Source organism: Luteirhabdus pelagi, assembly GCF_016827595.1.
Classification (GTDB): Bacteria; Bacteroidota; Bacteroidia; order Flavobacteriales; family Flavobacteriaceae; genus Luteirhabdus; species Luteirhabdus pelagi.
This window is the reverse complement of record NZ_JAECMS010000001.1, coordinates 1-461,373: the sequence shown is the minus strand read 5'-3', so window position 1 is coordinate 461,373 and position 461,373 is coordinate 1. Positions and strand designations below refer to the sequence as shown.

The 461,373-nt window shown below is 41.6% G+C and carries 427 protein-coding genes, 1 other RNA gene and 1 riboswitch (1 of these 429 only partly in view); of the genes, 211 read left to right on the top strand and 217 right to left on the bottom strand.

All coding sequences use genetic code 11. The features are described from left to right. From I4Q58_RS02140 to I4Q58_RS02120, 5 genes are all read left to right on the top strand, one after another. Positions 1-1,204: the 3' portion of an OmpA family protein gene (locus I4Q58_RS02140; RefSeq protein ID WP_203293247.1), read on the top strand. 725 nt of this gene lie to the left of the window's left edge; the window shows 1,204 of its 1,929 coding nt (coding positions 726-1,929); the start codon falls outside the window, past its left edge; it ends in the stop codon at positions 1,202-1,204. A gap of 137 nt (positions 1,205-1,341) precedes the next feature. Beyond that, the gene (idi, locus tag I4Q58_RS02135) at positions 1,342-1,860 is read left to right on the top strand and encodes an isopentenyl-diphosphate Delta-isomerase (RefSeq protein ID WP_203293246.1); all 519 of its coding nucleotides are present in this window, start codon (positions 1,342-1,344) and stop codon (positions 1,858-1,860) included. Next, on the top strand, positions 1,857-2,264 hold the full coding sequence (locus tag I4Q58_RS02130; protein WP_203293245.1) for a 6-carboxytetrahydropterin synthase: 408 nt from the start codon (positions 1,857-1,859) through the stop codon (positions 2,262-2,264). Before idi ends, I4Q58_RS02130 begins: the two co-directional genes overlap by 4 nt. A 3-nt stretch (positions 2,265-2,267) precedes the next feature. Beyond that, the gene (locus I4Q58_RS02125; RefSeq protein WP_203293244.1) at positions 2,268-3,245 is read left to right on the top strand and encodes a type I phosphomannose isomerase catalytic subunit; all 978 of its coding nucleotides are present in this window, start codon (positions 2,268-2,270) and stop codon (positions 3,243-3,245) included. A gap of 11 nt (positions 3,246-3,256) precedes the next feature. Next, on the top strand, positions 3,257-3,523 hold the full coding sequence (locus I4Q58_RS02120) for a hypothetical protein (RefSeq protein ID WP_203293243.1): 267 nt from the start codon (positions 3,257-3,259) through the stop codon (positions 3,521-3,523). On the opposite strand, the gene I4Q58_RS02115 is transcribed toward I4Q58_RS02120, so the two are convergent. From I4Q58_RS02115 to I4Q58_RS02085, 7 genes are read right to left on the bottom strand one after another with little or no spacing between them, the layout of a single operon-like run. Beyond that, positions 3,510-4,226, bottom strand: a complete 717-nt coding sequence (locus I4Q58_RS02115) for a DUF4369 domain-containing protein (RefSeq protein WP_203293242.1) — start codon at positions 4,224-4,226, stop codon at positions 3,510-3,512. The two genes, I4Q58_RS02120 and I4Q58_RS02115, sit on opposite strands and share 14 nt — an antisense overlap. Before the next feature lie 59 nt (positions 4,227-4,285). Beyond that, positions 4,286-5,629, bottom strand: a complete 1,344-nt coding sequence (locus tag I4Q58_RS02110) for a DUF819 family protein (RefSeq protein WP_203293241.1) — start codon at positions 5,627-5,629, stop codon at positions 4,286-4,288. A gap of 42 nt (positions 5,630-5,671) precedes the next feature. Continuing rightward, the gene (locus tag I4Q58_RS02105) at positions 5,672-5,836 is read right to left on the bottom strand and encodes an Arc family DNA binding domain-containing protein (protein ID WP_203293239.1); all 165 of its coding nucleotides are present in this window, start codon (positions 5,834-5,836) and stop codon (positions 5,672-5,674) included. A 4-nt stretch (positions 5,837-5,840) separates the two neighbouring features. Continuing rightward, on the bottom strand, positions 5,841-6,770 hold the full coding sequence (locus I4Q58_RS02100) for an alpha/beta hydrolase family protein (protein WP_203293237.1): 930 nt from the start codon (positions 6,768-6,770) through the stop codon (positions 5,841-5,843). After that, positions 6,767-8,101 carry a serine hydrolase domain-containing protein gene (locus tag I4Q58_RS02095; protein WP_203293235.1) on the bottom strand — a complete coding sequence of 445 codons (1,335 nt, stop codon included), beginning with the start codon at positions 8,099-8,101 and terminating at the stop codon, positions 6,767-6,769. Before I4Q58_RS02095 ends, I4Q58_RS02100 begins: the two co-directional genes overlap by 4 nt. Then, complete coding sequence (locus I4Q58_RS15545; RefSeq protein ID WP_236002800.1) at positions 8,098-8,604, bottom strand: hypothetical protein; 507 nt, start codon at positions 8,602-8,604, stop codon at positions 8,098-8,100. Before I4Q58_RS15545 ends, I4Q58_RS02095 begins: the two co-directional genes overlap by 4 nt. Position 8,605: 1 nt before the next feature. Beyond that, complete coding sequence (locus I4Q58_RS02085) at positions 8,606-9,466, bottom strand: SPFH domain-containing protein (RefSeq protein ID WP_203293233.1); 861 nt, start codon at positions 9,464-9,466, stop codon at positions 8,606-8,608. Between the two features lie 130 nt (positions 9,467-9,596). Between I4Q58_RS02085 and I4Q58_RS02080 the strand changes: the two genes are divergently transcribed. After that, entirely contained in the window at positions 9,597-10,373 is a 777-nt protein-coding gene (locus I4Q58_RS02080) for a S1/P1 nuclease (protein ID WP_203293231.1), read from the top strand. Here I4Q58_RS02080 and I4Q58_RS02075 read toward each other — a convergent pair. After that, positions 10,370-10,648: a TIGR03643 family protein gene (locus I4Q58_RS02075; RefSeq protein WP_203293229.1), complete on the bottom strand. Its 279-nt coding sequence runs from the start codon at positions 10,646-10,648 to the stop codon at positions 10,370-10,372. The genes I4Q58_RS02080 and I4Q58_RS02075 overlap by 4 nt on opposite strands. A gap of 136 nt (positions 10,649-10,784) precedes the next feature. Here I4Q58_RS02075 and I4Q58_RS02070 point away from each other — a divergent pair, with 136 nt between their 5' ends. Continuing rightward, positions 10,785-11,156: a hypothetical protein gene (locus tag I4Q58_RS02070; RefSeq protein WP_203293227.1), complete on the top strand. Its 372-nt coding sequence runs from the start codon at positions 10,785-10,787 to the stop codon at positions 11,154-11,156. On the opposite strand, the gene I4Q58_RS02065 is transcribed toward I4Q58_RS02070, so the two are convergent. From I4Q58_RS02065 to htpG, 4 genes are all read right to left on the bottom strand, one after another. Continuing rightward, complete coding sequence (locus I4Q58_RS02065) at positions 11,143-11,745, bottom strand: alpha-ketoglutarate-dependent dioxygenase AlkB family protein (protein WP_203293225.1); 603 nt, start codon at positions 11,743-11,745, stop codon at positions 11,143-11,145. The two genes, I4Q58_RS02070 and I4Q58_RS02065, sit on opposite strands and share 14 nt — an antisense overlap. Positions 11,746-11,747: 2 nt before the next feature. Further along, complete coding sequence (locus I4Q58_RS02060) at positions 11,748-12,098, bottom strand: DoxX family protein (protein WP_203293223.1); 351 nt, start codon at positions 12,096-12,098, stop codon at positions 11,748-11,750. Next, a complete protein-coding gene (locus tag I4Q58_RS02055; protein ID WP_203293221.1) occupies positions 12,098-12,325 on the bottom strand; it encodes a hypothetical protein in 228 nt (75 codons plus the stop codon). The genes I4Q58_RS02060 and I4Q58_RS02055 overlap by 1 nt, the downstream gene beginning before the upstream one ends. Before the next feature lie 92 nt (positions 12,326-12,417). Then, positions 12,418-14,313 carry a molecular chaperone HtpG gene (htpG, locus tag I4Q58_RS02050; protein ID WP_203293219.1) on the bottom strand — a complete coding sequence of 632 codons (1,896 nt, stop codon included), beginning with the start codon at positions 14,311-14,313 and terminating at the stop codon, positions 12,418-12,420. A 300-nt stretch (positions 14,314-14,613) separates the two neighbouring features. On the opposite strand from htpG, the gene I4Q58_RS02045 reads away from it, so the two are divergent. After that, positions 14,614-15,285 (top strand): TetR family transcriptional regulator C-terminal domain-containing protein, encoded by a 672-nt coding sequence (locus tag I4Q58_RS02045; protein WP_203293217.1) that lies wholly within the window; start codon positions 14,614-14,616, stop codon positions 15,283-15,285. Beyond that, positions 15,286-16,593, top strand: coding sequence for an ABC1 kinase family protein (locus tag I4Q58_RS02040; protein ID WP_203293215.1), 1,308 nt, complete (start codon positions 15,286-15,288; stop codon positions 16,591-16,593). A 175-nt stretch (positions 16,594-16,768) separates the two neighbouring features. Here the strand turns inward: I4Q58_RS02040 and I4Q58_RS02035 are convergent, their stop codons facing one another. Further along, positions 16,769-19,222, bottom strand: coding sequence for a S9 family peptidase (locus tag I4Q58_RS02035; protein ID WP_203293213.1), 2,454 nt, complete (start codon positions 19,220-19,222; stop codon positions 16,769-16,771). 166 nt (positions 19,223-19,388) lie between these two features. On the opposite strand from I4Q58_RS02035, the gene I4Q58_RS02030 reads away from it, so the two are divergent. Beyond that, a complete protein-coding gene (locus I4Q58_RS02030; RefSeq protein ID WP_203293211.1) occupies positions 19,389-20,396 on the top strand; it encodes a 3-oxoacyl-ACP synthase III family protein in 1,008 nt (335 codons plus the stop codon). A gap of 167 nt (positions 20,397-20,563) precedes the next feature. Here the strand turns inward: I4Q58_RS02030 and I4Q58_RS02025 are convergent, their stop codons facing one another. Beyond that, entirely contained in the window at positions 20,564-23,005 is a 2,442-nt protein-coding gene (locus I4Q58_RS02025; RefSeq protein ID WP_203293209.1) for an outer membrane beta-barrel family protein, read from the bottom strand. 390 nt (positions 23,006-23,395) lie between these two features. On the opposite strand from I4Q58_RS02025, the gene I4Q58_RS02020 reads away from it, so the two are divergent. Further along, positions 23,396-23,755: a CoA-binding protein gene (locus I4Q58_RS02020; RefSeq protein ID WP_203293207.1), complete on the top strand. Its 360-nt coding sequence runs from the start codon at positions 23,396-23,398 to the stop codon at positions 23,753-23,755. On the opposite strand, the gene I4Q58_RS02015 is transcribed toward I4Q58_RS02020, so the two are convergent. Further along, positions 23,726-25,192, bottom strand: coding sequence for a sodium:solute symporter (locus tag I4Q58_RS02015; protein WP_203293205.1), 1,467 nt, complete (start codon positions 25,190-25,192; stop codon positions 23,726-23,728). The two genes, I4Q58_RS02020 and I4Q58_RS02015, sit on opposite strands and share 30 nt — an antisense overlap. 124 nt (positions 25,193-25,316) lie before the next feature. Here I4Q58_RS02015 and I4Q58_RS02010 point away from each other — a divergent pair, with 124 nt between their 5' ends. The 15 genes from I4Q58_RS02010 (at position 25,317) to rimO (ending at position 39,050) form a co-directional block, all read left to right on the top strand. Continuing rightward, a complete protein-coding gene (locus tag I4Q58_RS02010; protein ID WP_203293203.1) occupies positions 25,317-27,806 on the top strand; it encodes a T9SS type A sorting domain-containing protein in 2,490 nt (829 codons plus the stop codon). A 73-nt stretch (positions 27,807-27,879) separates the two neighbouring features. After that, entirely contained in the window at positions 27,880-28,500 is a 621-nt protein-coding gene (gene recR, locus I4Q58_RS02005) for a recombination mediator RecR (protein WP_203293201.1), read from the top strand. A gap of 3 nt (positions 28,501-28,503) precedes the next feature. Beyond that, positions 28,504-29,622 carry a glycosyltransferase family 2 protein gene (locus tag I4Q58_RS02000; protein WP_203293199.1) on the top strand — a complete coding sequence of 373 codons (1,119 nt, stop codon included), beginning with the start codon at positions 28,504-28,506 and terminating at the stop codon, positions 29,620-29,622. Positions 29,623-29,697: 75 nt separating this feature from the next. Continuing rightward, entirely contained in the window at positions 29,698-31,044 is a 1,347-nt protein-coding gene (locus I4Q58_RS01995) for a dihydrolipoamide acetyltransferase family protein (RefSeq protein WP_203293197.1), read from the top strand. A gap of 550 nt (positions 31,045-31,594) precedes the next feature. Beyond that, a complete protein-coding gene (locus I4Q58_RS01990; RefSeq protein WP_203293195.1) occupies positions 31,595-32,368 on the top strand; it encodes a 3'-5' exonuclease in 774 nt (257 codons plus the stop codon). A 26-nt stretch (positions 32,369-32,394) separates the two neighbouring features. Next, positions 32,395-32,859 carry a GNAT family N-acetyltransferase gene (locus I4Q58_RS01985; RefSeq protein ID WP_203293193.1) on the top strand — a complete coding sequence of 155 codons (465 nt, stop codon included), beginning with the start codon at positions 32,395-32,397 and terminating at the stop codon, positions 32,857-32,859. A gap of 15 nt (positions 32,860-32,874) precedes the next feature. Then, positions 32,875-33,486 carry a fumarylacetoacetate hydrolase family protein gene (locus I4Q58_RS01980; protein WP_203293191.1) on the top strand — a complete coding sequence of 204 codons (612 nt, stop codon included), beginning with the start codon at positions 32,875-32,877 and terminating at the stop codon, positions 33,484-33,486. Further along, positions 33,487-33,828 (top strand): Hpt domain-containing protein, encoded by a 342-nt coding sequence (locus tag I4Q58_RS01975; protein WP_203293189.1) that lies wholly within the window; start codon positions 33,487-33,489, stop codon positions 33,826-33,828. Beyond that, positions 33,829-35,076 (top strand): competence/damage-inducible protein A, encoded by a 1,248-nt coding sequence (locus I4Q58_RS01970; protein WP_203293187.1) that lies wholly within the window; start codon positions 33,829-33,831, stop codon positions 35,074-35,076. A 75-nt stretch (positions 35,077-35,151) separates the two neighbouring features. After that, positions 35,152-35,391, top strand: coding sequence for a 50S ribosomal protein L28 (gene rpmB / locus I4Q58_RS01965; RefSeq protein ID WP_203293185.1), 240 nt, complete (start codon positions 35,152-35,154; stop codon positions 35,389-35,391). A 26-nt stretch (positions 35,392-35,417) separates the two neighbouring features. Then, positions 35,418-35,600 carry a 50S ribosomal protein L33 gene (gene rpmG, locus I4Q58_RS01960; protein WP_203293183.1) on the top strand — a complete coding sequence of 61 codons (183 nt, stop codon included), beginning with the start codon at positions 35,418-35,420 and terminating at the stop codon, positions 35,598-35,600. A 36-nt stretch (positions 35,601-35,636) separates the two neighbouring features. Beyond that, the gene (locus I4Q58_RS01955; RefSeq protein ID WP_203293181.1) at positions 35,637-35,789 is read left to right on the top strand and encodes a DUF4295 domain-containing protein; all 153 of its coding nucleotides are present in this window, start codon (positions 35,637-35,639) and stop codon (positions 35,787-35,789) included. Positions 35,790-36,084: 295 nt separating this feature from the next. Then, the gene (gene ftsY / locus I4Q58_RS01950) at positions 36,085-37,038 is read left to right on the top strand and encodes a signal recognition particle-docking protein FtsY (RefSeq protein WP_203293179.1); all 954 of its coding nucleotides are present in this window, start codon (positions 36,085-36,087) and stop codon (positions 37,036-37,038) included. 59 nt (positions 37,039-37,097) lie between these two features. Beyond that, positions 37,098-37,688 (top strand): SET domain-containing protein, encoded by a 591-nt coding sequence (locus tag I4Q58_RS01945; protein ID WP_203293177.1) that lies wholly within the window; start codon positions 37,098-37,100, stop codon positions 37,686-37,688. A 54-nt stretch (positions 37,689-37,742) separates the two neighbouring features. Then, on the top strand, positions 37,743-39,050 hold the full coding sequence (gene rimO, locus I4Q58_RS01940; protein WP_203293175.1) for a 30S ribosomal protein S12 methylthiotransferase RimO: 1,308 nt from the start codon (positions 37,743-37,745) through the stop codon (positions 39,048-39,050). Between the two features lie 220 nt (positions 39,051-39,270). Here rimO and I4Q58_RS01935 read toward each other — a convergent pair whose 3' ends face one another. Then, a complete protein-coding gene (locus I4Q58_RS01935) occupies positions 39,271-39,603 on the bottom strand; it encodes a GIY-YIG nuclease family protein (protein ID WP_203293173.1) in 333 nt (110 codons plus the stop codon). A 173-nt stretch (positions 39,604-39,776) separates the two neighbouring features. Here I4Q58_RS01935 and I4Q58_RS01930 point away from each other — a divergent pair, with 173 nt between their 5' ends. Beyond that, on the top strand, positions 39,777-40,067 hold the full coding sequence (locus I4Q58_RS01930) for a hypothetical protein (protein ID WP_203293171.1): 291 nt from the start codon (positions 39,777-39,779) through the stop codon (positions 40,065-40,067). Here I4Q58_RS01930 and I4Q58_RS01925 read toward each other — a convergent pair. Then, positions 40,062-43,670: a chemotaxis protein CheB gene (locus I4Q58_RS01925; RefSeq protein ID WP_203293168.1), complete on the bottom strand. Its 3,609-nt coding sequence runs from the start codon at positions 43,668-43,670 to the stop codon at positions 40,062-40,064. The genes I4Q58_RS01930 and I4Q58_RS01925 overlap by 6 nt on opposite strands. 246 nt (positions 43,671-43,916) lie before the next feature. Here I4Q58_RS01925 and I4Q58_RS01920 point away from each other — a divergent pair, with 246 nt between their 5' ends. Beyond that, positions 43,917-45,137 (top strand): glycosyltransferase, encoded by a 1,221-nt coding sequence (locus I4Q58_RS01920; protein WP_203293166.1) that lies wholly within the window; start codon positions 43,917-43,919, stop codon positions 45,135-45,137. On the opposite strand, the gene I4Q58_RS01915 is transcribed toward I4Q58_RS01920, so the two are convergent. The 4 genes from I4Q58_RS01915 to I4Q58_RS01900 form a co-directional block, all read right to left on the bottom strand. Further along, entirely contained in the window at positions 45,134-45,589 is a 456-nt protein-coding gene (locus I4Q58_RS01915; protein ID WP_203293164.1) for a GNAT family N-acetyltransferase, read from the bottom strand. The genes I4Q58_RS01920 and I4Q58_RS01915 overlap by 4 nt on opposite strands. Next, positions 45,586-46,590 carry a formimidoylglutamase gene (locus I4Q58_RS01910; RefSeq protein ID WP_236002799.1) on the bottom strand — a complete coding sequence of 335 codons (1,005 nt, stop codon included), beginning with the start codon at positions 46,588-46,590 and terminating at the stop codon, positions 45,586-45,588. The genes I4Q58_RS01915 and I4Q58_RS01910 overlap by 4 nt, the downstream gene beginning before the upstream one ends. 2 nt (positions 46,591-46,592) lie before the next feature. Then, on the bottom strand, positions 46,593-47,831 hold the full coding sequence (hutI, locus tag I4Q58_RS01905; RefSeq protein ID WP_203293162.1) for an imidazolonepropionase: 1,239 nt from the start codon (positions 47,829-47,831) through the stop codon (positions 46,593-46,595). A 62-nt stretch (positions 47,832-47,893) separates the two neighbouring features. Then, on the bottom strand, positions 47,894-49,759 hold the full coding sequence (locus I4Q58_RS01900; protein ID WP_203294334.1) for an ABC-F family ATP-binding cassette domain-containing protein: 1,866 nt from the start codon (positions 49,757-49,759) through the stop codon (positions 47,894-47,896). Between the two features lie 101 nt (positions 49,760-49,860). Here I4Q58_RS01900 and I4Q58_RS01895 point away from each other — a divergent pair, with 101 nt between their 5' ends. From I4Q58_RS01895 to I4Q58_RS01840, 12 genes are read left to right on the top strand one after another with little or no spacing between them, the layout of a single operon-like run. Then, complete coding sequence (locus I4Q58_RS01895; RefSeq protein ID WP_203293160.1) at positions 49,861-50,658, top strand: polysaccharide biosynthesis/export family protein; 798 nt, start codon at positions 49,861-49,863, stop codon at positions 50,656-50,658. Beyond that, entirely contained in the window at positions 50,655-53,126 is a 2,472-nt protein-coding gene (locus tag I4Q58_RS01890; RefSeq protein ID WP_203293158.1) for a GumC family protein, read from the top strand. The genes I4Q58_RS01895 and I4Q58_RS01890 overlap by 4 nt, the downstream gene beginning before the upstream one ends. A gap of 53 nt (positions 53,127-53,179) precedes the next feature. Continuing rightward, the gene (locus I4Q58_RS01885; RefSeq protein WP_317194035.1) at positions 53,180-54,046 is read left to right on the top strand and encodes an ABC transporter permease; all 867 of its coding nucleotides are present in this window, start codon (positions 53,180-53,182) and stop codon (positions 54,044-54,046) included. After that, positions 54,046-55,341, top strand: coding sequence for an ABC transporter ATP-binding protein (locus I4Q58_RS01880; protein WP_203293156.1), 1,296 nt, complete (start codon positions 54,046-54,048; stop codon positions 55,339-55,341). Before I4Q58_RS01885 ends, I4Q58_RS01880 begins: the two co-directional genes overlap by 1 nt. Positions 55,342-55,362: 21 nt before the next feature. Continuing rightward, positions 55,363-56,127: a sulfotransferase domain-containing protein gene (locus tag I4Q58_RS01875; RefSeq protein ID WP_394369315.1), complete on the top strand. Its 765-nt coding sequence runs from the start codon at positions 55,363-55,365 to the stop codon at positions 56,125-56,127. Between the two features lies 1 nt (position 56,128). Then, positions 56,129-56,929: an FkbM family methyltransferase gene (locus tag I4Q58_RS01870; RefSeq protein WP_203293152.1), complete on the top strand. Its 801-nt coding sequence runs from the start codon at positions 56,129-56,131 to the stop codon at positions 56,927-56,929. Beyond that, positions 56,923-57,843 (top strand): hypothetical protein, encoded by a 921-nt coding sequence (locus I4Q58_RS01865; protein WP_203293150.1) that lies wholly within the window; start codon positions 56,923-56,925, stop codon positions 57,841-57,843. The genes I4Q58_RS01870 and I4Q58_RS01865 overlap by 7 nt, the downstream gene beginning before the upstream one ends. Positions 57,844-57,894: 51 nt before the next feature. Then, positions 57,895-58,959: a DegT/DnrJ/EryC1/StrS family aminotransferase gene (locus tag I4Q58_RS01860; protein WP_203293148.1), complete on the top strand. Its 1,065-nt coding sequence runs from the start codon at positions 57,895-57,897 to the stop codon at positions 58,957-58,959. Continuing rightward, positions 58,956-59,840 (top strand): sulfotransferase family protein, encoded by an 885-nt coding sequence (locus tag I4Q58_RS01855; protein WP_203293146.1) that lies wholly within the window; start codon positions 58,956-58,958, stop codon positions 59,838-59,840. Before I4Q58_RS01860 ends, I4Q58_RS01855 begins: the two co-directional genes overlap by 4 nt. Next, on the top strand, positions 59,824-60,795 hold the full coding sequence (locus I4Q58_RS01850) for a glycosyltransferase (RefSeq protein WP_203293144.1): 972 nt from the start codon (positions 59,824-59,826) through the stop codon (positions 60,793-60,795). The genes I4Q58_RS01855 and I4Q58_RS01850 overlap by 17 nt, the downstream gene beginning before the upstream one ends. Before the next feature lie 3 nt (positions 60,796-60,798). Beyond that, positions 60,799-61,635 (top strand): glycosyltransferase family 2 protein, encoded by an 837-nt coding sequence (locus I4Q58_RS01845; RefSeq protein ID WP_203293142.1) that lies wholly within the window; start codon positions 60,799-60,801, stop codon positions 61,633-61,635. Continuing rightward, positions 61,632-62,642, top strand: a complete 1,011-nt coding sequence (locus I4Q58_RS01840) for a hypothetical protein (protein ID WP_203293140.1) — start codon at positions 61,632-61,634, stop codon at positions 62,640-62,642. Before I4Q58_RS01845 ends, I4Q58_RS01840 begins: the two co-directional genes overlap by 4 nt. Before the next feature lies 1 nt (position 62,643). Here the strand turns inward: I4Q58_RS01840 and I4Q58_RS01835 are convergent, their stop codons facing one another. After that, entirely contained in the window at positions 62,644-63,435 is a 792-nt protein-coding gene (locus tag I4Q58_RS01835) for a sulfotransferase family 2 domain-containing protein (RefSeq protein WP_203293138.1), read from the bottom strand. On the opposite strand from I4Q58_RS01835, the gene I4Q58_RS01830 reads away from it, so the two are divergent. Both I4Q58_RS01830 and I4Q58_RS01825 read left to right on the top strand, forming a co-directional pair. After that, positions 63,434-64,267, top strand: coding sequence for a glycosyltransferase family 2 protein (locus I4Q58_RS01830; RefSeq protein WP_203293136.1), 834 nt, complete (start codon positions 63,434-63,436; stop codon positions 64,265-64,267). The genes I4Q58_RS01835 and I4Q58_RS01830 overlap by 2 nt on opposite strands. After that, complete coding sequence (locus tag I4Q58_RS01825) at positions 64,267-65,130, top strand: FkbM family methyltransferase (RefSeq protein WP_203293134.1); 864 nt, start codon at positions 64,267-64,269, stop codon at positions 65,128-65,130. The genes I4Q58_RS01830 and I4Q58_RS01825 overlap by 1 nt, the downstream gene beginning before the upstream one ends. An 18-nt stretch (positions 65,131-65,148) precedes the next feature. Here I4Q58_RS01825 and I4Q58_RS01820 read toward each other — a convergent pair whose 3' ends face one another. Together I4Q58_RS01820 and I4Q58_RS01815 are read right to left on the bottom strand one after the other, a co-directional pair. Further along, the gene (locus I4Q58_RS01820) at positions 65,149-66,129 is read right to left on the bottom strand and encodes a hypothetical protein (RefSeq protein WP_203293133.1); all 981 of its coding nucleotides are present in this window, start codon (positions 66,127-66,129) and stop codon (positions 65,149-65,151) included. Positions 66,130-66,133: 4 nt separating this feature from the next. Further along, complete coding sequence (locus I4Q58_RS01815) at positions 66,134-67,582, bottom strand: MBOAT family O-acyltransferase (protein WP_203293131.1); 1,449 nt, start codon at positions 67,580-67,582, stop codon at positions 66,134-66,136. A gap of 281 nt (positions 67,583-67,863) precedes the next feature. Between I4Q58_RS01815 and I4Q58_RS01810 the strand changes: the two genes are divergently transcribed. The 19 genes from I4Q58_RS01810 to I4Q58_RS01720 all read left to right on the top strand — a co-directional run bounded on the left by I4Q58_RS01810 (position 67,864) and on the right by I4Q58_RS01720 (position 88,841). Beyond that, complete coding sequence (locus tag I4Q58_RS01810; RefSeq protein WP_203293128.1) at positions 67,864-68,616, top strand: glycosyltransferase family 32 protein; 753 nt, start codon at positions 67,864-67,866, stop codon at positions 68,614-68,616. Further along, on the top strand, positions 68,613-69,836 hold the full coding sequence (locus I4Q58_RS01805; RefSeq protein ID WP_203293126.1) for a glycosyltransferase: 1,224 nt from the start codon (positions 68,613-68,615) through the stop codon (positions 69,834-69,836). Before I4Q58_RS01810 ends, I4Q58_RS01805 begins: the two co-directional genes overlap by 4 nt. Then, complete coding sequence (gene gmd, locus I4Q58_RS01800) at positions 69,833-70,945, top strand: GDP-mannose 4,6-dehydratase (protein WP_203293124.1); 1,113 nt, start codon at positions 69,833-69,835, stop codon at positions 70,943-70,945. Before I4Q58_RS01805 ends, gmd begins: the two co-directional genes overlap by 4 nt. A gap of 4 nt (positions 70,946-70,949) precedes the next feature. Then, positions 70,950-72,056, top strand: a complete 1,107-nt coding sequence (locus I4Q58_RS01795) for a GDP-L-fucose synthase family protein (RefSeq protein WP_203293122.1) — start codon at positions 70,950-70,952, stop codon at positions 72,054-72,056. Then, a complete protein-coding gene (locus I4Q58_RS01790; protein ID WP_203293120.1) occupies positions 72,049-72,831 on the top strand; it encodes a glycosyltransferase family 2 protein in 783 nt (260 codons plus the stop codon). Before I4Q58_RS01795 ends, I4Q58_RS01790 begins: the two co-directional genes overlap by 8 nt. Next, positions 72,828-73,712 (top strand): glycosyltransferase family 2 protein, encoded by an 885-nt coding sequence (locus I4Q58_RS01785; RefSeq protein WP_203293118.1) that lies wholly within the window; start codon positions 72,828-72,830, stop codon positions 73,710-73,712. The genes I4Q58_RS01790 and I4Q58_RS01785 overlap by 4 nt, the downstream gene beginning before the upstream one ends. Further along, positions 73,705-74,718: a glycosyltransferase family A protein gene (locus tag I4Q58_RS01780; RefSeq protein WP_203293116.1), complete on the top strand. Its 1,014-nt coding sequence runs from the start codon at positions 73,705-73,707 to the stop codon at positions 74,716-74,718. Before I4Q58_RS01785 ends, I4Q58_RS01780 begins: the two co-directional genes overlap by 8 nt. Further along, entirely contained in the window at positions 74,708-75,724 is a 1,017-nt protein-coding gene (locus I4Q58_RS01775) for an N-acetylneuraminate synthase family protein (protein WP_203294330.1), read from the top strand. Before I4Q58_RS01780 ends, I4Q58_RS01775 begins: the two co-directional genes overlap by 11 nt. Positions 75,725-75,788: 64 nt before the next feature. Further along, positions 75,789-76,946, top strand: a complete 1,158-nt coding sequence (neuC, locus tag I4Q58_RS01770; RefSeq protein WP_203293114.1) for a UDP-N-acetylglucosamine 2-epimerase — start codon at positions 75,789-75,791, stop codon at positions 76,944-76,946. Further along, the gene (locus I4Q58_RS01765) at positions 76,946-77,656 is read left to right on the top strand and encodes an acylneuraminate cytidylyltransferase family protein (RefSeq protein WP_203294328.1); all 711 of its coding nucleotides are present in this window, start codon (positions 76,946-76,948) and stop codon (positions 77,654-77,656) included. The genes neuC and I4Q58_RS01765 overlap by 1 nt, the downstream gene beginning before the upstream one ends. Then, positions 77,644-79,344: an asparagine synthase (glutamine-hydrolyzing) gene (asnB, locus tag I4Q58_RS01760; RefSeq protein ID WP_203293112.1), complete on the top strand. Its 1,701-nt coding sequence runs from the start codon at positions 77,644-77,646 to the stop codon at positions 79,342-79,344. The genes I4Q58_RS01765 and asnB overlap by 13 nt, the downstream gene beginning before the upstream one ends. A gap of 7 nt (positions 79,345-79,351) precedes the next feature. Next, positions 79,352-80,752 (top strand): glycosyltransferase family protein, encoded by a 1,401-nt coding sequence (locus tag I4Q58_RS01755; protein ID WP_203293110.1) that lies wholly within the window; start codon positions 79,352-79,354, stop codon positions 80,750-80,752. Then, positions 80,749-81,777 carry an exostosin domain-containing protein gene (locus I4Q58_RS01750; RefSeq protein WP_203293108.1) on the top strand — a complete coding sequence of 343 codons (1,029 nt, stop codon included), beginning with the start codon at positions 80,749-80,751 and terminating at the stop codon, positions 81,775-81,777. The genes I4Q58_RS01755 and I4Q58_RS01750 overlap by 4 nt, the downstream gene beginning before the upstream one ends. Further along, positions 81,767-82,906, top strand: coding sequence for a glycosyltransferase family 4 protein (locus I4Q58_RS01745; protein ID WP_236002797.1), 1,140 nt, complete (start codon positions 81,767-81,769; stop codon positions 82,904-82,906). Before I4Q58_RS01750 ends, I4Q58_RS01745 begins: the two co-directional genes overlap by 11 nt. Further along, positions 82,903-84,018, top strand: coding sequence for a glycosyltransferase family 4 protein (locus tag I4Q58_RS01740; RefSeq protein ID WP_203293106.1), 1,116 nt, complete (start codon positions 82,903-82,905; stop codon positions 84,016-84,018). Before I4Q58_RS01745 ends, I4Q58_RS01740 begins: the two co-directional genes overlap by 4 nt. Next, positions 84,019-85,086 (top strand): glycosyltransferase, encoded by a 1,068-nt coding sequence (locus I4Q58_RS01735; RefSeq protein ID WP_203293104.1) that lies wholly within the window; start codon positions 84,019-84,021, stop codon positions 85,084-85,086. Continuing rightward, positions 85,073-86,440 (top strand): O-antigen ligase family protein, encoded by a 1,368-nt coding sequence (locus tag I4Q58_RS01730; RefSeq protein ID WP_203293102.1) that lies wholly within the window; start codon positions 85,073-85,075, stop codon positions 86,438-86,440. Before I4Q58_RS01735 ends, I4Q58_RS01730 begins: the two co-directional genes overlap by 14 nt. Further along, positions 86,406-87,422 (top strand): glycosyltransferase family 4 protein, encoded by a 1,017-nt coding sequence (locus tag I4Q58_RS01725; RefSeq protein ID WP_203293100.1) that lies wholly within the window; start codon positions 86,406-86,408, stop codon positions 87,420-87,422. Before I4Q58_RS01730 ends, I4Q58_RS01725 begins: the two co-directional genes overlap by 35 nt. Positions 87,423-87,455: 33 nt before the next feature. Continuing rightward, positions 87,456-88,841, top strand: coding sequence for a sugar transferase (locus I4Q58_RS01720; RefSeq protein ID WP_203293098.1), 1,386 nt, complete (start codon positions 87,456-87,458; stop codon positions 88,839-88,841). A 1-nt stretch (position 88,842) separates the two neighbouring features. On the opposite strand, the gene I4Q58_RS01715 is transcribed toward I4Q58_RS01720, so the two are convergent. Next, positions 88,843-90,051, bottom strand: a complete 1,209-nt coding sequence (locus tag I4Q58_RS01715; RefSeq protein WP_203293096.1) for a lipoprotein N-acyltransferase Lnb domain-containing protein — start codon at positions 90,049-90,051, stop codon at positions 88,843-88,845. Positions 90,052-90,122: 71 nt separating this feature from the next. After that, the gene (locus I4Q58_RS01710; protein ID WP_236002796.1) at positions 90,123-91,190 is read right to left on the bottom strand and encodes a putative type IX sorting system protein PorV2; all 1,068 of its coding nucleotides are present in this window, start codon (positions 91,188-91,190) and stop codon (positions 90,123-90,125) included. Positions 91,191-91,314: 124 nt separating this feature from the next. Here I4Q58_RS01710 and I4Q58_RS01705 point away from each other — a divergent pair, with 124 nt between their 5' ends. Then, entirely contained in the window at positions 91,315-92,061 is a 747-nt protein-coding gene (locus I4Q58_RS01705; RefSeq protein WP_203293094.1) for a CDP-alcohol phosphatidyltransferase family protein, read from the top strand. Here I4Q58_RS01705 and lptB read toward each other — a convergent pair. The 6 genes from lptB to I4Q58_RS01675 all read right to left on the bottom strand — a co-directional run bounded on the left by lptB (position 92,058) and on the right by I4Q58_RS01675 (position 98,272). Further along, positions 92,058-92,801, bottom strand: a complete 744-nt coding sequence (lptB, locus tag I4Q58_RS01700) for an LPS export ABC transporter ATP-binding protein (protein WP_203293092.1) — start codon at positions 92,799-92,801, stop codon at positions 92,058-92,060. The two genes, I4Q58_RS01705 and lptB, sit on opposite strands and share 4 nt — an antisense overlap. Positions 92,802-93,340: 539 nt before the next feature. After that, the gene (rplS, locus tag I4Q58_RS01695; RefSeq protein WP_203293090.1) at positions 93,341-93,691 is read right to left on the bottom strand and encodes a 50S ribosomal protein L19; all 351 of its coding nucleotides are present in this window, start codon (positions 93,689-93,691) and stop codon (positions 93,341-93,343) included. A 293-nt stretch (positions 93,692-93,984) separates the two neighbouring features. Then, the gene (gene trmD, locus I4Q58_RS01690) at positions 93,985-94,662 is read right to left on the bottom strand and encodes a tRNA (guanosine(37)-N1)-methyltransferase TrmD (RefSeq protein ID WP_203293088.1); all 678 of its coding nucleotides are present in this window, start codon (positions 94,660-94,662) and stop codon (positions 93,985-93,987) included. Beyond that, a complete protein-coding gene (locus I4Q58_RS01685) occupies positions 94,663-95,157 on the bottom strand; it encodes a tetratricopeptide repeat protein (protein ID WP_203293086.1) in 495 nt (164 codons plus the stop codon). Positions 95,158-95,267: 110 nt separating this feature from the next. Beyond that, entirely contained in the window at positions 95,268-96,716 is a 1,449-nt protein-coding gene (locus tag I4Q58_RS01680) for a glyceraldehyde-3-phosphate dehydrogenase (protein WP_203293084.1), read from the bottom strand. Between the two features lie 161 nt (positions 96,717-96,877). Continuing rightward, the gene (locus I4Q58_RS01675) at positions 96,878-98,272 is read right to left on the bottom strand and encodes a trypsin-like peptidase domain-containing protein (RefSeq protein WP_203293082.1); all 1,395 of its coding nucleotides are present in this window, start codon (positions 98,270-98,272) and stop codon (positions 96,878-96,880) included. A 131-nt stretch (positions 98,273-98,403) separates the two neighbouring features. Here I4Q58_RS01675 and dapF point away from each other — a divergent pair, with 131 nt between their 5' ends. From dapF to I4Q58_RS01650, 5 genes are all read left to right on the top strand, one after another. Next, positions 98,404-99,177 carry a diaminopimelate epimerase gene (gene dapF / locus I4Q58_RS01670; RefSeq protein ID WP_203293080.1) on the top strand — a complete coding sequence of 258 codons (774 nt, stop codon included), beginning with the start codon at positions 98,404-98,406 and terminating at the stop codon, positions 99,175-99,177. After that, positions 99,174-99,698 (top strand): GNAT family N-acetyltransferase, encoded by a 525-nt coding sequence (locus tag I4Q58_RS01665; protein WP_203293078.1) that lies wholly within the window; start codon positions 99,174-99,176, stop codon positions 99,696-99,698. Before dapF ends, I4Q58_RS01665 begins: the two co-directional genes overlap by 4 nt. 1 nt (position 99,699) lies before the next feature. Continuing rightward, a complete protein-coding gene (gene mltG / locus I4Q58_RS01660) occupies positions 99,700-100,743 on the top strand; it encodes an endolytic transglycosylase MltG (protein WP_203293076.1) in 1,044 nt (347 codons plus the stop codon). Positions 100,744-101,028: 285 nt separating this feature from the next. After that, the gene (locus tag I4Q58_RS01655; RefSeq protein WP_203293074.1) at positions 101,029-101,673 is read left to right on the top strand and encodes a hypothetical protein; all 645 of its coding nucleotides are present in this window, start codon (positions 101,029-101,031) and stop codon (positions 101,671-101,673) included. Positions 101,674-101,893: 220 nt separating this feature from the next. Beyond that, entirely contained in the window at positions 101,894-102,562 is a 669-nt protein-coding gene (locus tag I4Q58_RS01650) for a peptidoglycan-binding protein LysM (protein WP_203293072.1), read from the top strand. A 5-nt stretch (positions 102,563-102,567) separates the two neighbouring features. Here the strand turns inward: I4Q58_RS01650 and I4Q58_RS01645 are convergent, their stop codons facing one another. The 4 genes from I4Q58_RS01645 to dnaA form a co-directional block, all read right to left on the bottom strand. After that, complete coding sequence (locus tag I4Q58_RS01645) at positions 102,568-103,284, bottom strand: SAM-dependent methyltransferase (protein WP_203293070.1); 717 nt, start codon at positions 103,282-103,284, stop codon at positions 102,568-102,570. 8 nt (positions 103,285-103,292) lie between these two features. Continuing rightward, the gene (locus tag I4Q58_RS01640; RefSeq protein ID WP_203293068.1) at positions 103,293-104,663 is read right to left on the bottom strand and encodes a PQQ-dependent sugar dehydrogenase; all 1,371 of its coding nucleotides are present in this window, start codon (positions 104,661-104,663) and stop codon (positions 103,293-103,295) included. Positions 104,664-104,713: 50 nt separating this feature from the next. Continuing rightward, on the bottom strand, positions 104,714-105,166 hold the full coding sequence (locus I4Q58_RS01635) for a low molecular weight protein-tyrosine-phosphatase (RefSeq protein ID WP_203293066.1): 453 nt from the start codon (positions 105,164-105,166) through the stop codon (positions 104,714-104,716). A gap of 80 nt (positions 105,167-105,246) precedes the next feature. Next, complete coding sequence (gene dnaA, locus I4Q58_RS01630) at positions 105,247-106,674, bottom strand: chromosomal replication initiator protein DnaA (RefSeq protein WP_203293064.1); 1,428 nt, start codon at positions 106,672-106,674, stop codon at positions 105,247-105,249. A gap of 210 nt (positions 106,675-106,884) precedes the next feature. Between dnaA and I4Q58_RS01625 the strand changes: the two genes are divergently transcribed. Further along, complete coding sequence (locus I4Q58_RS01625) at positions 106,885-107,283, top strand: acyl-CoA thioesterase (RefSeq protein ID WP_203293062.1); 399 nt, start codon at positions 106,885-106,887, stop codon at positions 107,281-107,283. On the opposite strand, the gene I4Q58_RS01620 is transcribed toward I4Q58_RS01625, so the two are convergent. The 3 genes from I4Q58_RS01620 to ribD form a co-directional block, all read right to left on the bottom strand. Next, entirely contained in the window at positions 107,280-107,903 is a 624-nt protein-coding gene (locus I4Q58_RS01620; RefSeq protein ID WP_203293060.1) for an IMPACT family protein, read from the bottom strand. The two genes, I4Q58_RS01625 and I4Q58_RS01620, sit on opposite strands and share 4 nt — an antisense overlap. A 227-nt stretch (positions 107,904-108,130) precedes the next feature. Next, positions 108,131-109,003: an EamA/RhaT family transporter gene (locus I4Q58_RS01615; RefSeq protein ID WP_203293058.1), complete on the bottom strand. Its 873-nt coding sequence runs from the start codon at positions 109,001-109,003 to the stop codon at positions 108,131-108,133. Continuing rightward, complete coding sequence (gene ribD / locus I4Q58_RS01610; protein ID WP_317194033.1) at positions 109,000-110,046, bottom strand: bifunctional diaminohydroxyphosphoribosylaminopyrimidine deaminase/5-amino-6-(5-phosphoribosylamino)uracil reductase RibD; 1,047 nt, start codon at positions 110,044-110,046, stop codon at positions 109,000-109,002. Before ribD ends, I4Q58_RS01615 begins: the two co-directional genes overlap by 4 nt. A gap of 27 nt (positions 110,047-110,073) precedes the next feature. On the opposite strand from ribD, the gene I4Q58_RS01605 reads away from it, so the two are divergent. The 19 genes from I4Q58_RS01605 (at position 110,074) to I4Q58_RS01515 (ending at position 130,481) form a co-directional block, all read left to right on the top strand. Beyond that, complete coding sequence (locus tag I4Q58_RS01605; protein WP_203293056.1) at positions 110,074-110,559, top strand: GNAT family N-acetyltransferase; 486 nt, start codon at positions 110,074-110,076, stop codon at positions 110,557-110,559. Between the two features lie 2 nt (positions 110,560-110,561). Continuing rightward, on the top strand, positions 110,562-111,413 hold the full coding sequence (prmC, locus tag I4Q58_RS01600) for a peptide chain release factor N(5)-glutamine methyltransferase (RefSeq protein ID WP_203293054.1): 852 nt from the start codon (positions 110,562-110,564) through the stop codon (positions 111,411-111,413). Further along, positions 111,410-112,000 (top strand): LOG family protein, encoded by a 591-nt coding sequence (locus I4Q58_RS01595; RefSeq protein ID WP_203293052.1) that lies wholly within the window; start codon positions 111,410-111,412, stop codon positions 111,998-112,000. The genes prmC and I4Q58_RS01595 overlap by 4 nt, the downstream gene beginning before the upstream one ends. Positions 112,001-112,054: 54 nt before the next feature. After that, entirely contained in the window at positions 112,055-112,648 is a 594-nt protein-coding gene (locus I4Q58_RS01590; protein WP_203293050.1) for an N-acetylmuramoyl-L-alanine amidase family protein, read from the top strand. A gap of 88 nt (positions 112,649-112,736) precedes the next feature. Then, positions 112,737-114,731 carry an NAD-dependent DNA ligase LigA gene (gene ligA / locus I4Q58_RS01585; RefSeq protein ID WP_203293048.1) on the top strand — a complete coding sequence of 665 codons (1,995 nt, stop codon included), beginning with the start codon at positions 112,737-112,739 and terminating at the stop codon, positions 114,729-114,731. Between the two features lie 58 nt (positions 114,732-114,789). Continuing rightward, positions 114,790-115,329 carry a DUF6913 domain-containing protein gene (locus I4Q58_RS01580; RefSeq protein ID WP_203293046.1) on the top strand — a complete coding sequence of 180 codons (540 nt, stop codon included), beginning with the start codon at positions 114,790-114,792 and terminating at the stop codon, positions 115,327-115,329. A 33-nt stretch (positions 115,330-115,362) separates the two neighbouring features. After that, positions 115,363-116,238, top strand: coding sequence for a 4-hydroxy-tetrahydrodipicolinate synthase (dapA, locus tag I4Q58_RS01575; protein ID WP_203294320.1), 876 nt, complete (start codon positions 115,363-115,365; stop codon positions 116,236-116,238). 101 nt (positions 116,239-116,339) lie between these two features. Beyond that, positions 116,340-117,155 carry an outer membrane protein assembly factor BamD gene (locus I4Q58_RS01570; protein WP_236002795.1) on the top strand — a complete coding sequence of 272 codons (816 nt, stop codon included), beginning with the start codon at positions 116,340-116,342 and terminating at the stop codon, positions 117,153-117,155. 15 nt (positions 117,156-117,170) lie between these two features. After that, a complete protein-coding gene (locus I4Q58_RS01565; RefSeq protein ID WP_203293042.1) occupies positions 117,171-117,506 on the top strand; it encodes a DNA-directed RNA polymerase subunit omega in 336 nt (111 codons plus the stop codon). A 3-nt stretch (positions 117,507-117,509) separates the two neighbouring features. Beyond that, positions 117,510-118,724 carry a bifunctional phosphopantothenoylcysteine decarboxylase/phosphopantothenate--cysteine ligase CoaBC gene (coaBC, locus tag I4Q58_RS01560; protein WP_203293039.1) on the top strand — a complete coding sequence of 405 codons (1,215 nt, stop codon included), beginning with the start codon at positions 117,510-117,512 and terminating at the stop codon, positions 118,722-118,724. After that, positions 118,717-119,607, top strand: coding sequence for a type IX secretion system protein PorD (porD, locus tag I4Q58_RS01555; RefSeq protein ID WP_203293037.1), 891 nt, complete (start codon positions 118,717-118,719; stop codon positions 119,605-119,607). Before coaBC ends, porD begins: the two co-directional genes overlap by 8 nt. 101 nt (positions 119,608-119,708) lie before the next feature. Next, complete coding sequence (gene recN, locus I4Q58_RS01550) at positions 119,709-121,361, top strand: DNA repair protein RecN (RefSeq protein WP_203293035.1); 1,653 nt, start codon at positions 119,709-119,711, stop codon at positions 121,359-121,361. 66 nt (positions 121,362-121,427) lie between these two features. Then, complete coding sequence (locus I4Q58_RS01545; protein ID WP_203293033.1) at positions 121,428-122,243, top strand: enoyl-ACP reductase FabI; 816 nt, start codon at positions 121,428-121,430, stop codon at positions 122,241-122,243. A gap of 166 nt (positions 122,244-122,409) precedes the next feature. Beyond that, positions 122,410-125,502: a GEVED domain-containing protein gene (locus tag I4Q58_RS01540; RefSeq protein ID WP_203293031.1), complete on the top strand. Its 3,093-nt coding sequence runs from the start codon at positions 122,410-122,412 to the stop codon at positions 125,500-125,502. A gap of 43 nt (positions 125,503-125,545) precedes the next feature. After that, positions 125,546-126,577 carry a glycosyltransferase gene (locus I4Q58_RS01535; RefSeq protein WP_236002794.1) on the top strand — a complete coding sequence of 344 codons (1,032 nt, stop codon included), beginning with the start codon at positions 125,546-125,548 and terminating at the stop codon, positions 126,575-126,577. 4 nt (positions 126,578-126,581) lie between these two features. Beyond that, positions 126,582-127,532 carry a YbbR-like domain-containing protein gene (locus I4Q58_RS01530; RefSeq protein ID WP_203293030.1) on the top strand — a complete coding sequence of 317 codons (951 nt, stop codon included), beginning with the start codon at positions 126,582-126,584 and terminating at the stop codon, positions 127,530-127,532. Positions 127,533-127,538: 6 nt separating this feature from the next. Beyond that, positions 127,539-128,123, top strand: coding sequence for a dephospho-CoA kinase (gene coaE, locus I4Q58_RS01525; RefSeq protein ID WP_203293028.1), 585 nt, complete (start codon positions 127,539-127,541; stop codon positions 128,121-128,123). Between the two features lie 73 nt (positions 128,124-128,196). After that, entirely contained in the window at positions 128,197-129,759 is a 1,563-nt protein-coding gene (locus I4Q58_RS01520; protein ID WP_203293026.1) for a sensor histidine kinase, read from the top strand. 5 nt (positions 129,760-129,764) lie between these two features. Then, a complete protein-coding gene (locus I4Q58_RS01515; protein ID WP_203293024.1) occupies positions 129,765-130,481 on the top strand; it encodes a response regulator transcription factor in 717 nt (238 codons plus the stop codon). Between the two features lie 32 nt (positions 130,482-130,513). Here the strand turns inward: I4Q58_RS01515 and miaA are convergent, their stop codons facing one another. From miaA to I4Q58_RS01480, 7 genes are all read right to left on the bottom strand, one after another. After that, a complete protein-coding gene (gene miaA, locus I4Q58_RS01510) occupies positions 130,514-131,437 on the bottom strand; it encodes a tRNA (adenosine(37)-N6)-dimethylallyltransferase MiaA (protein WP_203293022.1) in 924 nt (307 codons plus the stop codon). Then, positions 131,437-132,204: an ion transporter gene (locus tag I4Q58_RS01505; protein ID WP_203294316.1), complete on the bottom strand. Its 768-nt coding sequence runs from the start codon at positions 132,202-132,204 to the stop codon at positions 131,437-131,439. Before I4Q58_RS01505 ends, miaA begins: the two co-directional genes overlap by 1 nt. A 108-nt stretch (positions 132,205-132,312) precedes the next feature. Further along, the gene (locus I4Q58_RS01500; protein ID WP_203293020.1) at positions 132,313-133,692 is read right to left on the bottom strand and encodes an exonuclease domain-containing protein; all 1,380 of its coding nucleotides are present in this window, start codon (positions 133,690-133,692) and stop codon (positions 132,313-132,315) included. Positions 133,693-133,750: 58 nt separating this feature from the next. Further along, a complete protein-coding gene (locus I4Q58_RS01495) occupies positions 133,751-134,407 on the bottom strand; it encodes a YggS family pyridoxal phosphate-dependent enzyme (protein ID WP_203293018.1) in 657 nt (218 codons plus the stop codon). Between the two features lie 44 nt (positions 134,408-134,451). After that, on the bottom strand, positions 134,452-135,690 hold the full coding sequence (locus I4Q58_RS01490) for a DUF1015 domain-containing protein (protein WP_203293016.1): 1,239 nt from the start codon (positions 135,688-135,690) through the stop codon (positions 134,452-134,454). Between the two features lie 23 nt (positions 135,691-135,713). After that, positions 135,714-136,601: a 3-hydroxybutyryl-CoA dehydrogenase gene (locus I4Q58_RS01485; protein WP_203293014.1), complete on the bottom strand. Its 888-nt coding sequence runs from the start codon at positions 136,599-136,601 to the stop codon at positions 135,714-135,716. A 15-nt stretch (positions 136,602-136,616) separates the two neighbouring features. Then, complete coding sequence (locus I4Q58_RS01480) at positions 136,617-137,585, bottom strand: Gfo/Idh/MocA family protein (protein ID WP_203294314.1); 969 nt, start codon at positions 137,583-137,585, stop codon at positions 136,617-136,619. Between the two features lie 110 nt (positions 137,586-137,695). On the opposite strand from I4Q58_RS01480, the gene I4Q58_RS01475 reads away from it, so the two are divergent. Further along, on the top strand, positions 137,696-138,337 hold the full coding sequence (locus tag I4Q58_RS01475; RefSeq protein WP_203293012.1) for a protein-L-isoaspartate(D-aspartate) O-methyltransferase: 642 nt from the start codon (positions 137,696-137,698) through the stop codon (positions 138,335-138,337). Positions 138,338-138,442: 105 nt separating this feature from the next. Here I4Q58_RS01475 and I4Q58_RS01470 read toward each other — a convergent pair whose 3' ends face one another. Together I4Q58_RS01470 and smpB are read right to left on the bottom strand one after the other, a co-directional pair. Continuing rightward, on the bottom strand, positions 138,443-140,929 hold the full coding sequence (locus I4Q58_RS01470; RefSeq protein WP_203293010.1) for a DUF5686 and carboxypeptidase regulatory-like domain-containing protein: 2,487 nt from the start codon (positions 140,927-140,929) through the stop codon (positions 138,443-138,445). A 57-nt stretch (positions 140,930-140,986) separates the two neighbouring features. Further along, positions 140,987-141,451, bottom strand: a complete 465-nt coding sequence (smpB, locus tag I4Q58_RS01465) for an SsrA-binding protein SmpB (RefSeq protein WP_203293008.1) — start codon at positions 141,449-141,451, stop codon at positions 140,987-140,989. Positions 141,452-141,547: 96 nt separating this feature from the next. Between smpB and I4Q58_RS01460 the strand changes: the two genes are divergently transcribed. Beyond that, complete coding sequence (locus I4Q58_RS01460; RefSeq protein WP_236002792.1) at positions 141,548-142,312, top strand: DUF6503 family protein; 765 nt, start codon at positions 141,548-141,550, stop codon at positions 142,310-142,312. On the opposite strand, the gene I4Q58_RS01455 is transcribed toward I4Q58_RS01460, so the two are convergent. Beyond that, positions 142,309-142,836 (bottom strand): SixA phosphatase family protein, encoded by a 528-nt coding sequence (locus I4Q58_RS01455; RefSeq protein ID WP_203293006.1) that lies wholly within the window; start codon positions 142,834-142,836, stop codon positions 142,309-142,311. The genes I4Q58_RS01460 and I4Q58_RS01455 overlap by 4 nt on opposite strands. A 142-nt stretch (positions 142,837-142,978) precedes the next feature. On the opposite strand from I4Q58_RS01455, the gene I4Q58_RS01450 reads away from it, so the two are divergent. The 6 genes from I4Q58_RS01450 to I4Q58_RS01425 all read left to right on the top strand — a co-directional run bounded on the left by I4Q58_RS01450 (position 142,979) and on the right by I4Q58_RS01425 (position 149,174). Further along, entirely contained in the window at positions 142,979-143,164 is a 186-nt protein-coding gene (locus I4Q58_RS01450; protein WP_203293004.1) for a CsbD family protein, read from the top strand. A 103-nt stretch (positions 143,165-143,267) separates the two neighbouring features. Next, complete coding sequence (locus I4Q58_RS01445; protein ID WP_203293002.1) at positions 143,268-146,051, top strand: ATP-binding protein; 2,784 nt, start codon at positions 143,268-143,270, stop codon at positions 146,049-146,051. A gap of 164 nt (positions 146,052-146,215) precedes the next feature. Continuing rightward, complete coding sequence (locus tag I4Q58_RS01440; protein WP_203293000.1) at positions 146,216-147,091, top strand: DUF4412 domain-containing protein; 876 nt, start codon at positions 146,216-146,218, stop codon at positions 147,089-147,091. 179 nt (positions 147,092-147,270) lie between these two features. Further along, the gene (locus I4Q58_RS01435) at positions 147,271-147,639 is read left to right on the top strand and encodes a DUF4870 domain-containing protein (protein ID WP_203292998.1); all 369 of its coding nucleotides are present in this window, start codon (positions 147,271-147,273) and stop codon (positions 147,637-147,639) included. A 25-nt stretch (positions 147,640-147,664) separates the two neighbouring features. After that, positions 147,665-148,483 (top strand): hypothetical protein, encoded by an 819-nt coding sequence (locus I4Q58_RS01430; protein ID WP_203292996.1) that lies wholly within the window; start codon positions 147,665-147,667, stop codon positions 148,481-148,483. 49 nt (positions 148,484-148,532) lie between these two features. Then, positions 148,533-149,174, top strand: coding sequence for a hypothetical protein (locus I4Q58_RS01425; protein ID WP_203292994.1), 642 nt, complete (start codon positions 148,533-148,535; stop codon positions 149,172-149,174). 112 nt (positions 149,175-149,286) lie between these two features. Here the strand turns inward: I4Q58_RS01425 and clpB are convergent, their stop codons facing one another. Further along, complete coding sequence (gene clpB, locus I4Q58_RS01420) at positions 149,287-151,893, bottom strand: ATP-dependent chaperone ClpB (protein ID WP_203292992.1); 2,607 nt, start codon at positions 151,891-151,893, stop codon at positions 149,287-149,289. A 215-nt stretch (positions 151,894-152,108) separates the two neighbouring features. Here clpB and ytxJ point away from each other — a divergent pair, with 215 nt between their 5' ends. Beyond that, on the top strand, positions 152,109-152,531 hold the full coding sequence (gene ytxJ / locus I4Q58_RS01415) for a bacillithiol system redox-active protein YtxJ (protein WP_317194032.1): 423 nt from the start codon (positions 152,109-152,111) through the stop codon (positions 152,529-152,531). Between the two features lie 66 nt (positions 152,532-152,597). Here the strand turns inward: ytxJ and I4Q58_RS01410 are convergent, their stop codons facing one another. Both I4Q58_RS01410 and fahA read right to left on the bottom strand, forming a co-directional pair. Next, entirely contained in the window at positions 152,598-153,761 is a 1,164-nt protein-coding gene (locus tag I4Q58_RS01410; protein WP_203292990.1) for a hypothetical protein, read from the bottom strand. Between the two features lie 49 nt (positions 153,762-153,810). Continuing rightward, positions 153,811-155,094: a fumarylacetoacetase gene (gene fahA / locus I4Q58_RS01405; protein ID WP_203292987.1), complete on the bottom strand. Its 1,284-nt coding sequence runs from the start codon at positions 155,092-155,094 to the stop codon at positions 153,811-153,813. A 106-nt stretch (positions 155,095-155,200) separates the two neighbouring features. Between fahA and glyA the strand changes: the two genes are divergently transcribed. From glyA to I4Q58_RS01385, 4 genes are all read left to right on the top strand, one after another. Then, complete coding sequence (gene glyA, locus I4Q58_RS01400; RefSeq protein WP_203292985.1) at positions 155,201-156,475, top strand: serine hydroxymethyltransferase; 1,275 nt, start codon at positions 155,201-155,203, stop codon at positions 156,473-156,475. A gap of 75 nt (positions 156,476-156,550) precedes the next feature. After that, positions 156,551-158,257 (top strand): FG-GAP-like repeat-containing protein, encoded by a 1,707-nt coding sequence (locus I4Q58_RS01395; RefSeq protein WP_203292983.1) that lies wholly within the window; start codon positions 156,551-156,553, stop codon positions 158,255-158,257. Between the two features lie 84 nt (positions 158,258-158,341). Continuing rightward, positions 158,342-160,048, top strand: coding sequence for an FG-GAP-like repeat-containing protein (locus I4Q58_RS01390; protein ID WP_203292981.1), 1,707 nt, complete (start codon positions 158,342-158,344; stop codon positions 160,046-160,048). A gap of 25 nt (positions 160,049-160,073) precedes the next feature. Next, on the top strand, positions 160,074-160,586 hold the full coding sequence (locus I4Q58_RS01385; RefSeq protein ID WP_203292978.1) for a lipocalin-like domain-containing protein: 513 nt from the start codon (positions 160,074-160,076) through the stop codon (positions 160,584-160,586). 2 nt (positions 160,587-160,588) lie between these two features. On the opposite strand, the gene I4Q58_RS01380 is transcribed toward I4Q58_RS01385, so the two are convergent. The 12 genes from I4Q58_RS01380 to I4Q58_RS01325 all read right to left on the bottom strand — a co-directional run bounded on the left by I4Q58_RS01380 (position 160,589) and on the right by I4Q58_RS01325 (position 178,398). After that, on the bottom strand, positions 160,589-161,329 hold the full coding sequence (locus tag I4Q58_RS01380) for a LytR/AlgR family response regulator transcription factor (RefSeq protein WP_236002791.1): 741 nt from the start codon (positions 161,327-161,329) through the stop codon (positions 160,589-160,591). After that, the gene (locus tag I4Q58_RS01375) at positions 161,322-162,131 is read right to left on the bottom strand and encodes a sensor histidine kinase (RefSeq protein WP_203292976.1); all 810 of its coding nucleotides are present in this window, start codon (positions 162,129-162,131) and stop codon (positions 161,322-161,324) included. Before I4Q58_RS01375 ends, I4Q58_RS01380 begins: the two co-directional genes overlap by 8 nt. Continuing rightward, a complete protein-coding gene (locus I4Q58_RS01370) occupies positions 162,113-162,727 on the bottom strand; it encodes a hypothetical protein (protein ID WP_203292974.1) in 615 nt (204 codons plus the stop codon). Before I4Q58_RS01370 ends, I4Q58_RS01375 begins: the two co-directional genes overlap by 19 nt. Before the next feature lie 3 nt (positions 162,728-162,730). Continuing rightward, positions 162,731-163,162, bottom strand: coding sequence for a hypothetical protein (locus tag I4Q58_RS01365; protein ID WP_203292972.1), 432 nt, complete (start codon positions 163,160-163,162; stop codon positions 162,731-162,733). Positions 163,163-163,288: 126 nt separating this feature from the next. Further along, entirely contained in the window at positions 163,289-166,354 is a 3,066-nt protein-coding gene (locus tag I4Q58_RS01360; protein WP_203292970.1) for a hypothetical protein, read from the bottom strand. Positions 166,355-166,365: 11 nt separating this feature from the next. After that, positions 166,366-168,450 carry a porin family protein gene (locus tag I4Q58_RS01355; protein WP_203292968.1) on the bottom strand — a complete coding sequence of 695 codons (2,085 nt, stop codon included), beginning with the start codon at positions 168,448-168,450 and terminating at the stop codon, positions 166,366-166,368. A 133-nt stretch (positions 168,451-168,583) separates the two neighbouring features. Beyond that, a complete protein-coding gene (locus I4Q58_RS01350; RefSeq protein WP_203292966.1) occupies positions 168,584-170,140 on the bottom strand; it encodes a hypothetical protein in 1,557 nt (518 codons plus the stop codon). Between the two features lie 84 nt (positions 170,141-170,224). Continuing rightward, positions 170,225-171,370, bottom strand: a complete 1,146-nt coding sequence (locus tag I4Q58_RS15540) for a carboxypeptidase-like regulatory domain-containing protein (protein WP_236002790.1) — start codon at positions 171,368-171,370, stop codon at positions 170,225-170,227. 102 nt (positions 171,371-171,472) lie between these two features. After that, positions 171,473-172,777 carry an amidohydrolase family protein gene (locus I4Q58_RS01340; protein ID WP_203292964.1) on the bottom strand — a complete coding sequence of 435 codons (1,305 nt, stop codon included), beginning with the start codon at positions 172,775-172,777 and terminating at the stop codon, positions 171,473-171,475. A gap of 5 nt (positions 172,778-172,782) precedes the next feature. Next, positions 172,783-175,737, bottom strand: coding sequence for an amidohydrolase family protein (locus tag I4Q58_RS01335; protein ID WP_203292962.1), 2,955 nt, complete (start codon positions 175,735-175,737; stop codon positions 172,783-172,785). A 93-nt stretch (positions 175,738-175,830) separates the two neighbouring features. Next, positions 175,831-176,901, bottom strand: a complete 1,071-nt coding sequence (locus I4Q58_RS01330; RefSeq protein ID WP_203292960.1) for a DUF3810 domain-containing protein — start codon at positions 176,899-176,901, stop codon at positions 175,831-175,833. A gap of 3 nt (positions 176,902-176,904) precedes the next feature. After that, the gene (locus I4Q58_RS01325) at positions 176,905-178,398 is read right to left on the bottom strand and encodes a serine hydrolase (protein ID WP_203292957.1); all 1,494 of its coding nucleotides are present in this window, start codon (positions 178,396-178,398) and stop codon (positions 176,905-176,907) included. 93 nt (positions 178,399-178,491) lie between these two features. Here I4Q58_RS01325 and I4Q58_RS01320 point away from each other — a divergent pair, with 93 nt between their 5' ends. Further along, a complete protein-coding gene (locus I4Q58_RS01320) occupies positions 178,492-179,949 on the top strand; it encodes an aminoacyl-histidine dipeptidase (protein ID WP_203292955.1) in 1,458 nt (485 codons plus the stop codon). Between the two features lie 52 nt (positions 179,950-180,001). On the opposite strand, the gene I4Q58_RS01315 is transcribed toward I4Q58_RS01320, so the two are convergent. From I4Q58_RS01315 to I4Q58_RS01305, 3 genes are read right to left on the bottom strand one after another with little or no spacing between them, the layout of a single operon-like run. Further along, a complete protein-coding gene (locus I4Q58_RS01315; protein WP_203292953.1) occupies positions 180,002-181,108 on the bottom strand; it encodes a peptidylprolyl isomerase in 1,107 nt (368 codons plus the stop codon). A gap of 4 nt (positions 181,109-181,112) precedes the next feature. Further along, a complete protein-coding gene (gene gldI, locus I4Q58_RS01310; RefSeq protein WP_203292951.1) occupies positions 181,113-181,670 on the bottom strand; it encodes a gliding motility-associated peptidyl-prolyl isomerase GldI in 558 nt (185 codons plus the stop codon). Further along, a complete protein-coding gene (locus I4Q58_RS01305) occupies positions 181,660-182,682 on the bottom strand; it encodes a DHH family phosphoesterase (RefSeq protein WP_203292949.1) in 1,023 nt (340 codons plus the stop codon). Before I4Q58_RS01305 ends, gldI begins: the two co-directional genes overlap by 11 nt. 79 nt (positions 182,683-182,761) lie before the next feature. Here I4Q58_RS01305 and I4Q58_RS01300 point away from each other — a divergent pair, with 79 nt between their 5' ends. Beyond that, positions 182,762-183,793: an alkaline phosphatase D family protein gene (locus tag I4Q58_RS01300; RefSeq protein ID WP_203292947.1), complete on the top strand. Its 1,032-nt coding sequence runs from the start codon at positions 182,762-182,764 to the stop codon at positions 183,791-183,793. A 63-nt stretch (positions 183,794-183,856) separates the two neighbouring features. Next, on the top strand, positions 183,857-184,276 hold the full coding sequence (locus I4Q58_RS01295; RefSeq protein WP_203292945.1) for a nucleoside-diphosphate kinase: 420 nt from the start codon (positions 183,857-183,859) through the stop codon (positions 184,274-184,276). A gap of 58 nt (positions 184,277-184,334) precedes the next feature. Here I4Q58_RS01295 and I4Q58_RS01290 read toward each other — a convergent pair whose 3' ends face one another. The 3 genes from I4Q58_RS01290 to recF form a co-directional block, all read right to left on the bottom strand. Further along, a complete protein-coding gene (locus I4Q58_RS01290; RefSeq protein WP_203292943.1) occupies positions 184,335-184,631 on the bottom strand; it encodes a DUF721 domain-containing protein in 297 nt (98 codons plus the stop codon). Positions 184,632-184,636: 5 nt separating this feature from the next. Continuing rightward, a complete protein-coding gene (locus I4Q58_RS01285) occupies positions 184,637-185,059 on the bottom strand; it encodes a lipocalin family protein (RefSeq protein WP_203292941.1) in 423 nt (140 codons plus the stop codon). Positions 185,060-185,334: 275 nt separating this feature from the next. Then, complete coding sequence (recF, locus tag I4Q58_RS01280; protein WP_203292939.1) at positions 185,335-186,426, bottom strand: DNA replication/repair protein RecF; 1,092 nt, start codon at positions 186,424-186,426, stop codon at positions 185,335-185,337. A gap of 150 nt (positions 186,427-186,576) precedes the next feature. Between recF and I4Q58_RS01275 the strand changes: the two genes are divergently transcribed. From I4Q58_RS01275 to I4Q58_RS01185, 19 genes are all read left to right on the top strand, one after another. Next, complete coding sequence (locus I4Q58_RS01275; RefSeq protein WP_203292937.1) at positions 186,577-187,341, top strand: tetratricopeptide repeat protein; 765 nt, start codon at positions 186,577-186,579, stop codon at positions 187,339-187,341. A 2-nt stretch (positions 187,342-187,343) separates the two neighbouring features. Further along, positions 187,344-187,841 carry a 6,7-dimethyl-8-ribityllumazine synthase gene (gene ribH, locus I4Q58_RS01270; protein WP_203292935.1) on the top strand — a complete coding sequence of 166 codons (498 nt, stop codon included), beginning with the start codon at positions 187,344-187,346 and terminating at the stop codon, positions 187,839-187,841. Positions 187,842-187,931: 90 nt separating this feature from the next. Next, positions 187,932-188,219, top strand: a complete 288-nt coding sequence (locus I4Q58_RS01265) for a riboflavin synthase subunit beta (RefSeq protein WP_203292933.1) — start codon at positions 187,932-187,934, stop codon at positions 188,217-188,219. Further along, on the top strand, positions 188,219-190,057 hold the full coding sequence (gene mutL / locus I4Q58_RS01260) for a DNA mismatch repair endonuclease MutL (RefSeq protein ID WP_203292931.1): 1,839 nt from the start codon (positions 188,219-188,221) through the stop codon (positions 190,055-190,057). Before I4Q58_RS01265 ends, mutL begins: the two co-directional genes overlap by 1 nt. A 3-nt stretch (positions 190,058-190,060) precedes the next feature. Continuing rightward, positions 190,061-190,795: a rhomboid family intramembrane serine protease gene (locus I4Q58_RS01255; protein WP_203292929.1), complete on the top strand. Its 735-nt coding sequence runs from the start codon at positions 190,061-190,063 to the stop codon at positions 190,793-190,795. A 2-nt stretch (positions 190,796-190,797) separates the two neighbouring features. Further along, the gene (locus I4Q58_RS01250) at positions 190,798-191,673 is read left to right on the top strand and encodes a rhomboid family protein (protein ID WP_203292927.1); all 876 of its coding nucleotides are present in this window, start codon (positions 190,798-190,800) and stop codon (positions 191,671-191,673) included. A 3-nt stretch (positions 191,674-191,676) separates the two neighbouring features. Next, positions 191,677-192,720 (top strand): endonuclease/exonuclease/phosphatase family protein, encoded by a 1,044-nt coding sequence (locus tag I4Q58_RS01245; protein WP_236002789.1) that lies wholly within the window; start codon positions 191,677-191,679, stop codon positions 192,718-192,720. Positions 192,721-192,801: 81 nt separating this feature from the next. Next, a complete protein-coding gene (gene guaA / locus I4Q58_RS01240; RefSeq protein WP_203292925.1) occupies positions 192,802-194,331 on the top strand; it encodes a glutamine-hydrolyzing GMP synthase in 1,530 nt (509 codons plus the stop codon). Between the two features lie 32 nt (positions 194,332-194,363). Then, complete coding sequence (locus I4Q58_RS01235) at positions 194,364-196,280, top strand: PBP1 and LysM peptidoglycan-binding domain-containing protein (protein WP_203292923.1); 1,917 nt, start codon at positions 194,364-194,366, stop codon at positions 196,278-196,280. Next, the gene (locus I4Q58_RS01230; protein WP_203292920.1) at positions 196,277-196,696 is read left to right on the top strand and encodes an OsmC family protein; all 420 of its coding nucleotides are present in this window, start codon (positions 196,277-196,279) and stop codon (positions 196,694-196,696) included. The genes I4Q58_RS01235 and I4Q58_RS01230 overlap by 4 nt, the downstream gene beginning before the upstream one ends. Before the next feature lie 22 nt (positions 196,697-196,718). Further along, positions 196,719-197,258, top strand: coding sequence for a DUF922 domain-containing protein (locus tag I4Q58_RS01225; RefSeq protein WP_203292918.1), 540 nt, complete (start codon positions 196,719-196,721; stop codon positions 197,256-197,258). Continuing rightward, positions 197,242-197,475, top strand: a complete 234-nt coding sequence (locus I4Q58_RS01220; RefSeq protein WP_203292916.1) for a DUF3820 family protein — start codon at positions 197,242-197,244, stop codon at positions 197,473-197,475. The genes I4Q58_RS01225 and I4Q58_RS01220 overlap by 17 nt, the downstream gene beginning before the upstream one ends. Positions 197,476-197,551: 76 nt before the next feature. Then, on the top strand, positions 197,552-197,941 hold the full coding sequence (locus I4Q58_RS01215) for a hypothetical protein (RefSeq protein ID WP_203292914.1): 390 nt from the start codon (positions 197,552-197,554) through the stop codon (positions 197,939-197,941). A 93-nt stretch (positions 197,942-198,034) separates the two neighbouring features. Next, positions 198,035-199,651, top strand: coding sequence for a CTP synthase (locus I4Q58_RS01210; RefSeq protein ID WP_203292912.1), 1,617 nt, complete (start codon positions 198,035-198,037; stop codon positions 199,649-199,651). A 93-nt stretch (positions 199,652-199,744) separates the two neighbouring features. Further along, on the top strand, positions 199,745-201,628 hold the full coding sequence (gene yidC / locus I4Q58_RS01205) for a membrane protein insertase YidC (protein ID WP_203292910.1): 1,884 nt from the start codon (positions 199,745-199,747) through the stop codon (positions 201,626-201,628). A gap of 93 nt (positions 201,629-201,721) precedes the next feature. Beyond that, positions 201,722-202,411 (top strand): toxin-antitoxin system YwqK family antitoxin, encoded by a 690-nt coding sequence (locus I4Q58_RS01200; protein WP_203292908.1) that lies wholly within the window; start codon positions 201,722-201,724, stop codon positions 202,409-202,411. A 4-nt stretch (positions 202,412-202,415) separates the two neighbouring features. Next, complete coding sequence (mnmA, locus tag I4Q58_RS01195; protein WP_203292906.1) at positions 202,416-203,609, top strand: tRNA 2-thiouridine(34) synthase MnmA; 1,194 nt, start codon at positions 202,416-202,418, stop codon at positions 203,607-203,609. An 11-nt stretch (positions 203,610-203,620) separates the two neighbouring features. Next, a complete protein-coding gene (locus tag I4Q58_RS01190; protein ID WP_203292904.1) occupies positions 203,621-205,237 on the top strand; it encodes a S8 family serine peptidase in 1,617 nt (538 codons plus the stop codon). After that, entirely contained in the window at positions 205,237-206,178 is a 942-nt protein-coding gene (locus I4Q58_RS01185) for an NAD(P)H-dependent flavin oxidoreductase (RefSeq protein ID WP_203292903.1), read from the top strand. Before I4Q58_RS01190 ends, I4Q58_RS01185 begins: the two co-directional genes overlap by 1 nt. Before the next feature lie 5 nt (positions 206,179-206,183). On the opposite strand, the gene I4Q58_RS01180 is transcribed toward I4Q58_RS01185, so the two are convergent. Both I4Q58_RS01180 and lysA read right to left on the bottom strand, forming a co-directional pair. Then, positions 206,184-206,711, bottom strand: a complete 528-nt coding sequence (locus tag I4Q58_RS01180; RefSeq protein ID WP_203292902.1) for a DUF421 domain-containing protein — start codon at positions 206,709-206,711, stop codon at positions 206,184-206,186. Positions 206,712-206,803: 92 nt separating this feature from the next. Next, positions 206,804-208,009 (bottom strand): diaminopimelate decarboxylase, encoded by a 1,206-nt coding sequence (gene lysA / locus I4Q58_RS01175; protein ID WP_203292901.1) that lies wholly within the window; start codon positions 208,007-208,009, stop codon positions 206,804-206,806. 183 nt (positions 208,010-208,192) lie between these two features. Between lysA and sucC the strand changes: the two genes are divergently transcribed. Both sucC and I4Q58_RS01165 read left to right on the top strand, forming a co-directional pair. Continuing rightward, on the top strand, positions 208,193-209,383 hold the full coding sequence (gene sucC, locus I4Q58_RS01170; protein ID WP_203292899.1) for an ADP-forming succinate--CoA ligase subunit beta: 1,191 nt from the start codon (positions 208,193-208,195) through the stop codon (positions 209,381-209,383). 159 nt (positions 209,384-209,542) lie between these two features. Beyond that, a complete protein-coding gene (locus I4Q58_RS01165) occupies positions 209,543-209,872 on the top strand; it encodes a hypothetical protein (protein WP_203292897.1) in 330 nt (109 codons plus the stop codon). 56 nt (positions 209,873-209,928) lie between these two features. On the opposite strand, the gene I4Q58_RS01160 is transcribed toward I4Q58_RS01165, so the two are convergent. Then, the gene (locus I4Q58_RS01160) at positions 209,929-211,209 is read right to left on the bottom strand and encodes a DUF2254 domain-containing protein (RefSeq protein WP_203292895.1); all 1,281 of its coding nucleotides are present in this window, start codon (positions 211,207-211,209) and stop codon (positions 209,929-209,931) included. Positions 211,210-211,412: 203 nt separating this feature from the next. Between I4Q58_RS01160 and I4Q58_RS01155 the strand changes: the two genes are divergently transcribed. Then, positions 211,413-211,844: an Hsp20/alpha crystallin family protein gene (locus I4Q58_RS01155; protein WP_203292893.1), complete on the top strand. Its 432-nt coding sequence runs from the start codon at positions 211,413-211,415 to the stop codon at positions 211,842-211,844. Positions 211,845-211,916: 72 nt separating this feature from the next. Here I4Q58_RS01155 and rluF read toward each other — a convergent pair whose 3' ends face one another. Beyond that, positions 211,917-212,699 carry a 23S rRNA pseudouridine(2604) synthase RluF gene (gene rluF, locus I4Q58_RS01150; protein WP_203294302.1) on the bottom strand — a complete coding sequence of 261 codons (783 nt, stop codon included), beginning with the start codon at positions 212,697-212,699 and terminating at the stop codon, positions 211,917-211,919. A 120-nt stretch (positions 212,700-212,819) separates the two neighbouring features. Here rluF and I4Q58_RS01145 point away from each other — a divergent pair, with 120 nt between their 5' ends. Next, on the top strand, positions 212,820-214,340 hold the full coding sequence (locus tag I4Q58_RS01145; protein ID WP_203292891.1) for a GH3 family domain-containing protein: 1,521 nt from the start codon (positions 212,820-212,822) through the stop codon (positions 214,338-214,340). Here the strand turns inward: I4Q58_RS01145 and I4Q58_RS01140 are convergent. From I4Q58_RS01140 to I4Q58_RS01110, 7 genes are all read right to left on the bottom strand, one after another. Then, the gene (locus I4Q58_RS01140) at positions 214,334-214,969 is read right to left on the bottom strand and encodes a hypothetical protein (protein WP_394369313.1); all 636 of its coding nucleotides are present in this window, start codon (positions 214,967-214,969) and stop codon (positions 214,334-214,336) included. The genes I4Q58_RS01145 and I4Q58_RS01140 overlap by 7 nt on opposite strands. A 6-nt stretch (positions 214,970-214,975) precedes the next feature. Next, the gene (uvrB, locus tag I4Q58_RS01135) at positions 214,976-216,973 is read right to left on the bottom strand and encodes an excinuclease ABC subunit UvrB (RefSeq protein WP_203292889.1); all 1,998 of its coding nucleotides are present in this window, start codon (positions 216,971-216,973) and stop codon (positions 214,976-214,978) included. Between the two features lie 32 nt (positions 216,974-217,005). Next, on the bottom strand, positions 217,006-219,459 hold the full coding sequence (locus tag I4Q58_RS01130) for a T9SS type B sorting domain-containing protein (RefSeq protein WP_203292887.1): 2,454 nt from the start codon (positions 219,457-219,459) through the stop codon (positions 217,006-217,008). A gap of 51 nt (positions 219,460-219,510) precedes the next feature. After that, the gene (locus I4Q58_RS01125) at positions 219,511-220,347 is read right to left on the bottom strand and encodes an ABC transporter permease (RefSeq protein WP_203292885.1); all 837 of its coding nucleotides are present in this window, start codon (positions 220,345-220,347) and stop codon (positions 219,511-219,513) included. 2 nt (positions 220,348-220,349) lie between these two features. Next, the gene (locus I4Q58_RS01120) at positions 220,350-221,249 is read right to left on the bottom strand and encodes an ABC transporter ATP-binding protein (RefSeq protein WP_203292883.1); all 900 of its coding nucleotides are present in this window, start codon (positions 221,247-221,249) and stop codon (positions 220,350-220,352) included. Between the two features lie 123 nt (positions 221,250-221,372). Next, positions 221,373-221,672, bottom strand: coding sequence for a GNAT family N-acetyltransferase (locus I4Q58_RS01115; protein ID WP_203292881.1), 300 nt, complete (start codon positions 221,670-221,672; stop codon positions 221,373-221,375). Between the two features lie 16 nt (positions 221,673-221,688). Further along, on the bottom strand, positions 221,689-222,405 hold the full coding sequence (locus tag I4Q58_RS01110) for a pirin family protein (protein WP_203292879.1): 717 nt from the start codon (positions 222,403-222,405) through the stop codon (positions 221,689-221,691). Between the two features lie 93 nt (positions 222,406-222,498). On the opposite strand from I4Q58_RS01110, the gene I4Q58_RS01105 reads away from it, so the two are divergent. From I4Q58_RS01105 to I4Q58_RS01095, 3 genes are read left to right on the top strand one after another with little or no spacing between them, the layout of a single operon-like run. Next, positions 222,499-223,164, top strand: coding sequence for an alpha/beta fold hydrolase (locus I4Q58_RS01105; RefSeq protein WP_203292877.1), 666 nt, complete (start codon positions 222,499-222,501; stop codon positions 223,162-223,164). A 57-nt stretch (positions 223,165-223,221) separates the two neighbouring features. Beyond that, positions 223,222-224,154, top strand: coding sequence for a lytic transglycosylase domain-containing protein (locus I4Q58_RS01100; RefSeq protein ID WP_203292875.1), 933 nt, complete (start codon positions 223,222-223,224; stop codon positions 224,152-224,154). A gap of 16 nt (positions 224,155-224,170) precedes the next feature. Then, positions 224,171-224,533 (top strand): sulfite exporter TauE/SafE family protein, encoded by a 363-nt coding sequence (locus I4Q58_RS01095; protein ID WP_317194031.1) that lies wholly within the window; start codon positions 224,171-224,173, stop codon positions 224,531-224,533. Here the strand turns inward: I4Q58_RS01095 and I4Q58_RS01090 are convergent, their stop codons facing one another. Next, positions 224,534-225,247 carry a TlpA family protein disulfide reductase gene (locus I4Q58_RS01090; protein WP_203292871.1) on the bottom strand — a complete coding sequence of 238 codons (714 nt, stop codon included), beginning with the start codon at positions 225,245-225,247 and terminating at the stop codon, positions 224,534-224,536. Positions 225,248-225,440: 193 nt separating this feature from the next. Further along, positions 225,441-226,010, bottom strand: a complete 570-nt coding sequence (locus I4Q58_RS01085) for a DUF2892 domain-containing protein (RefSeq protein ID WP_203292869.1) — start codon at positions 226,008-226,010, stop codon at positions 225,441-225,443. A 153-nt stretch (positions 226,011-226,163) separates the two neighbouring features. On the opposite strand from I4Q58_RS01085, the gene rpmH reads away from it, so the two are divergent. The 9 genes from rpmH to I4Q58_RS01040 all read left to right on the top strand — a co-directional run bounded on the left by rpmH (position 226,164) and on the right by I4Q58_RS01040 (position 236,699). Beyond that, positions 226,164-226,322 carry a 50S ribosomal protein L34 gene (gene rpmH, locus I4Q58_RS01080; protein WP_203292867.1) on the top strand — a complete coding sequence of 53 codons (159 nt, stop codon included), beginning with the start codon at positions 226,164-226,166 and terminating at the stop codon, positions 226,320-226,322. Between the two features lie 101 nt (positions 226,323-226,423). Continuing rightward, positions 226,424-229,276, top strand: coding sequence for a carbamoyl-phosphate synthase large subunit (gene carB, locus I4Q58_RS01075; protein ID WP_203292865.1), 2,853 nt, complete (start codon positions 226,424-226,426; stop codon positions 229,274-229,276). Positions 229,277-229,544: 268 nt separating this feature from the next. Beyond that, positions 229,545-231,461 (top strand): transglutaminase-like domain-containing protein, encoded by a 1,917-nt coding sequence (locus I4Q58_RS01070; protein WP_203292863.1) that lies wholly within the window; start codon positions 229,545-229,547, stop codon positions 231,459-231,461. Positions 231,462-231,464: 3 nt separating this feature from the next. After that, a complete protein-coding gene (locus tag I4Q58_RS01065; RefSeq protein ID WP_203292861.1) occupies positions 231,465-233,639 on the top strand; it encodes a DUF3857 domain-containing protein in 2,175 nt (724 codons plus the stop codon). 273 nt (positions 233,640-233,912) lie between these two features. Continuing rightward, positions 233,913-234,494 (top strand): T9SS type A sorting domain-containing protein, encoded by a 582-nt coding sequence (locus tag I4Q58_RS01060; RefSeq protein WP_203292859.1) that lies wholly within the window; start codon positions 233,913-233,915, stop codon positions 234,492-234,494. 10 nt (positions 234,495-234,504) lie between these two features. Continuing rightward, positions 234,505-234,867: a hypothetical protein gene (locus tag I4Q58_RS01055; protein WP_203292857.1), complete on the top strand. Its 363-nt coding sequence runs from the start codon at positions 234,505-234,507 to the stop codon at positions 234,865-234,867. Positions 234,868-234,877: 10 nt separating this feature from the next. Further along, entirely contained in the window at positions 234,878-235,426 is a 549-nt protein-coding gene (locus I4Q58_RS01050; RefSeq protein WP_203292855.1) for a YceI family protein, read from the top strand. Positions 235,427-235,433: 7 nt separating this feature from the next. Continuing rightward, the gene (locus I4Q58_RS01045) at positions 235,434-235,814 is read left to right on the top strand and encodes a hypothetical protein (protein WP_203292853.1); all 381 of its coding nucleotides are present in this window, start codon (positions 235,434-235,436) and stop codon (positions 235,812-235,814) included. 6 nt (positions 235,815-235,820) lie between these two features. After that, positions 235,821-236,699 (top strand): DUF5777 family beta-barrel protein, encoded by an 879-nt coding sequence (locus I4Q58_RS01040; RefSeq protein WP_203292851.1) that lies wholly within the window; start codon positions 235,821-235,823, stop codon positions 236,697-236,699. 33 nt (positions 236,700-236,732) lie between these two features. Here I4Q58_RS01040 and I4Q58_RS01035 read toward each other — a convergent pair whose 3' ends face one another. The 5 genes from I4Q58_RS01035 to I4Q58_RS01015 form a co-directional block, all read right to left on the bottom strand. Further along, on the bottom strand, positions 236,733-237,098 hold the full coding sequence (locus tag I4Q58_RS01035) for a 6-phosphogluconate dehydrogenase (protein WP_203292849.1): 366 nt from the start codon (positions 237,096-237,098) through the stop codon (positions 236,733-236,735). Positions 237,099-237,137: 39 nt separating this feature from the next. Then, positions 237,138-238,460, bottom strand: a complete 1,323-nt coding sequence (locus tag I4Q58_RS01030; protein ID WP_203292848.1) for a DNA recombination protein RmuC — start codon at positions 238,458-238,460, stop codon at positions 237,138-237,140. A gap of 98 nt (positions 238,461-238,558) precedes the next feature. Continuing rightward, positions 238,559-239,350: an ABC transporter ATP-binding protein gene (locus tag I4Q58_RS01025; RefSeq protein ID WP_203292846.1), complete on the bottom strand. Its 792-nt coding sequence runs from the start codon at positions 239,348-239,350 to the stop codon at positions 238,559-238,561. Further along, entirely contained in the window at positions 239,350-240,381 is a 1,032-nt protein-coding gene (locus I4Q58_RS01020; RefSeq protein ID WP_203292844.1) for a FecCD family ABC transporter permease, read from the bottom strand. The genes I4Q58_RS01025 and I4Q58_RS01020 overlap by 1 nt, the downstream gene beginning before the upstream one ends. Continuing rightward, complete coding sequence (locus tag I4Q58_RS01015) at positions 240,381-241,517, bottom strand: ABC transporter substrate-binding protein (RefSeq protein ID WP_203292841.1); 1,137 nt, start codon at positions 241,515-241,517, stop codon at positions 240,381-240,383. Before I4Q58_RS01015 ends, I4Q58_RS01020 begins: the two co-directional genes overlap by 1 nt. 49 nt (positions 241,518-241,566) lie before the next feature. Beyond that, positions 241,567-241,770, top strand: a riboswitch (cobalamin riboswitch). 91 nt (positions 241,771-241,861) lie between these two features. On the opposite strand from I4Q58_RS01015, the gene I4Q58_RS01010 reads away from it, so the two are divergent. After that, positions 241,862-243,787: a TonB-dependent receptor plug domain-containing protein gene (locus I4Q58_RS01010; RefSeq protein ID WP_203292839.1), complete on the top strand. Its 1,926-nt coding sequence runs from the start codon at positions 241,862-241,864 to the stop codon at positions 243,785-243,787. A gap of 4 nt (positions 243,788-243,791) precedes the next feature. Here the strand turns inward: I4Q58_RS01010 and I4Q58_RS01005 are convergent, their stop codons facing one another. Beyond that, positions 243,792-245,186 (bottom strand): S41 family peptidase, encoded by a 1,395-nt coding sequence (locus I4Q58_RS01005; protein WP_203292837.1) that lies wholly within the window; start codon positions 245,184-245,186, stop codon positions 243,792-243,794. A 160-nt stretch (positions 245,187-245,346) separates the two neighbouring features. Here I4Q58_RS01005 and I4Q58_RS01000 point away from each other — a divergent pair, with 160 nt between their 5' ends. From I4Q58_RS01000 to I4Q58_RS00985, 4 genes are read left to right on the top strand one after another with little or no spacing between them, the layout of a single operon-like run. Continuing rightward, a complete protein-coding gene (locus I4Q58_RS01000) occupies positions 245,347-245,853 on the top strand; it encodes an RNA polymerase sigma factor (RefSeq protein WP_203292835.1) in 507 nt (168 codons plus the stop codon). Next, complete coding sequence (locus I4Q58_RS00995; protein WP_203292833.1) at positions 245,840-246,280, top strand: anti-sigma factor; 441 nt, start codon at positions 245,840-245,842, stop codon at positions 246,278-246,280. The genes I4Q58_RS01000 and I4Q58_RS00995 overlap by 14 nt, the downstream gene beginning before the upstream one ends. 23 nt (positions 246,281-246,303) lie before the next feature. Further along, positions 246,304-246,837 carry a DUF4252 domain-containing protein gene (locus I4Q58_RS00990; RefSeq protein WP_203292831.1) on the top strand — a complete coding sequence of 178 codons (534 nt, stop codon included), beginning with the start codon at positions 246,304-246,306 and terminating at the stop codon, positions 246,835-246,837. A gap of 1 nt (position 246,838) precedes the next feature. After that, entirely contained in the window at positions 246,839-247,423 is a 585-nt protein-coding gene (locus I4Q58_RS00985) for a DUF4252 domain-containing protein (RefSeq protein WP_203292830.1), read from the top strand. 46 nt (positions 247,424-247,469) lie between these two features. Here the strand turns inward: I4Q58_RS00985 and purB are convergent, their stop codons facing one another. From purB to I4Q58_RS00970, 3 genes are all read right to left on the bottom strand, one after another. Then, positions 247,470-248,813, bottom strand: a complete 1,344-nt coding sequence (purB, locus tag I4Q58_RS00980; RefSeq protein WP_203292827.1) for an adenylosuccinate lyase — start codon at positions 248,811-248,813, stop codon at positions 247,470-247,472. Between the two features lie 79 nt (positions 248,814-248,892). Next, positions 248,893-249,459, bottom strand: coding sequence for an adenylosuccinate lyase (locus I4Q58_RS00975; protein WP_203292825.1), 567 nt, complete (start codon positions 249,457-249,459; stop codon positions 248,893-248,895). A 2-nt stretch (positions 249,460-249,461) separates the two neighbouring features. Continuing rightward, positions 249,462-250,136: an SIR2 family NAD-dependent protein deacylase gene (locus tag I4Q58_RS00970; RefSeq protein WP_203292823.1), complete on the bottom strand. Its 675-nt coding sequence runs from the start codon at positions 250,134-250,136 to the stop codon at positions 249,462-249,464. A gap of 43 nt (positions 250,137-250,179) precedes the next feature. Here I4Q58_RS00970 and I4Q58_RS00965 point away from each other — a divergent pair, with 43 nt between their 5' ends. From I4Q58_RS00965 to I4Q58_RS00890, 16 genes are all read left to right on the top strand, one after another. Then, on the top strand, positions 250,180-250,839 hold the full coding sequence (locus I4Q58_RS00965) for a TrmH family RNA methyltransferase (protein WP_203292821.1): 660 nt from the start codon (positions 250,180-250,182) through the stop codon (positions 250,837-250,839). A 44-nt stretch (positions 250,840-250,883) separates the two neighbouring features. Next, positions 250,884-251,414, top strand: a complete 531-nt coding sequence (locus tag I4Q58_RS00960) for an SRPBCC family protein (RefSeq protein WP_203292819.1) — start codon at positions 250,884-250,886, stop codon at positions 251,412-251,414. Positions 251,415-251,434: 20 nt separating this feature from the next. Further along, positions 251,435-251,812 carry a VOC family protein gene (locus I4Q58_RS00955; protein WP_203292817.1) on the top strand — a complete coding sequence of 126 codons (378 nt, stop codon included), beginning with the start codon at positions 251,435-251,437 and terminating at the stop codon, positions 251,810-251,812. A gap of 39 nt (positions 251,813-251,851) precedes the next feature. Beyond that, complete coding sequence (locus tag I4Q58_RS00950; RefSeq protein ID WP_203292815.1) at positions 251,852-252,451, top strand: non-canonical purine NTP diphosphatase; 600 nt, start codon at positions 251,852-251,854, stop codon at positions 252,449-252,451. Between the two features lie 662 nt (positions 252,452-253,113). Then, positions 253,114-254,901 carry a DEAD/DEAH box helicase gene (locus I4Q58_RS00945; RefSeq protein ID WP_203292813.1) on the top strand — a complete coding sequence of 596 codons (1,788 nt, stop codon included), beginning with the start codon at positions 253,114-253,116 and terminating at the stop codon, positions 254,899-254,901. Positions 254,902-255,000: 99 nt separating this feature from the next. Continuing rightward, positions 255,001-255,771 (top strand): carboxypeptidase-like regulatory domain-containing protein, encoded by a 771-nt coding sequence (locus I4Q58_RS00940; RefSeq protein WP_394369322.1) that lies wholly within the window; start codon positions 255,001-255,003, stop codon positions 255,769-255,771. Between the two features lie 67 nt (positions 255,772-255,838). Beyond that, on the top strand, positions 255,839-257,203 hold the full coding sequence (locus I4Q58_RS00935) for an aldehyde dehydrogenase (protein ID WP_203292809.1): 1,365 nt from the start codon (positions 255,839-255,841) through the stop codon (positions 257,201-257,203). 162 nt (positions 257,204-257,365) lie between these two features. Further along, on the top strand, positions 257,366-257,878 hold the full coding sequence (locus I4Q58_RS00930) for a hypothetical protein (protein ID WP_203292807.1): 513 nt from the start codon (positions 257,366-257,368) through the stop codon (positions 257,876-257,878). A gap of 93 nt (positions 257,879-257,971) precedes the next feature. Further along, the gene (locus I4Q58_RS00925; protein WP_203292805.1) at positions 257,972-259,513 is read left to right on the top strand and encodes a YifB family Mg chelatase-like AAA ATPase; all 1,542 of its coding nucleotides are present in this window, start codon (positions 257,972-257,974) and stop codon (positions 259,511-259,513) included. A 132-nt stretch (positions 259,514-259,645) separates the two neighbouring features. Further along, entirely contained in the window at positions 259,646-262,519 is a 2,874-nt protein-coding gene (locus I4Q58_RS00920; RefSeq protein WP_236002788.1) for a M16 family metallopeptidase, read from the top strand. A gap of 126 nt (positions 262,520-262,645) precedes the next feature. Then, positions 262,646-263,335, top strand: a complete 690-nt coding sequence (locus tag I4Q58_RS00915; RefSeq protein ID WP_203292803.1) for an MBL fold metallo-hydrolase — start codon at positions 262,646-262,648, stop codon at positions 263,333-263,335. A 93-nt stretch (positions 263,336-263,428) separates the two neighbouring features. Next, positions 263,429-264,553 (top strand): DUF2891 domain-containing protein, encoded by a 1,125-nt coding sequence (locus tag I4Q58_RS00910; protein ID WP_203292801.1) that lies wholly within the window; start codon positions 263,429-263,431, stop codon positions 264,551-264,553. Between the two features lie 9 nt (positions 264,554-264,562). Then, positions 264,563-265,783, top strand: coding sequence for an Nramp family divalent metal transporter (locus I4Q58_RS00905; RefSeq protein WP_203294296.1), 1,221 nt, complete (start codon positions 264,563-264,565; stop codon positions 265,781-265,783). A 60-nt stretch (positions 265,784-265,843) separates the two neighbouring features. Continuing rightward, entirely contained in the window at positions 265,844-266,584 is a 741-nt protein-coding gene (gene pxpA / locus I4Q58_RS00900; protein WP_203292799.1) for a 5-oxoprolinase subunit PxpA, read from the top strand. Then, the gene (pxpB, locus tag I4Q58_RS00895; protein WP_203292797.1) at positions 266,581-267,306 is read left to right on the top strand and encodes a 5-oxoprolinase subunit PxpB; all 726 of its coding nucleotides are present in this window, start codon (positions 266,581-266,583) and stop codon (positions 267,304-267,306) included. The genes pxpA and pxpB overlap by 4 nt, the downstream gene beginning before the upstream one ends. Beyond that, the gene (locus I4Q58_RS00890) at positions 267,299-268,144 is read left to right on the top strand and encodes a 5-oxoprolinase subunit C family protein (RefSeq protein ID WP_203292794.1); all 846 of its coding nucleotides are present in this window, start codon (positions 267,299-267,301) and stop codon (positions 268,142-268,144) included. Before pxpB ends, I4Q58_RS00890 begins: the two co-directional genes overlap by 8 nt. Here the strand turns inward: I4Q58_RS00890 and I4Q58_RS00885 are convergent. The 19 genes from I4Q58_RS00885 to I4Q58_RS00795 form a co-directional block, all read right to left on the bottom strand. After that, on the bottom strand, positions 268,137-269,465 hold the full coding sequence (locus I4Q58_RS00885) for an ATP-binding protein (RefSeq protein WP_236002786.1): 1,329 nt from the start codon (positions 269,463-269,465) through the stop codon (positions 268,137-268,139). The two genes, I4Q58_RS00890 and I4Q58_RS00885, sit on opposite strands and share 8 nt — an antisense overlap. Beyond that, positions 269,462-270,289, bottom strand: coding sequence for an N-acetylmuramidase domain-containing protein (locus tag I4Q58_RS00880; RefSeq protein WP_203292792.1), 828 nt, complete (start codon positions 270,287-270,289; stop codon positions 269,462-269,464). The genes I4Q58_RS00885 and I4Q58_RS00880 overlap by 4 nt, the downstream gene beginning before the upstream one ends. Further along, positions 270,264-272,873 carry a hypothetical protein gene (locus tag I4Q58_RS00875; RefSeq protein WP_203292790.1) on the bottom strand — a complete coding sequence of 870 codons (2,610 nt, stop codon included), beginning with the start codon at positions 272,871-272,873 and terminating at the stop codon, positions 270,264-270,266. The genes I4Q58_RS00880 and I4Q58_RS00875 overlap by 26 nt, the downstream gene beginning before the upstream one ends. A gap of 95 nt (positions 272,874-272,968) precedes the next feature. Further along, positions 272,969-273,859, bottom strand: a complete 891-nt coding sequence (locus I4Q58_RS00870; RefSeq protein WP_203292788.1) for a hypothetical protein — start codon at positions 273,857-273,859, stop codon at positions 272,969-272,971. Between the two features lie 3 nt (positions 273,860-273,862). Then, positions 273,863-275,677 (bottom strand): eCIS core domain-containing protein, encoded by a 1,815-nt coding sequence (locus I4Q58_RS00865; RefSeq protein WP_203292786.1) that lies wholly within the window; start codon positions 275,675-275,677, stop codon positions 273,863-273,865. 10 nt (positions 275,678-275,687) lie between these two features. Next, complete coding sequence (locus tag I4Q58_RS00860; protein WP_203292784.1) at positions 275,688-277,019, bottom strand: contractile injection system tape measure protein; 1,332 nt, start codon at positions 277,017-277,019, stop codon at positions 275,688-275,690. Positions 277,020-277,294: 275 nt separating this feature from the next. Beyond that, positions 277,295-279,979, bottom strand: coding sequence for a hypothetical protein (locus I4Q58_RS00855; RefSeq protein ID WP_203292782.1), 2,685 nt, complete (start codon positions 279,977-279,979; stop codon positions 277,295-277,297). An 11-nt stretch (positions 279,980-279,990) separates the two neighbouring features. Beyond that, complete coding sequence (locus I4Q58_RS00850; RefSeq protein ID WP_203292781.1) at positions 279,991-282,651, bottom strand: YegP family protein; 2,661 nt, start codon at positions 282,649-282,651, stop codon at positions 279,991-279,993. Then, positions 282,639-285,785, bottom strand: a complete 3,147-nt coding sequence (locus tag I4Q58_RS00845; protein ID WP_203292779.1) for a baseplate J/gp47 family protein — start codon at positions 285,783-285,785, stop codon at positions 282,639-282,641. Before I4Q58_RS00845 ends, I4Q58_RS00850 begins: the two co-directional genes overlap by 13 nt. Further along, positions 285,785-286,195 (bottom strand): GPW/gp25 family protein, encoded by a 411-nt coding sequence (locus tag I4Q58_RS00840; RefSeq protein ID WP_203292777.1) that lies wholly within the window; start codon positions 286,193-286,195, stop codon positions 285,785-285,787. Before I4Q58_RS00840 ends, I4Q58_RS00845 begins: the two co-directional genes overlap by 1 nt. Positions 286,196-286,214: 19 nt before the next feature. Further along, positions 286,215-286,508, bottom strand: coding sequence for a PAAR domain-containing protein (locus I4Q58_RS00835; protein WP_203292775.1), 294 nt, complete (start codon positions 286,506-286,508; stop codon positions 286,215-286,217). A gap of 4 nt (positions 286,509-286,512) precedes the next feature. Next, positions 286,513-288,258 carry a type VI secretion system tip protein VgrG gene (gene vgrG, locus I4Q58_RS00830; protein ID WP_203292773.1) on the bottom strand — a complete coding sequence of 582 codons (1,746 nt, stop codon included), beginning with the start codon at positions 288,256-288,258 and terminating at the stop codon, positions 286,513-286,515. Beyond that, complete coding sequence (locus tag I4Q58_RS00825; protein ID WP_203292771.1) at positions 288,255-288,947, bottom strand: CIS tube protein; 693 nt, start codon at positions 288,945-288,947, stop codon at positions 288,255-288,257. Before I4Q58_RS00825 ends, vgrG begins: the two co-directional genes overlap by 4 nt. Continuing rightward, positions 288,947-289,105, bottom strand: a complete 159-nt coding sequence (locus tag I4Q58_RS00820) for a DUF5908 family protein (protein ID WP_203292769.1) — start codon at positions 289,103-289,105, stop codon at positions 288,947-288,949. Before I4Q58_RS00820 ends, I4Q58_RS00825 begins: the two co-directional genes overlap by 1 nt. A gap of 2 nt (positions 289,106-289,107) precedes the next feature. Further along, positions 289,108-289,548 (bottom strand): phage tail protein, encoded by a 441-nt coding sequence (locus I4Q58_RS00815; protein WP_203292767.1) that lies wholly within the window; start codon positions 289,546-289,548, stop codon positions 289,108-289,110. Next, on the bottom strand, positions 289,548-289,985 hold the full coding sequence (locus I4Q58_RS00810; RefSeq protein WP_203292765.1) for a phage tail protein: 438 nt from the start codon (positions 289,983-289,985) through the stop codon (positions 289,548-289,550). The genes I4Q58_RS00815 and I4Q58_RS00810 overlap by 1 nt, the downstream gene beginning before the upstream one ends. A gap of 31 nt (positions 289,986-290,016) precedes the next feature. Next, positions 290,017-291,447 (bottom strand): phage tail sheath family protein, encoded by a 1,431-nt coding sequence (locus I4Q58_RS00805; RefSeq protein ID WP_203292764.1) that lies wholly within the window; start codon positions 291,445-291,447, stop codon positions 290,017-290,019. A gap of 10 nt (positions 291,448-291,457) precedes the next feature. After that, positions 291,458-292,330, bottom strand: a complete 873-nt coding sequence (locus I4Q58_RS00800; protein WP_203292762.1) for a hypothetical protein — start codon at positions 292,328-292,330, stop codon at positions 291,458-291,460. Beyond that, positions 292,327-292,920 (bottom strand): DUF4255 domain-containing protein, encoded by a 594-nt coding sequence (locus I4Q58_RS00795; protein WP_203292760.1) that lies wholly within the window; start codon positions 292,918-292,920, stop codon positions 292,327-292,329. Before I4Q58_RS00795 ends, I4Q58_RS00800 begins: the two co-directional genes overlap by 4 nt. 248 nt (positions 292,921-293,168) lie before the next feature. Here I4Q58_RS00795 and I4Q58_RS00790 point away from each other — a divergent pair, with 248 nt between their 5' ends. From I4Q58_RS00790 to I4Q58_RS00775, 4 genes are read left to right on the top strand one after another with little or no spacing between them, the layout of a single operon-like run. Beyond that, the gene (locus I4Q58_RS00790) at positions 293,169-293,528 is read left to right on the top strand and encodes a hypothetical protein (protein WP_203292758.1); all 360 of its coding nucleotides are present in this window, start codon (positions 293,169-293,171) and stop codon (positions 293,526-293,528) included. 12 nt (positions 293,529-293,540) lie between these two features. Continuing rightward, positions 293,541-294,269, top strand: coding sequence for a hypothetical protein (locus tag I4Q58_RS00785; protein ID WP_203292756.1), 729 nt, complete (start codon positions 293,541-293,543; stop codon positions 294,267-294,269). Further along, complete coding sequence (locus I4Q58_RS00780; RefSeq protein ID WP_236002785.1) at positions 294,227-295,012, top strand: sensor histidine kinase; 786 nt, start codon at positions 294,227-294,229, stop codon at positions 295,010-295,012. Before I4Q58_RS00785 ends, I4Q58_RS00780 begins: the two co-directional genes overlap by 43 nt. Beyond that, complete coding sequence (locus I4Q58_RS00775) at positions 294,996-295,649, top strand: response regulator transcription factor (RefSeq protein WP_203292754.1); 654 nt, start codon at positions 294,996-294,998, stop codon at positions 295,647-295,649. Before I4Q58_RS00780 ends, I4Q58_RS00775 begins: the two co-directional genes overlap by 17 nt. On the opposite strand, the gene I4Q58_RS00770 is transcribed toward I4Q58_RS00775, so the two are convergent. Both I4Q58_RS00770 and panB read right to left on the bottom strand, forming a co-directional pair. After that, entirely contained in the window at positions 295,646-296,281 is a 636-nt protein-coding gene (locus I4Q58_RS00770; RefSeq protein WP_236002784.1) for an RluA family pseudouridine synthase, read from the bottom strand. The two genes, I4Q58_RS00775 and I4Q58_RS00770, sit on opposite strands and share 4 nt — an antisense overlap. 75 nt (positions 296,282-296,356) lie before the next feature. After that, the gene (gene panB / locus I4Q58_RS00765) at positions 296,357-297,175 is read right to left on the bottom strand and encodes a 3-methyl-2-oxobutanoate hydroxymethyltransferase (protein ID WP_203292752.1); all 819 of its coding nucleotides are present in this window, start codon (positions 297,173-297,175) and stop codon (positions 296,357-296,359) included. Positions 297,176-297,240: 65 nt separating this feature from the next. On the opposite strand from panB, the gene I4Q58_RS00760 reads away from it, so the two are divergent. Beyond that, positions 297,241-297,699 (top strand): nuclear transport factor 2 family protein, encoded by a 459-nt coding sequence (locus I4Q58_RS00760; protein WP_203292750.1) that lies wholly within the window; start codon positions 297,241-297,243, stop codon positions 297,697-297,699. Positions 297,700-297,720: 21 nt separating this feature from the next. Here the strand turns inward: I4Q58_RS00760 and I4Q58_RS00755 are convergent, their stop codons facing one another. From I4Q58_RS00755 to I4Q58_RS00685, 15 genes are all read right to left on the bottom strand, one after another. Beyond that, complete coding sequence (locus I4Q58_RS00755; RefSeq protein ID WP_203292748.1) at positions 297,721-299,145, bottom strand: L-serine ammonia-lyase; 1,425 nt, start codon at positions 299,143-299,145, stop codon at positions 297,721-297,723. Between the two features lie 49 nt (positions 299,146-299,194). Further along, a complete protein-coding gene (locus I4Q58_RS00750; RefSeq protein WP_203292746.1) occupies positions 299,195-299,833 on the bottom strand; it encodes a class I SAM-dependent methyltransferase in 639 nt (212 codons plus the stop codon). Positions 299,834-299,835: 2 nt separating this feature from the next. Continuing rightward, positions 299,836-301,935 (bottom strand): DUF349 domain-containing protein, encoded by a 2,100-nt coding sequence (locus tag I4Q58_RS00745; protein ID WP_203292744.1) that lies wholly within the window; start codon positions 301,933-301,935, stop codon positions 299,836-299,838. A gap of 98 nt (positions 301,936-302,033) precedes the next feature. Beyond that, the gene (locus I4Q58_RS00740; RefSeq protein ID WP_203292742.1) at positions 302,034-302,765 is read right to left on the bottom strand and encodes a shikimate dehydrogenase family protein; all 732 of its coding nucleotides are present in this window, start codon (positions 302,763-302,765) and stop codon (positions 302,034-302,036) included. Continuing rightward, positions 302,758-303,780 carry a DUF368 domain-containing protein gene (locus I4Q58_RS00735; RefSeq protein WP_203292740.1) on the bottom strand — a complete coding sequence of 341 codons (1,023 nt, stop codon included), beginning with the start codon at positions 303,778-303,780 and terminating at the stop codon, positions 302,758-302,760. Before I4Q58_RS00735 ends, I4Q58_RS00740 begins: the two co-directional genes overlap by 8 nt. After that, complete coding sequence (locus tag I4Q58_RS00730; protein WP_203292737.1) at positions 303,781-304,752, bottom strand: DUF368 domain-containing protein; 972 nt, start codon at positions 304,750-304,752, stop codon at positions 303,781-303,783. A gap of 38 nt (positions 304,753-304,790) precedes the next feature. Next, positions 304,791-306,191: a tetratricopeptide repeat protein gene (locus I4Q58_RS00725; protein WP_236002783.1), complete on the bottom strand. Its 1,401-nt coding sequence runs from the start codon at positions 306,189-306,191 to the stop codon at positions 304,791-304,793. A gap of 127 nt (positions 306,192-306,318) precedes the next feature. Continuing rightward, positions 306,319-307,518 (bottom strand): aspartate aminotransferase family protein, encoded by a 1,200-nt coding sequence (locus I4Q58_RS00720; protein ID WP_203292735.1) that lies wholly within the window; start codon positions 307,516-307,518, stop codon positions 306,319-306,321. Between the two features lie 3 nt (positions 307,519-307,521). After that, complete coding sequence (locus tag I4Q58_RS00715) at positions 307,522-309,279, bottom strand: OstA-like protein (RefSeq protein WP_394369321.1); 1,758 nt, start codon at positions 309,277-309,279, stop codon at positions 307,522-307,524. A 111-nt stretch (positions 309,280-309,390) separates the two neighbouring features. Then, positions 309,391-310,662 carry an adenylosuccinate synthase gene (locus I4Q58_RS00710; protein WP_203292733.1) on the bottom strand — a complete coding sequence of 424 codons (1,272 nt, stop codon included), beginning with the start codon at positions 310,660-310,662 and terminating at the stop codon, positions 309,391-309,393. A gap of 3 nt (positions 310,663-310,665) precedes the next feature. Beyond that, entirely contained in the window at positions 310,666-311,121 is a 456-nt protein-coding gene (locus tag I4Q58_RS00705; RefSeq protein ID WP_203292731.1) for a Fur family transcriptional regulator, read from the bottom strand. A gap of 24 nt (positions 311,122-311,145) precedes the next feature. Then, on the bottom strand, positions 311,146-313,350 hold the full coding sequence (locus I4Q58_RS00700) for a RelA/SpoT family protein (protein WP_203292730.1): 2,205 nt from the start codon (positions 313,348-313,350) through the stop codon (positions 311,146-311,148). 110 nt (positions 313,351-313,460) lie between these two features. Continuing rightward, positions 313,461-315,269 carry a mechanosensitive ion channel family protein gene (locus I4Q58_RS00695; RefSeq protein ID WP_203292728.1) on the bottom strand — a complete coding sequence of 603 codons (1,809 nt, stop codon included), beginning with the start codon at positions 315,267-315,269 and terminating at the stop codon, positions 313,461-313,463. A gap of 951 nt (positions 315,270-316,220) precedes the next feature. Further along, the gene (locus tag I4Q58_RS00690) at positions 316,221-317,453 is read right to left on the bottom strand and encodes a M48 family metallopeptidase (protein WP_203292726.1); all 1,233 of its coding nucleotides are present in this window, start codon (positions 317,451-317,453) and stop codon (positions 316,221-316,223) included. A 33-nt stretch (positions 317,454-317,486) separates the two neighbouring features. After that, a complete protein-coding gene (locus I4Q58_RS00685; RefSeq protein ID WP_203292724.1) occupies positions 317,487-318,290 on the bottom strand; it encodes a TrmH family RNA methyltransferase in 804 nt (267 codons plus the stop codon). Between the two features lie 78 nt (positions 318,291-318,368). Here I4Q58_RS00685 and I4Q58_RS00680 point away from each other — a divergent pair, with 78 nt between their 5' ends. The 3 genes from I4Q58_RS00680 (at position 318,369) to I4Q58_RS00670 (ending at position 322,361) form a co-directional block, all read left to right on the top strand. Continuing rightward, positions 318,369-319,850, top strand: coding sequence for a T9SS type A sorting domain-containing protein (locus I4Q58_RS00680; RefSeq protein WP_203292721.1), 1,482 nt, complete (start codon positions 318,369-318,371; stop codon positions 319,848-319,850). 86 nt (positions 319,851-319,936) lie between these two features. Next, positions 319,937-321,499, top strand: a complete 1,563-nt coding sequence (locus I4Q58_RS00675) for a T9SS type A sorting domain-containing protein (RefSeq protein WP_203292719.1) — start codon at positions 319,937-319,939, stop codon at positions 321,497-321,499. Positions 321,500-321,569: 70 nt separating this feature from the next. Next, positions 321,570-322,361, top strand: a complete 792-nt coding sequence (locus I4Q58_RS00670; protein ID WP_203292717.1) for a DUF6503 family protein — start codon at positions 321,570-321,572, stop codon at positions 322,359-322,361. 4 nt (positions 322,362-322,365) lie between these two features. On the opposite strand, the gene I4Q58_RS00665 is transcribed toward I4Q58_RS00670, so the two are convergent. After that, positions 322,366-323,418, bottom strand: coding sequence for a glutaminyl-peptide cyclotransferase (locus I4Q58_RS00665; protein WP_203292715.1), 1,053 nt, complete (start codon positions 323,416-323,418; stop codon positions 322,366-322,368). An 88-nt stretch (positions 323,419-323,506) separates the two neighbouring features. Here I4Q58_RS00665 and ffs point away from each other — a divergent pair. Continuing rightward, positions 323,507-323,605, top strand: an RNA gene (gene ffs / locus I4Q58_RS00660) — signal recognition particle sRNA small type. 31 nt (positions 323,606-323,636) lie between these two features. Here the strand turns inward: ffs and I4Q58_RS00655 are convergent. Further along, positions 323,637-324,860, bottom strand: coding sequence for an LETM1-related biofilm-associated protein (locus I4Q58_RS00655; protein ID WP_203292713.1), 1,224 nt, complete (start codon positions 324,858-324,860; stop codon positions 323,637-323,639). Positions 324,861-325,007: 147 nt separating this feature from the next. Here I4Q58_RS00655 and I4Q58_RS00650 point away from each other — a divergent pair, with 147 nt between their 5' ends. The 3 genes from I4Q58_RS00650 (at position 325,008) to I4Q58_RS00640 (ending at position 327,715) form a co-directional block, all read left to right on the top strand. Next, on the top strand, positions 325,008-325,700 hold the full coding sequence (locus I4Q58_RS00650; RefSeq protein WP_203292711.1) for a DUF4331 family protein: 693 nt from the start codon (positions 325,008-325,010) through the stop codon (positions 325,698-325,700). Positions 325,701-325,730: 30 nt separating this feature from the next. Then, positions 325,731-326,354 carry a DUF4331 family protein gene (locus I4Q58_RS00645; protein ID WP_203292709.1) on the top strand — a complete coding sequence of 208 codons (624 nt, stop codon included), beginning with the start codon at positions 325,731-325,733 and terminating at the stop codon, positions 326,352-326,354. Positions 326,355-326,428: 74 nt separating this feature from the next. After that, positions 326,429-327,715: a tetratricopeptide repeat protein gene (locus I4Q58_RS00640; protein ID WP_203292707.1), complete on the top strand. Its 1,287-nt coding sequence runs from the start codon at positions 326,429-326,431 to the stop codon at positions 327,713-327,715. Between the two features lie 132 nt (positions 327,716-327,847). Here I4Q58_RS00640 and I4Q58_RS00635 read toward each other — a convergent pair whose 3' ends face one another. Then, a complete protein-coding gene (locus I4Q58_RS00635) occupies positions 327,848-328,639 on the bottom strand; it encodes an anti-sigma factor (RefSeq protein WP_203292705.1) in 792 nt (263 codons plus the stop codon). Positions 328,640-328,642: 3 nt separating this feature from the next. Next, a complete protein-coding gene (locus tag I4Q58_RS00630) occupies positions 328,643-329,176 on the bottom strand; it encodes an RNA polymerase sigma factor (RefSeq protein ID WP_203292703.1) in 534 nt (177 codons plus the stop codon). Between the two features lie 219 nt (positions 329,177-329,395). Between I4Q58_RS00630 and I4Q58_RS00625 the strand changes: the two genes are divergently transcribed. Beyond that, positions 329,396-332,827, top strand: coding sequence for a M36 family metallopeptidase (locus I4Q58_RS00625; protein ID WP_203292689.1), 3,432 nt, complete (start codon positions 329,396-329,398; stop codon positions 332,825-332,827). 192 nt (positions 332,828-333,019) lie between these two features. On the opposite strand, the gene I4Q58_RS00620 is transcribed toward I4Q58_RS00625, so the two are convergent. Beyond that, on the bottom strand, positions 333,020-333,466 hold the full coding sequence (locus I4Q58_RS00620) for a type I restriction enzyme HsdR N-terminal domain-containing protein (protein ID WP_203292688.1): 447 nt from the start codon (positions 333,464-333,466) through the stop codon (positions 333,020-333,022). 48 nt (positions 333,467-333,514) lie between these two features. Between I4Q58_RS00620 and holA the strand changes: the two genes are divergently transcribed. Then, complete coding sequence (gene holA, locus I4Q58_RS00615) at positions 333,515-334,519, top strand: DNA polymerase III subunit delta (protein WP_203294284.1); 1,005 nt, start codon at positions 333,515-333,517, stop codon at positions 334,517-334,519. Here holA and I4Q58_RS00610 read toward each other — a convergent pair. From I4Q58_RS00610 to I4Q58_RS00595, 4 genes are all read right to left on the bottom strand, one after another. After that, the gene (locus tag I4Q58_RS00610) at positions 334,516-335,736 is read right to left on the bottom strand and encodes a bifunctional alpha/beta hydrolase/OsmC family protein (protein WP_203292686.1); all 1,221 of its coding nucleotides are present in this window, start codon (positions 335,734-335,736) and stop codon (positions 334,516-334,518) included. The genes holA and I4Q58_RS00610 overlap by 4 nt on opposite strands. A gap of 2 nt (positions 335,737-335,738) precedes the next feature. Continuing rightward, the gene (locus I4Q58_RS00605) at positions 335,739-336,407 is read right to left on the bottom strand and encodes a DUF2490 domain-containing protein (RefSeq protein WP_203292684.1); all 669 of its coding nucleotides are present in this window, start codon (positions 336,405-336,407) and stop codon (positions 335,739-335,741) included. Between the two features lie 81 nt (positions 336,408-336,488). Further along, positions 336,489-338,414, bottom strand: a complete 1,926-nt coding sequence (locus I4Q58_RS00600) for a S9 family peptidase (protein WP_203292681.1) — start codon at positions 338,412-338,414, stop codon at positions 336,489-336,491. An 11-nt stretch (positions 338,415-338,425) separates the two neighbouring features. Continuing rightward, a complete protein-coding gene (locus I4Q58_RS00595) occupies positions 338,426-341,662 on the bottom strand; it encodes a WD40/YVTN/BNR-like repeat-containing protein (RefSeq protein ID WP_203292679.1) in 3,237 nt (1,078 codons plus the stop codon). A 118-nt stretch (positions 341,663-341,780) separates the two neighbouring features. On the opposite strand from I4Q58_RS00595, the gene I4Q58_RS00590 reads away from it, so the two are divergent. Continuing rightward, positions 341,781-342,920 carry a vWA domain-containing protein gene (locus I4Q58_RS00590; protein ID WP_203292677.1) on the top strand — a complete coding sequence of 380 codons (1,140 nt, stop codon included), beginning with the start codon at positions 341,781-341,783 and terminating at the stop codon, positions 342,918-342,920. A 220-nt stretch (positions 342,921-343,140) separates the two neighbouring features. Beyond that, positions 343,141-344,604, top strand: coding sequence for a MoxR family ATPase (locus tag I4Q58_RS00585; protein WP_203292675.1), 1,464 nt, complete (start codon positions 343,141-343,143; stop codon positions 344,602-344,604). Here I4Q58_RS00585 and I4Q58_RS00580 read toward each other — a convergent pair. The 3 genes from I4Q58_RS00580 to I4Q58_RS00570 form a co-directional block, all read right to left on the bottom strand. Further along, complete coding sequence (locus tag I4Q58_RS00580; protein WP_203292673.1) at positions 344,591-345,115, bottom strand: hypothetical protein; 525 nt, start codon at positions 345,113-345,115, stop codon at positions 344,591-344,593. The two genes, I4Q58_RS00585 and I4Q58_RS00580, sit on opposite strands and share 14 nt — an antisense overlap. A 15-nt stretch (positions 345,116-345,130) precedes the next feature. Further along, positions 345,131-345,784 carry a dioxygenase family protein gene (locus I4Q58_RS00575; RefSeq protein WP_203292671.1) on the bottom strand — a complete coding sequence of 218 codons (654 nt, stop codon included), beginning with the start codon at positions 345,782-345,784 and terminating at the stop codon, positions 345,131-345,133. Between the two features lie 66 nt (positions 345,785-345,850). Then, complete coding sequence (locus tag I4Q58_RS00570) at positions 345,851-346,396, bottom strand: LytR/AlgR family response regulator transcription factor (protein WP_203292669.1); 546 nt, start codon at positions 346,394-346,396, stop codon at positions 345,851-345,853. Between the two features lie 505 nt (positions 346,397-346,901). Here I4Q58_RS00570 and I4Q58_RS00565 point away from each other — a divergent pair. Beyond that, a complete protein-coding gene (locus tag I4Q58_RS00565; RefSeq protein ID WP_203292667.1) occupies positions 346,902-347,387 on the top strand; it encodes an Hsp20/alpha crystallin family protein in 486 nt (161 codons plus the stop codon). 39 nt (positions 347,388-347,426) lie between these two features. Here the strand turns inward: I4Q58_RS00565 and I4Q58_RS00560 are convergent, their stop codons facing one another. Both I4Q58_RS00560 and I4Q58_RS00555 read right to left on the bottom strand, forming a co-directional pair. Further along, a complete protein-coding gene (locus I4Q58_RS00560; protein WP_203292665.1) occupies positions 347,427-348,191 on the bottom strand; it encodes a sulfite exporter TauE/SafE family protein in 765 nt (254 codons plus the stop codon). Between the two features lie 71 nt (positions 348,192-348,262). Then, positions 348,263-348,640 carry a LysM peptidoglycan-binding domain-containing protein gene (locus tag I4Q58_RS00555; RefSeq protein WP_203292663.1) on the bottom strand — a complete coding sequence of 126 codons (378 nt, stop codon included), beginning with the start codon at positions 348,638-348,640 and terminating at the stop codon, positions 348,263-348,265. A gap of 211 nt (positions 348,641-348,851) precedes the next feature. On the opposite strand from I4Q58_RS00555, the gene I4Q58_RS00550 reads away from it, so the two are divergent. Further along, positions 348,852-349,472, top strand: a complete 621-nt coding sequence (locus tag I4Q58_RS00550) for a fasciclin domain-containing protein (RefSeq protein ID WP_203292661.1) — start codon at positions 348,852-348,854, stop codon at positions 349,470-349,472. 68 nt (positions 349,473-349,540) lie between these two features. On the opposite strand, the gene I4Q58_RS00545 is transcribed toward I4Q58_RS00550, so the two are convergent. The 5 genes from I4Q58_RS00545 to I4Q58_RS00525 are packed head-to-tail and all read right to left on the bottom strand — an operon-like array spanning position 349,541 to position 355,763. Then, on the bottom strand, positions 349,541-350,557 hold the full coding sequence (locus I4Q58_RS00545; RefSeq protein ID WP_203292659.1) for a hypothetical protein: 1,017 nt from the start codon (positions 350,555-350,557) through the stop codon (positions 349,541-349,543). Positions 350,558-350,577: 20 nt separating this feature from the next. Further along, entirely contained in the window at positions 350,578-351,234 is a 657-nt protein-coding gene (locus tag I4Q58_RS00540) for an ATP-binding cassette domain-containing protein (protein ID WP_203292656.1), read from the bottom strand. Beyond that, complete coding sequence (locus tag I4Q58_RS00535) at positions 351,212-351,523, bottom strand: hypothetical protein (protein ID WP_203292654.1); 312 nt, start codon at positions 351,521-351,523, stop codon at positions 351,212-351,214. The genes I4Q58_RS00540 and I4Q58_RS00535 overlap by 23 nt, the downstream gene beginning before the upstream one ends. A 7-nt stretch (positions 351,524-351,530) precedes the next feature. After that, positions 351,531-354,830 carry an amidohydrolase family protein gene (locus I4Q58_RS00530; RefSeq protein WP_203292652.1) on the bottom strand — a complete coding sequence of 1,100 codons (3,300 nt, stop codon included), beginning with the start codon at positions 354,828-354,830 and terminating at the stop codon, positions 351,531-351,533. A gap of 42 nt (positions 354,831-354,872) precedes the next feature. Continuing rightward, positions 354,873-355,763, bottom strand: coding sequence for a diacylglycerol/lipid kinase family protein (locus tag I4Q58_RS00525; protein WP_203292650.1), 891 nt, complete (start codon positions 355,761-355,763; stop codon positions 354,873-354,875). A 64-nt stretch (positions 355,764-355,827) separates the two neighbouring features. Between I4Q58_RS00525 and I4Q58_RS00520 the strand changes: the two genes are divergently transcribed. Then, positions 355,828-356,793 carry an App1 family protein gene (locus I4Q58_RS00520; RefSeq protein WP_203292648.1) on the top strand — a complete coding sequence of 322 codons (966 nt, stop codon included), beginning with the start codon at positions 355,828-355,830 and terminating at the stop codon, positions 356,791-356,793. Here the strand turns inward: I4Q58_RS00520 and I4Q58_RS00515 are convergent. The 11 genes from I4Q58_RS00515 to I4Q58_RS00465 form a co-directional block, all read right to left on the bottom strand. Then, a complete protein-coding gene (locus I4Q58_RS00515; protein ID WP_203292646.1) occupies positions 356,790-358,052 on the bottom strand; it encodes an MFS transporter in 1,263 nt (420 codons plus the stop codon). The two genes, I4Q58_RS00520 and I4Q58_RS00515, sit on opposite strands and share 4 nt — an antisense overlap. A gap of 131 nt (positions 358,053-358,183) precedes the next feature. Then, on the bottom strand, positions 358,184-358,753 hold the full coding sequence (locus I4Q58_RS00510; protein WP_203292644.1) for a YdeI/OmpD-associated family protein: 570 nt from the start codon (positions 358,751-358,753) through the stop codon (positions 358,184-358,186). Between the two features lie 7 nt (positions 358,754-358,760). After that, on the bottom strand, positions 358,761-360,413 hold the full coding sequence (locus tag I4Q58_RS00505) for a M1 family metallopeptidase (protein WP_203294282.1): 1,653 nt from the start codon (positions 360,411-360,413) through the stop codon (positions 358,761-358,763). A gap of 108 nt (positions 360,414-360,521) precedes the next feature. Then, a complete protein-coding gene (locus I4Q58_RS00500) occupies positions 360,522-361,853 on the bottom strand; it encodes a M28 family metallopeptidase (protein ID WP_203292642.1) in 1,332 nt (443 codons plus the stop codon). Between the two features lie 47 nt (positions 361,854-361,900). Then, positions 361,901-362,779, bottom strand: a complete 879-nt coding sequence (locus I4Q58_RS00495; RefSeq protein ID WP_203292640.1) for a TolB family protein — start codon at positions 362,777-362,779, stop codon at positions 361,901-361,903. A 103-nt stretch (positions 362,780-362,882) separates the two neighbouring features. Further along, positions 362,883-364,688 carry an acyl-CoA dehydrogenase family protein gene (locus I4Q58_RS00490; protein WP_203292638.1) on the bottom strand — a complete coding sequence of 602 codons (1,806 nt, stop codon included), beginning with the start codon at positions 364,686-364,688 and terminating at the stop codon, positions 362,883-362,885. 109 nt (positions 364,689-364,797) lie between these two features. Continuing rightward, entirely contained in the window at positions 364,798-365,988 is a 1,191-nt protein-coding gene (locus tag I4Q58_RS00485; protein WP_203292636.1) for an acetyl-CoA C-acyltransferase, read from the bottom strand. A gap of 18 nt (positions 365,989-366,006) precedes the next feature. Then, positions 366,007-366,366 (bottom strand): four helix bundle protein, encoded by a 360-nt coding sequence (locus I4Q58_RS00480; RefSeq protein ID WP_203292634.1) that lies wholly within the window; start codon positions 366,364-366,366, stop codon positions 366,007-366,009. 30 nt (positions 366,367-366,396) lie between these two features. Further along, entirely contained in the window at positions 366,397-368,805 is a 2,409-nt protein-coding gene (locus I4Q58_RS00475; protein WP_203292632.1) for a 3-hydroxyacyl-CoA dehydrogenase/enoyl-CoA hydratase family protein, read from the bottom strand. Between the two features lies 1 nt (position 368,806). Beyond that, positions 368,807-369,253, bottom strand: coding sequence for a MarR family winged helix-turn-helix transcriptional regulator (locus I4Q58_RS00470; protein ID WP_203292630.1), 447 nt, complete (start codon positions 369,251-369,253; stop codon positions 368,807-368,809). 90 nt (positions 369,254-369,343) lie between these two features. After that, positions 369,344-369,802, bottom strand: a complete 459-nt coding sequence (locus I4Q58_RS00465; protein WP_203292628.1) for a hypothetical protein — start codon at positions 369,800-369,802, stop codon at positions 369,344-369,346. A 157-nt stretch (positions 369,803-369,959) separates the two neighbouring features. Here I4Q58_RS00465 and pfkA point away from each other — a divergent pair, with 157 nt between their 5' ends. Genes pfkA through pgi form a run of 4 tightly spaced genes read left to right on the top strand, consistent with a single transcriptional unit; the run spans position 369,960 to position 374,411 of the window. Then, complete coding sequence (pfkA, locus tag I4Q58_RS00460; RefSeq protein WP_203292626.1) at positions 369,960-370,946, top strand: 6-phosphofructokinase; 987 nt, start codon at positions 369,960-369,962, stop codon at positions 370,944-370,946. A gap of 20 nt (positions 370,947-370,966) precedes the next feature. Next, the gene (gap, locus tag I4Q58_RS00455; RefSeq protein WP_203292624.1) at positions 370,967-371,965 is read left to right on the top strand and encodes a type I glyceraldehyde-3-phosphate dehydrogenase; all 999 of its coding nucleotides are present in this window, start codon (positions 370,967-370,969) and stop codon (positions 371,963-371,965) included. Positions 371,966-371,968: 3 nt separating this feature from the next. After that, a complete protein-coding gene (locus tag I4Q58_RS00450) occupies positions 371,969-372,835 on the top strand; it encodes an N-acetylglucosamine kinase (protein WP_203292622.1) in 867 nt (288 codons plus the stop codon). A 10-nt stretch (positions 372,836-372,845) separates the two neighbouring features. Beyond that, positions 372,846-374,411, top strand: a complete 1,566-nt coding sequence (pgi, locus tag I4Q58_RS00445; protein WP_203292620.1) for a glucose-6-phosphate isomerase — start codon at positions 372,846-372,848, stop codon at positions 374,409-374,411. Here the strand turns inward: pgi and rlmH are convergent, their stop codons facing one another. From rlmH to I4Q58_RS00430, 3 genes are read right to left on the bottom strand one after another with little or no spacing between them, the layout of a single operon-like run. Further along, the gene (gene rlmH, locus I4Q58_RS00440) at positions 374,412-374,885 is read right to left on the bottom strand and encodes a 23S rRNA (pseudouridine(1915)-N(3))-methyltransferase RlmH (RefSeq protein ID WP_203292618.1); all 474 of its coding nucleotides are present in this window, start codon (positions 374,883-374,885) and stop codon (positions 374,412-374,414) included. It abuts the gene before it with no gap. Then, positions 374,885-375,994, bottom strand: a complete 1,110-nt coding sequence (locus tag I4Q58_RS00435; RefSeq protein WP_203292615.1) for an adenylate/guanylate cyclase domain-containing protein — start codon at positions 375,992-375,994, stop codon at positions 374,885-374,887. Before I4Q58_RS00435 ends, rlmH begins: the two co-directional genes overlap by 1 nt. After that, positions 375,995-376,591, bottom strand: a complete 597-nt coding sequence (locus I4Q58_RS00430; RefSeq protein ID WP_203292613.1) for a YdeI/OmpD-associated family protein — start codon at positions 376,589-376,591, stop codon at positions 375,995-375,997. 165 nt (positions 376,592-376,756) lie between these two features. Between I4Q58_RS00430 and I4Q58_RS00425 the strand changes: the two genes are divergently transcribed. The 10 genes from I4Q58_RS00425 to I4Q58_RS00380 all read left to right on the top strand — a co-directional run bounded on the left by I4Q58_RS00425 (position 376,757) and on the right by I4Q58_RS00380 (position 385,373). Continuing rightward, positions 376,757-378,922 (top strand): TonB-dependent receptor, encoded by a 2,166-nt coding sequence (locus I4Q58_RS00425; protein WP_203292611.1) that lies wholly within the window; start codon positions 376,757-376,759, stop codon positions 378,920-378,922. Between the two features lie 515 nt (positions 378,923-379,437). After that, the gene (locus I4Q58_RS00420) at positions 379,438-379,905 is read left to right on the top strand and encodes a DUF2141 domain-containing protein (RefSeq protein ID WP_236002776.1); all 468 of its coding nucleotides are present in this window, start codon (positions 379,438-379,440) and stop codon (positions 379,903-379,905) included. A gap of 119 nt (positions 379,906-380,024) precedes the next feature. Then, complete coding sequence (locus I4Q58_RS00415; RefSeq protein ID WP_203292609.1) at positions 380,025-380,648, top strand: hypothetical protein; 624 nt, start codon at positions 380,025-380,027, stop codon at positions 380,646-380,648. Beyond that, positions 380,648-381,985, top strand: a complete 1,338-nt coding sequence (locus I4Q58_RS00410) for a 2TM domain-containing protein (RefSeq protein ID WP_203292607.1) — start codon at positions 380,648-380,650, stop codon at positions 381,983-381,985. The genes I4Q58_RS00415 and I4Q58_RS00410 overlap by 1 nt, the downstream gene beginning before the upstream one ends. A 99-nt stretch (positions 381,986-382,084) precedes the next feature. Then, positions 382,085-382,366 (top strand): 2TM domain-containing protein, encoded by a 282-nt coding sequence (locus I4Q58_RS00405; protein ID WP_203292605.1) that lies wholly within the window; start codon positions 382,085-382,087, stop codon positions 382,364-382,366. A gap of 39 nt (positions 382,367-382,405) precedes the next feature. Next, positions 382,406-382,711, top strand: coding sequence for a 2TM domain-containing protein (locus tag I4Q58_RS00400; RefSeq protein WP_203292603.1), 306 nt, complete (start codon positions 382,406-382,408; stop codon positions 382,709-382,711). A gap of 8 nt (positions 382,712-382,719) precedes the next feature. Continuing rightward, positions 382,720-383,067 carry a 2TM domain-containing protein gene (locus tag I4Q58_RS00395; protein WP_203292601.1) on the top strand — a complete coding sequence of 116 codons (348 nt, stop codon included), beginning with the start codon at positions 382,720-382,722 and terminating at the stop codon, positions 383,065-383,067. Continuing rightward, complete coding sequence (locus tag I4Q58_RS00390) at positions 383,067-384,209, top strand: amidohydrolase family protein (protein ID WP_203292599.1); 1,143 nt, start codon at positions 383,067-383,069, stop codon at positions 384,207-384,209. Before I4Q58_RS00395 ends, I4Q58_RS00390 begins: the two co-directional genes overlap by 1 nt. A 41-nt stretch (positions 384,210-384,250) precedes the next feature. Further along, positions 384,251-385,051 (top strand): TIGR00266 family protein, encoded by an 801-nt coding sequence (locus I4Q58_RS00385; protein WP_203292597.1) that lies wholly within the window; start codon positions 384,251-384,253, stop codon positions 385,049-385,051. A gap of 124 nt (positions 385,052-385,175) precedes the next feature. Further along, positions 385,176-385,373, top strand: a complete 198-nt coding sequence (locus I4Q58_RS00380) for a hypothetical protein (RefSeq protein ID WP_203292595.1) — start codon at positions 385,176-385,178, stop codon at positions 385,371-385,373. Between the two features lie 120 nt (positions 385,374-385,493). On the opposite strand, the gene I4Q58_RS00375 is transcribed toward I4Q58_RS00380, so the two are convergent. The 8 genes from I4Q58_RS00375 to I4Q58_RS00340 form a co-directional block, all read right to left on the bottom strand. Further along, complete coding sequence (locus I4Q58_RS00375) at positions 385,494-386,429, bottom strand: LysR family transcriptional regulator (RefSeq protein WP_203294278.1); 936 nt, start codon at positions 386,427-386,429, stop codon at positions 385,494-385,496. 136 nt (positions 386,430-386,565) lie between these two features. Further along, on the bottom strand, positions 386,566-386,988 hold the full coding sequence (locus I4Q58_RS00370; protein ID WP_203292593.1) for a DUF2141 domain-containing protein: 423 nt from the start codon (positions 386,986-386,988) through the stop codon (positions 386,566-386,568). A gap of 93 nt (positions 386,989-387,081) precedes the next feature. After that, positions 387,082-388,410: a DUF58 domain-containing protein gene (locus I4Q58_RS00365; RefSeq protein ID WP_203294276.1), complete on the bottom strand. Its 1,329-nt coding sequence runs from the start codon at positions 388,408-388,410 to the stop codon at positions 387,082-387,084. A gap of 3 nt (positions 388,411-388,413) precedes the next feature. Then, positions 388,414-389,412 carry an AAA family ATPase gene (locus I4Q58_RS00360; RefSeq protein ID WP_203292591.1) on the bottom strand — a complete coding sequence of 333 codons (999 nt, stop codon included), beginning with the start codon at positions 389,410-389,412 and terminating at the stop codon, positions 388,414-388,416. Further along, the gene (locus tag I4Q58_RS00355) at positions 389,399-390,616 is read right to left on the bottom strand and encodes a DUF4350 domain-containing protein (protein ID WP_203292589.1); all 1,218 of its coding nucleotides are present in this window, start codon (positions 390,614-390,616) and stop codon (positions 389,399-389,401) included. Before I4Q58_RS00355 ends, I4Q58_RS00360 begins: the two co-directional genes overlap by 14 nt. After that, the gene (locus tag I4Q58_RS00350; protein ID WP_203292587.1) at positions 390,609-391,364 is read right to left on the bottom strand and encodes a DUF4129 domain-containing protein; all 756 of its coding nucleotides are present in this window, start codon (positions 391,362-391,364) and stop codon (positions 390,609-390,611) included. The genes I4Q58_RS00355 and I4Q58_RS00350 overlap by 8 nt, the downstream gene beginning before the upstream one ends. A 7-nt stretch (positions 391,365-391,371) precedes the next feature. Further along, positions 391,372-392,241 (bottom strand): hypothetical protein, encoded by an 870-nt coding sequence (locus tag I4Q58_RS00345; RefSeq protein ID WP_203292585.1) that lies wholly within the window; start codon positions 392,239-392,241, stop codon positions 391,372-391,374. After that, entirely contained in the window at positions 392,204-393,190 is a 987-nt protein-coding gene (locus I4Q58_RS00340; protein ID WP_203292583.1) for a stage II sporulation protein M, read from the bottom strand. Before I4Q58_RS00340 ends, I4Q58_RS00345 begins: the two co-directional genes overlap by 38 nt. A gap of 33 nt (positions 393,191-393,223) precedes the next feature. Here I4Q58_RS00340 and I4Q58_RS00335 point away from each other — a divergent pair, with 33 nt between their 5' ends. Beyond that, positions 393,224-393,937 (top strand): RDD family protein, encoded by a 714-nt coding sequence (locus tag I4Q58_RS00335; protein ID WP_203292581.1) that lies wholly within the window; start codon positions 393,224-393,226, stop codon positions 393,935-393,937. Continuing rightward, a complete protein-coding gene (locus I4Q58_RS00330; RefSeq protein WP_203292579.1) occupies positions 393,934-394,545 on the top strand; it encodes a trimeric intracellular cation channel family protein in 612 nt (203 codons plus the stop codon). Before I4Q58_RS00335 ends, I4Q58_RS00330 begins: the two co-directional genes overlap by 4 nt. Positions 394,546-394,555: 10 nt before the next feature. On the opposite strand, the gene I4Q58_RS00325 is transcribed toward I4Q58_RS00330, so the two are convergent. Beyond that, the gene (locus I4Q58_RS00325; protein WP_203292577.1) at positions 394,556-395,290 is read right to left on the bottom strand and encodes a peptidylprolyl isomerase; all 735 of its coding nucleotides are present in this window, start codon (positions 395,288-395,290) and stop codon (positions 394,556-394,558) included. 5 nt (positions 395,291-395,295) lie between these two features. Here I4Q58_RS00325 and I4Q58_RS00320 point away from each other — a divergent pair, with 5 nt between their 5' ends. Together I4Q58_RS00320 and I4Q58_RS00315 are read left to right on the top strand one after the other, a co-directional pair. Then, entirely contained in the window at positions 395,296-395,937 is a 642-nt protein-coding gene (locus I4Q58_RS00320; protein WP_203292575.1) for an NUDIX hydrolase, read from the top strand. 75 nt (positions 395,938-396,012) lie between these two features. Further along, positions 396,013-396,816, top strand: coding sequence for a lysophospholipid acyltransferase family protein (locus I4Q58_RS00315; RefSeq protein ID WP_203292573.1), 804 nt, complete (start codon positions 396,013-396,015; stop codon positions 396,814-396,816). A 236-nt stretch (positions 396,817-397,052) separates the two neighbouring features. On the opposite strand, the gene I4Q58_RS00310 is transcribed toward I4Q58_RS00315, so the two are convergent. Both I4Q58_RS00310 and I4Q58_RS00305 read right to left on the bottom strand, forming a co-directional pair. Beyond that, complete coding sequence (locus I4Q58_RS00310; protein WP_203292571.1) at positions 397,053-397,703, bottom strand: hypothetical protein; 651 nt, start codon at positions 397,701-397,703, stop codon at positions 397,053-397,055. Positions 397,704-397,716: 13 nt separating this feature from the next. Then, a complete protein-coding gene (locus I4Q58_RS00305; RefSeq protein WP_203292569.1) occupies positions 397,717-398,211 on the bottom strand; it encodes an RNA polymerase sigma factor in 495 nt (164 codons plus the stop codon). Between the two features lie 124 nt (positions 398,212-398,335). Here I4Q58_RS00305 and I4Q58_RS00300 point away from each other — a divergent pair, with 124 nt between their 5' ends. Beyond that, positions 398,336-399,628 carry an NAD(P)/FAD-dependent oxidoreductase gene (locus I4Q58_RS00300; RefSeq protein WP_203292566.1) on the top strand — a complete coding sequence of 431 codons (1,293 nt, stop codon included), beginning with the start codon at positions 398,336-398,338 and terminating at the stop codon, positions 399,626-399,628. On the opposite strand, the gene I4Q58_RS00295 is transcribed toward I4Q58_RS00300, so the two are convergent. Beyond that, positions 399,625-399,981 (bottom strand): hypothetical protein, encoded by a 357-nt coding sequence (locus I4Q58_RS00295; protein ID WP_203292564.1) that lies wholly within the window; start codon positions 399,979-399,981, stop codon positions 399,625-399,627. The genes I4Q58_RS00300 and I4Q58_RS00295 overlap by 4 nt on opposite strands. Before the next feature lie 108 nt (positions 399,982-400,089). On the opposite strand from I4Q58_RS00295, the gene nadC reads away from it, so the two are divergent. From nadC to priA, 5 genes are all read left to right on the top strand, one after another. Beyond that, a complete protein-coding gene (nadC, locus tag I4Q58_RS00290; RefSeq protein ID WP_203292562.1) occupies positions 400,090-400,947 on the top strand; it encodes a carboxylating nicotinate-nucleotide diphosphorylase in 858 nt (285 codons plus the stop codon). Continuing rightward, entirely contained in the window at positions 400,948-401,880 is a 933-nt protein-coding gene (locus I4Q58_RS00285; protein ID WP_203292560.1) for a YihY/virulence factor BrkB family protein, read from the top strand. A gap of 8 nt (positions 401,881-401,888) precedes the next feature. Then, the gene (locus tag I4Q58_RS00280; RefSeq protein WP_203292559.1) at positions 401,889-402,452 is read left to right on the top strand and encodes a chalcone isomerase family protein; all 564 of its coding nucleotides are present in this window, start codon (positions 401,889-401,891) and stop codon (positions 402,450-402,452) included. A gap of 13 nt (positions 402,453-402,465) precedes the next feature. After that, the gene (locus tag I4Q58_RS00275) at positions 402,466-402,894 is read left to right on the top strand and encodes a DUF2147 domain-containing protein (protein WP_203292557.1); all 429 of its coding nucleotides are present in this window, start codon (positions 402,466-402,468) and stop codon (positions 402,892-402,894) included. An 83-nt stretch (positions 402,895-402,977) separates the two neighbouring features. Then, on the top strand, positions 402,978-405,428 hold the full coding sequence (priA, locus tag I4Q58_RS00270) for a replication restart helicase PriA (protein ID WP_203292555.1): 2,451 nt from the start codon (positions 402,978-402,980) through the stop codon (positions 405,426-405,428). Here priA and I4Q58_RS00265 read toward each other — a convergent pair whose 3' ends face one another. Continuing rightward, positions 405,429-406,145 (bottom strand): LytR/AlgR family response regulator transcription factor, encoded by a 717-nt coding sequence (locus tag I4Q58_RS00265; RefSeq protein ID WP_203292552.1) that lies wholly within the window; start codon positions 406,143-406,145, stop codon positions 405,429-405,431. It abuts the gene before it with no gap. A 242-nt stretch (positions 406,146-406,387) separates the two neighbouring features. Here I4Q58_RS00265 and rpsF point away from each other — a divergent pair, with 242 nt between their 5' ends. From rpsF to I4Q58_RS00245, 4 genes are all read left to right on the top strand, one after another. Then, on the top strand, positions 406,388-406,735 hold the full coding sequence (rpsF, locus tag I4Q58_RS00260) for a 30S ribosomal protein S6 (protein WP_203292550.1): 348 nt from the start codon (positions 406,388-406,390) through the stop codon (positions 406,733-406,735). A gap of 3 nt (positions 406,736-406,738) precedes the next feature. Beyond that, complete coding sequence (gene rpsR / locus I4Q58_RS00255; RefSeq protein ID WP_203292548.1) at positions 406,739-407,035, top strand: 30S ribosomal protein S18; 297 nt, start codon at positions 406,739-406,741, stop codon at positions 407,033-407,035. A gap of 15 nt (positions 407,036-407,050) precedes the next feature. After that, positions 407,051-407,503, top strand: a complete 453-nt coding sequence (gene rplI, locus I4Q58_RS00250) for a 50S ribosomal protein L9 (protein WP_203292546.1) — start codon at positions 407,051-407,053, stop codon at positions 407,501-407,503. A 77-nt stretch (positions 407,504-407,580) separates the two neighbouring features. After that, on the top strand, positions 407,581-408,060 hold the full coding sequence (locus I4Q58_RS00245; protein ID WP_203292544.1) for a DUF6495 family protein: 480 nt from the start codon (positions 407,581-407,583) through the stop codon (positions 408,058-408,060). Positions 408,061-408,161: 101 nt separating this feature from the next. Here I4Q58_RS00245 and I4Q58_RS00240 read toward each other — a convergent pair whose 3' ends face one another. Continuing rightward, positions 408,162-409,400, bottom strand: coding sequence for an ABC transporter permease (locus I4Q58_RS00240; protein WP_203292542.1), 1,239 nt, complete (start codon positions 409,398-409,400; stop codon positions 408,162-408,164). 137 nt (positions 409,401-409,537) lie between these two features. Here I4Q58_RS00240 and hisS point away from each other — a divergent pair, with 137 nt between their 5' ends. Beyond that, positions 409,538-410,908, top strand: a complete 1,371-nt coding sequence (gene hisS / locus I4Q58_RS00235; protein ID WP_203292540.1) for a histidine--tRNA ligase — start codon at positions 409,538-409,540, stop codon at positions 410,906-410,908. A 53-nt stretch (positions 410,909-410,961) separates the two neighbouring features. Here hisS and I4Q58_RS00230 read toward each other — a convergent pair whose 3' ends face one another. The 5 genes from I4Q58_RS00230 to I4Q58_RS00210 all read right to left on the bottom strand — a co-directional run bounded on the left by I4Q58_RS00230 (position 410,962) and on the right by I4Q58_RS00210 (position 416,462). Next, positions 410,962-413,364: a TonB-dependent receptor gene (locus I4Q58_RS00230; protein WP_203292538.1), complete on the bottom strand. Its 2,403-nt coding sequence runs from the start codon at positions 413,362-413,364 to the stop codon at positions 410,962-410,964. Between the two features lie 79 nt (positions 413,365-413,443). Beyond that, complete coding sequence (locus I4Q58_RS00225; protein WP_203292536.1) at positions 413,444-413,980, bottom strand: hypothetical protein; 537 nt, start codon at positions 413,978-413,980, stop codon at positions 413,444-413,446. A gap of 54 nt (positions 413,981-414,034) precedes the next feature. Further along, entirely contained in the window at positions 414,035-414,664 is a 630-nt protein-coding gene (locus I4Q58_RS00220) for a hypothetical protein (protein ID WP_203292534.1), read from the bottom strand. Between the two features lie 81 nt (positions 414,665-414,745). Beyond that, positions 414,746-415,513 (bottom strand): DUF6090 family protein, encoded by a 768-nt coding sequence (locus tag I4Q58_RS00215; RefSeq protein ID WP_203292532.1) that lies wholly within the window; start codon positions 415,511-415,513, stop codon positions 414,746-414,748. A 34-nt stretch (positions 415,514-415,547) separates the two neighbouring features. Further along, positions 415,548-416,462, bottom strand: a complete 915-nt coding sequence (locus tag I4Q58_RS00210; protein ID WP_203292530.1) for an alpha/beta fold hydrolase — start codon at positions 416,460-416,462, stop codon at positions 415,548-415,550. A 128-nt stretch (positions 416,463-416,590) separates the two neighbouring features. On the opposite strand from I4Q58_RS00210, the gene katG reads away from it, so the two are divergent. The 4 genes from katG to I4Q58_RS00190 all read left to right on the top strand — a co-directional run bounded on the left by katG (position 416,591) and on the right by I4Q58_RS00190 (position 424,175). Next, the gene (gene katG / locus I4Q58_RS00205) at positions 416,591-418,843 is read left to right on the top strand and encodes a catalase/peroxidase HPI (RefSeq protein ID WP_203292528.1); all 2,253 of its coding nucleotides are present in this window, start codon (positions 416,591-416,593) and stop codon (positions 418,841-418,843) included. A gap of 99 nt (positions 418,844-418,942) precedes the next feature. After that, on the top strand, positions 418,943-421,873 hold the full coding sequence (locus I4Q58_RS00200; protein WP_203292526.1) for a GH92 family glycosyl hydrolase: 2,931 nt from the start codon (positions 418,943-418,945) through the stop codon (positions 421,871-421,873). Further along, a complete protein-coding gene (locus I4Q58_RS00195) occupies positions 421,873-422,871 on the top strand; it encodes a N(4)-(beta-N-acetylglucosaminyl)-L-asparaginase (protein ID WP_203292524.1) in 999 nt (332 codons plus the stop codon). The genes I4Q58_RS00200 and I4Q58_RS00195 overlap by 1 nt, the downstream gene beginning before the upstream one ends. Then, the gene (locus tag I4Q58_RS00190) at positions 422,868-424,175 is read left to right on the top strand and encodes a sugar MFS transporter (RefSeq protein WP_203294274.1); all 1,308 of its coding nucleotides are present in this window, start codon (positions 422,868-422,870) and stop codon (positions 424,173-424,175) included. Before I4Q58_RS00195 ends, I4Q58_RS00190 begins: the two co-directional genes overlap by 4 nt. Before the next feature lie 11 nt (positions 424,176-424,186). Here the strand turns inward: I4Q58_RS00190 and trpA are convergent, their stop codons facing one another. From trpA to I4Q58_RS00005, 37 genes are all read right to left on the bottom strand, one after another. Continuing rightward, a complete protein-coding gene (gene trpA / locus I4Q58_RS00185; protein WP_203292522.1) occupies positions 424,187-424,948 on the bottom strand; it encodes a tryptophan synthase subunit alpha in 762 nt (253 codons plus the stop codon). A 3-nt stretch (positions 424,949-424,951) separates the two neighbouring features. Further along, a complete protein-coding gene (gene trpB / locus I4Q58_RS00180; RefSeq protein WP_203292520.1) occupies positions 424,952-426,133 on the bottom strand; it encodes a tryptophan synthase subunit beta in 1,182 nt (393 codons plus the stop codon). Further along, positions 426,117-426,743: a phosphoribosylanthranilate isomerase gene (locus I4Q58_RS00175; protein WP_203292518.1), complete on the bottom strand. Its 627-nt coding sequence runs from the start codon at positions 426,741-426,743 to the stop codon at positions 426,117-426,119. The genes trpB and I4Q58_RS00175 overlap by 17 nt, the downstream gene beginning before the upstream one ends. Beyond that, entirely contained in the window at positions 426,740-427,519 is a 780-nt protein-coding gene (gene trpC, locus I4Q58_RS00170; RefSeq protein ID WP_203292516.1) for an indole-3-glycerol phosphate synthase TrpC, read from the bottom strand. Before trpC ends, I4Q58_RS00175 begins: the two co-directional genes overlap by 4 nt. Further along, complete coding sequence (gene trpD / locus I4Q58_RS00165; RefSeq protein WP_317194024.1) at positions 427,516-428,520, bottom strand: anthranilate phosphoribosyltransferase; 1,005 nt, start codon at positions 428,518-428,520, stop codon at positions 427,516-427,518. Before trpD ends, trpC begins: the two co-directional genes overlap by 4 nt. After that, positions 428,513-429,082: an anthranilate synthase component II gene (locus I4Q58_RS00160; RefSeq protein ID WP_203292512.1), complete on the bottom strand. Its 570-nt coding sequence runs from the start codon at positions 429,080-429,082 to the stop codon at positions 428,513-428,515. The genes trpD and I4Q58_RS00160 overlap by 8 nt, the downstream gene beginning before the upstream one ends. 3 nt (positions 429,083-429,085) lie before the next feature. Next, the gene (locus tag I4Q58_RS00155) at positions 429,086-430,489 is read right to left on the bottom strand and encodes an anthranilate synthase component I family protein (protein ID WP_203292510.1); all 1,404 of its coding nucleotides are present in this window, start codon (positions 430,487-430,489) and stop codon (positions 429,086-429,088) included. A 209-nt stretch (positions 430,490-430,698) separates the two neighbouring features. Beyond that, the gene (locus tag I4Q58_RS00150) at positions 430,699-431,220 is read right to left on the bottom strand and encodes a DUF4256 domain-containing protein (protein ID WP_203292509.1); all 522 of its coding nucleotides are present in this window, start codon (positions 431,218-431,220) and stop codon (positions 430,699-430,701) included. Positions 431,221-431,316: 96 nt separating this feature from the next. Next, positions 431,317-431,766, bottom strand: a complete 450-nt coding sequence (locus tag I4Q58_RS00145; RefSeq protein ID WP_203292507.1) for a DinB family protein — start codon at positions 431,764-431,766, stop codon at positions 431,317-431,319. Between the two features lie 33 nt (positions 431,767-431,799). Then, positions 431,800-432,144 carry a hypothetical protein gene (locus I4Q58_RS00140; protein ID WP_203292505.1) on the bottom strand — a complete coding sequence of 115 codons (345 nt, stop codon included), beginning with the start codon at positions 432,142-432,144 and terminating at the stop codon, positions 431,800-431,802. A gap of 31 nt (positions 432,145-432,175) precedes the next feature. Further along, entirely contained in the window at positions 432,176-432,667 is a 492-nt protein-coding gene (locus I4Q58_RS00135; RefSeq protein WP_203292503.1) for a VOC family protein, read from the bottom strand. Between the two features lie 60 nt (positions 432,668-432,727). Beyond that, positions 432,728-433,759, bottom strand: a complete 1,032-nt coding sequence (locus I4Q58_RS00130) for a serine hydrolase domain-containing protein (RefSeq protein WP_203292501.1) — start codon at positions 433,757-433,759, stop codon at positions 432,728-432,730. 90 nt (positions 433,760-433,849) lie between these two features. After that, complete coding sequence (locus tag I4Q58_RS00125; RefSeq protein ID WP_203292499.1) at positions 433,850-434,440, bottom strand: tetratricopeptide repeat protein; 591 nt, start codon at positions 434,438-434,440, stop codon at positions 433,850-433,852. Positions 434,441-434,608: 168 nt separating this feature from the next. Then, the gene (locus I4Q58_RS00120) at positions 434,609-435,370 is read right to left on the bottom strand and encodes a hypothetical protein (RefSeq protein ID WP_203292497.1); all 762 of its coding nucleotides are present in this window, start codon (positions 435,368-435,370) and stop codon (positions 434,609-434,611) included. 276 nt (positions 435,371-435,646) lie between these two features. Next, a complete protein-coding gene (locus tag I4Q58_RS00115; protein WP_236002774.1) occupies positions 435,647-436,024 on the bottom strand; it encodes a DUF6122 family protein in 378 nt (125 codons plus the stop codon). 53 nt (positions 436,025-436,077) lie between these two features. After that, entirely contained in the window at positions 436,078-436,758 is a 681-nt protein-coding gene (locus tag I4Q58_RS00110) for a hypothetical protein (RefSeq protein WP_203294270.1), read from the bottom strand. A 164-nt stretch (positions 436,759-436,922) separates the two neighbouring features. Then, positions 436,923-437,942: a tetratricopeptide repeat protein gene (locus I4Q58_RS00105; protein WP_203292495.1), complete on the bottom strand. Its 1,020-nt coding sequence runs from the start codon at positions 437,940-437,942 to the stop codon at positions 436,923-436,925. Positions 437,943-438,233: 291 nt separating this feature from the next. Then, a complete protein-coding gene (locus I4Q58_RS00100) occupies positions 438,234-438,743 on the bottom strand; it encodes a hypothetical protein (RefSeq protein ID WP_203292493.1) in 510 nt (169 codons plus the stop codon). 244 nt (positions 438,744-438,987) lie between these two features. After that, positions 438,988-439,581 carry a hypothetical protein gene (locus tag I4Q58_RS00095; protein WP_203292491.1) on the bottom strand — a complete coding sequence of 198 codons (594 nt, stop codon included), beginning with the start codon at positions 439,579-439,581 and terminating at the stop codon, positions 438,988-438,990. Between the two features lie 78 nt (positions 439,582-439,659). Continuing rightward, the gene (locus tag I4Q58_RS00090; RefSeq protein WP_203292489.1) at positions 439,660-440,181 is read right to left on the bottom strand and encodes a hypothetical protein; all 522 of its coding nucleotides are present in this window, start codon (positions 440,179-440,181) and stop codon (positions 439,660-439,662) included. A 53-nt stretch (positions 440,182-440,234) separates the two neighbouring features. Beyond that, positions 440,235-440,777, bottom strand: coding sequence for a hypothetical protein (locus I4Q58_RS00085; RefSeq protein WP_203292487.1), 543 nt, complete (start codon positions 440,775-440,777; stop codon positions 440,235-440,237). Positions 440,778-440,796: 19 nt separating this feature from the next. Continuing rightward, positions 440,797-442,806 (bottom strand): OmpA family protein, encoded by a 2,010-nt coding sequence (locus tag I4Q58_RS00080; RefSeq protein WP_203292485.1) that lies wholly within the window; start codon positions 442,804-442,806, stop codon positions 440,797-440,799. A gap of 1 nt (position 442,807) precedes the next feature. After that, a complete protein-coding gene (locus I4Q58_RS00075) occupies positions 442,808-443,716 on the bottom strand; it encodes a PorP/SprF family type IX secretion system membrane protein (protein ID WP_203292483.1) in 909 nt (302 codons plus the stop codon). Between the two features lie 12 nt (positions 443,717-443,728). Further along, positions 443,729-446,425 carry a T9SS type B sorting domain-containing protein gene (locus tag I4Q58_RS00070; RefSeq protein WP_203292481.1) on the bottom strand — a complete coding sequence of 899 codons (2,697 nt, stop codon included), beginning with the start codon at positions 446,423-446,425 and terminating at the stop codon, positions 443,729-443,731. A gap of 372 nt (positions 446,426-446,797) precedes the next feature. Next, positions 446,798-447,292: a hypothetical protein gene (locus tag I4Q58_RS00065; protein ID WP_203292479.1), complete on the bottom strand. Its 495-nt coding sequence runs from the start codon at positions 447,290-447,292 to the stop codon at positions 446,798-446,800. Positions 447,293-447,470: 178 nt separating this feature from the next. Continuing rightward, on the bottom strand, positions 447,471-448,412 hold the full coding sequence (locus I4Q58_RS00060) for a hypothetical protein (protein ID WP_203292477.1): 942 nt from the start codon (positions 448,410-448,412) through the stop codon (positions 447,471-447,473). A 184-nt stretch (positions 448,413-448,596) separates the two neighbouring features. After that, positions 448,597-449,181: a hypothetical protein gene (locus tag I4Q58_RS00055; protein WP_236002772.1), complete on the bottom strand. Its 585-nt coding sequence runs from the start codon at positions 449,179-449,181 to the stop codon at positions 448,597-448,599. A 134-nt stretch (positions 449,182-449,315) separates the two neighbouring features. Continuing rightward, complete coding sequence (locus I4Q58_RS00050; protein WP_203292475.1) at positions 449,316-450,062, bottom strand: DUF1835 domain-containing protein; 747 nt, start codon at positions 450,060-450,062, stop codon at positions 449,316-449,318. Between the two features lie 87 nt (positions 450,063-450,149). Then, entirely contained in the window at positions 450,150-451,391 is a 1,242-nt protein-coding gene (locus tag I4Q58_RS00045; RefSeq protein ID WP_203292473.1) for a hypothetical protein, read from the bottom strand. 691 nt (positions 451,392-452,082) lie between these two features. Next, positions 452,083-452,691, bottom strand: a complete 609-nt coding sequence (locus I4Q58_RS00040; RefSeq protein ID WP_203292471.1) for a hypothetical protein — start codon at positions 452,689-452,691, stop codon at positions 452,083-452,085. A 200-nt stretch (positions 452,692-452,891) separates the two neighbouring features. Next, entirely contained in the window at positions 452,892-454,379 is a 1,488-nt protein-coding gene (locus tag I4Q58_RS00035) for an ArnT family glycosyltransferase (RefSeq protein ID WP_203292469.1), read from the bottom strand. Between the two features lie 178 nt (positions 454,380-454,557). After that, positions 454,558-454,977 carry a hypothetical protein gene (locus I4Q58_RS00030; protein ID WP_203292467.1) on the bottom strand — a complete coding sequence of 140 codons (420 nt, stop codon included), beginning with the start codon at positions 454,975-454,977 and terminating at the stop codon, positions 454,558-454,560. 290 nt (positions 454,978-455,267) lie between these two features. Beyond that, positions 455,268-455,921 carry a CPBP family intramembrane glutamic endopeptidase gene (locus I4Q58_RS00025; RefSeq protein WP_236002770.1) on the bottom strand — a complete coding sequence of 218 codons (654 nt, stop codon included), beginning with the start codon at positions 455,919-455,921 and terminating at the stop codon, positions 455,268-455,270. A gap of 134 nt (positions 455,922-456,055) precedes the next feature. Then, positions 456,056-456,892: a LytR/AlgR family response regulator transcription factor gene (locus I4Q58_RS00020; RefSeq protein WP_203292463.1), complete on the bottom strand. Its 837-nt coding sequence runs from the start codon at positions 456,890-456,892 to the stop codon at positions 456,056-456,058. Between the two features lie 206 nt (positions 456,893-457,098). Then, positions 457,099-457,818: a hypothetical protein gene (locus I4Q58_RS00015; protein WP_203292461.1), complete on the bottom strand. Its 720-nt coding sequence runs from the start codon at positions 457,816-457,818 to the stop codon at positions 457,099-457,101. A gap of 790 nt (positions 457,819-458,608) precedes the next feature. Continuing rightward, the gene (locus I4Q58_RS00010; RefSeq protein WP_203292459.1) at positions 458,609-460,627 is read right to left on the bottom strand and encodes a T9SS type A sorting domain-containing protein; all 2,019 of its coding nucleotides are present in this window, start codon (positions 460,625-460,627) and stop codon (positions 458,609-458,611) included. Positions 460,628-460,804: 177 nt separating this feature from the next. Beyond that, the gene (locus I4Q58_RS00005) at positions 460,805-461,287 is read right to left on the bottom strand and encodes a hypothetical protein (protein ID WP_203292457.1); all 483 of its coding nucleotides are present in this window, start codon (positions 461,285-461,287) and stop codon (positions 460,805-460,807) included. Positions 461,288-461,373: the final 86 nt, after the last annotated feature.

Sequence of the window (461,373 nt, the reverse complement as noted above, 5' to 3'; positions counted from 1 at the left end):
CATCGATGGAAAAAAAGGAAAAGATCGTGATAAGACCATCCGATTAAAATTATATAAAGCAACGCGTAGCGGCGATAGTTATTGGACGGATATTCAAGAATTACCCTTCAACGATAAAGAATACTCCGTAGCACATCCAACCTTGAGTCAGGATGGAAAGCGTCTATATTTTTCTTCCGATATGCCAGGAACTATCGGGATGTCCGATTTATGGTATGTGAATATCACAGGAGATAATGAATATAGCGAACCGGTCAACTTAGGAAACACAATTAATACTGAGGCCAGAGAATCCTTTCCCTTCATAAGTGAAGAAAATAAACTGTACTTTGCCAGTGATGGGCGCTCAGGTTTAGGAGGATTCGACATTTACGTTGCCGAATTCGATACCAATGGAAATCCGACTTCCATTAAGAACCTGGGAGAGCCAGCCAATAGTAATCAAGACGACTTTGCACTTATCATCAAGGAAAGCAAGCGCATGGGGTACCTCACTTCAAATAGGGATGGGGCTCAGGGAAGTATCGACGATGAAATTTACCGCCTACGCGAGAAGTGTGAAATTATGCTGACGGGTACCGTTACAGACCTAAATACTGAAGAATTGATTCCTGGAGCGAAGGTAGAGTTGCTAGATTCCAACAATCAACTAATCGACACGATAACAGTTGGCGATGATGCATCCTACTCTTTTTCGGTTGAATGCGATAGTCAATATGCTGTGAGGGGAACGAAAGAACGCTATTTTCCTGCTGAAGAGGTCGTTCAGACTCCTAACAGCTCCGGATCTATTGAAGTTCCGCTTAAATTAGAATTAAAAGATCCTTGTCCGATAAATGATCTTGGTTGTAGACTGAACCTTCAACCGATCTATTTCGACTTCGATCGCTATAATATCAGACCAGATGCTGCCGTAGAATTGGCGAAGATACTTGCCGCGATGCGTGAATATCCAGAGTTGGTTATCCATATCGAATCGCACACCGATTCTAGAGGTAACGACAGCTATAACGAGGCTCTTTCAGAAAAACGGGCACAAAGCACCTTGAACTGGTTAGTTGATAAAGGAATCGATAGAGATCGCCTTTCAGCAAAAGGATATGGGGAGTCGCAATTGGCAGTAGAAAAGTGTACCAATGGAGTAGAATGTACAGAAGAGGAGCACCAATTGAACCGTCGTTCCATGTTTATCATTCAGAACTAAGAAAAGAAAACCAGCCTAAACTAAATTTAACCTAAGAAGGGTATTTCAGTCAAAATGAAATGCCCTTTTTTGTTGCGCAATATTTTCCTCTAAGTACGCAGGGTATTTTGTATTTTTGAAGAAAATTGCTGCTACCGATGAAAGAAGAATTAGTCGTTCTAGTAAATGAAAAGGACGAGAAGATTGGATTAATGCCCAAAATGGAGGCACACGAAAAAGCATTGCTACACCGGGCGTTTTCTGTTTTCGTTTTTAATGATAAAGGAGAGCTTATGCTTCAACAAAGAGCGCATTCAAAGTATCATTCACCTGGTTTGTGGACCAATACCTGCTGTAGCCATCAACGCGATGGAGAAACAAATATTGAAGCCGGAAAACGTCGATTGCAAGAGGAAATGGGATTCAGTGTTCCGTTGAAAGAATCTATATCCTTCATATATAAAGCGCCTTTTGATAACGGTTTAACCGAACATGAATACGATCATATCCTAATCGGTACTTTTGATGAGGAACCAGACTTGAATCCAGCAGAGGTGGCAGCATGGAAATGGATGTCCCTTTCGAAAATTAAAGGCGATATGGAAAGAAACCCTGATAGATATACTGCTTGGTTTAAGATTATCTTTGAGAAATATTACAACCATATTCAACCATGAGCTTAACGGTTTACAGAAAAGCGCACTTCAATGCTGCCCATCGTCTTTATCGCAAAGAATGGAGCGATGAGAAGAATCGTGAAGTATTCGGAAAATGTAGTAACCCAAAATATCATGGCCATAATTATGAACTGGAAGTAGGTGTTTCCGGAGAAATTGATCCTGAAACAGGATTTTTGATCGATTTGAGCGTGTTGAAGAAGATAATCGAAGAAGAGGTGGAAGAGCCATTCGACCATAAGAACCTAAATGAGGAGGTTGCCGTATTTAAAGACCTTAATCCAACCGTTGAAAATATCGCAATTGTTATTTGGAATAAACTTCGGAATAGATTGGACAAAAAATATACGATTACCATAAAACTGTATGAGACTCCCAGAAATTTCGTTGTGTATACTGGATAGGTTATGAAGAAGAATATGCTATACCCGCTACTGTTTGAGCCGATACTGATCAAAAAAGTATGGGGAGGGAATAAACTGTCTGATGTCTTGGGAAAGAAGCCCTCCGATGAGCCTATTGGTGAAAGTTGGGAGCTTTCCGGTGTACAGGATACTATTTCAATAATTGCAAATGGCCCGCTGAAGGGGAAGAATGTTGTGGAGATTTTAGATGAGTATAAGCAAGACTTAATGGGGCAGAAGGTCTACGAAACCTTTGGGAACACCTTTCCGCTATTGTTTAAATTTATCGATGCCACAAAGGATCTATCTGTACAATTACATCCAGACGACCGTCTTGCAAAGGAGCGGCATGACAGTTTTGGAAAGACCGAGATGTGGTATATCGTTCAGGCAGATGAAGAAGCTCGAATTATTGTAGGATTTGAAGGAGCTGTGACAAAAGATGAATATCTGGAATCGCTCGAAAAAGGTGCGATAACCGAAATACTACATGAGGAAAATGTTACGAAAGGTGATTCGTTTTTTATAAAGCCAGGCTTGATCCATGCGATTGGCGCCGGGGTTCTGCTGGCGGAAATTCAGCAGACTTCCGATATTACGTATCGTATCTACGATTGGGATCGTCCCGATACGGATGGACGGTTGCGAGAACTTCATACCGACTTGGCGTTAGACGCCATCGACTATAATGCTGGAAACGGAAAACTTCAGGTAAATGATAACGGTTCCAATATTAGTCAGTTAAAGAAATCACCTTATTTTCTCACAAATCGTATACGCCTTGATAAGCCGACGGAAAGAGATTTTTCCACCATCGATTCCTTCGTTGTCTATATGTGTGTTGAAGGTGAAGCTACATTGCTTGTAGAGAATTATTCTAATACGCTAACAAAAGGCAATACCATTTTAATTCCAGCTTGCTTTGATGCTATTTGCATTGAAGGGCAGGGCTCAACCTTATTAGAAATATATATTCCTTAACCCACTGAAACATGGCAAGTAAAAGAGATTTCAAAAGAATGCTTAACGATGTAATTGGCAGTATTATTGAAGCCGTTTACGTATGGCAAATTACACATCCTGAGAAACCTACGGAGGATTCTGAAAAGATTATTGATGATGCGATTATACTATTCGATGAGCTTATCGTGAAAGTAAACCAACGAGGATTGGAAAATCCGAATAAGCACTTTAAGCAAATTGATACAGAGCTAGAGGAGCGTGGCAGAAGCCTTATCGACCGGATTAACGCCCTATAGTATCCTCCATTGCTTGGCGTTCTTCGATATAGGTTTTTAGGAGCGATCCGTATTTGGACTCTCGAACCTGTGGCGATAGCGACGAGTATACCGTATCTAAATATTTTAGATTGGCATCGTAAATTTCAGTCAAGGCGAGAAAAGGAGCTACCTCGTAGTCCTTATGGTTAATTGCGAAGTTGACAGTGGCCAAATATTGAGTGGAAATATTGGCATTTCGCTTACGTGCAATAGCGTTAATTAGTGAGTCATCTCCATGTTGACGTGCTTTTAAATCCTGCTCTATAAAATCTAGGTTTCGATCTCGGAAACGCTGTATTAATTTTTTATAATCTTCAAATTTGTCCTGATTTTTCGAGCCAGCGATTTTATACTCGTTTCCAAATTTTTTAAGGCTAGTATTTATCATTACTTCACCAGGTTCAGCGAAAAACGGAATGCGTTCGTCCAGCAACGTTCCATTCTCTAAGCGCAAGTAGAGATAATATATTTCTGGGCTTTCCACCACTTCCGTGAATTCAAAATTGGGATCACCCTTAACTTCAATTGAGTCTAATGAAACAAGTGTTGAATCTTCAATCTTCTGTAGAAGCACAGTGCCCTGTTTCAGTCCTTTAATATTTCCAGTTAATTTCATTTCTTCTTCAGAAGAACTACAGCCAATTGCTATGGATAAGATGAAAAGGGAAAATAAAATGCGCATTATTCAAATTTTTCTTGGTGTGCAAAGATGCAGTTTTTAAGCGAATCCCAAAACTGAAATTATAGTATTGCGTTACTCGCCAATTGCATCAAAATCGTACACAAGATAGCTGCAACAGTACCGATTGCATAGCCAAATACGGCCAATAAAACACCTACGGTTGCTAGGGAAGGATGAAACGCCGAGGCGACGATAGGAGCCGAGGCGGCACCACCAACATTTGCTTGACTTCCCACTGCCAAAAAGAAATAGGGCGCTTTTATCAGTTTTGCAACACCGATTAATAGTAAGGCGTGAATGAGCATCCAGACCAATCCTATAAATATCAATGCAAAATTGTCGAAAATTAGGGTTAAGTCCATCTTCATTCCAATACTGGCGACTAGAATATAGATAAATACACTTCCAAATTTACTGGCACCTGCACCCTCGTAGCGCTTTAGTTTAGTGAATGAGAGAAGAACTCCGATAATGGTCGTGATTGAAATCATCCAAAAGAAAGAGCTATCTAAAAAAGTAAAGATATTTCGGGTGATGCCTTTCGGCAAGCTTGAAACAAAATCGTTAAAGAACATACTTAAATAGCCAGCTCCAAAATGAGCAATACTCACCGTTCCGAACGCAATGGCTGCCAAGATCATCAAATCTGTTAACGTAGGATTACGATCGACAGTCTTCGCATAATCTGAAACCTTCTTTTTTAAGGCTTCAATGGCCGAGGTATCCGATTCTAGCCATCGATCGATGCGAACCGCTTTTCCAATTCCGATTAAAATCAAAGCCATCCAAATATTCGCCACAACAATATCTACGAATACCATCCCGCCATATAATTCTTGATTGTAGCCATAAATTTCCAACATGGCTGTTTGATTAGCACCTCCGCCAATCCAACTACCAGCTAGCGTAGAAAGGCCTTTCCAGACCGCATTCGCGCCTTCACCCGCCAAAGCTTCAGGATATACACTTCCTACCAAATATACCGCAACTGGACCGCCAATAACGATTCCTATCGTCCCGGTGAAGAACATAATCAAAGCCTTAGGTCCAAGGTTAAACACGCCTTTTAAATCGATACTTAAGGTCATTAACACTAGCGCTGCTGGTAAAAGATAGCGACTCGACATATAATATAAACTGCTGCTGCCTTCCACAACATCGCCGGTTTCGGGAACGGTTGTCCATTCTGGGGCAATAACGCCGAAGGTGGTTAACAAAGCAGGGAGGAAATATGCCATAAACAAGGCGGGTACAATCTTATAAAATTTATACCAAAACCCCGATTCTTTTGAAGAGGTATAGAATATTATTCCTAGGGTTAACATCAATAACCCAAAGACAATTGTATCGTTGGTGAAAAGAGGGGTAGTGTCTATAAGTTCCTGCGTAGCGTTTTCCTGCATGCGAAATATTTTCAACGCAAAATACAAAAATAGTTGGTAAGGCTACTTCTCCTTTTTCTTCGGAAGTCGGTTTGCCTCTTTCAGCATTTCATGCAGCATCCATTCAATCTGCCCATTGGTACTACGGAATTCGTCCGAAGCCCATTTTTCGACTGCTTTCATCATATCCTCGTTCACGCGAAGCGCAAATGCTTTCTTCTTAGGCATATTGTTACTGGTCTTTTATAAAGGTTGAAATGGCCGATATTACTTCCGGCATCACAGGAAGTCTTGGGTCATTATACGACTTGCTGTTCTCGATATCGTCGCCTTTAATCTCCTTTAAAATATGGTTCATGTTTTCCACCAAGAGATACTCAGCCCCAGGCTTCGCCTTTCGTAAGGCTTCCGCTTCACTTTCCTGCACCTGAAGATCCTTCGTTCCGTTGATAATCATTACTGGAACGTTCAACTTGGCGATTTCCTCTTGTGGATTGTATTGCATCCACTGTAGCAAAAAGGGTTGAATGGCTGGTCTAAAAATAGACGCCAATCCTTCGCTATAATTTTGAGCGACCCCATTCACCCGTAGATCGTCAAACGAAGTCCTAGCATTATCGGCAAGCCCCGGGGCTTGTTTTTTTAATTGGTCTACTATGACGTCATCGATTTCCTGCCCCGCACCGGCGATAGAGATAACACCATCGGCACGATCTTGGGCAGCTACCAAGGCGATAAGCGAACCTTGACTATGACCGATAAGGTAAATTTTTCCGAAGCGGTCGTCGGATTTAAAGTAATCGGTTATGGTAACAGCATCTTCGATAAAGTGATCAAACTGGATCTTCTTTTCATTCAACGTTCCCATTTTCATGATTTTCACGATGCGCTTGTCATATCGAAAACTAGCGACACCTTCAGCAACAAGCCCTTCCGCTAAGTATTTCAGCGAATTGTTTTTCATCATCATTTGGTTGCCGTCGCGATTGGTCGGACCGGAACCCGCAATGATGATGGCAAGAGGGGGAGAAGTTTTATTTTCTGGAAGCAACAAGGTTCCATCGATTAAAGGTGTTACGGAAATAGCTTCGGAAGTAGTTCCCGACTGTCCCAAAACCAAGAAAGAACTGAATAATACGCATAGCAACAAGTGTAGTTTCATAATTTTTGTCTTTTAAAGTGAAGACTGCGGCCCCCTTGTTTTAGCGTAAGGGTATCGAAACCTTCGTCAGTACTGGAGAATTCCAATCGTGCCTTTACCGAAGAAGCGATAAAAGCATTATCGCCAATATATTCCGTTGCAATCTTCTGTTGTTCATTCAACTTTCCATATAACGTGCCATTTGCTACCGAAATTTCAAATGTCATGGAATACTGTTCGTTAAAATACGTGCCCGTATAGTTGGACAATGCTTCAGCAGCAATAGGAATAGTTTCAGTAGTTGAACTAAAAAGCGGGGATTCTTTGGGATTCATAATGAAGTTTCCAATATCTTCGGGACTCCCTTCACCCGAATTCACTAAAACAGCAACCGCTTTATCATGTTCCAAATCGATTGCGATATAACTTCTGAATCCGTAGGTGCCACCCCCGTGAGATATAATCGAACCATTCTTAAACCAACCCAATCCCATTTCCACACCTTCGTCACTTTTGTAATGGGTTTTTGTTACTAGGCGTTGGGCCTCATCCAAAGGGGAAGAATACAGGTAGCTTTTGCCATATTTCAATAAATCCTTCACATTCATCCGAAGCGCACCGGCACCTGCCATGGCCTGAAACGTCCATTCTGAAGTAGCCTCCCCATTTTTGTAGCCCTGTGCAAAATTGGGTTTTTCAGCTTGAGGGATTTCGAAATAAGTACTTTTTAGTTGAAGTGGTTGTAAGATTTTTTCTGCCACCAGTTCCTTATACGGTATGTTCTCAATGATAGAAAGTGTTTCCCCCAACAGACCAACAGCAAGATTTGAATATTGACGCTTCTGCCCCACCTTTTCTGGTCCGAAACGAGTGAGGTATAAAAAAAGATGTTCTCTTAAATAACCCTCATATGGATTAGAAACATCCTTAGGTAAATAACCGAATGGCATTCGCGTAAGACCCGAGGTATGGGTAGCAATGTGTTTGAAGGTAATGGGAATGCCTTCAGCATCCTCCAATTTTAAGGAGTCCGGTAAGTACTGAGCTATTGGTTCATCGATTTGTACTTTTCCTTCAACCGAAAGCTGCGCTAGCAGGAGGGAGGTAATCGTTTTGGTAATAGAACCGATTTCGTATAAGGTTTCTTCGGTTGCCTTTATTTTTTCTGAACTATTCAAAAACCCTGAGACATAATACTCCTCTTTCCCGTTCTCGAAAAGTCCGATAGCGATAGAAGGGTGATCTGCAGAATTTATTCGTATTTCCACTTCGTTTTTTACTTCGGACGGAATTTGTGCCAGGCCGATAGTAGTTGTTATTGTGAATAGGAATGCGCTGAGGAATTTTTTCATGATATTTTGTTTAGTTTATGAGCATATTGCTTAAGTACTGCTGCTACTTCTGAAGGTTTTTGTGTTCCGATCAAAGTGCGACTATCATCTTTAAACACTATCTGGATTCCATTATTTCCCTTTACATTATATGCTTTTCCATGCTTTTTTAAGGAAAATCGATACCCCCAACCACCATATTCGCCAATCGGACGATACTGTCGAACGTAGCAATCTTCGATTTCATGCCATTCGGCGGTTTTCAACTTTAATTGGAAAGGCCAAAAGCCATAGTGAACGCCACGCTCATCTATTTTGGTTTCCAATTTCAGAAATAAGACGGCAAACATGATAAAACTAATTACGATGCCAATTCCTGCTGACATCCAGAATTCATTGGTTTGTTCGATTATAGTAGCATCATAAACCTCATAGACGCTTATAACTATTGTTACCATGGTTGCGAAAATAATGGCATATAACCACCATTGGTTAAATCGCTGCTCTTCTACGAATACCTTCATATTAATGATTTAAGGTTCCTGCATTTACTACGGGAGCGGCATCCTTATCGCCACATAAGATAACCATCAAATTACTGACCATGGCTGCTTTTCGTTCTTCATCCAAATCGACAACCTGTTTTTTGCTTAGTTCATTTAGCGCCATTTCCACCATGCTAACCGCACCTTCCACAATCTTGTGACGGGCGGCAACGATGGCGGTTGCTTGTTGGCGTTTCAACATGGCACTCGCAATTTCGTTGGCATAGGCCAAATATCCAATACGCGATTCCAATACTTCCACACCAGCAATGGCCAAGCGCTCCTGTAGCCCCATTTCGAGCGCTTCATTCACTTCGTCCATACTACTTCGCAACGTGATGTCCTCGTCCATGCCCTCATCTGCAAAGTTATCGTACGGATACTTACTCGCCAATTCACGAACGGCGGCATCGGTCTGTACCCGAACAAAATTTTCATAATTATCAACATCGAAAGCGGCTTTATAGGTATCGCGAACACGCCACACCAAAATGGTACTGATAATGACCGGATTTCCTAACTTGTCGTTCACCTTCAACCGTTCACTGTCGAAGTTTCGGGCGCGAAGTGAGATTTTCTTCTTCGCATAAAACGGATTCACCCAAAACAAACCATTCTTTTTTACCGTTCCCTTGTATTCTCCAAAAAGCAGTAACACCCTTGAACCGTTTGGATTCACCAAAATAAATCCCGGTAATAAAAATATGGCGACTACGATTCCTGCTAATATCCAAGGGTTTCGGGTGATGGCGATGGCTGCTATCGACCCAAAAAAGAGCAGTAAGAACAGGAATAACATAACATACCCATTAGGAGGGACGGTGGTTTTTTCGTTTGACATGGCTGTTAGATTTAAATTGATATTAAAATGATATTATTTCAAATTTAGGTGAAAGTTTCTTGATTTCCAAATTAAAAGGAACCCTCAATATTTCGAACTATGGTATCTTTGCGGAAAAATAACTTCACTTATGAAGAACTTTCTTCTATTTATTACCATCGTAAGTTTAAGTTTTAGTCTACAAGCTGCGGAAGATTGGGGCCGTAACGGTCATCGCGCTACCGGTGAGATCGCAGAACAGCATCTAAGCCGAAAGGCTAAGAAAGCGATCAGTGAACTGTTGGACGGCCAATCCCTGGCCTTGGTCTCCACCTATGGCGATGAAATAAAGAGCGATCCCGAGTATCGCGAGTACGGTCCGTATCATTATGTAAACTTTCCCTTCGACAGCACTTACGAGGAACATCCAAAAAGTGAGGAGGGCGATCTAATCGTGGGGATTCGAAATGCTATTGCAACCCTAAAAAGTGAAACTGCTACAAAAGATGAGAAGGTATTTCAATTGAAGATGTTAGTCCATTTTCTAGGTGATCTTCACCAACCACTGCATATCGGGTTGGCGGATGACAAGGGTGGAAACGACTTTCAGGTACGTTGGTTTGGCGATGGTACGAACCTTCACACCGTTTGGGATACCAAAATGATTGAAGACTACAATATGTCGTATTCAGAATTGGCCGCAAATACGAAGCAGCTTTCAGAAGAAGAGTTGCAAGCGATTCAACAGGGTGATGTATTGGATTGGATGTACGAAAGCCGTGAACTCTGCAAAGATATTTATGCGAATACCGAAATTGGCGAAAAGCTTTGGTACCCGTATATGTATCGGTATATGGATACACTACGATTCCAACTTCAAAAAGGCGGCATTCGGTTAGCAGTCGTTTTAAATGAAATCTTCGACTAGCGTTTCGGAATCTTATTGTGTGAAATATGCTTCTGTCGACTGCTTTTAAAACGGTCCATCTCAGGGTCGCGCAGTTTCGCATGTTTGGTACTTCTTCCCTGAACGCGTTTGCGCCACATTCTGAAGCTTGAAGGCTTCATTTCGTTGCGCATAAATTCGATAACATCTTGTTCCGACAGTCCAAATTGAAAGGTAATAGCCTCGAAAGGCGTACGGTCTTCCCATGCCATTTCGATAATTCGATCCTTTTCTCGGGGGGTCAATTCTTTTTCCATAGGTAGTTGAGCGATTTTTTTCTTCAATATATCGAAAAAGTAGGAGACTTATCAACACGAAAACGTTTTCGTACTGACTTACAGTTTGTTATGCTTGAACTGGATAGTATTTTTGCACCCCCTTTAGCAAAATAGTATGAAAAGGATTACGAGAATACTTGGAGGTTTGATTGCCTTACACGGATTGGCACGGATCGTTTTTTTGACGACCTATGTCGATTTTGTGCAACAGAACTTTTCCCATTTGGTTTCTAACAGCACTTGGCTTACATATGGAGCAGTAGCAGCGCCTTTTACGGAATTCTTTGTGGGAATGCTTATCACCTTACAGATAAGACTTAAATACACCTTGATTGCCGGTCTTTTTATTTCCTACATCATGAGCGTCTTTTTGGTTACGGAAGGAATGTACGAACGTATGGTCTATCACGTAATTGTGATGGCAGCACTGTCGTACACGTTTATCAACTGCCCAGAGGATTGCAATAGGGCCTTTATCTTGAAATAATACGGAACGTACCATTAATTCTAGGCCCAACGTCTTTTTTTGTCTTCGGAATTTGATGTTTCCAAAATTCTTGGGTGGTACCTTTCATTACCAACAGGCTTCCATGTTCCAACTGAATTTTGTGTTTTAAGCTTTTGTCTTTTTTGTGTTTTAAGTGAAAGGATCGCGAAGCACCTAAACTTACGGAAGCAATTATTGGATTCTTGCCTAATTCTTTTTCATCGTCAGCATGCCAACCATTACTATCATTACCGTCGCGATACAGATTTAATAGTAAGGTGGTGAAGTGTGCTTCAACCACATCTTCAACCTTCTTTTTCAACCCCAACAAGGGTTCAGTAAAGGGATGCGGGTGCATGGTAATTCCGGAATACGTGTAGGGTTTTCCCGCCTCGCCATACAAAGCAGTTAGTCGGGGTTGCGGATAGGTTTTTCCAAATACCGTAATATTATCCTGTTGCCAAGGGGTTTCTTTCAGCAAAATATCAAAATAGCGGTCCGCTTCAGCAGTAGAAAGGAAATTTGGATAATAGACGATTTCAGCATCTGGAAGTGAAAGCGGTTGTTTTTCTTCAGAAAAAAGATGCATCGCTATACATATTGAAAGGCCCAGTACATCAGGGCAAATTGCAGCGGTAACCGAAGCCACAGTACCCATTTCGGTAATTTCATAGCGGCCTTTTCATCTTGGAGCATATAGATATGGACAGGTATAAACACGATAAGCATGACAATAATCCCCCAAGCGGCAATCGTTTGGGTATCGGCATTCATCAACATAAAACCGAGGATCATTTCCGCAATACCACTAAGCGTAACCATAGTGCTATGCGCCGGAATATACGGCGGCATGATGCGTTTATACAATTTGGGGTTTCGAAAATGGTTTACACCTGCGAGAACGAGCAGCACACCCATCAAGTATTGATGCCAGGGTAACATTAAATAGAGTCGTTTTTTTGGGCATTTACAATACTGTCGCGCTTCCCTTCGGGAATAATAGGGGGCGATTGGTGCTGGTCTAAAATGGAATCCAACGAAGGTGCGCCATCGCCAATACCATTGTCTTTTTCGACAGGTATCATTTCCTCATCTTTTTGCTGTTCTTTTTTATCGTCGCAGGTTGCGGCCATTAGAAATAGCGCAAGTAAGGGCAAAAATAGTTTCATCGCTAGGTTTTTATCAAAAATAGGGGTTTGGAATGAAAAAAGCCGCTTGCTTTTCAACAAACGGCTTTCAAAGTTATAGTTCTCTAAAATGATTACTTGATCATTTCGTAGCTACGCTTGATAAACTGCGTCATTTCCTCACCTTTCAACAAGCCTTTGCTTAGGCGTGCAAGGTCGAGTGCTTGGTTTACCAATCGCTCTTTTTTCTTCTTCGTTTTGGTGCTTAAGATCTCACCCACCAACGGATGGTTTGTATTTACGATGAGGTTGTACATCTCTGGCATATTGCCCATGCCAAACATACCACCGCCACCACCGGTGCGCTGCATTTCCTTCATCCGACGCATAAATTCGGGCTCGGTAATCACAAACGGGTTGGCATTGCTATCCATCGCTTCCATTTGGATGGTAAACCTCTCTTTCGAGATGGTTTCGTCCAAAAAGGTTTTTAATTCCTCTGTCTCTTCTTCACTTAATTTTGAAACATTGGAATCTTCTTTTTTGATAAGCGTTTCCACAGGATCGCTATCCACACGGGCGAAAGAAATATTTTCCTTTTCACTTTCCAACTTTTGAAGTAGGTGTGAAACGATTGGCGAATCCAGTAACAATACTTCATACCCTTTTTCCTTGGCGTCCTGAATGTAGCTGTGCTGTTCTTCTTTATTTGAAGCATACAGAATTACCAACTTATCATCCTTATCGGTCTGATTAGGCTTAATTTTCTCTTCCAATTCTTCATAGGTCAGATACTCACCATCGACAGTAGGATAGAGGGCAAATTTTTGTGCTTTTTCGAAGAATTTGTCTTCGGTAAGCATTCCATATTCAATCACTACCTTGATATCGTCCCATTTCTTCTCGAAGTCTTCTCGGCTTTCGTTAAAGAGACTCTTCAGTTTATCGGCAACCTTTCGGGTGATGTAACTTGAAATCTTCTTCACCGCACCATCGGCCTGTAAGTAACTACGGGAAACGTTTAAGGGGATGTCTGGGCTATCGATTACCCCACGTAGCATTGTCAAAAACTCAGGTACAATTCCTTCTACATTATCAGTTACAAAGACCTGGTTTTGGTACAACTGAATACGATCTTTCTGAACGCTCATATCCGATGTCATCTTCGGGAAATACAGAATTCCGGTTAGATTGAAGGGATAGTCAACATTCAGGTGAATGTGAAATAATGGCTCTTCGAATTGCATGGGGTACAATTCGCGATAGAATTCTTTATAATCCTTATCCTCTAAATCGGTGGGTTGCTTTGTCCACGCCGGATTCGGATTATTCACGATATTATCTACTTCCTTGGTGGGTGCTGGGTCATCCTCCTTAGCATCCTCCGGTTTTGGAAGTTCTTCGGTTTTGGTTCCAAACTTAATCGGGATCGGCATAAACTTGTTATACTTCACCAACAATTCACGAATACGCGATTCTTCAAGGAATTCGGTTTCATCCTCCATGATATGAAGAATAATTTCAGTCCCGTGCTCCTTCTTATCGGCTTCCTCTAAGGTATATTTTGGTGAACCATCGCAGCTCCAATGGGCAGCAGGTTTGTCCTTAAAGCTCTTTGTAATGATTTCAACCTTACTGGCGACCATAAAAGCGGAATAGAATCCTAGTCCGAAATGACCAATAATTCCGGCATCGTCACCATTCTTATCTTTGTATTTTGCCAAAAACTCCTCGGCTCCAGAAAAGGCAATGTCGTTAATGTATTTTTCCACCTCTTCTTTGGTCATCCCGATACCTTGATCGATGATGTGAAGCGTTTTTGCCTCTTTGTTCACCTTTACTTCAATCATCGGATTGTCGATAGGCACATCGTTTGCCTCGCCGATATTGGCCAAATGCTTTAGCTTAAGGGTCGCATCTGTTGCGTTGGAGATCAATTCCCGTAGGAAAATCTCATGGTCACTGTATAAAAACTTCTTGATCAGCGGAAAGATATTCTCGACCGATACATTAATAGTTCCTGTACTCATGGGTAATATTTATGTTTAATTGAATTTCGTTTGTTCGACTTCAATATGGCAAAGAAAATACCATTCGACTCAGGCTGACAGGGTGGCAGGTTGGTGACTCTAAGCTCTAAACTATATGCTTTAGGCTGTATGCTGTATACTGTATGCACAAATCTAATTTCTCACTACTCACTACTCACCTTCATTAACTTTAACACAACCTTTTGTTTAGGATTTAGTCATAATGATTAAACAATTAGTATCTTTATGGCAATGATTTTGATGTAATTATGAGACATCCAAAACGACAAAATAGTTGATATGAGTGCTAAGAAATCCACAACAAAAAAGAAAACGAATGTCACGCGAGCTAGTGTAATTGAACAATACATGAATTTTGTGTTGGAAGAGGAGCGAACTCCAAAGAGCGTTTACAAATTCTGTAAAGACCAAAACATAACGGAGGCTGAATTTTATACTTTCTTCGGGTCCTTTGATGGACTGCGAAAGGAGATTTGGAATCAGTTTTTTGATGAATCCATGAAGTTGGCGCATAAGAATAAGGAGTATGATAGTTTCAACAATCAAGAAAAGATGTTGACTTTCTTCTACACCTTTTTTGAAATGCTAACGCTAAATCGTAGTTACGTACTTTTCGCCCTACAAGAAGAGAAAGATATGATGCGCAACCTTTCGCAACTGAAAGGCCTTCGAAAGCGTATTAAAGAATTTTCAGCAACATTGATAGAAAATCGAAACGAAGAGAAGAACTTCAAACTATTAAAACATCCCGTTTCCGTATTTTCTGAAGGTGCATGGCTTCAAACCCTATTCATCCTGAAATATTGGATGGAAGACAGCTCGCCTTCTTTTGAAAAAACGGATATCGTGATCGAAAAATCGGTTCGAGCCATTTTCGATGTGTTTGAAACGACTCCCTTAGAAAGTGTGGTCGATTTTGGAAAGTTTCTCTGGAAAGATAAAATGAACTAGATGAAGACAATCGATAACATTCCCACCCATAAAATTGCTCGGGCGTCCAAACTTGTAAAGACAGGTGTAAAAGTTGGCGGCAACTACTTAAAATATTACAGTTCGAAATTGGTGAATCCAGAAACCACCCGCGATGGTTTGGATGAAAGCAATGCGGAGGATATTTACGATGGCCTAAAAAGTTTGAAGGGGAGTGCACTGAAGGTTGCGCAAATGCTGAGCATGGAAAAGAACATTATGCCGAAAGCCTATGTTGAAAAATTTTCGCTGGCGCAGTTTCAAGTCCCACCACTATCGGCTCCATTGGTACGAAAAACATTTGTGAAGTATTTCGACAAAACCCCGGAGGAACTATACGATAGTTTCGAGGCGAATTCCGTCGCAGCCGCAAGTATCGGGCAGGTACATAAGGCTGAAAAGGATGGCAAAAAATTAGCGGTAAAGATTCAATACCCAGGAGTGGCCGATAGTATTAGCAGCGATTTGGCATTGGTGAAACCGGTTGCGATGAAGATGTTCAATCTGAAAGGAAAGGATTCTGAAAAATACTTTAAGGAAATTGAAGGGAAGCTATTAGAGGAAACCGATTATGAGTTAGAGGTAGAACAAAGTAAATATATCACGGAGAAGTGTTCGCATATTCCAAACCTGAAGTTTCCCAAGTATTATGAGGAATTGTCGAACGACAGGATCATAACAATGGATTGGATGCATGGTCAGCACTTATCGCAATTTGCCAAGGCGAATACCGATCAAGAGATGGCTGATACGATTGGTCAGGCGCTATGGGATTTTTACATGTTCCAAATGCATGAATTGAAGCAGGTACATGCCGATCCACATCCCGGTAATTTTTTGGTGAACGATAAAGGTGAATTAATAGCGATCGATTTCGGTTGTGTGAAGCAGGTACCAGAAGAATTCTATGAGCCGTATTTCGAATTGGCAAAACCTGAAAACATCAACAATCCTGAAATTTTTAAGGAAAAGATGTTTGCGCTTGAAATTTTGAAAGAAGAGGATTCACCAGAAGAAATTGAATTTTTCTCGAAATTATTCCACGAGATGTTGAGTTTGTTTACCCAACCTTTTCATGAAGAAGTATTCGACTTTGGGGGTGAAGCCTTCTTCGGAAAAATTGCTGCCTTGAGTGATAAGTATTCGAAAGACACAGAATTGCGAAAGATGAACGGAAATAGAGGCTCGAAGCATTTTCTCTATATCAATAGAACCTTCTTTGGACTCTATAATTTGCTGAATGACTTGGGTGCTACTGTTCGAATAAATAATTATACCTCACTGCTTTAAGTAAAGTTTAACATATTTTGTTTAATCTTAATTACAATTTATTAAACAAAATACTGTATATTTGAGATATCAAAGTGGGATAATAGAATTGCTATGAAAAAGTAATTTATTTCTATTATTTTATTGGTTAGGTTGTTTGAGAAAGCCGCGGATCTTCCCGCGGCTTTCTTTGGTTTTACTTCTTTTTCATGGCTTCCTTTTCGCTATTCTCTTGTCCTTTATTCTTCACATATTTATCCAACCATTGGTCTTGTTCCCATAACAGGTGAAGAATACTTTCCTTGGCCCGGTAGCCATGACTTTCCTTAGGAAGCATCACCAAACGAGCGGTTGCTCCCAGTCCTTTCAACGCATTAAAATAACGTTCACTCTGTAGCGGATAGGTTCCACTGTTATTGTCGGCTTCACCATGAATCAACAATAATGGTTCATCCATTTTGTCGGCGTGCATAAAGGGCGACATGGTGTAATAGGTTTCGGGCGAATCCCAGTAGCTTCTCTCTTCACTTTGAAATCCAAAAGGTGTCAATGTTCTATTGTAAGCACCACTTCTAGCGATACCTGCTGCAAAAAGGTCGCTATGGCTTAGCAAGTTGGCAACCATAAACGCTCCATAGCTATGGCCTCCAACACCTACTCGATTTCGGTCGATATAGCCCATTTCATCCACGGCATCGATTGCTGCCTTTGCATTGGCAACCAACTGCTCTCGGAAGGTATCATTCGGTTCTTCGTCACCTTCACCTACAATAGGAAAAGCGGCATCGTCCAACACCACATAGCCTTGGGTAACCCAATAAATTGGGCTTCCGTAGTAGGGATAGATAAATTCATTCGGGTTGGTGGTATTTTGGGAAGCGCTGCTCTTGTCCTTAAATTCCCTTGGATACGCCCATAGCACCATCGGCATTTTTTCCTTTTTCTTCATATCATATCCTATCGGAAGGTAAAGCGTTCCTTCCAACTCCAACCCATCGTCACGTTTATAGGTAATCACTTCCTTATGAACATCGGCGATGCTTTTGAAAGGGTTTTCAAAACTAGTGATAGCAGTAAGATCATTTTTCTTTTTAATATTTCTGAAATAGTAGTTCGGATATTCACTCGGACTTTCAATACGAACCAAGATTTTACCTTTTGCCATATCGATGGCATCGTACAAATTCTCTTTCTTATCAGTATAGGTTGAGGTGTACAGTCGTTCTGTTTTTTGATTCCTTAGGTTGAAAGCATCTACAAACGGAAACTGTCCTTCTTCGGTATATCCATTACCCATCAAATAGGCATTACCCTTATTCATGATAAGAACCGATTCGCCCCATTCGTTACGCTCTGTTACAAAATTCCCTGGATCGCTGTACTGGTCTTGGTAATTGCGATCGGAAATAATCGTAGGTTCCAAGTTCATACTTGAAGGATTGAAAAGATACGTTTTGGTATTTCTGTTATTCCACCAATAATCATACGCGATAGCATGTTCATCGTCTCCCCAGGTAATACCGCTAAATCTATTTTTGGTTTGAAGAATTTGTCTGCCTCTTGCGGTAAAAGGTGCGGGAACCTCATAAACCACATCGCGATATTCCACATCGGTTTCTGGGTCGCCACCATCTAAGGCTTCGGCATAGACGAGTGTTGCCGGTTTATCGCTTCGCCATTGTACATTCCGCATTCCCGTACGGGTAGCCATAAACCCTTTCGGACGAACTTCATCTAAGGGTACATCGTTAAAAAGTTTCACCATTTTTCCTTCTTTTGAATAGATGATTTCTTCGTAAGGGAATCGGTAATAAGGAACGATATAGGAGAAGGGTTTCTTCACCTTGGAAATCAAAATATATTCGCCGTTAGGTGAAAAATCGATACTACGGTACATCGCTGCGGGTAGGAAATCTACCGTTTGGCCGCCGATACCGACTTTTTTGATTTCACTTCTCGCCAACTGCTCGAAGTTGAACTCATCGTTAGGGTTCTTCAACAAATCCTGATAGGTACGGTTTTGGGCCTTTTCCCCAGTACTTTCCGTAATAGTGGGGCCGTCGGGTACTGCTTCTGAAGTATTGATCAAGTCTTTTCTATCGGAAGGAAGCATTTTCACCAAGAGGGCGTTATTGTCTTTAAACCAACTGATAGGATTTCCCATATTGGCGTTCACATTGGGTCCCGTTAGCTTTTTTACCGTTCTTTTGTCCAAATCCAATGCCCATAATTCAGCACCTTCAGAAGTAGTATTTAGGAAGGCGATCATTTTTTCATCGGGCGACCAATTGAAGTACGACAGCCTCGGGTTTTCGGGCAAGCCTGTAACTTGAGTCGCTTCCTTTGCGGTAGGTTGCTTCATTTTGACATTATTATAGTAATTAACCCGGCTTCCAATATTGGTTTTCGGATTAATGCGAAGTCCGCCCAAGCGCATTTCAGTTTCAGAAAGTTCCTCAATGCTCTTATAGGCATCGCGATATAGCAAGACTACCTCTGTGCCTTCGTCATTTAGCAACACCGAAGGTGCCAAGGGTGCATCGACCAACTCTAAAATAGCCTGTGGTGGTTTTTGATAGTTCGTGTTTTCCTGGGCTTGTAAATAACTGATGAAAGTGACAAAAAAGAGAAAAAGAATGGTTTTTTTCATGATGTAAAGTTGAATGTATACTGAAAGAATTTTAGTTCAGTAAGATACCGAAAAAAGAAAAAAGGGGCAACGCTCAATTGCTATGCATGCATAGAATATACGCGGGTTTTCTTTCCGCTGCTAGTCGGTAATAGTTATCTTGCTAGATGGTATTAAATTGAAAAACATGTATAGAGCCACTATAAAAGGATTGGGATATTACGTTCCCGAAAACATTGTAACAAATGATGATTTAGCGAAGCGAATGGACACCAACGACGCTTGGATACAAGAGCGAACGGGTATACAAGAGCGAAGGCATATTAAAAAGGGAGACGGGAATTCTACTTCTATTATGGGGGTGAAGGCAGCCAAAATAGCACTCGAGCGAGCGGAGTTGACTACAAAGGATATCGATATGATTGTGTTTGCTACCCTTAGTCCGGATATGTATTTTCCCGGCGGAGGCGTGCAGATACAGGATATGCTCGATATGAATACTGTGCCCGCGTTGGATGTCCGAAATCAATGTAGTGGATTTGTGTATGCTATTTCGGTAGCTGACCAATATATTAAAACCGGAATGTATAAGAATATCTTGGTTATCGGTAGTGAAAACCATAGTGGCGGGCTGGATTTTTCAACCCGTGGACGAAATGTTTCGGTCATTTTTGGTGATGGGGCAGGCGCTGCGGTTGTTTCCCGATCGGATGATGAAGATTCTGGGATTCTTTCAACCCATCTTCACAGTGAAGGAAAACACAAAGATGAATTAGCATTACAAGGTCCTAGTACGGAGCATTGGGTACCGGAGATTATCGAAGAAAATCCACAAGAGGATATTCCGTATTACCCCTATATGAATGGACAGTTTGTATTTAAACATGCCATCGTACGATTTTCAGAAGTTATAAAAGAAGGTCTGGACGCCAACGGTCTGAACGTTTCCGATATTGATATGCTGATTCCACACCAAGCGAATTTGCGTATTTCACAGTTTATCCAACAGAAGATGAAGCTAAGCGATGATCAGGTCTTCAATAACATTCAGAAATATGGAAATACAACGGCGGCATCTATCCCGATAGCCCTGACAGAAGCCTGGGAAGCAGGAAAAATCAAAAAAGGAGACCTTGTGGTATTGGCAGCTTTCGGTAGCGGCTTTACTTGGGGAAGTGTAATCATTAGATGGTAATCGCATTTGTTAAAAAGACGAAAGCCCTCCTGAGACATCGGAGGGCTTTCTAGCTTAACAAAACAATCTTTAACTAAGTTGGAAACTTAGTCAGTTAGTTGACTGTTACCATAATAGACGTATTAAAATGTTAAATGTTACAAGTTGCATTTAATTTTTTTATTTTTTTAAAATATGCCACCCGCATCATCTTTTTCTCGGTCGTCGCGATTTCGACGTGATTTTGCGCGATATTTTCCACCGCCAAATCGATAGGACAGTCCGACGAATACCGTATTGCTTTCCCAGTTGAACTCCCCAATTTGAGCATAAGGTCTGGTTCCATCGAAAGCGAACCGCATGGTATCGAAGATATCGTTATAATTAACGCTAAACGTTCCTCTACCTTCCCACAGGCTATAACGCGCTCCAATATTAACAAAATACATCGGGTCTACATCGAATTGTAAGTTTTGGTTAGCGCCTCTATAGAAACCGAAGGCTGAAAGCGTAAGTGCTTCCGTTACCTTAAAATTATTGATCATTCTAAAATTCCAGGCAGTATTATCCACCTGTACCGTTTCAGAAATGATATCGGTAGCCGTCGGATTTTCGGTAGTCGTATCCAATCGCTCTGTGATTCCCTTTTGCGTTTGGGTGTATAGATCGAAACTCGCATTGAAGTTCCACCATTTAAACGGTCGATAGTTTCCAGACACTTCAACCCCATAGGCCGAAGTATTGCTGAAATTATCGTAGGTTAAAATGACCTTATTCAAATCGGTACGGTCCACAAATACCGCGCGATTAATTTCATCTTCTATCATTCGGTAGAAAACACCTCCTGTAATACTTCCTTTTTCTAGGTTTCGCGTATAATTTGCTTCTACGGAATTCGTGAATTGCGGCTCTAATTGTGTGTTTCCAAAGGAAGAAATAAGCGGAGTACTCCATTCGCGAATTGGATTTACCTGTCCTAATCCTGGTCTATCGACCCTTCGACTATAGCTTACTTGAAACTGATTTTTTTCAGTAGGCGTATAGGTAACGTAGGCTGAAGGATACACTTGAATGTAATCGTTCGTGAACGCTCGAACCGTATTGGTATCTGCTTTTACCTCTACGGTTTCAAATCGTGCTCCGGCCTGAAAGCTCCATTTATCATAACTCTTTCCGTAGGTAACATATGCCGAATAGATATCGCGATTGTATTCAAAATCGGTATCTGGCGTATCGATTAGTGCCCCAGCACTGTTGAAGGTTTGACCCGTCGAGGCATAGTCGATGTTGCTCTCGAAAAGTCTCGCCTCTAATCCGGCTTCTAACTTGGCAGTCTCGGAAAGCGGATTCACATAATCTAGGTTTACAGTCAATCTATTGCGATCGGTAGCTACGAAGTCGTTGTAATTTCCAATTGGGGAAGCACCTTGGAAGCGAAATTTGGCTATCTCATCGTTGGTGAATTCATTATAATCTGCTTCCAACTCAAGGTTATGGCCTTCATCGTTAAGGTCTAATTTGTAATTGAAATTGTATTGCGACGATTGGTTTTCGGAAGCGCTATCGAAAAACTGAAACTGATTTCGACTCGGCATATCGTAGTATAAGATATCGGTATCGCCGATTGTACTGCCTTCAAAAATATTCTGATTGGTAAAGAAGGAAATAGTATTGGTATCATTCAGGTAGAAGTCGACCCCAACCTTAAAAAGATTTGAAGTGCGATCGTCCAAAAACTCGAAAAACTGTTCAGAATTCTCATCGGGTCTAAAAATGTGCCCGTAGTTTTCATTCTTGGAAGTGTTGTGCCCCCAATTTCCATAGAAATTCAGCTTTCCATTTCGATAATTCATATCGATCGAGCTGTTAAATTTTGGTTGCTCTTCATAGGTAAGTCCGACATTGGCATTTCCGTTAAAACCTATATTCACATTTTTATGCAGGATAATATTGATAATACCACTCATTCCTTCAGGATTATATTTTGCTGAAGGATTTGTAATCAATTCAATTTGTTTTATGGAGGTTGAAGGGATCTGCCGGAGCAATTGAGCAACCGGCACATTGGTGAGTTTCCCGTCGACCATTACGCGAACGTTCTGATTTCCCCTTAGTGAGAGGGCACCTGTTTGTTGATCGACACTCACTGAAGGGAGGTTGTTCATGATGTCTGACGCAGTAGGGCCAGCTGTGGTTAGATCTTTACCTACGTTCACTACCTTACGATCGAGTTTTTGCTCGATGGTCGAACGTTCGGCCACGACGGTCACTTCATCTAATGAATCGACATTCTCCTCTAAATAGATAGTACCGAGATCAATATTCCGACTTCCACTGGAGATTTCAACTTCGGTTACGTAGGGTGTGTATCCAATAAATTGAATAGAAACCTGACTTTTTCCTTCTGGTACTTTTTCAATTTTAAAAACACCGTTATCGTCGGTAACACCACCGGTGATAATATCACCCGAAAGTGTTTTGATGGCAACGGTTACGTAGGGAAGGGGTTCGTTAAGGTTTTTGTCCATTACCGTACCCGAAATAGTGCCGGGACGGTCGTTTGAGGGAATTGCATACAAATAGCTTACATGCGCTACCAATAGCGCAACGACGCATAATAACTGTTTCATTTTTTGATTGGTTTTTCCTAGCTAGGCTAGGGGTTCGTTGTTTGATTGATGATGTTTTGCAAAATACCTTGTATAACCCATTATAGGAATACGTGTTTTGCAAAGTTGATGATGTACATATGACGTGTCTATGGAAATATTGTTACATCAAATAGGAAGAATTAAGGTGTAAAAACAAACAAACCCGGAACAAAAGCTCCGGGTTTGTACTTTACCGCTATTATTAACACTAACCATCAACGTAAAAATATCACGGTAAAGCCAGAAATATTTCTATACAATAGACGTGATTGTTTTCGATATGTTACAGCTCGTTTTATAATTTAACATAGTTTTGGGCGAAGAGGGCGACGACCCTTTGTATTTTCCACTAAAAAGATTGCAATTTCTATGAAGACCACATTAGTGTTAGGGGCTAGCTTAAAGCCTAATCGATATTCAAACATCGCCATCAATCGTTTGGTAAAAAATGATGTTCCCGTTAAAGCTGTGGGCTTGCGAAAGGGCGTCGTGGCTGGTGTAGATATCGCTACCGAAAAAGAACCCTTCGAAAATATTCATACCGTTACCTTATATCTTAATCCAAAACGTCAGGAGGAATACTACTCCTACATTGTATCGCTTCAACCAGAGCGCGTCATCTTCAACCCTGGCACGGAGAATCAAGAATTCTATTCAAAACTGAGGCAGGAAAATATCGAAGTGGAAGTAGCCTGTACGTTAGTGCTGTTGGCGTCGAACCAATATTAACAAGCCCAGAAAGGTAAAAGCGCCATTCACAATTAACAATTCATAATTGAAATGATATCCTCCTAGATATTCGGGTGGAAGACTTCCCAAAATATATGTTAGGATAACCGAAATTAGTGCTACCAGCCAAACCCATCGGTCGCGAATTTCCTTTTTAGTAAAAATACCAAAGGCGAACAACCCTAATAGCGGGCCGTAGGTATAACTAGCTGCTTTTAGCAATATATCGATTACACTGCTATCCAACAGGTACTTAAATGCGATGATAACGATTATTAAAAGTACACTAATTAAAACGTGAACTTTCTTACGCAAGGTCTTTTGCTGTTTCGCTTCTTTTCGTTCAATTCCTAGAAAATCGACACAAAAACTGGTGGTTAGGGAGGTAAGTGCACTATCTGCACTAGAGTACGCCGCAGCTATGAGTCCTAAAATAAAAATGATGCTTAGGCCGAGCCCCATACTTCCATTCAATGCAATTTCAGGGAATAACAAATCAGTTTTTTCCTTCCCATCTAATACAGGAACCGATATTCCGTTCTGCTCTGCATAGATAAATAATAAGGCTCCCAAAAACAGGAATAGTAAGTTGACAGGAACAAACACAAAGCTATACGACAACACGTTCTTTTGGGCATCTCGCAAACTTTTGCACGTTAGATTTTTCTGCATCATGTCTTGGTCGAGGCCTGTCATGCATATGGTAATAAACATGCCACCCAAAAATGATTTCCAGAAATAGTTGGTCGCTAGGAAGCTATCGGTGAAAAAGGTTTTTGTATACGGTTGCAGCGATGGTTCCGATAACATTGTGCCCCATTCCCAATTTAATTCATTCACCACGAAATAAATCGCAATCACCACCGATCCCAACATGAATAGTGTTTGCAGCGTATCGGTCCAAACAATAGTTTTAATGCCGCCACGAGCCGTATAAATCCAAATCAGTAAAATAGAAAGTACAACGGTTACGGCGAAGGGAACGCCCCAGGCTTCAAACACAAAATACTGCAACACAGTTGCCACTAGGAATAGGCGAAATGAAGCTCCCAATACCCTAGAGATGAAGAAAAAGAAGGCGCCTGTTTTATAGCTTACATTACCAAACCTATTATTTAGGTATTGGTAAATGGAGGTAACATTCATCCTATAATAAATGGGTAGCAATATGAAGGCAATTACAAAATAGCCCAGCAAATAGCCAAGCACCACTTGCATATAGCTAAATTGTGAATCACGGACCCAACCCGGGACCGAAATAAACGTTACGCCAGATAGGGAGGCGCCGACCATTCCAAAGGCAACAACATACCATGGCGATTTTCCTTCGGCTTTAAAAAAGGCTTCATTGCTATCACTCTTCCCGGTGAAGTGGGCGATGATCATTAAAATTCCAAAATATACCGCGATTAAAAGAAGAATATGTAATGGCTGCATATAGTATACGACTTAATAAGAAAAGCGCCGTAAAAATACAAAGTTTGCAACGGCAATATGCTTATTTTCATTATTTTTGAAAACTTTCAAATAAAAATTGCTTAAATCCCTTATTTCCAAAAACATGCGTTATCTAAAATTACTACTATTAGCTTTTTTGTTTCCGTGCGTATCTGGTTTTTCTCAAGAATATCTTGAGATGATCGATGAAGGTGGACACAGCGTTCAAGAGATTATTAATTCCGCTGAGGCATATTTCGAAAATCGAGATAAAGGTCGTGGCTCTGGATATAAACAGTTTAAGCGATGGGAATATATGGCCCTTCGGTTAATGAACGAAGAAGGATATCTGGTTCCCATTGAAGAACAGGTTGCAAGAAAGGAGAATTATGATGCTTATCTGAACCAAACGGCCGATACTCGCGATCCGCTGAATGACAATTGGGTGGAAATGGGTCCTACAGATTGGAATGCTACAACGGGATGGAACCCTGGAGTAGGTCGCATTACCGGGTTTGCGGTTGATAATGCTAATACCGATCATATTATTGCTGGTGCTAATACTGGCGGTGTATGGAAAACGACCGATGGAGGCCAGACATGGTTGCCACTAAACGATAACTTCAATAACATGAATGTTTATTCGGTAACCATGGATCCAACGAATAGCGATGTGTACTATTTTGGATCAAATGGTGGGCTTATCTTTAAGTCAACTGATGGTGGAGCAACTTGGAATGAACTTGCAGATTTAGGAAGTTCTTTGATTAATAAGATTCTGATCAACCCGGATAATACCGATATTATGTTTGCGTCCGGACAGAATAGTGGCTTGTATCGATCTATCGATGCGGGTGCTACATGGCAATCGATTACCAACGATGGTAACGGATTTGATATTGAGTTCCAACCTGGAAATACTGATATCGTATATGCTTCTGGAACAGGCTTTCATAAGTCAACCGATGGTGGAGCAACCTTTACTACAATTGGTGGATTGGCGGGAGGTCCTAAAATGATTGGAGTTTCTGCAGACGATCCGCAACGTGTATATGTTGTCCGTGCGAACGGTGGTACATACGGAGGACTGTATGTTTCCTCTGATGAGGGAGAAAACTTTACCTTATTGAATCATGGGGGCGATAATTATTTTGGCTATAGTACGTCTGCCAATGATAATTCTGGACAAGCACCAAGAGACATGGATATAGCAGTGAACCCTACCGATGCAGATGAAGTGCATATCGCTGGAATCCTAACGTGGCGTTCTACAGATGCCGGTGTAACGTTTAATCCAACTTCAGACTGGATTCCAGGAAACGCGCAAGGACAAAACATTGGATATTGCCATGCTGATGTGGATATCTTGGCATTTGTGGGAGATAAATTGTATGCTGGTACCGATGGTGGACTATTTATGGTTGAAGACACCGATAATGTCTCTTCAAACTACTACACCGATCTTACAGCGGGTATGGGAATTCGTCAATTTTACAAAATTGGAGTTGCTCAAGGACCTGATGAAATAATTACTGGTGGCTCTCAGGATAATGGGACATCTTTTTATACTGCATCAAACCAATGGAGAGATTGGCTGGGTGCCGACGGTATGGAAGGGTTTGTAGATTATTCTTTCACCAACAGAATGTTTGGAACTTCCCAAAATGGAAATATGTACCGTACCGATAATGCAGGTGCGTCTATAATTGGTATTGAAGAGCCAGGTCAAGGATTTGGAAATTGGGTGACACCATTCGAGCAAGATCCTCAAATATCTGCAGCCATTTATGTGGGATATAATAGAGTTTATAAATCGACAAACCGAGGGCAGACATGGACTGCAATTTCTCAGTTTTTCGGTTCAAATCTTGAAAATTTGAAGATCGCGCCTTCCGATAACCAAGTAATGTATTTAAATTTCGGTGGAAGCCTCTTTAAAACTACCGATGGTGGAAGTACAAATTGGCAAGCTACTTCGGCTCCAGGAGGAGCTATTAATTATATTGCTATTCACCCCACCAATCCAGATAAAATCGCTGTGGCAACCACAAGCTCGAATCGAGTATATGTTTCAGAAGATGGAGGCGATTCTTGGGTGAACTACCGTAAAAACCTTCCAAACTTTAGCGCACTTTGCGTTGTATGGGACGATAATGGAGCAGATGGGCTATACGTTGGAATGAACTATGGTGTGTTCTATATCGACGATACTATGGAAGACTGGCAACCGTATAGTAACAATCTTCCGAATGTTATTGTTAATGAATTAGAGATTAATACGGAAAATAATATGCTATATGCTGGTACCTACGGCCGCGGTCTATGGGCTACACCGTTACGCGAACCAGATTTAAGCGCAGAGGAGTTTATTTCTGAAACGGAAGTACGCGTATATCCTAATCCTACACGAAACAATATCACACTCGGCGTACCAGAAGCGGTAGAGGCCGATATTCGAGTATTTGACATTCAAGGAAAGCTGCTAATGTATCTTCCCGATACCGCCATTGCAAACGAAATGACGATAGAAACAGCTTCGTTAAGTGCAGGCACATACTTTGTTCGTGTTAGCTCGAATAAAGGAACCGTTACGAAGAAATTTATCAAGAAATAAGGCACTGCATGTTTAGTGAAAATGCTTCGGAAACCGAAAGGTATCTGAAGCATTTTTTTTATCTTCACAGCCCATGGATTTCTCTTCAAAGTTATTGGAAAATGCAGTTGATGAAATGTCCCAACTCCCCGGTATCGGAAAACGGACAGCGCTTCGTTTGGTCTTGCATTTATTGCGGCAACACCCCGATCAAACCAGAAGGCTAGCCGATAGCCTTTCTACATTACGGGAAGAGATCATCTTTTGCAAAAATTGCCATTCTATTTCAGATACACCGCTTTGTGAAATTTGTAGCAACCCCAATCGAAATGAAAAATTGGTGTGTGTGGTTGAAGATGTACGCGATGTAATGGCCATAGAGAATACGAGTCAATATAAAGGGCAATACCACGTACTCGGCGGTAAAATTTCACCGATGGACGGAGTAGGTCCTGGCGATCTTACGATTCCTTCGTTGGTTGAAAAGGTAAAAAATGGCACCATTCAAGAACTGATCTTCGCCATGGGCTCAACCATGGAAGGCGATACGACGAACTTTTATATCTTTAAACAAATTGAACCCTATAATATCACAACTACCACCATCGCTAGAGGAATTTCCGTTGGCGATGAACTGGAGTATGCCGATGAGGTGACATTAGGCCGAAGTATTCTGCATCGAATTCCTTTCGAAGCCTCGTTAAAAAACCAATAGCCGTTGAATTTATCTGTTGTTATCCTGAATTATAATGTTCGTTACTTTCTCGAACAGTGCATTCTTAGTGTGGAACGAGCCCTAATGGGAATCGACTCGGAAATAATTGTGATCGATAACGATTCATCCGATGATAGCTGTGCAATGGTGAAAGAAAAGTTTCCTTCGGTTATCTTACTTGAAAACAAAGAAAACGTAGGTTTTAGCAAGGCGAATAATCAGGCCGTCGCTATTGCCAAAGGAGAATATATCTGTATTCTAAATCCGGATACGGCAGTTTCTGAAAACAGCTTTTCAAAATGTATCGCCACATTGGAAGACCAACATTACCTAGGAGCAATTGGTGTGAAATTGATAGACGGAACGGGCTGCTTTTTACCTGAAAGCAAACGAAACCTTCCTACGCCTAAAGCATCTTTGTTGAAGTTGTTGGGAAAAGGCGATAAATACTACGCTTCACATATTCCTGTTGAAGGAAGTGGAAATGTCCGGGTATTGGTCGGTGCCTTTATGTTTATGCGACGTAGTGTTTATGAAGAAGTAAAAGGCTTCGATGAAGATTATTTCATGTATGGCGAGGATATCGATCTATCCTATAAGATTGAAAAGGCAGGCTATAAAAATCTGTATTTAGGAGCGACCGAAGTTTTGCACTACAAAGGGGAAAGCACAGCAAAGGATGCGGTATATCTGGAGCGCTTTCACAATGCGATGAAAATCTTTTACAAAAAGCACTTCAGGACTTCTAAGGTTATGGATGTGGCAGTGAATGTTGGTGTTGCCCTTGCTAAATATCGAAAGGGAAAGCGAACCGCAACCCCAAAGCCTTTACCCGAACCTGAGACCATCTTCGTATTAACAGAGAATTTGACGTTGCTTTCAAAAGTGAAGCATGTGGTCTCGGGAGAGGTGAAATCAGCTTCCAAATCGATTTTTCAGGATACCATACCAACCAACAGCCAATTCATCTTCGATGTGACCTATATGTCGTATTCTCAGATATTCCAGGTAATGCAACAGCTTTCCAAGCATGGCAATACCTTCCGAATCATTCCTGATGGATGTGATTTTATGTTGGGAAGCGACCGTAGCGATGAAAAGGGCACGGTTACCGTTTTTTAAGAGAATTCAAACATAAATCGAACAAATTTTAACTAATTTTGCAGCCGTAAAACCTAAAAGATATCATTATTCGTTATGGGAAAATTTGAACTGAAACTACCTAAGATGGGGGAAAGTGTAGCGGAAGCTACGGTAACCTCTTGGTTGAAGGAGGTTGGCGATACAATCGAGGCCGATGAAGCCGTGTTGGAAATCGCTACCGATAAGGTAGATAGTGAAGTGCCCAGCGAAGTAGATGGTGTCTTGGTCGAAAAATTGTTCGATGTCGACGATGTAGTACAAGTAGGACAAACCATTGCGATTATTGAAGTGGAAGGAGAAGGCTCTGGTAACGACGATACTCCGACAACTTCAACCGTTGAAACGAAACCGGAACCAGAGATGGTTGCAGCCGTCGAAGAAAATGTTGAAACGGCAAAGGCAGCCACCCAACCCGCTATTGAAAATAGCGGCGATCGGTTCTATTCACCATTAGTTAAAAATATTGCCAAGGAAGAAGGTATCGGACAAGCAGAACTGGACGCTATTCAAGGAACTGGGAAAGATGGTCGCGTAACGAAGAATGACATGCTTTCCTACCTAGAAAATCGTGGTGAAACGAAAACTCAGCCTACAGCACAACCACATACCGCTGAAGGAGCGAAAAGCCCGGAAACGGCAAAAGCACAGCCAAAAGCTTCGCAGCCGTCAAAAGCACCTGTAGTAGCGAGTGGTGAAGATGAAATAATCGAAATGACCCGAATGGGAAAACTCATTTCCCACCATATGGTCGACAGCGTTCAAACCGCTGCACACGTACAATCTTTTATTGAAGCCGACGTAACCAAGATCTGGAACTGGCGAAATAAAGTGAAGAACGACTTTGCCAAAAGAGAAGGGGAGAAGCTAACCTTCACGCCAATCTTTATGGAAGCAGTGGCAAAAGCGTTGAAGGATTTCCCAATGATGAACATCTCCGTAGATGGCGATAAAATCATCAAGCGTAAAAATATCAACCTCGGAATGGCAGCCGCCCTTCCGGATGGAAACTTAATCGTTCCCGTCATTAAAAATGCAGACCAGTTGAACCTAGTAGGCATGAGCAAACAAGTAAACGATCTTGCCAACCGTGCTCGGGTAAACAAATTAAAGCCAGATGAAATTCAAGGCGGAACCTATACGGTTACGAACGTTGGAACGTTTGGAAGTATTATGGGAACGCCAATTATCAACCAGCCGCAGGTTGGAATCCTAGCGTTAGGAGCCATCCGAAAAGTTCCAGCAGTAATCGAAACACCTGATGGCGACTTTATCGGAATTCGTTATAAGATGTTCTTGTCCCACAGCTACGACCATAGAGTAGTTAATGGAGCGTTGGGTGGACAATTCGTGAAACGCGTCGCCGACTATCTTGAAGGTTGGGACGAAAATAGGGATGTGTAGGTTTTAGCTGTATCTTATAAGCTATAAGCTATAAGCTATATGCTATAAACTATAAGCTTTATGCGGTTCATAGTCGGGTCTATTTTAGTGACTCCTTGTTTGCCGAAGGAGATAGCACCTGATAGAAAACTTTCAAATATCAATCTCCAAATTCCAAAGCCTATTGGTCGCGACCATTATTCTTGAGATTCCCCTACATTTTGAGTATTCGGTTCGATTTCAAAGCGTCTTATTGATTAATTTTCAATTTTACCAATTTTCAAATTAGTGAACTTACATCACAAATCACAAATCACAAATCACAAATCACGGATAACGGATCACTTACCACCCAACACCCCCGCTCGAACGTACCTATACGATTGAAATCAAATACGCGTTCGGTACGGGCGGGCGGGCAACACCCCACATCCTACACCCTACATCCTACATCCTTTCCCGCTCACCGTTCACTGTTCACTGTTCACGGCTCACGGCTCACGGCTCACGGTTCACTTCTCAACCTTAAATTCAACTTCGAATTAGTACCTTTACAGCTTAAACAATTGCAATGGAACTAAACCTAACGAAACCTATCTGTTTTTTCGATCTTGAAACTACGGGAACCAATGTCGCAACCGACCGAATTGTAGAAATTTCGGTGCTAAAAGTTTTCCCCAATGGTAATAAGGAAAGTCATACCTGGCGTGTTAATCCTGAAATGCCCATCCCACCCGCTACAAGTGCTATTCATGGGATAACCGATGAAATGGTCGCCAACGAACCCACCTTTAAAGAGCTGGCTTCAAAGGTATATGCCCTTATTAAGGACAGTGACCTCGGGGGGTACAATAGCAACCGATTTGATATTCCGCTTTTAGCCGAAGAATTACTCCGTGCGGAAGTTGATTTCGATTTGAAAAAAGCGTTGGCGGTAGACGTTCAGACCATCTTTCACAAAAAGGAAAAACGAACCTTGGAAGCGGCCTACAAATTCTATTGTAATAAAGAACTTACCGATGCCCACAGTGCCGAGGCCGATACCAACGCGACATATGAAGTGTTGAAAAGTCAATTAGATCGTTATGAGGATCTCGAAAACGATATGGATTTTCTAGCCAAATTCAGTGCCCATAAAAACTTTGCCGATTTTGCAGGATATATCCATTTCAACAAAAAAGGAGAGGAAGTCTTCGGATTTGGAAAACACCGGGGTAAATTGGTAGAGGAAGTTATGGAAAAAGAATCCGGCTATTTCGGCTGGTTATTGAATGCCGACTTTCCTTTATATACCAAGAAAGTGCTTACGCGTATCAAATTGCGTAAATTGAATACAAAACAATAGTTTTTGGCTTTTTGCCAGTTAGGGTTATGGCTGACGTTACCATAAAGCGAACCGATATAAAGGATACAGATTTCCTGGGGCTAGTCAAGCTCCTAGATGCCGATTTGGCTATTCGTGATGGTGACGAACATGCATTTTACAATCAGTTTAATGCTTTAGGCGTATTGCTGCATGCCGTGGTAGCCTATTCCGAGGGCAAACCAATTGGATGTGGCGGAATAAAAAAATACGATTCAAATACTGTAGAAGTCAAGCGAATGTTTACCGACCCTAACCATAGGGGAAAAGGGGTTGGCGCGCAAGTTTTGGAAGCGCTCGAAACCTTGGCCATCGATGAAGGGTATTCGCGTAGTATTTTGGAAACTGGTATCAAGCAACCCGAGGCTATTGCCTTATACACCAAAATGGGATATCATCTTATTCCCAATTACGATCAATATGAAGGAGTCGTAAATAGTAGATGCTTTCAAAAGAACCTATCAAGAACATAAGAACCTAATACCATCATGAAAATTATCTGTGTCGGACGTAATTATACCGAACATATAGAAGAGCTTCAAAATGAGAAGCCAACCGATCCCGTCTTGTTTTTAAAGCCAGATACTTCAATCTTGCTTAAGAAGCAACCGTTTTTTATACCAGATTTTTCAGAAGAAGTCCATCACGAAGTGGAAGTGCTGGTAAAAATTAAAAAAATCGGAAAGCATATCGACCGGAAATTTGCGCATAAATATTACGATGAAATCGGACTCGGTATCGACTTTACCGCACGCGACCTTCAATCCAAACTCAAAGAGAAGGGGCTGCCATGGGAAAAAGCCAAAGCCTTCGATGGAGCAGCGGTTATTGGTAAGTTCATGCCGAAGTCGAAATTTGGTGATGTGGATACTTTGAACTTCAGATTAGAGAAAAATGGTGAAATCGTGCAGCAAGCATCTACCGATCATATGTTGTGGAAAATCGATGAATTGATCGAATATATTTCAAAATATTTTACTTTAAAGATAGGGGATGTTATCTTTACAGGCACTCCCAAGGGAGTTGCGAAAGTAAACCCTAACGATAACCTAACTGGATTTTTGGAAGATACCCAAATCTTTTCCATTAAAGTTAAATAGATGAGCAAGCACTATTCAAAACAAAACCTGAAAGAAATCGCGGGTGGCGATGAAGATTTTATGGCTGTGGTGGCCCAAACCTTTTTAGATGAAATCCCCCCAGATTTAGAAGCCCTAGAAGAGGCAATCGATAATGATAATAAGGAACTGGCCTATCAGTTTGCACACAAGATGAAACCGAACTTCGAAATGTTTGGCGTCGACCTTATCAAAGATGCAAAAGCGATTGAAGATTGGACCAAAACGTCAAAAAACAAAGCGGCGGTTTCAGAAAACATCAAAAAGATGGTCACAACCCTAAAAGCCGTTTTCCGAGAGTTGAAAGACGATTTCAGCCTGTAGATGAAAGCCGAAATCGTTACCATAGGCGACGAAATCCTGATCGGACAGATTGTGGATACCAATTCAGCATACATCAGTAAAGCGCTGAACAAAATCGGTATTCAGGTACATCAAATTACTTCCATACAAGATGAACGCGAGCATATTCTTTCAGCATTGGCGGATGCCGAAAAGCGTGTCGATTTGGTTTTGGTCACCGGAGGATTAGGTCCTACCAAGGACGATATCACCAAGCAAACGTTTTGCGAATATTTCAACGACACCTTAGTTGAAAATGAAGAAGTGCTTCAGCATATCAAGCATATCTTCAAAACATATATTAAACGCGATCCGTTACCCTCTAATCTGCAACAGGCAATGGTGCCTTCCAAAGCGACCGTCTTAAAAAATGCCCATGGTACCGCTCCCGGAATGTGGTTCGAAAAAGGCGATACAGTTTTTGTTTCTATGCCGGGCGTTCCCTACGAGATGAAACACATGCTTCGACAGGAAGTGTTTACAAGGGTAACCGAACGGTTTAAGCGACCCCATATCTACCATAAAACGCTATTAACCTACGGCTTGGGCGAAAGTGCCGTGGCCGATCGCATAGAAGAGTGGGAAAACAACCTGCCTTCCGATATTAAATTGGCGTATTTACCATCCTTGGGACGCGTACGACTTCGACTTTCCTCTAAAGGAACTGATGAAGAGCTTCTGAAATCTGCAGTCGATGCAAAAATGGAAGAACTACGCGATATGCTAACTGATATCGCGGTTGGCTATGAGAATGAAACCAGCTTGGTCGGACGAATCGCCGCGCGACTGGAGCAAAACGGTCAGACCTTAAGTGTAGCTGAAAGTTGCACGGGAGGAGCCATCGCTTCCGAAATTACGGACGTGCCGGGTTCATCGGCCTATTTTTCGGGCGGACTCATTCCCTATAAAACCGAACGGAAAACCACGATCCTAGGAGTGGATAGTACACTGATTGAAAAATACAATGTAGTTAGTGCCGAAGTAGCAGAAGCCATGGCGGTACAATGCACCAAATTATTCGAAACCGACTATGCGATTTCCACTACTGGAATCGCTGGCCCCACCAAGGGCGATGGCGAAGCTGAGGTAGGAACCGTATTTATCGGCATCGCTACGCCAGAAGGGGTTAGCAGCAGTGAACACAGTTTTGGGAATGCCCGCGAAAGGGTCATTCGGAAGACCGTAAATAAGGCATTGGAATTACTTCTCAAAGAAATTTCAAAAAACTAAATTCCTTTTGTTGGTCATATTGTATAATTTATTTAAATTTGCACCCTGTTTAAAAATAACGAAACACAATAAGCAATGTCAAGAGTTTGTGAGCTTACGGGAAAAAGAGCGATGGTTGGGAACAACGTATCGCACGCAATGAACAAAACCAAGCGCAAGTTTAACGTTAACCTTGTGAAAAAGCGTTTTTATATCCCTGAGGAAGACCAATGGCTTACACTTCGTGTATGCACCTCGGCACTAAAGGATATCAACAAAAAAGGTATTTATGCAGTGGTGAAGGAAGCCCGCGAGAAGGGGTTCTTGAACAAGTAATGCGATAATCGATAAAGTAGCGAGCAATGGCAAAAAAAGGAAATAGGGTACAAGTTATTTTGGAATGCACCGAGCACAAAGACTCTGGAAAACCAGGAACATCTCGGTATATCACGACCAAAAACAAAAAGAACACCCCAGACCGTATGGAGTTGAAGAAATTCAATCCAATTTTGAAGAAAATGACGGTTCATAAAGAAATTAAGTAATTGCGATAGTAGCAACTATCCTAAAAAAGATACGTTATGGCAAAGAAATCAGTAGCAACACTACAAACTGGATCCAAGCGATTGACCAAAGCCATCAAGATGGTGAAGTCACCTAAATCAGGTGCGTATACGTTCGTTGAAGCAATTATGGCTCCAGAAAACGTAAATGAGTGGTTAAACCAAAAATAATCACCCAACCATAAAAAATTAATAGCCACTTTTCGGAGTGGCTTTTTTTATTTCTAACGAATTTCTTTGATTTACTTTCAGTAATTTTGGGCGTTCCCCACGCAGTGCGTGGGTCGGGCTTTACGCTGTATCTGTTTTGGTGGCTGAGCCTGTCACCCTGAGCCTGCCTGCCGGCAGGCAGGCTTGTCGAAGGGTCGAAGCCACCAAAACAGGATGCCGCTGCAATCCCTGCCTGCCGGCAGGCAGAGCCTAACGCATCGGTCGTACACAGACGCCATAGTAAACAAGCGATACCATGAGTTTCTTTAAAAAGATATTTTCAAAAGATAAAAAAGAGACCCTCGACAAAGGGCTGGAAAAAAGTAAAACCTCTTTCTTCGATAAGCTTTCCAAAGCGGTTGCCGGAAAAAGTAAGGTCGACGACGACGTACTCGATAACCTCGAGGAAGTCTTGGTTACGAGCGATGTCGGAGTCAACACCACACTAAAAATCATCGACCGTATCGAAGAGCGCGTTTCCCGCGATAAATATCTAGGTACCGACGAGCTCAACCAAATCCTTCGAGAGGAAATAGCCGGCCTTTTAAGCGAGGTCGATTCCGGAAACGCTACCGACTTTGTCATTCCTGAAAAGAAAGGCCCACACGTCATTATGGTCGTAGGCGTAAATGGGGTGGGAAAAACTACGACCATCGGAAAATTAGCGCATCAGTTCAAAAATGCTGGTAAGAAAGTAGTGCTTGGTGCTGCCGATACGTTTCGGGCAGCTGCCATCGACCAACTACAGATTTGGGCAGATCGTACCGATGTTCCCATCGTAAAGCAAAGCATGGGTAGCGATCCCGCTAGCGTTGCCTTCGATACACTTCAGAGTGCAGAAAACCAAAACGCCGATGTGGTACTGATCGATACCGCGGGTCGCCTTCACAACAAAGTAAACCTGATGAACGAGCTTTCAAAGGTAAAGCGCGTCATGCAAAAGGTAATCCCCGATGCGCCACACGAAGTATTGTTGGTGTTGGATGGTTCTACTGGTCAAAACGCCTTTGAGCAAGCAAAGCAGTTCACCGCCGCCACAGAAGTTACGTCTTTAGCCATTACCAAATTGGATGGAACGGCAAAAGGGGGTGTGGTGATCGGTATTAGCGATCAGTTTCAAATTCCTGTAAAATATATCGGTGTCGGTGAAGGTGTAGAAGATCTTCAGGTGTTTAACAAATTTGAATTTGTAGACAGCTTTTTTAAATAACGGCACGGCATACATCCAATTCATTTTTTAGCTACATTCGCATTCCTTATCTTTTAGGAATGATTCACCCACATACTGAACTTCAGTTTATTAACGAAACCGTAGGGCACGGGGTCGTAGCGACAAAATTTATTCCTGCTGGCACGATTACCTGGGTACTCGATGCCTTGGACCGTGAGTTTACTCCCGATAAATTAGCAGCGCTTCCTTCACAATACACCCAAATGTTTGAAACCTATGCGTATCGAAACAGCAAAGGAAATTATGTGTTGTGTTGGGACCATGCTCGCTTTGTAAACCATAGTTTTAAGGCAAATTGCCTTTCCACCGCCTATGATTTCGAAATCGCGATTCGTGATATTCATCCTGGGGAACAGCTAACCGATGATTATGGCTACTTGAATATCGATACACCTTTCCGTGGTATCGATGAGGGAACCAAAAGAAAAAATGTATATCCGGATGACCTAAAGAACTATTATCAGATCTGGGATAAAAAAATCGCTGCGGTATTTCCAAAACTTAATGAAGTGGAGCAACCTTTGCGATCGCTTTTATCAACGGCTATGGAAAAGGAAATCGAAGCGGTCCTTCAAGGTAAAAAGCAAATGGCAAGCATCCTCGAAAATTATTTCCCCAGAGAAAAATAAATGCCTTCTTGCAATCCGTTTTGAAACTGTATCTTTGCAGCCTAAAATTTGACGATGCGTACAAAATCACTGAAGAAGAATAAGATTAATGTAGTAACCCTCGGCTGTTCGAAGAACGTATACGACAGTGAGGTGTTAATGGGACAGTTACGCGCCAACAACAAAGAGGTGGTTCATGAAGAGGAAGGCAATGTGGTGGTCATTAATACCTGTGGCTTCATCGCTAATGCTAAGGAGGAGAGCGTTAACACCATTTTGGAATATGTTCAGAAGAAAGAAGAAGGCGAAGTCGATAAGGTATTTGTAACTGGCTGCCTTTCGGAACGCTATAAGCCTGATCTCGAAAAGGAAATCCCTGATGTAGATCAGTACTTCGGCACTACAGAATTACCAAGCTTGTTAAAAGCGCTTGGCGCTGACTATAAACACGAGTTGGTAGGCGAAAGGCTTACGACTACACCAAAAAACTATGCCTATCTTAAGATTGCGGAAGGTTGCGACCGACCGTGTTCGTTCTGTGCTATTCCGTTAATGCGAGGAAAGCATCGCAGTACACCGATTGAAGATTTAGTGACAGAGGCTGAAAAGCTTGCTTCCAACGGTGTAAAGGAGCTGATCTTAATCGCCCAAGACCTTACCTATTATGGGTTAGACCTCTATAAGAAGCGAAACTTAGCGGAACTACTGCGTGCCTTGGCAAAAGTCGAGGGCATCGAATGGATTCGTTTACATTATGCATTTCCGACAGGTTTCCCGATGGATGTACTTGATGTGATGCGGGAGGAACCAAAGGTTTGTAACTATATCGATATTCCGTTGCAGCATATTTCAGACAATATCTTGAAGTCGATGCGACGCGGTACTACCTATGAGAAAACAACGCGTTTGTTAAAGGACTTCAGAAAAGCCGTTCCCGAGATGGCGATTCGTACGACATTGATCGTTGGATATCCTGGTGAAACCGAAGAAGACTATCAGTTGTTGAAGGATTGGGTAACTGAAATGCGCTTCGAGCGATTGGGGTGCTTCACCTATTCACATGAAGAAAACACACATGCCTACAATTTGGAAGATGATGTGCCAGGGGAGGTAAAGATGGAGCGCGCCAATGAAATCATGGCAATTCAATCTCAGATTTCCTGGGAACTGAACCAACAAAAAGTTGGAGAACAGTTTCGTGTTCTCATCGACCGAAAGGAGGGAGGCTATTACGTTGGCCGTACCGAATTCGACAGTCCCGATGTAGATAACGAAGTGCTCATTAATGCCGGGGAAGGCTATCTCCGAACAGGTGAATTCTTCAATGTGGAAATCACCGGTGCCGAGGATTTCGATTTGTACGGGAAGGTGGTTACGTCCTAATTTAAACTTGAACCTAATTACTGAGGTTCTCGAAAAATAATCCATGAGAAAAGGTTACTGAGGTTCTCGAAGTAACCGTAAAACTTCAACTAAGTTATTGATGATCTCGAATAGGTCGCTGAGGCTCTCGAATAGGTCACCGAGGCTCTCGAATAGGTCACTGAGGCTCTCGAATAGGTCACTGAGGCTCTCGAATAGGTCACTGAGGCTCTCGAATAGGTCACTGAGGCTCTCGAAGTGACCTCATTCCCTTATAGTAATCATTCAAGTCCTTATATGCCAATGATAACTTTGGAAGTATCGCAGCATTATGCTTGAACAATGCCTCTTTCTTCTTTCGTGACCATCCCTGAATTTGTTTCTCCCTATTGAAAGCATAGTCAATTCTTGTAAATTCTTCAATATATACCAATTTTACTGGAAGACGTTTCTGAGTATAATTCGCTCCTTTTCCCATTTGGTGTTCAGAGAACCGCTTTATTAAATCTTTGGTACTTCCTGTATAATAAGTATCATCAGAGCATTTTAATATATAAGTATATCCCTTCGCCATTCCCTAATTTAGAAAATTAAAGAATAGCATTACATTATAAGGACACGATGTCTAATGGATTTCATGAATTAGAGGGGAAATCCTTTGGATACTGAAGGTCACTGAGGCTCTCGAAGTGCCTTTTTCTCCATCCATTCGCAATCCTCCCTTCAAATCCGTATCTTATTGGTGCTATGAAGAACAATCGATTCCGCTTTCCGAAAATTACTGTCACGGTCATTACCCTTATCCTTTTGGTATTATTTAGTATTACCGCAATACGGTATGTGAACAAGCCCGATTGGTTGTACGGGCAACCCATGCTCATTATGATGGGACTTGCCTTTCTTATTCAAATTGTTCTGAATATTGTCAACTGGCGCTCAGAAAAGAAAATCGTAATCCTAACAACTTTATTTGTCAGCGCTACGATTGCAGCCTCTATGTTATGGCGATTTATCGCACTTGGGGCAACACCATCATGATTTTTTCAATTTGAAGTAGAAGATACTGCCTTCTCCAACTTCAGAATCGACCCAAATTTTACCTTCGTGTAGCTTCACGATTTTCTCGCAATGGGCCAGCCCTACTCCGGTACCTTCATTATCTTGCTGATCGCCAACACGGTTAAAAATGGTAAAGATCGATTTTAAGTCCTCGGGTTTTATACCTACCCCATTATCCTGAATAGAGAAAATGTAGTCTTCCCCGTCTTCAAAAGCATTCACACGTACTTTCGGTGTCTCTTCCTTTCGGCTATATTTTATGGCGTTAGCAATCAAGTTTTGAAATAGTAAACGCAACTCCGTTTTGTATCCTTCAATTTTAGGTAGATTCCCCACTTTTACGGTCGCATCGCATTCCTTGATACGTTTGCTAAGGTCGTATTTCACCACTTCCACCAACTCCTTTGTATCGACCGTTTCCTTTTTAAGATCTTTCCCGATACGCGTATGTTCCAATAAGGCTTTAATCTGATTTGCCAATCGGCCCGACGAATTATGGATGTAGTTCACATATTCATTTCCTTTTTCATCCAATTGCGAACTAAACTTATTCCGCAGCAAATCGCTTCCAAAGCGGATGGTACTCAAAGGCTCCTGCAGGTCGTGCGAACAGATAGAAACAAATTGCTCCAATTCTTCATTAGCTTGTTCCAGCGCTTGCTTTTTCTCCATCAATTCTTTCTGCAAACTTTTGATTTCCGAGATGTCTGTTAATGTTGAACGTGTATAGAAATTGCCATCCTTATCTTTTGTAAGATTGGAATTTAAAATAACCGGAAGCTTCTCATCATTCAAGGTCATTAAGGTAAGTTCTTCATGCTTAACGCTGTTCTTCATGGAAATACTTTGAAGAAGTTTACTCGCCTTAATTTTCGATTCTTCATCATAGAATTTAAAAATCGATTTTCCGACTACATCTTTTTTCGATTTTGCCTTTACCGTTTTAATGAAATTACGATTGCATTCTACAATGTTTCCTGTTGAAGGATTTACACTGATATGCATAATAGGATCCGATTCGTAAAAGTCTTTAAACTTCTGCTGACTTTCCTGAAGTTCATTTTGTGATTCAATAATCCCTTGTATATCAATAAACGTAATAACGATGCCTTCGGTATTCGACTCCTTGCTTTCAAAAGGCGTAATTCGCTTAAGGAAATGCCTTCCGCTCTTACTAACGATCCTTTTCTCTATGGGTTTACCCGATTCCAATACTTTTTGGGAATGGGAAATTATAGTGTCTTTGGTATTTCGCTTAAAGTTAAAGGTGAAGTTATCCAAATGTCTTCCGATATCGCTTGGCAACAGATCGAAATGTTGTCGGATGGAAGGTGTAAACTTTCGAATACGCAACTCATTATCCAAGAACAATACGCCCAACTCGGTACTTTCTAAAAGATTGTCCATATCGGCATTTAATAACGCCAATTCTTCTAATTTCTGAACATGCTCTGTATTAACGGTTTGAAGTTCTTCATTCACACTTTGAAGTTCTTCATTGGTACTTTGTAATTCCTCGTTAGAGGCTAACAGTTCTTCATTCGTAGCCTGAAGTTCTTCGTTACTGGTTTCAGTTTCCTCTACGGCTCGATGTAAACGTTCTTCCGATTTCTCGAGTTCTTCCTCTAAATTTTCGATGCGTTCACGCGCTGCTTCATCTAAGGAAGCGCCCTCTATTACCTCGTGGGTGATTTTTGTTTTATCCCGCTCTATAATCGTGATTACAAACTCGAAATCGTAGTCGGGATGGTTGTTTTCATCGATTGGAGAGACCAACAAATCGATCATTCGCGGACTATCGTCTTTTTCGTGAAGTATATTTTTGTGATATACCTTCTTCCGACTTTTTCGAGCTTTTTTTATAGCATTGGTTATCGGAATTTTATATTCGCTCGGCAACATTTTTAGCAAGCTCGTAGTAAAGCCGCGGGAGGGAAGTTTAGCAAAATTTCCAAAGTGACCTCTTGCTTCTAAAATATTTAAATTATTGTCAACAAAAAGGGAGGTAGCATTTAGTTGGTCTAAGATTGCCTCACTGATGGAATCGGTAATACGCTGTGCGCGCTTCGATTTTGTTTTCACGGGTGAATCTACTGCGTCCATTCGGAGTACGTTTCTATCGCGATTCTTCCGTGCTCCCAGGGTTTCGTTAGGAAGCCTATTCAAGACTTCCGTATTTTGAAATATTTTCCATTTTTGATCGATTGTTCGAAAAGAGGATTTTTCTGAACCAAGATTTTCACTTGTTCCCAACATCAGATAAGAATCTTCTTTCATGCTGAAGTGCAAGGTCTTGAGTACCCTGTTTTGAATATGGCTCTGTAGGTAGATTAAAAGATTTCTACAGACCACTAAATCGATGTTGTTGAAAGGCGGGTCGGTAACGATGTTATGGTTCGAAAAAATAATACTCCTCCGCACACCATCATTAATCTTATACTTGTCACCTTCAATATGAAAATATGAGGTTGATAGGTTGCCGGGAAGACTGTGAATAATCGATCGACCGTACTCGCCCTTACTCGCCATTTCCAAATGAACCTTTGAAATATCGGTTGCAAAAATCTTTAGATTGATGCTTTTCTCATGTTTCTTACACTCTTCAAAGAACAGCATCGCAAGCGAATAGGTTTCTTCTCCAGTGCTACAGCCAACGTCCCAAATCTTTAGTGTTCCTTCATCGGGTGTATCGTCGACCAATTTTGGAATAATCTTATTTTGAAGCACATCCCAAGCACCTTCATCCCTAAAAAACTTGGTTACTCCAATCAGAAACTCCTTATATAAGGTGTCTATTTCTTCGGGTTGTTGCTGCAATAGTTCATAATAAGCATCGAGCGAATCCAATTGATGAATCTGTAACCGGCGACTCATACGTCGGATCAGGGTTGGTTTTTTATAAAAGTTGAAGTCAATGTCGGAAGATTGCCGAATGAGCTGTAATATCTTGTTGAAAGTTTCCTCGTTTGTATTGATAAGTTCCTCCTGGGCATTATAAATTCTTGGCGTGCTGAAGAAGTTGGAAATTTCACTATACATGTCCTCAACAGGCAGAACATAGTCGGCAAGACCAGTGTTGATCACGCTTTTTGGCATGCCATCAAATTTTGCTTGTGTGGTTTGCTGTGCCACGACCAATCCGCCATTCTCCTTGATATGCCACACACCCTTGGTGCCGTCACTTCCAGTACCGCTCAAAACTACCCCAACGGCATTTTCCTTATAATTCTTGGCAAGCGACTCGAAAAACATATCGATAGGGAGGTTCAGCTCTCTGCCTTCGGGCTTTTGCAAGAGCTTCATCTTTCCATCCTCTATGACTAAATTATTGGTGGCAGGAACAACATAGACCGTATTTTTCACGATCTTCCCACCATCCTTGACCTTGGCAACGGGGATGTTGGTATGTTTGGACAATAGTTCTCCCATCAAACTTTTATGATTGGGAGATAAATGTTGAACGATAACGTAGGTGTACTTGGATTGTTTCGGAACATTTTCCAAAAACTGCGTCAATGCCTCTAGACCACCGGCACTGGCTCCAATCCCCACGACCACATGTTTTTTGGCGTAGTGATTCACAGCGTTTTGATTTTTTTAATAAAAACTGTTAGTGTTCCTAACAATAAAAATTCCTCCTATAAATCTTGTAGATAGCTATTATTAGCTGGGTCTAAAATATGAAAACCTAAACGGAATGTTTCAAAATTTAAGATTACTTTAAGAATTGTGAATAAGCGTTTATCGTTGATAAACATTTGAAAATGGATTAGTCTAATGAATGCCAAACGATTACTCCATATCAACCAATTTGAATACCTTCGTAGCATGAAATCTGTTTTGTTCATCGGGCATACTTTTCCGGAGCCTTCCACTACCGCAGCAGGAGGGAGAACAATGCAATTAATGGAACTGTTTCAAGCCATAGGTTGTGATATTCACTTCGCTGCTACGGCTTCTCCCTCAAAATATGCGGAAGATTTGACCTCTAAAGGAATCCAGCTTCATACCATCGAGCTAAACAATCGTTCATTCGATGCCTTTATTCGGGATCTTTCCCCCGATATGGTCGTCTTCGATCGCTTTATGATGGAAGAACAGTTCGGTTGGCGGGTCGCAGAGAACTGTCCGAATGCGCTCCGAATGATCGATACCCAAGACCTTCATTTCCTTCGAAAAGCGCGCGAGCAGGCGGTAAAAGAGAGAGGTGATGCATCGAGTGTGGACTTGTTTACCGATGTGGCCAAACGGGAATTGGCGAGTATCCTCCGAAGCGATCTTTCCATCATTATTTCGGAGGCGGAAATGAAGTTGTTGGAAGGTGTCTTCAGCATTAAAAAGGACATCCTACTGTATTTACCGCTTTTTGCTGAAGTAGATAAAGAGGCGGTACTCCCAACGTTCGAAGAACGCCAACACTTTATGACAATCGGTAGTTTTCGTCATCCACCCAATGTGGATGCGGTGCTACAATTACATCAGCATATTTGGCCATCGATTCGGGAGCAATTACCGATGGCGGAACTTCATATCTACGGAGCCTACGCGCCACAGCGTATCCAGGAGCTTCACAACCCGAAACAAGGATTTTTAGTAAAAGGCTGGGCACCATCGGCCAAGGAGGTCATGAAATCGGCAAAAGTATGCCTGGCACCGCTGCGATTTGGCGCTGGCCTAAAAGGAAAGCATTTCGATGCCATGCAGTACGGTACGCCTGCGGTGGCGACTCACATCGGAGCAGAAGGACTGTGTAGCGAGTTGCCTTTTGGGGGAACGATAGCAGAAACCGACAAAGACTTTATTAAAGCGGCTATTTCACTTTATACCGAGAAGGAATTATGGCAAGAAACACAGCAGAATGGTTTCAACATCCTTCAACAGCGCTTTCGAAAGGAATTGTTCGTGAAAACCTTTCAACAAAAAATCGAAACACTTCACCAAAACCTTCAACAGCATCGTAAGGAGAATTTTCTATCGCAGATTCTTCACCACCAAACCCTACAGGCTTCAAAATATATGTCGAAATGGATCGAGGCCAAAAACCGTTAAAGACCTTGATACACCATTTTGATATTGCTTCGCTCATACGGCCTCCCAGTCTCTAGTGCCACTTCCTGAAATCCATATTTTCGATAGAGGTGAATGGCATTTTCCAACTTGGTATTCGAATACAGAAACAAACTGCTGAAATCGTTCTTCTTCGCAAAATCGATACAGTGTTGTAGCAACCTCTGACCAGTACCCTTTCCACGAAGCGATGGTCGTACCGCCATTTTGGTCAGTTCAAACCGCTTCTCACCATGATTCAACAGTGCCACAACGCCGACAACCTCGTCTTCCACCGCTGAAAAGATATAGCCTCCCTTATCCAAGATGTATTTCTGTGGCTTGCTCAATACTTCCCTGTCAAATGGCTCTACATAAAAATAGGTCTCGAGCCATTCGATGTTTAGCTCATAAAAAGCTTGTTTGTGTTCGAGTTGAAAAGGAACGATCTTCATGAGGCAATACAATCGGAAACTAAATATGCCAATGCTTTTCCTACTTGTGAAGGTTGCGAAGAAAGGGTAGGAGCGGCTTCACACAAATGAATATAGCGACACTGCTGAAACCGTGAAAAATGACGTAGAAATACACGGGCTTCCACCATTCCAAATCCGCTAGGTGTCATCGCGCTGCTCGGCAACTGTTGAATGGCATCTAAGTCCAATTCAATGCCAAAGGCTTCCTGTTCTACCTTCAAAAAAGAACCGGCTTGCTGAAGGCTTTGCTCAAACGAAAGGTTTTTGTCAATCGCGATGTTTTCATAGGTTTCAAACTGAATACGATCCTTCCAACGTGCCATAGTATCGAACACATTCTGCGACGTATAGTTTCGGTGGAGTCCAAAGATGAAGTAGCGATTTAAAAAACCTTCCTCGAAGGCATACGAAAAGCCATTTCCAGAGTGACGATGCTCCAAGGCGCGAAAATCGGTATGCGCATCGAAATTGATACAGTTGATGGAACCGTCCAAGGCCGTTGCGTTTCCCTTCAAATTTCCGTAGCTGTTGTTATGGCCGCCACCGATAACGATTGGAATTTTTCCCATTGCAATGATTTTTGAAATCACCGTCGTCACCATATCGTCAATCTGACGGACCAACTGGCCTAATTTTTCGTAGTAATGGTCGGCTGAGGTATCCAAGGTTTCGGCCTGTACCATTTGCTGAGCGCAATCTATTTCACCCAACACTAACACGCTATCGGGCGAAAGCAACGGATTGGCCTGCAGGTTGCAAAACGAAGAGAGAAACGATTTCCATGCCTGGGAAGTTCCCGCTTTTCCATGGTTGGCACGAACCCCAATATCTTCAGGGATGCCGACCAATACATATTTTGCATTCGATTTTTCCAGCTCGCCCCAATCGGGAACCGTAGTCATTGCCTGACCTAATTTGGTTTCCCCTTTCCGAGGATTCGTGAATTCCGCTATGTTTTTTTCAGCATAAAAAGAAAGCATACCTATTCAAGTATTTGTCCGTTTAATACCACTTGGTCGATAAGGTTACTACCGAAGGAATAGGGTAGATACCCATACGACGGAATCGGTTTTGTGATTATTAAGTTAGCAACCTTCCCTTTGGTAATCGTACCGTGTGTTTTTTCCAATCCCATGGCATACGCACTATTTATCGTTGCAGCATTGATGGCTTCCTCTGGCGTCAGTTTCATCTTTACACAGGCCGCGGAAACCACAAAGTTCATATTGCCACTAGGTGCTGAACCAGGATTATAGTCGGTGGCCAAAGCCAAGGGTAGGCCTTTATCGATCATCTCCCGACCGGGCGTATACGGAATGCCCAAGAAGAAAGAACAGCCGGGTAAGGCTGTCGGCATGGTCTGACTGTCTTGTAATACCTCATAATCGGCATCGTTCATCACTTCCAGGTGATCGACGCTTAGCGCATTATGTTTTACGCCGACTTCAACCCCGCCAATGGAATTAAATTGATTGACGTGTATTTTAGGTCGTAAACCATATTTCGTTGCTTCCGAAAGTAGGCGATCGGTATCTTCAACCGTGAAATAACCTTCTTCACAAAAAATATCGACAAAATCGGCCAGTTTTTCTTCGGCAATTTGTGGTAACATTTCATTGCAGAGCAAGTCCATATAGCCATCTTTGTTCTCTTTGAACTCTTTCGGAACCGCATGCGCGCCCAAGAAGTTTGTTTTGATGGTGATAGGATAATGCTCTGCCAAGCGCTTCGCCACGCGTAACATCTTCATTTCAGCTTCGGTGGTTAGTCCATAACCACTTTTAATTTCAATAGCGCCGGTACCCATTTTCATGACTTCCTTCAACCGTGCTTCCGATTGGTGGTACAAGTCATCTTCAGAAGTTTCCTGCAATTTTTTGGCAGAATTTAGAATCCCACCACCCTTACTAGCGATTTCCTGATAAGACAATCCTTTTAATCGGTCAACAAACTCGCCTTCACGATTTCCGGCATAGACCAAATGACTGTGCGAATCGCACCAAGCAGGCATCACGATTTTCCCCGAACAATCGATGGGTTTAAAACCTTTCACCTTTGGCATTGCATCCATGGAGCCGTAGTCTTCAATAACGCCATGATTCACCAACACCCATGCATCTTTAATTGTGGGTAATTCGCTCATGGCCTCACCTTTTAGAAAAATTGGAGCTAGCTCGCGTACCTGCAGCAACTCCTGAATATGAGTCAACAGTAGTTTCATGCCATAAAGATACAAAATGCGCTAGGGTACAAAATAAGGCAGGGGTTAATTAAACGTGAAAGTTAGCCTTCCTCTAGCTTGGCCGATAGTTCGAACCAACGTTCGGTCTTTTCCTCGATGGTGTCGATCAGTTCCTGAAGCTTCTGCGATTGCTCATCGATTTCGGCGCCGGACCAGTTTTCGGTGGCAAATTTATTCTGAAGCGCTTCCTTCTCCTTTTCCAGTTTGGCGATTTCCTTTTCCAGATTGCGATGCTCCTTCTTCTCGTTATACGTTAAGGCCGCTTTCTTGGTTGGTTTATCTTCGGTTTGGGTTGACCTTTTCTTTTCTTCGGTTTCATCTTCTGATGTATTGGCGCTCGCATATTCGCGATAATCGCTATAGTTTCCTGGGAAATCCTTGATTTTATGGTTTTTGAAGACAAATAAATGGTCTACAATCTTATCCATAAAATAACGGTCATGCGACACCACTATCAGACATCCTGGGAAATCGAGCAAGAAGTTTTCCAACACGTTCAGGGTTACGATATCCAAATCGTTGGTCGGTTCATCCAGAATGAGGAAATTCGGGTTTTTGATGAGTACCGTACACAGGTATAGTCGCTTTCGTTCACCTCCACTCAGCTTTTCAACAAAATCATATTGCTTTTTACGGTCGAATAGAAAGCGTTCCAACAGTTGTTGGGCGGAAATCTGACGTCCTTTTTTCAACGGAATATAATCGCCAAACTCGCGTACCACATCGATTACCTTTTGCCCGGGCTTAATCTTGATGCCCTTTTGCGTATAATAGCCAAACTGAACCGTTTCGCCAATCACTACCTTTCCCGTATCGGGTTTTAGGGTTCCGGTGAGAATGTTTAGAAAAGTGGATTTGCCTGTTCCATTGTTACCGATAATCCCAACGCGTTCGCCCTTGATGAAGTTATGGTCGAAGTTTTCAAACAAGGTCTTGTCCTCAAACCCCTTCGAGATATTATGAAGCTCCACGACTTTAGTACCTAGCCGTTCCATATTTAGTTCCAATTGTACTTCGTGATCTTTTCTACGTTGATGCGCTCGCTGCTTGATATCCGAAAAATCGTCGATCCGACTTTTACTCTTAGTCGTTCGCGCTTTTGGCTGTCGTCGCATCCATTCCAGTTCCTTTTTGTACAGCTGCTTGGCTTTGGCGGTTTCGGCGGCTTGATTTTCGATACGCGCTTCCCGTTTGTCCAGAAAGTAGCTATAGTTTCCTTTGTAGGTGTACAAAAAACCTTGATCTAGTTCAACGATCTCGTTACACACACGCTCGAGGAAATACCGATCGTGCGTTACCATAAAAAGCGTCAGATTTTCTCGGGCGAATAGTGCTTCCAGCCATTCGATCATTTCGAGGTCAAGGTGGTTGGTCGGCTCGTCCAATATCATTAAATCGGGCTTGTTGAGTAAGGCAATAGCCAAAGCGAGTCGTTTTTTTTGTCCGCCGCTCAGTTCCGACACCTTTTGTTCGAGCTTCGTAAGTTTTAAGGTGAAGAGAATTTGCTTGTATTGGGTTTCGAAATCCCAGGCATTTTGAGCATCCATAGCGTCGAAGGCTGCTTGATAGGCTTCGGTATCGTGCGGATTTTGAAGTGCTTTTTCGTACCGAGCAATAGTGGTTAAGACTGGATTGTCGGACGCCAGGATGGTTTCTTCAACCGTTAATGTCGGTTGAAGGTTAGGTTCCTGCGATAGGAAGGCGACATTTAGATTTTTTCGATAGATGACATCACCCGAATCGGGCACATCTTCACCTGAAAGAATATTAAGAAGCGATGTCTTTCCCGTACCGTTTTTCGCTACAAAACCGATTTTCTGGCCTTCGTTGATGCCAAATGAAATATTCTGGAACAACACACGTTCTCCATACGATTTTGAAATATTTTCAACCGAAACATAGTTGATGTCTGCCATGCTGCAAATTAAAAGGATTTTCGGCAGTATGCAGAATTAATATTTTATAATTACAGTCGTTGCGTTATATTTGCCAAAACAGCCTCCTCTCTATGAAACTATTTAACCTGTTGTGCTTCTTGGTGGTTATAGGATGCTTTAGCTCGTGTATTACCACAAAACAGCTAACCTATCTTCAGGAGGATTCCAAAACTACAACGGACAGTATCATTCCTATTCAAAAGAAACAGGAACCGTACCGATTGCAGGTAAACGACCTGTTGAGTATCCGTGTAAAGGCCTTGGACGATAACTTAAACAATATTTTTAACCCGGTGGGCGACCAAAGTCCGAACGCTACGCGTGAAGAGCGTTTATACTACGATGGTTTTGTAGTAGACAAGCACGGGAATATCCGTGTACCTATCTTGGGTGAAATCCCGGTTTTGGGAAAGACCGTCGAGGAAGTGCGAGAGGATATCGAAAGCAGGCTATTGGAAAATTTGTTTAAGGAAGAGGCCAATGTTTTTGTAACAGTAAAACTATCTGGAATCCGCTATACTATAAACGGTGAGATTTCGAATCCAGGTTCGAATATTATTTACCGGGACCAAGTTAGCATTATGGAAGCTATTGCCAATAGTGGCGATATACGGGTAACAGGCGACCGAAAGGATGTGGTTTTGATTCGGCAGTATCCTTTGGGCCAAAGGGTACACCATATCGACCTTACGACTATCGATGCCATGAATTCGCCGTACTACTATATTAAACCCAATGATTTGATTCTGATAAATCCGCTACCTCAAAAATCGATAGGAACAGGAACTACAGGATTACAATCATTCACCACGATTCTTACCGTGGTGACAGCGCTTACCACAACCATCTTATTATTTCTTCGCTTATGAGGGATGACGAATTTGAAATAGAGGAGCATCATTCGATTTTCGACTTTAAGGGATTCCTTTTTAAGTTGCTAAGTCATTGGCCCTTATTTTTGATATGTTTGGCCATCGGGTTTGGTATTGCGTACTACATCAATGTTCGGAAACTCCCTATCTACCGTATTACCAACCTGATAAGTGTAAAAAACGATCAGAATCCCTTCTTCACCAATAACACCAGCCTAACCTTCAACTGGGGTGGAACATCAGACAAGGTTAATACATCCGTTATTACCCTAAAGTCGCGCTCGCATAACGAACAGGTGGTAGAGCGCTTGCAGTACTATGTGAATTATTTAATGGACGGCGAATACCAATTGGAGGATGGCTACAAAAAGGTGCCATTCTTTATCGAGGTAGATACCACCAAACCACAGATTTTACACAAACAGTTTACCATTACCTTTCAGGATTCTACGCGTTTTTTGTTGGAGGCCAGTTTTCCGGGTGGTTCCATTCCGCTACAGCACTATGGCACCAAGGAACGAAGCAATATGCCCATCGCGGCCCACGACCTATCAAAGGAATATAAGCTAGGCGATGAGATTGCCTTGCCGTTTATGGAAATAACCGTACAACCCAATCCTGAAATGCGAGCAAAGGCTGGGCAAACGTACTACTTCAACTTTATGGAATTCGACGGCGCGGTAAAACAATATTTGAATATCAACGTATTTCCCGAATCGGACGGATCTTCTGTATTGCAGATGGGACTGAATGGAAAGAATAAACATCGCTTAGTAGAATACCTGAATACCTCTGTTGCCGTACTAAGTGAAAATATGTTGGAACGCAAAAACCTATTTGCTACCAAGACCATTCGCTTTATCGATAGCAGCCTTACACAGAAGTCGGCGGAGCTGTCGGATGTAGAAGACGAGCTGAATGCCTATAAGAACCGAAATGAAATTTTAGATCTTAGCCGTGAAGGCACCGAGATCAACCAAAGGCTCAATACCTTAGACCAGCGCAAGCAAGCATTGGAACGCGAACTTAACTATTACGAGGTCCTTGAAGACTATCTGGTAACACGCTCCGATTACCGCGATGTTCCAGCGCCATCGGTGGCCGGTATTTCGGAAGGGAGCATTGTTTCGGGTGTTGGTCGCATCGTTTCCTTGGCAGAGGAGCGTAATACGCTACAATACTCCTATCAGGAAGGTGCTCCGGTTTTTGCCGATTTGGACAGACGTATCAATGCAGTAAAAAACATTTTAATTGAAAACATTGCCTCGACCAAGCGTTTAAAGCGACAAGAACTTCAGGATCTAAATCGTGATATAGCCGAAAATGAGGCCGAGATTCGAAAGCTGCCAAAAGAACAACAGGAATTGCTGAAAATTGAACGTCGCTACAACCTTAACCTCGGCAGCTACAATATGTTCCTGTCGAAACTCAGCGAAGCAAAGCTTGTGAAGGCGGCCAATGTTAGCGATGTTATGATTATCGACCCGGCAAAAGATACCGGCGGAGGAAAAGTAGGGCCGAACACCCAACTTAACTATGTATTGGCAGCCCTGTTCGGATTTTTAATTCCCTTTGTCTTCGTATTTCTAAAGTCCTTTTTAAACACAAAGGTTAATACCATTTCAGATGTTGAACGCGCTTCCAAGATTCCAATCCTAGGGGTTATTGGCCGTAGTAAGATGGATAACAACTTAGCGGTGCTCAACAAGCCAAAATCGCCCATTGCCGAATCGTTCCGAGCGCTGCGATCCAGCCTTCAATTTATGTATCGAAAGCAGGGTGTAAAAGGTGCCAAAACAGTATTGGTAACCTCTTCGGTGAGTGGCGAGGGAAAAACCTTTTGCTCTATCAATATCGCTTCGGTATTTGCCCTAAGTGAAAAGAAAACATTATTGCTTGGACTAGATCTTCGGAAACCTAAGATTTTCGACGATTTCAACATTAACAACAATATTGGGGTGGTAAACTACCTGATAGATGAAGCGGGCTTAGACGAGGTTATCCAAAAGACACATGTCGAGCATTTGGATGTGATAACCTCGGGTCCCGTACCGCCCAATCCTTCCGAATTGTTGATGAGCGAGCGTATGGATCAGCTCGTAGACATTCTAAAGGATCAATACGACTATATCGTACTAGACTCTCCACCGCTTGGGCTTGTAGCCGATTCGCTGGAATTATTGACCTATGCGGATACCATTATCTACATGGTACGCCAAAACTACACCAAGAAGGGGATGTTTAAACAGGTAAATGAGAAATACAAGGCCGGCGAAATCAGTAATGTCAGTTTCGTTATCAATTTCTATGAAGAACGCGCCAAATATGGCTATGGAACGGGCTATGGATACGGCTATGGCTATGGCTATGGGTACGGATATGGCAGTTATGGGCACGGCTATCATGAGGTAGAAAAGCCTAAGACATTATGGAAAAAAATTAAACGTACTTTCCGAAGTAAATAGAGCGAACGAGCTATGCTAGAATTCTTATCTTAGCCGATAAATCCAAGTCCCAAGTGAACACCAATCCAAATAATGAATCCTGGCTGTATGAAATTTCCGCCAAACGCAAAGTAATAGACCTGAATTTCAAGGAAATTTGGCAATATCGCGATTTGCTAATGCTTTTCGTAAAACGGGATATCGTTACGGTCTATAAACAGACGGTCTTGGGACCGCTTTGGTTTTTTATTCAACCGCTGTTCACCTCGGTTATTTTTACCCTTGTTTTTAACAGCATCGCAAAGATAGAAACAGGTTTGGTACCCGCTTTCCTTTTTAACCTCTCTGGTATTACTGCTTGGAATTACTTTAAAGTCTGTCTTATGGGTACCTCCTCTACCTTTAGGGCCAATGCAGGCTTGTTTGGGAAGGTATACTTTCCACGTTTTATCGTGCCGCTTTCAAAAGTAATTTCCAATCTGGTGAAATTTGGTATACAGATGACCATATTGGCAGGGTTCTATATTTACTATATTAGTACGGGCGCAGACATCGCACTGTCTGGTTATACCCTTCTGTTTCCAGTGTTTTTGCTGTTAATGATCTTATATGGTCTCGGGGCTGGAATGATTATCTCCACCCTTACCACCAAATATCGCGATATATCACTGCTGCTCACATTTTTCGTACAGTTGTTAATGTATGTATCTGCCGTGCCGTACCCTATGAAGGCCCTCACCAATTCTTCCTATGGATGGGTGGTAGCCTATAATCCCTTGGCCTATATCATGGAGGGCTTCCGATTTATATTGTTCAACGATGGCAGCCTATACTTCGATAGCCTAAGGATACTCTTTATTGCACTTGGCGGCGTTGTATTGTTCATTGTAGGCTTGGCCCTCTTTAATAGAACCGAAAAAACCTTTATCGATACCGTATAATGTCCAAAACAATTCTAAAAGCCGAAAATATCAGCAAACAATACCGCTTGGGGTTGGTGGGTACCGGTAGTTTGATGCATGACGTAAACCGTTGGTGGCACCGCATTCGTGGTAAGGAGGATCCGTATTTAAAGGTAGGTGCCGTAAACGATCGCAGCGCGAAGGCCACAGAAGAGTATGTTTGGGCCTTAAAGGATATCAATTTTGAAGTACAGGAAGGCGAAGTACTCGGTATTATCGGTAAAAACGGTGCGGGAAAATCTACCTTGCTGAAACTTCTTTCACGGGTTACCAGTCCAACAACGGGAACTATAAAAAGTCGCGGTCGTATTGCCTCGCTGTTGGAAGTGGGCACCGGTTTTCACCCAGAATTAACCGGTCGCGAAAACATTTATTTAAATGGAGCGATTTTGGGGATGACCAAGGCCGAGATCGATGCCAAGGTAGACGAGATTATCGAATTTAGCGGCTGCGAAATGTATATCGATACCCCAACCAAACGCTATAGTAGCGGGATGACGGTACGCTTGGGCTTTGCCGTCGCGGCACATTTGGAACCGGATATTCTGGTGGTAGATGAGGTGTTGGCCGTGGGCGATGCCGAATTCCAGAAAAAAGCCATCGGAAAGATGCAGGATATTAGCTCGGGTGAAGGGCGAACGGTCTTGTTTGTGAGTCATAATATGGTTAGTGTGCAAAGTTTGTGTACGCGAGCAATCGTTTTAGTTAATGGTAAAGTTGATTTTGAGGGAAGTACTGCCAATGCAATACAGGAATACTTAAAAGAAGCCACTACGGATGGATATTCGAGTAAGTTATTTCTTGACAAATCCAATACAGTTAAAAATAAAGGAGTTGAACTATTAAGTGCACAAATTACTAATGGAGAACCTGATAAGGCTGATGATCCAATTAGAATTGATACTAAAATTTTAATGCAATGTGAAATTTTGGTGAATGATTATAATCGAAAAATTAATATAGGATTTCAATTCTTAGATGATAGTGGTAATATATTATTTACTTCACATACTAGAAATGCAGCAAGAGATCATTTAAATTCTAAAGGGAATGGAAAGCTTTTATTCAAAGGAATAGTTCCTGAAAAGTTATTTAATGAAGGGGAATTCTATGTCAATATTTTTGTTGTGGAAGATAGTAGTGACGTTTTAATAAAACTAACCGATAGGATGAAGTTTACTGTAATTCCTATGGCAAAGAAATTTGGTGAACGTATGGGGAAAAGTGTTGGTGTATTTAAAACGGATTTTGAATGGATGGTTCAAATTCCATAATTTAAACTAAATAGGTTAATAATGTTTAATAGTCTTTTCAAAAATAGGGGTAATCTCCAAAGAGATGATTCTACTTTCAATTCCAAATATTTATACATTTCAGCATTCCCTAAAAGCGGATCGTCATTTATATCATTGGTTATGGCGGATTTGCTTAAAATCCCTATTAAAAATCTCATTTTTTCTCACTACAGAGAACAAGATTTATACGAACCAAAGATTACGGAAATTAATGATACTTTAATTTTATCAAAACATCATACGTTAGCCACCAATCCAAATATCGAATTATTTGTTAAGTATCAGATTAAGCCGATAATCCTCATCAGGAATATTCCTGATGTGATAATTTCTTTGAGAGATCATATTGCAAAAACATTAATTTGGCCTCACTTCTTTGTACCAAAAGATTTTGGAGAATGGGAGAATGCAAAGCAATATGATTTTCTGATAGACCTGGCTACACCTTGGTATATATTTTTTTATGTTAGCTGGACTAAAGCCATACAGGACAAAATATTGGTTGCTAAAATGATTAACTATAACGATTTCAATACTAATTCACCACAGGTCATCAAGGAAACCTTAGAGTTTTACGGCTTTAATTTTAACCTTAGCTCAATTGAACAGAGTATAAATAATATCAAGAAAATGCCTAGGAATTTAAATAGAATAAATAAAGGCGAAATAAACCGTGGGCAAAACTTACTTTCCAACCTTCAAATTGAAAAAATTAAGGCATATACGAAACACTATCATGATATAGATTTTTCACCAATTTTATAGAATGGCAAAACAATTTCAATCCTGGTCACAACACGCTGACGACTATATCGCTTGGCAATTGGTTGGAAAACCAAAAAGAGGTATTGTTGTTGAAGTGGGCGCTTTCGATGGTGTACACCTTAGCAATAGTTATAGCTTAGAGCAATTAGGGTGGCAAGCCATCTGTATAGAGCCAAATCCTCGAATTTTTCAATTTCTCCGTACCCAACGCCCAAATGCTATCAATATCAACAAAGCGATAGTTGGCAAGGAGGATATCGATGAAGTAGTATTTTATGATGAAGAGATTGGGGTGCTCTCGGGGGTCAGTTATGATGAAAAAGATATCAAGAAGCGGTATAAGAATAGAGGATTGGAGTATCGGGAGCCAAACAAAATTACTGTAGCTGCCGCGACATTAACCCAAGTATTGGATGAACATTTAAATAATCCGGTTATCGATGTGGTTTCCATAGATGTAGAAGGGTTAGAGGTGGAAGTGTTAAAAGGATTGGATCTTGATAAATATGAAGTCAAGCTTTTTATAATTGAAGCAAATACCGATGCTGAAACGGAGGCTATTCTACGTTTTTTCAAGAAACATCGTAACTATTACTTCATTGGCACCAATCGGCAAAACTTGTTTTTGCTGAACCGGAAATATGCTGAAAAGGGATTTTTAAGGAATCTAGATTTTGAAAATTATCAACCAGCGACGCAGAAACATCCAATTGATGATAAATTAACCCTGCAATCTGTACCACCAAAATTTAGGGATGCTCCTGGTTTTAAAAAACTTCAAAAACGCTATTGGTTTTGGTAAAGAAAAAAATCAAACTAACCCATATCATCAACCCGGTCGCAATAGGGCCAGCCTCCGACCTATATAAAGCGCAGCCCATTACGTTCGAGACCATGCGCCGTGCCAAGGCCTTTGCCTCACCAGAACTAGCTGTAAAGTTGGTGTCGGTACAGTATCCGGAAGACCATGAAATCATTCCCGATTATTTTACACGGTGTCCCGATTTAGAGCGTTCGGTAATGGATGTAGGTACGTTTAAAAAGACACGCAAGCTACCGTTGCTACAAGACATTTTAAACGCTGCCAAGGGGGCCGATCCTAGCGCCGATTATATCATCTATACCAATGTAGATATTGCATTGCTTCCACAGTTTTATGATTTTGTTCGAGAAGAATTGGAAAAGGGCCATGATGCTCTGGTTATTAATCGCCGCACCATTCATAAGGCATTCGATATGGATTCGCTAGCGCAAGCCTACAGTGCTATTGGCCAGAAACACCCGGGGTTCGACTGCTTTATAGTACCCACTTCCTATATCGAGAAACTGCGGTTGGGCACTATCTGTATTGGGGCAAATTGGATTGGCCGTACTTTCTACGCCAATCTTTGTGCTATCGCGAAGAATCCGAAGGTAATAACCGATGCGCATGCTACCTTTCATATCGGTGAGGATGGCGCTTGGCTTACGACCGATTTTTCGGAATTCGACTATCACAATAAGAATGAATTATATACTATCTTGGAACACTTGAAGGCTAACTGTAAGGAGGACGTATCCAAAGGCCAGCAACTAGAGGCTGTGAAGGCATTTATGGACGACTATGGAAATACTCCGCCCCCAACCGATTTTAGGCCGGCTTATAATCCTTCGCGAAAGGTCTTGCTTAAAAAGAAAATAAAGGAAATCGTAAAAATAGTCTTGAATCGAGAATAAGTAGGACGGGTTTTTTAGTGTAAGGAAAGGTAAAATAGTATTTTAGCCACAATGATTAATGTAACCAAAACCTTTCTTCCACCGCAGGAAGAATATCAGAAGATTATGGCCCGTGTATGGGATACCGGATGGATTACCAATCGAGGCGTTTTGGTTCAGGAATTGGAGCAAACGCTTCAGGATTATTTAAAGGTTCCCAATATAATTGCCATGGCCAATGGAACGCTTCCTATTCAAATTGCTTTAAAAGCTTTTGGCTGTTCAGGCGAAATAATTACGACGCCCTTCAGTTACGTGGCCACCACATCTAGCATTGTTTGGGAAGGGTGCACGCCTGTCTTTGTGGATATTCACCCAGAATACCTAACCATAGATGAAACCAAGATCGAGGCGGCTATAACGAAGCGTACCACCGCTATTTTAGCAACGCATGTGTATGGAAACCCTTGTGCTGTTGAAGAAATTGAAAAGATTGCCACGCGCTATAACATAAAGGTTATTTATGATGCCGCACATTGTTTTGGCGTAACCTATAAAGATCGCTCCATTTTCGAATTTGGCGATGCCAGCACGTGTAGCTTTCATGCCACAAAAATTTTTCATTCCGGAGAGGGAGGGGCTCTTTTCACGAAACCTGAGAATTTTGAAAACTTTTATTTTCACCACAATTTTGGCCATGATGGCCCCGAGATTTTCAGAGGACTTGGTATAAATGCTAAGATGAGCGAATTACACGCCGCCATGGGGTTGGCGGTAATCCGCTATATAGACACCATAATCGAAAACCGTCGTAGGGCGGTAATGTTTTATCGAGATCATATAATGGTGAAGCCGTTGCAAATTCGCTCGCATACCGATTGGAATTACTCCTATTATCCCATAATTTTCGATTCTGAAAGGCAATTATTAGCGTGTGTAAAGAAGCTGAACGAGCAGGACATTTTTCCGAGAAGGTATTTCTATCCTAGTTTGGATACGTTGCCCTATACGAAAGAAGCAAACGTACCCATATCTCATGATATTTCTGCAAAGGTCTTATGTTTGCCACTTTCACACGATATTTCTGAGGAGGAGCTTGAAAAGATTTCCAACCTAATAAATGCGGCAGTCCATTGAATCACCAAGCACCATTCTTTATTTTAGCAAACCCGAGGAGTGGCTCTTCATTGCTCAGGATAATTTGTGAGTGCAATAAGCAGCTTACTGTACCTCCCGAAAGTGGTTTTATGCTATGGTGGAAGGATACTTATAAAGACCTGTCGCAAAAGGAGATGATGGACGATCGTACCTTGTCTGTTATTCTTGACGATATTCTTTCATCCAGAAAAATGGAAACCTGGCAGCTGCAGAAAGAGGAATTGATGGCGTTTGTTGGTAGTCATTCGCCGAAGAATTATGCCGAATTATGTTCATTGGTGTATTATCACTTTGGGTATAGCCGTGGAAAGAGACCAGAGTATTGGGGCGATAAAAACAATTATTATATTCATCACTTGGAAGCGATTACGGCTCTTTTCCCCAAGGCAAAATTTATTCATTTGGTTCGAGATGGACGGGATGTAGCTTGTTCGTATAGGAAACTTAAGCAGTTGAAGTCTACCAGTGCTTATGCACCACGGTTAACCGCTGAAATCGACGAAATTGCCTTGGAATGGGATGATAACAACACCAATATATTCAATTTTTTAAAGAATATTGAAAAGGAAAATCAATATGTTGTGAAGTATGAGGAAGTACTTCTTCAGTTGGAAAAAACATGCCGGAACATATGTACCTTTCTACAGGTAGAGTATGATCCTGAAATGCTTGAATACCATATTGCAAATAAGGAACTATCGTTAGAACCATCGGAAACAATCGACTGGAAGAAGAAAACATTGGAAAAGCCTGATCGCAGTCGAATCGGTCAGTATAAGAAGCAATTAAGACCGTTGGATATTGAAAGGTTTAATCAAATTGCACGAACATCATTACAACGGTATGGATACAAGTCATAATATTTTACTTAGTGTACGGTTAATGACGTATAATCATGCGCCTTATATAGTACAGGCTATGGAAAGTGTAGACCGTCAGGAAACCAGTTTTCCCTATGAAGTGGTAGTAGGCGATGATTTTTCTACCGATGGTACGACTCAGAAAATCGAATCCTTCGTTTCCAAAAATCCAAAAGCGCACTGGAAACTTTTAAAAAGGGAGAAGGGAGGTAGTTACCATAAAGCCCGTCAAAAGAATGGTCGCGTCCAGAATTTTTACGATTTATTGAAACACTGCCAAGGGAAATATATCGCATTATTAGACGGTGATGATTATTGGACCGACACCAATAAGTTGGAACGGCAAGTTACTTTTTTGGAACAACACCCAGATTTAGTAGGTTGTTTCCATAATTCGAAAGTGGTCGATGAAAACGGAACCTTAAAGTGGGAGCCTTATTATCTCGGAAAGGATGGTACTTGTTTTGATCAACGCGATAGCGTTACCTCCTTGAGAAGTGGATATAGCACAGCTGCGTTGGTTTTTAAAAGAGAAGCGATTGTTCCACATTTAGAGGATTTTCTAAAAATAGGGACCGATTTTATTTTGGAGGTTTTAATTACGAACCATGGTAACCTTTGCTTTATCGATGAGAGTATGTCTGCTTATAGATTTCATGAAGGTGGGGTGTGGCAGGGAAATACGCAAGAAAGTAACAATTATGAAGTGTTGAAGCGTTTTATTTTCTTATATGATCATGAACCCTACCGAAGTAAATATAATAACTTTCTTTGGCACAACATTGTAGAAGGATATGAAAAGCTTCGGAATCAAACGAAGGATCCCTTAATGAGAAAGAAGTTCGACTCTGAATTGAAGAAATTCTTATCGTTTACCGATAGTAGAACATATGGTTATTATAGAAAACGTTTTTACCATGCACTTCGATATCGATTGAAGAAATTACGGCGATAGATTATGGAGTCATATCCCTTTATATCTGTTATTATACCCACGTTCAATTCCGGAAAGACGATCGTGGCTACTATTGAGAGCGTTTTCAACCAAAAATTTCAAAAAGTTGAAACGATTCTTATGGATGGTGGCTCTAGCGATACGACCAAGGCCATCGCTCAAAAATGGAAGCAGAAACTACCGGAGCTGAAGTGGTACCAAGAAACAGACAAGGGTATTTACGATGCTATGAATAAGGGAATTCGGAAGGCTACGGGCAAATGGCTATTGTTTTTGGGCAGCGACGATACCTTGCACCATCCAATGGTATTACAAAAGCTTTTCGAAACCTTGAACCATACCACCGCCGATATAGTCTATGGCGATGCCAAGATAGTGGGCGATACCGGTTGGGCAAAGGATGGCGATCTATATGATGGTCCATTCACATTGGAAAAACTATTGGAACAGAATATTTGTCACCAGGCCATGTGTTATCGTACCTCCTTTGTACGGGAACAGATAGGCGATTTCAATCAGCGGTATGTAAAAAGTGCCGACTGGGACTTCAACCTGCGTTGCTGGGCAAAGGGACGTTTTGAATATATCGACTTGGTCATCGCGAACTTCGCCGCGGGAGGTGTTTCAACCGAAACCACCGATCATCCCTTAATCGAGGATTTCGTACCGAACGTACAGCAGTATTTTGGATGGAAGCTTTCACATCCGCTACTTCAGAAAAAGGGCACTTGGTATTATCCGCATGTACGTCGATTGCAGCAGGAAAATCGGTCAGTTCCTCAAAAACTGATTACTTTTACGAAGCGAATTCTTCGAAAACTGAAAAAAACCGTTTCATGAGTAGCATCACCGAAGTTGCCTTCACTATTTGTTCCAATAATTACCTAGGTCAGGCCCTCGCATTGAAGGAGTCGTTTTTGGAACACAATCCAAGTTTTCAGTTTTATATCGTTTTGGTCGATACCAAACATCCCAATATCGATTATGACGTGGTAAAACCGGCTACCTTATTGCCCATAGCCGATATCGAAACCTTGGATGTGCCCGACCTTATTGAACGGTATTATATTATCGAGCTGAATACTTCGGTAAAACCAACAGTTTTTAAATACCTCTCAACGAAACATCCAGATGCAACGGCCATGTATTACCTGGATCCGGATCTCTATTTTTACGGTTCAGTACACGAATTAAACGTAAAGCTACAAACCAAAACCGGTTTGCTGACGCCCCATGTTTTGAGTCCGATTCCCCGCGATGGTCAACAGCCAGAAGAGAATACATTTTTACGATTTGGGATATACAACCTTGGTTTCTTCGCCATTAATCCGCAGCGGGAAGAAGCGAAGCAGCTATTGGATTGGTGGGAAGAACGCGTTATAAAATATGGGTATGACCGCCCAACAAAGGGCTATTTTGTCGATCAGCTTTGGATGGCACAGGCTCCGTTGTTTTTTAAGGATATTGAAGTATTGGATAGCTATGGCTATAATATGGCCCCGTGGAATTTGCATGAGCGTGAGATTATCAACATACAGGAAGATAACATCGTCCTGAATGATGGCAATTCTTTGGTTTTTTATCATTTCAGCAAGCTGTCAGAAGATCCACAGGCTATTTCACGGGAATATAACCGCTACGATTTTTCCGATTTTCCCAAGTTGAAGAAAATATATGAAGAGTATATGGCACATCTTATAAAAGTGGATTATCATTCCTACAAAAAAATTCCAATTGGCTATCCGGTACGCATGAACCTTCAGGCACCGGTAAAGAAGCGATCGCAGCTTTCCAAAATGGTACAGGGATTGGCCAACCGGCTAGATAGTCTAGCAAAGAAACTGTAAGCTAGTCCCCAAACTCAAAATTAAAGTAATCGATTTCATCCTTATAAAGCGAATACACTAAGTCCTTCGTAACATCGGTATAGTTCTCGGTATAGTGACCATATTTTCGGACCAGTAGCTTTGGCAACGTAGAATCTGAGATGTTCAAGTGCTCGCAAACGGTATCAAAATCCTGTTGAAGGGTTTCGAAGCGGCCGATAAAGTCCATGGGAACTGCGCCCTTACTATCCGTAATAAAATGCAGTTGCGAAAAGGTTTGATGATTGACCTTTGTTAAAAGAAAATCTTCATAAGACAATCCTTCATCGGTAATATTGAACTTCCTTCGCATCCGTTCATCCTTCATAATATTTGCATACCAGGAATACAGCCGGGCCCAGGTATTTCGTACAAAAGTGAATTTGTAAAAGGATTCGTATTCTGCTTTGGTAAGTTCCGGAAACGCAGCGGTTTTAAGAAAGCGGTAGGCACTATTGGGTTTTCCGATTTTTAGGGCATATAACCCTTTTCGGAAGTAGAAGGAACGTTCGGTTAATCGTTCGATGTCACGTAGGGTTCGATGGTCTTGTACATCGGCTTCAAGGGTGTTGAAATGCCCGAGTTTCTTCTCGATACTCGTTCCCCCGGTCTTGAAGTTATGGATAAAGATAAAGGCTTTTTCCTTGGAAATCATCGGACGGCTGCTGACTAATTTACGTCTTAGCCGCCAAAGATAGTAGTAAAAGTTTATATTTACCCTGTCTTCAAAATTCATACTGTACACGAACACAAATCGCGAGCTTTCGTAATCCATGCCTAGAATTTCTATTATAACCGTAAATTATAACGATGCTGAAGGGCTTCAAAAAACGATGGATAGTGTGCTTGGGCAATCTTTTTCCGACTTTGAATATGTGGTTATCGATGGCGGGTCCTCCGACAACAGTGCTCAGGTTATCGAAGAACGACAACGGCAACTAGCATATTGGGTGAGCGAAGCTGATACGGGTGTTTACGAAGCTATGAACAAAGGATTGCGCCAAGCCAAAGGCGATTACGTATTGTTTCTGAATAGCGGCGATCGGTTTCATTCGACTGAGGTGTTAGAGCGTGTAGCACCGGCATTGACCACGGGTGAAGATATTTTGTATGGCAATATGGTTTTTCAGGGGAAAAACACCGAATTTCTACGAGAGTATCCCGACACCCTGACTTTTCAGTATTTTTTGGAACGCTCTATTCCGCATCCGGCAGCCTTTATTCAACGCTCCCTTTTTGATCAATTATTTTATTATTCTGAAGTCTTCAAGATTGTCTCCGACTGGGAGTTTTTCATCTATGCGGTATGTATTAAAAGAGTGTCGTATCGCCATATACCGGAAACGATTTCGATATTTCAAATGGATGGGCTTTCCAACGATCCCAAGAATGCGGCGCTAATGATGGAAGAGAAAATGAAGGTCTATCGAAACTATTTTCAACCCTACTATGAAACCGCCTTACAACATCAAAAACTTACCGCTTTAATGCAAACCGAAGAAATGAGATTGGTGCAGACGTTGCGAAAAGATCCTGCAGGTAAGAAATGGATGCTTCGTGGATTACGATGGCTATCGAAACGGTTTTCCAAAAAAGATACGAACTAGTGGCAAAACGATTCATTAAACGGATGTTGCTCGCACTTGGTATTTGGTACCCTGTTCGAAGATTTATTAAAAGGAATTTTCAGCAATCTGGAAGCTTTCAGGAGAAATACGGTAAACGAGATACATGGACATTTCCCTTAGCCACAATCGACCTTCAGTTCTCGGTCAGTGATGCGTATTCAAAACGTTGGTTTTTTCCACGCTATGATAAAAACCGTTACCATGAGCCAGCCGTTACCAAGCTCTTTATGGAATTGGTTGGAGAGAAAGATGTGGTGATGGATATCGGTGTACACTTGGGGTATTTCACCTGTCTTTCAGCCGTTTTGGCGAAGCAGGGTTCCGTGCATTCATTTGAAGTGGATCCTACCTGTATTCCATTGATTCAACAAAATATTAGAAAAAATAGGCTGACAAATGTTACGCTTCACAATAAAGCAGTATCCGATCAAGTAGGGACCGAGAAAATACCGTTAGGAGCTGGGCCGAATGCTAGTTTAAAACTGCAGCACACCCAAGACGCTATCGATGTAGCGAGTACCACTGTCGATAGGTATATCGAAACCACTGGAATTACGCCAACGCTCATTAAGATTGATGTTGAAGGAGCAGAAGAAAAGGTGCTGAAAGGCATGGGAAAAACCCTTCAAAAGGATGGCATCGTATTGTTAATCGAAATTCATGTGAAAGAGTTAACGGCATATTTCGATACGGACTATACCGCTATTCTTGAAGCGCTTTTATCGCACGGTTTTTCGGTGTATGAAGTGAAGGAGCATCGTTCTAACAATCAAAAACTAAAAAAGCTCACGACTAAAAGTCGTTTACAAGGGAATGCCATGGTTTATTGTGTAAAGGAATAGTGATTGAAAGCAAACCGCTTATTTCAAGTTGCGAACGGCCGAAATTGAATGGGCCAATTCCGATTTTGCTTGTAAACATCGTCCTATTTCATCTTTGGTAGTTATTATTTCCAACAAGGCTTTCATCCGTTTTTCACGTCCCTTCGCATTTAAGTGATACACCATATCAAAAAACAGACTATCTGCATATACAAAGGTTTCAGGACGGTTTAGAATGTCCATTCTAAGATGGTTGTTGATATAATTGGCAGTTTTTGAAATTACCTTCTCATTTTTCTGAAATTCTGAAAGCGGGTAAGGAGGGTACAGAAAATAGACGCAAACTCCCTTTCGTTGGGCGAAGGCATAAAACTCATTTAAAATTTCGACACCTTCCCAATCGCGGTACTGCAATTCCTCTTTTCCTTTAAGCTGTTCGTGATGTCCATTATTGAAAGTTGAAACAATATCGCCATAAGTGTTGAAGCTGTCCTTTGGATATCCGCTTTCGGCTATCCCTTTCAGATGATGGTCGATTACATATTGAAGATTATTACGGGTTCTTTTTAGTCCCGACCGCACCTCTTTACTGAAATCGGCTTCAAAATAGGTAGATGCTTCCGGATAAATAATGCTTGCTTGCCTTTTCACACGATAGTCGCCTTCTCCAGACAACAGGTATTCCAATGAAATGAAGATTACATCGCCCTTTTCAACCACCGCTTTCAACTCATTGGTTATAAAGGAAACGCCTAGGCCGTAATGAATTCCTAGGTTCACAACAGGCATCGAAAATGTTTCTTCCAATTGCCGGCTATCGGTGCCAAATGCTACATTAGAACCACCCGCAATAAAGATGGTGGGCTCGTTTAATTGTTCTATACGGAAGTGCTTCTGCTCCAAAGCGCCTAAGTAGGTGTTGCGTTCACGACTTCCATCGTTTACGAAGACGGCGACCATCAAATATCCGAAAACAAGTAGCGCTAAGAAATATAACGTGAATGTTAGAAACTTTTTCATATCCTTAAAATTGAAAATAGATAAACTGTTGTTGTTCCCCAGTGAAATAGAACAACAGGAATACAATACCAAAATAAACACTCCAGCGCACCGGCTTTGGCCAAGGTGTTCCTATGTTTTCTATGGCGAAGGCATCGTCTCTTCCCAACCACTCCATTATCATAAATGCACCGAGCAATAAGAGCAACGGCCGTACTTCGCTATCAAGATGAAAGGTTGGGAATTGAAATAGGGAAGCATCAAAGATGCCACCGATATATTGAAAAGCATGCGCTAGGTCGCGGGCTCGAAAGAAAATCCATGCAAAACAGGTAAGCATAAATGTCAGTGCAATTTGTGCAAACTCATGCAACGAGGGCAAATCTTTTCCTACGGCTATGCGTCCCATAAATTTCCGATTCCTTTTGGTTACCATCAAGGGCAGAAAGTAGAGGGCGTTCAGCGCTCCCCAAGCGATAAAGGTCCAGTTGGCGCCATGCCAAAAACCGCTTACCAAGAAAATGATGAAAATGTTCCGAACTTTCTTCCAGGAGCTGCCGAGACTTCCCCCCAAGGGTATATATAAATAATCGCGGAACCATGTGGAAAGTGAAATATGCCAACGTCGCCAAAATTCAGCGATATCTCTCGAAAAATAGGGATAGTTGAAATTGTTCATCAAATCGAAGCCAAACAGTCGTGACGTACCAATAGCAATGTCAGAATAGCCCGAAAAGTCGCCGTAAATCTGAAAGGCGAAGAAAACGGCACCCACCAACAAAGTGCTACCGGAAGCATCTTCTGAACTATTAAAGATGATGTCGGCATAACGCGCACAGTTATCGGCTATTACCACTTTTTTGAACAGTCCCCACAAAATCTGTCGTAATCCATTCACGGCTTGATTGTACTCGAATGACCGTTTTTGGAGAAACTGCGGTAATAAGTGCGTGGCACGTTCGATCGGACCGGCAACCAGCTGAGGAAAAAAGCAAACAAAGGCTGAAAAAGCAATAAAATCCTTGGTGGGCTGCAATTTCCGATTGTAGATGTCGATGGTATAACTCAGCGTCTGAAAGGTGTAAAAACTAATGCCTACAGGAAGAATCAGGGAAAGGGAGCTGGGCCGAATAGAACCGCCAAAAAAGGAATAGGCTTCAACAAAATTCTCTAAGAAAAAATTATAGTATTTAAAGACCGCCAAGAATCCTAAATTGACCAAAATACTGATGGAAAGTAACAGTTTTCGATGACGTTTCTTCTCCTGTCTATGCAAAAGGTACCCTACGCTATAATCTACGAAGGTGCTAAAAATGATAAGTAGCAGAAAGCGCCAGTCCCACCAACCATAGAAAATATAACTGGCAATGACGATAAAGGCGTTCTGCAGACGAAGATTTCTGTGTACAACAAACCAATAGAGCAAAAACACTATGGGCAGGAAAATGGCAAAATCCAACGAATTAAAAAGCATCTCTTTCTTCCACTTTACTAAGCTTCAGAAACAAAGGCATTTTGCCATTTAGAAGCACGGCTTTCCGCGTTCCAAGGGGTGAAATCAGCATACCTTTGCTTCTCATTTAACGAAATGCTGAGGAGGTATACTGCGGTAAAGATATAAACTTCTGTGAATATGTCGGTATTCTCACGTATCCAACTACGAAGTTTGGAGGCGAAAAGGGCATTACTAAATTGTATTTTCTATTTTTGATGACTTCAATGCGAATTATTGGTCAATTTCGATAAGCAAGTTTCATGATTCCAAAAATCCTACATTATTGCTGGTTCGGTGAAGGTGAGAAGCCCAAAACCTTTCAGCGTTGTTTGGAAAGTTGGAAAACGCATTGTCCCGATTTCGAGATTAAGGAATGGAACGAGGAAACTTTGGCACCCTATCGAAACCGATTTGCGGAAGACGCCTTACGAAAAGAGCGGTATGCCTTTGTAGCCGATGCCATACGGGTAGCTATCTTGAAAAAGGAGGGGGGTATCTATATGGACACCGATATGCTGTTACTACAACCCATCGATTCGTTATTGCACTATGATTTTTTCACGGGCTACGAAGTAGCGGGGCGACCGGCTTACGGGATGTTTGGGGCTGTTCCGGCACATCCGATTATCAAGCAGATGCATGCTTTTTATGAAGCGAACCGATTCGATCCGTTTTCGCCACCCGTAATTACACATACTTTTAAACACTTGGTAACAAAAGAGCACCTTGGTGCCAACGATATTATCTTGGACTACGATTACCTTTACCCGTTGCCCTATCAGGAGCGACAGGATTCGTATGAATCTTATGTCACTGAAAACACCCTAGCGGTTCATTTATGGGACCATTCTTGGCATTCACCTAAAAAGGAAACGCTTTGGCGCTGCCTTCAACATTTGAATTCGGTGGCAATCGACTATGTCTTTTACGGCTATCCAAAAAAATATTTTAAGCGCTATACCAAGGAATTTTCAAGAAAAGCGTATCATCGTATAATCGGGAAACGCACGTGAAGGTACTTCATATCAATACATCACCAAGAGGTGGCGCGGGAATTGCAGCTATGCGCCTACAACAAGCGTTGTTGGAAAAGGAAGTGGCTGCTGCCTTTATTTCAAATACAAAAACCATCGATTTTGCGGGTGAAGTAATGGCTGATCCCTTTTTCAACTACAAAAAAGCTGGGCTTGGGAAGAAAATCAAGCAAAAGTTGATGCCTTCCGCCGATAGACAGGTTAAGGACAAATTGAAAGCGCTGGCTGATACTTTGCAATACGAAACGGTTAGTACGGCGTATGCTCCCTATACAATCGAAAAACATCCCTTGGTGGCACAGGCGGATATCCTTCACCTGCATTGGGTAGGTGGCTTTGTCGATTACCCGAGTTTCTTCAAAAAAATAAAGAAACCCATTGTGTGGACCTTACACGATATGAATCCGTTTAAAGGCTTGTTTCACTATGAAGAAGATGAAAAAAGAAATGAAAAATGGGTAGGCGCGGTCGATCGGCAGCAAGCTACATTAAAACGAAAAGCGATTCAGCAAATATCGAAAGGTGCCCTCGTCACCCCTTCAAAATGGATGATGGACAAAGCCGTGAAAAGTACCGTTTTCGACCACTTTCAGGAAAAGGAAGTAATTCCCAATGGTATCGATCTCAACCTATTTTTACCTCAACCAACGGAATCCTTTAGAACAACGCATGGTATTTCGCCTACCGAAACTGTTTTATTGTACGTAGCAGGCGGAAAGACAAATAATCGAAAGGGAGCTATTTTGCTACAAAATGCCCTTGCCAAAATAACCACGCCCATAACCTTGATAATCGTTGGAGAAGTGGACGTTCAGCTAAGGAATACTGCTGTGAAAACCATACCTTTGGGATTCGTGAAAAATCAAGCTTCATTGGCTGTTTGCTATGCTGCAGCCGATGCGGTGGTCTTGCCGAGTCGCGAGGACAATTTGCCCAATGTTATGCTGGAAGCCCTGAGTTGTGGAACCCCGGTAATAAGCTTTCCCAACGGGGGCATGAAGGAGCACATTGAAGAAGGGAAGACAGGTTATGTGGCTACAGAGGTTTCGGATGAAGCGCTCTATATAGCCATCCTAAAATTTATGGACACCAAAGCGGTGTTCGATGAAGATGCGATTCGCGCATATGCAGAAGAACATTTCAGTTTTGACCAACAAGCATCTTCGTACCAGAAACTATACAAAAGAATACTGATATGAAAACGGCTTTTATCACAGGAGTTACAGGTCAGGATGGGGCCTATTTAAGTGAATTTTTATTGAAAAAGGGATATAAGGTCCACGGATTGAAACGTCGATCCTCACTTTTTAATACCGATAGGATCGACCACTTGTACCAGGATCCCCATACCGATAATCGAAACTTCATTCTACATTATGGCGACATGACCGATAGTACGAACCTTATTCGTATTATCAAGGAAGTGCAGCCCGATGAAATCTATAACCTTGCGGCCATGAGCCATGTAAAGGTGTCCTTCGAAATGCCAGAATATACTGCCAACGCTGATGGGCTGGGTGCCTTACGAATCTTGGAAGCTGTCCGCTTCTTAGGGATGGAGAAAACAACGAAGATTTATCAGGCGTCTACCTCTGAACTTTACGGAAAGGTGCAGGAAGTGCCACAAACCGAAACAACACCCTTTTATCCCAGAAGTCCGTATGCCGTTGCTAAAATGTATGCTTATTGGGCTACGGTGAATTACCGAGAGGCGTATGATATGTTTTCGTGCAACGGAATTTTATTTAACCACGAATCGCCCGTACGCGGGGAAACCTTCGTCACACGAAAAATCACACGAGCTGCGACTAGAATTGCGCTCGGATTGCAGGATATGATCTATATCGGAAATATGGATGCCAAACGCGACTGGGGACATGCCAAGGATTATGTACGCATGATGTGGATGATCTTGCAGGCAGATGAACCAGAAGATTGGGTAATTGCCACGGGAAAAACCACCTCGGTACGCGACTTTATTCGAATGGCTTTTAAGGCCTTGGGAATTGAATTGCGATTTGAAGGAGAAGGTGTCGACGAAAAGGCCTATATCGCTTCATCCAGCAATCCAGACTATAAAGTTGAGGTGGGGCAGGAGGTATTGCAGGTAGATCCGAAATATTTCCGTCCGACGGAAGTCGATTTGCTTATCGGCGATGCCACCAAGGCAAAGGAGAAGTTGGGTTGGGAACCGGAATACGACCTTCAGGACCTAATCAACGATATGGTCGATAGCGACCTCAAGCTTATGAACAAGGAACAATACCTGAAAGAAGGTGGATTCCGAATTAATAATTATTTCGAATAAGAGTATGGAGAAAGACGCAAGGATATTTGTAGCAGGACATCGCGGATTGGTAGGAAGCGCCATTTTTCGAAAACTTCAACAATCGGGCTTTCAAAACCTGATTACACGCACACATGCCGAACTTGATCTAACGGATACGCAGGCCGTAGCCGATTTTTTCGCTTCAGAAAAGCCCGACTATGTGTTTTTAGCGGCTGCCAAGGTGGGAGGTATCGCTGCCAATAATAAGTACCGCGCAGAATTTATCTATGAAAACCTGATGATCCAGAACAATGTGATTCATCAGAGTTATAAGCATGACGTAAAAAAGTTACTGTTCTTGGGAAGTACCTGTATCTATCCAAAGGAAGCAGAACAGCCTTTGAAAGAAGATTCGTTACTGACCGCTCCTCTAGAATACACCAACGAACCCTACGCCATTGCCAAGATTGCCGGGATAAAGTTGTGTGAAAGCTATAACCTTCAATACGGCACCGATTATATTGCGGCTATGCCGACGAATCTATACGGTCCGAACGACAACTTCGATTTGGAAAAAGCACATGTGCTTCCGGCTTTGCTTCGGAAAATACATATCGGACATTGTTGGGAAGAGGGCGACTGGGATAGCATTCGAAACGATTTGAACAGTTTACCTATTGAGGGCGTGGACGGTTCGGCTTCAGAAGAAACCATCGTTCAGAAGTTGAACGATTTCGGTCTTAAGAAAGAGAATGATACTGTTTCAGTGGAAATCTGGGGAAGCGGCAAACCCATGCGCGAATTTTTGTGGGTAAACGATATGGCAGAAGCCTGTGTGTTTTTGATGGAAAAGGTTTCTTTTAGCGATATTCTAACGAACTATGATCGTAACGATAAGAATGAAATTCGGAATACCCACTTCAACATTGGAACCGGAAAAGATTGTTCCATTGCAGAATTAGCAAAATCTATTAAAGATATTGTTGGTTTCGAAGGTGATTTCTATTTTAATACCGACAAACCAGATGGTACCATGCGAAAGGTAACCGATGTCGATAAAATCAATACCATGGGATGGAAGGCGACGGTATCCTTGGAAGAGGGTATAGAAAACATGTACCAGTGGTACACCCAAACAAGAGATGAATAATCCACTTATTTCCATTATAACCATCAACTTCAATAATCTAGAAGGGTTGAAGAAAACGATGCGGTCGGTGGCGGAACAGACCTACCCCGAAATTGAGTATATCGTAATTGATGGAAATTCTACCGATGGCAGTGCGGAATATCTGGAGACCTACTCTGGTGCGCTTCAGTATTGGGTAAGTGAGCCTGATACCGGCATTTTTAATGCGATGAATAAGGGAATGGCAAAGGCTAGTGGCGACTTCCTTCTTTTCCTAAATAGTGGCGATGCCTTGACCGATGGATCTATTTTGGAAGCCTTTGTTTCTCATAAAAAATTTGAAGGAGAAATCATCTATGGTGATTATACATTTGAAGAAGGAGGGAAGCAATATCCCGATACGGTAACACCCTTGTTTTTTTTGAAATCATCGCTTCCCCATCAAAGTACCTTATTTCATAAAAGTGTTTTTGAGAAAATGGGTAGCTATCGTGAAGATTATCGCATTGCTGCAGACCGGCATTTTTATCTTTCCTGTTTGGTGAGTGATCAGTTTCAATTTTCACATGTACCAATCGCACTAACAGAATTTGATTTAAGCGGTGTTAGTAACGATAAGGACTTTCACAAGAAAAAGGAAGAAGAAGATATCGCGTTATTTATGGAGGTGTTGGGGGTGTATTATGAAGATTATCGCAGGCTACTTCACTTGGAAAGGGAAGTATATCATGCGAAACGCAATACGGTTTCCGGTATTTTGAAGCGCATTCTTAAAAGACTTACCTTAGGCAGATGAATAAAGAAGCCTTAGTAAGTGTTATCATTCCAACTTTCAATCGCCCCGATTATCTTGAAGAGGCTATTGAGAGTGTTGAGAAGCAAACCTATTCATCCATAGAGATTATCGTGGTAGATGATGGTTCTGAAAAACCCTATGCGAAGGCTATTTGCGAAAAATTTAAAAATTGTCATTATTATTTTAAGGAAAATGGGGGGCTTTCTTCGGCTCGTAACTTTGGAGTGAATTTGGCAAGAGGGAATTATATTGCATTTTTGGACGACGATGACCGTTGGAAGGAAGATAAGCTAGAGATACAGGTTTCAGTTCTACAAGCAGCGCCTAAAGTGGATTGCGTCCACAGTGCTGCAGTGGTGATAGATGAAACTGGTAACAATACAGGTGAGATCATTGGCGCCTCAAGGAATAAAGCCCATAAACGATCTGGTTATGTATTTTGGAATGCCTTGGGTGTATGGGTAGTAAAGTCGCCGACGCCATTAATTCGTAAAGAAGTGTTTGATGCTGGTTTAAAATTCGATGAAACGATTAAGGTTGGAGAAGACATCGATTTTTATCAACGTCTCTTTTTTAGACATGAAATCCACTACATACAAGAGCCCTTAGCCGAATATCGCATCTATGAAGCTGCCAACCGACTCTCTAAGAAACGCGCTGCTTATTTGGGTATCGGACTAAAAATGATGGATAATTTTAAGGCAATGGGCGTGCGGAACAAATGGGTGTTACACCGAATTGCCTCTAGGTTGGTTACTATGGAAGTACGAAATCATCGATTGGCCTATCCTGAAAAATCATTGCAGTTTAGTAGCTTTGAAAAGTTTGCATTCCCGAATAGATGCCTTCGAAAAATCGCTAATATTAAGTCTAATGCGTAAAGGGGTAAATCCAGAAAAAGATAAGAAGCTCAATTCCTACGGCTATCACCGTATCATCGTTCCCATTTATGTGCCGAATCTTGAAGGCTACTTCGAGCACGGAATGGCCGTAACCAAATTGTGTATTTCGTCGCTACTTGCTACCAAACACGACAAGTCTCTTCTTACGATTGTAAACAATGGAAGTTGCAAGGAAGTCACCGATTTTTTACAGCAATTATATAAAACCGGAAAGATCGATCAGCTCGTCCATTATAAAAATAATATTGGGAAAATCGATGCTATGATTCCCATAGCCAGAACATCGGAAGAACCACTCATAACCCTGAGCGATGGCGATGTGCTCTTTACCTCGGGATGGATGCAAGCTGTAGAGGAAATTTTCTTGAACTTTCCAAAAGCTGGGATGGTAGCCCCGGTTCCGAATCCGACCTTATATCGCGCGCATACTGAAAATACGCTCTTCGATGGTTTTTTCTCCGGAAGGTTGACGTTCCAATCTATATGTTCAGAAGAAGATTTACTGCGTTTCGCGAGAAGCGTTGGAAGTGAAGAAAGCATGTATAAAAAGAAAAGCAGGTTGCACTCCCAACTCACTATCGAAAAAAATGGCGTGACAGCCGTGGTAGGGTGTGGTCATTTTGTGGCGACCCTACGTAAGGAAGTATTTGAAAAAGCACCCAAAACGGGAAGTCATTGGGCGTATGCGGCTGCTGCCGATAGAGATTATATCGACCTGCCGAACGATCGTGCTGGCTTTTGGCGCTTGGCAACTCCTAAAAGTTATGCCTTCCATATCGGAAATCAGATTGAGCCTTGGATGCATAAGGTTGCTTCGAATAATGATGATGGGATTGTAGCTTCATCACAACAAATTCCGCCCCCGAAGCGAAGTAGCATAGGATATGGAGTAAAAAAAGCAATTAACCGACTTTGGTTGAACCAATATACACGTCCGTTCTTTTTTAAACGAATGGGACTAAAACGAGGATATGATGAATATTAAACCACCTTTTATTATAGCTGAAATCGGGCAGGCACACGATGGCAGCCTCGGAATGGTACATGCTTACATCGATGCCGTGGCTAAAACTGGGGTTGATGCGATTAAATTCCAAACGCATATCGCAGCAGCTGAAAGTAGCATGCACGAGCCGTTCCGCGTGAAATTTTCAACACAGGATAAAACACGCTTCGACTATTGGAAGCGAATGGAGTTTTCAACTGAACAATGGAAGGAAATTGGAAATCATTGTAAGGAGGTCGGTTTAACCTTTATTAGTAGTCCGTTTAGCAATGAAGCGGTAGATGTGTTAGAAGAAGCGGGAGTGGAATACTACAAGATTGGAAGTGGTGAAGTAAACAATTTTTTACTGTTGAAAAAGATTGTTTCAACCCAAAAACCCATCATCCTTTCCAGTGGAATGAGTTCATTTAAAGAATTGGATGAAGCTGTAGCGTTCCTGAAGAAGCATGACGCAGAATTTTCCATTCTTCAATGTACCACTCAATATCCGACCCAACCCGAGAATTACGGTTTCAACGTGATACAGGAATTAAAAGAAAGGTATGGGGTTACTGTTGGCTTTTCCGATCATTCCGGTAAGGTAGCCACGGGATTGGCAGCAGTATCCTTAGGTGCTGAAATCGTGGAAGTACATGTCGTCTTTAGCAAACAGCAATTTGGCCCTGATGTTTCTTCTTCACTTACCTTGGAAGAATTAAAACAGTTGAAGGAAGGTGCTTCCGACATATACAAAGCCCTACAGCATCCCGTGGATAATACGGATACTACAAAGTTTAGGGATGTGAAAGCTATCTTCGAGAAATCCTTGGCGGTAAACAAAGACCTGTCAAAAAACCATGTATTAAGGTTTGAGGATCTGGAAGCCAAAAAACCAAAAGGATATGGCCTCGATGCCTCTAAATTTGAATCGGTTATAGGAAAGAAACTATCGCAAAATATGAAGCAATGGGATTTTCTAACCGAAGATACTATCGAGATTCCATAAAATGAAACCGTTCGATAGCCCTGCCTGTCTCAATTTTTATATTTTTACTTCGAAATAATCGAATATGTCAATCCGGAAAATCTGTGCTGTCATTACCGCCCGACCTTCATACAGTAGGGTGAAGACAGCGCTTCAAGCCATTCAGGCGCATCCAAAGTTAAAATTACAACTGGTAGTGGCCGGTTCGGCACTCTTGGATCGCTATGGCAATGCGGTCGATTTCATCGAAAAGGATGGTTTTACAGTGAATGAAAAGGTTTTTATGGTGCTGGAAGGCGAAAACAAGACCGCCATGGCAAAAACCACTGGACTTGGAGTGATGGAACTTGCCAATGTGTTTTTCAATTTGAACCCCGATGCTGTACTTACAATAGCCGATCGGTTTGAAACCATTGCCACCTCTATCGCGGCAGCGTACCAAAATATTCCATTAATCCATTTACAAGGAGGTGAGGTAACAGGAAATATCGATGAGAAAGTACGACATGCCAATACCAAATTAGCCGATATTCACTTTGTAACGTCGGAAGATGCTAAAGCAAGGGTTCAAAAACTAGGGGAGGATCCCGACTTCGTTTTCAATACAGGTTGTCCATCAATCGACATTGCAGCGGAAGTGTTGGAAAATCCGGCATTAGACTTCAACCCAATTGAAAAATATGGTGGCGTAGGCGCGAGCATTTCAGCAGACAAAGACTATATCGTGGTCATGCAGCATCCCGTTACCACCGAATATCATCAAGCGAAAGAGGATGTACAAAAAACACTTCGTGCAGTCGATAAACTTGGCATCCCAACCTTTTGGTTTTGGCCGAATGTAGATGCTGGTGCCGATGGGACTTCCAATGGAATCCGTTCGTACCGTGAAATCGAAAAGCCAGAAAACATTCACTTTTTTAAGAACATGGAGCCAAGGGATTTCCTTCGCTTACTCCTAAATAGCAAGTGCTTGGTTGGAAATAGTAGCGTGGGAATTCGAGAATGTGCCTTTTTAGGTGTGCCCGTGGTGAACATTGGGACCCGTCAGAACAAACGCCTCCGTGGAAATAATGTGCTGGATGTTTCGTATAACGAAGAGGCTATTCGTGAAGGAATCGAAGCCCAACTACACCATCCAAAAAATAAAAGAAGTTCCGTTTACGGAAATGGCAATAGTGGGAAGCAAATTGCAGATATATTGGCTACGGTCGAACTTCGATACCATAAAACCATTAGCTATTGATGAAGGTTTTGGGACTTATACCGGCCCGTGCAGGAAGTAAGGGGATTCCCCAAAAAAATAGGAAACTATTGGACGGTAAGCCCTTGCTTCAATATACCCTCGATAGCGCAACGAACGCTAATTCGCTTCAAAAGGTTGTGTTTTCTTCAGAGGATAGCGAATTGCAAAATTTAGCGAAGCAATTTGGAGCTTCCGTACCGTTTACGCGACCGATGGAATTAGCAAGCGATACAGCGACTTCGTTGGCTGTGGTACAACATGCCCTAAACACACTTCAGGAACAGGGCGAAACCTATGATGCCGTTTGCTTATTACAGGTTACGTCACCGTTTCGTCAACCGGGTGTAATCGATAAAGCGATTCAGCAATTTAAGGAGAAAGGATCCGATTCCTTGGTTTCAGTCCTCGCCGTACCCCATGAGTACAATCCACATTGGGTATTTGAGCCTACGGCCGAAGGCTTTTTAAAGATAGCCACAGGAGAAGATACCATTATTGGACGAAGACAGGATTTACCACCTGCCTTTATTCGGGACGGCAGTATTTACATCACCAAAACAGAAGTGATACTGGAACAGAACTCCCTTTACGGCAACTCCATTGCGTATTACCCAAACGATTCGGAATGGCACGTAAACATCGATACACCAGCTGATTGGGAACGCGCTACTTCGCTCGCTGAAAAATATAATAGGGAATGTGCGGAATAGCGGGAATCGTTGGTGAACGACCTTCATCGGAAGCACTACAGCGGATGATAACTGCCCAACAGCATCGGGGTCCAGATTATACGGGGACCTATTTAGATGAAGGTATCGCGTTGGGACATAACCGATTAGCTATTATCGACCTGACTTCGGCCGCCCGACAGCCGTTTGCTTCAACAGATGGACGCTATGTATTGGTTTTCAATGGAGAGATTTACAATTATTTGGAATTACGAAAGGAGTTGAAAGCTCATTATGCGTTTCAAACAAACTCTGACACCGAAGTATTGTTAGCTGCCTACCTTCATTGGGGAAAAAAATGCTTGCCAAAACTGAACGGGATGTTCGCTTTTGCCATTTGGGATATAAAAATGAAATCGCTTTTCGCTGCGCGTGATCGTTTCGGAGTGAAACCGTTCTACTATGTTGAAAAGAACAAGCACCTTTATTTTGCTTCTGAAATCAAAACGCTTTTCGCTTCAGGTAGTAAGCGCACTCCTGATGAAAAGGTTTGGGCGAATTATTTTACCTATGGAAGCTACGGTATGCCTGATGAAACATTCTGGGAAGCTATCAAACAAGTACCGGCCGGACATGTTCTTACCTATGAGAATAATAAACTGAAGGTTTCAAAGTGGTATGACTTTGAAAAAGAAATTTTATCACAACCAAAAATCACATCTTTTGAAGAAGCCTTGGAACGGTATGAAACCTTGTTGAAGGACAGTATTGCGTTACGCTTTCGATCCGATGTTCCAGTAGGTTTTAATGTGAGCGGTGGTTTGGATAGTTCAACATTATTGGCATTTGTGAAGTACACCCTAAAAGGTTCGAATAGCAATGCCTATACTTTTTATACCGATGATGCGCGCTATGATGAAGTTTCCTATGTAGAGGAAATGATGGCTACCACCGAATTTCCACTTCACAAAGTATTGTTGAGAGCGGATGCCGTAGATCATTTGAGTAATACAATGGCTAACGTTCAGGATGAACCTTTTGGGGGTATACCTACCTTAGCGTATGCCGAAATTTTTAAAGTTGCAAGACAGCAAGGAGTAAAGGTGTTGTTGGACGGACAGGGAATGGATGAACAATGGGCCGGGTACGATTATTACACCAAAGTGGGAAACGCAACAATTCAAGGGGTACGAAAATCTCCTTTTCGACCATCCGTTTTGAAAAAAGAATTATTGGATTTGACCGAGCGACCGGAATACCCAACACCCTTTAACGATACTGTCCAAAACTTACAATATCGAGATTTATTCTATACCAAAATTCCGCGTGCGCTTCGATTTAACGATCGCGTATCAATGGCTGCTAGCACCGAATTGCGAGAACCCTTTTTGGATTATCGGATGGTCGAGTTCGCATTTTCCTTACCGCTTGCCTATAAAATCAGGAAAGGACAGCAAAAATTCCTGTTGCGCGAATTGGTAGGCACCTATTTGTCCGATTCCATTCGCTACGCCCCTAAACGCCCCTTACAGACACCGCAGCGGGAATGGTTGGGGAATGATCTGGAAGAATGGGTGGCCACACAAATAGAAAGTCTTAAAGCGTATCCTTGGTTCGATAGTAAGGGGTTGGAGCGAGAGTGGGAGACGTATCGAAACGGAAACCAAGAAAGTAGTTTCCATATTTGGCAGTGGGTAAATACAAGTTTACTTTTGAAAGATTCACACTAATCGAGGCATGGCGGAAAAGAAGAATACTATTTTGTTTGTAGTCCCTGACGGTGTTGGTGCTCGAAATTATCTGTTTTCAAAGCTTCCGAGACTTTTAAGTGAAGAAGTACAGCTAAGTTTTTTGACCACCCTTACGAAGCCTGCCATCGCTGAGGTAGAGCAGTTACATGATATTGCTATCAACTACCTTCATTTCGACCTTCCTACCGAACCAAAAAAAGCTAAAATGTATCGTGAAGCTGCTGTGTATGCTAGGTTGCTTTATAATGCACAGGTTCTTCAAAATAAAACCATACTTCAAAATTGGAATAAAAAGAAGCGTACCTTCAGCAAGAAACTCTTCTATGAGATGGTGGAAAGAATAGGGAAATGGGCGTCAAAAAAATACGAACGAATTCTTACCCTAGAAAAAAAAGCTGCCAACGTTTGGCCGCTAAAGCGCGTATTTCAGTATGAGAAAACACTTACTGAAATTCGTCCGAAAGCTATTTTTATAACCCACCAACGGGTCGCTTCCTTACTGCCCATTTGTCTAGCCGCTAAAAAATTGAATATTCCCGTCATTAGCTGTATCTATTCCTGGGATAATACACCCAAGGCGAGTTTGGCAATTAATGCTGACACCTATACGGTTTGGTCGGAATATATGAAAGCGGAATTACAATCGCTTCATCCTGAGCTGAAAGAAGAACAAATAGTGGTTACGGGGACTCCACAGTTTGAGTTTTATAAAGACAAATCTCGTTATATCTCCCGTGAAGAATTTGCGTTAACCTATGGGTTAGATGCTTCCAGAAAATGGATTTGCTTTAGTGGCGACGATGAAATTACCTCGCCTTACGACCCCAAATATCTCGAAGATGTTGCGAAGGCACTAATGGCGTTTCCAAAAGAGAACAGACCACAGCTGATCTTTCGAAGAGCACCGGTGGATGTTTCGGGAAGGTATGATGAAGTATTGGCGACCTATTCTGAAGACATTGTTCCTATCGCGCCCATCTGGACGACCGATAGGAAAAATTGGGGTGCTATCTATCCGAAGAATGCCGATATCGATTTGCTGGTGAATACTGCTAAGCATTGCGACTTGGTAATCAATTTAGGTTCCACTATGGCACATGATTTCGCAATGTTCGATACTCCTTGCCTTTATGTGGCTTACGATGCGGAAGAAGATACAAATTGGTCGGTGACTACTATTTATGCTTTTCAACACTTTCGCTCCATGAAGGAATTAGAAGCTGTGGGCTGGGTGAAGGCACCTTCAGAATGGTACCAAAAAATCGTAGCGGCACTTGAAGATCCTAACAGTATCGGACCGGAACGAGTAGATTGGCTGAAAAGAATCGTGAATCATCCCATAACGGAAGCTTCAGAAAACATCGCTAACTTATTATTGTCCAAATGATATCGCTGTACTACATATCCAAACTTTGGCCAAAAGCACCGAGCTATCATACATTTCCCATTCTTGAAATATGGGAGCAAGAAAATACTTCATTACAAGAATATTACAAGTTTGTAGATCGATTGGAAGAGGCCGATTTTGGGATTGTCTCACTGAACATCCAATTCTTGCTAGAAAATGGATATGGTTCTAAGGTCGACAGTTTTATTGTTGAATGTAGAAGATTGAATAAGAAGGTCTTGATTTTTACGGGAGGCGATTATGGACATACCTCCAAACATCCTAATGTAATCACAGTCCGATTAGGAGGCTTTGAAAGTAAACTTTCGGATTCCACCTTCATCATGTCGCCATTTTTTTCCGATCCTCACAATAGGTCCGTTCTTCAATTTTCATCATTGGAAAAATCTTCGATACCTACCCTTGGTTTTGTAGGTCATTCTAATGGAACGGTAGGCAAAATGGTTCGGGAATGGTTAGTGCATCAAAAATTAAACGTACGGAGAAGACTTGGCAAGGATGCGACCGATATCCAGCGGTTTTATCCATCTAGCCGAAAACGTTTTCAGTATCTTTCCTTTTTGGAAAAGGCGGAGGGAATACAAACAGATTTTATTCATCGGGATAACTATAGAGCAGGCGCCGACGATGAAGCAGAGCGAAAGAGAACAGAGCGAGAATTCTATGAAAACATGCAGCGGAACCTCTATACCTTTTGCATGCGCGGTACCGGGAATTTTTCGGTACGCTTTTTCGAGACCTTGGCGATGGGAAGAATTCCGGTGCTGCTAAATACCGATTGTAGACTACCGTTTCCAAAGCAGATAGAATGGTCGAAGCATATTGTTTCGGTCGATGAAAAAAACCTGAAAAGCTTACCCAAAGAGATTACTGAATTTCATGATTCGCTAAGCGAAGAGGCTTGTGTCTCACTTCAGCGAGCGAATAGAAATATTTGGTTAGAATACTTTCAAAAAGAATCGTATTGTATCGCCTTGTCTAAAACCCTAGAGCATGAAAAATAAGAAATTGAATATCGTTTTTCTATCGCATGAATATCCATTATGGGCTTCAGGTGGCGTAGGAACGTTTTTACAGACGTTCGGAAGGGCTATGGCAGCAGAGGATCATCGCATTACGATATTGGGAGTGGGGGACAAAAGAGAAGAAGTACAGTTGGATGATCAAGGGGTGAAACTAATCAGACTTTCAAGAAACGAGTCTAGACTCCCCAATTTTCTTTATAACAGTGTGCAACTAAACAAAAGGTTACGAGCGCTTCACAAAGAACATCCAATCGATATTATCGAATCGGCCGAATTGGGATTAGGCATCATTTCAAAAAAGCATCCGGCAAAAAAGGTGATCCGAATGCATGGCGGGCACCATTTCTTTGCCGAATCGGAAAATAGAGGTGTCAATTGGCGTAAAGGGAAATTGGAAAAACGAAGTTTTAAAAGAGCCGATGGCTTTATAGCGGTATCACAATATGTTAAATCGCATACTGCTAAGTACCTATCGTACAATAACAAGCCGTTAGAGATTATTAATTATCCAATAGAAACAGATATCTCCATTCCGGACGTTGCGGTAAAATCGGATCATATTCTTTTTGCGGGAACGGTTTGCGAGAAGAAGGGGGTACGACAGCTAATTGAAGCCTTTAAATTGGTGCGAACAAAATACCCAGATAAGAAACTGGATCTCTATGGACGCGATTGGTACTACCCCGACGGTAGTTCATACATTGAGAACCTTCAAAAATCGTATGATACTTCCTATTTTGAAAACGTGACTTTCCACGGTGCTGTTCCGAGAGAAGAATTAAATCGACATTATGCCGAAGCATCGCTTTGCGTGTTTCCTTCCCATATGGAAACACAAGGTCTCGTTACCTTGGAGGCAATGCTGTTGGAAAAACCTGTTATTTTTTCAGAATATGGCCCTGGTCCTGAAACCATCAATCATGGCGAAACCGGATTATTATGTGATGTATATAATCCAAAGGATATAGCCGAGAAGATTACGTTTATCATTCAACATCCAGAAGAAGCTGAAACTATGGCGAAGGCTGGACGCAAAGAAGTCTTGAAGAAATACGAAAAGGATTCTATTTTGGAGCAAAATATCGTTTTTTATAATTCGTTGTTGTGAAATTTGCCGTCATTACACATGTTCCCCATACATTAAAGGAAGAATGTATATATGCCTACGCTCCTTATGTTCGTGAAATGAATATCTGGGGAAGGCATGTTTCTTCGGTATTATTGGTAGCGCCTGATTCAAATTCGGATGTACCATCAGTTATAGAGAGTCCCTATACCATGAAAGATATCATATGGAAAAAGGTGCCGGCGTTCTCATTTGTAACCTTAGGACAGGCAATTCGGGCTCTTTTTGTCATCCCGTTAGTATTTTTTCGAATTTTGAAAGCCTGTCGTAATGCTGACCATATTCATTTACGATGTCCAGGAAATATTGGTTTGCTAGGGTGTATTGTTCAATTATTTTTTCCTGGAAAACCAAAAACCGTTAAGTACGCGGGTAACTGGGATCCAAATGCAAAGCAGCCACTGAGCTATCGATTACAGAAATGGATTTTGGGAAATAGTTTTCTAACAAAAAATATGAATGTGCTGGTATACGGCGAATGGCCTGCTCAATCAAAAAATATTCTACCTTTCTTTACAGCGACGTATAAGGAGGATAAAAAAGAAGAAATTGAAGAAAAAAACTTTTTCCCACCATGGCGATTTCTATTTGTCGGAACATTATCCCCTGGAAAAAGACCGATGTATGCACTGAAATTAATTGAAGCACTTTACAAAAAAGGAATCGCAGTATCCTTGGATGTTTATGGTGACGGAGTAAAGCGAAATGTTCTAGAGCAGTATTCAAGTGCAAATGGGCTAACAGATTTGGTGTCCTTTCACGGAAATCAATCTGCTGCTATGATAGAAAAAGCATATAAGGAAAGTCATTTTCTGATGCTGCCGTCCCAGTCGGAAGGATGGCCGAAGGTAATCGCAGAAGCGATGTTTTTTGGATTGGTTCCCATAGCAACGCCAATTTCCTGTGTCCCATGGATGTTAGATAACGAAAATAGAGGAATATTACTGTCCTTATCTTTGAAAACGGATACTGATCGGATTGCTGCAGTTTTGAAAACACCCGAAGACCTCCGATCAAAGTCTTTGGCTGCAAAGGAATGGTCGCAATACTATACATTGAATCGTTTTGAAAAGGAAATTCAAAAATTGTTATAAATGAGGGTACTACAGCTTATCGATTCCCTTTCCCCCGGTGGGGCCGAGCGAATGGCCGTTTCCTTTGCAAATGCATTGGCAGATAGGGTAGAGGCATCGTTTATCTGTAGTACACGAAAAGAAGGACTGCTGAAAGGAACCATCCGAGAAAACGTACCTTATTTATTTTTGGAGAAGACCAGTACGTTGGATATAAAAGCTTTCCGAACACTATCTCGGTTTGTGAAAGATCACAAAATTACAGTGCTTCACGCACACTCTTCTAGTTTTTTTCTAGCGACCTTAATCAAAATTCGTTATCCTAAGCTACACTTGGTTTGGCACGACCATTATGGTGAAAGTGAACACCTTGCTGCTCGAAAATTCTTTATGTTGAAGAAATGCTCTCGCTATTTCAATACTATCATTTCCGTCAATACTACTCTAAAAAAATGGGCTGAAGAAAACCTGAAATGTACGAAGGTTTATATGCTTTCGAATTTCGTTAATAGTGACGGTGGAAAAGATTCTTCAGATTTGAAACTTCCAGGGAAGAAAGGGCTTCGACTAGTTTGTCTTGCTAATTTTCGGAAGCAAAAGGATCACCTAACGTTGCTACGGGCATTTCAAAGGGTGCTACATCGTTTTCCTGAAGCCACGCTCCATCTAATAGGAAAAGAAGTAGACGAGGCGTATTCAGAACAAATCAAAGCGTTTATCGTAGATAATGCCATCGAAAATGTACATTTACACGGTCCACAACTGAACGTTCTAGAACTATTGAAACAGGCCGATATAGGTGTATTGTCTTCTTCTTCCGAAGGATTGCCGGTGGCACTTTTGGAATATGGTATTGCTGGCTTAGCGGTGGTTTGCACGAATGTTGGGGAATGTAAAATAGTTGTTGGTGTCGACGGAATCATCGTTCCGCCTAATGATAGTACATCGCTATCGGCATCGCTAATCGAATTGCTGGAAGATGATGAAAAACGAAAGCATTATGCGAACCAATTTCATGAAAAGGTAGTAAATACCTATACTTTCCCAGGAATATTACCCCAATTGATGAAAGCGTATGGTGAAGCTTAAAAGAAATCCAATTACCAAGATAACCTATATCCAATTGCTGTTATTGCATATTGGAATGGGGGTTTTGGTCTATTTGGCGGAATTCGCCTCCAAATTTCTTTTTATTGGAATATTTCTGTACTTCCTGTATCGTGTTTTTAGTTCAGGTAATAAGAAAGATGAAGTGTTATTGGCAGCTGGGTATATTATGGGATACGAAGTATTTTCCCGAATGACGGGCGGAGCCCTAACCTATGAGTTTGCAAAGTATGCGGTAATACTATTTATGACGATAGGGATGTTTTTCAAAGGATTTAAGCGCCAATCCTGGCCCTATGCTTTTTATCTTTTGTTCTTGGTGCCCGGAATCTTATTCTCTGCTATGAACCTTAATTATGGGACAAATGTTGCCAACGCAATTGGGTTCAATTTAAGCGGTCCTATTTGCTTGGGTATTGCAGCGTTGTATTGCTACGGCCGAAAAATGCCTGCGGCAAGACTTCAGGGAATTTTACTAGCAATTTTATTGCCTATTGTAACGACTGCTACCTATCTTTATCTGTATACTCCCGATTTAAAAAATATCTTGACCAATACAGAGTCCAATTTTGCTACCTCAGGAGGATTTGGACCAAACCAAGTAGCTACAATTCTAGGACTTGGAATGTTTATCTTGTTTTCCCGATTCTTTCTAATTAAAAACAGACTTGTGAATATTATAGATTTAAGTCTGTTGGGCTATATAGGATACCGAGCCATCATAACTTTCTCAAGGGGAGGAGTTATTACTGCCCTTGCTTGTGCATTAATCTTTCTGGTAGTTTATTTCTATAAGTCAGGAAGAAGGGAACGCAGCGCCTTTGTTCCAAAAGTGGCCTTTGTTGCTGTATTGATGTTGCTTACTTGGATAGTCTCATCTGTGGCTACTATGGGACTGATCGATAAACGATATGCCAATCAGGATGCTGCCGGTAGAGAGGAACAAGATATAACAACTGGTAGGACAGAACTGTTACAAACCGAATTACAAGCCTTTTTCGACAACCCAATTACAGGAATAGGTATCGGAAAAGCAAAAGAGTTCCGACTCGAACGACTTGGCGAGTATGCCGCTAGTCATAATGAGGTAAGTAGGATACTCTCTGAACACGGTATATTTGGAATCGGTGCCCTTGGCATACTTATGATATCACCGTTGGCTTTTCGCCTGCGAAATAGAAGCAATTTATATTTCTTCTCCTTTTATGTATTTTGGTTCCTTACCATCAACCACTCCTCTATGCGATTGGCAGCACCTGCTTTTATGTATGGACTAATATTAATTGCAGTAGTAAAACCGAATGCGAAGAATTCTCTACGTAGGAAACAAGCGTAAACATGAGCGTCAGAATCCGACGACCATCGATACCCTGTCTGAGTTGCTGCAACAGGAAGGGTTTTCCGTTATTAAGGTTTCCAGCATTTCGAACAAACTTTTTCGTTTAATGCATATGGTATATACCGTTGTTCGAAAACGCAACAAGGTTGATGTGGTTCTGATAGACACCTATAGCACTTTAAATTTTACGTATGCCGTTTGGGTAGGCCGACTTTGCCGATACTTCAATCTACCATATATTCCTATTCTTCATGGCGGCAACTTGCCGAAGCGACTGGCACAGAACCCCGACACTTGTAGAAAATTGTTTGGTAATGCACACCAAAATATTGCTCCCTCCCAATTCTTAAAAAATGCATTTGAGGAATTTGGATTTTCCAACATAACCTACATCCCGAATTCATTAGACATTTCGGCATTTCCGTTTAAAAACAGAACGATCTCTGAACCCTTAAAGATTCTATGGGTACGCGCCTTTGCCGAATTATATAATCCCATGTTGGCGATAAAGGCTGCACAGCTATTAAATGATAAGAATATTCGAACGGAACTAACAATGGTAGGTCCAGAAAAGGATGCATCGATGGATGTTTGTAAAGATTATGTAGAGCAATATGCGCTTCCCGTAACCTTTACAGGAGCTTTGGATAGAACCGAATGGACTGAATTAGCAAAAGAGTTCCATATCTTTTTAAATACTACAAATGTCGATAATACACCATTAAGTGTTATTGAAGCCATGGCTCTGGGACTTCCCATTGTATCTACTAATGTAGGGGGTATACCTTTTCTTGTTGAAGATGGCGTTGACGGACTTTTAGTTCCTCCAAATAACGTCGAGGTTTTGGTAACCACCCTTGAAACCCTAGTGGCGAATCCTACTGATACTCGCGAAATGATGCTAAAGGCACGAAAAAAGGCAGAGCAATTTTCATGGCATGCGGTAAAAGAAAAATGGAATATGGTGCTAAACAGTTAAAATTTTCTAAATTTAGCAGCTTAAAACCTCCCCATGTCCCAACAATCGAGTATTCATTTCGATATATCCGAGCGGAAGGTATTGCTGCGTATCTTCGACATAATCAGTGTTTTGGCACTATTGTACGCGGTTGGACTGGTTTTCAATTTCGATTATTTCAAGATAAATTCTACCCACTGGGTATGGTCCATCGTATTAGCCTTATACCTCACGGTTTTTGCTACCATCTTCGAGCTCTATAACCTGCAGAAGGCTAGCCGGCTGGAAACAGTGGTCCAGAATATTATCCTAACCTCCTCGGTTACGGTGTTGTTCTATTTATTAACGCCATTCTTTACGCCAGAATTACCACCCAATCGATTACAGATTGTATACTTCTACATAAGTGTGAACCTCGCACTCTTTATTTGGCGGTATGCCTATATCTCCTTAATTGCGACACCCCGATTCTTTAAGCGAGTATTGGTGATAGGGAATGAAAAAGATATTGAAAGGGTAGTCGATTCGCTTCAAAAATCGGATCCCAACTATCGGGTAATTGGCTTTGTGAATACAGGTGAAGAAAAATATGCTCCAGAAGGTATCGATCAGTTTGAAGCAAAGGACCTAGAAAATATCATTTCAGAATATACCGTATCCGAAATTGTAGTAGCGGTATCTGAAACCAGCGACATCACGATTCCCCTTAACAACCAGCTTATTTCACTATTGGAAAAGGGGGTTCACATTCGGGAATACACGCAAGTATACGAAGAAATCAACCGCCGAGTTCCGGTGCAACATGTATCCAACGATTTTTACCGCTATTTCCCGTTTAGCCGAAGCAATCAAAATAAGCTCTATCTATTCTTCCACCGATTATTGGACCTGTTTTTTTCAATTTTGGGGCTAAGCTTCGGACTACTCATTTCACCTGTCATCATCATAGGGAACCTAGTAGCAAATAGGGGTCCGTTTTTTTATACTCAGGAAAGAGTAGGAAGAAATGGTGACGTTTTCAATATTTATAAATTGCGAAGTATGGTGCGCGATGCCGAAAAGGATGGGGCACGCTACGCCGAAGCAAAGGATGTTCGTGTTACCAAGTTTGGTCGTTTTCTTCGTCGTTCCCGTTTCGATGAAATTCCACAGTTTATCAATGTGATTAAAGGTGATATGAGCGTCATCGGACCACGACCCGAACGCCCTATATTCGTTGAAAACCTTTCCAAGGAAATTCCCTTTTATGAAATCCGCCATTTGGTGAAGCCTGGTGTAACGGGCTGGGCCCAGGTAAATGCAAAATATGGAATGACACAGGAAGATGCCTTAGTAAAACTTCAATACGATCTGTACTACATCAAAAAGCGTAGCTTATTCCTTGATATCAGCATCGTGATTAAAACCTTGAGTACGATTATCTTCTTTAGAGGTCAATAACCTAACCTTCAATAGTAGGCGATTGTGGTTTTCTCTTTAAATACCAAAGCAAAAAGATATAACGTACTGCTAGTGCCAAGAAAAAGGGAATCAATGCTTTTGGAAAGGCCTGCACGCCTGTTATCCAATGAATACAGAGCAACGCTAATAGTAAAGCAAGGAAAAACACATATTGTCGCACCCACTTTTTCGGATAGGGCCTGCTTACCGCCCATGCAATACCGATATTGATTGGGAAGGCCCATAAAAGGTTGTAGTTATTGGCTGTTGCAGAATGATCGGTGGCAAACCACAATAGGAAAAGAATGATGCCGATAATCCCCGTTATGGCAAACAAGCCACCATCCATTCTTCTACAACGACCTATTTGTTTTGCATCGTTAAACGTTCGCCAGAGGATAAAGACAGCGATAAGCAAGAAAACAAACAACGGACTTGTAAAAAAGAAGGGAGTAGCATCTCTAGGAGTATTCTCAAACAGCGTCTTCGTTTCCTTCACCAAGTTTTCCGAAGTACCGTTTTTCTGAAGGGTTGCCGTTGCGGCTGCCTGAAACACGTAATCTGGTAGAAATTGATATTCCCAAGCCGTTGCGGGCTGGTCGACAACCGCACCAATGGCAACATCCATCCCTAAACTTCCCCAGGTATTCCAATGAACATTCTGTTGAATCAGTTCCCGAAAGGTATATTGTTCTTCTTTAAAATCGTCAGTGTAGGTAAGGTCTTCACCTACGACATTCTTCAAAACATCGCGAATCTTGGTGGCACAGTTGTCGTAGAAAAAATCATACTGATATTCCCGGTTTTCAGGTAAGGCATTCTTCTGAAGAAATCGAAACAGTGCCTGTTTTTCAGCATAGGAAAGGTTCAAGACCTGTTCCTTCACCCATCGGTTTTGTTGCTTATAACTTTCAAAGAAACCATCGAAATAGCCAACGCCTAACTGATAAGGAAGTTTTCCCTGCGCAAATTTGGTGTAGAAATTAGGCGTGTTGAAATCGTATACACCATAGTTGAAAACAATATCGAATTCCTGTGACGAATCCTTCACTCGAAAGGCGCTGTGACCGAATTTATCATAGAGTTGGGCACCTGGACCGATTGTCAAAATGCTGATCTCCGCTTCATCTGAAAGCGAACGAAACTGGGCTTCAACAGTAAAAGGAATAAGAAAGATAAGGATAAGGGCGAAACGAAGTGCTTTCAACATACGTGGCGTTTAGAATAGCACAAAAATACGAATTGTGACCTAAGCAGAGGTATTTTAAGAGCGAAGGTTTCCTATCGGAATAAGCTCCAATCCAATTTCAAGGAAAAGACATTGGAATATAAGGCGGCGCTTTGGTCGCCGATATCCGTGAGGGCGTAATCTACCTGAATGCCCTTATATTTAAAACCGACACCGATATTCGGTTGAAAGGAAACGTTTTCAGTGCCATCCAAGCCTAAACTATTTTGGAAATTTCCCATTCCGGCACGTACAAACACCATATCGATATAGCCAAACTGAAGTCCCACAGCAGGTGTCATGCTCGCAAATGAGGAAGAAACAACATCGTTAGTTTCCGCAAAGCGGAAGTTGAAATCGACTTCGGCCAATAAGGAATAGTCGTAATGAAATATAAATTCTCGCGATACTCCTAGCTGCAGTTTTGGAATCGTAATTTCCGTAGTTTCAGGTAACTCTTGATTCTGACCCTCGACGGCCTGTTGAATGCTAGCAAATTCATCTTCATCAATACTCCATGCATTGAAAGTGGTCGTAATATCGCGTGCCATAAGGCCGAATTTCCAATCGCCACTATTAAACTGAAGTCCAGCATCCAATCCGAATCCCCAAGAGTTAGCAAAATCGCCGATAATTCTTCGAATTACCTTGGCGTTGACCCCGATATTCAAGCCATCCAACGGCAATTCCCGAGCATAGGAAAAAGTAACGCCATAGTCGGCAGTGGAGAAAAGGCTGATTCTATTATAATCGATCTGACCTTGTTCATCGATAAGTTGGGTAGTGTTTAAGATATCATCGACCCCAAAGCGAATAACCGATAACCCAACAGCACTTTGGTCGTCCAAAGGCATCGCAAAACCAGCATAATCGTAATTTGCGATATTGGCAAAGTAAGAAGCATGCATTAAGGCGAGTTGATTGTCTTCAAGCGCTACCAAACCGGCAGGGTTCCAATAGCCCGAATTGACATCGGCACTAGAGGCAACGACGGCATTAGCCATACCAAAGGCAGCGGCATCGACACCTATATTCATAAACTCGTTCGAGTATTTTCGAGTGGTTTGGGAATAGGCAATGCTTGCCGTAAGAAAAAATAGTAAGATGAGGTTCTTTTTCAAGCGTGCTATTTTGCGCAAATATCAAACAATTTTACACAATACTAAACTGTAATTTTAACGACATATTGTGTTTTGATAAGGTAGTCGCAAATACTTTGCTATTTTTACAATTAATCACGGTTTTATGCAGAAACACATCCCAAACCTTATTACATCCCTTAATTTGCTCTGTGGAAGCGTTGCGGTAATGCTTGCTGTAGTGGGCGAAGTAGTACCTGCGGCATTTTTCGTATTTGCGGGGATCTTTTTCGACTTTTTTGATGGCTTGGCTGCACGATTGCTGAAAGCTCAGAGCCCAGTCGGATTACAATTGGATTCGTTGGCCGATGTAATAACGAGTGGTTTGGCACCGGCAGTAGTCATGGTACAATTGTTTTCGCAAGCATTGTCAGGTGATTATTTGGATGTTACCGCACCTTTTGCTTCCGATACATGGAATGCAGGCTACAGTCAATATGCTCCGTTTGTCGGATTGTTAATAGCAGTGGCTTCGGCCTATCGTTTGGCGAAATTCAATGTGGATGAACGCCAAGCAGAGGGTTTTATCGGGCTACCAACTCCGGCCAATGCGATTTTGATTTTAAGTATTCCGCTAATTTTGGAATATCAGTCCTTTGATGGCCTTGAAGGGGTGTTGCTGAATCCTTGGTTTTTGTTGTTGCTAACGATTTTCAGTTGTATAATGCTGAATGCTGAAATTGAATTGTTTGCACTAAAGTTTAAGGATTTGGGGTTGAAGAAAAATGGCTTCCGCTATGCATTTTTAGTGCTGTGTATCGTAGCCATCTTACTGTTGAAGTTTATCGCCATTCCAGTAATTATTGCCCTGTATATCGGAATGTCGCTATTCCTGAAACAAAGAAAGGTTTAGTCGGTAAAAAGCTTCTTTTTCCGAAGTTCGAAGTTCTGACCTAAATATACTTTGCGAACCATCGCATCTTCCGCTAACTCTTCAGGTATTCCGTGTTTTAGAATGCTTCCTTCGAACATGAGGTACGTATGATCGGTTATGGCGAGCGTTTCCTGTACGTTATGGTCAGTAATAAGGATTCCGATATTCTTTTGCTTCAATTGCGCCACGATACGCTGAATGTCTTCCACCGCAACGGGATCTACTCCTGCAAAGGGTTCATCCAAAAGAATAAAGTGAGGGTCGGTTGCCAAGGCACGGGCTATTTCCGTTCGTCTACGTTCGCCACCACTTAATAAATCACCGCGGTTTTTCCGAATGTGGTTCAATCCAAATTCTTCCAACAGCGATTCCATTTTCTGCTGCTGTTCCTTTTTGTTGAGGTTGGTAAGCTGAAGCACGCTTAGAATGTTATCCTCTACGCTTAATTTTCGGAATACCGAAGCTTCTTGAGCTAGATAACCAATTCCGTTTTGTGCGCGTTTGTACATCGGGAATTTGGTGATGTTGGTCCCTTCCAGAAATATCTGTCCGCCGTTGGGCTTGATAAGGCCCACGATCATATAGAAAGAAGTGGTTTTTCCGGCTCCGTTCGGTCCGAGTAGTCCTACAATTTCCCCTTGATTCACCTCTAGGGTAATACCTTTAACAACTTTTCGACCTTTATAGGATTTAACAAGATTTTCCGCGCGTAGCTTCATAAGTAATAGTGAGCAATGAAGGGTTTTATTTCCAACGTCAAAGGTACTCAAAAAAGTATGGATGGGTGGGGTATAAAAACAAGAAGAGCCTTATTCCTGTAACGGGTACATGAACAAGGCTCCTTGTGAAACTCGTCTTTACCAACCAATCGTTGCGATTGTAGGATACGGTTATTACACCTATATCATTGTGACGACATTTCAACGAGATGATTTTTTCTCAAACGATTCCGTAATATGAATTACGCTCTGAATCTCGAAAAAACTCTCAAACTTTTTTTGGTCTAGGACCTCACCTTCCGATGAAGGTAAGAACTTCAAACAACCTCAAAAGCTTATAAAGAACGTTACTTTATGTTTACCAAAAGATGAATGGATCATCATTTTGATATTGCTAATGTAAAACAGATTTTCAATTCTCCAAATTTTGTAATCCCTTTTGTATTAACATTTTATAAACTTTTGTTATTAACATTTGTTCATAAAAAAATGCGGCCTGTAAGAGACCGCATTTTTGGTAGTGTTGTCGTGGTAATCGACTAGCTCTTCTTTTCGCGAATTCTAGCTTTCTTACCGGTAAGGTTACGGAAGTAGAAGATACGTTTTCTACGTACGCTACCTTTTTTGTTCATTTCAATTTTTTGGATGGCTGGCAAATTGATTGGGAAGATACGCTCTACGCCAACGGTTCCAGACATTTTACGAATGGTGAAGGTCTTTGTTGCACCAGTTCCTTTAATTTGAATTACCGTTCCACGGAAAAACTGGGTACGGGTTTTTTCACCTTCACGAATTTCATAATACACAGTGATGGTATCACCTGCTCCGAATTGTGGAAATTCTTTCTTCGATACGAATTCGTCTTCTACAAATTTGATTATCGAGTCCATATTTGCTCTTATCTTAAGTTATGTTTAACCAACATTCGCGATTCTCGCCAGAGGTTGAATCAAATCGGCTGCAAAGATAGTGTTTTATCGGGATGGTGCAATGGTATGCGATGTTTTTTTGAAACTGTAGAAATATGTAGGGTGTAGGGTTTAGGGTGGATATCTTATCTTCACTGGTCACTGGTCACTGGTCACTGGTCACTGGTCACTGCCTGCCCGCCGAAGGAGGGTTCACTGCTTACCGACCACCGATCTTTACTTTCGACTAAAGACTATCGACTAATGACTACCAACTAATCATCCAACAAATCCGGTCGCCGCTTTTCGGTCCGTTCAATGGCTTGCTGTTCGCGCCACGCTTCAATTTTTGGCAGGTTGCCACTTGTCAAGATTTCAGGAACAGTCCAACCCTTATATTCGGCAGGACGCGTATAGATAGGAGGGGCCAGCAAATTATCCTGAAAGCTATCGGTCAGTGCGCTGGTTTCATCCCCCAGTACACCGGGCAGCAATCGAATGATGGCATCGCTAACCACCGCCGCGGCTAATTCACCACCACTCAACACATAATCGCCAATCGTAAGTTCCCTCGTTACAAAATGATCGCGTACACGTTGGTCAACGCCTTTGTAGTGACCGCACAAAATGATGATATTCCCTTTCAATGAAAGCTCGTTCGCAATGCCTTGTGTAAACTTTTCCCCGTCTGGAGTCATGTATAGAACTTCATCGTAATCCCGTACCGACTTTAATTCAGAAATACATTTATCGATGGGTTCAATCATCAATACCATGCCGGCGCCACCCCCAAACTGGTAATCGTCCACCTGTTTATAATTATTCGAAGAATAGTCGCGTAGGTTATGCAAATGTACTTCTACTAAACCTTTCTCAATCGCGCGTTTCAATATGGAAGCTTCAAAAGGACTTTCTAATAATTCTGGTAAGACGGTAATAATGTCTATGCGCATCTAAAACAATTCTTTTTTCGATTTACAGCGTTCGATAGAAGCTTTTGCTCTGTCCAACACAGTCTTATCCAACGTATTTAAACCGGTTTTTCGATAGTATTCAATAGCTTCATCCAATTTTCCTTGCTGTTCATACATGATGGCATATTCATTATAGATGGTCGATTTCGTAATACCGGGGATATTGATGGCCTTATCTAACAACTCCTTCAACTCGTCCCATTTTCCCAAGGTTGAAAGCAAAATTGAATAGTTATAGTAAACGGCAGGATACATTGGTGTTTTCTCAAGACAAAGCTTATAAAGGGTTTCGCCTTTTTCATACTCCTTAAATTTCACTTCATACAAATACCCAAGATGGTTATAGGCTTTTCCGAAGTCGGAATCCATATCCAAAATTTCCTCTAAGGTATTGCTCGCCTTATCGTAAAGGCCATTTTTGATGTCGAGGTTTGCCTGATCTAGCATTTCCTCTAGTTTGGTCAGGTGATCCATAATTGAATGGTTTAGAATACAAATATAGCGTATAAGTCGGCTATTTTGCCTCATTCAAATAAAAAAGCCCGCTCAAAAGAACGGGCTCCTTTTAGTATATCATTACAATCCTAGTAATACGTATAACGTCTTACTTGTGCGATGTATTTTGCTAAACGGATTACCTGATGGCTGTAGCCATATTCATTATCGTACCAAACATAAAGCACAACATTTTTCCCATCAGCGGTTACAATCGTTGCGTTGCTGTCATAAATAGAAGGAGCGGAGGAACCAACGATATCGCTGGATACCAATTCGTTATTCAAAGAATATTTAATCTGCTCGACCAAATCGCCTTCCAATGCATATTTCTTCATGATGGAATTAAGGCCATCTACAGAGGTTTTGCTTTCCAGCTCCAAATTCAAGATCGCTAGCGAACCATTCGGAACCGGAACACGAATAGCATTGCTCGTCAATTTCCCTTCAAACGAAGGAAGTGCCTTACTAACTGCTTTTCCAGCGCCTGTTTCGGTGATCACCATGTTCAAGGCAGCCGCACGCCCACGACGGTATTTTTTATGCATGTTATCGACCAAGTTTTGATCGTTGGTATAGGCGTGAATGGTTTCCAAATGCCCATGAACAACTCCCAAGCTATCCTCTACCGCTTTCAAAACGGGTGTGATGGCATTGGTCGTACAAGAGGCCGCCGAAAAGATATCCACTTTCTCTGGATCGTATTCTTTATGGTTTACACCGTGAACGATATTTGGAACTCCTTTCCCTGGTGCTGTCAACAGTACTTTCGCTACACCTTTTGCTTTTAAATGACGACCAAGTGCCTCTTCGTCTCGGAAAGCACCTGTGTTATCGATAACCAAGGCATTTTCGATGCCGTATTCCGTATAATCGATGTCTTCCGGAGCATTGGCAGAAATCATATGAACGGTTGTACCGTTAATAATCAATGCTTTTCTATCTACATCGGCACGTACAGTACCCGGAAAATCACCATGAACCGAGTCGAATTCCAGCAAGGAGGCGCGTTTCTCCAACACCGTTTGGTCTACGGTTCCCCGTGTAACAATAGCACGAAGGCGAAGCTGACTTCCCTTTCCGGTACGGGTCATTAATTCACGTGCTAAAAGACGTCCGATGCGTCCGAATCCATATAAAACAACATCCTTCGGAACGATTTCCTCTTTTTCCTTAGAACCTTTAAGCTTGTTGCTTACAAAATCTAAAGCGTCCTGGTGCTCGTTTTCCTCTAAGTGATATTCATACGTCAGTTTTCCGATATCTAATTTTGCAGGAGGAAGGTCTAATGTTTTGATGGCCTCGGCTATTTCAACTGAATCGAAAATAGAGATAGGCTTTTGAACGAATTCGCCGGCATACTCATGGAGGTTCAGGATTTCACTTACATTCCGATTGATAAGTGGATTTCGGAAAAGCACTAACTCAATGCTTTTGTCGTACCAAAGATCGCTTACAATCTTAATAAATTCCACGGAAGCCTTTCGGCGGTCGGTTTGAAACGACAGTTCTTTTTCATAAACGTCATCAAAACTCATAGGTATGTTGTTTTAGGGTCTCGAAACTCGAGAATTATTGGTTTTAAATTTGCTGCAAAAATAATTATTTCAAACGTTTTCGTGAAGCCTTTCATCAAAATAAAATACCCCTCTAAAAAATTGATTTATAGAGGGGTATTCCTTCAAGAAATAACAACGTATTACCTGAAGATGAACGAATTTAGCTCGCCACGCTGATTTACAAACGTCATTTTTATAGGAGCCTTGTAATTTCGTTGGTTCATGATGCGCTTCACATCGTCTATATCGTTAACGTCCTTATCATTGATTTTAGTTATCACGATTCCTTCCAATCCGTACTGTGCCATATCCTTCGTTAAGGTACGGGAAACAATGACGCCATTTTTCAGACCGCGATTTTCCAATTGTGCTTTGCTCGCGTTTCGTACCTCAAGACCTATATCCTGAATCTCAAAGGTATCTAGTTTGATTAAGGTTACGGGAATCACTTTTTCGCGTCCGTTGCGGAGTACCTTTACAGATACCACATCATCAGGGCGTTTCGAACCTAAATAACCGGCTAGGTCGGAGAATTTCGTAATCTGCACACCGTCTAATTCCTTGATGATATCGCCTTCTTTTATGCCACCTTTTTCGGCACCGCTACCGGCTTCCACACCACCAACATATACGCCTTCGGTTTCATCGATTCCCAAGTCATCGGCAACCTTCGTATTCAAACTTCCTCCCGAGATACCTAAAATGGCACGCTGTACATTTCCGAATTCCATGATATCTTCAATAACTTTACGCGCATTGTTGGAAGGCACTGCAAAGGAGTAGCCCACATACGATCCGGTTTCGGAAGTAATCGCGGTATTGATTCCGATCAATTCACCCCTAATATTCACCAACGCACCACCGCTATTTCCACGGTTTACGGCCGCATCGGTTTGAATAAAGGATTGTGGATTTCGGTCGAATTGGTTCAAATCGCGCGCCTTCGCACTTACAATTCCAGCCGTTACGGTCGAGGTAAGATTGAAAGGATTACCAACGGCCAAGACCCATTCACCCAACTGAACATTGTTCGAATCGCCAAAAGGCATAAACGGCAAGTCATTTTCGGCCTCTACCTTTATCAGGGCAATGTCGGTTTTAGGATCCGATCCTATTAAGGTTGCTTCATACGTTCGATTATCGTTTAAGGTAACCTCCAATTGCGAAGCATTTTCAATAACATGGTTATTGGTAACGATATAGCCATCGGGTGAGATAATAACCCCACTTCCTGCACCTACCATAGCGCGTGGTTCCCCACCGCCATAGAAATATTCCATAAGGTTGGAGGGCTGCCGACTAATGGTCACATTTTTTACGTGAACCACAGCGTGAACCGAGTTATTCGCCGCTTCGGTAAAGTCGGCATTGGTGCTACTTGTAGGTAAGGAATTAAAATTTGTAGGGATGAAGGATGGGTTTTCTTCTGCGGTAGCGATGGTAACGGAATCTTTTTCCAAGAAGTATTTGTATCCGCCTAAAGTGATGGCGCCTGCGAACAGCGCTACCAGAAATAATCTAACTGCCTGTTTCATTGTTTTTCTTTTTTACGTTGAACATAACTGAATAAAAGACGAGTATCGTATAGCGATATTTCAGTTTTAACGTCGGTTTAACACCGCAAATTTCGCATGGGTGCCAAGGCTTTTTTGCTACCTTTGCGCCCATGGCCATACCTTTCTATAAATATCAAGGGACTGGAAACGATTTTATCATTATCGATAATCGTCAGTCTATATTTTCCAAAAATGATACCAAACTGATTGCCAAGATGTGTGACAGAAATTTTGGCATTGGTGCAGATGGCCTAATACTGTTGGAAGAGCACAATACTGCCAACTTTACGATGGTGTATTTCAATTCCGATGGAAAGGAAAGCTCTATGTGTGGCAACGGCGGCCGCTGTTTGGTACATGTCGCTCATTTTTTGGGTGTTATTGAAGGTGAAGCGGAATTTGAAGCGATAGACGGGATGCATACGGCAACTGTTTCCGATGGACAGATACGGTTGAAGATGAACGATGTGACCGAGGTGAATGTTTTTGAAAAACATGTTTTTCTGAATACTGGCTCACCACATCATGTACAAATGGTGAACGAGATAGAAGATCTTGATGTGAAGCTGCAAGGCAAGCGTTTACGCTATGGACTGTATGGCGAAACGGGTGCTAATATCAATTTCGTAAAGCAAGTCGACGAGGAGACCTTTCAGGTTCGAACGTATGAACGTGGGGTTGAAAATGAAACACTCTCATGCGGGACCGGCGTAACTGCAGTTGCGATTGCCATGGCGGAACTTGGAAAGTCGAATACTACTTCGATTACCCTAAAAACACCCGGTGGCGATTTACAGGTGCATTTCGACAAAACGAATGAAGGATATTCCGATATTTTTTTAGAAGGCCCAGCCGAACAGGTTTTTAAAGGAGAATGGCTATGAGTACATTGAAAGGAGAAAAGATATATTTGCGAGCCTTGGAGCCAGAAGACTTGGAGTTCCTATACCAATTGGAAAACGATGAGGAGGTTTGGTATGTTAGCAACACCTCCAATCCCTTTTCGAAACATGTGTTGAAGCAGTATTTAGAAAATTCCCATCGCGATATTTATGAAATAAAGCAGCTTCGCTTTATGATTTGCACTGTGGAAGAAGAGCGCTCTGTTGGCTGTGTCGACCTATTCGATTTCGACCCTAAGCATAAACGTGCCGGGGTAGGAGTGGTGATTGCCAAAGCTGAAGATAGAAAAAAAGGGTATGCTTATGAAGCGTTACAACTTTTAGAAAAATATGGAAAGAGACATCTTTCACTCCATCAATTTTACGCTTCCATTCCTGAAACGAATGAAAGAAGTTTGGCACTCTTCAAAAAAGCAGGTTTCGAGCAGACAGGAGTTATGAAGGATTGGCTTAAAGAGGAAGAAGGCTTCCAAAACGTTGTTTTTTTACAGATACTGATATAATATGTACATCAAAAAAATTCTTTGGGCGGTTGCCCTGTTAGGTCTTATCGCCATGGGAGCCTTTGCCTGGTATGTTTATAGTACCGTTTTTTCACCCAACACCACATTTAATAACGATGAGGCACATGTGTATATCCCTACCGATGCTTCATTTTCTGATGTATATAATGAATTGGAACCACTATTGGACGATATGGAAAGTTTCGTCGCAGTCGCAAACCGAAAAGAATACCCTTCCAATATTAAGCCTGGCCATTTTATTTTGAAAAGCGGAATGAACAATAACGATATCGTAAACACCATCCGCAGTCGAAATATCCCGATTCAGGTGAAATTCAACAATCAGGAGCGACTCGAAGATCTGGCGGGTGCCATTTCAAAACAGATTGAAGCCGATAGCGTTGCTTTGTTAAGAGCGATGCGCGATACTTCCTTTCTTGAGAAACAGCAACTTACTTCAGAAAGTGCGTTGGGAATGTATGTGCCTAACACCTATGAATTCTATTGGAACACCACCGCCGAAGGCTTCCGGGATCGTATGCAAACCGAATATGACCGATTTTGGACGGAGACTCGCAAGCAAAAGGCAAGTGAACTAGGATTGTCTAAAAATGGTGTCATAAGTCTTGCCGCTATTGTTCAAAAGGAAACGGCCAAGGTCGATGAGCGACCACGTGTAGCTGGAGTGTACTTGAACCGTATAAAGCGAGGTATGCCACTTCAGGCCGATCCGACGGTCATTTATGCGAAAAAGCTTAAGGAAGACGATTTCGATCAGGTCATCAAGCGTGTACTTTACAAAGATTTGGAAATCGATTCCCCTTATAATACCTATAAATATACCGGTGTTCCGCCAGGCCCTATCAGTATGCCTGATATTTCTTCTATCAATGCGGTATTGAATGCCGAAAACCACGAATACTACTACTTTGTAGCCGATGTTAATAATCTAGGCTATCACAAATTCGCCAAAACCCTAGCGCAGCACAACCAAAACAAAGCGGAATATGTGCGCTGGATAAATGCTCAGGGCATCAATCGCTAGGTACTTTGGCATACTTTTTTCGTGCTTTCCTTCAATGTTAAACCTTTTTAAAACAAGGGGTTAAAGGCTGTTAATTGCTTTCTACAACCTCATTGTATTTGTATCTTGATTTTGGTTGTTGATAGGAATATCGACAACCGCAAGACATTATAAAGAGTTCTTTGACATTAAGATTTCATAAGACAAGCGGCATGAGTCCGCGAGGAGTCATGTTCGTTTTATGGCTATTTCCCTATGGCACGAAGTCGTAGGGCAATAATTATAATTTTTAAACCAAAATAGAACATGAGAATACGTTTTATGAAATTGTCTGTGCTACTGCTTGTAACAATCTTTTTTGTTTCAGGATTTTCATCGAGAGATGAAATGAATTACAGTAGTCCTATATTTACTACGGACATTATAGGAGCAGTTTCCAATGTTCCTCATGATTTCGAAGTAAATATGAATCCCCAACAAAATATTCCCTTTGTTGGGAAGTCGTACCTCGGCTTTTGTGAAGACCTCGGCTTTTCAGAAAGCAGTGGTAATTACAAAGCGGTGAACAGACTAGGTTATTTGGGAAAATATCAATTTGGCTGGACTACCCTTAATTGGGTAGGCGTTTATAATAAACGTAAGTTCTTGAACACCCCAAGGTTACAGGAAAGAGCGTTTGAAGCGCTAATTTCTAAAAACAAGTGGGTGCTCAAGGATTATATTGACGAATTCGAAGGCCAAATTATTAATGATATTTACGTAACCGAGTCTGGCCTTTTGGCAGCCGCTCATTTGGGAGGAGCCGGAAACGTTATGAAGTTTCTGGACTCTGATGGACAAGACGTTTTTCGGGATGCCAATAACGTCCCCATCACCACATATATGCAGAAATTCGCTGCATACGATGTGGCATCAATCCTTCCAAATAACAATGCCGTGGCGACGTTATAATTATTGAAAAAACCAGGTTGACAAGCCTGGTTTTTTTATTTTAAGACACTTTTAACGCAAATTTATGTCACAGCTTATCCCTTCACCCGTCTATAGTGAGGACTGTAAGACAATTCCTCTTAACATTTGTTAACATATTGGATGTCAGATTTATAAAAAAAGTTGTACTTTTGCCCGCGAAAATTTGAAGGGCTTTCAAGTACTTCAAAAACCTTACAAAATGAAACGTAATTTACTAGCAGTAGTGTCTTTACTTTCGGTGGTCGTTTTCCTTGCCATGAGTTTTTCAACCAAAAAGGAAAGACGTAATAAAGATGCGGTTTCTTTGCATCATTATTTAGTTGAAGACCACATTATGGACTATACTGTCCCTTCTGAAGAGGACATGATAGATCTTCCCTTTCCAAGTGCTCCTACCTATCGCATCTTTTTGGGTAAATCCTTTATCGGATTTAAGGAGGCATTAGGCTTTAAGGAATCGCGGGGTGATTATTGGACGGTAAACGAATTTGGATATTTAGGAAAATACCAGTTTGCAGCCACTACCTTGCATATGATAGGAATTTACGATCCAGACCTTTTCTTGACCGATACTTACTTACAAGAAGCTGCTTTCGATGCCTACGTGGCGCGTAACAAATGGATTCTGCGTCGCGATATCAAACGATATGTGGGTAGCCATGTAAATGGGGTGAAGGTAACGGAGTCTGGTATTTTGGCTGCAGCTCACCTTGCTGGTGCCGGGAATGTAAAAAAATATCTACGAAGCGGAGGTGCTATTGGCTTTAACGATGCCTTTGGAACTTCTATAGGATATTACTTAAAGAAATTTAGCGGATACGATACTTCTTTCATACTTGCCAATAAAAAGGCGAAGGTGAAGGGATAATCGGTTTACTTTTGAATAATGAATAAGGCAGGCCTCTTGTTGAGGTCTGTCTTTTTTTGTTTCCATTGTGAAGCGGTCAAGGTCTTGATGTCTTCCGTAGGTAGGGTAATATCGCACGCCACACATATTCTAGTATCAGGATGAAGCGTTTGGACCAAGCTTTCCAGCATCTGGTTATTGCGATACGGGGTTTCAATGAATGCCTGCGACTGATCCTCGTCTCCAGACCGTTTTTCCAGTCGCTTAATAGCATGCTTACGCTCCTTTTTATCTATGGGAAGATATCCGTTAAAAGCAAAATTTTGTCCGTTAAATCCACTAGCCATCATGCCGAGTAGGATAGAGGAGGGACCAACAAGCGGTACAACCTTCACTCCTTGAATATGGGCTTGTGCCACAACCGAAGCACCCGGATCGGCAATACCTGGACATCCTGCATCGCTTAAGACTCCCACATCAAACCCTTCATGACAGGGTTGAAGCATATTGGGGATATCAGTAGGCTCGGTAAACTTGTTGATTAGCTGTATATGAAGGTTGGGCTGCGATTTTTTTGGAACAATGCTCTTAATGAATCTACGCGCATTCTTTTCGTGCTCTGCTATATAATGATCGATATGCTCTACTGCTTTCTTTGCCATTAGCGGCAATACCTCAAGAGGGGGAGAATCGCCCAAGGTTGTAGGAATTAAATAAAGATTTCCTTTTTGGGAAGTACTCATAAATACTTTTATTTCTTAACAAGCTTCTTTGTAACCGAAGTTCCCGCGCTATCAATAATCTTCACCAAATAGATACCGCTTGCAAAATCACTTGATGAAAAGACATAGTGGCTTTCGGAAATTTGATCCTGTTTCAATAAAGTAGCACCACTTAATGTACTGATGATAACGCTGTCTATTGTTCCTTTTGAAAGGGTAATGTTGACATTGCTTGAGCTTGGATTTGGATACATTTCAAAATTAACGGAACTATAGTCTGGAGTTGAAAGTTCACCTTCTATACGGTAAATGCTGCCTCCGATATCAGCGATATATAGCTCGTTATTAATATCTTCACCAAAAGAAACCCAAGAGCCAGAAAAGTCACCGTATTCTGTTAGATTTCCATCAGCATCTACCGAACCGATAATTCCGCTACAAACATCACCATAGAAATAAAGTCCGTTAAGGTCAGGAAACATACTACCCCTATATACAAATCCGCCGGTTACCGAACAGTTACCACTTCCCGTGCTCGATGAGTATTCGGCTATCGGAAAGGTAAGATCTTCCATGGGAGGGCAGTTAGAAGTATTAAACGGCACCGACCCCTCGTAGCATCGCCAGCCGTAGTTTAATCCGCCTTCATCAACTCCCGCGCGATCGATTTCTTCTACATCGGCTTGACCAACATCTCCAATCCAAAGATCGCCGTTCAAGCTATCGAAAGAAAAACGCCAAGGGTTGCGTAAACCATAGGCCCAAATTTCCTCGGCTATTGTTGTTCCAGCGCCAGAGAAAGGATTGTCGGCTGGTATGGCGTATGGCGTACCGCCATCGACATCCAATCGTAGCATTTTACCTAAAAGAAGTGATAGGTTCTGTGCTCGATTGCCAGGATCACCACCACTACCGCCATCTCCAGAGGAAATATAGAGATAGCCGTCAGGACCAAAAGCTACATCGCCACCATTGTGATTGCTAAAGGGTTGTTCGTACTCAATGATTTCAAACTCCGAACCAACTTGTGCTATATCGGGGTCACCTGAATCAACAGAAAACCGCGCCACACGAGTATCACCATTCGTTTTGGTATAATTCACGTAGAAGAAGCCATTGTTGGCATAATCTGGATGAAACGCTAAGCCTAGCAATCCTTGCTCGCCTCCATTGGATACCAGGGTAGAAATATCAAGAAAGGGAGTCGAATTCGTGGTTCCGTCAGCGTTTAGAATCTTTATTCTACCGCCTTGCTCCACAATAAACAAGCGGTCATCGCCGGCATTTTCAATATCTACGGGACTGGAAAATCCATCGGCCACCAACGCGATATTGATATCTTGAGCAATTAATGAAATAGTGAATAGTAAGAATGAGAGGAGGGAGATACTTTTTTTCATAAGGCAACATTTAATAACTAAAAGTACAGAAAACCTTTTAGTTAAAAAAGCTATAGCCTTTCTGCCAGTTTATCGCTAGCCTTGTCAAGCATTTCATATACTTGATCGAAACCGCGGTCGCCACCGTGATAGGGGTCGGGGACATCGACGTTTTCACCCGGAAATATTTCATCTAAAATCAACTGAACTTTTGCTCGGTCTTCTTCAGAGTTGGCCAGGGCCAAAACATCATCGCGATTGGATGTATCCATCACAAAAATATGGTCGAATTCTTCAAAGTCTGAAGCCTTAAATTGTCTGCCGCGTTGGTCTGTAATATCCAAACCATTTTTCTTGGCTACCGCAATACTGCGTGAATCAGGTTTTTCGCCCACATGCCAATGACCGGTACCTGCAGAAGTGACGTAGTATTCATTTTTGTCAAGTTTCGACTTTAACAATCCTTCTGCCAAGGGCGATCGACAGATATTTCCTAAACAAACCATCAAAATTTTTGTAGCCATAGCATGCAATTTTCATCAAAATTATGGAAAAGCCCTAGCAGTAAGGGTTAGGAGGATGTTAAAATATAATGTGGCCAAGTTTATAGGGTAAGTTTCTTGTTCAGATCCTCTACATATTTACGAAACTGTTTGTCGGTGCTGGAAAGGTTATCGACCGTTTTGCAAGCGTGCAATACGGTAGCATGATCCCGCTGACCGATTTGCGAACCGATGGAAGCCAAGGAAGCCTTGGTGAATTTCTTCGCAAAGAACATCGCTAACTGACGTGCCTGTACAATATGACGCTTCCGTGTTTTGGACTGAAGGGTATCCACATCCATTTGAAAGTATTCACTGACCACTTTTTGGATATAGTCGATCGATACTTCACGTTTGGTATGCTTCACATAATTATCGACAATCTTTTTGGCGAGGTCGATGGTAATATCCTTTTTGTTGAAAGAGGAATGGGCGATGAGTGAAATGATCGCACCTTCCAATTCGCGGATATTGGTTTTGATGTTATTCGCCAAGAATTCGATAATATCCTCTGGCATTTCAACCCCATCGCGATACAGCTTGTTGTTGATGATCGCGACCCGAGTATCATAGTCAGGATGGTTCAGCTCTGCTGAAAGCCCCCACTTAAAACGAGACAACAATCGCTGTTCGATATCGATCATATCGACCGGAGCCTTATCGCTCGTCAAAATAACCTGCTTTCCATTTTGGTGAAGGTGGTTGAAAATGTGGAAAAATACATCCTGTGTACCTGCCTTCCCTGAAAGCAACTGGATATCATCTACGATCAACACATCGATAATTTGATAGAAATGGATAAAATCGTTTCGATTGTTCTTCTTAACCGACTCTATATATTGTTGGGTGAACTTTTCCGCAGAGATATACAGCACCGTCTTTTCAGGATACTTATCCTTTATTTCAACCCCAATAGCATGAGCCAAATGGGTTTTGCCTAATCCGACGCCACCAAAAATCAATAGTGGGTTGAAAGAGGTGCCTCCAGGTTTGTTCGCTACTGCCATTCCTGCCGATCGCGCCAAGCGATTGCTTTCACCTTCCAAGAAATTATCAAAATTATAGGAAGGGTTCAGTTGCGATTCGATTTTTACATTTCGAATGCCTGGAATGACAAATGGATTCTTTAGTTCTGGACTTTTATTTTTTAACGGAACATCCACTTCCTGCGATTGCATGTTGCTGCGATTCGCACTAGGGATTTTTTCGGTAAACGGTTGCTTATTGCCATAGGTATTCTCCATCTTAATGATGTACACCAATCTTGCCGTTTTTCCGAGTTCCTTCGTTAAGGCAACCTTCAATAATTTTACGTAATGTTCCTCTAGCCATTCGTAGAAAAATTTACTGGGAACTTGAATGCTCAACGCATTATCGGTGAGCTTTACTGCCTTAATTGGTTCGAACCAAGTTTTGTAGGCCTGAGAAGTAATATTATCTTCAATAAAGGACAAACAATTGTTCCAAACCGATTCCGCAGTTTTGCTCATAATGGTGGGTTGCGCTTATTAGTTAGTATTAAAATAGGGTGGCTAAGAGACTGGGATTAGGAGCGATCCCTAACACTTTCTTAACACTGCAAATATGTGAACAAAAAAATGAAAAAAAAAATCCGAAGGGTATTGAATTTTTAGTTTTTTTTCCTCATACTGCTATAACGATAAAACTACGAAAAAAGTTCATTTTATACTCAGATTCTTTTGAAAAAAACCGAAACAAATATTCGAGTACGCTATGCCGAAACCGATCAGATGGGAGTAGTGTATTATGGAAATTATCCTCTTTATTTAGAACAAGGAAGAACCGAATGGCTCCGCGAACTGGGCTTTTCGTACCGATGGATGGAAGAACACGATGTGCAATTACCCGTTACGCATCTTGAGATATCGTATAAGAAACCAGCGCGATATGATGACCTGATAACTGTAACCACAACCCTAAAGGAAACACCGACGGTTAAAATTGAATTCTATTATGAAATTCATAACGAACAAGGGGAATTATTGGTAAGCGCCGAAACCACGTTGGTTTTTGTTAATATGAAAACAAACAAACTTCGAAAGGCACCGGATTATTTGTTAGAAAAATTATCCGATTAAGCATCCTCTTCCGAAAGATTTTTGATGGTAATCTTATAAGTGTTGTCGAAAATTTCAAAAATACGATCGGCATCACGTTTTCGAACCGAAAGCGTGAACTGGCAGTCCAAATGTAATTCTTGGTGGAGTACCTCCAGTTCTTCTTCCTTAATAATGCGCATGACGGTGTTCATTTCTGGATAGTCGCAAGTGACCAAAAACTCCTCGTCGATTGTGCGGGTGACAAGCTTCGATTTCTCCAGCGCCATTTGCGCAGCAGTCTTATACGCTTGTATCAAGCCGCCAACCCCTAATTTTGTTCCACCGAAATACCGAACCACTACAACCAAGGTGTTGGTCACATCAAAAGATTGCAATTGACCATAAATAGGCATCCCAGCACTGTTGCTGGGTTCTCCATCGTCGTTGGCACGAAATCGGTCATATTCCTTTCCCAACTGCCAAGCATAACACCAATGGCGTGCTTTGTGGTGTTGCGACTTCAACGTAGCGATGTGATCTTCAATCTCAGCTTCATTTTTCACTGGAAAAGCATACCCAAAGAACTTACTGCCCCGATCTTTAAAGAGAACTTCTTCGGAAGGCTTGGTAAGGGTTTTATAGGTGTCTTTATTAGTCATTAGTCATTAGTCATTAGTCATTAGTCGTTGGTCGTTGGTCGTTGGTCATTAGTAATTCACTGTGTCTTCAAAGTGGCAAAGGAGCAAAGTAGCAGAGAATTAAGAATTATGAGAGCATACTAATTCTTATATCTTTTTAGCCTACAGCCCCGCCCGAACGTACCTACGACTACAATAACATTCGCGTTCGGTATGGGCGGGCTACATCCTACATCCTAAAAACCTATTCACCACTTCGCCACAGCGACCAAAAAGATACTGATGACCGCCAACACGATTCCGATCCAATTCTTTCGTAGTAGCTTTTCTTTAAATAAGGTGATGCCCAATAAGGTTGAAAGCATTACGATGGCGACATTGTTCACTGTAAAGATTCCAGAGCTATCTAAAATTCCACTTCGTAGCGCTTGCACGATAAAATAAATGGAAAAATAATTCGGAATTCCTAAGGCAATTCCCCCTACTATCGACTTCAATTGAAACTGAAACGTACCTTTCACAAGTTGTCCGATTATAATACTGAATCCTACTAAAAATGCTGCAGCAAATATAGTGGCTGAAAATAGCGGTACATCATTCTTCGCCACATAGCTATCTTCCAAATACTTAATGCTGGTGTCGATTATCCCGCTTCCGAGAAAGACCAAAATGGGAAAAACAAGATTCTTAGGTTGTACCTTGATCCCGCGCTTCGTTTTAATACTCGCGAGGTAAACAGCGATTAATGCAAGAACAATCCCCAAAATCTTAAAAAAACCTGCGCTATCTTTATAGTACAGGAGTCCGAAGAGAATGGGAATTACCACACTCATCTTTGTTGCCACCGACACCACCGATAAACCGCTTCGTTGGGTCGTAATAGCCATTAGGTTGAAAATGATGATAAACAACGCTCCCAATCCCAAGGTGTAATAAAACCATTCGTAGCTGGGCAACGCGCTTATCTCAACATTGCCCTTATAAGCGATAAGGCCGCTAGCACAGGCCACTACATAGTTTACGATGATGGCATGCAGCGTATTGATCTTAAAGCGATCGAACAACTTAAAAGCTACGAATATTAAGGTGGAAGCGAGAACGCTAAGAGCCAGATATATCAATGCGCGTTATTTTTTATATGCAACAGCAAATCGTTTTCTAAATGTTTTTTTGAGTGAAGACTGCCTTTCCATTCTGGTGCTTTCACGCCGCCTTCAAAAGTGCTATTTCCGATAAACACATAGGCTTCATCCCACATCCCTTCATCCAAAAAGGTTTGAAGGGTGTGTCGACCACCTTCAACAATCAGGCTCTGAATATCTCGCTGGTGCAACACTTCACATACTTGATTCACAAAAGCCTTTGAAAAATCGATTTTTTCGTATGCGATAGTTTCAGTCGATGCCTTTTCTACCTCTGTTAACACAAGCGTTTTTCCATTTTTAAAGATGTTGAAATCTTCAGGTATACGAAGGGTTCTGTCTAGTATTACTCGTAAGGGGGAAGTTCCTTTCCAATCGCGTACCGTTAAGCTAGGATTGTCGTCCAATACGGTTTGTGTACCCACCAAAATAGCCTGTTCCTCCGCTCGTTGTTTGTGAACCCATTGTCTAGCTTGAGAGCCGGTAATCCAATACGGTTCAGTACCTTCTCGGACACTTTTCTCGGGAGCGATAAAACCGTTTTGGGTTTGCGCCCATTTCAATACTATATAAGGTCTCTTTTTGGTGTGAAAGGTAAAGAAGCGTCTGTTTAAATCGAAGCATTCTTCCTCCAACACTCCTACGACAACTTCACAACCGGCTTCCATCAGTTTTTTGATGCCTCGGCCTGCTACTTGCGGATTCGGATCGGTACTGCCAATCACTATTTTTGTGATCCCTTTTGAAATAATCAGGTCGCTACAGGGAGGGGTCTTGCCAAAATGACTGCAAGGCTCCAAACTGACGTATATCGTAGCTTCCGAAAGGAGTGCTTCATCTGAAACCGAGCGAATGGCATTCACTTCGGCGTGTGGTTCACCTGCTTTTCGGTGCCAACCTTCCCCGATAATAGTTTCATTATGAACGATAACACTGCCAACCATGGGATTCGGATAGGTGGTTCCGAGCCCGTTTTTGGCCAGTTGAATGCAGCGCGACATAAATTTTTCTTGTACCTTCACATCCGCAAAAATACGAGAATAGAACAAATGCAACCCCCCATTATCCGACCGATTGAAGAAAAAGATAATACACCTATGGCAGCCGTCATTCGAACTGTACTTGAGTCGTTCGATGCGCCCAAAGAGGGAACCGCCTATGCTGATACCTCCCTCGAAAATCTTTACGACGCCTATTCGACAGAAAGGGCTGTATATTTTGTAGTCGAAGAAAACGGAAAAATCATTGGCGGTGCCGGAATTGCGCCTTTGGCTGGTGGCGATGAAAATACCTGCGAACTTCAAAAGATGTACTACTTACCGGAGGCACGAAACCGAGGGATTGGAACGACCATGATTAAGCGGTGTTTGGTGAAAGCGCGCGAGTTGGGCTACGAAAAGTGTTATCTGGAAACAATGCCAAATATGACCGCCGCCCAAAAGCTATACGCAAAGAACGGATTTGAATACTTGGATGGACCGATGGGAAATACCGGTCACCACGCCTGCCAAGTCCAGATGTTGTTACAACTGTAGTCATGACCGTACTTGAACTCAAAAAGAAATATCAAGCACAGATATCCGAAACCTATCCCGAAGAGGAGCTGCAGAGTATCTTTCGAATTTTATGTGAAGCTATTTTAGAGCTTACCCCAATTGAAGTATCGCTGCACCCAAAGCGAATCCTTTCCGTTGCTGAACGCGAAGCATTTGAAGATGCCATCCATCGGTTGAAGCAGCAGGAACCTGTTCAATACATCATAGGGGAAACCGAGTTCTACGGACTACCGTTTCAGGTAAACGAACACACCTTGATTCCACGTCCCGAAACCGAAGAACTGGTGGATTGGATAATTGCTGAGCTAAAAGACAAAAAAGAGTCCTTCAATATTCTCGACATTGGCACCGGAACAGGCTGTATTGCTATCGCTTTAGCGAAAAATTTACCAAAGGCATCCGTTTCAGCCTTGGATGTTTCCGAAGAAGCCCTTCACCTAGCAAAAAAGAATGCAGCGCAAAATGAGGTTGCGGTTACCTTCTTTCACCAAAATATTCTAGAAAACAATCAGGTATCAGAAACCTTCGACTGTATCGTTTCGAATCCGCCCTACGTCCGGAATTCTGAAAAGGAACAGATGGATAAAAACGTTTTGGATTATGAGCCGGATTCAGCCTTATACGTTTCAGACGACGATCCTCTGGTGTTCTATCGGACAATTACGCGAATTGGAAGACAGTACTTAAAGCCTAGCGGCACCCTTTTCTTCGAGATTAATGAGTATCTTAGTGAAGAAATGAAAGCATTGCTAGAAACCGAAGGCTATGCCAACATTACCTTGCAAAAGGATTTTAGAGACCGCTTCCGAATGCTAAAAGCCAACCGACCATGAAAAAAATTGAAAAAATCTGCGTATTCTGCGGAAGTAGCGACGGAAACGATGAAGCCATAACCAAAGCAGCCCAAGAATTAGGTGAAAAACTGGCGGAAAGAAATATAACATTGGTCTACGGCGCCGCCAAAATAGGCGTTATGGGAACGGTTGCTGAAGCCGTATTGAACGCAAAGGGAAACGTTATCGGTATTATTCCAAACTTTTTGAAGAAAAAGGAAGTGGTGCATCTCGGACTAACCAAATTGATCACTACCGATAATATGCACGAGCGCAAGCTGAAGATGCAGGAAGAAAGCGATGGATTTATTGCTTTGCCGGGAGGAATGGGAACCCTAGAGGAATTATTTGAAATTATCACTTGGCTGCAACTTGGCCTCCACCAAAAACCAATCGCATTATTAAATGTGAATGGTTTCTATGACAGTCTTTTGCAACTGCTCGAAAATATGGTCCGAAAAGGCTTTCTTTCCATGGATAACTACAATTTGTTGCTGGTGGATACGACCGTCGACGGGCTGCTTCAAAAAATGGACGATTTTAAGCCACCGCGACTTCCACATTGGCTGACGGAAGAGCGCGCATAGAATAAAGTGCTACTAATATCGTTTTGGTTTAGGTAACCCATAATTAAAACCAAAATGAGAAAAGTCTTCAGCGTATTTTTAGTAGCAATTTTATTCCTAGTTGTTTCCTTCACTCCAAAACCAACCAAGAAAATCGTAATCGACCTCGGTCACGGTGGTCATGATAAAGGTGTCGTTGTAAATGGTATTTCAGAAAAGGAGGTCGTACTAAGTCTAGCTACCAAACTTCGGGAACTAGCAGAAGAATCTGGAATAGCGCTGCGCTTCACTCGTTCATCAGATAGCTTTGTAACATTGGAGGAACGTATAGATTTCATCAATAAGGAAAATCCCGATGTAATGCTTTCATTGCATGTCAACAGCAGTGATAATGAAGTCGAGAAGGGTTTCGAAATGTACCTTCCAAAGGATGCCAATCGTTACACGGCTTCTCATTCGAAGGCTGAGCAATTAGGGAAAGCGCTAGCGAAACATGGTGATGTAAAGCCCATCAAAACCGCAAATTTCTATTTGCTGAAAAACACTTCTTGTCCCGCCCTGTTTTTAGAAATGGGTTTTCTGACAAATGAAGCCGACAGAAATTTCTTGACATCCGATTATGGCCGAACTGTCTTAGCACAAAGCATTTTAGAGGCATTGAACGATTAAACGTTTAATATTCGTTTCAAATAAAAAATCTTTCAACAATTAGACCCGCGGTATTTTATAAACACTGCGGGTCTACTATATTTGTGGAATGACCACCGAAGAACGCATCCATAGCCTTCGCGACCAACTCCGCGAGCATAATTACAATTACTACGTACTGGATAAACCCGTGATTTCCGATTACGATTTCGACCAATTGTTGAAGGAATTACAACAGTTGGAAGACGAAAATCCAGAATTTTTCGATCCGAATTCACCTACCCAACGGGTAGGAGGGGAAGTGACCAAAAATTTCGAGACCGTTGCCCATACCTATCGGATGTATTCTTTGGATAACAGTTACTCCAAGGAAGATTTGGAGAGTTGGGAAAAACGTATCAAAAAATTGGTGGATGGTACTGTAGAATATACTTGTGAATTAAAGTACGATGGTGCTTCCATGAGCCTTACCTATGAAAAGGGAAAGTTGGTGCGTGCCGTTACGCGTGGTGATGGGTTTAAGGGCGATGATGTGACGACCAATGTGAAAACCATTCGTTCGGTGCCGCTTCACCTTAAAGGAGATTATCCAGAGCGCTTTGAGATTCGTGGTGAAATCGTCCTTCCTTTCGAAGGCTTTGCCCAAATGAATGCAGAACGCTTGGAAGCAGGAGAGGAGCCCTATCGAAATCCAAGAAACACGGCTTCGGGAAGCCTCAAGCTTCAGGATAGTGCCGAAGTGGCGAAACGTCCGTTGGATTGTTTACTCTATAGTATTAAAGGTGAAGACTTGCCGTTTTCAACGCAATATGAAGGCTTACAAAAAGCGCATGATTGGGGTTTTAAAGTGCCTGAAGTGTACAAACTTGCCAAAAATATCGATGAGGTACTGGCATTCGTGAATTATTGGGATGTACATCGTCACGACTTGCCTTATGAAACCGACGGTGTGGTAATAAAGGTGAACAATCTTCAACAGCAAGAGGAATTAGGGTATACAGCCAAAGCCCCTCGTTGGGCAATGGCCTATAAATTCAAGGCGGAACAAGCGACTACTGTTTTGCACACCATCACCTACCAGGTGGGAAGAACGGGTGCCATAACACCTGTAGCAAACTTAGAGCCGGTCGAATTGGCGGGAACTATTGTGAAGCGGGCTTCGCTTCATAACGCCGATCAGATAGCCAAACTGGATATTCGCGAAGGCGATACTGTCTTTGTTGAAAAAGGAGGTGAAATCATTCCAAAGATCATCGGCGTCGATTTCACCCAACGCGATCCGGACAGCAACGCCACAACATATATTGAAACCTGTCCCGAATGCGATACCGAGTTGGTTCGTGCCGAAGGTGAAGCGTTACATTACTGTCCGAATGCACAAGGCTGTCCGCCACAGATTATCGGACGCATTCAGCATTATATCTCGCGCAAAGCGATGGATATTGAAGGCTTGGGTGGCGAAACGGTTGCTTTATTGGTGAATAATAATCTTATAGCCAATTATGCCGACTTATATGAACTGACCAAGGAAGATGTGTTGCCGTTGGAACGGATGGCCGAGAAGAGTGCCGAAAATTTGATCAATGGTATCGAGGCTTCCAAACAAATTCCTTTCGAGCGCGTGTTGTTTGCCTTGGGGATCCGATATGTGGGTGAAACCGTCGCCAAGAAGTTAGCCAAGGAATTCAAAAGTATTGAAGCATTGTCGCAGGCCGATGCCGAAACATTGGTGGCCGTCGATGAAATCGGTGAGCGCATCGCCGAAAGTGTAGTGGCCTTTTTCGATTCTGAAAAAAATCGGGAAATCGTTCAACGACTGAAGCAGTTCGGTGTTCAACTGGAAATCTCTGCCGAGAAATTGGCGAATCAGACCGATATCCTTCAAGGTAAGAAATTTGTTGTGTCCGGAGTTTTTACAAGCGTTTCGCGGAATGAACTCAAAAAACTGATCGAGGACAACGGAGGGAAAGTCTCCAGCGGTGTTTCGGGAAATACGGATTATTTGGTGGCAGGTGAAAACATGGGGCCGAGTAAGCGTACTAAAGCTGAAAATCTTGGTGTTCCGATTATTTCGGAACAGGATTTTTTAGGGATGATTGACTAACATCAATGCTTTACTACCATTCTAATTTGGTATTTTTGCAACGCAACCTACGGATGAAATGTTTGAAAAATTAAAACGCCGAGCCCTGCGCAAACACATCGATCGAAACTTAGGAAAGAGAGATCGTTCCGAAGTGAACGCTCCCATGAAAACCCTTGGTTTTGTGGTAGATGAAAGATTGCTTCAGGATTTTGAGAAGCTGTACGATTTGGCGGGTTATTTTCACATACATCCGAACGATGTTTCGGTGTTTTCTTTCTTGGAGGTGAAGAAGAAGCAACCTTCGCTTCGTCAGAATCAGGTGAACAACAAGCACTTCACTTGGAAAGGCGATTTGCACAATCAGAATGCCGCAGAATTCCTGAATCGAAGGTTCGATGTGTTGGTGGGATTCTATGCTGAAGAAAACGTCTATATGGATTTGTTGGTTTCAGAAAGTGAAGCCAAGTTCAAGGTTGGCTTTTCGGGAGCCGACGATCGGTTGTTTGATTTGGTATTAGGAATGGCGCCAAACGATTTCAACGAATTCAAGAAAGAACTAAAAAAATATCTAGAGGTATTGGGTAAGATTGAAGCCCAAACCTCCGTAACAACATAACATCGGCTTGTAACCGATAGGAAAAAAATGATGATGAAAGAATTAACAGGAACGGGAGTAGCATTAATTACGCCATTTAAGGAAGATTTTTCGGTAGATGTGGAGGGTTTGAAACGCGTTGTTCGTTATCAAATCGATAACGGCATCGATTATTTGGTGGTGTTGGGAACCACTGCTGAAAGTGCGACGCTTTCAAAAGAAGAAAAGCAATTGGTCATCGATACCATAGTCGCCGAAAACGATGGTGCACTTCCATTGGTATTGGGAATCGGCGGGAATGATACGAAAGCTGTGATGGCCGAAATGAACACTCGCGACCTGAGCGCGTTTACCGCTATCCTTTCGGTTTCTCCTATGTATAACAAACCTACCCAAGAAGGCATTTACCAGCATTTTGCGGCTATTGCCCAAATGGCACCTAAGCCAATCATCTTATATAATGTTCCCGGTAGAACGGCAAGTAATATGCTGCCCGAGACCGTCATTCGATTGGCGAATGATTTTGAAAGCATTATTGGAATCAAAGAAGCGGCAGGAAATATCGTTCAGGCTATGCAAATGATTGCGGGAACGCCAGATGATTTCTTGGTTATTTCAGGTGATGATATGATTACCTTACCTATGGTCTTGGCTGGAGGAGCTGGTGTTATTTCGGTGATTGGAGAAGGCTTTCCAGAAGATTTTTCCAAAATGGTTCGTTTAGGACTCGATCGGAAGGTAGACGAAGCCTACGAAATTCACCATAGAATAGCGCCCGCAATCGATTATATTTTTGAAGAGGGAAACCCAGCCGGTATTAAATCGGTCTTCAAAAAAAGAGGTATTTGCGGCGATACGGTACGCCTACCTTTAGTAAAAGCTTCCCCTAAACTGGAATCAAAAATATCAGCTTTTATTGAGGCTTGGTAACAATAGCTGAAAAGAGTCGTCGTTTGTACACTACCAGACGGTTTAAAAAGTTTTTATAATCACGTATAATTCACTACTTTTGCACGATGTTTTATAACGCCATGAGAGCAATCCTAGCTATCTTACTTTTTTGTATCACCCTAAGCTCCTGTAGCGAGTACCAACGCGTGCTGAGTTCGGACGATTCGGGTCGGAAATATAAAGTAGCCGATAGCCTATACAAACTTGGAAAACATAAAAAGGCACTTCGATTATTCGAGCAGATTGTGCCAGTGTATCGCGGAAAACCTCAGGCGGAACGTTTGATGTTTATGTACGCGAATACGTTTTATCAGATGGGCGATTATTACCTATCTGGATATCAGTTTGAGCGTTTCGAGGAATCCTACCCCAGCAGCGATAGTGTTGAGGTTGCAGCCTACCGTTCGGCAAGAAGTTATTACGAGCTTTCTCCTCGTTTTTCACTAGATCAAGAGGATACTTACACGGCGCTCGAACGTCTACAAGGCTATATCAATAAATATCCTGAGTCTGATAAGCGGCAGCGCGCCAATGAAATGGTAGACGAGCTTCGCACCAAGTTAGAGAAGAAAGATATTGAAATTGCCAATCAGCATCTACGGATTGCTGACTATATCGGTGATTTCCGACCAGCAATTGAAGCATACGATAATTTTATTCAAGATCATCCCGGTAGCGATTTTCGTGAAGAAGCCTATTTGGGAAGATTGAAAGCCGCCTATAATTTGGCAATTCGTAGTTTACCACAGTTGGTAGATGAACGGTTGCAGACGGCGAAGGAATATTATCAAAATTATTTAAAATATTATGAATCTGGTTCCATGCGTGCAGAGGCCGATGAAATTGCACAGGATATTGACGTTCGTTTGGGTACCGTAGAAGAAATTGAACCGTAAATAAAAGTTGAACTTATGATAGATGTAAAGAACTCTGAAGCTCCTATTACCACTACGACCATCGATAAGAATAAAATCGATGCGCCAACGGATAATATCTATGAGGCTATTTCCATCATTTCGAAAAGAGCCACACAGATTAATTCCGATATCAAAAAGGAGTTATTGGAGAAATTAGATGAATTTGCGACCTACAACGATAGCTTGGAAGAGATTTTCGAGAACAAGGAGCAAATCGAAGTGTCTAAATTCTATGAGCGCTTACCAAAGCCTCATGCCCTCGCTATCGAGGAATGGTTGAACGATAAGATCTATTATCGCAATACCAGGGACGAAGAAATTAAGGGATAAGTCATGTCGGTTTTACGCGGAAAAAAGGTCCTACTCGGTATTACTGCCGGTATTGCCGCGTATAAAATTCCTTTCCTAGTGCGCCTATTGGTGAAGGAAGGGGCTGAAGTTAAGGTCGTCATGACACCTTCAGCAAAAGACTTCGTGACTCCATTAACCCTCTCTACCGTTTCCAAGAATGATGTACATTCTTCGCTGGTAGATGAAGAAGATGAAAACGCCCAATGGACCAATCATGTAGCATTGGGACTTTGGGCTGATTTGTTTATTATCGCTCCGGCCACAGCGAACACGCTTTCGAAAATGGCCAATGGCACCGCCGACAACTTATTGCTTGCTACCTATCTTTCAGCCAAATGCCCAGTGTTTTATGCGCCGGCAATGGATTTGGATATGTACAAGCACCCTTCAACTAAAAACAATTTCAATACACTAAAAGAATACGGAGTTCTTCAAATTCCTGCGGAGGATGGCGAATTGGCGAGCGGTCTTTTAGGGAAGGGAAGAATGGCAGAACCCGAAAACATCGTTTCATTCCTTAAGGAGGAACTAGAAAAAAACCTTCCGTTAAAGGGAAAAAAGGTTTTAGTAACAGCAGGCCCAACCTATGAGGCTATCGACCCTGTTCGATTTATAGGGAATCATTCCAGTGGGAAAATGGGGTTTGCCATTGCAGAAAAAGCGGCCGATTTAGGAGCAAGCGTTACGCTCGTTTCCGGTCCGACATACCTTCAATTAGCTCATGATAAAGTTGAAATCGTTCAAATAACTTCAGCAAAGGAAATGTTTGAAGCGGTGGAAGCTCGTTTCAGCAATAGCGATATTGCTATTTTTAGTGCTGCGGTAGCCGATTATCGACCGAAAAACACTTCAACCCAAAAAATGAAGAAAAAGGAAGGTGATCTGACACTCGTGCTCGAGCGCACCCAAGATATTCTTGGAACCATGGGAGCACAAAAAGAGGAAAATCAATACCTTGTTGGTTTCGCCATGGAAACCGAAAACGAGTTGGAAAATGCAAAAAGAAAGCTTGAGAAAAAGAATTTGGATTTAATTGTGTTAAATTCGCTGAACGACGAAGGCGCTGGCTTTAAAAAGGACACGAATAAGATTACCTTAATCGATAGCCACAATAAAGTAACCGCTTTTGGTGTTAAACCTAAGAGCGAAGTGGCTCAGGATATTTTAGAATACATTATACAACAGACCCATGCGTAAATTTTTTGCGATATTTTTTATAGTAATAGGAATTACGGGCGTTTCAGCCCAAGAGTTGAATTGTTCCGTAACGATTGATGCCGAACAGACAGGACAGCCCAACTTACAAGTCTTCAGAACTCTTCAGCAACAGGTCACCGAGTTTATGAATAATACCAAATGGACCGACCGTGTTTATAAGCAACAAGAACGCATCGATTGTAATTTGGTTATTGTAGTAACGGGCTTCGATTCGGATTCCTTTACGGCTACGCTTCAGATACAGGCCTCGAGACCGGTTTTTGGCTCGACCTACGATGCTCCTATTTATAATTATAACGATCGCCAATTCAACTTTGAATATAAGGAATTTCAACCCTTGAACTTCAATCCCAACCAATTCAGTTCGAACTTGATTTCCGTATTGGCGTATCACGCTTATATAATTATCGGACTGGATGCCGATACGTTTGAACGAGATGGGGGGATGCCATACTTTCAAACCGCAAAGCAAATCGTAAATACCGCTGCCGGCAGTAATTACGCTGGATGGCAAGCAACCGATGGAAGTCAGTCGCGTTTTCGATATAACGACGCCTTGCTAAGCAATGTGTATAAAGAATTTCATACCGCAATGTACGAGTACCACCGTTTGGGGCTAGATGAAATGCATCAGGATCCAAAAGAGGGAAAGAAAAAAGTATCTGCGTCCTTAAATACGCTTAAGAAGATTAACGATCGTCGGCCGAATTCTTTTTTACTTCGAACCTTTTTCGATGCAAAAGCTGAGGAAATACAACGTGTTTTTAGCGGAGGTCCGAGTGTGGATATCGTAAAATTGGTCGAAAATTTAAATCGAATGGCGCCAACCAAGCGAAGTAACTGGGCTGAAATTCAATTCTAAATCCCTACTCTTTCTTCTTGTTGCTACATAAAAACTACTTATTTTTATGAGCAAATTCTCGTGACTGTCTTGAACAGTTATGAAGCCTAAATGTCCAATACGTGATTACCCATCTGAGCATTCAAAATTATGCCTTGATCGATTCGGTAGCGGTCGATTTCAACCCTGGTCTGACCATTATTACAGGTGAAACGGGAGCGGGGAAATCGATTTTATTGGGGGCACTTTCCTTATTGTTAGGGAAGAGGGCCGATTTAGATAGCGTGAAGGATACTTCAACCAAAAGTATTATCGAAGCCCATTTCGATATTGCTCGATATAGCTTAAAGGATATTTTTGAAGCCAACGATTTAGACTACGATCCGCAAACGATTATTCGTAGGGAAATTCTTCCCAGTGGAAAGTCAAGAGCATTTGTAAACGATACGCCTGTTACGCTAAATCAGTTGCAGGCCATAAGTGAATACCTTGTCGATATACACAGTCAGCACGAAGCTTTATCGATTACCTCCGAGGATTTTCAACTTGAAATTGTAGACACTTTAGCGAAGAACAAGCAAGTGCTTCGGGACTATCAGGTTACGCACAAACAGTTGAAGAAGGCATCGGAAGCACTAGAGACTTTGCGAAGTAAAAGAGATGAAGCCTTGAAACAACAGGACTACAATGCTTTTTTACTGTCGGAACTAGAAGCGATAGCCTTAGAGGAAATCGATGAAGAAGCGCTAGAGGAAGAACAGGAAACCTTAGCGAATGCCGAAGAAATACAGGAAACCCTTTCCGCAGCGTTTAAATTGCTTTCCGAAGAAAACATTGGGACGTTAGAAACTGCAAAGGAATCGCGTAACCTTTTGGCGCGCGTAAAAGGCTTTTCCAAGAAGAATGAGGCTTTATGGGAACGATTGCAGAGTGTCATTATTGAAATTGACGATGTAGCTGCAGAAATGGAGCAGTTGGCAGAGGATACTACAGCAGATCCGCAACGTTTACAGCTTGTTAATGAGCAGCTACAACAGCTACATGCACTTACAAAAAAACATATCGTCGGGTCCGTATCCGAATTGATTGTGTTGCGCGATGAATTGCGCGATAAGGTATCGGAAAGTCATTCGATGGATGAGAAGCTAGAGAGGTTGGATAAAACTGTACAAACGTTAGCTACAGAAGCAGAAGGACTGGCCGATACGCTTCATAAAAATAGGAGTTCAATTATTCCTAAAGTAATACAGCAGCTCGAGCAAATATTACAGAGTTTAGGCCTGCCAAATGCGCAATTGGCTTTCGATCTTCAAAAGGAAAAAACATTGCGTTCCAAAGGAATGGATCGCTTATCGGTTCGATTTTCAGCGAACAAGGGATCGGCACCGGGCGATATAAAGAAGGTGGCTTCAGGAGGAGAAATGAGCAGAATTATGCTAGCCGTCAAAGCAACATTAGCGGATTATAAGACCTTACCTACACTTATTTTTGATGAAATCGATACGGGTGTTTCAGGTGAAATTGCGCAAAAGATGGCGGGTATCATGGAAAATATGGCCAGCGGAATGCAGTTGATGAGTATCACACATCTTCCTCAGATAGCTTCAAAAGGACAACAACATATAAAGGTGTACAAAACCGATGAAGCTTCAGGAACGGTAACGCGCTTAAAAGTACTTTCTCCGGAGGAAAGAATTACCGAGATTGCACAGATGATCGGTGGCGAGCAGGTTTCCGAATCGGCCGTGGCCCATGCACGTGAATTATTGAATTAATGTATCTTTGTGAAGCGCCATTGTGCGTGAACCAACAGATAACTTCACATAAAACAACCAATTACTATGGCTTATAATTTATTGAAAGGGAAAAAAGGAATCATTTTCGGAGCCTTGGACGAAAACTCCATTGCTTGGAAAACGGCAGAACGCGTGCATGAAGAAGGAGGGGAGTTTGTATTAACAAATGCACCTATTGCTATGCGTATGGGACAGATTAAGGAGTTAGCCGAAAAAACCAATTCAGAAATTATCCCCGCTGATGCTACGAATCTTGAAGATCTTCAAAACCTCGTTTCAAAAGCGCAAGAGATATTGGGTGGGAAATTGGATTTCGTGTTGCATTCTATCGGAATGTCTGTTAATGTTCGTAAGGGCAAGCACTATACGGAGCAGAATTATGATTGGACCCACAAAGGATGGGATGTTTCCGCACTTTCATTCCATAAAACCATGCAGGTACTGTATAAGGAAGATGCTATGAACGAATGGGGGAGTATCGTAGCCTTAACCTATATGGCGGCACAGCGTGTATTTCCGGATTACAACGACATGGCCGATAATAAGGCATATTTAGAATCGATTGCCAGAAGCTTTGGTTATTTCTTCGGAAAAGATAAGAACGTCCGGGTTAATACCATTTCACAATCACCAACACCTACGACGGCTGGTCAAGGGGTGAAGGGGTTTGATGGTTTTATTGCCTATGCCGATAAAATGTCGCCACTTGGAAATGCTACTGCAATGGATTGCGCTAATTACACGATTTCGTTGTTTAGCGACCTTACAAAAAGAGTAACACTACAAAATTTATATAACGACGGTGGTTTTTCGAACATGGGTGTAAGCGATGCGGTTATGGAAACGTTTATGGATGAGTAAATTACATCTTTTTTAGATACCGAGGGACATCGTGATTGATGTCCCTTTTTTGTTAGGGTTTTGAGAATTTTGAACGTAAAATGTGATAAGGTTGTCGAAATCTTTTGTAATTAGGGTTTTTTTTGAATATTTTTAAGGTTGTATTAACTAAATTCTAATTAACCTTATGAAAAAAATTACATTTCTGTTCTTTTTTCTGTCTGTTGCAATTGGGTACGCCCAGCATCATACTGTTAAAGAACTAGGTGAAAACAGTCCTGTTTATTATGATGGGGCTGCACGTCAAAGTCAGGATCCAGCGGCTATTCAAGCCGAACTTGATGCCGATGCTCAAGCGCTTCACGAACAACATTCGGGAGCTGTTTCTCAAGCATTGGCCGCTCAGAATCGCGATGTCTTGGCAGATATTATCCCAACTGCGGGAGCAACTGAAACGTTTACACCAGCTGTTGGTGACTTCTTTTTTGATCCGGGAGGGCCAGGAGGTACTGGTACCGACGGTGATCCAGGGAATTATCCAAACTGTGGTTGTGTAACCCTTACTACCCTAGCCGGTGTTACCGAGATTGAATTTTTGGACATGAACATTTTCGCCACCTTCGATTGGTTGAAAATTTATGATGGTGCCGATACTTCGGGAACAATTCTATATGATAATGCTACAGATGGAGCTAATGAAGGAGATAATACTCTAGCGGATATGATCGCTTCCAATGGTTCGGCTTCTTTTGTTGGAAGCTCAGGTAACTTAACCTTTGAATTTAATGCATCTGCGGTAGTAAATCGTTTAGGATGGGAAGTAGAAATTATCGATGCGGGACCACCACCGGTATTCCCAGCACCGTATTGCGGACCGCTTGATTTCCCATCAGGTGTAGAGCCAATCTCTCTTGTGGAGGTAGCCGATATAAGCAATCCATCCGACCCAACGCCTAACGCTACTCCGGCTCATGAAGACTTTCTTTCCATAACTGCTGAAATGGCACAAGAAGGAAGCTATCCAATCGCGTTGGAAGGAAATACTGTCGGTAATTTCGAAAATCGTTTTGTAGTTTTCATCGACTGGAACCAAAATGAAATTCTAGATGATGCTGGTGAAGTGTATGAAATGGATAACACTATCACTAATTCAGATGGAACCGATGGTCAACAGGCTTTAGGAACTATTGATGTTCCGGTTGATGCTCTATTGGGTGAAACCAGAATGCGTGTTAAAAAGATTTTCGGTGTTTCCGATTTCTTGGATCCATGTTCCGGAACAAGCTTTGGCCAAGTCGAAGAATATACGGTTAACGTGGTAGAAGGAACTTCTTCAGGTGCTTGTGCACAAGCTAATCCTAGCAATGGTTTCGAAAATGGTAAGAGTAACGATGCAAACCAGGCAACTGGGGCACGAATTGTTGCTGCCGACGTGTTGGTGCCAACTGGAGAAAACTTCACGCTAGAAACGATAACCTTTAACGAATTTATGAGTCCAGGTGCTACTGCCGCTACGGTAGATGTATTTATCTATGCTGATGATGGTGGTGCCCCAGGTGCAGAAATCACTTCTGAACTAGGTGTTGTACCTGCTTCTCAAAGTGTAATAGGTAGCAACTTTGGTTTTGATGTTTCTGAAGTTGTATTGGATATTACCGATTTTGAATTAAGTGGAAATGTATTTAGCGATACAACTTATTGGATTGGATTATCTGTATCCGCTTCGGATGGTCTGAACTGCTTCTGGGAAAATAGTACAGCTTCCATCAACGGAAACGGAGAAGCCTATGATGATGGATTAGGTGGCGGTTTCGTTGTAGATCCGGCTTTGGAAAGTGTTTATTCTTTTGATGGTACTTGCGACGCAATTCCACCAAACGACGATTGTGGAAGTGCCTATGCAATTTCTTGTGGCGATAGCTTTAGTGGCTCAACAGCAGATGATACCGATAGCGGTGGAAATGCTGCGCCAGACGAATTCTTCACCTTTACAGGTGATGGAGAGATTCAAATCGTAACGCTTTCACTTTGTGACGGTTCTACAGACTATGACTCCCTAATTAGAGTATTCGACGACTGTGATTTGTCAAATGAAATTGCAGTAAATGATGACTCTTGTGGAGTTCAGTCTGAATTAGAATTCATTTCTGACGGTACGTCAACCTATTATATCATGATTGAAGGATTTGGATCAGGTTCGGGTAACTTCACATTAGATGTAACGTGTGAAGATCCAATCGAGAACGATTTCTGTGATGGAGCACTTCCAATTGCTTGTGGTGAAACCATTACCGGTAATACAGATGATGCTACTTTTGACGCGGATGCACCAGAATGTGCTACTACTATCACGGCGCCAGGTCTTTGGTATGTATTTGAAGACACAAGTGGTCTTCAAACAGACTATACTGTATCTCTTTGTGATGGTGGAACAGACTATGACTCTAAGTTGACCGTTTATACAGGTGAATGTGGAGCATTGGTTTGTGAAACGGATAATGATGATACCTGTGGTCTTCAGTCTGAAGTTACTTTCTCTGGAGATGGAAACACAACCTATTATATCCTAGTTCATGGATTTGGCGGTGCCACTGGAAACTTCTCTCTAAATGTAGATTGTGCGCCAGTACCACCACCAAACGATATGATCGTGAACTCTATCGATGTTGATGAAGCTGGATTCCCTTACACAGATCCTGCTGTTCCTATGCCTGCTGCAACTACCGAAGATGGTAACCCAGCTGGATGTAGCCTAAACGGTGCGAACGGTGTATGGTATAACTTCGTAGCGCCTGGCGATGGCGATGTTACCGCAAGTATTGCTACTCCAGGTGGCGCTAGCGCTGTAACGTTCTACTTCGCTCCAGACGAAAACGCTACTGAAACAGATCTTACATTAGTACCACAGAACACGAACCAGTGTGTTCCTGGAACATCTGCAACGATTAATGCAGAGGCTGGTCAGGCGTACTATGTGTTCGTATTGAATACAGGAGCTATCACCGATATCAATATCGATGGAAACTTCTTGGATATAGAGGAAAATAGCATCGAAGGATTTAGCTATTATCCAAACCCTGCAGAGGACTTGCTATCCATGCGTGCACTTGATGTAATTGAAAATGTTTCAATTTACAACATGCTAGGTCAGAAAGTAATGGAGCAGTCTTTCGAGGCTACTACTTCAGAACTTAATATTTCAGCACTAAGCACAGGAACTTACGTTATGAAAGTAACTGTAAATGGTGAAATTGGAAGTTACAAACTGATCAAGAAATAATCTTCTTGATTAGCTTGAAAGAAAGCCATCCCAAAATAAAGGGATGGCTTTTTTTATTTTCTATTTTTGTGGAATGCATCCACGGTTCTACTCCTTTATCATTCCCGTTTACAATCGCCCTGAGGAAATCCAGGAGTTGCTTCATAGTTTCACTTCTATGGAGCCTGTTTCAGTCTTCGAAATACTTATTATAGAAGATGGATCTAACATCCCCTGCAAAGCCATCATTGAAAACTTTAATGATAAACTTCCATTGCGGTATTTTTTCAAGGAAAATTCAGGTCCCGGCGATTCTCGGAATTTTGGTATGAAACAAGCCAAAGGCGACTACTTTATCATTTTTGATTCCGATTGTTTACTGCCTAGCCATTATCTTAAAACTGTAGATGCCTTCCTAACGGAAACGACCGTAGATTGTTTCGGTGGTGCCGATGCCGCACACCAAAGTTTTACGAATGTACAGAAGGCTATCAATTATGTAATGACTTCTTTTTGGACTACCGGAGGATTACGTGGGAGCGACTCTACGAAGTTTGAACCCAGAAGTTTTAATATGGGTATTTCCAAACAGGCATTTGAACGTACACAAGGCTTTGCCACCATACATCCAGGGGAAGACCCTGATCTTTCACAACGCATTCGAAAAGCTGGTTTTAAGACAGCTTTTATCCCAAATGCATACGTATATCATAAAAGAAGGATTTCGTTTGAAAAGTTCTTTACACAAGTTAAAAAATTCGGATTGGTACGTCCTATCCTAAATTCATGGCATCCTAATACCAAACGAATAACATTTTGGTTTCCCTCAGCCTTTGTATTGTTCACCCTTTTATCACTGGCATTCGGAATATTTGTTAATCCCTTATTTTTAGTCCCGATAGGCCTATACCTTTTGCTCTTGTTTTTGGATGCGACATTTCAAAACCGTAGTGTTTCCGTAGGCGTTTTGGTGCTGCCTGCCGTATTTGTTCAGTTTTTTGGATATGGTCTAGCGTTTCTGACCTCCACTTACTATATTTCACTATTGAAACGGAAACCGAAGCAGCAATTTCCCCAATTGTTTTTTGAAGAGTAACGATATGACAGCATCAAAATCGAAACGTATTATTGGCTTGAAAGTACAGCGCTTCCTAGTGTTTTTATTCTTGGCAGTATTGTTTTGGATGCTTACCAAGTTTTCAAAAGAAAATACGGCTACTATTACTGCTAATCTACAGTACACGGAACTTCCGAACCAAACCTTATTAGCGGATGGAAATCCAGAGCAAATAGATTTTGATATTACAGGCAGTGGCTTCGAAATGTTGTATTATCGAATAAAGGGTGCCGATATTACAATGCCATTAGCAAATAACTATTCTTCGGGTTCGGAGACTGTAACCATTCCTAACGAAACCTTGCTTGAGTATATTCAACAGCAATTACCGTCAGGGTTAGAAGCACGAAATATCTCTATGGACCAACTTTCAGTGAAACTTCATCTTATTCATTCCAAAAAAGTAGCAGTTTTTCCGGCAATTCGGTTAGAATACGAAAAGGGATATTATCCGATCGATAGCTTAAAAGTGCGTCCTGATTCGGTTACGATTTCAGGCCCGAAAGACATCTTAAAGGCATACGATTCGATTCCCACCGAGAATACGTTATATTCAGATGTGGACTCCAATATAGCAATACGAATAGGAATTGTGGAGAATATGGAAGGTGTTCGCGCGGTTTCACCAAAAGCAGTTGAAATTTCACAAAAGATTGCCGAATTCACACAAAAAGAAGTAATGGTACCTATTACCTTACGGAATGTACCTCCCAATACGGTTGTTCGATTAATTCCGAAGAATACAACAGTGTCTTTTAATGTGGCGGTAAGTCGTTATCAGGAAATTGAAGCGGGTCAGTTTCAAGTGGTATGCGATTTTTCAAAGCGTGATAAAGAAGAAAGTTTTATGGTGCCAAAGCTGTTGAAACATCCTAAGGGATTATACAATGTCGAAATCACCGATAAAAAAATCGATTACCTAATTTTTGAATAAGATTACATGAAAATAGTTGGACTTACTGGAGGAATAGGAAGTGGAAAATCGACAGTGGCCAAGTTTTTTTCTGAATTTGATATTCCAATTTTTATTGCAGACACCGAAGCCAAAAAGTTGATGAATGAGGATGCCAATTTAAAGGCGTCGCTTACCGAATTGCTAGGAAAGAAAGCTTACAGCGAGGGTAAGCTGAATAGGAAGTATGTCGCTGGTTTGGTTTTCGATAATAAGGAATTGCTCTCCAAGATGAACGCCCTCGTACATCCAGCGGTTCGCAACCATTTCAAGAAATGGGTAAGAGAACAATCCGGTCCCTATTGTATTTACGAGGCGGCCATTCTTTTTGAAACGGGTGGGGAAGAAGAATGCGATGCTACAATTTTGGTAACCGCCCCAAAGGAAGTGAGAATCGCGAGAATTTTAAAACGCGATAATACAACCATTCCTGAAATTGAAGCTAGGATGGCAAATCAATGGTCAGACGACGACAAGCGCAAACTAGCACACTTCACCATAGAGAATATCGACTTGGAAGATACTCGGAAACAAGTTCGAAAAATCCATAAAAACCTTTGCGAAATCGCATAAAACCTAGGGTTCGTTTGTTAACATTTGGTTAAACAGAAATGCGCCTAAATGTTAAAATCTTACTTTTGGGGACATGAACAAGAAGCTATTCGCCCTGCTTATCGCCCTCATGAGTTTGTCGTTGCTGGGAATAATTTTTGTTCAGGGGTATTGGATTTCAAACTCCTATCAGACAAAGGAAGATCAGTTTACTTTTAATGTTCAGCAAACGTTGGCAACCGTCGCAAAAGATATCGAGCGCCGCGAAATAGACGATTACTATACTATCTTTAGTAAGTATCTGGATAGTGTGGAAGTCATAGATGATATTGCCTTTAACGAACTGATTTACAAAACCAGGAACGACCGAAACAATGAAGTGCTTATCTATTCCGATGGTATATTGGAAGAGGACTATAAGCTGTCTTCGGCATTCATGGATTTGGAATTTGATAGCATTCAGTTCAAGCGATTGACCAACCGAAAAACCACTACTAAAATTACGCCTGGTATCGATGGAGGTGAAGATAATAGAGCGTATATGGAATCGTTTAGCCGTTTGAAGGAGTATGAGCGAACGCAGTTCGAAAATGCTTTTCGAAATATTTCGGCAAAAGTTCCACTTCACAAAAGAGTACAGAAAGAGGAGATAGACAATCTTTTAACCTCAGAGCTTACGAAGCGAAATATTAATACACCCTTCGAGTTTGCCGTATACAGCAACGATTTGGCGACGCGGGTGCGTTCGAGCGATTTCGCTTTGGATCCAGAATCTACATATGTAGTGCCACTTTTTTCGGAAGTAGAGGATAATCCGACCTATCAACTATATGTAAATTTCCCCGAAAAAAATAAAGAGGTTTTCAGCTCTATTGCGGGAATGGCAATTTTATCATTGGTATTTACAGCGGTAATTGTACTTACTTACGCCAGTGCCCTGTCACAGATTTTCAAGCAGCGTCAGATTTCTCAGATCAAGTCGGATTTCATAAACAATATGACGCATGAATTTAAAACGCCGATTGCTACCATCAATTTAGCATTGGATGCATTGAAGAATCCTAAGATAAAAGATAACCAAGAGTTTTTGAATCGCTATTTGAAAATGATTCGCGACGAGAATCGTCGCATGCACGCCCAGGTTGAAAACGTACTCCGTATTTCAAAATTGGAAAAGAACGAACTCGACCTTCCGAAGGAGCGACTTAAACTTCACGACATTATTGCCGATGCGGTTTCGCATGTTGAATTAATCGTAGAAGATCGTGAAGGCTATATTAAAAGTCATTTGGGAGCCTTAGAAAGTTCGGTGCTCGCAAACGAATCACACTTAACGAACGTCATCGTCAATATATTAGATAATGCGGTGAAATACTCCGAAGATGAGCCTAAAATTGATATCTATACCGAAAACGTAAAGAATAATATCATTCTCAAGATCCGCGATCAAGGGATGGGAATGAGCAAAGCAACACAAAAGAAAATATTTGAAAAATTTTACCGGGAACATACCGGCGATATACATAACGTAAAAGGTCATGGCCTTGGATTAGCTTACGTAAAGCGTATTCTGGACGATCACGATGCGAGCGTCTACGTGGAAAGTGAAAAAGGAAAAGGCAGTACCTTCATCATAAAACTACACTTAATATCTTAAACATTATGGAAACTGAAAACAAGAAAATACTACTCGTGGAAGACGATCCCAACTTCGGGACGGTTCTAAAAGACTACTTGGCCATGAACGACTATGAAGTCACTCATGCCAAAAACGGAATGGAAGGCTTCGAAAAGTTTAAAAAAGACGATTTCGATCTTTGTATTCTGGATGTGATGATGCCATATAAGGATGGTTTCACCTTGGCTAAGGAGATTCGTGATAAGAATGAAGACATTCCAATTATTTTCCTTACCGCAAAGGCGATGAAAGAAGATGTCCTGAAAGGCTATAAGGTCGGAGCAGACGATTACCTGAACAAGCCATTCGATAGCGAAGTACTGCTGATGAAGATCAAAGCGATCATTCAGCGTAAGGCAACCGATTCTATCGCCGATAGCAAGCAGTTCGAGTTCGAGATTGGAAACTTCCACCTAAACTCCAAGCTTCGTTTCCTTACCTATAAAAAAGAGGATCCACAAAAACTTTCTCCTAAGGAGAATGAATTGCTTCGTTTGCTGGCACTTCATAAAAATGACTTGATGCCACGAGAATTGGCACTGACCAAAATCTGGCGCGACGATAACTACTTTACATCACGTAGTATGGACGTGTATATTGCCAAACTTCGTAAGTACCTTGGAAAGGATGATGGTGTTGAAATTATCAATATTCATGGTGAAGGATTCCGTTTGGTAGTGAAAGATGAAGTCGATAACTAATTGAATAAGATACCTAAGTGTAAGAAACGCCCTTAATTGAGGGCGTTTTTTGCTTTTATATGCTGAATGATGGTTGAAGCATCCGTATCGTGTTCAAACCAGTCGATCGCTTCATTTTTCCGAAACCAAGTTCCTTGTCGCTTCGCAAAGCGACGTGTGTTTCGCTTGATGAGTCGGATGGCTTCTTCTTTGTCGATCTTGTCTTCAAAATAATCAAATAATTCACGATAGCCTACCGTCTGAAGCGCATTCAACTCTTTCTGTGGGTGAAGTTTTTTGGCTTCTTCAACCAAACCATTTTCTATCATAATGTCCACACGCTTGTTGATGCGCTCGTATATTAACTCTCGATCGGCTGTTAATCCGATAAATTGACTATCGAAAAATCGCTCGGCTTCAGTTTCGCTATGAAAATCGGAAAAAGGTCTTCCGGTTGCTCGAATTATTTCCACAGCACGCATGACCCGTCTAGGATTTTGAGCGTCCATTTTTTCAAAATATAAAGGATCTTTTGCCTTCAATTCCTCTTGAAGTGAAAGCAATCCGCCGTTTTCATATGCTGAACGTACCGACCGTCGTATGGTTTCCGGTACTTTAGGGAAACTATCTAGCCCTTTCACCACAGCATCCACGTACAATCCAGAGCCTCCTACCATTACGGCTACCGAGTGCTCCTTAAAAAACTCTTCTAAAACGGCAAGTGCCTCCGTTTCAAAATCACCTACAGTATAGGCTTCTGTTATACTTTTATGTTGAATGAAATGATGTGGGGCCGCGGCAAGTTCTTCTGATGAAGGCACCGCTGTCCCAATTTCCATTTCCTTATAAAACTGTCTGGAATCGGCCGAAATAATTTCAGTGTTGAAGGCTTGCGCCAATTTGATGGCAAGTGCTGTTTTGCCTATCGCTGTTGGTCCGACCACTACAATAAGCAACGGTTTTCGGGATACGGACATTAGCTATGCTTTTCAGGATTTAATAGTTGCCCACATTTATGGCAGTATTTGGCATCGTCACGGTGCTTGGGCGCATTGCAATTTGGACAGGATTGCGTATTTACGTGAACATAATCATCAGATTTTGCATATTCAGCACTTACAATTCCCGTAGGAACGGCAATAATTCCATACCCTAAAATCATAATAATGGTCGCCAATAACTGACCAGCAGGTGTTACTGGCGCGATATCGCCAAATCCGACTGTGGTTAAGGTTACGATACACCAATACACACTTACAGGAATGCTTTTAAAGCCGCTTTCGGCACCTTCAATTAAATACATCAAAGTTCCTGCAATCACGGAAACGATCAATACTGCGAAAAGAAATACGAATATCTTCGCTCTGCTATGAAGCAATGCACGTTTCAGTTTATTCGACTCGCCTATATAGCGTGTAATCTTTAAAATTCTGAAAACCCGCAACAACCGAAGTGCGCGAACGGTTAGTAGATAGTTGCTTCCCACCAAAATAAAAGATAGATATAATGGAATCGTCGACAGGAAGTCGATAATACCATAGAAACTAAAAATATAGCGAGATGGTTTTTTAACGGTGATGACCCGGGCGATGTATTCCAAAGTGAAGAAAATCGTAATAATCCATTCCCCTACATATAAAAGGTCATAAACCTCCTGATGAAGCCCACCGACACTTTCCACCATGACGAAAATAACACTGAGCAGAATCAGTATAAGAAGCACCACATCAAACAATTTCCCCATGGGCGTATCGGCCTCATAGATAATGTCGTGCAACTGTTTTTTCCAGGGACTAAGTCGTTTCTCCGTCAAATTGAATCTGTTTTATACCCTAAAAATAGGGAAGATTGCTCAATTTATGGGATTTGCCTTTAAATTTACGATACGGATCACTTTATTTTTTCGAAGATAACTCTGAATGATATGTTGCGCATCGCGATCATCCGGCATTGGGGTGATGATGGATTTCAGGATTTCAGGTCGATTAATCTGAAAGTTTAGGTCATAAAATCCATAGCCTCGATATTTTCCATTTTCAATCCAAATAACCGAGCGTTCCGTAACCTCGCGACCACGATCGATAATAAGCATATCCTTGTTTTCATAGCTTCGCGCATCGATAAATTCACGAACCCGTTCATTATAGTCTTCTACCGGCTCTTCCCCTATACAAGCACCGTGACATTCCTTAATGGTGTAATGAAAACAATTATTTTGGGTATTATGAAGACTCGTTAGCTTCTGGCATAACTGATACTGATCGGTTACCTGCGTCATTACATTCTTCGCCTGTCGCATACTGGTGAAGGTGGTCAAGGCACGTTTTCGCTTATCGGCTCGTTCAATCTTTAAATTGATATAACCATTGTTGTCCGTAAAATGGGTAAGCTGATAGTTGAAAAGTGTTTTTCGTAACGCGCGATTATATTGTGGCCTATTTCGCTTTATTTCTTCACTTTCCTTCAATTGGGCCACAAGGTCGGTTCCTGTTTTTTCGTATGAAACACTAGCTACCTCCACTTGCATTTGCTTCGCCTTTCGCGCTTCACTGGTGAAATGCTGCGTTAAGCGCTTTTTGATGTTTTTGCTCTTCCCAATGTATATGATATCTCCTTCCGAATTGTGCATGTAGTACACACCCGTTTCGTTCGGAGCTTTTTCAATCATATCGAGCAACTTCGGCTCTAACTGTCGTTTCGGGTCCTTTCGAACCGATTTCTTGACGATTTCCTTATCGGTGTCTTTGGATAGGAGCAATTTAAAAAGGGAGACCGTCGCTTTTGCATCCCCTTGTGCACGGTGACGGTTGGAAAGGGGAATGCCTAAATTCTTAACCAATTTTCCGAGGCTGTAGGAGGGAAGCCCTGGAATCAATTTTTTACTCAATTCAACGGTACAGAGGCTGTCGCGTTCAAATTGATAGCCGAGTCGATCGAATTCGGTGGTAAGGATGCGGTTATCGAACTTCGCATTATGGGCAACCACCACACAATCTTGGGTAATCTCGACGATTCGTTTGGCAACTTCATAAAACTTCGGCGCATTCCGAAGCATTTCATTATTGATGCCGGTAAGATTGACGACAAACGGTTGGATGGGACGTTCGGGATTCACCAAACTACTAAATTGGTCGACAATCTCATGGCCGTCGAACCGATAGATGGCAATTTCAGTAATCCCTTCTTCATTATACTTTCCGCCCGTTGTTTCTATGTCTAAAATTGCGTACATCAAATACTCTCAGCTAATAGGTGCAAAGATAGCAACATCCCTCTTTTAAGCGGAAGGATTAGGAATAATTCCGTTCTCCGAAAATCGCACTTCCCACACGAACCATTGTACTACCGTGGTTAATCGCTATTTGATAGTCGCCACTCATTCCCATAGAGAGCTGTGTGAAGCCGTATTGGTCCTTTAACTTATTGTAGAATTTTTCCAAGGAGCCAAATTCACGTTGTAATTGCTCTTTATCGTCGGTGAAGGTCGCCATCCCCATCAATCCGATAACAGTTATATAATTATAGCTTTTAAATTTTTCAGATGCTAGGAGTGCTTCAGTTTCATCCATCGAAAGTCCGTATTTGCTGTCTTCTTCAGCAATTTTCACTTGTAGCAAACAATTTATAATGCGTTCTTCCTTTCGGGCTTGTTTGTTAACCTCTTTCAGCAAACGTGGGCTATCAACAGAATGAATCAATGAAACGTAGGGAGCGATATATTTCACCTTATTGCGTTGTAGATGCCCTACCATGTGCCATTCGATATCCTTGGGAAGTTCTTCCCATTTACCCGTCATTTCCTGGGCTTTGTTCTCCCCAAAAATACGATGTCCCGTCTTATACGCCTCCATAATATCCTCATTAGGTTTTGTCTTGGAAATCGCAACCAAGGTAACGCCTTCTGGAAGCTCTTTTTTTAGGTCCTGTATGTTTTCTGAAATGTCCATATATTTAAAATACGAATTCCTGAGGAGCGATTCAACCGTTTAACTTAAAATTCATAAATGGTAACGCCGCTTCGGAGTTTGGGTTGAATGTAGGTACTTTTCGGAGGCATTTTTAAGCCCTCGTCGGCTATTTGCTTCATTTCTTCCACTGAAATCGGCATCAATCCGAATCCAACAGCGAATTTTCCCTTATCGACTTCCGATTTTACAAAGGCCAAGTCGTTCTTTCCATGGGAATACTCCAATCGATCGTCGTTGCGAAGATCGGTAATACCCAAAATCGGCTTTAAAACGGTTTCAAACAGAATCTGAGTATCCAATGCATCTAAGGCATTTTTGATAGTATAGGTGTGTTTCCGAAGATAGAGTGAATAAAAATCGCCATCCAAATACATGCTGAAATGATGTTTCTGTGACGGTTTGTAATATTCCTGCCCTCTATTTTCAATTCTGAAAACAGCGTCGAGTTTGATGAGAAATTCTTCTTTACTTAGCTTATTCAAATCCTTCACCAATCGATTGAACTCGAAAATCTTTAGGTCGCTTTCTGGAATCAGGTAGCTCATAAAATAGTTATAGGCTTCTTTACCCGAATGATCAGGATTTTCATCTTTTAAATCCTGTGCCAATAGAAAGGAGGAAGCCGAACGATGATGTCCATCGGCGATGTACAAACTCGGTATGTCCTGAAATGCCTGTTGAATTTTCTTCACCGTTTCGGCGTCGTCTACATTCCAGAGATAATGGGTATCGCGATAGGTGGTGGTAAACTCGTATTCGGCTCGGGTTTTCATTGTCTCAGAAATTATCGAAGCCAAGGTGTCATTGTCTGGATACGTCAGTAATACCGATTCTGAGTTGAACCCTACGGTTTTTAAATATTCCTTGAAAAGCGTTTCTCTTTTTAAAAGGGTATCCTCATGCTTTTTGATAACATCGGCCTCATAATCGGCTACACTCGTTGCCCCAACAATACCTTCGAACACAACGCCATCGCGATTTACAATTTTGTAGATATAATAGGAAGGGTTTTCATCCTGCATAAAGACGTTGTCCTCCTTGAATTCCAAATAACGGTTTTTGACCAACTGGTAGCGTTTCCTTCCTGAAATCTGCTTTTGATATTTAAAGCCAGGGTTTACGATATGCAGAAACGAAAACGGATTATCGCGCAATCGTGCCTTTCGTTGTGCAGGGGTATAACTATCGTAGGAGCGCGCAGCAAGCAAGCTCACTTTATCGCGAGTGGGACGAACAGCCTTAAAAGGAATTACGGTAGCCAATTTTCGAAAATTTTGATGCTATTCTATTGAAACTGTTTCGAAACGGTTTCGGCTTTTCTGCTTTCGGAATAGTCGTAGAAACCTTCACCACTCTTAACCCCTTTCTTCCCTGCCGTGACCATATTTACCAATAATGGACAAGGAGCATATTTTGGATTCTTGAAGCCTTCATACATGACGTTCAGGATAGATAAGCAAACGTCCAAACCGATGAAGTCGGCCAGCTGTAGTGGTCCCATGGGATGCGCCATCCCTAATTTCATCACCGTATCAATTTCTTCGACTCCCGCAACACCGTTGTAAAGTGTTTCGATAGCTTCGTTGATCATTGGCATCAAGATTCGATTTGCCACAAAACCTGGATAGTCGTTTACTTCAACAGGAACTTTGTTGAGTTTTTTCGAGAGTTCTTCAACCGTAGTATAGGTTTCTTGGGAAGTGCTATACCCTTTAATGATTTCGACCAACTTCATAATCGGTACCGGATTCATAAAGTGCATTCCGATTACCTTATCGGGGCGATTGGTCGCTGCAGCGATTTGGGTGATGGAAATAGAGGACGTATTGCTGGCTAGGATGGTTTCACTTCCGCAGAAAGACTCAAGATCCTTAAAAATTCTCAGCTTAAGATCAACATTTTCCGTTGCAGCTTCTACTACCAAATCGGCTTTGGAAACCCCTTCCTTTAAATCGGTATAGGTCGTGATATTTCCCAGTGTTTCTTCTTTATCGGACGTACTGATTCTTTCCTTGGCGACCATGCGGTCCAAATTCTTGGAAATAGTTTCCATACCACGGTCCAAACTATCTTGGGAAATATCGATTAGGTTTACGGTATAGCCGTTTTGTGCGAAAGTATGGGCAATTCCATTTCCCATCGTTCCTGCACCAATTACTGCAATAGTATTCATATCGTTTGTATCTTTTTATAAATGTTGAAATCGTTCTATAACCTGCATCGCTACGCGAAGGGCATCGGCGCCTTGTTCGAGTGTGACGATAGGCGTTGTGTCATTTTCGATGGCATCGGCAAAAGTTTCCAATTCATCGAGAATGGCGTTATTATCTGAAATGTGTGGATTATCGAAATAGATTTGCTTCTTCACGCCTTCGGCATTTGTCAAGATCATCGCGAAATCATCTGGTGTTTCAGGTGCGTCCTTCATCTTCACTACTTCGCATTTCTTTTCAAGGAAATCGACCGAAATATAGGCGTCGCGTTGGAAGAAACGTGCTTTTCGCATTTTTTTCATCGAAATTCGACTTGCCGTTAGATTCGCCACACATCCGTTTTCAAATTCGATTCTGGCGTTTGCGATATCGGGCGTTTCACTGATAACTGAGACACCGCTAGCGTTTATTTTCTTCACCTTCGAATCGACCACGCTTAAAATAGCATCGATATCGTGAATCATTAAATCCAATACCACCGAAACATCCGTGCCACGAGGGTTGAACTCTGCCAACCGGTGCGATTCGATAAACATCGGGTTTTCAATCTTATCGTTTACCGCTTGAAAGGCAGGATTGAAGCGTTCTACCTGACCTACTTGACCTTTCACACCGTATTGCTTTTGAAGCGCCAATAGTTTTTCGGCTTCTTCAACGGTGTGGGTAATGGGTTTTTCGATGAATAGATGCTTACCTGCCGTCACTACCTTTTCGGCACATTCGAAGTGGTGAACGGTTGGCGTAACCACATCAATCATGTCGCAGGCATCGATAAGCGCTTCCATGCTCGGGAAACTTTTATAACCAAAAGTTTTTTCAATTTCTTGGGAAGCTGCGGTATCGGCATCGTAGAAACCGACCAATTCGTATTTAGCGGATTGTTGCAGCAATTTTAGGTGAATTTTCCCAAGGTGTCCGGCCCCTAGGACTCCGGCTTTTAGCATGACAGTTCTGTTTTTCACAAAGGTACGGGTTTCGGCACAAGTTTAAAAAACAAAGTATCTTTGCGATACCGCAAGTTCCATTGTATATTTTTACCGCATACCCAACTAAAATGAAAGATACCTACACCCATCAAGGCCTACGAAAACGATTGGTTGAAACCATCAAGCAAAAAGGAATTTCACAAGCTGAAGTATTAGCAGCCGTGGGCAAAATTCCACGTCATTTGTTTATGGATTCCAGTTTTTTGGACCATGCCTATGTCGATAAGGCCTTTCCGATTGCCGCCGATCAGACCATTTCGCAGCCTTTTACCGTTGCACGTCAGACAGAGTTGCTGGAGGTTCAAAAAGGCGATAAAGTGTTGGAAATAGGAACTGGAAGCGGTTACCAAACCGCCGTCTTGCTAGAAATGGGATGTTTGGTGTATAGTATCGAGCGTCAGAACGAACTGTTTAAGAAAACAAAACGCTTTTTACCAAAGCTTAATTACCGTCCTAAAAAGTTGATTTTTGGCGATGGCTATAAAGGATTGCCCGAGGAAGCACCCTTTCAGGGAATCGTTGTAACCGCTGGAGCGCCCTATGTTCCCAAACCATTGATGGAGCAGTTGGCCATTGGAGGACGATTGGTCATTCCAATAGGGGAGAACAGTCAGGTGATGACGGTCTTCACCCGTAAATCGGAAAAGGAATTCGAAAAGCATGAGTATGGTGAGTTTCGTTTTGTACCGATGTTGGAGGATAAGAATTGAGAATTCAGAATTAAAAATTAAGAATTGAGCAGTGGTTTTTAGCCTCTAGCCAATAGCCGTTCGCTATTTTTTCTAGTTCTTAAAAAATTTTCGACTAAAAAACCATCAATCCAGTATTCCCATAAACTTTAAGCCAAAAATAATGGCTCCTTCACTTTTTCCGTTATAGAAATTGCGAACGTAATCCAATCGCAACAAGCGATATTTTCCTATACCTAAGTTATCGATTCCGATTGAAAGTTCACTATAGGGTTTGTTTGGTTCTGTCGCTAGAAAGTGCGCGCCGGCCACCAAATTAAAATTCAATTGGTTAAGGCCTGGTATCTTCCCTAGAATCCAACCTCTGAAATCATGTTCCAAATGCCCTTCAAAATAGCTTTGGTTGGTACTAAACTGATAATACGGCATCAGGTTAAAGACGTTGGTATAATTTGATGAAGTCCCTACACGAGTCTGATTGCCATTAAAATGTTGGTAATCGACAAACGAAATAGCGTCGGCATCAAAAAAGGTACCTCCCTTTAAGTGATAGGAGAGTTCACCTTTATTTCCGACGGTGATTGATTGATATAGTTCTCCGCGTAACTGGCTAAATGAAAAGCGATCGTCTTCCAAACCGATCCCGTTTTCGTATGTGATGAATAGCAAGGGCCATTTTTCGCTACCAAGATTATATTTCCCATCAGGATACATCATATATTTTTGTCCGAATGTGATATTGGCGCTGATAGATGTTTTCCATACTTCATGTTCCACAATGGCTGGCGTATCGAAATCATTGGGGAGTAAAGGATTGTTAGAGGTATACGAAACATCGTCCTTTGGAGTGGTAACATAATCGGTAGTGTTGAAAAGCGGCTGCCGTTTTTCATAACCGGTAAGTACTGAAAGTCTTAGTCCGTTAATGATTTCGCGAAAGAAACTAGCCTGGACAAAATCTCGTTCGTACAGTTTCATATAATTACGTTCAAAGAATAGGGTAGAAACGGTGTTGATAAAGGGTGAAATCGGCTCGGAATTGTTAAACTGCCGTACTTCCGTTCCTCCATAAAGTCCCAATCGCAATCTATTCGTGCGGTTGAAGTTTTTCACCAAACTTCCCTTCAACCGAAGGCGATCATCCGAAAAGCCATAGTTTGCTTCTACTGAAGCATTCAGCCAGCGGGTTTGGCTATCGTCGTACCACTTAAAGAATCGAAGCCCGGCATTTCCATGCCACCCTTGAACCGTATTAAATGCGATGTCTGGCGAAATTGGACCATCATAGGAAATGCGCCATTTGTCGTAGCTGTTTTGATAGGAATAGCCTGTCAGAATATCTAAAAGTCCCACCCGATTATCGACCGCATCAACCGAATCGAGATACTTTTCCGATTTCCGAAGTTCCTGAATACTATCTTTTTTGATGTAATCATTTACCTCTTCAACGGTTAGCGGTACGGGACGGGTATCTTGCCAAAACAAACTATCTTTTTTGTTAGCATTTTCCAGGTAGGTCAATACTTCATTCGTAAACGATTTCTCTGCAAATTCAGGAGAAAAGTCATAGTCGCTATACACAGCGATAAACCGTCCGTCGCCCTTCACTCCAAAAAACTTAAAGCCAAAATCGATGGTTTGGGACCGTTTCACCCAAAAATCATTATCGGCATCGAAGCTGAAGTTCTGTTTAAACAATAATTCCTCCACAATCGGAACCTGAATGGCCTGTCCAGTCGTGGTAAGTGCTACGCCATATAATTGCCAATCATCTTCAACGATATAGATAGTGCCTTCCCAAACGCGATCTTTTGGACGTTTTGGCGAAACGGTAATCTGATTGATTAGTTTGCTGCCTTCATAAAAAACCCCTTCCAATTTGTAGTTATAGTAGTTGAGGGCGTTATCCGCAATAGGAGAGACGATAGCGGCGTTCAATTCGATGGTGTTATCGTAAAATGAAAAATTAGCATCGCGAGCACTGTTGAAACTGAAACCGTTATCGTCGCCACTCACCTTACTTGCCAAAATGGTTTCCTTAAAATCATCTGGTCGTTGATAGGCAATTTCGCTAATGGTTTCAGAAAGATAGATAACACCGGTCCGGGTGCTATCCAATGCACCGTCGAAATCGCCTACCTCTTGTCCGAGTATTTTTTCGGGCATATCCTTCACGCGCCAAATACCCCGTGAATAAAAATCGGCCGTAAAGGCTGCAATACGATCGGCGTTTCGTTTACGATTTTCGATTGCCTTGCGGATAATAGCATACGCAGGATCTTCGTTTGTCGAGACCACTACTTCATCTAAGCTTACCGAAGCTTCAGTTAAGGTAATATTTATGGTTTTTGGAAGGTCATTTACAGAAACATTCCGCTTTTCAGTTGTAAACCCTAGCGACTGGAAAACGATGGTATACGAGCTGTTTTGGGTAGCGTTCAATTCTAGTGAATACAGGCCTAGTTCGTTTGAAGTGGTACCTGCTGAACCGTTTTCGGTGTAAATATTTACAAAAGGTAATGGTTGGCCGTCTGTATCCACGATTTTTCCCTTGAGTTGGGCAAAAAGTGAAACGTTAAAAAATATAAAGAGGGTGGTTAGTGCGACTTTCATGTATGAGCTTTCTAAAGAGACGCACTAAATAACGAAAGTGTTACTTCTAAAGCAAATTTAATTGTTGAAGGCTTTCTTCACTTGGTCTAATCGGCGCTTACTTTCACGCTTTTTGATAGTTTCCCTTTTGTCGTACTCTTTTTTACCCTTACAGAGTGCAATCTGGAGTTTTGCAAGCCCTCTATCGTTGGTGAAAAGCCGAAGCGGAATGATGGTCAGTCCCGAATTTCGGACTTCCTTTTCGAGTTTTTTAAGCTCGTTTCTATTTAAGAGAAGTTTGCGTTCGCTTTTCGGCTGGTGGTTGAAGTCGGTCGCATGCGAATACTCCTGTACGGTCATATTAATGACAAACAATTCGTTGTTCTGGAACTCACAGAAACTTTCCGCAATAGAGGCCTTGCCTTCTCGAATCGCCTTGATTTCAGTTCCGGCCAAGACAATACCTGCTACGTACTTATCGAGAATTTCATACTCGTAGCGTGCCTTTCGGTTTTTGATATTGACGTTCTTCTGTTGCTCCATGCCTGCAAAATAACGGAATTCTTCCCAAAGACAAGTCGCCTTAACTAAGTTTTAAAGGACCTCTGCTTATCTTTCACCTTGTCAAAAATAGTACCTTTGGAAAAAAATGTAATGCGAAGTATTTCTCTTATTATCGTAATAGCTTTCTTATTTTCTTGTGAAGAGGAGAAGAAGCAACCAACTGTCGATGAAATAATCGCTACCGCCATAGCGGAAGCCTGTTCAGGTAATTGTGAAGATGCCACCATTACGTTCAGTTTTCGCGATAAAGACTATAGAAGTGAACGCAGTAACGGTCGGTTTCAGTTGGAGCGACTTTTTATCGATAGTATCGGAAGGGTTCGTGATGTGTTGAACAATGAAGGGTTTACGCGTTATGTTAATGATAGCGTTGTAACCTTAGTCGATAGTTCGGAGCGGATTTTTGGAGATGCGGTGAACTCAGTTCATTATTTTGCGCAACTGCCGTTTGGGTTGAATGCTGGGGCAGCGAAAAAGAAGCTTCTGGGGAAGGATACCATCAAGGGCAAGCCTTATTATGAAATTCAGGTAACCTTCGCTGAAGAAGGCGGCGGAACCGATTTTGAAGACGAGTTCCTATATTGGATACACACTGAAGACTTCACGGTAGATTATTTGGCCTATCGCTATCATACAGAAGGTGGCGGGATTCGATTTCGGGAAGCCTATAATCCTAGAATAATCGAGGGAATTCGATTTGTCGACTACCGCAATTATAAAACCGATTCGCTTTTCATTCCGCTTCAGCAATTGGATGAAAAATTTGAAAAGGGAGCACTACCATTACTTTCAACGATCGAAACAGAAAACGTTACCGTTTCCCTTCCGAAGAAAAATTAGTCAACATGCAAATGCTGTACGGTACTTTCATTACCAACTTTGGTTACGATAAATAAGCTGCCGTTGTCGTCATCGGGAAGATCGCTAAATCGCTCTTCACCAATAATCGCATTCACGAAAGCGGGCGTTGTATTGCTATGGCCAACTACCAAAACCGTTTTGCCAGTGGTGCGCTCCTGAAAATCTTCTGAATACGGTCTATTTGCATCGTAAGGCGTCAATTTAACTTCACTTTGTACCGAAACGGTATGTGCCGTTTGGCGTGTTCGCTTGTAGTCGGTGGTATAGATTTCATCAAACGTAATATCGCGAAACAATTGTGCCCAACGTACTGCGCGGGCAGCACCTTCCTCTGTTAGCTCGGGGTCGCGTTCGGCAGGATTGCTACGATCTTTTTCGGCATGGCGAATAAGGTAATAGGTGCTTATAGGAGCTGTTTTCATATCCTCGATATCGGGTTGCTTTGGGAATTCACAAGAGAAGAGGAATAGGAATGAAAAGGTGAGAGCAAAAAAGAATTTCATTTTTTCTTTTCAAGATACCAATAGTTTTGGGTATTTGGCAAAAAAATAACGTTATCGTGTATTATTTTAATACTTCCTTACCACAAGCCCTTCCTTTCCGTAAGTATCTTTAGAATAACAAAATAACCTAAAAACAACTGTTATGAATTCAGATCAATTAAAAGGAAAATGGAAACAGATAAAAGGAAAAGCAAAACAAGAGTACGGTATTCAGACCGACGATAATGAAGCTTTTTCAGAAGGAAAATACGACGAATTGGTAGGCCGTATTCAGGAAGAAAGCGGTAAAACCAAGGAAGAAGTAAAAAGAGAAATTGAAACTTGGTAATTATTCCAGGTAATTGGTTTAGTTGAGAAAGTCCATCCTAGCGATGGACTTTTTTTATGTATTTGATTTTGAGGGAAGCACAAATTATTCCTTATTTTGAAGTATGGAAAAATGCTACCAGGCGCTATTTTTTGTTTTTCTTATCCTTTCTGCTACCAATCTGATGGGGCAGAAACTGAAGCCTATGGTCGTGCAGGAAAAGAATGCCTGGATACCAATGGATACAGTCTCCCAGGTGTACGAGGATCCCAGCCGTAGTCTTTCATTTACCGAAATACAATCCAAGACTTTCTTGCCTATAGATAGTATAACCAACGATCAGCAGGCGACGTACTGGTTTCGGTTTCAGGTGAAGCCAAGGGTTGCAACCGATTCACTACAGATCTATTTTTACAATACCGATATTTCGGACGTTTTCATTCCTACAAAGAATGGAACTTACGATCGTCGAAAGATTGGAGCGCTAACTTCTCGCCCCTTTGAAATTTTCAGTGAAGGTGAAATGTATCTAATGCCGTTAGCAGTGCAGGAAGTAGATTTCAATCGCCCGTTTTACTTCAACAAAAAAATACTGACCATCTGGGGCTATCTGAACATTGGTACCCAACCCGATGTACTGTTTACGGATGATGGCGCTATCGTTGATGCGATGCTTTATAGAGCGCAGGATTCTTGGTATTTATTTTATCTAGGTATAACATTTATTTCATTCTTGCTATTTATGGTAAGCTATTTTGTCAGTGGCGATAAAAGCTTCCTGATCTATAGTCTATACCTTCTTTTCGTAACGCTATATTACGCCAATCGATTGCCGTTTTTCTTGAATGTGTATAATGAACTAGAGCCTAAGCTATATTATTACATCAACCAGATTACCCATATCGTTAATATCGCACTATACTTTTTCTTCGTACTGTACTTTCTTGACGTGAAGCGAAATTTTCAAAAGGTACATCGTGTCGGAAAAATCATTATGGGCGGTATTGTGTTCTTTGGAGTGTTTTACGCCATCACCATGTTTGCCTTTCCGTATTTTGAATACCGCTTTGTAGCCATGGACCTCTTTCGTGCAGTCTTTACAGTTTCTGGTTTGGTCTTGTTTAGCTATATGATGTTTCAAAAGCCAAGTCTTATCGCGAAAATCATACTTATTGGAAGTGTACTGCTGTTGTTGGGGAATGTAGCAGCGCTGTTGTTGAAGGATTTTACCTTTTTCTTAAAAATGGTGGTCGTGGAGATTGTCATCTTCAATTTTGTGGTCAGTTATCGAAACTTGATGAATGAAAAGGCACGGCTTCGCAATCGTTTCGCCCTACAGTCGGAAAAGAAGGAAAAAGAAGCATTATTGGAATTGGACGCGACACGCACTCGATTTTTTCAGAATATTTCACACGAATTTAGAACACCGCTAACCTTAATTCAGCTGCCGGTTACAGAAGCGATTCGAACGGGTAAGCGACTTTCACAGGAACACCTAACCATTATTTCCAACAATGCGAAGCGACTTCTTACCTTAATAAACGATATGCTAGCGCTTTCCAGAATTGAATCAGGTAAGGCAACGATAGAAGTAACGCGTGGAAACCCATTTGCCATCACAAAAACGCTGGTACACCAGTTCCAATCCCAGGCGGAAGTTAAAAAGCATAAGCTGCTATTAGAAATAGACGATCCGGGAATTACCGCACTGTATTCGGCGAATGTATTGGAGAAAACACTTATCAATTTGGTGTCGAATGCGCTGAAATATTGTGGGAACAATTGTGTTATAACGGTAGCTGCTTCTTTGGAAGATTCATGTTTTCTGTTGAAGGTAATAGATACTGGACCTGGAATAGCCGAAAAGGAGCAACCTCATATCTTCGACCGCTTTTATCAGGTAGGTGAAAAGGACGAAAGTTCCCCAGGCTCTGGAATAGGCTTGGCCTTGGTGAAGGAATTGGTAGTACTGCATGAAGGTTCCATTACTGTGGAAAGTAAGGAGGGTGAAGGAAGTACTTTTACGGTGCGACTGCCGCTAGATGCCATTCGACAGGGAACGGATGAAAATAAGAAAGTGACCTTTAGTCCAACCATTCCTGAAACTGTTTCCAATCAACGCCTAACTTCAGAAAATACATCCAAATTTTCTGAACGTCCCATTCTTCTATTGGTTGAAGACAACCTAGAGCTTCAGCAATATATACAGCAATTCCTAAATCTGGAATATGATGTGCGCTGTGCCGAAAATGGTGTTATTGGTTGGGAAAAAGCGTTGGAAATCGTCCCTGATATTATCATAAGCGATTGGATGATGCCTGAAATGGATGGCTTGGTGTTTTGTGCAAAGGTCAAATCGCACGAAGCCACCAGTCATATCCCCTTCGTAATGCTGACCGCCAAGGCAGATGTAAGCGATAGGGTGGAAGGACTGGAAACCGGTGCTGATGTCTATTTGGAAAAACCCTTTCAGCTTCAAGCGCTCGGTGCCCAGCTAAAAAGTTTGCATCGCCATCAACAACGCCTTAAGGAAAAATATAAACAGTCGGAAGGACCCATTCTAAATGAGCTGATAACCAATTCGAAGGATAAGGCGTTTTGGGAAAAGCTAATGGACTATGTTTCCACTCACTTGGATAGTCCAGACTTAAGCGTTTCGAACGTAGCAGATACTTTGGGAATGAGCCGTATGCAGCTTCACCGTAAAGTAACTTCGGTAACGGGTCAATCGGCTGCAGAATTCATTCGGTCACAGCGACTGCAACGCGCTAAGAAACTATTGGCCGATGCGAATATTCAGATTGCTGAGGTGGCCTATCAAACCGGTTATGCCGATGGCGCCTCTTTTTCAAAAGCCTTCAAAAAAGCCTTCGGTGTTTCTCCTAGTACTTTTCAACAGGAAGTTTAATTTTTATTTGTTGCTCCTTTAATTTGCTGCATTACAGTGTCTTGTTACAAATAAACAAGCATTTGTTACATTCGGGCAACCCCTTCTCTTGGCTTGGAAATACTTTTATGGGTGTAAAATCAATCGGACGATGATTCCCCTTAAAACCAAATAAATCTAACACGATGAAAACCGTAAAATTATTACTTGTAGTAGGTTGCCTGACTGCTTTTTCGTTTCAAGCAGAGGCGCAATTCTTCAAAAAACTAAAAAAGAAAGTAGAGAAGAGCGTCGAGAACACCATTCACCGAAAAACAGCCGATAAGGCTTCAAAAGAAACCGGTGAGGTAATGGACGATGTCCTGGAAGGCGATGGCAAAGAGAACGATGCTGGAAATAATGACAATAGATCTTCCTTTCCAATGGGAGGAATGATGGGCGGAAAAATGGAAAATGTGCCGTCGCAGTATTCCTTCGAATGGGTATACCGCCTGAAAATGGAAATGAAAAAGGAGCGAAACAATATGGAGTTGGAATATTTTCTCAAAGAAGATGCGCCGTATTGGGGAGCCAAGTTTTATCAAGATAAGCAAGAAATGGCTATGAACACCTTTATGGTATACGATAATCAGTCGAAGCTTATGGTCATGTTTATGAACCAAGAGGGCCGTAAAATGGCTACAGCGTCTAAAATGCCCAAGAATATTGCCGAAACGGCCGCTGAAAATAGTGGGATAGAAGATTATACGATGAAGAAGATCGCGGGAAAGACCATACTTGGATACGATTGCGATGGCTTCGAAATTGAAAATGATGAATATATAATTACAATGTATGTCACCTTCGATGTACCGGTAAGCTTCAGTGATGTCTATGGTCAGAGCGATAAAATGCCGAAAGGTTTCAATCCAGAATGGTTAAAGAAAGGAGATGCGGAAGGGCTTGTAATGCAAATGCATATGGACGAAAAGAATTCTAACCGCAACGATATGACCATGACTTGCGTGAAATTAGAGGAGGCTCCTTTCACTATTTCAAAAAGCGATTATCAAACGTTCTAACCAATAATCAATTAGCAACTAATTTCATAACACCGTTCCCCTGAGCAATTTTCACGTATTAGGAAGTAGTTCCCAATAAACCAAGAACCGATATTTTCAAAAGAAGAGGAGACTTTTGGAGGTATGGTGAATCAGTCGGGAACGGTTTTTATCAACTAAATCACTAACAAAACAATATCATGGAAAATACCAACACTACCAACACCGCAACCACAGCACAAACCACATCGACCGCCGAAGGAAAGAATATCGCCATTATCGCATACATCACCCTTATCGGACTTATCATTGCTTTTGTAATGAACAACGATAGAAAGAATGAATTTGCCAGCTACCACATTCGGCAATCTTTAGGGCTTGGATGTCTCGGATTAGCCTTAACCGTAATTAATATTATTCCTATCCTTGGATGGATTGTAAGCCTTGTAGGAACGATCTTCATGATTTATTTATGGGTAATGGGATTGATGAATGCCGTAAATGAGAAGAAAAAACCTGTACCTATGGTAGGGAAGAAGTTTGAAGAATGGTTCAAAAATATACAGTAAGGTGAAGCAGATTAACCCACGAATTATGCGATTTAAGAACATACTAATTACTTTAACCCTGATCTTTTATGCTACGACTTTTTTTTCGCAAGAAGTTGAAGTAGTAAGAATGGAAGTAGAGAGAGGAATTCCAGGAGAGTCTTTTTCGAACAATAAGATAGCGATCGATTTCTGGGTGAAGGCAGCGGATTTCAATGCCGTGGATGGAGCCACTACCGAGCTGCTGGAGTTTAAAGATGATACCGGCCGCGATTTAATAGCGGCACACGAAGAGGCTATCGCTGCATATGAAGCCGAATCGAAACGCTTAGCAGAACAAGGGCGATATCGATTCACCACTAGAACAGACGGTTTGCTGCCACTCGACCAGTGGAAAAAAATGTACGATACCATTGGCTTTAAAGCGGTGTTGAAGACAGAAATGGCGCTGCCTGATTCAAATGCCTCAAAAGTGTATGTAAAAATGAAGGTAGGCTATTCCAAAAGTGATGGGAATGCCGAGGCGAAGGAAAAAACCGTTACGGTAGCATCGCTATATGAAAATCCGACGGTTGAACTATTAGGAACTAAAGTGAAGCTCATGGATAATTCTAGCATGACGCGAAACGATGAAAAATTTATTTTTTATCAATTTCCACCTAATGAAACGCCTGTTTCTATCATCGATGTGCAACCGTATGTGGGCGATGAAATGTATCGGAAGGATATGCAGGGCAACGGTGCTTCAGCCGAATTTCTGGTGAAGGAGGGCGACAACCAACAGCCAATCACGTTAAAAATAACCTATCGCGAAGTCGAAAAGAAGTCAATTACGATCGACCGCTGGATCACTGTCGGATTGTAAATTAGATTGTTTCAACAAAATCAATAGTAATACAAACCAAATTAAAATTATGAGAAAATTTTTCACCCTAGTGCTGATCACCATATTTATTACATCATGTGAAGAGGATGATAGTGGTTCTGTAACTACCCCTACCGTTCAATATTCCGAAACCACCGCCAATGCCATTTTTTATACCGAAGGTAATTCTGTATCGCCTAGTATTGAATGGAATGGCGAACAAGGAAGTATTTCATTGGATGGAAATCCCGATGGCACATCTGTCAATAGCACCACTGGAAAGATAACATGGACGAAGCTTTTACCGGCAGGCAGTCATGACTTTCAAGTACTGGTAGCCAATTCGGCAGGACAGGTTACAGTTCCCTTCACACTTGAAAATCCACTTCAAGGCTTCTTCGAAGGTACCTATAGCGGATCTTCCTATTTCGCTATAGAGTTCTTCGACGATGGAACGTGTACGGTACTTGCAAATAGTTCCAACAACCCAACTATTGGATCCGGAACTTTTGTTGTGGATGGAGATGAGGTAGTAGCTGATTATACCTACGAGGATACAGATGAAGATTACTCGGTTAGAGCAACCATTAGTCAGACAAGCAATGCCGCGGCACTTGAGGGTAATTGGTATTTTGAACATGGAGCAACTACTGGACAAGAAGGAGGTACAATGGACATTACGCTTCAATAATATAAAAAAGCACCCTTCTAAACGAGGGGTGCTTTCAACTAACCAACCAAATTATGAAAAATCGGAGCTTTTAATTGACGATAGCACGTCGCTAGGCAAGCTCCAGCCCAGTTCAATTGTCTTCTACCAAATCGGTTTGGTTTCGGAAGACGAGGGTGTTTTCAAAACTATCGACCAGAATAATACTGTCGGTCTTAATCCTACCAGCAAGTATTTCCTTTGAAAGTTCGTTCAAGACCTCTTTTTGTATCACCCGTTTCACCGGTCGTGCTCCATATTGAGGGTCGAAGCCTTTTTCAGCTAAATAAGCAATCGCTTCTTCCGTAGCATCAATCGTAATATGCTGTTTGGAAAGCATTTTTGAAACGCCTTTCAATTGAAGTCCTACGATTTCCTTGATATCGTTTCGCGTCAACGGTGTGAACATAATGATATCATCAATACGGTTCAGGAACTCAGGTCGCACTTGTTGCTTCAATAGCCCAAGCACTTCAACCTTCGCACTTTCCATGGCGGTACCGGGATCCTTTACGCTATCAAACTTCTCCTGAATAATATGGCTTCCCATATTACTGGTCATAATGATAATCGTATTCTTGAAATCGGCAACGCGCCCTTTGTTATCGGTTAAGCGTCCTTCATCCAACACCTGCAGCAAAATGTTGAAGGTATCGGGATGCGCCTTTTCAATTTCATCCAATAATACTACCGAATAGGGCTTGCGACGAACGGCTTCCGTTAACTGACCACCTTCATCATATCCAACATACCCTGGAGGAGCACCTACCAATCGACTTACGCTGTGACGCTCCTGATACTCACTCATATCGATTCGTGTCATCGCGTTTTCATCGTTAAAGAGATATTCGGCCAAAGCCTTTGCCAATTCCGTTTTACCAACACCGGTAGTACCTAGGAAAAGGAAAGAACCAATCGGTTTCTTCTCGTCCTGAAGTCCGGCGCGACTTCTTCGAATGGCATCACTAACAGCCACGATGGCTTCCTCCTGACCCACGACGCGCTTGTGAAGTCGATCCTCCAATTTCAGCAATTTCTCCCGTTCGCTTTGAAGCATCTTGGTAACGGGGATTCCGGTCCATTTGGCGACAACTTCAGCGATATCTTCATTGGTTACTTCCTCTTTAATCAGCGAACTTCCACTTTGGTTTTCGGCTAATTCAGTTTCAAGTTTCGTTAATGCTTCCTGAGCATTCTTGATCTTTCCATAGCGGAGTTCAGCCACCTTTCCGAAGTCGCCTTCACGCTCGGCGCGCTCTGCTTCCAATCGAAGATTTTCGATTTCCTGTTTTAGGTTTTGGACATTATCCACGACCTCTTTTTCGCTCTGCCACTTCGCATTCAGCTCGTTGCGTTCTTCCTTAAGATTCGCGAGATCGGCGCGAAGCGATTTCAGCTTTGCTTCATCCTTTTCACGTTTGATCGCCTCAATTTCAATTTCCAACTGCATGATCTTTCGGTCCAGCACGTCCAATTCTTCTGGTTTTGAATTGATTTCCATACGAAGTTTACTGGCTGCTTCATCCATTAAATCGATAGCCTTATCGGGCAAAAAGCGATTGGTAATGTAGCGTTGCGATAGTTCCACCGCAGCGATAATGGCTTCATCCTTTATCCGAACCTTGTGGTGCGTTTCATACTTCTCTTTGATTCCACGAAGAATGGAAATAGCACTTTCCGTATCGGGCTCATCGACCGTAACCTTTTGGAAACGTCGCTCCAGCGCCTTATCCTTTTCAAAATATTTCTGATATTCATCCAAAGTGGTTGCGCCGATTGCACGCAGTTCGCCACGCGCCAACGCTGGTTTCAAAATATTCGCGGCATCCATGGCTCCCTGACCACCTCCAGCACCCACGAGGGTATGGATTTCGTCTATAAATAGCACGATATCGCCATCGCTAGTGGTTACTTCTTTGATAACAGCTTTTAAGCGTTCTTCAAATTCACCTTTAAACTTAGCACCGGCAATTAATGCTCCCATATCCAACGAGAAAATCTGTTTGCTCTTTAGATTTTCGGGCACATCGCCATCCACGATTCGATGGGCAAGGCCTTCGGCGATAGCTGTTTTACCGGTTCCCGGTTCACCGACCAACATTGGGTTGTTCTTGGTGCGTCGAGAGAGAATCTGTAAAATTCTTCTAATTTCCTCATCGCGACCGATAACCGGATCCAATTTGCCATCCTTGGCCAGCTGGTTCAGGTTACGAGCATATTTATTTAAGGAATTATATGTCTCTTCAGCACTTTGGGAAGTAACACGATCGCCTTTTCGAAGTTCTTCGATAGCGGCTTTTAGTCCTTTCTCAGTTACGCCTTGGTCCTTTAAGCTTTGAGCAATGCTACTTTTTGAATTGAAGATCGCCAATAGTAAATGCTCTACAGACACATATTCATCTTTCATCTTCTGAGCGATATTACTAGCTTCATTTACGGTTTTGCCCGCTTCACGAGACAGCATGATATCGCCACCTTCCACCTTTGCAAAACTTTCCAATTGTTTGTCCAGCACTTGCTGTAGAAGGGAAACGTTTACATTCAATTTCTTTAGCAAAAAAGGCGTCACATTTTCATCGACATCAAAAAGAGCCTTGAAAATATGTTCATTCTCGATTTGCTGGTGACCGTATTGCTGGGCTATTTGCTGTGCCCGCTGTATGGCCTCCTGGCTTTTTATGGTAAAATTGTTAAAATTCATTTCTTATATCTAGTTTGAAGGAAATGGATAGCACCACCGCCTTTACGTTATTTTTTTCAGTTTCATAGTGGAATAGTCAAAACTCGAGCCATGGTTAAAAGACGACAAAATGTCGGCTAAACAATAGTTTTAGCAAGACATTTTGACGCACGCAAAGAGGTTTCTTTTATCATTTTCTTTGGATGAAAAGCCTGTAGATCTTTGTATTTTCGTAGGTGAAAACGATTAGATTATTACAGATTATGGGATTATTGGATTTTTTGAAGAAGTCACCACGCGACGTGGCCAAAGATGAAATAGAAGAAGTGCCTTGGCATATGTTGAATCAGATGGACCAATTGGATACGATTGTTGAAGAAAGCAAAGAAAAACCGGTAGCTATTTTTAAACATTCCACTCGTTGCGGCATCAGTCGGATGGTATTGAAACAGTTTGAGAAAGGCTATGAACTATCAGATAGTGAAGCTAAGCTTTACTATTTGGACCTACTCCAAAACAGGAATATTTCAAGCGAAATTGCTGCACGCTTCGAAGTGTACCATGAAAGTCCGCAATTACTTGTTATAAAAGATGGGAAAGCGGTAGACCACGCATCGCATCATAGCATTAGTCCAAATCAAATTTCGAAATTTATATAAATATTGAGACCTCACAGGTTTCAAAAACTTGTGAGGTCTATGTTTTAAAACCTGTGAGGTCTGGGTTTAGAATGAATTGTTATTTAAAATCGACTTCAACTTCGCCTTGATATCATCGCCCGCATCCAAAACCATTTGGGCATTGGACGGGAAGGGCACGAAATCATTCTTAATGTTACGTCTGTCATCTTCTGTTAAAGCACGTTCATCGCCTCGAAATTTGGAGAAAATGTTTTCAAAGATGAAGCCGGATGCCAAGGGATATCGATTGATGTTCTGATTCGTAGAAAGATCACGATATACCACATTCCCTGATACTTCAACGGCTTTCTCCTGAATGGTTTGTAATACCTTCGCGGTTACGACAATATAGTTATCACCTTCTTCATCATCCATCGAATCCTCATCATTGGAGTCGCCTCTAGGGCTTTCCTTCACCCTTCTTTTTCTATTGAATTCCTTTTCAGAAATACGCTCTGGTGAAATAAGTATGTTTTGTAATACTAAGTCTACTCCGTAATGATAATCCAATCCGTTTTCTGGTCGACCGTGATATTCGGTCCAAAAATCATCCAATCCATAGGTATTGAAGTCTAACAATTCACGTTCCAATCGCTGTGGGATTATCTGACCTGTTCTATTTTGAAGTCGCACCAGAACAAAATTGGTCCCTAAAAATCGTGTGTCCTCCAATTCCGCATCCACATTTCGGTAATGCGGTTGTAGTTCGGCAACGTCACAAAATAAATAATAGGCTTTCCGAAATCCTTGAACAGTATTCAAGTTTTTCTGCGCCAGCCCTTCTTCATATAAATCCTTCACATAGTTTTGTTTGGCTGCAATAATTTCATTGCTATAATCGCTAAACTTAAATTGTGCATTTCTTCCCAAATTATCGCTATACAGAGGTAGGAGCGGACGAATCAATAATTGACGGTTCTCCAATCCGGTATATAAAAAGTATAATTGTCGGGAAGCATTGGGTTCGTTACTTTTCTTAAGAAACCGGATGCGACGCATATCATCTTCAACGGCTTTCTCATAGGCTTCCTCCAACAAAACAATATGTTCGTCGAAGCGATCCTTGTTCTTGTCACGCTGAAGCTTCTTTACGGCCAAGTCGATAGCTTGATCGTAATTGCCGCTAGAGAGCAGTTGTTGATTTCGTTTCACGCTGCTACAGGAAACCAGTAACAGACTTATACCGAGGGAAAATAAAAATGCCTTCATAACGAAATTGATTTGGTTATGAAGGCTAAAATACAATTGTGATGCCAAATTAGAATTGGTGTGCGGGAAGTATTTTTCCGCTGCAGTCGCCAAATCCTATGCGAACCCCATCTTTTTCAGCATGTCCGCGAAGAATGACGGTGTCGCCATCTTCAATAAATTTTCGTTCGGAACCGTCGCTCAATTTCAAAGGATTCTGGCCTCTCCAAGTCAATTCCAACATAGAGCCGTAGCTATCTTTCGTAGGGCCAGAGATGGTTCCGCTACCCATCATATCGCCACTTCGGACGTTACATCCGTTAATGGTGTGGTGTGCTAATTGCTGGGCCATACTCCAATACATATACTTGAAGTTACTGTTGGCTACAATATTTTCTTCACCGTTCTCGGGTTGAATAATAGCTTGAAGGTGAATGTCGAAATTCTTTTTGCCTTGCTGTTGAAGGTAATGCAAAGGCTTTGGTTCTTGTTCTGGACCTTTTGCTCTAAAAGGCTCTAAAGCATCTAAAGTGACAATCCATGGTGAAATGGTTGACGCAAAACTCTTTCCTAAAAATGGGCCTAAGGGTTGATATTCCCATGCCTGTATGTCGCGTGCACTCCAGTCGTTGAAAAGTACCAATCCGAAAATGTGGTCTTCTGCTTCATCGATGGAAACACGTTTTCCCAAGTCGTTAGCTGCCGTCGTAATAAACGCCATTTCTAGTTCAAAATCGAGCAATTTTGAGGGGCCAAAGCCTGGTTTGCCATCATCGCCGGGTTTGCTTTGCCCGATCGGACGATGAATGGGTGTCCCAGAGGGTATGATAGAGGAGCTTCTTCCATGATACCCAATCGGAATGTGAAGCCAGTTTGGCATCAAGGCATTCTCTGGATCGCGAAAAAGCGATCCTACGTTGGTAGCATGTTCCTTACTCGCATAGAAGTCGGTATAATCGCCTACATCCACTGGCATTTGCATTTCAATTTCATCTAAACTGAAAAGCACCTTATCGCGATGATCGTCATTGTTTCGAAGTTCGGTATCGCTTCCCTCACGGAAAATCTTGGATACACGATTTCGCACGAGACGCCACGTCTTTCGGCCATCGGCAATAAAATCGTTTAAGGAATCCTGTAGGAAAATATCGTCGGTAAGGTCGATACCTTTAAAATAGCCCAATTGGTGAAGAGCGCCCAAATCGATGGCGGTATCGCCTATTCGGGTTCCGATGGTAATAACATCGTCGCGGGTCAAGAATACGCCAAAAGGAATATTCTGAATCGGAAAGTCGCTATTGGCTGGTACATCCAACCAAGATTTATGGGAGGGATCGTTTGCTGATAGTGGCATACGGTTGGTTTTTGTTCGTAAAAATGTTAATCAAATATATAATTTCTGAAACAGTAACCACAAGCATTTTGTATTTTTGGATTTTATTAACTTTTCAGAAAAATACATGGAACGCGATCAACAAATATTTGAACTTATACAAGCCGAAAAAGAACGTCAACTAAATGGTTTAGAGTTAATTGCCTCTGAAAACTTTGTAAGCGACCAAGTGATGGAAGCTGCGGGGTCTGTCTTGACCAATAAATATGCAGAAGGCTATCCTGGAAAACGCTATTATGGTGGCTGTGAAATTGTAGATGAGGTAGAACAGATAGCTATCGATCGTGCTAAGACATTATTCAATGCCGAATATGTAAATGTGCAACCGCATAGTGGTTCCCAAGCGAATACAGCAGTTTTTGCAGCTTGTTTGAAACCAGGCGATACCTTTTTAGGTTTCGATTTGGCACACGGGGGACACTTAACCCATGGTTCGCCGGTCAATTTTTCAGGAAAGCTATATCGACCTGTTTTCTATGGAGTTTCGGAAGATACAGGGCTAATCGATTACGACCACGTAGCCGAGATGGCGCAAAAGGAAAAACCGAAAATGATTATTGCGGGTGCTTCTGCCTATTCACGAGAGGTAGATTATAAACGATTTCGAGAGATTGCCGATAGCGTAGGGGCGCTTCTGATGGCCGATATTGCACATCCAGCAGGTTTGATTGCGAAGGGCATTATCAACGATCCGCTTCCACATTGCCATGTTGTGACTACTACTACCCATAAAACTTTACGTGGACCGAGGGGCGGAATGATTATGATGGGGCAGGATTTCGATAATCCATTTGGTGAAAAATTAAAGAACGGAAACCTCAAAAAGATGTCTACGTTATTGAACAGTGGCATTTTCCCCGGAAATCAGGGAGGGCCTTTAGAACATATTATTGCGGCGAAGGCAGTTGCGTTTGGAGAAGCGCTAACCGACGAATTCCTTTATTATATGGTGCAGGTACAGAAAAACGCCAAGGCGATGGCAAAAGCGTTTATGGATAAAGGCTATAAGATTATTAGCGATGGTACCGATAATCATATGATGCTGATCGATCTTCGCAATAAGAATATTTCAGGGAAGGAGGCCGAAGAAGCATTGGAGAAGGCGAGTATAACGGTTAATAAGAATTTAGTGCCGTTCGATGATAAGTCGCCATTTGTTACCAGTGGTATTCGTGTAGGGACTCCGGCTGTAACAACACGTGGTTTAAAGGAAGCTGAAATGCAAGCGATTGTCGATTTAATCGATGAGGTAATTCAAGATTTCGAGAATCAAGATACCCTTGATAGCGTTGCGGCAAGAGTGAACGATATGATGGCGGGGCGTCCTTTGTTTGCAGGCTAAAGTTCCGATTGGAAATTAAGGAAATTTGTTATCTTGGTCTGATAATCAAGAGTTACTAACCTATTTCGGTAGTTTATGCGAATACTATTACTTCTACTTTTTCTTCCCGTACTATCAATTTCACAAATAGCCTTTCAAGAAAATGCCGTGGCGCTCGGATGTGATAATACCACCTATGGCGATGGTGGGTTTGGTGGGGGAATTTCATTCTATGATTTCGATAATGATGGTTGGGATGATATCACGTTATCTTCTCAGGAAACGTACCCCATTCGCTTCTTCAAAAACAACAACGGACAGTTTACCGAGGTTGATTTAGGGATCGATAATATTTCAGAAACGAAAACGGTTCAATGGGTCGATTTTGACAATGATGGGGACAATGATTTTTTCGTTACGAGTAGATTGGAGAGTAATAAGCTTTATGAAAATGACGGAAATATGCAGTTCACCGATATCACGGAGTCAGCAGGCCTTACCATGATTGCATATAAATCGTTTGGTGCCTCCTGGGGAGATATCAATAATGATGGCTATTTAGATTTATTTGTTGCCTCTAGGGAACCTGAGTCGACTGTAAAATATAATCACCTCTATCGCAATAATGGCGATGGTACTTTTACGAATATTACCGTAGCTTCTGGAATGCCAGAACAGAATTTCATATCCTTTTGTTCCGCATTTATAGACTACGATAAGGATGGCTTTCAAGATATTTATGTGGCTAACGATCGGGAACCCGCTAATCTTATGTACCAAAACAATGGCGATGAAACCTTCACCGAAGTGGGTGCAACCACGGGAAGCGGGATCGTTATCGATGCGATGAGCACTACGGTGGCCGATTATAATTACGATGGCTATTTGGATATTTATGTTTCCAATACGCATGAAGGAAACCAATTTTTAAAGAATAATGGTGATGGCACCTTTACCAACGTTGCTCCAAGTAATGGCACCACAATGAATTCCTCTGCGTGGGGAAGCGTATTTTTGGATGCTGAAAACGATGGAGACCTAGATTTATATGTCAGTGCCGAATATGACGATTTCACTACACATTTGTCTTCTGCCTTTTATGAAAATGATGGTAATGGGATGTACTCCATTCCTTCCGAAATAGGTTTTGAAGACGATCTAGCGGAAAGCTACGGCAATGCGATAGGCGATGTTAACAATGACGGCTATCCAGAAATCGGAGTTTTAAATTACTTCCCCTCCAATATGTATATCTGGGAAAATAATTCTGCACAGGATAATAATTGGTTAAAGGTAAAATTGCAAGGTGTGGAAAGCAATCGAATGGGCATCGGTTCATGGATCGAGATTTCGGTAAACGGTAACCTTCAATATCGTTACACGCTCTGTGGCGAAGGGTTTTTGGGTCAAAATTCGGCCTACGAATTCTTCGGAATAGGTGCCGCTGCAGAAATCGACTATATAAAGGTAACATGGCTGAGTGGAACAGTCGATTTTATCGAAAATCCGCCGGTAAATTCAGCAATACAAATAGAGGAGGGGTCAAACCAACTTTCAATAGCAACACAAGAAAACACTCTTGAAGTTTCAGTATATCCAAATCCAAGTGAAGGCATTTTTAATATTGAAGTAAAAGAGGGAACAGCTTATCAGGTCACTGATATGGTAGGTAAGCTATTGCGGAAAGGAACTTTTCAGTCTTCGGATGGGATCGTCGACTTGAGTGAATTCAGCGCTGGTATCTATATGTTACATCTGGCGTCGGGTTCTAAAGCCTCCACGTATAAGCTTTTAAAGCAGTAATTCCATAATAATTTGAGATTGTCTCAAATTTGCTGACCTTCAATTAAGAATTTTATTGAATAACCAACTAATCATCTTTACCTTATGAGAACATCGTTGTTTTTTATCTTCATTCCGCTGCTTTCACTTGCACAAGTTTCATTTCAAGAAAATGCCGTGGCGCTTGGATGCGATAATACCACCTATGGCGATGGTGAATACGGTGGAGGAATATCATTTTTCGATTTTGACAATGATGGTTGGGACGATATTACCCTAGCTTCACAAGAAACCTATCCAGTTCGATTCTTTAAAAATAATAACGGACAGTTTACAGAAGTCGATTTAGGCATAGTGAACACCTCCGAATTAAAGACGGTTCAGTGGGTCGATTTTGACAATGATGGCGATAACGACTTTTTCGCCACTAGCAACGTAGATTCGAACCATCTTTTTGAGAACGATGGAAACATGAATTTCACTGATATTACGGAGTCTGCCGGATTACTGGTCTCTGGTCATATTTCCTACGGAGCCTCTTGGGGCGATATCGATAACGACGGCGATTTGGATATGTATTTATGTTCAAGAAACGGCGATCTAACTTCAGAGGGTAATTATCTATATCGTAATAACGGCAACGCTACGTTTACCAATATTACAGTAGCTGCGGGAATGCCTACGGAAAACAACATGTCTTTTTGCGCGGCTTTTATGGATTACGATAAGGATGGCTATCAGGATATCTACGTGGCCAACGATAAGGATCCCGTCAATCTCATGTTTCATAATAATGGAGACGGAACTTTTACGGAGGTAGGCGCTCTTACCAACACAAATATAATGATGGATGACATGAGTACTGCGGTGGAGGACTTTAACTACGATGGTTTATTGGATATATATGTTACCAATACCAATGATGGAAACGTTTTTCTTCGCAATACTGAAGACTTTATTTTTGAGGATGTCGCTGCTACTAATGGTACATTGATGGAATCCTGGGCTTGGGGAAGTGTATTCGTAGATGCCGAAAATGATGGCGATCTCGATTTGTATGTAAGTGGCGAATACGATGATGCTACAAATAATTTACCCTCAGCCTTCTATGAAAATGATGGTGATGGTATGTTTACGATTCCTTCCGGAATTGGTTTTGAGGACGATTTAGCTGAAAGCTATAGCAATGCGATGGGTGATGTGAATAATGACGGATATCCGGAATTGGTGGTATTGAATTATTTCCCATACAACATGTTCATTTGGGATAACACCTCTACCCAAAGCAACAATTGGTTGAAGGTGAAGCTGCAAGGCGTGGAAAGCAATAGAATGGGGATCGGCTCGTGGATAGAGGTAGGTGTGGGAAGCAGGGTACAGTACCGTTACACATTATGTGGGGAAGGTTTCTTAGGGCAAAATTCTGCCTATGAATTCTTCGGAATAGGTGCCGCTGCAGAAATCGACTACATCAAGGTTACGTGGCTGAGCGGTACGGTCGATTTTATCGAAAATCCACCAATCAATTCGCAAACATTAATTGTTGAAGGTTCCAACGAATTGTCTGTAACGCAAACAGCGCAAGTTTCCCCTCTGAAGATTTATCCCAATCCGAGCACGGATAGCTTTACTGTGTCCGTTGCTGAAGAATATACTTATGTGGTATTCGATAGCACGGGAAAACAATTGCTAGACGGGGTATTGAAGGAAGGGCGTAAGCAAATAGACCTATCGGTATTTAAACAAGGCATTTACTTCTTGCAGCTTTCCAACGGAAGTGAAACCTTTGCACACAAATTGGTAAAACAATAATTCCTTCACATTCAACAAACCTTATATGAAAATTTTGTCCTTGCTTTTGGCATGTGTTATCGCCATAAGCTGTAATGCTATTTCAGAAGAAAAAAGTCAAGCCCCAACGAAAAGCTTAGAAGAAACATTGTCTGGCTTATGGTCGCTGCAGGCCATGGAAGTTACTGATTCTGTTGGCAACTGGAAACAATGGCGCGATGGGATGGGGGGATACTTGCTCTATGGTGAAAGTGGTTATATGTCGCTTCACCTATGGGAAAAGGGATATGAAAAAACGGACCTTCGTTTTCCAAACTTTACCGATACGATTCCGCTGAAGGCTCTTCAACACCTAACCGGTTCGTATGTTTACATCGGCGATTATTCGTTAAATAAAAAAGATAGTATCGTTTCACATAAACGATTATCGCATTCCAATCCCGGCGATTGGGGCAAAACAGTGCAACGTCGCTTCTCTTTCAACGGCGATACGCTTGTCATTCGACCTGTGGAGAAGGCGAATGCTAGTCTACGGTTAAAGTGGTTGAAAGAAGAATAGTTTTAGGTATTCTTCAGCATCGTAAGGAAATCGCTCCTCCTATTTCGGGAAACTGGAATATTGGTATCTTTTATTGTTACGTATCCTTCATTGAGGTAAGAATTGATATGATTTAGGTTAATTAAATGCGATTTGTGAACCTGATAGAAATCTTGATCATGTAACATCTTTACAAAGTGACCAATACTTTGCGAACTGAGAAGGGGCTTACGGTCATTGATGTGAATTTTCGTATATCCATCAATTCCTTCAAAATGCAGTATATTCCCAATTTCTAGAAACTCTAATCCTTCTTGAGAGGGAATGATTATTTTTTTGTCACGAAATCTTTTTACCTGTAAATTTTCGATTAAGGCCTTGTTTTTTGCCAAGGCACTTTTTTCTGAGATGTTCTCCTTTGCTTTTGAAACTGCATCCACTAATTCGTCGTTGTCTATAGGCTTCACCAAATAGCCGATTGCGCAATGCTTGATGGCCTGTACGGCATATTCATCGTAGCCGGTGGCAAAAATGATCTCGAAATCTGGCTTTTCAAGCTGTTGCAATACTTCGAAGCCATTTATTTCTGGCATTGCGACATCCAGAAAGAGTAGGTCCGGCGGCGATTCTCGTAAGAACTCTATAGCTTCTTTTGGATTCTGTGTCGTGCCTATAATTTCAATATCAGGGCAAACCCTACGAATTTTATCAGATAAAATTGCCAGTGCTTTCGGTTCGTCATCTACTAAATATGCCTTAATCATAATTTAGGTAGTTTAATGTTAGCGTGACGCGAGTACCCGTTTTCTCGGTTCTCGCTTCAAAGAGATCTTCAATATTTATGTTTACCTCCCATTCATTATTATGTTGCAAAAGATTAATACGTTCTTCTAAAACCTGAGAGGAATGAGATCGAGCATGTGATTTATGCGCTCCTTGAATTTCTCGCGATCGTTCCATTCCTACACCATTGTCCTCTACAATTATCTTCATTATGGCTTGGGAGCCTGAGTAAGATAGGAAGGATATTGAAATAAAACCAGGTTCGCTTAGATGAAAGATGCCATGGTTAATGGCGTTTTCGACCAGTGGTTGAACCATCATGGAAGGTAATTCAGGATTCTCTTCCTTTAAGCTTCGTGCCACATTGATTTCCCAATTCAATTTATTTTCGAAGCGCATCTTTTCAATTTCCAAGTAATTCTCCAAGAGATCAATCTCGGTCGTAAGGGGAATATATTGGGATCTTGAGTACTCGAAAAATTGCCTGATTAGCTTCGAAAATCGGGATAGGTATTTTTCTGATAATGCCACATCGTTGCGTTGCACATAAAAAAGAATAGCGTTTAAACTATTATGGATAAAATGCGGATTCATCTGAGCTCGAAGGGCCCGTAGTTCTGATTGCTGTACTTTTCGTTCATATTCAAGCTCCGATTTCAACTTTTCATTTACCAGTTTATTTTTCTGAATTAAAAATGCAGAGAATAAGATGATTAATGCCAGGATAATTCCAATGGCAATAAAAACCAAATATATATAGCTATCTATCGTTTCAGTGGACATAGTAAACCAACCGTAATTAGAGCATAAAGGAATATATTAAGAAACATAAGCGCAAATTGAAAGTGTACCTTATTGAAGGAGGGCACATCTAACAACAAAATTAATGGAAACACACCAATGTGATAAATTAGGATTCCGGTACTAATCCAAAACGATTGTTTCCTATAGAATTGAATTACCTCTTCCTTTTTCAACAAGGTTAACAAATAGAAAATGGTCATAAAAAAAATGATGCCAACTCCAAGGTAGAATGATGTCTTCAATAATTCTTTCCAAGGGGTGAAAAATGCCTCAATGAGGGTAGCCGCTATAAATCCAACATAAAGATAACGTATCCACTTCTTTCTCAAATACTGCTGTAGCCAATACATATAAAAGATCAGTGAAACAGTATTGAAAATATTATATATGAATGTGTTGTTTATACCAGCCACGATACGTACATAATTTGCCGAAAATTCTGTCAGCAGCACGAACCCCAAGAAATAAACAAAAATCCCTTGCAGGCCCTTTTTATTTTTCTTCTGGCGAAATAATGCCACTAGAAAAGCAAGGACCTGCAGGGCGTATAATATAGTTTTAAATGTTACAATCATTTTTTAAGGTGCACAATTGATATCTAAGATACCGTTATTGCCAATATCTCCCATGTTGAGGTAGTACTTAATATTTTGGACTGCGCCGTTTACATCGGTATAACTTCCTGCCAAAAAGACTGTGTTTTCTAGACTTCCCGCAATAGTATCTCGCGCAAAGTATACGCGAAAGCTCAAATCTGAATGGGGGATTTCGTCGGCTTTCGATTTTATCTGGCAAATAAACGCTTCTATTTCTTCCATGTCGAACGTAACATCGGTCGTTTCACCGGGATATTGAGTTGAATACTGTTCACCTTTCATCATGGCTGCTTCACAGCTTATGATTCCTGAAGGTTCTACAGTATCATCGCAACAACATGACTGTAAGAATAGAAAGGTTCCTAATACGGCGATGGTTAAAATACTTCTTTTCAAATTGTTAACTGTTTTCATAATTATTGAATTTACTTTGGTTATTTGTTGGTATATCAAATAAGGTTTGAAATTGTTACCCTACTTTTTCATTTTTTTTAAAAGAAGGCAATGGCCATATCCAATGCCTTCTTTTGAAGATGCATCTTAGCACTTTTTACATGCCTCACTATGATTTTCTGAATTGATAGGTGGAAATTGAGGGGGCATCTCAAATTCTGAAAAATCAGCATCCAAGTTTAGAGGCATCGTTACATTTTGAGGGCAAATAGGGGAGGGCTGTGCCGTAACGGGCATTAGGTTAATAGTGTAACATCCTATAACTTCACAAGTGTTACAGTTAATATCGGTTACTTCTACCTTTAAGCATACTCGAACGCATCCTTGACAGCCATTAACTTGAAGGCTTTTAGGAATATTTAGCCATGTTCTGATGGTTTGTGGTGTGTTGATGGCTGTGGGAGTTCCTGCTTCCCATATTGTTTCCCGGCTTCCATCATAAGTATTGGTATTGGGTATTACCGGTAAACCACCGATGGGAAATGCCCAATCCGAATTTCCTGGGAATGTTCCTAGTCCGCGGAAAGAGTTGTGGCAAACTTTACAGTCGTCGAAGTTTTGATCGTATTCAAAATCGATTACCGATAGCCTTATTTTTTGTACAGGAATATTCGATAATGAACTTACATCCAAATTAATGGCAGCGCGATTATGGGTGGTTCCGCCATCTTCGTAGGTTAGTACCTGAAAATTGGACAGGCTCAGTTCCTGTTGGTCGCAACAATCCAACTGCCACGTTTGAATTTCCGCGGCTGCGGTAGCATATCCGAGTAACGAATTATTGCTCGTAACAAAGGAGGTCGAATTGGTAGCTACGGCTCCTTGAGAAGGATTTCCCATTACCTTTGCTGGAATATTGATGGTGATTTCAGCGCCGCAAGGAATCGGATCGTTAAATTTCACCTTAAAACCACGATCTCCTACAGAAAATCCTGAATTAATTATGGCGGTACCGCCACAGAGATCACTTTCCGTAGTCATTATCGTATTTGTATAACTAATGGTACTGCTAACAGCACTTGCCGCAGCATTCAGGGAAACTGTTACCGGAGCTCGTAAAGCTACATCAAATTGACTGGCCCTTGGAACACTGGTGCAAAGGATGACATCTGGCGGCGTGGTGTAGGGTAAGATATCGGATATGACCAAATCGTTCCAATCGTAAGGGTCGTTATTTTTAATGGTAATCTTATAATCGATGTTTCCACCTGGACTAACCGTAGTGCTCGTACTTCCTGAAGTCCAACTGGAAGCCATATCGCCTTTTGCAAATTTTTGAACATCCAAGCGGTTGTAGTTACGTATAGCGTAGGATCTACTCGCGGTTTCATTTTGCGGTTGAAGTCGAGCTACATTCACCCCTGTTTTCTGAGGAATACAGTCTTTAACCTGAACATCGATTCTGATCCGTACTTTATTCTCAAGTAACGAACAACAACTGCCACCCAAGGTACAGATGCCAGGAATATTCAGGCCGACGTTTATAGCATTCCCGGTAACTGACTGGCTGGTAATTACTCCAGCGGGTGGGGTTGTAAAAGTGGCCCCAGCAGCACTATATTGAATAGTCGCAATGCTAATATTTTGAAAGTCGTTCGGGATAATATCCTGCATGGTGGTTATTAGGTCTCCACTGCCTGAATTCGCGATTTCTATTATGAAACTCGTACTGTTTCCTGGATATAGGGAAGCATTTGCGATACTTTTCAGTATTCTTGGTTTCGCTTCAGGAGCTACTACTGGGTAGATTAGACAGTTTGATTTTTGACCGGAATGTGGTGAATATGGTGGACAAGAAGTTGCCGTACATCCTACTTTATCTGTATATTTTAGACTGGCACAAATTTTAATATCAGTACCAACTGCTACACTGGATTTTATACGATAGCAAAGTGGTATCACCCATTTTTCAGGATCCTTATTGCCATTACATAGTCTTGGAGCATCAATATCGGTTGTCCTCTTGTATCTGAGCCCGATGAGCTGTGGAAACTGTGCGTTACTAGGAACACCATATTGCCAAGGCTGACCGGCTAGACGATATCCAGTTATCAATGATATTTGAGCGCAAAGATTAGTTATTTCAATCGTTGAAGGGATTTTCACTTCAGCCAAAACATCATCTATAATAGTGTTCCCTATATTGGTAAATTCTACGTATGCCTTATTCGCACAACCAGGAGTGTTTTTACTAGAATCATAATACTCCTTAACTTCTACCGTTGCGTCCAGGGTAGGATCTTCTATTTGAAGGGTTGTGTTCGAACTGCCAATAGTAATAGGACTTCCACCACTTCCTGAGGGACAAGACTGACCATAGTTTGTGTTCGTCGGCACGCTGTTATTAATTTGGTCAAACTGAGCTGTAACATTGGTGCTGGAAGGGAAGTTACTACAAGGATATTGTACTTCAAATGTATATTTCTCGCGTGTACTGTTTTGAATCCATGTATTGGTAGTACTCGAAAATGCAATGGTATTCCCTCCATTCACGACGTTTGCCAAAGTAGCGTTGGATGTTACACCGTTAATAATCCCTCCACCCGGAACGGAAAATTCAAACCTCGGTGTACCATACATATTGGCGTCGCAGGAGGAGGATAGATCCTTTACATTCACGGTATATAGAAAACAGTTTACTCCAGTTTGTTCAACACAATCGATGGAAGATCGCCACGTGGCCTTATTTTCAATCGTAAAACATTGTTGTGTGCTTGGTGAAACTGAAATCGATGCAGCTGGAACACTCGATGCTGTAATTCCGGAAACGCATAATTGATATGATTCGAATTGAGGCGGGGCATTTATTGTCATGCTTACCTGAAAAACATAGGTTGAAGACCCTGCACTCGTATTGTTAATCGTAATGTTGAAACCATTGCTCGTCGTGGCGATAGATCCTGAAGGTAAATTTGATAACCTCGGATTAAGAGGGGTCGTTGGACACCCTCCTTGCGGCATAAACTGTTCATTTATGGTTATCGAGTTGTACGGCCCATTATTGACCGTCACACTATAATTAAGCGTCACTGTCTGACAACTGTTTATAGTTGTGGGTATCGGATCGGGTGTTCTTGAAATCGTTATCTGTGCATTGCTTTGGTAAAAGCAAAACATCAAAATAAATAAGGTTTTATATAAAATTGTTTTCATCATTAAGGTTTTTAAAGTTGTACAACAGTGTTTTCATCGCGAAACAAAGAATAGCAAACCACCTCAGAGCAACTTATACAGGCTCCAGTGGCATCATCTATGGCAGTGAAGGTGTATCGCACACAGATTTTGAATAAATCAGAACAACAGGCACCGGCGAACTTCGGTACACCAATACTAAGTTTTGCGGTCTCGTTGCCAAGAACCAATCCGCTTGGCGTTGGCGATTGCCAAACTATATTTCTACTCATAGCGCTTCCTCCTAAATAGCGACCGTAACCGCCCGATGCGAAACCACCAGATAAATGTTGGGTAGTTTGTGAGCTGCCATTGTACAGGGTAACAAAAGGGCCATACTGACTATCCTCCTTGTTACAGACTACACATTGCTCTTGGTCTGGAAAAGGGCTGTTATCTCCCGGGAAGTACTCAAACGTGGTTACTTCTGCCTGTACCTGTACGATATTCCCGAAGGGCGCAATAGCGGTTAGCCTGTCTTCAATTAAGATATAATCTTCAATCGTGCTCGCACCGGTAACAATAGGAGATATGTTTTGGTTTTGAATATCTATCTCCCATTCTTCACATATATCACAAAGACACGTTGGGAGTTCATGTGCACCGCTTGTCGATATTTGTGGGTTGCCATTTACATTTCCCTCGATCTGTGTGTCTATAGATGCGCTCCCAGAAGGTACTTCAAAGGTCATGCAATAGGTCGCGCTACCGGCAGGAACAATAGTAATTGGAAAGGATACGGGATTTCCAGTGCTACAATCTGTGAGGCTAGTTATTACGGCACCTGTGGGATTGATAATGGTAATGTCGGAAAGTGAGGTTATTTCCAGTGGATGGCTCGCAAAACTATTGTGAAAAAGAAATAAGTTCGCCTTATAGGCATACATTCCTTGTGGGGTGAAAGGCGGGTCTTCACATTCAATCTCGACAACATCATGAAAAGTACCACTAGACCGGTTCATCAAAAAGATACCATGATCCGTTTCTGTATCCTTGCACTTGGTGTACGATGTGATAACCTTCCAATGATACTCCGTTGTTTCCTTTTTAGAACGCTCATAGATCTTCTGTAGTTTTTGATTATGCTGAAGACCTTGTTCAGTTATTCGTTCACGATATACTTCCTTTCCTTCTTCGGAAAGAACAAAGGTGTATTGCGTCACGATTGAAGAAGGGTTCTCCCAACGAAAGTTGGGTTTCCGAGGTGAATCGATATAAAATTCCTGAAACTTTCGAGGAGCCGACAACCTTGTTACATCACAAGTTTTTTCATGTTCTTGAACTTCCTGATCGATAGCCACATTTTCAGTAGTTGAAATTGGATCATCCTTTTTTGGCTTTTTCGTTTTAACATCAAAGCTGAAAGTTACACCAGCAGACACACTAAGTTGTGTGGGAGACACGCTGGCTTCTTCCAAAGGCACTTCAATAAGTGGAATGGGATCGAATTCAGTTTGCCCTTCGGTATTAGTAGAAATAGCCGGCTCGATAGAGCGAAAACCATAGTTGATTGCTGCCGTACTGTAATGGTATTCTGGGTAGACAAAGAATGAAAAAGTATCGGTAACGCGATAAGTAAAACTTACTCCAGCGGACATACCAAAAGCCGTTATCGTTCGTGGCTCCAGTTGAAATAATTCGCGTTCGGCATTTACATATTGCAACATTACAAGTGCTTCGGGACTCGATACGAATGAAATTCCGGGCATCGCAGAAAACAGGAAGGAAAACTTGTTATAGCGCAATCCATATACAGGACCCAATCCAATATTGGAAACGCTCCAAGAACCATCGTAAAACTGCGACACGCTGTAGGTACCGGTATCGTCAGTTGGAATTACGTCGTAGTTGAACGGACTTTTAAAATCGTTTTGTTGATGGCTTAGCTGAAAACCTACTCCGAAATGATCGCTGAAAAAATAATTTGAGTTCAATCCAGCCGTCCAGCCGCTTTCCGAAAATTCGGAAAAGTCACTTGTGGGATTGGATACACCCGCAAAGGGGCTAATCGTTATTTCCTGACTCCAACTAGAAAGAGATAAAAGAGACAGAAAACAGATAAGTATAAACTGTTTCATAATAAAGAAATTAATGGTTGTTACCACAAATCTCTCACTATGAACACCTTATAAAAATAAGAAAAGCTGTATTGGTACCTATCGGTAGAAGAAAGGTACATTTCAGTCCACTAACTGTATAAGGATAATGCGTCTAGTTCTCCATATCAGGAAACTCCACACTCTCATAGGCACCCGCATCGGGATTGGTACCATCGCGAGGTGTTCCCGTAATGTCAGTATTCAATTGGGTTGAAACGGTTGGGTCAGCGATGCCATCGGCAGCTGAAGTTCCAGTTTCAATAGAGAGTTCATTCTCTTCGGGAGCAAAGAAAACCGGATCCTGATTGCGAACAATATTATTGTACAAAGCAGCATCGCTAAAATCATAAAGTGGATCATCGTCAAAATCGCCTGAAGGATCTTCAAAACGAATTAATGTATTGCTAATGTTGAAGTTGAATGCAGCGTCAGCACTATTGTCGTAGCCTATTTCGCGTTGCTCATTTCCGTAGATAATGCTATTGTTGATGGCTATATTTAACGGCATGGTTTCAAACGAGTTTTCTCCCGTCTGAATCACGTTGCCCAATTGAACCGCCGGTAATGAACGGAAGCTATTGGTCCAATAATTAGCAAAGGTACAATGGTTGAATTCGTAGGTGCCGCCAAACAGACAGGCAAGGGAAGACTGGCCACAATTGTTAACGACTACATTTTCACCATAAACATTTCCGGTTAGCGCATACAGGCCATATACCGCATGGTTGTAAAGTTGTACATTTTCCATCTCCAAAGTTAGATCGCCATCGTTACTATCCATCCGCAACCCGATAACGCCGTTCTTTATTGTTGTATTTCGAAATACATGATCGGTACTTCCTGCGGTAAGCCAAATGGTTCCCCATTGACCAGGCACATCAGAAAACTCAGGCTCCAATCGATCGCCTTCAAAAATTATCTCATTTTCCAACGCTTCTGGGTCGTTGCTAGTTGCACCCAAACATTGCATGGACGCATTTGCCGCTACCAAGATACCGCTGGCCGCATGAAAATGAACCCTAGCACCGGCTTCAACCGTAAGCGTTCGGTTGGGAGGAACAGCAGCGTATCCATAGATAACATATGGCTTTTCATTCGTAAAGGTCAATTCATCATCATCTAAGAAGAACCCTTCAATTTCAATATCATTTCCTTCCTCATCCTGACCTAAGACCAATGTTTCGGTAGTACCATCGCCAAATTGCTCTGGAAATAGGAACACGGCGTCTTGTACCAAAGTGACCAATTCTACATTCTGTTGGTTTCCACCGGTATCGAACTGAATCTGGTCGGTATATAAAAACTGTAACCCTTCGGTCGTTAAGGTTTCGATATCGGCAGTGGTTTCTACAAAGACAAATATGCTGTCTTCCGCCAATATGCGTACATCCTGAAACTCCTTTCCTGGAACACCGTCTACATTCAATCGGTAGTTCGAACTTTCCCCTTCCCCTAAGCGCACCGATGGGATATTGATATCCTCATCGCTTCTGTTGTAAACCTTTAAAGTGTAGGTGCTAGAGCCAATATTGCTGAAGATGGTGTCCAGATACACCGTATCGGTAGAAAACTCTAAGTTTCCAGTACTGGATACGGTTTCAAAATCGTTGCGACAAGAACTCCACAAAATAATGGTGCAGAAAAGTCCAAGGGCATACAAATACTTCATGTAGGAAAGGTTTTCGGTAAAAATATAACTTTTTAGACAGGAGATTATTGTCTAACCCAAAACTTTCCGAATTCTAGCGTCGCATCAGTTTCGATTTTTTCGTCTTTTGGCACGGCGCAATTTGCGTGCGGCCCTCTTGCGCTCTTGTTTAATACGTTTGTACTCCAGCTCATTGGCGTAGGCCTTTTTCTGTTTTTCCAATCGGATACGACGTTCTTCGGGAGTTTCGGGAGGCTCTTCGTATTCCATAGAAATTCCGCCGGTTACGATAACAATTTCACCCATTAAGGATGTTTTTAATTCAACTAACAGAACATTCGTAGTAGTAGCATTTTTTTCAATAGGGATGATTTGTTCGTCGAAACCTATATAACTAAATATCAATTTGTCACCTTCGGAAACCTCAATGGTATACTTTCCATCAAAATCGGTTTGTGTGCCACGCGATGTTCCCTTTACAATAACATTGGCTCCTGGTAGTGGTACGCCGCTTTCATCGGTTACCGTTCCGGATATTTCAAAGGGCATAGCTTCATCCTCAGTTTTATCTTCAACTTCAACTTCAGAAACAATCATTCCCACAGTGCGACGTACGGTTACGGTTTTTTCTTCTTCTTGAGGTAGTTCGCAAATGGGAGTGACCAGTTCAATGTGGATAGCTTCCGATTTCAAACCTCGTTTTTCTTCATACAAACGAAACCCTTCCTTTTCAAATACCAAGGTCTCACGATCTAAGGAAACAATCTTGAACGCTCCCTTTCGGTTGGTCCATTCCGTTTTTCCAGATTCCTTGACGGTAACTTTTACATTTCGAAGTGGATTCCCTTCGGTATCGGTCACAACACCTGTAGTGGTAATCTGTATTCTGTCGCCACTTCTGCTTCCAATACCTAGTGAAACATATGATTCAGGGCTCTTACTGTTTTCTGTTGAAGTAGCCGAATGGGCCATCATACTTATGGGCAACAGGAGTGAAGCGGCCCAAGGTGCCAAGGAAAAACCTTCTTTACGCTCTAATTGAAGTTTTCGGTCAAGCTGTGAAGCCCTAAATCGTCCGCACAACTTATCATTATGCTCTAGATGTTTGATGATTTGTTCATCGCTTTGTGAGGTGAAGTCTACAACCTCTTTTGTACATTGCTCGCAAAACCTACCTTTTTCTGTAGGAGTCATTTCGTTCCAATCTTCATGACAAGGTTCTGGGATGGAAATAGTGATGGCTTTTTTCATAATGGATGGTTTTTAGTTAATTCAAAGAACCATCATTCACCACCACAAAAAAAAGGCCACCTAGTAAAGTAGCCTTTTGAGTGAGTAAAACGGATTTCTATCCTATTTTCCTTCTTTCTGTAGTTCGTATTTTTCAGAATAGCGTTTCCATAATTCTGTTTGGTGGGTTTCGAGTGAAATTGCGCGTCCGTCGATAAACGCATGCTCCAAATCATTTCCTCGCATGTCCAACGCATCGCCGTTCGATACAAATAGGGTAGCACTCTTTCCTTCAGCCAACGTTCCGTAGGTACCATCAATACCTAAGATCTTCGCATTGTTTTCGGTGATCAGTTGAAGTGCTTTCTCCTTATCTAAACCTTGTCCAGCAACGTGACCCGCGTAAAATGCTAGGTTTCGCGTTTGGAAGTTCGACATTTCCTCGTTTTGAATACCGACTAATATTCCCCCTTCTGCCAACAATTTTGGTAATTTATAGGGTAAATCATAATCGTCATCCTCGCGTCGTGGCAACGCGTGTGGTTGACGCACCAACACGGGAATATCATTTTGCTTTAGGAAAGGGATAATCTTATAGGCTTCATAACCGCCGACTACCACTACCTTTTGAACTCCGCTTTCCTTGGCGAGGGTAACCGCATCGATTATTTCCTTTTGACCGTGGGCGTACACATATAATTTTTTGCTACCATCGAACAGTCCTTGCGTTGCCTTAAAGCCTTCATTTATCGATGTGTCATTACCGTCTCCATAAGCCTGCGCTTGCAACAAATACTGCTGAACCGCTTGGGTATCTTCTGCGTAATCGTCGTTTGGACGATAGCCTCGGCTTTCTCCAGCCCACCAGCGACCTCTTCTAAAACTGCTTGGCCAATTTAGATGAATGCCATCATCCTCCTTTACAATAGCATCTTCCCAGTTCCAAGCATCGAATTGAACAATTGATGAGGTCCCTGAAATTCGTCCGCCCTGAGGCGTAACCTGTCCCAGTAATACTCCATTCGGACGCATGCTTTCCACCACCTTGCTTTCGGCATTGTAAGCGATAATACTTCGTACCTGCGGAATCATTTCACCTAACTCATCCTGATCATCTGTCGCTCGCACGGCATTTATTTCTATTAATCCCAACGATTTGGTAGGTGCGATAAGGCCGGGATACACATGCTTTCCCGAAGCATCGATTACTTTTCCTTTTGAGGAAATACCAGTACTTCCGATAGCGGTAATGATACCATCTTCAAAGACGATGGTACTGTTTTCGATTACGTCACCATTTCCAATATGAGCGGTTGCTCCTTGAATGGTAATGGCTTGTGATTGCTCTGCAGCGGGTGTTTGTTGTGCCCAAACGAACGCAGTTACTAATACTGTTACAATACTGCTATATAGTTTTACGTTTTTCATGATTCTTAGTTTACCGTGTTACAGTGAAAATAGTGTTCTTCCGTGCCTTTTGGTTTTCGGGTCTTTCCACCACCTTCTTTTTCATCCAACATCATTTTTACAAGTTTGGCGCGCTCAGCCGTGATATCCTTACGCATTTCGGCATCTTTTTCAATATCGAAATAAGTGCGTCCCTCAATAATCGTCTTTTCAGGTTTCGCATAGACCGAAAGCGGATGCTCGTTCCAAAGAACCAAATCGGCATCCTTACCTTCCTTAATGCTTCCTACACGGTCATCGATATGAAGTAATTTGGCGGGATTCAACGTAACCGTCTTCCATGCTTCCTCTTCACTCATACCACCGTACTTCACCGTTTTAGCGGCTTCTTGGTTTAGTCGACGCGACATTTCAGCATCGTCGCTATTAATTGCAACCGTAACCCCTTGGTTATGCATAATGGCAGCGTTATAAGGAATAGCGTCGTTCACTTCGTATTTATAGGCCCACCAGTCGCTGAAGGTAGAACCACCCACACCGTGTTCCTTCATCTTATCGGCCACTTTATAGCCTTCCAGGATATGGGTGAAGGTGTTGATGTTAAAGTCGAAACGCTCGGCTACCTTCATCAGCATATTGATTTCACTTTGAACGTAGGAGTGACAAGAAATAAAACGCTCTCCGTTTAGAATTTCAGATAATACTTCCAACTCCTCATCGGTTCGGTAGGGTTGTCCACTATTCTTCTTCGCTTCATATTCCTTCGCACGGTTGAAGTAGTTCACATACACTTGCTCCACACCCATTCTGGTTTGCGGAAACCTGGAATAGCTTCCCCAATTCGATTGCTTGACGTTTTCACCTAAGGCAAACTTGATGAATTTCGGACTGTTATCGTAAATAAGGCCGTCGGCATCTTCACCCCACTTCAATTTAATAATAGCGGAGCGACCACCGATAGGATTCGCAGATCCATGTAGAATTTGAATGGAGGTTACACCACCTGCCAAGTTTCTGTAGATACTTACATCCTCTGGGTCGACCACATCTTCAATACTGACTTCTGCAGAAGAGTTTTGTCCCGCTTCGTTAATCGATAAGGCTGCGATGTGTGAATGCTCATCGATAATACCGGCCGTTAAATGTTTGCCGGTTGCGTCGATAACCGTGGCACCGCGGCGCGATAAATCTTTGCCGATTTCAACGATCTTTCCATCGGAAATGCGAACATCTGTATTTTCAAGCGTTCCTGCTTCTTCTCCGGTCCAAACCGTGGCGTTTTTGAAAAGCATATCTTTTTGTTCCGGAGCCTTCGTATATCCATATCCAACATTCGGATAGGTGATTGGCATTATTTCCGGCTTCACTTTTTCGTCGTCTTTATCTTTCTTTTCTTTTGAAGAAGACGTTCGGGTAGCGGTAAAGTCACTTTCGGACCCATCAGGACGAATCATCTTCCCTGAAAAGGAGTCGCCTTCCTTCGGAATGATTCCCGTGGTTCGGTATACTTCATTGTTTTCTTTATCGGTAAAGGACAGTCGCACCCAATTTTGTGAGTATTCCATTTTTGAAGGAAATTCCACATCGGCAGCCGTCACTTTCGATTTTGGTTTGCCCACTTCACCGGTGATTTCTACTTCATATGTTTTACCACCAGCGGTCATGGTATAATTTCCACGAATATCCTTTTGGTCGCGTGTATTTACGACATGTTTTTCACCTTGTACCCAATTTTCATAAAGCGTGGTTTCCGCCTCGAACATAGGGCCCGACGTAATGAGGAAGTTTGCATACCGACCTTCTTTTAGACTTCCTACCTTATCCTCTATACCCAAAAACTTTGCAGGCATACTGGTAAGCGCTTCCAAGGCTTTTGTTTTATCATATCCGTAAAGGAATGCCTTTTCCAATTTTTTGTTGAAATCGGATACTTTATCCAATTCAAAAGTGGTCAACGCAAACGGAACTCCGTTTTCGGTCATCACCTTTGGATTCATCGGCGCTTGGTTCCAATCGCGCATTTGCGCTACGGTGATGTAGGTTTCAGCATACGGATCGCTAACATCGTAGGCATCTGGAAAGTTGATGGGCAAGATGTAATTGGCGTTTGTGTTTTTAACTAAGTCTATGCGTTCATATTCATCGCCACCACCAACGATAACATAGTTGAGGTTGAATTGGTCGCTAATCTTATCGGCACGTAGGTCGTTGTCCTTACTACCTGCTTCAAAAATGTTTACCATTCCTTCATTGGCGATAAGCGCTTCCAAGGTTCTGTCCTTGGTTGGTACATTACCATCTTTGTACCATTGTTTATCATGCTGCAACTGACGGAGCAGTGCCATGGCACCCATCAGGGAAGTAGGATAACTCTGATTGCTGGTTTCACTTTTTTCAAAAGAGAAATGATTGGTGAGCGCATCTTCCAGAATTCTGGTAGCATCATCATCTTTATCGTTCAAGGCGACCATCATTCCCGTACCACGGGCAATACCGTCCATGGTATGCGTGTTCACCACACCGAATCCAGCTTCACGAAAACTTGAAGCCTGTTTTTTGTCGTATTTGAAGTTTTCGATGCCATTCCGTTCGGCCAAGATATGATCGTTCCAATAAAACCCTTCCCGAGACGGGCCGTACTGAGCCGATCTTCCGCCTTCGCGTTCTGCTTCCTTTACCTTACCCATTCCAAAGTCGGTATACGCATCGATAAAGGAAGGGTAGATATAGTCACCATTTAGGTCGATTGTTACTGTATTTTCAGGTATGGAAACAGATTTTCCTACAGAGACCACTTTTCCATCCTTGATTAATAACGTCCCTTTCGATATTTTTTCGGTTGGCGTTACATAAATGGTAGCGTTGGTAAAAGCAGTGTAATTGGTGTTTTTCTCTTTTGGGCCGTCATTCTTCGGAAAATAATCCTGAGAGAAGGAAGACAGACTCCAAAAACAAACAAGAAATAATAGAAGTCTTTTCATGGTGTTTTGACTGAAATTTTAGGAGGTTAAAGATATAGGAACCGAAACTGAATGGGTTTCCGAATCTTTAAAATTAACAAATCGTTAAGAAATTTAAAAAGGTCGTTCCTCATAATAATTTACGATGAGTGCTACCATATAGTTATAGCTCATAATGCCGCGACTTTGGTTGTTCGCCTTGAGGAAGTAGTTATAAAAGTGTTTGGAGAATACTTCAAACGGATTTTCGTAGGCACCCCAGAACTCCCGCATTTCTCGATAGCTTTCCAATATTCCGAAGTTGATGGTGGGTAGCAATGCTTCATACGTTGGCATATCGCGACGAGCAATTTCATTTACACAATACCGCAAAGCGAAGATATACCCAGCATACTGAATATAGGGGTCATCGTTATGAACACTGGTTAGCGTTGCAATAAAGTTCGCTTCATTTTCAGCGGCATAGCCTACCTGATGCGCCATTTCATGACAGCTTACCACCGGAAACTTATAGGTTTTGATAAGGTTGTTCACCTGTGCTTCACCTGAAAAAGGATTGTAATACCCACTATATCCCATATAAGTAAGTCCAAGGCTCCAACCACTTTTTTTAATGCTAGTCGGTTGGTAAGCAAGAGAAGGAAATTCAGAAATAATATTATCGTAACCGTTTTCCGCTTTGTCGAAGATTTCCTGTTGGGAATAGGGCAAATCGATTTTGGTACTATCGGCATAGCCTAATTCGCGATGCATGGCATTCGATTTAGTGATAAGCCGCTTGGTAGTGGCGACCAATTCCTCGGTGGTATACTCGGCATCCAATCCGAGCGATTTATGAAGCGGCAGTCTGTAATAATTAAAGCCCCAAAGTGCATGGAACATAAAATATACGATAGAAACCGTGGCTACGATATCGACAAAAAACGAAATCGGTTCAAAACGAAGTCGACGGATATTCAAGTATAACCATCGCAAGGCTAGAAAGGTGATAAGAATATAGAAAACATCACCAACCGAAAAAGGCACCCAGCCAAATAGGGTACGCGAGGCCATCGATAGGTATTTATAAAACCCAAGACTGTAATATGTTTCCACCGTTTCGGGAAAATACTTCAAAAGTTGCAGCAGTAGAATTTGAACGGGCAAAAGTAGGGCAAGGATGATTTTTGTTCGATTTCTAGGCATGGGTTACTCGTTTCGAATGGCTATGGAATGTGAAGTGAAGGTATCCTTTCCTTTCAACTTCAAAAAATAAATTCCATCTTCCAAATTAGGAAGTTGTATCGTCGATTTAGCTTGGTCTATCATTCCTTTATCGACCAATCTGCCAGATGAAGAGTACAGTTCGTAGTTGCGTTTTTCCTTGGTCTGAATATGGAGTTCTTCTGAAGTTGGGTTTGGAAAAATAGCCATATCAGTATCTTCAAGTGAAACCGTAGAGAGCATTTCGGTGAAATAGTCGCAAAGAATGGTGAAAATCGATTCTTCCAATGTATAGTAAGAAGAATAATTTCCAAATTGATAGCCATTCCAACTTCCATTTGTCATTACTACAAATGAAATGGGGTCGCTTTCCGAAAAATACGCATCGCTAATAAGTCCATAGGCTTCTCCAGGATGCCCAATAAAGACTCCGGTCGGGCCATCGAGGCAAATAGTGTCGCCCGTATCGGTATTCGATTGATGTAACCCGAGCCCCCAGCGATTGAACAGTCCAAAATAGTTGTCACCATTGGAATCGTTATAATTCCATTGCATGGTCTTCATTTCTTCTATAGCTGCCGTACTAATTTCAAGTGAAGCACTTGCGCCATTGGTTTGTAAAAAGTTTAGAAACTTTCCTAAATCTGCAGCAGTACATCGCAACCCTCCCTGCGGTGCGAAATAGGCGCCATTGGTTCCGGGAGTATAGGAAGACAGATCGGGCGGTAGGGGATAGGTACCCTGATAATTATCGGCCTGCGGTTGCCAGCCGTTAATATTTCGATACAAGACAGCCACATCGTTAATATCGTTTATATCCTGTATATTAAAACTTCCATCAATTCCCAATGGCTCCAATATTTCCTCTTTCATATAGATATCCAAGCGTTCGCCACTGATAGCTTCCAGTAACGTCCCTAACAAACCAAAATTGATATTACTATAGGCGAAAAATGATCCTGGTGTTTCCGTTCGCCACATGTCACTAGTATAGAAACTCCCACTCTGCAGTAGTACTTCAGAAATAGAAGGGATCGGGGTTTGGCTGTAGGTAGCATTCAAAAACGATGTATAACCACTGCCATCCTGCAAACTACTTTGATGGCTTAGCAGCATCCGAAAGGTAATGGGTTCACCTGGAAAGTTTGGATTCTCTACAGTATAGCCTAGGTAAGAGGAAATATCGTCATCCAACTCAAACAAGCCTTCATCATAGAGCTTCATCATGCCTAGCGCTACAACCGATTTAGAAATGGAAGCGATTCTATAATGCGTGTCATCATTTACAGGAAGGGAGCGATCGAAATCCCGTAATCCATAGGAAAACGTTTCACTTACACCTTCAACGCTGACCAAAATTGATAAACCCATCAATTCAAATTCTTCAAAAACGGTTTCTAACTCCGCTTCCAATGACTGTGCAGCGGAATTGACGATCCCCGCAATAAAAGCGCAAAGGAATACGGAAATAATTCGCATGTTATAAGTTTTATAAGACGGCCCCTAAAAGTAAGAAAACCTAGTAACTTTGTATGCCTAAAGAAAAGAGAGATAAATAAAAATTGAAGAAATATGAATGAAGCCATACGAAAATTAGAGCCGAAGGCAGTTTGGAACAAATTTGCCGACCTCAATGCGGTCCCGCGACCTTCAAAGAAGGAAGAAAAGGTAATCGCGTTTATGAAAAACTTCGGCAACAGTTTAAACCTTGAAACCATAGAAGATGAGGTAGGAAACGTTATCATCCGTAAGCCGGCCACCAAAGGTATGGAAGATCGACAAATGGTGGTGCTGCAGTCGCATTTGGATATGGTGCACCAAAAAAACAACGATACCGAGTTCGATTTTGATACCCAAGGTATTGAAATGTATGTGGAAGACGATTGGGTAAAGGCGAAAGGAACGACGCTTGGTGCCGATAATGGACTTGGCGTGGCGGCGATTATGGCGCTTTTGGAAAGCAACGATATCGAGCATCCTGCTTTGGAGGCGCTCTTTACCATCGATGAGGAAACGGGAATGACCGGAGCTATGGGATTGAAAGGTGGTATTCTGAAAGGTGATATTTTATTGAATCTCGATACCGAGGAAGATGACGAAATAGGTGTTGGTTGTGCCGGCGGTGTTGATATTACCGCTACACGGGGTTATGATGAAGTGGGTAGTCCTGAAAACTGTTTTTGGTATACCGTTTCTGTGAAAGGCTTACAAGGCGGCCATAGTGGAATGGATATCATCAAAGGCCTCGGGAATGCCAATAAGATGATGAATCGAGTACTGCAAGTTGTGGGTAGCGATATTCATGTGTCTTCGATACATGGTGGTGGACTGCGAAATGCTATTCCCCGTGAAAGCAACGCGATGATTGCGGTACCCGTTCCGACCGAAGACCAATTGCTAGCGAAAATGAAACAAACGGCAGCGAATATTAAAGAAGAATATAAGTTGTTGGAACCTGAGTTGAAGTTTTCCATTGAAAAAATCGAAGATCAGGATGCTACGGTGATGAAAATGGACGACCAAATGGATTTGATTCGAGCTTTATCTGCTGCCCATAATGGAGTGTTTCGTATGAGTCCAGCGATGGAAGGCTTGGTTGAAACCTCCAACAATATTGCTAAGGTTGAAGTGGCGAATGGAAAAGTTGAAGTTTTATGTCTTACTCGCTCGTCTGTTGAAAGTTCGAAATGGGATTTGGCCAATGGTCTAAAGGCTGGATTTAACCTTGCTGGTTTTTCGGTTGAATTCTCCGGCGAATATCCAGGCTGGGCGCCAAATATGAGCAGTCCAATCGTGAAGTTGTTGGATAACCTATATCAAGAGCTATTTAAGGAAGAAGCCGATGTGGCCGCTTGTCATGCCGGTTTGGAATGTGGCATCCTAGGCCAGAATTATCCTGATATGGATATGATTTCCTTCGGACCCACTATTCGCGGCGCACACTCACCTGATGAAAGGGCAAGTATTTCCTCAACCCAAAAATTCTGGAGTTTCTTGCAGGAAATACTAAAGCGTATTCCGAAGAAATAGCAACAAAAAAGCCCCGCAAAACTGCGGGGCTTTTTTATGCATTCCATTTAAATTATTCAGCAATCTCTACCAACTCCAACTCGAAGATCAAGTCGGCATTGCCAGGAATAAGGGGTGGATAGCCTCGTTGTCCATATCCTAGATGCGATGGGATGAATACGGTTACCTTATCGCCTACCTTCATCTCTAACAAGGCTTCACGGAAGCCAGGGATTAATCGGGCGTCTGGGCTGTACTGTGTTTGAACAGGCTTGTATTGCTGTGCTGCTTTTCGCGCTTCATCAACGCTTTCGAACTGTTCCGCTTTTTCAACAATGTTGGTATCGAACAAGCGACCATCATCGAAATAACCTGCATAGTTCATCATGATTTGATCGCCTACTTCAGGTTTTGGACCTTCGCCTTTTTCATTGTAATAGATTTTCAATCCAGATTGAAGTTCTTCTGCTTCCTCTCGAAGCTTATCAAATTCCAAGGCTTGTTTCTTAGCGATTTTAGCAATGCGCTCTTCCTTTTCCTTTTTCTCACGCTCTATTTCCTGCATCTGCTCGGTAAAGGGTGCTACCTTTACACCACCTTTATTGATGATATTTACTTTCTGCATTACGATAGAGTCTTTTGGACGGTCGCCAGGCTTAGTCGTTTCGATAGCACCGATACTATCGACCACTTCTTGTCCTTTTACTATTTTTCCGAATACCGTATGCCGGCCATCTAACCAAGGAGTTGGCTTCAATGTTACGAAAAACTGACTACCATTGGTAGCGGGGCCAGAATTCGCCATGCTTAAAATTCCTTTGCTATCATGCTTAAGGGAATCGACGATTTCATCTGGAAAACGATACCCAGGGTTTCCGCTTCCGGTTCCTTCAGGGTCGCCTCCTTGAATCATAAAATCCTTGATAACGCGATGGAAGATCAAACCATCGTAGAATCGTTTTCCCTTGTAGATACTGTCAACCATCCCATTGGTGCCTTCCGCTAAGGATACAAAGTTTGCTACTGTTAGGGGAGTAGCCTCGTTGTAAAGTTCGGCAACAAAGGTTCCTTTGTTTGTGACAAATTCGGCATAAACGCCTTTATCCAAATCGGGATATTTGCTTTTGCAGGCCACTAGGCTTAGGGATACTGCGAGAAATAATAGCAATGTTCGTTTCATAATATTAGTTTTCCGTTGTTTTTTCTATGGTTTGTAAGGTTACGGTGCTTTGCACGGGAACGTTCGTTCCCAATTTATTTTCTAGGCCATAATAGCCATATGCTTTATAAGACGGGAAAAGAAAGGTGACCGTTTCACCTTCTTTCATAAGTTTAATGCCATCGCGCAATCCGGAGATAAGATCCTGATTGGTCTGGTCTATTCTATAGTCTTGTAATCCAGCTTCTTCCTTCGTCAACACTACATTTCCAGAAAGATCCTTGATATTATAAGAGAATACGACACGATCGCCAAACGCTGGAGTTTCAGCTGAAGTGGAATCCTTCACATTGTAATAGTACCAGAATCCGCTATCGGAGGTTATGTATTCTTGTAAGGTATCGGAAGTAATAAGCCCTTCAATTTGCTGTTTTTCCTGTTCGTAAAGTGCTTTGTTACGTTGCGCAGATTCCTGTATAAACGAGCCCGAACTTTGTTGTACCGGTCGTCTCGCTTCAGGCCCTTTACAGCTAAATAGAATCGTAGTCGTAAAAAGGATGAGTAAAATTAGATTATTCCGCATCGTTCAGTTCGGCTTTGTATTGGGGCAAGATACTAATAAATTCACTAACGGTATTTGAAAGCGAACGGGTGCTTCGTCCGCCGGCAGCATTCACATGACCGCCACCATTGTAATGTTCGCGCGCCAGTTTATTAACAGAGAAATCGCCTTTGCTTCGGAAGGAAATCTTAACGATTCCCTCTTGCTTATTTTCGATAAAAATAGCAGCAAAGATGACGCCTTCAACAGAAAGTGCATAGTTTACAAATCCTTCCGTGTCACCTTTTCTAAAATTATGGGTATCCAATTCCTTTTGTGACAGCGTGATAAAGGCGGTTCTATATTCTGGGTGAATATTGAGATTGTTCAACGCAACACCCAACAACTTCAGCTTATCGGGACTATTCACATCGTACACATTTTCATGAATCTTATGCGGCTTTGCGCCGATTTCGATTAAATGCGCCACTACCTTATGTGTCGTGGCGGTGGTGGATGAAAACCGAAAAGAACCCGTATCGGTCATGATACCCGTGTAAAGATGCGTAGAAACCTCTAGGCAAAGCGTGCCCAATTCATCTATGGCTTCCATAAAATGATAGACCATTTCCGAAGTAGAACTCATACTCGGATCGCTATACGTGGCAATCGCATAATCGTCCGGTTGCTGATGATGATCGATCATTACAAAAGACGCATCGGCATCTTCCAAAAATTGTTGCATGTCGCCTACGCGATTCAAGGCATTAAAATCTAGGGTAAAAATTATATCAGCCTTGGTGATTGCCGAGATGCTTTCGTCGGTTTGCTTGTCGTGAATTATGATATGTTCTGCTCCGGGTAGCCATTTCAAAAAGTCGGGAAAATCATTCGGCATAATGGTTTCCACCTTATGGCCCAAGCGATTTAGCACGAAGGAAAGTCCTAAGCAAGAACCAATCGCATCGCCATCTGGGTTTTTATGCCCCACTACCACGATCTTTCGCGGGGCTTTCAGCAATTCCTTTACCGTTGCAAGCGTTTTTTCGTCCATGATGTGCGAAGATACAATTTAATAACATGCAACTGAAACCGTTTTGGTACTTTTGAGTATATCCAAAAACAGGTCTCATATGAAAGCCTTTATTCCTTTTTCTCTACTCATCATCACGCTGTCTTCCTGTGGTCCGACTAAGAATACTGTGCAAAATATTCCTTCCGACGGTCAGCATACCATCATCTTTGCCAGTTGTAACGATCCACATCGTCCCATGCCGTTGTGGGATGATATTCGAAATGAGAATCCTGATGTCTTTATCTGGGGTGGCGACAATGTGTATGCCGATACCGATAATATGGAAAAGATGGAAGCCGATTACGACTTGGTCTGGGCGAATGCAGCATATCAAAAGTTGGCTGAAGAAGCGATTGTGATTGGTACATGGGATGATCACGATTATGGAAAGAATGATGCAGGTGAAGAATGGGAAATGAAAGATGAAGCCCAAACAGAATTATTGGATTTTCTAAAAGTATCCGCTAACGATCCACGTCGGAATAGGGAAGGAGTCTATAATACTGAAACCTTCAACTTTGGTGAAGGCTCTGTGAAAGTGATTTTGTTAGATACACGCTATTTTCGATCTGCCCTGAAGCTAAGCGACGATCCCGATAGACGCTACGATGCCTGGGAAGAGGGCGAAGGCGGAACGATGTTGGGCCAAGCGCAATGGAAATGGCTTCAGGAAGAATTAAAAGATGATTCGGCCGATTTCACTTTGTTGGTCAGTAGTATTCAGGTGTTGGCCGACCAGCACGGTTGGGAGAAATGGGGAAACATGCCTGAAGAGCAGGCAAGATTGCTGGATGTGATTCGCAAGGCACAAGCAAACAATATTATCATCTTAAGTGGCGATCGTCACCAGGCGGAAGTTTCAGTAACGACAGTTCCTGGTTTGGACTATCCATTAATCGATTTCACCAGTAGCGGACTTACGCATACGTGGCCGGAAACACCCATGGACGAGAATGTGCATCGGGTGGGGGAGGGAACCAAACAATTGAACTATGGCGTGCTTCATTTCGATTTTAATAGGAATACGGTTCAGTTCGAGATTCGTGGCGATAAGGGTGTTTTGTATCAAACGTTTACCCAGAAATTTTAGGACAGATTTCCGTTTGTTTTAAAAGTACATTTCCCTATTTTTGCACAAAATTTTAAAATACCTATGAGAACAGATAGAACGTTTACAATGTTGAAGCCTGACAGTGTTGAAAAAGGACATGTTGGTGCCATTATCGAAAAAATTACCGCTGCTGGTTTTAAAATTGTAGCGATGAAACTTACTCAAATGACCAAGGCCGACGCCGAGCAGTTTTATGCAATCCACAAGGAGCGTCCGTTCTTTGGTGAATTGGTAGAATATATGACTCGCGGTCCGATCGTAGCGGCTGTGTTGGAAAAGGAAAACGCTGTGGAGGACTTCCGTACGCTTATAGGGGCTACAAACCCAGAAGAGGCAGCAGAAGGAACTATCCGTAAATTATATGCAGCTTCTATCGGTGAAAACGCCGTTCACGGAAGCGATAGCGATGAAAACGCTGAAATAGAAAGTCAATTTCACTTTGCAGGAAGAGAGATTTTCTAAACAACCCTGAAACTTTGATTACATTGCAGAAGCTGCTCGATACGGGCAGCTTTTTTTATTAGCGAAGGACGAGTTTTTCGATCAGGTCCTTGCCCAATTCTTCGTTCACCATTTTGATGATTTTTTCCTTGCCGTAGGATAATTCTTCGCGAAGTACGGAAGAACTTAGCTTTACATGAAGAGTAGCTTCCTTCAACAGTATGCCAGTAGTGTATTTTGAAATGGCCGTTCCCATCACATTATGCCATGCTTCTTCTACTGAAACTTTATCCAATCCCCTTTGTAAGCGGTTGGTTTCAATGAAATCCTGAATGACATCCCCTAAAGAAATATGTTCGCCAAATCGTTTTGCCATGCTGTTTATTCTGGAGTTTTAAAGCTACGGAATCTGGTGTAGGTATACACGTTTCCATCCCGGTTTTTTACCTTCAATATGTCATCGTTTGCGTACAACACCGTTTCTCTCCAATTGTCGAAAGGAGTTTTGTAATAGAGTCGAAGCGAGTCGTCCTCTACCTTTGCAGTGAAGGTCTCAGCCGAAGCAGAAGTACGGTAGGAACCATCCAATTTTGGCTGCATTTTCTTGCGAACACCCGTACTGTCGGATACTTCAATATAGTCGATGGTGGTATTGATGGCAAATTCCTTTGCCGTGCCATCGGGTAAGGTGGCCGATTCAATTTCCCAATAGCCTTCCAAATGCGTCAGTTGATCGGCTGGATCTTGCCTTCCGCAGGAGAAGAGCAGGAGGGAGAATATGATAAAGGTTATATTTTTAGTCATTGGTCTGTTTTAGTCAATAGTCGTTAGCGATATGCTGTATGCCGTAAGCCGTAAGCTGTACGCTGTAAGCTGTAATTTGTAAAACACTATATTTTATTTGATCCTTTGCAACTCTGCAACTCTGCAACTCTGCAACTCTGCAACTTTGAAACTTTGAAACTCTGCAACTTTGCTTCTCTGCTTCTCTGCTTCTCTGCTTCTTTGAAACTCTGCCTCTCTGCAACTTTGCTTCTTTGAAACTTTGCTCCTCTGAAACGCTGCTTTTATAAAACTGCTCACTGTTCACTGCCAAGCCGAAACATCTTATATGTTTGGTGCACTTCCTTGATTACAGCTTCCGTTCTATCGGCATGGGTGTCGCTTATAAATAATTGTCCGAAGTTCTCTTCATCAACCAAGGAAATAATGTGTGCCACCCGTTGTTCATCCAACTTATCAAAAATATCGTCCAAAAGCAAGATTGGATTTACTTTCGACCGTTCCTTTATAAAATCGAACTGCGCTAGCTTTAAGGCGATTAGAAACGATTTCTGCTGTCCTTGCGATCCGAACTTTTTGATGGGATGCCCGTCAATTTCGAACACCAGATCATCTTTATGAATACCGTAATTGGTGTATTGAAGCATTTTGTCCTTGCTTTCCCCTTCCCGTAATAGGGTAAGCAAATCCTGTTCGCTCAACTGACTTTTATACGTCAGGTTTACTTTTTCAGTTCCACTGCTGATGGAAGCATATCGTTTCAGGAAAATCGGGATAAAGTCTTCCAAAAACGCTGCCCGTTTCCCAAACAAGTGTGTGCCATAGGTGTGAAGTTGCTCGTTGTACACATCCAGCGTATCGCGGTTGAAGGTATGGTTGGCGGCGAAATACTTCAACAACGAATTTCGTTGCGCGAGAATCTTATTGTAGTTCAATAAATTCTGAAGATAGTCGGTATCGCCTTGCGAAATTACACCATCCACAAACTTCCTACGGGTATCGCTGCCTTCAATAATAAGATCACGGTCGGCAGGAGAGATAATAACCAACGGCAGAAATCCGATATGGTCGCTAAATCGATCGTACACCTTTCCATTACGTTTGATTACTTTCTTTTGTCCTTTTTTGGCACTCACCACAATTTTCTCTGGCTTGTTTTCCTTCTCGTAGGTACCTTCAACAACAAAGAAATCGGCGCCATGCTGGATATTCTGACTGGTAATAGGGTTAAAGTAGCTCTTTCCAAAGCTGAGGTGGTAAATCGCATCCAAAATATTCGTTTTCCCGATACCATTCGGACCCGTAAAACAATTGATTTTCGGGTCGAATTGAAAGGTAGCCGTTTCAAAATTCTTATAGTGAAGAAGGGATAGCGATTCTAATATCATAGTTGCCAGCGACTTGCGGTGGTATTTTAATTTGAGTGAAAACGTTGCAAAATTCTGAAAAATACTACCGAAAAAGGTTAAAATTCCTAAATAATTTCGCTTTTAAATTGTAATAAAAATTTTATTTTTGCCCCTCACTAAACCAAAATTATGGCAACCTACAAGAAACGAGGCTATAAACCGAAGACGAAAGAGGAAAAGCAAGAGGCGTTAGAAGAACAGAGCACAACCGCAGAGGTGTTTGGTTCGTTAGATGAAGGAGCTTCCCGTACCGAGCAGTGGTTAGAGAAAAACCAAAAAGCCATTTTAGGCGTTGTGGGGGTTATCGCTATCGCCGTGTTGGGATACTTAGCCTACCAACAATTCATTCAAAAGCCAACCGAAGAGGAGGCGATGAATGAATTGTACAAAGCACAAAGCTATTACGATATGGCCTTGACTGCCGAGGCGAAGGATTCGTTATACGGATTGGCACTGAACGGTGGAGAAGGGAAATTTGGTTTCCTAGGTATTATCGATAGCTACGGAAGTACCGATGCTGCCAATATCGCAAATTATTACGCGGGTATTTCGTATTTGAATACAAACCGCTACCAAGAAGCTATCAATCATCTTGATGATTTTGATGGTTCCGATACTATGCTGGCACCTATTGCGAAAGGGGCAATTGGCGATGCATTTGTTCAATTGGATCAGCCAGGTGAAGCTTTGAAGTATTATGAAGAAGCTGCGAAACTTGCCGCAAATGATCTTACCGCACCACGTTATTTATTGAAAGCTGGTATTACAGCCATGAAACTTGAGCAGTACGATAAAGCGCTTGCACACTTCCAAACCATTGAAGATGAGTACGGCACTTCTGAAGAGGCAAACCAAGCGCAACTATATGTAGGTCAGGTTGAAGCAATGCAATAATCATGGCCACTGAAAACAAGAACTTATCTCAATACGATAAAAACACAATCCCAAACGCGAAGGACTTTCGGTTTGGGATTGTTGTTTCAGAATGGAACGATGAAATAACCGAAGGCTTGTTCCAAGGTGCGTTCGATGCTTTGTTGGATTGTGGCGCAATCAAGGAAAACATTGTCCGTTGGAACGTTCCCGGTAGTTTTGAACTTATTTATGGCTGTAAGAAAATGCAGCAAAGCTACGATATGCTCGATGCCGTCATCGCCATCGGAAGTGTTATTCAGGGGGAAACGAAACACTTCGATTTTGTTTGCGATGGAGTTACGCAGGGCATCAAGGATCTTAACATCCAAAGTGATATTCCGGTCATCTTCTGTGTGCTCACCGATAATAACATCCAGCAGTCGCGCGACCGAAGCGGTGGAAAGCACGGTAACAAAGGGACCGAGGCCGCCATCGCAGCCATCAAAATGGCACAACTTCGAAAGGACGCTCGATTCTAGGACTTTTTCGGCACAGTCATTGTATTTTAAATTCCAGTAGGCATGGTTTCTGAAACCGCGGTAATTTGCCTACCTTTGAAACTTACGCTTATGGGAATTTTAAAAACACGAAAGAACAAGAAATTTGAGTACGAACCACGCTATTTTAAGCATGATGGCGAAGGCAGTCCGTACCAAATCCGACATCGTTTCGATGAACATCGAAGTACGGTAGGCGACACTTCAGGTTTGAAGAACAAAGTTAAATCTGCGTTGGCCGATTTGCGTCGTAGTTCCGATCGAAATACAAGTCGCCGATTGGTAATCATTGTAGCGGTATTAGTGTTTTTATTCCTCCTTTTAATCGATTTCGACCTCTCTATTTTCTATCAAGGGTAATGACAGACATCATTCAATTGTTACCGGACCACGTCGCAAACCAAATAGCCGCCGGGGAAGTGGTGCAACGACCGGCTTCGGTGGTGAAGGAGTTATTGGAAAACGCCATCGATGCGGGTGCCGACTCCATACAATTGGTGGTGAAGGATGCTGGAAAAACCTTGATTCAAGTAACCGACAACGGCGTTGGGATGAGCGAAACCGATGCGCGGCTCTGCTTCGAACGGCATGCGACTTCCAAGATTAAAAATGCCGACGATCTTTTCAACCTCCACACCAAAGGATTTCGTGGGGAGGCCTTGGCCAGTATTGCGGCAATTGCCCACGTAACCTTAAAAACAAAACGTGAAAACGATGAAGTGGGTACTTCACTTACCATCGAAGGAAGCGAAGTCACCGCTCAAGAACCTGCTGTAGTTGCAAAGGGAACTACCGTTTCGGTAAAGAATCTGTTCTATAACATTCCAGCCAGACGAAATTTTTTAAAAAGCAATCCAGTAGAAACACGTCATATCATCGATGAGTTTCATCGGGTGGCACTGGCGCATCCGCAGGTAGCTTTTTCCATGACACATAATGGGAGCGATGTGTTTCAGTTGCAGGCAAGCAATATCCGTCAGCGTATTGTGGGCATCTTCGGAACGAAGACAAATGAAAAGTTGGTTCCTGTTGAAGAGGAAACCGATATTGTTCAAGTGGATGGATTCGTGTTGAAACCTGAGTATGCCAAGAAATCACGCGGTGAACAATTCTTCTTTGTAAACGACCGCTTCATTAAAAGTGCTTATTTGAATCATGCTGTTCAGTCCGCATTTGAAGGATTGTTGAAGGATGGTGCCCATGCCGGGTATTTTCTCTTTCTGAAAGTGCCGCCAAAGAGTATCGATATCAATATTCACCCCACAAAAACCGAAATTAAGTTTGACGATGAGCATAGTATCTATGCGATGTTGAAGGCAACGGTGAAGCATAGCTTAGGGCAATTTAGCGTGGCACCGGTACTCGACTTCAACAAGGATACGGGTTTCGATACGCCCTATGAATACAGTAAGAAACAACCGAAAATTCCTAATGTTGAGGTAGACAGAAGCTTTAATCCCTTCAGAAACGAACCTTCAGGTAGAAGAACGCCTTCTTTTTCACGACCCAAACAATCGTCTTGGGAGTCATTATGCGTTGAAACAAAGGATTCAGGTCACTTTTCAACAGGAATAGCGCAGCTGGAAGTGGAAAGTGAAGAAGTAACCGGAACCTTGTTTAATGAGACCGAGAAAGAACCCAGTCGCGGAACGTTTCAACTACAACAAAAATATATTGTTAGTCCGATAAAAAGTGGCCTGATGGTCATTCACCAACACCGTGCGCATCAACGGATTTTATATGAAGAATTGCTTCGTAATATAACCGTGCAGGAAGCGGTAAGCCAACAGTTGCTCTTTCCGTTGCAACTCAGTTTTTCCACACCCGATCGTGAAATCCTCGCTTCAATTACCGAACAGTTGGAACATACGGGCTTTGTATTTTCAGAAATGGAGCAGGAGCAGGTTGAAATCAGCGGCATTCCGGTTAGTATTTCAGAAAGCAAGGTAGAAGATATTTTAAAACAAGTAATTGCCGACATTAAAGAAGAGGTTCCCGACGCGGGCTTTAGCCAGAACGATTTATTGGCAAAAAGCTTAGCGAAAAGCATGGCCATCAAAACGGGTACTGTATTGCAGCAAGCGGCCCAAGAACATATAATCGACCAATTATTCGCCTGTAAGGAACCTAATGTTTGCCCGGCAAATCGTCCGGTTTTGCTTACAATGGACAGCAGCGATTTTGATAAAAAATTTTAATAGATGGGAAGAATCACCGAAACCGTAAAGGTTCTCATTATTATAAATGTCATTTGTTTCATCGGAACGTTGATGAACGAACAGCTTTCATATAAGCTGTTTTCCCTATTCTATTTTGAAAACCCCAACTTTCAATACTGGCAGCCTGTAACCCATATGTTTATGCATGGTGGGTTTATGCATATCCTCTTTAATATGTACGCCTTATGGGCATTTGGTTCGCCCTTGGAAATGCGCTGGGGACAAAAGAAATTTCTGTTCTTTTACTTTTCAGCAGGACTTGGGGCTGCGTTGATTCATACGCTTTTCAATTATTACCAGTTCAACGCTGGTTATGATGCCTTGATGGCGATTGGCATGAATGATGGCCAGATTATGAATATTCTGGAAACAGGTCAGTATAGCCAGGCTATTCTAGACCAAGTTTCGGCAGATACTATCCAGGACATGTATAATGCCTTTACAACACCTGCCGTTGGGGCTTCGGGTGCTATTTATGGTATTTTGGTTGCCTTTGGTCTCATGTTCCCGAATATCGAATTGATGTTGATCTTTTTACCGGTTCCAATAAAAGCGAAATACTTTATTCCCGGCCTTATCGTTATCGATTTGTTCTTCGGGCTGACTGGCTCTCCTTTGGGCATCGCTCATTGGGCCCATATTGGAGGGGCGATCTTCGGATTTATTATGGCATATTACTGGAAAAAGAATAGTTTTGATTCCCATCGTTGGAACTGACCATGGATAACAACCTCACATATCAATTTAAGACTGCAAATGTCGCCATAAAGCTTATCGTTATCAACGTAGCGATTTTTTTAGTGGTAAGTCTCTTGTCTTTTGTTTTGGATGTCAATACCACCACCTTAACCCGATGGTTTGTGTTGCCAGAGGAACTTGGAGAGCTTATTTTGCAGCCTTGGTCCATTATCACGTATAGCTTCCTGCATGCAGGTTTTTGGCATATCTTCTGGAACATGCTCTGGCTATATTTTATGAGCCGTTTTATCCTCAATCTTTTTTCTGAAAAGCGATTTTTGACCATTTATTTACTCGGCGCTATTTGCGGTGGATTGCTATATATTGCTGCCTATAATGTCTTTCCCGTATTTGAAGGAAGTCGCGGTTATTTGTTGGGAGCTTCCGCAGCCGTTCGAGCTATTGTTATTTTTATCGCTGCATACACACCCCATGCTAAAATTCGAATTTTCGTTTTCAATATCAAGCTGTGGCATATTGGTGCTTTTGTAGTGTTATCAGACCTAATCCAATTACCAACCTCAGGTAATGCCGGTGGGTTAATTGCACATCTAGGTGGTGCCATACTTGGTTATGCATATGCGGTTCAATTGAAAAAAGGAAACGACATCGGCCGTTGGTTCGAATCGCTTATGGATACCGTACAGGGTTGGTTTGCCCCAAGAAAGAAACGTCCGTTTAAAACCGTACACCGTACCCACGCACAAACCAAAAACACCTATCGTCCCCAAAAAGAAGATAAATCTGACCACCAGAAAAAAGTAGATGCCATTCTGGATAAAATTGGAAAAAGCGGCTATGATAGCTTGACCAAGGAAGAAAAGGATTTTTTATTCAAGGCAGGAAACGATAACTAACGTATGGCAGAAAAGTCGAAAAGAGGCTGTTTTCAAACCTTATTGGGTTGGATGAATTCCTTTGTGGCGTTTTTATTACTGCTGTCTTTTATTTTACCACATCTGCCGCCCTCTAAGTTTCCTACACTTTCACTTTTGGGCTTGTTTGTTTCGCCCTTGATCTTTATCAATTTGGTATTTGCGCTATATTGGTTGGTTCAGTTGAAGAAAAAGTTTTGGATGTCGGGAATCGTATTACTATTAACCTATCTATACTTCAATCCCTTTTTTGAAATGTCCTCTCCTGGCGATGCTTCCGAATACCAAAACACCCTAACGGTGCTTTCGCATAATGTTCGGCTGTTTAATGCCTACGAGGATTTTCCAGATTCCAAATCGGTTTCTGGTGCCTTCCGGAAAATGGTAGAAGAGCAACAACCCGACGTTATTTGTATTCAGGAGTTTTACGATAAAAATGAAATAGATTTTTCAGACTATCCGTATCGCGAGATTCACTTCAACAAGAATAATAAATTAGGGCATGCTATCTTTTCAAAATATCCATTGTTGAATGCTGGCGCTTTCGACTTTCAGAATACGAGCAATAATACATTGTATGCCGATGTGGTGAAGGGAAAAGATACCATCCGAATTTACAACCTGCACTTACAATCGCTTCAGATTATGCCGCGAATGAGTTACTTGCAGGAAAGCAGTAAGCAAAAATTACGGAAGCGGTTAACGACAGCATTTGTAAAACAGGAGGAGCAGGTAAAGGCTATTCTTCAACACAAAAAGGAGGTTGCCCACAAAACCATTTTGGTGGGCGATTTTAATAATACACCGTTTTCCTACGTTTATGAAGCTTTAAATGAAGGGATGACCGATACGTTTCTTGAAAAAGGAAAAGGTATTGGGACCACTTTTCACTTCGATTTCTATCCTATGCGAATCGATTACATTTTCGTTTCAGAAGGATTTGAAGTCATCGATTTCGAGTCGCTCGACTATTCTTTTTCCGATCATTTTCCCGTTCGCGCTACGCTGGGCTGGCCTGTTGAAGAGTAATTCACCCCACTTGTTGAAAAGGTTAGGGAATTTTTCCACACTTCTCCTTTAGCCTACCCGATATTTCAATTATTTTTGCGCATGCAAAACACTGTTCTAATCCTCGACTTTGGTTCGCAGTATACCCAGCTTATCGCTAGACGCGTGCGGGAACTCAATATCTACTGCGAGATTTATCCGTATCACCACATTCCAGAAAACCTTTCCGACTTTAAAGCGGTCATTCTCTCAGGAAGCCCATTTTCCACAAGAGCCGAAGACGCGCCACATCCCGATCTTTCCGATATTAAAGGAAAGCTTCCTGTGTTGGCCGTTTGTTATGGCGCACAGTATTTGGCGCATTTTCATGGAGGAAGTGTAGAACCTTCCAATATTCGGGAATATGGTCGAGCGAAACTATCAGCTATTAAAGCAGATGAACCACTATTTAAGGACATTTCGGAAGGTACCCAGGTTTGGATGAGCCATAGCGATACGATCGCGGAACTTCCTACCAACGGAGTTCGATTGGCGAGTACCAAGGATGTGTTGAACGCTGCCTATCGTGTGGAAGGAGAAGAAACCTACGGAATCCAATTTCACCCAGAAGTATACCATACCACCGAAGGAAAACAGGTATTACAAAACTTTTTGGTCACTATTGCTGGCGTGGAACAGTCCTGGACGCCCGCTGCCTTTGTTGATACAACGGTCGAGTCGTTGAAAGAACAGATCGGTGACGGAAAAGTCGTATTAGGCCTTAGTGGTGGTGTAGATAGTACTGTTGCGGCAATTCTTCTTCATAAAGCTATTGGAAATAATCTTTATTGCATTTTCGTGAATAATGGATTGCTTCGGAAAAATGAGTTTACCGATGTTCTACACCAGTACAAGGATATGGGGTTGAACGTTAAGGGCGTTGATGCCTCGGCACGTTTTTTGGATGCTTTGGAAGGTGAAAAGGATCCAGAAGCAAAGCGAAAGGCTATCGGACGTGTTTTTATTGAAGTATTTGACGATGAAGCGCATTTGGTTGAAGATGTCGACTGGCTCGGACAAGGAACTATCTATCCTGATGTTATTGAAAGCGTCTCGGTGAACGGTCCATCGGTTACCATTAAATCGCATCACAATGTTGGTGGATTGCCTGATTATATGAAGTTGAAGGTGGTAGAACCCCTTCGAATGCTCTTTAAGGACGAAGTACGAAGGGTTGGGGCCGAAATGGGCATCGATAAAAAATTATTGGGCCGACATCCATTCCCAGGGCCGGGATTGGCTATTCGAATTTTGGGCGATATTACTGCCGAAAAAGTTCGTATATTACAGGAGGTCGATCATATTTTTATTCAAGGGCTTCGCGACTGGAACCTGTATGACTCCGTTTGGCAAGCAGGCGCCATGTTACTCCCGGTACAGAGTGTTGGGGTAATGGGCGACGAGCGAACCTATGAAAGCGTAGTAGCCTTGCGAGCGGTGGAAAGCACCGATGGAATGACGGCCGATTGGGTAAATTTACCCTATGAATTTTTACAAGAAACGAGTAATCATATAATAAACCGAGTAAAAGGCGTTAATAGGGTAGTGTACGATATAAGTTCAAAACCTCCCGCCACCATCGAATGGGAATAAGCAAACAGCATATCGTCCAAGGAATCAGGATTATGACAAAATACCTTCTATTGGTTGCGTTTACCTGTATCGTCGGTTTAGGATGCGGTACGGTTTCAGAGCAGCAACAACAACTTCCGAAGTACAACAGCCATACCGTTCAAAAAGGTGAAACGGTTTTCAGTATCGCCCAGCGCTACAACATCGATGAACGCGATATTTACCGTTTGAATCCGGACGCTCGTAACGGGATCGATGAAAATACGGTGCTTATTTTACCGGCACTTGTAGATGATGCCAATAGCGATGTTACCTTCAAAATGCATCGTGTAAAGCGAAAGGAAACCTTATTCAGTATTTCACAGCAGTACGGAGTGTCGCAGGCAGATATCAAGAAATATAATAAGGAGCTATATTCCCGTCAGTTGAAGAAAGGCGAAAAAATTAGAATTCCTGTTTCAGACAAGAATACGGGTACGGTCGTTATTCCTGATACTTCTTCTAACATTGAAACTTCCGATACGGGGAAACACACGGTCGCTCCAAAGGAAACTAAATATGGAATCGCTCGTAAATACGGAATTACTGTAGCCGAATTGGAAGCTATGAATCCTGATGTAGGAGAAAGCTTGCCTATTGGAACGGTACTAAACGTACCAGAAAAGTCGGTTAGCGATTCTGCCGTTATCGATACCGATCGCTACGATGTGTATGAAGTGAAACCTAAGGAAGGTTTTTTTAGATTGAAGGTGAAATTCGGCCTTACCAAGGAAGAAATTGTTGCCTTAAATCCACATGCTGCCGATGGTTTAAAGGAAGGCATGGTATTGAAGCTCCCCAAAAGCGACACTGCACTTAGTGAAGCTGTCACTAGGGTCGATCTTGAGAATGCTATAGTGAACAGAGGTGAAAAGCGCTTAGCTATAATGCTACCCTTTCGATTGAATAGAGCGGTAAGCGATTCACTTGAGGCCAAAAAAGAATTATTGAAGAGCAGCAATACGCTTCAAGTAGCCTTGGACTTTTACAGCGGCGTGCTAATGGCAGCCGAATTTGCAAAAGATAAAGGGATTCCGGTTCGGTTGGACGTCTATGACACGGAAGGAAGTAGTTCAAAAATATCATCGTTACTTTCGTCAAAGAATTTTTCGGGTGTCGATGCAGTCGTAGGCCCCCTAATTCGAAGCAATGTGGAACGTGCAGCTGCAGAATTGCGCTCTAAGGATATTCCGGTTTTTTCACCATTGACGAATAGGGATGTTAGTCGATATGAGAACCTATTTCAAACCCTTCCAGAGGAAAAACTATTACGGGAAAGAATGCTTTCCTATTTAAGCGATAATAGTTTCGGTAAGAATATTATTATCGTAAGCGATGGTGGGAAGGTAAGTGAAAAAAATGCAATTATGGCAAAATTGCCCAATGCAAAAACCGTTTCCCCAAGGGAAGGAGGGTATTTGTATCCTCAGGATATTGCATCAAAAATTAATCCCGAAACGGAAAATTGGGTCATCTTAGCTTCAAAGGATCCCGTACTCGTAAGCAATGTGGTTGGTTTGTTAAATGGTATGCCCGACAAACATCGTTTGCGCTTATTCACCTTAGATAAAAATGATGCCTACGACTACCACGATGTTTCTAGCCGTCATTTGGCAAAACTAAACTTTACCTTTCCTTCGGTACATAAGAGTTATAACTACAAAGAGAAACTTCCTTTTTTGGTTAGCTATAAGAATACATATGGGGTGTTGCCCAACAAATATGCGGTTCGTGGATTCGATTTAACATATGACGTGTTACTTCGATTGGCTTCAGCAGACGATATTTACGAGGCCACCAATCAGGATTTCACCACCGAATACATCGAGAACAAGTTTCGGTACCAACGAGATAACGCTTCGGGCTATCAGAATCTCGCAGCGTATTTGATTAAATATACGTCCGATCTTCAATTCGAGGAGGTAAAATGAGTACCAGCACGGTAATATATTTAGGCCAATTACGCACAAAATGTACGCACACGAATTCGGGAGCATCATATATTACCGATGCCCCTACCGATAACCACGGAAAGGGCGAGGCGTTTTCACCTACCGATACGGTGGCTACAGGCCTGGCGAACTGTATGCTTACCATGATGGGCATTAAAGCGGAAGAGAAGGAGGTTTCAATTATAGGTGCCATAGCTACTGTCCAGAAGACAATGGCAAGCAACCCAAGACGTATTTCGAAGATTGAAATCGATATGGAATTGCCCTATGTTTCAAAAAAGAATCAAAAGCTATTGGAGCATACGGCGCGTACTTGTCCGGTGCAGTTCAGTTTGCATCCAGATATCGAAACTATTGTAAAATTTAACTGGGACCAACCCCAAACCAATAAATAAGAAGAAGTATCGTTACCCATATATGAAGCTATTTTTTCTCCCCCTGCTCGCTTCGTTACTGCTCTCGTTTTCGGTCGGTAGCGACGATGAAAAATTTGAATGGCAACCAACGGAAAGGCTTACTTGGGCCGATTTCAAAGGTGTGCCAATGCCTAATGGCGATTTTGTAGCCAGCACGAATAGTGGAATTTCATTTTCCTATTCAATTTCATTTAGAAACGGTATACCTTCTTTTTCCTATACCGTAACCAGCTATTTCTATCCACAGCTATCGTGGTATGTTCCTGAAAAGGTGAATGACCATATACTAAAGCACGAGCAATTGCACTTCGATATTTCAGAGTTACATGCACGTAAGCTACGAAAGCGACTTTCTAAACTTTCTGATGAGACGGTAACCAAGGAGAAAATAAAGAAGATTTATAATGCTGTTGAAGGGGAGCGTCGAAGTATGCAGGCTGCTTTCGATTTTGAAAGCGACCATTCCATCAACAAAAAGGAAGAGCAAAAGTGGCAGCAAAATATTAAAAAATTACTGCAGCACTATGAGCCTTGGCGCTGATTTCAATCCCGAACATCTAAGGGAGTTGGCTAATTACAAAATGCCCTTCGGAAAGTATAAAGGTTCCTTTTTGCTCGATATTCCGGAATATTATTACACTTGGTTTCGACAAAAAGGATTTCCCGATGGAAAATTGGGAAGGATGATGAAAGAGATGTATGAACTGAAAATCAACGGGTTAGAATCTGTGCTCCGTCCCCTTCAAGAAAAACGCTAATTTTTTTAAAATTTCAGCGATATTTCACGCAACGCATACGCCATTCCTGCATCTTGTTAGTGTTAACAACGCTATCATGGATATCACGCTTAAATACATCAAACCATTGCTTTATTGGCTTCCCGAGATGTATTTATTGTTGGCAACCGCATTTTATTGGGTGCTTACCGGGGTTTGGTTCAATCCATTCGCACTTTTCTTGATAGGGCTATTGGGTATTCAGATGTTGTACAATTCTAGGTCACTAGGACTTATCATAGCTTCCGTTTTCATACTATTGAACGGCTATCTTATTGCCGCGATGGTTTCAGACCTTATGGATATCGCCGTCTTCGGATATAGTGCACAACAGTTATTGGTTTTCGGATTAGCTTTTATGGGAATTAATTTATTCATGGCGTTTCGATTGTTGCTAAAGCACCTTCCCATGGCAATCCAGCCAACCTCCTTCAACGGAATCAAATAACATTCTGTTAGAATCACCTTTCATTTCAGCTTTGCCTTACGCAAGAAAACCCTATCTTTGCATCCCGTAAAGTAACTTCTGTAAAGCTACATCATGAGCACTACAAAATACATCTTCGTTACGGGCGGAGTTTCTTCATCGTTAGGAAAAGGAATCATAGCGGCTTCTTTGGCTAAATTACTGCAAGCTAGGGGATATCGTGTTACTATTCAGAAGTTAGACCCATACATAAATGTCGATCCCGGAACCTTAAATCCTTATGAGCATGGCGAATGTTATGTTACGGAAGATGGGGCGGAAACCGATCTAGATTTAGGGCACTACGAGCGTTTTTTAAATGTGAATACTTCACAAGCAAACAATGTTACCACCGGACGTATTTACCAAAGTGTGATCGATAAGGAACGCCGTGGTGAATTCCTTGGAAAAACAGTTCAGGTAGTTCCCCATATCACAAATGAAATTAAGGAACGTATTCAGCAGTTGGGAAATACAGGTGAATACGATATCGTTATTACCGAAATCGGTGGAACCGTCGGCGATATCGAGTCCTTACCATATATTGAAGCGGTGCGTCAGTTGCGATGGGAGCTAGGCGATGACAATGCGCTTGTTATCCACCTTACCCTTGTACCCTACCTTTCGGCTGCCAAAGAGTTGAAAACCAAACCAACGCAGCATTCCGTGAAGACCTTGATGGAAAGTGGAATTAAGGCAGATATTTTGGTATGTCGAACCGAACATGATTTATCCGACGATCTTCGAACAAAATTGGCGCTTTTCTGTAATGTGAAGAAAGAAGCGGTAATCCAAAGTATCGATGCCTCTACCATCTACGATGTTCCCAATATGATGTTGAAGGAAGGTTTGGATACGGTTACCTTGAAGAAATTGGGCATAGACGATAGCACCGAACCAGATTTGAAGCGTTGGAACGAATTTTTGCAGCGACATAAAAATCCGAAAGGAGAAGTTACCATCGGACTTATCGGAAAATATGTTGAACTTCAGGATAGTTACAAATCCATTCTGGAGGCCTTCATTCATGCCGGTGCAGAAAATGAAGTTAGGGTGAATGTGGTTCCGATTCATTCCGAAGATATTGAAAATGGCGCGCTTGAAGATATTTTAAAGCGAATGGACGGTATCTTGGTTGCCCCAGGGTTCGGGGAGCGCGGAATTGAAGGAAAAATTCAAGCGGTTCGCTATGCGCGTGAAAACAACGTTCCTTTCTTGGGTATTTGCCTGGGAATGCAGATGGCCGTAATAGAATATTCCCGAAACGTTTTGGGTCTATCAGATGCGAGTTCCACTGAAATGAACTCAAGCACTCAGAATCCGGTCATCAACCTAATGGAAAGTCAAAAGAACATTACCGATATGGGTGGTACCATGCGTTTGGGCGCTTGGAATTGTGCAGTTACGGAAAATACTATCGCACATAAGGTATATGGTGAAACCATGATTTCCGAAAGACACCGTCACCGCTATGAGTATAACAATGCCTATCGCTATCAATTAGAGGAGGCAGGTATGAAGGCTACCGGAATTAATCCAGACACCCAATTAGTTGAGATTGTCGAAATTCCAAAGCATCCTTGGTTTGTTGGGGTTCAATATCACCCAGAATATAAGAGTACCGTTGCCAATCCGCACCCGCTCTTTGTGGCCTTTGTAAAAGCGGTACATGACTATGCTGCCAAGAAATAAGACAATTTGGCGGATACTATCATATGGGCGGGATTGTTGAAAGACCACCCACAATAGAAAACTGTAAACGTGCTTCGGCACAACAATTTTAGAATGGAGAACAAAAAATTTGACGTCAATTCGTTAATAGGGTTTATCTTAATCGGGGCCATCCTAGTTTGGATGCTGTACCTACAGGCACCTTCAGAAGAGGAACAGCAAGCCGAACAGGCAAACACCGAAGCAGCTGCCGAAAAGGAGCAGAACGAAAATGAAAAGAAGGCCGAGGAGACCTCGCTCAACGAAGCAACGGAGGAAATGGCATCAGCCAATCCGCAGGATTCACTAGCCTACGATAAGCTTAAAAATCGATTGGGATCTTTTGCCTATTCTGGAACATTAGCTTCAGCAAAAAAAGGAGTAACCGTCCTAGAGAACGATGATCTCTATTTGGAGATTAGTAACAAAGGTGGGTATATCGAAGAAGCTCGCTTAAAGAACCATGTTACGTTCGACTCCGTTCCCGTTCATCTTATTAAAGATGGAAACGCGTCCCTTAACCTTCAGTTTTCAGCAGAAAATAGACTGTTAAATAGTGAAGATCTTTTCTTTGAACCTACAGTGACGAAAAACGATAGTAGTACGGTGGTTTCCATGAAATTGAAAGCATCCGAAAGTGGCTACTTGGAATATCGCTATGCGTTACCCGCCGAAGGCTATATGATGGACTTTAGCATTCAATCGCAAGGGCTCGATGGTATTTTGAACACTGCCCAACCTATGACGTTGGATTGGCAGTTGAAAGGGTATCGACACGCAAAAAGCATTACCTACGAAAATCGATATACGCGATTGACGTACGAATACGAAGATGAAAATCACGATAAGCTTTCTCCTACGGGCGAAGATGAGGAAACCGAAAAAGATGTAGCATGGATGAACTTCCGCCAGCACTTCTTTAGCTCGATGCTATTAACCGATACGCCATTTGAGGAAGTGAAATTTACTTCGGTCGATTTGGTAGAGGATGAAGAAGTGGATACTGTTTATACAAAGCAATACGGTGCTGAAATGAAATTAGCACCAAAAGCGGGGAATCTTTCCTATAATATGAATATGTATTATGGTCCAACCGATTACCAAATCTTTAAGGAATACGATCGTAATTTGGATGAAGCCATGCCGCTAGGATGGGGTATTTTTGGAACCATTAATAAGTACATTATTATTCCATTGTTCGGATTCTTGAGTTCATTCTTACCTGCGGGTATTGCGATTATCATGTTGACGATCGTTATTAAATTACTGTTGTCGCCAGTTCAGTACAAGCAATATCTTAGTTCGGCAAAGATGAAGGTATTGAAACCTGAGTTGGATGAAATTCGCAAAAAGCACGAAGGAAATCAGATGAAGATTCAGCAGGAAACCATGAAGCTTCAGAGCATTGCAGGGGCAAGTCCGTTAAAGGGATGTCTGCCCGCATTGATGCAGATACCGGTGTTCTATGCGCTGTTCACGTTTTTCCCAACCGCATTTGACCTACGCCAGAAGAGCTTTTTATGGGCGGATGACCTTTCGAGTTACGATAAGGTAGCCGAATTGCCTTTTCATATTCCATTCTATGGCGATCATGTAAGCTTGTTCCCGATCTTGGCATCGATTGCAATTTTTGCCTATATGATGATGAGTATGGGGCAGAACATGCAGGCGCAACAACAGCCAGGGATGCCAAACATGAAGTTTATCATGTACCTATCGCCACTGTTTATGTTGGTGTTCTTCAACAATTATGCGAGTGGACTTTCGTTATACTATCTGACCTCGAATCTTATTACCATCGGAATTATGTTGGTAATCAAGAATGTTATTATCGATGAGGATAAAATCCATGCGAAGATTCAGGAGAATAAAAAGAAACCGAGAAAGCAGAACCGTTTTCAGCGTAAGATGGCGGAAATGATGGAGCAGGCAGAAGAGCAGAAGCGAAAAGGAAAGTAATTTCTTTTTAAAATTCAGGCTGTTATACCTATTGCAAGCTTTTTTCTTCGGTATTATTTTTGAAGCATTACGTAGAAAAATTCAATCTTGAAAATGAAAAAAGCATTTCTGATCTTTTTTTCAATCCTAATGGTCGCTTCAACCGCGGTGGCACAGGAATATAACCAATTCGATAGTGAAGGGAAACGTCATGGCCAATGGCGTAAGTACTATCCCAATAGCAAGCAACTTCGGTACGAAGGACAGTTTTCACATGGAAAGGAAATAGGAACCTTCAAATTCTATTGCGAAAGCTGTGGCGATAAGCCCATGGTTACCAAATCCTTTTCAGAAGAAAATGAAAAAGCTTTGGTGAAGTACTTCACCATTAAAGGAAAACAAGTGAGTGAAGGCTATATGAAAGGTAAGCAGCGCGTGGGTGAATGGCTTTATTTTCATAAAAAAAGTGAAGCGGTAATGACCCGTGAATTCTACGAAGAAGGAAAGCTCCACGGAGTGAAGACGACCTACTATCCCGATGGAACGAAAACGGAGGAACTCAGTTTTGAAAACGGAGAAAAGCAAGGTCCAAACAAGTATTATTCACCTGAAGGTGTCTTGCTGAAAGAATTGCAATACGAGAACGACAAATTGAACGGTCCGGCCAAATACTTCGATGCAGATGGAAACGCAGTGATTGAAGGTCAGTACAAAAATGGTATGAAGGACGGGGTCTGGAAATATTACAAAGACGGGAAGGTTGAAAGAGAAGAAACCTTTCCAAAAGAATATAATAGGAATTAGAAACATGAAACCAAAGAGAGTAGTTGTTGGATTAAGCGGTGGGGTCGACTCCAGCGTAGCAGCCTATCTTCTTAAGGAGCAAGGATACGAGGTAATCGGCCTATTTATGAAGAATTGGCACGACGATTCGGTAACTATTTCGAATGAATGTCCGTGGTTGGAAGACAGCAACGATGCTATGTTGGTGGCTCAGAAACTGGGAATTCCGTTTCAGACGGTCGATTTAAGTGAAGAATACAAAGAACGGATTGTCGATTATATGTTCCGCGAATATGAAATGGGCCGTACGCCAAATCCTGATGTACTTTGTAATCGCGAGATAAAGTTTGATGTCTTTCTGAAAATTGCCATGAGCTTAGGCGCCGATTTTGTGGCAACCGGTCATTATTGCCGAAAGGGAAGTATTGACAAAAACGGCGAAACCATCTATCAATTGTTGGCGGGTAAGGATAACAATAAAGACCAATCGTATTTCTTATGTCAGTTATCGCAAGAGCAACTGGCCAAGACTTTGTTTCCCATTGGAGAATTGCAGAAAGCTGAGGTTCGAAAAATAGCCTCTGAACAAAACTTAGTTACCGCCGAGAAGCGCGATTCGCAAGGATTGTGTTTTATCGGAAAAGTTCGGTTGCCCGATTTCCTTCAGCAACAATTGAAACCGAAGAAAGGAGCAATCGTTGAAGTACCGGTCGACTATGAAGGCTATGAAAATGGCGTGATAGACTATTCCTCTGAAGAAGAAGAGTGGCAACAATTAGCGGCTAAGTATCAATATTCCTATGAAGACGGAAAAGAAGTGGGAACTCACGACGGCGCACATTTCTTCACCAAAGGGCAACGAAAGGGACTTGCGGTAGGAGGCACCAAAGAACCTCTATTTGTAATCGATACGGACGTGGAGAAAAATATTATCTATACGGGTCAGGGGAAACAGCATCCCGGACTGTATAGAAGAGGTTTATTTGTAAAAAATGAAGAAATCCATTGGGTACGAGAGGATCTGGAACTCTTGGAAGGTGAGTCCTTGGCTGTTATGGCTCGAATTCGATATCGGCAGCCGTTGGAAAAAGCAGTGCTACATCAAACGGTTTCAGGTCTATATGTTATCTTTGATAACCCCCAATCTGCCATTACTGAAGGTCAGTTCGTGGCCTGGTATCTAGACGATGAATTGTTAGGTAGCGGGGTTATCTCTTAATAAAAATGATTATGAAAAAAATTACGATAGGATTACTAATGCTCTGCTCTACGCTTGTGTTTTCACAAGAAGACGCTTTGGTTTTCTTCGCAGACAAGGAAAATGTAGCCGATGCATTAGCCAATCCATTAACCATTCTTACGCAGGATGCTCTCGATCGAAAACAATTACATGGAACGCCTATAGACGAACGCGATGTACCCGTTACACCCTCTTATGTTTCCGAAATAAAGGATCAGCCAGGCATTACTGTCTATGCAAAATCGAAGTGGATGAATAGTGTCTACGTTCGAGGAAGTCAAGCGAATATTGAAAATTTGGTAAACCTTTCATTCGTAGAGGAGATTGAATTCTTAAATGATAATTTAAACTTTAGTCCACCGATTTCTGGAACCCGTGATAAATTCGAAATTGAAAACAATTCACAGCGCGTAGTATACGATTATGGCTTAGCCGCAAATCAAGTTGAAATGATCTCAGCCGATTACCTGCATGAACAGGATTTTACGGGTGCTGGCATTGTAGTGGCTGTATTAGACTCTGGATTCCCAAATGTTACGTCGATCCCTGGATTTTCCGATATGATAAATGAGGGCCGACTTTTGGGAACCTATGATTTTGTATTGAAGCAAGAGACTCTGGATAATACGAGTTCTCACGGTACGCGTGTCTTAAGTGATATGGCTGCGATCGACGAAGGTCAGCTAGTAGGGACGGCACCCGGAGCTTCTTACTATTTATATAGAACAGAAGATACAAACAGTGAAAATCCAGTAGAAGAAGCTTATTGGGTAGAGGCGTTGGAACGTGCCGATAGTCTTGGTGTTTATGTTACCAACACTTCACTCGGCTATCAGGATTTCGATGATGCTTCTTATGATCATGATTATTCAGATTTGGACGGGCAAACTACAATTGCCGCTCGTGGTGCCAATCATGCTTTCGATAAAGGAATGCTCTTGGTAACTTCCGCGGGAAATGATGGCAACGGATTCGGATTTGTTGCCACTCCAGCCGATGCTCCCGGAGTGTTAACCGTAGGGGCAGTAGATGGAAGTGAAAATTATGCAAGTTTTAGTTCTTATGGTCCAACCAGCGACGGCCGTATCAAACCAGATGTTATGGCACAAGGAGAGAATGCTGCGGTTATCGGTCAGTTTGGCGATGTATTTTTCAATAATGGAACCTCATTTGCTTCGCCTATCATGGCAGGAGCAGTAGCTTCTTTATGGCAAGCGCGTCCACAGACAACCAATGCCGAGCTTATGCAAATCGTTCGTGAAGCTTCCTCGATGTTCGAAAACCCATCGAACACCATGGGGTACGGAATTCCTAACTTTGAAGAGGCGCTAATGATGTTACAACAATTGGACACCGACGAATTTTTGTTAGAAAATGAATTCGGCGTTTATCCAAATCCAGTTCAGGAGTATCTTACTGTTTCGTTCCCTAGGAATATCACATCAGCAGAACTTACCCTTATGAATGTTCTCGGTGAAAGAGTATTGAAAACCAAGGTTTCCAATACCAACAATAGGGTAGAGGTTTCGAAACTGACTTCAGGTGTCTACATTGCGGCTATTACTTCCGAAGGAAAAACCAATAGCTTTAAAATAATCAAGAAATAGTGAAAAATAGGATTACCGAACTTTTCAATATACAATATCCACTTATTCAGGCTGGAATGATTTGGAACAGCGGTTGGCGGTTGGCTAGTGCTGTTAGTAATGAAGGCGGACTTGGATTGTTAGGAGCTGGGTCGATGTATCCAGAAGTACTTCGAGAACATATTCAGAAATGCCAGAAAGCGACCAATAAACCCTTTGGAGTGAATGTACCGATGCTGTATCCAGATATCGATACCATCATAGATATTATTATTGAAGAAGGAGTGAAAATCGTTTTTACTTCTGCTGGAAACCCAAAAACCTATACTTCAAAATTAAAAGAACACGGCATAATCGTAGTACACGTGGTAAGCAGTGTGAAATTTGCTCAAAAGGCGGAAGCAGCCGGCGTAGATGCCATCGTTGCTGAAGGATTCGAAGCGGGCGGCCATAATGGTCGTGATGAGACAACTACCTTTACGTTGATTCCAATGGTTCGTGAGCAAATCGAGATTCCACTTATTGCCGCAGGAGGCATTGCCACGGGACGAGGAATGCTAGCGGCTATGGTATTAGGAGCCGACGGTGTTCAGGTAGGAAGTCGATTCGTTGCTTCGGAAGAGGCCAGTTCGCATCAAGCCTTTAAAAAAATGGTTGTTGAAGCCAAAGAAGGTGATACCATGTTAACCTTAAAGGAATTGGCTCCAGTCCGTATGTTGAAGAATAAGTTCTTTGAAGACGTGATGGAGCTTTACACAAAAAGTCCCTCCAAGGAGGATCTCCAAAAATTGTTGGGACGAGCACGCGCCAAGAAAGGAATGTTCGAGGGCGATCTAGAAGAGGGTGAACTTGAAATCGGTCAGATTGCTGGACTCATTCACGATATAAAGCCAGCGGCACAGATTGTAAGAGACATCATTTCAGAATTTGAAACCGTAAAAAAAGAAGTTTCAAGCCTTTAAGAATATCAACTTTTTACGCCTTGTAAAAGATAATCCTCTATATCTACCTGTTCACCATCGGTATGTAAAACACTTACGTCTCCCGTAGTCTCCAATACAACCGCCATTACTTGTTCCAATTGAAGAACGTTCGCTTCGCGTAGTTTCGATTGTAACTCCGATTCGGTAACTCTAGCACGTTTCATATTGTCAGTCAGTATTTCTCCCTTTCGCATCAGTAGGATAGGAGTGTTGTCTACTACTTTTTCAACATTCGAACTTTTGTGTCGCAAATAGGTAATGAAATAATTAACGGCATATAGCATCAATAGTAAAGCGGCACCTGTCAAAATGGATGGATTTCCCGTATTCACCGTCATTCCGATAATATTACCGATAGCAACGGTAATCACGAAGTCGAACCCCGTCATTTTACTGAAGCTTTTTAGTCCAAATATTCGAGTATAGACAACCACTAGCAAAAAGACAACTAAGGTTCCGATAAAGACTTCAGGTAAGTACGAAAGATTCTTAAGGAAATGATCGAGTTTCATTATTAGAGTATTTTAGGTTGGTCGTCCTAAATTACCGTAAATGTTCAGTGCAATCAATAGGTTTAAGAAAACTTTGCGATACTATTGGAATATTAAATATCTATATTTAGTTGATTACGCGTTAGATCCTCAAATGTTTCGCGTTTTCTGATAAGATGCGCTTTTTCATTATACCACAACACTTCCGCTGGGCGATAACGAGAATTATAGTTGCTGGCCATGGCAAAGCAATAGGCACCTGCATTTTGAAACGAAAGATAATCGCCTTCCCTGATTTCAGGAATTCGTCTATTATTGGCAAAAGTGTCGGTTTCACAGATATATCCTACCACGCTGTAAAAGCGTTCCTTCCCTTTTGGGTTCGAGATGTTTATGATACCGTGTTGCGAACCATATAACATCGGACGAAGTAAATGGTTAAAGCCAGAATCGACCTGAGCAAATACGGTAGAGGTGGTTTGTTTCACTACGTTCACTTGAACTATTAAACGCCCCGATTCACTTACCAAATATTTTCCAGGCTCGAACGCTAAGGTCAAATCTCTTCCGTAATCTTCACAAAACTGATTGAACCGTGCTCCGAGTTTTTCGCCTAACTCCTCTACATCGGTTTCAATATCACCTTCGTGATACGGCACCTTAAACCCACTTCCGAAATCCAAAAATTCCAAGTCAGGAAAATGTTCGGCGGTTTCAAAAAGGATTTCAGCGGCATGAAGGAATACTTCAATATCCAAAATATCACTTCCCGTATGCATGTGAATTCCGTTAATATGCATTCCAGTATTGTTTACGATGCGTTGGATGTGTGGCAGTTGGTGAATAGAAATGCCAAACTTGCTATCGATGTGGCCCACCGAAATATTGGTATGGCCACCTGCCATAACATGTGGATTTATACGAATACATACCGGGGTTTTTGGATACTTCGCTCCAAATTGTTCAAGGATGGAAAGATTATCGATGTTAATCTGTACCCCAAGGGCTGCAGCAGTTTCAATTTCAGCTAAAGAAACGCCATTCGGAGTAAAAATTATATCCGAGGGATTGATGCCGGCTTCAAGTCCTAGCTTCACCTCTTGTATGGATACCGTATCCAATCCGCTCCCCAACTTTTTTAAAAGTTTCAGCACAGCGATATTAGAAAGCGCCTTTACTGCAAAGTGAATTTTTAACTGTTTCACCTTCGAAAAGGCAGCTGTTAAGCGTTCGTACTGCGATGCGATGGTCTCGGCATTATAGGCGTATACCGGACTTCCAAATTGCTGAGCGATTTCTAATAACTCTTCTGTCTTCATATCTGAGTATAAAAGGCTCAAAAGTAGCTTGCTTCAACTTCTTCATTTCCTAATAAAACCTTAAAATTTTATAATGATTTGATACCGTTAGGACAACGCTGGGAATGTTTCCAAAAAGTGGTCTTGAATCGCTAACATTTTTGCTATTTTTGTGCTTCTGAAACCAAGCCATAAAAAGCGATTATGAATTTACACGAATATCAAGGAAAAGAAATATTGAATAGTTTCGGCGTAGCCATTCAGCGTGGTATCGTAGCCCAAACTCCAGAGGAAGCGGTAGAAGCCGCCAAAAAACTTACTGAAGAAACAGGAACCGGTTGGCACGTTATTAAAGCCCAAGTGCATGCGGGTGGACGTGGAAAAGGAGGCGGTGTGAAGCTTGCCAAGAATCTTCAAGAGGTAAAGGATATCGCAGGCGATATTATCGGAATGAACTTGGTAACGCCGCAAACAAGTAAAGAAGGTAAAAAAGTACACCAAGTATTGGTAGCTGAGGATGTGTACTATCCGGGCGATAATGAACCAGAGGAATATTACATGAGCGTTTTGTTGAACCGAGCGACCGGAAAGAATATGATTATGTATTCTACGGAAGGAGGGATGGATATCGAGACTGTTGCCGAAGAAACACCACACTTGATATTTAATGAGGAAATTGATCCTGCACACGGACTTCAGCCCTTTCAGGCACGTCGTGTAGCGTTCAACTTAGGTTTGAGTGGAAAAGCTTTCAAGGAGATGACAAAATTCGTTTCAGCATTATATAAAGCGTATACCGAATCCGATTCCTCTCTTTTTGAAATCAATCCTGTGTTGAAGACCAGCGACGATAAAATTATCGCAGTCGATGCGAAGGTAACGCTAGACGATAATGCATTGTTCCGTCATAAAGATTATGCCGCGATGCGCGATAAGCGTGAAGAAAACCCTGTAGAGGTAGAAGCCAAGGAAGCTGGGTTAAGCTATGTCGATTTGGACGGTAATGTAGGGTGTATGGTGAATGGTGCCGGATTGGCAATGGCCACTATGGATTTGATCAAACAAGCGGGTGGAGAGCCAGCGAACTTTCTTGACGTAGGAGGAACGGCCGATGCTGAACGCGTAGAGACTGCTTTTAATCTTATTCTGAAAGATCCTAGCGTAAAGGCTATCTTAGTCAATATCTTCGGTGGAATCGTACGTTGCGATCGCGTGGCGCAAGGAATTGTAGATGCCTACAAAAATATGGGCAATATCGATGTGCCTATTATTGTACGTTTACAAGGTACCAATGCCGATAAGGCAAAAGAACTGATTGATAACAGTGGATTAGCCGTACAAAGTGCGGTTGAGTTTAAGGAAGCTGCCGACAAAGTTCAGGCAGTGCTTTCTTAGCGATTCACTAACTTATTTTCAAAAACCTCCAGGTATACTGGAGGTTTTTTTGTTAAAATTTGGTGCTTTTTCCATCTTTTCGGCTTTTTTTATTGAAAAACTGTAACAATCACATAGTTAGTTGCGTCTTATATATATCAATCTAAAAATGAACTAATTATGAAGAAAATCAAAGTATTGGCAATGGCCGCTATGCTATTAGCGGGTTCGTTAACAATTGCCGCGAACAACAATTTAAATGACGATCTAGATCCTTCAAGTGCAATAGCATCGCTACTTGAAAATCCTACTTTCGATTACGATGCTAACATGGAAGCGCTTGTAAGCTTTATTATCAATGATGAAGGTGAGCTTGTGGTATTGAGTGTTCAGACGCAGCACGAAAATTTTGAGTATTTCTTGAAGTCGCGATTGAATTACAAGAAAATATCAGACGTTTCGCTGCAACCAGGAAAGCAGTACAAAATTCCTGTAAAACTGATGTTGTAACGTGATTGCGATAACGATTAGTAAGCCCGAACATGGTTGTTCGGGTTTTTTATTTTCTAGATATATTTTTGAAGTCGCTTTTTATCGTGTTCAGAATTGAAGGCCCCTTCGGCTTCCTTCACCAGATGTTTAATTTCAACCTTGATATTTTCGATATACGAATCGTAATAGGCCTCCTGATCTTTCAAATAGCAAAGCATCCACAGAAGTTTTTGAACCATGATAGGATCGTGTTTGCAATACGTGCGTAATGAAGCCATGGTGTTATACAGCAAATCTTCAAATGCGACGGTCTCTACTTTTACCCAAGCCTTGCCGCTATCCATGAGAATGCCGCTATCGCGCTTTTTCATTCGTAACGTGAAAAGCTCCGTTAAGTAATCGATGGCGTTTATGGCGGTACCGGGGTCGTTTATGCCAGGTGACATTGCCTTGACGGCTATTTCAACAATCTGTTTGAACGCAAGAATATAATTATCTTCCACCAACTCCCCACGGGCAAAGTTGATGTTTGATAGTAACCGATTCACCATTTTCTCATCCAGTTCTTTTTCTGAACGCAGGATCTCAGAATTCTTCAACACAAAAAACCCTTTAGGGATTGTAAAATGAAGTCTGGTTTTCTCAGCCTCGGCAAGATTCACCACATTGGTTAACGATATATTCTGATAGTATCCCGAGACAGGCGATTTATAGGAATACCAGTTGGAGGTATCAGAAAAGTCTTCAGCGGTTTCCAAGTCTTTTTCTTTCTCTTCATTAAGAATATACTCCAATCGTTCCGTCGATTTCCGGTAGATATCATCCAAGATATTATTGATCTGAATGCTCTGTGAGATGTTGTGGATGAAATAAATGAAAATACAAAGGCAAAGAATGGTAAGGATGATTCCCATTAGTATCGAAAAGCCTGGAAGACTAATCTCTTTATCGGTTGGTTCTACAGAGAATAGAATAAAAATGTTATAAAGAATAGTGGCCAAATACGTCCCAAGTATTATTTGATGCCGCTTGTCGGAAATAAGTCCAGGCAACAATCTCGGTGAAAAATTGCTGGAGGCCTGACTCAATAAAAGCATCACCATCGAAAAACTAAAGACCATCATCGAAATCAACCCCCCAATACAGGCGCTCAGTACTGTAAGAGCCGTATCGCCGTCTTCCAACACCAATTGCGGTAGTATTTCGAAAAGCTGTTTTGAGATTCCATTGCCTTCGAGCGCCAACATAATAAAGGAAAGGAGGAAGCCAGCAATTGCCAAAACGGTTGGATAGAAGGCAATCTTGCTCTGTATGGAATTAAAAAAGGTTATTAGCCGAACGTAAAGTTTGTTCATCTGATTTTGGTTGACGCATAAAAGTACATCGAAAGGAATCCGTTTTTCTTAAAATTGATATAAATGTATGTACGATACGACCAGCAAGTAGACAAAAAGACAGTCTACAATAGTATTTTTAAGACAAAATGACTGTTTTTGAAAATGGTACTCAATTTGACTTATGTGATGAAAATGAAAACAATAATTTAAACTTAATAGAGATGACACTAGTACGAGACAACAATTGGTTACCAGCGCTTTTGGACGATTTATTTACGGATAGTAGATTGGACGCACCGCGTTATGAAAATTTTAGCATTCCCGCAGTAAATATCCGCGAAAAAAACACGAATTTTGTAATGGAATTGGCGGCGCCTGGATTAAAGAAGGAAGACTTCAATATTGAAGTTGAAGATGAGGTGCTAACAGTTTCAGCAACCGTTTCTTCTGATAATGAGGAAACTAATGAAAACGAGAACGAACGGTTTACGCGGAGAGAATTTCAATATGGAACGTTTAAAAGAACATTCAATCTGCCCGAAACCATAAACGTTGAAGATATACAAGCTGGCTATTCTGATGGTGTGTTAACGATTACACTTCCTAAGAAAGAAGAGCAAAAAGCATTGAAGAAAATGGTTGAGATTTCATAATTGAAATTTAATTTGGTTAGTTAGTTGAAAATGACCGCAGGCTACTCAATCGGCCTGCGGTTTTCTTTTGTGCTAACCGCGTCTTCTCCTCCGCCCTCCGGTGGAAGCATTCTGGTTCCGTTGCGCCTGTGGAATATTTTTCGATTCCTCTGTAGCGTCCAACAACCCTTCAATTTCCTTTTTGGTCAAATCGCGCCATTCCCCAACCTTCAGATCGCCTAAGGTAATATTCATGATACGGATGCGTTTCAGGGCGGTAACATTGTAGCCCAGGTATTCACACATCCTACGAATCTGTCGGTTTAAGCCTTGAACCAATACAATTCGAAATACAAATCGGCTTAGCTGCTCTACTTCACATTTCTTGGTGACCGTATCCAAAATAGGAACGCCATTAGACATGCGCTTAATAAAATCTTGATTTATGGGTCGGTCTACCGTTACGATGTATTCTTTTTCGTGTTTATTTCCAGCACGTAGGATTTTATTCACGATATCACCGTCATTCGTCATTAATAAGAGCCCTTCACTCGGCTTATCCAATCGCCCCACGTGAAAAATCCGTTCTTCATGTCCGATGAAATCAACAACGTTACCTTCAACCCTTCTGTCGGTGGTACAGGTAATACCAACGGGCTTGTTCAAGGCGATATAAACATCGGTATCATTTTCAGTAATCAATTTCCCTTTCACTCGTACTTCATCCTCAGGCATCACACGATCGCCAAGCGTCGCAACAGTTCCATTGATGGTAACATGGCCTTGTTCGATAAGGGTGTCGGCTTTTCGTCGTGAGGTAAAACCGCTATCGCTGATCGCTTTGTTTATACGGACGGAATCGGGGTGGTGTGACATAGCCATACAAAGATACAAATAGTGCTCACGTTAAACTTGCTTTAAAGAAGGCGATTAGTTCGGATCATCCTGTTATTTTCGTGAAAGACCTTTTCAGCATACCTAATTCAACACTTATCTATGGCAGTACTTGGTTCCATTATAAAGAAGGCAATCGATTTACGTGATACCCTAGTTTCTGAAGAAACCCCATACGAGTCGCAACAGACAGTTCTAAAAGAATTGTTGGACAAAGCGAAGGATACCGCCTTCGGCAAATACTATGGTTTTTCTAAAATACTCGAAGCTGAAGATCGCTACAAGGCTTTTATAGACGCTGTTCCTTATTTCGATTATCATCAGATGACCGAACAGTGGTGGCACCGCGTACACGATGGATTTGAAGATATTACCTGGCCTGGAAAGCCTAGTTATTTTGCGCTTAGTAGCGGTACCACCGGAAAATCAAGCAAACGAATTCCGGTAACCGATGCCATGCTCGAAGCCATTCGAACCACGGGAATCAAACAAGTGGGTGCCTTGGCTAATTTCGATCTTCCGCCTGATTTTTTTGAGAAGGAAATTATGATGTTGGGAAGTTCGACAAATTTGAAAAAGCGGGACGAGTTTAAGGAAGGCGAAATTAGCGGTATTAGTGCAAGCAATATTCCCTTTTGGTTTCGTGGGTATTATAAACCAGGGGAAGAGATTGCGCAGATCGACGATTGGGACGAACGCGTTCAAACGATAGCCGAAAAAGCAGGCGATTGGGATATTGGGGCGTTAAGTGGAATACCCTCTTGGATGGAATTGATGATGAAAAAGGTAATCGAATATAACAAGTTGGACACCATACACGATATATGGCCGAACCTCCAAGTATATACCAGCGGAGGTGTTGCTTTTCAACCCTATGAGAAAAGCTTCAACAAACTGTTGAAACATCCCATTACCATCATCGATACCTATTTAGCTTCCGAAGGTTTTTTGGCCTATCAACAACGTCCAGGAACTACGGCAATGAAACTGGTAACCGATAATGGTATTTATTTCGAATTTGTGCCTTTTGAACCAGAATACATCAATCAGGATGGCTCAATTGCACAGGAAGCACCTGTCATCAATCTTTCTGAAGTGGAAGAGGGAAAAGATTACGTATTGCTTATTTCTACGGTTTCAGGAGCGTGGCGCTATCTTATCGGCGATACCATCGCCTTTACCGATGTGGAGCGTTGTGAAATTAAGATTACAGGTCGCACCAAATTCTTTTTAAATGTTGTTGGATCGCAATTATCGGTAAATAAAATGGAAGCGGCATTACAGGAACTCGAGCAGCAATTCGATATTGAAATTCCCGAATTCACCCTATCAGCCGTAAAGATTAAAGGAGAATTTCACCATTATTGGTATTTGGGTACCGATGCCGATATTTCTGAAGATAAGCTAGCGGAAGCTCTTGATACATCATTAAAAGAAGCGAATAAGAACTACAATGTTGCCCGTGGAAAAGCGCTAAAAGGAGTAAAGGTTTCTAAGGTATTGCCAGAAGTATTTCACGAATGGAGCGGTAAGAACAAAAAGAAGGGTGGACAGGTAAAAATGGAAAAGGTTATGGATGAAGAAAAGTTCGCCGAATGGGAAGACTTCGTCCGAAATTATTGAGGAATGGCCTCTTTCAATTTCCCCTCATTGATAAGCTCCATCACTTCCTCTGGCGACATATAGAATGATTTAATACGACGCTTATAGGTTTCAGAAATATTCGCGTTATCTAGGATGAAGTTTTTGGTTCTTAATATGTATTCTCCCATCCCATGTGCAATAGCAAAGGTATCCGCGGCACGTTCCACTTCCTTTATATGTGCTTTGGAAAAGAGATATTTCAACCCAAAAAAGATCATTCCAAACGTACTGCGATTTCGATAGTCCATTACATGGCCCAATTCATGACCAATCCAACCGGTTAGGACGTCACTAGGGATATCCGTAATGGTAAACTCCTCTTCGTCAATCTGTATTTTTCTGCTGATAAGGATGATGTAGGCACGATTCTTCCTCGATTTAAAAATGCTCCCCCAAGTCGGCTGTGCCTGCATAGTCGATTTCTTAATCCGATCCTTAAATTTGAAGGTTATTTCAGTATCCTGAAGTTCCGGAAAAAACTGAAGGGCTTTCAGCGTTTCCGTCCGAATGCTTTCGGGAATCGTCTTGTTTTTGAAGTTGTTTTCTTGGGCAACTGCCATAGTGGTGGAAAAATAAAGAATAGCGATAAAGAAGCGTGTTAAGGTCATGGTAAATTACGCCTCCTCCAATTGTTTCTGCCAGCCTTTTATTTTATCACGAAGCTTTGCAGCCATCATAAAGTCCAATTCCTTGGCAGCCTTTTCCATTTCCTTTCGGGTATCGCGAATCTTCTTTTCAATTTGTGCCTTTGTAAGATATTGATCGTCGGGTTCTGCAGCTAAACTTTCTGCAGTTTCAAATGTATACCGCTCTACTTTTTTTTTGGCAAGGGCATTTTCGAAAGACTTTCGGATTGCCTGAGGTGTAATATTGTTCTCCTTATTATAAGCAATCTGCTTTTCGCGCTTATAATTAGTCTCATCGATAGTCTTTTGCATACTATCCGTAATCTTATCGGCATACATAATCGCCTTCCCATTGATATTTCGCGCAGCTCGTCCAACGGTCTGGGTTAGCGAGCGATTGCTTCGCAAGAATCCTTCCTTATCGGCATCTAGTATTGCTACTAATGAAACTTCGGGCAAGTCCAATCCTTCGCGTAGCAAATTCACCCCAACCAAAACATCAAATAGGCCGAGACGTAAATCCTGCATGATTTCAACCCGTTCCAGGGTATCCACATCGCTATGAATGTAACGACAACGCACCTGAATCCGAGTTAAATACTTTGTCAACTCCTCTGCCATTCGTTTAGTCAGTGTCGTTACCAACACCCGTTCATCTTTTTCAACCCGTATTTGGATTTCCTCCAATAAATCATCTATTTGATTTAGGCTAGGACGTACTTCAATAGGTGGATCCAATAAGCCTGTCGGACGAATAATCTGTTCGACATAAACCCCGCCGCTTTTTTCCAGCTCATAATCGGCTGGTGTCGCGCTAACGTAAATCACCTGGTTCTGTAGCGCTTCAAATTCCTCAAACTTCAACGGACGGTTGTCCATTGCGGCTGGAAGTCGGAAACCGTATTCTACAAGATTTTCCTTTCGGCTTCTATCACCCCCGTACATCGCGCCGACTTGGGGGATCGAGACATGACTTTCATCTACCATCATCAAATAATCATCCGGGAAATAATCCAGCAAGCAGAACGGTCGCGTGCCCGGTAAGCGACGGTCAAGGTAGCGCGAGTAATTTTCAATACCGCTGCAATACCCTAATTCTCGAATCATTTCCAAATCAAAATTGGTACGTTCTTCCAGTCGTTTTGCTTCCAGGGGTTTCCCAATATCCCTGAAGTAATCGATTTGCTTCACCAAATCATCCTGAATTTCACGTATGGCCTGTTGTAACACATCGGGCGAGGTTACAAACATATTGGCCGGATAAATGTTTAGGCGATCATATTTTTCAATGATTTCGTTGTTTTGTGGGTTGAAGGCTTCAATTGCTTCAATTTCATCCCCAAAAAAGTGAATCCGAAAGGCATCATCGGCGTATCCTGGAAAGACATCTACCGTATCGCCCTTAATTCTGAAACGCCCGTGATTGAATTCCGCTTCCGTTCTAGAATAGAGACTTTGTACAAGTCGATGAAGCAGTTTTGTACGTGAAATGATTTGGCCTTGCTTTAGGCTAATAACATTTTTCTGAAACTCAATCGGGTTTCCGATACCATATAGACAAGATACCGAAGCGACGACTATCACATCGCGACGACCTGAAAGTAGTGAAGAAGTTGTACTTAAGCGAAGCTTTTCGATTTCTTCATTAATGGAAAGGTCCTTTTCAATATAGGTGCCACTGGTCGGAATATAAGCCTCGGGTTGATAGTAATCATAATAGGATACGAAGTATTCTACAGCATTATTTGGAAACACTTGCTTAAACTCTGAATATAACTGCGCCGCCAATGTTTTGTTATGGGCGAGTACAAGCGTAGGCTTTTGAACCCGTTCCATAACGTTTGCCATGGTAAACGTTTTTCCACTACCCGTTACTCCTAAAAGGGTTTGGTACTGTTCGTCGGCTTCGATGCCTTCCACCAAGGATTTAATCGCTTGGGGCTGGTCACCGGTCGGGGTATAATCGGATACGATTTTGAATTTCATAGCCCTACAAAAATAAGGTAATTATTGTCGAATCAATAATTAATGTAGACCCAATCAACAATGGCTTCAGGGTACTCCGGATCGTTGATAACCAAGACATAATAATAGGTGCCGGTGGGAACTATTTCATCCTGATACCAAATACCACGATTTGGAATAGCATTCCAAAAGCCATCACTATTTCCACCCTCGTAAATCAAATCACCTCTGCGGGTATAAACCTTTAAGTTGAAGTCGGGATAAATATCCAATAGATTGGTTATTTCGAAAACATCATTAATACCATCGCTATTGGGTGAAAATCCTTGAGGAATAAAGATGGGACAGTTTTCCGTAGCTATTTCAAAAGAAGCAGTCGTAAAGCAAATCTCATTTTCCAATCGGACAAAAATTTGCTGCGGATCTGATGTATTTTGATAGTCATTCGGAAAATCGATAGGATTTGTATTGGTTTGTGCATCCTCCTCTGAAGTGAAATAGGTCACCACTCCCTCAGAATTGGCGGTCACAAGCGGATCTTGTTCCGTAAGATCGAAGGTCGCGGTATCGAAGCCTTCATCGCATAATAGCAGTTGTGGAAGTGGTTCTATGGGGGGAAGATATCTAAACTCTCCATTACTATCGAAGAGGTTGTTTGTTTCGTTAAATTCAAAAACAACCCCATTTCCCGTTCCATCATCATCCACGGAAGCCGTCAAAAGAAAAAGATCGGGTAACGATTCGGGAAGGGTCGTGGTTATACTTGCCGTTTCACTTTCACCTATGAGCAATACCGAATTAGTTTCGGCCTGCGCCAAAAGTTGGTTATCTGCGTAAAAAGCTATAGGGGTTTGCGAGGCGAGGGGTGCGGTAGCATCTTCGGTATTATACACCGTATATTCAAAAGAAAGTTCCCTTCCGCGACACGCATAAATAGGTTCGCTAATCGAAATAGCTGCATCGGGAATGGGGCAGTCGATGACTTCGATATTAAAAGAGGTGATCACAAAACAGTTTCCGTTATCGACACGTAGCCAGATCGTTTGAGGGTTTTCAGTATTTTCGAAAGCCTCTAGGTTCTCGATTTCATTTTCTTGATTTTCAGCATCTGCTTCCGTCAAGTAAAATTCAATGGTGAAGGTGTCATCTAAGTTTACAATAGCTTTTGTAAGATCGAATTGTTCGGTACCAAAGATTTCACATACTTCTAAATCAACCAATTCTGAAATATCGGGAAAGACAAATAGTTCGAATTCGATTTCAAATGTATTATTGTCTTCGTTCAACTCCTCGACGATTCCAGCACCGTTTCCGGTATCATCTACTACTGCTCGAATAGTGAATTCAGCAGGAATTTCATCGGGTACGGTAAGTGAAATCGTGTTCGTTTCACTACCATCCACAGGAATATCCGCCAGTGTTTGTGCTTGTCCGATAAGGGTACTATTCGCATAGAAAGCGATAGGCGTCGCAGCTGGTAATGCGGCGGAACTATTTGGATTGAAGACCGTATACTCTAACTCAATATCCCGGTTTCCACATTCCGTTCCACCTTCAGTTACCTCGAACTCGATAGTGGCATCGGGAAGCTGTTTTAGGATGGTCACGATATTGTTGATCATGATAACATCGCGCCCAGAGGTAAGTTGTATAATCGCTTCCGTATCGCCTATTTCGATGCTATTTCCAGTGGAATAGTAGTCGATATCCATATTGTATAATTCGTCCGAACCTGTAAACGTATTGGTGCCATTAAAGGCATTTATGGCGGGGTTCAGCGGTGGATCACTTAAAATATCACCATTTAGCCGTAGCGTTTCATTCACGGCAATACTGCTGTCGCCTTCCCAAGCCAAAAAGCCAATGGTTGCTCCTAGGTTTTGTGTCACTTCAAGATTGTCTAATACAATCGTTACTTCTTCATTTTGACTACTAACACCTTCCAGACCATCGAAAACGGAGAGTTGACTGTTAGGTAGATTATCGCCCTCCACGATTGCTACAATTGTCCAACCTCCAAAGTTGGTTCCGTTGCCATTATTGCTAAAGCAGTAAGATTGAATAACATCAGTTAGGTCCAATTCGGATAAGGTGTAGGTTTCGCTACCGGTAGCACTTACTTGATCGGTAACGTCTGCAAAGGCAGCAAAATAGGTATAGACCGTACCTCCATCGGTGGTGAAATTGAACGAAAATTGGCGTTCGGCGGCGTAAGGGATATCGTTCAGCTCTACTTCGAAATCACCAGGTCCCGAACCGGCCCAATAAAGATAGGCGGCAACAATCGATTGATCGGGTGGGAGTGTGAATTCAGCGCTGCTCTCCGTAAGGATATCACAAAACACGAGCGATCCATTTTCCTCGATATTAAGCGTATTTCCAAAGGCAACATAGTCGAACGTACCGTTGTATTGTTCTAACAGCGTAACCTCTTGGCCTTGTACTCTTAATAGGGAAGCAAGGATTAGTATGAGTGTGAAAAGAAAGGTCTTCCAGGAATGTAGCATAGTTATCACCAATCCCTTAAAGATACTTTAAATTAACTAGTAATGAAAGCCTTATAAATCTCTTCTTCTTAATAGTGCATACGACCAATACGTAAATAAGAATGTCCAAGCCAAAACGATTAGTAATGGTAACATACCCACATCATAATTTTTGGCGAGGTTTTCGCCCAATTGGGAGGCTGCCGATTGCACAGCGCCTAATCGAGTAAATGGTTCCTTAATAAGGTTCGACATGGCTGTTAGCGGGAAAAACTGTAGGACTGTATCGGCGATATCCGTGCCTTTAAAAAACTGCCATTTAAGCAATCCATACGCAATACTTTCAAAGATCCACCAGACCACTAGGAATCCGATGGCGAAGGCTGAGCGCTTCACCAAAATGCCTAAAAACATACAGAAGGCGAAAAAGCCCATCAGTTTAACGAAATAGGCCAATAAATAGTCAAGATCGCTAAAGATGATCCCTATTTCATTATAATCCGAAAAGGAAAGTCCGAGTATCATCGATACGATAAACACGAATAGTGTTGAAAGCAGTGCGAAACCTAGGACTGTAACGAATTTTGAAAGCACAAACTCTCTTTTTGACAGGCCATCGATAAGGTTTTGTTTTAATGTTCTATAGCTATATTCGTTGCTCATCATCGAAACGATTACAATGGCAAGAAAGATCTTTAAAATGGCCGCCATATAGGTGTTGAAGTGCCAGATAAAAGGAAAATTGAAGATACCTTGATCGGCCACTCGGAAATTGATATTTCCAATATCGAACTCAATGGAAGCGATAAGGGCTATAAAGGTGATTAATAGGAAATAGACAATGGAAATCACCTTTGCGGAGCGGTTGTATTTCAATTTTTGAAATTCTATGGAAAAAAGTCGGAGCATGCTTACGATAGGTTTTTAGTGATTTCAAGGAATAATTCTTCAAGGCTTTCCTTCCGTTTTACGAGATGCGATAATACAATGCCTTTGCTGTGCATCTCTTCGTTGAAGGTTGAAGCATCCATCGGTTCGTTGAGGTAGGCGGTTATGAGGTCGCCATCTTCCTTAATGCTTCCGATAGCAGCATTCCGTTCAAGTTCTTCCTTCAGTCTTGCGGTATTACGAGATTGTAAGACAAAGAAGCCATGGCTCGCATTCATACCCTCTACACTACCGGTGTATAAACTTTCCCCTTTTCGCAGAATAACCACATGGGTACACACCTTTTCAACTTCATCCAATAGGTGTGAAGCGAGTAGGATGGTAGTTCCAGAAGCTGCAATTTTTTTGATGATCTCTCGTATTTGATGTATTCCCTGAGGATCTAACCCATTGGTGGGCTCATCAAGAATAAGTATTTCCGGATCGTTCAAGAGGGCAGAGGCGATTGCCAATCGCTGCTTCATTCCAAGCGAATAGGTTTTGAATTTACTAAGCTTTCGCTCTAATAATCCAACCAATTCCAGCTTTTCATCGATTTTTGAAGTAGAAACTTCCTTGATCTTACAAACTAGCTCTAGGTTTTGAACCGCATTCATATACGGGTAAAAATTCGGTCGCTCGATAATGGCGCCTACTTTTTTCAATGCCTGATGTGTGCCTTCAGAGCCATCGAACCAATGATAGCTTCCAGAAGTTTTATTCACGACATTCAGGACAATTCCGAGAGTAGTAGATTTTCCGCTTCCGTTCGGACCAAGAATTCCGTAAACGTTTCCCTTTTCAATTGTAAAGGAAAGATTTTTAACGGCTTGTATGGGTCCAAAGTTCTTGCTTAGGTTATCTAAGGTAAGTATGGTTTGCACGCAGTGGTTTTTTTGGTGGTTGTAGTTGTATGACGAACGAGGTCTATTTTTGTTACAAAGCGATTTGGTCCATCGCAATTAAGCTATGGAAATGTTTATGGTAAGCTTCTGATAGTGTATTGCTTAGATGCTTATTCCTACAGGAAGAAGGTTTTTATACTTTCTACGGTTCTTACGCATAAAGCCGGCTACTTCAGGACTGGTGGGTACCAAGTTGATTTCACGCCGCTTTACTTCTTCAAAAACAGCTTTTATAAAAACATCTCGGAAGCCTTGATCTTCCATATCCTCTGGCATTTCATACTTTGTCAAAAAGATTTTCCGGTCTTGTAATGCATATTCAATCCGCGCCATGTTATCGCCAACCTCTAATTCGAACTGACGAAGGAATTCATTATCGGTAATTTCAACATCTTCAATCATGGGAGTAAGTTTATAGTTATTGCATTGGAATTTCTATTACTAATACATCGGTATTCGCTTTTGCGGTTATGGAAACGGATTCGGTTTCATAAACCCCAATGGCATCGCGTCGTTCCAGCGTTTCGTCTTCAACAACAACAGTGCCATCGATAACAAAAACGTAAATTCCGTGGTTCTTATTATGAAGGTTGTAGGTAGTCGTGGTTTCTTCGGAAAAAGTACCCAGGTTAAACCATACCTGTTGGTGTAGCCAAAGATCGTTATCGTCCGCCTTATCTTTTGGCTTCACTACGGGAACAATCTCGTTTTCGGTAAGTAAGGGGGCAATTTTCTTTTGGTCGTACCGCGGTTCGACATCGCGTGTTTCTGGTATCACCCAAATTTGAAATAGTGAAATAGGTTCTTTAGCACTTGCATTAATCTCGCTGTGTTCTACGCCTTTCCCTGCACTCATAATCTGAATGTCACCGGCTTCAATAACACCTTCGTTTCCCATTGAATCGCGATGCTTTAAAGCTCCTTTCTGCGGAATGGTAACGATTTCCATATTGTCATGTGGATGCCTTCCAAACCCCATCCCCGGAGCCACGGTATCATCATTTAAAACACGTAGCATTCCAAACTGAAGTCGCTCGGGATTGAAGTAATTTGCAAAGCTGAAAGAGTAACGGGCTTGCAACCATCCAAAGTCGCCAACGCCCCTAGTATTTGAAGGATGTAAAATCTTTTTCATAGGAACAATAAAGCAAAGACAGAATAGTATCTTTGCCTATCAAAGGTACAAAAAATAGGTGTTACTACCTCGCCAAAAAGCGCTCGATACGTTATGTCTGAAGAAACCATACATGTCTATTTTGTGCCCGGCATGGCCGCGGGAAAGGAAATCTTCAAGAATATCTCGCTGCCCGACCCACCATGTAAAATACATATTATCGAGTGGATTATACCACACCCAAATGAACCGCTTGCCGCGTATGCCGAACGCATGGCAGAACATGTGAAACATGACAATAGCGTATTGATTGGTGTTTCATTTGGTGGCGTAGTGGCACAAGAAATGGCGGCATTTTTGAACCTTCGGGAATTGATTATTATTTCCAGCGTAAAGTCGAAACAAGAATTACCGACTCGCATGAAATTTGCGCAAAGAACAGGCGTATACAAATTGATTCCAACCCGTTTGGTGTTAAGCGCAGACGATTTGACAAAATTTGCGGTGGGACCACGAAGCAAGAAACGGTTGCGACTCTATCAGGAGTTTCTTCATGTGCGCAATAAACAGTATTTGGATTGGGCTATCAAAAATATGGTGTGCTGGCAACGAGAAGAGCCCATTCGGAAAATCGTCCATATTCATGGTGAAGACGATATTGTTTTTCCGATTAAAAATATCGATGACTGCATCCGACTGGAGGGGGGAACTCATATCATGCTATTGAACAAGGGCAAGCAACTATCGGAAACCTTACGATCGATTATTTTAAAGGAATAAGGGATTGGTATTTCACACCAAGTTAATATTTCGTATTTTTAAAAAAAAAAAGAGTATATGGGATTTTTGGCGAAAATAGGATTGGCAAGCCTTTTAATGGGTATTAGTTTTGTATGTGTAAATGCAGTACAAGAACCGCCATCGGATGAAACAATGGAGAAGAAATTGGTAAACGATTATAATGTCTACGCCATTCCCTTACCCGATACGATGGACTTTGCCGGGGAACCCGTTCCGATGGATGATCCCGATATTAGAGAGCGGTTCGATCGCGAATTGCTGGTCAATACCTATTGGCAAAGTAATGGGCTATTAATTATTAAAAGAGCCAACCGTTTCTTTCCTAAAATAGAGCCTTTGTTGAAAAAGTATGGGCTTCCAGACGATTTTAAATATTTAGCGGTTGCTGAAAGTGGTTTAATGGACAATTCCTCCCCAGCGGGTGCTGCAGGTTTTTGGCACTTTCTCTCAAGTACTGGGAAGGAATATGGTTTGGAAATCAATGATTATGTCGATGAACGATATAATCTCGAAAAAGCAACTAAGGTCGCAGCTGAGTATCTTCAAAAATCGAAAGATCGCTTTGGGACATGGACGATGGCTGCTGCTGCTTATAACGCCGGAAATTATGGGGTTTCCAAGCAAGTTGAACGTCAAAAGTCGGATGGCGATTACTACGATCTGTTGTTGAATGATGAAACCAGCCGATACGTTTTCAGAATCTTAGCGTTTAAATATATTCTTTCAAATCCACAGAAATTCGGATTTAACTATCGCGATAAGGATCTATATCATGAAATTCCAACCTACACCGTAAAAGTAGATACGGCTATTACCGATATTCCAGCTTTTGCCCATAAATTCGGGATCAGCTATAAGATTTTAAAAATTCATAATCCTTGGTTACGCGAAACCTATTTGCGCAATGCTTCAGGAAAGGAATACTTCATCGAAATTCCAGAAGAAGGACAATATACTACATACCCATAATTGTTTTAAAATGAATATGACCTTAATCCTATCATTGATAATAATCGGTTTATTAGCAGGGATTTTCAGTGGATTTTTAGGAGTGGGAGGTGGCGTTGTCATGATTCCCTTAACCATGCTTTTACTAGGATATAATCAGCATGAAGCCCAAGGAACAAGTCTGGCGGTTTTGGCGATTCCTGTAACGTTTATAGCTGCGTATAACTATTACCAAGCGGGGCATGTAAACTGGAAATATGCTATCGTTATAGCATTAGCATTTATAGTAGGAGGATATCTCGGTTCTAAGATGGCGATTGCTATAGACACCAAGTTACTGAAGAAAATCTTTGCGGTGATTATCTTTCTAGTAGCTGTTCGAATGTTTTTCTCGAAATAATTACGGATTGGGATCCTCGCTACTAACCACGCCTTCATTCTTGTCTTTATCACTTAGATTTTTCAGGAGTGAAATGCCATTGTGAAAGGCGTTATAATTTAACTCGAATGAAACCTCATAGCTTTCATTGTAGGGGTGAAGTGCACCACGACGAACATCCACAATCTTTTTATCTGCATCGATAAAAAAGGAAGTAGGGAAGCCAACACTATGCTTTAATGTTTCGATGATATGGCTGTGGTTGTTTTCAGCTTCATCAATATAGATGATAGTGATATCCCTAGAATATTCCTTCGTGCGCTTACGCATTTCCTTACGGTTATCCCAATAGAGAACTACAAAGTCGATATAATCGCTGTATTCAGCGGCAATTTCGTTTAGAGCGGGAATTTCACCTTTACCAGGTGTGCACCAGGACGCATAAGTCATCAGGAACATCGGCTTTTCAAAGTCGTATAGCTCGATGTTGCGACCAGAACGCTTCTTCACCTTAAAATTATCAAGAATACTTCCGTTGATAACATTACTAATAAGTGAATCGAACAGAAATTCGGCCCGTTCCACATCATCAGCTCCATAGGCCAATTGTGACTCAATTTTGTATCGCTTAATATTTTCTCCTATTGCCTGAGACAATAACTTCCCCTCTCCACGATCTTGGCCATGGAGAAATAAAGGAATCAAAATGAAGAGAAAGAGTAGTTTTCTACCCATACGCACCTAGTTAATTAGCTGATACAAAGGTAGTATACAGCAGTAGGAAGGTAATGATTTTTTCGCTAAAAACGCTGAAATACTCGATTAAATGAATAATTCAGTAGGAAATTTCATAAATATTCCTAGTAGCACGGTAGGATATAAACTGATTGGAATAATTATTACCGTTATATAGGTGAAGGATAGAATATTAGCGTCGACGGCCTCGGAAACCACCCTGACCGTAGTGTTGACGTGGTGCTCCGGCAGCTTTCTTCATTTGTTGCTCCATCATCTTCAATTGTTCGTCTAGCATATTATGCTTGTCGAGTTGCTTCGCCTCTTTCAACAATTGCTTCGCTTCACGCTTTCGGTTCTTGGTCATGGCAATTCCAGCAAGGTTCATCTTCGCCATGGCGAGATCGGCACTCATGTTTAGGCCAAGCCCAATCGCTTTTTTAAAATAGCGCTCGGCTTCATTCATATTCGTTTGTGAAACCATCAAGCCATTAAGGTAATAGTAGTATCCCTGTTGTTTTTGCACTAAAGCAGCTTCCGGATTCTTAATTTTGTCCAACCATTTCTTCGCGCCCGCAAAGTCCTGCTTCCGCAAACGAAGGAAGGCGAGCAAAATGATTTCATTTTTAAAATATAAAAAGACAAAAATCAAGGAGAGCAGTATGAACATGATACCGTTTCCAATATTGTTTTCGGTGAATTGCCAAACCGCCACTCCAACGATAAGTGCGGCAAGGATAATTTTGAAATTTTTGTTGAACATAGAATGCTTTTTTGCAGGCCGACAAAGGTACTAAAAACAAATAAAAATTTTTTATTTTTGGGTTTGGGAAAGAAAAAAATGATTGTATATTTGCACCCGACTTTGAAGAAAGGTCTTTTTAAGTAAAATTTTCAGAAGTTAAACTCAATTATAATGAAAAGAACATTTCAACCTTCTAAGAGAAAAAGAAGAAACAAACACGGATTCCGGGAGCGTATGTCTTCTGTGAACGGTAGAAAGGTGTTGAAGGCCAGAAGGGCGAAAGGTCGAAAAAAACTTTCAGTTTCTTCTGAACCACGTCACAAGAAATAATGTTGATAACCTATAAATAAAAAAGGTGTTGTTTTTATACAGCACCTTTTTTTTATACCCTCACGGGGCTTATTTTTGCAAGCACCATAAATTTCATTCCTATGCCAAAAAACGAAGCGCTAAAATCTATCCTAATCATCGGTTCTGGTCCCATCGTTATCGGACAAGCCTGTGAATTCGATTATTCTGGTTCTCAATCCCTTCGCTCCCTTCGCGAAGACGGAATCGAAACCATCTTGATTAACAGTAATCCGGCAACCATCATGACCGACCCAACCATGGCCGACCATGTATATTTGTTGCCACTAACTACCAAATCGCTAGTTAAAATCCTGAAAGAGCATCCGCAAATCGACGCAGTGTTGCCAACTATGGGAGGGCAAACTGCTCTGAATCTTTGTATCGAAGCAGATGAAAAAGGAATATGGGAAGATTTTGGGGTGAAAATTATTGGCGTTGATATCGATGCAATCAATATCACCGAAGACCGCGATAAGTTTAAGGACCTGATGCGCGATATCGGAATCCCGGTTGCACCTGCTAAGACAGCAAAATCCTTGCTGCAAGGAAAGGAAATCGCACAGGAATTCGGATTACCTTTGCTTATTCGTGCTTCCTTTACACTAGGAGGAGCAGGAGCAGCTTTTGTCGAAACCGAAGATGAATTTGAAGCGGCACTGTCGCATGGCTTGGAAGTATCGCCAATTCACGAGGTGCTCATCGATAAAGCGCTACAAGGCTGGAAGGAATATGAATTAGAGCTGCTCCGCGATAAAAATAATAATGTTGTTATTATCTGTACGGTTGAAAATATGGACCCAATGGGAATCCACACGGGCGATTCCATAACCGTTGCTCCCGCAATGACGTTAAGCGATTCAGCCTTTCAGCGAATGCGAGATATGGCCATCAAGATGATGCGAAGTATCGGTGACTTTGCCGGAGGATGTAACGTCCAATTTGCGGTAAGTCCAGATGAAAAAGAAGATATCATTGCTATTGAAATTAACCCTCGAGTATCACGCTCATCTGCTTTAGCTTCAAAAGCAACCGGATACCCAATTGCGAAAATCGCTGCCAAGTTAGCCTTAGGCTATACACTGGACGAGTTGGACAACCAAATTACCAAAACGACTTCAGCTTTATTCGAACCAACCCTGGATTACGTAATCGTAAAAATCCCGCGTTGGAACTTTGATAAGTTTGAAGGGTCTAACCGTATTCTCGGACCGCAGATGAAGTCGGTAGGAGAGGTGATGGGTATCGGCCGGTCGTTCCAAGAAGCGCTACATAAAGCGACTCAATCGCTTGAAATCAAAAGAAACGGACTCGGTGCCGATGGAAAGAGCTATACCGACTACCAACAAATTCTCGATAAGCTTAAAAACGCTAGTTGGGATCGTGTGTTCGTCATTTATGATGCCATTCAATTGGGCATTCCATTAAGCCGAATTCACGAGATTACCAAAATTGATATGTGGTTCCTTCGTCAGTATGAAGAGCTTTACCTATTGGAAAAAGAAATTTCGGAATATACGCTGGATACGCTTCCGCGTGAATTATTGTTGGAAGCGAAGCAAAAGGGATATGGCGACCGTCAGATTGCGCATATGTTGAAGTGCTTGGAAAGCCAAGTGTATAAGAAACGCGAGGAACTAAATATACAACGAGTCTATAAACTAGTAGATACTTGTGCGGCCGAGTTTGTCGCGCAAACACCTTATTATTACTCTACCTTCGAAAATGAAATGGAGACAGCCGACGGGAAACGAATGGCTGCGAATGATAGTCCGGTAACCGATAAAAAGAAAATCATCGTGCTAGGTTCAGGTCCGAACCGAATTGGTCAAGGAATTGAGTTCGATTATTGCTGTGTTCACGGCGTATTGGCGGCAGCAGAATGCGGTTATGAAACCGTAATGATAAACTGTAACCCTGAAACGGTTTCAACCGATTTCGATGTAGCTGATAAGCTATATTTCGAGCCGGTGTTTTGGGAACATATCTACGATATTATCCGCCATGAAAACCCAGAAGGGGTTATTGTTCAGTTGGGTGGACAAACCGCATTAAAATTGGCCGAGAAGCTTGATCGCTATGGTATTAAGATAATGGGAACAAGCTACCAAGCACTCGATTTAGCAGAAGACCGCGGAAGTTTTTCAACCCTATTGAAGGATAACGACATTCCATACCCACGCTTTGGAACAGCTGAGACCACTGATGAAGCCCTAGCGCTTGCCGATGAACTCGATTTCCCATTACTGATTCGTCCATCCTACGTATTGGGAGGTCAGGGAATGAAGATTGTTATCAATAAACAAGAGTTGGAGGCACATGTGGTTGACCTGCTACGAAAGATCCCAAATAACAAGCTGCTTTTAGACCATTATTTAGATGGTGCCATTGAAGCGGAAGCGGATGCCATATGTGACGGAGAAGATGTCTACATCATCGGAATTATGGAGCATATCGAACCGTGTGGGGTACATTCGGGCGATTCGAATGCCTTATTGCCTCCTTTCAACCTTGGTGATTTGGTTATTCAACAGATTAAAGACCATACCAAGAAAATTGCCTTAGCGTTGAATACGGTTGGATTAATAAACATTCAGTTCGCGATTAAGGATGACAATGTGTATATCATTGAAGCGAATCCTAGGGCTTCTCGTACGGTACCGTTCATTGCGAAGGCTTACGGCGAGCCGTATGTGAATTATGCAACGAAGATTATGTTGGGTGAAAAGAAACTAAAGGACTTCAAGTTTGGACCGCATTTAGATGGTTATGCTATTAAGCAACCCGTCTTTAGCTTTAATAAATTTCCGAATGTAAACAAGCAATTGGGGCCTGAGATGAAAAGTACAGGCGAGAGTATTTTGTTCATTGAAAGTCTGAAAGATGACGATTTCTACGAGTTATATGCAAGACGGAAGATGTATCTAAGCCGATAATAAATGGTGGGTAATACCATGCTATCACTATCGTTCTTGTCAGAAACATTAAAAGGGGTTAAGCGATATAGCCTGTAATAACTCGTTGTCAGGCTATTGGTTTAAAGTTGTGATAATTTTTTCTTTTGAAGTGCTTTTATTCTAACCTATTGCTTGTTAGTATATTTCGTTAACGCATAACTCCTTTGACTATAAATACGGTATTATGATATTCTGAAATCTGCTGCAAAAAGGTTAAGAACTTCTTAAAATTTCGTAAACTTGTCGTATGAGTCGACAATTCTTTGTGGTAGCAATATGTATCTTTTGGATGCTACCCATTTCGGCACAACGCCGCCAAAATCCTTCGGATGAAGAAATAGCACAAGCCCAATCGCTTCGGGCCCTATATCCCGACGAGGATATCATAATTCTATCCAAACATATCAACATCACCTTCGATAAGAACAGGGATGGTATGGTAGAAGCTACGAAGAACATCCGACTAACTTTAATGAATTTAGCGCCAAGTTCAAGGCTTCAATTCCCTTTATTTTATGATTCTGAGTCGGAGATAAATGATTTCGATATTATTGATCGCTCCGGACGGGAGGTGAATATGTACATGCAGGATGAATACCTTAAAAGTGAAGATCTCTTTCACGCCGATTATCGGGTTAAATATGCCAATCTAACGTTTGCTTTACAGGGAGTGAAGTATACAGTTTCGGCTGAAAAGAAATTCAAGGATGTGAAGTATTTTACAGGTGAATATATTTCAGAACCTTATCGTGTATTGGAGGGAAAGATAAATATTCATATTCCACAGTGGTTGGATTTAGACATAAAGGAATTCAATTTTGAAAAGAATGCATCCATAAAAAGTTCTGTTACTGAAGAGAAGGATGAACGTATTATAACGTATTCATTTGAAAATGCAGAACCAAAATCGCTTGAGGATCTCACGCCGGGACCGTCGCATTTGTACCCCCATTTGTTGTTTATAGCACGCTCTTATAAGGAAGATGGCACTACGTTCCCTTTGTTTCAGAGCACTGCAAATCTGTACGATTGGTATAATGGTTTGGTGCAAGCGGTTGATATTGATACTGCTCCCATGCTCTCTAAAGTTCAAGAGCTAACCGCTCAGACCGCCACCGATGAAGAAAAAATCAAAAACATTTATTACTGGGTTCAAGACCATATACGATATGTAGCTTTTGAAGACGGAATAGCAGGATTCCAGCCCGACAGCCCACAAAATGTGTTTGCCAAACGTTATGGCGATTGTAAGGGGATGGCAATGCTTACCAAAACAATGTTGGAACTCGCTGGATTCGATTCGCGTCTGGTATGGATTGGAACCGATCGTTTGGCTTACGATTATAGTATTCCGTCGCTTTCGGTAGATAATCATATGATTTGTGCTGTTATACTCGATGGTAAGGCCATTTTCTTGGATGGTACGGAAAAGTTTAATCGCTTTGGGGAATATGCTTCTAGAATTCAGAATAAGCAGGCCCTAATGCAGTCTCCAGAAGGCTATAAAGTACTAACGGTTCCAACGTCCAATAGTGCAACCAATATTGATAGGACAGCGTATAGCTTTGCTCTTGAAGCGGAAGATATGATAGGCATGGCTACGCGTACGTTTGGTTCGGAATGTCGTGTGCAATTCCAGAACAATTACCATAGCTTCGGAAGAGATAGACAAAGTGAAGTATTGTCGCATTTTCTTACCAATGGAAATGAAAGCGTAGTGGTTTCAGATATACAACCGTTCGATCCGGAAAATCGCGAAGAAGATCTTGAGCTTCAGTATGGCGTTGCCGTAAATGATGCGGTAGCCGAGTTCGATGGTACCATGTACGTCGATATCGATCCAGAGGAAAATGTGCTAGCATACGAAGTTAAGGATCGGAAAATAGACTTCAAACTTCCTTTGCATCAACGGAAAGAGACCAAAGTATTGCTAAAAGTACCTGATGGCTATGCGGTTGATGCACTACCCAAAAACCTTTCAATTTCCAATGAACTGATCGATATACAGGTTTCATATTTATTGGACGGCACTACTATTGTGTATGATCGCATGGTAAATTTTAAGAAGCGATGGATTCGCAAAAAAGACTTTCCCGTTTGGAACGATGCTTTCGAAAAGTTAAAGGAGACGCTGAATCAGCAAATTACACTAATCAAACAATAATCGATGAAGAAAGTATTATTGGCCGCTCTTGTACTCATTACTTGGTGTACCGGAAGTTTGGCGCAGTCTAAATATGAAAACGAATTACGAGACAGGTTTTGGGATTCTAAAGATCCCGCTCGAAATAGTATTGAAATACCTGAAAAATGGGCCGACGAAAGTGCCGTAATCCTATATCTAGAGGAAAACTATACCTATACCAATAATGGGAAGAAAATGTATAATCCTTCCTATTTTCATGAGCGGGTAAAATTATTGGATAAGGCTGCCATTGAAGCTTTCTCAGAATTCACTTATAACAAGGATCAGCACGTAGGAGCGGTCTTTGTAAACTTTTACAGGGAACAAACAACGGTTGGAATAAAAATCATTAAGCCCTCGGGCGAGGAGATAATATTGGATGCCGAAGCAGCTACAGTACAACAGGACAATGAAAACAAATTAGCGATCCCAGGACTTGAAGTGGGCGATATCCTGGATATCTTTATTTATGAAGATGACTATAATCGTTCCTTTTCAGGAACACACTATTACGATCCGGTAGAGAAAATCCTCAGTCTTGAATATCCAATCGTTAAACGTCGACTAGAGGTAGAGGTAGAAAACGACTATTTCTTGAACATGGAGTCGTATAACAATGCGCCCACTATCAAGGAAGAACCCACCGACAAGCGTGCAACACGTCGCTATGTGTTGGAAATGTCGGATATCGAAAAAGTAAAATTTCCGCGATGGTTCTATCCACTAGTCGAACTACCGTGTGTAAAGTTTCAGGTAACCTTTGCGCTTAAGAGCAAAAACGAGAACCATGCAGCTGTATTTCTTGCTGAAGACGATGCAGAGCGGAAGGCAGCTGTATCAAATGAAGAAATCCTCGAGTATTATGGCGATCGCTTTTCAACCGATAGTCGGCGCGATGTAAAAGATGTCCTACGGTATTTGGAAGATAATAATATTACCGACAAGCGACAACAACTTGTAGAAGGCCTCTACTACATTCGCCATATGAGTTACAACCGTTTTATCGAATTGCTGATGGCGCGCGATGGCGATATTTCATATTATCCGGAACCCTGCGATTCCGACTATGTAATCTTAGATGAAAATAGATTTGTGTCGTATATGGCTGGTTTGGCGAAGCAGTTAGAGCTAGATTATGATATTATTGTGGCTACTCCTAGTTTTAATGGAAGTATCGACGATTTATTGTTACGGTCCAATGTAATGTGGGGCCTGCGCATCAATTTTGCAGAACCTGTTTACCTATTCGAATTGTCACCACACGTGCAACCCGACCTGTTTCCCTATGTGCTGGAAGGGACCAAAGTGTATAATCTTAGTGTAAAGAAGAACCGAAAACTAGAGGAGGTCTCTTTCGATGTGCTTCCAACTACCACAGCAGCAACGAATATTTCTTCGGAAACGGTTAACGTGAACTTTTCTGAAGACTTTAAGAATATAAATGTTACTCGCGACCTAAAATTTCAAGGGCATTTTAAAACAGAAGGTCTTGCACGCTATGTCTTTTTCGGGGATTTTTTAAATGAAGAGTTTGAACACTATGATAGTAAGCATTTCTTCGACTGTAGAAAAAGACAAAGTCGAAAGGATGAGGAAATTGAAAATAAAATGAACGCGTTATATCAAAGCTATCGCGAGCAACAGGAAGAACGATTGGAAGAGCTTTTTAGCGATGTTTTTGAAGTTACCGTAGAAGATTACGATTCGAAAGTAGTAGCATCGGAGCGTTATTCCAACAAGCCGTTAATGATTTCGGATGAATTCACCATTACCGATGAATTCGTGAAAAAGGCGGGATCAAATTACATTGTGGAAGTAGGAAAGTTTATCGGAGGACAGGTGCATGTCACTGAAGATGAAGTAGAAAGAAATTCCGGTGTCTATATCGATTATGCCAAAACCTTCAGCTACGAGGTCGCTATTGCAATTCCAGAGGGGTATGAAGTAGTGGGATTGGAAAAGCTTGAACATGACATTTCCAATAACACTGGTAGTTTTAAGAGTACAGCCACGATAAAGGACGGAAAATTGCATTATTCAACCCAAAAAACGTATGCTAAAAAATCCTATAAGGCATCAGATTGGCCAGCCATGTTGGAATGGTTAGAAGCTGCCTACGATTTCAGCCAAGAAAAGGTGTTGTTCAAAAAAGTTTAAGTGCTACACGGCTCGTCAATATAAAGAGGATCAACGTCTAAAACGTGGCGATTGGTCCTTTTTTCTCATTCCGTTATTGCTCAATAGTACTTCCTTCCTATATCGCTACGGTTATACAAATATTGATTGTTTGATGGGCTCTTTCGGTAGTAATTTGGATATTTATATTTTTTCAATTAACTGATTTTTAGAACTTGAGGTAGGGTATAGTCATAACGTACTTGTTATAGATATAGCGAAAGTATAAATCCGTAACAATTAATCAACTATATCATGAAAAAAGCAATTACTTTTTTAGCCTTTGGGTTCTTGACATTAGCTATTTCAGCTCAAGAAACTTTTGAAATTCCATGGCAAATCGGCACTAATGGTTCCGATGCCAGTGTTACCATCGAGGTAGGAGATACCGTTCGATGGATTTGGGGCGACCCCCAACCCCATACCGTAAGCAGTATTGCAGGAAGTCAGGAAGATTTTGATAGCGGTACCATTACAGGAGAGGGTATGGAATATGAATTCACCTTTTCAGAGGAAGGTACTAACGACTATGAATGCCAGGTTCACCCAGGAACTATGTTTGGTACCATAACCGTTGAGACGGTTATGTCGGTCGATGAAAAATTCGCAAAGAACATTTCGGTATACCCTAATCCCTCAACGAGAGAAATTACAATTTTCTCTCTTTATGAGTTGGACACTTACCAGCTACATAATGTTTTAGGCGCACGCATAAAAGCAGGAGACCTTAAGGGAAGATTACCTCAGCTGGATCTTTCATCTTTGAATGATGGGGTATACTTTTTAACCCTTCATTCGGGTAGCACTAGTACGACCGTTCAAATTATTAAGAAGTAGGCTAGCCAATATGAAAAAAGAACTCCTTATCATTCTTTGTGTAACCGCCTTTGCCTCGTGTACGAAGCATACGCTATATGATTTGGACCCCTTGGTAAATCAGCAAAGTGATTTGGTGACGTACCAGGATGTGAAAAATACATTTCAAACTATATGTGTATCCTGTCACGCTAATCCACCGGAAAACGGAGCTCCAATGTCCTTGCTTACCTACGAAAGTGTTGTGGAAGCAATTGAAAATAGAGGATTATTGGACCGAATTAGTAGAAATGAAGGTGCGTCGGGCCTGATGCCACTGGGTGGTCCAAGACTACCGCAAGCAACCATCGACCTAATTTTTGAATGGGAGGTCGATGGGCTGTTGGAAGAATAAGTATGAAATCATGAAAAATAAAACTACATGGTATGTTGCCCTATTTCTTTTAGTATGCACAGCGCTTTCAGCTCAGAAAAAAGTAGGAACCAAATCAGGAAATATCACTTTCGAAGCTTCAATGCCATCTTTTGAAGAAGTTGAAGCTATTAATGAGAATGTTAGTGCCATCCTAAATATGGAAACTGGCGAGTTTGCCTCTTTGGCATTAATAAAAGGATTTAGGTTTAAACGCGCGCTAATGGAGGAACATTTCAACGAAAACTATATGGAATCGCATACATATCCCAAAGCAGTTTTTAAAGGTAGTATCGATGGATTTATTTCAGAGGCGCTTTCGTCTTCGGAACAACGTTTTGTGGTAATTGGGAAAATGACAATACATGGCATTGAAAAAGAGATTAGCATTCCTATTTACGTAACACGATTAGAGGAAGGGATTCAGCTTACAACCAAATTTACCTTGCTGCCAGAAGATTTTGGTATTGAAATTCCTAGTGTGGTCAGTAATAAAATTGCAGATGAAGTGGTGGTGGAAGCACACTACATCTTAAAATAATGACTGAATGCAGAGAAAACATTTTTTAATAGGACTGACGACTGTTTCAATTGCGTTTGTAACATGTACCTATTTTTACTTGTTTCAGAATCATCGAAATATAGCCAAGGAAACTCCAACCATAACTATGGAAGCTTCCGATTTATTAAGATCGTTTCAGGATTTTCCGAACCACGAAGTGCTAAACAAAACAGTTCAAGTATCAGGCCTGATCTCCGATATTGAAGCGAATGCCATTACCCTGAATAAAAGTGTTTATTGTGTGTTTTCTGAGATGCCATCTAATCTAAAACTGGAGGAAACTATTACAATTAAGGGAAGGTGTGTGGGGTATGATGAACTATTTGAACAAGTACAAATGGATCAGTGTATTCAAATAAACAGATAATTACCTATGAAACATTTATTACTTTTTTTGATGATGCCCTTCTGTTTGTTGGCCCAAGACGACTTGGTAGAAGCATTAGAGCAGGAAGTTGAAATGGATAAAACAGTCGATGCTGCCTTCAAGGGTTTAAAGGTCGTGAACTTCGAATCTACCAAATTAGCCCATAAAAAGGAATTCTATTTCATAGTAGCCCATCGCTTTGGCACTGTGAAGAACGGAATAGAAGATTTTTTCGGACTAGATCAAGCGGTCACGCAACTTAAATTTATATACGGTATTAACGACTGGTTGAATGTTGGGGTAGCGCGCAGCTCTTTCCTAAAGAAATACGGTGTTCATATCAAGTATCGTATCGTTCAGCAAGAAATCGGAGTGCTGCCATTTACGGTTGTTGGATATCATTTAGGAACCGTAAATACAGCCTTGGATGAAGATCTCTATACTAATCTTGAATTTTCTGACCGGTTGACGTATACGTCCCAACTATTGCTTTCCAGAAAATTTTCTGAAAAATTTTCACTCTTGCTGGCACCGACCTATATTCACGAGAATCTAGCTACTCGTAGCGTCACCATTACCGAATCGGAACCTATTTTCTATGATGAGCGAAACGATCAGTTCGCAGTTGGTATAGGAGGAAGATATAAATTGGCCAAACGATGGAGTGTTAACCTAGATTATGGACTTCACCTGAACCGAAATGGCAATTCAAGTTTTAAAAACCCATTGTCTATTGGGGTCGACCTTGAAACAGGTGGTCACGTATTCCAAATGCACTTTACCAATGCGCAGGCTATGTTTGAAGAAGGATATCTAATAAGAGCACAGGGCGATTGGAGCGAAGGCGATTTCTATTTCGGTTTCAACCTTAGTAGGGTGTTTTAAAAAAAATTAAACTCTTCAGTAACTAATAATATTTTATCTCCTGAAATGTGGCGATTGGTCCTTTTCTACTTTGGTGATAAAGTATTTGGTGTCGCCCCAAAAGAAAAAGGTGCCGAAGCGTTCTACATACGATACCTTCACATAATTACCCTGATATTCCTGAAGCTTTTTAATTACCTCCTCTTCTTCATCCAACACGGAAAACTGAAATATCTGAGCCCCACTAATACCTTGGCTAATTTCACCTTCCCACGTCTTCACTATAACACCCTTATGGCTAAATTTAATCAGTTCGCCAGCACGCGTTCCTTCACTATAGGGTACAAAGTATACAAAGGCAAAATACAGTAAGTACACCGCTAGGATAACGCCGAGAATGATAAATAAGATTCTTTTCATTGAAATAGGAAATTATAGCCTTTTTCAAAGCTACGACAATTATTCTTCTTCAAACTCTTCTGCACGTTTCAACAATTTGTTATCGATGGTCTTGCTAGCTTTTGCGCCAAGTTTTTTAAGTTTTTCGACGCGACGGATCAGATTTCCACGCCCCGTAAGCTTCTTCATGGCACTTTCATAGCTATTCTGAACCGTACCAATCTGCTTTCCTACCTTGATCAGTTCATCGGTCAGATTTGTGAAACTATCGTATAAAGCTCCCGCCTGCTTAGCGATTTCCAACGCGTTTTGTTTCTGCCGATCGTTCTGCCAAAGGTTATCTACCAATCGCAGTGCTGCCAATAGGGTTGCAGGTGTTACGATAATCACCTGTTTATCGAACGCCTGTTCGTATAAATTTGGCTCATTAGCCGAAGCAATGGCGAATGCGGGTTCTATCGGAATAAACATAAAAATCGTATCGGGACTTTCATCCAACAAATATTGATAGTTCTTTTCGCTGAGTTGGTCCACATGGCGTTTGATGGACGCAATATGTTGTTTTAGGTGAAGTTGTTTCTCGGTTTCATCTTCTTCTGAAACAAACCGCTCGAAATGGGTAAGCGATACCTTACTGTCGACAATCATCTTCTTACCGTCGGGAAGATGAATCAGAACGTCGGTTTGAAGGCGTTTGCCTTCTTCAGTGGTGTGACTATCCTGAATGGTATACTCCCGATCTTTCTCCAGACCCGATTTTTCAAGGATACGCGTAAGGATGAGTTCGCCCCAATTTCCCTGCATCTTACTATCGCCTTTCAATGCTTTGGTGAGGTTGTCGGCATCCTTGCTCATCTGTTGGTTTAGCTCCGAAAGTTGTTTGATTTCCGCTTTCAGTTCACTATGGCGACCGACGCTTTCCTTATTGGTATCCTCGACCCTTTTTTCGAACGTTTTTATTTTTTCCTGAAGTGGGTTCAATAAGATTTCTAGACTTTCTTTGTTTTGTTTGGTGAACTTGCTCGATTTCTCATCCAGGATTTTATTGGCAAGGTTTTCAAATTCCTTGGTGAACTTTTCCTGAAGCTTTTCAACCTCGGCCTTCTGCTCCCGATTCTTTTCCTCTAAATTGTGAAACTCGGTTGTGCGACGGATAAGATCGTTGTTTAGGCGTTCTTTTTCCTTGCGAATTTCCTCACGCTCTTGAACGACTAGATCCATGCGCTCATTCAGTTTATCTTCCTGCTGTTGAAGTTGGGTAATGCGTTCTTCCAGCTTGCTGGTTTCCGATTTTTGCTTCAATTTGGCGATGAGGTTGCCAATAAAAGCACCGATTAGCATGGTAACAGCGGCGAGTAAAAGGAATAGAAGGGTTTCGTTCACGGGTCGTATTCTTTTGAAATGGTAAAGGTAAAAAGTTACGAATTAAAGCCGAACCTTTTTTGAAAAGGAAATCAGAATTCCTGAATTTCGATTACTACTTACTTTTTAATAGAAAACCGTCCTGTCTGCTTATCGAAGTCGATGGTTTCCTTTGGAAATAGACTATCGAACCTTCCTTTTTCAATTAAATCGCAAGGATCTGAAAAGTAGGTGATATCTTCGGTCATCACGATCATCTTATCGGTCAGCTGAATCGCCAAATCAATTTCATGGGTCGAAAACAATACGGTCTTACCCGTTTCTTTTGCTAATTGTCGCAACAACTTCAAAATATACGCACGATGGTATAGATCCAAATGTGTAGTGGGTTCGTCCAACACAATCAAGGGAGTGTCCTGCGCCAAGGCCCTAGCGATGGCGACGCGTTGTAACTGACCGTCGCTTAATTCAAAGCATTTTCGATGGGCTAACGTCTTTGTTTCGGTATTAATAAGGGCTTGCTGCACCGCTTTTTTATCGGAAGTGGAAAGGGCACCCATCCAATTGGTATAGGGCTGCCGTCCTAAAGAGACCAATTCCATTACCGTTAGGTTTTTGGAAGAAGGCCCTTCGGTTAATACCACGCTTAGCTGTTGTGCCAATTCCAAGCTGCTGTATTGTGAAAGCTCTTTTCCCTTCAACAAAATGCTGCCGTCTAATTGGGATTGCATTCCTGTTAACGTACGAAGTAAGGTCGATTTCCCGATACCATTGGCGCCTACCAAACCGATCAATTCACCTTCTTGTAATTCGAATGAAATATGGGATCCAACCGTAACGGATTGCCTTCCGGTATACCCAATGGTAAGGTTGTCGGTTTTAAGAACGCTATGTGAAGTATCCTGTGCCATTAAAACAACAATTTACGTTTTCTCACCAACAACCAAATCACTACCGGCGCACCAATGAGCGATGTAATAGCATTTATAGGTAAGGTAAATTCATGAAATGGCCATTGCGCAACCGTATCGCATACCAACATCAAAATACTTCCCGAAAGCAATACTGCTGGAATCAATACCAAGTGATTTGACGTATTGAAATATTGGCGCGTAAGATGCGGAACCGCTAATCCTACAAACGCAATCGGACCTGCAAAGGCGGTAATCCCACCAGCTAGAATACTGGTGGCAAGAATGATGACAAAGGTGGTACGCTTCATCCGTATGCCCATACTTTTCGCATAATTTTCACCTAATAACAAAGCATTAAGCGATTTACTTTGATACAGTGCCAGAAGTAGTCCGATTAGAAAACAAAAACTTAAAATCCCCAACCCACTCCAGGATACATCACCTAAGCTTCCGAAGCTCCAAAAAATGTATTGTTGTAACTGTTCAGCCTTGCTGAAATACGATAATACCGCAACCACGGCAGATGTAACACTTCCGAACATCAACCCAATGATTAGTATCGCCATCGTATCCTTCACTCGAAACGTAACGGCCAACACAGCCAATAGGACCAAAAAACTTCCAAAGGCGGAGGCGATTACAAGCGACCATTCATTCAACAATAAGGTACTGAAATACCCACCAAAAGCACCCGCGCCTAAAATCAGGATCGCAACACCCAGGCTGGCGCCACTGCTTAAGCCAAGTACGAAGGGTCCCGCCAAGGGGTTTCGAAAGAGGGTCTGCATCAACAATCCGGCGATCGCCAAACCACCACCTGCGATGATGGCGGTCATTGCTTTTGGTAATCGGTATTCGGTAATGATAAAGCGCCAGGATTCTTTTTCCACTTCACCGCCAAAAAGGCTCTGCAAGACGGCTTCCAAAGGTATTGCCACCGAACCCAAGCTGATATTCAATAGAAGAATACAGAGAAAGAAGATCCCTAAAAAGATAAAATGGTTGCGATATGATCGGGTCGATTGCATTATTTCAGTTGACTAAAAAAATACAGTTTGTAATCCGGAAGGAGGGAAGGATGAAAGATTTTTATAAGATCTTTCAGTACTAAATCGGGTCTGTTTGGAGCCAATTCATAGTAAATAACACCACCTGTTTCACCTTTGTTCGCCGTATAATTATATACCCGATTTTCTTGAAACGCCTTAAACTGAGCATACACTTCATGTGCTTCCGACAAGCGGCCCATGTGGTCATATTGTCCAGGGGCGATCCAGATATCGGCATTTTTGGCTTTTTCCAACACCGATTCAAGGTTTAAAGACAAACTGCCCGAACCTTCACTTTTGGCCCAGAGATAACCGCCTTTAGCATCTTCTATAAATTGAGCGGCCCAACTATCGCCCTGCGGCAAGTACCATACATCCTTATACATAGCGCCGGCCATGACGGTAGGGGCTTCGCTAGCCTGCTGTGCGAGTTTTTTTGCTGCTAGATATTCGGTTTCAATCTTTGTAAAAATGCTATCCGCTTGTTTTTCCTTGTTAAATAACAAACCGAAAAACTTGATCCATTCCGCTTTTCCCAACGGATGGGTTTCGGTCCAATCGGCATTGTACAAAACCGGAATACCCGTTTTTTCAATCGTCGCCACAGTTTTATTGGCACTTTCCACGGCGAAGGTAACGACGGCGTCAGGTGCTAAATCGATCAGTACTTCTGTGTTTAGGCTTTCATTTTTGCCTAATTCTTTTACCTGCCCATCGGCTATTCGTTTTCGAGTTTCTTCACTTGAAATATAATCTAAGTTGGGGAAGCCAACCAAACGCTCCGTTTCACCCAACATTTCCAAAGAGGGGATATGAGTAGTTGAGGTCACCACTACATCTGTTACAGGCGTTTCCAACACTGCATCGAAGTCTTCTTCATCATCAATGCTGTCACCTTTTTCAACCAAGGCATAGCGATATTCAACATCTGCTCCAGGCCACGGACTGTGGATGGTAAGCACTTTGTATCCCTTCTTTTGTGTAACTGAAAAACCCTCCGCATATGTTACCGTAAACGATTCGGTTACCGTTGCTTCCGATTGGTCTTTAGATGGTTTTTCCTTACAGCCTATAAATAGGAAGGCAATTACGAAGGTGAAGTAGATTTTTCGCATGCCCAAAAATAACGGTTTTTATTCGGTCAGCTATCGTTCGGAAAATTTTATATTTGCGTCGGATTTTGGTGTGCAATTTCAGAATAGGAATTGCACTGAAAAGGGAATCCGGTGAAAAACCGGAGCTGTTCCCGCAACTGTAAGCCGATTCGCGATAGCGAATTTGTGTTTCTTCAACCACTGTTCTGAATGTTCGGAACGGGAAGGTGCACCAAGGGCGAGCCAGGAGACCTGCCAAGAGTCCACTAATAAATGTCAAACTTTCGGGACAAAGGTTTAGGCGAATGAGGAAGCTTTCGGGTTTCTGACTGTCTATCTATTTTTTCCGTTTTATTCACTTTTAGATGAAGAAAACACTATTTCTAATCAGTGCCCTTTGTGCAGGGCTACCCTTTTATGCACAAGAAAAACCAGTTCAATCCCTAGATTCGGTCTATATCGACGCCAAGGTCGAGCGGCCTCGGAAGAGCAGCGGGAAGGTGGTGACCACCATTTCCAAAGAAACGCTTCAGCAAAATGCAGGGATGTCTGTTGCCAGTCTTTTAAATCAGGTTTCCGGTATCGAAATCAATGGTGCGCGTAGTAACGACGGTCAGAATTTGGCCTACTATATTCGTGGCGGACGAAATCGACAGGTCGTTATTATGGTCGATGGCGTACCGCTAACCGATGCGTCTCAAATTGCAAATGATTACGATCTTCGGCTGATTCCCACAGAAACCATCGAGAAAATCGAGATCATTAAAGGTGCGAGCAGTGTATTGTATGGAAGTGGTGCTGGAACGGCCGTTATCAATATCACCACCAAAAAAGCAGCTAAAAAGCCTATCAGCGCAACCTTTAGCAGTATGGTAGGAACCAACCAATCGGCAGAAAGCGATTCGTATAGGCTTCAGCAGTTTACAAATAGCGCTTCGGTAAATGGTCGTTTGGGTGGTTGTTTCTATAATGCACAATTTGGAAATCGATATACCGATGGTCTTTCTGCAATTGCTGCTCCGGAGGGTGAAGAAGCTTTCGAGAGCGATGTGTTTAATCGTTTTAACGGAAGAATTAATGTTGGCTATCGTTTTTCTGATGATGTGGTGATGTCGCAATTCTTCAGTTTCGATGAGTTTAAGGCAGGTTTTGACGATTTTAGCTATACCGATGCCGAGCATAGAAGTATTACAAAGCAGTTGAAAACTGGTGGTCACTTCGAATGGCGCTATAAAAATGGAACGTATGTCTTTAACGATAGCTTTACGTGGTTGGAGCGTGAAATTGAATCGGGATTTCCTGCAAAATATGAAAGCGATGTGTATAGTATGGATACGTATTTGAACCATCAGTTCAGTTCCAATTTTAGCGTGTTGGTTGGATTGAATGTGAATTTGAGCAGTGTGAATACGTTCACGATTCCGTTTGGCGAAACCGACTTTGTACAGGCGTTGGATGAAGAAGAAGCCAATTTCAACATTATCGATCCGTATCTAAATGTGTTGTATGAAACCGATTTTGGATTACAGCTGAATGCTGGGGTTCGACTGAACAATCATAGCGAATACGATAGCAAATTTGTATATAATGTGAATCCTTCTTTTTTGGTTGAAACGGAAGCGCTTGATTATAAAATACTGGGCTCGTATAGTACCGCCTATATCACGCCTTCACTATACCAACTGTACGATCCGCTATATGGAAACCTCGAATTGTTACCCGAGGAAAACAGAACGATTGAAGGGGGCGTTGAGCTTTCGGGAGAAAATGGATTTCGTTTTAGTGCCTTGTATTTCAATCGGGAATCGAGCGATTATATAGATTTCGTTTCTGTAGATCCTGAAATAGGCATTTCCCAATATCGAAATATCGATGAAACTTTTCAGACCGATGGGGTGGAAGTAGAGGTTGCCAATACTTTTTTTGAAGTATTGAATTTTCAGGCGAACTACACCTTCACCCAACCAGACAAACGCTTCGCATTGCGTATTCCAAAGCACAAAGTAAATGCATCCTTCGGCTATTCGCTTCAACAGAAAACACAATTCGGACTTACGTTTCAGTATGTTAGCGATAGGGAAGACAGTTTCTTCAATCCAGATACCTTTGAACAGGAAATTACGACGTTGGATGCCTTCAGTTTGTTGAACGCCAACGTTTCCCACCCTATAAACGAAGTGATGACGGTTACGTTCGGTATCGAAAATATCTTCAATTCAGCATATGAAGAATTGTATCGCTATCAAACCAGAGGAAGAAATGTGCGATTGGGCGTAACGTTTCAGTTTTAGAAACTTATTTCTCTGCCCACATAATTTGATAATCCGGTAGGAGCGATTTTCGGCCTTCAAGTTCAGTTAGGTAGGAAGGTTGTGAAATCGATGGCCTTCTACCGGTAATTATTCCTAATGCGGCTTCCAACAAAGGCTCATTCGGACTACCCAATGTTCCAAGGTTGGTATAGTCCTCACCTATGCCAAAATCGGGCTCTAGGCCATCGTCATAGTCGGTATTACCCACACTATTTGCCGTTTTAAATACCAAAGGAAGCATGGCGTAGGTATGGCCAGGATTTGCTTCGCTACGAGAAAAATTAGGCGCTGGTGCATCATATAAAATGAAAGAGGCCTGATACTTACCTCGTGTATTGGTGCCCACTTGAGTTACATTGATATAAGGGTTCAGACCATTTATGACCAGTTCACTTGCAGATGCAGTATTGCGTGTGGCTAGAACATATAGGTTCATTAACTGAAGACTATTGATAGCTTCCTCATTGCTAATCGACGAATCGAAAACCCCTGGTTCGGCATATTGCTGTTGTCTATCGGCATTCCATTCCTCCGTATACAGAATATCTCCATTAAATTGTCCCGTAATCATACTACAAAGGTCAACCGCTGTTTCAACCGCTCCACCGCCATTATATCGCAGGTCGAGAACCAACTCATTTACACCTTCTGCCTGGAATTGGGCAAAAGCAGCATTTAGTTCACTGTCGAAATCGCGGGTAAAGGAATTGTACATCAAATAGCCGACTTTTATTCCATCCACGGTTAAGGTTTCAGCTATGAAGACAGGATTCTCGGTATACTGCTGTTTTGTTAGCGCTATAGTTTCGCCGGTAGGCGTTAGGGTATTGCCATCGTAGTCGGCCAATCCAATAGTATAGCTATCGCGTGAAAGCAATTCAACTCTATTATTCACGGTTAGCTGTTCGCCATCTACTGTGGTAAAGATCATTCCCCGCATCACGTTCTTGGCTTCTGCATCTGTATTGGGTAGTACGTATCGAACATACCCAAACAAATTAGTGTCGCTGTTGGGCTCGAAAACAAGTCCGAACTCCATTCCGTTACTTAGGGAAATACCATTCAGGGAGTTTTCCAATTCAATATAGTCCGGTACCAGGATGCTGAATCGATCCTGATCCGATTTCAAATAGTCGAATAGGGATTCTGGTGTTTCGAAAGAATTTAAAAAATCATTTTTTTCAGTTTCATTCGAAAAAGCATCATTCGCCAGTTCTGGGGTATCGCTTTTATAGAGGTAGAAGAAATTGAGCCCGCGATATATAAAATCCTGAATATCTTGCGTTGACGCGGAAGCTATGGTATCGTCGTTGTCTTCAAAACATGATGTGAAGAGTGTACTAACAACGAGAAGGAGTAAAACGAGTTTCTTTTTCAAAATACTGTGGAATTAAGCTATTAAGGGTAATCTATGCGTAAAACTACCAATTTATTTCTTTATTGTAATACTTGCCTTGAAATTGCGATGTAACAAATAGGCATGTGGTTCGTCGTAATTGTAGAAGCGACCTTAAAAGGTTTCTGAAACAACCACCAAAATGACACAAAGCGAATTTTTAAAAACGGTAATGCCCTATAAGGATAAGCTGTTTCGGCTTGCGAAAAGAATTCTTGTGTCCCGTGATGAGGCAGAAGATGCTGTTCAGGAAGTGTATTTGAAATTATGGAAAGGAAAACAAAAAATCTCAAAATACGACAACCCAGAGGCATTTGCGGTCACGATGACTAAGAATTATTGTTTGGATCGACTTCGCTCGAAGCAGGCAGGAAACCTAAAGATCGTACACTCAAATTATGAGCATAGCGATAATGTGGAACGAAAAGTAGAAGCACGCGATGGAGTAAATATGGTTTTCGAGATTATGGAAACCTTACCGGAAACACAGCGAATTGTACTGCAGTTACGAGATGTAGAGCAGTATGAGTTTGCCGAAATCGCCAAAATGTTGGATAGTAATGAAACCGCTATACGCGTAAATCTTTCCAGAGCACGTAAGACCGTTCGGGAAGCGTTAAAAAAACAATACAACTATGGAATCAAATAAAATTGAAATGTTGTTGGATGCCTACTTCGAAGGCACTACAACCATACAAGAGGAACAGCAGCTTCGAGAGTATTTCTCGAACGGAACCGTAGCACCGCATTTGGAAAGTTACGCTCCTATGTTCCAAGCGTTCGAGCAAGCACGTCAAGAGCGTTCGCAAAAAGAAATTGAATTGCCCAAACCGTTGATTGCGCAACGACGGTGGTGGCTTAGCATCGCAGCCTCGGCTGTTATCGCTATCGGAGTCGCAGGATATGTCTTCACAAATACTAATCAAGGTCTCACGCAAGAAGAGCAAGAAGCCTTGGCAGCTTTTGAAAAAACAAAGGCAGCCCTTCAGCAAATCTCGATGAACTTTAATGAAGGTGCGGAAGAGCTTACCTACATCGACGAATTCAATACCACGACAAAGAAAATTTTAAAATAACCCTTACTTAAACACTTATAAAAATGAAAAAGTTAGCAATCATAGCAATCGTTGGGCTACTGTCCTTCACAGGGATCTCTCAAAACGCCTTCGACCGATTCGAGGATCAGGACGATGTGACTTCCTTCGTAGCCACCAAAAATATGTTCAAGCTATTAAGCAAAATGGATTTCGATTCCGACGATCCCGAGGTGAAGGAATATCTTTCCCTAATCAATAGCTTAGAAAACATAAAGATTTTCACTACCGATAATCCTTCCGTAGCCGCTGAAATGGATCTGGCCGTAAAGGATTATGTTTCCCAAAACTCCAAGCTCTCCGAATTGATGCGAGTGAAGGATGACGGCAAGAATGTGAAGTTTTATTCGAGAGAAGGGAAAAACGATAATTTTGTAAGTGAACTGCTTATGCACCTAACAGGCGAATTGGAAGGAAAAACCCAAACCGTTATTATGAGCATCACAGGAAATATAGACCTGAAAAAGGTATCGCAGCTTACAAAAGATCTCGATGTGCCGGGAAGTGACCAATTAAAGAATATCGATAAAAAGAATTAATATGACACTTATCCGACTACTAATTCCACTAACTGCAAGCCTTTTAGCCTTGTTTTCCTGTAGCGACCAACAATCGCTGCAGGAATACCTGGTTGAAAAGCAAGACGACAATGCCTTTCTAAAAGTAGATATTGCCACAAGCTTGCTAGAATCCGAAAACAGCAACTTTTCACCAGAGGAACGAGCCGTACTGGAAACGGTCCACAAAATTAATGTAGTGGCCTTCCCGATTAAGGATGATTCCACCGGAACCGATTACTCAGCCGAACGCGATAAGCTGAAGGAAATTCTAAAAGGAGAAGAGTATAAAACACTTCTGAAAATGGGCTCCAATAAGCGTGGTGCAACCCTTAAATATGTAGGGGAAGAAGATGCAATCGATGAATTGATCGTGTTCGCCAGCGACAATGAACGAGGGTTTGCCGTTTTCCGACTAATAGGCGATAATATGGAACCCGATAAAATGATCCAATTGATGCGTTCCATCGATAAAGGAGATGTAGACGTCTCCTCACTAAAGAGCGTAGGAAACATGCTGGAACTAGGAGATAAGCGGCAAGAGATAAGCCTTCCAGCGGAAGATTAATATAACCTTAAATAGTTTAGAAAGCCTTTCTTCGGAGAGGCTTTTTTTATATCCCAGTATAATTGGCAGGCGTAATCGCTCGCATTTCCTTCTTCACTTCCTCCGATACCTCCAAGGTTTCTATAAAATCAGCAATCGAAGTCTGATTGATAGCTTCGTTCGTTCTCGTCAACCCTTTTAAGGTTTCGTAAGGATTGGGATAATTCTCCCGTCGCAAAATGGTTTGAATGGCTTCCGCTACTACGGCCCAATTGTTCTCAAGATCTTGCTCAAACTTCGATCTGTTCAATAACAATTTGTTCAAGCCTTTTAAGGTGCTTTGCAATCCGATAAGGGTATGACCAATCGGCACGCCGATGTTTCGTAATACCGTACTGTCGGTAAGATCGCGCTGTAAGCGACTAATGGGTAACTTGCCCGATAGGTGTTCGAAAATAGCATTTGCAATACCTAAATTTCCTTCGCTGTTCTCAAAATCGATAGGGTTCACTTTATGCGGCATGGCACTTGAACCCACTTCCCCTTTTTTGATTTTTTGCTTGAAATAATCCATCGATACATAGGTCCATATATCACGATCCAAATCAATCAGGATAGTATTGATGCGTTTCAAACAATCGAACAAGGCCGCCATATGGTCGTAGTGCTCAATTTGAGTCGTAGGGAAGGAGTGGTGAAGTCCCAACTTCTCCTGAACAAACTTGGTTCCAAATGCTTTCCAATCAATATCGGGATACGCCACTTTATGCGCGTTGAAGTTTCCGGTAGCGCCACCAAATTTCGCAGCACTTTTAATATTGTTTAATAAGTCGAATTGCTCATCAATTCTATTGACAAATACCGAAATCTCCTTTCCTAATCGTGTGGGAGAAGCCGGCTGTCCGTGTGTTCGCGCCAGCATCGGAACCTCGGCCCAGTCGGTTGCCAATTCCGCTAATTTCTCTTTCACTTCCAAAAGATTCGGAACGTACACCGAATTCATCGCCTCTTTCAACGATAACGGAATCGCCGTATTGTTGATGTCTTGCGACGTGAGCCCAAAATGAATAAATTCCTTATACTCCTGAAGCCCGAGCGCATCAAACTTGCCTTTGATGAAATATTCAACTGCCTTCACGTCGTGGTTGGTCACTTTTTCGGTATCCTTCACCGTCTGCGCGTCTTCAATAGAGAAATCTTTATAAAGGCTGCGTAGGTCTTCAAAAAGGCTTTTATCAAAATCCTTCAACTGAGGTAATGGCTGCTCTACCAAGGCGATAAAATATTCAACTTCAACCTGAATTCGGTACTTAATTAAGGCTTCCTCCGAGAAATAAGGTACCAAGGATACGGTTTTGGAGGCATATCGTCCGTCGATGGGAGAAATGGCTTGAAGGGCGTGGGTCGACATAATAAAGGGTTTTGGTCGCTATTGCAAATTGAAAACCGCAAAGATAGTGATTTTAAGAGGTATAATTGATATGCAACACTTAGCTTTTCGACAAGCTTTTCAGGATCTTTTTACCCCTCGATTTATAGCCCGCACTTCCAGTAGGCAGGTTTTGTTGAAGAATGTTTTTTAACTCAGGGTGAACCCAATCTATTTCGGCGCCTAGATACTGCAAACAGGTCATAGCCCTTACTTGACAGGCAACTTTTTGGTCACTGATCAACCAATCAAAACAGCATTCTGTCATTTTTTGCTTGTGTGAAGGCGTGAAGCACTTCTGAATAGAAGTTTCTTTCTTTTTGTAATACTGCAGTACGATCATTTCACAAATATGAGCCATCGGTCGAAGCGATTGATCGGTAGTAAGGGTGTGAAGGTGTTCGAAGAAGTAATCGAAATGCGGATAGAGCAGATCCAACTTTTCCTTACAAACAAATTCCAATACCCAAGTGGCTTTATACGCTCTTTCGTCATCGTCATCGTAGCAATATTCTAACAACTCCCCAAAGGTTTCAGGATTTGCGAGTACCCATTTCGCGGCTCCAAGTCGGTTCTCGCGATAGGCTTTTGCATAGCTAATCTGATGAAGTAGTTCGCTGTTGGCCATTTTTACTTTAGTTGTTCGACCACTTTTGGAACGCCTGTGGAAGCGTTTTCAGCAAACACTTTTATTCGCTGTGAAGGATAAATGGAAGGGTTCGGATCTACAAAATAGATCGGGGCATGCGGTGGTGCAAACTCTTTTAAACCTGCAGCCGGATATACCTGCATCGAGGTTCCCACAATGACTAAGGCTTCACAACTGGCCACTTCTTGCATGGCGACTTCCATCATAGGCACCATTTCACCAAACCAAACAATATGCGGACGAAGTTGCTGATTATGCTCGCAGAAATCGCCAATGTTCAAATCGTCTTCCCAATCAAAAATGAGGTCTTCATCAAAGGTACTACGCACCTTCTTCAATTCCCCATGAAGATGGATCACTTTTGAACTTCCTGCCCGTTCATGAAGGTCATCAACATTTTGGGTAATGACTACCACTTCGTGCTCCTGCTCCAAATCGGCAATTGCATGATGCGCCGGATTGGGGTCGACCTCCTTCAATTGTTTTCTTCGTTTATTATAGAAGTCGAGTACTAGTTCTGGATTTTTAGCAAAACCCTGGGGAGAAGCAACTTCCATAATATCATGGTTTTCCCATAAACCATTACTATCGCGAAAGGTCTTTATTCCGCTTTCGGCACTTACGCCTGCACCTGTTAGGACTGCAATTTTCATCAAATGCTTTTTTTATATCTTCGTCATCTAAAAATACCCATTTCCTTTGGATCAGCAACTTTTTCAATACTTACAAACCTATTTGACCGACCGTAGAAAAGCACTTTTTCAGGAAGTGTTGAACAAGCGTACCCGTCATTTTACCGTTGCTACCGAGGATGTGTACCAATTACACAACACTAGTGCGGTGATGCGTACCTGCGATGTATTTGGCATTCAGGATTTGCATGTGGTGGAGGAGTTGAAGGGAAAGCGTGTCGATAAGGAAATCGCCATGGGTGCCCAAAAATGGGTCAGTTTGCATCGGTACGACGCTATAGGAAACTGTATGGACCGATTAGAGGAGCAAGGCTATCAGATAATCGCGACGACTCCACATAATGACTCGCAACTGCTTCACGAATTTGATGCAACCAAAAAGAGTGCTTTTTTCTTCGGAAAGGAGAGCGATGGCTTGAGTGATCAGGTAATGCGACGGGCGGACGGTTTTTTGAAGATTCCGATGTATGGCTTCACCGAAAGTTTGAATATTTCCGTTTCGGCTGCTATTATCCTTCAGCATCTGGTTACCAAAATACGACAATTGGATGTCGATTGGCAGCTTTCTTCAGCAGAAAAACAAGCTATAGAAATGGAGTGGATGAAAAAAACCATCAAAAGCTCCGACGCTATCATTCAGCGTTTTAATGAAGAAAAAAAATCGTAACTTCAAAGGTTGGAGCGTTAGCGCTTCATTAAAAACCAACCTAAATGATTTTTTTATACATCTTAATCGGAATTATTGTTCTTCTAATAATACTCTCGCTTGTCGCACCAAAGAAGTTTGATGTGAATCGAAGTATGATTATCAATCGCGATAAAAAAACCGTTTTCGACTATCTAAAATATATCAAGAATCAAGATGAATGGTCGCCTTGGATGAAACGCGATCCCGATATGCATCGTGAATTTGATGGTGAAGACGGAAACGTGGGATTTGTTTCGCGTTGGGATAGTAACCACAAGCAAGTAGGGGCGGGAGAACAGGAAATTAAATTGATACTTCCCAACGAACGTATCGAAAATGAGATACGTTTTTTTAAGCCTTTCAAAAGCGTCAATACAGGCTATTTCGTTCTTCGTGAAGTAGAACCTTCCAAGACGGAGGTCACTTGGGGCTTTCATGGAAAACATAAACCACCGATGAACGTCATGATGCTCTTTATGAGTATGGACAAGATGGTGGGGAAGGATTTTGAAGAAGGCCTTCACGATTTAAAACTGGTAATGGAAAACACATAATCAATTAATTACATACTAATATGGCACAAAACCCTTTTGTTTGGATTGAAATCCCGGTCTCCGATATGGATCGGGCACAAAAATTTTATGAGGACGTCTTTCAATTTGAAATCAAACGCGTCGATTTTGGCGGCTTTCTGATGGGCTGGTTTCCGAGTGGCGATATGAATTCACCTGGAGCTACCGGGACCTTGGTTCAGCAGGAAAGCTATATTCCGAGTCAGGAAGGAACGATGGTGTATTTTCATTCGGCCAATATCAGCGACGAATTGGACAGAGTTGAAGCGGCCGGAGGTAAGATTTATCAACCGAAGACCAAGATTTCCGACGAGCATGGCTATATGGGTGTTTTTATCGATTCGGAAGGAAATAGAGTAGCATTACATGCTACGAACTAAGCGGAAAACGCGTACCTTCGCTAGTTCTAAATCACCGCTATGAAACTCGTTTTTGCAACCCACAATAAGAACAAGCTGAAAGAGGTTAGGGCTTTGATGCCTTCCTATATCGAATTGTTGAGCTTGGAGGACATCGATTGCCATGACGACATTGCTGAAACCGCCGAAACCATTGAAGGGAATGCAGCGATAAAGGCAAATTTTGTCCGTGACCACTATGGCTATAATTGTTTTGCTGACGATACGGGATTAGAGATTACTGCCTTGAACGGCGAGCCAGGCGTTTATAGTGCGCGGTATGCAGGTGAAGAAAGAAGCTCCGAGGCGAATATGAAAAAAGTATTGGAGAAGCTTGCCGATACCGAAGATCGTTCAGCGCGGTTTAAAACGGTATTTGCCTTAACCATTAATGAAGTGGATACGCTTTTTGAAGGCATTTGTGATGGTAAAATTACCGAGGAGCCTAGAGGCGAAGAAGGTTTTGGATACGATCCTATCTTTCAACCGAAAGGTTCTGATAAGACATTCGCAGAAATGACATTAGCTGAAAAGGGCAAAATTGGTCATCGTGGGAAGGCACTTCGGTATTTGGTGGAGTATTTAAAAAATAGTGAACGGTGGGTAGTGAGTAGTGAGTAGTGAGTAGTGAGTAGTGAGTAGTGAGTAGTGAGTAGTGAGTAGTGAGTAGTGAGTAGTGAGCAGTGAGTAGTGAGCAGTGAGTAGCCCGCCCGTACCGAACGGCCGCATGACCTAATTCCTGCCGGTACGTTCGGGCGGGTGAGTAGTGATAGTATAAAATCTTTAAGAACCAAGAACCAAGAACCAAGAACCAAGAACCAAGCACCAAGCACCAAATCTCAAATTCCAAATCTCAAATTCTACCGTCCAACACCCAACTTCCAACTTCCAAACCTTGATGTGGTAGATAGTCTTAAGTCAATAGCCCATAGGCGTTTTTTGACCACTAAGCATTGCGGCTTATTGGATTTTGATGGCTTTGTACATTATTCTTTTTTTTCACTTTTCTCAATTCTCCATTCCGAATTCTCCATTCTCAATTCTGAACTCTGAACTCTGAACTCTGAACTCTGAACTCTGAACTCTGAACTCTGAACTCTGGACTCTCAGCTTTTTTATCTTAAAAATATAACCCTCGCTATCATATCTATAATCGAAAATAAAACAGTATCTTTGCCGCCTTGAAAAAATCCCCAGGGTGGGGACTAAGGTGTTGAAAATGAAGCCTAGGTTTAAAACGTCGCATGCTTCCCAACAACACCAATTACATTTTAAACCATTTTATGGCATCATTTAAAGAATTAGGCCTGGATGAAAAAATCCTTCAGGCAGTAACCGATATGGGCTTTGAAACCCCTTCGGAAGTACAGGAAAAAACTATTCCTATTTTATTGGACCGTGAAACCGATATCGTTTCACTTGCTCAAACCGGAACCGGGAAAACCGCAGCTTTTGGGTTTCCCATGCTTCAAAAAATTAATGTCGACAGTCGTACAACGCAAGGACTTATCCTTTCTCCAACCCGCGAATTGTGTCTTCAGATTACAAATGAACTAATCAATTACGGAAAGCATTACAAAGGCTTAAACGTAACAGCCATCTATGGTGGCGCTAGTATTAGCGAACAATCACGACAAATTAAAAAAGGTGCTCAGATCGTAGTAGCAACCCCGGGCCGGATGAAGGACATGATCGGCCGTGGCATGGTCGATATTTCAAAAGTGGAATATTGCGTATTAGATGAGGCCGATGAAATGTTGAACATGGGCTTCTACGAAGATATTACCGAAATCCTTTCGCATACACCTAAAGACAAGAGCACTTGGTTATTTAGTGCTACCATGCCGAAAGAGGTTTCGAAGATTGCAAAGAAATTCATGAATGCACCGGTCGAAATTACGATCGGTTCCAAAAACGTTGGGAGCGAAAATGTTTCGCACGAATACTATCTTGTAAACGCTCGTGATCGTTATTTAGCATTGAAGCGGTTGGCGGATGCCAATCCAGATATTTTCTCTGTGGTATTCTGTAGAACCAAGCGCGATACCCAAAAGGTTGCAGAAAAATTGATTGAGGATGGCTACAATGCTGCCGCCATTCACGGTGACCTAAGTCAGAACCAACGCGATTTGGTGATGAAATCGTTCCGTACACGTCAGATTCAAATGTTGGTTGCCACCGATGTGGCCGCGCGTGGAATTGACGTAGACGATATTACGCACGTTATCAACTATCAATTACCAGATGAAATTGAAACCTACACCCACCGAAGCGGACGAACCGGTCGCGCAGGAAAGTCAGGGGTTTCTATGGTAATTGTATCGAAGAGTGAGCGCCGTAAGATTTCGCAGATTGAAAAAATAATTCAAAAGAAGTTCGAGCAAAAAGAAATTCCTGGTGGAATGGAAATTTGCGAGATTCAGCTCTTTCACCTTGCGAATAGTATCAAGGATACTAAGGTGAATCATGAGATCGATCCGTATCTTCCGAATATAAATGAAGTATTGGAAGACTTTACCAAGGAAGAACTGATTAAAAAGGTGTTTTCGGTAGAATTTACGCGATTCTTCAACTATTATAAAAACGAAAAGGACCTAAATGCCGTTGCTGCTTCTTCAGCAGGTCAGGATTCAGGTAAGAGCTATAGCGACGATAAGGTTCGGTACTTTATCAATATTGGAAGCCGCGACGATTTCAACTGGCAGAGTCTGAAGGATTTCCTTCGCGACTTACTTGGATTGGGTCAGGACGATGTCTTTCATGTAGATGTACACGATAGTTTCTCTTTCTTCAACACCGATGCAAAGCATACGGAGCTGGTTATGGGGATCTTTAGCGATTTCGTCTTGGATGGTCGCAAGATTTCTGTTGAACTTTCCAAGGAAGGTCGCCGTAAAGGTGGCGGTGGAAAAGGCAGAGGAAGAGGTAATAAGAAAGGACACCGAAAAGGAGGAAACCGTGGTGGTGGCGGTGGTCGCGATGGCGGAAAACCATCCTTTAAGGGAAAAAGCCGACGCAAGGATTCGAAACCGAAAGGAAAAGGAACGAGCGGCCGTAGAAGAAGACGTTAAGCTGTTTTGATAGCCCACTTTTTGGCTGTATCTTTTCGGAGGAAATGAAACTTTGGCACGAAGTTCTCGTCTCTTTATGTAATTTAGCACCTTACTATGATGAAAACCTACCTACTTACGTCACTCTTGCTTGTGTTCACAGTTTTTTCTTGGGCACAGGAGGATGATACTATTATTCAAGGGAAGGTGCTGAACAGTGCTAACGATAAGGCATTGGAAAATGTGAATATCGTAAACCTCAATGAAGTTATTGGGACCACTACCGATGCGGAAGGCGATTTCGAGATTCGTGCAAAGGTTAACGATACCTTATACTTTAGCTATTTAGGTTTCAAATCGATTCGGGTTCGGGTAACGAACGACTGGATCAAGTTTGGAAATATTAAGGTGAAAATGACAGAGCTTGGGATTGCCTTAGAAGAAGTGGTGGTACGACCCGTACAGTTGACCGGTTATGTTGAAGTGGATGCAAAAATAATTCCCGTATACGACAATTATCGCTATCGAATTGCGGGCTTAAATTCAGGCTATGAGGGGGGTAGCAAGAAGCCAGGCGCTGTGACAAAAGTGCTAAGCGCTATCTTCAATCCTGCCGATTTCCTTTATAATGTCTTCGGAAAACGTCCGAAACAGATGCGTAAGCTACGGAAAATGAAGGAAGATGATGAAATCCGGAATCTCCTTGCCAGTAAATATGATCGTGAAACGCTCATGGCGGTTTTGCAATTGGAAAAGGTTGACATAGATGAAATTCTTAACAACTGTAACTATTCCGAAACCTTCATCCGTACGGCCAACGACCTTCAAATACTCGATGCTATCAGTGAATGCTACGAGGAATATAAGGCCATAAACAGAAGCAAGGGCTAAGTTTACTGTTTTCTTAACAACCTAACTTTTCTAAAAGCGTTACTTTTCAACTGAAAAGAAGCTACTCATGCAAGATTTGTTTCAAGCACAACGTTCGTTTTTCAATGCTGGAAAAACGCGTCCTATATCCTTTCGCATTCAAAAATTGAAAGAATTGAAAGCGCTCCTTCAAGAGAATGAGACGGTTTTATATGAAGAAATCTATAAAGACTTCAAAAAATCGGAATTCGAAACCTATACCAACGAACTGGTACTATTATATCACGAAATAAAGATTGCGATTAATAATCTGAAGTCGTGGGCACAACGGAAATCGGTATCTACGGGTCTGGTAAATCTTCCCGGAAAAAGCTACATCATTTCTGAACCTTTAGGAGTTTCGTTGGTTATAGGCGCTTGGAATTATCCCTATCAGTTATCTTTGGCGCCCTTGGTGCCGGCCATTGCTGCTGGAAATACTATTATCCTGAAGCCTAGTGAGCTTCCGAAACATACCAGTGCTATCATGGCAAAATTGATCAATAATCATTTCGATCCTGGATTTTTAAAGGTAGTAGAAGGAGGCGTACCCGAAACCACAGAGTTGTTAAAACTTGATTTCGATAAGATCTTTTTTACGGGTAGTCCCAAGGTGGGAACCATCGTGTATGAAGCAGCCGCTAAAAACCTAACGCCTGTAACATTGGAACTTGGTGGAAAAAGCCCCACTTTTATCAGTGCCGATTGCGATTTGAAATTAACGGTAAAACGGTTGGTCTGGGCAAAATTCCTGAATGCGGGTCAGACCTGTATTGCGCCAGATTACGTTATGGTGGATGAAAAGATTCACGATGATTTTGTTGAAAAATGTATTGCTGAAATCAACAAAGTAAGCTATTCTATTGAGAATGGGAACTACGTTCAAATTATAAATAAGGATAATGTGGATCGACTTCAAAAAATGATCGATTATGAAAAGGTTGTCTATGGTGGTACGGTTGAAAGGGAGGAGCGCTTCATTGAACCGACGCTTATGACCGGTTGTTCGTTCACTGATACAGTTATGCAAGAGGAAATCTTCGGACCTATTCTTCCTATATTGAAGTATTCGTCGCTTTCAGAAGCTATCGAAAAGGTTATACAACTTCCCAAACCACTTTCCTGTTACGTTTTCACCAAAAACAAGAGCGTACGAAATGAAATTCTCTCTAAGGTTTCCTTTGGCGGTGGGGCTGTGAACGATGCGGTCATGCACATTTCGAACAGCGAACTTCCGTTTGGTGGAGTAGGACAAAGCGGCATGGGAAATTATCATGGTGAAGCTGGATTTAAGGCATTTTCCCATTATAAAAGCATTCTCCAAAAAACGAATTGGTTTGAACTTCCATTGAAATATCCTCCCTACACCAAATCGAAATTAAAGTGGATTAAACGATTATTTTCCCTTCAATAGGAAATTGGCCTTATATTTGGGGTTGTTCAACTGTATTCATGTACTATATTTTTTCTTAATATTGTATTGAAATATTGAACCAAATTTCTAAGGTAAGGATATCTCCTTACTATCTATCCCCACAATTGAACAGCGCACTACGTTGCGATAAAAATGATACACATGAAGAATATTGGAATATTCTGTCTTTTTATGATGTTCTCTTTTGGCCTGATGGGGCAAAATCTTTCAGTAGAACAAATGTTAAGTTTAAGCAAGAAGGACCTAGGTCTTGTAGAGGATTACTTAAGCGGTAAAAATTGGTTCTTTTACACTGGAAGCGATGAAACTGAAGAAAACTATGGTAATGTAAAGTTTGTCCACGATCGTCCCAATTACAAAGTCGGCGATCCTGCCATTTTCTACATCACATACTATTTCTCTGAAGCTGAAAGAGCCCAAGGGGTTATGATGCGCTTCCGATCGGAAGAGGCCTTTAACAATTATATCAACCAAATGCGCGAGTTGGATTTCGACCTGAAGGAATCGAGCACCGACGATGGGGACATCCTAAAAATATACTCCAATGGACGCTATATTATTGAAGTCACGGTCCCACCAAACTTCGACGGTGGTAAAAGTTATGCCTTCACCTTCGCTACCAAGAAGAGCTACCGAAGGATGCATAAAGATTAAGCACAACAGCCAAGCCGTTTGCTTGGCTTTTTTATACTACATCAGATTATTTAGTATCTTGTATTGGCAACTCCCAGCATAAATTTCTTTTTTATGCTCACTAAAGTATATGGGAGTGCAGTGGTAGGGGTCGAAGCTGCTACAATTACCGTCGAGGTAAACACCGATAAAGGCATTGGCTATCATCTCGTCGGACTTCCCGATAATGCTATTCGCGAAAGTAATTTTCGAATTGCTGCCGCTCTTCAGAATAACGGTTTCAAAATTCCAGGTAAAAAAATAATTCTGAATATGTCGCCAGCCGATATGCGAAAAGAGGGAAGTGCCTACGACCTTACGTTGGCTATGGGAATTTTGGTTTCCACGGGCCAAATTCTCGAAAACCAATCGCTATCCGAGTATATAATTATGGGTGAATTGTCTTTGGATGGCACTCTTCAACCCATTAGAGGTGCTTTACCTATCGCTATTAAAGCGAAGGAGGAGGGCTTTAAAGGCCTTATCCTTCCCGAGCAAAATGCTAAGGAAGCTGCTATTGTGGAAGGTTTAGTGGTCTATGGTGTGAAATCGATTGCTGAGGTTATTGACTTCTTTAACGAATCGAAACCATTGGAAGCTACTTCGGTAGATATGAAAGCGGAGTTTTACGAACATCTTGCTGCGCCTGAATTTGACTTCAGCGATGTGAAAGGGCAGGAGAGTATCAAACGCTGTATGGAAATTGCTGCTGCGGGAGGTCATAACATTATTCTCATTGGCCCACCGGGAAGTGGAAAGACGATGTTGGCAAAACGACTTCCAAGTATTTTACCGCCCCTGAGCTTATCAGAAGCCTTGGAAACGACAAAAATCCACAGTGTTACGGGACGAACAATGGACAAGGATGGCATTATGACGGCACGGCCATTTCGGTCGCCGCATCATACAATTTCGGATGTAGCCCTCGTAGGAGGAGGCCAGTATCCGCAACCGGGCGAAATTTCACTAGCACACAATGGCGTCTTGTTTTTAGATGAACTTCCCGAGTTCAAAAGGAGTGTGTTGGAAGTAATGCGACAGCCACTGGAAGATCGAGAGGTAACCATATCCAGAGCAAAATTTACAGTGACCTATCCTTCTAGCTTTATGCTGGTGGCAAGTATGAATCCGAGTCCGGGTGGTTATTTCAACGAGCCTGGAGCCCCGGTTACTTCAAGTCCATCCGAAATGCAACGCTATCTAGGCAAGATTTCGGGTCCTTTGCTTGACAGAATCGACATTCATATTGAAGTGACTCCCGTTCCCTTCGACAAACTAAGCGACGAGAGGAAAGGAGAATCTAGTATCGAAATACGGGAAAGAGTAACGAAAGCGAGACTACTACAATCCGAACGGTTTACGGCCTATAGACACATTCATTACAATGCCCAAATGGGCGTAAAGCAAATTCGAAGATTTTGCAAATTGGATAATGGTTCGCAAGAACTCTTAAAAACGGTCATGGAACGCTTGAACCTTTCGGCAAGAGCCTACGATAGAATCTTGAAAGTGGCCCGGACAATCGCCGATTTGGATAACCAATCAACGATCTCAGGAACCCATATTTCAGAGGCCATTCAATATAGAAGTTTAGACCGAGATGGGTGGCTTGGATAATGTATGCGGAATTGTAGCGTTTAATTGAAAAGGAACACTAATTATTAATGGTGCGTCAATTCAATTTAACATTTTGTTAAGATTTTGACCATGTCCAGCCGTTATCTTTGAAATTCAATTAAATCAACTACAATGAAAATCAAATCAATTCTTGCCCTTTCGGCAGTGATGGCGTTGGTCGTATCCATGACCTTCACCTCCTGTAAGGAAGGCGAAACAGCTACATCTGAAAGTGATGAAGCAACGTTATCAATCGATTACGAAAAGTATGAACTGGAAAACGGCTTAGATGTCGTACTACATCAGGACAAAAGCGATCCCATTGTTTCTGTAGCCATTCAGTATGGCGTAGGATCCAACCGAGAAAAGGAGGGTCGCACAGGGTTTGCGCACCTTTTTGAGCATATGTTGTTCCAAGAGTCGGAAAACGTACCACAGGATCAGTTTTTTAAAACGATTCAAAATGCGGGGGGAACCCTAAACGGTGGTACCTGGAAAGATGGTACTATTTATTATGAAGTAGTTCCCAAAAATGCATTAGAAACAGTACTTTGGTTAGAAAGCGACCGAATGGGGTTCTTTATCAATACCGTTACCGAAAGTGCTTTCTACAACCAACAGGAAGTGGTACAGAACGAAAAGCGACAGCGCGTAGACAACCGTCCGTATGGTCATACCAGCTACGTATTGGATAAAAACCTATATCCATCCGATCACCCCTACAGTTGGCAGGTAATTGGAGAGTTGGAAGACCTTCAAAATGCTACGGTTCAGGATGTACACGAATTTTACGATCGTTTCTACGGTCCGAACAATGCAACCTTAGTATTGGCAGGAGATTTTGAAAAAGAAGATGCAAAAGCATTGGTTGAAAAATACTTCGGTGAAATCAAAAAACGTCAGGAAGTGGCACCTTTGGAACCACAGCGCGTAACTTTAGATGAAACCAAGCGTTTGTACCATGAAGACAACTTTGCCAAAGCACCGCGTTTGGATATGGTTTGGCCTACGGTCGAACAGTATACCGAAGATGCGTATGCATTGGATATCCTTTCCGAAATTCTTTCCGATGGAAAAAAAGCACCTCTCTACAAAGTATTAGTAAAGGAAAAAGACCTAACCTCCCGTACACGTGCCTACCACAATGGTCAGGAGTTGGCTGGAGAATTCCACATTAGCATTACTGCCAACGATGGAGTAGACTTGGATAGTGTTGAAACCGGAATCCGGGAAGCCTTCGCCATGTTCGAAAGAGAAGGTGTTACCGATCGAGACATGAAGCGCATCAAAGCTGGTCTTGAAACCGATTTTTACAATGGCATCAGTAGTGTTCTTGGAAAGTCATTTCAGTTAGCACAGTATAATGTATTTGCTGGAGAACCTAGCTTTATTGAAGAAGACATCGAAAATATTAAAAAGGTAACTAAGGAAGATGTGGTTCGTGTGTATAACGAGTACATCAAGGACAAGCCTTTTGTAATGACAAGCTTTGTTCCAAAAGGACAGATGGATCTCATTGCTGAAAATTCTGAAAAGGCTAACGTAGTCGAAGAGGAAATCACTGAAAACGTCGAGCGTACCGTAGAAGATGCCAATACTGAAGTAGCGAAAACACCATCAAAAATAGATCGCAGTACCGCACCAGAACAGGGCCCAGTTCCAGATTTGAGTATACCTACCACTTGGTCGGCTACCTTAGACAATGGTATGGAAGTGTATGGAATTGAGCAAAATGAAATTCCAACCGTAAACTTCAGCTTGGTTATCGAAGGCGGTCACTTAATGGACAGCAAGGATAAAAATGGAGTTGCCAACCTTATGACCGATATTATGATGGAAGGTACGGCCAACAAAACACCACAACAACTAGAAGAGGAAATCGAATTGTTAGGAGCTTCCATTAATATGTATACCACCAATAGCTCTATTGTTATCCGAGGAAATACCTTAGCGCGTAACTTCGATGAAACCATGGACTTGGTAGAAGAAATTCTTTTAGAACCACGTTGGGATGAAGAGGAATTCGGGCGTATTAAAACGAAAACCATCAACGATATCAAGCGTTCTGAAAGTAACCCGAATGCAGTAGCGAATAAGGTGTACGACAAATTGTTATATGGTGAATACCACATCTATAGCATGCCTACGAGCGGCTCTGTGGAGTCTGTGGAAGGATTGACTATTAATGATGTGAAGGAATTCTATAACAATAATTTCGCACCGAATATCAGTAACTTCCATGTGGTGGGAGCTATCGATAAGGACAAAACCCTTCAGCATTTGAACGGATTGGCAGAGCGTTGGGAAAAGAAAGAGGTAACAATTCCGGAATACCCTATTCCAGAGCAACGAGATAAGGCATCGCTATATTTTGTAGATATTCCGAATGCGAAGCAATCTGTCATCAATATTGGTTATTTGGCAATGCCGCGTACCGATGCCGATTTCTATCCGGCGGAAGTGATGAATTATAAGTTGGGTGGATCATTTAGCGGAAATGTAAACCTAATTCTACGTGAAGAAAAAGGATATACCTATGGTGCACGTAGTGGTTTCAGTGGAAGTAAAATTCCTGGACCGTTCACCGCTTCATCAAGTGTTCGTACGAACACCACAGGCGAGAGTGTTGAAATCTTTAGAGATGAAATTTCAAAATATAAACAAGGCATCTCGGAAGAAGACTTAGAATTCACCAAAAATGCAATGATCAAGAGTAACGCTCGTCGTTTCGAAACGCAATTCTCTTTATTGGGAATGCTTCAGGAAATGAGCAGCTATGACCTTCCGCAGAACTATATCGAAAATGAAGAGTCTGTTATTCGAGATATGACCTTGGAGCAACACAAAGCCTTGGCCAATAAGTATTTGGATGAAAGCAAAATGGCGTACTTGGTAGTTGGCGATGCCGCAACCCAATTTGCGCAGTTCAAGGATATGGGCTTCGATGAGGTGAAACTGATCGACACCGAAGGTGAAGAAGTAGAATTGGAAGATGTAAAAATGTAATCCGATGTATCTTTGAAAGCAAAAGCCGTCCGTTTGGGACGGCTTTTTTTATGAACCAATTCGAAATGGATTGGTAAGAAGATTATTTGGCTATCTTTAGTGGCCTAACACATCATCCAACCTTTCATGAAGCAATCCAAAAAATTCCTTTTAGCGTTTTCATTATTTTTAATGGCAACGTATAGTGCAGTCTCACAAACGAATGAAATACGGATAACGTTCATAGGAAATTGTGGCCTATACCTAACCGATGGCACTACGAATATATATACCGATTTTCCTTATAAATCGGGAGCGCATAATTATATGGAGTTCGATGAAAGTGAAATGGATAAAATAAAGGAGAACGCAATCTTCATTTTTACCCATAAACATTCCGACCATTATTCAGCAAAAAATATGCGAAAGGTCCTTAAGGAAAAGGGAGGCGAAAAGTATGGCGCGTGGAATATTGAAGAACTCGAAGCTTTGGGCACTTCCATACCAGATTTCAAAGTCGAAGCTTTCAAAACTAAGCATAGTTGGTCTATGAACCACTATTCTTATTTAATAACCTGGCATGGTAAGAAAATTTATCTCTCTGGCGATACGGAAAGTGCCGAGACCATTGCAACAGTGGAAGATATCGATTGGGCCTTTGTTCCATATTGGATTATGACCGATGCGAAGGAAAAAGATATTGAACTAGACGCTAAAATGTTTGGGATCTATCACTTGGCCGCTGTTCAGGTTCCCAGTGCGAAAGAAAATTGGGCTGCTATTGAAGATATCCATCCTGTTACGGAGCAAGGTGAAGTAATATCGATAAAGTATTAGAGGCCTATGTGTTTTGAAATGACCAATCTGATTCTTCATATCTTATAGTTCCATTGCGATTTGTGTATAACGTAATTTTAGAATAAAATTTTCATGAAACATATTATCACTTTATTTCTTACTTCAGTACTTCTTTTCGGTTGTAACTCGGAAAGAAAGGAGAATACTCAGGAAGAAACCAAAAAAACACCAACTACTATCAAATCGTATCCAGAACCTGAATTCACATTAGATGAAGCGAATGCCTTACTCGAATTACCGTTAGAGTGTGTCGAAAACGAATATCCAAATAAGTTAGGACAGACTATCGGGAGCGATGAGGATTTACAGTCGCCCGAAACGTTACATCCTATTTTCTATGGCTGTTTCGATTGGCATAGCGCTGTCCATGGCTACTGGTCGATGGTAACGTTGCTAAAACAGTTCCCCAGTATGGAAAAAGCTGAACAGGCAAGAGCTATTTTACAGCGAAATATTACCGAAGAGAAGGTCGCTACCGAACTAGCCTATTTTCAACGTGATATCAACAAAAGCTACGAGCGAACCTACGGTTGGGCCTGGCTGTTGAAGCTTTCGGAAGCACTGTACACATGGGATGATCCGTTGGGGAAAGAACTTTACAATACGCTTCAACCCCTAACCGATGAAATCGTCTCTAAAAATGTTGAATTCCTACCGAAATTGGTCTATCCCATCCGCGTTGGTGAACATACCAATACAGCCTTCGGACTCACCTTTGCCTACGATTATGCGACTACCGTAGGGAATGATGGATTTGAGCAACTATTAGCAGAGAGGGCAACGAAATTCTATCGAGATGATACCGATTGCCCGATAGGCTGGGAACCGAGTGGTTATGATTTTCTTTCGCCCTGTATGGAAGAAATTGATATGATGCGAAGGATTCTTCCAAAAGATGAATTCATGTCCTGGTTGAAGGAATTTATGCCCCAACTCATGGATAAAGACTATATGTTGAAGCCTGGTGAGGTGAGCGATCGTACCGATGGAAAATTGGTACACCTTGACGGTTTAAATTTCAGTCGCGCCTGGGTGTTATACGGATTGGCAAATCAATATGAGGAATTCGAGCATTTGAAGGATGTAGCCAACCGCCACGTGGAGTATTCCTATCCAAATTTGGTGGGCGACAGCTATGAAGGTGGTCATTGGCTCGGAAGCTTCGCCATTTATGCCTTATTGCAACTCGACAACTAAGTTGTTTCCATTTTGAAAAATCTATTTAAAAATATCGGACCCGGAACATTGGTGGCGGCAGCGTTTATCGGACCTGGAACCGTAACCGTCTGTACCTTGGCTGGGGTTCGCTTTGGCTTCACCTTGTTATGGGCCATGGTTCTTTCCATCGTCGCTACCATCGTACTTCAGGAAATGGCGGCACGAATCGGTTTGGTTTACGGCAAGGGACTTGCGGAAGTAGTCAAACATGAAATTCCAAATAGAACCATGCGAGTATTGGCGATATTCCTCATCGTTTCTGCAATCCTTGTCGGAAATGCTGCCTACGAAGCCGGAAATATAAGCGGTGGTATGCTTGGGCTCCAGACCCTTTGGGGTAATGCAACGGTTTCGATGGGTACATTCGAGTTCAATTACCTAAGTGTTTTTATCGGCATCATAGCTTTCACCTTGCTTATTATCGGGAATTATAAAGTGATTGAGCGAAGCCTCGTGGCCTTGGTTTTAATCATGAGCCTTTCTTTCTTGATAACGGCCCTTGCGACGCAACCGGATTGGTCGGCCGTACTTTCCGGACTTTTCATTCCGTCCGTTCCTGCAGAAGGCTGGTTAATGGTCATAGCCTTGGTAGGAACAACGGTAGTACCCTATAATTTGTTTTTGCACGCTTCCCTCGTTCGTGAAAAGTGGGAGGGACCGAAGGATTTAAAGGCAGCTAGAGCAGATTTGTTTTTTTCAATCATTTTGGGCGGAATCGTCTCCATCGCTATCATCGTCTGTGCAGCTGCCATTCAACAGCAGCATATTGAAAATGCCAGCGACATGGCACTGGCCTTAGCGCCAATTTTTGGCGATTTTGCCACGTATTTTTTGGGAATTGGTTTGTTTGCAGCGGGTATAACGTCTGCGATTACGGCACCTTTGGCTGCTGCCTATGTTGCGAAAGGATGTTTTGGTTGGACGGGCAGTTTAAAATCGAATCGGTTTCGGGCCGTTTGGATTTCCATTCTGGTTATTGGAGTTCTATTTTCTTCCATTGGCTTGAAACCTATTGAAATCATTCAATTTGCTCAGGTAGCGAATGCCTTACTATTACCCATCATAGCCATATTTTTGGTTTGGGCGGCCAATCGTAGCACCGTGTTGGGCGATTATGTGAATGGTAAATTTCATAACATCATTGCGGTTGTAATTGTAATTACGGCTCTTTTACTTGGGTTGAAAAGTTTATGGAGCATTTTTGGCTGAAGGTGAAGCATTGTAAAAGTTTTTCTTTCTATGTATTTTAATGATGAAAAGAGTTGAAGTATGTATAGTGTTGAAATAGATATCAATGCCGATTTAGGCGAAGGAAAGGGAAATGATGCCGACATCATGCCACTGATTTCTTCCTGTAATATTGCCTGTGGCGGTCATTTTGGCACCGATGAAACCATGCGGACCGCTATTCGGTTGGCAAAACGACATCAAGTGAAAATAGGGGCGCATCCTTCCTTTCCGGATAAGGATAATTTTGGGAGGGAAATCATGACACTGACCAAAAAGGAATTGACGGAAACGATTTTCAATCAGTTGTTACATTTTTTCGCGGTTGCGGAAACCGAGGAAGCTACGGTTCATCATATAAAACTGCATGGCGCTTTATACAACTATGCCGTCCAGGACGCACCCACTGCCGATGCGGTAGTAGAGGCGATTACTTCTACAAAGATTCGTCCGGTATTATATGTGCAGTATGGTTCTGTGTTACATCGAAAAGCAGAAAACCTGCTACCCCTTCAATTTGAAGCATTTTTAGACCGAAGGTATACCGATGAAGGTCGCTTGGTATCGCGTAGCAATGATCGTGCGTTGATTGAAGATTCCGGTGAAGTGTGGAAACAGCTTCAGGAAATGTCAATAGATAAGCAAGTGACGACCATTTCAGGAAAGAAGATTCCTGTTGAAGCATCAACCTATTGCATTCACGGTGACCAGCCGAACTCGGTTGCTATTCTAAAGTATCTTCACCAACAAATGAAAAACCATCCTATTCAACTTTCAAGATGAAGCAACCCACACTCAAATCGTTTGGCGATTCAGCAATATTGTTGGAATGGGAAAACACTATTTCCAACGATATCCATAAAGACGTGTTGCGAGCACAGACCTTATTAAAGGATGTATTGGGTGACCAACTACTTGAAATCGTTCCAGCCTATGCTTCTATGGCTTTATATTTTAATAGGCAGGTTTCTGTCGATAAGGTGAAAAATGAAATAGAGCAATTGCTGCAAAAGGAATCTGAAGCTACAGCACTTGAGCGTGAAAAAATCAAAATTCCAGTATGTTATGATGAAGCGTTCGCTCCCGATATCCAAGAATTGGTTGAAAAGAAGAATATTTCAATCGATGCACTAATCACGCTTCATACCCAGCCAACTTATACCGTTTATTTCTTGGGCTTTTTACCGGGATTCCCATATCTAGGCGGATTGGATTCGAAATTACATCACCCTAGAAAAAGCACCCCACGAAAGAAAGTGGAAGCCGGTTCGGTGGGTATAGCAGGCGGACAAACAGGTATCTATCCATCCAATTCCCCAGGAGGGTGGAATATCATCGGTAGAACGCCTTTGGCACTCTTTTCTGTTGAAAAACAGCCACCATCACTTTTGAAAGCAGGAAATTTGCTTCAGTTTGAATCTATATCAGCGAAGGAATATGAGTCAATAATAGAGAAAGTTCGTTCAGGTGATTATAAAATCAAAAAAGAAATCATCCATGGTTGAAGTCATCCATCCCGGAATGTATACAACGATACAGGATTTGGGTCGCTTTGGTTATCGAAATCTTGGCATTCCGCTCTGCGGTGCCATGGATCGAATGTCTGCTACATTGGCTAATAGAATTTTAAATAATTCAGATGAAGATGCCATAATGGAAATTACGCTTATGGGACCAAAACTACGGTTTCAAGAAGACGCTATCATAGCGATCGTCGGCGCTGACCTTCACCCAAAAGTAAATGATAAGTCCGTCGAAATGAACACGATGGTTTCAATTTCAAAAGGTGGTTTGTTGAGCTTCGGAAATGCTTCCGTAGGGACACGAGCCTATATCGCTGTTGCAGGCGGTTGGCAAACATCATTGGTGTTGGGAAGTAGAAGTATGTATAACGGCGTCACAGAAGCTTCAGCTTTGGATAAAGGAGATTTGCTGGCGCTAAAAGAACAATCTAAAAATGTTCACGCAAAACAATCATCGCTTCAACTTGAAACTTCACATTTCAACACAGCAAAAATTAAGGTTAATGAAGGCCCCGAATGGAAGCAGCTTTCCACCTCCCTTCAACAAAAAATTTTAAAAGGCAACTATACCGTTTCGCCCCAAAGCAATCGTATGGCGTATCGACTGGAAGGCGTGGCAGGCATAAAAGGTTCGGAGATTATCACATCACCTGTACAGCCGGGAACGGTTCAGTTAACACCTTCTGGCGATTGTATAGTATTGATGCGTGACGCCCAAACAACGGGCGGATATTCCAGAATTCTTCAACTTAGCGAACAAGCCATTTGCGAATTGGCGCAAAAAAGGGGAGGAGCAACCGTTCAGTTAGTCCTTACATAAGCTTATCTTCCTTTTTATACTCTTTTCGGATGCCTTCTTGCAATATGTTTAGTGTTAGTACATCATTCTTTAGGTGAAGCACCTGTAAACTCGAATAATGGATGATATTTACGATGTTGGAACCGGTAAGTTCATATTTTCTGGCAATACTATCCCAATCGATTTCTTTTGAAAGCGAAAGCTGTTTGGGAAGATTGCGTTCCCACAATTGCTTTCGTTCGGCTACCCCAGGCTTTTTAAACTCGCAAATACTGTTGAACCGACGCGTAAAGGCTTCATCGATGTTGTTTTTGAAGTTGGACGCCAAAATGACAAGCCCGGAGTGACTTTCAACCCGCTGTAATAAATAGGAAACCTCTTGGTTGGCATACTTATCATGCGCATCGCGAACATTGGTGCGCTTTCCAAAAATAGCATCTGCTTCATCGAAAAAGAGAATCCAATTCTTGTTTTGCGCTTTATCGAAGAGGGATGAAAGATTCTTTTCCGTCTCGCCAATATATTTTGAAACAACGGTGGAAAGGTCAACACGGTACACAGGTCGCTCGGTGTATTTCCCCAACAAGGTTGCTGTTAATGTCTTTCCAGTACCGGATGGACCCGCAAATAAGGCCCGAAAGCCTGGCTTTACCCGATCTTTCATGTTCCAGTCCTCCATAAAGGTCTTGTTGTACTGTAACCAAACTTCAAGCTCCTTCACTTGTTCCATAGTGGTTTTGTCCAAAATTAAATCGTCCCACGTTAGGCTGGTTTCCAAAAGTTGGGCCGGGAAACGCGTACTCAGTGTTGGTAATAGCGCTTCACCCGTTTTAAGAAAGTGAAGGATTTCATCATGAAGGAGTATCTTTCCGCTCATAGTGGGTTCACCCGTTGGCACTTCTTCTAAGTGAAGTAGGGATTGACGATGGAATGTATTGTTTTCGGTGAATAGCAATGCCGTTTTGGTGCGCATTGAAATATCCGTTCCACCGATAAGAAATTGAGCCGTTTCACCTGTCGGCAGAATCCCGCGATGGTTTTTCCCCTTCACCCCACCAAATAAGGGAAAGTCGGTTCCGGAAGGATAGGCCGATGAAACGGTATCGATTAAGAGACTTGGAGAAAGATGGGGTATCCAAGTCAAAAGAAGAATGATGACTTCCTCAGTGGAGAGCTCATGTTTTTCAATTAGTTGAAAAAAAGGATGCTTCGATTTCTTAGAAAGGGAAAGCTGAGGACTCTTTTTTAAAGGTTCAGTAGGATGCTGTAACCGCCAGATAAGTACTTCCGTGAAGGAATCGATCATTCTTTTTATTTCCGTATAAGCGCTTGTCTTCATCATAATGCTAGATACTTCTCGTAGGCAGCCTTTAACTTGCTATCATATTTATTCTCTTTATATCCTGAACCGTTGTAGCCTTTGGCGAATTTCGCCCAGTTCTTATTCCGGATATGTTGAAGTAGCCCATTCGCCTTACAGAACAAGCCAAATGCCTTTAAGTGCGACTTTTCATGGGTATACATATCCGATACAAAACTGTCGATGCTGGGGTAGCCTAGATTAGCATAATGGAAACCCATGATTTGAAAAGCGCCCCAGGAGGCCGAGCAATAGGCCGCATCATGAACCCTATCGTCATCGCTTAAGCCGGCTGCTTTCTCTAAGCGGTCGTATTCTTGTTCGCCACCTTCATAATATTTCTTCGTCCAGCTTTTATATAGAACGTTTTTGCTGTGCTCGTTTTTGAAGTTCAACGGATTCACGCCCCGATTTTTAAGCTCCCGCCAAAAAACATGGCCTTCAAAGAGAATTCGGGGTCTGCCATCCAGCAAAAAGCCTTTTCCGTTACTTTCAATTTCGTTAACCGCTTTTACCGCCGCTAATTCTAGGTCGAAGCTATCTGCAAATTCTTGTAAGTCCTCTTCCGATAAGAATTTATCGTTGAACTTCGTAATGGAAGCATTCTTCTCTATCAGCTTGCTCCATGTTTTCGGCCCTACGATACCATCTACAACCAAACTGTTTTGCTGTTGAAAGTTGATGACGGCAGCGCGCGTATCGGTTCCAAAATAATTGGAGATATAGACTTCGTAGCCTAAATTCACCAATATTTCTTCCAGCATAAATACTTCACTCCCTCTAGAGCGATACTTCAGGGTTTTCATTTTTTTCGATTTTTTGTGTCTTGATTAGTTCTTCTATCGCCGCAAATTGACGATTCAAAAGGGGATGGTCTAAAATAGCCTTCACATAGCGAATGCTACTGGCGCTGAGGTGGCGCGAAAGAGTCGGTTCGTAATACTCCCAAGGATCAAAGAATCCATTGTCAAGTTTTTCGGTCAATGTTAGTATTTGAAGGTTTTCCTCCGCAAGGAAATTTAGTAACTGTTCACGGATCTCTTTATCTAAAATTTCACCATTCACATAGCCTTCAACATCATTGAAGGAAACCTTATGGGGCATCATGATCTTGAAATAACGGATACCGCCTTCGGACGTTTCTTCGAGACTGGTAACATAATCGCTTAAATAGCCAGGAATTTTATCCAGATTCAGTCCCGTTTGAAGGTCGGCTATAATATTATCGGTTTCCTTTTCATTCACTGAAATATGCTCTACTTTATATTTGTCCTTGAACTTTTCAATGAGATGGTCGACATAAAGTCCTTTGCTGTTGATGATTTCGATATAGGCAATCTGTTTATCGCCCAATACCTGTTTATCGCGCGACAGGTAATTATGAACGTCCAGACAGCCTAACAAACCACTATTGTCAATTGCTCCGGCATCGATAAAATGCCCGTAGCCTCGAATTTTAGCTGCCGGACTAAATACTGGAAACCGATTGGTAGTGCTTACGGCTTGGTAATACGGAATGGTTTTTTCATTTTCTAAATCGGCTAAATTGATGGCATACGGGAAAATAGCGCCGAAGTCCTGTTGACGAACACTCCATAGAATACCGCGATTTCCTTGGGTGCCGGCGGTATTCATTATAAGGGATGGAAAATACCCCTTTCTGTTGAAAGCGTCTTTCCAATAATCGCGAAATGACTTGCTTGATAGGTAATCCAAGCGCTGGTCCTCTATTTCATTCTGATATTTCCGCATGGCGTAATAAGGACGATCCCGTAATCCGATACGTTCGCTAAAAGGCCAAAGTTTTCGGAAGGTATCCAATCCGAACGTTAGCGATAAATCGAGCGACGTATAGTTCTGGGCGGCGAGGGTGTCGATCTTAGTCTGTATCGCATCGAAATTGGTCCCGTCTTCACGATAGAGACCGGTATAGAGTGCCAATCCTAACGAACCACCCGAGGCGCCCGATAAAGCGATGGTTTGGTCCAGCAGTTTGCCATTGGTCTTCCGCTGAAGCATGTTTACGACATTAAGCGTCCAGACATTTGCCTTCAGACCACCACCGTGACTTGCAATGAAGAAGAGGGTGTTATCGTTTTTGGCGCGAAGCCGATCGATAAAAACTGTTTCAGGTATTTCAGATTGGGTATTTTCCACTAGGTCGAGCTCGTGGGTGGTGACTTCCACTGGAGCGAAGTTGGTGATAACCACCAATCCGATAAGAATTCCAAGGACGATAAATAACATTCGGTAGTGTTTGGTTCCAAAGAGATTCATCTTATAGGCCACAAAGAAATACTTTCCAAGGGTTGCAATAATGAAGTAATAGAAGTAGAAAAACGCTAGTAAGATAGGGATGCCATTCAACAAGTTGTTCTCAATAACACTTGCGATGGTCGACCAAACAATTAATACGGCAGCTACTAAAAAATTGAAATTGTAGAGCAACAAATAGTTTTCCGACTTCCCCATAAAACAGATACGGTCAATTAAAAAACGAAAGGGTTTCAAAGATTTACGACCTTTCATTGCCTTCGAAACCTTTTTCAATTTTGTTCTAAGCAATCGGAAGAATACATAATTGAAAATCAATACGTAGCTTGTCAATAGCAGTAAAACAAACCCAAACGGACTGAACGTTCCGAAGAATAATGTTATACATAGAAATATCACGCAAAGGAGGGCGATGACCACATACCACACCCCAAGTTTGCGATATAGGTGATGTAGGCGTTCCGTTTTCTTCTCCATTTTCTTATCGGAAAGCGGCTTTCCTTTTTTGGACACAGCCCGTTCCAGTTTACAGATGGATCTTCTGTAAATGATGTAGATGATGAAGGGTAGGAGAAGCGACGGATATACAATCCATTTTATCAATCCCAGCGGAAACGATTCGAAGATCAGGTTAGGCGCGAAGCTGCTAATGATAAAGTGAATCCAGACGCCATGGATAAGAACACCAGTTGCATAACGAAGATAATTTGCCCAATTATCGGGAACATAATCTGAATTTGGATTGGTAGTGAAAACATAAATCGGATACTTCCGCAACGGCCAAAACTTTATGGGGAAGGTGCGATGCCATTCGGTATAGTCGCGCGAATCGTTCAAATCGGCTGCATAGTAGGTGTAGATGGGATAATGCGATAATGCCAGTGCCAAGGCATTAATAAAGAAAAATGCTAGAAACAGCGAAAACTTGTCCGATTCCATTAAATCGACCAGCATCGTGAAGGCTTGGTCCATCTGCGTAAGCAATAATAGGATAATAATAATGATGACCAAACTTAGAATGGAAGACTTTACAAAGTTCTTCATCGATCTAAAAAGATGGTGTACGGCATTTATAAGCTTTGTGAAAAGCGCGGGGTTGGGAGTTGTATTGGCCATGATGTTCAGTTGAAACCTCTAAGGTATTGATATTGAGGTTTGGAAGCAAGGGGTGTTTGCCTGTGTTGTGTAAGGAAATTTATAGTTTTACAAATCTATTCCACCGAAATTGTAGACCCTTCCAATTCTATGATACGATAGGTGCTTCCTGTACTTGCCAAGGCTGCGAAGATAGCATAACTTTCAGCATTTGTTTGTGGGTTATCTCCTGGATAATTACTTTCAAATGAATAGGTGTCATGATTGAAATTGGTAAATGCAGCATGAAAACACTCGTGGAGTAAAACACCTGCCTTAGTAGGCTCGCTTTGGCTATTCCAACAGCTAGTAAATAATGTATATTCTTGCGAACCAGCCTGGGCTTCTCCCAATGTTTCAGCCCCTTGTTCGCCTGTTGGACAGGGCCCATTGTCGCAATTGTAAGCTTTGGAAGTAATATTCACACCGTGATATCTTCGACGTATAAATGCGGTAACATTGTATAGCCTCATAAATCCTTCCGTATCGTATCGGCTATGCGCTGAAGTTGGAGAATTAAGTCCCAATTCACTTGAAATATTGAAATGCTGATCTAATAATTGGAACCTTTCATAGATATCCCTCCCAATTATAAGTAAGCGATTCTCACTTCTACGGGCCCTATTTCTAATAAGTTCCCGATATTCCTCAAACCAACCTATCGCGTCGCTAACCCATTCCCTTGCCATATTCTCAGCAGCTTCAATAGCCTCTTGAAAATCGTTGCAATCGGTGTTAGTAGTAGCATCAGCTACTTGGCGCTGTACGTTGGCCGAGGTTTGTGAAATATTTTGAGCCGCTGAAGAAACAAAGAATTTGCCTTCATTAGGGGAAGGTTCCACTTTTTGGTGGCCAAAAAATGTAGGTTCTGCATTTTCTTGTATCGCGCTAGGTTGGATAAACAAGCTGTTATGGTTGCTTGCAGAAGTATGCCCGTTCTCTGTTTTTGAAGCATGTGCGTACATCATTTTTTACTTTTTAGGAAACGCCTTTTCAATCAATAATTTTTCACACGGACTTCCCGTTTTGCGGATTTCTTTTGTTTTCTCTGGTTCTTTAACTATATCCAGTTTCTGGAGTTTTTTACGTTTTCGTTTCGGTGTATCCTTTGGGAATTCAGAAAGCCCAGCAGGGAAAGAGGACACAAACACATCAACCCTACGAAGCTTATGCTGCTCTGTCGTCAAGTCGATGCCTGGAAGAGGTACCTTATCCGACATCCCCTTCAGCAGAAAGCGGTCCAATTTAACGGATTTGTTTTCCCCGATCGTAACTTCAGCCTTCTTTGAAACCTTCAATTTCCGTAGGAACAGATACACATTCTTGGCACGTTGATCACTAATGTATTGTTTTGCCCAATCACTTCCTACATTATCGGAATGCCCGCGTATTTCAACAAACAGATCCATTGAAATAATCAAATCGCTTAACAGTTTTAATTTATCTTGTTCGCTTTGGTCGAGTTTAGAAACATCCGATTTATTAAAACCAAAGTTAATCACTTCAGCATGACCAAACGATTCACCTTTGTGCGGACCGTCGGTAGCATGCCCGCGTAATTCATCTTCACTTACGCCTACGCTCTTCGCTAATTCATTTTCTATATTTATGGTCGAATCGTGTACGTTCGAAACGGCTCGAAATCCTTTAGCATGGGCATCGAGATCTATAAGGGAAGCATGACCACATAATTCATGGCCTAAAATGACCTCGGGTTTGCTTGCATAGCTATGTTTGACACCTTTCTTATCGTGATAACCGTATTTTACGGGGTTTATATTGCTGGTGGTTAAAACTGTGTGCTTATTTTTATTGGTATGTGGGGAAAGGCTATCGGCTACTACAATTTTCCACGGATTTAGGTTGGTGTCGCGCGTCATAATGTGAAGACAACAATTGCCAATACCTTTAGATCCTTTCGTAAGTTCCGATTCTTTTTTACCACCCTTGGCTTTCACTTCTCCATTGCTCTGCATCTTAAAATCTGGACCGATTTTATCGATTTGTGGACCAATAAGATTTAGACGGTCTGCTTTCGAAAGCACTTTTGAAGGGTCTTCAATATTGTTGCTCTTACTCAAGCTATTTACATAATCGGTAGGATAATCATCTTCTACCGATAGTTTCCGTTGAATAGAAGGTTTCGATGCTCCCTGCTGAAGCGTATGCGTCAGCTCATGGGCCAAAAGGCGCTTTCCAGTGGTGGTGTGGGGATTGTATTTCCCTTGATTGAAATATATATTGTTACCATGGGTGAAGGCCTGGGCACCCAATTGGCGGTTCATTTGAATGGCGTTGGAACCCGTATGAATACTGACATTTCCAAAATCGGCGCCGAACCCTTGTTGCATCGTATTACGAGTGGTATTCGGTAGCTTTTGTCCGCCGCCCGATGAAGAACGTAAGACGGTTTCAATCGTTTCACTGCTTCTCATATGGTCTCGTTTTGGCTGCACGCTTTCCTCTTCCTCATGTTTTTGAACGGTTTCTTCCTGCTCGCAAGCGCTACATTTTAGTTGAAGTTGCTCCTCTTCGGACTCCGATTCTCTTTGAATAGGGGCCAAATCGCCTCGCCCTACCGACTGTACCGAGGAAGCGGGAAAGAAGGTTGACGATTTTTGATGGCCTGAAATATTGTTCACAACCCTATCTGCCATACGATCGGCCTCTTGTTCAAAGCGATCGTTGGGCTGACCAACCGTTAATTTTGCCTGAATGGCTGGAAAAAAGGGTCGTGATGCTTGGCCTTTCGTTCTTTCTGAGGCGTTTTTTCTATGTGTTTTCATACTTCTAAACTTACCATTCAACATATATAACATTCGCTAGCCAAGGCAGCTTTAAAACTCCCATCGGCCATGGCAATTGATCTAAGAGGATATCCTGGGGCTTTCGCTCAAATTGCAGCAGCATGCTATCCTCTTTGTAGGTTGCTTTCCCTTCCCGCTGTAGATATTCATTTCTAAGCAGTTCGATGGATGAACTTTTCAGCGCTGACCAATGCTTCATTACAGCCATTAAAAGTTCATCGCAGGCATGCTTTTGTTTGGGAGAAAGATGAATAAACCGATTTACCGGCTCGTCAATTGGATATCCACTTAGCAATTTGGCAAAGCCTACTTCATATTCATAAGGTTTTGTTTTTCCGGTAGCGAGATAATGAAACAGATGGAGTACTTCTTCATTTTTCTTCTCTAAAAATTGTCCGTTTTCCAATAACTGTTGGCTTTCGAAAAAACGTTTTAAAAAGGGGTGAAGGAGTATCAGTCCGGCGTTCTCAAAAACGGTTGACAATTGCGTATCTTCTTCGAAGTTCTTAGGCACATTTTCAAGAACTAGGGAAGGGGTGCTTTTTTCTGATTCTTTCAGTAGGCTAGATCCAAAATTCAATAACTCAACCACCTTTTTTTTAGGTTGACTTTGGGCTGTTTCAGCAAGCATTTTTTGAATTTTTTTTTCTGACTCTCGAATGGAGGAAGTCGTAAATAATAGTTTCCAAAAAATATTTTTGTATTTTGTCTCTCGAAATAAACTCGGGATCTTAAATGCGGCCAACTTTGCGCTTTTAGACTTGTCTAAAAAACTAAAATATGTTTTTATAAGTAACTTATTATCAGTTTGTAAAATAAATCTACCTAAAGCTTTTATTTCGCTTATTGAATTTTTTAAATTTTGAATAAAATTTTTCTCGTTCAAGCAGTTTGTTAGCCATTCTTTACTGAAATTTTCTTTAGAATCGCTCCACCAAGGTAGATTTCCATGGGCTAAAAAATAGAAATATGCTGCTTCTTTTTTCGCTGAAATTGATAGCGTTTCAAATTCGTTTTGAGTCGATTTTTTACGAGCTACTTTTTTCTTCAAAGCCTGTTCAATTTTGGTGATTATTTCTGTTGAAAAAATGTTTTCTGAGAATGAACTTTTAGGGATTGAAATGTCGATTTCCAACCTGTCAAATCGTACAATTTTGTCATCGAATTCTTTTGAAATGGAATGGAATATTTGCTCCATTTGAGGAGCCATTTTGCCATGTACGATTCCACTCATGCTATCCTTTAGGTGAAATGCCTGTTCCATCGAAGGGGTGTTTACCTCAATTGTCATTTTTTGGATGATATTTTTGGATGTAGGCATTTGAATATCAGATTTATTACGTATATTTATCACTCAGATTCAGAGATGAATTACTGGGTTTGTTAGTTCATTGAGGCAGAAGTCAAGTATGAGTGTAGCGTTCAGTTGAAGCAGTATAATCTCTTCGACAGTTTTTAGTCTATTGCTTATCAGTACAGAAGTTTTAGTGTTAGAACCCATAAGGGTATCATTCGGAGTGTACAATTTTAACCGACTGATACCCTTCTTTTTTTGTGCATGTTTCAGCAGCAGGTTGCTATGTTCTGTAGTGATTATCATCCTCTACCTCTTTGTAATGGTACACTTATAGCATTCTCACCCCTTGGACTTCCGAAATAGAAATCAGCATCCACACCGTGAGTCGCTAGTAATTCATCAAAGTCGCTGCTATACGGAGCTCCTTGAATATAGAGCGAAAGCTTGGTCACCCCCGTTTTCTTATGCAGGAACTTTCTCAGGTTCACAAACAATACGACATCATCGTGTGTATTCTTCTTATTTCTTCGGGCATGGGTCAGCATCAGATCATCGATCCAAGTACCATTTACCCAATCCCCATCCAACTGAAGTGTCAGTTGTGGATTGATGCGTCGAATGGCATCCGCGATATTTGATAGCTTGGTCCGCATGGCACTCGGTAATTCTGAAACAGACGTGATAAACCGTTGCTGCTGGGTTTCCATAAATAGAGGATACCGTTGCAATCGATCCCGCAATCGTGTCCATTTCGCCCATTTATCATCATAGGTGCCATAATCATCATCTTTATTCACCGGAGCCAACGAAGCCTGTAACGCTTCATAAAAGGCTGGATTGTAATTCTTCAAGTCGCGACAGCGCATCGCATCGGGTCTAAAAACACGGTTGTTACGGAACATCCCGCTATTGCTGTAGGTATAGATAGCATTGTTTCTAGCCATGGTCACGTCGCGAACACGCAACACGAACTTATCTTCCTTCGCATAGGTTATAACGAAGCGCTTCTGACTTTCATTAAAATCGAATACCAATCCCTTATCGAAACGCGTATTTAACGCATCGGTGATGGCATGCATCCGTCGAAGGAATATAGCTTCCAACGGAATTTCCAAGGTGGTGGTCCGATTGATAAGCGACTGCCCATTGATTTTGTATTCGATTACCTGAAGCCTGTATTCCTGTGGCATCGGACGGTTATTGCTTTGCGTGCCCTTCAAACTTCTGGAGAGATTGTTCAAAAATTTCAAGGTGCTGATCCACGGATAGGTACATTCCCGCAAGTAACAACAGCTAGCATTTTGAGCCTTTGTTTCAATAGCATGCGGCAAACAGAAATCGGCGATGATCTCATCGTTTTCGGTGAAGAGGAAAAAGGTTCCTCCTTTAGGAACGCCTGCACGATGTGTGATGCCGGGATAATTTCTTAGTAATGCTGTAATTTCTTCTCGTTGCGTTTCAACATCATACAACCGACATTCGAAATCGAGGGCAAATTCTTTTCGAAGTGAGTTGAGATAGTCCTTTACCTCCAATCCGGAACGACCGTACAAGCCTTCAATTCTATAAAAATCGTGGCATTCCAATTCTACGTTCAACGGATTCCGAACCCAGCATCCTTCCGCCAATGCCTCGCGATGATAGCTTAGGTTTTTTCTATGGTGAAAACGTTCTGTTTTGACGAAATCCCAACGCTTCAACAAATTCTCTGAAATCGTATAATACGCAGGAATCGCCTTTTCGCCTAAGGGTGAACAATCCTTGGAGGGCGTGATCAATGGTCGACCTTCGAATTCGGCATTATACGAAGTAGCAATACCTTCCAATCGAGATACCAGACTTTTCGCGCGCTTCAACAAGCTTCCAAATTCATTATTGATAGGAGCGTGATAGAAATCGTGACGTAATTCTGGATATTCGTCCTGTGGTTGAAGGCTTCCTAACAGCAAATGCTTCGGGAAGGCCTCGATGTCTGGACAGCATTCCGACTTCAACTTCAACAATAATTCAAATAGTTCGTTGTAAGTATCAACGATATCACGGGCCCAATCGTAGCGATACTGAATGTTTTCACCAGTTTGAATAGTATCAATATTCTTCACGGCACTTTCAATAGCGTCACGACTCGCTTCAGAAATCATCAATGTTTCAGAAAAACTCGCAAATAAACTGTTGAAGGCTTCAGCCATTAGCGGCTTCACTTCACCCAACACCTCCTCATAAGCATCGTGTAATGCTACGTGACTTCCCACATTGTTTTCAGCTCCCAAATCGGCATTCAATACCACTTTCGGCATCACCAAACGATCCATCGCAGCAACTTCTGCCAATACATCGTGTTTTTCGAAAAGCGTGTCGCCACCATTGATAATTTCATAGGTGTTTTCCTTTCCGGCCAATAATACCCGTACATTCTGTATAATCGGTTGTCCCTGATTGTCGCAATTCGTGCCCGTACAGATATCTGGATCTTTTGGGTAGCATTCGAGATAGAGCAGCACCACCTTATCGTCTAAATCCTGAAACTGCGAGAGCGGTGCATGCCCTTCCTCGGTATTTACAGCCTCTTCGGGAAGCAATTCCCATAAATCGATAGTAGAATTACCCGCGCGGAAAGGCTTGTATTTGGCACGTTCATCCTCAAAATCCCTAAAATGGGTATAGGTGATATTGGGAACGGTAATCAATTTGATATCGCGGAACGAGCTGTCGTCGATTTCCTCAGCGGGAACATCGTTCTGTAATTTCAACAGATCGCCGTCGGTCGTAACGCCACATCCCTGGGAAATGGTAATGGTATTTTCCGAAGCATCATACCGTACTTCAAAACCGCAGGCAATGCCGACGCCCGTGAGACAAACACGACTTAAGCGATCCTGCTCGTCGAAGTATTCTATAAATTCGTTCAACTTAGCCGAGGTTAGGACCTGATCGTCCACAAACTGGCTATACTGCGGGGTAATTTTTGATAGTCGCGTGCTCATAATCGTATTATTTAAAGTTTTCCGAGGTTGGTGCGACCTAGGATTACATGTTGTTGTTCGTTTTCGTCATCGCAATCGTGTAAACGACCTTGCGGATATATGGTGTGAAGCGTGCTCAGAATATCATTCAGGCGTTTTAACTTGGTAACGGGCTGTGCTTGTTCCATGTTGGTTTTGTTTAACAGCCAGTCTTGGTAAGCAGCTTCGAGTTCCATCATTTCATTTTCCTCGCCTTCCATATCATAACTTTCTGGATAGCCAATCCAACAGATTTTTGCAACAATATGTGCTGGTAGCTCTTTCCGTATCAGGTGCTCCATAAAACGTCGGAAATCGACATTGCTATACCGTTCCGTCCATCCCGGTAATACAATGGATACCCTAAAGGAATACGGATCGATGCCTTCACATCCTTCGCAGTTATCTTCGCAAATCGGTAAAAAGGAAGCGGGTGAAGCGGTGTTTTTGGTGATATCGGGACGTAAGAGAATATGTTCAAATAAGAACATTCCTTCATTTAATTCCAGCGAATTCATGAATTCGACCGTTTCATTTATAGCGGCTTCTGCATTTTCCAAGGAAGCGTAATACCCTATTTTTCTAGCGATTACATGCCCTTCATCCTCCACATCGGGGATATTAGGATTGGTAAGATTGAAATAGAACTTTCCGCCATCGGTGGTCTTGATTTCATAATTTTCAACCTTTCTTCCAAAGTTCCGAACATTGAAAACTTCTTTGTATAAGTTAGCTAGTGAATGGTAATGCTTACTGGAAGACTGTAAAATGGTTTTGTCTTCGCGTCGAATGCGGAAGCGATATTCGATGATGCCATCGGTGTCTATTTCCTCGTAAATCTCTAGAGGATGGTCGCTAAAATTTCTTCGGTTGAAGTTCGGATTACCTGTTAGCAATGCAATTCTCTTTTGAAAAGCGGAAACATTATCGGTATCCCACAAATTTGCTTCTTCCTGTTTGTAATAGTTGAAGGCCAACGGGCGCTCGCAGCCAATAACATCATATTGTTGAAGAAAGCCTTCCTTGGTCTGCATAACCACTTCATCGGTATCGGAACCGTACAACTGCTTCATCAAAAAGGCATATTCACTGAAGCTTTCGGCGAATCGCGCCAATAAATGATCTAATTGGGCATTTCTCCGTGTAACAGAATCATCAAGATCCTCGAATAGCAAATCGGTGATAGCGGTATCATCGGTATAATTGGCGGAAACCAAAGGACTGAGGTCGGTAACTGAAGTTAGCGCTTGGGTAAAGTACGATTGACGTAGTTCACCATTTATTGAAAAAATTGCTTTCACCTTTTGTAAATGGGCAAAGTAGCTGGCAAGAATCTGATCGAAGAACAGCAAATATCCTTTCAACTGACGAATCTTCGCACGCTGTTGCATGGTCGCGTTACCCTTTGGTCCCAACGGCCCCGTGCCATACACTTCCGGTAGGTCGTTTTGCACCGATTCATACTGTTCGATGTTTGAAAAGATACCTTCCGGCAAGTCCAATTCCTTGCTCAATGCTGCAAGTTCCTCCATGTTTTTTGCTTGCTGATCGCGCGTTTCCTTTCGGAAGGCTTCTACAGCTTCAACGTCAATATTGAGGGGAAGAAATCCCTTATAGTAACTGAAAACGCTTTTGTTACAGAGCACGGGTTTCGTGCCTTTTGGAACGCAGAGTACCCACTGCTTTCCAGGTGTTTTGGTATCATCGCAATGCTGAAGCGTGATATCCTTTATCACTTCAACACCTTCAATCTGCTGAATGAGGTAGATAATATCACTAAGACGGACCTCAGTTCGGAGTTCTGTATTGGCTAGTTCCTCGGCTTCAATAAAGCCATGGGTAAGCAAAGGACCGTTATAGATTTCGTCGGTCGGAATTCCTTTGGCAATCATTTCCTTTAGTGAGTAAAAGGGAAGCGCTGGCGATAAATAATCTTCAATGATATCCAGTATTTTGGTGTGAATTCGCTCTTCATCAGCATCTGGCGCTACTTCAATCTGGGCACAAACAGAAACAGGAAACGGCTCCACTTCAGAAATGCCTACAATGTCTTCACATAAATTTCTATGGGCATGATACACGTTTCGAACTTCGTCTTTTAGGCGTTTTTTCTCAGCTTCTATTTTAGATTCAGTATTGAATTCATCTGGGTCGAAAGTGTCGAAATCCAATAACACGTCATACAAACCATTCAGCACAAATTCTTTTTGATACTTTGAATCAATTCCAAACGGTTTATAGGCCAACGCATGATTTTTACAGTCGGCATATACTGTTTTTTCATGCTTTCGAAGCCAAGCGTTCTTGATTCCAGGAATATCGATAAATAATTTCCGATAATCGGAAGGCGAAACCGGCTTTATAGGAAGGGCCTTTTCAGCCGTTAGAAATTGTTGCTTCAAATATTCTCGATTGCCTTCCTCGGCCAAAATATCCTCCATCGGCAGCTTCATCCGAGCACCCAAATCGGTGATGGCGTACGCTAAAACCTCTAAGATGGTAATACCAGGATCATGACTGTTATAATCGGTCCACAGTGCACTTCCCATCGACTCGATATACTCGATTCCTTTCTTGCGAAGAAAATCGAAGTCCAAATCGTCGCCCGAAGTGGTGTTCTTCACCAAGGTTTTATATGATGTTAGGGTAGACATTGGCTCGTTTGTTTTGGAGTTTTCGATTTGCAGCTTCCCGTTGTTACTTCAATGTGGTGTTGTTTGGCCGACACCAAGATGCTTTTCGGACTGGAAGGAGTGACCGCTATTTTTTCGGTGTATGCGGTGGTTTCTGAAATTCGATGCTCTAGAACCACGCTGTCGAGGTAATCGACATAGGGCAAGGTTTCCATCCATGAAATTAGCGTACTGCGATGCACCGTGCCGCCAAAATTGATTTTAGAAATAGTCTCGAACGTCCACGGACTTAAGTACTTCTTAATATCTTCATCCAATTGCTTGGTATAGAAAAGTGCATCGAAACCTTTATGAAACTTTACCTTTAGCGATACTCGAACTTCCTCGTATTGTGGATTTTCGATCTTGGCAGTGACGAAGAAACTGTTCTTGTTGTTGATGTAGTCGCTAATTTCATTGCGTTTGGCGGTGCTGACCCTCGGTTGAAAAATGTCGAACACGTTTTTATTTTCTGTATTTGGAAGTACTAATACCGTCACCGCTCCCGGCGCTTGATAATTCGCGTCATCGGTATGGTTCAGGCACTTAACACGATGGATATCCTTAAACTGTTCTAAAATAAGGTGTTCGTAGTCCCATTGGGTGATGGCGCGATCGCGGTGACGAATCCGTTCGCTGATGCGCTTGTAATATGAATCGTCGCTTTCTTCTGCACGTCCACCAAAAGAATTATACGGCTGCGTAACTTTTTTCACCTTGGCATCGCGAAGTGTCAGTTTTGAAATCGTTTCGGCAGGCAACCCTTTTTCCAAATGTGAAAAGATATTTTGGTTGTCGATTACCTCCGCAGTGATAACCTGGGCATGTACGCCGATGATTTTCGCCGAAGCATCGAACGATTTTGGGCTTTTTGCGCGTAGCCAATTATGTCCAGACGGTAATTCGGTGGTTTGAAGTGTAGCTTCCGAAGGAATGGCAAGAGTTACGATGCCCGTTTTTAGGAAATTATCCGTCGTATCGCCCAACAGTTGCTCGCTATCCAAGTCCATCCAACCCGTTTCGGTGAGCATAGCCCATTCAATTTTTTCGTCAGCGGTATAGGTATCGGCCAACGGGTTTTCAGAGCCTTCCAATATTTGAAACAGTAGCGAAACCTGTTGTTGGGGTACTGCCTGTTCCAAACCAATGTATAATTCGCCTCCTGTGCAGTACACCGGAAACAAATTACTGTCGTTTTTTGATTGTCCGAAGGGATGTTCGTGAAACAATTGAAGTGGTTTCAATCCCTCCGTATTGTTATTTGCATTCTTGAAATCGCGTGCCTGGGAAGCGGTATAATTTACCGAAAGTGACTCTAATAAGGGTGTATACGGCTGATTCGGAACGACGGTGTCTTCCTCTGAACTCAATGCCAAGGCATAGATTTGCGGAAATAGATCGTGCAGGAACGACTGTTTCAGCGAAAGTTTCAACGGTCCGTTATAACCTGTAGTTACACCCGTATTTGTAAAGGTATTTTGTAGTTGAAATCCTTCTGAAGCATCGGCAAACACTGGTTGGTTTTGTTCCAGTTTCTGAAAAGTTTCCTTGTTTTCGATGGAAACGTTCATTTTGAAGTAATCGTTTCCCGAGACATATAGGTTTAAGGGCGTGGTGGTAGGCTTAAAGATATTGATATTACTTCCTGGAGAAATATATAGATTCTGGATGCTATCGAAATTGAAATACAGCGTGTGATGGTATAGTTTCGGGGACAGGTTGAAATTGTTGCCATCCTTTCGATAGGCGATATAATGATCCTTGAAATCGTTAGGGGTTTTCAACCAGTTGCCTTGAATGGAAATTGACTCCCATTTTTTTGCAAATACCTCTTTGCTATCGATGTAGAAAGCAGAACGTTGCATCGGTTGGGTGGTGAAGGGAAAGAAAGGCTTATCGGCTGCTATAGCGCCCAAATCGTTTCGTAGTTGAAGGTTTTTTACATCCTCTACCTTCAACTGAACCGTCGATTTCAAAAGTTTTTGTTGAAATAGTTTGGTATAGATGGTATATCCTTTCTCGAATTCTGGTGAAGCGGTCTTCAACAGAAATCGAAATACGGGCTCATCGGTTTGTAATTGCCCCCCATGAATATCTTGTGAATACGGTATTACAGCACCTTCGGTCTTAGGTATGGTAAGCCAAAGGTTAAGGCTTTCATCTGAAACACCTGTTCGGAACCCATGTGAAGTAGTGGTATTGAGTGGAAAAGGACCAAGCCACCCTTTTTCGCCTGTGGCATATACCTCAAAGGCAGTAACCAAGTCGTTGGTTGCTATGGCTTGTAATTTTTTTTCAAATGAATGGACAAGCGACACATGCCGTTCTCCTTCTGCCAATCGCAACGTAGGACAAGCGATAGAAAATCCGATCTGCGCCACCTCTAGTGGCTGCTCGGGTTGAAAATGGGTGGGATAGCCAAAGGGATACCATTGGGGCGTTTCCTTAAAAGGCTTTCCCTTGCCATCAATGGAATTTACAGCATCGGCAACGAAGATACCATTGTGTTCCTTCGGATTGCCAGCTTTTTTACGATGGTGGTAGATGCTTTTTAGCTGTGCTACTTTGGTTTGATTGATAATCTTTTGCGACTCCGTTTCATATTGAAGTCGATTGCCTTCAGCATCCTTTCCCGCTTCAAGCGTAGTATTTTCTTCTATATTGGCTTCGGAAGTGTTTTTGGCCAATTCAAAAAGTAAATGCACTTTATCCTTTACCGCTGCTTTCTTTTCAATTTGAAGAATTTCACCATAATAGAAATCTAAGTGACGTTTGGTAATAGCATTAAAACGCTCCTTGGAAATGTCCAAAAGTTTTAAGAAACTTACGAAAAGGGTTAAGTGAGGGGTGAGGTCCTGCGAATTCTCCAAAGAGCTCAGAAACGCTTCTATGTTCTCACTTTCAGAAAAGAAGGCTTGCCAATCGCCATTTTTAGCATTGGTTTCGGTGTCGAAGTAATTGACTTCCTTCGCAAAGCGAAGCGCAAACTGCATCCATTCCCGAGTCGAGAAATCGTTCAATAGCACGCTTTCGGGCGACAATGCTTTCGATTCACGTTGTGCCTGGGTGGTGCCCCCGTGTTGGGTCAAAAAGGTATGGTCGCAGTTTTTAGCCATTATACTTCAGTGCCTTCAAGTTTGTAAAAAGGGAATACCATATTGCCACGGCTGTTAGTAATGCGGATACGATATTCAATTTTGATTAATACCTCACCATTGCGTTCGTTGGTGGTATCCAATTCAATAGCATCTACATCAATGCGCGGTTCGTGTAATAGAATGGCGGTTTCAATTCTATCCTTGATATAGGTCTTCAGCGTTGTATCCAACGGTTGAAATAACAAATCCTCTAAATCGCACCCATAACCAGGAAGCATTATACGTTCCCCGAGTCGTGTCGACAATAATATTTCCAAGCTTTTGTTGATATCAACCACGCCAGTGGTCGTTACCAATTCTCCCGATTGTTTATCGAAATGGGGCGGAAAGCTCCAACCTTCCCCTAAAAATTGATGTTCTGTTTTCATTCGTTTAGTTGCTATAATTTTATCCTCCAATTAGTACCGTAAATTCTCCTAACACTATCGAACCTCCGTGTGCGGTAGTGTCGCCCATACGCGCTGCTGGCATGCCACCGATCAAAACCGTGGTCGACCCCATGACAATGCTGTCGGGCGGACCGGCACAGGTGGCCATATCGCCAACCCTAGCTGCTGGCAACCCCCCAATCAATACCGTGGGTTCTCCGGCCGGTAAAATCGGTCCACCCACATGCGGGCTCCCATTCGGGTTTACCATGGGGCAAACATGCATATCGTTTATTCTAGCGGCTGCTGGCATCTTCTTAATTTATTTGAACCAAACTTCCCTTTAAGACAGCGATAGCACTGGTGCTGACTTCAGCTCCCGCACTTCCTTCTGCCTTAAATTGGGCATTGGCTTTTGCATTAATATTCATTCCTTCTAAATTGATATCGCCTACGGCTTTAAGGTTGAGATCGCCTTTGGTGTCTAGTGTAATTCCATCACTTTCAAGCGCAACCTTGTTTTGATGGTCGTCTTCAATTATAATGCTGTCGGCATCCTCATCGATTATTATTTTTTTTCCACCAGGTGTCTCGATAGTGATGCTTTTCTTTTCATCATTGAAGAGAATTTTCATTTCACTTCTGGTAACAAACCCTTTTTCATGATTGTCATCTGTTGCTGAAATAGGTGCCGGTTTACTGCTGCTATGAAGCATACCCAGTACTACCGCACAATTTGGATCGTCGTTTATGAACCCCACCAAAACCTCGTCGCCGATTTCTGGACGAAAGAAGGCTCCTCTATCTTCTCCCGCATCCAAAGAAGCGATGCGTGCCCAGATGCCTTGTGCTTCGTGGTTAATGATGGGGATTTGAATTAAAATTCTGTCTTCTCCGTCGGGATCATCTTCTAGTTGTGTTACGATACCTGTTTGAAGTCCGTTAACCGCTGGCAATAAGCCTGAGGCTGGAAGTTCATTTATATCGAAGGTCTCACTAAACCATTTAGGGTTTAAGCCGAACTGCGCATCGCAGGTCCAGTTTCCTTTTCGTATTTCATGGCGAATGCCGCTTATGTAACATTTTCCATTGAAGCGTTCGCCGACACCCTCAAGATTTAGCATAGTTCCAGGAAGTACTTGCGGAATGCCTTGAAACTGTATTCTACCTCTGGTCTTCGCCATTTGCTGAAACAGCTGCTTCGCATCGCTCCACTGCTGAAGCACAGCGCTGTTTAGCGTTCCACCGTGCTTCAGGTCGAGCGAATCCACGTTCAGGATATCGGCTAATTCAGAACTGGAAAGATTGCCATTTAAGGTTATTTCTGGATCGGATGCTTCCGTTTCGATCAATTCCTGTTCGGAAGGATTCCATCCAAACGAGGTAATCGTATTAAACTGCTCTCGCGCATCTATTTCTGCATCAAAATTCAAAAGGGTGGCTCCAAAAGCAACCGTTTCCACTGCTTCCTGTGAAAGATCTGGTTTTGCAATTTTGATAGCACCATCATTCACCATACAGATTTTGCCATTCGCTTGTACACGCGTCATCATAAAGTCCCAATCGGAAGCTCTGTATTGCACCATTTCCTTGTGCGTTGTGCCACCGCCTTCAACATCGGCAGTCAAGTTGTATTGTTGGATAAGGCTTTCGGCTATTTCGGCATCGGAGCTATCGTAAAAGAAATTACTTTTTCGTCCGATGGTCATTTTCACTGCTTCATCGCGACATTCCACCACCAACACCGACTGGTTTTCACGTATTTTGATGCTGTGTTTTATGATAATGCCTTTGAAGATACTGTCCTCTTCATTGTGATAACCCGCCTTTATTTCTATTTTTTTACCTGGTAGTAACGTGTCTTCATTACTTAATTTGAATTCCTCTTCCGAAGCTCTTCCGTCTAAGAAGATGAGTTGTGCAAACGGAATTCGGTTTACCTCTTTTTCAACCAAAATACTCTGCACATGGTGAACGGCCGAAAGTTCGGTGCCTTCAACCAAAATGGTGAAGGTGACTAAATCGGCACTCTGTGCAGTTTGTATGGTTCGGCTGTTGTTCATGAGGACGCTTTTTCGATAGGAGGGAACATAATTTCCTGACCTGGGGTTAGGTTTCTAAAGTTGGTCAGTCCGTTGGCTGCAGCTACCTGCAAGTAATATTTTGAATTGCCATAAATGCGATGTGTCATCAAAGGAAGGGTATCACCTTCTTTAACCATTCGTATATGGGTGACGTCGGGCGATTGGTTGTTCTCCTTCGCCACGCGTAAATCGTCCTCAATGGAACCTTTAAACTGCGTTCTTGCCACTGCCCTAAGCGGTGTACCGTCGGGTGAAAACAATTTGAACTCGATATCCATTTGCTGTAGAACGCCTTTAAAAAGCAGCGTTCCCCAACCAATCATCACATAGTTGGGTTTGTGTTGATCGCCGTCGTAATCGAACACGATTCGCTTGAATTTTTCGATATCGTCGATGATACCATCCCCTTTTAAGTTCTGACTTCCACGAATGGCGCCTGTACGGTCGAAGAGAAACTCGACGGCTAGGTTTTCGGGCGGGGTACGTAAATACTTCCCCTGCGAACCGCTGGTACCTTGGCCCTGCGCTTCGGTATATTCCACCGAATAGTTTAGGGAATAGGTTTCTGGGTTCAGCAAAGAGCTGAATTCTCCATCGGCTATCTTTTCCGTAAAAGCATCGTCCTTATATCCGATTACCCTAAGTTTTTTGAGCTGTCCTAAGCGCATTATCGTTCGTTTTTACGTTTTTCCAATTGCATAACCTCTTCGACACAGGCCGCAACAATAGCCTCTCGGTTTACACCTGGTTTTTGTCGTTGTGCGTTCGTTTGCTGCGAATCGTCAACATTAATTTTGATATGCAGTTCCTTAATTTCGATGGGCATGGCTATACGAGTCTGAAATAGTTATAGGCTAATTCAATAGTTTCGATGGCTATTTCGCTTTGTTCGGCGTTGAAATCGCTTACGCTCCATTTTACTGGATAAGCGCTCACGACATTCCAAGTGACCAAAGGATCGTGTTCTTCATTTAAAAGTTTCACAGTAAGGTCAATCGGCAAGAATTCAAAGGCTTCAATAGCACTTCGGCACCAGGCAATAACGGCCGAATCTTTCACCAATCCGCGTTTCAATACTAAATTTGGGTAGCGCGATCGTTTCGGGAATTTATGAGTGAAACGATTCTCCCCGCCTTCGGCGAATTCCTCTGTATCGATATCGACCGTTAATCCCGACACCGATTGGAATTGAGTGTCGACATCCTGTTGTTTGATACCTAGGAATTCAACATTGAAGTGAAAACTGACTGGGGGATAGTTCGCAGCCATTAATCGCCGTTTTGAATTACAAGACCTTCGTGCGCTAACTCTAAGGTTTCAATCGCTGCTTCACTAGCATCGCCTTTTAAATCGGTGCTTTGAACCTTAATGGGGAATGCGTTCTTTACTTTCCAGACAATTACCGGTTCATGCTCTTCATTCAATAGTGAAATCGTGATATCGCGTCGCTCAATGGTATTCAATTTCACACTGTTCCACCATCTGAAATATTCGTTGTCGTTTGCAAAAGAGCCGCGTTTAAGCGTAATGTTGCTGTATTTCTGCATGCCGGGCATCTTAATCTTGCTGTATTCTGGGCTTGCACCGTTGCGGTATTCGATTACTTCTGTTTCAACATCTAGTCCGGTCACCTCTGTGAAGCCTATGTTCGTTCCTCCCCAGTCTACCGAGAAGTGAAACTTTACTAATGGATATGTATCTGACATGATTTTGATTTTTATGATTAGTGGTTACTGCTTATGCTTCCTGCATTTTGTGCGAGAATTTCAAGATGATGAACTCTGCAGGGCGAACGGCTGCCATTCCGATTTCAACATTCATTCGTCCGTTAAGGATATCGTCGGCAGTCATAGTTTCACCCAATCCAACCCGTACAAAAAACGCTTGCTCTGCCTTGGCTCCGGCCAATGCGCCAGCGCGCCATTGAAGGGTTAGGAAGTTCTCGATCATTGCACGAACCTTCACCCAGGTATTGGCGTCGTTGGGTTCGAATACGAATGTTTCAATAGCCTTTTCAACCGATTCCTCAACCATATTGAAAAAACGGCGTACTGGAACATATTTCCATTCGTTGTCATTGCCTGCCAAGGTACGAGCCCCCCACACCATGATTCCTTTGCCGGCAAAGGAGCGAATGGCATTGATGGACTTTCCAGATGTATGAACATTCAGATCTTTTTGGTCTTCATGGGTAATACGAATGCTTGGTTTCAAGCAGCTACTTACCGATACATTGGCAGGAGCCTTCCAAACGCCACGGTTAGCATCAACACGTGCATAAATTCCGGCCATAGCAGCGCTAGGCGGTAGGGTAATGGTCAGTTTTTCCAATTCCACCTTGATAGCATTGTACAATGCTAAATCTTCGTTAGAACCGCCATTATTGACGGTATCGAGTGTTACGGTATCTAAGGATCCTGCTGAAGTAGCATTGGTTTCATCGATCACTTGATGATCGATCGTCACTTCATCGTTTTGGAAAGCATACGGGAATACCGTCTTTAGAAATGGGTGATACACTGCACCGTATTTCATTAATTCGATATCGTTTCCGAGCGAGGCAGTTCCTCTGACATTTGCAGCATTATCGCCGAAAGCATCAATGATTACGAAGCGGTCTTTTAGCTTCTGTGCCTGTTGCAGCGCTTGGTTTATCATGGAATAATAGCTGGAAGCTCCCGATACCGCCATCGCATCTGGAAAGACGATTAGGGTGGGTTCATCGAATTTCTCCAATTGGTTTAAACCATCAACTAAATCCGTTTGGCTTACACTACCTCCAGCATAATCGCCTACTGAAACGATATAGCAAGGACCGCCGCCATTATCGAAATATAGCCTCATAGCATAATGCATGAAAAATGGGCTAGGGGTGCTGATAGATGTGCTTATCTGTCTATCCAAGACTACTGACGGTGCACCGCTATTCACCGTATCTTTAATGGATACGGCTATACCGGTTTCGTTTTGGGCTTTACCGAACCAACGCTCGTATTCCAAAAGGGAAGTAATGCGCGTGGGTTCGTCGGTTAGATCTTCACCATTCTTTTCAGCTTTTTGGGTGAAGCCGACAAAGGCAGGGATTGCGGTTTCCACTTGCGCGACGGAAGGAGGGAAGGTCGATATTTCCTCTACGTAAACGCCGGGTGTTTTGTACGATGTTGCCATAATTTGCTATTTAGTTAATGTATATTTCTGAAATTGTTTTAATGATATTGCCGTTTCCGTCCTTCTCGAAAATAATCCGTGTGGGATCGGCGGCTGGAAGCGGCTCGCTATTGAATGTGTAGCCAACGATTCCGTTTTTTACTAGAGGTAATTGGGTGGGGTCGGTAGAATGCACCAGGGTATTGTCGAGTGCATTTTTATAGTGCCAAACGGTACTTCGGTTATGGAAGTGAAGCTTAAAAGTTTTGGGAGTTAAAAGCGGCGGATTTCCATTTGTAAGAATGTTTCTAGTATTGCCATCATACCCAGTTGTATCGTCTCCTTGCATTTCCAAGGAAATAACGCCAAACAGACTGAGACGCTCTTTTTCCGTGAACCCCACTTTTAGGGCGTCCCATGTCGTTTGGCTGATGGTATAATCTGAAATAGGTGTTTTAGTCGTTTCAAGATCGATGTATTTAAAGCTGTTACCTTCCGAGGCTGGTTTTTTGTTTGAAAAATAGAAGGGCTTTTGCGGTATGGCAGAAACCGTAGAATAGTTTTCAAAGATGAAATCGTTGATGTAAAGGAGAAATTCCAATTTTATATCGGGTTCAAGCGGTATTTTTGGGGTGAAGTTTCCACTGTTGGGCGTAACTTCTTCTACCTGAATCAGCAACGTGAAGCCTTTTTCGGTTGGCTTGAAGATTATGCGATGCCCATTTAATAGAGTGTGGGTGGCTTCAGAAGGCATCACGCCCATAAACTCACGAAAATCGTATTTGGATAATTGTTGCTCTTTCAGCGTTGGCGAATCATCGAAAGATGTAACACCATCGTTCAGAAAATATTCGTGATAGAGGTTTACGTCACATAACTTCTTATATATAATGGAAAAACTCATGATAGTATATGGTTAAGTTCTCCGTTGATTTCAGTGATGGCAGGACCTGTGCCTTTAAGGACATTTCGCTCTACCTTAATAATACTCAGTTTGTAAAGCGCGCAGGGACGTGATTTTCCGCCCATCATTCCCCAGACATAATTGAGTTGCTCAAAACTGGGCGTGTACAATTGGACAGTAAAATGGAACTCCGAGATATGGTCTAATTTGCCCCCATCGGCCAAAAGGGGCGTATTGGTTTGGGTGAACACTTTTTTTCCCTGAAAAAACTGAAGAATGTAGGATAAAGCCAATAATGATTTGTCGTATCCATTTCTATTCGCAGCAAACATGACATACGTATTTAGGTGGACCGCCTTGTTCTTATATTTTGTAATACCATTCTCTACCCGTGTGTTGGGTTTGTTTTTGAGAACGATTTCTTCTTCGATATTCAATAGGGAAAGCAATATTTTATCCTGTAGTGCATTCTGATTTGGATCATCCATCAGCGCTCCGTTGGCAAGTAGTACTAAGTCGGTACCTTCCCCTTTATCTTCGAGGAATTTCGCGCTTTGATTCTTCAATATTTCTAACACTTCGTAAAGCATGGGGTCTGGATAACTATTTTGATTACCCAAAGCTACAATCTAACAAAGGCTTGTTTAACAGTTTATTAACTAGAATGATGTTCTGCTTTTGCTCCAAGTTTTTGAGGTGCAACACGGTTTGGATTAGGGGAAAAACCCCATGTATGAAAAAGGGGTTTTGCCTGTTTTTGAGATGAATACTTCAACATTGCCCGCAAAAGTTTTACTTTCGTTGATAACTAACTATGTAACTTTAAAAAAAATCAATTATGGCGAAACCAGCGAAATGTATTAGTGTAGCCGATGCGAAGGCAATTCAGAAGAACTGGAACGATTCAAGAGGAGCCGATATCGAAAGCGCTCTGGGCGGTCCGGATACGTTCGAATTCACCTACAACATTGACGAATTACGAGAATATTTAGATTATGTGGAGGATCAGGCAACCAAACAAGGTATTGCCAATCCAGGAGTTCGATTATATTTTGCAGCGTATAACGATTCTAAGTCGCATCGTGCTACCGTCTTTATGTGTCCTTCAGAAACAGACGATAAGGACTCTGCGAATATCTATACGATTGATGCTTTCAATCAAAATGGCGGAGGATGGCCTCCAAAAAAGTATGAGTAATACGATTCTGATTTGAGTGAATATCTAATTTTTACGGGACCAGTAACGCTCTTAGAGATTGCCGCTGCTCTTTTAGGGATTTTCTATCTGAAAAGCGGTGCTAGATCCAATGCAGCAAAACTTATCGTTTATTTCCTATGTTTAACTGCTTTTGTGGAAATAGTAGGTAGTTATGCTGCATTGGCTTATTTCTCTGAATACAACTATTTTTCATTTGTTGAAAACACCCCTTTCGTACGAAACTTTTGGTTGTACAATATTTATAATATTGTTGCTATAATAGTGTATTGTGAATACTTCAGAAGGCAGTTGGCACATCGTATGCTAAAGAATGTTTTACTTGCCGGTATGGTACTATTCACAATTTTGGAAGTAGCGAATCTCTATACCCACCCAGATATCTACTTTAATGCCTATACCGCATTTTCAAGTATCGGCGGAACAGTACTGGTGTTATTTTCTATAGGATTATATTATTATCATTTATTGAACAGTAACGATATACTCGAGTTTACCCACCATCTTCCGTTCTATATTTCTATTGGGGCAATACTCCTACATATTACACATACCCCTTTATTTATATATAGCAATTATTTTAACGAAGAAAAGGGAGCAGAATTTGTTGATTTATATCGCATGCTAATGCTAATTACGAATGTATTGGTATATTTAACCTATGCAATAGGTTTTCTATTATGTCGAAGGAAGAAAGACTCCTCATCCTCTATTTTATTATAGTCCTTGTTTTTGCTATAGGTGTAGTAATTGTCCTTTTTATTACCTTTCAGAGGAGAAAGAACAAGCTACTGCTGAATCAATTAGCTCAAAAAGCAGCCTACGAGGAAGAAATTTCCCGTACGAAGGTTGAAATTCAAGAGCAAACCCTCAAAAATATCGCCTGGGAACTACATGACAATATTGGGCAGTTATTGTCTGTGACCAATATCCAGCTTAACATGCTGCATGGAATTCTTCCCTCCGAATTCCAACAACCTTTGAATGAAACTAGAGGTATCGTGAAGGATACGGTGAAAGAGGTGCGAAACTTATCTAAAACGCTTAATAACGACGTTATTTCGAAAAATGGCTTGGTCCCTTCGCTAGAAGTTGAACTAGAGCGTTACGATCGACTTAATTTTTTGAAAACGACTTTTATGGTTGAAGGTGAAGAGGTTTCGCTACCTGGAGTGGATGAAATTATTATTTTTCGAATCCTTCAGGAATTTTCGAATAATACCCTGAAACACGCGAAGGCAACAACGCTATCGATACACTTGAAATTTACGCCTCAAAACCTGGAAATTATGGCAGCCGACAACGGTGTTGGGTTCGATACTTCCAAAATCTCCCTGAATTCTGGAATGGAAACGATGCAGAGCAGAGCACAACTGTTAAATGCTTCCTATTCCCTAACCTCAATTCCTAATCAAGGAACAAAACTATCGCTAACGTATCCCTATAAAGATGAAACAAACCGCTAACTATCCCATTGCAATTGTAGATGATCACTTTCTCTTTGCGAGTTCTTTGTCTAAATTGGTGAATTCCTATGAATCTTTTACGGTTCAGTTTCAGGCAACCAATGGAAAAGATTTACAGCAAAAATTAGAAACTGCCGAACAGCTCCCTAAAATTATCCTTCTCGACATCAAAATGCCGGTAATGGATGGCTTCGAAACGGCTTCCTGGCTTCAGGAGCACCATCCCGATATTAAGATTTTGGCACTGTCTATGGAGGATGATGAAAATACCATACTTCGCATGCTTCGTCTAGGAGCGAATGGTTATTTGCTAAAGGACATTCATCCAGATAAACTAAAAGTAGCGCTGGAAGAAGTCATACATAAAGGCTTTTATCACACAGAAAAGGTGGCCGAACACCTACTACATTCCCTTCACCAACCTGCAAAACCGGACAAAGATGATTTTCGTGAGAATGAATTGATATTCATGCAATTGGCGAGTACAGAAATGACCTATTCGCAGATTGCTTCCGAAATGAACCTAAGTCCCAAAACCATCGATGGCTATCGACATGAACTTTTTAATCGACTAGAAGTGAAGAATAGGGTAGGATTGGTAATGTACGCGTTAAAAAATGGGCTAATCGAATTCTAGAGACAGGCATTCCACAATACATCATCGGGTGGTGGCGCCACAATGTGCAGCGGCTCTTTTCGGACTGGATGAACAAATTTCAGCGAACGCGCATGTAAGTGAATACTTCCGTCAGGATTGCTACGGTCGTAGCCGTATTTTAAGTCACCTTTAATCGGACAACCAATAGCGGAAAGTTGGGAACGAATTTGATGGTGACGCCCTGTTTCTAGTTGAATCTCCAACAAATAATAGCGATCCAGTTCCTTTTTAATTTTATAGTGAAGTATACCTTTTTTGCTATTCAGAACTTCCTTTAAATGCGAATAGGATTTATTCTGTTTTGGATTGCGTTGAAGAAAATGTTCCAAACGATCGAAGTCCTTCGGCGGTCTGTTCTGCACCAATGCCCAATAGGTTTTTTCGGTTTCTCGTTCGGCAAAAAGCTTATTCAATCGCGATAGGGCTTTTGAAGTCCTTGCAAACACTACCACACCACTCGTAGGGCGATCCAAGCGATGCACAACGCCCAAATAAACCGCACCCGGTTTATTGTATTTCTCGGCGATATACGATTTAACGACTTCCGCTAAAGACTTGTCACCCGTTTTATCGCCCTGTACCAAGTCGCCAGGACGTTTGTTAACAATCAATAAATGATTGTCTTCAAATAAAACTCGAAGATTATTTTTATCACTATGTTCCTTTTCGCGTGCGATGATAGAACCTTAATATTGTTCCTTATCATTCGGGAAGTCGCCACTCTTCACATCGTCGATATACTGTCGGAACGCACCGGTCATTTCAGCATATAGGTCTAAGTAGCGGCGTAAAAAACGTGGATTGAATTCGTGCGTCATTCCTACCATATCATGCGTAACCAATACTTGTCCGTCTACGCCATTACCCGCTCCAATTCCGATGACCGGAATCGTCAATTCCTTGGCTACTTCCGCAGCAAGTGAAGCAGGTACCTTTTCCAGCACCACGGCAAAACAGCCAATTTTTTCAAGCAACTTGGCATCCGACTTCAATTTTTCGGCTTCTTCTTCTTCCTTCGCACGTACGGTATAGGTTCCAAACTTGTAGATAGATTGCGGGGTAAGTCCTAAGTGACCCATTACCGGAATCCCAGCATTTAGAATTCGCTTTGCGGAATCCTTTATTTCTTTACCGCCTTCAATTTTAATAGCATGTCCGCCGCTTTCCTTCATGATACGAATGGCAGAGCGCAAGGCCTCTTTTGGGTCGCTTTGATAGCTTCCAAAGGGAATATCGACCACCACTAGACTTCGCTCGATGGCGCGGACCACCGAAGTGGCGTGATAAATCATTTGGTCTAAGGTAATGGGTAGCGTAGTTTCATGACCCGCCATCACGTTAGAAGCCGAATCGCCAACCAAGATTACATCTACACCTGCAGAATCCACAATTTTTGCCATGGTATAGTCGTAGGCAGTAAGCATGGAGATCTTTTCGCCATTCTTCTTCATATCGACCAAGGTCTTGGTCGTTATTCGTTTATATTCTCGTTTTGCAACCGACATATAGTTTTTGTAACAATTAGGAACGTAAAAGTACTAATTTTAAGCATCACTAAAGAATACAACCTATGACACGAGTTATTTTTTTACTATCAATTTTATTTGCGTTGAATAGTCTCGCTCAGGAGCAATTTTCAGAAGAAAACGCAAAGGCCTTAATCGATACATTTTTTGAAGGGTTTCATGCTGGCGATACGCTTCAGATGAAGTCGGTGTTAGCTGAAAACGTTTCACTTTTAACCGCCCATACGAATAGCGATGGAAAACCTTCACTATCTGACGGAACTATCGACGATTTGTTGAAGGCTATTGCCAATCGACCATCAGACCAGAAATGGGAAGAAAAGCTTTTGGATTACAGTGTTCAAATAGATGGAAATCTGGCGCATGTTTGGACACCCTATGAATTTTGGTTGAATGGAAATTTTAGTCACTGCGGTTCCAATGCCTTTACCTTGGCCAAACTTCCGGATGGATGGAAAATAATTCACCTTATTGATTCTAGAAGAAGAGAAGATTGCAAATAATCAGGAGTAGTAAAGTGGTATCTAGCAGTCGCTTAAATTAACCTGTACCGCTAAACCTCCTTCACTGGTTTCCTTATACTTTGAAGTCATATCCTTTGCCGTTTCCCACATGGTGGCGATTACCTTATCCAATGGTACCTTCGCTTTTGAGGGATCGCCATCCAAGGCTATTTCACAGGCATTGATTGCCTTAATGGCTCCCATGGCATTCCGTTCGATACACGGCACTTGTACTAAGCCGGCAACCGGATCGCAGGTAAGGCCAAGATGATGCTCCATAGCTATCTCTGAAGCCATCAAGCATTGTTCTGGAGTTCCACCCATCAATTCGGTCAACGCTCCTGCGGCCATAGCTGAAGAAACACCAATTTCGGCCTGACACCCACCCATCGCGGCACTAATGGTAGCACCTTTTTTGAAAAGGCTGCCAATTTCACCTGCCGTTACCAGAAAGCGTTTGATGTCCTCGAAGTTGCCATCATGGTTTTCAATAACAAGATAATACATCAACACCGATGGAATAACGCCCGCACTACCATTTGTTGGGGCCGTGACCACTCTTCCCAGTGAAGCATTTACCTCATTTACCGCCAAGGCAAAGCAAGAAACCCATTTTAAAATCTGACGAAACTTTACTTCTGTATTACGGATACTTCGAATCCATTCTGTTGGGGATTCATAATTCTTTTCAGGAAGCAATTTTTTGTGCATTTCGAAGGCGCGTCGCTGAACGTTCAACCCACCTGGTAAGACGCCTTCCGTATGACATCCGATATACATACTATCGAGCATCACATCCCATATAGCTTGTAATTTCGAGTCGATTTCAGCATCATCTCTGAGTGACTTTTCGTTCGCCAATACGATTTGGGAGATCGGTTTATTTTCCTTTTTGCAATATTCCAATAATTCTGTAGCCGTTTGGGTAGGAAAGGGAAAATGGGAAAACTTCTCCAGTTTCTTCTTCTTACGCTTCCGTTCGCGTTGCACCACAAATCCTCCACCAATGCTGTAATAGGTATCGGAAAGCTTCTTGCCGTCCTTCAAAAAGGCGTTGAAAGTGATTCCATTGGGGTGAAAGTCCAAAAACTTTCGGTTGAATTTTATATCCTCCTTTGGATGAAACGGAATTTCCAGTTCAGAATTTAGCGCTAAAGAATGATGCTTTTCAATACTTGCGATATCGTCTTCAATATTTTCAATAGGGTAGGTAACAGGATCGGTTCCCATAAGACCTAAAATAACAGCTGTATCGGTAGCGTGGCCTTTACCAGTTAGGGAAAGAGAGCCGTATAGGTTTACGCTTACTCTTTCAATAGTATCAAAACGACCCGATTTTTTCAATTTTTCAATCCATCGTGCGGCCGCAACCCACGGACCCAAGGTGTGCGAACTCGAAGGTCCAACACCAATTTTAAGCATATCGAAGACACTGATACTTTCCATAGCAATTCAATTGTCACAAATGTAAGCGTCCGCAGTACAAACGCCAAGTTTATTGTTTCGAAAACACAACAAGACGTCCCTTTTTTTCAACATGTGAAAATCCGAAGTGGTTTTTGATCCATTGCAAACTGCTTGGGTTGAAAAACGCCACGTGCGTTTCATCATTTTTATAGTACCATTCGGAAAAGAGCTGGTCTTCTTCAAGAAAATCGGTCATACAATATAACCGACCGCCTTTCTTCAATAAGGAAAACAACCGTTGAAATTCTGCATCTGGCGTATGAAAATGCTCTACCACTTCACAGCAAACGATATAATCGTATTTTTTTTTAAGAGTGGAAGAGTTTGGGTGAAAGTATGGGTCGTATAATTCCAACTGGTAGCCTTGATCCGACAAAAGCTTTGTAATCACGGGACCGGTGCCAGCACCATAATCTAAACCCATGGTGTTTTTAGGTGAAAAGTCCTCGATCACAAGATCCACAATTGGAGCGACAAACCTTTGGTATCGCTCGTCCTCGATATCATTGTTATGGGTGGTATACCGATATTCTTCTTCTGAAGACGAAGGAAAATCCTCCGGGTGCATAAAGATTAGTCCACAAGTGAAGCATTGCGAATACGCTCGTTCAGTTCCAGAGGGAATTCGCTGTGTTTGATCGCTATGACAGAGCAAACAGGTTGGCATCCTTAGACATCGCGAACCGACTTGATCTTCTTCAGCTTTGCCTTCCAGACCTCTAGTTGTTCCTTATGACGTGCGATATTCTTATGAACCTCTTTCACCAATGGGTTGTCATCGTCTACATGCTGAAAGAAGCCTAAGTTGTTCTCCAACTGACGGATCTCCCCTTTGGTTTCCTCAATCTTTTTGGAAATGAAGAAGTGTTCGTTCTTTAGCTTGCGCTCATCTTCGCGGTTGGCAAGTGTATTCAACTTATTATCGAACTTGATAAGCTCTGCCTCTTTTTTCCCAACATCCAATTTGCTGAAAAGCTCATCCAATTTTTTGTTGAAAGTTTTTTCGATGTCGCGCTTCTTGTACGGCACACGCCCCATTTTCTTCCACTCCGAAATCTTCTCTTTCAACAACGCTAAATCCTTGTCATGGTCACCTGAAAGCTCCAAATTGGAAAGTGTTTCCAAAAACGCTTCTTTCTCCTGAAGGTTTTCTTTTTCACCTTCCTTTGCCTTGTCTTGCTTGGCATGTAAGCGATCGAAATAATTGTTACAGGCTGCCTTAAACTGTTTCCAAAGCTTGTCGCTATGCTTTCGCGGGACATGTCCGATTTTCTTCCAATCGCTCTGAATTTTCTTCATTAAGGGAGTCACCGCATCAAAATCGTCGCTATCGCGATTTTCCTCTGCAATTTTAACCAGTTCCCGCTTCTTTTCCAGGTTTTCGTACTGCTGCTTTTTCTGATTTTTGTAAAACGCATTCTTGGTTCTGTTGAAAGTTCGGGTAGCATCCTTGAAAGCGTTCCAAATCCGTTTGTTCTCGGACCGTGGTACCCTACCCAAGGCGAAAAATTGGTCACGAAGCTCCTGTACCTTTTTGATGGCATTTTGCCATGCATGGTGATTGTCTTTGGTGCTTTCAGCATATTGCTGAATCTGTGAAATCAGTTCTTCTTTCTTTCCGACATTCGCTTCGTATTCTTTCTCCTGTTCTTTTAGATATTCTGAGCGCTTATCATGAATAATCTTGGTAGCGGCGCTAAACTTCTCCCAAACTTCGTCGCGATATTCCTTGGCCACCGGCCCAACGTCTTCCTTCCACATTTTGTGTAACATCTGAAGCTCGCGGAAGGCCTTGTTCATGTTCTTTTCCTGCGCCAATTCCTCGGCACGGGTAATAAGCCTAATTTTCTGTTCTAGGTTATGCTTAAAATCGAGGTCTCTAAATTCCCGGTTTAGGTGAAGGAAGTCGTAGAAGTTTTCAACATGGTGACGGTAGGTGTTCCATGTTAGATTGTACTTGTCTCTCGGAATAGGCCCGGCGGTATGCCATCGTTCCTGAATATCCTTGAAATGGTTATAAGTAGAATTGATGTTTTCCTCGGCATTCAATAAGCCTTTCAATTCCTCAATTAACTCTTCGCGCTTTTTGAGATTGGCGTGAAGGTCTTTTTTAAGGCTTTTGTAATAATTATTTCGCTTTTCCTTATAATCGAAATAAAGCGAGTTGAATTCTTTTTTAAGCGGTGTGGTGAAGTGAAAGTCGATTATATTCCCACCTTCTGCTAGAAACTCCTCTTTCTTCTGATCTTGAAGTTCTTGAAACTGGTTGTTGAATTCATTTCGGATTTCATCAACATCATTCTTGATTTTTTGAACCGGTTTATTTTGAAGTAAGTTTTTAAACTCCGCGATCAACTGCTTTTTTGAAAAGGTACTGTAGTCCTTCGATTCCTCCTCTTCGTCATGTTCATCGGCTTCTTCATCGTCTGAGGATTCGATCTCTTCCTCGTCTTCACCTTCGTCTTCATCACCATCGGACTTTTTGGTATCTTCTTTCACGTCCTTTTCTGAAGCCGATTTCTTCTTTTCCTCATCCTTGGCTTCCTTTTCCGCGATATCCTCTTCGCTAGCACCCTCGGGCATATCCGGATCCTTTTTCTTTCCTTCGGCTACCGCTTCCGATTCGGCAAGCATGGCTTTTTCGATACCATCATTGGTTTCTTTCTCGTTGGAAGAATTGGATTCTTGCGAGCTGTTTTGGTTTTGTTCAGAGGACGTTTCAGTGGGCTTTTTTTCCTCTTCAGATGGAGTTGTTTTCTCGTCAGACATAATACGCTATGTTAAGGGTTCAAACGGTTTGTTGTGCGGAATAGGCAAGATACTAACTCCACAGCAAACAGCAAAGGCGGAACGCGAATTTCGATTTTCTACTGGCGCCAAATTTTCCAAGCGCGTTTGGCTTGATACTCCAACATTTTGAGTCCGTTGGTCGTTCGAGCACCTTGAACACTCCCTCTTTTCATGAATTCGGTGTACTTAGGATTATAGACAAGATCGAAAAGCAAATGCGACTTATTGATGTAATGGTAGGGGATGGGCGGTGCCTCGTCAACTTTTGGATGTGTGCCTAACGGAGTACAGTTAACGATTAGGGAATGAGCTTCCATAATAGATTTTGTCAGTTCCTGATAGCTGAGAAAAGCCTCTTGCTTTTTACGCGAAACCAAGGTTGCCTCAATATCCATCGCTTTTAAAACATAAAGAATTGCTTTCGAAGCACCTCCCGTACCAAGGATCAGGGCTTTTTTATTAGCTAAGGGAAGGAAATCTGCCAATGCCTTTGCAAAACCATAATGGTCGGTATTATATCCTGCTAATCGACCATCACGTAGAATTTTCACCGTATTAACTGCCCCGATTTCTTGCGCTTCCTTATCCACACGATCTAATTTTGAGATTATGGATTCTTTAAAGGGAATCGTAACGTTAAAGCCCTTTAAATCTGGATTCTTGGATAAGACATCTGTTAATTTTTCAATGCATTCAATATCGAAATTGTGGTAGGAGTGTGGTTTGTTTTCCTGTTCGAATTTGACCGTGAAGAACGTTTTCGAGAAAGAATATGCTATGTCGCGACCTACTAGTCCGTATTTAGCCATGTTTGTGTGTCCTCAATTTTTGATACCAATCCAGGCTTAATACCAAGATGATTCCCACAAAAATAAAAAGAATAGCCATACCCGTTTCGAGAGAAAATTCTGATGGCCAATACCTATCGTATCCGCGGATAATTTCACGACCGTTTGCATCAAATTGAATATTTCCGGCAGCATTCAAATCGTAAATTTTTTCCTTCCAAGGCCATACCACACCTAAGGAGCCTGAAATAAATCCGATGATAACCGCGTAGGTTGTTTTTTTGTAATGCTTCAACACATAGCCCAATAAATGGGATAGGGATACCAAGCCAGTCAAAGAACCCAATGCGAATACGGCCAATATTTTCAACAGCTCTACTCGTTCAGTGTTACTCAAGAAACTGAAATCGGCAACAAATAGGTCTGCAATGGTATCGTACAGCGCATTCACCGAGTCCACTAACAGCAACACATAGTTTCCCAATAAGATCAAGATAAACGAGCCTGACAATCCAGGGAGGGTCATACCGGAAACTCCGATGATGCCGCAGAAGAAAACGAAAAGCAAGTGACTGTTCTCTTTGGCAGGTTCCAGAAAGCTAATACTAACGCCTGCTATTACACCCATTAGGAGCCAGGCAATGTACCTTCGGTTCCATTCACCGAAATCCTTGCTGAGGTAGTAAATAGAGCCGATAATCATTCCAAAGAAGGCACTCCAGACAAACAATTCATAATGAACCAAAAGATAATCCAATACCTTCGAGACACTGAAATAGCTGATAATCATGCCTAATATAAGCAATCCTAAAAACCGTCCGTTGATATATTGAAAGCAGCTTTTAAATCGACCGTCTAGCAACAATCCCAAAGCCTTACGATTTACCTTTTGAAGGGAATAGATAAATTCTTCATAGAAGCCTGCCACAAATGCCACCACGCCTCCTGAGACACCTGGAACCTTGTTAGCGGCTCCCATAGCAAGCCCTTTTACCACCAGCCAAAGCTTGTCACCAAAAGAGCGTTCTTCGTACATCTATTGTTTCGTTTTTGAAGTGGCTACGCGTTCCAATATAAAAATACTCAAAAAGCCCAAAATCATAAAGATGACGGCGTACAGAATTTGGGGATCCTCTGGGTATTGTGTCGGCATGATGCTGCGCTCCACGAACGGTACTTCCTCTCCGTGCGAATTGGTTCGATACGACAATACTTCCTTCCAAGGCCATATCTTGTTCAACGCGCCAATCATAAACCCTGTAAGGATGGCTAGCGTTAAATCTTTATAATGATCGAACATCCAATTGAGGATACGGGAAAACACTTTCAAACCAGTAATGGCTCCTAAAAGAAAAATTCCAACTTTCATCAGGGCACCCGACAGGATGCTCCAATTCATTTTCGAAATTCCTTCACCTAATTGCGATAGGGTAGAGAGTAAGCCTGTATACGCACCGATAAGCAGCAGGATAAAGGCACCACTAATGCCGGGTAATATCATAGCAATGATGGCTAAAAAGCCAGCAAAGAATAAAAACCAAGTGCTCTCGGCAGTCCCTAGCGGTTTTGCCAACGTAATTCCGTAGGCGATGGCCGCTGCAAGTATTAATGCTGCGCCGGTGGCTATATTCCATTTGGTAATTTGCTTACCTACATACAAAATACTGGCAATGACCAATCCAAAAAAGAAAGACCATACCAAGATAGGGTGATTCGAAAGCAGCCACGTAATGACTTTTGCTAGTGAAAGGATGCTAATAGCGACACCTCCGAAAAGTGCCAATAAAAACGTGAGATTATAGTGGTCCCAAGCGGCTCGAAATCCTTCTTTCTTCCATTTTTTGAAGAAACCAAGGTCTATGTTATGAATGGTACTGATTAATTCTTCATAGATACCTGAGATAAATGCGATGGTTCCTCCGGAAACACCCGGCACCACATCGGCAGCACCCATGGCCATGCCTTTGGCAGCAACTGAGATATATTGAAGTAGATTTCTTTTGGGCATGCTATTTTTTTGTTAAAACAGCCCCAAAAGTACGGAATTTATAAGGAAGGCTTTTTGTGTTTGGCGATTATTCTTCGCACGGAAGGCCGTTCGTTTACCGTTGGGAAAAGTTCTTCAATAATGATGCTGAATTCAGCATTGTAGCGCAACCCGTTCTTCAAGTGGAATTCGGCTTTTCGATCTTCTGTCAAATAATAGAACAATCCCGCCAATCGAAACTCGATCTCCGCATTCTCTGGGTAGAATTCAGCTGCCTGAAACAGATTGTTTACTGCCGCTTCAAATTCACCTAAATGAATCAATAGATCACAACGCGTTAACCAAGTGGAAAGCTCGTAATTCCCCAATTCAAGCGTTCTGCGGTAACCATGTTCTGCCTCCTCATAATGCTTTAGCCGGAAGTTGATACGCGCATACCGTTTCCAGTACAATACGTTTTCACTATCGATATGGATCGCTTTTTCAATGTAATACAGCGCTTTTTGATAGTTTCTGCGCTTCAAATAGAAATCGGTAATGGCAATCCATCCTTTATCCAATAATGCATCTTCCTCGACGCATTTGGTATAAAACTGAAGGGCCAGTTCCTTATTGCCCAATTTTTCATAGCATTTACCAATGCGTAAGAGGGCAAAGGAAGTAGGATCGTCCAAGCCAAGCGTAATGCTATAGCTTTCAATCGCTTCTTCGTATTTTTTCAAACGCTCCAATACTTTCCCTTTTTCAAGATAGGCACCAATAAAACGATCGTCACTGATAATCGCAAAATCGAAGGCTGCCAAGGCTTTCTTGAAATCCTTCATCATAAAGTATTGCTTTCCAACCTGATGCCAGGCCACTTCGCAATATGGATTTTTATTGAGGTAATCGTTCAAATAGTCGATGGCTTCTTCATGCTGGCCTAAGCACTCGAAGCAATAAATAATGTTGTAAAGAGCAGAATAGTCTGTTTCATCTTCTTCCAAACACTTCATAAAGTAGTATTTGGCATTTTCGAAATCTTCCAAGAACATGTATTCCATCCCAATAAGGGAAAATACATCGGCTTCATCGTCGGTATATTCCAGGGCTTGTTCCAGCAACTGGATTGCCTTTTTATGGTCGTCCTTTCTAGAAAGAATGTTCGCTTTCTGAATGTACACCTCCTGGTTATTTTGTTCAAGAACGTACAATTCGTTTAGAAGTGAATCGGCAACCTCTAATTCATTTTCAAAAATGAGCATCTCAATTCGATATAGCTTCAGGTTGGTAGCAGTTGGATGCTGCTCCAAGCCAAGCTTGGTCGCTTTTTTGGCAAGCGACATCTTTCCATTTTCGAGGTAGTGTTGAATGATATCCTCAAACTCTTCGGAATCGAAGAAATAGACATCGTTGGTCTTCAACATTGATTCGAATTTAGAAAGGGGAAGATTCTCGTGTTCGTTTGAAGGTAGGTGCATACGTGACGATTTGCGGTTTCTTCTATTCTAAAGATACTAATGTAATCTCCTGTTCAATTCCCATGCCGCTTTTATTGTCAACAGGATTATTAACAGTTGAATACAGGTTTAAAATACTGAAAATCAATTAGTTGTTGTGTTTTTGTTTTTTCTGAAGCGACTGACACACGTCGAGGATGATTTGGCAGCCTTCATCGATTTCCGCATCTGAAACCGTTATTGGGGGCGTGATACGGATAGCGCGCGGCTCGAATAATAACCAAAAGAGGATAAGTCCTTTTTCCTGACATTGAAGGATGATTTCGGATGCCAAATCGCCATCTTTAACAATGGCTGCGAGCATTAATCCTTTTCCGCGAATATCATGGATAAGCGGATGTTGAAGTTGCTGTCTGATACGTGCTTCCTTCCGAAGCGCTTCCTCCATGAGGTTCGTTTCGGTAATCTCTTTCAAGGTTGCCAACGCGGCCGCTGCAATGACGGGATGGCCGCCAAAGGTTGTAATATGACCAAGTTTAGGGTTGTCCTTTAGCAATGACATCATTTCGTTTGAAGCCGTAAATGCCCCAATCGGCATGCCGCCGCCCATACCTTTGCCCATCACCACGATATCTGGAACGACATCGAAATGTTCAAAGCCAAACAGCTTTCCCGTTCGTCCGAAGCCAGGTTGAATTTCATCTAGAATCAATAGCGCACCGACTTCGTCACAACGGTTACGAACTTTTTTCAGATAGTCATTTTTCGGAAGAATAAAGCCAGCACCCCCTTGAATGGTTTCTAACACCACGGCAGCCGTCTTCTTTGTGATTTTTTGCAAATCATCTTCATAATTAAAACGTAGGGGATGACAGTCGGGAAGAAGAGGCTCAAAAGGCTGCTTGCGCTCGTCGTACCCCATGATGCTCAAGGCGCCAAAAGTGTTCCCGTGATAGGCATTATGTGCATATATGATTTCAGTTCGTCCCGTCGCTCTTCTTGCCAACTTGATGCTTCCATCGATGGCTTCAGCACCGCTATTGACCAAATAGGTAGTATCGAGTGGATCGGGAAGCTGTTCTGCCAAAAGTTTCGTAAGCTGAACGGCAGTATCTTGTGCATATTCGCCATACACCATGACGTGCATGTAGGTATCCAGTTGTTTCTTGATTGCCGAAACCACTTTTGGATGCCGGTGCCCGAGCGAATTTGCTGAAACTCCTGCTACAAAGTCTAGGTATTTGGTTCCCTTGGTATCGTAAATATAGCTACCCTCTGCATGCGAAACCTCCATTCCCAACGGGTGAGGCGTTGTTTGCGCTTGGTATTTTAAAAAATCATCCTTCATTTGTTATCCTTCGCCATTTTCATTGTCCTCTTCATCCTCGTCATCAAGTATTGGGGGCGGAGGTGCTTCAGGGATGCTATCGTTCTCCCGGGTCTGGAATTTAGGATCATCTTCTCTATTTTGAAGATCTTCCTTTTTTAATTTTGATTGTTCCGGGATTTCCATTTCATTATCTGGATCCTCTTCAAAGAAGTCGCCTTCATCTTCTGGTAGCGGAATTCCTTTTATCCGTGGTAATACGGGAGGTGGTTTTCCATCGAAGAGATCATTCACCTCTAGAAGTCGTTCTTCACCTCGCCATTCAAAACCGGGTAGAATACGAGCGTTTTCGGGATATTCTGAAGGAGGGTATAATTTTCCGTCCACTTGTTTTAAAAAGCGAATACCACGAATTTGCTGTTCTTTTAGGTATAGTTGAATGTTACTGGAAACGGTATTATTGATACCGACCAATTCTTCCTTATCGTTTCTGGAGAAGTAGATAACCTCTGCATTTTTGTTGATGTTGACGGTATCGAGTTCATTGTTGGTGAAAAGTCCGATAAGCCGTTCGCCCTTCACCTGATTATACCCATTAGGATCTTTTTGAATCAAGAAGGCATTGTTGAAGACTTTTAGCGTATCCAATTGCTCGGTTTCCGTATCGGAAAGAATATGAATGGTATCGCCTGTCATTTGGTTTTCACCACTCCACAAGACTGGATTCCGAAGCAATTTCGTGATGCCTATTTTTTGATCCACATAGATAGAATCACACTTTCCGCTGGTGGGTTGTTCTTCATTCTGACCAGGTTTGAACATGCGCGCACGATAGAAACCTTTTATAATGCGGTGTTCGGGTTTGCCCGTTACCTGAAGTGTATCGGCATGCACATAAATCGAATCGTTTTCCTGAACCGTAACGGCCACCGCTCTCTTGGTGATGAATACCGAATCGCGTTCGCGGAATACTTCTGCGTAATGACCGCGAATCACGCTTCGATTTACCGTATCGAGCACCTTAATATTATTGGTGGCAGAGGCAAAACTCGTATTTCGGTTGAAGTAGATGCTATCGCCATACAGAATTCTATTGTTGTAATCTACTCGGGAATTTTTCACAAAATACCCTTTATCGTTTCGGGTATCGTAATATCCGCGTTCACAGTAGACCGTACTGGTTTCGCTAACTATTGTTGATGGTCCATAGAGATAGGCATGTCCCGACTCGGAATAGAAATCCAATTGCGGTGAATTAACCGTATACTTCGGATTTTTGATTTTTACATCGGAGAGAAACTGGTATTTCTTGCTTTCCGCGAAATAGCGTCCAATCCGACTCGTAAGTGTACTGGCTGTATCGCGAACGGTTCCGCCAGTACGATAATAGGCCTGCTGCTTCACTCGGTCGAAGTAAAGGGTGTCGGTATGAAGTGTTGTTTTAGGTTCTGTTAGGACCACATCGCCACTCGCAAAAGCAAATTGGGTGTTCCCGTTATATTCAGCATAATTACTGTTCATAGAAACGGTATCGCCTTGTGTAATACGAACGGTTCCGTAGGCTTTTACAAAATTTTCCTTGAGATATACAAAGGCTTGGTCGCACCACATTTCAACCCCTTCATGTACGATATATACTTGTCCTTGATTGTCTTTGGTATAGATTGCGGCATCGGGAAGTTCGGGACGTATTTCAAGATAGCCCGATTGGATATTAACCTTTGCCGTACTTGTTGAATCCTGCGCGATTCCTTCAACAGAAAACAGTAGGAAAACGGCAATGCAGAAGAAGCTCCATAGGTTACATGGAACGTTCTTTTCACCAAAAAAAATAGAAAATAGCTTCTTCAATACAGACATCATTACGTATAGAACGTCAGATTTTCCAAAAGCTTATCGATGGATCGTCTGCGTTCTGTCGGGACCAACCGAAACAATCTTGATCGGTACTTCCAATTCCTTTTCCAAGAATTCGATATAATCGTTCAATTCCTTCGGAAATTCGGAAGCCTCGGTCATTTTCGTTAAGTCTTCTTTCCAGCCCTTCATTTCAGAATAGATGGGTGTCACGTTCTCGGCTTCAATATTATACGGTAGGTAATCGATTTCTTTCCCTTGATATTGATAAGCCGTACATATTTTCAGCGTATCGAAACCGCTCAACACATCGCCTTTCATCATCATCAATTGCGTGACCCCATTCACTTGAACCGCATACTTCAATGCAACAAGGTCTAACCAACCACATCTACGCGGACGACCGGTAGTAGCACCAAATTCGTTTCCGACCTTCGCCATGGTTTTGCCATAGTCGTCGAACAATTCCGTAGGGAAGGGGCCGCTTCCCACACGCGTGGTATACGCCTTAAAAATTCCAAACACTTCACCGATGCTTCCAGGGGAAACACCCAAGCCGGTACAAGCTCCAGCGGCAGTGGTATTAGAGGAAGTTACAAACGGGTAGGTTCCAAAATCGATATCGAGCAACGACCCTTGAGCGCCTTCTGCCAAAATAGTCTTATCGTTGCGCTGCGCTTGATGAAGGTATTCTTCACTATCGATAAACTGAAGTGTCTTCAGTGTTGCGACAGCCTCGAAGAACTCCGCTTCCAATTCCGCAAGATTGTATTGAATGTCGACATTGTAGAAATCGATCATTGCTTCGTGCTTGTTTGCCAAGGCACGATATTTCTTTTTCCAGTCCTTTAACTCTAAATCGCCCACACGGATTCCGTTACGTCCGGTTTTGTCCATGTAAGTCGGTCCGATACCTTTTAAAGTGGAACCGATCTTGGCCTTTCCTTTGGCTGTTTCTGAAGCCGCATCCAACAATCTGTGCGTAGGAAGAATTAGATGTGCTTTTCGGGAAATGAGCAGTTTTTTCTTTAGATCGAGATCGAACTTGGCCAAGTTGTCCAATTCCTTTTTAAAGATGACGGGGTCGATTACCACACCATTTCCAACTAAGTTGATGGAACCTTTGTGAAAAATACCGCTCGGAATGGTGTGCAACACGTGCTTGATACCATCGAACTCCAAGGTATGGCCCGCATTTGGTCCTCCTTGAAAGCGCGCAATGATATCATAGTTTTGCGTGAGTACATCAACAATTTTTCCTTTTCCCTCGTCTCCCCATTGAAGTCCGAGTAGTAAATCTACTGCCATGTGTTAGTCTTGGTTTTGGTCTTTTCGGTTTCCGTAGAAGTAAAGAGAATGGTGGGAAATCTCGATATCGAAAACCTCTTCGATTGTTTTTTTGATAGATTGAATGCGCGGATCACAGAATTCGATTACCTCGCCATTGCTTAGGATAACATGATCGTGCTGTTTGTCGAAATAGCTCTTTTCGTAATGTGCCTGATTCTGACCAAACTGATGTTTGCGTACCAATCCGCACTCTAGCAATAATTCGATAGTATTGTACAGGGTCGCCCGGCTCACGCGATAGTTTTTATTTTTCATGTTGATGTACAGCGACTCGATGTCGAAGTGATCCTCATGATCATAAATTTCCTGAAGGATAGCGTAGCGTTCCGGCGTTTTGCGATGCCCTTTTTCTTCAAGAAAGGTCGTAAAGACATTCTTGACGATGGCTTGGTTATTCTGTTGGGTTTTCGCGCTCATATTGAAAGGGCAAAGGTACGATTTTTATACGCGGGTCACTTTGTCGATTCCATTAATTTTTTTGATGCGTTCCACAAGGTTGTTCAAGGTATTCTTATTGTTTACCACCACAGTAATCTTTCCGTTGAACACGCCATCGTTACTATCGAAGTGAACGCTCTTCATATCTATGTGAAGGTTGTTTGAAATTACCTTGGTAACCTCATTTACGAGTCCGACGGCGTCGATACCGGTAATGATCAATTCCGACTTAAAGTCGCGCTGTGTGCTATCGATCCATTGGGCAGGCATGATACGGTAGCTGTAATTGCTTTGAAGTTGCAACGCATTCGGACAGTTCTTTTTGTGAACCTTTATGCCATCATTCACAGTAACAAAGCCGAACACATCGTCGCCAGGAATCGGGTTACAACAATTTGCCATATTGTAATCCAACCGTTCTTCTTCCTTGCCAAAGACAAGCTGATCGTATTTTTCGGTAATTTCTTCCTTATCGACTTCTTCCTTATTAGCAGGTTTTCGAATTCTATTCTTGAAGAAGCTAACCAGTGCATTGCTTCGTGAAGCGGCGAAATCCTTCAACTTTTGATTATCGATAATACCAGCTCCTACGCGGTAGAAAAGATCTAAACTCGTCTTCAACTTGAAGAAGCTTACCAGTTGGTTGACCGTCTTTTCGTTCAGTTCAATCTTAAGGGAACGAAGCTTACGCTTCAGGATTTCCTTACCATCGGCAGCAATACGTTTGCGTTCTTCCTTGAGTGAGGATTTGATTTTCGAACGTGCTTTACCGGTTGTGGCGTAGTTCAACCAGTTGGCGGTAGGTTTGCTTTTTTCTGAAGTAATTATTTCTACTTGATCACCACTGCTTAGTTCGTGACTAAGCGGTACTAGTTTACCGTTCACCTTGGTTCCACGGGTGTGAAGCCCGACTTCTGTATGTACTGCGAAAGCAAAATCCAAAGCGGTGGCACCTTTCGCCAACGAGAAAAGATCGCCTTTCGGACTAAAGACAAAGATTTCCTTGGCGTATAGGTTCAATTTGAATTCCTCTACAAAGTCGATGGCACTTATCTCGCTGTTTTCAAGCGTTTCCTGAAGTTTCGATAACCATTGGTCGAGACCCCCATCATCTTGTTCGTTGTTTTTGTATTTGTAATGGGCGGCGTAGCCTTTTTCTGCTATTTCATTCATTCGTTGACTCCGAATCTGCACTTCCACCCAACGGCCTTTTGGTCCCATAACGGTAATGTGCAAGGCTTCATAGCCAGTGGATTTAGGAGAAGAAATCCAATCGCGAAGGCGGGTTGGGTTCGGTCTAAAGTGGTCGGTAACGATACTGTATATTTTCCAGGCGAAGAACTTCTCGTTTTCTGGTTTGCTTTTATAAATGATTCGAACTGCAAACTTGTCGTATACTTCATCGAAGGCCACATTTTGCTTCACCATTTTTCGGCGAATCGAGTAAATGGATTTTGGTCGCCCTTTAATTTCATACTCTAAGCCTTCCGCATTGAGAGAGTTTTTCAGAATATTAGAAAACTCTTCGATATACGCGTCCTGTTGTTCTTTACTTTCCTTGATTTTACTATGAATATCTTCATACACCTCAGGTTCGGTATATTTCAATCCTAAGTCCTCAAGTTCCGTTTTAACGTTGTACAACCCAATACGATGGGCGAGGGGAGCGTAAATATAGAGTGTTTCTGAAGCAATCTTCACCTGTTTGTGGGGTGGCATGCTTTCCATGGTTTGCATGTTATGCAAACGGTCGGCAATCTTAATTATAATGACTCGAATATCCTCATTGAGGGTGAGCAGCATCTTTCTGAAGTTTTCGGCCTGAAGGGAAACATCCTTATCGTACGGCATGTTCGAAATCTTCGTCAGTCCGTCCACAATCCGCGCCACCGTTTCTCCGAACATTTGTTCGAGATCGGCTAAGGAATATTCGGTGTCTTCTACAACATCGTGCAGTAAGGCGGCAGCAATGGAGGTAGCATCGAGGCCAATTTCGGAAGCGACGATTTTAGCAACGGCGATAGGGTGGAAGATATATGCTTCACCACTTTTCCTACGTTGGTCCTTATGGGCATCGACAGCCACGTCGAAAGCACTCCGTATCAGCTTTTTATCTTCCTCGGAAAGAGTGCGATAGCTAATTCGGAGCAACTCCTTATACTCTTTTGCGAGCTGCTTTTTTTCGGCTTCCAGTACGGCTTCAGTCATAAATTAAAGGTACAATTTCCTACAGGAACAATCAACAAAAGTTGCGCCAATCGGTGATGGAAAGATATGAAAAACTTAGGTTGAAAAAGAAACTATTTAATGCTCAAGATTCATGAATCGTCATTCTTTGAAGCCTCTCGTTTTTTCTTGATGTCTTCTGCTTTTGCGACATCTACACGAGTTCTGGTAAGGAATAAGCCATCTTCGAGTTCGCTGATATAGTCAACTAATTCTTCGCGTAGCTTACAGTGAAGTTTCCAAGTGGTCTGCGCATCCTTGGCGCTACAGAGCGCACGGATTTGGATGCTTTCTTCGGAAGTATCGACCACTTCAACAACCGGCGGATTGTCTTCGTCCCAATCGTCTGAAGCTTTCAACAGTTCTTCAAACTTTGAACGGATTTTAGATACCTTCACCCTATAATCAGCATGAAGGATAATCGGTCTGATTTGGTGGGAACTCGTCATTGACCAATTTTCAAAAATATTCGTGATTACATATTTCAACGGAACTACTAAACGTCGTAAATCCCAGGTGCGAACGACCATATAGGTGAAGCCGATTTCCTCTACATTCCCCCAGTCTTCCTTGATAATGACAGTATCACCTACCCGAACGGGTTTGGTGATGGCTATTTGCAGTCCGGCGATAAAATTTCCAAGGGTACTTTGTGCTGCAATACCCAATACAACGGTTGCGACTCCCGCAGAAGCCAAGAGGGAGATACCTACTTTTTCTAAGGCTCTAAATTGTGAAATGATGATATATCCACCTATTACGACGACTAAAAACGTTACCACCCGTCGAGCGACGGAGATATAGGTGAGCATTTTTCGTGCCTCCTCGTTGGTTTCCTCCGAAACATCGCCGATTTTGTTTTCGGCGATATAGGTCATTAAATAATCTACAAATTTCGTTACAAACCAGGTGATGGAACCGATTATCAGAATTATCAAACTGGTATATACGATGTCTGCAAAGCCTCCTGAAAGAGAGAGTAGATTGTCCAATAAAATATAAAACAGGAGTGTCCCGAATAGTACACCAGCTGGTTTTGACAGCTTGCTTGCAATATGACGAAGCCAAATGCGATCAGAGTTTTGAAGGAGCTTTTTTATGATGAGGGTGATTAGCTTTCCAAAGAACCATGATATGATAAGGATAACGATAATTCCAACCAATTTCCAGACAGGAAAGCCAAGCCATTTAATGCGAGCCCAGTCCGGCATCATTCGATCTAGCTTTCGAGGGCCATACTCGGCATAGAGGGGTTCTATATTTTCGACCGTATTGGCAGAAATAGCCCAAAAGGCACCAAATTCCTTATAGCGAACTCGTTGTACGCGCATCACGATATCACGGTCGTTAAGTACAACCTCACCAAAGACAACACTCCGACGTGGTTTTCCAGCGATTGCCTTGTTTGTGGTCGTGCTAATATCAATTTGTCCATCGGGTCGGTCCGAAAGTCCATCCCAATCAATATTTACCCGCTGATTTATAACGAAATATAATTTTTCCGCCAATGTTGCCGCCTCTTCATGGGTTAGGGTTGTGGGAAGAAGATTTAGGTTTAGCACATAACTAGCAGTCTTAAAATCGTCGTTTCGAGCATGAATGATGAAATGCTCCAATGCTGCCTGTGGCGTACGAAGGTTGTATTCGGTAGGGGGAAGCCCAATCTGGTCGTTAAAGCGATCTACTTTGTAATAGGCTTCATTATAATCGGAAAAGGGATTGGAGGCGTATTGCTCATCATCGGAAACTATTGGCTCCTTTGAAGGAAGCGACTTTTCTGAAGTTGTATCCTTTTGATTGGAAATAGAATCATTTTGAGAATATCCGAAGGATATGAATAACAAGAAGAAAAAGGTAAAAAAGGCGGTCCAATGACCTGGCTGGGTTGGTTGTGTTTTCATAATTCCATAAAATACGGAAAAAGAGGGTACGGAAACGCTAAAGGAATGTTAGGATTGAAAGAGGATGTAGTATGCAGTCGATGGTTGATGGCGGGGGAGCCTATTCGATTTACGATTTACGATTTTCGATTTCGATTTCGATTTCGAATTTGGGATTTGTGATTTGTGATTTGGGATTTGATGCTATTGATACTGTTGATGCTGTAGAGAAAATTTGAAAATCAGTCAATAAGTTGAGGAGGAGTCTATAAGTCTATGAGTCTAAGAGTTGAGAAGAATCGGTTATAGCTATTGGTTTTTGGAGTTTGGGATTTGGGATTTGATGCTGTGGAGCAAATTTGAAAATGAGGCAATAAGTTGAGGAGGAGTCTATAAGTCTATGAGTCTAGGAGTTGAGAAGAATCGGTTATAACTATTGGTTTTTGGAGTTTGGAGTTTGGAGTTTGGAATTTGGAATTTGGAATTTGGGATTTGGAATTTGGGATTTGGAATTTGTGATTTGATACTGTTGATGCTGTTTGGCAAAGTGGCAAAGAAGCAAAGGGACAAAGAAGCGAAGACTTAGTCGATAGTCCATAGACTTTAGTTCTGGGATGTTGATTGCTCTAAGAGCTAAATTATCCAGAGTATCCTTAGTTCTAAAAATTAATAGCTATTTGTTTCCGACAACTAGCGACTATCAACTAAATGCCAAAAAAGCAATAGGGATTGAGCGGCCTGTTTACACTGAGCTTGTCGAAGTGTTTGAGCTCTTTCCGCTTTTGCGGGAAAGCGAGTAGCGAAAGCCCGGCCCGAACGAGCATAGGGCGAGAAGGGATTGCCCAAGAAAAACACAAATCACAAATGACAGATTTTGAAGTAGGAGTAAGGCAATAGAATTAGAAAGTTATAATGTAACGTTATTTGTTGTAGAGAAGAAATTTATTCAAATTTAGCATAAAGCATAAAGCTTCACCTCACCAAATTCCGATACCGCTTTAACAATGGCGGATGCGAATAGTGCGCAAAGACGTACGCCGGATGCGGGGTAAGATTGCTTAGATTGTTTTTGGAAAGTTTTTTTAACCCAGCCACTAATGGAGCTGCGGCATAGGTGTTTTTTGCATAATCGTCGGCTTGGTATTCAAACTTTCTGGAAAGGTAATTCATAACAAGTCCGGTGATTTCCGAAATAGGACTATACAACACCCCAAAGGCGATTAAACCAATATGGAAGGAAGGCTGCGAAACATTCAGGGCCTCCGAAAGCAGTGGATTACCAACAAACAAAGATAATAGCCAAAACGTGAAGCCAGTCGTAATGATCGAAGCCAGAAGATTTACAATAATGTGATTCCGTTTATAGTGACCAACCTCATGGGCCAACACCGCCACGATTTCCTCTTCTTCTAAGTCATCTATTAAAGTATCATAAAGCGTGATTCGTTTTTCTCGTCCGAAGCCAGAGAAATAGGCATTAGCCTTCGTACTTCGTTTAGAACCGTCGATCACAAAAATCTTATCCAAGGTAAATCCGACTTGTTGGGCATAAGCTTCAATCTTGGAGCGCAAGGAACCTTCTTCCAATGGCGACTGTTTGTTAAATAAGGGAACAATCAAGCGTGCGTAATAAAGATTCATAAAAACGACAAATACGGTTACCATTCCCCAGGCATACCACCAAAAGTCGGTCCCAACTGTTTGGTAGAACCAAATGATTAGGGCAAAAAGCGAGCCGCCAATCATAGCCAACATCAACCAACCCTTCACCTTATCCATAAAAAATGTTGCGATGGTGGTTTTGTTGAAACCGTATTTCTCTTCAATTACGAAAGTGCTGTAATAACTGAAGGGAAGCATCAAGATATCACCTGCGAAGAGAATGATTCCGAAGAAAACCAGGCCCACGATAATAGCGTTATCCGATAAGGTCCGAGCCAGATTGTCGACAAACGCAAAGCCGTCGAAGAAGAAAAAAGCCAATGTTCCTAAAAACGTAATCGTTGCGGTAATGACTCCGAATTTATAGCGTTCCTTTTTATAGGATTGGGATTTGTGATAGGCTTCTTCATCATACACATCGCTCAGTTCCGATGGTATAGGGTCGCCAAAATGTTTGGCATTCAGAGCATCTAGAATTTGGTCGATTATAAAACTCACCGTTAAAATTCCGATGATGATGTAGAATAGCGTTTCTGGAGTCATGCAGTTGTAGTGAAGAGGCGATTTGCAGTTTTTTTATTTGAAATCTCGCTGTCGTTTGGCCTCAAAGATAAGGATTCCTGCTGCTACTGAAACATTCATGCTATCTATTTCGCCCTGCATTGGAATGATGATATTTTGCGTACTCGCCTTTAGCCATTCGTCCGATAGTCCTGTGGCTTCTGTTCCCACTACTAAGGCTGAAGATTCGGTATAGTCGCAGGTATGATAGGGTATGGAGGCTTGTAGCGCGGCGCAATAAATGGCGATGTTGTTCTCTTTCAAATAAGCGATAATTTCTGCAGTACTTCCCATGGCAACTTTGTTGGTAAATACACAACCAACGCTACTTCTAATAATGTTTGGATTGTAGAGATCGGTCTTTGGGTTTGCAATAATAACCGCATCAACGTTAGCAGCATCGGCGGTGCGTAATAAAGCTCCGATATTTCCAGGCTTTTCGGGTGCTTCAGCAATAAGCACCAATGGATTTGGGGAAAGTTGAAGGGTTTCAAGATTATGGGGCTTGCTTTCAACCAAGGCCAGAACACCTTCCGTGGAACCTCTGTAAGCAAGAGATGCATATACTTCTTCCGATACTTCAATCTGTTCCACTTTCGAAGAAATCATCGCAATCAGTTCATTCAACTTTTGTACTTCGATTATTTCTGGTGAAAAAAAAATGGTTTGAATACGATACCCACCTTTTATTGCTAAACCGATTTCACGTACCCCTTCAATTGGAAACAATCCGGTCTTTCGTCGCTCCCGCGACTTTTCTTGTAACAATCTGAATTGTTTGACGGTCGGGTTTTGAAGGCTGGAAATTTTTTTATTCATGAGGTCAAAAAAAAAATTAACACATAACAGCATGTATGGTAAAGTGTTAGTTGTTATTTTGCCACAAATTTCGTCAATATGATTCAAAAACTACTCTATTCAATACTTTTTGTTTTTTCAATTTCTAATGCTGTTGCAATGGACTGTCCCGTAGACCTTGGGCCGGATATAAATGCTTGTGAAGGTGAAACAATTGTATTGGATGCTGATACAGGAGATTCCAGTGATACGTATATATGGTTTAAGGATGCTATTGAAATTAGCGATGAAACAATGCCAACACTTTCAGTTACAACTGGCGGAACCTATACTGTTGAAGTAAGCGATGGCAATACGACCTGTACCGATGAATTGGTTCTGGCATTTTCTCCATTGCCATTGATAAATATACCAACACCTTTGGTAGCGTGTGATCCCGACAATGACGGTTTTACCTCTTTTGATTTGGATTTAAAATCGGATGAAATCAGTGGTGGCGCTCCAGGTGTTGAGGTAACCTATCATGGTGCGATTTTAAATGCTGAAAATGATTTGTTTGAACTGCCTTCTCCATATTTAAATGACAATCCTTTTATGGATGTCGTATGGGCTCGAGTGGAAGATAGTAGTACCGGATGTTTTGAAATCGTTGAATTAGGTTTGCAGGTTTCGCTGTCGTGGCCATTGGGAGAAGCTGACGATCTTATACTCGAGGATGTTGGGAACGACGGAATAGAGGTGTTCGACCTCACCCAGAATGATGCTCTCATTTTAGCCGGATTGGACCCAATAACACATCAAATCTTGTATTTTGAAACCTTGGCAGACGCAGAAAATGGAACAAATGCTATCGCTACCCCTGAGGCCTATACCAATAGTGCCAATCCGCAGCAGATTTTTGCGCGAGTAGAAGAAATTGAATACGGCTGTTATTCTCTTACCTCTTTTACTATCATGGTTGAAGGCGCCGAAGATGCCGATAACGATGGGGTATCTGATGTATTGGAGGATATTAATAATAACGGTGACCTAACCGATGATGATACCGATGGGGATGGCACACCCAATTATTTGGATGAAGACGACGATGGCGATTTGGTGCCAACCATTACTGAAATAACGGGTATTGGTGCTGGGTTTGGTCCGAACAGCTATGAGTTTATCGATACCGATTCCGATGCCGTTGAAAATTATTTGGATGAAGACGATGATGGTGACGGGGTATTGACAGAAAATGAAGATTATAACAACAATGGAGATCCTTTAGACGATGACACCAACAACAACGATATACCCGACTTTTTGGATATGGGCGTCACATTAGGGATTGACGATATCCTTTCGAATACTATAACTGTATATCCTAATCCGACCAATTCGAAATGCTACATTCAAGGAGTGCCAAATGCTGTTGTGACCATTTCGGTATTTACAGTGGAGGGTCAAAATGTATTTCATGATCAGCGTATCGAGGGAACAGGTAATATTGAGGTCGATCTTTCTAAACTACCAGCCGCACTTTATTTTATAATGATGGAAACAAAAGAAACAACAGACGTATACCGAATTGTCAAAAAGTAACTCAAATAAAAAAATATAAATTTGCGTCGTCCAGCATTGATAGAAACTTGAAGAGACGATTTCATTTTTCACTCATTTATTAAATTATGAAAAGATTTTCACTTCTTTTATTATACATTATATCAACCCATTTTTTTTATGCTCAGGACTATACAGTACAGTCCATTGGATATAATCCTCCTAATTCGCCTAGTCAAGGAGTAAGTGTAGCAAATATTGACGACTTCTTCACGGATGAGATAGATATTGGGTTTGATTTTAATTTTTATGGTAACCAGTACAATCAGATTATTATAGGTACCAATGGGGTGTTGAGTTTCGATTTTAACCTAGCAGGAGGAAATTGTGAATGGAATTTCGACGATGACGTGCCGAATCCCGAGTTCCCTATTCTAAATAGTATTTTCCCTGTATATACAGATATGGATGGCGGTGTAAACCCAGATAGTGAAATTACCTATGGCATATATGGCACGGCACCAAATAGACGTTTTGTTTGTAATTTCAATAATCAGGTATTATACTCAATTTCATGTAATGAATTTATAGTAACCTTTCAAGTAGTTCTTTATGAAACAACTAATACTATCGAAGTATATATTGCAGATAAACCAGCCTGTACTGCATGGAATGGTGGTAAAGCTGTTGTAGGGATTATTAATAGTGATGGTAATCAAGGGCTTGCAGCTCCAGGAAGAAACACTTCCAACTCACCTTGGGAAACTACGAATGAAGCATGGAGCTTTTCCTATTATCAAGGCACAACCGTTGAGGCTTTCGACGCTACCATAAGTATTTGCGATGCAGAAGATGATGGTGTTGAGAATTTTGATTTGCCCATGATTACACCATTTGTAATCGATAACCAAACCGATGTGATGGTGACCTATCATGCTACATTTCTAGATGCAAGTGATAACGTAAATGCATTAATTAGCCCTTATCAAAATTCCCAAAATCCTGAAATTATTTATGCTAGGGTTGAAAATAGCGATGGTCTTTATGATATTTCCGAAGTGACTTTGGACTTAGTGAGTTGCTTGGCCGATTCCGATAATGACGGGATCATGAATGGAGAAGAGGACTATGTTGGAAATGGATTTTTATCTAGTACGGATTCCGATAATGACGGGATCCCCGACTTTCTTGATCCAGATGATGATAACGATTCCGTAAACACAAGCATTGAGATTTTGGGCATTGGTGCTGGATTTGGTCCTCAGGATGCTATAGATACCGATGGCGATGGGCTAGAAAACTATTTGGACAATGATGATGACGATGACGGAATTCTCACCAAATATGAAGATTATAACCAAAATGGGAATCCCTTAGACGATGATACAAATTCTAATGGTATTCCAGATTTTTTGGATCCGGAAGTTGGGTTTGTAATGTCGGTCTCGGAAACAGGTATAAGATCGCTTCAAGTGTATCCTAATCCGTTTCAAGAAATATTGACTATCGAAAGCAAAACACATCATATTCAACGTATTGCTGTTGTAAACATGAAAGGCCAATTAATAATGGTGATGAAAGGTGAGGAAAACATGAATAAGTTAGATCTTTCGGCTCTGCCTGCCGCGCTGTATTTTATTACGGTAGAAATGGATGGGGCTTCCCAAACCTTCAAAGTTGTGAAACAATAGTTAATCTAAGCATATTTGTAGGGACGATACTTAGAAATGATTAGTTTTAAGGATTCTGATTTCATTTTTTATGAGAAGAATTCTATCCCTATCATTCTTAATTATAATAGTTGTTTCCTGTAAAAATTTTGAAACCGAATCGGGTGTTGAAGCGGACCCAGACACTACTCCTGCAGAACAGTTTCCTGAAAATTTATCCAAGGTTTTTGATGCGCACGGCGGCCTTGACCGTTGGAAAAGGATGAAGAACCTTTGTTTCTTTATTGAAGTGCCAGGTGTAGATGAAACCCATACGGTCTCGTTGCCAAAACGGCTTACCAAGATTGAAACATCCGCCTGGGCCATCGGTTACGATGGGGAAGCGGTGTGGTTGCTAAACCATGAGGACTATGGATATCAAGGCAATGCTCGCTTTTATCATAACTTGATGTTCTATTTCTATGCGATGCCATTTGTACTAGCCGATGAAGGAATCGTTTATACCCCTTTAGGCATACATGAATTGCTCGGCGAAAAGTACAACGCTTTTAAAATTTCCTATGAGGATGGAATAGGCGATTCTTCTCGCGATGAATATATTTTGTATTCAGATCCTGAAACGCATCGTATGGAATGGGTAGGGTATACGGTTACCTATCGAAATAACATTAAAAGCGGCGATTGGCACTTCGTAAAATATGATGAATGGAAACCCGTAAACGGCTTACTACTGCCAAAAACGATTAGTTGGTATACGGTGGAAGGGAATAAGCCAAAGGTAAAGCGAAATTCGATTACCTTTCTAAATAGGTCCATTACTGAAACCGAGCTGGAACCCTCCGTTTTTAAAAAACCTGATAGTGCCGAAGTAGTACCTAGATAATCGGTTATTTCGGATAGATACGGACTTTAAAGAGCTTGTCCCAATTCTTCCCAGTGATATATAAAATATCTTTTTCACCTTTATAGGCAATTCCATTTAGGACGTCGCGATCGGGAGTGGCTGTAACGTTATCGATAAGATCGGTCAAATCGATGACGCCTTCCACCGCGCCTGATGCTGGATTCACGATAGCAATAGAGCCTTGTTGGTAGACATTCGCATAAATTTTCCCTTCCACCCACTCTAATTCATTCACTCTAGGAATACGACTCGTATTGGTATAAATTTCAATATAAGACTGTTCTTCCAGGGTTTTCGGGTCAAGCGTCCAAATACGCTCGGTACCGTCACTTTTATACAACAGCTTTCCGTCGTTGCAAAGGCCCCATCCTTCTTTACTTTTGTTATAAACAAAGGAATCTATCTGTTCAAAAGGCTGTAGCGAATACACAAATCCTTTCCCCGATTGCCATGTAAGTTGATACAGCGTATTGTTCATTATGGTCAACCCTTCACCAAAATATTGATCGTCTAAGTCAATTTTAGAAATAACCTCTCCTGTTTTATAATCCGTTTTTCGAAGGCTTGAGTATTTGCGTCTACCGGTGCTTTCATACAAGGTATCGTTTTCAAATTCCAATCCCTGTGTATACGCCTGCGGGTCATGGGGATATGTCTCAAGAATTTCATACAAATAGAGTGTAGGCTTTACAGGCGAAAGTAGCGTAATTTCAGTTTGTGCTTCGTAGGATTCACCTTCAGAAAATATTGTAGCGGTAAGCTTACGCTTGCCCAGTTTTTCTTGAGCCAAAGGAATCTCAACTTCAGTATTAGCAGTATTTGCTGAAATTGAAGTGCCATCGAATGAATATTGAATGGAGTCTATTGTAGCTTGTTGTTTGGAATCGATGGAAACCTTCAATGTATTGGAAGGTTTATAAGTGGTTTGTGCATTTGCGATCCGAAGCTGAAAGGTGTCTTCAGGAAGTCGCTCATCGCCGCAGGAGTGAAGCAGCAGTGTTAGTAGGGTGATACTAAATAAGATAGCAGGTCTCATTAAAATAGGTTCTTTTGTTGGCAAGATAGCTATTAAAATTTGAAGGAAAAACCACTTGTGAAACATTGAAAATCCCGTATCTTTGCATCGGCAAGTCCTACACGACCAGCTCCCGTTGAATCCCCCAGGGCGGGAACGCAGCAAGGGTAAACGGTCGTAGCGGTGCGATGTAGGTAGCTTGCCATTTTTTTATGCCTTTTTTCGAAGGTTTCGTTATCCTACGCTTTCCCTTTTTTTCCTTTTGAAATACGATTCTCTTGAAAGGCCGACGGAAGCAATTCTGGAATGAATTTTATAAGCAATGGTAAGAGCAAGGAACCGCCAGGCAATAAAAATACCGTTAGGGAGGGAATACTTTTACATATGTCCAACAATTGTTCGCGGACTTGCCTTTTCTCATCTTTGGAAAGATCGCGAATGGTACTCTGACTCAACAATACCAATAATTCGCCGCTTTCTTCCAATTCCTTTCGCAACCGTTTTTGGTTTCGAATGATCAGTAAACGCACGGTTTGAGACGATTCTTTATACAATTGCTTAACAGGGTGGTCGTATTCAAACAGACTAATCTTAGTGGCGTGTTTGTCGGAAAACTGTTTTAGATATTCGAGACATTGACCAACCATTTCAAGAGGAAGTTGGAGTAGTTCAGCTAACTCGCCTAAAAACTGAGCTTCTTTTTCATCAATCTTCCGATCATCCCAAACCGCCAAACAGCAAACCTCTAGGATAAACAGTCGCGTTAGGTAATCAGCGTCAGAGAGATATCCAACGTGTTCTAGGGTAACGATCTCCATCCCCGTGGTTTTTTCGGTGAGATATTCGGAAGATGATTCAAATAAATCGATTAGAAGATGATCGTATTTCCTTTTTTGTTTTTTGGACCGTAATGCCAAATAACAACAATTTATAACGCTGCTTTCCAATAACTTGGAGTATTCGCTAATCGAATTGTCATTACGCAAATAGTCCTCATACCGTAACACATCTAAAAATAGTAAGGTGTAAGTGAGGAGTGAGGTTACATTTTTCTTCTCCATCCAACTTCGCTCATGTAATCGTGCAGATAAGATTTTTTCTAAGGTAGTAGAAGGCTGCTGACGAAGTTGAAAAAGCTGAAGCCAACTTCTATGTTCTTTATCCAATTCCTTATAAAAAGTTACCAATTGGATAATAGCCGCTGCAGGATCTTTCAAGATTCGGTCCGTATTGTGAACAAATAAAAGACTTGAAAGAAGATTGATCTTGGTCAATTCTTCTTTTGTGGGAGAAATTTGTGTGAAGACACCTTCAGTTACAGTCGAAACGGACCACCCATATAAAAATCCAGTAGTGCGAAGCTTCCTATAAAAATCCTGATTGGTATCAAATTCGAATGTCAGTGAACCTTCCTTCAACAAAAACAAGAATTTAGGGATCCAGCCCGATGCCGAAGGATTCATAAAGGAGTATATTTAGTACGAAGTTACAAAGAAGTCAAAATTATAAAAACCAAGGGTTAACACAAGATTAACACGCATTGGAAAACCATAGCTGTATTTTAAGCGTAACTATAGGTGAAGATAAAAATAATCAATAAACCAAAAACTATGAAAAGAACGAAACTATTAGCAGCTATTGCCGGAATCGGGATAGTAGTTGTGGCAGCTATTTTTGTTGCCGCCGATCACATCGATGCGCCAGCGGTAGCGGGAAGCGAATCTGACATTACGGACTTTTACGCCTTCCAAGGCCAGAATACCGATAACTTGGTATTCGTAACAAATGTTCAAGGACTGTTAGCCCCTGGAAGTACTGATCAAGCAGAGTTTGATGAAAACGTATTGTTGGAAATCAATATTGATAGGGATAATGACCTTGTTGAAGATTTGGTAATACAGATGATTCGCAGAAACGATTCGATGTATTTCTTTGGTCCAGTCCAAACGGGAAGTAATAACACCGGACTTACAAGTGTCATCGATACCGATGCGGTACGAAACAGCGTAAAAATTTCAACAGTCGATAGCGTGGAAACCGCCGAGAACAATGGTATGATGTTTTTTGCAGGACCTCGTGAAGATCCGTTCTATTTTGATTTCGACCAATATAACGAAGTGGTAGCGGGAAATTCCGATGGCTTTGAAGATCCAGGAACCGATACTTTTGCGGGAACCAATGTGCTTTCTGTAGTGGTTGAAGTACCTAAATCAATGTTAGGGCCAGGAGCTACTGGAGCCAATCCACTAATGCCTGATACCCCAATCTATAACACGTGGGTAGAATCGAAGAGAAAGCAATAAACTGAAACAAAATTTAAAAATATATCGAATATGAAATTTTCAAAATATATAACCATTTCAATAGCATTGGTAGCCTCATTGGCCTTTGTACAATGCTCTGATGACGATGATAATGTAATAATAGCGGATGCTACTTGTAATGATGGTATTCAGAATGGCGATGAAACAGGCGTTGATTGCGGCGGAACCGCTTGTGGACCTTGTGCTACGGCATTTGAAGGAACATATGCCCAAGAAGACCAAATGGGACGACCAGGGATTAATACCGTTTTTGGTACCGATGGTATGAAGGATGAATTCAATGTTACAACTCCATCCAACATGCAGTCTCAATTTCAGCCAGACTTTGAAAATAAGTTACTATCGTTAAATCCTGGATATACAACAAATGCACTTGGATTAGATGCGACTACCTTTACGACCGTATTGGCTAGCGATGTACTTTGGGTAGCTGAAACCGGAACTACATCGTATTTCAATGGAACACAGGTATTAACCGGTAGAACGTTGCAGGATGATGTTATTGATATCTCATTATTGCTCATCTTCGGAGGTCCAGACGGTTCAGAGAACCCAATGCTAACGTCCGACTTTGTGGATAGCAATGATGCTAATTTTTCAGCTTCATTCCCATATGTTGTAGCAGCTAATTAAAGACACATTATGTGTTTGAATAATTTTAAAAAGAGAACTTTGTTACAAGTTCTCTTTTTTATTTAAAACCTAATATGATGAAGAAACTATATCTCACCCTTTTTCTTATTGCATTGCTAAATTCGTGTAGTGACACGAAACATACCGAACAGGTAACGGCTAAGAATGATTATGAAGGATATCTGGCTACCAACACTCCCACCAAAGATCGCATCGAACAAAACCAGAAATTTTGGTCAGATAGGCTCGAAAGGGATTCCACACAAATCGTAGCCTTAAGCAAACTTGCCGGCGAGTATGAAGGATTTTTTCAGGCGACTGGCGATGTAAAGGCGCTTCAAACTTCAGAAAAGCTTCTACAGCAAGCTTTAGCAAATGCTGGACGTGGCCGCGATGGCTATTTTCGGTCGATTGCAAAGAATTATATCTCGCAGCACCGTTTTAAAGAAGCCAAAACAATGTTGGATAGTGCGTATTCCTACCCAGATAATAAGAAGGCCACAGAGATGATGCTATACGATGTTCATATGGAATTGGGTAATTACAGTAAGGCCAATGAATTTCTAGGCTCCATTAAGGATATGAGCGATTTCAACTATTTAATCCGACTGGCAAAATGGAGCGATTATAAAGGTGATCTCGATTCGGCAATAAAGTATATGGAACAAGCGAAGGATATTGCGAAAGCTTCAAACAGAAAGCCGCTTATGGTTTGGAGCTATACTAATCTTGCCGATTTCTACGGACATGCTGGTAGGATAGAGGAAGCCTACGATTTATATTTAAAAACGCTCAAACTTGAACCAGATAACGCTTATGCTAAGAAAAGCATTGCCTGGATTGTGTATTCCTATGAAGAAAATTCGGAAGAAGCCAATAGAATTATAGATTCAGTTATGGAAACGAGGAGAGCTCCAGACTATTGGTTGTTGAAAGCGGAGATGGCAGAATTTGAAAATGCACCCAGCGAAGCATTACAATGTCAGAAGAAATTTATTGAAATGGCTATGGAAGAAGGCTATGGCGATATGTACAATACCTACCTAATCGAATATTTAGCGGCTACCGATCCGGTACAGGCCTTATCGTTGGCTAGAGAAGAAGTAAGCCATCGGGCGACACCAGAAACATATCAGCTATTGGCGCTGGCGCAACTTGAAAATGGTAACAAGGAAGCGGCGTTGTCCATAATACAGAAGCATGTTGAAGGCAAGACTTACGAGCCAACAGCGCTTTTTACAAGTGCTCGGGTATATAAAGCGAATGGAATGAAGGAAAAGGTAACCCCATTGAAAGAGGAGTTATTAGGAGCACGTTTTGAAGTTGGACCGGTGGTTTCAAAAAAAATTAGGGATTTATAAAACCAGAGGGAATTTTCCTTCGTACATATAGTAGAATCTTGAAATGTTGGTCATTTCATAATTCTAATTAAACCGGTTTTTTCAGGGTTTTTTTGTTAGTTGAACATCCCCCAGATTTGGGGGATGTTTTTTTTATGGTTGTACTTGGCCTAACGTATATAGCTGTTCGAGTGTAGGCGTCTCGCTACCACCTTCTGGTTCGAGTGTAATTCCGAAGGCTTCCGTTTCTGGAAGTTCTTCAAACTCGTATAGCTTCTGAGGAGAGGTCTCTAGATTGTCCAACAATCCCATACTGGTTGGCGTAAGTGGCTCCATGGTAAGCGACCAAACCTGATAAACCTTTCCTTTGGGAGGCGTCGGCAGTCCGGTGGCATCTATATAAGCCTTTTTATCTTTTTTATTAAAATATACCTTTGCATAGGCATTGGGAGCGACGGCTTGGTTACCGGGAAGCGTAACTTCACGGAAATCTTTCGATCGAATAATAGATAGCACCTCTTCTGCCTCGGCAAGATCAGATTGAATAGCCTCCTTTTCTTCTTGTAGGACGGTCGTCTCCGTAACAGATTTTTGCAACGAATCGCGTAAGGAATTATTCTTGTTCAACATCCAGAAAATTCCTGCAATACACAATATGGCAGCTGCCCATCCCGTAATGGCACCCCAATTGGTACTAGTATCTTCTTTCGGAAGTGTTCTAATACCTCCAATACGTTCAATAATCGAAGACCATATCAATGCAGGCAATGCGGGTGACAGGCTTTCAGCAAGAGAGATAATGGAAGTTTCAATTTCCTCCACCTCCCGAATAAGCTCGGGATGCTCGCGTAGGTGTTCCTCCACCTCTCGCTTCTCTTCGGCGCTTAAGGAGCCACTAACATATAGCTCTAATAATCCTGATTCTCTTAATTCTTCAGCAGTCATAATTTATCGTAACACAACAGTTCTCAATTCCTTTAAACAGGCTCTATTTTTAGTTTTAAGGGTACCTAATGGAATTTCCATTTCCTTTGCGGCATCCTTATGCGTAAATCCTTTAAAAATTAGTAGGTCAATCAACTTCTTACACACCGGCTTTAAGACATCGATAAACTTTTTAATGCCTATGGTGTTTGTCTTTCTGTTCAGGGAATCTGTAGTTTCAAAAATATCTACGAAGTTTTCGGGATGTAGGTTTTTTCTACTGTTTTTATAATCCTTGGAACGGGTCTTATCGATGGCCGTGTTGCGTGCTATATTTAGCATCCAAGTGAAAAATCGTCCCTTGTCGATATCGTAGCTTTCACGATTATCCCAGATTTTGATAAAGGTGTCCTGAAGTACTTCCTCTGAAGTAGTTTCTTCATGGACCACACTGAAAATGATTCCAAACAGGGCTTCGGAATACATGGTGTATAATCTTGAAAAACTTTTCTGGTCCCCTGCCTGAAATTGTTGAATGAGTTCGTTAGGTTGCGTCATACCTGATATACTAAATTGCAAATTGCGTAAATATAGAGAGTTTACACGGGCTTGGAAAAAATGAGAATACTAAATTTTTCCCAACAAATTTTTTAAAAACGTAATAATTTGAACAAATGCTGAAATATTCTTACAAATGAAGGTATTTAACTGAAGATGTTTGATTACCTATTGAAATTTGGTAGATTTGTGAAGTTTCTGTTAATCCAAACTTAATTTATGAAAAAAAATACGCTATGGATCCTGACAGGATTGCTGCTCGTTAGCAGTATATCCCTAAAAGCACAGGATAATCGAAAGGCTCTTACAGCTCAATTTGACGCGCTATTGGAAAACAACGAATTGAATCGTTCAGATTTGGAATACCAAATTACCAGTAGCCATATCAGCTCAGCAAGTGGTATAGAACATATCTACTTCAAGCAAGCAATCGATGGTATACCCGTTGTAGGAACTGAATCAAGTATTCATGTTACCTCCGATGGTAGAACAATTTCTGCTTCTAATAAATTTATTAAAAATTCAAATCAACGCGTTACAACAAATGTCGCATCCCTAACTGCTGTACAAGCAGTTCAATCTGCGGCGGCACAACTAGGATATAGTATTTCTGAAGACTTCACAGTACTCGAACGTACTAACGAAGGTAACGTAGTGCTTTCAGACGGAGGTATTTCCCTAAGTGCTATTCCAGCGAAACTGGTATACCAACGAAATACTAACAACGAATTAATTCTTAGCTGGGATATTTCAATCCAAGCTGCCGATCAACACGATTGGTGGAATGTACGAGTGGACGCCGCTTCGGGAATCATAATAGATCAAGCGAATTGGATTGTTAGCTGTTCGTTCGATCATGATCATGCTACCGAAGAAAAGCTAGATTACAATAAAAATCTTTTCGATATCCCAAATTATGAGGAACTAGTAGAAGCTTCTGGTTGCACGGAATGTTATGAGGTAATCGCTATTCCTTTTGAAAGCCCTTACTTTACAACTAGAACTATTGAAACGCTTCCTGCCGATGTTTCTTCGTCACCCTTCGGATGGCACGATACAAATGGAAGCGCTGGCGCCGAATTCACTACTACGCGTGGAAACAATGTAAATGCGTATGAAGATGGCGACAATCCGGGCTACCAACCTGATGGAGGCTCCAACTTGGATTTTACAGGCTATCCATTCGACCAAAATTATTCTTTCTCGAATCAGTATGAGGATGCTGCGATCACGAATCTTTTTTATTGGAACAATATTATCCATGATGTGTTGCACCAATATGGCTTTGATGAAGCTTCTGGAAACTTTCAGGAAAACAATTATGGGAATGGTGGAAACGCTTCCGACTCAGTAAATGCTGAAGCCCAGGATGCCTCTGGTACCTGTAATGCAAACTTCGGTACACCTCCAGACGGTAGTAATCCGCAAATGCAGATGTATACTTGTAGCGACAAGGACGGCGATTTTGATAACCTCGTTATAGTACACGAGTACGGACATGGAATCTCAAATCGCTTGACAGGCGGAGCCTTAGAAGCGGGTTGTCTTCAAAATACCGAACAAATGGGTGAAGGATGGAGCGATTGGTATGGTACCATGATGACCATTCAACCTGGAGATACAGGAACCGATGCAAGACCCGTAGGAACCTATCTTTTCGACCAAGGGCCAGGAGGAAATGGAATCCGTGATTTTCCCTACACTACCGATATGGGTGTAAACCCACAAACATATGACTTTATCCAATCGGCTTCCGTTCCGCACGGAGTAGGCTCTGTTTGGGCATCTATGCTTTGGGAAGTTACGTGGGCACTTATCGATGAACACGGATTCGATGAAGATATTTACAATTTCACCGGCGACGTTAATCAGGATGCCGGAAATATTATGGCCATGGCCATCGTAACTGAAGGTATGAAGCTACAGCCTTGTAGTCCAGGGTTTGTGGATGGACGAGATGCCATTATAGCAGCCGACGAAGTACTGTATGGTGGTGCAAATCAATGTTTATTATGGGAAGCTTTTGCAAAAAGAGGATTAGGCTACAGCGCTAATCAAGGTTCTTCCTTTAGCCGTAGCGATGGTACCGAAGCTTTCGACCTTCCGCCATCTGAAGCTGAGTTTTCAGCACCAGCAGATGTTTGTGCAAGCTCAGATATTTTAACAGAACTTGGCGGTGGACTACCAATAGGAGGTGTTTACAGCGGTCCAGGCGTAACTGATGACGGTAACGGATTAACGTATACGTTCGATCCTTCTGCAGCCGGCGTTGGTGTTCATGATATTACGTATACTGTACCAGAATCGTTGTGTACTACTGCTTCTTCAGATACCGATTCTATTGAAGTATTAGCCGTACCTGATAGTCCTGCAACGGTAGGAGTATCTGATTACTGTCCAGGCGATGAGGTAACGGTAACGGCTACTCCCGTAGATTCCAATAATATTATTGGATGGTACGATGCCGAATTCGGCGGTACATTACTAGCCGAAGGTGAGAGTTATACGTTTACACCAACTGCTTCAACAACCGTATACGCTCAGGAAAATCCAGATGTTGAGCTTTCTAAATTGGTAATTTCTGAAGTCACCCTAGAAACACCAGACCGTTTGGAAATTCAAAATGTCGGACTGGCTAAGGATTATACTGGGTATACAGTAATTGCGAGTGATGAACCATATTCAAATATCAACTCGGTTAACTCCTCCACACAGGAACTAGGATTTATGGAGGCAAATTCTGTGGTAACCTATAACGATAGTGGCGGAGCAGGCTATTGGGGCGATAACCTATGGTGGGATAACGACGGTACCGGGTGGATCATCGTTATCGATACAGAAGGAAATGTAGTTGATTCCGTTTTCTGGAATTTTAGTGAAACCGAAATCAACCAATTGGATATCACGGTCAATGGGTTTAATATCACGGCAGCCGACTTAGATTGGACGGGTGCTGGCGCAAACCTACTGGCAAACTGCGATAATTCGTTTAGAAGATCGGGAGATACTGATTCTGCTTCAGATTGGAGCAATACTTGTTTACCATCCGATTTCGGAGTGGCAAACGATGATATCGATGTCACAGCATATCAAGGATGTTTAGCGTCTCGAACAGCTACTCCTGTTACTGTTGAAACAGAGCTACCCGAAGTAACATGTCCTGATAATGATACCGTAATTATTGATGAAGGCGAAGTATATACGCTTACAGATTACACAACTCAGGCTACAGCTACCGATAATTGTACTGCGGAGCCCACGATAACACAAGACCCAGTTGCAGGGACAGAACTTCCTTTAGGTGAAAATACCATTACGGTAACGGCTATCGATGAGGCAGGAAATGTTGCTACTTGTACTTTTGTAATTACTGTACAGGACCAATTGGACATTGCTGATGTTTCTATGGAAGAAGCGATCGAGTTATACCCGAACCCTACTTCAGGAACGCTTACGATTCTAAACAGAAGTAACGAGAAGTTGTTGAAGGCAACGGTTATCGATGTGAAAGGTCGTGTTATTCAAACTGTCGACTTACGCGAGATGGCAACAGAATCTACCATAGCCATGGATGCCTTTGCAAATGGTATGTATTTTGTTCAAATTTCTTCAGAGAATAGACAAATGGTGAAACGAATCATCAAGAAATAATTCGCCATTTTATATATTAAAAAGCGCCCCTCATCCAGGGGCGCTTTTTTAGTTTGGTATCATTTTTGAATTATTATAGAAGTAGGATTATAGGTGTGAAACATACAGTAAACACTAGCCAGTGTCCCTAAAAAGAAACATGCCATCCTACTTAAAAAGACCTATTTCAGAGCTATATCTGATAGGTCTTTTTTAATATCCATACGATGGCAAGCTCCTAAGAAAATGATAGCATTCGTTGTGATAATCCAACGTGCAATAATAGTGATGCAAACCATTGGTCACCATAAGATAAGAAGCCTGAAGACTCAAATTATACCGTGCTATCTGATCGAAAGTGCTTTGGGTGATGGATACCGATGGAGCTTTACATTCCACAAGAAGAAACAAACTACCATCTGGTTTGAAAACGACGATATCATAGCGTTTGAGGGTGTCGTTGAGTTTTAGCTGCTTTTCTACATTGATGAGCGAACGTGGATATTTTAACTCATTCAGCAAATAATGAAGTACATGTTGTCGAACCCATTCCTCGGGGGTAAGGATAATAAATTTTTTTCGGATGACATCAAAAATGGACGGTTTGTTTTTGGTATTTTTGATGCGAAACGAATACGCTGGAAAATTGAGTTCTTGCATGAAGGAATTCCAATTTTTAGCAAAAATACTAAAACCCCCTACGATTCGGTGTCTCTCGATAAGGTCAATACCATAATTTCGGATATCAAGAAAGGCAATATAAAGCCTATTTACTTCTTAATGGGAGAAGAGCCTTACTATATCGATACCATTTCCGATTTCATTGAAGACACAGTTCTTTCAGAAGAAGAAAAGAGTTTTAACCAAATGGTGTTGTATGGTCGCGATATATCGGTAGAGGATATCATAAGTCAAGCCAAGCGTTTCCCTATGATGGCCGAATATCAGGTGGTTATAGTAAAGGAAGCACAAGACCTTTCCCGAACCATAGAAAACCTAACGCCATACGCAGATAACCCACAGTCGACCACAATCTTGGTAGTATGTTATAAATACAAAAAGCTGGATAAGCGTAAAAAACTTTCTAAAGCTATTGCTAAAACCGGAGTGGTTTTGGACACCAAAAAGCTATATGAAAACAAAGTTCCGGAATGGATACGAAAAGTTTTGGCTGGAAGAGGCTATACCATTACGCACAAAGCTGCACAGATGCTAACAGAGTTTTTGGGAAATGATCTCGCCAAGGTGAATAATGAACTCGAAAAACTGCAGCTTATCCTAAGACCCGGTCAACAAATAACCCCACAGGTTATCGAAGAGAACATCGGAATAAGTAAAGATTACAATAATTTCGAGTTACAGAATGCCATAGGGGAACGGGATGTAAAAAAAGCCTTTAGCATTGTCCAGTATTTTGGTCAGAATCAAAAAAACCATCCCTTAGTTATGACCATTGCCTTACTCTATAGTTTTTTTGCGAAGTTGATGAGATATCACACATTGAACGACAAATCGAATGCTGCTAGAGCACTTGGGGTTAGTCCTTACTTTATAAAGGATTATCAAATAGCAGCGCGAAACTTCCCTATTAAAAAGGTAAGTGCCATCATAGGGCTAATTCGGGAAACTGATCTTAAAAGCAAAGGAGTAGGAGCTGCTAATGTTCCGGAGGGCGATCTTTTAAAAGAATTGCTGGTGAAGATTTTCAATTAGTCTTCTTCTCGAAGCGTGGTAATAATCTGTGTTTCGCTTTTTAGGCTTTTGTGAACAGGACAGCGATCGGCAATTTCCAATAATCGCGCTATTTGCTTTTCATCTAAATCACCCTCCATACTGATTTCCCTGCTAAAGGTATCGATTTTAGCTTTATCGGTTTCACAAGCTTCACAATCTGTAGCGTAGTCGCGAGAATAGTTTGTATGTACCTCGACGTTCTCTAAGTTCCATTTTTTGCGTTTTGCATACATCTGAAGGGTCATGGCAGTACAGGCCGATAAACTACCGGCTAAAAGCTCGTAGGGAGTTGGACCATAATTATTTCCTCCAACGCGTTCGGGTTCGTCTGCTTTCATGTAATGGGAACCTAATTTTAATACGGTTGTAAAGCCGTCATCATCGTCTAAGCTAGCCACTACCTGATTACTCGATTTTATTTTTTCAGGTGCTGGTACTGGAATATAGCGCGTAGCCCATCCCGCTATCACTTTTCCAACGTAGGCGGCGTTGGCTTTCCCTATTAATAAGTGTTCGGACCCATCCAATGTTACGAAGCTTTTTGGATGGTGGGCAGCGCGATAGAGTTTTTCAGCATGATCAATCGATACTGTATTATCTTGTGGCGAATGCATGATAAGCAATGCTTTTCGTAGATTCTTCGCTACTTCAGGCAAGGATAATTCTTCAAGATCTTCTAAAAATTGACGTTTAAACGTAAACGGTCGTCCGGCCAATTCGACCTCCGCTTCACCATCGGCATGAATTTTCTCCAATTGATCGCCCAATTGTTTTTGTACATGTGTCGGATTACTGGGCGCGCCAATAGTAGCTACAGCTAGAATGGAATCGATTTCCGCTGCGGCAAAAATAACAGCAGCCCCGCCTAGTGAATGTCCTACCAATAGGGAAGGAGCCTTGTACTTTTCACCTAAAAACCGAGCAGCACAATATAAATCTTCAATATTACTCGAGAAGTTCGTCTCGGAAAAATCGCCATCGCTGTCGCCCAATCCTGTAAAATCGAAACGCAGTACGCCGAATCCTTCAGCAGCAAGCGCTCTTGAAATATTGCGAACCGCTGAAAAATCTTTGGTACAGGTGAAGCAATGCGCAAAAATGGCAAAGTTGTGTGGATCGCGATCGGCCGGCAGATCTAAGCGTGCGGCCAATTCTTTTCCGTCTTTATTGGTAAATGTTAATTTGCTCGATTTCATAATTACGAATCGTTATCGGTAAAATCTGGTGTGAAGGTGATGCCCACCAAGAGCCTATCGAGGGCTGCATTTTCAAAGGTGATATTCTGATAGCCCACACGTACCTTCAGCAAATCGCTGGCTTTGTAGGAAATTCCACCCCCAAACCAATTCTGACCAAAAAGTGGTTTTTGTAAATTGATAAATACTTCATCATATACATCGGCCGAAAAGCTACCTCCTAGAGGATACGTAAGCTTCAGCATATAACGCGCCCAATGAAGCGGGTCTCGTGTTGGAAAGAATCGATGCTCCATTCGATAGCGATGTTTGATACCCAACTTTCCCCAAGAACTAGAAAGGTGAGCATCTTCCACCAATCGGTGCTCATCAAACTCCTCGGGTGTCTCCATTAAGTAGGAGGGGTCGTTTCTGAAATAGGCATATCCCAAGGAGGCTGAAACCTTCTCATTAAATTTATAGGTTCCGCTGGTCCGTATTTTAAATTGTTCTATTTCTGAAGCCAGTTCGTAAAACCGAAACTGGGTCTGTAACTGAAAACTAAATTTTTCCGATAATTTCGAATTACTGGCTACGATATACCAAGCTCCAACTTCGTCTTCTTGGGCCTGGGTTTGAAAATTTGTAAGTAATAAGCATAATAGAAATAAGGCAATAGTGTTCTTTAGCATAGTAATTTTTTAGCATTATAAGGTGGTTTTGAGAACCCTGCCTGCCGGCAGGCAGGGCTCTCGAAATCACCGAGTGTTTCATTAATTATCCATTCCGGTCTGACCTTCCCCTTTGAGATATTTGTCCAGGAACTCTTTGATCTTACCATAGGCTTCAATCTGGTTTTCTTTTTTCACAAAGCCATGGCCTTCATCTTCAAATAATACATACTCTACGGGTACACCATTCTGCTTGACGTTTTCAACGATTTCATCGCTTTCCACCTGTAATACGCGAGGATCTTGCGAACCTTGTAACACCATTAAAGGCTTCGTCACATTTTTGGTATGAAATAAAGGAGAAATTTCCCGTAACCGAACCGAGTCGGCTGTATTGGGATCGCCCATTTCAGTATAAAGGGCATCCTTGAAGGATTCCCACCATGGTGGAATGCTTTTCAGCGTACGAAGCCAGTTCGTAACGCCATAAATATTTACACCTACATCAAATTCTTCTGGTGCAAAGGCTAGGGCGGCCATTGTCATAAAACCACCATAGGAACCTCCTATGATGCCAATCTTTTCACCATCGATTGCTTCTTGTTCGGCTAACCAATCCTTACCAGCGATTACATCCTTTAAATCCTTATCGCCGTGGTTTTGATCATCCATTTTATAAAAAGATTTTCCATAGCCACTGCTTCCACGATTGTTCACGGCGAGAACGGCATAGCCATGATTTACTAAATATTGAATCGTACTGTTGAAGCCAAGGCGCGACTGCCCCCCAGGGCCTCCGTGAACCCAAACAAGGGCTGGAACAGGGTTTTCGGCAGAAGCCTGCTTTGGAAGATAATAAATGGCCGGAATTTCCAAGTCGTCGAACGATTTATAGCGAATCACTTCGGCGGCGACTAAATCGTCGCCTTCAATAGCATCGTTCAAGACATCTGTTAACTGATGTAATTCGTTTGTCTTCAGATTATAGCTATATGAATTAGTGGGCGTGTGTGATCCCCCCATGCTCAAAAGCGCCATACTTTCATCTCTTGAAAAATTGGCACCAGTAATACTTTGGCCCTCTTCACTCGGGAAATCGATAACATTTCCGGTTGCGACTTCCGTTACTTCGATAGCATTCTTAGCATCTTCATTGGTAAACATTACCTGATAGGTGCCATTATGAGTGAAATAGAACGATACGATATCCCAATCTTTCGAGGTCACTTTTTCCTTTGTGCCATCTTCAATATTATATTTCATCAAATAGCTGAATTCTTCCCCTACATCGGTGGTGTAATACAGCGCTGAATTATCTGGAGCGAAATCCTGGGCTTGATTTCCACTTATGCTGTCATTCACCTTAATTTGTTCCCCCGTTTCGGTATTTAGCAAATACAAATCGCTATCGTTGGTATTGATCGATTTGGTCAAGGCGATATATTTTCGATCACTGCTCATACCCCCAAATTGCATTCCATGTTCATTTTTGTAGAGTAGTGTTGAAGTGAAGTCGTCAACGTTCATTTCATAATGATCCATATATTTTGAATCGCGCTCATTACTTCCGTAGAAGAAACTATTGCCATCTTTCGACCACCCTCTGAAAAGGGCGCGAACTTTTTCAGTTGGTGTTAGGGCTTGAATATTTTCACCATCCTTCACATAAATCTTGAAGATTTCATCGCCATTGCCATCCATACGAAAAAGAATACGGTCATCATTTGGAAAATACGATATCCCATACACCGAAGCACTATCCGACTTTGTTACAGGTATCATTTCACCACCAGTACTAGGGACAGTATACATATTATATATACCACTTCTATTGCTAGTCATTAAGACCTTACTCTTGTCTGGGGAATACCCATTTGCAAAGGCATTTTCATTGTCCATAAACTGCTCGATCGTATATTGCTGAATGTCTACTTCTTCAGTCTTGGCCGTTTCATCGGATTTGGGGTCATCTTTGCAGCCTATAAAAAGGATGCTGCTCAGAATGAGAATTGTTGCTACCTTATTCATGATTATTGGTTTTAGTCGTCTATTGTTATGGTCTCCACTTCCTTAAAAGGAGAGAGCTCTATCTGTGTCATAGTAGACCGATATTCGGACCATTCGGTTACAAAAAAGTTGTTGGTGGTCTCCAAGGCACTTTGTAAAGCGGTTCTCGCCTGCTCCATCAATCGATTTTCAGTGGCAGTTAGACCATTTGGTCGACTTCCGGAATACCAGGAGGCTGCTTGTATACGCGACATTACGGTTGGATCGGAATTTCTAGTGATACCCTGACGGTCATCCTCTTTTCCAAGATAAAAAGCAATAATGCTATCAATTTGCTTCACGATTTCCTTACTGGCCTTTATTTCAGCTTCGTATTTTTCATCGTCTTCTTTCTTTAATTTTTTACGAAGTTCTTCTGCTGTTTCCTTGCTTTCCACCAATTGCGATACCGCATCGGCAGCAGCTTGCGTCATTTTTTCCAGCTTCTTTGAAGCTTCATACCGTTCATTTATGGCATTAGGAGGGACATCCAATCGAGGATCCGATTTTATCGTAATCATTGTTTCGGTTTCTTCTTCGCCCAAACTCAGCACAACTTTATAAGTGCCAGGCTTCACTTCAGTACCGCCGGGTTCGCGATTACGTTCCCTATTTCGACGAGAAGGTCGGTCTACGCCCGCTTCATCCATATACCAACGCCAGGTGTAGATTCCTGTGCTATCTGGTTTCTTCTGCTTTAGCGTTCGAATTAGTCGCTCGCCATCATAAATCCGCATATAGACACTGTCCTTGTGCTTCCCTTCCATATCCTTTGCTGTTGAAGTATTTTCTTCACTATCATCTTCTTCATCTTCACCTTCAACTTCATTTTTGGATTCTTCTTCATCCTTTTTATCCTCTTTTTTGAAGTAGTAGGAGATACGTGCACCATACTCTCGGTTTTCCCCATTATACATCGCATCTGCACCAAAGCGACTTCCAGTAGGCTGTTGATAGGCTGCTTGATAGGCCGTAGGAGGGGAGAAAACTTTAATATTTTGGTCTAATACCGAATTGTTTCTTGCAATTTCACGCAGCGGACGAATATCGTCCAACACCCAAGCGGCTCTTCCGAAGGTACCAATAACCAGATCATGTTCACGTGGATGAATCACCAAATCCTTTACCGAAACCGTAGGAAAGCCTTTTGTATACTTCTGCCAGGTTTTTCCAGCATCCATAGAAATGTATAGCCCATCGTCGGTTCCCAAGAACAATAAATTGCGTTCTTCAGGGTCTTCTACGATGCTCAGGGCATAACTGATGACATCATCTTCGTTTACGATACGCGTCCATGTTTTTCCATAATCCTTTGTACGGTAGGCATAGGGAGTGTAGTTGAAGCGACGATAATCGTTGGCAACTAACAAAGCTTCGCCTTGCGTTTTATTGCTTGCCTTAATCTGTGCAATCCAGCTTCCTTTTGGCAAACCGGGAAGGTTATTTGATACATCCGTCCAGCTTTCACCTCCATTTCTGGTGTAATGCACTTTTCCGTCGTCGGTTCCCACCCAGAGCATTCCGCGTTCAAGTGGAGAAGGCTCAATCACTAAAATTGTTGTATGGTTTTCAGCACCTGTCGCATCCATTGTCAGGCCGCCACTTTCGCCTTGCTTTTGCTTTTCAGGATCGTTCGTCGTTAAGTCGGGAGAGATAACATCCCACGTCAGTCCCTTATCGATGCTTTTATGCACAAACTGACTTCCGAAATAAAGCGTATTGCTGTTGAAGGGATCAATATTGATAGCGCTGTTCCAGTTAAAACGAAGCTGCATATCTGGATCGGGATGCGTCGGACGAACCGTATAGTTATTTCCGGTGATATGGTCGTAGCGACTAACATATCCCTGCTGGCTCATACTCCAGCCATACTGGCTATTATCAGGATCTGGGACTACATCGAAACCGTCGCCAAATGAGATTTCCTGCCAATAGCTATTTCGAATACCTTGGTCTTTCCAAACATACGCAGGTCCGCGCCAGGAACCGTTATCCTGCATTCCACCATAGACATTATAGGGAAACTCATTATCGACCGCGATATGATAAAACTGAGCTACCGGTAAATTGCCGATGAAGCGCCAAGTCTTTCCGCGATCGTGCGTAATGTTCAGTCCGCCATCGTTCCCATCCATCATAAAACTACCGTCGGTCGGATGAATCCACCACGCGTGGTGGTCTGGGTGAACGCCATTCGCGACACCATAGGCGGGCATCAGTTCGTCGAAACTCTTGCCACCGTCATCAGATACATTTACATAGGTGAAGATGGTATACAGACGATTTTCATTTTCAGGATCGACGTATATTTCGGCGTAGTAGAACGGCCGGTTTCCAATTTCACCCATATCATCGTTAATCTTCTTCCAATTGAAGCCTCCATCTTCACTTCTATATAAGGCATTCTTTTTCGATTCGATCAGCGCATATACACGATTCGGATTACTTCGTGAAATAGCAATTCCGATACGTCCCAAGTCGCCTTTTGGCAAACCATCGGCATCGGTGCGTTCTTCCCAGGTTTCCCCACCGTCATAGGTTACATGTAGCCCTGAACCTTCACCACCAGAAGTGAAAAACCAGGGATCGCGCTTGTGTTCCCACATTGCGACCATGATTTTATTTGGGTTGTTCGGGTCCATCACCATATCGGCAACACCTGTTTTATTGTTGACGAAAAGTATTTTATTCCATGTCTTTCCCCCATCGGTGGTTTTGAAGACCCCACGTTCGGGATGTTCGCCCCAAGGAGAACCGATAGCACCGACGTACACAGTATTTGGATCGTTCGGATGAATGATAACACGGTGAATATGACGCGTTTTCGCCAAGCCCATCGATTGCCATGTCTTTCCACCGTTCAGCGACTTATAAACACCATAGCCACCGTTAAGGCTATTGCGTGGGTTTCCTTCGCCAGTTCCTACCCATATTACGGATGGATTATCCTGTTGTATGGCTACCGCCCCGATGGACGCTGTTGGCTGGTCATCGAAAATAGGCTTCCAGTCGATACCGCCACTGGTACTTTTCCATAGGCCACCCGAAGCCGTTCCCACATACATAACATTGGGATCGTCGCTCACCACATCGATAGCGGTAACACGACCCGACATTCCCCCAGGACCGATATTACGGGGTTCCATGTCTTTTAGGATGTCCATGGGAAGTTCTTGTGAAAAGGATACTGAAGAAATGATTAAAAATGCTAGAAGAAAATTTTTTTTCATGTCTGGTTTTGATTGAAGAATAGTTGAATTTCTAAAGTTAAGAAAATGTGAAATAGCAAGTCTTAAAAGGCTGTTAATACCGCGGAAAAAAGTCGATTAAAACCCCTATCTTTAAGGTATGAAGAAGAAAAATAGACCGACGGGGTTTGTCTTTACCAAGCATACCCCTAAGGAACAGACTCCCTTTGAGCGACTTTTCGATATTTTTCAGGAATTGATTACCCATACCTCGGGCGACTTTGATGAGGCCATCGATTGGCTACGTCAGTTGGATGAAGAATATTCCTTGACTACCGACGAATATACCATCGACGATTTTATAGAAGATTTAAAAAAGAAAGGTTATATCCGTGAGGAAATTCAACCTAATGGTGCTGGTCCCGGAAAAGGAGAGGGAAAAAATACAATGACAGAGAAACTGGAACGCTCGCTTCGAAAGCGGTCCTTAGACCAGATTTTTGGGAAGATTAAGCGAAGTGGTTCTGGAAACCATAAGACCAAGTATATCGGACAGGGCGATGAGCAGGCCGGTGAATTTCGAAACTATCAATTTGGCGATCCACTGGACCGAATTTCCATGACTGAAAGTTTGAAGAATGCTCAGATAAATCATGGTATCGACGGTTTCAACCTAAATGAAAACGATTTGGTGGTAGAGGAATCGACCCATAAATCGCAAATGAGTACTGTGCTGATGATTGATATCAGTCACTCCATGATTCTCTATGGTGAAGACCGAATTACGCCAGCGAAAAAGGTTGCAATGGCTTTGAGCGAATTGATCACTACCCGCTATCCAAAGGATACACTTGATATTCTGGTTTTTGGAAATGATGCCTGGCCAATCAAAATAAAGGATTTGCCCTATTTGAATGTGGGCCCCTATCATACGAACACCGTCGCTGGTTTACAATTGGCGATGGATATGCTGCGAAGAAAGCGAAATACTAACAAACAGATTTTTATGATTACGGATGGAAAACCTAGCTGTATGCAGCTTTCCGATGGGCAATACTATAAAAATAGCGTTGGTTTGGATCCTGAAATCGTGAGGAAATGCTATATGATGGCGCGACAGGCGAGGAAGCTTCATATTCCGATCACAACCTTTATGATTGCTCAAGATCCCTATTTGATGCAGTTTGTGGATCATTTCACCGCTGCAAATCAAGGAAAGGCATTTTATACCGGTTTGAAAGGATTAGGTGAAATGATCTTCACTGATTACGAAACTAACCGAAGAAAAAGAATACGGTAATTGCGCTTGAGAGAATAGATAAGTGAAGAATGGAATAGCGATAAAGGTTGAAATGATGGATGTTAAGGTATTTTGCCTTGCTGAACTCGATTCAGCAACTCAAAATAAGGAAGAGATTAAAATTTAATATAAAAACATCTTTTCTGATGGTCTTCACCTAAAGGATCTTCCCCCTTTGAAGGGGGAGAGAGGGGGATGTCAGAAAAAGAAAATTGCAAATATGAACATAGAAAATATCACCACCCTCGGTCAACTAAAAGAAGCTGGCTACGAACCGAAAACCATAAAAGAGGAACTGCGACGGAACCTGCTTCAGAAGCTGATGAAGAAGGAAACCGTTTTTGAAGGTATCCATGGCTACGAATACACCGTGATACCCGAGTTGGAGCGCGCCATTCTTTCAAAACATAATATTAATCTCCTAGGACTACGTGGACAGGCAAAAACCCGTCTGGCACGTCAGATGGTGGGATTGTTAGATGAATATGTTCCCGTGGTGAAGGGAAGCGAAATAAACGATGATCCGTTTCACCCGCTTTCCCGCTATGCAAAAGAACTTGTTGAAGAAAAAGAAGACGATACGCCCATTACTTGGTTGCATCGTGAAGAGCGCTTCACTGAAAAACTGGCGACACCAGATGTTACCGTAGCCGACTTGATCGGTGATGTAGACCCGATAAAGGCTGCCAATTTGAAACTGACGTATGCTGATGATCGCGTCATCCATTTTGGAATGATTCCACGTGCAAATCGCTGTATTTTTGTAATCAACGAATTACCAGATTTACAGGCTAGAATTCAGGTAGCACTTTTCAATATCCTGCAAGAGGGCGATATTCAGATTCGAGGCTTTAAACTTCGATTGCCGTTGGATGTACAATTTGTCTTTACGGCCAACCCTGAGGATTATACCAATCGTGGAAGTATTGTCACGCCGCTGAAGGACCGTATCGGATCGCAAATCTTGACGCACTATCCAGACGATATTGAGATCGCCAAAACCATAACGGAGCAAGAAACCGCAGAAGCTGCTAAAGTCAAAAGTCATGTGTATGTACCGGAATTGGCACGGGATATTTTGGAACAGATCAGTTTTGAGGCACGCGATAGTGAATTTATCGATGTGAAAAGTGGCGTAAGTGCTCGATTGAGTATTACAGCCTTCGAAAACTTATTGAGTACAGCCGAACGCAGGGCGCTGCAAATTGGAGAAGAAAAGACATCGGTTCGGTTGAGTGATTTTATGGGAATTGTGCCTGCTATTACAGGAAAAGTTGAATTGGTATATGAAGGGGAACAGGAAGGTGCTGTCGAAGTTGCCGAGCAGCTTATTTCAAAAGCGGTGAAGTCTCAGTTTGAGGAATATTTTCCGAAGATTGAAAAGCTACAGAAACAAAGCGACCGCGATCCGTATGCTGAAGTTGTGCAATGGTTTTTTGATGAAAGTAACTTTGAATTGTTAGATACTTTAAACGAAACCGATTATAAGCGACAATTGGATAAAATTGAGCCTTTAGATCGCTTGCTTGATACGCATGTACCAGATGTAGAGAAGAAAGACCGGCCATTTATGAAGGAGATGGTACTTTGGGCGCTGGTAGAATACAACAAGCTTAGTAAGTTCAATCTAGGCGATGGCGTTCAGTTTAAGGATGTGTATGGCGGTTATATCAGTGATCTGTAATTTGAAGATGAAATAACGGGCTGAAGAAGTCTTCTAGCTGTTTTTCAATCATTTTAAAACTTTCTGTGGAAGGGGGTAGATCATGATAAATAGCCGTGATATTGCTTCTTTTATATAAGAATATTGTGTTCTTATTTGTTGGGTCAAGCTGTAGTTTGTGAATATTTGAGATCGTATCCTTCAAAGAAGGAACAATGGTCAGAGCCGTATGTTTCAGTTGAAGTCGGGTGCCAATATCCCTCATAAAGTATTTTTGTTTTTCAAAGGATTTATTTTCATTGCCATAAACAAAGTACACTTTTAAATATGGAGTTTGTTGTTCAGCCAAGAATTCGAAATACGAAAGCCACTCCACAATAGCATCACAATCCGGATTATTTCCCACGAAATAAAGAATGCCCTGAAACCGACCATATTTACAAATCGGGCAGGTTTTGCTACCGATATCCGGTCCAAAGACATGATAAGGCGTAAACGACGTCAGGTCTTCACCTACCTGAAGTCCACCCATAGCGGTAGCATCTCTTCATGGATAGCCAGGAATGTTGAGTCCTAATATGATGTTGTGCTCTGCTATCAACATGCCATCGCGTTTAACCGTTCGCAAAACACCACTTCCACCTCTATTTCGCATGGCTGCTCTGTATTCAGTAGTTACCAAGGGATCATTGTCGAATATGAACTCATCGAGCCAATAGTGTTGTATGCCAGGTTCTTTAATGGATGGATGAATATGGGCGGGAGTGTTGCGATTCGGGTATGCTCCAGGCATACTGGTGTAAATAGCATAGTTACCTTCTGCATCCGATTGTACCCAACCGCGAATGGCACCATGGGGGCGAAGATTCTTTGGCAAACTATCAGGAGTAGGATAGACCCCTGAAATATCGGTATGATAATAATATAACACCACATTTGGAGCTGGTGTTTTACCATCCTTTTTTAAAATTTTTCCGGTTATGAGAAGCTTTTGGGTATCCTGCTTCCAACCCGGACTGGTATCGACTGACTTGATAGTTTTGGGCATTTCGGAATAGATAAGGTTCCGGTTTTCAAAAGGCCCGCCAACAGCAATATCTTCTCTTGTTGGTTTGAAATCGTTAGATGGTTGTTGGCCATTGCAGCTTCCAAAAAAAGTAGCTACGACGACTAGCATTAGTATGTGTTGAAAATTTTTCATATCATAAAATTGTAAAGGAAATTTTATAGATACAACCGAAATAGGCTTACCCGTGTTAGGATTGGGCTAAGTCGAGGCGAAAGAAAACACATTCCTAAAATTTTGCGTATACGTTCGGCTTAACCGAAGCACTTTTCCAGAGTGCAATTCCAAATCATAGTCGCCATTTCCGCGAGAAACCATAGCTTTTATATAGACTTCATTTACCAAGCATGATCGATGAATTTGGATAAAACCTTCCAATTTCAGCCTTTCTTTCATATTTGTTAGGGTATCTGCATGTAAATAGGTCTTTTCAGCGGTGTGTATGGCAAGATAGGGCCGCTCGGTTTGTATATATTGAATAGCATTGCAATCGATAAAAATACGTTTCGAAGCCACTGATACCATTATGCGACTTTTACGATTCCGATTTCGCAGGTTTCTTTTTACTTTTTTGATGATATAAAAATACAGTCCCATGTACGCTAAAAACAGGATCCATAATTGGTTGGCAAGACCATAACCGAAAACTTTGCTGAAAGAATATGGGTGTTCGTATAGCGGGAATGTCGAGATAGCGACAACCGATACTGAAAACACTAAAAGATGAAGTCCGCTTAGTACGATCAAACAGGGAGGTATCGTCCAGTGGGGAAACCGACGCCAAGTTTTAGCAAATCTCCGTTGGAGATATACGGAAGGAAAAAATAACAGCCACCACACTGCAAAAAGGGCCGATTCCGTAATATAGAAACTATAGTCGTTTACCCAAGAATGCAAGCGATCTTGAACCATGGTTAATAGATAACATATTAAAGGCAAGCCAAATACTATTTTTCGCACCGTAGTTTCTGAAAATCGAAGCATTTCTTTCTAATTTTTAGGAAGATACAAATAAATAATGGACGTGATTACTTCACTATCAATCGACAAACTGATTCCTGAAATAATAACTGACATTTTTTCATTTTACGTCAACTTCTGACAGTCAGATTTTTAAAGTATTTTCAAAAACTTCAATTTTCTTTTGAAAACTTTTTAAACAGAAACTGACACGCACCGATTTAAATCTATTTGGCAATTAATTTGCTGATGTTATATCGTAACTGAATGTTGAACTAAAATTTTTACGATTATGACAACCCTTGTAAAATCAAACAAGAATGGCAGTTTGGCAACTAGAAAATCAGGCATGACTGGAGCACAGCCCACTTGGTCTTCGTGGTTAGACGAATTGTTCCATAACGATTATTTGCCCAGTGTATTCCAATCGAATTTTAATATGGGCATGAGCCTTCCGAAGGTTAATATTTCAGAGAAGGACGATGCCTACAAAGTGCAATTGGCCGCACCGGGAATGAAAAAAGATGATTTCAATATAGAAATCGATAATCATGTCCTTACCATTTCTTCAGAAGTAGAACGTGAAAAGGAAAGGGAGGACGATAGTTTCACTCGAAAAGAGTTTGGCTACTCTTCCTTCAAGCGAAGCTTTACGCTACCAGAATCGGTCGATGATGCGGCGATTAAAGCCCAATATTCCGACGGGATACTCAAGCTTCACCTTCCTAAAAAAGAAGAAGCGAAGAAGAAACCAGCGAGAACCATCAAAATTTCCTAAACTTTGGAAGCCAAAAGAGGTCGCGAAAGCGGCCTTTTTTTATACCAATCCCTGAACAGCTCTTACGATTAGTACAATCCCGCTAATTACCATAATAGCAATTACCCATCTTCTGAAATGAAGTTTGCTCATTCGCTCCAGTAGCCATTTTCCAAATAGGTTTCCGAGAATAGCCCCAAGTCCGAGTGCCAGGCCGTAAATCCACAATTCACCTGTCAATAATCCGAAGAACGCATAACTACCTACCTGAGCAATTCCCAAAAAAAAGGATTGGGCCGATTTGGTTCCGACCAACGATTCCTTTTCGATTCCATAATTTAATAAAAAGGGATTCAGGATAGGACCCATACCGCCAGTGAAGGTTCCGATAATGGAAATAAGAAATCCTAGCGGAATAAAATACCATAGTTTCACATCGAAAGAACGTTCTTTCTTCCCAAACCGATATTGAAAAAAGGTACTTACCAAGAACAATCCGACCACAATTTGAATCCAATAAATCTTCACTTCAGTAAAAACCCAAGCGGCAAGTATAGCCCCAATCATAGCAGCAGGCACATAATACCAAAATACCGACCAAACAATATGCTTCCAAAAAATTATGATACGGCTGGGCCGACTGATAAACGTTCCTAGATTGATAACGGGAGCGGTTTGGGACGTTCCGATCAGGAAATTAAGGATGGGGATCTGCATCAAGGCACCGCCGCCGCCACTGATGGTCGATAGTGTAAAGGTAGCCACACCCAAAACGAAGAGTCCGACCAATAGCCAGGGAGAGATGGATGATAGCAGTTCGACCATAGCTTCAAAATAAGGATTAAAAAGAAAACCGTCACTGCTAAAGTGACGGCTTCAAAATAGATATCAATTTCTTATCGGTTCGGAATAATGAGCTCCTGTCCAGGATGAATAAGGTCTGGATTATCCAATTTGTCACGATTCGCTTCAAAGATACGTTGGTACATCATCGGGTCGCCATAGTAGTGCTTGGCGATTTTGCTAAGCGATTCGCCCTTTTCAACCGTATGGTACGCATAAGCAGTAGTGTCGGCCACCTTGATATCGGCCATGATATCGCTAGGATTTTCGCCACCGTGACGTTTAATTTCATCCCATAAAAGATCTTTGTGATATTGTGTATTTGCCGTTCCCCATACTTTTAGGGTGTTTCCCTCCACCTGAACATCACCATTTTGAATTTTCAACTTTTCACCTAAATCGAGAACGCTTTGATATTTCTGTTTAACCATGATTGTGCTTTTTTAGTGTTTATGTTTTAAAGATACGATTTTCTTCAAAAAATAACAGTCGATATTTCGTTCATAACGAGCCTCGTAGATAACAAATTCATATCGTTGCTAACCCTCTATATTTCAGTAATTTTAACGTAATATTATAGCCCTTTAATATTGCGTTATGAAACTCAGATGTATCTTTGTTTCAAACTTAAAAATCAACGCTATGAAATTTAGAACAATAATTTTATCACTTACAACAGTGGGAATGCTTTTCACTGCTTGTAACGATGGAAAGAAAGAAGAAGCAGAGGCGAAGGCTGAAGCAGATCGTATGGAAATGGAGGCTCAGAAAAAAGCTGAAGAAGATGCGATGAAAGCGCAGCAGGAATTTGACGATAATACTATCGCAATGAAAGCGATGAATAACGATCAATTCTCCACCTTGGTAAATGCTTTGAAACAAGCTGGATTGGCTGAAACTTTTAAGGGTGAAGGTGAATACACTGTATTTGCTCCTACCAACGATGCATTTAATGCTGTTCCGAAAGCTACTTTGGATAATTTGATGAAGGATGAAAATAAAGACCAACTTCAAGGATTGTTGAAGTATCACGTAGTAAGTGGTGAATGGAAAGCCGCTGACGTGATGAAAGCGATTAAGGATAACGATAACAAATATCGTGTAACCACCCTACAAGGGGAAAATCTTGTATTATCACTAGATGGTGATAAAGTGATGGTAACCGATGCGAAAGGAAATAAAGCAACTGTTGTAATGGCAGATGTTGATGCTTCCAACGGAGTTATCCATGCCATCGATAAAGTGGTTATGCCAAAAGGATAATCAATTAGATTTGAATAATATAACCTCACAGGTTTTCAAAACCTGTGAGGTTTTTTTATATCCAATTTTCACGGAGTCTTTCGAATGGCTTCAACCTCCGCGATGAACTCCAAAGGATTGTCAACATACAATGAAATATGATCACTCTTCCGACGCAAGCCATATAACATATTGACGGTGGTTGGTTTTCTAAGTTTAATCTCAATGTTATCCTCCAGCAGCGGACCCGAAAGTCCGATACTAAGTGCTTTATTGTCTTCTTCTGAAAGCGATGGTTTCCTGTTTTCAATGTGAAGGATATCCAAAATATCAATAGTTGTCTCTTTCAGGATGCCAAATCGTAGAATTGCCATTCCGTCTTTTATCTGAACAGGTCTTCTGGGAATTGATTTCATAATGCCCAGCACCTGTAGCCCAGTATAAATGCTAATTCCCGTTACAATCCATGCGACGACACCATTCCATTTGTCCAATAGTAGGTGAAGCACGGCCGTTTCAATCGTTAGAATAACCAGAATAGCAATAAAAGTAGAAACAATCCCATTCTTTTTGTGGTAGGTGAACTCCCCAGCCCCAATTATTCGCTTTCGCCATGCTATAAATCCGTAATAAAGTATCGCGAATTCCGAACTTGCAATAGGCACGACACGCGCTGGGAAAGACTCCCGTACGGCTGCTGTAATCGCATCATAAACATCTGGAATATGGTTATGGCTCTTAAAGGAATGTATTATCTTATAAACCTTGATTCCTACAAAGCTTATCGCCACAAGTTCCAATAAAGGCAACCCGTAGGTTTGAAATAAATCTAAATACCGATGCTGATTGTCGGGTAAAACATAGTGTCCTACCAAAAAACATACTATCGTAAAAGGTATAATGGTAAGGTTGGGGATACTCGTTCGCCTGATGAGAAGAAAATAGACAAGTGGTATCGTCATCAGGACATCGATCGAAATAGCTAAAGGAAGTGTCGAATGCTGTTGAAGTAGGGTAGCGCTACCGACGAAAAATAGCGAGGCGAGTAGCAATAGCGGCACTCCAATTACAAAACCGATGGACCGAGAAATAGAAGCAATGCGCATGGTCAAAATATATATATACGTTAAAGATAGCCAAACTTCCGTAAATCATTTTCGTTTTCCACCGACGCTAACATTCCGTTTGTGAGTAGGTGAAGTCGATCTGAAATCGCCATGATATCTTGATAGTAATGATCGGTGACCAAAATTCCCTTCCGTTCTTTTTGATGAAGTAAAAAACTTTTCAATCGCTCAATTTGTAGTGGTTCCAGCATCGAAAAGGGTTCATCCAACATCAGAAAAGGATGAGGACCATTAGCAATTAGCACCGTTTCAACATATTTTCGTTCGCCTTCAGATAGCTCCTCCACTTTTCTATTTGTCAATTTTGCCACTTCTTCATCATAAAAAACCATATCCTGTTGCTTTTCACCTTGAAGATAAATGGGAATAACATCACGAACCTTCAACTGTAAAGGTAAAAACGAATGTTGCGGAACGTAAGCGATATAGCGATTAGGAATTATTTCCGAAGGAAGAATTTCCTTTTCATTTAGTTGAAGCTTGATACGTTCTGCTGAAAGCGTTCCAAACAAAATTTTCAATAACGTCGATTTTCCGGAACCGTTTCGTCCGAGCAAACCCACAATTTTTCCGGTTTCCAATGAAAGCGATACTTCTCGCAATATGGTTTTAGCACCAAAGGATTTATGAATATTAGAGGAGTGAAGTAGTGCCAAACAGTAGTTGAATTAGTAGTGAAAGCAACCCAAGGATCGGAAGTCCTAGGATAGCATTCACACAAAATGATACAATCAATAGTTTCTTTCGTGTGAGTCCGAGGTTGAAGTAGAAGTAATATTGCTCCTTATAAAACATCTCGAATCCTAGAAACCCGATAGCCAATCCAACTGTAATAAATAGCAAATAGCCCCAAAGCATCCCAAATAGCAGAATAGAAAGTACCGCAAAGGCAGCGATAAAGGTCAGCAGCTCTTTATAAAAATTCCAATAGGCGCGTATTAACATAGACAATCTATTGATGGCCTATATGACAACCACAGCCCGGAACCAAGAAGCTTTCACTTTCTTGATGCCAAGGAAAAGCTTGGTTGTGTTTTTCATTTTCCCACCAAAAAGGTTCACGCTCTTTTTTACGGTTTCCGATTTCATTTAAGGTTTCAGCATCGTATAACCGACCGTTGCTCATCACCATTTCAATACTAGTGGTGTTTTCAATGTTTTCTAATGGATTATCGGTCAACACCAGCAAATCGGCCAATTTTCCTTTTTCCAAGGAACCGATATCCTCACCAGCACCGATATATTCTGCTGCATTAATGGTAGCCGCTTTCAACGCTTCTAGATTGGTCATTCCACCTTGTTGCAGCATCCAGGTTTCCCAATGAGCACCAAGTCCTTGTAACTGTCCGTGGGCGCCCATATTCACTTTTACGCCAGCATCACTCATTTCCTTCGCGGTTTCAGAAACCAAGATATGGCCGTTTTTGTATTCTTCTTGAGGCACTTTCATTCTATGGCGCGAGCGACTGTCGATAATACTTCTCGGTGTAAAGCGAAGCAACTTTTCATTCTCCCACACATTGTCGCGTTCATAGAAATAGAATTCACCATTCATACCGCCATAATTCACGATGAGGGTAGGTGTGTAGCCGGTACCGCTTTCACCCCAAACCTCCAGAATATCTTTGTATACGGGAGCGACCGGAATATTATGTTCTACACCCGTATGACCATCAATAACCATCGAAATGTTATGGAAGAATGTCGAACCACCTTCAGGCACGACGTTGATACCTTCTTCTCGAGCGGCTTGCAATACCTGCTGACGCTGATCGCGACGTGGCTGGTTGTAACTCTTCACACTTTTAGCTCCAAAGGCCTTGGTTCTGCGAATACTGCTTCGCGCATCTTCAAGACCATTGATAACAGCCTTAAAATCACCATCGGCACCGTAGAGAATAAATCCTGTTGAGTATAATCTCGGCCCGATTAAGTCACCCGACTTCAATAACTCTGATAAGGTGAACACCGTTTCCGTGTTGGCAGAAGGGTCGTGCGAGGTGGTTACTCCAAAGGCCAAATTCGCCATCAACTGCCAATTTTGTTGAGTGGTAAGTCCGTATCGAAATGCTCCCACATGCGCATGGGCATCGACCATTCCCGGCATAATGGTTTTTCCACTGGTATCGTACACTTTCGCATCGGTAGGAATTGCAACTGAATTCGCTTTACCAATGGAAACAATTTCGTCTCCTTCAATCACGATACTACCGTTTTCAATCACTTCATCGCCTTTCATGGTAATTATACGTGCGTTGGTGAAAGCGATTTTCCCTTGTGGTTTATCCACGGAAGCTGTAAGTCCAATTTTGATTCCCTCCGTAGTCATGTCAGGAACTTCTTCTGGCGAATTGGGCAAAAAGGTGAAACGATTCTCTAGTGCATTGCTGAAGTATTCGTCACCCAAGGTCCACATCACCTTTTCGCTATCCGGACTCCAATGAATGTTGATACCAGCATCCTTTGCTACTTGCGATATGGGTACCGCCTTCGATTTGTCGTCGATGTCGATAGTCTGGCCATTCATCACCAACGGAGCTACAAAGACTTTATGAAGGTTGGTAAAGGCGATCCATTCGTTGTTCGGACTTGGCACCAATCGATTGGCATATTTGGATGTGATGTGCTCGCGCTCGTCATTTCCTTCCAAGTCCACACTGATCAGTTTCTTTGTCAGATCACCAAAATACGTACCGCCGGTTTGAAGAAAAATTCGATTTCCATCTTTGGTGAAGGTTGGGTATTCGCCATCCTTAGTCACAAATTGCTCATTACCTCCTTGTGTATTCATGGTATAAATACCAGGCCTTTTGGTGAAGCTGAAGCCTTGATCGGTATTACCATCTTCTTTCCTAAATACGATCTGGTTTCCGTTAGGAGCGAAGCTTGGCGTTCTATAAATTGCTTTTTCTGAAGTAAGTTTCGTCGGAGTACCACCTGAAGTAGGAACCGTAAAAATGGCACCTTTTCCAAGATCGTTCCAGCTGACGTACACTATTGTGCTACCATCTGGGGAGAAGGCCGGTTCGAACTCGAAATCGGTGCCTGATGTTACTCTCGTAGACGAGCCATTGGGCAGTTCCTTTTTCCAAATGCGCCCCAATGCATTAAAGATAAGCATTTTTCCATCAGGGGAGGTCACAGCATGACGGATAACCTTTGGTGTAAAGCGATCGCGTTCAATAGGATTGGTGAAGTGGACCGTTTCGGCCAAATCGATTTTAACATCGACTTCAAATGGAATTTCGGTTACATCACGGCTTTCAATATTAATACGATTGATTTTTCCACCGCTCCAAAACACGATTTCCTTGCTGTTTGGCATCCAATCGAAATTCGGGTACACACCAAAGATTGCCCACGCCTCCTGTTGGTCTTTGTTCAGCTGATCGTAAATAGGCCATTCTTCACCTGTTTCCAAATCGTGAAGATATAGTGCGCTTTTTGTTCGAACGCGTTTGATAAATGCTAGCTTTTTGCCATCTGGCGATACGACAGGGCGCGCGGCACCTCCAGGACCACCAGTGATTGTTTCGGTTTCACCTGTTTCAAAATCGTAGCGCTTAATAGCATAAATTTGGTCGTTTGGATCTTTGTTATATTGAAAATAACCGCCAGGATATACATCTTCAGCATAATAGAGATACTTTCCGTCAGGAGAGACAAATGGTTCATTTACGTCCTGTTGGTCATTTTTACGTTCGGTAAGTTGCAATCCGCTTCCTCCAGTGATATGGTATTGCCACATTTCACCCGCACCCAAGCTACGCTCTGAAGTGAAATGCTTCCGAGCAATAAGATAGTTTCCGTTCGGCATCCAAACCGCATTGTTCAACAATCGGAAGTCTTCCTTTGTGATTTGCTTTGCATCGCTTCCGTCGGCATCCATCACCCAAATATTATCGCCACCACCAGCGTCGCTAGTAAAGGAGATTTTAGAACCATCTGGACTAAATCGTGGTTGCAATTCAAAAGGGATCCCAGTACGCAAGGCTTTCGCTTTTCCGCCGGAGATAGGCATGCTATAAATATCGCCAAGCATATCGAAGACGATGGTTTTTCCGTCGGGACTCACGTCCAGGTTCATCCAAGTCCCTTCATCAGTAGTAAACTTGTGGGTTTTATAGTTGAAATCGTAGCCTGGCTCGGCCACGTTCCACTCAGGGGTTTCTGCTGTATCTTTTTTCTTTTTTTGGGCTTGTAGTTGAAGCGTGAATACAAGCAATAGTGCACAAAGGATAAATCGCGTCATGATGTTGAAAATTGGACGCTAAAGATAACGATTATGTGGTTATCATGAATGTACGAATTCGGGTACCGCGACTTCCAATGGGTCGGGACATACCAAGATCTCAACCTTATCTACCGTTCCTAAATATTCCCCGTCAATTTGAAAAGGAATCGAACCATCCGTTCGGATAACAGCTTTATCGGTACTGATGGTTTCTGCAAACTCGGGATCCAATTTCACTTTATCGCGAACCGTTTTAATGATTTCGATGATATCCAGCTTTTTAAAGAGAACTAATTCGAACTTTTTATCATTTATCTTCCCATCGGGGTTGATAGTCGCGCCCGTTCCGAACTTTCGGGCATTGGCAATGGCCAACAAAACGCCCTCTTTTTCCCATTTCTGACCTTCCGCTTCAATGGAAAACTGAAAAGGGTATTCACAATCGATCAAGGTAGGAATACTTTGAAGCAAGTAGCCCAACTTTCCGCGGATCTGCGATTCCTCATAGTTTTTAATCAGTTCCGCATTGATGCCAAGATCGGCGACGTGAAGGCAAATCTGGTCGTTGAGTTTCAACCGGTCCATCGCTATAAAATGGTCGCCCAGCGCGATTTCGATCTGTTGTTTTCGTTCCTCCGGAATCTGAAAATGGGTAGCCAGACCATTAGCAGAGCCTGCAGGGAGAATTCCAATGGGGATATCCTTCCCCTCAAGAACACTGGCAACTAGTTTTATGGTCCCATCGCCACCGGCCACTAAAACCCGCTCTAAGGTTTCATCTGAAAGCTCTTTTTCAAGTTTTTTCGCATCGTTTTCACCTGTAGTTTCAAATACTACAAAACGTTTGTTGTTGCGGTCCACTTCGACTTCCACATCGCATATAAGGTCGGTTTTATCTTCGCCCCCTGAAACGGGGTTCACCACAAGTAGAATAGTCTTTTTAGAATTCATTGGGAAAGGTTATGCTTAAAAATAATTATTTTGAAAATTCCGAACCGTTAATAAATTCCAAAGAATGAAATTAGATTTACAATTATACCGAGGCTATGTAAACGAATCGGAATTAGTTGTATTTGGACATGTTTTTAAATCCTGGGCACCCGATAAATACCGTATCGACAGAAGGGGCATAAAGCATGCGTTTTCCATTCTTCACATGTTTACCATTTCACCTATTGCCAATAAGGAAGTCACCCTTCATTTTGAAGGAATGGAAGTCACAACCAAAACATTGGATGATGGCTATTTTCGGTTTACCATTCCTTTCACCAAAGAATTGAAACCAGGTTGGCATGAATACCGAGTGAGCTGTAATTTCAACGGATTTGGAATTATTGAAAAAGGTGAGCTCCTGAAACCTTATGAAAGCAAGTATGCGATTATTTCAGATATTGATGATACTTTTTTGGTATCGCACAGTAGCAATATTTTTAAAAAGTTATATGTGATGCTTTCGCGCAATGTGAACCGAAGAAAAACCTTTGAGGATGTGGTGAAACATTACCGGCATCTAAGCGTGGCTGGACAGGATGCTGAACAGGCTTCGAACTCCTTTTTTTATGTATCGAGTAGTGAATGGAACCTATATCGGTTTATCAATGCCTTTGCACAGCTTCAGGAGTTGCCAAAAGCGGTTATTAAGTTGAAGAAGATTAAGACAGGACTGATGGATTTTGTTCGATCGGGAGGGGGAAGCCATGATCATAAGTTCAATAAAATTAAGGATATCGTCAGTTTTTATCCCAATCTTCAATATGTCCTGTTAGGCGACGATTCGCAGCAGGATCCGTATTTATATGAACGGGTGGCGAAGGTTTTTCCGAAGAATATAAAAGCGATTTACGTTCGGCAGACAAAAAAGAAGCAGAAGTCTAAAGTTCAAAAAGTGTTGAAAAATATTGAATCGCTGGGTACCGAAACCTACTATTACCGAAAGAGCGATAAAGCGATTGAACACTCCCGAAAAATTGGAATTATCTAATCGTTTTTCTTGCTTATTCTTTGAAACCGAATAGCAGCCAATAATCCGATAACTGAAAATCCTGCCAACATCCAAAAAACATGTTGATGCCCGGTTTCGCCTGGTGAAGCATCTAACAAATATCCCATGGCTGGACCTGCGAAGATATCGGGGGTGTACCCAATCACTGAAATCAATCCCACAGCAGTTCCAGTTAGCGCCAAAGGAATGTTTCCTTCACGAAGTACGGCGAAATAAAGCACTCTCGCCGCATATACGCCAATGGCTGTTACCAGTAGGCCTAAAAAGAAAAAGAGTACGGTACTCGGACCAAAAAAACCCGAGGCGAATACCACACTTCCAATAAGCATGATGATAAAACCCCAGACGAGTAGGAGCGCTCCGCGCGTCCAATCTGCTAAAAATCCGATCAATACTCCGGTTACCGGTCGAATATACAATAGGAAGGTACCGACTTTAGCAGCGTCTACTTCATTCATTAACATGACATCGGTAGCGTATAGCGAAAAGACATCGGTGGTTTTATACCCGGTATAGGCACAAAGAATGATGACCATCAACAACCAGACAGCAGGAAGTTTCAGTACTTGACGAATTTCTTTCTTTCCAATCGTTTGGTGAAGGTTTTTGTCGCTTACTTGTTCACCCTGTGGCTTCAACAAAAAATATACGGCTATTCCAGTGGCTGCAATAATGGCTGTCGATACCCAGATAACTTGTTTAAACGCTTCAGTCCGTTCTCCCATATTAGCTGTTCCCACCTCTTCTGGTAATAGGAATGCAAATACGATGACACCAATCAGTCCGAAGCTAGCACCGACGAGACCGCGTCCGCCGTCCAAAAACCCGAAGGCTCTTCCTTGACGATTGTTCCCACCCCAAATGCGTGTTGCTTTTATCATGGCCGCCCAGAAGAGGAAGATGGTGGTGAAGCCCCAATATCCATACAAAAGTTTTAACCCAAAATAATCGGGAAAGGTGGCGTAATACATGCCACCAGCAGCGGTTGCTAGTAGCGAAAGGCTCATCAGCTTACGTGGCTCGAATCGATCGGCTAATGGTCCGCCAAAAAGATAGGAGAGGAGCGCCACGATTCCATAAATAGAAAAACAAATGCCGAGTTGCCAATTAGTAAGGTTGAACACTTCGAGCACTGTCGGTCTAAAAACCCTTGCGAGTACGAAGGGTAGAATAAAGACCGCTTCCCCCGCTAGGATGAGCAATAAGAGAATGTAGTATGGTTGTTTTTTTGAAGCCAATTTTAATCGATGGTCTTTAGTCGTTAGTCTTTAGCTGTTAGCTAAGGTTGTCGGTTGTTTTGAAGAGAAAGCTAGGTTTCAATTCATGTAAGCTTTATGCATAAAGCTTATTGCTTACGGCATATTGCGATTTACCTTGATTTCTTATTTGCTTTACAAAGTGCAATAATCTGTTGGATACGCTTTTCTCGGGTGGCTTCTCTTTTTGCGGCATGCAACCAGCTGAGGTACGATTTCCGGTAACTAGTAGCGAAACTTTCGTAATTTTCAAATGCTTTGGGATGTTTGTTGAAGGCTTTTGACAGATCATCTGGAACCACCAAGTTTTCAACATCATCCATTTCACTCCACTTTCCGTTATCCTTGGCCGTATTGATAGCCTCCCAACCGCTGGTATGAATCAAATCGGCTTTCGCCAATTCTTCAACATACGACTTATTTAAAGCACTCCAAGTGCTGTCGGGATTACGCGGACAAAAATACTGACGGCGTTTTCCGTTGCCAAGGCTTTTCACCGTACTATCAATCCAACCATAGCAAATGGCCACCTTAACAGCTTCTTCCCAACGCATGCTTGGGATGTCTACTTCAAGTTTATAGAAAATAAGATACACGCCATTAGTATACTCCATATGGCGATGATGCAGCCAATCGCGCCACTCCACATCCCTAGGAAAATACAATTCTGGTCGTTCGCTCATTTTTTGGCTATTTCACTTCCTTGTGTTCAATATAAAAATCGGGATCGATTTCCACTTTCTCGATAGTGTCCCCAAACGATTTTGATTTCCATTCAGCATTAGGATAAATCCACTCTTCTATTTCATCGACCGTCACCTGAACAGGCATGTCAAAGCCTTCAACAATATTGGTATATCGAAACTGAAGCTCGCTTCCTTTCACCTTATATTCCAATAACGGAATTTTGGTGGTCCGTAAGTATTGTTGCCAGAATTCGGTCAAATCGATACCAGATTCTTTACTGAGGTATTGTTCAACTTGGGCTGAAGAAACGGTTTGGTGACGAAATTCTTCATTTAAACCCCGAAGCAGTTGTCGCCACTTCTCATCGTCTTCTATCAACTGACGCAAGGTGTGAAGGATATTTGCGCCTTTGTAATACATGTCGGAACTTCCCTCATGACTTACCCCATAGGTTCCTATAATTGGGCGGTCGTTCTGAATGTTCCGACGTGTACCAGTTACATAAGCTGCCGACGCCTCCTTTCCGTAGTGATAATCCAAATATAAATTCTCCGAATAAGCCGTAAATCCTTCATGTAACCACATATCGGCAACATCCTTATTCGTAATGTTATTGGCAAACCATTCGTGCCCCGATTCGTGAATAATGATAAAGTCGAATTTTTCTCCCCAGCCACTTCCGCTAAGGTCCGAGCCGAGATAGCCATTCATGTACCGATTTCCGTAGGTAACACTGCTTTGGTGTTCCATCCCCAAATACGGGACTTCTACCAATTTGAAACTGTCTTCATAGAAAGGATATGGCCCAAACCAATGTTCGAAGGCTTCCATCATCATAGGCGCCTGCTTAAATTGCTCTTTAGCTTCCTCTAAATTTTCTTGCAATACCCAGTAGTCCATGTTTAGTTTTCCGTCCAAACCATCGTAGGTTTCGGAAAAGTTTGCATAATCGCCAATATTAATGTTCACCCCATAATTATTGATGGGGTTTACCACCTTCCAATGCCAGGTTTTAGTGTCGCCATTATCTTTGGTTTCGATCAATCGACCATTTCCAACAGCCACTAGATTTGATGGAGCTGTAATGCTGAGATCCACACCATTATCAGGTTCGTCGTAGGGATGGTCTTTGTTTGGCCACCAAATGCTTGCTCCAATTCCTTGGTTGCTGGTGGCGATAAACCATTTTCCGTTTGAATCTTTACGCCAAGTAAAACCACCATCCCAAGGCGGACGTTTTGCCACTCTTGGTGTTCCGGAAAAGTGAAGGGTAAGATCATATTTCTTTCCTTTTTCCTGTTTTTTCTGAAGTTGAATGAAATGCGCATTCCCATCCGAGTTTATGGTCAAATCCTTGCCATCCTGAACCGCTTTTTCCAATTTCATTGGCGGTTGAAGGTCGATTTGAAGCAGCTGATTAGGCTCCAGCACTTCGTAGGTAACAGTATTCGTCCCTTGAATCGATTTAGTATCAGGGTTTACTGAAACACTCAAATCATAATGTTGAAGGTTCCACCACGCCCGTTCTGGGGTAATGCTTCCACGGAGGGTGTCTTGGTGGGTGAAATTTTGAGCGAATGAAGCTATTGTGAAAAAAAGAACCAGTAAGAGCGTTAACACCCCCCTTAGTCCCCCCTCAAGGGGGGAAGTGGACATCAAACTAATTTCTTTTACCATCCTCATACTTTCGATGCCATCTTTACCCAAATTGGGAAGGAACTTGTTGTGTATATTCAAATTCATAAATTTTGTCATAGGTATTGTTTATCTAAATACAGCTGACGGAAAAACCACCACGCTTTCAAAACCATCTTCATCGACCGCCGCTACGCCGAAAAAATAGTTGTCAATAACGATACCCTCCAACGTGAATTCGGAAACATCGCCAACGTATCGACTATAATCCCAAGTAGGAGAGGTGGTATCGCGCCAATAGATTTTGTATCCCTTTGCACCGTCTACCTTATCCCACTTAAATTTAGCGGACGGTTCTACAATGCCACCGATGGCGACATTCTTTGGAGCAGGAGGCGCCCAGGCCAAACTTGCCATGTTGATAGCATTGACAGCCGTAAGCTTTTTTGCATAGTCGAAATTTACGAATTTCAACTTGTCGCCGTACTCGATGCCGTTTTCGGTACGGATGTCCTGATGTTGTTGCGTATAGTTTTCATGCGCTTCCATAATGCGAATCCCAGCAAACCCCAGGTCGTTAAAAGGCCTGTGGTGACCACCCCGTCCGAAGCGGTCTAAGCGATAGATCATCATCGGGTTCATTTCAGGCATATAGGTTTGGGTTGTTTTATGGACGTAGCGCGCCAACTGACGTGAAATACCGTCTACTTCACCCCCATAAAACCGGCGCATTCTCCGTTCGCGCTCGGTTTCATTTGGTGGTACGGGTTCCGAAAAAATTCTAAAATCGCGATTACTGATCACACCATCCACACCTTCAATGTTACCAATCATATCATTATTTAATACACCGATAATATTCCAACCTTCATTCTTGGCCCATTCAGCAAAGCCTTTTCCGCCAAATAAACCCTGTTCTTCACCACTTAGTCCTAAATACACGATGCTCGCTTCAAATTTATATTTTGAAAGCACGCGAGCCGCTTCGATTGCGCCTGCCATTCCACTGGCATTATCGTTGGCACCAGGTGCATCCTTGGTAAAGTTGCTACCATCGCTATTTCTTGAATCGATATCGCCACTCATAATGATATAGCGGTTTGGGTATTTCGTCCCTTTTTGAACGGCCGCAACATTAACGATCCAAGTGTCTTTTGGAACTCTTTCGTTTCCTTCTGCTTTTACAAAATCTTTCTGATAAAAAACATCTAAGCAATTATTGCAAGCATTTGAAATAGTTTCAAATTCACTTTTAATCCACCGTCGAGCCGCTCCGATACCCCTGGTGTCGCTTACGGTATCGCTAAAGGTGTTTCGGGTGCCGAAACCGGCCAAGGTAGTGATATCGGCTTTGATGCGTTCTGCCGAAACGGCATCGATAATGTCATAAATCTTTTGATTGGTCTGTGAGTAGGAGAGCAGTGCTGTAAAAAACAGCAATAGGGTAATTCGGTATTTCATGGTAGAATTTTTCTTAAAAATACGGAAAAAGCAAACGGTTTGGAAATCTACTTATCAGAGGTGTCTTTCGGAAGTCCTACTAAGGCCAGATGCTTTTTATCTGGGCTGATCGCCATTCTCGTAATTTCTGAAATATTGCTGGAAGCTACATCGCCTATCTTTTCCCAGTCGCCTTCACCAAACAGATCGAGCATAAAAAGTTGCGAGCCACTACCGATTAATAACCTGGCTTCATCCAACCAAATATGGTCTTGAATCCCGATCGGAAGTTGTGCCACAAAGAAGCTTTCCCCTTTTGCCATATCCCATTGATATACATCGTAGTTACCTTCATCATTCAAAAATGTATAGCTCATCATTTCAGTAGCGCCAATACGATGAAGGGAGCGGCCTACATTGCGAACGACGGTATCGACTTGTTTTTTTGAAAAATTTATGACGGTTAATGCCAATTCATCGCCATCGAGTACAGCTGCCAGCGCTTTTTCTTTATTTAGGAAAGAATAGTACGCTACCTGAAGGTTATCCACCATCATTTTGGAATTATTATCTTCGGTATCATAGCGGTATAATCGTTGCAACCCTGTTGTATCAAGCCTTACGGCTGAAATATATTCGGAATCAGGAATCTGTATTGGAGAATATTCTCCTCCTTGTGGTGTATGTGAAAGCCACTCTGTGGTTTTTTGTTGAAGATTATAGTAAGCGATATCGGTTTGACCGTTTCTGGTTTTGGCGAACAGGAGTTCTTCGTTGTTTTTAAAGGAAGGTTGATTGTCGTAACCGTCATTCTGTGAAATATTCTGCACTTTTGAAACGGTGAATTCGTCAGTAATTGAAATATCCAGCAGATATACTTCGGTGTTGGGCTGCGCAAAGCCGATGAAGGTGAGTAAGGTGAAGAGTGCCGATAGCAAGTAATTCATAAACTTGAGTTTCCTTCAAAAATAGCAAACACCAGACCATAAAAAAGACCCAACGCACAAATAATTGCAATGGGCCTTTCACGAGTTAAGTGTTTCAGGTGTATTAGAATGGATAGGTATTTTCGGCGGTTACCTTTTCCGCAATCTTATTCCGTAGCTGAACGATGTTCGGAAAGTTTTGATATTTCGTCCATCGTTTTAGTCCCATCAACATCGCGCGCTGTTCGTCGCCTTCAGAAAAACTGATGATGCCTTCTTTTCCTTTGTTGTTGACCTTCTCAACAGCATGGTAGAGGTACAATTGCGCCATTGCCACTTGGTATTCGGCATTGTCGCTTCCCCGGTTATGGTTCTTTTCAGCCCGTAGGATGGCGCTTTCAGCCATATAGATTTCAATCAAGATATCGGCTGCTGCCAACAATAATTGTTGATGTTGCTCTAATTCGGTTCCGTATTTCTTCACGGCAGCTCCCGCCACCATTAAGAATACCTTCTTCAATTTTGCGATCATTTCCTTTTCTTCGGAAAGGGTTTCAGAATAATCGGGCGTATCGAAAGAAGGAATTCCCATCAGCTCTTCACCAACCGCTTGTGCTGGTCCGAGTAGGTCTACATGTCCTTTCATCGCTTTCTTCACCAACATTCCTACGCAAAGCATACGGTTAATTTCGTTGGTCCCTTCATAAATTCTGGCAATTCTAGCATCTCGCCAAGCCGATTCCATCGGGGTATCGGCGCTAAAGCCCATTCCGCCGAAAATTTGGATTCCTTCATCAGAACAATTTTGGATATCTTCGGAAACAGCTACTTTAAGGATACTACATTCTATCGCATATTCCTCAACGCTCTTCAACTCTGCTTCCTGGTGATCATTTCCTGCGTCCATACGAAGTGCGATGCGATCTTCTATATTCTTTCCTGCACGATAACTGGCACTTTCACCAGCAAAACAGGAAGCCGCCATTTCGGCCAATTTCGACTTAATCGCTCCAAACTTAGCGATTGGGGTTTTAAACTGAACGCGATCGTTAGCATATTTCGTAGCTTGGTCAATCACGCGGCGCTGTGCATCCAAACTAGCAGCAGCGAGTTTGATTCGCCCTACATTTAAGGCATTCATCGCGATTTTGAAGCCTTCCCCTCGTTCTGCTAGCATATTTTCAACCGGAACTTTCGTATCGTTGAAAAATACCTGACGGGTAGAGGAGGAGTGGATTCCCAGTTTCTTTTCTTCTTCGCCAAAAGTGATTCCGTTATCGGGATCGTTTTCTACAATAAAGCCGGTGATATATTTGTCATCTTCAATACGTGCAAAAACGATAAACAAATCGGCAAAACCTGCATTCGAGATCCACATCTTCTGACCGTTGATCAAATAGTATTTTCCATCATCGGTAAGTACTGCTTTCGTCTTTCCGCTGTTTGCATCACTACCTGCTCCAGGTTCTGTAAGACAGTATGCACCGAACCATTCGCCCGTAGCGAGTTTTGGAACATACTTTTTCTTTTGCTCTTCGGTTCCATAAAGCGTAATGGGCATGGTTCCGATACCGGTATGGGCGCCAAAAGCTGTCGCAACAGAACCGGTGGCACCTGAAATATAATCGCAAACCAACATGGTGGTTACAAAACCCATTCCAAGTCCGTCGTACTCTTCTGGCACGGCAACGCCCAAGAGGCCCATTTCACCTGCCTTGCGCATGATTTCTTCGGTGAGGTCGTAGTTTTTCTTTTCAAACTCTTCCTTTTTCGGCCAAATTTCACGGTCGACAAACTCCTTCACGGAGTCGCGCATCATTTTTTGCTCTTCTGAAAAATCTTCTGGTGTGAAAACGTCTTCAGCAGCCGTTTCTTTTATGATAAACTGGCCACCGCGAAGAAGGTCTTTATTTGTTGTTTCTGTGCTCATTTTTTGTTTTTTTAATATTGTCGATTCGAGCGCAGTCGAGAACTATCTTTTATAATATGTCTGGTCGATTAAGGTCTCGACTGCGCTCGACCAGACAGGTTTCTTTTTTTTAGTTTAGGAATTCATACACCCCTGCAGCTCCTTGTCCGGTACCTACGCACATGGTGACCATTCCGTATTTACCTTGAAGGTTTCGTTTGCGCATTTCGTCAAATAGTTGGACGGAAAGCTTACCTCCGGTACATCCCAGTGGGTGACCTAAGGCAATGGCACCACCGTTTACGTTTACGATGTCTTTGTTCAATCCAAGTTTTCGAATAACAGCTAATGATTGGGAGGCGAATGCTTCATTTAGTTCGATAAGTTCTAGATCCTCCTGCTTCAATCCAGCTTGCTTCAATGCTTGTGGAATAGCCTTTACAGGACCAATCCCCATGATACGTGGTTCAACGCCAACAGCTGCATAATTCACCAAACGTGCGATAGGTTCAAGATTTAGCTTTTTCACCATTTCTTCACTCATCACCATCACAAAAGCGGCACCGTCACTCATTTGCGAGGAGTTACCGGCCGTTACGCTTCCGCCTTCTGCGAAAACAGGGCGAAGTTTTGCCAAGGCTTCCTTATTGGTTCCTTTTCGCGGTCCTTGGTCTTCCTTTACTGTGTAAGTTTTGGTTTCTTTTTTCCCATCGTCATTAAAGAAGGTTTCTTCAACATCAATCGGAACAATCTGATCTTGAAATCGACTTTCCTCTTGCGCTTTTAAGGCTTTCATATGGCTGTTATAGGCAAATTCATCTTGATCTTCACGAGAAACATCAAATTCATTTGCCACCGCTTCGGCGGTTAGTCCCATACCCCAATAATAATCTTCATGACCTTCTTTGGCCAATTTGTAATCGGGAACAGGTTTATAACCACCCATCGGGATATAGCTCATACTTTCTGCACCACCGGCAATGATACAGTCGGCCATTCCGCTTTGAATTTTAGCAGATGCAATGGCAATGGTTTCCAATCCGGAAGCACAATACCGATTTACGGTCACCCCAGGTACATCTTCGATTTTTAATCCCATTAACGAAATCAATCGCGCCATGTTCAAACCTTGTTCGGCTTCGGGCATGGCGTTTCCGACGATTACATCGTCGATTTGTTTTTTGTCCAATTCTGGTAGTTTATCCATCATATACTGAATGGTTTCCGCTGCCAATTCATCGGGTCGCTTAAATCGGAAAAGTCCTCTTGGCGCCTTTCCAACTGCGGTTCGATATGCTTTTACTATATATGCTGTTTTCATATTTTTAGTATTGAGATATTAGTATTGAGATTTTAGAGACTTTTGAAACGAATAGTTCATTTTTTGAATCTCAACTAATCTTTTTAAAATAGGTTTTATATCATTTTCTGTTAGTAAATCGAGTTCCAATACGAGGATCATTTGAGTTTCTAATTCATATGATGAACCATTCGCGACTGATAGAAAGTGAACAAATTCCTTATCTGAATTTCTACCAGCTCCTTCCGCAATATTTGAAGGAATTGAGACTGCCGATCTTTTTATTTGAGAAGTGAGTCCAAACTTTTCATCATCTGGTAATGCAGAACAGGTTTTATAGACCTCTTTTGTTAGCTCTATTGCTTTTTTCCAAATCTTTAAGTCATCAAGCTTATGCATATCTAACTACTCAATTCTCAGTACTCTGTACTAATTACGCAATGGTTTATTCTTTTGAATCATATGTTGAAGGCGTTCTAAGGTCTTGCGTTCGCCACAAAGGCTTAAGAAAGCTTCACGCTCCAGATCGAGTAGGTAACGCTCGCTCACCTCTTGCGGTTCGCTTAGGTCACCACCGGCCATCACATAGGCTAACTTATTTGCAATTTTCTTATCGTGTTCGCTAATGTAGTTTCCAGCCTTCATCTGATCGGTACCTACGTAGAACGCACCAAGGGCTTGTTTCCCTAGTGCCTTAATGTCAGTTCTTTCAATGGGCTTGGTGTAGCCTTGATCGGCCATCATTCGGGCGACTTCTTTCGCTGCCTTGATCCGTCGATTCTTATTTACGATTATGATATCCTTTCCTGGCTTGATGATATTGGTATCGATGGCTTCATAGGCTGAAGTAGATACTTTTGCCATTCCGATGGTGAGGAAATGCTCTCTAAGAATGTTCAATTCAACATCACCTTTATTGAATTCATCTTGGGCACGAACGGTCATTTCCTTACTTCCGCCCCCACCAGGAATTACACCAACACCAAATTCTACTAATCCGATGTAGCTTTCAGCAGCGGCAACGACACGATCGGCATGTAGTGTCATTTCACAACCACCACCCAGTGTCATTCCGTGTGGTGCTACTACCGTTGGAATAGAGGAGTAGCGCAGTCGCATACAGGTATCCTGAAAATATTTTACGGCAGCATTCAATTCATCATACTCTTGTTCAACCGCCATCATAAAAATCATCCCCACGTTAGCCCCAACCGAGAAGTTTTTGCCTTCGTTTGAAATGACCAGGCCATCATAGCTCGCTTCGGCGAGATCGATTGCCTTATTTACGCCAGCGAGTACATCGCCACCGATGCTGTTCATTTTGCTTCGGAATTCAACGTTTAGGATACCATCGCCTAAATCTTCAACAATAACGCCGCTATTTTTCCATACTTCCCTGCTTTCACGGATGTTATCGAGTAAGATATAGCTGTCCTGACCAGGAATCTTAACATGTGTTTTTTCGGGAATACCATAATAGTAGGTGTTTCCTTCACGCACATCGTAAAAGTTCTCCACTCCGTTATCGAGCATTTCATGTACCCAATCGGCAGGTTCTTTTCCTAGGTCCTTAATCAGTTCGATTCCTTTTTTCACACCAATGGCATCCCAGATTTCAAATGGACCGTGTTCCCAGCCAAAACCTGCACGCATAGCAGCATCAATCTTATAGAGTTCGTCGGTAATCTCTGGAATTCGCTTTGAAACATAGGCGAACATGGCTCCAAAATTCTTTCGGTAAAATTCACCTGCTTTATCGTCGCCATTAATCAGCACCTCAAAACGGTCTGAAACCACATCTATGTCTTTTGTCTTGTTCAAAGTATCGAAGGAAGCGCGTTCTTTTTCGCGATACTCCATCGATTCAAGGTCGAGCGACAAAATTTTGGAATTGCCATCGTCATCCTTAATTTTTTTATAGAATCCTTGTCCGCTTTTGCTTCCCAACCATTCCTTTTCCATCATGGTATCGATGAAACTAGGCAGCTCAAAAATATCATGCTCCTCATCGTCGGGAACATTCTTATGGATTCCATTGGCTACATGTACTAACGTATCCAAGCCGACCACATCAACTGTTCGGAAGGTGGCACTTTTTGGTCGACCGATTACGGGACCGGTCAGTTTGTCGACTTCCTCTACAGTAAGTCCCATTTCTTTCACTTGGTGGAAGAGGCTTTGAATGCCGAAGATTCCGATTCGGTTTCCGATAAAAGCTGGTGTATCCTTCGCTACGATAGAAGTCTTTCCGAGGAATTTTTCACCATATTCATTTAAGAACTCTAGAATTTCAGGGTCGGTCTTCGGACCAGGAATTATCTCAAACAATTCTAAATACCGCGGAGGGTTGAAGAAGTGCGTTCCGCAAAAATGCTTTTGGAAATCGTCGCTACGACCTTCATTCATTTGGTGAATTGGGATACCTGATGTATTAGTGGTAATCAAGGTGCCTTCCGTACGATGTTTCTCTAGATTTTCAAACACTTGCTGTTTAATATCCAAACGTTCTACAACCACCTCGATTATCCAGTCGACATTCTTCACCTTATGGATATCGTCTTCCATATTTCCGGTAGTGATGCGTGAAGCGAAGTCTTTGTGATACAGCGGCGCAGGCTTCGATTTAATGGCTTCCTGAAGCGAGTTGTTCACCAATCGATTGCGAACCTGTTCATCTTCTAATGTTAGTCCCTGTTTTTTTTCCTTATCGGTCAGTTCACGCGGAACGATGTCGAGCAGCAACACCTCCACGCCAATATTGGCGAAATGGCAGGCGATGCCGCTTCCCATAATTCCCGAACCGATAACGGCTACTTTGTTAATTCTTCTCTTTGACATATTATGCTATTTTTTCAGTATATATTTTTTTTGAGTTGATTAGTTCTAAAATGGTATTGGCCACTTTTTTAAAGGTTTGAAGTTCCTCTTCCGATACTGCTTCCTGTACGGCTTCATCGAAGCGTAACACTACGTTTTTTGAAAACTCGCGCATTTCCTTTCCAAAAGGGGTGAGGTGTATTAAAACCCCGCGACCATCATCTGGGTTTGGTTTGCGCTCGATGAGCCCCTTTGTTTCCATAGCTTTTAGCGTTCTGGAAAGGCTAGTAGCTTCCATCCCCATCTTTGGGCCTAAGGCTGTACTGGGCGTTCCTTCCTCGGGATCGATACTGATAAGGGCAAATCCTGTGGCCATGGTACTCCCTTTTTTGCCAGCTTCTTCATTGTACATTTTCTGTACGTTCATCCATGTGGAACGCAGTATATAGTCTATGGTCTTTTCTTTCAAAAAATGGATACTTTTAATGTTCCTCCCAAAGATAAGAAAATTTATTATGCATGCATAGTAAATAAATGTGAAAAAATATGTCGTTTTGTCTTAAAGGACTGAAACCCTTTTAGCTAGCAGACTATCTTTTCTGAAAAGTACCAATAGCACATTGCGTTCATCGCTATAGTATTGTTCACCTTGGTTAGTAGGGAACCAGCCTTTTTCTTCATTTTGAATCAGTTCATTGATCCACTTCATATCACGTCCCGAGGCCTTTTTTAGTCCCTTAGTCCATGCGTTCATATCATTTGGATCGATTTTGACAATAAACTTATAATCGTACGAACTAGCACCGGGTACACCTGCGACGCTTCTGGAAAAGCCATTCACATTGAAAAGTCGGAATTGCGCATCCCTGAAGTTGGTGGGCGCCACAATCTGTTGTTTTAGTTGTTGCACACGTTGTTCTGATGTTTGAAATGTTTCGCTGGTGAGTTCTGTATTCCGTTGGTCACATGAAAAAGCCACCCCTAAGAATACAATCATACATAAAAATGATGTTTTCATAGCTTATGTGTTTGAATACCGAATTAAAGATACGATTTTAACGTATTCGTTGAAAAAGTTTTTGAGTGAAACCCAAATGCTACATTTTATCAACCGAAAACGTTATAGTATACTTTATACATTGTGGATGTCGTTCTAATGCCCTAGTTTTATACAAATGAAATCGAAATTGCAACGTATTGGGGTACTGACTAGCGGTGGGGATTCCCCCGGGATGAATGCCGCTATCCGAGCGGTCGTCCGTTCATGCGCTTATCATAACTTGGAATGTATAGGAATTTTTCGCGGCTATGAAGGATTAATTGAAGGCGACTTCAAACCGTTGGGTCCGCGTTCTGTGAAGAATATCATCAATAGGGGTGGAACCTTTTTGAAATCGGCACGCTCCAAAGAATTTCGTACCGAAGAAGGAAGAGCAAAAGCCTATCGAAACCTGAAGGAGGCAGATGTGGATGCCTTAGTGGTCATTGGCGGTGATGGAACGTTTGCAGGTGCCATACAATTCAATAAGGAACATGATTTCCCTATCGTGGGGCTGCCCGGAACCATCGACAACGATATTAATGGTACCGATTATACCATTGGCTATGATACTGCTCTCAATACCGTGGTGGAAGCCATCGATAAAATCCGGGATACCGCAAATAGTCATAATAGACTGTTCCTAGTGGAAGTAATGGGCCGCGATGCCGGCGATATTGCTTTGAATGCGGGAATTGGTGCTGGAGCGGAAGAAATATTAATTCCTGAAGAGGATATGGGGAAAGATCGCTTGATCGCATCCCTTAAACGAAGTAAAAAAGCCGGAAAAACCTCAAGTATCGTGGTGGTAGCCGAAGGCGACCAAATCGGAAAGAATATTTTGGGATTGGCGGATTATATTCGCAACAATATGGATGAATATGAAGTGAAGGTTACCGTTCTTGGTCATATCCAGCGCGGTGGCTCCCCGAGTTGCTATGATCGCGTACTGGCGAGCCGGTTAGGTGTGGGCGCTATCGATGCTTTGATGAAGGGTGAAAGAGGCGTTATGATCGGTTTGGTTCATAATAAAGTGATTTCGGTACCCTTTGAGCAAACCTTGGAAGGTGAGAACGAGATCGATACCGAATTGATCCGTGTTGCCGATATCACTTCAACCTAATAAAAAACATACTAAAGAATATGAGTACAAAAATTGGAATTAACGGTTTTGGCCGTATTGGAAGAATTGCTTTTAGAATCGCTGCAAAAAACGAGAATATTGAAGTCGTGGCGGTCAACGACCTGTTGGATGTAGACCATCTTTCTTATCTGTTGAAATATGACTCTGTACATGGAAAGTTTCCAGGTACTGTTGAAGTGGAAAACGGACAGTTGGTGGTAGATGGAAAAACCATTAGAGTGACTTCCGAAAAAAACCCTGCCGATTTGAAATGGGGTGAAGCTGGCGCTGAAATCGTTATTGATTGTACCGGAATTTTTAAGGAAAAGGATTCTGCTAAGGGTCATTTGGATGCCGGTGCCAAAAAAGTGGTTATTTCGGCTCCTTCCAAAACCGCCCCGATGTTCGTGATGGGAGTAAACCATCAGGATGTGAAGGCTGAGGATACCATCGTTTCAAATGCTTCTTGTACTACCAATTGCCTTGCCCCAATGGCGAAGATCATCGACGATGCGCTAGGGATTGAGGAAGGGCTAATGACAACCGTTCACGCAACTACGTCTACCCAATACACTGTCGATAGTCCTTCAAAGAAAAATTTCAGACTGGGAAGAAGTGCCATGGCGAATATCATTCCCACCACCACAGGAGCAGCAGCAGCCGTAACGAAGGTTATTCCTTCCCTTGAGGGAAAACTGACAGGAATGGCATTCCGTGTGCCTACGACCGATGTTTCGGTAGTCGATTTAACGGTGCGAACCAAGAAAGGTGCTTCGTATGAAGACATCAAAAAATTATTTAAGGAAGCATCGCAAGGTGCATTCGAGGGTATTGTAGCGTATACCGATGAAGAAGTGGTTTCGCAAGATTTTGTAAGCGATCCGCATATTTGTAATTTCGATGCTGGCGCAGGGATCGCGCTTAACGACAATTTCTTTAAATTAGTAGCTTGGTACGATAATGAGTATGGCTATTCGGCAAAACTGATCGATTTGGCCGCTCATGTTGCAAGTCTCTAAACTATGATATTGATTGCCGACGGTGGTTCCACCAAATGCGACTGGATTTTATTGGATGAAGAAGGCAATGTAGCCTTAAAAACGCGTACTCGTGGATTGAATCCTGCTGTAATTCCTGAGGAGGAATTAGCACTTCGAATTCATGAAAACGAGGAACTTCCCAAACTTTTCGATAGCGTAAAGAAAGTCGATTTCTATGGTGCTGGTTGTGGTACCGAAACCCCTAGAAAAACATTTTTAGGTGTGCTAAAGGAGTTATTTCACAATGCTGCCGTCACTGTTAATGAGGATATGGCAGCTGCGGTGCATGCGGCTACTACCGAAGCAGGTATTGTTTGCATTCTCGGAACGGGAAGCAATAGCTGCTATTTCGATGGAAAAGACATTCATACTTCCGTAGCATCTTTAGGCTATATCTTAATGGATGAGGCCAGCGGGAATTACTTCGGAAAGCGACTGATTCGCGATTATTTTTACAAGAAAATGCCAACCGTTTTGGCGAAGGATTTCGAACAACGCTTCAACCTCGATCCTAATGAAATAAAGGTGAATCTTTACAAACGTCCGAATCCAAATACCTACCTAGCTTCCTTTGCCGAATTCATCTTCACTTCGGAAGAAGTAAACGGTTACTTTTACAAGCTGATTAGTGAAGGTATGAACAAGTTTATCGAAAACCGCATTCTATGCTACAAAAAGGCGCAGGATGTCCCGATTCACTTTATCGGTTCCATCGCCCATTTCAGCAAGGATATCATTGAAGATTGCTTTAAACCCTATCACCTAGAACTCGGAAACGTAATTCGTCGGCCCATCGACGGATTGATCGAATACTACCGGTCGGAAATACTTCCGAAGATGACCCAATAACTATCTACGTATGGCGCTACCTAAAATAAATCCTTTACAGACAACCGCTTGGAAAGAACTTGCCATTCACTTTGAGAGCACAAAAGAACATCATTTGGTCGATTATTTTCGTGAAGAAGACAATCGTGCGGAAAATATGCACATAGAATGGCGGAATTTCTATTTGGATTATTCGAAGAATAGGATCTCAGAAAAGACAAGGAAACTATTACTGCGTTTAGCCGATGAAGTGAAGTTGAAGGAAGCGATAAAAGCTCAGTTTTCAGGGGAGGCGATTAATGAAACCGAAAAAAGAGCGGTAAGCCATACCGAACTGCGAAACTTCGATAAAATGAAACCTGAAGTTTCTGAAGCTTTGCGAAAGATGGAGCATTTCTCTGAGAAAGTGATTTCTGGGGAATGGAAAGGGTATACGGGAAAACGAATAAAGAGCATCGTAAATATCGGAATTGGGGGAAGTGATCTTGGTCCCGATATGGTATGTGAGGCCTTGCGCTATTACCGAAATGAACTCGATCTTCATTTTATTTCGAATGTGGAAGGCGATCATGTTCGTGAAACCTTAAAGCAAATAGATCCAGAAACGACCCTATTTATCATTGTTTCCAAAAGCTTTACGACACAGGAAACCCTGACCAATGCCCAAACGGTGCGAAAGTGGTTTTTAGAAAACGCAGAAGAAAAAGATGTTCCCAAACATTTTGTAGCGGTTTCTACGAATCTTCAGGCTGTTGCCTCCTTTGGTATTGCAAGGGACAACATTTTTCCGATGTGGGATTGGGTAGGCGGACGTTTTTCACTTTGGAGTGCGGTGGGACTTTCGATTTGTTGTGCGGTTGGATATCGAAACTTCAGACAATTGTTGAAAGGCGCCGAAGCCATGGACAACCATTTCCGACACGCTTCCTTTGAAGCCAATATCCCAATTATGCTGGCACTGATCTCAGTGTGGTACAATAACTTTTTTAAATGTGAGTCTGAGGCGATCGTGCCGTATTCGCAATACCTACAGAAGCTAGTACCGTATTTGCAGCAAGCTATTATGGAAAGCAATGGTAAAAGTACTGACCGTAATGGAAACGAGGTGCATTGCCAAACAGGAACCATCGTTTGGGGAAGTACGGGAACGAACGCCCAGCATGCGTTTTTCCAGCTGCTTCACCAAGGGACAAAGCTAGTACCGGTAGACTTTATTTGCTTTAAGGAATCGTTGTATGGCGATACCGGTCATCAACAGAAACTAATAGCAAATTGTTTGGCCCAGAGTGAAGCGTTAATGGAAGGCACTCATGGAGCAAATACTGAAAATCAGTTTAAGGTGTTTAAGGGTAATCGTCCGAGTAATACCTTACTCATCGAGCGTCTTACCCCAGAAACCTTAGGAAGTCTTATTGCTATGTATGAGCATAAGTTATTCGTGCAGGGAGTAATTTGGAACATCTTCAGTTATGACCAGTGGGGTGTTGAATTGGGTAAAAAATTAGCAAAAGGCATATTGGATACGCTATCTGGTGAAAAGAAGGAAAGTATTCAAAATACGTCTACTAAAAAACTAATAGAAAAAGTGTCTCAATAACTATCGATGATGATACGGCTCATTTCGAAGGATGGTGAAGCCACGATAAATTTGCTCAACTACAAATAAGCGCACCATTTGGTGTGAAAAGGTCATTTCTGAAAGGGCCACTTTTCCCTTTGCTGCTGTATAAACTTCTTCACTAAAGCCGTAGGGGCCACCAATAACGAAAACTAACGTCTTTAACCCACTATTCATCTTCTTCTGAAGGAAATTGGCAAACTTCACTGAAGTATAGTGCTTGCCTTTTTCATCTAAAAGAATCAAAACGTCGGAAGGATCTAACTTTTTTAAAATCAATTCCCCTTCTACTTGCTTTTGCTGTGCTTCGCTGAGATTTTTTGCATTCTTGATATCGGGCAATTCTTCCAACGAAAACTTCACATACCGACGAAGTCGCTTTTCATACTCCGCGATTAGGGACCGCAAGCGCTTATCGTCGGTTTTCCCTATGGTAATCAGTCTGATATTCATTATTCCTTAATATACGTTACCAATCCGATTTCTTCACTTTTACCACGTAGCAAGCTATCGGTCAATTTCTTTTTTTCAACACCTTTTGGAAGTTTGTAGGCAACATTTGCGAATTGTTCTGAGGCTAGAATGTTTACATTTAGCTTATTACACATCTCCTGAATCCTAGAGGTGGTATTCAAGACATCGCCCGAAAAGGCTATGTCGCGTTTAATTTGACCAATTTCACCTACCATTACATTTCCGAAATGATATCCTACCTTGAATTCAGGTACTATCCCATACTTTTTCTTGTATCGCCTGGAACGGTAGCTGATGCTTTTCTGCATCTGATAGTAGCAACGAATGGCATTTCCGGATTTTAATCCCAAGTTCATCTTCCAGGAGACCACTACTTCATCACCCACATATTGGTATACTTCACCACGGGTTTGCACAATGGCAGGGGCAATATCGGCGAAGAAATCCTTTAAAAAGTTGAAGTATTTTTCTTCACCCAACTCCTCGGCAATACCCGTCGCATTTCGGATATCGGCAAACATAAAGATGCGCCGCTCATGCTTCGGGTGAAAATAGCGTCCCAACAGATAATCGACAAACACTCCGGGGCCGTATTTGTCATTTACCATCAATACGATTAGGGTACCGATAACGATAAACAACCAGATGATAAAATTCTTTAGAAAGAGCCAAGTGCCGAAGAATACCCAAAGCTCATCCATTACGTCCGAGTGATAAAAGGGTAAGCCATATTCTTCACTATAATAATACAGTGCACCCACCACGCTTACCAATAAAGCCGTGATAATATAGGTGATGATAATGTACAGCAGCGCTTTCCAAAAGGCATGTTTTCGAAGCCAACGCGCCATTAAGTTGATGGTAATAATCCCGCCAATGATTCCCGCTGTTACCGAAAACAACAAGTTTGCAGTAAAGGCTTGTCTAAAATCGAATGCTGAGCTAAGAATATCGTTGCTAGCTAAGGTGAAGAATTCATAAAAGAAGATAATATTGGCGATAATGACCCAAGAGATCAAAATCCAAAACGCGCGACGAGCGTAAAACCAAAGTTGTCGCAAGGTGTATCGTCTAAAACGAATCTTCATTTAGCAGTCCTTGTATTTATCGTATAGTCCCTTGCCGTCTAAGATCATAGGAACAGCTTTATCTAACCGTCGCTTTCGGGTTGCTTCCTGTTTAGCACTTCCGATATGGTCAGCATATTCACGCTGTTTTCCAGGCGTAAGATTTGAAAATGCTTTTTTTAGTTCGGTGTTTTCAGAAAGGGCATTTTTCAGTAGCGGGGGAATGTTGACACCTTTTTTCTTGACAGGCTTCACTTTTTTTCCGGCCTTCGAATTGGCGATGGCTTCCTCGGCATACTTTTTCACCAATTTGGTGTCAATTTTATCTCCGTCTTCAAAGCGCCATTGCCGCATCGCCTTGGCATTTCCGCCTTTAGCTGTTATGAGAATCTTTTTAGGATCCTTGAGGAATACCCCCTGATGAAACCATAAAGCATAATGGTTTTTAAACCCCGCTATTCCCACTACAATATCACCATCGTAGGTGTAGGTAGGAGCACCCCACTTCACCTCCTCGGTAAGTTTGGTCTGTAGGAGCGCTTCGCGCAACTGCTGAAGTTTGTCGCTCCATTTCGAATGCTTTTTGATATAAGCATCCACTTTTTCACTATTGGTCATTATCGGTTGTTTGGGTTCAAGATAGCAAAATTAAAAAATGCAAGTCTCTAAAGAAACGTTATAATTGATGTGCTACAATTTGGGGATCGAATCCGACAGTTGAGTAGGTTTTTTTATGATATAGATCATGGTCGGTTAACCTTTGTGTCAACAAAAACGATAACCATGTTTCAGCACTACCAACCTTACTTGTTTTTTTTAATAGCAGTCTTATTCAGTTTCACTTCTTCCGCGCAGCATACTGTTTCGGGAGTGGTTACCCAAGCCAACGGAAATCCAATAATGGGTGCCAATGTGTATCTGGAAGGTACCTACGATGGTGCTACCACAACTGAGGATGGAACTTTTTCTTTTGAAACTTCTGAAGAGGACACCCACACTCTTGTTATCTCCTTTATTTCCTTTGAACCCTATCGGAAGGTTGGGTTGGTATCTGAAATGAGCGGATTGAACATCGTATTAAAAGAAGATTTGAATACCCTAGATACAGTCGTTCTTTCTGCCGGAACGTTTGAAGCCAGTGATAATAGTAAGGTTTCAGTGTTGAAGCCGTTGGATGTGGTCACTACTGCCAGTGCGCTGGGCGATTTTGTCGGAGCACTGCAAACACTTCCTGGAACCACGACTGTTGCTGAAGACGGCCGACTGTTCGTCCGTGGAGGTGACGCTGGAGAAACCCAAGTGTTTATCGATGGTATTCGTGTATTCACGCCTTATACACCAACTACGAATAATATTCCGTCGCGCGGACGATATAGTCCGTTTCTCTTCGATGGGATTACTTTTTCTACAGGTGGGTATTCAGCTGAATACGGCCAGGCGCTTTCCTCTGTTTTGTTATTAAATACAGTGGATGAACCAGACCAGGAGAAAACAGATATTTCCATAATGACGGTTGGTGCTGGTTTGGGAAACACACAAATCTGGGGTGATACTTCGCTTAGCATCAACGCTTCCTATATCAATTTGGCACCCTATGTGGCAGCGTTTCCGGATCGCAATGATTGGGATAAACCTTTCGAGGTCTTTGCTGGAGAAGGCGTGTTTCGAAAAAAGATGAAAAATGGGATGTTGAAATGGTATGCAGCCTTCGATGCGACGCGTTTTGCGCTGACGCAACAGGACATCAACTTTTCTGAAGGCTTATATTTTAAGTTGAATAATAACAACCTGTACACCAATGCCAGTTATGAAGGTGAATTGAGCGATACGTGGGATCTATTGGCTGGTGGAAGCTATACATATGCCATCAATGATATCAAGGTGATGGAGGGCGATGTAACCAATACGAACCATTCGGCACACATGAAGGTGAAGTTGAAGAAACGTTTCAACAGCAGGATAAAGCTTTATTTAGGTGGGGAACAATTTCTTTCCGATTTTGAAGAGAAATTTCAAGACCCTAATTTTCAGGTATCCTACGGATACCAAAACGATATATCGGCGCTTTTTGCTGAAACCGACCTCACCTTTTCTAGAAAATTTGCGGTGAAGCTCGGCCTGCGTGGTGAATATAGTCCGCTGTTCGATCAAGCGACGGTTTCACCCAGAGCTTCACTTGCCTATAAAACATCAAAAAATGGACAGATTTCCGTAGCCTATGGCGATTTCTACCAGCAGCCAAATCAGGATATTCTGAAGTTCGAACAGGATTTAGAGGCACGAAAAACACAGCATTATATCCTTAACTACCAATATGTAGCCGACAATCGGATCTTCCGCGCGGAGCTTTACCGAAAAGACTACGCGAACTTAGTCACTTTCAGTTCTGAAATGCCCACATTGGGCGATGCTTTCGAAAATGGGGGTGATGGCTATGCCCAGGGACTAGATTTGTTTTGGCGTGATAATAAATCGATTAAGAACTTCGATTATTGGATTAGCTACTCCTATTTGGATAGCGAGCGGAAGTTCCGAAACTACCTGACGGCTGCGCGACCGCCCTTTGCCAACGAGCACAATCTTTCGGTCGTGGGAAAATATTGGATCGATGATTGGAGAAGTCAGGTGGGGTTTAGCTATCAATACGGAAGTGGCCGAAACTATACCAATCCGAACGAGTCTGGCTTTCTTCAACAACAAACGAAATCGTATAACAATATAAGCTTGAATTGGGCCTATTTACTTTCACAACAGAAAATACTGTATTTCTCAGTACAAAACGCACTCGGCTTCCGAAACGTAAATGGTTATCAATACGCCAACACCCCAAATACGGCGGGTAACTTCGACCGTAGAACCTTACGTCCCGCTGCCGATCAATTCTTCTTCGTGGGCTTCTTTTGGACGATAAGTGATGATAAGAGTGATAATCAGTTGGATAATTTGTAAGCAGTGAACCTGCCTAGCCGGCAGGCAGGCGGTGAGCGGTGAAGGGTCATTAGTCAATAGTGCTTCATCGACACTCCAAACTAATATTTCTAAACTGATAGACTCCTAGATTCATTTCTGCAATCCCTAATTTTTAAATTGACAAATTTTCAAATTAGCATCCACAGCATCCAATCCCAAGCTCCAAATCCCAAGCTCCAAATCTCAAATCCCAAATCCCAAATCCCAAATCCCAAATCCCAAAGAATGTCAGTAGTCATTAGTAAATAGTCGATAGACGCTATTGATTAAAGGTTATTAGTTTGTAGTTAAATAGTAATACATAAGTTCCACAGTATCCACAGTATCCACAGTATCCACAGCATCAAATCCCAAGCTCCAAATCCCAAATCCCAAATTCCAAATTCCAAATTCCAAATTCCAACGACTACCAACTATCGACTACTAACTAACAAATACAATTCATCCATCCAATTTGACAATTCAGTATATCAGTTTTTAAAAAGCCCGTCTTTATGAAGACTTTTGAATCAACATTAAAAACCAAACGAATCTTAAAAACCGCAACCATGCAAACCGTTATTACTACTATAGCCATTTTATTTTCAGCTTTTATGCTGCAGGCTCAGAACACCATTACCGTTTCGATGCACAATTTCGACAACGATAAGGGAACCGTTAAGGTTGGACTGTACGATTCCGAGGGAAATTTTCTCAACAAGGAGTTTATGACCCGTGGAGCAACCATTTCAGGGGAAAAAGCCGCTGTTACCTTTACCGATGTGCCTGATGGCACGTATGCCATTTCCTGCTACCACGATGAGAATGACAATGATAAACTCGATATGATGATGGGCATCATGCCTTCAGAAGATTACGGATGTTCCAATGGAGCTAAAGGGTTTTTCGGACCACCGAAATGGAAGGATGCAAAATTCACCATCGAAAACGGCGAAACCAAAGCAATCGATATAAAACTATAACCATGTTAGGTATTCTATTACGCAAATTCGGAACACACAAAACATTCAAAATAGCCCTGCTTTCAAGCATTTTGCTACTGGTGGGCGGGATCATTCTTCAACTTTCAAACTAAAACACTATGAAAACCATCATCACGATTGCAATCTGCCTCTTCACTTTTACAGGTGTTGCTCAGAACCAATACGAAAAAGGTATGCAAAAAGCCTTTGAACTTTGGCAGGAAAACAAGCCACTGGAAGCGGCAAATCTTTTCGAACGTATCGGAAATGCCGAAAGCGACAAATGGCTGCCGTATTACTATGCATCGCAAATCTATATTCTTCAGAGTTTTAACGAGAAGGACGAAACCGCATTAAAAGCAAAGCTTGAAACGGCATTAAACTTTTTGAACGATGCCAAGACCAATTCCGATAACAATCCGTATGTAATGACCTTAGAGGCATTGTACTATACGGCCTGGGTAGCATACGACGGGCAAAAATACGGAATGAAGTACGCCGGAAAAGTAACCCAGTTATATGAAAAGGCAATAGCCATTTCCCCTGAGAACCCTATCTTTATTTTGGCGAAGGCAGAATGGGAAATCGGTAGCGCCAAGTATTTTGGTAAGCCGCTAGATCCGTACTGCAAGGACATTCAAAGAGCCATCGATCTTTTTGCTACCTTTGAGCCGGAAGGTCAGTTTTATCCTTCCTATGGTGCCGAAAGAGCTCCAGAAGTATTAGAAATGTACTGTAAATAATGACCGTTACTCGATTTTTTAAGGAAGTGGGCAAAGCCTTTTTTGTGGGCCTGCTCATTTTTATTGTGTTAGGTGTTATTCAATATCTGAATGGCGATCGCATCGATTCTGGAAAGGAATTCCTGATTAAATTGTTGTATAATCAGCTCTATTCGGTGGTCTTGTATATGGCGAACGCTGTGATCATATTCTATGTCTTGGATCGCTATAAAAATCTTGTGTTCAAACTAAAGAACCTCTGGAAAGCGGTTTTAGGCAATATAACCGTTACTCTTATCGCAATCTTCCTGCTTCGCTTTTTGGTGAATGTTGTTTTCTACGATCAGCCACTGATGGAGTTTTTACGCGATCAGCGATTAGACTATTACTTGGTTTCCTTTATCATTTCGATGGTGGTGGCCAGCATTTTTTATGCCTTCTACTACTATAAATTCAATCAGGAGCGAAAGGTTAAGGAACAGAAAATCATCGCTGGTACGGCTTCGGCCCAGTTTGATGCCTTAAAGAACCAGTTGGATCCGCATTTTCTTTTTAACAGTCTAAATGTACTGACGAGTTTAATTGAAGAGAATCCAGATGCCGCCACGAAGTTTACGACCTCACTTTCAAAAGTGTATCGCTATGTATTGGAGCAGAAAAACAAACAATTGGTGACGTTGGAAGAAGAATTGCGTTTTGCCTCCCTGTATATGTCACTGTTGAAGATGCGCTTCGAAGACAGCATCGTTTATTCACCACCTGAAACCTTGGAAAACCCTGAAGCGAAAGTAGTGCCGCTATCCTTACAATTGCTGCTCGAAAATGCCGTGAAGCATAATCAGGTAACGCCTTCAAAAAAGCTCCATATCACCATTACCGAAAAAAATGGCGTGTTAACGATTGAAAACAACTTTCAACCCAAACAAGTGGTGAAGGAAAGCAGTGGGGTCGGTCTTCAAAACATTCACAAACGATATGGGTTGTTAACGAACCGCCCTGTACATGTCGGACAAGAAGGAACACATTTTAAGGTTCAATTGCCGCTACTGACGAAAGAAGCGATTGTTCGTCCGCGAGCCGACGAATTCATCTCAGAGAAACGTTACGAACGCGCCAAGGAAAAGGTCGAGAAATTGAAGGGCTTCTACATCCATTTCACCATTTACCTATGCTTTGTTCCTGTTTTTATTTATTTGAATTACATATCAGGTACTAGCTTTCCATGGGCGATGTTCCCGATAGGAGGTTGGGGACTGGGAGTAGCCGGTCACGCCATCGAGGTATTCAACTGGAACCCTTTCCTGGGTAAGGACTGGGAAGAACGCAAGATTCGGGAATTGATGAATAAGGACGAGTAACCTTACGGTTCATCGCTCCAAAACTACGGTTCGGTAGTTTTTAGTTGAAAAGAGGCAACCTGCTTGGTACTTTTATACCATCATTTAAAACTACTAGTCATGAATTATTCTTCACCACAAAACAAGTACGAATACGCCAAGCAGCGTGTTGAAAAACTAAAGGGATTTTATTGGCATTTGAGTATCTACTTACTCTTTATTCCCGTATTCCTTTGGTTGAATTATGTATCGAATACCAGCTTCCCTTGGGCACTATTCCCTATCATTGGTTGGGGTATCGGTTTAATCGGTCATGCGGCCGACACTTACGAGTGGAACCCCTTCTTCGGAAAGGATTGGGAAAAGAGAAAGATCGAGGAATTTATGCGGGAAGATTCGTAACCTAAGGAAATCCAATAATCAATTAGAAAAACCAACGTCATGGATAATATGGACAAAAATTCTAGCAAGTATTTTAAGGCAAAAGAAAGAGTGGAACATATCAAAAAGTTCTACACCAGCCTTATCATGTACTTCATTTTTATAGGCTTTTTAGCAGCATTGAACTACTATACAAACGAATGGAGCTATATGTGGTTTTTATGGGCTGCCTTCGGATGGGGGATCGGACTTATCTTTCAAGCCGGTAAAGCCTTCAACTGGAATCCGATTCTTGGAAAGGATTGGGAAGACCGTAAAATGAAGGAGTTTATGGAGGAAGAGGAAAACAAATCACGTTGGGAATAACAGCAACCATGGAAACAACTGAAGAAAACTACAGGAAAGCTTCAAAAAAGCTGAAAGCATTGAAAGAGTTTTATGCCCATCTCACAGTGTATATCATTCTTTCAGTACTCGCCATCATTGGAGCGATTATCGTGCTTAACCTACCACAAGTAGAAGAACTGGGGCCAGAATTTAAAAACTGGGTACTTTGGAGCTATATCATCACTTGGGCTATTTGGGGGATAGCCATCTTGATTCATTGGTATAATGTATCGAATGGAAAGGTGCCGTTTTTCCGAAAATGGGAAGAGCGCAAGATTAAGGAGCTATTGGATGAGGAGGAAAACAACTATCAATCCATTCAAAATAGAGACTAATGAAATATTTGAAATACCTACCAATACTTTTAATACTGTTGCTACATGTTGAAGGATATGGCCAAGATTTTTTAATTGAGAATGTTGCGGTTTTCGATGGTGAAAAGGTTATCGAGAATACTTCGATTTTAGTTGAAAATGGTGAAGTGAGCAACGTGGCAGCAGATTTGAAATTCGATGGCGACATAATTGATGGCTCCGGAAAGTTCCTAATGCCGGGTATGACCAATAGCCATGTACATGCGTGGATGGCGGGTAACTTGGTGGAAGCTGCCAAAGCTGGGGTGTTGAATGTTTTGGATATGCACGGAGTGGAACAGTATCAGCAATCGATGCGGAAGCGATTTCTCGACTCTACAAACTATGCGCGCTATTGGTTTGCCGGTGCCGCAGCAACCGTTCCGAACGGACATGGAACGCAATACGGTTTTCCAACGCCAACCCTTACCGAACCCGAAGAAGCCGACGAATTTGTAGCAGATAGAATAAAGGCTGGAGCAAATTACCTAAAGATAATGGTTGAGTCGCTGCGACCAAGTTTAAAACCTGAAACTGTTGAAGCGCTCATAAAATCGGCGCATGCAAAGGATCTCAATGCGGTGGTACATGTCTCCCAAATGGAAAATGCAGCGCAAGTACTGTCTTTAGGAGCCGATGGTTTGGTTCATGTTTGGTGGGATAAACCCTTTGAAGCAGAAAAGTTGAAGGCGCTGGCAAATCGGTCAGATTTTTTCATGGTTCCAACCTTACTGACGGTTATTCGAATTTTCGAAAACAATACCTCAATGGAAGATGTTTCACGTTTATCGAAAGAAGAATTGTTGGGTGAAGTGTTGAAGGCATACGAAGCTGGGGTTCCTATTTTAGCAGGGACCGATCCTCCGAATGCGCAAATCAACTATGGGAGTGATCTCTATGAAGAAATGAAACTACTAAAAGAAGCAGGGCTTTCGAGTATTGATGTGTTGAAAAGCGCTACTTCCTTGCCTGCTAAATATTTTGACCTTCCGAACCTGGGATTTTTAAAGCCAGGCTATAAAGCTGATATGGTGTTGTTGAATGAAAATCCACTAGAAGACATGGAGCATCTATATACCATTGAAGCCGTTTGGAAAGAAGGGAAGGTTGTGAAAACACCGTAACATATTTTAAAAATCCACTACTGATATAATAAACCTCACAAATGAAAGCACACGAAATAGATTACGTTATTCACGGCGAAGAAATGCAATACGTTTCCATTACTCTCGATCAGAATGAAGGGGTTTTAGCCGAAGCGGGTAGTTTTATGACAATGGATCAAGGCATAAAGATGGAAACTATCTTTGGCGATGGTTCTGCACAGGATAAAGGTGTTTTGGGAAAGATATTTGGTGCTGGAAAGCGATTGTTGACGGGTGAAAGTCTTTTTATGACGGCCTTCTATAACACCCATCCCGAACGACAGGATGTTAGTTTTGCTTCACCCTATCCTGGGAAAATCATTGCGTTGGATTTAGAACGCTTTAACGGAAAGTTCATCTGTCAAAAGGATGCGTTTCTTTGCGCCGCCAAAGGGGTATCGATTGGGATTGAATTTTCTCGAAAACTCGGACGTGGCTTTTTCGGTGGGGAAGGATTTATCATGCAGAAACTAGAAGGCTACGGAATGGCTTTCGTACACGCCGGCGGAACAACGCTCAAAAGAGAACTAAAACCTGGGGAACGCCTTCGCGTAGATACAGGATGCATCATCGGCTTTGATAGTACGGTCGATTACGATATTGAGTTTGTGGGTGGTATCAAGAACGCTGTGTTTGGTGGGGAAGGAATCTTCTTCGCGACGCTTACTGGACCCGGAACAGTGTACATCCAATCCTTACCCTTTAGCCGTTTGGCGAAGCGCGTCTGGGCATCTGCACCAAGAGGAGGTGGTAAGGATAAAGGTGAAGGAAGCATTCTCGGGGGCTTGGGCGATCTGTTGGATGGCGATAACCGATTTTAACAAATACAAGTTATCAACAGCCCTAATATTTTAAAATATTTTTTGTTATATTGAGGGAGCTAACGAAAAAAACCAATAGCCTATAGTCTGAAAACTACGTAACCTGATTAATACCTGTTTACCTATGGCTAGAGCAATGTTTGATTACACCAAAGCCGTACTCGCGAAAGTGAGTTTTGATGTAAATTTGTTCTGCAAGGAATTACAGAAAGCCTTAAAAAGATTACTTCCTTATGAAATTGAGGAGCTTAAGGTGTATGTAGATTCACTGATTCAGCAGAACCCCAAACTAAATCAATGTTTAATTTATCTTAATCCATAATAAAATAAGCCTCGAGAAATCGGGGCTTTTTTAATGCATATGGGTGGCTTCGAGAGCCTCAGCCACCGAAAACGGAAGTATTGGTAGGGTGGCTGAGGTTCTCGAAGCCACCTGCAGCTACTATTTCGTAGGAGAAATAATCTTCACATCCTGAAAGGCAATCGCTCCCTTCACCACCCCGCGAATAACATCATGGAGCGCGGTAACGATCTGTTTCTTTAATTCACTGTCATGGTACAATAAGCTCACTTCACGCGCAGGGGAAGGCTCTTCAAAATAACGGAGGTTCTTTTTGTACTCTTCCGATAGGTCCATAGTATGTAAATAGGGAAGAAGCGTCATTCCCAGCCCTTCATTGCTCAATTTCACCAAGGTCTCAAAACTTCCACTTTCCAATTGAAACGTATCAGTACCACTTAGTTTTGCGGTTTTACACAGATTGATAACCCCATCGCGAAAGCAGTGCCCGTCTTCCAATAATAATATATCGTCAATATCCAAATCGGCACTACTAATTTTCTTTTTTTCCGAAAGGCGATGGCTAGGAGGGATATATCCCACGAAGGGTTCATAGTACAACGCACGTTCCTTTAACTTTTCATGGCCCAATGGCGTTGCTGCAATCGCGGCATCCAAATGGTTTTCCTGAAGTTTTTCGATGATTTCCTCTGTGGTGAGTTCCTCTATCTTCAACTGAACCTTGGGATAGCGATTTGAAAATGTTTTCAAAAACATTGGAAGCAAGGTAGGCATAATGGTCGGGATGATCCCTAGCTTAAACTCTCCCCCGATAAATCCTTTCTCCTGGTCTACCACATCCTGCATCCGATTGGCTTCGTTTACGATGCTGCGTGCTTGTTGGACAATTTTCTTACCTACAGAAGTAAGCTCGATAGGCTTTTTGGCGCGGTCAAAAATCTTGATATCCAATTCGTCTTCTAGCTTCTGAATTTGCATACTCAGCGTCGGTTGGGTGACAAAGGACCGCTTGGCAGCCTTGGTGAAATTCTGAAATTCAGCCACGGCTAACACATATTTTAATTGGGTAATGGTCATTTTTTGGTCGTTTACTGCAAAGATACCATTGCTATTGAGAAAATTTATGATGAATGTCATAATAAACTGTTATTTCTTATAATGAAAAATGCCTGTCCGATACGAACAGGCTACTTTTTTTGATTGATGGGTTTCGTTACATTCTGATATCTAGCGTTATGGGGTCGTCAGCTACTTCAAACTTAGCATCTGAGAATTGTGGCGGACCCATACTCATTACATTATTCGAAGCGCCGTACATTTCTTTGGGCATTCCGTTTGGTTCAAAGTCCATTTGCTTATTATCATTTTTATCATGGTACAACAGAACAGCATAGGTTCCTGGAGCTACATTTTCAAAGGTCACGGTTGCTTTTCCGTCGATGATTTCACTTGATAGTCCAACCAAAGGTTGCTTTAGGAAGCTGGCTTCATCATATAGGCCAAAAATTACATTCCCTTCATCGCTATTAACTGGTACTGTGACAGAAACGGTGGTTCCTTTTTCAGAGGTTTGGTCTTGAGCGTTTAGCAGTAGGCTGCTTAGGGCAATCGTAAGGGTAAGAAGAATCGTTTTCATATTGTTTGTTTTGATTTCTGATACAAATATGAAGCGCTCTTAGCTGTTTTGAAATTGAAAAATACCGAATTGTAGTTTTATGGCGATGAACTGTTATAACAATCCCTTTGCCTTAATTTCAAGATATTTGTTGATGGTATTCACCGTTAAATCCTCCGGTGCTGTCAATACGGTTTGAATACCATGTTGTTGAAGTTCGCGTACCATCACCTTCTTATCGAACTGAAATTGCTGCGCGATGGTCTGATCGAATATCTCTGAAATCGATTCGGCTTTTTCTTCCGCTAATTCACGTAATTCCGTGTTCTCGAAAAAGACAACTACCAATACATGTTTCTTTGCAATGGCTTTCAAATAGGGAAGCTGTCGGTGCAAGGCTGAAATATGCTCGAAATTGGTGTACAACATCAATAGGCTACGGTGCGTAATTTTTCGTCGCACCAAGGCTTGTAAAATACCGTAATTGGCATCCTTAAACTGGGTTTCAATATTATACAACGTTTCCAGCAAACGATTCAAATGCGTTTTGCGCGATTCTGCAGGTAGCAACTGCCCTAATTCATTTGAAAAATCGACCATACCTACCTTGTCACCTTTCTTTAGTGCGATATTGCTGAAAGCGAGCGTGCTGTTTATCGCATAATCCAATAGCTTCAATCCATTAAACGGCATCTTCATCACACGGCTGGTATCGATGATGGAATAGATAGGCTGCATCTTTTCATCTTGATACTGATTCACCATCAGCTGTCCGCGCTTTGCCGTAGCCTTCCAGTTTACGGTTCGCACATCATCGCCCAACACATAGTCCTTAATCTGCTCGAATTCCATGGTGTGACCAATCCGACGAATTTTCTTCAATCCTATATGCGACAACCGATTGTCGATGGCAAGGAAGTCGTATTTCTTCATCTGGATAAAGGATGGGTACACCTTCACCAATTGTTCATTGTTGAAAGTAAAACGCCTTCGCAGTAAACCAATAGCCGATGTGGCGTAACAGTTTAACTTTCCGAAGACATATTCGCCACGATCTACCGGGCGAACATCATATTCCAACGTAGTCCTTGATTTTCCCGGTACTTTCGTTTGCATCCAAAAATCTCTCTTCTGAAACTGAACCGGTAATTCATCAATAATCGAAATATGTAAGTTAAAAGTATAGCTATTCTGAAGGGATATCGAAACGGGATTCACGTCGCTGTTCGAAAATCGATCAGGAAGCCTTCTTTCGCCCGTCAATCCTTTCGATGCATACAGCATGATGCTTTCAAAAAGGAGCAATAGAACGAGTCCTAAAACCAATAACCAGGTAATGCCATAGAGCGACGGGAACCAATAGGATAGCAAAAACAAAATGGAGATTGCTGTTAAGGCGTAAAAGAACCGCGGTGTGAGATATATGGATTTTAGGAATTTAATCACTTAGCGCGGGATTTCAATAGATTGAGAAATCATGTCGATAACCGTTTCCGGGGTCATGCCTTCCATTTCGCGTTCAGGGGAAAGGATTATACGATGGCGAAGCACTGGCGCCAATGCTCGTTTTACATCCTCGGGCGTCACAAAATCGCGTCCCTGAATCGCCGCAAAGGCTTTTGCAGTATTCATGATAGCCAATGAAGCCCTCGGCGAACCTCCTAAGTAAAGATGCGGGTGATTTCGGGTTTTATCAACCAATTGTGCGATATAGTTGAAAATTTTATCCTCGATCAAGACTTCCTGAACCTGGTTACGGAACGTTTTCAAGGAATCGGGTGTCAACACTGCAGAAATTTCATCTTGGGGCAATTCCAATTTACGGTCGTGATGTGTCTTAAGGATACTGACTTCTTCCTCCAAGTTCGGATAGCCAACCTTGATCTTGAATAAAAAACGGTCTAATTGCGCTTCGGGTAGGGCATAGGTTCCTTCTTGTTCTACTGGGTTTTGCGTAGCTAGGACCATAAATGGATATTCCATGGTGTGCTCGGTGCCGTCCAAGGTAATTTGGCGCTCCTCCATTACTTCAAAAAGTGCCGCCTGTGTTTTTGCCGGCGCACGGTTGATTTCATCAATAAGAATGATGTTGGAAAAGATAGGTCCCTTCTTGAACTCGAAGTCTGATGTTTTCATGTTCAAAACAGAAGTTCCCAAAACATCACTCGGCATCAGGTCGGGCGTAAACTGAATCCGGCTAAAATCGGTATGAAGTGTCTTGGCAAACAATTTAGCGGTAATCGTCTTGGCGATTCCGGGCACACCTTCAATTAACACATGGCCGTTGGCGAGTAGGCTTACGATAAGTAGTTCTATAAAATCATCCTGTCCTACGATTACCTTTCGTAGCTCGGCCTTGATCTTATCGGCAGTTTCCTGTAGCTCCTGTAATGGAATGCGATTATTAAAGTGAAGCTCGTCGTTCTGTTGTTCAGGATTTTCCATCTAGTTTCGTTTTGAATTCTGTAAGTTCTTGATATAATTTTTGAAGCTCTTCTTTCGAAGTATGCTGTTGCTTTTCTACCTTTTCGATAAAAGTAAATAGTTTTTTAGTGTCTTCCAGTGTGTTTCCACTTCTTCCGGCAACCGCCTTATAAAAGTGACTGTTTCGCTGCTCCGTGGGGACGCGTAGTCGTGTTCTGATAAATTCGTTGAAGAGGGCGATCTGTTTTTTAGCGATACCATCGTACTCCTTTTTGTCGAAGAACATCCCGGCAATCGTTCGCGTATACATATAGGAACGGTTGGTGACTGGCGGTTGTATGGGAATGCTTCGTTGCTTGCGCTTTCCTTCAAATAAGACGAATAGCAATATCCCGATTAGGACGAAATAGTAAGCCCATTTCAGGTATTTGTTTCCTAAAATCATCCGTAAGGGTGAAACATCTATACGCTTTCCACTTTTGTAATATCGATCCCAATACAGAGGCGTTGCCGAATCGAGATAGGAGAGGGCGTTAGCGGTATAGGCCGGATTCCGTTCTTCCTCCAACAAAAAGTAATTTGTGAAGCTTTCCGGTTGGGTATGAAGATACAGTTGCCCTTCACCGAAAGGAACTTGAATAAAGTTTACCAATGAATCGCGTAGTGAAAGCGTATCGCGATATACCTGCGATAATCCCAGTACGGTATGCCTTAGCGTATCAATTTTGTCGAAATACGTTACCGCGAGATCCCTATTAATGTGATACGGTTTTGGCGCTTTTAGTGAAGGGTGCGTTAGATTTAGTAAAGGTTCAGTTCCAAGTTGATTGACATCGTATTTGGTGTTTATCTCTAACTGAAGTGTATCAAGTAATCGGTATCCGAAACTATGCGCTGAAACAAAGGCAGCATTCCCTTTATCGATCCATGCCAGCATACGATTTAGCTCTGCTTCTTCAAAATTGATGTAGTTATTTATAAAGAGATAATTTCCTTTTAGGGTATCCCTTTCTAATACTTCAAAGGGAGGTCGCTCCAGCGATTCGAAGTTCTGAAATGAATCTGATACCAAATCATGAAGTACATAGGTTCCATACGGTATTTTATCGGCACTGTTATACGATGGAAACCAACTGATGGGTGTGGGTTTTGTTGCTTCTGCATACACCAATAGTCCGAGCAAGACGACGAAAACTCCCAAAAATATTTTCTGCACTTTACTCATGGCCGGGAATATTTTGTTGAAGATTCGTAAAGGTTATCTCAGCCTTGTTGAAGTCGGATTGGGTTACCGAAAAATTTCCATACCAGATATAATCGTACAGTAGCGTGGCCTTTCGGAACTGTTGGTTCAACAGGGCTTCCTCTATTTCCGAAATATAATCGGCATTGGTTTTATCAAATTCATAATCTATTATTTCCGCATCGGTCAACTGTTTCAGGATTAGCAGATAGTAGTAGCGAATGGCCAGGCGAAAATTGCCTTCGCTTAAGGCCTTATCGATTAGCGCCCGAATATCCTTGGTTTTGATGATTTCTTCTTCTTCGGTGAAGAAAACTTCAGGTGTTTCTTTCGACTTCAAGAAACTAGCGCCCGGATTCAATTTATAAAATAACCAAACGATAAAAATGATGATTCCTAATACGATAAGCCAGGGTAATACTTCAAACAAAAACAGCAAGAAGGAATTCCCCCTAAAATCGCCAAACAACCATCGCCAGAAGCTATTCCAGATATTGGCAAACCAATCCATCAATTTGTCCCACCAACTTTTTTCACGTTTCGCCTCGGTATAATCGAAGGCCTCATCAGTCCGATACTCCTTCAATTTTTCTTCTGAAAACGATACAGGTTCTACGGCGCTACCTTCATCATATTGCACCGCCGTCGTATCGCGAGCAATACCTTGTACTGTCGTTGCATTCGATACGAATGGCACTATAAATAATATGAAAAAGAATAAGGTTCGCATTCCTGAATTACTGCTGTTTTCCTAAATTATCGATGGTTTCCATAGTTCCCGTGAGGTGTTTCTTTTCATTTAAATTATAGTACACCAATATTGTAGCGATAACGATAAGGGAATGCAACAAATACTGAGCAAGGAGGGCAATCCCATTTAAGGCAAAGTAGATCCAATCGAACATAGCGGTAGGATCTGCCGATATTTCCTGAGACCGCACGAATGTTTGGACGAAAAAATAAATGTATTGGGGAATGTTAAATACAAATGTAATGAGGTAAAACAATAAGAAAATTACGAGATATGTGGCAAAGGTAATCCACCATTCTCCTCGAATAAGGTCAAAGCTATAACTTATGGAATCGCTGATCCCCCTGCGTTCAATAACTAAAATAGCGTAGGTGGAAGCCAATACGGTCCCGAGGTAAATTCCAGGAATGATGCACAATACCAATCCGATACCCGCCATAATCCCAACCAAGAAGGTCAGTCCGAACAAGCGCCAAAAGTCCTTTTTAATTCCTTGAGACACTTCTTTTTTATCGACAACCCCGTTATTTGCGATGTATATCTTCACATAATGAATAATCGTTCCGTAGAGCAACGCGTAAAAAGCCAAACCTGACACCATTAACAATAGTAAGGCGATGAATATTCCAGCCGTATAGGCACCGAAATCCATAGCTGTATTTAGCAAACCAAGGTTGCCCAGCGTCGTCTGCATATAATAGATATACGCGAAGATTACGATCAGCAAGGCAGGCCCCGCATATTTTAAGATCATACCTCCCAAAGGCTTACATTCCAAGCGAATGAATTTAAAAGTATCGGTTAAAATAGCTCCCAGCTCACGCTGCTTCTTGAAGTTCACGTAGTTGTCGTTCATTTTTTCTTTTTAGTTGAATAGGGTATAAAACATAATAATAAAGAATACCGAAAAGCGAGCTGCCGATAATTAGAATGGCCAGCCAGTCGGGCATTTCAGTGTGACGCGTTACAAAGCCTTCCAAAAATCCGGCAATAATGAAAAATGGCACTGTACTCAGTAAAATTTTTAGTCCATCCTTAGCGCCACGAGTGAAGGATTGTAGACGGGTATAGGTTCCTGGAAAGAGAATGCTATTGCCCAATACGAGTCCTGCACAGCTTGCAATGATTATGACGGATATTTCAATCGTACCATGAATCCAAATGGTACGGGCCGATTCCCATAACAGGCCATGGTCGTAAAAGAAATACTGAAAGGAACCAAGCATAATGGCATTTCGCATCACGATAAAAAGCGTACCAACGCTCAAGAATACCCCTAACATAAAAGCATATAGCGAAACTTTAATGTTATTGATGGTGATGCCCAAAAACATATCCATCTGTTCGGCTTCCTTATAAACTGCCATCGGATCGCCCTTTTCAATATTGTCTAAGGTCATATTTACATAGGCGTCGCCCATGATTAATCGTACAAAATCGCCATCGGTGGCTGCAGAATAAGCACCGATGATGGAAAAAAGCAAAAAGAATAAAAACGCTACCAAAAGCTGTTTGTGGTATTGCGCAAAGAAGGCTGGAAACTCTTTGGTATAAAAAGTGATGAAGCGCGTTCGCGATTCGCGTTTGGTTTTATAAATCTTTTGATGCGCCAACACCGATAAACCATTCAGGTATCGAACGGTGTTGCTATTAGGGTAAAACGTTTGTGCGTAGCTTAAATGGTCGGTAATTTCGATATAAAGTGCGCTGAGTTCATCTGGAGAAATCGGGGCATTATTCCGAAGAACGTTTTCAAATGTTAACCATTTATCTTTATTTTGCTTCGCAAAAGCGGCTTCGCGCATGGTGTGCCAATTTGCCTCAAAGAAACAGTTTTCATGGATAATTTTCAAATAGAAACCGCGCAAAATGTCAATTTGGTACAGAATGTTGCCGGTGTGGGGGAGCGTATTTTGGCGTATTTGGTGGATGGACTTATTCTGTTTGTGTATATCATTGGTGTTTCCTTCCTCCTATCAAATATTAATACGTTCGATATGGGCTGGCTTGCAGCGATGTCAATCGGACTTCCCATCTTTCTTTACCATTTGCTGTGGGAAACCTTTTGGAATGGCCAAACCCCAGGAAAGGCCGTTCTAAAGATTAGGGTCGTAATGTTGGATGGTAGCAAGCCCGCCTTCTCAAACTATATGCTACGTTGGTTGTTGCGACTGGTCGATATCAGTTTAAGCTCTGGTGGGGTAGCGGTAGTGGTTATTCTTTTTAATGGAAAAGGGCAACGGCTAGGCGATATCGCTGCTAAAACCACGGTCATTAGCGAAAAGAAAACAATTTCCTTCAAACAGACCGTATTGGCCGATATTCCAGATGATTATGTGCCTACCTATCCGCAAGTGACCGTTTTTAGCGATGCTGAGATGCAAACCATTAAAAACCTGTATCAGCAGGCGCGATTTAAGGGACAACACAATGTTATTCTGAAATTGTCTGATCGCATCTCTAGCGTGATGGATGTCTCTTTTGAAACGAAACCAGTGGTATTCGTGGATACCGTTATTAAGGACTACAGTTTTTACACCCAACAGGCATGAACGTATTTTTCATCATAGATATTCTAGGTACTATTGCCTTCTCCATTTCAGGGGTGCTTACGGCCATGAACAAACGATTGGATGCCTTTGGTATTTTTATCATCGCTTTTGTAACGGCAGCGGGTGGTGGTACGTTGCGCGACTTGTTATTGGGTGCCAATATTGCATGGATGCGCAATCTTACCTTCGTTTATGTCATCTTTGGCTCCGCAGTACTTGCTGTTATCTTTCGAAAGAAGCTGGGGTATGTACGGCGGTCGCTTTTTTTGTTCGATACCATCGGGATAGCTCTGTATACTATTGTAGGCTTGGAAAAGGGAATGGCAGCAGGCCTTCCCCCGCTTATCTGTATCGCCTTGGGAACTATGACCGCTTGTTTTGGTGGGGTTATTCGTGATATTCTATGTAATGAAATTCCGATTATTTTCCGAAAGGAAATTTATGCAACGGCTTGTATTATAGGTGGACTGACGTACTTCTTATTGTTGAAGACTACTATCTCGCAGGAATGGGTAGTCATCATTTCAGGAAGTATTGTGATAACTGTACGCCTTTTGGCCGTAACCTTCAATGTATCATTACCAACCTTGTATCGGGAAAAGGAATAATAAATAGTTACTACAGTACTTTCGCTTTTATATAGACATTTTGCTTTGGCCATTCGCCTTCATCGGACGGAAGATTGGCGATTTCTTCAACAACATCCATTCCCTCTGATACACGTCCGAAGACCGTGTAACTACCGTCCAAATGACCAGTAGAACTTGGTGGTCCTAGGAAAATGAAGAATTCGAACGGAGCGGATCGATTGTCTGGGTTTTCGCGATATTCCTTGGCACCACTAACCGAACCGTAAAAGTGGTTTCGTTTTATTTCTGCAGGAAGCAGATAATCTTCTGCCAGCTCGGCCCGCTTTTCATTGGTGGAGGGAAGGTCGCTGTTGCCACCCTGAATGATAAAATTTGGCACAATACGATGAAAAAAAGTGTTGTTGTAATACTCCTGTTTCACCAAATAGATAAAATTGGCGCGGTGTAAGGGTGTATCTTCATATAAGTCGATGACAATATCACCAATTCGGGTAGTGATCTTCACCTTGGTTTCAGGATTGTTCTTTCCGTATTCGGTGAGAAATTCGGCCATGTTTTCCTCCGTAATTTTAGGATAGTTTGTACCTGAAGTATCCTTCACTTTTTCTTCTTTGGAAACGGTTTCTTTTTTTTCTGTTGAAGTATCTTTGGAAGAGGTCTCGCTTTTAGTCACTTCATCTTTCGCATCGGAGGTCTTTTTAGTATCTTCACAGCTTGCAAAAAGCAGTACCAAAACAATTGCTAAACAGGAAAGGGTTTTCATAGATAATGGAATTTTCAACGTTTCAACAACGGATTGTAAAAGTAAGAAATCTCGAACTTCCCGGCGAAGCGGAGCATCTTAAAATGGCTCCCATCGAGCGACTTCGTGAATTGAAGCGACAGGCTGAAAAAGCGAAAACGGCTCGAAAAGCAGGGGTGATGGCTTTGTTTTATCCTTCCTTAAACGAAGAAACGCATCTTATCCTTATTCTTCGAAAAAGCTATAAGGGGGTTCATTCTAACCAGGTAGGATTTCCAGGTGGGAAACTGGAGAATGAGGATGCTTCCTTACAAGACGCTGCACTGCGTGAAACGGAAGAGGAAGTAGGGGTGCCACGGTCGCAAATTGAAGTATTGAAACAACTTACAGAACTCTATATTCCGCCCTCTAATTTCTTTGTTCAACCTTTTTTGGGCATAACCGAAAGGACGCCTTCATTTATACCCCAAGAGGAGGAGGTGGAAGCCTTGATTGAAGTGCCGTTACAACACTTTATGAGTGAAGAGGTGTTGGTGTCTGAAATCATTACCACCTCATATGCAACCAACCTTGAAGTTCCGGCCTTTCGTTTGAACGAAAATGTTGTCTGGGGTGCCACTGCCATGATGCTCAGCGAAGTACGCAGCCTATTGTCTCAGGTGCTCTAGAGATAGATTTTTCGTATCTTTGCAATTCGGCTTTTTTGGAAGCCATTATCCAATTTAAAGTAGGAGCAATACACTATGGGGCTTTTTAAGAAAAATCCTTTTGGACATATTTTATTTTTGAAAAAATGGCTCATCCGAATTATGGGCGCTATGACCCATAGGCGTTTTAAGGGCTTTAATAAACTTCAGATCCACGGGAGTGAAATCATTAAGGAGCTACCCGATAACAACGTCTTGTTCGTCAGCAACCACCAAACCTATTTTGCCGATGTTGTGGCGATGTTTCATGTGTTTAATGCAAGTCTAAGCGGACGTGTCGATAATATCAAGAATATTGGTTATCTGTGGAATCCTAAACTGAATCTTTACTTCGTAGCAGCCAAAGAAACCATGCAATCGGGCTTGCTTCCTAAAATTTTGGCCTACGCAGGTTCTGTAAGCATCGAACGCACGTGGCGTGCGGAGGGTAAAGAGGTGAACCGTCAGGTGAAGATGAGCGACGTGAGCAATATCACCAAAGCCTTGGAGGATGGTTGGGTCATTACCTTTCCACAGGGAACCACCAAACCTTGGAAGCCAATTCGCCGTGGAACCGCGCACATCATAAAAAAGAACAAGCCAATCGTTGTGCCCATTGTAATCGATGGATTTAGACGCTCTTTTGATAGAAAAGGAATTCGTATTAAGAAAAGAGGGATTCTTCAATCCATGGAAATCAAAGAGCCTTTGGATATCGATTATGAAAATGAAAGCGTAGATGATATTGTAAAGAAATTAGAATACGCTATCGAACAGCACCCTTCATTTTTAAAGGTTATTCCACAAGAAGAATTAGAAAAAGAAGAAGAGCTCAATAAGGAACGAGAGTGGCGGTATTGAGGTGCTTTATGCAGTAAGCGGTAAGCTATAGGCTATAGGCATTAGGATGAAGGCAGGTGGTATGAAGTGTTGGTTGTAGGTATAAAGCTTATTAAACTCCAAATTCCAAATTCCAAATCTCAATAGGCTAAAGGCCAATAGCCAACCGCCAACAGCTAGCGGTCAATTACTAAGAGCAATAAGCCAAGGATTATCTCATCAACCTTAACCGCTCACTGTTCACTGTTCACTGTTCACTAGACTTCCATCTTCTTCAACTCGCTATAGTTTCGCTTCAACCTTCGCAGTAGAATACCATAGAGAATGCGATAGAACAGTAGCAGTAGGCCTAGAATAACGACACCCATAATTAATTGGGCTAAAAAGAATACCGTTATAAATTTATCTTCAGTAAGCTGTGTGTTACCCCATCCGAATTCGCCCGACATTACTTCAAATAACCTGTGCTTATTCAGATAATAATAAATATTGAATCCAATAAGCATCAACGCAGAGGCACCAACATTATACATTACGAAGTACTTGACGGTTTTTCGAGTCTTTAGGATATTCTTCATCAGTTGCTTCACCGAGTCCGTTACCTGAATCGATTTATAGTTCTTATAAAAATAATAGATGAAGCTAATAAAGATGAGATAATGAACAATATTGATAATGATCATTGCAGTGTGCATTCCCATCCCATCAACTACTTCTTCACTCGATTCTGGCATCACAAAGGCCAAAAGTGTCCAAAACAATAATTCCGCAATACTGATGTAGAAAATCCACTTCACGATAGAAGAAGACTTCTTCAACAACATCTTGTAAATGTCGTTGTAGGAAAGCGTTGGAAGCTCTTGCTCCCGGCTTTGCCATTCTTTCTTTAATAAATCCAATTCATCCATGGTCAGGTTCCTCCTATGGGTTCAAAATTTGACGTAATTTATCTTTCACTCGGCTCATTTTTACGCGAGCATTCACTTCACTAATACCAAGTGTTTCCGAAATCTCTTTATACGGCTTGTCCTCTAAATACAAAAACACCAACGCCTTATCAATATCATTAAGCGTTTTCACAGCCTGGTACATCAACTTTAACTGTTTGTCCATCGTATCGTCATACGGTTCTGCCTTTATCTTGAAGCTCACCGACTCAAAATCGCCGGTATCGACTCTTCTTTTCTTCTTCCGATATAAGGTAATGGCAGTATTCAACGCCACACGATACATCCAAGTGCTAAACTTCGAATCGCCTCGAAACTTTGGAAAGGCCTTCCATAACTGAATAGTAATCTCCTGAAACAGATCGTTATGCGATTCCTGATCGTGGGTATACAACCGACAGATCTTATGCACAATGTTCTGATTGGCCTCCAGTTGCGTAACAAAACTATGTTCAAGCTCCTTCGTCAATGGTTTTTAGTTGATTGCAGTATAGGTAGTGAAACGTTACGGTTTGTTACAAATTTCATAAAAAAATACACTTTTGAAAGTAAGCCCTCCTACATTCCTTATTTTTGAATAGAACTTCAATTATATGAATATTCCTTCCACCAACCAAGCTCGTATCGTCGTGATTGGCGGCGGCTTTGCGGGAATCTCCTTTATCAACAAAATTAAGAAAGAGGATGTGCAGATCGTTTTGTTCGACAAGCACAACTATCATACCTTTCAACCCTTGTTATATCAAGTGTCCACTAGCGGACTAGAACCAGACTCAATCGCCTATCCGCTTCGGAAAATTTTCAGAAAGAATAAAAATTTTCACTTTCGCCTTGCAGAAGTAAATTATATCCATCAGGATAAAAAGGAAATCGAAACTTCTATCGGAAATCTTACCTATGATTATCTGATAATAGCGACCGGCACAAAAACGAATTATTTCGGTAACGAAAACATTGCTCGAAACAGCATGCCGATGAAAACGGTTCCGCAAGCCTTGAACATTAGAAGCTTGATGCTTCAAAATATTGAAAAGGCGGATATCACCGAGGATGAAGCCGAACGAAAACGACTCTTGAACTTTGTTATAGCGGGTGCAGGACCAACGGGTGTTGAACTGGCGGGCGCCTTGGCTGAATTCCGTAAGGGAATCCTCGAAAAGGACTATACTGAAATGAATGAAGGCGAAATGCACGTGCATTTGCTGGAAGGCTTAGATCGTGTATTGCCACCTATGAGTGAAGAAGCATCCAAAAAAGCGCAGGAATTCCTCGAAGATCTTGGCGTTGAGATTCACCTGAATACTATGATTGAAGACTACGATGGCAAAACCGTTTCCACCAAATCTGGAAAAACCTTCGAAACAGAAGCCTTTATTTGGGCGGCAGGTGTGACGGGTGCTCCTGTGAAAGGAATCGATGGCGATGCCCTGTTCGAAAAAATAAACCGATATCGCGTAAATCGCTACAGCAAGGTAGAAGGCACTGACGCTATTTACGCTTTGGGTGATATTGCCTATATGGAAACAGATGATTTTCCCAAAGGACATCCACAGGTAGCGCAACCCGCTATTCAGCAAGGAAAGCACCTTGGCGAAAATATCAAGCGAATCTTGCGAAATAAGAAACCCAAACCGTTCGAATATTTCGATAAAGGTACAATGGCGACAATCGGAAGAAACAAAGCTGTTGTCGATATTAAGAAGATGCACTTTGGCGGTGCCTTCGCATGGTTTTTATGGATGTTCGTACATCTTTGGTTCTTGGTCGGGTTCCGAAATCGGGTGGTGACCTTCTTTAATTGGACCTATAATTACATCAACTACGATCGGGCCGCCCGCTTGATTATCCGTCCGTTCCGACGCGATATTGGTTCTACAACCGATTAATCAGTAGAAATAGGCACTCCGCTTCCGTAGAAAATCGACTGTCCGCCGACTTCATCAATATTGATATCCAATTCATCGGAAGTATCGATGCTGTTCACATTCACTTTCATCTCATCATACGTACTGATACCTTTTAGGTTTACATTCAATTCATCTGAAGTGTAAATATCAACAATTCGGACATCCATGGTATTGGTTTCACTTACAGGAACCAACGTATATTCCGTTGAGGTTTCCGGCAAAGTGTCGTTCGCATAAGCCGATGGAATTACGTCAAAATCCTTCAACACATTGAAGGTCAAACAAACGGCGATAATGGTTAGTAAAGTCTTGGTGTAAAGATCGATTTTCATAATTAAAATGTTTAGGTTATGCCGATATAGCTATCAATTTATATTCCAAACGCTTTACTAGCGGCAAATTGAAAGCGTTTTTAGTATTTTAGCTGAAAGAATTAGTACATGATTTCACGAAAGCAATTTAATAAGGAAATTGATATCATCATCACAAACGCCATTCGAGAGGACGTGGGTACGGGCGACCATAGCTCGTTAGCGTGTATTCCCGAGGAAGCGACTGGTAAAGCGAAATTATTGGTAAAGGAAGCTGGCATCATTGCCGGCGTTGAATTTGCCAAACAGGTATTCGACTATGTCGACCACGGATTGGAAGTTGAGGTGAAAATTCCCGACGGACGTGAAGTAACCGTTGGCGATATCGTTTTCTACGTTTCCGGTTCATCCCAAAGTATTTTGAAAGCAGAACGTTTGGTGCTTAACGCCATGCAACGGATGAGCGCCATTGCCACCAAGACCCACGAATATGTGAAGTTGTTGGAAGGTACCGGAACCCAGATTCTGGACACCCGTAAAACCACGCCTGGTATCCGCGCGCTTGAAAAGTGGGCGGTAAAGATTGGTGGCGGTGAAAATCACCGATTTGCGCTGTACGATATGATTATGTTGAAAGACAATCATATTGACTTCTGTGGCGGGATTACAAAAGCCATTCAGAAGACGCAGGAATACCTGAAGCGAAATCACCTGGATCTAAAAATCATCGTCGAAGCACGCGATCTTACTGAAATCGAGGAAATTCTCCAAAACAAAGGCGTGTACAGAATCCTGATCGACAATTTCAATTACGAAGACACGCGAAAAGCGGTGGAAATGATTGGCGATACCTGCCTTACCGAATCCAGTGGTGGTATAACGCTCGATACCGTACGAAAATATGCTGAATGTGGCGTGGATTATATCAGTAGTGGTGCATTGACGCATTCGGTGTATAACATGGACCTTAGTTTAAAAGCCGTATAAATGGCGGAAGAGGATGAAGAGTTAACGTTCGATAACATCCCTGTACTCCGCAATTTGGTGGCGTACAGCAGGCGGATTATTATTCCGGGTACCAACGGACTAACCCTTTACGATTTGCTCGATATCTACGGAACGGGGATTATTAAGGGCACTTTTTCTTCTAGGGCGAGTTCGATTGCGTATAGCTTTTTTATGGCACTGTTTCCCTTTCTGCTGTTCATCTTAAACTTGATTCCGTATGTTCCGGTAGAAGGCTTTCAAACTCGATTTTTAATTTTCATAGAAGAATTATTGCCTCCCCAGACAGCCGATCTTTTCTACCCGGTAATTGCCGATATTGCCGTAAATCCGCGTGGAGGATTGCTATCGTTCTCGATTATACTAGCCTTGTTCTTGGCGGCCAATGGCGTAAATGCCATCTTTAGCGCCTTTGAGTTCTCCTTTCATGTAAAAATTAACCGTAGTTTTTTTAGGCAATATGCTGTGGCACTAGCGGTTTCATTGTTGTTGGCACTGTTATTGTTAATTACAGTAGCGGTAATCCTGTATGGGGAATATTTGTTGGATGAATTACTGTCGCAGGCCTATATGGACCAAGACGTGTTCTGGATTCCGACACTTCAGTTGATAATTTTTATCATCATGGTGTATACGATCATTTCCATCTTGTATTACTTTGGAACCAAAGAGGGAAGGGAATCACGCTTCTTGTCGATAGGAGCCTTGGTAACCACCCTGTTGTTTTTGCTAACCACCTATTTATATGGTGTATACATCAACAACTTTGCAAATTATAACGAATTGTACGGTTCCTTAGGAGCGTTATTAATCATGATGTTCTATATTTGGATAAATGCAAATCTTTTGTTGTTAGGGTTCGAGTTAAACCTTTCCCTGCAACTGTTGCGAAATAGAAATACTAACAATCAATAATAAAGTCTATGAAAAAAATTGTAATCCTTTTAGTTGCGGTACTTACTATTACCGCTGGTCAGGCGCAAACCGAAGTTGGAAATGTGACCCTACCGAATACGGTTACCTTTAATGGTGAAGAATTGATGTTGAACGGTGGCGGTGTCCGTAAGAAGGCCTTTGTACTTAAGTTATACTCTGGTGGTCTCTATTTAGGTGAAAAGAGCAGTAATGCGAGCAGCATCATGAATGCCGATGAAACCATGGCGATTAAACTTCACATTACCTCTTCGTTCGTTTCGAGTGAAGCGATGCGCGAAGCGGTTGAAGATGGCTTCGATGCGTCAATGGATGGTAATACAGCTCCACTCAAGTCTAAAATTGAACGATTCATCACCTTTTTCAACGATGAGATTGTTGAAGACGATATTTTCGATATCACATATCAGAAAGGAAAGGGAGTGGTTGCCTATAAAAATGGAAAGGAATTGGGCACGATTGAAGGAATGGACTTCAAGAAAGCCTTGTTCGGAATCTGGTTGGGCGACGATCCGGCCGATAGCAGCCTGAAGAAAGGAATGCTAGGAAACTAAAAAAACAGGAATTATGAAAACAAACCTATTCACATTAGTAGTATTATTCATCACATCCCTAACCTTAAACGCCCAAGATGTAACAGGTGTTTGGAAAACAATCGATGATGAAAGCGGCGAGGCGAAATCGCATGTAGAAATTTATAAAAAGGATGGAAAAGTTTACGGGAAAGTGATAAAAATCCTAAATCCCGACCGTCAAGATGCTACCTGTATCGATTGCCCGGGCGAGGATGCAGGAAAGCCAGTTGAAGGATTGGTTATTATTAAAGGTCTTGAAAAGGACGACGATGAATATACCGATGGTAAGATCCTCGATCCTGAAAGCGGAAAGCTCTATAAGTGCTACATCACCTTGGAAGAAGACGATAAATTGAAAGTTCGCGGTTATATCGGGTTTTCCTTGATCGGAAGAACACAGTATTGGCACCGTGTGAAATAAAAACTTGTTTATAAGTATTGAAGAAGGCCGCCTAAAATCTAGGTGGCCTTTTCTATTTTTATGGCTACTGAAGCACCACAGCCTTGTATTTTATAGACGTAATTCTTCCTATTCCACTGCGACAGACCTTTACCTACAGCGTAAACAAGGATGAAGCTGCTTTTCTGAAAGCGGGCATGCGCGTGACCGTTCCGTTTGGAAAGTCGAAAATCTATACCGGCATCGTGTATCAGGTACATCAACAACCGCCGCATGGGTACGATACCAAAGATATTTCTGAGATTTTGGACGAAACTCCCATCATTACCAAAACGCAGTTGGCACATTTGAAGTGGATGGCCGACTACTATATGTGTACTTTGGGTGAAGTAATCCGTGCGGCACTACCAAGCGCCTTTCTTCTTGAAAGTGAAACTATCATTTCCCTAAATACCGATAGCGAAGTGGATGAAGCGTCCTTAAGCGATGCCGAATTCTCGGTTTTTGAAGCCTTACAGCACCAACCGACGTTGGACCTAAACGCGTTGCGAAAGATTCTTGACAAAAAGCAGATTATGCCGCACATTAAAACGATGCTGGAAAAAGGTGTCGTTCAGGTGCAAGAGGAGGTGTATGAACAGTATCGTCCGAAGTTGAAACGCTATGTAAAACTTACGGATGCCTATGCCCAAGAGGAATCACTGCGGGAACTGCTAGATGAAATGTCTCGAGCACCCAAACAACGCGAGGTGCTAATGAACCTTTTTATGATGTCGGCACAGAGCAAGAAACCGGTCGGAGCCAAACAGCTTCAGGAAAAGAGCGATACATCAGCTTCGGTATTGAACGCATTGGTCGATAAAGGAATTCTTGAGGAATATCATATCCAAAAAGACAGAATTGTGTATGAAGGCGAAGAAGCTTCAGCAATAAAAAACCTAAATGACGAACAGCAGCAGGCTTTTGAACAAATTAAAGAGCGCTTTCGGGAGCAGGAGGTCTGTTTATTGCACGGCGTAACGTCCTCGGGAAAAACGGAAATCTATGTCCGCCTTATCGCTGAAGCATTAGAGCAAGGAAAGCAAGTATTGTACATGCTTCCCGAAATAGCCCTAACCACACAACTTATCAGTCGCCTTCAACATTATTTTGCTGAAAAGGTGGCCGTTTACCATTCAAAATACTCTGTAAACGAAAGGGTAGAGGTGTATCAGAATGTGCTTCAGAAGAAAGAAAAGGCTCAGGTAGTTATCGGTGCGCGTTCGTCACTATTCCTGCCATTTTCAAATTTGGGATTGGTCATTGTAGATGAAGAGCACGAACCCTCCTTCAAACAATACAATCCCGCACCACGGTACCATGGGCGTGATAGTGCGATTGTACTAGCGAACCTTCACAAGGCCAAAACACTGTTGGGAAGTGCGACACCTTCACTGGAAAGTTATTATAACGCCTCCCAACAAAAGTATGGCTTGGCCACCCTAACCAAACGCTACGGGAATGTGCTTATGCCAGAAATCGAATTGGTCGATATCAAGGAAAAGCACCGTAAAAAGCGAATGATCGGTCACTTTAGCGATCGCTTGCAGGAAGCCATGCGAGACACCTTGAAGGAAGGAGAACAAGTAATTCTGTTTCAAAACCGTCGTGGGTTTTCACCTATTGTTGAATGTACTACCTGCGGAACTTCACCGCAATGCCCAAACTGCGATGTAAGCTTAACCTTTCACCAATATCGAAATGAGTTGCGATGCCATTATTGTGGCTACCACATGGCGATGCAACAATCGTGTATGGCTTGTGGCAATGAAACCTTGGATACAAAAGGCTTCGGCACCGAACAGATAGAAACAGAGGTGAAAGCCTTGTTTCCCGATCATGAGGTGGCACGAATGGACCAAGATACCACACGAGGCAAGCATGCCTATGAGAAGCTGATCGACCGATTGGAGAATGAAGAAATAGATATATTGGTCGGTACCCAAATGGTTGCCAAGGGTCTGGATTTTAGGAATATAGGATTGGTCGGTGTCTTGAATGCTGACAATTTGTTGAACTTTCCGGATTTTAGGGCACATGAACGAAGCTTTCAGTTACTGCAGCAAGTATCGGGTAGGGCAGGACGGACAAAGAAACGTGGGTTGGTTTTGATTCAAACCTATAATGCGTATCATCAAATCCTTCAACAGGTGAGCAGCCATAACTATAAGGCCATGTATGAAGAACAGTTGGAGGATCGCTATCAGTATAAATATCCACCGTATTACAGAACGATACGAATAACGTTTAAGGATCGGAACTTTCAGAAAAACGAAAAAGGAGCCATTTGGTTTGGGCGTGCGCTGGAGCAGCAGTTATCGGGACAAGTGCTTGGACCGACGCCACCGCCAGTGGCAAGGATACGAAATCAGTATATTACCAACATTATGGTAAAGATTGAAAAGAAGCAGTCGCTTAAAGCGGTAAAGCGCTTCATTTCAAAAGTGGATAAGAGTTTTGCCTCGATAAAAGAATTCTCGAGTATACAGGTTGTGATTGATGTTGATAATCAATAATTAACCACGCATAGAAGAAGCGGCAAGGGCATCGGCCAAGTCAGATTTACGATTACGGCTTAAGGGTAGCTGCTCGTTTTCCAATTCGATTACCTTACTATTATAGCGTTCCACCTTGTCCAAGTTCACGATATAAGATTTATGGATACGAAGGAAGCGGTCGCTAGGCAATAGCGCTTCAAAGGCTTTCATAGTTGAAAGCACAACGAGGGCATCGTGTTCGGTTACCAACTTTACATAGTCGCCAAGAGCTTCAATATAGCGAAGTTCATTTAAGAACACCTTTCGCTTCTTGAGATTGCTTTTCACGAAAATAAAGTCTTCATCGTCGAAGCCTTCGTCATTTCGAAGTTTAAAATTGGTTATGGCCTTATGCACCGCATTTAAGAATCGTTCTTTTGAAATCGGTTTCCGAAGATAATCGACAGCATCATAGTCGAATGCCTTAAAGGCGTACTTCGTTTTTCCGGTCACAAAAATGATTTGCGGTTTTTTGGTAAGATCGTCCAAGAGATCGAAGCCAGAAAGTATCGGCATTTCAATATCAAGGAATATTAAATCGATTTCATTAGTTGCTAACCCCATCTTCGCTTCAATTGCATTATTGTATTCTGCAACTAAGTTTAGAGAAGGGTGATTCTCGATCAATTTTACGATGGAAAGGCGTTGCAAGGTGGAGTCATCCACAATGGCGCATTTTAGAATCGGCTTGTCCACAGTTAGATAGTTTGGTTAACACAATATTAGGGAAATTATCGATGAACTGCAACTTATTTTAACTTTTGTCGAGTAAATTTATCTATTTAGTCTTTATTGTAGGAAATTGTAACTTTCGCTGTCAGAATTCGTTGAAGTATTATTTCTTTGTTTTGATTTGATAAAAGGAAATAATGTAGTATTTTTGCACGCTCTTGGCCTAGGCCAATAAGTTCAATAATTTAATTACTAATAGATTTTTTATGAATCATTACGAAACTGTTTTCATCTTAAATCCCGTTTTATCTGATGATCAGGTAAAGGAAACAGTTAAGAAATACGAAGATTTTCTTGTTTCTAAAGGTGCTAAGATGATATCGAAGGAAGATTGGGGGCTACGTAAATTGGCCTATGCAATCCAAAACAAAAAAAGTGGTTTCTACCACCTATTTGAATACCAGGTACCTGGTGAAGCAATCCAGCCAATGGAAACCGAGTTTAGACGTGACGAGCGCATCATGCGTTTTCTGACCGTTAAGCTTGACAAACATGCAATCGCTTGGGCAGAGAAGAGACGAAACCGAAACAAAAAACAAAAAGCAAAGGCATAAACCATGGCAACACTACAGCAACAAGCAAAAGGTAAAAAGGGTGGCGAAATTCGTTATTTGACCCCTCTTAATATCGAAACGACCAAAGCCAAGAAGTACTGTCGGTTCAAAAGATCCGGAATCAAGTATATCGATTACAAAGATCCAGATTTCTTGATGAGCTTCGTAAACGAGCAAGGAAAATTGTTACCTCGCCGTCTTACAGGAACTTCATTAAAGTATCAACGTAAAGTGGCAACTGCCGTTAAACGCGCACGTCACCTTGCCTTGATGCCATACGTTACCGATCTATACAAATAAAAAAAAGACAGTATCATGGAAATTATATTAACACAAGACGTAGAGAACCTAGGGTTCACAGACGACGTTGTGACGGTAAAAAATGGATACGCTAGAAACTTTCTAATTCCTAAAGGTCAAGCTGTTCTAGCGACTCCTTCTGCAAAAAAGCAATTGGACGAGAAGCTTAAGCAACGTGAATATAAAGAGCGTAAGATCGTTGAGGAAGCGAAAGAGCAAGCTGAGAAGCTTAACGAAATCCTTGAGATGAAGATTTCTGCCAAAACCGGTGAAGGCGATAAGCTTTTTGGTTCCGTAACCAATGGCGACCTTGCCGATGCCTTGGAAAAAGAAGGTGTAACGATCGAGAAGAAATTTATCTCTATCGCTGGTGGTGCTATTAAGCGTACCGGGCAGTATGAAGCGACGATCCGTTTCCACCGCGATGTGATTGAAAACTTCACATTCGACGTTGTAGCAGAGAACTAGAAACCGTTCTTAATCATATAAAAACACCTTCAGCAATGAGGGTGTTTTTTGTTTTAACCTATTGAAGTAATACGACAATGAAATACGCACGACTGACGAAAGAACAGTTCGAGGAACTTCACCAAGAGTTCGCTACTTTTTTAGCCACTCAATCCATCGATAAGAAGGAGTGGGAGTTTATGAAAATCAAAAAGCCGGAGATGGTAGAAGAAGAACTGGACACCTTTAGCGACCTGGTTTGGGACAATGTACTCGAAAAAGCGGAATACTTGGAGAACATACTTCCACAACAGATGTTCCTTTTCAAAATTGAAAAAGAGCAGATGAAACTGATCGCCCTAAAAATAATGGATGAGTCGAAGGACATTACCAAGGAAGAAGACTATACCTGGTTACAGCAGAACTATATGACCGAAGAAGTGGAGTTCTACACCGCCGATAAGAAATTCAGCGAAGATTGGAAACAGGACGTTTTCGCCTTGATAAAACAAGGGGCGATTATCACACAAGGCGAATTATACGCGTTCTTCGAGGATATTTTGGATAAAGCGAAGTAGTAATTACGGACGCTTTGAGCATTTGGACACTTCGAGAATCTCAGTGTCCTCATTCCAAGTTATCAAATAGGGACACTGAGGCTCTCGAAGTGTCCTGATCGCTATTCATACCGCAAACTCTCAATCGGATCCAACTTCGCAGCTTTAGTAGCAGGATAGGAACCAGCCAATACGGCAACCAAAAAGGTGATGATGGTAGCCGCAATCATTGCGGTCCATGGCATGGAGAAATCGAATTCGAAAATCGATGAAATAGCAAAGCCGGTCAGAATACCCAAAATAATGCCCAATATACTTCCAAACTGACCAATCACGATGGTTTCTATAAAGAATTGGGTGGAAATGGTCGATCGCTTTGCGCCTAACGCCTTTCGAACTCCAATTTCACGGGTTCGTTCCGTTACGGAAACCAACATTATATTCATCAGTGCGATAGAAGACCCTAAAATTGTGATGATGCTAATAATCCACGCCGCGGTCTCCAAAACACCTGTAATGCTTGCAATGCGGTTGATAAGGTCGTCGCTTCGCTCAATACCAAAGTTGTTTTCTTCGACTGGATTTAAGCCACGAATATTCCGAAAGGTTATGATGGCCTCATCCTGTGCGCCTTCCATAACTTCCTTGTCATCAACCCGAACACTTACGTTGTAATTGATATCGGGCTGGGTGAAGATTCCCCGTGCCACTTGAATTGGGATTAAAACCTTTAAGTCTTGGTTGTTTCCAAAAGTCGAACCTTTGCTTTCCAATAGTCCGATAACCTTAAACTTCACGCCTCGAACACTGACGGTCTTGCCGATGGGATCTTCATTTTCGAATAAATTCTTTTTAAAATCGGCACCCAGCAGGCATACCTTACTGTTATTTTGTATATCGAAATAGGTAAAATTTCTTCCCTGTTCTACCTCCGTTCCGGTATTTTCCAAATAATGTTCATTTACGCCGTACACCTGAACCTCTGGATCGGTCTTTTCACTTTCGTACTTCACCTCCGCCGTTCCCGTTCCCCGAAAGGAAACCGAAACCTGTGTCATCGGAAAGTTATAAATGTCGATAAACTCTCGAACGTCGTTGTAGCTGATAATCGGATTGATCTTTTCACGTTCGCCACCACGACTATTGATTTCAAATTCATACCGCTGAATGTTGAAGGTATTGGCTCCCATCGAGGCAAAATCGCTACTAATTGTATTCTCCAACGCCTTTACAGCACTCAAAATACCGACCAATGCCCAAATTCCGATTCCTATAATAATAACGGTCAGAATGGTTCGAAGTAACTGACTACGAATGGAATCGAGGGCGATTCGAACATTTTCCCGGAAGAGTTTAAACATGAAAGTGCGGTTTTCAATTATCCATAAGACTGTTCAACGTCCATAAAGTTACAAGTTCGCCCCAAAATTATGATATTTGTAGTACAATAATTTTGTGATGCAGTTTTCAGTTGAAAACCGTCACTCCAAAAAAAAGCGTGTTGAAAAAGCCCAGTATTCCAAAAGGAACCCGAGATTTCTCTCCTGAAGAAGTCATAAAGCGAAACTATATTATCAATATCATTCGGGATTGCTTCCGAACGTATGGGTTTCAACCTATCGAAACACCTTCCTTCGAAAACAGCGAAACACTGATGGGGAAGTATGGCGAGGAAGGCGACCGACTGATTTTTAAAATCCTCAATAGCGGCGATTTCCTGCGCAAGGTGAAAGATGACGTTTATTCAAAAAAGGACAGTACCGAACTTACACCTAAAATTTCCGAAAAGGCACTTCGCTACGATCTTACCGTTCCTTTTGCACGCTATGTGGTGCAACATCAAAACGAAATCGAATTCCCATTTAAGCGCTACCAAATTCAGCCTGTCTGGCGTGCCGATCGTCCGCAGAAAGGTCGTTTCCGCGAATTCTACCAATGCGATGCCGACGTGGTAGGAAGTACATCGCTTTGGCAAGAAGTAGAGTTTGTGCAACTCTATGATACGGTGTTCAGCAAATTGAACCTAGGTGGTGTCACCATTAAAATGAACAACCGCAAAATCCTTAGCGGAATTGCAGAAGTTATTGGAGCAGAAGATAAACTTATCGATTTCACCGTTGCCCTCGACAAACTTGACAAAATAGGGAAGGAGAAGGTTGAAGAGGAGATGAAGGAAAAAGGAATCTCCAATGCTGCCATTCAAAAATTACAACCCTTGTTTACCATAGCTGGAACTGCTTCGGAGAAACTAGCATTGCTAAAAGAGTTGCTTTCTTCTTCTGAAATAGGGATGAAAGGAGTTGAAGAACTTGAATTCATTACCAACACCTTCACCGAAATCGAACTACAAACGGCAACCTTAGAAATTGACGTCACCTTGGCAAGAGGGCTTAACTATTACACTGGTGCTATTTTTGAAGTGGCCGCTCCTGAAGGTGTCGATATGGGAAGTATTGGCGGTGGAGGTCGCTACGATGACCTTACGGGCATCTTTGGATTGAAGAATATGAGCGGTGTAGGTATCAGCTTCGGATTGGATAGAATTTATCTGGTACTGGAGCAATTGGAGTTATTTCCGCAGACCGTTATGGCCGGAACCAAGGTGTTGTTTATCAATTTTGGTGAAGAAGAAGCACGGTATGCCATGAAAGCAGTTACCAAACTTCGGGCAGAGGGCATTCGAGCTGAATTATACCCAGATGCAGCAAAAATGGGCAAACAGATGAAGTATGCCGACAAGCGGGATATTCCGTTTACCGTGTTAGCAGGTGGCGACGAGATGAAAGCCGAGAAGTTTACGTTAAAACATATGAAATCGGGCGAACAGCAATTGGTTTCGTTCGTGGGCTTACGGGCTAAGCTGTTATAATATTTAACCTGTTTAAAAGAAAAACCCTTCCGATATGGAAGGGTTTTTTGTTTTTAGAAGTTTGCCTGCAATGAAAGAATAAAATTCCTTCCGGGTGCTGAAATTCCCGAACTATATGGTCGATAGCGCTGATCGGTGATGTTTTCCAATCCTGCATTTACCGCAAATCGTTCGGTCAACTCGTAACTTCCTTTTAAATTTAGGGTGTACCACGAAGGAGAATAGTTATTTCCATTGGCATCCTTTGCATAGATTTCATCCTTATCTTGCTCACTAACCGGGAGATCCTCGAAAGAACGTTCTCCTTGATATTCGGTATACAGTTGAAGACTAAGGTCGTCTGCCTTAAACGTAAGGCGGCTTACCCCAAAAAATGGCGCTGCGTGACGTGACGTACTTTCGCTACCATCATCCAATTCCTCTTCGCCGTGTTGGAAGTTCAAATCTGTTGAGAATTTGAATCCAGCCGGAAGCTTCACTTCAACACCTGCCTGAATACCATACACATTCGCTTCGGCAGCATTTTGAATGGCTTGTACTTTGCTAAGTTCACCGGCATATACAATGCTATCCTGTCCATTCAACTGAAAATCGCGTCGCACCAAGGCATTCTTCAATCTGGTATAATATCCTGTAACATCTAACTTTACGACATCATCAATAACTTTCGCAACGCTTACATCAACATTATAGGCATATTCAGCATCAAGATCTGGGTTGGGTACGGTTACAGCACCGGGTTCAGAATCGAACACCTTCCCAATATCATCTACATTAGGAGAACGGAAAGCAGTTCCGAAGTTGGTGCTCAATACCCACGTATTATCGGGTCGATATACCCCTCCAATACTTCCCGTTAACGAACCATTATCGATATTGGCTTCCGTAAACGGAAAAGGGTAGAAGGTCGTATCAAATTCAGCATCCAATAAAAAGTGATTGTAGCGAATTCCTCCCTGTACGGTAAACTGGTCAGATGGCTTAAACTCATCATTCACATACACCGCCATCGACTGCCAAGTAGCTTGTGGATAACGCGCAGGGCCCTCCATTTCTTCGTCGGTTTCAATATTGCGTATTCGTCCGATGGAAGTAACATCATTTCCTACATATTCTGCACCATAAAATAGGGTGTGTTGGGCACCTACTGGCTTCACAAAATCTAAATTGGCGGAATAAGCTTCCACTTCTTCAATATTGCTCTCACGGTCGGGGCTATTGAAATTTCTGCTAATTCTGCTTTCTTCAAATGATTGTTGTGCCAAGCGAAGCGATACTTCATTGAACAACCCGCTTTCGGCACTGTGGGAAATATTCAAATTGTTCATCAACCATTGCTGCGGCCCATAATCCCATTCTCCATAACGAGGGGCATTGTCGCGTCGTCTGTTGTGACGGTCATAGCGACCATAGGGCGAAGTTTCAGAATAATGGAAACCATATACAAAGTCCCAGTTTTTGTTGGGTTGAAAACGAACTTTTTGCATCATATTCACTTGCGAATAAGCCGAAGGAACCTGAAGCAGTGGATCATCCTGACGAACGACTACATCCATGCTGTCCTGACGCTGCACATAATACGGCTTTACGTAATCGTCTGGACCGTGACTTCCTTGTCGGAGATGGTCATAGTCCCAGGAACTGATGCTGGACACAAACGCCCATTTCTTCCAACCGACGTTCACATCGAAGTGACCCGTTTTTTCGTTGTTAGCTGAAGAAAATCGCGCCACCGCATTTCCAGAGATAAATGGTTTATCATCTAGGGAAAACTGAGGGGTCAAGGTCTGAAAACTCATCACGCCTCCGATGGCGTCACTTCCATAAATAACCGATCCCGGACCGAACAATACTTCGGTGCCTTCCACGGCAAACGGATCGATATTAATTACATTTTGGATGTTTCCACCACGGAAAATAGCGGTATTCATTCGAACACCATCGATGGTATAGACCAATCGGTTGGTTGCAAAACCGCGAATCATCGGGCTTCCACCGCCTTGCTGACTTTTTTGGACGTATACCTTTCCGGAAACGCTCAAAAGGTCTGCCGCGGTTTGTGGATTCTGAAGTTTCACTTCTTGCGGTGAAATGGAAATGACCTTCGCCGGAATATCGTCGGAACGCTGACGCCAACGCGTAGCGGAGACCACCACTTCATCTAGACTAAGGTTCGATTCTTCCATAGTAACGATGAAATCGTCGTTGCTTAGCTCAGTATAGCTCTTGATTAGTGTTTTATAACCAAGGGTTCGTATTTCGATTTTTTCAGCAGTTTCGAAATCGCTGATGTCTGCTTTTCCATCGGCATTTGTGATGGCATAGACGTTAGGATCTTTACTGATGATGGTAACCATCTCGATGGGATGTTGGTTTTCAGCATCGAGAACGGTTAGGGTTTGGGAGGATGCTATAAGACTACACAGCAACAATCCCAGACTAATAATATATTTCATTATAAGTTGGATTATAGATATTTAGTTGAATACGAAAGGCACAAAAAATATACCTTTCTAGTTTTAAGGCATTCGTGAGTTATACAACTTTTGGAGGAGGGGTAGGAGGAATGTTATTCTTTTCTTCAATATGTAATTGAAGTGTACTAGCTATTTTATGTTTTGAGTCCACCGTAGTAGTAAACGACCAAGCCATGGGCTGGTTTACATAAAGGGTTCGATAAAAAGAGAGCAGTGTTTGTTGTTTCTTACGGTTATTGGGGATTCTACCGAATACGTCGGAAGTTAGCTTGGCGAGTTTCTGGTTAAGTTCCGTCTCTTCTGCATCCAGCCAGCACCAATAGTATATTCTATCGCCTTCCTTTTTACTTTTCACGATATCATACATCTGCCCTTCAAACTCGAATTCCTTGCTATGCTCCCAACGTAGTTTTTCGGATATTTCGGTTTCAGTAAAGCTAAGTAACACGAGTTCTTCTTCTGAAGTAACCTTCATCATACGATGTTTTACCTCTTTCTTCAGTATGGCTTTTTCGCGTTGAAGCCAAAAAAACGTCGCCGTTGTGGGCACAACCAGCGCGATTAAAAGTACTATGGCGATTATCTTGAACTTCACTTAAGGAGCGTTATCGCACAAATATCGCAAATTAGAAGTGAGACCCAAACTATTCTAGTCGATATAATTTTGGACTTTCCATAGCCGAATTCTTTTGATTTCGGTATCGGGCTTAAAGGTAGTACGCTTTAACGGTATAATTTCTTCATCGGATGAAACCGTAGCTGTAAAACCATCTTCATCTAGTAGAAATTGCGCCTCCAATTGTTCGGTCTCTGCCACGAAACGATCGCTGACATAGGTATACCAAAGAATACCATCGGGATAAGCTTTAAAAAAGGAATTTAAATCGGAACCAACACCAATACCTTTAGGTGTTTTAAATAGGGGTGAAAGAATTATGATTTCTCCAATGATATGCTTATTTCGATAAGAGGGTTTTAATTGCAGTAACTCCTCTTCATCATCTGAAACAGTATATACCATTGTGGTAACCATACTTCCTTCTGAACGCTTTACGATTTCCTTGGTTGAAATAGAATACTCATGGTAAAAAGCAGCGGTTGGAAGCGAATCGCCCAATTTAAAAATACCAGCTGAGGAATTCCCAATTCGAAAGTGATTGCTACTAGTAGTAATCTCGGATTTGGTATTAAAATCCTTATCTCTTGGTTGTGATGAATGCTCCTTGCAAGCTGTTAGCAGACAAAAAAGCAAAAATGTTATGGCTAATAGCTTCATCATTGGTTGGTGCCGTGTCTATAGTAAAGGTAGCACTTGAACCAACAGCAATTGCTTAAGAAAATCATAAGGTTTATACCATTATCAATATTCGAGTTCTGCCTCTAAAGAAGCTACTATATTCTTCAAATCTGAATACAGCGGTATATAATGCATTTGCTCGGTGGCATTTGCCGTTATCAGAAAGAGCAATACATTGTTTTCAAATTCGGGAGAAGATAATAAGGCGCGGTTCGATATAGGTTTTATCGCCAATGGAATTCCCAAGTCGTTACTAATCCCGCTATCATCAAAAATAGTTCGAACGCTTAAACTATCCCTTCGCATCATATCGGTTACAAATTGACGTTGAATACGCAGTTCTTCTTCCTGCTTAGCGATGTCTTCCAATGTAGATATCCAATTGGTAAGTTGTATACGAAGCTTTGTGTTGGAAAGATCCTTTAAGCTTCCAGAACTAATCATCTCTTCCAACAACGATTTATTGGGATTATAGGCAATGTCGAAAGCAAAGGTCTTGATTAATATGTTAGATAATTCCTGTTCTGAAATCTCCAGACTATCACTTTCAATAAAGGACAGCAGTTGTTTGGAACCTTCCAAATTCTGATTATTGACGTCGCGCAATACTTCCAGTTTGCGCAAGCTTGTCTCGAATTCTTCATGAAGCCCAGAAAGGTATACCTGTTCCTTATCTTTTTTAGTACTTCGAAGTTGAGCGTTGTTAATGGCCAAGGCAATTAGGATACCAATAACGACCAATACTATTTCGCCAATGGCATAAAGAAGATAATTCTTTACTTTTTTCTCTTCGATCAAATTTTTTCGAATACGTCTAAAGAATTTCAACATAGGACTAACTTTTAATAAATTCGTTTAACACGATTTAATTAAGTGATGAAATAAATGTTTTAATACTGCCATAATATGTTTTGGGATTATCCAGCCATCCGTAATGACCACAATTTTCCATCGGGACCAAAGTAGCGTTTGGATAGATATTAGCCATTCCAGTAGCAATTTCCACGGGGACCACATCGTTTTTACCGTAGAGTATTAAAACAGGTTTTGTAAAGCTCTTCAAGGCCTCTGAGCAGTCGAAAGCTATCTCCTGAAGATCATTCCATACCATTCTATTTAGTTGAAGATTCCCCTCCATAAGTCGATCGGCCACAGCAGTTGCGTGCGAATCGTTATGGACATACGCTTTTGCCATATACCGTACATATCTTCTACGATCTTTAGTATCCTGTGTTCTAGCATACCGTTGCTGCCAATAGATGAGCGAATCGGCTTCCTTAGTGGTCAATTTATCGGTAACACCATTCCTTGCGGATGCCATTAAGTCGAGATTCATGCCGCCCGAAGAAGATTGGATCATGGCGGAAACGCGTTCAGGGTAATGCGCTGCATAATAATTGGCCATCATACCTCCGAAGGAATGCCCAAGCACAATCCACTCTTCAAGTTGCATGTCCTTTCGAATAGCTTCAATATCGCTATTCATCAAATCCAAAGTGATGGTTTCTGGAGAAACAGTTTCCAAGGTAGACTTACCCGTTCCGCGCTGATCGTACAAAATTGTTTGGTATCCCATTTCGGCGATTTTGGTAGCCATGGGAAGAAAGCCTTCACTGTTAAACCCAGGGCCACCGTTAATTATCAATATAGGTGTTCCGCTTCCGATGGTTTTATAGTGAAGCCTACCGCCTTCAATTTCTACAAAATGGGAAGTTTGTCCATACGCGAAAACTGTAAAAAGTAGTATTAACAGCTTTGACAGCTTTTTCATCTGTATCATACACAGGAGATTAATTACAGTATAATGAAATTCAATGTTAAAATAAATCAAATAAATTAACATTTCACCCGAATCTCTTATAAGAATTGTAATTTGAAGAAATATTTGTCAACATAAAACGATTTCATATGGATCATGGTAACAATAGCTCAAATCCCAGCGGTAGCAAAGTATGGGATGTAAATGAATCTTCAGCCTCTTGTCCCTTCCTAAACGGGGAATTACATCAAGCAGCAGGAGGCGGCACCAATAATCGCGATTGGTGGCCCAACCAACTAAATCTCGGTATTTTACGACAACATTCCAATCTCGCCGATCCGATGGGGGAGGATTTCGACTATGCTGAAGAGTTTAAGAAATTAGACCTCAAAGCGGTGAAAAAAGACCTAGAAGAACTGATGACGGATAGCCAGGACTGGTGGCCTGCCGATTATGGCCATTACGGTCCCTTCTTTATTCGAATGGCATGGCATAGTGCAGGAACCTATCGTATTGCCGACGGACGAGGCGGTGGTGGTTCAGGCTCGCAACGCTTTGCACCCTTAAACAGTTGGCCAGATAACGCAAACTTGGACAAGGCACGATTATTACTTTGGCCCATCAAACAGAAATATGGCAAGAAAATCTCTTGGGCAGACCTCATGATTTTGGCCGGAAACGTTGCCCATGAGTCCATGGGATTGGAAATGTTCGGTTTTGCCGGTGGACGTGAAGATATTTGGCAGCCCGAAGAAGATATTTATTGGGGTTCTGAAACCGAATGGCTGGGGAATAAAGATCGCTATGCGGAAGATGACTTAGAAAACCCTTTGGGTGCAGCGCATATGGGACTTATCTATGTGAATCCAGAAGGCCATAATGGAAATCCTGATCCTGTTGAAGCAGCACATTATATTCGTGAAACCTTCGGAAGAATGGCGATGGACGATTATGAAACAGTAGCCTTAATTGCCGGGGGACATACTTTTGGAAAAACCCATGGAGCTGGCGATCCGACAAAATATGTAAAAGAAGAGCCGGCAGCCGCTGGAATTGGAGCACAAGGAATGGGTTGGCATAACTCTTTAAATACAGGTATGGGAGTTGATACCATTACAAGTGGTATTGAAGGAGCTTGGACAGATACCCCGATTAAATGGAGCCACACCTATTTAACGAATTTGTTTAAATACGATTGGGAATGTATCAAAGGACCCGGTGGTGCCTATCAATGGCAGCCTAAAAATGGCGAAGGCGCCGGAACAGTGCCAGATGCACACGACCCTAATAAAAAACATGCTCCTTTTATGCTCACGACCGATATCTCATTGAAGATGGATCCTGAGTATGAAAAGATATCAAGACATTTCCTTGAAAATCCGGAGGAGTTTGCCGAGGCTTATTCAAAAGCTTGGTTCAAATTGACGCACCGTGATATGGGGCCTGTTTCCCGTTATCTCGGACCAGAAGTGCCAAAAGAGGAATTGATTTGGCAAGATCCCGTACCGAAAGTAGATTACGATTTGGTTTCCGATGCAGATGTGAAGGAATTGAAGAGGAACATTGTTGCTTCTGGTTTATCGATTTCAGAATTGGTCACAACCGCTTGGGCATCTGCCTCTACCTTTAGAGGATCGGATATGCGTGGCGGTGCCAATGGCGCTCGTATTCGATTAGCGCCACAAAACAATTGGAAGGTGAACAATCCAGAGCAGTTGAAAAAGGTATTAAACACCTTGGATAAAATTAGACATGAATTCAACGACAATCAATCTGGAAATAAGAAGGTTTCGATGGCCGATTTAATTGTGTTGGGTGGAAATGCTGCCATAGAAAAGGCCGCTAAGGATGCCGGTCACACTATCGAGGTACCCTTTACACCAGGTAGAACCGATGCTACCGTCGAAATGACCGATGCAGAGGCATTCGATGCCTTGGAGCCTCAGGCAGATGGTTTCCGAAATTATGTGAAGGCTAAGTTTAGCGTCACTGCAGAAGAATTGTTGGTAGACCGAGCGCAATTACTAACCCTAACCGCTCCTGAAATGACCGTTTTGGTCGGGGGAATGCGTGTCTTGGATGCGAACTATGATGGATCTAAACATGGAGTCTTTACCGATAATCCTGGCACCTTGACCAATGATTTCTTTATGAATCTGTTGGACATGCGAACGACTTGGAAAGCTACTTCCGATAATGATGATGTATTTGAAGGTCGCGACCGTACCTCTGGCGATGTAAAATGGACCGGTACTCGTGTCGATTTAATATTTGGTTCGAACTCTGAGCTTCGTGCCTTGGCAGAGGTCTATGCCTGTGAAGACAGCAAGGAGAAATTTGTAACCGACTTTGTTAAGGCCTGGACCAAGGTCATGAACTTGGATCGGTTTGATGTGAACTAATTATTTCATCATATTAATTTAAAAAACGGCCTCTTTTCAGAGGTCGTTTTTATTTCATGAATACCTAAATCATTTTTCAACTTTTCCTATCTTGCTATCATGATTCGAAGTATCCTCCTCTCGATTATATTATTTCTTATTGGTCAAATTTCTTTTTCACAACAGAAAAATACCACATCGGCAGCACCTAACGATCTGACACAATTTGTAAATCCCTTTATCGGTACCGGTGGTCATGGTCATACCTATCCCGGAGCTACCATGCCATTTGGAATGGTACAGCTGAGTCCGGATACGCGATTGGAAGGATGGGATGGTTGTAGTGGGTATCATTTTAGCGATTCCTATATTTATGGATTTTCGCACACGCATTTAAGCGGAACTGGAGTTAGCGATTATGGTGATATTCTACTGATGCCAACGAATGAAGTAGTCTTCAATAATGGCGCAGATGGGTCAAAGGGATATCGTGCGCATTTCAGACATGAAGATGAAACTGCTACAGCAGGCTATTATAGGGTAAAGCTGGATAGTACCGATATATTGGTAGAGCTTACTACAACCGAAAGAGCCGGAATGCACCGCTACACCTTTCCTTCCGCAGAGAATCAAATCGTAATCTTGGATTTGGAGCATCGGGATCGACTATTGGATTTCAACATTACAAAGCGCTCAAACACATCTATTTCAGGGTATCGACATTCAAAGGCGTGGGCTGAAGATCAACGGCTTTTTTATTATATTGAGTTCTCGCATCCTATTGAAAATTACACCTATCAGAATTTTGAAGATACAGGTGAAGCGGTCAAAGCAGCACTTCAATTCAACAATCCATCCAATGAACCCATCGTGGTGAAAGTTGGCATCTCGGCAGTCGATGAAGCCGGCGCCGAGCGCAATATGCGCATGGAAATCGGTAAAAAATCCTTCGATCAGGTTCGGGAAGAAGCCATAAAAGCATGGAATAATCAGCTTTTAAAAATTATGATCGAAGAATCCAATACCGATAGAAAAACTATCTTCTATACAGCCTTATACCATACAATGCTAGCACCAAACCTGTACCAGGATGTGGACGGACGCTATCGCGGAATGGATTTGAAGATACACCAATCCGATGCGTTCAACTACTACACCGTATTTTCCCTTTGGGATACGTATCGCGCTACACATCCACTCTACACGATTATCGAACAGGAGCGAACCAACGATTTTGTCAAAACTATGCTAGCGAAGTATGAAGAGGGAGGCATCATTCCTATTTGGGACCTATCCGCAAACTATACGGGGTGTATGATTGGCTATCATGGTATATCCGTAATTGCTGATGCCTATTTAAAAGGAATCGGTGATTTTGATGCCGAAAAAGCGCTGAAGGCAATGAAAAATTCAGCCGAACAGAACAAATTGGGCTTGGAAAGCTATCGTAATAACGGTTTTATTCCTGTTGAAGAGGAGAGTGAATCGGTGTCCAAAACGCTCGAATATGCCTACGACGATTGGACCATTGCACAAATGGCGAAGAAGATGGGGAATTCCGGCACCTTTGAAACGTACATCAAAAGGGCGCAGTTCTACAAGAATGTCTTCGATCCATCTACCAATTTCATGCGGGGACGTTTTCGCAATACGTGGTTCGGACCATTCGACCCTTATGAAGTGAACTTCAACTATACCGAAGCGAATGCATGGCAGTATAGCTTATATGTACCACAGGACATTGCGGGTCATATTTCACTCATGGGTGGAAAAAAAGCGTATGAAAATCATTTAGGTGAACTCTTCACCGCAAAAAACGAAACGGCTGGTCGTCATCAGGCAGACATTACAGGCCTTATCGGTCAGTATGCTCATGGTAATGAACCGAGTCACCATATGGCTTACCTGTACAACTTCATCAACAAGCCACATAAAACACAGGAAAAAGTTCATGAAATCCTGACCACACTTTACACCAACGAACCCGATGGTATTTCAGGAAATGAGGATTGCGGTCAGATGAGCGCTTGGTATATATTTTCAGCCCTTGGTTTCTATCCGGTTACGCCTGGGAGCAATCAATATATTATTGGTTCACCCATCATTTCTAGAGCAACGCTTCAACTGGAAAACGGAAATAGCTTCACGATTGAAGCAGAAGGAGCGGTAGAAGGAAAAAAATATATTGAAAATGTTGTGTTGAATGGGGAAGCTTTAGGACGAAGCTATATTACCCACGAAGAGCTTATGAATGGCGGAACGCTTTCATTCAAAATGTCGGACACACCAACTGATTGGGCTACAAAGGACACTGAAGTACCCACAACTGAAATTAAAGATCACCTGATTGTGCCAGCACCATTTATTAGTAAAGGCGAAGTGGCCTTTCAGGAGAAAACAAGTATTCAGCTTGCTCATGTAGATACAGAAGCCAAGATCTATTACCAATGGAACGACGGTGAAGTCTTGAACTATAGCAATCCGCTTCACATTAAGACAAATGGGAACCTGATGGTATATGCTGAAAAGAATGGAAAGCGTAGTGAGTTGATTACGACTTCATTTTACAAAATCAATCCGGATATCGATATTCAACTAAAGAGTCAATATGCCAATGAATACAGCGCCGGTGGTGAAAAGGCATTAATCGATGGCATTCGTGGCACCCGCGATTTCCGTACCGGGGCATGGCAAGGCTATCAAAACCAAGATGTAGTGGCGATAGTCGATTTGGGTGAAGAAAAAACGATTGATCAAATCTCAACCGCCTTCCTTCAGGACCAAAGAAGTTGGATCTTTCTTCCTAGTGAAATAAAAATTGAAGTTTCATCTGATGGGAAGGAGTGGCGTTCTCTTTCGGAAAAGGAATTGGCGGGCGCAAATAAAGATGAAGAAGTACGGATTGAAGCGGTAGCTATTACGTTTTCTGAAACACAGGGACGTTATGTGAAGCTTACCGCAGAGACCATTGGCAAAGTACCTTCATGGCATCTGGGATATGAATATGATGGTACGGCTTGGATTTTTATTGACGAATTAAGTATTGACTGATGAAACGACGAACTTTTCTAAAATCGACTACCCAAGCCGGAGTGGCAGCTGGTATTGGCGTTTTTGCTATTGGATGTAATGAAACCCAAAAAAATGATGAAAAAACAAAAAAACCTATGGTAAAACCAGGCGAGATCGCAATCTGTACTTGGGGCTTTTCAAAAGCCAACGAAACCGCTGGATTGGCCTTGCAGAATGGTAAAAATGCGTTAGATGCGGTCATTGATGGGGTATCGGTAGAAGAGGAAAATCTTAAGAATACCACTGTGGGAAAAGGGGGCGCACCCGATCGGGAAGGCCGAGTTACTCTAGATGCCTGTGTCATGGCACCCAATGGAAATGCTGGTGCGGTGGTGTGTGTTGAAAATATTACAAACGTGGCACGCTTGGCGCGAAAGGTCATGGAAGAAACCCCTCACGTTATGTTGGCAGGCGAAGGAGCAGAGCAGTTTGCCTATACGCAAGGATTCAAGAAAGAGAACCTTATGACCGAAGCTTCACAAGAGGCCTACCAGGAATGGTTAAAGGAGAAGGAGTATAAGCCGATCATCAATATTGAAAACCATGATACCATCGGTATGCTCACGCTCGATAAAAATGGTGATATCGCAGGCGCGTGTACAACCTCTGGTTTGGCATATAAGATGATGGGTCGGGTAGGGGATTCCCCGATAATCGGAAGTGGTCTATACGTAGATAATGAAGTTGGTGGTGCTGCTGGAACTGGTTTGGGTGAAGAAATCATGAAAAAAGTAGGTAGTTTCCTAATCGTTGAATTGATGCGCAATGGTATGAGTCCGCAGCAAGCTTGTGAAGCGGCCGTGATGCGAACCGTAAAAACCGCAAAAAACCTATCCGATTTTCAGATTGCCTACATTGCCATCAACAAAGCAGGTGAAACCGGTAGTTTTAGTCTACAGCAAGGCTTTGCCATGATGGAATATCGCAACGGAACCAATACTCGAAAAGAAGCTGCCTTTCATCTAAAAACAGAATAAGCGTGTCCAAACAAAAGTTTACCCTGCCTTTCATTATCGTATCGACATTGTTTTTCCTTTGGGGATTCATTACCGTATTGGTCGATAGCCTGATTCCGAGACTTAAGGATGTATTTGAACTCAGTTATTTTCAGGCAGGACTAGTACAATTTGCCTTTTTCTTGGCGTATTTGGTATTATCGATTCCTGCGGGCGCATTGCTATCGCGAATCGGATACCAGCGGGGAATATTTGTTGGTTTAGCAACTATGGCGATTGGCTGTTTGTTGTTTTATCCAGCGGCTGGTGAACGGTTGTTCTCAGTGTTCTTATTAGCGTATTTTATGCTAGCGGGTGGCATCACGATTCTTCAGGTGGCTGCCAATCCCTATGTGGCGGTTTTAGGGGATGAAGGAGGCGCCTCGAGTAGATTGAACCTAGCCCAAGCGTTCAATAGTCTCGGCACAACCTTAGCACCAATTGTAGGAGCAGCCTATTTATTAAGCGATACCATCAAAAATACGCAAGAGATTGAAGTATTGACCGAAGTCGAACGTCAGTCGTACTACGTTTCTGAAGCCGCTGCAGTGCAACAGCCCTTTTTGTGGTTAGCCGGAGCTATTGGATTATTAGCGGTATTCTTTTTATTCGTCAATCTTCCGAAGATCTTAAAAGAAGTACCCGAAAGGGGGTATCTCACCGTTTTGAAAAATCCAAAAACCGTTTGGGGTGCTATTGGAATTTTTCTCTATGTTGGTGCTGAGGTGGCTATTGGCAGCTATTTGGTGAATTATTTTTTGGATATGAATCTGGTTGGCACCATTCGGAACAGCGATTTCATGAATACTATCGCCAGTGTTTTCTCGGTAGGCGATTTACAGCAGATTGATGGAAAAGCAGTAGTTGGGAGTTTCGTGTTTCTGTATTGGGGAGGCGCGATGGTCGGACGCTTTATCGGTAGTCTGCTAACACGTTTGCTATTGCCGTCAAAAGTACTCGCGATTTTCGCCGTATTTGCTGTTATGATGATTGCAGTATCCATGAATACAATCGGATTGGTATCCATGTTCGCAATACTGTCGGTGGGGCTTTTTAATAGTATCATGTTTCCTACCATCTTCACCTTAACCTTAGAAGGTCAGGGCGATGCGAAACCTCAGGTTTCAGGTTTGCTTTGTACCGCTATTTTTGGAGGAGCGGTCGTTCCACCTCTGTTTGGCGCGCTGGTGGATGGCGTTGGTTTTAAAATAGCCTTTATTCTTATCGTGCTTTGTTATGGGTACATATTTGTATTCTCTAGAAGAGTGATTCGTATGGGTGCATAAACGAAGTTCGTTTAGCGGAGTTTCGATACGAATGAAGATGTTTCTCCAATAGGGTTTTCAGTTAAAAATTTTATATATGCACTTCCTACTATTGCACCGTTTGCAAACTCAGTGGCAGCTTGAAAGCTGTTCTTATCGTAAATACCAAATCCTACCAATTTTGGATGTTTTAGTTTCATAGCATCGATTCGGGTGAAATATTCCCGTTGCGAACTTCCGAATGCCGCTTGCTTTCCAGTTGTACTTGCACTACTCACCATATAGAGAAAACCTTTGGTGTGTTGATCAATCATACGAATTCTTTCCGTTGAAGTGGAAGGGGTAATGAGCAGTATGTTGAAAAGATCATACTGTTCGAAAAGTTCCTTGAAGTCGTTTAAATAAACCTCCAAAGGCAAATCGGGAAGGATTATACCATCAATTCCAATCGCTTCACATCGTTTGCAGAACTTCTCCACTCCAAACTGCAGAATAGGGTTGAAGTATCCCATCAAGATTAATGGAATGTGAATTTTTTCCCGAATAAGCTCTAATTGTTGAAACAGCAGCTCGGTGGTCATTCCGTTTTTGAGCGCTTGTGTCGCGCTCGCTTGTATGGTCGGACCATCGGCTAACGGATCGCTATAGGGAAGTCCGATTTCAACCAAATCTACACCACTTTCCTGTAAAGCTTCCAAAATAGGAATGGTATCATCCAACTTAGGGTAGCCAGCCGTGAAATAGACCGATACCAATTTTTTATCTTGTTGAAATAACTGTTGAATGCGATTCATTTTCTATAAATTAAAATAGTGAATGTAGGTGTCTAAATCCTTGTCGCCACGACCGCTGAGGTTAATGACGATAATATCTTCATGCTGAAAACTCATTTGGTCTAAGGCTGCCAGGGCGTGACTCGTTTCGATGGCCGGTATAATCCCCTCCAGTTTGCATAGTTGAAGACCAGCTTCCATGGCTTCTGCATCGGTGGCGCTGAGAAACTTCGCACGATTCGAATCTCGAAGATGGGCGTGTAATGGACCAACTCCAGGATAGTCAAGTCCTGCCGAAATAGAATAGGGCTCGGTAATTTGTCCATCCTCTGTCTGCATCAACAGCGTTTTACTACCGTGAATAACACCCGGCGATCCCAATACCGAAGTCGCTGCACTTTCACCAGAATCGATTCCTTTTCCAGCGGCTTCCACAGCGACAAGGGTAACAGCTTCATTTTCTAGATACTGATAAAAAGCACCAGCAGCATTACTGCCGCCCCCCACACAGGCAATAATGTAATTGGGGTCTTCGATGCCTTCTTTCTCTTTTAGTTGTTGCTGCATTTCTTCCGAAATAACCTTTTGAAACTGCGTTACCATATCTGGATAGGGATGTGGTCCTACCACACTTCCAATAATGTAATGGGTATCCTCGGGATTGTTAATCCAATCGCGAATGGCTTCATTGGTAGCATCCTTTAGTGTCTTACTTCCGCTGCTTGCAGGAATCACTTCTGCGCCTAGCATTTTCATTCGTGCCACGTTGGGTGCTTGTCGCTCCATATCCACTTCCCCCATATACACAAAACAGTCGATTCCCATCAAGGCACAAACAGTTGCGGTGGCCACGCCATGCTGACCAGCGCCCGTTTCAGCAATGATGCGTTTCTTGCCGAGGCGTTTTGCCAACAGTATCTGTCCGATGGTATTATTGATCTTGTGGGCGCCCGTATGGCAGAGATCTTCACGTTTAAGGTAAATCTTTGTGTTGTACTTTTCTGAAAGGCGCTTGGCAAAATACAATGGGGTCGGGCGCCCCACATATTCTTTCAAGAGTTCTTGAAATTCCTTTCGAAAGCCATCATCTTCGATTATGTTCCGATACTCCTTTCGTAATCTTTCAACATTCGGATATAACATTTCTGGGATAAAGGCACCTCCATAGGCGCCGTAATATCCGTTATCATCAACTTGATATTTCATCTATAAATCGTTTTAGGGCATTGGTGTCTTTATGTCCGGGCCGTGTTTCAAATTTGCTGTTAACATCAATGGCGTGAATGGGAATTCTGTCTTGTGCTATAAATGCTTTCAATTCTGAAAGATGTTCTTCTCCTATTCCACCACTAAGAATTATGGGTTTCTTGGAAGGGTATTGTTGCAATACCTGCCATGAAAAGCGTTTCCCAGAACCTCCCAGGGCTTCACTTTTGGTATCGAATAGAAAGGCATCTACAAAGGGTTCAAAAGGAGCGAGTTGATCGAAATCAAATTCGTTTCCTATATGAAATACCTTCCATATCTTAACTTGTTTCGGTATCTGCTTCCGAAGAACTTCAGCATACTTTATATCTTCCTTTCCGTGTAGTTGCACTACCTCCAATTCATTTGCAGCTACGATGTTCGCTATCTTTTCAATCTTTTCCTGTACAAAAACCCCAACTTTCTTAATGAAATCTGGAATAGCACTATCAGTTTTTTCGACATACCTCGGACTGCCTTCATAGAAGATAAATCCTAAATAATCAGGTTGTAAGTCGGCTACAGCCTTTGTATTATATTTTATGCCGCACACTTTCACTTTTAATTTCATGATAGCTCGTTTAACAGGTTTTGCAAGGCCGTTCCCGGATGTGTTTCCTTCATAAAACATTCACCAATCAAAAAGCCTTGATACCCATGTTCTCGAAGGGTTTTAATTGTTTTGGCATCGCTAATGCCGCTTTCAGAAATCTTCACATAGGAAGAAGGAATCTTGCTAGCAAGTGATATACTCGTTTCAATGGAAACCTGAAATGTTTTTAGATTTCTATTGTTCACACCAATCATATCTATGGATGGTAATAGGCAATGCTCCAATTCCTCTTCATTATGTATTTCTGCCAACACATCCAACCCAATCGATTTCGCCAAGGCCGAAAAGGAAATAAGCTCTTCTTCCGATAAGCATGCGGCTATCAATAAAATGGCATCGGCACCGTAGGCCTTCGCTTCATGGATTTGATAGGGATCTACGATAAATTCTTTCCTAAGAATAGGGAGTGAACAATGCTGTCTTGCCAATACTAAATCTTCTAACGCTCCTCCGAAAAAATGGGTATCAGTAAGAACCGAAAGTGCTTTTGCGTCAGCTGTTTCATATCCTTCTACAACTTCCTGTACGCCGATTTGATTGTTGATAAGCCCTTTGCTGGGCGACTTGCGTTTGTGCTCGGCAATAATCCCAAAACCTTGCGAGAAAACATCAGAAAATGGAATGCATGATTCGTCGTAATACGCTGACTTTTTCAAAAGGGAAAGCGGTAACGTATTCATCATGGCCGCTACTTCCATTCGTTTGTAATCGGTAATTTTTTTCAGAATGCTCATAAATTCGTGATTTTTTGAAGTTGTTGAAGCGATTGCAGCGCCTTTCCTGAAACCAACGATTCCTGTGCTTTTCCAAACCCTTCATTCAAGGAACACTTCGTCGCGGTTGCAATTGCTACTGCAGCATTTGCGCAGACTACGTTTTGCTGTGCTGTCGTGCCTTCGCCTTCCAATATTTTAAGAAATAAGGCTGCAGATGCATCGACCGTTCCGCCACCAAAAATTTCCTGGGGCGTGATGCTCTCAACACCAAAGGTTTCGGCTTCGACATATAGTTCTCGTTCGTTTGTAAGCACTTTTGCAGGACCGGTCAATGAAATTTCATCGTAGCCATCCAGGGCATGAACAATGCTATACTCCTTGTCACCGTTTTGGTGCAGATATTCGTATAAACGCGCCAGTTCGAGATTGAAAACACCGATCATTTGATATTTCGGGAAGGCTGGATTTACGAGTGGACCAAGCATGTTGAAGAACGTCTTCACGCCAAGTTCCCGTCGAATCGGGCCCACAGTTTTCATCGCTGGGTGAAAGAGTGGGGCATGCAGGACACAAATATTCGCTTCTTCCAAACAACGCTCCAAAATAGTGCGATCATTGCTCAATGTGACACCGAGGGCTTCCAGCACATTGCTACTACCGCTTACCGAGGAAACGCCATAATTGCCATGTTTGGTAACGGGAACACCTGCGCCGGCCGTCACCATCGACGCCAAGGTTGAAATATTAAACGTATTCTTACCATCGCCACCCGTTCCACAGAGATCGATAGTATCAATTCCGTCAAAACGCATGGGAATGCAAAGTTCCAATAAGGCATCGCGAAAGCCTTCTAATTCTTCCAGGGAAATATTTCGCATCATATAAACTGTAATGAAAGCGGCAATTTCGCTAGTGCTAAATTTTCCTTCTGAAATAGCAATTAAGACTTCCTTCGCTTCGGTCTTAGTAAGCGTTTTATGCTGAATAAGTTGCTGTAATATATCTTTTAGTTTATTCACTTTCAATCCAATTTTTAATGATTTGTTTTCCATTGGGTGTAAGCACACTCTCGGGATGGAACTGCACACCGCAGATATCATAGGCGTTATGCCGAATAGCCATAATCTGGTTGTTTTCATCTACTGAAGTAATGGTCAGTTCCGCAGGAAAATTTTCTCGGTTGATCACCCAAGAATGATAGCGGCCTATTTCAATTTCGGATGGTAATCCTTTGAAAAGCGGTTCATCGGGTTGAAGAATCGTTGCTTTGGTTGCCACCCCGTGAAAAACGGTATCTAGGTTGTGAATCGTTCCGCCGAACACTTCACCTATAGCTTGCTGTCCTAAACACACCCCGAAGATTGGTTTCTTCCCTTTATAAGCTTCGATCAATGGTTTTAATAGTCCCGCTTCTTCAGGAATACCAGGTCCTGGGGAAAGTAAAATCTTATCGAAAGTCTCAAGGTCCGAAAACTCAAATTTGTCGTTTCGGAATACGGTAACTTCTGTATCCAATTCTTTTAGATAGTGAACAAGATTGTACACAAAGCTGTCGTAATTGTCGATGACTACTATTTTCATGGCTTAAATGTTTTCAGCCAATTCCATGGCCTTTTGTAATGCGTTTAACTTGTGGTATACCTCCTGTAATTCTTTTTCTGGATCGCTGTCGACTACAATTCCTGCACCTGCTTGATAGTGAAGTGTATGATCCTTGCTCACAAAGGATCGGATAATAATGGCATGGTTGAAATTCCCGTTGAAGTCCATAAACCCAATGGCTCCGCCATAACACCCTCGGTTCAGCGGTTCATAGTTCTCCAGTAATTCCATCGCCTTATATTTTGGAGCACCGCTAAGGGTGCCAGCGGGAAATGTATCGGCAACAAGTTGAAGGCTATCTTCATCCGTGTTAATAGTAGCAGTTACCTTGCTCACAAGGTGAATGACATGCGAAAAGAATTGAATTTCCTTGTACGTATCTACATGAACGTTTGTACCATGTCGGCTGAGATCGTTACGGGCCAAATCGACCAACATAACATGTTCTGCATTCTCCTTTTTATCCTTTGCTAGTTCTCTCGCAGCTTGTGCATCTTCTTCGTCATTTCCGCTTCGTTTGAAGGTTCCGGCTATGGGATGAATTTCAGCAGTGTCGTTTTTAATAACCAACTGTGCTTCGGGCGAGCTACCCATAATCTTGAAATCGCCATAATCGAAATAGAAAAGGTAGGGCGATGGATTTATACTTCGTAAGGCACGATACACATTGAAATCGTCGCCTGTAAACGTTTGGGAGAACCTTCTGCTGGGTACGATTTGAAACACATCGCCACGGGCGCAATGTTGTTTACACTGTTTCACTAAGTCTTTAAATTCGGCATCGGTTAACGTGGTTTCAGCTTCTTGTTTTCGTTGAAACGGATAGGAGGTAAGCGCTTTCGATTTTAACAGTTGTTCAATTTCTAAAACATTGCTTTCCGTTTTATAATCATGGGAAAACACATAGGCTTCATTGTTGAAGTGGTTTATAGCGATCACATTTCGATACACGGCATAGTAAGCATCGGGAATCTCCAGTTTTGAAGGTTTCTGAGCAATTTCAATGGTTTCAAAATAACGTACCATATCGTACGCCATATACCCGAAGATGCCATTATGGATAAAGGAATAGGCATCCGATTCACCTACATCAAACGAATTACGAAAGGCATCCAAGGCGTTCAACACATCATTACCCTTTGTAATAGTTGTTTTTTGCTTTTTGCCATCTGGAAATTTGGTGGTAATGGTTTCTTTCGCAATCGTTATGGAAGCGATAGGATTACAACAGATATAGCTAAAGCTATTGTCGTTCGCATGGTAATCGCTGCTTTCCAAGAGCAAGCTGTTAGGATAGGTATCCCGTAATCTTAAATAGGCAGACACGGGAGTGAGCGTATCGGCTAAGAGCTTTTTAGCATGTGTATGAAGTTTGTATTTTGTCATAATAGTTTGAATAGGGTCAAAAAAAAAGCCTGTCGCGATAGACAGGCTTTTCTATATATAAACATACAGAGGGTATCTAGGTCACGACGTTTTTCCGTAAGCTAGTCCACCACCAAGTATGTAGTTGTAATGTTTTCATTAGTTCAAATATAGAGATGAAATTTTAGTTAAACAATAATTTAAAACATTTTTTGAAATGTATGATAGCATCAGAGCTTCACTTTTCCTCGAAACCCGCGTGCGGCATAATAGGACTCTGCTCCATTGTGATAAATAAAAACACGTCCAAACCTAAAGTCACCAAAAATGGCTCCGCCGAGTTCCCGAACCGCTTCCGGTGTTAATAACCAGCTAGATGTCTTGGTATCGAAATCGCCAAATGATTGAAGAATTTGGTAGTCTTCTTCCGTAAGCAATTCGATCCCCATTTCAGTTGCTAGTGACATAGCATCATTTTTAGGTGGGTATTTCTTACGGCCCTCCAGTGCGGCACGATCGTAACAGATACTGCGTCGCCCCTTCGGACTTTCCTTTGAACAATCTACATAGAATAAACCATCGAAGACCACCACATCGGGTTCGCCGCCAGTAGCCTCCATGTTTTTAACAATCTGCAGTATGGTGTCTTTTTGAAGGATGGCTGCAATCTCTTCCCAAGAAATATTGGGGTGTCGATGTTTATTTCGCTCAAAGCGTTGCTGTAAAGTGGAAAGGAGTGCGTCCGGTTTCATATTGAAGCGTATTTGTTACTCTTTTGAAGGATGCGTTCTATTTTACTACTTAATAACTATAATCTACTTCACTTTAAAGATAAGAAGAAGTGCAGGTTATTCTAAATTACGCTTGTAAAAAATATAGTCGGTTGCTATTGGGTCAAAACCACTTTGTCGAATATCCGAAACCAGCTGCCCTCTATGATGGGTGGTATGATTAGCAATGTGAAATAGGATATCTTGAATAGTATTTGAATAGCCAACACCCTTTGAATTGCTATAGTGAATAGTGGTTTTTAAGTCAAAATTCTTCAAGATATGAAGCGTATTGCTGTAATTGCTGTTATCAATTTTTTTGAAGGCTTCGATAGGATGTATCTGATGAACACCAAAGGGCTCGGTAGCGGTTATTCTAGCATTCCAAATTTGATGGGCATTAAGTAAGTGTGAAAATAGGGGAAGGCTACGTTCAGGCAGTTTAGGACCTATTTCTAATAGTTGATCAATCACTTTTTGGTTGAAGTGGTAGTGATATTCAAAAATGTCTTCAATAAAATCGTTCATATACACACTTTAATGGCATCCCTTGTTCAAAACTTAAATACCGAGTTCTTTCTCCAATTCGAGTTTGCGTTTTAATAATTTGTGCAAGGCTTTTTTATCCTGATATTTCCAAACAAAATGAGCAATAAAGCATACCAATGTATAAAGGAGAGCCGTTATAACAACCAACTCATAATATCCTAATTCACCTACTTCCACCGCAGATTTCCTATCAAAACCCAAATGGTCAGGAGCTTTTGTTGGTGCCCAAATGGAAACAAAAATTCCAAATCCTATCACCTTCCAGATATTTCGGATGAAGTAATTGGACTGTCGACGGTTCGATTCAATTTTGTTAAGGGTTGCTTGTAAGGCCTTTTCTTTTATGTAATCTGACATATTACGGAGGGTTTCGCTAGTACTCTTTCGCTTATAATAGTTCTTCTAACAATGTGTCTAAATCTAATGGTCTTGTGTACATATGTATAGAACCATCAGCGTTTTTTGGCCATTGTTCTCTTGGTCGATCCCAATAAAGCTCGACACCGTTTTCGTCTGGATCATCCAAATAGAGTGCTTCCGAAACACCATGGTCTGCAGCACCGGTCAAAGGGTATCCTTTTTCTTTTAATCTCTTAAATATTTCAGCTAAATCCTTTCGAGTAGGATATACAATTGCTGTGTGAAACAGTCCCACCGAATGTTTGTCGGCGGGGGGTGCATTTTTGCTATGCCATACGTTCAACCCTATATGATGATGATAGCCTCCAGCAGCTATAAAAGCGGCTTGGTCGCCATAGGTCGTCATTAATTCATACCCTAATAATCCACAATAGAAATCTAGCGACTGCTTTAAATTGGACACCTTTAAGTGGACATGTCCAATAGTACTGCCTTCAGGAATTACATACTTATCATTCATAGTTATTAGAATTATAGGTGTTTTTGATAAAAATTCAAATTGCGAAAAAGGTATGGTGGGTTACTCTTGGTTCGTTAGAATTTTGATAATCCGGTTGTACATAATTTCAGATAAATTCCAATTATAGCCTTCAAAATTGGTCGGACCCGTAAATTGCACTACGACAGCATCGATGTCTCTATGATATCGTGCAATGCTTTGGTAGCCCGGCACCAATCCCGTATGGCCATACCTGTAAAGTGACGAATAGATATCCTGTTCACCTTCATCAAATAAAGAACCGTCGTTCAGGGCACGAATGAACTTTCCAACATCTTCTGCTGAAGCTACCATTCCCGTGTTATCGGTTTTCAAATCTAATGGATATCCAACATGATACCCGCTCATTACCCTGTTGCTATCCACCTTCTTTACAGAACTGAAGGTGTTTTTCAAGTGTAAACGGTTTAGGATCTCTTCCTGAATGTATTGAAAATGATCGTAACCTAGGACTTTGTCCATGATTTCAGAGAGCAGTAAATAATTGGTGTTGCTGTATTCATAATCTTCTCCAGGTTCGAATTTTGCCGGGAGGTCAAGAACTAATGCTAAATTTTCTTCATTCGATTCCTTCGGATGTGCCCAATAGTTGAATGTATCGGTATAGTTGGGTATACCGCTGGTATGCTGTATCATCATCCGAACCGTGATTTTTTCAGCATTTTCGATTCTTCCAACCAATTCAGGAAAGAAGTCGGCTAGGGTATTATCCAACAATAGTTGCTTATTGTGTGCTAACTTAGTAATTGCAACAGCATTATACAATTTGCTAATACTCGCGATTTTGAACAAGGCGTCTGGCTTGGCGGGTATTTCTTTTTTCCTATCATGCCATCCTGCCGTAGAATAGGAGGGAGGCCTTCCGGACTGGTCTATGTATAGCACAATTCCATCAAAACCATAAGATATCGCTTTATCCGCTTGTTCCTGTACAGTATCGGGTAGGGGTTGTATCCATGCCCAAAGAACAATCCACGGAACGAAGAATAAGGAAGTAATGGTTCCAATTGCTAGGACAATTCTTAAAATTCGTTGAAATTGTTTCTTGGTCATACTAATTACGACGGAGGCAATAGTCAAACGTTACATTTTTGTAACTGTGAAAGTACAGAATTTTAGCGAAGTTATATTTTTAACTGAAATTTACGGCAATTCCATGTTATCATATATCTCCACCAATTCTCTATGATCGGTTTCTGGAAAGTAATTTTGTAATCGTTTTAGACTTCTTTTTCCCAATTCACAATCTTTGTTTTCATGCAAACAACAATAGATATAGGCGAGTGTTAACCGATATACGGCATCGTAGTTATCGGGATATATCTCCAGTGTTTTTTGATATTGGAAAATTGCATTATGCCACTTTTCTTTTTTTAGCCACTGATCGCCATCTGTAAGTAGATATATATACCTATTGCTTTTTTCTGTCTCCAATCGAATTTCGCGTTCTAATTGGTCAGGTCCTTTGTCCCATGAAGGAATTTGATAGACCAAGTACACCATGCCGCATATAACTATAATTAGTAATGAATAGGTAAGCAACGTTTCTCTTTTTCTTGCCGCGAGGACTTTTCTACGGATGTTTAAGAGATCTTCTTTTGAAGCTTTTTTTAGATCGATTTTGCCTTCTGCAGCTTTTAGGTATTCTTTTTTAATACTCAAAAAGGAGCGTTCTTTATCGTACATGCGTTTCCTTCGTAACAAATTTCGGTTGTTACGAAGGGTTTTAATCATGTTTATGGTACTGCCAGCGCCTGCTCCTAGCATATATTCATATATCAGCGATCACCTTTACGTTGTGGCGTTAGTTTTCAGTTACAGTAATTTCATATGTGTATTCAAACTCATCGTTTAACTCGCCATTCGTATATGTTTTTCTTGTAGTTACGAAGCCATCGGCATCTAGAGTATATTGAAACGTTCTAAACCAAAATCGGTCGAGATTTCACTGATCAGTTCGGTGGTTAGCGAATCGGAAGCATCGGCAAGACTGTTTTGAAAGAGAACAACGTTTATAGGGGTATCGCCAAAAATTGATTGCATGGCATAGGGATTCGATCCGTTGGTTTCGTAAGTATACGAATAAGTAGTTGAATTCGCTGTTTTACTGATAGGTTTTAATCCGTCATACTGAACCGTTGCTATTTCGGTTCCGTCTTCAATTTCTTTGTCAATAATCCCATCGCTATTTACTTCAAACGTCTTGGTAGATTCGAAACCATCGCTTTCTGTAATCGCTGTAATGGTATTATCATTATTGTGGGTGAAGGTGGTTGTGGTAATAAACGATCCACTCTGTTCAGAACGAACCATCTCTGAAATCCTTTCCGAGCCATCATAAGTAATGGTCAGGGTGTAGCTTTGTTCGCCATTAGGAAGAAATCCATTAATAGTAGTTAAATTATCGCTGCCATTGTATAGCCAATCAGTTCTGAAGGTAATATCGCCAGTGGCATCGAAGAAGGTCCAGGTTTTCGGTTTTCCATTTTCGAAGGACGTTACGACTCGTTCGCTTAGCGATCCGCTTTCAAATATTCGCTGCTCGGTCTCAGCTACCATTGGTGCTTCTTGCTGTGGATTATTATCGTTGGTGTCTTCTTCAGAAGAACAAGAGAGTATTGTTGCTCCAATTGCGAATACGATTAATAGGGTTCTTTTTTTCATTTTCGATTGAGTTAATTCTTTGATTATTTTATAAATAGAAGATGAATTCCTTAAACTGAGATTAAAGAAATATTTAATTTAAAAATATCGACATATATGTAACAGTTTGGAATAACAATTTAAGAAGCCCACAATTTACATAATTTGTTGTTATGGCAAAAAGTTTCTTCCGACACATGCCAATGGTCCTTTTCCTAAGCAATCAATATTTAGGAATCGAATAAAAATAGATAGATTGAATTTATTTCAATCTAAAAAGCGTACGTACAGGATGTTTTACGTTGAGATATATTTGATGAGTTCTAAAGCTGGAGAATCTTTCAAACAGTGTTGACATTCATGGTAAGTGAAGAGGCAATCAATCAAATCGGTCGCGAGGTGCATTAGAAGTCCAATTCCAATGATATTGAATGGTTTGCGCAAAAACAATAGAATACTATAAAACGCCGCAGCATAGTAGGAGTGAAGTGGATGATAGTTTAGGCTACAGCGCTGAGCTTCAAAAATAGGGGTAGCTAAAAGGTGGTCGAGGTCGATGAGCATTGTAGCCAATAAAATCAAATAAGCTCTTTTCCAATCTCTTTTGAAAAAAAGATAGGCAATCGCCAATGGAAACAGAAAGTGAAGAAAGTAGTGGATTGATATCTGAATCATTTATTTCGTTTCAGTCATTTTCGAACTAAATCAACGATCGATACTAAACGTCCTTATTCTTTGGAATCAGGTAGCGGAGAAATCATAATATGTGCCTTGTGGGTTCCTGGATCCATAATCCATGGATGATTCGAGCCAATAGGTTTTTCTGGAAGTCCCGTAGATTCGGATGTAGCAAAGGGAAGGTAGACTACATACCGGTATTGGGCATCTTTTACTTTATAGTTTTCTGGATTGTATAGGTCGCTGGAACTGTAATAGATATGAAGGGTGGACCCTGGCGCTCCCATGTCCAGTGCCCCCGACTTGGCTTCTTCTTCCCGGATATCGAAAATTTCTGCTGAATTCTTGCCTTCGGCTTTTAATGCTCTGCCCCTAGCCATGAAAGGCTCGAGATCTTTATGGTAGCAAGCGGCGCTAAAGCCTTCCTTTTTAGGATCGTCCGCTAGGACTATAAATTCGTTATCTCCTTCTTTCAACGTTACGAAATCGCCCTCCATATTGTATCCAATAACTTTACAATTGTCGCGACTAGCCTTTGGTGCTGCCATTAAAGCAGTAGCAATTAATGCTTCCTCTGTATCAATCGTCACAAATTGTGCTTGTGTTGGGGAAATGCTATCCGTGGCCGTTTCATTTTCCATAGGGGCTTCTACAGGGTTATTGGATTTGTCGGTATTGTTACAGGAAAGCAATATGCACGTTAAAATAAGGATTCCAATAGCTCGTATCATTTTTATTTTGGTTTTTAAGGTCAGTATAAGGTCGGTTAATCGATTCATAAATTTTTTGTCCTCATAAGGTACTATTTTTTAGTGTAATGATGAAGTACCGAGTCCAATTGCGATTAAAGAACCCTATGAAACCTCTAGCGCCAAAAGTTTTACTATTGGTTGTATTATTGATTTCTTAACCACTCGTCGAAAGCGATTAATTTCTCTTCATTGGCAAGAAGCCATTCCTGTGAAGCCTCGTTACTACTCTGTGTGATGTATTTGCAATAAGTATTGAAGTGATCACTTTCGGTGAGGTCATGGAAAAAAGGCGTGTAAAAGGTCCACCAAATCCCCTGGCTTTTTCTCTTTTTAAGTTCGTCCATTAGATTGAAGAAGGATGCTGTATTCTCGACAAATAATTCGTCATCGGACTTACCTTCATTCTTTTCTAAATGTCGCGATGCCTCTAACATCGATATCATCATTTCAGCTGCCCCAAATTGCCGGTCGCTGTTCGGTGTAAGCGAAATATTAATGGAGTTTGGTTTCTCTGGGTCTTTGGAAACATTTCCTCCAAAATTCTCTTTTAACATACGGTACGCTTCTTTCGACCGAGACGTATTCGGTTCTAAGAATAGGAAGTAATGTGTAGCCAATAAGGATTGAACAGTATTCTTCTTTTGATGATGGATGTTTGCCAACATCAAATGACTGCTGGAATGGTTGGAATTTATTTCAATGGCCATTAGAACGTTTGCTTCAGCATTCTCCAAGTCATTTATTTTATAGTAGTTCAGTGCCAAATTATAATAGAGAAGGTAACTGGGCTTCATCGTTTCAATGGCCTTTTCGAACAAGAGAATCGATTCTTGTGTTTTTCCTATCATATCTAAAGCAGAACCTTTCATCATATACGCCTCGAGCATATAATCCCTGTTCTTTTCGAGTACCATATCCGAATGCTTGATTGCCTTTTTGAAATCTCCTTTCTTAAAATAACTCAGTGCTATTTCATAATGAACTATCGTAGCCTTAGGGTCTAGCTTCAAAGCATTTTTATATGTTTTGATCGCTTTATCGTACTCGCCCTTGTCGTGATAACCAATACCTTCTTCTATGAGTGTACTTATATTAGATTGAGCAATGTTTTGGTGGCTTAAAAAAATAAAGACGATTAAAATAACAAGTGTTCTTGATTTCATAAAAATTGGTTGGCGTTAAAAATGCATTAATTGATGCTGCGATATTGCTTTCATGATAAAAGTAAACTAAATTATTATGGCCAACGATATCGAGGGCATAAAAACTATAACCCTTCGAGCATACTATTATACGCTCTTTCAAAATACTTTACTGGGATTAAATCGAATCATATTTAAAAGCTTCTTGTAACTGTTCGCTTTAATCAAAAAAGTATTTTAAACATCACAACTCAATACCTAGTCACAATCGTTATTATATGAATGCAATACTATTGCGATTGGTAGCTATCTTTATTTGTTTTCTTCTAGCCACGCGGCATAATCATTGAAGACTGGGTGAAACATCGGTCTATCCAGTCCGCTCCAATTAAACCCTGGATTAACGACTTTATAGATTGTTTCGGCCGTAGTAGGATCAATCAGTTCGAATTCGAATTCATAAGAATATCCTCCCTTGTATAGTATGGCTGTCCTTAACACCAAGAATTTCCCTATTTCCTTGGAAAGGTTTAAGAGTCCGATATTATCTGAAATATTCGTTACTTTATCTGTTAGATTCTGACTGATCACAATTTTTTCGAGATCATTTCTGTAATAAATATTCTCGAAATAACCGATGTTCTGCAACGTACCTTTTATATAGTTTTTATACTCATCGACTTCATCACCATTTTTGATATAAAGAAACTGCTTGTACTCATTTAGTTGGGGGAATTCTTTTCGAACCTTTATTTCTTTCGCGGAGAGCGTCTTATCGGTTGGATACTTTTCGGTTGCGGTATCAATTTGTTTAACTTTCATAGTAGAGCTACACCCCATCAGTAATCCGGTTATTACTGCTATAAAAACAATTTTTATAATATTCATATCGTGTTATCTTTTTAATTAAAACGGTTTTGAATAAAAAAATACTAAAGTCGCGAATCTACCATATTATTAGAAAGATTAGTACATTTTTTTCGCCATTTATCAAACCGGCTGCGTAACCTTCTTTTAATTAATTGTTTATGTAGAAATAAATTTGACAGTTATCTTGAAAATCATTTTACAGCCCGATATACTCGGTATTCTTAATTTCAAATGTTCCAACTTTATAGTCCCTTATATAAAACAAGTAGGATATTTCCCAATGATTGCCGGTGTCAGGGACGGTTAGTTGGGAACTCATATAAACTGTTTTTTTATTAATACTATCTATTTCTGTCGAGAATAGCGTACATATTCTATAAAATTCAGGATCCACGAAATCCTTAAAGTGGGCTTTGTCTATTCGTTTTCGATTGATAAGGGTATCACTTGCCAACTCAATATCCGTTATCACATTATGTGCGTATTCCATGTAGACAGGAGAATCGTTTCGCCCTAACCTTCGTATAACGGAACTGTCGTTTAAACTATAGGTTTTTAACGTTAAGATGTAGTTTTCATCAAGAAAACTAAATTCTTTTCTTTCCGTAATAGTATCAACATCCAATTGCCAATAGTTATGGATAGTATCGATGTCTGTTTTTTTTAGATTGAGCGGATGCGTCGACGTTACACTATCCTTTATAGGTTCGATTACAGTGGTTTCCCTTCTTTTGCTATCACAACTTAGCATTAGTGCTGTAAAACAAAACAGAACGAAAAAAGGTTTCATCTAACTTTTATTAGCAAACATCTCTTTCCCTAAGGACTGGTCTTTCGAAGAAATGTATTGGGTATCTGAACAATTCATTTATACTCTAGTATAGATGAGCGTTAGTTGCTCACTTTCTTCTATTTCCATACTATTTGCTTCTATATCGTCAATGGTTCCTGTGTTGCTTTTGGCTACGGTCTTAATTCTTAAATCTTGATTTGTCAATACTTCGATTTCAAATACTATAATGGAATCATCTATACCCTCTATGAGTCCTTCACCAACAACGATTCTATAGAGAGTTTCGTTGTTTTCAGTTATCAAATAGTCACAAGGCGCGTATCTAAAATCGCAATCTTCATATCCTTCTTGAACAATGTTGGGTTCAGAATCTATTTCATCTACTATAATAAAATTGACAACTTCGGTTTCTAAAAAAATAGCACCTTCTCCTTGCTCACATTCTCCTAGCTGAATAGTATTACCACCCATTAATTTTGAAGACAATTTCCATTCACCAACAATGGAAACGTTTTCATTAGTGTTAGAATCATCTGAGGAACATCCTGCGAATAGCGATGAGATTAGTATTCCCATCAGCATAACAGCCTTTTGCATAAAAATCGGAATTAAATTTTTGTTTTTCTTTTGGCAAAGATAATAGATTAAAGTTACGCGCCAGATTGCCTAATTTTCTCAACCAATCTATTTTCATTAATTCTATTTCGCCCCATGGATACCAATGAGGTTTTCTTGTCGGGGTCGCAAATACTATTCACCATCACCGTATCATTATCAATTAAAATGGTAATATGTTCTCCCCAACTACCAGAAATGAAGCCAGGATGAGTCTTTGCTACTATAACATTGTTTTTTTTGAATTCTATATGCCACTCCAATTCCTCCGCAACAGCTTTAATCGCTTTATTCAATTCAACTTTGCTTAATCGGGTCTTGACCACTTTAAACTTTAATCTTCTATCTTGAATATAATAGAAAGCTATTCCAAGTGTAAGAGGGACGCCAAGAAACCAGAAGGCCAGGGAATCTAAGGAGGTGATTTCTCCTTCATAATATTTTTTCGAAAGAAAGAAAATGAAGGTTAACAGCATGAGACCAAAAAATGCAACTATAGAAAAATGATTAAGCCAACGCCTCTTACTGAGTTTTAATTTTTTATCAGCAATCGATTTTCGAATTAATGCTTTTTTCATCTGGGGATTTAAAAGTTGATTAATAAGAAATTATCTCGAATTCGCTTCGCCTGTTCTGTTGATGCTCTTCTTCTGTACATTGTTGTTCTGGGCACGAAACAATTGGGTGTTTTTCACCATGACCCTCAAACTTTAAGCGTCTCGCATTGATATACGCTTCCAGTGCCAAATAGTTACGGGTAGCTTCTGCACGCCTTTCAGAAAGTACTTGATTGTAGCGCTCTGTTCCCCGAGTATCGGTATGTGCATTTATTTTTAGGCGAACATTGGGATACCGTTCTAGCTTTTCTGCTAGGGCATCCAAAACAAGTTTTGAATCTGCCCGGATGTTCCACATATCGAAGTCGAAATAGATCGGCTCTAGCTCAAAGAATAATCTTCCATCTTTTTCAACCACGGGAGGCCCATCGGTATCAGTTAACAATTCAAACCGTTCGGGATCTGCTTCCTTTAAATTTTCATCGATATTTTTTTCGGCAACTATTTCAGCAAGCGGATCGACAGGCTTTTTTTCGAGATATAGTACATGTTTTTGATCTTGCTTTTCTATCGCCATTACCGATAATTCATTTGGAAAATAGCCCTTGGCTGTAGCAGACAAAGTATAACGCCCAGGGATTATATTCACATTAAAGTTGGCGATGGAATCAAGTGTATTTTCATAGATAGAGGCCTTGTTCTTATCTACTAGCTGAACTGCAGCATCCGGCACATAACTTTTAGTGACAGCATCGCGTATTTCGAAAGTGTTTATGTACTCCCGTAAAAATATCTCCCCAATCTGTTTAAAATGAAAAATATCATCGTCAGTATTATCTCTATTAGAAGCAAAGAAGCCCGCTTCGGAAGTATGATAGTTTAGGTTGAAATCGTCATATGGTGAATTAATCGGTGCGCCTAGATTTATAGGAGTGGTGAATTCTTCTGAAACATGCTCTGAAACGAAAATATCTAGCATTCCTTGTCCAAGATGCCCATTCGAGGAAAAAAACAGGTTTCCTTTTTCTGAAACAAACGGAAAATGCTCACGATTTGGCGTATTAATAGTTGGCCCTAAATTTACCGGGGCGCTATAATCGTCCCCATCAGTTAGCGTGACATAGTAGATGTCGAAACTACCATACCCACCCTCCATGTCAGATGAAAAATATAGTTTCGTGCCGTCAGGGCTCAACGCGGGGTGCTGATAGGAATGGCCTGAGGTATTGAACGGTAATTTTTCAGGTTCTGACCAAGCTCCTTCATTCCAAACACTTTTATATAAATGGATATTATTGCTACCGCTATCATCAAATTCCTTTTTACCATCTTTCGTGTTGCTGCGAGAGATATAAATCGTTTTGCCATCGTTGCTAAAGCAAAAATTTCCTTCGTGTAGCTTCGAATTTATAGTTTCAGAAATAGGTTGCACAGCACTAATACTGTCGTTTTCTTCATTCCATACAATGGAATAAATATCCAAAAAGGGCTGATGGGTCCACTTGTATTTCTTCACGAACATGGCATCGCCTCTATCGGAAGTAAAGTACACCCTGTTATTCAATTTTACGGCGCCAAAATCCGCTGCATCCGAATTGAACCTAGCTTTTTTAATGGTATAGTCCGGATTCTTCAACTTAAACTCCTCGATAGTTTCGATGGCGGCTTGCGTATTGACGGTATCGCCCATTCCTTCTTTGTACAACTTCAAAAATGCTACAGACTTTTCATAGTCGCCTAAGGCAGCATACACATGATGTAATTTAAAATTGAACTCGTTATCGTAGGTCTTATCCGATTCTGCAAAGCGACCGTTTACCAACTGATAGAGATAAATCCTGGCCTTTTTATATTGGAAGGTGTTGTAATAGGAAATGGAAATATTCTCCAAATCCTTTTTATGCTGTTTGTCTGCTAATTCTTCCTCATAATATTTAGCAGCATTAATAAAGTCCCCTTTTTCAAAAAAGCGGTCAGCACGACTCCGATGTTGTCCAAATGATGAAAACGATACCGCTAGCAGACTGATTAAAAGTAAATGTTTCATCATATCAATAGAATCTTGGAGAAGAATAATTTTTGCTGAGACCCAATAGGTCGAAGGTATAGCCTAAGATAAATTCATGACTCCCATCATTAAAATCGTTGAGGGGGCTGATGTTGTAATCGTAAGCATAGCCAATTCTCAGATTGGGTGTAAGCTGAAACCCCGCTAGGGCAGAAACAGCATCTTGGTATCTATATGCTACACCAAACTCGAATCGATTGGCATAAAGCATGTTCATGGATATATCAAAGGATAAGGGTGCGCCAAATACTTCTTTTACAACAGCAGCAGGCTTCAATTTGAGTTTTTCATTTAAATCGAAAATATAACCTCCGATTAAAAACAGGTGAGGTTTGTTTTCATATAAAGCGCCATTGGCATCGGAACTAATGTCGTTGGGCAATAGGGTAGGTGCTGATAGTCCTATGTAGTAATTGGATTTAAATAAATAGGCACCGGTTCCGATACGAAGCACTGTTTTTTGGGTATTGGCAAAGAGTGGATCCGATGCAACATTGGTTTCAGAAAAATCGAAATTTAGATTATCCACGCCAGCCTTAATCCCGAAGGAAAGATTTAATGTTTCATTCAGTTTGATCTTATAGGCAAAGTCTACATTGAATACATTTTCAGAAATTACATCCCCAATTTGGTCGTTAAGGTAATTCACGCTTAGTTCTATACGCTCATTAAGTGGAATATGGGCAAAAACGTTTGCTGTTCGAGGCGCTCCTTCAATGCCAACCCATTGCGAACGGTATAAGGTTCCCACTTCAATTATACCAGGCTCGTTGATCATATACGCAGGGTTCACAATACTCATATTGTACATAAACTGCGTGTATTGTGGCTCTTGTTGGGCCATTGTAGTTAAACCACATAGCATGAGTAGCGCAAGTATTCTTGTTTTCATATACACTGTGATTTATCTACTTAAATAAAAATTATCTTGAAAGGGGTCGGTGATGCCATCTCTGGGGTCAAAAATGTAGAAATAGACACCTGCCGGCAATTCATCTCCAATCGTCAACGGTACATTTGAAAGGCCTATGAAAGGAGGGGTATTGATATTTCCAGTGAAAACCAATGTTCCATACCGGTTATAGATATTGATTTCATAATTCGGAAACAATATGGGAAAGGTACAAAGGTCAAGCGCATCATTTAGCCCATCTCCATTTGGAGAAACACCATCATTTATGCAGGGGTCGCATTCAGGATCGTTCAAGGGAAGTAATGCCACGGTAATACCAACCCTTTCCGATTCGCAACCATTGGAATCTACTGCTACGGCAAAATAATCTTCTCCATCTTCCAATAAGGTGTCGAATGGTAGAGCAGTTGAAGACTCAGCTGTATCGTACCAATAAACCGTGGACGCATTCCCTACTTCTAAGTCTGAAATTGTTGCAGCGTCGAGCAAGCAAAATGTTTGGTCTGAAACATCAGGGGGAGCGACTTCAATAACAGTAATGGTAATAAAAGCTGAAGAAATACCGCACGATGGATGTCCCTGTAATTGATATTCAAACATATAAACACCACCCGATAGTGTTGAAACATCTAAAATGGAACCCGAAAGTGCTCCGGTGCCATTGCTATCCAAGAAAGTGCCTCCCGCTTCAGCCGAAGAGCCCAAATAATCTGAAAGGTTTATCGATTCGTCGGAGACGCAAACAGTACCCTGTGTGTCTGGTCCCGCAACGGGTGCATCAAATATGGTAAGGGTAATTACGGCTTGATCGCCATCGCATAGTCCATTGGCAGGAACCGAATAAATATAATCTCCAGAAGTAGCGGAAATCGGATCAATTATAGCCGTCGAATTAGGGGAGGAGAAACCACCAGGACCTGTCCAAGTTCCGTTAGTATCAGGATCGCCATTTAGCAATTCGAACAAATTTATGGGGTCGTCGATATTACAAGCTTCGATAGTAATTCCGCTACCTGCGCTATACTTTTCGTATATGGTGAAGGTTAAATCTGCACTGTCATCGCAGTCGTTATCGGTAGTTGTACTATAGTTGAACGAAAACGTTTGCTGTCCGTTAATATCAGGAATGGTAAACGGATTGTTTATGGTATTCCCAGTGGTTAAATCGGTCCAAGTTCCTAAGGGACCCACATAAATAGGATCATCGATACCATTGGTATTTAGCAATGCTATTAGGTCGATAGGGCTGCTGATATCTGTTTCACAGAAAGCCAATTCGTCTGTATCTTCTCCCGCGTAGTTATAGGGGTGAATGATTATTGTAACTTGGGCTGTTTCACCTTGACAAGGAGCGGTTGGGTCTTGTGTGGATAGACAGCCTGAGGGTGGCTGATAAATTATTTCTGGTGAAGTAAGGTTAGCATCGCAGGTATATTCTGGCAATACCGTGTATTGAAAGACATAGGTTCCAGCATCCAAATTTGATAAGTCGGTTAAATCTATCGTGCCGGAAGTAGTATATTCCGGATCTTCGGTGATAGAACATAAATCCCCCGTATTTTCTACCAATCCAAGAGAGGATGGCCCTGAAACTAAGCTCCAATTTGTACAGGAGGGGTCGGGATAGTCGTAGAGTGTTCCATTTTCAGTGGTGAAAGTGAGGTAATCATAAAGATCGATAGTATCCAAGGTTTCGTCGCCGACACAGAACTCGGGTATAGCAACGTCCTGCTGAAAGGGTCGAATAGACTCAAAGAAGGTAAAACTTACGGTAGTTGTTGAACCAGGGCAGATTGTTGAGCGACTTTCAACAAAGTAGGTATAGTCGTAAACAGCACAGCCAAACCTTGGGTTTGTGGCGTAAAGTTCATCATAAACCGCTCCTAGATTAATTTGAGAGTCGCCAGGGTTACTTATCTGACCCGTCGGGTCTTCCTCATCAAGCCAAATTCCCTCTATGTCTTCATTAATTAAGAATAGATCATCACGCAGATCGACATCATCAAAGTCTCCAGCTATCAGTTCAGATTCACAAATATTTACAGTATTCCCAAAACCTGAAAAAACTTGCCTGACCACAGAAATTTTGATTCTAGTTTCGGCTTCAGGCGCGCAAGGATTGATTCCGGGTACACGATACACCAACTCGAAGGTCTCTTCATCTACCAAGGGAACCCCTGGCTGGTAGGGAACATCGGCAAAAAAGAAGCGATTGTCTTCAATACTAATAAAACTTGTACTTGATCCTTCATATTCCCATATTCCGTTTAAATGAGGGCTTGGAATAGATAACAGTGCTGTATATAAATCGACGGTAGCGAAAGAGCCACATGGGTCGATACCTACGTCGCAAATTTCGATATTGATGTCATTTGAACCTGTGGTTGGAACGGCGAGGCCCGAAAAGGGTCCTAAAATTACATTAAGCGATACGACAATGTCGTTCGCACAACCTGATGAAGGGTCTAGAAGTTGAAACTGATAATCGTCTATATTTTCCGAAGCGTTGTCTAAGTCCCATAAGTATAGGTCTCCAGTGGTTTCATCTAAAGCGAAATTAAAGTCAGGGTCGAACCAAGTTCCAGATGCTAGTGAGATGGGCGTAACGCCCGGAAGTGCATTGTATTCGTCGTATAGGTTGATTATTCCATCAGGGTTTCCATCCATATTTCCATCGATGACCGTCATATCACAAATAGAAATCGTCTCCAGTGTACCACACTGTGCGTTTGCCTTGGCGAAGCAAAAAAGAATGAAAACAAACACAAGGTAGTTAGTAATCCTCAATTTGTTTTTATTTGAAATCGTTAACAAATATAGAAAAGCAATTGAAGTGGGGGAGGATTTCTTTCAAAATTTATGACAACTCTTTTTAATGAAAATATAAATATCATTATAAGTGTTTGTAATTCAGAAAGTAATGCTTTTTATCTTAAAAAATTATTTTTAAAATGATTGACAATTTGGATTTGCGGTTCGATATAACTTTAAGTATTCAAACTGATTTATTGTTTGAAGGGTGTTTCAGAAGCAGCTTGAATTGTACGCTTTAGCGCAGCATTAATCTATAGCGATTCGCCAGTTGTTATTTAGGTTATACCGATTTTTACTTGTGCCAAGCAAAATTACGGGCAAAGAAACCGAGGCAAGAATTCCAGCAAATTTTAATCCCTCCCAAGCTTTTTTAGAACCCTCAAAAATCCAAATAAAGGGAGTGGCAATCAATCCTAAACCCGCTCCAATTCCAATATAGCCAAACGGCTCTAACCATTTCCTGTTATTGAATAAATCCTTCTTTATTAATTGAATTTCTGAAATCGTGATTTTGGACGTCTTATCAAAGTTTTCTTCAATGGTAATAGTGGAATCCTGAAGGGAAATGAATCGTCCTCTAATCTTATCGCCACTGTTTTTCTTTATTACTAAGTGGGTGAATTTTTCAATTTTTACAATTTTTCCTCGATTGCTATTTATAAGGGTCAATGGAGCATTCTGAGAAATGGATAGTAACGATAGCATTGAAAATATTACAGTTAGAAAGAGTTTATTAGCCATCAATTTCTGAAGGCCAAAAATTTCTTGGCAAGCGTAGGCTTTTATAGTATATGTTTTAACCATGGTAAAAGGTAAGATTATCTAGCATTCAAGATTTTTGAAAATAAACTTGAATATATAACGGATTAATCAGCGGCATAGGTCTAATAGGGCTTATTGCTTTCTAACTATAGTTGTTTTACCGCAGGGTTTTCACCATCGATTTTAAATCCTTTACCGAAATCTCATAGTTTGTATTGGGCATAATAAACCCTAGAATATCCCCATTTTCAGCATCAATAATATACTGTGTCCGATATATCTTGGAGCTCTTATATGGCATAGCTGAAAAAGAGCCGCTATTTGATGTAACTTGCCCCACAGGTTGTATTCTATAATATGCAAATTGTTGATCCTCTTCAATAATTGCTTTATCAATTTCGACCTTGTCGGTAATGCGGTATTCGAATGGGTAAATCTTATCCATGTTTTTTAGTGTTTTATCCGAAACATCATTTTTATCGACCAACAGGATCTTTTTTTCTAAAAGTTGCCTTGCGTTATCCTTGTATTTTGAAATCATTGCTTGGGATGCTCTTGCGTCTTTACTTGAATTCTCTCTCCCTTCGAGCGTCATTTCAGTGACTTGAATCAAAAATTTGAAATCAGCCTCCGATGGGAACTCTCTGTCCATTATAAAAAACACAGGTTTCTTCTTCCCAGCTAGGTTAAGCGTATAGTAATGACATGTTAGACTGCCGAGTAAATAAGCTGAGCTATTTTTTACACCTTTCTGTGTGGTTCTTTGAAAAAACGCATATTCATTCTTCTTGGAGGAATAGGAGTCGATTTCCTCATCTGAGACGAAAATCAATTCCTTCGAAAAGGTCCAGTTGTTTTCAAATGCACTTTTTATACTCCTATTATAGTCTTCTATTGCCTTTTTATATTCGGCAACCTCAGATTTATTTCCTTTTTTCTCTAACTTTTTTATAAGCTTATCGTCTGGAGTTTCAAGGACGACAACCAATGGTATTTCTTTGATTTTTTTAATGTCGGCGCTTTCGAGCATTCCAAATTGCGCAATCCCAGATTTAAAAGTTAGCACTAAGATAAATAGAAGTAGTATATTTCTTTTCATTTTTGAATTGGTTTTGGCGTTCAATTTAATAATTATTTTTAACGGATTTGTAGAACGTGCGTTACGCCGTTTTTCAATTTACAAATTATTCACATAAGGTAGGAGAGTGGTTTCTTTGTAATCTTATTCAACCGTTTGACCAAACAGACATTATGTATCGTTATACGTTGATGCCCACTGGTTTTCATTTCAGCAACTGTGTCAAATATACAATTCCAAACATCCATCCAATATAAAGTAGGGTATAGCCGAAGGAATAAAGCGCCGAGACACCCAAATCGCCCATTGTTTCTTTGGATTTACTGAAAACCAACTTTAATGCTCTAAAGAAAACCCAATACAACATAGCCAAAAGAATGAATACGGAAAACCAGAAGACTATTTCCAAGACCAACATCAATAACACCAGAAGAATAGACATTCCTATCCATAGGAGAATCGAGAGCATCAATCCTCCGATTCCATCATCTACGGAAATTTCGGGCGTATCGAAGTCGACTGCGGGATGGGTAAAATAATCACCCTCACTGTACCCTCTAAATTTAGGAAAATCATCTTTAAGTCCGAACCCTTTGAATAATCCATAGGTCATAAATAAAAATAATGCAGTGCCGATGATTGTCAGGGAGAGATCAAAATTATCCGTTATCGTTCTATTCTGGTTTATACCGGTGAAGTAAACTATAAGAACTGTAATTCCAATTACTAATAGAGAAACTAGAAAAACTGATTTCCCTCCGAGATATGGTTGTTTAACTTTTATTTTCATAATTGAGGTTCCGGTTACTGGCTTTGGGTGACGTTACGTACTCAATTTTTTTAAGTTAAGTAAATTTCAGATAGCGGAACGTTTGTACTTCATTCGAAATTTGTTCCGTCAGACGAAATGAACATTATGTGTTGTTAACGATATTTTTTAGCCCTTTCTAATAAGGCCTGTACTTGTACATCACCAAATCCATAGATATCTTCTCTTTTTGAGAATTCCTGGAAAATTTCACCAAAGTTCTCGGTTTGTAGTTCATCCATTATCTCTAAAAGAACTCTTGTCGGTCTGCCTGGATTATTTCCTTTGGGAATTCTATCAATCTGTGCTTTGATGGCTGGGGTTATGAAAGAAAACCTTTCTTTGATAGTATCCGCTGTAGCCATTAGATTTTTCCAATCCTTTTGTCTATAACAGATCCAAAGGTTCGCAATAGTATCTAACTCCCTAATCTCTTGCCTGTTTTCATATGCTAAGATCAACTCTGACCTACTCAAACCGCCAAAACCATATTGATTGTGTTTACTTGGCCGGACCAGGTAAATAGTTCCATTCGCTCTCTCTTGGGATAGGAGATATGCTACGAACCAGAAATTTACTTGACAAAACAAATCATCTTCGAACCAAAGGTTTATTTCAGCTCCGCTCTCAACATTTTGAATCTTTTGAAACTCGGTCCTGACCTTATTTTGATAGTTTTCTTTCGAATCACCGTAATTCTGAGAGATGAATTCAGCTCGATTTTTGAAGAAGGCGTCAAAATTATCTCCCTCGACGTTTCCTTCAACCAGGCATTCTCTTACAATAATCAATTCGCCATCAATTTCCTTTGGAAATTGTGCTTTTAAAGAATCGCCGTTAAGAATATGAATTTGCTTGCTCATTTATCAATATCAAAATAATTGCTAACGGTCAGTTATAACATCTTGCTAAACGGTTATGAAATGTATGTAAATTTTGAAAGATTTGTTTTAAAAACTTGAGAAATACAGGGTATGTACAGCATCAACCGAATAGTCTTTTTTGTTTTCTTCTATATGCGCTTGCAATTCTTCTAAAGTTTCAAATGTATGATAGGTAAAGTCGGAGGTTGTCTTTTCATAAAATACATCCAATCGTTTCGTTTTTTCGTTAAGGATTTGTTCGATAGGCTTGTATTTTCTTCGCTTATGAAATTCAAGGCTTTCTAGATGCAATTGTGCCGTTGGTTCCCTTTCAACGATATATCTTTCTGCCGGTAAGGGTTCAAATAAAACTGAATAATAGTCACCATCAAAAGAAACGGTTTTTATCGAATAATTCTTTTTTGTCATTTGAAAAATAGTGTTGGTTAGTTCTGAATAGGTGGTGCTTAAATAAAGTTCGTTCGTAATTTCAGAATCGGCATACACTATAAAATATTTCTTCAATGCTTCATTATATACAAACGATACCACGTTTTCTCTATCTTCATTATATTTGAAACTATCTTCTTTCGTAACCACTTTATAAGAGTACTTAATCGGTTTTGTTTGAGGTTTTAGTTTTACGACGAAGCCTTTGGTTGGAATAATTTCAATAAAACCGATCTCTTTGTTTTCAGTATTTAATTTCTCAATTACTTCATCAAAGAATTTCTTCGTATAAATTTCTGAGAAGAGCATGACATCTTTAAAATATACTTCTTCGTTTTGTTTCTTGTTGGTGTATACACAGGAATACTTATTGGGTAAGTTTTCAATGGTTTTATAGTTGCTCTTAGCCTCCTCTATATCCTTTTTGATTTTTATATATGTATACTCTTTTTCCTCTCGAATTTCATTTGGCATTTTATCTAAATTTTCTTTAGCCCTTTCTAAATCAGATTCAATACTCCAAAAGTCTTCGAATAGGAATGAAAAAGTAGTATCCAAGGTCAACATTTCCTCTATTTCTTGGATGCGGTTATCGAAAGCTTTTACCTCTTTAGAATTTAAGAGTCGATTTCTTTCTTTCTCAATGGCTGCATACTCTTTTTTTTGTGCTTCAACTCTTCTTGCCTCTATACGATCCTCTTTCTCTTTAATTTCAGCGAAAATCTTGGCTAATGCCTCCTTATGGTTATTAAAATTAAATTCTTGATATGCATTTTCAAATCCCTTTTCTACATAGTCTAAATAACTATCATTTATGTTTCCTAGTTTATCGCTTATATCAATGGAGAAAGAAAAGTAATTTTCATAGTATTTTTTCATATTTACGGCTTTCTCCCTGAATCTCTTTTTGTAATTGTTTACTCTTTCGGCATATTCACTTCCTGGAGAAAGACATATATCGGGTTGCGTGGAAAAAATTGTCAAATGCTGCCCGTACGTTTATTTTTTTTGAGTTGTAATCAATTGTTGTATACAGCGTTAACGTATAGGTATAATTAGATTTTTTTGTATTACAGAATTGTGCGGCAGATCCATATAGCTGATGGACTAAGGTGATATTTATATAATTGTTGTAACGACCGTTTTGTAAAGCTGAAATAGTAGAAACATCTAATTGATTTCCAATTTCGTACGATCTTTTAGTGATTTTTCTTTGTGCTATTAAATCGTAGGAGTCGTTTTCTTTTGTATACGTACTGCTGGTTATATTTTTGAAGTCACAGGCTGATATTTTTTCCTGTATAGTATTCAACAGTTTGATAGCGCTATTGTGTCCTTTTATAAAATGCGATTCTATATAAGTGCTTTGTGAATGAACAGAAAAGTTTAAAAGTATTAGTAAAATAAAGAGTAGGGGCTTCGATGTCATGATGGTTAGTTCTTCAAATTTTGAGCCCAATTTATAATAATCTTAACAGATTTACAAAGTGTAATTTTCTTAGATACGCTTTCGATCAATGCGAATAATAGTATAAAAACTAAAAAAGCAACCTTGGTTACAGGTATCTATTTATTGTCGGAATCGACGATTTTTCAACTTCTGATTAACTACGTTTCTTACTTTCTTTGTAGTTCCATTTTCAGCAAACTGTAACAGTATATTTCTAGTGATATCCTTGTGATTTAAAAGATGAATTTGAATGTTCACGCCTCCATTTCCCAATATGTTTTTGACTAACGTTTCGGAAATTCCGTTATCAGCTAGCGCCAAACGGTACGATTCTGAAAGCTCATCAACAACGCCTCTTTTTAAAATCATTCTTGGATCTTCGTAAATAGGTAGTGTTTGCATCAAACTCTCCAATTTTGAAACCAATGATAACCTGGATTTTACGGTATGAGTTAAAAATGGATTTTCCCAATCTGGATTAATGTCAAATGTGTAAGTATGTTGATCAAAGTTTTCAAGAAAGTTTAGAACCTTGACTACGTAGTGCCCATTTAAATCTCCTTCCGGTTTCCAATCTACATCTATAAGTTTTAATCTACTGGCGTTCTCTAACATGAGTAAACTGGAACCATCAAAGTAATCCTCAAAACCGGCGACGGGATCAACTTCATAAAATTGATTGTATTTCACGCGCCACCCGGCTTCTATTCTAAGAGGTTGTAGCTTCATGTAATAGTTCGGCTTAGTTGATTAATATCGAATAGCAGTAAAAGAATATGCAATAGAGTTTCAAAATATAGCAATTTCTATGATAACAAGTTACGCATATCTAATTCAAAGCTCTTTAATAGTGCGATCCACAACCATTTGAACTCCACTGAGCTTTGTTGTATTTTGCATTGGCCTTATGTGTTGCCTCTAGACTTTTCTCAATCGAATACATGGTCTTCATAGTCTTTCCACCATTTTTCAATATCGATTTTTGGTTTTCTGCAAATGTAAAGTGGAATGCCGTTTTCTTCACCTATAGCATATTTATGGGAAATTATTTTTACCAATTCCACTTCTTCAAAAACATGCTCTACAGATGGTCTTTCATTGCCTAAACTGATCCAAACGTCTGCGTCCTTGGTATCATAGCCCCAGTTCCAAAAACTACCGTGTCTGCTTATAGGGTTAGGTAAATCATATTGCCTGCCTAATATTTTGAGCGCACCCGCTTCACCATAATTCTCCGCCCACAAAACGCAGTTCTTTTTCTCTGCTGGGTCTAATGATTGATAAACACTATCTACCAGCCTTACCTGTTCTTCCCACCCAAACATATCTGCATAATCTCCTGTTAACGCTACGCGTCCGTCCTTTTCTTCCAAATTTTTATATTTCACATACTTCTCGATTGGAAGTATTGGTGTGGCTTCCGGGATATAATTTACAGAACCGGCCATGACACTAAAAGCAATTAGATAAATCCATATTGGTTTTTTGGATAACAAGCCTTCTATTTTGACTGATCCACTGGCAAAAAGGATAGGGTAGATTGCAAAAACATAGTAGGCCTTCGCGTTAAGAAGCCACATGGTAGAAAAGATTACGATCGATGCAACTCCAATTGCTCTGTATTTTTTTAGATACTTATCCGAGAGCAGTGCAACGAGGCCGAAAAGACTGATAATTAATGTAAGTGGGAAGTTCAATTGCTCCAATCCGAATTCGAATGGGTTGGCTTCATCGAGTTGCGTCTCATTTAGTGCCTGTAAATGTCTTATAATTGGAAAATCATTTTGTACTTGCCACACTATATTTGGTGTAAAAATCAATAATGAAATCAATGCAGAGAGGTATAGCCATTTGTTTTTGAACAGTTTTCCTTTTTGATAGAAGAACAACCCAATAAAAAGTCCGAACGCCCAAACCAGAATGGTATATTTATTCATCAAGGCAAAACCTATCGTTATACCTAAGAGGACTAAGAACTTATCGTTTTTGGAGTTAATGAATTTGATAATAAAGTAAAAACCGAGCGTCCAAAATAGTTGATCAAATGCTACGGGTTGAAATAAGGTATGGTTCCTATAAAACGGAAGAAATGCCAATACACAAATTCCAGCAAGAAATACGGCTTTCGACTTTCCACCCAACTCTTTCGCAATTAAACAACATAGTATGAGAATTGCTACACCTGCGAGCGTTGGAAAGAGTCTTACTCCCAATAGCGAATAATCAAAAACCCAAAATGTTAATTTCCCAATAGCAGCAATAAAGGGTGGAAATTCCATAAATCCCCAGGCCAAATGTTCACTAGCTGATAAATGTAGTAGCTCATCGCGATGAAAACCATAATTTCGGTTGCCCAATAATTGAATTATTAGCTTTACAAATGATAAAGTAAATATTATTATAATATATTTTCTCATTCGCATATCTAGCTTTCGGAGAACGGATTTGATAACACCTCCGTTTTGTGGTGTTGAAGTTACGTAATTTTCATTCAGGGTAGGTTGATAGTTTTATTAGTCCTTTCACTCACTTAACCTGCCCCACGATATTTGCGTTATATGTTATTATGGCTGGTTTGAATTAAAATTCATTAAATCAGTCTATCAGATAGTCAAATGAATTATATACGAAAGATGTGGCGTTAGGATTTTTTACAATTTTGAATCTTAAATTTTTGAACTCTGCACCTCTACGTCCTATTCCTCTTCTTTTTCTAATGTCCTCCAATCCATTCCAATTAGTAACAGTCAAATTAATTACCGCACATAATTCATCACCTTGAATATAGAAATCTAAGGATTCAACGCCATTCTTATTTTTATATCCCTTCAGCCAATAGGATAGTTCAGAAGTATCTATATTTTTCAGTTGTTCCGCGAGCTCAGCCTTGTATTTCTCCGATTCGGGATTTTCAATATCAAATATTGGGTTTTCGTTATTGCATACTGGCCTATCACAGGAATTCAATCCGAAAACTGAAATTATAAATACTAGAATGGCCAGATATTCTTTCATGCTATTTTTACGATACTAAGTTACCAAATGCACTATAACGAATTTCTATAACGCATGTTGCAAGGATTGTAAGTTACGGTTCTTTCAGTTTTGATGTTTTTCTTTTCGTTGAATTATTTTTCAGTAAACTAACCAATCCGGCACCGATGTAATGTTATACGTTGCTGGCTGCTTTAGCTTTGTCTAAATAGGAACCAATCATCGCTTTCTTGTAAATTTATTAAAGAAAAGTAAAAAAAGATATAAGTCATTGGGTAAATTGAAGTCATAAATATCATCGATAGGTATTATTATGCCAAACCATAGTAAATACAAATGAGCGCAAAGGTGTCAAAAAATCCGTGAACGAAAATAACAAACCATAAGTCGTATTTACGCAGGTAAAATATTAAGGCCAGGATTGCCCCAACTGTCCCTGAAACAATTTGTCCTGTTATTCCTTGATAACTATGCATAAATCCAAAAAAGGAGGCAAGTAGAACTATGTTGAGGACAAGGCTAACTTTGCTTTCTCCAAAGAATTTTACAAATTGCCTCATAAAATAACCACGAAATATAATTTCCTCTCCAAATCCTGCCGTAGCCCATACTAGTAATAAAGCAATTAGACAGGCTGCAAGATTTCCTTCCAATTGATCAAAACTTGAATAATCTATCGGAACTCCTGTGAGTTTTGTTATTCCTGGAACTAATACAAATACATATAAGGCAAAAAGTCCTAGGGCAAGTAATGGAGCAAGCACTAAGATGTTTTTAAATGTGAATTTTTCACGTTGAAACCCAAGTGCGGAAAATGGTTTCCCCTTATATTCTATATAATTCGCAATAAGGATGATTATAGTAATAACTATATTTTCTATGTATCCTATCCGAATGGGTCCAAACCATAGAAAGAAGATGATTGCTATGGTAATTAATGGGGTTACTGTTTGGCGTAAGATCATTTTGTTCATTTTTGTTTGACTTTAAATTCTAATCAAATGAATGAACAAAATCCTTTAAAATCCCTTTAAATACTTATGTTTTTGCTGAATGGTAGTAAATTCATACCTGAATGGTCGTGAGTTTGGAAATCATTTTATTGAAACCAAGTCCTAAATTCCTTTCTCTTATATCGACTAATAGTGATTCCCGCAATCACATCATTTTCAATCGAAGTTTTTAATCGAATACGTAACTTGCCATTTTCGATCTTTTCGATTTGGTCAATCGCATCCTTGTGAATAATAATTTGCCGATTAGCCCTAAAAAATAATTGATCGTTAATTTTTTCTTCGACCTCGTTTAATGTAAAGTCGGTAGAAATTGTTGCCCCGTCATTCTTAACCGCATATACAATTTTATTTTTGCTGTAAAAACATGCAATGTTTCCATAGGTAAGCATTGTTACTTTGGCACCAGTTTCAATAGTAAATTTAGCATCTTTTACTGATAGCTTGTATAAATTGTATATGTCCTGGGCATATGCTAAACTTATGAGAATAAAACTAAGCAGTAAGGTAATTAGCAAGCCAATTAATAAATAGTAGAATTCTGTATTTCCGCCGGCAATAATATTTAATACAATATTTAAGGGAATATACAGTATAGTAATATAACCTAGAGTGGAAGCCATATACCGGGCGATTGAGAAAATTTCTACCTTTCTAGAGAAATACTTTTTCCTGTAAAATTTAAAATTAAGTTCTGCTATGATTCCAATGAGTATACATAATAGGATAGTCGACAAAAAGCCTTCTATTGGGAATCTATACCGTTCGCTACCTGGAAAACTATCGCGTGTTGCTAAATGATTTACCACTATGGAGAAAACAACAAATAGAATTAATTTTTTTAACCAACGCCAAGTATTATTATTAGTAAATGTGTGTTTATCTTTCGTGACGGAACTCTTCATTGGTTGTTTTCTATTCATTAATCAGAGGTGCTTTTTTAACCAACCTATTTCAGGACGATGCGTTTTTTGAAATGTGCTACAACGGTAACGTTTAACGCCCTGTTGCGTTATATCACTTAGCAATTTATTGAATTTGTGGAGAATTTACCGAATGCGTGGTTGATTCCCAGCAGGAATCAACCAAAACAATGGGCGTTATACATTGTTGGCACCAGTACATTGTATCAGAAATATTGTGATAGGGTTTCTACCATTTCCTTATCATCAATTATTTCATGGTACCATACAGGCGGTTGGTAATCTGTCCAGTATCCGTCTTTCTTTTCAGTAATGATTTGTTTTTTTCTTGCATTCTCAATTACCTCAAGTGAGGCTTTGCTTGGTTTTTTGAGTAGTTCAACCGATTGAATCTTTTTGACATGAATTTTTACTTTTCCGTTCTCCTTTTCATCACTGTGATCTAAGTATAAGTCCAATGGTATTTTTTCAAAAACCACCATTTTCTTTGATAACTTATACTTTTCCGTTTCCGTTACGGAAATCTTTAGGATTTTACTTTTTTCATCAAATTCAGTTTTTTTCTGAGAATGTCGATTGTCGCTTATGTTTTCCAAGTACCAAAAATCAAAATCTCTACCATCGCTGGTCAGTAGATCCTTTGAAAGCTCAAAATCAAAATTATATGGAATCAAAACCTTGCTTCCGTTTCGTTGAATGCAAAATCCGTGAGTTCTGTATTTTAGTTCATATCCTCCCGACCCAAATGTAATAAATCCTTCCTTGGTCGTTCCGTCACTCATTGTCACCTTACAGACAGCCTGAATCGTTGGGGCTCCAAGGTCATAATCAATTGGTTTCCCTGATATAAAAAGAAGCAGAATGAGAGGGATTAGAGTTTTCATTTTCAATTTTTGTATTGGTGCCAACGATTTTTCATAACGCATGTTGCGCGACTGACAATTTACATACTTTTCATTTGTAGTAGGAGAGGAGTTGTTGCTGAGTGAATTCAATGAAATTGAATTCACTCGCGTTATGCGTCGTTTTACGTTGTTGTGTAGTATTTTAGTCAATCGAATATCAAACCAATATATTCTCAATCAGTCCAAATCATTTTGATTTCAGTTCCTTTTTTATAATCAGATAAATGATAAAAACTGAAATAACCAATAAACCCAAGTAAGAATATCCGAGTATCGATGTTTTGTTATCATCACTGCTAATTAAAAAAGGAAACAGCAATATGGAAAGAGTTCCTAAAACTCCAAATGTGGTTGCTAAAATTATTTTTCCGAAAAGAACTATTCTATTCATATCAAGTGAATTTTAATAATATCATTTTCAATTTCATCCTTTTTCTTCACTATTCAAAAAAGCTATCCACGTCAACAAACTTTAAACACAACGGTCTTGTATAACGTTCTATTGCATTGGTTTCAGTATACGCAATTTTCAATTAGAGTAGGAGAGTTTGCTTTCTGTAATCCTTTTCATCGCCTGACCATATCGACACAATAGGCGTTATACATTGTTGGCACACGTTTTATTATTTAGTTATATTAAATCCCTTTGTGTCTGTTAAAAATTTATATCCTAAGTGTTTTAAGTAGGTCGGTCCTTCTATTTAGAATATTGGTTTGGTTAATGATTTAATTTCAGTTGTGTCGGACCCTCCTAAGTTGACAAATTTTAGTTGAGTTTTCATTTAATTTTATATAGTGTTGCCATGCGTTCTTATTTTTTTATAATTTTTTTTGTTAAAACACTATTTCCTGAGTTATAAATATTTAAAAAATAGATTCCGGGTTTTAGATCCATAATATGAATCTTCCTAAAATTATTATTTTCAACAAATAGTTCCCCTTTTAATATCGTTTGCCCAATTATATTTGAAAGTGAAAATTGTAGATTCTCATCATTTAATTCGTAGTCGAATTTAATGTTTATTTCTTCGGATGCCGGGTTTGGAAAAACAATTATTTTATTGTTTTGAGTTATTAGTGTTTCCTGATTTGAAAGAGCTGATTGATCAACATAGAAAAGAGTATTTCCGATAGAGATATACCAATTGTTGTTAAAATAGTAGGGACTGCCTAAATAATTGTCAGATATTTGAAAAATATTGTTTTGAGAAAATAGATATCGCTTATCATTATTAATAAATATAACCTCTCCTAATTCATTTAATGCTTCTATTATACTATCAGTACCAAATGGGGCTACGGTTATTGTCTCTCCTGTAGGTTTTCTTAATTTTATTAATTCTTGACCTAAATTTCCTTTTGTTCTATAGGCTATATAACCATTGTTTATCTTAAAGTCTTCAGGCCAAAGAAATTGAGGGTGAGGTTCTCTAAGTTCGATTTCTTGGATACCGTCATTAAGTACAATCGAATAATTATTTTGATAATTTTTAACGTAAACAAAAATATTACCATCAGATTTCGCAAATTGATTAATAACTTCAACTGGATCTGTTGTTATGTTTTCTATACTCTCGTTGGTCTTTAAAAGAATATTACCATTGTTATAATACAATATATCTCCATTACTAAAAATTTTTTCTATTTCGTCATAACTATTTTGCCCATGAAAACCTTCTAGGAAATTGACATTGGTAGGGTTTGATATATCCTGAATAAAATAATGAGGCTGACATTGTTGTAAATATGTACCAGGATCTATTTCTATATATTCACAAACATATAAGCTGAATAACAAATTATTTTGTACAATAGAATTTTCATCTACTATTACAATATGATTTTCATTGTCGTAATCAGCAATGCCAGTATAACCTATCTCCGTTGTAATATTGCTATTTAAATTCCAAATAAAATTTCGTTTTCCATTTAAGGCTTCGGAATTCCCAGCTTTAATTATAGCTCCTTGAGCTATTAATTTAAAAGACTCATATCTATCTAATAAGGTTTGATTCGTTGGAAGAGGAATATCTGTTATTGTGCCTGTACTAATTTCTTCTTTAGCTACAGATTTTATTTCATACATATAGTCACCATACAAAGAACTCCAAAAATAATCTCTAGTTACAAAAAGTAGATTGCTCCCATCAAAATCCATTATCTCATTTTGGACGGAGTGTTCAATAGATAGACTATTACTTGTATCAACATAAATTTGTCTCCTAACCGATGTTGTTTGATTTCTAATGTCAGTAACTTTGAGAAGTAAGGTGACTTCTGTGTTTACAAAATCCGAAAGATCGAAAACTTCAGAAACCATAGTGTTGGAATCTTCTACTAATGAATAAACACTACCCCCTTGGTCAATTATATTAACATTGTAGGTTAACATAACAGGAAGATCCCCTTCTATATCGTTACCCTCATATTCAACTAATAATTCTGGTCTAGCAACACTATGATCTAAAGGCGACATAACATTTAATTCTGGTCTTGTATCATAAATAAATACAATGTCTTCAGAAGATGTATTATTTAAAAGATCTGTTGCGTTTATTTGTAAGCTATTTATACCTTGAGATAAATTTGAAAGACTAATAGTGCCATCAAAGAGGTTGTTTCCTTGAGAGTCAAGTTCAGTAATATCGCTATTTATACTAGCTTCTACTATTGAAATATCATATGTAGCATTGATGCTAACCTGAACGTATAAATCACCTGATACTACTTGGTTATTAGAAGGAGAAATGATGTTTATATTAATTTCTTGACCAAAACTATTGAGATTAAAAAAAAGAGCAAAAAACAGTACTAGATAAATTCTAATCATGATTATATAGTTTAATAACGTATAATGTGAGGCAACGATTTTGTATAGCGACCGGTTGCGTTGGCTTTCAATTTACGAATATTTCAGATAAAACTTTTTTTGTGTGAACTTGCGGGATTTTCAATACTTGTAACCCTCCTGTGGTATGCACAATGAACGTTGTTGGCAAACGTTATTTTACTTTTCCAAATACTTGGAAGGTATTTTCTCAGATTCAGATTCTATTGTCCATAAAAGGCTCACAATCCACCAGCGCTTTTGGTAGTAAGTCAATTGATAGCTGTTTATACCTCTTTCTTTCAATCCCTCAGAGTCCTCTCCATAAAAACTTTGAAAGACCTGCGCTATTCCATTATATTCCTCAATTGTTTTAGAGATTTCTTTTTCAAGATATCCATTTTCATAGTATGGATCCTTTAAAAGGATTAAAAAGTCATCAATAGATACAGTCTCAGCGCTGGAAGAATTGGCAACTGTTAATATTGCTGAAGGATGAAACAAATTTCTTATAGCCGTTGTATCCATTTTTTCACCTTTCTCAATTGTTATCTGATCAAGAAGTTCATCCACAATACCATCAATTGATGATAGCTTACTCTCTTGAGCAACGGTAACTGTAGTAAATAGGATTAAATAAAAAAGTATTTTAAGATGATTCATAGTTCTATAATGTCACGTCCTGAAATATGGCTACAGGTTAAAAATTGATTTACGCTGTTAATTTATATACCATTTCAGGTGTTTTA

Excerpts from the sequence above, each read along its gene's own strand:
- idi (WP_203293246.1), top strand. The coding sequence starts at position 1,342 with ATGAAAGAAGAATTAGTCGTTCTAGTAAATGAAAAGGACGAGAAGATT.
- I4Q58_RS02130 (WP_203293245.1), top strand. The coding sequence starts at position 1,857 with ATGAGCTTAACGGTTTACAGAAAAGCGCACTTCAATGCTGCCCATCGT.
- I4Q58_RS02125 (WP_203293244.1), top strand. The coding sequence starts at position 2,268 with ATGAAGAAGAATATGCTATACCCGCTACTGTTTGAGCCGATACTGATC.
- I4Q58_RS02120 (WP_203293243.1), top strand. The coding sequence starts at position 3,257 with ATGGCAAGTAAAAGAGATTTCAAAAGAATGCTTAACGATGTAATTGGC.
- I4Q58_RS02115 (WP_203293242.1), bottom strand. The coding sequence starts at position 4,226 with ATGCGCATTTTATTTTCCCTTTTCATCTTATCCATAGCAATTGGCTGT.
- I4Q58_RS02110 (WP_203293241.1), bottom strand. The coding sequence starts at position 5,629 with ATGCAGGAAAACGCTACGCAGGAACTTATAGACACTACCCCTCTTTTC.
- I4Q58_RS02105 (WP_203293239.1), bottom strand. The coding sequence starts at position 5,836 with ATGCCTAAGAAGAAAGCATTTGCGCTTCGCGTGAACGAGGATATGATG.
- I4Q58_RS02100 (WP_203293237.1), bottom strand. The coding sequence starts at position 6,770 with ATGAAACTACACTTGTTGCTATGCGTATTATTCAGTTCTTTCTTGGTT.
- I4Q58_RS02095 (WP_203293235.1), bottom strand. The coding sequence starts at position 8,101 with ATGAAAAAATTCCTCAGCGCATTCCTATTCACAATAACAACTACTATC.
- I4Q58_RS15545 (WP_236002800.1), bottom strand. The coding sequence starts at position 8,604 with ATGAAGGTATTCGTAGAAGAGCAGCGATTTAACCAATGGTGGTTATAT.
- I4Q58_RS02085 (WP_203293233.1), bottom strand. The coding sequence starts at position 9,466 with ATGTCAAACGAAAAAACCACCGTCCCTCCTAATGGGTATGTTATGTTA.
- I4Q58_RS02080 (WP_203293231.1), top strand. The coding sequence starts at position 9,597 with ATGAAGAACTTTCTTCTATTTATTACCATCGTAAGTTTAAGTTTTAGT.
- I4Q58_RS02075 (WP_203293229.1), bottom strand. The coding sequence starts at position 10,648 with ATGGAAAAAGAATTGACCCCCCGAGAAAAGGATCGAATTATCGAAATG.
- I4Q58_RS02070 (WP_203293227.1), top strand. The coding sequence starts at position 10,785 with ATGAAAAGGATTACGAGAATACTTGGAGGTTTGATTGCCTTACACGGA.
- I4Q58_RS02065 (WP_203293225.1), bottom strand. The coding sequence starts at position 11,745 with ATGCATCTTTTTTCTGAAGAAAAACAACCGCTTTCACTTCCAGATGCT.
- I4Q58_RS02060 (WP_203293223.1), bottom strand. The coding sequence starts at position 12,098 with ATGTTACCCTGGCATCAATACTTGATGGGTGTGCTGCTCGTTCTCGCA.
- I4Q58_RS02055 (WP_203293221.1), bottom strand. The coding sequence starts at position 12,325 with ATGAAACTATTTTTGCCCTTACTTGCGCTATTTCTAATGGCCGCAACC.
- htpG (WP_203293219.1), bottom strand. The coding sequence starts at position 14,313 with ATGAGTACAGGAACTATTAATGTATCGGTCGAGAATATCTTTCCGCTG.
- I4Q58_RS02045 (WP_203293217.1), top strand. The coding sequence starts at position 14,614 with ATGAGTGCTAAGAAATCCACAACAAAAAAGAAAACGAATGTCACGCGA.
- I4Q58_RS02040 (WP_203293215.1), top strand. The coding sequence starts at position 15,286 with ATGAAGACAATCGATAACATTCCCACCCATAAAATTGCTCGGGCGTCC.
- I4Q58_RS02035 (WP_203293213.1), bottom strand. The coding sequence starts at position 19,222 with ATGAAAAAAACCATTCTTTTTCTCTTTTTTGTCACTTTCATCAGTTAT.
- I4Q58_RS02030 (WP_203293211.1), top strand. The coding sequence starts at position 19,389 with ATGTATAGAGCCACTATAAAAGGATTGGGATATTACGTTCCCGAAAAC.
- I4Q58_RS02025 (WP_203293209.1), bottom strand. The coding sequence starts at position 23,005 with ATGAAACAGTTATTATGCGTCGTTGCGCTATTGGTAGCGCATGTAAGC.
- I4Q58_RS02020 (WP_203293207.1), top strand. The coding sequence starts at position 23,396 with ATGAAGACCACATTAGTGTTAGGGGCTAGCTTAAAGCCTAATCGATAT.
- I4Q58_RS02015 (WP_203293205.1), bottom strand. The coding sequence starts at position 25,192 with ATGCAGCCATTACATATTCTTCTTTTAATCGCGGTATATTTTGGAATT.
- I4Q58_RS02010 (WP_203293203.1), top strand. The coding sequence starts at position 25,317 with ATGCGTTATCTAAAATTACTACTATTAGCTTTTTTGTTTCCGTGCGTA.
- recR (WP_203293201.1), top strand. The coding sequence starts at position 27,880 with ATGGATTTCTCTTCAAAGTTATTGGAAAATGCAGTTGATGAAATGTCC.
- I4Q58_RS01995 (WP_203293197.1), top strand. The coding sequence starts at position 29,698 with ATGGGAAAATTTGAACTGAAACTACCTAAGATGGGGGAAAGTGTAGCG.
- I4Q58_RS01990 (WP_203293195.1), top strand. The coding sequence starts at position 31,595 with ATGGAACTAAACCTAACGAAACCTATCTGTTTTTTCGATCTTGAAACT.
- I4Q58_RS01985 (WP_203293193.1), top strand. The coding sequence starts at position 32,395 with ATGGCTGACGTTACCATAAAGCGAACCGATATAAAGGATACAGATTTC.
- I4Q58_RS01980 (WP_203293191.1), top strand. The coding sequence starts at position 32,875 with ATGAAAATTATCTGTGTCGGACGTAATTATACCGAACATATAGAAGAG.
- I4Q58_RS01975 (WP_203293189.1), top strand. The coding sequence starts at position 33,487 with ATGAGCAAGCACTATTCAAAACAAAACCTGAAAGAAATCGCGGGTGGC.
- I4Q58_RS01970 (WP_203293187.1), top strand. The coding sequence starts at position 33,829 with ATGAAAGCCGAAATCGTTACCATAGGCGACGAAATCCTGATCGGACAG.
- rpmB (WP_203293185.1), top strand. The coding sequence starts at position 35,152 with ATGTCAAGAGTTTGTGAGCTTACGGGAAAAAGAGCGATGGTTGGGAAC.
- rpmG (WP_203293183.1), top strand. The coding sequence starts at position 35,418 with ATGGCAAAAAAAGGAAATAGGGTACAAGTTATTTTGGAATGCACCGAG.
- I4Q58_RS01955 (WP_203293181.1), top strand. The coding sequence starts at position 35,637 with ATGGCAAAGAAATCAGTAGCAACACTACAAACTGGATCCAAGCGATTG.
- ftsY (WP_203293179.1), top strand. The coding sequence starts at position 36,085 with ATGAGTTTCTTTAAAAAGATATTTTCAAAAGATAAAAAAGAGACCCTC.
- I4Q58_RS01945 (WP_203293177.1), top strand. The coding sequence starts at position 37,098 with ATGATTCACCCACATACTGAACTTCAGTTTATTAACGAAACCGTAGGG.
- rimO (WP_203293175.1), top strand. The coding sequence starts at position 37,743 with ATGCGTACAAAATCACTGAAGAAGAATAAGATTAATGTAGTAACCCTC.
- I4Q58_RS01935 (WP_203293173.1), bottom strand. The coding sequence starts at position 39,603 with ATGGCGAAGGGATATACTTATATATTAAAATGCTCTGATGATACTTAT.
- I4Q58_RS01930 (WP_203293171.1), top strand. The coding sequence starts at position 39,777 with ATGAAGAACAATCGATTCCGCTTTCCGAAAATTACTGTCACGGTCATT.
- I4Q58_RS01920 (WP_203293166.1), top strand. The coding sequence starts at position 43,917 with ATGAAATCTGTTTTGTTCATCGGGCATACTTTTCCGGAGCCTTCCACT.
- I4Q58_RS01915 (WP_203293164.1), bottom strand. The coding sequence starts at position 45,589 with ATGAAGATCGTTCCTTTTCAACTCGAACACAAACAAGCTTTTTATGAG.
- I4Q58_RS01910 (WP_236002799.1), bottom strand. The coding sequence starts at position 46,590 with ATGCTTTCTTTTTATGCTGAAAAAAACATAGCGGAATTCACGAATCCT.
- hutI (WP_203293162.1), bottom strand. The coding sequence starts at position 47,831 with ATGAAACTACTGTTGACTCATATTCAGGAGTTGCTGCAGGTACGCGAG.
- I4Q58_RS01895 (WP_203293160.1), top strand. The coding sequence starts at position 49,861 with ATGAAACTATTTAACCTGTTGTGCTTCTTGGTGGTTATAGGATGCTTT.
- I4Q58_RS01890 (WP_203293158.1), top strand. The coding sequence starts at position 50,655 with ATGAGGGATGACGAATTTGAAATAGAGGAGCATCATTCGATTTTCGAC.
- I4Q58_RS01880 (WP_203293156.1), top strand. The coding sequence starts at position 54,046 with ATGTCCAAAACAATTCTAAAAGCCGAAAATATCAGCAAACAATACCGC.
- I4Q58_RS01875 (WP_394369315.1), top strand. The coding sequence starts at position 55,363 with ATGTTTAATAGTCTTTTCAAAAATAGGGGTAATCTCCAAAGAGATGAT.
- I4Q58_RS01870 (WP_203293152.1), top strand. The coding sequence starts at position 56,129 with ATGGCAAAACAATTTCAATCCTGGTCACAACACGCTGACGACTATATC.
- I4Q58_RS01860 (WP_203293148.1), top strand. The coding sequence starts at position 57,895 with ATGATTAATGTAACCAAAACCTTTCTTCCACCGCAGGAAGAATATCAG.
- I4Q58_RS01850 (WP_203293144.1), top strand. The coding sequence starts at position 59,824 with ATGGATACAAGTCATAATATTTTACTTAGTGTACGGTTAATGACGTAT.
- I4Q58_RS01845 (WP_203293142.1), top strand. The coding sequence starts at position 60,799 with ATGGAGTCATATCCCTTTATATCTGTTATTATACCCACGTTCAATTCC.
- I4Q58_RS01840 (WP_203293140.1), top strand. The coding sequence starts at position 61,632 with ATGAGTAGCATCACCGAAGTTGCCTTCACTATTTGTTCCAATAATTAC.
- I4Q58_RS01830 (WP_203293136.1), top strand. The coding sequence starts at position 63,434 with ATGCCTAGAATTTCTATTATAACCGTAAATTATAACGATGCTGAAGGG.
- I4Q58_RS01835 (WP_203293138.1), bottom strand. The coding sequence starts at position 63,435 with ATGGATTACGAAAGCTCGCGATTTGTGTTCGTGTACAGTATGAATTTT.
- I4Q58_RS01820 (WP_203293133.1), bottom strand. The coding sequence starts at position 66,129 with ATGAAAAAGTTTCTAACATTCACGTTATATTTCTTAGCGCTACTTGTT.
- I4Q58_RS01815 (WP_203293131.1), bottom strand. The coding sequence starts at position 67,582 with ATGCTTTTTAATTCGTTGGATTTTGCCATTTTCCTGCCCATAGTGTTT.
- I4Q58_RS01810 (WP_203293128.1), top strand. The coding sequence starts at position 67,864 with ATGATTCCAAAAATCCTACATTATTGCTGGTTCGGTGAAGGTGAGAAG.
- gmd (WP_203293124.1), top strand. The coding sequence starts at position 69,833 with ATGAAAACGGCTTTTATCACAGGAGTTACAGGTCAGGATGGGGCCTAT.
- I4Q58_RS01795 (WP_203293122.1), top strand. The coding sequence starts at position 70,950 with ATGGAGAAAGACGCAAGGATATTTGTAGCAGGACATCGCGGATTGGTA.
- I4Q58_RS01790 (WP_203293120.1), top strand. The coding sequence starts at position 72,049 with ATGAATAATCCACTTATTTCCATTATAACCATCAACTTCAATAATCTA.
- I4Q58_RS01785 (WP_203293118.1), top strand. The coding sequence starts at position 72,828 with ATGAATAAAGAAGCCTTAGTAAGTGTTATCATTCCAACTTTCAATCGC.
- I4Q58_RS01780 (WP_203293116.1), top strand. The coding sequence starts at position 73,705 with ATGCGTAAAGGGGTAAATCCAGAAAAAGATAAGAAGCTCAATTCCTAC.
- I4Q58_RS01775 (WP_203294330.1), top strand. The coding sequence starts at position 74,708 with ATGAATATTAAACCACCTTTTATTATAGCTGAAATCGGGCAGGCACAC.
- neuC (WP_203293114.1), top strand. The coding sequence starts at position 75,789 with ATGTCAATCCGGAAAATCTGTGCTGTCATTACCGCCCGACCTTCATAC.
- I4Q58_RS01765 (WP_203294328.1), top strand. The coding sequence starts at position 76,946 with ATGAAGGTTTTGGGACTTATACCGGCCCGTGCAGGAAGTAAGGGGATT.
- asnB (WP_203293112.1), top strand. The coding sequence starts at position 77,644 with ATGTGCGGAATAGCGGGAATCGTTGGTGAACGACCTTCATCGGAAGCA.
- I4Q58_RS01755 (WP_203293110.1), top strand. The coding sequence starts at position 79,352 with ATGGCGGAAAAGAAGAATACTATTTTGTTTGTAGTCCCTGACGGTGTT.
- I4Q58_RS01750 (WP_203293108.1), top strand. The coding sequence starts at position 80,749 with ATGATATCGCTGTACTACATATCCAAACTTTGGCCAAAAGCACCGAGC.
- I4Q58_RS01745 (WP_236002797.1), top strand. The coding sequence starts at position 81,767 with ATGAAAAATAAGAAATTGAATATCGTTTTTCTATCGCATGAATATCCA.
- I4Q58_RS01735 (WP_203293104.1), top strand. The coding sequence starts at position 84,019 with ATGAGGGTACTACAGCTTATCGATTCCCTTTCCCCCGGTGGGGCCGAG.
- I4Q58_RS01730 (WP_203293102.1), top strand. The coding sequence starts at position 85,073 with ATGGTGAAGCTTAAAAGAAATCCAATTACCAAGATAACCTATATCCAA.
- I4Q58_RS01725 (WP_203293100.1), top strand. The coding sequence starts at position 86,406 with ATGCGAAGAATTCTCTACGTAGGAAACAAGCGTAAACATGAGCGTCAG.
- I4Q58_RS01720 (WP_203293098.1), top strand. The coding sequence starts at position 87,456 with ATGTCCCAACAATCGAGTATTCATTTCGATATATCCGAGCGGAAGGTA.
- I4Q58_RS01715 (WP_203293096.1), bottom strand. The coding sequence starts at position 90,051 with ATGTTGAAAGCACTTCGTTTCGCCCTTATCCTTATCTTTCTTATTCCT.
- I4Q58_RS01705 (WP_203293094.1), top strand. The coding sequence starts at position 91,315 with ATGCAGAAACACATCCCAAACCTTATTACATCCCTTAATTTGCTCTGT.
- lptB (WP_203293092.1), bottom strand. The coding sequence starts at position 92,801 with ATGAAGCTACGCGCGGAAAATCTTGTTAAATCCTATAAAGGTCGAAAA.
- rplS (WP_203293090.1), bottom strand. The coding sequence starts at position 93,691 with ATGGACTCGATAATCAAATTTGTAGAAGACGAATTCGTATCGAAGAAA.
- trmD (WP_203293088.1), bottom strand. The coding sequence starts at position 94,662 with ATGCGCATAGACATTATTACCGTCTTACCAGAATTATTAGAAAGTCCT.
- I4Q58_RS01685 (WP_203293086.1), bottom strand. The coding sequence starts at position 95,157 with ATGGATCACCTGACCAAACTAGAGGAAATGCTAGATCAGGCAAACCTC.
- I4Q58_RS01680 (WP_203293084.1), bottom strand. The coding sequence starts at position 96,716 with ATGAGTTTTGATGACGTTTATGAAAAAGAACTGTCGTTTCAAACCGAC.
- I4Q58_RS01675 (WP_203293082.1), bottom strand. The coding sequence starts at position 98,272 with ATGAAACAGGCAGTTAGATTATTTCTGGTAGCGCTGTTCGCAGGCGCC.
- dapF (WP_203293080.1), top strand. The coding sequence starts at position 98,404 with ATGGCCATACCTTTCTATAAATATCAAGGGACTGGAAACGATTTTATC.
- I4Q58_RS01665 (WP_203293078.1), top strand. The coding sequence starts at position 99,174 with ATGAGTACATTGAAAGGAGAAAAGATATATTTGCGAGCCTTGGAGCCA.
- mltG (WP_203293076.1), top strand. The coding sequence starts at position 99,700 with ATGTACATCAAAAAAATTCTTTGGGCGGTTGCCCTGTTAGGTCTTATC.
- I4Q58_RS01655 (WP_203293074.1), top strand. The coding sequence starts at position 101,029 with ATGAGAATACGTTTTATGAAATTGTCTGTGCTACTGCTTGTAACAATC.
- I4Q58_RS01650 (WP_203293072.1), top strand. The coding sequence starts at position 101,894 with ATGAAACGTAATTTACTAGCAGTAGTGTCTTTACTTTCGGTGGTCGTT.
- I4Q58_RS01645 (WP_203293070.1), bottom strand. The coding sequence starts at position 103,284 with ATGAGTACTTCCCAAAAAGGAAATCTTTATTTAATTCCTACAACCTTG.
- I4Q58_RS01640 (WP_203293068.1), bottom strand. The coding sequence starts at position 104,663 with ATGAAAAAAAGTATCTCCCTCCTCTCATTCTTACTATTCACTATTTCA.
- I4Q58_RS01635 (WP_203293066.1), bottom strand. The coding sequence starts at position 105,166 with ATGGCTACAAAAATTTTGATGGTTTGTTTAGGAAATATCTGTCGATCG.
- dnaA (WP_203293064.1), bottom strand. The coding sequence starts at position 106,674 with ATGAGCAAAACTGCGGAATCGGTTTGGAACAATTGTTTGTCCTTTATT.
- I4Q58_RS01620 (WP_203293060.1), bottom strand. The coding sequence starts at position 107,903 with ATGACTAATAAAGACACCTATAAAACCCTTACCAAGCCTTCCGAAGAA.
- I4Q58_RS01605 (WP_203293056.1), top strand. The coding sequence starts at position 110,074 with ATGCAACCCCCCATTATCCGACCGATTGAAGAAAAAGATAATACACCT.
- prmC (WP_203293054.1), top strand. The coding sequence starts at position 110,562 with ATGACCGTACTTGAACTCAAAAAGAAATATCAAGCACAGATATCCGAA.
- I4Q58_RS01595 (WP_203293052.1), top strand. The coding sequence starts at position 111,410 with ATGAAAAAAATTGAAAAAATCTGCGTATTCTGCGGAAGTAGCGACGGA.
- I4Q58_RS01590 (WP_203293050.1), top strand. The coding sequence starts at position 112,055 with ATGAGAAAAGTCTTCAGCGTATTTTTAGTAGCAATTTTATTCCTAGTT.
- ligA (WP_203293048.1), top strand. The coding sequence starts at position 112,737 with ATGACCACCGAAGAACGCATCCATAGCCTTCGCGACCAACTCCGCGAG.
- I4Q58_RS01580 (WP_203293046.1), top strand. The coding sequence starts at position 114,790 with ATGTTTGAAAAATTAAAACGCCGAGCCCTGCGCAAACACATCGATCGA.
- dapA (WP_203294320.1), top strand. The coding sequence starts at position 115,363 with ATGAAAGAATTAACAGGAACGGGAGTAGCATTAATTACGCCATTTAAG.
- I4Q58_RS01570 (WP_236002795.1), top strand. The coding sequence starts at position 116,340 with ATGAGAGCAATCCTAGCTATCTTACTTTTTTGTATCACCCTAAGCTCC.
- I4Q58_RS01565 (WP_203293042.1), top strand. The coding sequence starts at position 117,171 with ATGATAGATGTAAAGAACTCTGAAGCTCCTATTACCACTACGACCATC.
- coaBC (WP_203293039.1), top strand. The coding sequence starts at position 117,510 with ATGTCGGTTTTACGCGGAAAAAAGGTCCTACTCGGTATTACTGCCGGT.
- porD (WP_203293037.1), top strand. The coding sequence starts at position 118,717 with ATGCGTAAATTTTTTGCGATATTTTTTATAGTAATAGGAATTACGGGC.
- I4Q58_RS01545 (WP_203293033.1), top strand. The coding sequence starts at position 121,428 with ATGGCTTATAATTTATTGAAAGGGAAAAAAGGAATCATTTTCGGAGCC.
- I4Q58_RS01540 (WP_203293031.1), top strand. The coding sequence starts at position 122,410 with ATGAAAAAAATTACATTTCTGTTCTTTTTTCTGTCTGTTGCAATTGGG.
- I4Q58_RS01535 (WP_236002794.1), top strand. The coding sequence starts at position 125,546 with ATGGCTTTTTTTATTTTCTATTTTTGTGGAATGCATCCACGGTTCTAC.
- I4Q58_RS01530 (WP_203293030.1), top strand. The coding sequence starts at position 126,582 with ATGACAGCATCAAAATCGAAACGTATTATTGGCTTGAAAGTACAGCGC.
- coaE (WP_203293028.1), top strand. The coding sequence starts at position 127,539 with ATGAAAATAGTTGGACTTACTGGAGGAATAGGAAGTGGAAAATCGACA.
- I4Q58_RS01520 (WP_203293026.1), top strand. The coding sequence starts at position 128,197 with ATGAACAAGAAGCTATTCGCCCTGCTTATCGCCCTCATGAGTTTGTCG.
- I4Q58_RS01515 (WP_203293024.1), top strand. The coding sequence starts at position 129,765 with ATGGAAACTGAAAACAAGAAAATACTACTCGTGGAAGACGATCCCAAC.
- miaA (WP_203293022.1), bottom strand. The coding sequence starts at position 131,437 with ATGTCCGTATCCCGAAAACCGTTGCTTATTGTAGTGGTCGGACCAACA.
- I4Q58_RS01505 (WP_203294316.1), bottom strand. The coding sequence starts at position 132,204 with ATGGGGAAATTGTTTGATGTGGTGCTTCTTATACTGATTCTGCTCAGT.
- I4Q58_RS01500 (WP_203293020.1), bottom strand. The coding sequence starts at position 133,692 with ATGTACGCAATTTTAGACATAGAAACAACGGGCGGAAAGTATAATGAA.
- I4Q58_RS01495 (WP_203293018.1), bottom strand. The coding sequence starts at position 134,407 with ATGGACATTTCAGAAAACATACAGGACCTAAAAAAAGAGCTTCCAGAA.
- I4Q58_RS01485 (WP_203293014.1), bottom strand. The coding sequence starts at position 136,601 with ATGAATACTATTGCAGTAATTGGTGCAGGAACGATGGGAAATGGAATT.
- I4Q58_RS01480 (WP_203294314.1), bottom strand. The coding sequence starts at position 137,585 with ATGCTAAAAGCCGGAGTCCTAGGGGCCGGACACCTTGGGAAAATTCAC.
- I4Q58_RS01475 (WP_203293012.1), top strand. The coding sequence starts at position 137,696 with ATGAAAGATACCTACACCCATCAAGGCCTACGAAAACGATTGGTTGAA.
- I4Q58_RS01470 (WP_203293010.1), bottom strand. The coding sequence starts at position 140,929 with ATGAAAGTCGCACTAACCACCCTCTTTATATTTTTTAACGTTTCACTT.
- smpB (WP_203293008.1), bottom strand. The coding sequence starts at position 141,451 with ATGGAGCAACAGAAGAACGTCAATATCAAAAACCGAAAGGCACGCTAC.
- I4Q58_RS01455 (WP_203293006.1), bottom strand. The coding sequence starts at position 142,836 with ATGAAATTCTTTTTTGCTCTCACCTTTTCATTCCTATTCCTCTTCTCT.
- I4Q58_RS01450 (WP_203293004.1), top strand. The coding sequence starts at position 142,979 with ATGAATTCAGATCAATTAAAAGGAAAATGGAAACAGATAAAAGGAAAA.
- I4Q58_RS01445 (WP_203293002.1), top strand. The coding sequence starts at position 143,268 with ATGGAAAAATGCTACCAGGCGCTATTTTTTGTTTTTCTTATCCTTTCT.
- I4Q58_RS01440 (WP_203293000.1), top strand. The coding sequence starts at position 146,216 with ATGAAAACCGTAAAATTATTACTTGTAGTAGGTTGCCTGACTGCTTTT.
- I4Q58_RS01435 (WP_203292998.1), top strand. The coding sequence starts at position 147,271 with ATGGAAAATACCAACACTACCAACACCGCAACCACAGCACAAACCACA.
- I4Q58_RS01430 (WP_203292996.1), top strand. The coding sequence starts at position 147,665 with ATGCGATTTAAGAACATACTAATTACTTTAACCCTGATCTTTTATGCT.
- I4Q58_RS01425 (WP_203292994.1), top strand. The coding sequence starts at position 148,533 with ATGAGAAAATTTTTCACCCTAGTGCTGATCACCATATTTATTACATCA.
- clpB (WP_203292992.1), bottom strand. The coding sequence starts at position 151,893 with ATGAATTTTAACAATTTTACCATAAAAAGCCAGGAGGCCATACAGCGG.
- I4Q58_RS01410 (WP_203292990.1), bottom strand. The coding sequence starts at position 153,761 with ATGAAGGCATTTTTATTTTCCCTCGGTATAAGTCTGTTACTGGTTTCC.
- fahA (WP_203292987.1), bottom strand. The coding sequence starts at position 155,094 with ATGCCACTATCAGCAAACGATCCCTCCCATAAATCTTGGTTGGATGTA.
- glyA (WP_203292985.1), top strand. The coding sequence starts at position 155,201 with ATGGAACGCGATCAACAAATATTTGAACTTATACAAGCCGAAAAAGAA.
- I4Q58_RS01395 (WP_203292983.1), top strand. The coding sequence starts at position 156,551 with ATGCGAATACTATTACTTCTACTTTTTCTTCCCGTACTATCAATTTCA.
- I4Q58_RS01390 (WP_203292981.1), top strand. The coding sequence starts at position 158,342 with ATGAGAACATCGTTGTTTTTTATCTTCATTCCGCTGCTTTCACTTGCA.
- I4Q58_RS01385 (WP_203292978.1), top strand. The coding sequence starts at position 160,074 with ATGAAAATTTTGTCCTTGCTTTTGGCATGTGTTATCGCCATAAGCTGT.
- I4Q58_RS01380 (WP_236002791.1), bottom strand. The coding sequence starts at position 161,329 with ATGATTAAGGCATATTTAGTAGATGACGAACCGAAAGCACTGGCAATT.
- I4Q58_RS01375 (WP_203292976.1), bottom strand. The coding sequence starts at position 162,131 with ATGTCCACTGAAACGATAGATAGCTATATATATTTGGTTTTTATTGCC.
- I4Q58_RS01370 (WP_203292974.1), bottom strand. The coding sequence starts at position 162,727 with ATGATTGTAACATTTAAAACTATATTATACGCCCTGCAGGTCCTTGCT.
- I4Q58_RS01365 (WP_203292972.1), bottom strand. The coding sequence starts at position 163,162 with ATGAAAACAGTTAACAATTTGAAAAGAAGTATTTTAACCATCGCCGTA.
- I4Q58_RS01360 (WP_203292970.1), bottom strand. The coding sequence starts at position 166,354 with ATGAAAACAATTTTATATAAAACCTTATTTATTTTGATGTTTTGCTTT.
- I4Q58_RS01355 (WP_203292968.1), bottom strand. The coding sequence starts at position 168,450 with ATGAAACAGTTTATACTTATCTGTTTTCTGTCTCTTTTATCTCTTTCT.
- I4Q58_RS01350 (WP_203292966.1), bottom strand. The coding sequence starts at position 170,140 with ATGAAGTATTTGTATGCCCTTGGACTTTTCTGCACCATTATTTTGTGG.
- I4Q58_RS15540 (WP_236002790.1), bottom strand. The coding sequence starts at position 171,370 with ATGAAAAAAGCCATCACTATTTCCATCCCAGAACCTTGTCATGAAGAT.
- I4Q58_RS01340 (WP_203292964.1), bottom strand. The coding sequence starts at position 172,777 with ATGAAAAACGTAAAACTATATAGCAGTATTGTAACAGTATTAGTAACT.
- I4Q58_RS01335 (WP_203292962.1), bottom strand. The coding sequence starts at position 175,737 with ATGAAAAGACTTCTATTATTTCTTGTTTGTTTTTGGAGTCTGTCTTCC.
- I4Q58_RS01330 (WP_203292960.1), bottom strand. The coding sequence starts at position 176,901 with ATGCCTAGAAATCGAACAAAAATCATCCTTGCCCTACTTTTGCCCGTT.
- I4Q58_RS01325 (WP_203292957.1), bottom strand. The coding sequence starts at position 178,398 with ATGCGAATTATTTCCGTATTCCTTTGCGCTTTTATTGCGGGGATCGTC.
- I4Q58_RS01320 (WP_203292955.1), top strand. The coding sequence starts at position 178,492 with ATGAATGAAGCCATACGAAAATTAGAGCCGAAGGCAGTTTGGAACAAA.
- I4Q58_RS01315 (WP_203292953.1), bottom strand. The coding sequence starts at position 181,108 with ATGAAACGAACATTGCTATTATTTCTCGCAGTATCCCTAAGCCTAGTG.
- gldI (WP_203292951.1), bottom strand. The coding sequence starts at position 181,670 with ATGCGGAATAATCTAATTTTACTCATCCTTTTTACGACTACGATTCTA.
- I4Q58_RS01305 (WP_203292949.1), bottom strand. The coding sequence starts at position 182,682 with ATGGACGAAAAAACGCTTGCAACGGTAAAGGAATTGCTGAAAGCCCCG.
- I4Q58_RS01300 (WP_203292947.1), top strand. The coding sequence starts at position 182,762 with ATGAAAGCCTTTATTCCTTTTTCTCTACTCATCATCACGCTGTCTTCC.
- I4Q58_RS01295 (WP_203292945.1), top strand. The coding sequence starts at position 183,857 with ATGAGAACAGATAGAACGTTTACAATGTTGAAGCCTGACAGTGTTGAA.
- I4Q58_RS01290 (WP_203292943.1), bottom strand. The coding sequence starts at position 184,631 with ATGGCAAAACGATTTGGCGAACATATTTCTTTAGGGGATGTCATTCAG.
- I4Q58_RS01285 (WP_203292941.1), bottom strand. The coding sequence starts at position 185,059 with ATGACTAAAAATATAACCTTTATCATATTCTCCCTCCTGCTCTTCTCC.
- recF (WP_203292939.1), bottom strand. The coding sequence starts at position 186,426 with ATGATATTAGAATCGCTATCCCTTCTTCACTATAAGAATTTTGAAACG.
- I4Q58_RS01275 (WP_203292937.1), top strand. The coding sequence starts at position 186,577 with ATGGCAACCTACAAGAAACGAGGCTATAAACCGAAGACGAAAGAGGAA.
- ribH (WP_203292935.1), top strand. The coding sequence starts at position 187,344 with ATGGCCACTGAAAACAAGAACTTATCTCAATACGATAAAAACACAATC.
- I4Q58_RS01265 (WP_203292933.1), top strand. The coding sequence starts at position 187,932 with ATGGGAATTTTAAAAACACGAAAGAACAAGAAATTTGAGTACGAACCA.
- mutL (WP_203292931.1), top strand. The coding sequence starts at position 188,219 with ATGACAGACATCATTCAATTGTTACCGGACCACGTCGCAAACCAAATA.
- I4Q58_RS01255 (WP_203292929.1), top strand. The coding sequence starts at position 190,061 with ATGGGAAGAATCACCGAAACCGTAAAGGTTCTCATTATTATAAATGTC.
- I4Q58_RS01250 (WP_203292927.1), top strand. The coding sequence starts at position 190,798 with ATGGATAACAACCTCACATATCAATTTAAGACTGCAAATGTCGCCATA.
- I4Q58_RS01245 (WP_236002789.1), top strand. The coding sequence starts at position 191,677 with ATGGCAGAAAAGTCGAAAAGAGGCTGTTTTCAAACCTTATTGGGTTGG.
- guaA (WP_203292925.1), top strand. The coding sequence starts at position 192,802 with ATGCAAAACACTGTTCTAATCCTCGACTTTGGTTCGCAGTATACCCAG.
- I4Q58_RS01235 (WP_203292923.1), top strand. The coding sequence starts at position 194,364 with ATGACAAAATACCTTCTATTGGTTGCGTTTACCTGTATCGTCGGTTTA.
- I4Q58_RS01230 (WP_203292920.1), top strand. The coding sequence starts at position 196,277 with ATGAGTACCAGCACGGTAATATATTTAGGCCAATTACGCACAAAATGT.
- I4Q58_RS01225 (WP_203292918.1), top strand. The coding sequence starts at position 196,719 with ATGAAGCTATTTTTTCTCCCCCTGCTCGCTTCGTTACTGCTCTCGTTT.
- I4Q58_RS01220 (WP_203292916.1), top strand. The coding sequence starts at position 197,242 with ATGAGCCTTGGCGCTGATTTCAATCCCGAACATCTAAGGGAGTTGGCT.
- I4Q58_RS01215 (WP_203292914.1), top strand. The coding sequence starts at position 197,552 with ATGGATATCACGCTTAAATACATCAAACCATTGCTTTATTGGCTTCCC.
- I4Q58_RS01210 (WP_203292912.1), top strand. The coding sequence starts at position 198,035 with ATGAGCACTACAAAATACATCTTCGTTACGGGCGGAGTTTCTTCATCG.
- yidC (WP_203292910.1), top strand. The coding sequence starts at position 199,745 with ATGGAGAACAAAAAATTTGACGTCAATTCGTTAATAGGGTTTATCTTA.
- I4Q58_RS01200 (WP_203292908.1), top strand. The coding sequence starts at position 201,722 with ATGAAAAAAGCATTTCTGATCTTTTTTTCAATCCTAATGGTCGCTTCA.
- mnmA (WP_203292906.1), top strand. The coding sequence starts at position 202,416 with ATGAAACCAAAGAGAGTAGTTGTTGGATTAAGCGGTGGGGTCGACTCC.
- I4Q58_RS01190 (WP_203292904.1), top strand. The coding sequence starts at position 203,621 with ATGAAAAAAATTACGATAGGATTACTAATGCTCTGCTCTACGCTTGTG.
- I4Q58_RS01180 (WP_203292902.1), bottom strand. The coding sequence starts at position 206,711 with ATGAAACTCGATCATTTCCTTAAGAATCTTTCGTACTTACCTGAAGTC.
- lysA (WP_203292901.1), bottom strand. The coding sequence starts at position 208,009 with ATGAAGACAGAAGAGTTATTAGAAATCGCTCAGCAATTTGGAAGTCCG.
- sucC (WP_203292899.1), top strand. The coding sequence starts at position 208,193 with ATGAATTTACACGAATATCAAGGAAAAGAAATATTGAATAGTTTCGGC.
- I4Q58_RS01165 (WP_203292897.1), top strand. The coding sequence starts at position 209,543 with ATGAAGAAAATCAAAGTATTGGCAATGGCCGCTATGCTATTAGCGGGT.
- I4Q58_RS01160 (WP_203292895.1), bottom strand. The coding sequence starts at position 211,209 with ATGAACAAACTTTACGTTCGGCTAATAACCTTTTTTAATTCCATACAG.
- I4Q58_RS01155 (WP_203292893.1), top strand. The coding sequence starts at position 211,413 with ATGACACTAGTACGAGACAACAATTGGTTACCAGCGCTTTTGGACGAT.
- rluF (WP_203294302.1), bottom strand. The coding sequence starts at position 212,699 with ATGTCACACCACCCCGATTCCGTCCGTATAAACAAAGCGATCAGCGAT.
- I4Q58_RS01145 (WP_203292891.1), top strand. The coding sequence starts at position 212,820 with ATGGCAGTACTTGGTTCCATTATAAAGAAGGCAATCGATTTACGTGAT.
- I4Q58_RS01140 (WP_394369313.1), bottom strand. The coding sequence starts at position 214,969 with ATGACCTTAACACGCTTCTTTATCGCTATTCTTTATTTTTCCACCACT.
- uvrB (WP_203292889.1), bottom strand. The coding sequence starts at position 216,973 with ATGAAATTCAAAATCGTATCCGATTATACCCCGACCGGTGACCAGCCC.
- I4Q58_RS01130 (WP_203292887.1), bottom strand. The coding sequence starts at position 219,459 with ATGCTACATTCCTGGAAGACCTTTCTTTTCACACTCATACTAATCCTT.
- I4Q58_RS01125 (WP_203292885.1), bottom strand. The coding sequence starts at position 220,347 with ATGCTCCGACTTTTTTCCATAGAATTTCAAAAATTGAAATACAACCGC.
- I4Q58_RS01115 (WP_203292881.1), bottom strand. The coding sequence starts at position 221,672 with ATGATTGAAGATGTTGAAATTACCGATAATGAATTCCTTCGTCAGTTC.
- I4Q58_RS01110 (WP_203292879.1), bottom strand. The coding sequence starts at position 222,405 with ATGAAAAAGATTTTACATCCTTCAAATACTAGGGGCGTTGGCGACTTT.
- I4Q58_RS01105 (WP_203292877.1), top strand. The coding sequence starts at position 222,499 with ATGTCTGAAGAAACCATACATGTCTATTTTGTGCCCGGCATGGCCGCG.
- I4Q58_RS01100 (WP_203292875.1), top strand. The coding sequence starts at position 223,222 with ATGGGATTTTTGGCGAAAATAGGATTGGCAAGCCTTTTAATGGGTATT.
- I4Q58_RS01095 (WP_317194031.1), top strand. The coding sequence starts at position 224,171 with ATGACCTTAATCCTATCATTGATAATAATCGGTTTATTAGCAGGGATT.
- I4Q58_RS01090 (WP_203292871.1), bottom strand. The coding sequence starts at position 225,247 with ATGGGTAGAAAACTACTCTTTCTCTTCATTTTGATTCCTTTATTTCTC.
- I4Q58_RS01085 (WP_203292869.1), bottom strand. The coding sequence starts at position 226,010 with ATGTTCAACAAAAATTTCAAAATTATCCTTGCCGCACTTATCGTTGGA.
- rpmH (WP_203292867.1), top strand. The coding sequence starts at position 226,164 with ATGAAAAGAACATTTCAACCTTCTAAGAGAAAAAGAAGAAACAAACAC.
- carB (WP_203292865.1), top strand. The coding sequence starts at position 226,424 with ATGCCAAAAAACGAAGCGCTAAAATCTATCCTAATCATCGGTTCTGGT.
- I4Q58_RS01070 (WP_203292863.1), top strand. The coding sequence starts at position 229,545 with ATGAGTCGACAATTCTTTGTGGTAGCAATATGTATCTTTTGGATGCTA.
- I4Q58_RS01065 (WP_203292861.1), top strand. The coding sequence starts at position 231,465 with ATGAAGAAAGTATTATTGGCCGCTCTTGTACTCATTACTTGGTGTACC.
- I4Q58_RS01060 (WP_203292859.1), top strand. The coding sequence starts at position 233,913 with ATGAAAAAAGCAATTACTTTTTTAGCCTTTGGGTTCTTGACATTAGCT.
- I4Q58_RS01055 (WP_203292857.1), top strand. The coding sequence starts at position 234,505 with ATGAAAAAAGAACTCCTTATCATTCTTTGTGTAACCGCCTTTGCCTCG.
- I4Q58_RS01050 (WP_203292855.1), top strand. The coding sequence starts at position 234,878 with ATGAAAAATAAAACTACATGGTATGTTGCCCTATTTCTTTTAGTATGC.
- I4Q58_RS01045 (WP_203292853.1), top strand. The coding sequence starts at position 235,434 with ATGCAGAGAAAACATTTTTTAATAGGACTGACGACTGTTTCAATTGCG.
- I4Q58_RS01040 (WP_203292851.1), top strand. The coding sequence starts at position 235,821 with ATGAAACATTTATTACTTTTTTTGATGATGCCCTTCTGTTTGTTGGCC.
- I4Q58_RS01035 (WP_203292849.1), bottom strand. The coding sequence starts at position 237,098 with ATGAAAAGAATCTTATTTATCATTCTCGGCGTTATCCTAGCGGTGTAC.
- I4Q58_RS01025 (WP_203292846.1), bottom strand. The coding sequence starts at position 239,350 with ATGGCACAGGATACTTCACATAGCGTTCTTAAAACCGACAACCTTACC.
- I4Q58_RS01020 (WP_203292844.1), bottom strand. The coding sequence starts at position 240,381 with ATGCAATCGACCCGATCATATCGCAACCATTTTATCTTTTTAGGGATC.
- I4Q58_RS01015 (WP_203292841.1), bottom strand. The coding sequence starts at position 241,517 with ATGCGAAAAATCTACTTCACCTTCGTAATTGCCTTCCTATTTATAGGC.
- I4Q58_RS01010 (WP_203292839.1), top strand. The coding sequence starts at position 241,862 with ATGAAGAAAACACTATTTCTAATCAGTGCCCTTTGTGCAGGGCTACCC.
- I4Q58_RS01000 (WP_203292835.1), top strand. The coding sequence starts at position 245,347 with ATGACACAAAGCGAATTTTTAAAAACGGTAATGCCCTATAAGGATAAG.
- I4Q58_RS00995 (WP_203292833.1), top strand. The coding sequence starts at position 245,840 with ATGGAATCAAATAAAATTGAAATGTTGTTGGATGCCTACTTCGAAGGC.
- I4Q58_RS00990 (WP_203292831.1), top strand. The coding sequence starts at position 246,304 with ATGAAAAAGTTAGCAATCATAGCAATCGTTGGGCTACTGTCCTTCACA.
- I4Q58_RS00985 (WP_203292830.1), top strand. The coding sequence starts at position 246,839 with ATGACACTTATCCGACTACTAATTCCACTAACTGCAAGCCTTTTAGCC.
- purB (WP_203292827.1), bottom strand. The coding sequence starts at position 248,813 with ATGTCGACCCACGCCCTTCAAGCCATTTCTCCCATCGACGGACGATAT.
- I4Q58_RS00975 (WP_203292825.1), bottom strand. The coding sequence starts at position 249,459 with ATGGCCAACAGCGAACTACTTCATCAGATTAGCTATGCAAAAGCCTAT.
- I4Q58_RS00960 (WP_203292819.1), top strand. The coding sequence starts at position 250,884 with ATGATTTTTTTATACATCTTAATCGGAATTATTGTTCTTCTAATAATA.
- I4Q58_RS00955 (WP_203292817.1), top strand. The coding sequence starts at position 251,435 with ATGGCACAAAACCCTTTTGTTTGGATTGAAATCCCGGTCTCCGATATG.
- I4Q58_RS00950 (WP_203292815.1), top strand. The coding sequence starts at position 251,852 with ATGAAACTCGTTTTTGCAACCCACAATAAGAACAAGCTGAAAGAGGTT.
- I4Q58_RS00945 (WP_203292813.1), top strand. The coding sequence starts at position 253,114 with ATGGCATCATTTAAAGAATTAGGCCTGGATGAAAAAATCCTTCAGGCA.
- I4Q58_RS00940 (WP_394369322.1), top strand. The coding sequence starts at position 255,001 with ATGAAAACCTACCTACTTACGTCACTCTTGCTTGTGTTCACAGTTTTT.
- I4Q58_RS00935 (WP_203292809.1), top strand. The coding sequence starts at position 255,839 with ATGCAAGATTTGTTTCAAGCACAACGTTCGTTTTTCAATGCTGGAAAA.
- I4Q58_RS00930 (WP_203292807.1), top strand. The coding sequence starts at position 257,366 with ATGAAGAATATTGGAATATTCTGTCTTTTTATGATGTTCTCTTTTGGC.
- I4Q58_RS00925 (WP_203292805.1), top strand. The coding sequence starts at position 257,972 with ATGCTCACTAAAGTATATGGGAGTGCAGTGGTAGGGGTCGAAGCTGCT.
- I4Q58_RS00920 (WP_236002788.1), top strand. The coding sequence starts at position 259,646 with ATGAAAATCAAATCAATTCTTGCCCTTTCGGCAGTGATGGCGTTGGTC.
- I4Q58_RS00915 (WP_203292803.1), top strand. The coding sequence starts at position 262,646 with ATGAAGCAATCCAAAAAATTCCTTTTAGCGTTTTCATTATTTTTAATG.
- I4Q58_RS00910 (WP_203292801.1), top strand. The coding sequence starts at position 263,429 with ATGAAACATATTATCACTTTATTTCTTACTTCAGTACTTCTTTTCGGT.
- pxpA (WP_203292799.1), top strand. The coding sequence starts at position 265,844 with ATGTATAGTGTTGAAATAGATATCAATGCCGATTTAGGCGAAGGAAAG.
- pxpB (WP_203292797.1), top strand. The coding sequence starts at position 266,581 with ATGAAGCAACCCACACTCAAATCGTTTGGCGATTCAGCAATATTGTTG.
- I4Q58_RS00890 (WP_203292794.1), top strand. The coding sequence starts at position 267,299 with ATGGTTGAAGTCATCCATCCCGGAATGTATACAACGATACAGGATTTG.
- I4Q58_RS00885 (WP_236002786.1), bottom strand. The coding sequence starts at position 269,465 with ATGATGAAGACAAGCGCTTATACGGAAATAAAAAGAATGATCGATTCC.
- I4Q58_RS00880 (WP_203292792.1), bottom strand. The coding sequence starts at position 270,289 with ATGAAAACCCTGAAGTATCGCTCTAGAGGGAGTGAAGTATTTATGCTG.
- I4Q58_RS00875 (WP_203292790.1), bottom strand. The coding sequence starts at position 272,873 with ATGGCCAATACAACTCCCAACCCCGCGCTTTTCACAAAGCTTATAAAT.
- I4Q58_RS00870 (WP_203292788.1), bottom strand. The coding sequence starts at position 273,859 with ATGATGTACGCACATGCTTCAAAAACAGAGAACGGGCATACTTCTGCA.
- I4Q58_RS00865 (WP_203292786.1), bottom strand. The coding sequence starts at position 275,677 with ATGAAAACACATAGAAAAAACGCCTCAGAAAGAACGAAAGGCCAAGCA.
- I4Q58_RS00860 (WP_203292784.1), bottom strand. The coding sequence starts at position 277,019 with ATGCCTACATCCAAAAATATCATCCAAAAAATGACAATTGAGGTAAAC.
- I4Q58_RS00855 (WP_203292782.1), bottom strand. The coding sequence starts at position 279,979 with ATGAGCACGCGACTATCAAAAATTACCCCGCAGTATAGCCAGTTTGTG.
- I4Q58_RS00850 (WP_203292781.1), bottom strand. The coding sequence starts at position 282,651 with ATGTCTACCCTAACATCATATAAAACCTTGGTGAAGAACACCACTTCG.
- I4Q58_RS00845 (WP_203292779.1), bottom strand. The coding sequence starts at position 285,785 with ATGGCTAAAAACTGCGACCATACCTTTTTGACCCAACACGGGGGCACC.
- I4Q58_RS00840 (WP_203292777.1), bottom strand. The coding sequence starts at position 286,195 with ATGAAAACAGAACATCAATTTTTAGGGGAAGGTTGGAGCTTTCCGCCC.
- I4Q58_RS00835 (WP_203292775.1), bottom strand. The coding sequence starts at position 286,508 with ATGCCAGCAGCCGCTAGAATAAACGATATGCATGTTTGCCCCATGGTA.
- vgrG (WP_203292773.1), bottom strand. The coding sequence starts at position 288,258 with ATGAACAACAGCCGAACCATACAAACTGCACAGAGTGCCGATTTAGTC.
- I4Q58_RS00825 (WP_203292771.1), bottom strand. The coding sequence starts at position 288,947 with ATGCGCTTAGGACAGCTCAAAAAACTTAGGGTAATCGGATATAAGGAC.
- I4Q58_RS00820 (WP_203292769.1), bottom strand. The coding sequence starts at position 289,105 with ATGCCCATCGAAATTAAGGAACTGCATATCAAAATTAATGTTGACGAT.
- I4Q58_RS00815 (WP_203292767.1), bottom strand. The coding sequence starts at position 289,548 with ATGGCTGCGAACTATCCCCCAGTCAGTTTTCACTTCAATGTTGAATTC.
- I4Q58_RS00810 (WP_203292765.1), bottom strand. The coding sequence starts at position 289,985 with ATGTCAGATACATATCCATTAGTAAAGTTTCACTTCTCGGTAGACTGG.
- I4Q58_RS00805 (WP_203292764.1), bottom strand. The coding sequence starts at position 291,447 with ATGGCAACATCGTACAAAACACCCGGCGTTTACGTAGAGGAAATATCG.
- I4Q58_RS00800 (WP_203292762.1), bottom strand. The coding sequence starts at position 292,330 with ATGAGTTTTTCCATTATATATAAGAAGTTATGTGACGTAAACCTCTAT.
- I4Q58_RS00795 (WP_203292760.1), bottom strand. The coding sequence starts at position 292,920 with ATGCTTTACGAAGTGTTAGAAATATTGAAGAATCAAAGCGCGAAATTC.
- I4Q58_RS00790 (WP_203292758.1), top strand. The coding sequence starts at position 293,169 with ATGGCGAAACCAGCGAAATGTATTAGTGTAGCCGATGCGAAGGCAATT.
- I4Q58_RS00780 (WP_236002785.1), top strand. The coding sequence starts at position 294,227 with ATGTCGAAGGAAGAAAGACTCCTCATCCTCTATTTTATTATAGTCCTT.
- I4Q58_RS00775 (WP_203292754.1), top strand. The coding sequence starts at position 294,996 with ATGAAACAAACCGCTAACTATCCCATTGCAATTGTAGATGATCACTTT.
- panB (WP_203292752.1), bottom strand. The coding sequence starts at position 297,175 with ATGTCGGTTGCAAAACGAGAATATAAACGAATAACGACCAAGACCTTG.
- I4Q58_RS00760 (WP_203292750.1), top strand. The coding sequence starts at position 297,241 with ATGACACGAGTTATTTTTTTACTATCAATTTTATTTGCGTTGAATAGT.
- I4Q58_RS00755 (WP_203292748.1), bottom strand. The coding sequence starts at position 299,145 with ATGGAAAGTATCAGTGTCTTCGATATGCTTAAAATTGGTGTTGGACCT.
- I4Q58_RS00750 (WP_203292746.1), bottom strand. The coding sequence starts at position 299,833 with ATGCCAACCTGTTTGCTCTGTCATAGCGATCAAACACAGCGAATTCCC.
- I4Q58_RS00745 (WP_203292744.1), bottom strand. The coding sequence starts at position 301,935 with ATGTCTGACGAGAAAACAACTCCATCTGAAGAGGAAAAAAAGCCCACT.
- I4Q58_RS00740 (WP_203292742.1), bottom strand. The coding sequence starts at position 302,765 with ATGGCTAAATACGGACTAGTAGGTCGCGACATAGCATATTCTTTCTCG.
- I4Q58_RS00735 (WP_203292740.1), bottom strand. The coding sequence starts at position 303,780 with ATGTACGAAGAACGCTCTTTTGGTGACAAGCTTTGGCTGGTGGTAAAA.
- I4Q58_RS00730 (WP_203292737.1), bottom strand. The coding sequence starts at position 304,752 with ATGCCCAAAAGAAATCTACTTCAATATATCTCAGTTGCTGCCAAAGGC.
- I4Q58_RS00725 (WP_236002783.1), bottom strand. The coding sequence starts at position 306,191 with ATGCACCTACCTTCAAACGAACACGAGAATCTTCCCCTTTCTAAATTC.
- I4Q58_RS00720 (WP_203292735.1), bottom strand. The coding sequence starts at position 307,518 with ATGAAGGATGATTTTTTAAAATACCAAGCGCAAACAACGCCTCACCCG.
- I4Q58_RS00710 (WP_203292733.1), bottom strand. The coding sequence starts at position 310,662 with ATGGCAGTAGATTTACTACTCGGACTTCAATGGGGAGACGAGGGAAAA.
- I4Q58_RS00705 (WP_203292731.1), bottom strand. The coding sequence starts at position 311,121 with ATGAGCGCGAAAACCCAACAGAATAACCAAGCCATCGTCAAGAATGTC.
- I4Q58_RS00700 (WP_203292730.1), bottom strand. The coding sequence starts at position 313,350 with ATGACTGAAGCCGTACTGGAAGCCGAAAAAAAGCAGCTCGCAAAAGAG.
- I4Q58_RS00695 (WP_203292728.1), bottom strand. The coding sequence starts at position 315,269 with ATGAAAACACAACCAACCCAGCCAGGTCATTGGACCGCCTTTTTTACC.
- I4Q58_RS00690 (WP_203292726.1), bottom strand. The coding sequence starts at position 317,453 with ATGACTCCAGAAACGCTATTCTACATCATCATCGGAATTTTAACGGTG.
- I4Q58_RS00685 (WP_203292724.1), bottom strand. The coding sequence starts at position 318,290 with ATGAATAAAAAAATTTCCAGCCTTCAAAACCCGACCGTCAAACAATTC.
- I4Q58_RS00680 (WP_203292721.1), top strand. The coding sequence starts at position 318,369 with ATGATTCAAAAACTACTCTATTCAATACTTTTTGTTTTTTCAATTTCT.
- I4Q58_RS00675 (WP_203292719.1), top strand. The coding sequence starts at position 319,937 with ATGAAAAGATTTTCACTTCTTTTATTATACATTATATCAACCCATTTT.
- I4Q58_RS00670 (WP_203292717.1), top strand. The coding sequence starts at position 321,570 with ATGAGAAGAATTCTATCCCTATCATTCTTAATTATAATAGTTGTTTCC.
- I4Q58_RS00665 (WP_203292715.1), bottom strand. The coding sequence starts at position 323,418 with ATGAGACCTGCTATCTTATTTAGTATCACCCTACTAACACTGCTGCTT.
- I4Q58_RS00655 (WP_203292713.1), bottom strand. The coding sequence starts at position 324,860 with ATGAATCCTTCGGCATCGGGCTGGATCCCTAAATTCTTGTTTTTGTTG.
- I4Q58_RS00650 (WP_203292711.1), top strand. The coding sequence starts at position 325,008 with ATGAAAAGAACGAAACTATTAGCAGCTATTGCCGGAATCGGGATAGTA.
- I4Q58_RS00645 (WP_203292709.1), top strand. The coding sequence starts at position 325,731 with ATGAAATTTTCAAAATATATAACCATTTCAATAGCATTGGTAGCCTCA.
- I4Q58_RS00640 (WP_203292707.1), top strand. The coding sequence starts at position 326,429 with ATGATGAAGAAACTATATCTCACCCTTTTTCTTATTGCATTGCTAAAT.
- I4Q58_RS00635 (WP_203292705.1), bottom strand. The coding sequence starts at position 328,639 with ATGACTGCTGAAGAATTAAGAGAATCAGGATTATTAGAGCTATATGTT.
- I4Q58_RS00630 (WP_203292703.1), bottom strand. The coding sequence starts at position 329,176 with ATGACGCAACCTAACGAACTCATTCAACAATTTCAGGCAGGGGACCAG.
- I4Q58_RS00625 (WP_203292689.1), top strand. The coding sequence starts at position 329,396 with ATGAAAAAAAATACGCTATGGATCCTGACAGGATTGCTGCTCGTTAGC.
- I4Q58_RS00620 (WP_203292688.1), bottom strand. The coding sequence starts at position 333,466 with ATGCAAGAACTCAATTTTCCAGCGTATTCGTTTCGCATCAAAAATACC.
- I4Q58_RS00610 (WP_203292686.1), bottom strand. The coding sequence starts at position 335,736 with ATGAAATCGAGCAAATTAACATTTACCAATAAAGACGGAAAAGAATTG.
- I4Q58_RS00605 (WP_203292684.1), bottom strand. The coding sequence starts at position 336,407 with ATGCTAAAGAACACTATTGCCTTATTTCTATTATGCTTATTACTTACA.
- I4Q58_RS00600 (WP_203292681.1), bottom strand. The coding sequence starts at position 338,414 with ATGAATAAGGTAGCAACAATTCTCATTCTGAGCAGCATCCTTTTTATA.
- I4Q58_RS00595 (WP_203292679.1), bottom strand. The coding sequence starts at position 341,662 with ATGAAAAAAAATTTTCTTCTAGCATTTTTAATCATTTCTTCAGTATCC.
- I4Q58_RS00590 (WP_203292677.1), top strand. The coding sequence starts at position 341,781 with ATGAAGAAGAAAAATAGACCGACGGGGTTTGTCTTTACCAAGCATACC.
- I4Q58_RS00585 (WP_203292675.1), top strand. The coding sequence starts at position 343,141 with ATGAACATAGAAAATATCACCACCCTCGGTCAACTAAAAGAAGCTGGC.
- I4Q58_RS00580 (WP_203292673.1), bottom strand. The coding sequence starts at position 345,115 with ATGGGTGGACTTCAGGTAGGTGAAGACCTGACGTCGTTTACGCCTTAT.
- I4Q58_RS00575 (WP_203292671.1), bottom strand. The coding sequence starts at position 345,784 with ATGAAAAATTTTCAACACATACTAATGCTAGTCGTCGTAGCTACTTTT.
- I4Q58_RS00565 (WP_203292667.1), top strand. The coding sequence starts at position 346,902 with ATGACAACCCTTGTAAAATCAAACAAGAATGGCAGTTTGGCAACTAGA.
- I4Q58_RS00560 (WP_203292665.1), bottom strand. The coding sequence starts at position 348,191 with ATGGTCGAACTGCTATCATCCATCTCTCCCTGGCTATTGGTCGGACTC.
- I4Q58_RS00555 (WP_203292663.1), bottom strand. The coding sequence starts at position 348,640 with ATGGTTAAACAGAAATATCAAAGCGTTCTCGATTTAGGTGAAAAGTTG.
- I4Q58_RS00550 (WP_203292661.1), top strand. The coding sequence starts at position 348,852 with ATGAAATTTAGAACAATAATTTTATCACTTACAACAGTGGGAATGCTT.
- I4Q58_RS00545 (WP_203292659.1), bottom strand. The coding sequence starts at position 350,557 with ATGCGCATTGCTTCTATTTCTCGGTCCATCGGTTTTGTAATTGGAGTG.
- I4Q58_RS00535 (WP_203292654.1), bottom strand. The coding sequence starts at position 351,523 with ATGTTAATACGCGCCTATTGGAATTTTTATAAAGAGCTGCTGACCTTT.
- I4Q58_RS00530 (WP_203292652.1), bottom strand. The coding sequence starts at position 354,830 with ATGACGCGATTTATCCTTTGTGCACTATTGCTTGTATTCACGCTTCAA.
- I4Q58_RS00525 (WP_203292650.1), bottom strand. The coding sequence starts at position 355,763 with ATGAATTCTAAAAAGACTATTCTACTTGTGGTGAACCCCGTTTCAGGG.
- I4Q58_RS00520 (WP_203292648.1), top strand. The coding sequence starts at position 355,828 with ATGAAATTAGATTTACAATTATACCGAGGCTATGTAAACGAATCGGAA.
- I4Q58_RS00510 (WP_203292644.1), bottom strand. The coding sequence starts at position 358,753 with ATGAGCGAACGACCAGAATTGTATTTTCCTAGGGATGTGGAGTGGCGC.
- I4Q58_RS00505 (WP_203294282.1), bottom strand. The coding sequence starts at position 360,413 with ATGTCCACTTCCCCCCTTGAGGGGGGACTAAGGGGGGTGTTAACGCTC.
- I4Q58_RS00500 (WP_203292642.1), bottom strand. The coding sequence starts at position 361,853 with ATGAAATACCGAATTACCCTATTGCTGTTTTTTACAGCACTGCTCTCC.
- I4Q58_RS00495 (WP_203292640.1), bottom strand. The coding sequence starts at position 362,779 with ATGAATTACTTGCTATCGGCACTCTTCACCTTACTCACCTTCATCGGC.
- I4Q58_RS00490 (WP_203292638.1), bottom strand. The coding sequence starts at position 364,688 with ATGAGCACAGAAACAACAAATAAAGACCTTCTTCGCGGTGGCCAGTTT.
- I4Q58_RS00485 (WP_203292636.1), bottom strand. The coding sequence starts at position 365,988 with ATGAAAACAGCATATATAGTAAAAGCATATCGAACCGCAGTTGGAAAG.
- I4Q58_RS00480 (WP_203292634.1), bottom strand. The coding sequence starts at position 366,366 with ATGCATAAGCTTGATGACTTAAAGATTTGGAAAAAAGCAATAGAGCTA.
- I4Q58_RS00475 (WP_203292632.1), bottom strand. The coding sequence starts at position 368,805 with ATGTCAAAGAGAAGAATTAACAAAGTAGCCGTTATCGGTTCGGGAATT.
- I4Q58_RS00465 (WP_203292628.1), bottom strand. The coding sequence starts at position 369,802 with ATGAAAACATCATTTTTATGTATGATTGTATTCTTAGGGGTGGCTTTT.
- pfkA (WP_203292626.1), top strand. The coding sequence starts at position 369,960 with ATGAAATCGAAATTGCAACGTATTGGGGTACTGACTAGCGGTGGGGAT.
- gap (WP_203292624.1), top strand. The coding sequence starts at position 370,967 with ATGAGTACAAAAATTGGAATTAACGGTTTTGGCCGTATTGGAAGAATT.
- I4Q58_RS00450 (WP_203292622.1), top strand. The coding sequence starts at position 371,969 with ATGATATTGATTGCCGACGGTGGTTCCACCAAATGCGACTGGATTTTA.
- pgi (WP_203292620.1), top strand. The coding sequence starts at position 372,846 with ATGGCGCTACCTAAAATAAATCCTTTACAGACAACCGCTTGGAAAGAA.
- rlmH (WP_203292618.1), bottom strand. The coding sequence starts at position 374,885 with ATGAATATCAGACTGATTACCATAGGGAAAACCGACGATAAGCGCTTG.
- I4Q58_RS00435 (WP_203292615.1), bottom strand. The coding sequence starts at position 375,994 with ATGAAGATTCGTTTTAGACGATACACCTTGCGACAACTTTGGTTTTAC.
- I4Q58_RS00430 (WP_203292613.1), bottom strand. The coding sequence starts at position 376,591 with ATGACCAATAGTGAAAAAGTGGATGCTTATATCAAAAAGCATTCGAAA.
- I4Q58_RS00425 (WP_203292611.1), top strand. The coding sequence starts at position 376,757 with ATGTTTCAGCACTACCAACCTTACTTGTTTTTTTTAATAGCAGTCTTA.
- I4Q58_RS00420 (WP_236002776.1), top strand. The coding sequence starts at position 379,438 with ATGAAGACTTTTGAATCAACATTAAAAACCAAACGAATCTTAAAAACC.
- I4Q58_RS00415 (WP_203292609.1), top strand. The coding sequence starts at position 380,025 with ATGAAAACCATCATCACGATTGCAATCTGCCTCTTCACTTTTACAGGT.
- I4Q58_RS00410 (WP_203292607.1), top strand. The coding sequence starts at position 380,648 with ATGACCGTTACTCGATTTTTTAAGGAAGTGGGCAAAGCCTTTTTTGTG.
- I4Q58_RS00405 (WP_203292605.1), top strand. The coding sequence starts at position 382,085 with ATGAATTATTCTTCACCACAAAACAAGTACGAATACGCCAAGCAGCGT.
- I4Q58_RS00400 (WP_203292603.1), top strand. The coding sequence starts at position 382,406 with ATGGATAATATGGACAAAAATTCTAGCAAGTATTTTAAGGCAAAAGAA.
- I4Q58_RS00395 (WP_203292601.1), top strand. The coding sequence starts at position 382,720 with ATGGAAACAACTGAAGAAAACTACAGGAAAGCTTCAAAAAAGCTGAAA.
- I4Q58_RS00390 (WP_203292599.1), top strand. The coding sequence starts at position 383,067 with ATGAAATATTTGAAATACCTACCAATACTTTTAATACTGTTGCTACAT.
- I4Q58_RS00385 (WP_203292597.1), top strand. The coding sequence starts at position 384,251 with ATGAAAGCACACGAAATAGATTACGTTATTCACGGCGAAGAAATGCAA.
- I4Q58_RS00380 (WP_203292595.1), top strand. The coding sequence starts at position 385,176 with ATGGCTAGAGCAATGTTTGATTACACCAAAGCCGTACTCGCGAAAGTG.
- I4Q58_RS00375 (WP_203294278.1), bottom strand. The coding sequence starts at position 386,429 with ATGACCATTACCCAATTAAAATATGTGTTAGCCGTGGCTGAATTTCAG.
- I4Q58_RS00370 (WP_203292593.1), bottom strand. The coding sequence starts at position 386,988 with ATGAAAACGATTCTTCTTACCCTTACGATTGCCCTAAGCAGCCTACTG.
- I4Q58_RS00360 (WP_203292591.1), bottom strand. The coding sequence starts at position 389,412 with ATGGAAAATCCTGAACAACAGAACGACGAGCTTCACTTTAATAATCGC.
- I4Q58_RS00355 (WP_203292589.1), bottom strand. The coding sequence starts at position 390,616 with ATGAGTAAAGTGCAGAAAATATTTTTGGGAGTTTTCGTCGTCTTGCTC.
- I4Q58_RS00350 (WP_203292587.1), bottom strand. The coding sequence starts at position 391,364 with ATGCGAACCTTATTCTTTTTCATATTATTTATAGTGCCATTCGTATCG.
- I4Q58_RS00345 (WP_203292585.1), bottom strand. The coding sequence starts at position 392,241 with ATGAACGACAACTACGTGAACTTCAAGAAGCAGCGTGAGCTGGGAGCT.
- I4Q58_RS00340 (WP_203292583.1), bottom strand. The coding sequence starts at position 393,190 with ATGCGCGAAGCCGCTTTTGCGAAGCAAAATAAAGATAAATGGTTAACA.
- I4Q58_RS00335 (WP_203292581.1), top strand. The coding sequence starts at position 393,224 with ATGGATAATTTTCAAATAGAAACCGCGCAAAATGTCAATTTGGTACAG.
- I4Q58_RS00330 (WP_203292579.1), top strand. The coding sequence starts at position 393,934 with ATGAACGTATTTTTCATCATAGATATTCTAGGTACTATTGCCTTCTCC.
- I4Q58_RS00325 (WP_203292577.1), bottom strand. The coding sequence starts at position 395,290 with ATGAAAACCCTTTCCTGTTTAGCAATTGTTTTGGTACTGCTTTTTGCA.
- I4Q58_RS00320 (WP_203292575.1), top strand. The coding sequence starts at position 395,296 with ATGGAATTTTCAACGTTTCAACAACGGATTGTAAAAGTAAGAAATCTC.
- I4Q58_RS00315 (WP_203292573.1), top strand. The coding sequence starts at position 396,013 with ATGGGGCTTTTTAAGAAAAATCCTTTTGGACATATTTTATTTTTGAAA.
- I4Q58_RS00310 (WP_203292571.1), bottom strand. The coding sequence starts at position 397,703 with ATGGATGAATTGGATTTATTAAAGAAAGAATGGCAAAGCCGGGAGCAA.
- I4Q58_RS00300 (WP_203292566.1), top strand. The coding sequence starts at position 398,336 with ATGAATATTCCTTCCACCAACCAAGCTCGTATCGTCGTGATTGGCGGC.
- I4Q58_RS00295 (WP_203292564.1), bottom strand. The coding sequence starts at position 399,981 with ATGAAAATCGATCTTTACACCAAGACTTTACTAACCATTATCGCCGTT.
- nadC (WP_203292562.1), top strand. The coding sequence starts at position 400,090 with ATGATTTCACGAAAGCAATTTAATAAGGAAATTGATATCATCATCACA.
- I4Q58_RS00285 (WP_203292560.1), top strand. The coding sequence starts at position 400,948 with ATGGCGGAAGAGGATGAAGAGTTAACGTTCGATAACATCCCTGTACTC.
- I4Q58_RS00280 (WP_203292559.1), top strand. The coding sequence starts at position 401,889 with ATGAAAAAAATTGTAATCCTTTTAGTTGCGGTACTTACTATTACCGCT.
- I4Q58_RS00275 (WP_203292557.1), top strand. The coding sequence starts at position 402,466 with ATGAAAACAAACCTATTCACATTAGTAGTATTATTCATCACATCCCTA.
- rpsF (WP_203292550.1), top strand. The coding sequence starts at position 406,388 with ATGAATCATTACGAAACTGTTTTCATCTTAAATCCCGTTTTATCTGAT.
- rpsR (WP_203292548.1), top strand. The coding sequence starts at position 406,739 with ATGGCAACACTACAGCAACAAGCAAAAGGTAAAAAGGGTGGCGAAATT.
- rplI (WP_203292546.1), top strand. The coding sequence starts at position 407,051 with ATGGAAATTATATTAACACAAGACGTAGAGAACCTAGGGTTCACAGAC.
- I4Q58_RS00245 (WP_203292544.1), top strand. The coding sequence starts at position 407,581 with ATGAAATACGCACGACTGACGAAAGAACAGTTCGAGGAACTTCACCAA.
- I4Q58_RS00240 (WP_203292542.1), bottom strand. The coding sequence starts at position 409,400 with ATGTTTAAACTCTTCCGGGAAAATGTTCGAATCGCCCTCGATTCCATT.
- I4Q58_RS00230 (WP_203292538.1), bottom strand. The coding sequence starts at position 413,364 with ATGAAATATATTATTAGTCTGGGATTGTTGCTGTGTAGTCTTATAGCA.
- I4Q58_RS00220 (WP_203292534.1), bottom strand. The coding sequence starts at position 414,664 with ATGATGAAGCTATTAGCCATAACATTTTTGCTTTTTTGTCTGCTAACA.
- I4Q58_RS00215 (WP_203292532.1), bottom strand. The coding sequence starts at position 415,513 with ATGTTGAAATTCTTTAGACGTATTCGAAAAAATTTGATCGAAGAGAAA.
- I4Q58_RS00210 (WP_203292530.1), bottom strand. The coding sequence starts at position 416,462 with ATGATACAGATGAAAAAGCTGTCAAAGCTGTTAATACTACTTTTTACA.
- katG (WP_203292528.1), top strand. The coding sequence starts at position 416,591 with ATGGATCATGGTAACAATAGCTCAAATCCCAGCGGTAGCAAAGTATGG.
- I4Q58_RS00200 (WP_203292526.1), top strand. The coding sequence starts at position 418,943 with ATGATTCGAAGTATCCTCCTCTCGATTATATTATTTCTTATTGGTCAA.
- I4Q58_RS00195 (WP_203292524.1), top strand. The coding sequence starts at position 421,873 with ATGAAACGACGAACTTTTCTAAAATCGACTACCCAAGCCGGAGTGGCA.
- trpA (WP_203292522.1), bottom strand. The coding sequence starts at position 424,948 with ATGAATCGCATTCAACAGTTATTTCAACAAGATAAAAAATTGGTATCG.
- trpB (WP_203292520.1), bottom strand. The coding sequence starts at position 426,133 with ATGAAATATCAAGTTGATGATAACGGATATTACGGCGCCTATGGAGGT.
- I4Q58_RS00175 (WP_203292518.1), bottom strand. The coding sequence starts at position 426,743 with ATGAAATTAAAAGTGAAAGTGTGCGGCATAAAATATAATACAAAGGCT.
- trpC (WP_203292516.1), bottom strand. The coding sequence starts at position 427,519 with ATGAGCATTCTGAAAAAAATTACCGATTACAAACGAATGGAAGTAGCG.
- I4Q58_RS00160 (WP_203292512.1), bottom strand. The coding sequence starts at position 429,082 with ATGAAAATAGTAGTCATCGACAATTACGACAGCTTTGTGTACAATCTT.
- I4Q58_RS00155 (WP_203292510.1), bottom strand. The coding sequence starts at position 430,489 with ATGACAAAATACAAACTTCATACACATGCTAAAAAGCTCTTAGCCGAT.
- I4Q58_RS00150 (WP_203292509.1), bottom strand. The coding sequence starts at position 431,220 with ATGAAACCGGACGCACTCCTTTCCACTTTACAGCAACGCTTTGAGCGA.
- I4Q58_RS00145 (WP_203292507.1), bottom strand. The coding sequence starts at position 431,766 with ATGAACGATTTTATTGAAGACATTTTTGAATATCACTACCACTTCAAC.
- I4Q58_RS00140 (WP_203292505.1), bottom strand. The coding sequence starts at position 432,144 with ATGTCAGATTACATAAAAGAAAAGGCCTTACAAGCAACCCTTAACAAA.
- I4Q58_RS00135 (WP_203292503.1), bottom strand. The coding sequence starts at position 432,667 with ATGAATGATAAGTATGTAATTCCTGAAGGCAGTACTATTGGACATGTC.
- I4Q58_RS00130 (WP_203292501.1), bottom strand. The coding sequence starts at position 433,759 with ATGACCAAGAAACAATTTCAACGAATTTTAAGAATTGTCCTAGCAATT.
- I4Q58_RS00125 (WP_203292499.1), bottom strand. The coding sequence starts at position 434,440 with ATGATTAAAACCCTTCGTAACAACCGAAATTTGTTACGAAGGAAACGC.
- I4Q58_RS00120 (WP_203292497.1), bottom strand. The coding sequence starts at position 435,370 with ATGAAAAAAAGAACCCTATTAATCGTATTCGCAATTGGAGCAACAATA.
- I4Q58_RS00115 (WP_236002774.1), bottom strand. The coding sequence starts at position 436,024 with ATGATTCAGATATCAATCCACTACTTTCTTCACTTTCTGTTTCCATTG.
- I4Q58_RS00110 (WP_203294270.1), bottom strand. The coding sequence starts at position 436,758 with ATGATACGAGCTATTGGAATCCTTATTTTAACGTGCATATTGCTTTCC.
- I4Q58_RS00105 (WP_203292495.1), bottom strand. The coding sequence starts at position 437,942 with ATGAAATCAAGAACACTTGTTATTTTAATCGTCTTTATTTTTTTAAGC.
- I4Q58_RS00100 (WP_203292493.1), bottom strand. The coding sequence starts at position 438,743 with ATGAAAGTTAAACAAATTGATACCGCAACCGAAAAGTATCCAACCGAT.
- I4Q58_RS00095 (WP_203292491.1), bottom strand. The coding sequence starts at position 439,581 with ATGAAACCTTTTTTCGTTCTGTTTTGTTTTACAGCACTAATGCTAAGT.
- I4Q58_RS00090 (WP_203292489.1), bottom strand. The coding sequence starts at position 440,181 with ATGCAAAAGGCTGTTATGCTGATGGGAATACTAATCTCATCGCTATTC.
- I4Q58_RS00085 (WP_203292487.1), bottom strand. The coding sequence starts at position 440,777 with ATGAAAAAAGCATTAATTCGAAAATCGATTGCTGATAAAAAATTAAAA.
- I4Q58_RS00080 (WP_203292485.1), bottom strand. The coding sequence starts at position 442,806 with ATGATGAAACATTTACTTTTAATCAGTCTGCTAGCGGTATCGTTTTCA.
- I4Q58_RS00075 (WP_203292483.1), bottom strand. The coding sequence starts at position 443,716 with ATGAAAACAAGAATACTTGCGCTACTCATGCTATGTGGTTTAACTACA.
- I4Q58_RS00070 (WP_203292481.1), bottom strand. The coding sequence starts at position 446,425 with ATGACGGTCATCGATGGAAATATGGATGGAAACCCTGATGGAATAATC.
- I4Q58_RS00065 (WP_203292479.1), bottom strand. The coding sequence starts at position 447,292 with ATGGCTAATAAACTCTTTCTAACTGTAATATTTTCAATGCTATCGTTA.
- I4Q58_RS00060 (WP_203292477.1), bottom strand. The coding sequence starts at position 448,412 with ATGAAAAGAAATATACTACTTCTATTTATCTTAGTGCTAACTTTTAAA.
- I4Q58_RS00055 (WP_236002772.1), bottom strand. The coding sequence starts at position 449,181 with ATGAAAATAAAAGTTAAACAACCATATCTCGGAGGGAAATCAGTTTTT.
- I4Q58_RS00050 (WP_203292475.1), bottom strand. The coding sequence starts at position 450,062 with ATGAGCAAGCAAATTCATATTCTTAACGGCGATTCTTTAAAAGCACAA.
- I4Q58_RS00045 (WP_203292473.1), bottom strand. The coding sequence starts at position 451,391 with ATGAAAAAATACTATGAAAATTACTTTTCTTTCTCCATTGATATAAGC.
- I4Q58_RS00040 (WP_203292471.1), bottom strand. The coding sequence starts at position 452,691 with ATGAAGCTACAACCTCTTAGAATAGAAGCCGGGTGGCGCGTGAAATAC.
- I4Q58_RS00035 (WP_203292469.1), bottom strand. The coding sequence starts at position 454,379 with ATGAGAAAATATATTATAATAATATTTACTTTATCATTTGTAAAGCTA.
- I4Q58_RS00030 (WP_203292467.1), bottom strand. The coding sequence starts at position 454,977 with ATGAAAGAATATCTGGCCATTCTAGTATTTATAATTTCAGTTTTCGGA.
- I4Q58_RS00025 (WP_236002770.1), bottom strand. The coding sequence starts at position 455,921 with ATGATCTTACGCCAAACAGTAACCCCATTAATTACCATAGCAATCATC.
- I4Q58_RS00020 (WP_203292463.1), bottom strand. The coding sequence starts at position 456,892 with ATGAATAGAAAACAACCAATGAAGAGTTCCGTCACGAAAGATAAACAC.
- I4Q58_RS00015 (WP_203292461.1), bottom strand. The coding sequence starts at position 457,818 with ATGCGTTATGAAAAATCGTTGGCACCAATACAAAAATTGAAAATGAAA.
- I4Q58_RS00010 (WP_203292459.1), bottom strand. The coding sequence starts at position 460,627 with ATGATTAGAATTTATCTAGTACTGTTTTTTGCTCTTTTTTTTAATCTC.
- I4Q58_RS00005 (WP_203292457.1), bottom strand. The coding sequence starts at position 461,287 with ATGAATCATCTTAAAATACTTTTTTATTTAATCCTATTTACTACAGTT.